This is a genomic window from Rhodanobacter sp. UC4443_H10 (genome assembly GCF_052978325.1).
On the sequence record NZ_CM129668.1, the window covers coordinates 285,892 to 738,117 of the forward strand.

Here is a 452,226-nt window from a genome sequence, read left to right on the forward strand (position 1 = left end):
CGACACGGCCACCGATCCGGCGCCGATGGAAATGTTCGAAACCACCATCACGTTCAAGCCCAAGGACCAATGGCGACCGGGCATGACGATGGCGAAGATCAAGGCGGAACTGGACCAGGCGGTGCAGGTGCCGGGCCTGACCAACCTGTTCGTGCCGCCGCTGCGCAATCGCATCGACATGCTGGCCACCGGCATCAAGAGCCCGATCGGCATCAAGGTGCTCGGCAGCGATGTCGGCAGCTTGCAGAGGGTGGCCGACCGGATCGAGACGGTGGCGCGCGGCGTGCCCGGGGTGAGTTCGGCGATTGCCGAGCGCGCCGCCAACGGGCGTTATGTCGACGTGCGCATCCGGCGCGCCGATGCCGCACGTTACGGCCTGACCCAGCAGCAGGTGCAGCAGCTGGTTGCAACGGTGGTCGGCGGCGAACCGATCGATCAGGTCGTCGAGGGGCGCGAACGCTACCCGATCGTGTTGCGCTATCCACGGGCGGCGCGCGATTCGCTGGCCGCGCTGGCGAAGTTGCCGATCGTCGCGGCGAACGGCGCGCAGTTGATGCTGGGGCAGGTGGCCGACATCGAGGTGGCGGCCGGACCGTCGATGTTGAAAAGCGAGAACGGCCAGCTGGCGACTTACGTCTACGTCGACACCGCCGGCCGCGACCTCGGCGCGGTGGTAGCTGACTTGCAGCGCGCGGTGGCCAGCGAAGTCAAACTGCCGGCGGGCGTCACCGTGGCGTGGTCGGGTCAGTTCGAATATCTGGCGCAGGCGATGCGCCGACTGACCCTGGTGGTGCCGATCGTGCTGCTCATTGTGTTCGTGCTGATCTACGCGGTGTTCCGCCGGATGAGCGAGGCCGCGTTGATCATGGCCAGCGTGCCGCTGGCCCTGGTGGGCGGACTCTGGCTGATCTGGCTGCTTGGGCATGCGGTGTCGGTGGCGACCATGATCGGCTTTATCGCGCTGGCCGGTGTCGCCGCCGAATTCGGCGTGGTGATGCTGCTGTACCTGCGCCATGCGTGGGATCGCCAGTTGGCGGCCGATCCGGCGTCGGGTGTCGCCGAACTGGACGAGGCGATCCGCGAAGGCGCGGTGCAGCGCGTGCGGCCGAAGGCGATGACCGTCGCGGTGATCCTTGCCGGCCTGTTCCCGATCCTGCTCGGCCACGGCGCCGGCTCCGAAGTCATGCAGCGCATCGCCGCGCCCATGATCGGCGGCATGCTCACCGCGCCGCTGCTGTCCATGCTGGTCATCCCCGCCGCATTCCGCCTGCTGGTCCTGCGCCGGTTGCGTCGGGCCGGCCAGATGATCGCGCCGACGCAAGCGGAGTAGGGTGGATGCCATGACGACCGAACCCATCCTGCGCAGCACGCTGACTTGTCCGCATTGCGGCCACCAGGTCACCGAAACCATGCCGACCGACGCCTGCCAGTTCTTCTACGACTGTCCCGGCTGCGGCGAATTGTTGCAGCCCAAGCCGGGCGATTGTTGCGTGTTCTGTTCCTGGGGCAGCGTGCCGTGCCCGCCGGTCCAGCAGCAGAAGGGCTGCTGCGGTTGATCGCCGCGGCGAGCGGGCAGCCGGTGGTGCGTCGAATCGCCGGTTGCCTTCACGGTTCTTCCTGCGCATAGTGAGCGGGTCATGAGCGTCCTTCGCACCCTTCGCCGCTTGCCCCGTCGTCGCCCCGTCATGGTGCGCACGGTGCTGCTGCTCGCGTTGGCGATGGTGCTGTCGGCCTTGATGCCGAGGTGGATCACGCACGGCCATGACGGCGCGCACACGGCAGTACATGCGATCGCCGCCGATGCCGCTGCCGATCACCACCATGCCGATGGCGACGGCGAGCCGATGGTGCCGTTGCCGGACGGCTCGCACGTCCATGCACATTACCTGGCCGGCGCCGCGGCAACCCTGCCGCAAGTCGTCGTTGCACTGTGCGCACCGGTGCAGGCAGACGCCTGCGCGCCTCGGCAGGATGCTTCCGCACCCGACGGTTCGCTGACCCGCCTGCATCGCCCTCCCATCGTCTGACGGCAACGTCCCGACGGCCGCATCGCGGCCTGAACTCGTTGACTGTGCATTCGATGGGAGAACATCGTGTTTTCTTTACGCTGTCTGTGCCTCCTGCTGCTGGCGGGCGGTTTCGGTGCGCCTGCGGTGGCGGGCGAGACCCTTTCGCTGCCGCAAGCGGTAGCTCGTGCGCTTGCACACAACCCGGCCCTTCGCGCCGGCGACCGGACGGTCGTCGCCGCCGAACGGCAGGCGGACCTTGCCGGCCTGGCGCCGCCGTGGGTGGTCGGGGCGGATGTGGAAAACGTGGGCGGTACCGGATCGGTCGTCGGCGTCCGGGCGGCAGAAACCACGCTGCGGCTGGGTCGTGTCATCGAACGGGGCGGCAAGCGCGACGCGCGCCGGGCGGTGGGCGCCATCGACATCGAGCGGTCGCGCAATGCGCTGGATCAGACCCGCCTGGAACTGGCTACCGAGACCACCCGGCGTTTTGTCGAAGTGCTCGCCGACCAGGCGCGCAGCACCGTGGCGGCGCAGGATCTCGCCCTCGCGCACGAGCTGACCGCCACCGTGCGTCGCTGGGTGCAGGCGGGCCGCAGTCCGGAGTCGGATCTCGCCCTGATGCAGATTGCCGAGACGCGGGCCGACATCGAGGTGGAGCACGCGGCGCATGAACTGGCCGGTGCCCGGGTTTCGCTGGCCGCGCTGTGGAATACCGTCGAGCCCGATTTCGACACGGTGGCCGGCAACCTGTTCGAGCTGCCCGCTGTGCCGTCATATGACGTCATCGTTTCGCGCCTGCCCGACAACCCCGGCCTGCGCGGCCTGGCGCTGGACACACATGCGGCGCAAGCGCGTGAACGCGTAGCCGCCGCCAGTGCCAGGCCGGACGTCACATGGCACGTCGGCGTGCGGCGGCTATCGACGTTCAACGACACCGCGCTGATCGCCGGCATCTCGCTGCCGCTGGGCAGCGCCAAACGCTCGGCGCTGAGCGTGGCCCAGTCCGTGGCCGAGACCGAGGCGGCGGACGCGCGCGCGCAGGCGCAGCAGATGGACGTGCGCCAGCGGTTGTTCTCGACCTACCAGGAACTGGTGCACGCGCGCACCGCCTTCGAAGCGCACCGCGACCGCATGATCCCGAAGGCCGAGGCCGCGCTGGCGCTGACCCGCAAGGGCTTCGAGGCCGGGCGCTTCAGTTTCGTCGCGCTGTCGCAGGCCCAGCGCACGCTGCTCGAGCTGCGCAACGCGCAAATCGACGCCGCCGTCCGCTACCACACCTTGTTGACCGACATCGAGCGGATGACGGTCACTGCCGGAGTTCCGTCCCCATGAAAATCCTCTCTATCAATCGCGCCGCGCTGGCGCTGCTGATCCTCGCCCCGCTTGCCCTCGGCGCCTGCAGCGATCGCGCGGCGCAGGAACCGGCCGAAGGCGAACACGCGGCCGCTGAAGCCTTCGAGCGCGGCCCGCACAACGGCCGCCTGCTGCGCGACGGTCCGTTCGCGCTCGAAGTCACCGTGTACGAGACCGGCGTGCCGCCCGAGTTCCGCCTGTATGGCTACCGCGACGGCAAGCCGTTGCCGCCGGGCGCGCTGCAGCCGGTGGTCGAGATCAGACGTCTGGACGGCGAAACCACCCGCTTCACGTTCCGCCCGGAAGGCGACGCACTGGTCGCCAACGGCACGGTGGTCGAGCCGCACTCGTTCGACGTCAAGGTCAGTGCCACCCACGAAGGCAAGACGCACGCGTGGACCTACGCCTCGTATGAAGGGCGCGTCACGATTCCTGCGGCGATTGCCGCAGCGTCAGGGGTGAAAACCTCGGTGGTGGGCCCGGCCACGATCCGCGACGCACTGCCGCTGATGGGGCGCGTGGCGATCGACCGCAGTCGCCAGGCCCTGGTACGCGCCCGCTTCCCGGGCATCGTGCGAGCGGTGCCGGTGAACCTGGGCGATCGCGTGCGCCGCGGGCAGACGCTGGCCACGGTGGAAGGCAACGACAGCATGCGCCGCTACGCCGTCACCGCTCCGCTGGACGGCGTGGTGCTGGCGCGCAACACCAACGTCGGCGATGTCGCCGGCGAGGCACCGCTATTCGAGATTGCGGATCTGTCCTCGGTCTGGATCGAACTCCATGCGGTCGGGCGCGATGCCGATCGCCTGCGGCCGGGGCAGGCGGTGAGCGTGCGCCCGGCCAGCGGCGGCGAAGCGCTGGGCACCCGCATCGATACGCTGGTGCCGGTGACCCGGGCGGGCATGAGTGTGGTGGCCCGTGCGCGCATTCCCAACCCGGACGATGCCTGGCGCCCGGGCATGGCGGTGGTCGGCGAGGTTGTCGTCGCCGAGCGCGAAGTGCCGTTGGCGGTGAAGGTCTCGGGCCTGCAGCGCTTTCGCGACTTCACCGTGGTGTTCGCCCAGGTCGGCGACACCTACGAGGTGCGCATGCTGGAACTGGGCGATCGCGACGACAGCTCGGCCGAGGTGCTCGGCGGTCTCAAGCCCGGCACGGCCTACGTGAGCGAGCAGAGTTTCCTCATCCGCGCGGACATCGAGAAGTCCGGCGCCAGCCACGACCACTGAGGACGCCCGCATGCTTGAACGACTCGTACGCGCCGCGATCGCGCATCGCCTGCTGGTGCTCGTGCTGGCCCTGGGGCTGGGCGCGCTGGGCGTCTGGAACTATTCGAAGTTGCCGATCGACGCGGTGCCCGATATCACCAATGTCCAGGTGCAGATCAACACCGAGGCGCCCGGCTATTCGCCGCTGGAAGCGGAGCAGCGCCTGAGCTGGCCGATCGAGACGGCGCTGGCCGGCCTGCCGCGCCTGCAGCAGACGCGCTCGATCGCCCGTTACGGGTTGTCCCAGATCACCGCGGTGTTCGAGGACGGCACCGACGTGTATTTCGCGCGGCAGCAGGTGGCCGAGCGGCTGAAGGAGGTCGGCGCGCAACTGCCGGCGGGCATGCAGCCGACGCTGGGGCCGGTGACCACCGGCCTGGGCGAGATCTTCATGTACGTGGTCGAGGCCGACCCCGAGGCGCGGCGTGCCGACGGCGAGCCGTGGACGCCGACGGACCTGCGCACGCTGCAGGACTGGGTGATCCGGCCGCAGCTGCGCAACCTGGCCGGGGTGACCGAGGTCAACACGATCGGCGGCTTCGTGCGCCAGTTCCACGTCACCCCCGACCCGGCCCGGCTGGCCGCCTACGGGGTGAGCCTGGTCGACGTGCAGCAGGCGCTGGAACGCAACAACGCGAACGTCGGCGCCGGCTACATCGAGCGCTTCGGCGAGCAGTACCTGATCCGCGTGCCCGGGCAGATCACCGAACTCGACGGCCTGCGCGAGGTCGTGGTCAAGCGGCAGGACGGCGTGGTGCTGCGCGTGCGCGACGTGGCCGAGGTCGTCGAGGGCCAGGAGCTGCGTACCGGCGCGGCGACCGAGGACGGCCGCGAGGCCGTGCTGGGCACCGTGTTCATGCTGATCGGCGAGAACAGCCGCGTGGTGGCCCGGCGGGTCGCGGCCGAGCTGCAGGACATCAACCGAAGCCTGCCGGCCGGGGTCAGCGCGCGCGCGGTCTACGACCGCACGCAGCTGGTCGACCGGGCCATCGCCACGGTGCAGAAGAACCTGGTCGAAGGCGCGCTGCTGGTGATCGTGGTGCTGTTCCTGCTGCTGGGCAACCTGCGCGCGGCGCTGATTACCGCGGCGGTCATTCCGTTGACCATGCTGATGACGATCAGCGGCATGGTCGGCAACGGCATCTCCGGCAACCTGATGAGCCTGGGTGCGCTCGACTTCGGCCTGATCGTCGATGGCGCGGTGATCATCGTGGAGAACTGCCTGCGCCGCTTCGGCGAGGCGCAGCACCGCCTGGGCCGCCTGTTGCGCCGGGACGAGCGTTTCGCGCTGGCGGCGAGCGCCACGGTGGAGGTGATCAAGCCGAGCCTGTTCGGCCTGTTCATCATCGCCGCCGTGTACCTGCCGATCTTCAGCCTCTCGGGAGTCGAGGGAAAGATGTTCCACCCGATGGCGTTCACCGTGGTGATCGCGATCACCGCGGCGATGCTCCTGTCGCTGACCTTCGTGCCCGCCGCGGTGGCGATGTTCGTGAGCGGCCGCGTGGCCGAGAAGGAGAACCGGGTGATGCTCGCCTTGCGCCGCGCCTATGCGCCGCTGCTGGCGCGGGTGATTGCCTGGCGGGTGGCGGTGGTCGCCGCGGCGGCCGTGCTGGTGGTCGCCGCCGGGCTGCTGGCCGGCCGGCTCGGCGCCGAGTTCATCCCCGACCTGGACGAAGGCGACATCGCCCTGCATGCGCTGCGCATCCCCGGCACCGGCCTGACCCAGGCGATCGGCATGCAGGCGCAACTGGAAGCGCGCATCAAGCAGTTCCCCGAGGTCAGCCACGTGTTCGCCAAGATCGGCACGGCCGAGGTGGCGACCGACCCGATGCCGCCGTCGGTCGCCGATACCTTCATCATGATGAAGGATCGCAAGGACTGGCCCGATCCGCGCAAGCCCAGGGCCGAGCTGGTCCGCGAGCTGGACGCGGCGGTGCGCGCGATACCCGGCAACAACTACGAGTTCACCCAGCCGGTGCAGATGCGCATGAACGAGCTGATCGCCGGCGTGCGCGCGGAGGTGGCGATCAAGGTCTTCGGCGATGATCTCGACACGCTGGTGAAGCTGGGCGAACGGGTGGAGAAAGTCGCCGCCGGCGTGGCCGGCGCGGCCGACGTCAAGCAGGAACAGTCCACCGGCCTGCCGCTGCTCACGATCCGGCCCGACCGCGTCGCGCTGGCGCGCTACGGCCTGTCGGTCGCCGACGTGCAGGACACGGTGTCCATCGCGATGGGCGGCGGCACCGCCGGCCAGGTGTTCGAGGGCGACCGGCGCATCGACATCGTGGTGCGCCTGCCGGAGGCGCAGCGCAACCGGCTGGAGGCGCTGGGTGCCTTGCCGATACCGCTGCCGGCGCACGACGACCCGTCCGTCCCCGCCACCGTGCCGCTGGGCGAGGTGGCGCGCATCGAGCTGTCCACCGGGCCCAACCAGATCAGCCGCGAAAGCGGCAAACGCCGGGTGGTCATCACCGCCAACGTGCGCGACCGCGACCTGGGCTCGTTCGTGGAGGAGTTGCGCGACGCCGTGGCCGCCGAGGTCGTGCTGCCGCAGGGCTACTGGATCGACTACGGCGGCACCTTCGAGCAATTGATCTCGGCCGGCCGGCGCCTGCAGATCGTGGTGCCGGTCGTGCTGCTGCTGATCTTCGGCCTGTTGTTCATGGCGTTCGGCTCGGCGAAGGACGCCGCGGTGATCTTCAGCGGCGTGCCGCTGGCGCTGACCGGCGGCGTGCTCGCGCTGTGGCTGCGCGGCATCCCGTTCTCCATTTCCGCCGGCGTGGGTTTCATCGCGCTGTCGGGCGTGGCGGTGCTCAACGGCGTGGTGCTGGTGTCGTTCATCCGTCGCCTGCTCGACGAAGGCCGTGATCTGGACAGCGCCATCGTCGAAGGTGCGCTGACCCGCCTGCGGCCGGTGCTGATGACCGCGCTGGTGGCGTCGCTGGGCTTCGTGCCGATGGCGCTGAACGTGGGCACCGGCGCCGAAGTGCAGCGCCCGCTGGCCACGGTGGTGATCGGCGGCATCCTGTCCTCGACCTTGCTGACCCTGCTGGTGCTGCCGGCGCTGTACCGGTGGGTGCACGGGGGCAATGCGGGGCGTCGGGTATCGCCCAGCTGAGCGGCTGTTGGCCATTTGAGGAGATCGCGAACAGCCGCGTTCCTGGTCGCCATTCCCGCGAAAGCTCCTGTCGCCTTCGCGGGAATGGCGTCATCGGGGCGAGGTTCCTTCAGGCATGCCGATGGCGGTGGTGGATGTCCGGATAGTGCGGGTGGCTGTGCACCAGCGGTTCGTGCACGTGCGGGTGGGTGTGGGGCTCCTTGCCGTCCCACGGGAAGTCGTGGGCGTGCTGGTGGTGCTCGTCGTGGTAGTGGCGATGGCTGTGCGCCAGCGCCTCATGGGCGTGTTCGTGCGCATGCCGCTCGCTGACGTGCAGCCATACGCCGAGCACCATCAGCGCGCCGGCCAGCCAGAATACGAGCGGCGGGTGTTCGGCGATCAGCAACAGCGACAAGCCGGCACCGACGAACGGAGCGGTGGCGAAGTACGCGCCGGTGCGCGCCGTGCCCAGGCTGCGCAGGGCGAGCACGAACAGCACCAGGCTCAGGCCGTAGCCGACGAAGCCGAGCACTCCGGTGGCGAGCAGGGGCAGCACGGCAGGGAAGCGGTAGCCCATCATCAGCGCCAGGGTGAGCGTGATGATTCCGGCCACGCCGCCCTTGATCGCGGCGATCTGCACCGGATCGACGCCGGCGACGGGGCGTGTCAGGTTGTTGTCGATCGCCCAGCACAGGCATGCGCCGGCGATCGCCAGCGCGCCCCACGGAACCTCGCTGCCGGCCTGGCGCTGCCAGGACAGCAGCACGCTGCCGGCAACGATCGCCAGCATGCCCAGGAACACGCGCCGATCCACATTCTCGCGAAACACCACCCAGGCGAGCACGGCGGTCAGCACGCTTTCCAGGTTGAGCAACAGCGAGGCCGTGGACGCGGGCGTCTGCGCCAGCCCCAGCATCAGCAGGATCGGACCGAGCACGCCGCCGAACAGCACCGCGCCGGCGAGCCATGGCGCATCCCGTCGCGTCAGTGGTGCCTCAGCGGCGCGCTGGCGGCGCAGCTTGCGCAGCAGCAGCCATAGCGAAAGGCCCAGCCCCGAGCCGGCGTACAGCAGCCCGGCCAGCAGCAGCGGCGGCGTCGTGTCCAGCAGCAGCTTGGCCAGCGGCGTGCCGAGGCCGAACAAGGCTGCCGCGGCCAATGCCTGCAAGATGCCGCGGTGGTGCTGGTGGTTGGCGGTCGTCATGTGTTCGCCCCGATGAATCAACGCTGGCGCGCCGTGGCAGCGTAGTGCGCGAGGTTCGCTCAGTCGACCATGCTGTGGCTTTCGGTGGTGCCAAGCAGCTCCGGCTGGGTGGTGACGCGCTGCTTGCGATGCAGCAGCGGATGCACGAACACTGCAGCGAGGATCACCGCCACGCCGAGATAGAACCAGTGATCGAGTTCGTGCTGCTCGCCGAGCAGCACGATCGCCAGCACGATCGCGTAGACCGGTTCCAGGTTGGTCACCATCTGGGTGCCGAACGCCGTCATGTGGCGCAATGCCACCAGCGCCAGCGTGAACGGCAGCAGGGTGCAGCCGAACGCCAGCGCCAGCAGCAGCAGCGCGTCGTGCAGGCTCGGCAGCACGAACAGCGCGCCCTGGTGCGGCAGCAGCGGCGCCAGCAGGGTGAGGAACGCGGTACCGGTGCCCAGCTCGATGAAGGTCACCGTCAGCGGATCGCCCGATTCGACCATGCGCTTGTTGAGCGAGCCGAACAGCGCCACGAACAGCGCCGACAGCACGCCCACCGCGATGCCGATGCGCATGTCCACCGGCACGCCGCCGACCACCATCACCACGCCCGGCACTACCGCCACGCCGATCAGCAATTCGCGCGGATCGAATTTGCGCTTGGCGAGCCACGGCTCGATGAAGGCCAGGAACACCGGCCCCAGCGCGATGCAGGTGGCGCCCACCGAGGCATTGGACAGCTTGATCGCGGCATAGAAGGTCAGCCAGTGCAGCGACACCAGCACGCCGATGCCGGCATATGCGCCGATCAGCCGCCATGACATCGCCCGCAACTGGCGCCGCACCCGCGGCACCAGCAGCAGCGCACCGGTTACCAGCAGCATGCGCCACCACACCAGCGGCAGCGCCTGCAAGGTGATCAGCTTGCCCAGGATCGCGGTAAAGCCCCACAGCAACACGCAGAAATGAATCTGCAGACGAGCCTGATTGACGGGGTGCATGGACGTACGCGCAAGGGAAGTCGCGGCATTCTAGCGCCATGCCTGGCACGACTCGCGTGCCCGTGCAGGAGCGCACCCTGTGCACGATGCCTTTGGGTGTCGGGACGAAGCGCGGGGCGCCGCGGTACGGTGCGCTCGCGCTTCGACGCCACGTGGTTTGAGTTTGTCTGCCGCTGTGGCAGATTGACCCGACCTGACTGCCTTGGGGAATCGCATGTCCAGCTTCCACTCTGTCTGCATGGCGCTGTTGCTGCTGGGTGTGCTGCAGGCGATCTGCGGGTGCTCGAAGAAGCAGGAGGTCTCGCCAGCACCGGTCAGCGGAGAGCAGTCGAAGTCCGGGGCGATGCTGGCTTATGAGCACACGCTGCGAATCAAACTGCCGGAAGCGAAAATTGCCGATCGCCTGGCGGCGGCCCGGCAGGCTTGCGAGTCGGATCGATTCGGTGCCTGCAACGTTCTGCGCATTCGGCAGGATGAGCACTCGGCATCGCTGGTCGTGCGAATCGTGCCAGATGGCGTTGAGCCGATGGCGAAGCTGGCATCTCAAGACGGCACGGTCGGATACCGGCAGACCCGGGCCGAGGATCTCGCCGATGTGGTCACCGACAACCGGCGTCAGCGCGACTTGCTGGAAAAGCAAGCCCGACATCTGGCGGACCTCGCCGCGCGCAAGGACATGGCCGTTGCCGATCTGATCGCGCTCAGCCACGAGCAGGCCTCGGTGGAAAGCCAACTGCAATCGCTGCAGGCCGCTGGGGCAAATCAGCAGCGCCGGCTGGATACCAATCGGCTCGAACTGGAGTTCGACAGTAGCGATGCCCGCAGCGGGCGTATCGGTATCGGCTTTTCCGGCTTGCCCGACGAGGTGGCGGACGGCGTGGTCGATGCATTGGGGCTGCTCGGCTACGGCTTGCCCTTTCTGATTCTGGCCTTCCCGCTGGCGATGCTGTGGCGCCGGCTATGGCGCCGGTTCACCCGCTCCGGACGGCAGCTGCACTGAACGTTGCCGGTTGGCGGACGGTACGGTCGTGCGGTGAAACCGCCGACAGATGGTCATTTCCCGCTTGATTGAGTCTTCTGGCCCGAGCCACGCAGTTGCATCAGCACCGCGCGGCAGGTGTTCTCGCCGCTGTCCTCGTTTTCGTGGCTGGGTGCGATCAACGCGATCAGCGCGGCCGCCGGTGCGGCGACGGCGCCCAGGGCCACGGCGCCGGCGCCGCGCAGCAGCAGCGGACCCTTCTGCACGCCGACGTCGGGATGCTTGAGCGTGCCGCGCACGTACAGCGGCGAGCGCAGGGAGAGGATGCGCAGGCCCTTGGTGTGCGGTTTCACGTCGAGGTCGAGTTTCTCGCTGGCGAGATTCACCGTGCCATCCACCTTGATCAGCGCGTCGTCGGTGTCGAACACGAACAGGCGCATGTCGAACAGGCCGTTTTTCGCGACCATGTCGGTGGCGGCGCAGTTGATCTCCACCGTCTTGTCGCCGAACAGCTTGCCGATGATGATGTTGCCCACGTTGAGGCCGGCGGTTTCCAGCAGCGTCTTGCTGATCGCGCCGTCGTTCATCAGCAGCTTCAGCTCGCCGTCGGCGCTGCCGAGCAGGGCGGCGATGGAATTGCCTTCGGCGGTGAGGTTGGCGTCGCCGTTGATCTCGCCGAAGCTGGTGCGCATCGGCGAGAACTGCGGGAACAACTGTTTCAGCTTCAGGTGGCGCGCATGCAGCTCCAGCACGCCGGGCATCGGCGCGCGGCTGCCGTCGAGGGTGATGTTGCTGCGCACGGTGCCGCCGGCCACGCCGAAGGTCAGCGGGTCGAGGTAGAGCGCGCCGTTGCTCAGCACGAGGTGCGTGTGCAGCGAGTCGATCGGCAGCGCCTTGCCGTGCTCGATGCGGGTGGCACTGAAGTCCACGTCGGCGTCCATGGTTTGCCAGCGCCCGGTGCGGAACGGCGCTACCGGCAGCAGCTTGTCGGCCGGCTGCGAGCTGTCGGGACGGTCGACCCTGGCGGTGTCGGAGTCCGCGCCGATCAGTGGCGCCAGGTCGGCGAAGCGCAGCAGGTTCGAGTGCAGCTTGCCGCTCAGTTTCGGTCGTTCGCCGCCAGTGACGAACAACAGGTCGCCGGCGAGGTCGCTGCCACCGACGTGGCCGCGGAAGTCCTGGTAGTGATAGCGGCCGGAGCCCTCGCCCAGCCTGGCGCTCAGGTGGCCCTCGGTGGCGTAGGGCGGCGTATCGGGCAGGGTGATGCCGGTCAGCGGGTACAGCTTGGCCATGCTGCTGCCGGAGAACCACAGGCGCAGATCAAGCGCGCCCAGTTGCAGCGGATCGGTCAGCGTGCCGACCAGGGCGATGTGGCTGTCGCCGATGTGCACGTCGGCCTGCACCGGAAAGGGCCGGCTGGCGTCCTGCAACGCCAGCACGGCACCGGTCTTGCCTTCGCCGGTGAGCGCACCGCCCTGGTACGTGCCGCTGGCTTGCCAGGCGAACTGGTAGCTGGTCGCGCTGGCCGATTTGTCCCTGGGCACTTCCGGCGCCTTGGCGGCGGCCTTGCCGGTGGTCTTCTGCGCCTGCTTGCGGGCGTCGGCGCTCTGTTGCGCCACGATGTCGTCGTAGGGAATCGCCGCCTGCAACGGTTTCACGGCGACCTTGAGCCTGGTCTGCGTGACCGCGTCATCCAGCCGGATCACGCCGTGGTCGAAACCGACCGAGCCCACGTCCAGATGCCATGCCGACGGCCCGGATTTCTTCGGTGAATTGAAGTGCCAAGTGGCGCGGCCGTCCTTGTCGCGCTCCAGGTCGATGCTGGGGTTCACCAGTTGCACGCTGGGTACCTCGATGCGATGCATCAGCAGCGCCCACGGCGAGAGCCGGAAGCGCAGCGCATCCAGCTGCGCGAATGGCGTTTGCGCGGCCCAGTCGGGGTTGGCGATGCGGATGTCTCGCGCGGTGAACTCGGGCCACGGCATCCAGGCGGCGGGGCCGCTGCGGCTGCGGTCCCGGCGCCAGTCCAGCGTGAGGTCACCGTTGATGGAAAAGGGCCGGCCGATCGCCTGGCTGACCTTGTCGCCGATGAACGGCCGCAGCCGGTTCCAGTCGAACGTGGCGATCACGATCAGTGCCACCACGAGCAACGCCAGCACGACGCTGCCGATCACCACCAGTGACTGGGTGCCACGCTTCATGGGTTCGCTCCGCGGTCCGCGACCTGCGCACCGGGTTGGCGCATGCGCAGGTCATTCCACGGAAGTCATAACCAGGTCGATGACAAGGTTATGTGCTCGACCGTCGTTGCCGTTCAGCTTTTACCCGCCGGGGTGATAGCTGCGTTCGGTGTGGCCCTTCAATTGTTCCGGCCAGAAGTACACAGTGCGCAGGTTGCCGGTGGTGTAGCGCTCCGCCTCGTCGTTGAAGTGCGGAGAATCGGGGTGCCCGCTTTCGCCGCCGGCGGTGATCGCCCGCGCATGCACCTTCGGCCCGAACTCGACGGCAGCCACGAAGCTGTTGCCGCCGGTGCCGTAGTAGCGCTTGGTACCCGGCCAGCGATGCGCGCCGAACGAGGCCAGCGAACCCCAGCGCGAGGAGGTGAACGGCACCGGGATGCTGGGCTTGGCGTCGTCGAATTTCTGCACGATGTCGCCGTTGATGCGCTGGAAGCGGTTGATCTCGCCCCACGGCACGCCCCAGCTGCCGAAGTCCTGGGTCAGCCGGTCGGAGGCTTCGACCAGCGCATGGAGGCGCGCCTTGGCGCCGGCCTTGGCGGCCATCCGGTCGTAGATCGACAGGCCTTCGGCGGTGTCGGCCTTGCTCACTTCGTCCCACAGCGTATCGCCCCAGAACACCGCCAGCGAGGTCGGCATCGAGGCGATGCCCCAGCGGTAGTCCCAGTCGCGCAGCAACTGGATCGGCCCGGCGAGTTTCGCGCGCAGGGGATCGTCGGCGGGCAGCGCGTCGTAGTCGGCGATCAGGATCGGCAACTGGCGCGCGAACGCGGGCAGGTAGGAGTCGAACGCGGCGGTGATCAGCGAGGGCAGGGTGACCTGCCTGATGTCGGTGAGCAGGCGGATCGCGTGCAGGCCGCGCGGGTTCTCGCCGAAGGTGTCCATGTAGCGCGGGTAGTCGGCCTGCTTCGGGCTGTACGCGCCGGCGGCGGAATACGGCCAGTTGTTGGTGTTGAAGGTCCAGCCATTGGGCGGGTTCACCACCTGCGGCAGTTGGTCCAGCGGCGTCAGGCCCTGCCAGTCGGTGGCCGGATCGCTGCCGTCCACGGGTTTGGTGTAGTCGAAGCGGTTGTCGCGCCTGGGCACGAATTGCGGCAGCAGGAAGGCGATCTCGCCCTTGTCGTCGGCAAACAAGGTGTTGTTGGACGAGTTCGCCTTCAGCTCGGCGACCTTCATGTAGCTGGCGAGATCATGCGTCCTGGTGCGCAGCCAGCTCTGCTCCAGCGCGGGGATCGGCTTGTTCATCAGTGCTTCGGCGATCCACTTGCCGTCCGCCTCGCGCACGATCGGGCCGTGATGGGTGAAGTGCGCGGTGAACGTGCGCTGCGCCAGCGCGCCGCTCTTGTCGCGATACGACAAAGTGATCTGGCGTGACGTCACCGGCCGCAGTTCCTTGCCGTAGCGGTAGAACAGCTTGCCGTCCCGGTGCACGATGGTCTCGGCGAACTCGTCGACCACGTCGACGCCGGTCGAGGTATGCATCCAGCCCACGTGCGGGTTGAAGCCCTGGTAGATGAAGAATTGGCCCCAAGTCACCGCGCCGTAGGCATTCAGCCCCTCGTCGCTGGACATCTGCAGTTCGGAGCGGAAGAAGAACGAGGTGTGCGGGTTGATCAGCAGCAGCGCGTGACCATCGACCGTGAGCTTCGGCGCGATCGCGATGCCGTTGGAGCCGGTCGGCTCGATCCAGCTGGGTTGCGTGTGCACCTGTGCCAGCGGCGCGTCGGCCGGGCTGCCATAGAACGCCTTCAGCGGTGCCAGCTCCACCCGCTCGATGTCGCCGCCGATGCTGCCTTCGGTGAAGGACAGCGCCATCCACGGCTCGAAACGGGTGAGCACGCGCGGGTGCACGTCGGGATGGGTGGCGAGGTAGTAGTTGAGCCCGTCGGCCCAGCTGTCCATCAGCTGGCGCAGCCAGCGCGGGCTTTGCGCGTACAGCTTCTTCAACTCGGCCGGATCGATGAACAGGCGCTGGCGCAGGTCCTGCCACAGCGCAGAGTCGTCGGCGTCCTTCGCCTCGGCCAGCCGGCCCAGCGCGATCAGGTAGTTGGTCTCGACCCGGTTGAAGTCGTCCTCGGCCTGGGCGTAGGCCATGCCGAACACCGCGTCCGCATCGGTCTTGCCGTGCACGTGGGCGATGCCCCAGTCGTCGCGGGTGATCGTCACCGCCTGCGCCTGGCGCTCCCAGCGCGACTGCTCCGGGGTGGCCGCGGTGGCGGTTTGCAGCAGGCTCCATGCCAGCAGTGCGGCGATGACCAGCACGGTCGACGCCCTGTGCGCCCGCGCGATGCCGCCGAGGATGCGTGTATTCATCTGTTGCCCCTTGATGACCGACCGGTCTGCCCAGCGTAGCCCATTCCGCCCGCACCGCGCTGTCGCCCGCTCAGCCGCCGAAACGCTCGCGCAAGGCAGCACGGTGGCGTCGGCTGCAGGGGATGGTGGCACCGTCACGCATGGTCAGGCGGGCGTCGCCGGTATCCAAGGGCTCGATCTGGGCGAGGTAGTCGAGATTGACGAAATAGCCGCGGTGCACGCGCACGAAACGCGCCGGGTCCAGCCGCTCCTCGATCGCCGCCATGGTGCTGCGCAGCGGGTAGTCGCGACCGTGCACATGCAGGTTCACGTAATTGCCCGAGGCCTGCAGCCATTCGACCTCGCTGGCATTGAGCAGGAATTCCCGCCCCAGCTTGCGCACCAGGAAGCGTTCGGGCCGCTCGACCGGTTCGGCCGGCTGTCCCTCGTCGGGGGCGGCCAGCAAGCGCGCCTCGCCCTGCCAGCGGATCAGCCACAGGCGCGACAGGCACAGCAGGGCGATGATGACGAAATAGGTGCGGATGTCCTTCAGATACTCGTAGCCGTAGTGCGCGCCGAACTGGTCGTGGGAACCGACCAGCGCGTAACAGAGCCGACGCAGCGCCACCATGCCGGTGACATGGATGAGGCTGAACGGGACCGTGGCCAGCAGGTGGCGCGGCAGGCTGTGCCGCCAGGTATCGACGCGGAACGGCCAACGGCGTTCCAGCGCGATCACGAACGGGATCAGCGCCAGGATCAGGAGGGCGCTGCTGAACTCCCACACCCAGGGTTTCCACGTGTCCACGTCGGGATGATCGGTCAGCGCAACCAGCGCATTGAATCCGGCGTTGAGGATGACCAGGGCCACCCAGAAGCCGACTTCGATGGGTCGCCGCCAGCGCTGGAAATCGTCGAAGCTGAGGCCGGGGCGTTCGTTCATCCGGCGATTCTACGCAAAGCCCCGCGACCCGTCCCCGCAGCCCTGCCGTCCGTCCCCGTGACGGGTCGATCCGTCACCTGGCGGGCGACAGCGCGGCCGGAGGCGCTGCAAGATGGAGCCCTCGACCCCACCATCGGAACGCCCATGAACCGCCGCGATCTGCTCAAGGCCGCTGTCGCCGCAACGCTCCTGCCCTTGGCGCTGTCGCCGGTCGCCCGGGCGCTGGCCGGTACCCGCAACCATCTTTCCCGACTGCTGCGCCGGGTGCGGCCGGGCGATCCGGCGTGGCCCGACGCCGACGCCTGGGAAACGCTGAGACAGCAGGTCGGCGGACGCCTGCTGAAACTGCAATCGCCATTCGCGCCGGGGGCGACTGCCGCTGCCCGGGCCGAGGCGCTGGCGCAGATCAAGAATCCGTTCTACGTCGGCGACAACCCCGCGCTGACCCAGACCAGCGGCTGGCTGGATGCCTGGGCCTCGCAGCCCAGCACGTACGCCGTGGCCGCCGAGAGCACGGCCGACGTGGTCGCCGCGGTGAACTTTGCCCGTCGGCATCATCTGCGGCTCGTCGTGAAAGGCGGCGGCCACAGCTACCAGGGCACCTCGAACGCGCCCGACTCCTTGCTGGTGTGGACGCGGCACATGCACGACGTGACCCTGCACGACGCCTTCGTCGGCCACGGCTGCGCGGGCAAGCAGGCCGCACAGCCGGCGGTGAGCATCGGCGCCGGCGCGATGTGGATCGACGCCTACGACGCTGTAACCACCAGGGGCGGCCGCTACGTGCAGGGTGGCGGCTGCACCACGGTGGGCGTGGCCGGGCTGGTGCAGAGCGGCGGCTTCGGCAGCTTCTCCAAGCATTACGGCACCGCGGCGGCGGGCCTGCTGGAAGCCGAAGTCGTCACCGCCGACGGCCAGGTGCGCATCGCCAACGCCTGCACGAATCCGGATCTGTACTGGGGCCTCAAGGGTGGCGGCGGCGGCAGCCTTGGCGTGGTCACGCGCCTGACCCTGCGCACGCGCGAGCTGCCGGCGTTCTTCGGTGGCGTGTTCGGCACGATCGAGGCCACCACCGATGCCGCCTATCGCACGCTGATCGCCCGGGCGATCGCGTTCTATCGCAGCGACCTGTTCAATCCGCACTGGGGCGAGCAGATGGGCTTCAGCGGCCGCAAGCTGGAACTGAGCATGCTGTGCCACGGGCTGGACCAGGCGCAGATGGAAAAGGTCTGGGCGCCGTTCCTCGACTGGGTGAAGGCGCGCGCGGAATATCGCTACGCCGATCCGATGAAGATCTTCGCGATGCCGGCGCAGCACATGTGGGACGTGGATTTCATGCGCCAGAATGCGCCCGGCGTAATGGTGGCGGACAACCGGCCCGGCGCGCCGAAGCACCATGCCTACTGGGCGACCAATGTGGGGGAGGCGGCCTGGTTCCTGCACGCCTACCAGTCGGCGTGGTTGCCGGCCACGCTGCTGCACGAGGATCGCCAGGGTGCACTGGTCGATGCGCTGTTCGACGCCGCGCGCGAATGGAGCGTGGGCCTGCATTTCAACAAGGGCTTGGCCGGCGCGCCCGCGGCGGAAATCGCCGCAGCGAGAGACACCGCAACCAACCCGCAAGTGCTCGATGCGTTTGCGCTGGCGATCATCGCCGGCGGCGGTGCACCGGCCTTTCCGGGCATGCCGAAACCGGATCTGGCGAAGGCGCAGCGCGCCGCCGCCAGCATCGGCACGGCGATGGCCGCCCTGCGCAAGGTCGCGCCGAACGCGGGTGCCTACGTCTCCGAGAGCGATTACTTCCAGCGCGACTGGCAGGCCGCGTTCTGGGGCACCCACTACCCGAAGCTGCTCGCCGTGAAGCGCCGCTACGATCCCGACGGCCTGTTCTTCGTCCACCACGGCGTGGGCAGCGAGGGTTGGAGCGGCGAGGGGTTCGTGCGCAAGGATTGACCGGATATCGAGTTCAGAAGGGAAGACGAGGATGTAGGCCGAGCAGCTGTCTTTGTGATCTGAGGACAGCTTGCTTCGGCGGGCAAGCACTTCACCCCCCTCCTGGGGAAGATGGCGCGAAGCGATGGATGAGGGTTCGGGGTCCCCAGCGCGCGCTTCGGCCGCCCCTCGCCCCTACCCCTCTCCCGAGGGGAGAGGGGTTCAACACCTTCACGCGGCGCGTATGCACGCCGCTTCCTGTCCTCCAGTGACGCAGATGGCGTTCTTATGGCTTTTACGCCTGACTCAGAGCCCGTTGTTGTTGGCGGCGTCGGCGAACTGTTTCAGGTAATCCTCGAATGCACGCTGGTAGGCCAGTTGCCAGTTGGCTTCGCGAGCGACCTGGATGGAGTTGTGGCCGTATCCCTTCACGGTCACCTGGCGATGCCCCTGAGGGCTGTCGATCTTGAGCAAGGTGTCAAGCTTCGCCTCGATGCTGGCGCTCCAGAACCCGGGCGTGAACCACGCCCAAAATTGGCGGATGTCGACGCTGACATGTGGCGCATTCGCCGGGGCGCTGGCTGCATCCACGACGCTGTAGCCGCGGCTGGCAAATGCATTGGTCAACAACTGCCGGGTCACCGACTCCACGTTCTGGCCGGGCTTGAGCAGGATGTCGCCGAATGCCTTTCCGAAGCCGCCACGCTTGCGCGCGATGGCCTGCTTGCGTTGCGTTGCATCCAGCGCGTAGCTGGCGCCCTTCTTCAAGGATGGCGTGCTGGGGTCGTCCGGATCGGTTTCGAACACGCGCACGTCATGGATGGCGTCGATGACCACCGGTTTGCCGCCGCTGACTACCGCTGAACCCGGCGATGGCACGTCGAGCGACATCTGGGTGCGCGTGGTTGCGCAGCCTGAGATGAGGGCAAGGACAAAGACGGCGACGAGGCCGTGAACGAGATGCTTCATGCGTTTTCCCCTGTAGCGATGATGTCGTGGATCTGAATGGAACGGGAGAGTTGTCGCAAATGTCGCGACGAAAGGGAAGCTGATGCTTGACTCTTGACCTTGATCCAAGGTCTAGACTATGCCCATGAACACGCAAGCCTCCTCCCTGACCATCGGTGCCGTCGCCAGGCGCGTCGGCGTGGCGATCGACACGATCCGTTATTACGAGCGCGAAGGGTTGTTGCCCGAGCCGCAGCGGCGTGCCTCCGGCTATCGCAGTTACGGCGAGGGCGCGGTGACGCAGCTGCGCTTCATCCGCCGTGCCAAGGATCTGGGCTTCACGCTGGAAGAGATCCGCGAACTGCTCGCGCTGTCGGCAGATCGCCAGCGCGGGGTGAAAGCGGTGAAACAGCGCGCGCAGAAGCGGCTGGCGGCGATCGAGCAGCGCATCGTCGAGCTGCAGCGTGTGCGCGACGGCCTGGCGGAGCTGGTGGCATCGTGTCCGGGGCACGGCAAGCCGGAGCAATGTCCGATCCTGCGCGCGCTCAGCGGTGACGAGGTGTCGCCATGAACGCGCATGCCTGCTGCCACGGTGGCGACAACACGCCTTCGGCGGTGATTGACCCGGTTTGCGGCATGACGGTCGATCCGGCCACGTCGAAACATCAGTCGGTGCACGACGGGCAGGCCTTCCATTTCTGCTGCGGCGGCTGCAAGGCCAAGTTCGAGGCGGAACCGGCGCGTTACCTGGCCCAGCCTGCGGCGCACCATCATGACCACGCCTCACACGCGGCTGCGCATGGCGCACACCTGGCGAAGGACCCGGTCTGCGGCATGAGCGTGGACCCGCACACCGCGAAGCACCGCGCCGACCACGACGGCCATCCGTATCACTTCTGCTCCGCGCGCTGCCGCGAGAAATTCGTGGCCGACCCGGCCGCATACCTCGGTGAACGCAAACCCGCGCCGGCCACACCGGCCAGCACGATCTACACCTGCCCGATGCATCCGGAAGTGCAGCAGGTCGGCCCCGGCCATTGCCCGAAGTGCGGCATGGCGCTGGAGCCGATGATGCCCTCGCTGGACGAGGACGACGGCGGCGAACTGGGTGCGATGACGCGGCGCTTCTGGTGGCTGCTGGCGCTGACCTTGCCGGTGTTCGCGCTGGCGATGGGACCGCATCTGTCCGGCTGGCATCTGTCCGCGCCATGGGATGGCGTGGCGGTGTGGGTCGAGGCGGTGCTGGCCAGCGTGGTGGTGCTGTGGGGCGGCGCGCCGTTCTTCGCGCGCGGATGGCGTTCGCTGAAGCCCTGGTCGCCGAACATGTACACGCTGATCGCGCTGGGCACCGGCGTGGCGTGGTTGTACAGCGCGGTGGCGTTCGTGCTGCCGGGGATCTTCCCCGACGGCTTCCGCGACATGCATGGCCGCGTCGCGGTGTACTTCGAATCGGCGGCGGTGATCGTCACCCTGGTCACGCTGGGCGATTTCCTGGAGCTGCGCGCGCGGCGGCGCACCGGCGCGGCACTCAAGGCGCTGCTGAGGCTGGCGCCGAAAACCGCGTGGCGGATTGCCGTCGATGGCAGCGAGGCCGATGTGCCGCTGGAGCAAGTGCAGGCCGGCGACGTGCTGCGCGTGCGCCCCGGCGAGAAGGTCCCGGTCGACGGCGTGGTGATCGAGGGCGAAAGCCATGTCGACGAATCGATGCTCACCGGCGAGCCGATGCCGCTGGCCAAGGCGAAGGATGATGTGCTCACCGGCGGCACCGTGAACCAGGATGGCGCGCTGACCATGCGCGCGCAGAAGGTCGGTGGCGAGACGATGCTGGCGCAGATCGTGGCCCTGGTGGCGGCCGCCCAGCGCAGCCGCGCGCCGCTGCAGCGCGTGGCCGACAAGGTGGCGGCGTGGTTCGTGCCGGCGGTGGTCGTGGTGGCCGTGCTGGCGTTCGCCGCGTGGGCGATGGTGGGGCCGGAACCGCGCCTCACGCATGCACTGATCGCGGCGGTGTCGGTGCTCATCATCGCCTGTCCGTGCGCGCTGGGCCTGGCCACGCCGATCTCGATCATGGTCGCCAGCGGGCGCGGTGCGCAGCACGGCGTGCTGTTCAGGGACGCCGGCGCGATCGAGTCCCTGCGCGACATCGACACCCTGGTGGTGGACAAGACCGGCACGCTGACCGAGGGCAAGCCGGCGCTGACCGAGCTGGTGATCCTCGGCAACCGGCCGCGCGAACGCCTGCTGGCGCTGGCCGCCGCGCTGGAGCGGCCGAGCGGGCATCCGCTGGCGCGGGCGATCGTGATGGCTGCGGACGCCGAAGGCGTGCCGAAGCTGGGGGCGACGGAGTTCCGCTCGCTGACCGGGCGCGGCGTCAGCGCGACGGTGGATGGCAGCACGGTGGCGCTGGGCAATGCCGGGCTGATGGCCGAGTCGCATGCCGCCATCGGCGACGATGCCAACGCTCGCGCGGAACAACTGCGCCAACACGGCGCCACGGCGATGTTCCTCGCCGTCGACGGCAGTCTCGCCGCGCTGCTGGCGGTAGCCGACCGCATCAAGCCGGACACGCCCGCCGCCATCCAGGCGCTGCATGCCGCCGGCCTGCGCATCGTGATGCTCACCGGCGACAACGCCACCACCGCGCAGTCGGTGGCGCGCACGCTGGGCATCGACGAGGTGCATGCCGACGTTTCGCCCGCCGACAAGGCCGCCGTGGTCAACGCGTTGCGCGCCGAAGGCCGTCGCGTGGCGATGGCCGGCGACGGCATCAACGACGCGCCGGCACTGGCCGCGTCCGATGTCGGCATCGCGATGGGCAGCGGCACCGACGTGGCGATGGAGAGCGCGCAGATAACGCTGGTGAAGGGCGAGCTCGGCGCCATCGTGCGCGCGCGCCGGTTGTCGCAGGCCACCGTGCGCAACATCCACCAGAACCTGTTCTTCGCCTTCGTCTACAACGCCGTCGGCGTGCCGCTGGCGGCCGGCGTGCTGTATCCGTGGTTCGGCATCACCTTGTCGCCGATGATCGCCGCGCTGGCGATGAGCCTGAGTTCGGTGTCGGTGGTGAGCAACGCGCTGCGGTTGCGTGGCGCGGGATTGTGAGGGCAGTGCCGGCTGTCTGATCGGTACGTTCCTGCGCCGGGTTCGGCGACAATGGGCGACCCCTTCGCCTGTTCATCGAGTAACCCGTTCATGCCCCGCACCCTCGCCGAGTGGTTGAGCTATCAGGATCGCGTCAACCTGCACACCATCGAACTGGGGCTCGATCGCGTGCGCGAGGTATGGCAGCGCATGGGCGCGCCACGGCCGGCGCCGCGGGTGATCACCGTGGCCGGCACCAATGGCAAGGGTTCGACCGTGGCGCTGCTGGAGGCGATGCTGAAGGCGGCCGGTTGGCACGTCGGCGCCTTCACCTCGCCGCATCTGCTGGCCTACAACGAGCGCATCGGCATCGACGGCGTGCCGGTCACCGATGCCGCGCTGATCGAGTCGTTCGAACGCATCGAGGCGGCGCGCGCGGAGATTCCGCTGACCTATTTCGAGTTCGGCGCGCTGGCGGCGGTGGACTTGTTCGCCCGCGCGGGTGTCGACGTGGCGGTGCTCGAAGTGGGGCTGGGCGGCCGACTCGACGCAGTCAACATCATTGATGCGGACGTGGCCGTGATCACCACCGTGGATCTGGACCACATGGAATGGCTGGGCCCCGACCGTGACAGCATCGGCCGCGAGAAGGCCGGCATCGCGCGCGGCGGGCGGCCGGCGATCCTGGGCCAGCTCGACCCGCCCGACGGCCTGCTTGCGGCGCTGGCCGAACGCGGCGCGCAGGTCGAGCGCGCCGGCATCGACTTCAGCGTGGAGCGTCACGAGGACGGCTGGCGCTGGCGCCACCGCGACGGCAGTGCGATGGAGTTGCCCGATCCCTATCTCGCCGCGCCGGTGCAGCACGCCAACGCCGCCGCCGCGATCGCTGCGTTGCATGCGTTGGGCGACGAGGCGTTCTCGCCCAGCACCCTGTTCGCCGCGGCCAGCGCCGGCCTGCACGACGTGCGGATCGCGGCGCGACTGCAGGCGCTGGGCGGCGAGCCGCCGGTGTTCGTGGACGTGGGCCACAATCCGCAGGCCGCGCGGGCGCTGGCCGAGTGGCTGGACGCATCGGCGCACGGCGCAGTGCATGCCGTCTATGGTGCGCTGGCCGACAAGGACGTGGCCGGGGTGATCGGCGCGCTGGGTGCGCGCATCGCGCACTGGCATCTGGCCGGGCTGGAGCAGGTTTCGCCGCGTGGCATGGACGTGGCGGCGCTGTCCGAGAAGCTGAAAGCCACCTTGCCGCAAGCATCGTTCGACGCCCATCCCGACGTGGCTGCCGCACTGGCTGCGGCACGCCAGGCCACGCAGCCGGGCGACTGCATCCTGGCGTTCGGCTCGTTTTTCGTCGCCAGCGCGGTGATGGCTGAACATGCGCCGTGAGCCGCCGCATGGCGCCGGGCGCCGGCAGGTATAATCGCCATATTGCGCATCGCGTTCGCCGCCTGGGAGCGAAAACTTGAAAACACGCCTGCTGGGAGCTGCCGTCCTGATAGCGTTGGCGGTCATCTTTGTGCCGATGTTCTTCACCGACAGCCCGCCCACCCCCGGCGGTGACCGCTCAGTGAGCCTGGCCATTCCGCCTGCACCCGACCGCGACCTGCAAACCAGGACGATGAGCCTCGACCCGTCCGCCGCCGCCAGCGTGCCGGCCGGCGCGGCGACCGCTGCGGCGTCGGGCGACCGCATCGCCACGGTCACCATCGACTCGAACCGCCCGCGCGACGTGGAACTCGACCCCCAGGCAGGCCGGACGCCCGCGCCGACCACGGTGACGACCGGCAGCGGCACCTCGCCGGCGCAACCGGTGATCCCGCAGCGCGACACGGGTGCCGCGCCGATGCCGAAAGCCACGGTCGCAGCGAAACCCGCGCCGGCCAGCGAGCCGACCCGGCCGGCGGCCAAACCGGCCGAGCCGACGCCCGCACCCGCGCTGGCACCGGTCACGGCGGCTGCGGCACACGGCAGCTACACGATCAACCTCAGCGCCTACGCCAGCGCCAGTGGCGCGGCAAAGTTGCAGAGCCGGGTGCGCGCATTGGGCTACCCGGTATCGGGCCGCGTGATCACGCGGGCCGGGCAGTCGCGCACGCTGGTTACCGCCGGTCCATTCGAAACGCGCACGGCCGCCGAGGCGGCGCGCCTGAAGATCACCCAGGCGATTCCCGGCGTGCCGGCCAAGGTGGAGCAGGGCGGCGATACCGCGGGGACGTCCACGAGCACCACGCCGACGGCCACCCATGCCGCCAGGGCCGGCGGCTGGGCGGTGCAACTGGCGGCGGTGAGCAGCCAGGCCGACGCGACCGCCTTGCGCGACAAGTTGCGCGCGGCCGGCTTCGACGGTTTCCTCGACTCGGTGCAGTCCGGTGGCCGTACCCTGTGGCGCGTGCGCGCCGGCCCGCAGACCCAGCGTGCCGATGCCCAGCGCGTGCACGACCAGATCAAGGCCAAGCTGGGCATCGACGGCAATGTCGTTTCGGTGCCCTGAACGACACCGCGGCCGCGGTGATGAAGGTACGCCGGCGACGCAGTCATATGCCGGGCGTGGCGTCCGCGCGAGCCGGTTGAACGGATGAACTGGCTCGACGGAATCATTCTGGCCATCCTTGCGCTGTCGGTGCTGATCGGCCTGATGCGCGGACTGGTGGCGGAGGTGTTGTCGCTGGCCACCTGGATCGCCGCCTTCTGGATGGCGGCGGTGTTCGGGCCGGATGTGGCGGCCTTGTTCGAGAATTCGATCTCGCTGCCCATGGCGCGGATCGGACTCGGCTACGCGATCTGCTTCTTCGGCATTCTGTTGCTGGGCATGCTCGTGCGCTTTGCCGCCCGACGGCTGATCTGGAGCACCGGCCTGAGCGGTATCGATCGACTGCTGGGCGTGTTGTTCGGTTTCGTGCGTGGTGCACTGGTGGTCACCATCCTGGTTTTCCTGGTGGGGCTTACTGCGGTGACGCGCGAATCGTGGTGGCAGCAATCGGTGCTGCTGCCGCAGTTCCAGGGCGCCGCAGCGTGGCTGGGGCAGAACATCCCGGCCAGCGTGGGCGATCACCTGCATCCCGATGCAGTGCTGGACAAGCTCAAGTCGGCGCCGGTGCTGCCGCACGGGCCGGCCGGCTCGTCGACAGCGCCGAGCCTGCTCGATCGCGTGGCTCCGGCCGAACTGCTCAAGCGGGTGGACGGCTTGAGCGAGCGGCTGCACGCCCCCATTTCCGGACGGCAAGGCGCTCCCGCGGCGCCGGCCAGCGCCGCCAGCACGCCGCCGCCCGCGCGGCAACCATAGAATCAGCATTCCCGAAACAGGCCATCCATCATGTGCGGAATCATCGGCATCGTCGGTACCACGGAAGTGGCGTCGGCGCTTTATGACGGCTTGACGGTGCTGCAGCATCGCGGCCAGGACGCGGCCGGCATCGCCACGGTCGAGGGCTCGCGCCTGCGCCTGCACAAGGGCAACGGCCTGGTGCGCGACGTGTTCGGCCAGCGCGCGATGGGCGAGTTGCGCGGGCGCATCGGCATCGGCCATTGCCGCTATCCCACGGCCGGTTCGGAAGGTTCGGCCGAGGCGCAGCCGCTGTACGTCAATTCGCCGTATGGCATCGCCTTCGCGCACAACGGCAACCTGGTCAATACCGACGCACTGCGGCGCGAGATGTTCGAAGGCGACCGTCGCCACATCAACACCGATTCCGATTCCGAGGTGCTGCTCAACGTGCTCGCGCACGAGCTGCAGATCCAGGACCGCATGGAGCTGACTCCCGACCACATCTTCAAGGCCGTGGCCGGCGTGCATGCCCGCGCCCGCGGCGGCTACGCCTGCATCGCGCTGCTGCTGGGTTACGGCCTGGTGGCGTTCCGCGATCCGCACGGCATCCGCCCGCTGGTGCTGGGCGAGCGCGTTACCGCCGAAGGGCACGAGTACGCCGTGGCCTCCGAATCGGTGGCGCTGGACGTGCTGGGTTTCAAGCGGTTGCGCGACGTGATGCCGGGCGAGGCGGTGATCATCACCGACCAGGGCCAGTTGCACAGCCGCCGGTGCGCCGAGGGCGCGGTGCACACGCCGTGCATTTTCGAGTACGTCTACCTGGCGCGGCCGGACTCGATGATCGAGGACGTCTCGGTATACAAGGCGCGTCTGCGCATGGGCGAGAAGCTGGCCGCGAAGATCCTGCGCGAGCGCCCCGACCACGGCATCGATGCGGTAATCCCCATCCCCGACACCGCGCGCACCGCCGCCAGCGCGCTGGCCGGCGTGCTCGGCGTGCCGTTCCGCGAGGGCTTCGTCAAGAACCGCTACATCGGCCGCACCTTCATCATGCCGGGGCAGGGCGAGCGGGTGAAGTCGGTGCGCCGCAAGCTCAACGCGATCGACCTGGAGTTCAACAAGAAGAATGTGCTGCTGGTGGATGATTCCATCGTGCGTGGCACCACTTCGAAGCAGATCATCCAGATGGCGCGCGATGCCGGGGCGAAGAACGTCTACTTCGCCTCCGCCGCTCCGCCGGTGCGCTACCCGAACGTGTACGGCATCGACATGCCCTCGACCAGCGAGCTGGTCGCTGCCGGTCGCACCGAGCAGGAAGTGGAGAAGCTGCTCGGCGCCGACTGGCTGATCTACCAGGACCTCAAGGATCTCGAGTGGTCGGTGCGCGACGGCAACGCGAACCTCGAGCACTTCGATACCTCGTGTTTCTCCGGCGAATACGTCACCGGCCTGGACGACCAGTACCTGGAACAGATCCAGATGCTGCGCTCCGACGACGCCAAGGCTGCGCGGCGCGCCGTGTAAACCGCAGGAGCGCACTTGTGCGCGATGCTTTTCTGCCGGGATTCGGGAAAAGCGTCGCGCACAGGGTGCGCTCCTGCAGGGAAACCCATGTCCGATCTGCATGCCGCCGCCAAAGCCTGCCTTGACGCCAGCGAGCCCGACGAGAAGTTGCGTCTGACGCGTGAGACGTGGCGCGCCTTCGAACGCGGCGAATTGCAGGCCGATGCGTCATCGCCCGCGCCCGAACCGATCGGTCCGCCGGGTCGCCCCGAGCGGCCGCGGCTGGTCAATGCGCGCCAGCTGCCGCAGCGCGGGCTGGGCAGTGCCGAAGGCCGCATTGCCCTGGTGCATGCGGTGGCGCACATCGAGTTCAACGCGATCAACCTGGCCTGGGACGCGGTCTACCGCTTCCGCGGCAAACCGCACGCCTACTACCGCGACTGGGCCAGCTGCGCCCACGACGAGGCACGCCACTTCGCCATGCTGTCCGCGCGGCTGGCCGAGCTTGGCCACGTCTACGGCGATTTCGACGCCCACGACGGCCTGTGGCAGATGGCCGAGAAAACCGCCGGCAACGACACCGCACGCATGGCCCTGGTGCCGCGCGTGCTCGAAGCCCGGGGGCTGGATGTGACGCCGGGCATGATCGAGCGCCTGCGCCAGCTGGGCGACGAAGGCACCGTCGCCATCCTGGAGGTGATCCTGCGCGAGGAAGTCGCCCACGTCGCCGCCGGCACGCGCTGGTATCACCACTGCTGCGAACGCGACGGCATCGAGCCGATGGAAACCTTCTTCGGCCTGATCCGCGAGTACATGGGTGTCGACCTGCGCGGGCCGTTCAATCGCCCGGCGCGGTTGGAAGCGGGGTTTTCCCCGGAAGAACTGGATCGGCTCACTCGCCTGGCCGAAAGCTCACGTTCGTCGGGTGACGCGACTCCGCCGTCGCGATCGCGCAGCCCGGCCGGGATGAACTAGCGCCAGACTATCCGCGGTTCGGCCAGTCGCAGCGCCACAGGTTGCGCCGTCGACCAGTAACCTGCTGCCTGTTCGCATGCTTGAGCCCATGCGGCGCCGTTGTCCGCGATCAGGGTCTGCACGGCACCGGCGATCTGCACCTGCTCCATTCAGGCAACGGCCCCGTATTCGAGTGCGAATGCACGCGTGCCATTTTCGCTGAGGGCGATCTGGCCGATGCGATCCAAATCCATTCTTGAGAGCCGCCACGACCAGTGCAGCGACGATGTTCTCGCTCCGCATGACGGGATGCCGCAGGTCGATATCCTCAAGAACTTCTCACGGGCGCGCGGCAGATGTGCTTCAGGGCACCGTTCCCCACTCGGCGATGATGGCGTTCAGGATGGCGGCGTTGGTGCCGGTGTTGGCGCCTGGGCAGGTCGTCAGGTATCGCCGACGCAGTTGGGAGGTTGCTGGCGCGTCGAAGTACGGGTCGAAGACCACCAGACTGAAGAAGAACGTGGTCGCAGGCGCGCAGGCGGCACCGCCGGTGGCACCGTCACCGGACACGCCGGCCATGCAGGTATAGACAGCGCACGGGTCGATGCTTTGTGCGCGTGCAGGTGCGATTGTGAGCAGGGTAGCGATGCCCATGGTCAGGGTCGCGAGCAGCAGGGTTGGCTTCATGGCATGTCTCCGATGCATGAGTTGATTGCTGGTGCGGATTTTCAGAGGGCGTGCGCCGGGCCAGGAACGATTCCGGCGTTGCTCCTCGGATGGCAGCCACAGGCGAATCCGTTGTTGGTCAGTGGCTGCAGGAAAACCGGCGTCGAGTTGACTTCGCAATACACGTCATGGCGTGGCGAATCCGTTGGGGCGACTGCAATCCTTGAACAGCACATGACATTCCTTGTGTCCGGTCTTGGTGCAGGCCCTGATGGCGTAGACCTCGGCTCCGATTTCCGTGGCATCGGCCTGCACGCCCCACGCCGCGTCGCTTATTGCGAATGCGCCACAGCCGTTTTCGTATGCGAGTACCAACTGACAGTCCACGCCGCCTTTGGACTGGCAGTCCTTCACTGCGCCTTCCTTCGCCTCATCCTCGGTCGGAGCTTCGACAACGGAGCCGATGGTTCGGCGTTCGTCATCCCACGCGATGGCTCCCCAATCGGGCTTCCATTCAAGTGGCGGAACGGGACGGGGCGGTGGGGGCGGAGGAGCGGGGCGAGCTTGCTGTTGCTCGTAGCTCGCCATGGGCCTGCAGGCGCCTGGATCTTGCGCGCTGGGCACGCTTCCGGTTGGCAGGAAGCCCGCAGGACAGCCATTTTCACCGTGAGCGACGGGGGCGGCCATGAGCAGCGAGCCGATCAGCAGCCAGCGTGATGCCATCGACGTCATGGTCAGTTCCTTGCGATGGTTGGGGGCTTGATGGAATCGGTTGCGACGACGGCTGCAACGGTGGTGCGGTGCAGGCTGCTACCCGTATTGAAGGTGGCGGCACCGGCAGCCGGATTACCGAGGCCAGGCAGTGGCGCATTCGCATAACTTCCCGGCGGCTGCCCCTGGGGGCCGGGGGCACTGGCTGGACCCGCGAAAGCCGAGTAGTGCATGAAGTTGCCCAGCGTGCCCTGGAAGAACATGGCAGCCATGGGCGGTACGGAGACGATCAGCACGGTCATCAGCAGGCCCAGGCCGCCTTGTTGCAGGGCTTGACTGGACAGACCCTCCGCGCCATTGCCCGTGATGTTGTTGATGAGATTGGAGGTCCACAGCGCTGCGGCCACGCGCAAGGTGAGCTGGAGCACCAGGGAGCTGACGAAAGCAAGGACGGCCATCGAGAACACGGTGCCGATGCCGTACAGCAGCCAGCGCTGAAACAGCGCCCTGGTCTGTTCGAAAATCAGGCAGAGGATGAACAATGGCCCGAGGCCGATGAAGAGGGCCAGGGCAAACTGGTACATCAGCAGCATGGCTGCGGCGGCCATCGGCGGGGCGGCGGTGCCGAAGCCGGCCATCAGCAGGGCATTCTGCTTGGTCTGGGCGAGGTCGGTGTCGCCCGGAGAAATCTGCACGGCATCGATGGCCTGCAACGCCAATTGTGTCCAGGCAAGGTTCTCGTCGATGGTTTGCGCGGCAGTGCTGTTGTCGCCGGTAAAGAGTTGGTTGACCTCGGTGCCGAGATCGACAGTCAGGAAGTGGTGCAGATTCGCTCCGAGCATGCTCATCGTGGTAGCGGCGGTGACGATGATGGCGACCCGGGTCATGCTCATCACCAACGCCATCATGGAATCGCGCGACTGGCCGGTGATCATGCGATAGCCCTGGATCATGATCCACAACGTCACCAGCACCAGAGCAATCCCGCTGGCCCAGGTCATCAGCTTGGCCATCAGATCCATGCCGAATGTATTGATCTGGTTGCTCAACCAGTTGTAGATCAATACGAAATAGACGAAACCCATCGTGCCCGATCCCTGTTCAGTGTGATGAGGCAGTCGATTTCGATTGCCCGTTGCGCGAGTTCGCGTCAGTGGAATGCAGCAGCGAACATCCCCGCCTGGATCACCCTGCCGAGGGCGGTATGGCTGCCGTTGAGTAGCTCCCGGGCCTGCACGCTCTTCTGGCCTTGCAGGTAGCTGATCATCTGGTCGTCGGCGCTGATCTGTCCTTTCCAGGTCTGCATCTCGTTGTCGAGCGCGAGACTGTTCATCTGCATGTTCGACATGGTTCCGGCAAGTGCACCTTCGCTGGACCCACCGTCATCCTGCTGCTTCTGCAGCGACTGCAGCTTCTGCGAGTAATCCTGGAGTCGCTTCATCATCTTGACGGTGAGGTTGTATTTGTTGATCTCGCGGAACCGGATCTGCTCGCAGATGACCTGCTGGTTCTTGAGGATCGACGCATTCACGTCAGGGGTGAATACCTGCAGCAGCCCGGAGATCGCCCCTGCCGCGCCGTCCCCATCGGGGCTGGGGCAAGCGCGCGCCACTTGATCCTGCGCATCCGACGGGGAGATTTCCTCGTAGCTGTTCTGCATGGTGGGCAGGTTGAAATCCATGTGGGTGTAGCGAATCAGTTGCTGCTGGTAGTGCTGCACGACGGCCTGGTAGTGCGCAATCTCCTTGGCGTACTGCGCCATTGTCTCGGCGAAGTCGGCCACGTCCTGGGCGATATGGGCCGGGTCGATGGTGACGACCTGGGCATGACCGCTGGTGCCGGCCATGCCGCAAAAGGCGCCGATGGCAAGAATCAGCGTTGCCTTGCACGCACCGCGCCGGCCGAAGTTGCTCCGAGTCCGATGGTTCATGGCGATTTCCTCCGGGGATTGTCGTGGGTAGGAACTAGATGCTGGCCGAACGCGGCGAGATGGAAGGCCGCGGGGACTTGCCGGACATCGGCTTGCCGCTGCCCTTGCGGTTTTCGTAGAACCGGGTAAGCCATTGCTCCGGTTGCAGCGCGTCGACGCTGACGCCTTCGGCGGCAGCACATTCACGCAGTACCTCGTGCATGATCTCGATGTTGTCGGTGGATGCGGAAATGACGGCGAGGGCATCGTCCATGCCGCGCAGGTTCAGCTGGCACACCGCGCTGGCGTGGCCCTGCTTGACCAGGAAGCAACGTGAACGCTCGTCCAGGCTCACGACGACCTGGTATTCGGCGTCGGTCAGTTTCAAGCCGTCGACGTAATCCTCGCGACTGGCGTTCGGGTTGGGCAGCAGGATCATCGTGGCGGTCTGCTCGATCAGCGCCGCGGCGATGTCGCTGGCCAGCGCGTCCTCGGGGCTTTGCGTGGCGAAGATGCCCAAGCCGTTCTGCTTGCGGATCGTCTTCTGCTTGTTTTTTGCGAACTCCTTGAGGCCGCCCTTGCCGTCGAGGATCTTCCAGAATTCGTCCATCACGTAGATCAGCGGGCGCCCGTCGATCAGCGCCTCCAGCCTGTGCAGCAGATAGTTGATGACCGGCACTCGCGCTTCGGGATTGTCGATCAGCTCGGTGTAGTCGAAGCCGATGATGTTGGCTTTCTCGAGGTCGATGGTGTCGACCGGGTTGTCGAATACCCAACCCAGCGAATTGCCTGCCGTCCACTTGCGCATGCGGATGAACAGGCCGTCGTCGCCCATGTTGGGCAGGCTCTTCTGGAAGTTGGTCAGCGTGCGAAGATGCATGGGCGTATCGAGCATGTTCTCCACGGCGCGGAAGATGTCCTCTTCCTCGCGCGAGCTGTAGACGCTCTTGCCGGCCATCACCTTGACCAGATCGGCCAGGAACTGCACGTTGGTTTCGTTGCGTTCGCAGTGGAAAGGGTTGAAGCCGGTGGGCTTGCCGTTTTCCAGTGCGAGGTAGTTGCCGCCGCAGGCGCGAACGAAGATCTCGGCACCGCGATCCTTGTCGAAGAAGAAAATCGTGGGCGAAGGCTGCAATTTCTGCACCTGGCTCAGCAGGAAGTTGATCAACGCGGTCTTGCCCGTGCCGGACTTGCCGATGACCATGGTGTTGGCGATGGCCTTCTCGCCGAGGGAGTTCTCCGCCGGATGGGTGGCGTGGAAATTGAAGTGATACGCCTGCCCGTTGGTGGTCTGCAGGGTGGTGACGCAGTCGCCCCAGGGGTTGTTCTCCTTCTTGCCGGTGGCGAAGTTGTGCAGCGGCGACAGGCCGAGGAAATTGAGCGAGCTGACGTTGGCCAGGCGCGTGCGGTATTTCCAGTTGCCCGGGAACTGGGCGTAGAACGCCGCGGTGACGGCCAGATCCTCCTTGACCGAGACGAATCCCGCGTTCGACAACTCGGCACGGGTGCTGGCGATCTGCTGCGACAGCGCTTCCTGGCTGGCGGCATAGATGGCCATGGAGAAGTGGTACTCGCCCAGCACGAAATTGCCGGAGGCAAGCTGATCCATGGCTTGGTCGAGCTCGGCGATCTGGCTGAAGGCCTTGTCGCCGGAGGAGATCATCATGCCCTTGGTGCGATCCAGCGCCTTGAGTGCATCCTGCCGGCCCATGGGGCTGAAGGAATGGGTGATGACGTATTCGAAATCGAGGTACTTCAGGCTGTTGAGGATGCCCGGGTAGGTCCCGTCGGTGTATTCCTTGATGTTGAGGATGGCGCCGAAGTGATTGATGCCGTCGGGCGTGGTGATCACGTAGTCGCCGGTTTTGGCCGAGAAGCGCTGCTTGCTGACCGGCAGGTAGTCGAACACGGGGGCGCTGAGCACGGGCACCGGTTCGTCGATGCGGTTGAGCAGGTAGCCGTACAACTCCAGCGCCTCGGAGAACACGATGCCGTTGGCCGCTTCGTACATGCCCAGTCGGCTGGGTGCGTAATCCTTCAGCACGGCTTCCAGGTTTCCGGCCAGTTCGAGCACGGTGTTCACCGCGTCGCGCTGTTCGGACTCCAGGCGGGCGAGATCGGCCGACTTCTCCACGAAGCGCCTGCCGCTGACGATGGGGCGGTACATCAGAGTCAGATACAGCTCGTTCTGCATCAGCTTTTGCGCGGACAAGCCCTTGTAATAGGTATCCGACAGATCCTGGTTGAAGGGCTGCACGAAGCGGCTACAGTCATCCAGGCGCCGGCGCCGGCGCACGTCGTGGACCCAGAACGCCACGTTGACGAAGTCGGGCGCGCGCAGGGTTTGCAGCAGCCGATTGAAGGTGTTGTGGCGGTGCTCGATCTCCCATTCCTCGCGCCCCACGAAGGGCAGCCCGCCCAGGCGCCACACCAGCAGGAAATCGCCGCCCGTGGTCTTGAGCACGGTCGGTGACACGTGCGTCGACAGGGGCAGGAACTCGGCGATGGGCGTGTCCGGCATGAATACGGGTTTTGGCTTGGGCATGAGTCCTGGTCCGGCGAACTCCGCGGCACGACGGCGGCGGCGTTCGCGTCACATCACTGTTTGTCGTTGTGTTGGCCGCGATGGTGGTTGGGAGTGAACACCCACATGCCATCGTTGCCGCCGATGTTCCTCATCCGGGCACGGAACTGCAGGCGCAGCCCCAGCAGACGAAAAATCATTTCGTCGCGCCGTGCCATCTGGCGCATCACGAAGATGATCAGCGGCAGCAGCAACAGGTAGAGGAAGTTGGTGTACACCGCCACGAGAAAGCACCCGCCCGCCGCCATGAAGAACGGCACGTAAGGCACGCCCATGAACATGGGCGGGCGGGTGCAACCGCGAAACAGCGCGTTTTTATGCATAGAAGTGGAGCGCGTGGACGAGCACGCTGGCGGTGCACTGCGTGGCGCCGGCGTCGGTCGTGCTGCCGGCGAGGAACATCTTTGCGATCTGGCCCGCCGCGCCGATCAGCACCGCACCGATAAGCACCGGGGCGACATCGCCGATGCGCTTGTGGGCAAAGGCGATCTGGTAACCGGAGAACACGATGGCGATCGTCACCACCACGACCGAGATCGCGTTGAGGATCATGTTGATGTTGGTGGCGAACTTGCAGGTGGTATCAATCGTGCCGGTGGCATCCTGCGCGAGCGCGAGGTTGGGCAGGACCAACGCCAGCAGCATGGCCACAGAGAGGAACGTGAACCAGCGCGTGCGCGAGGAGGTGAGGATGCTTTCGTTGCCGAGGGAGGTGTTGGCCATCACGGGGTTCCTTGTCGGGAGTTGCGGTGGAATGCGGTCATCGCGGGATGACTGCCGGGAGCTGGCCGCGGGATGCGGCCGGAAGAGTTGTGCGGTGGTGTTGGTGATGCGAAAGGCGGGGCGATGCGCCGTCGCCGTGGCGGTGGGGCTTGCTGTGTTGATGGCGCGCCATGCTGCGGTGCTGCGCCTGCGGATGGCATCAGAAGACAAAGGCGGCATCGCGCTGCTCCATGCGCAAGTCGGCGCGGTCGTGCCGTGGGGCGGGTGCGCCTGCAGCCGGCACGGCTGACGCCACAGCCGGGTCACCGGGGCCGCGCACCTGCGGTTCGAACACGCCGCCGGTGGTCGTGCCGGCGAGCCCGGGCGGGGCAGGCTGGCGGGCAGGGGCGGTCGAGGGTGAAGAGGGCGCAACGCTGTGCTGCGGCAGGACGGCAGGGTCTGCGTTGGCGCCGGACAAGCCCGCCGTGGAGACTGCCGCAGCGGACGCCGCTTCGCCGCCGATATCGCGTGGCGTGACCGGGTTCGGCCGTGATGCGGGTTCCTTCGTGACGACTGCCATCGGCACGCTGCGCAGTGCGATCCGATAGTTGGCGTTGTCACCGGAATAGACCACCAGCGGCGGTACGGCGCTTCTGCCGGCGACGATTTCTGCGGGGGATGGCGCGCGTGTCGGCGCAATGGCCGCGACTTCGGGAACGGGTGTCGTGGTCGCCAGTCGGGCTTCGGCCACTCGGTTCATCGAGGCGTATACCTTCTGCACGTAGCCGTCGCGGAAGCCGGTGGTGAAGTTGCCGGAGTAGTAACAGCTGAAGGCCTTGCCCCAGTCGCCATGGGCGCCGTCGTGGCAGCGGGCGAGGATCTGCGCGCCCGCGGCCAGGTTGGCGCACGCGCTGAAGGCCTTGCGGTAGGAATCCAGTCCGTAGCGGCCCAGGTTGGCGCGGTTGACCTGGGCAATGCCGACGGAGAAGTTGTAGCCACGGCTTTCCAGCATGCGTGCGGTCGCCAGGGCCTCTTCCATGCTGTGCGGCTGGCGCGCGAGCTTGCCGCCGACGACGCCGATCGCATAGGGATTGGCGCCGGACTCGACCTGCACGATGTGCTGCATCACCTGAGGCGACACGGCCAGGTTGGGGCAGGCCAGCATTTCCATCCCGGGCAGCATCAGGATTCCGCGGCTTCACGTTGCGGGTTGAAGTCGATGCCGGTGATGTGGCGGCTGCCGGCGTGCGCGCTGATGTGCACCACGATGTCGATGGTCATCTTCAGCAGGCGCTTGATGGTGTTGAACTCGAGACCCGCGCCTTCGGTGGATGCCTTGACCATCAGCGCGAGCTGATCCCAGGTTTGCCGGGTGCTGCCGGCGTGGCAGCTGGTGATCGAGCCGGGGTGGCCGGAGGCGCAGTTGCGGATGAAGTAGAACGACTCGTCGCCGCGCAGCTCGGCCAGGATGATGCGGTCGGGCTTCATGCGCAGGCATGCTTCCATGCAGCTCTTGGCGGTGACGTGGCTGGTGCTCTGGCCGCCCTTGGAGTACAGCAGGTGCACCACGTTGGGCTGGTCGATGAACAGCTCGCGCGCGTCCTCGATGGTGACCAGGCGCTCGTCGTCGGGGATGTGGTTGACCAGCGATTTCATGAACGTGGTCTTGCCGCTGCCGGTGGCGCCGGCGACGACGATGTTCTTCTTGTTCAGCACGGCCTTGCGGAAGAACTCCGCATAGTTGCGCGCGCTGCGCAGTTCCAGCAGTTCGCTGTCCAGCTCGCTGAGGCCGTGGTCCACTTCCACGACCTTGTCGAAGAAGCCGTCGCTTTCGTATTGCGCCAGGGTCCGGCGCTGCCGCGAGGGAAGGCGGATGGTGATCGAGACGCGGTCGGCCTCGCATGCGGGGGGTATCACGAGCTGTGCGCGCTGCCCGGTGGGAAAGGTCAGCGAGACGACCGGGTCGATGTCGGTGATGCGCTGGCCGGTGTTGCTTTCGTTGATCACCGCCGTGCAGAACTGCCGCGCGCGCTCGAACGTCAGCGAGGGCACCTCGATGCGCTGCCAGCCCTGGCGGTTTTCGACGTAGATCTCGCCGGGCCGGTTGATGCAGATCTCGGTGACCTCGGCGCTGGCCATGTGCTCACGCACACCCAGCACCTCGTACTGGTAGTCGAGGAAATCGCTGGAAACCTGTGCGTTCACGTCGTCCATGGCGTCGGTAGTCGTTGGATCAGGACATTCAGAAGCGGGCAACCACGCCGCTGAAATCCACGTCCTTGGCGACGTAGACGTAGATGACGGTGCCCTGGTTGATGGTGACCGTGGGGCGACGGTTGGCCGCTTCACGCACGGCCTGGTCGGCCAGTTGCTGCACGGTTTGCGCGGTATTGCTTTCGAATGGGGTCTGGGTGACGAAGCCGTTGCCGATGGTGCTGTTGCGCGGACCGTGTTCGGCGGCTTCGTACTTGAACGCGTCGCTGAGCAGGCTGATCAGCAGCGCCGAGCTGACACGCTGGCCCCAGTGGGCGTCGTAATGGCCGGGCAGGCCGGCGCCGCCCAGGTTGTCCATGCCGGGGCTCGCCATGTTCACGTCGATCCCGGTGGGCGTGACGATGCGATCCCACACCACTTCCATGCGGTTGCCGGTCGGCTTGTGGCTGTACGAACCGAGCAGCTTCGACCCCTTGGGCAGCAGCAGCGTGTGACCATTGAACGAGTACACCGGCTCGGTGACCAGGCAGGTGGAGAAGCCGGGCACGTCGGAAACGATGCGCGTTTCGAGCACGCAGCGAATATAGGTGCCGCGCTGCATCAGGGTGTCGGCGTGGGGCAGGGCCTGGGCGCTGGTCGGGCCCGTCCGCTCGCCGGTGGGCAGCCGCGCATCGGCGCCACCCGGCAGACCTTGCGTATTGGCAGGCGGGTCCTCGCTCACCGCACCGCTGGCGGCGATGCGTCGTTGCAGCAGGGTGGGGCCGCGTGTCAGCGGCGGCTGCACGGTCGTGGTGGGGAGCGGCGGGGCCGGGCTGGTGGGCAATACCGGAATGGGCGGCGTCGGCGGCTGGCTGCGCACCGCAGGGGAAGGCGGCAATTGCGGCACGCGAAGCGTGTTCGGGGCCTCGGCGACGGTGACTTTCTCTTCGCGCGGTTTCGGTTGCTCGCGGCGGCTGCCTGCGCTGGTGAACATCCAGTAGGCGACGAACATCAGCAGCAGGACCACCGCGCCCAGCAGCAGCAAGGCCCGCCGGTTCATCCGGCGCAGCTCGATCGCGCGCAGCTGCGGCACGTTGGCATCGAGGTCAGGCTCGTGGCCGCGCTGGATGTGGCTGGCGTAGGGATTGCCGACGAGCGGCTCGCGGCTTTCGTGCGTGCCGCCGGCGTGCTCGCCGTCGGCGCGCTCGTCGCCGGGATGCTGGTGGTTGTTCACTGGGGCGTGTTCCTGCGCAGGCCCACGACGTCGTTGCCGTGGCGAATGACCAGATAGTTGTAGGTGCCGTGGACGATGATGGTGTCGCCCTCGACAGTGGTGTTCACCAGCGAGTCCTCACCGTGCGCCTGCTCGCGCATGTACACGGCGGGGAAATCGCCGCTGGGGAACTGTTTGAGGTCGCTCATCTTGAGATAGGTGAAGCGGCCGTCGTCGTAGGCGTTGACCGGCACCAGCCACGGGGCGGCCTTGGTCCTGGTGGCGTAGTCGTAGTCGAAGTTGTAGCTGCGGCCGGGCAGCAGGCTGCTGTTTTGTGCGAGTGTCCGCAGCTGCTGCTTCTTCTCGTGGGAGAAACTGGTGTCGGCCGGGTAGGTGAAAGTGACCTTGTACTGCACGCCGTCGCGCCGCGCCTCGGCGAGGGTTTTCCAGTCCGTTGCCACCACCTTCAGTTCGAAGATGTACGAATGCGTGGCAGTGCGCACCATCATGTTGGTGTCCACGTCCACGTTCCGCGGTTTCAGGTAGAACACGTTCTCCCGACGCGTGAGGTCCCAGCCGCTGCTGAAGCCGGTGCTGTAGTCGAGGATCTTCTCGCTCGGGCTCAACTCGATCTGGGTGGTGATGCCCAGGCCGGTGCGCACCGGATAGATTGCGTCGGCGGCGTACTCGTAATGGGTCAGCACCTGCTCCGCGCCTTGCGAGTGGGCGGCAGCAGCAGTGGTGCACAGGGCGGCGCCGAGCCACCAGATGCTTGTTCGGTTCATCGGGAACCTGCTCCAGGGAGAGTGTCGGTGGCAGCGGCAGCCGGTGGTGTCGGTGCAGGCGCGGGCGTGGCGGCCATGGCCGGTGCCGGCTGCGTCATCATCGGCGGTACGGACACCTCCGGCGGCGGCGCGGTGGCGTAGTCGTCGTCCACCCGGTAGCTGGTGACCCAGAAGCCTAGCGGGTTCTCGATCCGGCTCTGATCGTCCATCTCCAGGTTTTGCTTGTAGGTGAAGGCGATGGTGGCGATCTTGTTGTCCAGCGGACGGGTCGCCCCGTTCTGCTTGTTGTAGAGGCTGCGCTGGAACCGCACGGTGGCGCCGCGCGGCGTCTTGCCGGGGCCGCCGCCGACCAGCTGGATGCTCAGCAGCTTGATGCGGATCGCCTGGTCCTTGCCGAACTGCTTGATGAGGCTGTCGGGATTGCTGTTGGCGAACAGCTGCACGTAGGGCGCCTTGACGCCGGCTGCTGCCATCGTCTGCACCGTCTTCCAGTCGCGCAGGTTGACCAGCTCCAGGTCGTACGACTCGCGCGCCAGCACGAAATGCGCCACGTTGCTGCGGTTGACCGCTTCGCGCGTGGTGATCCCGCGCATGGCGAAGTCGCCGTCCAGCCGCGCTACCGTGGCGGTGCCGGTGTAGGCATCGGCCATTACCAGATAGGGAACTTTCTGCTTGAGCGGCAGCATGAAGTAGTAGCCGCCGGAGAGGACCAGCACCAGCGCAACGGCTGTCCAGGCCACCCACCACGCTCGACGCTCGCTGCGTTGCGCCAGCTCGGAAATGGTCAGTTCGAACCGGGTCGATTGCGCCACACTGCGTTCGATCGCGGTGCCGGATGTCTTCTTCCCTGCCATCAGCAAGGAACCCCATGCGGGGCGAGGGCGGGATGCCTGGGACTCATGGCAGGGCGTTTCCGGTCTTGGAGTTGTCGTTCGATGCTGTCGGCACGGAAGGCGACGGGCGGTTGGTCGAGCGCACCACGATCTCGCCCGGCCCGATGCTGACCTGGACGCCCTGCGCGGCGTAGATGCCGCTGAGCCTGGAGACGGCGGCTTCCAGGTCGGCGGTGCGAATCGTCGCCACGGGCGTGTACAACGTGACGTCGTAGTTCAGCTCGTAGCGCAGCGTGCGGTTCGTGTCGGTCGCCCAGCGCGTGAGCATCGCCTTCAGCGTGCCGTCGATGGGCGCGGCGAAAAAGGTGTACTGCGGATGCAACGGTATCTCGGTGGGCACGGAGCGATACCGGTTGACCGGGCGCCACGAGCCGCTGAAGTCCTTCGCAGGCGGGGTGCCACAGGCAGCGAGGAGCGTGGTGGCGAGCAGCAGCCCGCCGAGCGCCGTTCGGTTGGAAATCTTTTCTTTCACTTCAACCCCGGAGATCAGTGCGGACGCTGGCCGGACATGGCCAGCGAGGTGTCGCCGATGTTTCGACGGGCAGGCCGGCGCCAGGCCCGGACCGTTGCCGGTCTGCGCGTTCAGTCGTCTTGAATCCGGAAAGGGATTGCTCCCGGTTCCCCTGCAAACCATGTCGAGTACACCAACAGTCCAATGTCGTGAGTCAGTTGCGTACCCGGTCCGATGCCGGGCGACGCAACACTTGTACTTCTCGGGCACCAGGCGTGGATCGCGGCTGCGTGAAGCAGCTGCGCGCCTGGCGAGATCTCGATTTCCCTGATCGAACGGTCGCCATGATCGAGAGCAAGCCGCGAGTCGTCAACCGAATCCGCCTAGGAAAATTTCCTGCCTCGTGTGATCTGACTCGCACTTGTTCCGAGGTAGTCACCCTCACTTTCACATCGATCGCGCCGTGGTGAACAAACAAATTTGGCGTTGTGGAAAAGTGCTTGAAACCCCATGATTCATGTTGTTTCCTGCGCCTCTCCGATCAACCTGATGCGGCACGCCGGCAATGCCCGTGCACTGGTTTGCGGCACCGGGAGCGGCGGCAGGACTCCTACGACGCGAGAGGTTCTTGCCGGTCTCGATTTCGGAATGCGCCTACACCCCGCTGTGGCGCGCAGACAGTCGAAGAGCTGCGGCGCCGCTTCGCGACGGGCGGCTTGAGAACGTTGTTGGCGGTACGCAGACGGACGGCCAAATGATGTGTGCCGTGACGATCTGCACCGACGCGGGTGAACATCAGCGGCCTTGACACCTTTGCCGCATGACGTCGAAGATCGTCGACCTCACGTATCCAGGGAAGGAGGGGGAGATGGGTGTCTTGCGAACCAGGGTTGCGGGAGTCGTCGCGCTGCTGCTGTTGGCGCTGACCGTTGGACTCTATCTCGGCGGCCTGCTCACGCTGTGGCTGCTCCGGCAGCCGGCGCCGCTGCACTTCACCACCTATGTCGAATACTGGCAGGCACTCGGCCAGCCGGACTGGCAACCGTTTGCCGGCAAGATCCGGTTGGCCGGTGGCCTCGGTTTCGGCTTGCCGTTGCTGTCATGGGCGATCGTTGCGGTGTTGATCCTCAAGCCCCGCGCCAGGGCCTTCCATGGCGATGCGCGCTTTGCCGGTCGCGGCGACCTGGCTCGCGCGGGCCTGCTCAAGCCGTCGCCCGAAGGCGTCATCATCGGCAAGGCGGGCGGTGATTACCTTTATCTCGGCGGCACGCGGCACATCGTCATGACGGCGCCGACGCGCACCGGCAAGACCACCTCCATCGCGATTCCGGTGCTGCTGACTTACCGGCATTCCATCGTCTGCATGGATCTCAAGGGCGAGTTGTTCCAGCACACCAGCGGATACCGCGCCGGCATCGGCCAAACCATCTATCGCTTCGCGCCGTATGCCGAGGACGGCCGTACACATCGATTCAATCCGCTGATGGCGATGTCCTCCGATCCGCGCGTGCGCGTGGGCGAACTGCAGACGCTCGGCGCGATCCTGTATCCGGATGAGCCTGGTCAGGACCCGTTCTGGACGTCGCAATCGCGCACTGCCTTCGTGGCATTTGGCTCGTACCTGTTCGAGGCATGGGACGACAAGGTTCGCCAGAATCTTCACGGTTCCGACGGCCGTCCCATCGACCCCAACACGCACGACGCCTTCCCCAGCTTCGAGCGTATCTATCGCTTTTCCGCCGGCGACGACGGCGAGCTAAAGGCGTTCCTGCAGGCGCGGCTCAAGGAACCGTTCGTCAGCACGGCCACCCGAGCCGCCCTCACCAGCCTGACCGGCATGGCCGAACAGACCTTCGCCTCGGTGATCGCCACCACCCAGGCGCCGCTGCAACAGTTCCTCAGCCCGATCCTGGCCGCAGCCACCAATGCCTGCGATTTCGACGTGGACGTCCTGCGTCGACGCCCCATTACCATCTATGTGGTGATTCCGCCGCAGAAGCTGGGCGAGGCGCGCCGGCTGCTCAACATCTTTTTCTCCACCGTGATCGGACAGAACCTGCGGCAAACCCCGCAGGATGATCCCGCGCTGAAATACCAGATGCTGCTGCTGATGGACGAGTTCACCGCGATGGGGCGGGTCAATGTGTTGTCCGAGCGGATTTCGCTCACCGCCGGTTACGGCATTCGTGACCTGTCGATCATCCAGAGCCTGTCGCAGCTGGACGCGACCTACGGTGCGGACGAGGCACGCACCTACATCACCAACCACGCCGCCAGCATCGTGTTCACTCCGCGCGAGCAGCGCGATGCCGAGGAGTACTCCAAGATGCTTGGTGACACCACGGTCAAGCGACGCACCCGCAGCACCGGCAAGCAAGGCACCAGCTACAGCCACACGGAAGAGCGACGCCCACTGATGCTGCCGCAGGAGTTGAAGGAGCTGCCAAACGACGAGGAGATCATCTTTCTCGAAGGTTGTCGCCCCATCAAGTGCCGCAAGAACTGGTACTTCAAGGATCGACGACTGAAGCAACGTATCGTTCCGCCCGTGGTCGTGCGGCCGATCTCCCCGGCTGGAGAACATCCCATGCCCGGCAAGACCCGGCAGGCCATTGCGGCTGCCGTCAGCTTGGCGTTGGCGGCGAGTGCTTCGCCATCCATTTTCAACGCCGCCGCTGCGGAAAGCAGCGCGGCGGTTCATGCCGCCCCCGCCATCGGCGTCAAGGCGCAGCACGTGCCAAGTACCCTTTCGAACGGCTGCCGACCTTGATCGGTCAGAGCCGGGGCATGGCCGACATGACGCCGGAACGTATCGGCAAGGTGTTCGGAGAGCGCCTGCGTCGTTGCGGGCCAGGCAACGTCGGGCGTGGCGAGGACATTTCCGGGGCCCGGCCGTGGAACATGGACCGTCGGGATGCGGTGGGCGGCAATCCGTTGCAGTGGGTTTCGGGCTCTTGCCCCGATCCAGGCGTTTCGTCGCCAGTGGTGATCCGGCGGAACGTATGACGATCAGGGAAAGACAGACGCGATTCGGCTGCCGCTGGCCAAGCTGGGGCTGGCGGATCGTCTGTTCGACCGCGACGACGTGATGTTCCTCTCCGCCCATGAACTCGGGCACGGCCCGAACTGCCAAGGAACGTCGGGATACTCGTGCGAACTTCGCTCGCGGCGTGCTCGACAGCCCGCAAGGTGTGCTTCCTGCGGCCAGGTGCGGCCGCGGGGCTGACCTGGCCGGCGGGGCTGCCCGGTGGCGCTGAGGCGAGCGGAGCCGTCGACCGAGAATGGCGCCTGGTCCGGCGCAATAATGACGCGGCCTTCGATGCGCCACGGCCACGAAAAAGACCGCCCTGAGGCGGCCTTGATCGTTGTTCTTGGTCGGGGAGACAGGATTTGAACCTGCGACTTCTACGTCCCGAACGTAGCGCTCTACCAGGCTGAGCTACACCCCGTGGGAAGCCGCGTATCTTAATCGCCGGCTGAGGGCTTGGCAACTGGTCGGCTTGTCGCGGGGCGGTCGGGCAGCAGGCTGGCGAGGCGCGGGTGCAGCAGGTCGTGGCGCCAGCCGTCGAGGGATTCGGGCCATTCGGCGGTGACCACGTATTCCTCCAGCACCTTGCGCGGGCACAGCAGGCCGGGCGGCAGGTCGAGTTCGGTGGCGAGCGTGTCGACCGACTGCTTCATCGCCGCCAGCGCCTGCTTGGCGGCGCCCTGCGGATGGCCGGGGATACGGGCGGTGGCGTCGATCTCCGCCGGGGTGACGGCGGGCGCGAGCACCTCGAACAGCTCGCTGCGCTGGGCCGAGCGCAGTGCGCGCTGGCCACGGGCGCGTTGCTCCAGTTCGGCCAGCGTGGCCGGCGGTTGCTGCGCCAGGCTGAGGGCGAGCGTGTCGTCCAGCAGCCACGGGCGCGGTACGTCGAGGCGGCGGGCGCAGCTGTCGCGCCACAGCAGCAGCCGGCGCAGGCGGGCCTGCGCTTCCGGGCGCCAGTCGGCCGCCGCGCGCAGGGCGCGCTGGGGCTGCGGATCGCTCTCGCGGTGCACGCGGCGTTTCAGCCGCTCGCAATCCTGCGCGTGCCAGTCGCTGCGCCCGCGCTGCTGCAGACGCTCGGCGAGTTGTTCGTGGATGGCCTTGAGATACACCACGTCCAGGGCGGCGTAGCTGCATTGCGAGGCGGTCAGCGGGCGACGCATCCAGTCCGAGCGGGTTTCGCCCTTGTCCAGGTCCACGCCGACCAGCTCGGCCACCAGCGCGCGATAGCTGACGCCCAGGCCCATGCCCACGAAGGCGGCCGCGATCTGCGTGTCGAACAGTTGCTGCGGGCCGGCCGGCAGCAGCGGCGCCAGCACTTCGAGGTCCTCGCTGGCGCTGTGCATCACGGTCACCGCTTTGCCCGCACCCAGCAGCGGTTGCAGTGCAGCGCCGATCGGAAAGGCCAGCGGGTCGACCAGCGCGTGATGGCCGTTCCAGCCCAATTGCAGCAGGGCCAGCTGCGGGTGAAACGTGTCGCGACGCATGAATTCGGTGTCGAGGCCGACGGCCGCGTCCGCGGGCAGGGCAGCAAGCCAGGATTGCAATGCGTCGGCCTGGTCAATCCAGTCGGCAGCGGCGGTTTGGGACAGCGACATCGGGACTCCTTCGGGGGTGCCGGCGCGGATTGCCCTGCCGGCGGTTTGTGCCTATGGTGAACGCAGAGCCCGGGCGGGACGGATCATCCGGCGGCGAGGCGCGGCGCGCGGCGCGCGCTTCCGCCGGCATATCGGCGAGAATGGAGTCACGCGTCGAACGTCGGCCCGCCGCGTACGATCTCCGCCGCGAAGGTTTCCATTGCCCGGACTCCTTGGCACGATAACAGGCCGCAACCGGGACGCCCATCCATGCCACGCAATGCCATCCTGCGCCGTCAGCGTTTCTTCGGTGGGGCGCTGGGCATGATCGTGCTGGGCGTCGCGCTGACGTATCACTTTTTTCCGCAGTGGTTCCACGTGGCGCCGGGGCAGATGCCGCAGCGGGCGGTGAGCCTGGGTGACGTGTCACCCACCGGCAACCTGCCGCCGCAACGCGTGGCGGCGATCAACGAACTGAACGCCGGTCCGCCGCTGACGCTGGCCCCGACCGCGGTGATCGTGGCGCGCAACCGCAACAACGCCAGCCTGCCCGAGCAGAAATCGGCCGAGTCGCCGCAGGTGAAGGAGCTGCTGGCGCGCGCCCTCAAGGCGTTCCATGCCGGCCAGCTGGCTGGCGATCCGGAGAGTGCCGCCGCGTTGTTCATGCAGGCGCTGAAGGAAAAGCCGGACAGTCGTCGCGCCGTGCAAGGCCTGTTCGACGTGCGCGCCCGGCTGGTGGCGGAGATCGACCAGGACATCGCCGTCGGCGACGTCGACGCGGCGAAGGAATTGCTCGATGCCCTGCGCACCCTGCCCAATGCGGAGCAGGAAGTCGCGCAACTGGAGGAGAACCTGAAGACGCTGGCCACGGTGCGCCCGATGCTGGCCGCGGCGGCGGCGCTGCTGCAGCAAGGCAAGGCCGACCAGCCCAAGGGCGACAACGCGCTGGAGTTGTACCACCAGGTGCAACAGCTCGATCCGCAGAATGCGGTAGCCGAGCAGGGGATTTTCCAGGTGCAGCGTGCGGTGCTCGATCGCGCCCTGGCGGCGGTCGCGCAAAACGACTTCGCCGGCGCCGAGAAGCAGCTGGCCCGCGCGCAGGCGATCCGTCCGGGCTCGCAGCAGATGCACGACGTGCAACTGCGCATCGACGACATGCGCCGCCAGCGCGCCGCGGGTGTGCTGGCGCAGGCGCGGCTGGCGCTGGATGGCGGCAACCTCGAGCTGGCGACCAAACTGGTCGCGCAGGCACGCGCGACCGATGCCGACCTGCCCGAGCTGGCGCAGGTGGACGAGCAACTGACCAACGCGCGCCTGTACGCGAACTACAAGCCCGGTCAGGTGTTCACCGATCGCTACGTCGACCTGCCCGGCAAGGGGCCGGCGATGGTGGTGGTGCCCACCGGCTCGTTCCTGATGGGGGCGGCGGCTGACAACGAGGATCGCACCGACGCCCAGTTGCCGCAGCACCGGGTCACCCTGGCCAGGGGCTTCGCCATCGCGCGCACGGAAATCAGCGTGGGCGAGTTCCGCGAGTTCGTCCGCGCCAGCGGCTACGTACCCGATTCGACCCGGCTCGGCGGCGCCAGCGTGTACGACGAGCGCAGCGGCGCCCTGCGCGACGATGCCAACGCCAGCTGGCAGGACGACTACGCCGGCCGCAAGGCCGGCGACAACCTGCCGGTGGTCAACATCTCGTGGAACGATGCGGTGGCCTACGCCAAGTGGCTGAGCGAGCGCACCGGCAAGCAGTATCGGCTGCCCAGCGAGGCGGAGTTCGAGTACGCGCTGCGCGGCGGCGCCACCAGCCGCTACTGGTGGGGCGACGCCGCACCCGACCAGAAGGTGGAGAACCTGACCGGCTCCGGCGACCGCTCGCGCAGCGGGCGTCGCTGGAGCAACGCCTTTCGCGGCTACCGCGACGGCTACTGGGGCCCGGCGCCGGTGATGAGCTTCGCCGCCAACCCGTTCGGCCTGTACGACATGGACGGCAACGTCTCCGAATGGGTCGCCGACTGCTGGCACGACAACTACATCCGCGCCCCCGACGACGGCAGCGCCTGGATCAACCCCGGCTGCCGTGTGCACGTGTTGCGCGGCGGCTCATGGGGCAGCTCCCCCGACCAGGTGACCTCCGCCTACCGCCAGGGCGCCGACGGCGACGTGCGCAGTGGCCGCGTGGGCTTCCGCGTGGTGCGCGAGTTGTAGCAGCCCATGCGCGCCCTGCAGACGTGAAAAACCCCGCGTGAAGCGGGGTTTTCGATACCTGGTACCGGTGAGAGGACTCGAACCTCCACTGTGTCACCACAAGCGGATTTTGAGTCCGCCGCGTCTACCATTCCGCCACACCGGCATGCGTGAGCGGGGAATTATGCCGGGTTCAGTGCACGCGGTCGAGACCCAGCTGGCGCACGTCGCGGCCGTACCAGCGGTCTTCGGGCAGTGGCTGGAATACCGAGCAGCGAACCATCGGGCCGGAGTAGACGTGCAGGCTTACGGTGACGGCGTCGTCGCTGGGGTTGCGGATGCTGTGGTATTCGTGCGGCGGGATCAGGCTGCCGGCGGAGCCGGTGCCGGCCTGGATCGAGCCGACTGCCTGGAAGCAGTAGCGTTGCGCATCGTGCTCCAGCAGTTCGTACTGCACGATCTCCAACGCGCCGTTCCAGACGCCCTCGACGCACCACATGCCATCGTGGTCGTGGATCGGCGTGCCCTGGCCCGGCCCCCAGGTCATCGCCACCACGCAGTAGCCGTGGTCTTCGCTGCGGTACAGCTCGCGGCGCGCGTAGTGCTCCGGGTTGGCCTCGAACACGCATTCGGGCAGGCGCACTGCCTGCTCGCGGATCAGCCGGCACAGGCTCTGGCGCAGGCTGTCGGTGAGTTCGTGGGTGGTGGGTTTGGCCACGGCGGCGTCGATCGCGTCGATCAGGGTGCGGCTGCCGGGGAAATCCAGGGTGAGCATGGCGGTCTCGGATGGGCGAGTGGCGGCTAGAGTCTACCAGTGCGGCGATGGCGCGGCCGCCAGGCGGTTCAGGAATCCGCCGATGGCGGGGCTGTAGTGCTCGATGTCGACCAGGAAGGCATCGTGGCCCTGGGGCGAATCCAGCGCCACGAATTCCACCCTGGCGCCGGCAGCCTGCAGACCTTCGGCGATCTGCTCCTGCTGCTGCAGCGGAAACAGGATGTCGGTGCTCACGCCGATCACCATGGCCTGTTCGATGCAGATGCGCTTGAGCCCGTCGTGCACGCTGCCGTGGCCGTACTCGGCGATGTCGAACCAGTCGCTGGCGCGCGACAGGTACAGGTAGCAGTTCGGATCGAAGGTACGCACGAAACGCCTGGCGTGGCCTTCGAGATAGGACTCCACCTGGAACTCGCGGCCGAACGGTTCGTCCTCGCGCTGCTCCGGATCGAGCCGGATGCGCGCGAAGCGGCCGTTCCATTCCATCGCGGAGCGGTAGGTGATCACGCCGAGCTTGCGTGCGATGCTCATGCCGATGTCGGGGTAGTTGGCGTCGTCGTAAACGCCTTCGTTCCAGTGCCGGTCGAGGCGGATGGCCTCGCGCTGCAGGGAGCGGATCGCGATGGCGAACGGCTGCGCCTGCGGCGCGGTATCCACGCTGATGTGCGCGCGCACGCTGCCCGGGTGCAACAGCATGTAGGCCAGCGCGCTCATGCCGCCCATCGAGCAGCCGATCAGGCAGGCCAGCTGCGTGATGCCGAGGCTGGCGACCACGGCGTGCGCGGCATTGGCCACGTCTTCCAGCGCCAGCTCGGGAAAGCTCAGCCGATAGGGCTCGCCGGTGGCAGGGTCGAGCGACGCCGGACAGGTGGAGCCCTTGTCGCTGCCCAGCGAGTTCACGCAGATCGCGAACCAGCGATCCGTGTCGATCGCCTTGCCGGGGCCGGCCATGTCCTGCCACCAGCCGGGCGACGGGTCTTCATCGCACGAGGTCATGTGTGCACTGGGCGACAACCCGGTGAGCACCAGCACTGCGTTGTCGCGCGCTGCATTCAGCGTGCCCCAGGTTTCGTAGGCGACGTGCGCGCCGTGCAGTTCGCCGCCGCGCTTCATCGGAAAAGGCGAGGGCAGGCTCAGATAGCGGCGCGCGTCGCCCATCGTCAGTGCACCTTGTCGATGGTGATGGCGACCGGCGTCTTGCGTGCGACGTCGACCACGCCCGCATCGCCTTCGAGGTCGCCGGGCGCGGCGGTGGGCTGGCCGTCATGGCTGATCCGTGCGCCCACGAAAACCTGGGCGACCGACGACAGCTTGAACGCGGGCGTCATCGCCATGGCGTCGTTGAGGGTGACCGTGGCGGGAAGCGTGACCGGCTCGATCCGGGCCACGGCCAGCGGCATCGGCGGGCCATCCAGGGCGCGAGCGTAGACGTAGAGCACGTCGCCCTTGGCCAGCTTGCCCTGCAGCGCCGGCGCCAGGGTGACGATGACCCGCAACGAAGCACCTGCCGGCACAGCCGCTGCGGCGCTGCTGGAGGTCCCGGCCGGTGCGCCGCCGGCACGGGCGTCGGCGATGGCGATCTGTTCGGCGACGGACTTCGCCACGCTGGAGCCGGGTTCGAGCTGCGGTTGCAGCAGGCGCCAGGTGGCGGCAGCGTTGCGGTAGTCGCCGCGCTGGAAGTCGCTGATGCCGAGCAGCCACAGCCCGCGCTGGTTGTCCGGGTGCTGCTTCACCGCACGCTGCAGCAGCTCGCGGGCGCGGCCTTCGATCTGGTGGTCGGCGCGCAGCATCGAATCGCTTTCGGCCCAGCCCACCATCGCCTCGGCGTTGTTGGCATCGAGCTTCAGCACGTGGTACCACGCATCGCGCGCGTCGCCTGGCTGGCGCATCATCGCGCTGGTCTGTGCCAGCAGCATCCAGCCTTGCTGATCGTCGGGCTGCTGCGCCAGGTGCTCGCGCAGCTGGGCGATCGCCTGCGGCAGGCTGATCGGCGTCTGCGCCTGCGCAGAGACCCCGTTGAGTGCCGCCGGCGTGCCGACCTTCAGGTAGAGCACGCCGGCACCCAGCGGCAGCAGCAGGGCGATGGACAGGCTGAGCACGAACACGCTGCGAGCGCGGCCGGAGCGGCGTCCCTCGCGCACCAGGGGCACGAGCAGGACAGCCAGCGCCAGCGCGACCATCAGCGCGGCCACCACGATAAAGGCGATTTTCACCAATCTTCCCCGTTGTCGGCGCTGTCGCCGACGGTCTTTGTGTCAACGCCTTCGCGCCTGCGTTTGCGGATCGCCACCAGCACCACGCCGGCGCCGGCCAGCAGAATCGCCAGCGGCCCGAACCAGAGCAGCACGGTGCCCGGCTTCAGCGGCGGGTCGTACAGGATGTAATTCGAATAGCGCGCGACCAGGTACTGCTTGATCTCGTCGTCGCTCTTGCCTTGTTGCATCAGCTTGAAGATCTGGTTGCGCAGGTCGCGGGCGATCGGCGCATTGGAATCGGCCAGCGTCTCGTTCTGGCACATCGGGCAACGCAGCTGGTGGGTGAGATGCTGGAAACGCAGTTCCTGCGCGTGATCCGTGAACGGCATCGGCTCGATCGCCTGCGCGTGGGCGATGCCCGCGCACGTCAGCAGCGCGATGAAGAACGCGAACAGCAACCCGCGGGCTGGCGATGCCCGATTCCCGATGCCCGGTTTCACGGCGTCTCCTTCAGCATCGCGGCGATCGCCGGCTTGACCTTGGTCGCCAGCACGTCCGGGGTGATCGGCCCGATGTGCTTGAAGCGGATCACGCCCTTCGCGTCGACCAGGAAGCTTTCCGGCGCGCCGTAGACGCCGAAGTCGATCGCGGTCTGGCCGGACTCGTCGGCGATCAGCAACGCGTATGGGCTGCCGTGCGCCGCCAGCCAGGCCTTGGCGTCGGCCGGCGCATCCTTGTAGTTGTAGCCGACCAGCTTCACCCCAAGGCTCGGCGCTGCGGCGGTCAGCACGGGGTGTTCCACGCCGCACTCGATGCACCAGCTGGCGAACACGTTGAGCAGGTAGGGCTGGCCGAGCAGGTCGGCCTTGCTCACCGTCTGCGTCGGCTCGTACAGCTTGGGCAGGTTGAACGCGGGCGCGGGCTTGTTCAGCAGCGGCGTGGGGATCGCGTTCGGATCGTGGCGCGTGTTCCACCAGATGCCGAACCCGAACAGGCCCACCAGCAGCATGAAACCGATGAACGGCAGCAGGCGATTCATGCGCGGGTTTCCTGTGGCTGCAGGTCCAGCGAAGCGGTGGCATCAGCCGTGCGCTTGAGACGGAAGCGCTTGTCTGCGGCGCAGACGAAGCCACCCAGCATCATCAGCAGGCCGCCACCCCAGATCCAGCGCACGAATGGCTTGTAGTAGAGGCGCAGCGCCCACGCGCCTTCGATGTTGCCGGCGTCCATCGGCTCGCCCAGCGCCACGTACAGGTCGCGGAACACGCCGGCGTCGACCGCCGACTCGGTCTGCACCTGACCGCGCGGGTAGGTGCGCTTCTGCGGGTGCATGACCGCAATCTGCTTGTCGTCGCGGGTCACCGTGATCACGCCCTGGTCGGCTTTCCAGTTCGGGCCGGTGGTGCGGTGCACGCCATCGAAGCGGAAATCGTAACCGCTGATGTGCTGCGTTTCGCCCGGCGCCATGCGCACGTCGCGGGTCACGCTGAGCGATTCGGTCAGCAGCACGCCGGCGACGAACACCCCCACGCCAAGATGCGCCAGCAGCATGCCGGCCATCTCGCCCGGATAACGGCGGCCGCGCGGCACGTCGCGCCAGCGCTTGTAGGCATACAGCAGCACGCCCACGCCCAGCCACACCAGCGCCGCGACGCCGACGACCGCCTTGAGCTTGCCGTCGACGAAGAACGCCGCCACGATCGCGCAGGCCGCCGCGGCGACGCCGACGCGCAGCAGGATCTGCTTCAGCAGCGGCGATTCGCCCTTGCCCCAGCGCAGGAACGGCCCGAACGGCATCAGCAGCACGACCGGCAACATCAGCAGGGGGAACAGGAAGCCGAAATACGGCGGGCCGACCGAGATCCGGCCCAGGTTCAGCGCGTCGCCGATCAGCGGGAACAGCGTGCCCAGCAACACCATCGCCGCAGCCACCGCGAACATCAGGTTGCCGATCAACAGCACGGTTTCGCGCGACAGCAGCTGGAACGCCTTGCCGCCGGCCACCTTGGGCGCCCGCAACGCGTACAGCAACAGCGAGCCGCCGACCACGATGGTGAGGAAGATCAGGATGAACACGCCGCGGCGCGGATCGGAGGCGAACGCGTGCACCGAGGTCAGCACGCCCGAGCGCACCAGGAAGGTGCCCAGCAGGGACAGCGAGAACGCGAAGATCGAGAGCAGGATCGTCCACGCGCGCAGCGAGCCGCGCTTCTCGGTCACCGCCTGCGCATGGATCAATGCCGCGCCGACCAGCCACGGCATGAAGCTGGCGTTTTCCACCGGGTCCCAGAACCACCAGCCGCCCCAGCCCAGCTCCGCATACGCCCACCAGCTGCCGGCGACGATGCCCAGGGTGAGGAAGGCCCAGGCCACGTTGGTCCACGGTCGCGCCCAGCGCACCCACGCCTGTTCCAGCTCGCCGCCGAGCAGGCCGGCGATGGCAAACGCGAAGGCCACGGAGAAGCCGACGTAGCCGATGTAGAGCACCGGCGGGTGGAAGGCCATGCCGGGGTCCTGCAGCACCGGGTTGAGATCCGCGCCGTCGCCGGGCATCGGCAGCAGCCGGCCGAACGGGTCGGAGGTAAACACGATGAAGGCGAGAAAGCCCACCGCGATCAATCCCATCACCGCGAGCACGCGCGAGGCGAACACTTCGGGCAGCTTGTAACTGAACGCGGCCAGCGCCACCGTCCACACGTTGAGGATGAAGATCCACAACAGCAGCGAACCCTCGTGCGCGCCCCACACCGCGGCGATGCGGTAGTACCACGGCAGCTCCAGGTTGGAGTTGTCGGCTACGTACTGCACCGAGAAATCGAAATGCAGGAACGCCCAAACCAGGATGCCGAAGGCGAACGCCACGAACACCGCCTGGCCCGCCGCCGCCGGCCGTGCCACCGCCATCAGCGCGCGATTGCCGCGCCACGCGCCGATCAGCGGCAGCACCCCCTGCGCCAGGGCGAGCAGCAGGGCGAGAATCAGTGCAAGTTGGCCGAGTTCGGGGGTCATGGGTTTGAGCCGGGAATAGGGAATAGGGAGTGGGGAATAGGTGAAAGCGAGGCACCACGCAGTTTCGGCGCGCTTCGGTGCAGCAATTGACAGCAGGGAATGGTGTGCACGGCTTTTCCGATTCCCTATTCTCGATTCCCTATTCCCGGCTTCTCGGCATGCGCCTTCGCCATCGCGTCCTTCAGTTCCTTGGGCATGTAGGTTTCGTCGTGCTTGGCCAGCACTTCGGTGGCGACGAAGCGGGCGCCGGCCATGTGGCCGGTGGCAATCACCGACTGGTTGTCGCGGAACAGGTCCGGGAGGATGCCGGTGTACTCCACCGGCATCGCGCCGCCGGCGTCGACCACGGTGAAGGTGACCTTGAGCGAATCGCTGGAGCGCTGGATCGAGCCGGCCTTGACCATGCCGCCGAGGCGAAAGGTCTTGTAGCCGCTGGCCTGGCCGGACTGCACCTGGCTCGGCGTGAGCAGGTAGTTCATGTTGTTCTGCAGCGCCACCACCACCAGCACGGTGGCTAGCGTGGCCGCGGCGAGGATCAGCAAGACGATGACGAGGCGGCGCTTGCGGGTGGGGTTCATGGGCATGGCAGGTCTGTGCCGGTCAGGCGGACGGCGTGGAAGGAGGCGAATGACGTTGCTGACGGGCACTCTGACGGGCCAGTCGCGCGCGAAGTTCCCGCAGCACGCGGTGGCGGCGCAGTCCCGGCGCGAGGCTGTCCGCAACGAGCACGATGAAGAACACCGCGTAGGCTGGCCACACATAGGCGGCGTAGCCGCCCATCCTGAAGAAGGCGGCGGCCTCGCCGCCCGCGGCGAAAAATTGCTGCAGCGCGCTCATCGGTCGGCCTCGTCTTCGGCAATCTTGCGTACCCAGTCCTTGCCGCCTTCCATGTCCAGCAGGTCGGTGCGCGCACGGCGGAACAGGCTGCCGGCGTAGTAGAACTTGGTCGCCAGGGTCATCGTCAGCAGCGGCCACAGCATGTCCCACGCCATCTTCGACTGGCCGAACACGTTGACCGTGCTGCCCTGGTGCAAGGTGTTCCACCAGTTCACCGAGAAGTGCACGATCGGCACGTTGATGACGCCGATGATGGCCAGGAAGCCGGCGGCGCGCGCGCCCTGGCGGCGATCCTCGAACGCGTGGTACAGGCCGATGACGCCGAGATACAGGAACAGCAGCACCAGCTCGGAGGTCAGCCGCGCGTCCCAGGTCCACCAGGTGCCCCACATCGGCTTGCCCCACAACGAGCCGGTGACCAGGGTGATGAAGGTGAACGCCGCGCCGATCGGCGCCGATTGCATCGCCACCACCTCGGCCAGCTTGATCCGCCAAACCAGCGCGACGAACGAGGCCACGCCCATCACCGCGTAGATGAACATGCTCATCCACGCACTGGGCACGTGGATGAAGATGATCCGGTAGGCGTCGCCCTGCTGGTAGTCGGCGGGTGCCAGCACCAGGCCGCCGTACAGCGCGACCGCGCCCAGCAGCAGCGCCAGCGCCAGCGCCCACGGCTGCAGCGCGCCGGCGAAGCGGTAGAACGTCGGCGGCGAGCCGAGCTTGTGCAACCAGAGCGGAATCCAGTCAGACATCATGCGTCCAGGGCAATGCGAAGGGCGGCCGCGCAGGCCAGCGGCGCCAGCACCACGGCGAGCACCAGGGCGGCAGCCAGCCAGGCGATCGGTGCCAGCCACGGCAGCCCCTGTTGGGCGGCAGCCACCGCGCCGGCGGCGAAGATCACGGCCGGCACGCACAAAGGCAGCAGCATCAAGGCGAGCAGCATACCAGAGCGCCGCGTGCCGGCCGTCAGCGCCACCAGCACGGCACCGAGCAGGCTGAGCAGCGGCGTGGCCAGCAGCAGCGCCAGCAGCAGTACCGGAATCACCGCGCCGGGCAGGTGCAGCATCGCCGCCAGCAGCGGCGCGATCACGATCAGCGGCAGCGCGGTGGCCAACCAGTGGGCGAGGATCTTCATGCCCAGCAGCAGCGCCAGCGGCTGCGGCGACAGCACCAGTTGTTCCAGCGAACCGTCCTCGATGTCGCTGGCGAACATCGCATCCAGCGCCAGCAGCATCGCCAGCAACACGGTGACCAGCACCACCCCGCCGGCAATCCGCTGCAGCAGGGTGTCTTCCGGGCCCAGCGCGAACGGAAACAGCGTGGCCACGATCACCGCGTACAGCACCGGCATGGCGATGTCGCCGCGGCGACGCCAGGCGAGCGCGAGATCGCGCCGCAGCATCGCGGCGCAGGCGGTGCCGAGGCCCGGCCGGTTCATCGTCGTGCTCCTCCCTCTGCTTGTCCCAAAGGGATTTCCTTCGGTCGCAGGGGAGCGAGTTCACGCATGGGGTTCCCGGCCTCAATCATGCATGCGAATCCGTCGCGGTTCGCCGCCGTGGAAACTCACGGTGCCGTGGCTGGTGACCATCGCCGCGCCACCGGCGTCGGTGTGGCCTTCCAGCAACTCGTTGACCAGCGCGATGCCGATGCGGTCGAGGTTGGCGTAGGGCTCGTCGAGCAGCCACAGCGTGGCCGGCAGCAGCAGCAGGCGCGCCAGCGCGGCGCGCTTCTTCTGGCCGGCGGACAAGCGCCGCACCGGCTCGTCCTCGTAGCCGCGCAGGCCGATCCGGGCCAGCACGGAGGCAGCGTTGGCGCCCTCGCGGCAGCCATGCAGGCTGGCCGCCACGCGCAGGTTCTCGCGCGGGCTGAAGTCCGCCTTCAATCCCAACTGGTGGCCGAGAAACAGGATGTCGCCGGCGGTGGCGTCGCGCTGCAGCGGCGCGCCGCGCCAGCGCAGTTCCCCTTCGCCGACATGCAGCAGGCCGGCCAGCATGCGCAGCAAGGTGGTCTTGCCGCTGCCGTTGTCGCCCTCGACCAGGGCCAGCTCGCCCGCGTGCAACCGGAAATCCAGCGGTGCGAACACCGGTTCGTCCTGGCGACGAAAACTCAAGCCCCGTGCTTCGAGCAGGGGCGCGGCGGCGGGCGTGGCGGTCATCTCCGTGATTGTCCGCAATGGCGATGGCGCTTGTCCATGCGGCGCACTGCCGCTGTCGCGCGATTGCCGCAGGCGCGCGTACACCGGGCCGTACCCCGGGCCATTCCGGCGCATGTGCTGCCCGGCCCGGCGGCCCGGAGCGTCGGGCACGCCGGTAGCCGGATCGTGCCGGGCAGGCAGCGGCCCGCGTTCGTGAGCGCCGATGCCGGCCGCCGGTCGATGCCGGAACCCGCAAGCCGCATCTGCATCCAAATAGCCATGCAAGGGTCCTCATCTTCGTCCGCGGATGTCACGCGGATCGACTACGCCGCGCTGAACGACGCCGCGCTGGTCCTGCTTGTGACGCATGGCGACCATGAAGCGTTCCGGTACATCATGCAGCGCTTCGGCCCGCACTTGTACCGGATCGCGCGCGGCGTGCTCAAGGAGGAGACCGAAGCCGAGGACATCGTGCAGGAAGCTTTCGCCAGGGCCTACGACAAATTCGACACGTTCCGCGGCGATGCGCCCCTGCGAACCTGGCTGATCAGCATCCTGCTCAACGAGGCGCGCAGCCGCTTGCGCAGGCGGCGCGCAACGGTCGGGCTTGAGCACGTCGACATGTCGTCGCCGGATCCTTTCTGGGTCAGCCGATCCGGGCTTGGGCGCCATGGTGGCGACCCGGTGTCGTTCGCTGCCCGCGCAGAGATCCGTCTCCTGCTGCGGGATGCGATCGACGAGTTGCCCGAGCCCTATCGCGCCGTCTTCAGGTTGCGCGAGATCGAAGCGTGCAGCGTTGAGGAAACCGCTGCTCGACTGGCCATCAAGCCGCAGACCGTGAAGACCCGGCTGCACCGCGCGCGCCGGCTGCTGCGCAAGTCGCTGGGCACCACGCTCGGCAACATGCTGGCCGACAGTTTTCCGTTTCTGGGCGTGCGCTGCGCGTGCATGACCGCCGTCGTGATGGCGTGGCTTTCGGCGGAACCAGCTTCCGGCGAGGGCGATTAGCTCCTCCGTGGCCCGGTTGCCGCTGCTTGGTCGCCAGATGCCGGTGCGATCCGCCATCGGCATCACGCCGGTGCAGGGCGCCGACGGGTCACCGCCGGCTTGCCTTGCTCCAGTGGCGATCGGGATTGCCTGAAGCGGGCATCCCCCGGCGGCGTCGGGGGATGTCCTCGGGTATCTGGCCAAACCGCGCCGTGGGGCCGGCTTGAACTGCCGGGTCGCGCCCTGCGGATCGTGTCGCATCCGTCCGGTCGGGCGCTCCCGCACGAGCTACAGCGACTTCACGTACTGCGCGACGTCGGCGACCTCCGCGCTGCTCAGGCCGAGCGCCTGCTTCGCGTTGTATTTCGCCACGACGTCGTCGAGCGTGGCCGCTGAGCCATTGTGGAAGTACGGCGGATGCTGCCAGACGCCCTTCAACGGTGCCGTGCGGTATTGCTTGGTCGCCGTGCGCGATGCGTAGCTGGGCACCCCGGGGGCCTCGGGTTCGCTTGCCACGTCGCTTGCCGGGTGCAGGCGTTCGTTGGCGTCGGTGAACTCGGAGCCGCTGTGGCAGGTGATGCATCCTGCCTTGCCCTCGAAAAGGACCTTGCCGCGTGCTGCGGCCGCGGCGTCGAAGCTGCCGGCCGGTGCGGGTGGCGCCGCGATCGACAGCTGATACGCCTGCAGCGCAGGCAGCTTGGCGGTGACCAGGTCGTCGGTACCGTTGGTGATGTTGATGCCCGTGCCGACGCGCGCATCGGTGAAGTTGCCGTGCCCGCCCATCTGGGTCACGGCGACATACCGGTTCCAGTAAGCCAGATCGTCGCCATCGCCGGTCGCGATGATCTTGTGGATGCCCTGCAGGCCGAAGGCCGGCGAGATCACCTGCGGACCATTGATGCCATCGATGTTGTAGCGGGGGTCGTACATGCCCGGCCCCCACGAACTGTAGACGGCCTTTTGCGCCTGGGTCAGCGCCGGCGACAGCGAGATGATCAGCCCGGGATTGAGGTCGCGATTGGGCCAGCCATCCAGGCGCTTGCCGATACCCGGCGCAAACGAGTTGTCGACCGTGGAATGGCACAACGCACAGGTGATTCCGACGCGGGTCAGCGTGCTCTTGCCGTTGACGGTTTCCACGGTGCCCTTGATGCCCACCACCGCATCGAGGCTGATCAGCGCAAGCGTGGTGTCGGGACTGGTCAGGCTGATGCTGCCGTCCTGGATGCCTGCCACGACGGACGAAGGAAGCGCCTCCGCGTCCACTTTCAGGCCGACGGCCAACGCCGTCTTCGGATCGACGGCTGCAGCGATGACGTCGTTCATGTGCAGTGTGTCGGTCCACGTCGTCTCGTCGCCGAACGTGTCGAAGCGGAAGATCTGCTTGCCCTGGTCCAGGAACGCCGTGTCGGTCACGGTCGAGAATGTCCACACGTAATTCGTCGCCAACGCGGCGCCGTTGGTGCCCTTGACGCCGGTCGTGATGGTCGCGGTGCAGGTGACGTTCGCCGCCATGGGTTCGGCCACCTCCGACTGCGGCGGGTTGGTCGGCGATTCGGTGATGCGCACGAACGTGGCTTTCCTCGTCGCCGCATCGTAGGTGACGGACCCGAAGGCAGCCGCGCCGGCCGGGCAGTTCACGTTGAAGGTGGCGTTCTTCAGCGTTGCCGGGTCGATCGCCTGGTCGAACGTGGCGCTGACTTCCGCCGTGTTCAGCACGCCCGTCGCTGCATTGGCCGGGGTGGTGGACACCACGGTCGGGGCCGGGACCGGAGGCGGCGTGGCCGCCTGGCCGTGGGGACTGGAGCCGCCGCATCCGGTGAGGCCGACGACAAGTGCGACAGGCAGCGCCGTCGGCAACCATTTCTTGTGCATGAATCTGCTCATCTGCGTTCCCTCTTCATTGGATGCACCCAGTCAGGACAAAAACACTTCGCGCAGCGGTTTCCAGCGGCCGCAGCAACCCATGCCGACCGCATCGGCCGGCACCATGGAACTGTCTCTGCGTATCGACGAATCCGCGCAGATCCATCGCTGCGCGGTACCCGCATTGCATCGCGTCGACGCCGGGGAACCAGTCCCCGCTCACCAACCGACGCAGCGGCACGAATAAGGTTCCCGTCGACGCACGGGACGGCGACAGAGGCATTGCGATCGGCGAACGGGTTTGCCTGCCGCACCGACGATGCGCATGCGCGTCATGCGGAACCTGCGGGCCGCTGCTTGCATCACAACGGAGACTTCAGCGCATCTTCGGGCCGATGTGCCCGCCGAACGCGTCGAGCCTGTGCTGGAGCCGTCTTGCCTTGCCGCCGTGCGCACGCGCAGTGCGGCCGGACATTCGAGCCGCAAGCTCTCTGCACATCCGAGGTGGCGCCACCATGCCGACACGTGTTTCGTCCCAACGCGGTTTCACCCTGCTTGAACTGATGGTGGTCGTGGTGATCCTCGGCATCCTCGCTGCGCTGGTCGTGCCGAAGGTGATGAGCCGGCCGGACGAGGCGCGCGTGACCGCTTCGCGGCAGGACATCGCCAGCCTGATGCAGGCCCTGCAGCTCTATCGTCTGGACAACCGGCGCTACCCGACCACCGAACAGGGACTGCAGGCGCTGGTGTCCCGGCCTGACTCCGGCCCGATCCCGCCGAACTGGAAGCCCGAGGGATACGTCGGGCGCCTGCCGAAAGACCCCTGGGGCCATCCCTACCAGTACCTGAACCCGGGCCTGCACGGGGAGGTGGATGTCTACGGTTTGGGGGCCGACGGTGCACCCGGCGGCGAGGGCAACGATGCCGACATCGGTTCGTGGACGCTGTGACGGAAGCCCGTGCCGTGCATGAAGCGATCGTTCGCCAGGGCAAACGCGGCTTCACGCTGCTGGAGATGCTGGTCGTGGTGCTGATCATGGGCATCCTGGCGGGAACCATCGGGGCACGGATGCAACCGGGCGATCGCGACCTGTTGCGGGTCGAGGCCGAGCGACTCGCGCAGCTGCTGGAGCTTGCCGCCCAGGAAGCGCGCATCTCCGGCGCCGCCATCGTGTGGACTTCCGACGGCAGCCACTACCGCTTCTGGCGCCAGGGTGGCGATGACGGGTGGTCCGAGATCCGTGACGACGATGTGTTGCGTGCGCGCAGCCTGCCGCACGGCATGCTGATATCGCAGCTGCGCAACGAAGCCGCCGCGGCGCAGTCGACCATGCGTCTGCAGTTTCCGTCCGACGGCTCGATGTCGGCGTTTTCGATGGACCTGGCGCTCGGTGCCGACCATTACGGCATCGCGGCCTCTCCGGTCGGCGACTTGCGCATCGCACCCGGGCAGGGGAAGACCTATGGCGACATGGCAGCGCAATGACGCGCCGGGATTCACGCTGGTCGAAGTGCTGGTCGCCATGACGATCGTCGCGGTGTCGCTGCTTGCCGCGCTGCGCGTGGCCACGCAGGGCGTCAGCCATGCCGACGAACTGCGTGGGCGACTGCTGGCCGGGTGGGTCGCGGCCGATCACCTCGCCGAGCATCGTGCACGCGGCGACTGGTTGCCGGTCGGCGTGCGAACCGGTGTGCGGCGCCAGGGCAATCTTGAACTCGGCTGGCGCGAGGAAGTATCCGCGACGCCGAATGCGGCATTCCATCGCGTCGACGTCTTCGTCTTCGTGCCGGCGCAGCCAGCGCACTTCCTTGCGCATTCCACGGGTTTTGTCGTGGATCCCGCGGAGAGCGGCCGATGAACGCCCACCGGTTTCGCGCTGCCCCCGGATTCACCTTGATCGAGCTGCTGTCGGCGCTGCTCGTTCTGTCGCTGCTCACGCTGATGGCCTATCGCGGACTTGGCGTGGTCATGGCGTCGCGCGACCGCATCCAGGCGGAATCCGCGCAATGGCGGCAGGCGGAGTCGTTCTTCGTCCGCTTTGCGCGCGATGTACGGCTGGCCGCACCGCGCCCGGTGCGCAGCGATGCCGGCACCTCGCCAGCGTGGCTTGGTCGGCCCGATGCAGCACAGGCGCCACTGCTGGAGTTCACTCGGTTCGCCGGGACGGACGGCGTCGACGTACCGCGGCGCATCGGCTACGGAGTGAACGGTGCGCACCAGATCGAATTGTGGATCTGGCCGGGGCTCGACCTTGCCGCAACCACGCCGCCGACCCGCTACGTGGTACTCGATGACGTGACCCGCCTGAGCCTGCAATACCTCGGCCCCGCGTTGACCTGGAACAATACGTGGCCGACGACGCCGGCCGACCCCCCGCTGCCGCTGGCCGTACGCATGCAAGTGGTGCTCGGTTCGGGCGAAACCGTGGTGCGCGTGTTCGCGCTGCGCTCATGAACGCCGGGCAGCGCGGTGCGGCCTTGCTGATGGCGATGGCGATCATGGCGGTGGCTGCAGTGGCGGCAACGGCCATGCTGGTCGCGCTGAGCACGTGGTCGCGCCAGGCCGGGTTGGCCGCCGACCATGTCCAGGCCGAGGAACTGGTCACGGCGGGAGGCGACTGGGCTCGCGCAATGCTGTTCGACGACCGTCGCGCCAGCGGCGACGTCGACCACGCCGGAGAACCGTGGGCGCTGCGCCTGCCGCCGATCCCGTTCGAGAATGGCGAACTGGCCGGCCACATCGAGGACCAGCAAGGCCGGTTCAATCTCGACAACCTGGTCCGGAACGGCAAGCTCGATGTCACGCAGTACGCGCGTTTCCAGCGTCTGCTGGCCATCCTCGGCTTGCCGGCGGAGCTGGCCGATGCGCTCGCCGACTGGGTCGACGCCGACAGCGTGGCGCAGCCCGCCGGCGGGGCGGAGGATGCGTACTACCGCGGGCTCGGCCATCCTCGTCTGGCCGCCAACCGGCCGCTCGTCGATCTGGACGAACTGGGTCTTGTACGTGGCTTCGACGCCAGTGTCCGCGCGCGCCTCGCGCCTTTCGTGACGGCGCTGCCGGCGACCACCGCGCTCAACGTGAACACGGCGTCCGCCGAGGTTCTCGCTGCCGTGGTCGATGGCCTGGACCTGGATTCGGCGCGGGTACTGGTCGCCCGCCGCAACGGAACTTTCTATCGCAACAACGCCGATTTCCTTGGCCAGCTCGGCAAGGACGCCACGGTACCCGGGCAGGACATCCGCGTCGGCAGCGATTACTTCCTGATCACGCTGCGGGTGACTTACGGCAAGACGCAGGCCCGCAGCCAGCTGCTGTTGGCGCGGACGGACGCGGCGCGCTGGCCCGGCGTCGTATGGCGGAAGCTCCGATGAGTCTGCTGCGCATATTCTGTCCGCTGTCGGCGGCGCCCACGTCATGCCGATGGGTGCTGCTGGACGAGCACGCCGGTGTGCATTCCGGAAGTGGGGCACTGGCACAGTTGCCGAACACGGCATCGCGGGTCGAACTGGTGCTTGCCGCCAGCCAGGTCTTGATCACCCGAACGCGATTGCCTCGAGTGGGCAGGCGCAGGTCCGCGGCGTTGCTGGCCTATGCAGCCGAGGAACAACTGGCATCCGACCCGGACGCCAACCAGGTGAGCATGCTGGGGCGGGTCGGGGACGACGACGTGCTCGCAGTGGTTGACCGGCAGCGGCTGCAAGGCTGGCGCGACGCGCTTGGCGCGGTCGGTATCCGCGTCGACGTCGTGTATTGCGAGACGCTGATGTTGCCGGTGCAGCAAGGGGAGTGGAGTCTTGCCTGGAGCGGGCAGGAAGGCTATGTGCGCATCGGCGAACTCGAGGGCGGCGCCACCGATTGCGGCGATCGGCAGACGCCGCCACTGGTGCTGCAGTTGCTGCTTGAGCAGGCGCGGGCGCGCGATGCCGTACCCGCGTCGATCGCGCTGCATGTGACGACGCCGGCGGCGCGGCCCGATCCGGAGGCATGGCAGCAAGGCCTGGGCGTCAGCGTCCGGTTCGCATCGGAACCGGATTGGCGCATGGCGCCGGCGTTGGCCGGCATCCGGATCGATCAGGAACGCGGGCACTGGCGCCCGTCCGTCGCCATGCTCGCACGCTGGCGACACATCGGCTGGATTCTGCTCGCGGCGCTGCTGCTGCATTCGGCAGCCTTGCTGGTCGATCGCGTGCGGCTGGCGAGCGAACAGCATGACCTTCGCCAGCAGATGGAGGCGCGCTTCCGCGCGCTGTTCCCCGACGCCGTCGCGGTGGCCGACCCGGCATTGCAGATGCGGCGGCAACTGGCCCAGGCACGGCGCGCCGCGAACCAGCCGGATGCCGGCGATTTCCCGGCCATGCTCGGCAAGGTGGCAGCAGCGTTGGCGGAGGTGCCGGCCGCGGAGCTGCGCGCGCTGTCGTATGAGGACGGACGCATGGTGCTGGAGTTCGCCGCTGCGGACGGCGCGCTCACGCGTCGCGTCGAGGCTCGCCTGGCGCAGGCCGGGTTGGATGTCGACGCGCCGCAGGAGGCGCGTCGTGCCGGGCGCGGCACCGTCACGCTGACCCTGAGGTCGCCATGAAGCATGCCTTGAACCGACTGTGGGCGGCGCGATCCCCGCGGGAACGTGGGCTGGTTGCCGTCGTGGCGATCTGCCTTGGGCTGGTGGCGTATGCGTGGCTGCTGTACGCGACGACACAGGCGCGCTTGCGGCTGCTGCCGGCGGTCGCCCAGCTGCGTGCAGACGCGATGCGTCAGAGCGGGCAGGCGGACGAGATCGTGCGCCTGCGCGCGATGCCACCGCTGCCTGCGTCGACGACGGACCTGCGCCAGCTGGTGCAACGCCAGGTCGACGCCAGCGGACTGACCCGTTCGCTGGCGAGCATCGAGCTGCCGGATGCGCGCCACGTGAAGCTGGTATTCGCCAATGTGGCCTTCGCCGACTGGCTGGGTTGGGCAGACACCATGCGCGCGCAGCAGCTGCGCCCTGTCGCAGTGCGGATCGAATCCGGTTCCGCGCCCGGCCAGGTGGGCGTGACCGTCACCCTGGAGCGCCCTGGCCGATGACGCGCCGACTGACATGGCGGGGACCGATTGCCAGCGTCTGCGTGGCGATGGCGGCCTATGCGGCGTTTCTGGTCCTGCTGGCGCCAGCTACGCTGCTCGATGCGGGCCTGCGGCGCGCCAGCGCCGGGAAGCTGCGTCTTGCGCAGGCGCACGGCAGCCTGTGGTCCGGCAGCGGGCGGCTGGAGATCCGCGATGGTGCCGGGTCGGGCGGCGTCGGCAAGGATCTTTCCTGGACGCTGCAACCGCGGGCCCTGTGGCGCGGGCGCCTCGACTTCGAGGTCGCCATCGATCACGCCGACCGGGGCTTCCCCGTGCGCATCTCGGCGCACAGTATCGAGGTATCAAGCGTCGACTTCTCCTTGCCGGCCAGTGCGCTTGGCCTCGCCGTGCCTCGCATGGCGCCGCTCGGCCCGCGCGGCGATCTCGCCCTCCATGTCACGCAGTTCTCGCGTTCCGGCGACACCGTTTCGGCCGATGCTGTCGTTACGTGGAAGGATGCCGGTTCCGCCCTGACCCGGGTCGCACCGCTCGGCACCTACGAACTTCGTGTCCACGGCAATGCGGGATTGTTGAAGGCGACATTGCGTACCGGCAGCGGGCCGCTCCATCTCGACGGCAGCGGGTCCTGGCGCGGCGACGGCCCCGCGACGTTTTCCGCCACCGCGCGGGTCGATGCGCAGCAGCGCCCGCAACTGGCGCCGCTGTTGCGGCTGATCGCCGTCGAGCGCGACAACGGCGATTTCGACCTGCAACTCGGCCCGCCGCTCGGCGGCGCACCCGCCGGCGCGCGGCCATGAGTTTCCGACGGGCCATCGACATGGGAACCCTGTTGTCCCCGCGACCATCCAACCCGTGCAGGCAGAGGGAACAAAGGCATGTTGTCCGGACGATCGAATCTTGCGCGAACGGCGCTCGGCGCTGCATCGAAAGCCGGCGCGCTGTCGTTGCTCGGTCTCGTGCTGGCGTACTGGACCTGGGCGTGGTGCGCGCCGGCACCGCTGCCGCGGGCCATGGAGATTTCCGGGCCGGCCGATCGCCTCGCTGCTGCCGGCAACCTGTTTGGCCGGCTGCCTGCCGATGCGCAGGCCGAGGTGCCGTCCGGGCTGGCGATCAGGCTGCTGGGCGTCATGGCTGCCGAGCCGCAGGGCGTCGGCTACGCGCTGCTGCAACTCGATGCGAAGACAACCCGACTGGCCCGTGCCGGCGAGTATCTCGCGCCGGGCATCCGGCTCGAGAAGGTACTTCCCCAGCAGGTGATCCTGCAGCGCAACGGATCGCGCGAAACGCTGGCCTGGCCACACCCCTCCCAAGCCCCTGCCACCACCACGAGCACTTCCCGATGAAACGCCATGGGTCACCTTTCCCCTGCGGGCAGCCATGAACCAGCACACGCTGCAAGCGGCCATCGTGGCCGTGGCCTTGTCCTGCGCGTACGTTCCGGCGGCGCGCGCGATGGCACAGGCGGCGGAAAGTCCGGCGCCGGTCAAGACCGTCACGCTCAATTTCGTCGATGCGGACATCGAGGGCGTGGTGAAGGCGATGGCGGAAGTCACCGGCAAGAACTTCGTGCTTGATCCGCGCGTCAAGGGCACCGTCAACATCATCTCGGCGCGGCCGGTGGCACGGGATACCGTGTACGAGGTGTTCCTGTCGGCCTTGCGCCTGCAAGGTTTCGCGGCGGTGGAGGACCACGGCCTGGTCAAGATCCTGCCGGAGGCGGACGCCAAGCAGCACAGCAACGTCCAGTCGAGCCGACACCCCGGCAGCGACGGACTGCAGACGCGGGTGTTTGCCCTGGCGCATCAGTCGGCGGTGCAACTGGTGCCTACGCTGCGTCCCCTGGTGGCGCCGAACAACACCATCACCGCGCTGCAGGACAGCAACTCGCTGGTCATCACCGACTACGCCAGCAACCTCGAACGGCTGGCGGGCATCATTGCCGCCGTCGACCAGCCGGACGAGGCCGGCGCGACGATGATTGTCCTGCAGCATGCTTCCGCGCTGGACGCAGCGCGGACCATCAACAATCTGTTTGCGGCAGCGCCGCAGGCGTTGCAGACGCTGCAGGGAACGGACCCGACCCAGCGCGTGGCAGTCATCGCCGATGCCCGCTCCAACAGCCTGCTGGTGCGCGCGGCCGATCCGGCGCGACTTGCCCAGGTCCGGAAATTCGCCGCACTGCTCGACTCCCCGACCAGTGCCGCCGGCAACGTTCACGTCGTCTACCTGAAGAACGCCGAGGCCGTGCAGCTCGCGGAGACCTTGCGCGGCATCTACTCCGGCAGCGCATCATCGCCGGGACAGGTATCCGGCGCGGCGGCGCCAGCCGAGGCGGTGTCGCCGAATGCGACTGCCGGTGTTGCCATCGGCGGCGGCGCGCAGGCGGCATCGGGCGGCGGCGGCATGCCGGCGACGGGAGACGCCATGCCGCAAGCTGCAACCGTGCCAGGCATCATCCAGGCGGACGCCGCCACCAACTCGATCATCATCACGGCGCCCGATGCGGTCTACAACAACCTGCGCGCGGTGGTGGAAAAACTCGATGCGCGGCGGCTGCAGGTCTATGTCGAGGCGCTCGTGGTCGAGCTTACGGCGAACAAGGCCGGCGAGTTCGGCATCCAGTGGCAAGACCTCGGCGGCATCGGCGAGTCGGGTACGCATGTGTTCGGCGGCACCAACTTCGGCGGGGCGGGGCGGAACATCATCGGCATCGCGCAGAACCCGGCCAGCGCCGGCCCCGGGCTGAACATCGGCACGGTGCACGGCAGCGTGACGGTGGGTGGCGTTCAGGTCCTCAACCTCGGCCTGCTCGCGCGTGCACTGGAAACGGACAGCAACGCCAACATCCTGTCGACGCCGACCCTGCTCACCCTCGACAACGAGGAGGCGAAGATCGTGGTTGGCCAGAACGTCCCGTTCATCACCGGCCAGTACGCAGTTTCGGGTGCGGCAACCACGCCGTCGCCGTTCCAGACCATCGAGCGCAAGGATGTCGGGCTGACCCTGAGGATTCGCCCGCAGATATCCGAAGGCGGAGTCGTGCGCCTGCAGATCTACCAGGAGGTTTCGAGCATTGCCGACACCGCCAATCCCGCCGGGGTCATCACCAACACGCGCTCGATCGAGTCGACTGTTCTGGTCGACGACGGACAGATCATCGTGCTCGGCGGGCTGATGCAGGATTCCGTCAACGGCGGCGTAGCCAAGGTTCCGCTGCTGGGCAGTCTGCCGTTGCTCGGCGGCCTGTTCCGCTACAACAACCACTCGCGTACCAAGACCAATCTGATGGTATTCCTGCGCCCGACCGTCCTGCGTGATGCGCAGGGGGCGGGTGCCTTGACCGGCGAACGCTACGACTACATCCGTGGTCAGCAGATCCACGCCGAGCCGACTCGCGGCGCAGTGCGCGGCAACGATCCTTCGCCACTGTTGCCACCCCTGCCGCCGGCATCGGCCGGCCAGGACAATCGGCGGTGATCGCGGGATGCTGACGAAGCCGCCCGTGCCGTATGCCTTCGCCAAGGCCAACGGCATCGCCGTCACCGGACTTGGCGACGGTGTCGCCGAAGTCGTCGTGCGCCATGGCGCGTCGGCTGGCGCGCTGGCCGAGCTGCGACGCGCACTCGGCGTGCCCATTCGTGCGCAGCGCGTCGGCACAGGCGAGTTCGACGAGCGCATCGCCACCTTGTACAACGGCGCCGACGAAGGCGCGGCTGCGCTGGCGGACGACCTCGCACAAGACATGGATCTGTCCCGGTTGCTGCAGGAAATACCGCGCGTCGAGGACCTGCTGGACAGCCAGAACGACGCGCCGCTGATCCGCCTGATCAACGCCTTGCTGACCCAGGCGTTGCGCGAGGGCGCTTCGGACATCCACATCGAACCGTTCGAGTCGCGCTCGGTGGTTCGGCTGCGCATCGACGGTACGTTGCGCGATCTGATCGAGCCCGCACGCGCGCTGCATACGGCCATCGTGTCGCGCGTGAAGATCATGGCGCAGCTCGATATCGCCGAGAAACGCCTGCCGCAGGACGGCCGCATCGCGCTGCGCGCCGCCGGCAAGCCGATCGACACGCGGGTGTCGACGATCCCGACCGGCCACGGCGAGCGTGTCGTGCTGCGCCTGCTGGACAAGCAGGCCGGCCGGCTCGAGCTGTCCCGGCTGGGCATGGACCCGCCCACCCTCGCGCAAGTGGACGCGCTGATCCGCGAGCCGCACGGCATCATCCTGGTGACCGGTCCCACGGGTTCCGGCAAGACCACCACGCTGTATGCCGCGCTGTCGCGGCTGGATCCCAAGGCGCTCAACATCATGACCGTCGAGGATCCGATCGAGTACGACCTCGACGGCATCAACCAGACGCAGACCAACAGCCGCGTCGACATGAGCTTCGCGCGTGCCCTGCGCACCATCCTCCGCCAGGACCCGGACGTGATCATGATCGGCGAAATCCGCGACCTGGAGAGCGCGCAGATCGCGATCCAGGCCAGCCTCACCGGGCATCTGGTGCTCACCACGCTGCATACGAACGACGCGGTGAGCGCCGTCACCAGGCTGGTCGACATGGGCGTCGAGCCCTTTCTGCTTGCGTCCAGCCTGATCGGCATCGGCGCCCAGCGCCTGGTGCGCAAGCTCTGCGTGGAATGTCGTGTGCCACTGGCAGCCGATGCCATGCAGTTGCGCAGCCTCGGTCTGGCGTCTGCACCGGGCAATTTCCATGCGGCGGTCGGTTGCCCTGCGTGCAACCGCTCCGGCTACAAGGGCCGTACCGGCATCTACGAATGGCTCACGATCGATGACGAGCTGCGCAGGCTCATCCACGACCGGGTGGACGAGCAGACGCTGCGCGAACACGCCGGCGCGCATGGCATGGGTTCGCTGCGCGACGACGGCATGCGACTGGCCGCCGAAGGCACGGTGAGCCTGGAGGAAGTGCTGCGCGTCACCCGCGAGCGGTAGCACCATGGAGGCGTTCCGTTACCGGGCACTCGACGCCGCCGGTCATCCCAGGTCCGGCCTGGTGCAGGCGGATTCACCGCGTCAGGCCCGCACCCAGTTGCGCACCCGGGGCTTGTATCCGGAGCGCGTCGAGCGTGTTCGCAACCGGGAGCGCGCGGCGCCGCCCTGGTCACGCGGCATCCCTGCGGCCGAACTGAGCCTGCTCACCCGCCAGCTGGCCACGCTGCTCGCTTCCGGCCTCACGATGGAGCATGCATTGGCTGCGCTGATCGAGGAGGTTGCGGCGCCAAAGACGCGGGAAGTACTTGGTGGCGTCAAGGCCGAGGTCACCGCTGGCCTGTCGCTCGCCGGCGCCATGGGCAGCTACGGGCGGGATTTCCCCGGTTATTACCGCGCGCTGGTGCGCGGTGGCGAGGAATCGGGCGCGTTGCCGGACGTGCTGCAACACCTTGCCGACTACCTGGAGGCGCGTCAGGCGCTGCGCCAGAAGACCAGTCTCGCCCTGCTGTATCCGGCGCTGGTCACCTTCGTGGCGATCTGCGTGGTTGCCGGATTGCTGGTCTACGTCGTGCCGCAGATCGTGCAGGTTTTCCAGCAGTCCCGACAGAGCCTGCCGCTGCTCACCCGGGGGCTGATTGCGGTCTCGGATTTCCTGCGCGGAGCGGGGCCTTGCCTCGTCGTCATCGGCCTCTGCGCCGCGGTCGGCGTGCGGGCCGTTCTCCAGCGCGAGCGTCACCGGCGCCGCTGGCATGCTCTGGCGTTGCGCTTGCCCTGGCTCGGATCGGTCATTCGGAGTCTGAATGCCTCGCGCTTCGCCAGTACGCTGGCCATCCTCGTCGGCGGTGGCGTGCCCTTGCTCGCGGCACTCGACTACGGTGCGCGGGCCATGTCCAACCTGGTCATGCAAGGCGGCATCAAGGCTGCCATTGAGCGCGTGCGCGAAGGCGATACGCTGACACGCGCGCTGGATGCCGCGCATGTCTTTCCGCCGCTGATGATCCACCTGGTCGGCAGCGGCGAAGCCAGCGGCAAACTGGAACACATGCTCGAACGCGCCGCACAGCTCGAAATGCAGGCTCTCGAACGACGTCTGGCGGTTCTGCTGACGTTGCTCGAACCGATGATGATCCTGGTCATGGGCGGCGTCGTGCTGATGATCGTGCTGGCTATCCTCCTGCCGATCATGGAAATCAACCAGCTGGTGCATTGAAATGCATGTGGTCTCTGATCCCGCCCACCTCTCCTGGTGTCGGGTCGACGGGTGCGTGCGGACGCGTCATTCCATTACGCGCAAGCGGGCCGTACCGTCGCCGCGGCCGTGAAGGTAGGCCAGTTGCTCGTGGCGACGGGCCAGCGCGTCCAGCGTCGCCCGGTCGGGTCCGGTCACGAACAGGCTGGGCTCATGCCAGCCGCTGGTGCCGATGCCGATCCCCGGACGGATCGCCGCCCCCGGCCATTCGCGCAATGCGGCGAACAGCTGCTCCTGCGCAGCGAGGTTGTCCGCCAGGTCGCGCGGTTCGCCGCGCGGGTTCCACGCCGTGATGAACCCCCAGGCCTGGGCACCGACCAGCGCGTGCAGCGCAACCGGCAACGGCTGGTCGATGCGGATATCGGCCCATTCCACAGGGTCGAGGCAGACCAGGTAACGAGTGGCGCGGAAGGCGGCAAGCAGCGATTCATCCATGGCGCAGTGGCGGCAGCGGCGGCAGGCGGGAGCGCAACAGACTCGCCGCGGCGTCCAGGTCGATGTCCGCAACCCGGGGCGTGTCGCGCAGCAATTGTTCCAGCAGTTCATCCTGTGCGCGGCCGCGTGCAAGCGCGTAGGCGTAGGGCACGTGGGTGAACGTCACCAGGCGATAGCGCGCCATGTAGTGGCCGGGAATGCGCTCGGCCAGCTTCGCGCCGAGTTCGCGCTTGGCCAGGTAGTGCGGATCGGCCACCGAGTCGCGCATCTCGATGTAGTTCTCCACCGCCATCGCGGCGATCGCGTCGGCGTTCGGCTGGCGCACGCGCTGGAATTCGGCGAACACGTCGGCGCTGTCGTCCGGCGCCCCGGCCAGCAGGTCCGCGAGCACCACGGTGTCCTCGAAGCCGCAGTTCATGCCCTGGCCGTGGAACGGCACGATCGCGTGCGCCGCGTCGCCGAGCAGCAGCGCGCGGCCGTCCAGGTGCCAGCGCTCGAGGTACAGCGTGGACAGCGTGCCGACCGGGTGGCTGTCGAAATCCTCTCCGAAGCGCGGGATCAGCGGCAGCAGGCCCGGGAACTGCTCGCGGAAGAATGCGCCCGCGGCCGTGGCGTCGGGCAGGGTGGCGAAGCTCGGCGCGGCGCCCTGCGCCGGCAGGAACAGGGTGACGGTGAAGCTGCCCTCGGTATTCGGCAGCGCGATGCACATGTAGCCGCCGCGCGGCCAGATGTGCAGCGCGTGCGGCTCCAGCGCGAACTGGTCGCGGCCGCCGCTGTGCTGCAGCACCGCGGCCGGCAACTCGCCGGCTGGCGGGATCTCCAGTTCCTTGTAGCCGTGGCCGAGCGACTCGATCCGCTCGCCCAGCGGCGCCTGCGCGTTCATCGCCGCGCGCACCGCGGAGCCGGCGCCGTCGGCGCCGACCAGCAGCCCGGCATCCAGTTCACGCTGCACGCCCGCCTCGTCGGCGAGCCGGATGCGCTGACGCCCGAAGTCGGCGCCGACCAGCGACTGGCCGAAATGGAAGCGCACGCCGGCGGCCTCGGCGGCATCCAGCAGCAGCATGTTCAGTGCGCCGCGCGAGACCGACCAGATCACCTCGCTGTCGTCCACGCCGTAGCGCTGCAGGCCGCTGTTGCCATCGCGGTCGTGCACCATGCGCCCGCGCATCATCACCGCGCGCTGCAGCACGTCGTCGGCCAGGCCGGCCGTGCGCAGCGCCTGCAGGCCGCGCTCGGCCAGCGCCAGGTTGATCGAGCGACCACCCAGGAAACCGCTCAGTCGCGGATCGGGGCGCTTTTCGAAGACGTCGACGGCGAAACCGCGCCGGGCCAACTGCTGCGCCAGCAAGGCGCCGACCAGGCCGCCGCCGATGAGGGTGATGGGTTGCTGCGCCATGCTGCGGTCCGGAGAAGGAATCCGCACACTGTTCCGCAAGCGCCGCGCGACTGCAATCCCGGATCGTCCGCTTCGTGCCGGCATGCCTCCGGCAGGCTGTCGCGACAACGAGAAGGGCCGGCCCTTGCGGACCGGCCCTCGTTCAACGGCAGGCTTGCCGGTTGCCTACTGGCAGGTCACGCCGACGGCATTGAATGCCGCCACCACGTCGCTGCGCGAGTAGCCGTAGTCGTCCGCCGCGTTCTCCACGCCGCAGGCGCCGGCGTTGAACGTGGAGGTGGCCGACCAGTACATCGCGTTGGCGTGCGCGAAGACTTCGAAGGCCTTCCTGGTGTTCCAGTTGGACGACTTGGCCAGCGTGCAGAACGCCTTGTTGTAGACACCGCTGGAATAGTGCACGTCCAGCGAGCTGGTGTAGTTCGCCGCGTTGTCGATCGAGGCGCCGTCCAGCTTCGGCGTGCACATCCAGCGCAGCGCGGTGCCGTTCTTGATGATCTCCGCGCCCACCAGCCAGTCGTTGTGGCCGCGGTCGAAGTACTCGGCCGCTTCGCCTGCCATGTCCGAGAACGCCTCGTTCATGCCGCCGGACTGGCCGGAATACTGCAGGCCGGAGTTCTGCTCGGTGAAGCCGTGGCTGATTTCGTGGCTGGTGACGTCCAGCGAGGTCAGCGGATAGAAGTAGCTGGCGCCGTCGCCGAAGTTCATCGACGAGCCGTTCCAGAACGCGTTCTCGTAGTTGCGGCCGTAGTGCACGTTCATCACCAGCGAGAAGCTCAGCGGCGGCGCGCCGAGCCAGTTGTTGTACATGTCGTGCACGACGCTGCCGAAATGGTGTGCGTCGTTGATCGGCGAATAGGCCCCGTTCACGGCATCGCCGCTGCTGTTCGGGCAGATGAAGCTCCACAGCGTGCCCGTGCGCGTGCTTTTCGCCATGTTGTTGGTCTTCACGTCCGGGTTCTGCATGTAGCAGGTGGAGCCGGACTGGGTGACGGCAAGCGCCGCATAGTCGGTGCCGTAGAAATACTGGCCGGTCTTCTGGTTGCCGCCGGCGCCGGTGGCCAGTGCCGGCGTGCCGGTGCTGCCGCCACCGCCGCCGCCCGGCTTGCCCTTGGTGGTGAGGCCGTCCCAGGACTCGATCACTTCCCCGGTGTTGGCGTCGATGATCGCCATCGGGCGCGTCGGCTGACCGCTGCGATCGACGAAGAACGAGGTGAGATAGGCGAGACGGGCGCGGTTGCCCTCGGCGTAGACGTACAGATCGCTCTTCGCGTTCTGGATGTCGCTGTCGCGAATGCCGTTGACGCCGATGCCGAGCGGCAACAGGCCGGCGTGCGCGCGCAGCAGGCCGATGGCGCGAGTGCCGTTGATGGCGGGGGCGACCGAGGCGATGTCGTGGCCGATGCCGCGGGAAATCTCGCCGCTGACGCCGAGCACGTTGCCGCTGCCGTCACGTTCCACCACGACCTGGCGACCGTATACCGGTATGCCGCGGAACGTCTGCTGTTCGCGGGTTTTCACGGTGCCGTGGGTGGTGCGTGCCTGCAGTCGCGGCGACAGCGCGGCGTCGGCATCCAGGCCGATGCGGTTGGCCAGGGCGGCGGGCGCGAGCTTGCCCATGGATGGCGCCTGCACGCGTGCGTGCGTTGCTGCGCCGGCATCGGACATGACGGCCAGGCCGATGGCGCCAAGCAGCGCCGCGGCAAGTGGTTTTTGCATCATCAGTGGTTCCCCTCCTCGTGATTTGAAAAGACGCCCGGCAGGTTTCCCTGCCGGTGCGTCTTGCAGTCCGGTGCGCGAGGAGTCCCCCCCAGGACAGACGGCGACCGGATCGCAGGAAACTACGACTTCTTGCCATTTCCGGTCAATGACCGGGTTCCAGGGCCGCACGGACGCGGCGTCGCGACGCAGGAAGTTTCGGCCGGGTCAGCGCGGCCGCCGAGGTGCAAGGGATACGGCATCTGCGTGAATCATTCTCATTTGCAGTTGATGCGCTCATTCGCGACAATGGCGCCTTCCGTTTTTCCGTCGCCCCTGGCCGGGCGCTGCCTGGAATCCGCTTCGCCATGCATACGCATTGTCGTCGTCCATCTTCGTTCTGCCTTGCCTGGTTGCTGGGCCTGGGCATGCTCGTCGTCGCGGCCACGGCGACGGCAGCCGCACCCGCGCCTGCCGCGGACAAGGCGCAGACGATCGTGCACATGCTCGATTACATCAGCGTGGACTACCCCCAGTTCGTGCGCGACGGCAAGGTGCTCGACCAGAGCGAGTACGCCGAGCAGCTCGAATTCGCCACGCAGTCGCTGGCGTTGCTGCAGCAGTTGCCGGCACAGACAGGGCAGGCGGAACTGGTGGGCAAGGCGCAGGCCCTGCGCGCGGCGATCGCGACGAAGACCGATGGCAAGGCGGTGGCCGCGGCGGCCAATGCGTTGCGTTGGGACATCATCCGCGTCTGGCAGCTGAGCGTGGCGCCGCGGCAGGCGCCGGACCTTGCCGCGGGTGCGCGCCTGTATGCCGCCGATTGCGCCGCCTGCCACGGCGTCAGCGGCCATGGCGACGGCGTGCTGGCAGCCGGGCTCGATCCGGTGCCCAGCAATTTCCACGATGCGGCAAGGATGGATGCGCGCAGCATCTACGGGCTGTACAACACCATCACGCTGGGCGTGGCCGGCACGCCGATGCGGCCGTTCCCGGAACTGTCCGAGACCGAGCGCTGGTCACTCGCGTTCTACGTCGCCGGCCTGCGCGCCACGCCCGCGCAGTTGCAGGCCGGGGCCACGGCTTGGCAGCAAGGCATCGGCAAGGCGCAGTTCAAGGACTTCGGCGACCTGGTGACGCGGGCGCCGAATGACGTGGCGCAGCGCGAAGGCGCGCAACTGGTGGCAGTGCAGGCTTACTTGGCCGCCCATCCGGCGTCGATCCAGGCCGCGGCACCCACGCCGATGGCAACCACCCGCGACAAGCTCGACGCCAGCCTCGACGCCTATCGCCGCGGCGATCGCGACATGGCGCGGCAACTGGCCATCGGTGCCTACCTGGAAGGTTTCGAACTGGTGGAGGCCAGCCTGGACAACGTCGACGCCCCGCTGCGACGCGAGGTGGAGACCCGGATGATGGCCTTGCGCACGACCATCGCCCAGGGGCCGCCGGTGGCTGAGGTCGCCGCGCAGGTCAAGCGCATCGACGGCCTGCTCGACCGTGCCGAACAGGAGCTTGCGGCGGGCGAGCTGTCGCCGCTGACGGCCTTCCTCAGCGCGCTGCTGATCCTGCTGCGCGAGGGTCTGGAGGCCATCCTGGTGCTGGCGGCGATCATCGCGTTCGTGCACAAGACCGGGCGCCGCGATGCGATGCCGTACATCCACTTCGGCTGGATGGCGGCGGTGCTGCTGGGCACGGCGACGTGGGTGGTATCGAGCTATCTGCTGGCGATCTCCGGCGCCAATCGCGAGGTCACCGAGGGCGTCACCGCGCTGATCGCCGCGGCGATGCTGCTGTACGTCGGCTACTGGCTGCACAGCAAATCGTACGCGCAGGCATGGAGCGCGTTCATCCGCACGCGGGTGAATGCCGCGCTGGGCAAGGGCACCTTGTGGGCGATGGCCGGCGTGGCGTTCCTGGCCGTGTACCGCGAGCTGTTCGAGATCGTGCTGTTCTACCAGACCCTGTGGGTGCAGGTGGGCAGCGAGGGGCAGCACTACGTGATCGCCGGCATGCTCACGGCGGCGCTGCTGCTGGCGCTGGTGGCCTGGGCGATCCTGAAGTACAGCGTGCGCCTGCCGATCGGGCCGTTCTTCACTGCGACCTCGGCCTTGCTGGCGCTGCTGGCGGTGGTGTTTGCCGGCAACGGCATTGCCGCCTTGCAGGAGGCCGGCGTGGTCGGCGCCGACGCCGTGTCGTTCGTCTCGATCCCGTTGCTGGGCATTCACCCGACGCTGCAGGGCCTGCTGGCCCAGGCGTTTGCGCTGGCGCTGACCGCCGGCGGCGTGTGGCTGGCGCGGCGGCAGGCACTTGCTGCCGCCCGCAACGCGGGTTGAGCCGGGATGCTCAGAAGCTCATGAAGTAACCGCCGTTCACCGGCAGGTTGGCGCCGGTGATGTAGCCGGCGTCGTCGGCGGCGAGGAAAGCCACGGCGCGGGCGATGTCCGCCGGCGAGCCGAGCCGGCCGACCGGAATGCCGGCGATGATCTGGGCGCGGATGTCGTCGGGCACGGCCGCCACCATCGGCGTGTCGCAGTAGCCGGGCGAGACGGTGTTGACGGTGATGCCCTTGCGCGCGGTCTCGCGCGCCAGCGCCATGCTGAAGCCATGCACGCCGGCCTTGGCTGCCGAGTAGTTGGTCTGGCCGAACTGGCCGGTCTGTCCGTTGACCGAGCTGATGTTGACGATGCGACCGAAGCCGCGCGCGCTCATGCCGTCGACCACGTGGCGGCAGATGTTGAACACGCCGTCCAGGTTCACCTGCATCAGCTCGTGCCATTGCTGCGGGCTCATCTTGCGCAGGCTGGCGTCGCGGGTGATGCCGGCGGCGTTGACCACGATGTCGACGCTGCCGTGGCGGTTTTCGACCTGCGCGAGCGCTTGCCGGCAACTTTCGAAATCGCTGACGTCGAGCGGTGCGAAGTCGACCGCGCCACCGAATTCGGAGAGTTCGTGGTGGAAGGCGGCGACCCGTTCGGTGCGCGCAGCCAGATCGAGCGCCACCACCTGGCGCCCGGCGCGGGCAAGGTGGCGGCAGATTTCGGTGCCCAATCCGCCGATGCCGCCGGTGACGATGGCAACGCGTCGTGGAGTGTCGGTCTGATTCATCGGGATCGCTTCGCTGGCCGGCTCACGCTGCGTGGCAGCACATGTTGTGCTGCAGCGTCCGGGAAAGGTTGGGGCGCCGGCGACGGAGCGGGGCCGTCGCGGCGCGCGGGATTCAGCCGGGCTTCTTGCCGCTGCGCGTGCCGGCCGGCGGCGGGGTCGGCATCACCTTGGCGGCGGTGTCCATCAGCCCGCGCTGCATTGCCTGGAACGCCGCCATGTTGCGCTCGGTCAGGTCGTTCAGCGTGTTCCAGGGGGTTTGCCCCATGAGGTTGTTGAGCTGGCTGCGGAACTGGGTCTGCTGGTCGAGGAACACCTGCAGGCTGCGCTCCAGATAGGGGCCCATGAAGCCCTGCAGCGAGTCGCCGTAGAAGCGGATGATCTGGCTGAGCAACTGCGGCGACAGCATCGGCTGCCCCTTGTCCTCGTGCTCGGAGATGATCTGCAGCAGCACCGAACGGGTCAGATCCTCGCCGCTCTTGGCGTCGCGGACCTCGAAATCCTCGTTGTCCAGCACCAGCTGGCGGACTTCCTCCAGCGTGATGTAGCTGGAGATCTCGGTGTCGTAGAGACGCCGGTTCGGGTACTTCTTGATGATGCGTTTGTTTTGTGCCATGCGCCACAAGCTAGCAGAAGATATTGCGGCGCACCAGTCGGCGCCGCCGTTTCATGCTGCGGCATCCGGGCGCAGCAAATCCGCCTGTTTCAGTGCCCCGGGGCACCGCCGGCATTGCCGAACGGCGGGCGCGCCAGCCACAGCAGCGGGATCATGGCGAGGAACAGCACGGCGCAAACGAGGTAGACGTCATTGACCGACAAGGTCAGCGCCTCGCGGGTGATCAACTGGTCGACCACATCCAGCCCCTGCCGCATGGAAAAGCCGCCGTGCTCCAGGTGCTGCAGGAAACTGGTCGCGGCGGGCGCCGCCGGCGTGATGTGTTCGGTCAGCACGGCATGGTGGTATTCGCCGCGATGCTGCCACAGCGTCACCGTGGCCGCGGTCGAGACGCTCGACGCCAGCGTGCGGCAGAAGTTGGCCAGGCCCGAGGCGCTGGCGACCTGGTCCGGGTTCAGGCCGGACAGGTACATCTGGTTGAGCGGGATGAAGAAGCAGGCGATGCCGATGCCCATCACGAAGCGCGGCAGCACCAGGGTGCCGAACGAGGCGGAGCTGTCGAAGCTGGCGAACCAGAACGAGGTCACCGCGAACACGATGAAGGCGAACGTCACCACCGCGCGCAGCTCCAGCCGCTGGATGTTGGCGCCGATCACCGGTGCCATCAGGAACGCCAGCACGCCCACCGGCGCGCTGGCCAGGCCGGCCCAGGTGGCGGTGTAGCCGAGGTCGATCTGCAGCCACAGCGGAAACACCACATTGATGCCGAAGAACGCCATCATGCCCAGCGACAGCGCCACCACGGCCACGGTGAAGTTGCGCCGCTTGAACAGCGCCAGTTCGACCACCGGATGTCTGGCGTGCAGCTCCCACACGATCAGGAAGGTGAGGCAGACCAGCGCGATGATGCCCAGGGTCAGGATCATCGGCGAGGCGAACCAGTCGTGGTCGTTGCCGTTGTCCAGCATGAACTGCAGCGCGCCCACGCCGACCACCAGCAGCACCAGCCCGATCACGTCGATCGGCATCTTGAAGGTTTTCGTCTCGCGTTTGTGCAGCAGCGCCCAGGTAATCAACGCGGCCAGCGCACCCACCGGCACGTTGATGTAGAAGATCCACGGCCACGAGAAATTGTCGGTCAGCCAGCCGCCGAGGATCGGGCCGAAGATCGGCGCCACCACTACCGTCATTGCCCACAGCGCCAGCGCCATGCCCTGTTTCGCCTTCGGGTAGCTCGACAGCAGCAGGGCCAGCGACAGCGCCACCATCGGGCCGGAGCCCGCGCCCTGCAGCAGGCGGCAGATCACCAGCATCGGCATGCTGGTAGCCATGCCGCAGAGCATCGAGAACAGCACGAACAGCGTCACCGAGCTGATGAAGGTGCGCACCTCGCCGAAGCGTCGCGCCAGCCAGCCGGTCAGCGGCTGCATGATCGCGCTGGCCAGCGCGTAGGAGCTGATCGTCCAGGTGCCCTCGCTGGGACTCACGCCGAGGCTGCCGGCGATGTGCGGCACCGAGACGTTGACGATGGTCATGTCCAGCACTTCCATGAAGGTGCTGAAGGCGACCGCGATGGTCAGCAGGACCAGGGCGCCGCCTTGCAGCGGCTTCAGGGGCGTGGTGTCGTCGGGCGTGGCGGCCATCGGCTCGACTCAGCGGGCGTCGCGCGGCAGGTTGGCGCGGATGACCTGCTCGGCCTCGGCGTCTGCCTTGGCGGCCATCTGGGTATAGACGTCGGTCTGCGCCACCGGCTGCTGCGCCGGGGTGGCGGCCAGCACGCTGCCCTTGTCGTCGGTGATGTCGATGGTGACCTCGCTGGACAGGCCCACCCGCAGCGGATGCTTGTCCAGCTCGGCGTTGTCCAGCGAGATGCGCACCGGCACGCGCTGCACCACCTTGATCCAGTTGCCGGTGGCGTTCTGCGCCGGCAACAGCGAGAACACGCTGCCGGTGCCGGCGCCCAGGCCGATCACCTTGCCGTGGAACACCGCGTCGTCGCCGTAGAGATCGGAGACGACCGTCGCCGGCTGGCCGATGCGGATGTGGCGCAACTGGCTTTCCTTGAAGTTGGCCTCCACCCACAGATCGTGCAGTGGCACCACCGTCATCAATTGCTGCCCGGGCTGCACGCTGTTGCCCAACTGCACGCTGCGCTGCGCCACGTAGCCGGAGACCGGTGCGTAGATCGCGTTGCGCTGGGCGGCGATCCACGCGGCGCTGAAATTCGCGCGGGCCTGCATGACGCCCGGGTTGCGCGCCACGTCGGTGCCTTCGATTGCCGCATGCGCCGCGGCTGCCTGGGCCTGCGCGCCGGCCAGCGCGGCGCGCGCCTGCGCCACGCCGTCGCGCAGGTGCTGCACGATTTCTGGCGATTCGGCGTGCGCTGCCAGCAGCGGCAGGTGGCGTTTGAGGTCGGCGTCGGCCTTCTGCAGCGCGAGCCTGGCTGCGTCGACCTGGGCGTCGGCGCTGCTGGCCGAACTGGTTTGCTGGCGCACGCCGCGCACGGCCTGGGCCAGTGCGCTGCGTGCCTGTTCCAGGCGCACCTTGGCGTCGGTGGGGTCCAGCCGTACCAGCACCTGGCCGGCTTCGACGCGCTGGGTGTCGTCGGCGAGGATCGCCACCACCGTGCCGGGCACCTGGGCCGAGATGGCCACCTGGTTGCCGCCGACGTAGGCGTTGTCGGTCTTGACCCGGGTGGAGAACACGAAGAACCACAGCGCGAACCAGGCGAGCCCGGCGAGGATGAACGCGGCGGCCACGATCAGCAGCGCGCGCCGACGCTTGGCCGGGTCCTTCGCGGCCATGCCGCTGTCGTTGGCGTCGACAGACGACCGGTCGGTTTCAGTGGTGCTCATGGGCGGGCTCCAGCGGTAACGGAAGAGGTGGCATCGGCGTTGCGGTCGGCGACGGAGGCGTCGCGATAGCCGCCACCCAGCGCCTTGACCAGCGCGAGGTCGGTCGCCACGGCTTGCGCCTGCAACTGCACGGCCGCGTCGCGCTGCTGCAGCCATTGCGCCTTGGCCACCAGGCTCTCGCGGGCGTCGCGCACGCCCTGGGCGGCGCGCGCCTGCGCGTTGGCCAGCAGTTGCCGCTGCGCATCCACGCGGGTGCGCTGGACCACGCGCCGCGCGGCGATCTGTTGTGCGCCGAGCGCCTGCGTGGCGACTTCACGGGCGGCACCCAGCACCGTGCTGTCGTACTGCGCGATTGCCGCGTCGAGCTGGGCCTGGCTCACACCGTAGTTCGCCTTCAGCGCGCCGCCATTGAAGATCGGCAAGTGCAGCGCCGGGGCCAGCGAGAACGTGCGGCTGCCGGCGGTGAACAGCTTGCCCAGGTCGATGCTCGACAACCCGGCCATCGCGCTGATGCTGAAATCCGGGAAGAACTCGGCGCGGGCGGCGTCGGTCTGGCGCAGCGCGGCTTCGACCTGCCAGCGGCTGGCGGCGATGTCCGGGCGGCGCGCGATCAGGTCCAGCGCGGCGTTGGCGGGAATGCCCTCGTCGACGCGCGGCAGCGGTCTCGGTTGCAGCTCGGGCAGCTGTTCCGGTGCCACGCCGAGCAGCGAGGCGAGCGACACGCGGCGGATCTTCGCCGAGCCTTCCAGCGTCACGCGCATTTCCTGCACGGCGGCCAGTTGCGCGCGCGCCTTCTGCGCTTCGTCCGGCAAGTCCACGCCCTGCTTGACGCGCAGATCGGCGATGCGGCTGAACTGCTGCTGCGTGGCGAGCGCTTGATCGGCCAACTGCAGGCGCGCCTGGTCGGCCTGCCAGCCGAAGTAGGTATCGGCCACGGCGTATTGCAGTGCGAGTGCCGCGGCGCTGCGCTGCGCTTCGGCCGCGTGTGCCTGGTCGAGCGCTGCTTCCAGCGTGGCGCGCTTCTTGCCCCACCAGTCGAAGTCGTATTTGAGCTGCGCACCGAGGTCGGCCTGGTTGTACCAGCTGAAGCCGAGGAACTGGCTCGGGATCAGCCCGTGGTCGCTCAGCCGTTGCCGCGCCACCTGCGCGCTGCCGTTCACCGAGAGCCCGAGCTGCGCCGCTGCCAGCCTCGCCGACTGCTCCGCCTGGGCCACCCGGCTCTGCGCCATCGCGAGGTCCGGCGACTGGCGGGTGGCGCTATCCATCAGGTTGTCCAGCTGCGGATCGTGGTATTGCCGCCACCACTGCGCCGCGGGCCAGCCGGCGCGCTCGGGCGCCTGCAGCCCGGCCAGCGGCACGTCGCCGCGCAGGTCCGGTGCCAGCAGCCTGGCCGGTGCAGCGCAGGCGGCCAGGGTCAGGACAATCAGGGCGGCGAGCATCGCGCGTCCGCCCGGCAAGGCGTGCTTCATGCGGGAATCCTTCATGGCAGGCGCTGTTCGCCCAACTGGTCGAGATTGGCGGCGAGCTTGCGCAGCAGCCGGTCGAACTGACGCATGTCGCCGGCGCTGAAGCCGCCGAACATGGCGCCCACCTGCGGGAACATCGGCGGCAGCATCTTCTGCACGAAGCGCCGGCCGGCAGGGGTGATGCGGATCAGTACGCGGCGGCGATCCTCCTTGCTGCTGCCGCGGGTGATCAGGGCGCGCTTGACCAGCGCATTGGCGATGCGCGTCATGTTGGTGGCGCCCTGGGTGGTGAACTCGCACAGCTCGCCCGGCGTGGAACTGCCGTCCGGCCGGCTGTACAGGATCATCAGGGTCAGGAACTCGCTGTGGTTGAGCTTGTTCGGCTTGAGCTTCGCCTCCAGCTCGCGGTCGATGGTGGCACCGAGCATCAGCATGAGCCGGCACATCCGCGCTTCCGCCACGGGCATCTGCGGGACGAGCTGGCCGACCCGGTCGATGCCTTCGTCCATCATCGCGATGCAGTTTGCGAGAGTCGCCATTTCACTGATTTATAATTCACCAGTGAAGTAAATTAGCAGGCGCCGATGGCCCGGGGCAAGTGACGATTGTCACGGGTTCCGGTCGAGGCCGAACAGGCGGCGGGCATTGGCGGAGGTGGCTTGCGCCACGTGCTGCTCGCTCTCGCCGCGCAGCTCGGCCACGCAGCGCAGGATCTCGACCAGTCGCGCCGGTTCGTTGCGTTGGCCGCGGTGGCCGGCGTCGGGCTGGTCCGGCGCGTCGCTTTCCAGCAGCAGGAACTGGATCGGCATGGCGGCAACGATGCGCCGCAGGCGCTGCGCGCGTTCGTAGGTCACCGGGCCACCGATGCCCAGGTGGAAGCCGATGTCCCACAGCTTTGCTGCCTGTTGTTCGCTGCCGGAGAAGCTGTGCACCACGCCGCGCGCGCCGGGGCAGCGGCGCAGGCTCAGGCTCACCTCTTCCAGTGCCTGGCGTGCGTGCACGATGACCGGCAGATCGAGTTCGCGCGCCAGCCGCAGCTGGATTTCGAAGAAGCGTTGCTGCAGGTCGCGATCGGACCCCGCGCCGTGGTAGTCCAGGCCGATCTCGCCCACGGCGACCGCGGGGTGATCGCCCAGCCAGTCGCCGAGGCGCTCCAGGTGCTCGGGCCGATGGCGGTCCATGAACAGCGGATGCAGGCCATAGGCGGGATGGATGCCGGGTCGGTCGTCGCACAGGGCATGGATGCGCGGCCAGCTTTCGGCGTCGGTGGCCGGGACCACCAGTTGGCCAACGCCGGCCGCTTCGGCGCGCGCGATGACCGCGGCGCGGTCGGCCTCGAACGCCTCCAGGTCGAGATGCACGTGGCTGTCGATGAGCAGTTGCATGGGGAATATCCGTGAATGTGGGCGCGACTGCACGGCAAGTGCGTGAAAACCATGTCATAACTTCGAGCTAGCTGCGATTCAGTCTGGCATCGGTTCAATTGACTGCGCAGGTTGTTACGTCCGCTGCACATCCCGGGCGGTAGGCTGCGCTCAAACAGAGGAGTAGGAAGTGATGAACACGTTGATGGTCAATGTACTCAAGGCGGCGATCGCCGCGGCGCTGGTGACGGGAGTATCTGCCTGCAACCGCAGTGCGGACGCCGGCTCGACCGGTGCGGACGGCATGGCCGCGAGCGCCGATGCCGGGGTGAAGTACGGCAAGGTCGTCTCCGTCGACCCGGTGCGCACGACGGTGAACAACCCCAAGCAGGTCTGCCATGACGAGACCGTCACGCACACCGCACCGCCGAAGGACCAGCATCGCATCGCTGGCACGGCGATCGGCGCGGTGGTCGGCGGCCTGGTCGGCAACCAGGTCGGCGGCGGCAAGGGCAAGACACTGGCCACCGTGGCCGGCGCGGTCGGCGGCGGCTACGCCGGCAACCGGATCGAGGCGGCGCACCAGAAGGGGCAGGTCACCACCAGCGTCGAACGCCGCTGCGACACGGTCAACAACACCAGCAGCAAGATCGTGGGCTACGACGTCCGCTACGTCTACGACGGCGTCACCCGTACGGTCCGCATGGATCACGACCCCGGTGATCGCGTTGAGGTGAAGGAAGGCGTGACCGTGGTATCCGACGCTCATTGAGCTCATTCACCCCACAGGAGCACCTGATGACTGCACGCATTGCAAAACTTGCACTGGCCGCATCGATGACGACGGGCCTCGCCCTCGCCGGTTGCGCGACCCAGCCTTACGGCAACAGCAACAACGGCTACTACGGAGGCCAGTCGTCGGCTTACGGCAACCAGCCGGTTCGCTGCAACACCTGCGGCGTGGTGCAGGAGGTTCAGCAGGTGTATCTGGAGAACAGCGGCAACGGTGGCACGCTGGGTGCGATCATCGGCGCGGTGGCCGGCGGCGTGCTCGGCAACCAGGTCGGCAAGGGCGATGGCCGCAAGGCCGCGACCGTGGCCGGCGCGGTGGCCGGCGGCGTGGTCGGCAACCAGGTCGGCAAGCGCAGCGGTGCCGACAAGGTGGCCTGGCGCATCGTTGTCCGTCTGGACGACGGACGCTACGCCACCGTGACCCAGCGCGAGAACCCCGGCCTGCGCCAGGGCGACTACGTCGAGGTGCGCGGCGATCACGTCTACCCGCGCTGATCGTCCTTGACATACGGACGTCTGGACGTCCAAAAGAAAAGGCCACCGGAAGGTGGCCTTTTCTGTGTCTGCGATACCTTCCGCTCAGTTCACTGCGTAGAAGGCGTGGTCGCCGATCGTCACGCTGGGGCGGTTGTGCGACCACGAGGGGGAGATCGTGGTGGTCGCGAAGTGATCGGCGTGCGGCACCAGCATGCGACGCTGCGCCAGCGGCAGCTGCCAGTTGTGGATCGAGTTTCCGGCGACGTCCCACGCCTTCACGAAGGCGGGGAGGTTGCTGATCTCGAATGATCCGGACGTGGTGGTGGTGGCGAACTGGTGCGGTGCCGTGACCACCTTGCACACGGTATCGCCGTAATGCCCGCGATCGCGCCGGCGCAGCGCCACCTCGGCCACCGCCAGCTGGCCGTCGGTAGGCTGGCTGCGTGCTTCGAGATAGACGGTCGTGGCCAGGCAGGCCTGGTCAGCTACCGGCTGGGGCATCAGTGTCGTCAGCCACAACAGCAGGGAAAGTTTCATGTTCTGCCTCCAACGTGCTGTACGCGCGAAGCCGTCTCGGCTTCTTGCGCCGTTGCGGTGGACGGGCGGGCAGGCCGTTCCACCTGGATCTGTCGCCCGGGCCGAAACTTGTGGCCAAGGCGCTGTGCCACGGGATTGTGGCGATTCGAGCGGCTCTGCGAAGCCGGCCGGAAGGGTTGTGCCGGGAACGGTGCCGTCATGCGGGCGTCGCGTTGCTTCCGGCGGCTTTGCCTCGAAGGATGGCAAGGCCTGTTCTCATCCGGCATTGCTGCTGCCGGGTCGCGCCGATACGGATTCATCCGGTTCGTCGCGTCAATCGACACCCCGTGTACCGGGTGCCGCGATATTCGATCGGCGGAGCCTAGTGGCGGGAAGCGCCGCTGGCAAGTGCCGCGATGGGCGGATTTAACTTGCACTCACGTGTCGTTGACAAGTGCCATCGCGAAAAAATCCCCGCGTGTCTGCACGTCATGTTCATGCGGACCATGACGTCTGCAGCGTCAATGCAAGTGCACGCTGGAATGACGGCGTAGCGCCTGCGCGAAGTTGTGCGGCAATGTCGTCGTCCAGCACCAGCAGCACGTCGGACGCGCCGTCGCCGTCGACGACATCCAGCACGCAACCGACCTCGCGATCGTCGATGCGCAACGCGTCGCCGGCCTGCACCGGCTGCGACGTCGTGCCGCGGTGCAGGTGGCGCTTGTGGCCACCGCGAAAATGCAGTCGCGCCACGATTTCCTGGCCGGGATAACAGCCCTTGTCGACAGCCACCGCGTCGAGCCGCTGCAGCGACAGCGCAGCGGGCAACGACGTTCCGAGCATCGGCGCCGGCAGCCACGGCCAACCGTCGCGCAACTGCAGCGCGCGCCATGCGTCGTCCGTGGAAGCGGTCGCGGAAACGAGCAGCGCATGCGAGCCGCAACCCAGCGAAACGGCGTCGCCTTCCATCGTCATCACATGCAACGGTTGCGCGGGGCCGGTACTCAAACCGCGCGCCGGCAGCGCGGTCAGCCGGACCCGGGAGCGGAACACGAATCGCTGCAGCGCCTCCACCATCGCCGCGGCGTCGCCGCCGCGCAACAGCAACAGGTAGCGTTGTTCTTCCAGCCGCGCCAGGTGGAACAGCGCACGCACGCGACCTTTCGCATCCAGCCAGGCGCTGAATTGCCAGCGGCCCACGGCAAGGCCATCCACCTTGCTGCTGAATTGCGCGTGCGCGAATGCGCCTGCATCGGGACCTTCGAGCAACAGTGTTTCGGCGATCGGGGATGCGTGCATGGTGTGAGAAGTTTGGGGCGGTCGCGCCGTTGCGCAAGTGAGTAGCATGGCCGCCATGCGGTGCGGCGCCTGCGGGCCGATGGTTGTGCTGTCCGGGGGCAAGTATTAATCTTCAGCGGCTGACAAACACCATGTCCAATACCTCAGTCCCCATCGAAACCACGCCTGCCCCCGTCAAGCCGGAGACGACCGCCAAGCCGGCCGATCCGCCGCCCGACAAGGCAGCCTTGGAGCGTCCGGCTCCGGACCCCACGCGCTACGGCGACTGGGAAAAGAACGGGCGCTGCATCGACTTCTGAGCGGGAGCGCCCGGCACGGGGCGCGGCATCAAGGGGCGAATGCAGCAGGGATATCAGCGATTCCACAGAGGATAGCCGCCATGGCAGAGAAGCAACGACCGCTTTCCCCGCATCTGCAGATCTACCGCAAGCAGGTGCAGATGATGACCTCCATCACGCATCGCGCCACCGGCATCGCCCTCGCGGTCGGCGGCTTGCTGGTGGTCTGCGGCCTGCTGCAGCTTGCCGCCGGCGAAGATAGCTTCAACCGCTTCAAGGGCATCATCGGCAGCCCGGTCGGGATGGTGCTGCTGTTCGGCTGGAGCTGGGCGCTGTTCTATCACCTCTGCAACGGCATCCGGCACCTGATCCAGGATGCCGGACTCGGTTACGAGATTCCCCAGTTCGTGCGTTCGAGCTGGCTGTCGGTGGCCGGCAGCATCGTGCTGACCGCTGCGACCTGGGCCTGGGTAATGATGGCCGGAGGTGCGGCATGAACCTGCGTGTGGGAACCGACGACGTGCGCAGCCAGCTGCGCAATCCGATGAAACTCGCCCGCGGACTCGGTTCGGCGAAATCCGGCGTGGAGCACTGGTGGGTGCAGCGGTTGACTGCGGCCGCGCTGGTGGTGCTGGGCATCTGGTTCGTGATCACCGTGCTCGGCCTGCTGCACGCGGATTACGCGGCGGCGCGCGCGACGGTGGCCAAGCCGTGGAATGCGCTGCTGCTGATGGTGTTCGTGCTGACCATGTTCTGGCATGCCGTGCTGGGCTTGCAGGTGGTGGTCGAGGATTACGTGCACACCCGCTGGAAGGAGGTCGTGCTGCTCGTGGCGATCAAGTTCCTCGCGGTGCTGGGCGCACTGGCTGGCGTGCTGGCCGTGTTGCGCGTGGCGCTGACCCCCTGAGACGAAAACGCGAGGCCGGGATTCCATGGAAAGCTACAAGGTTCAGCAGCATCTTTATGACGTGATCGTGGTCGGCGCCGGCGGCGCCGGCTTGCGCGCCACCTTCGGTCTCGCCGAGAAGGGTCTCAAGGCGGCGTGCATCACCAAGGTCTTCCCGACGCGTTCGCACACCGTGGCGGCGCAGGGCGGCATCGCCGCCGCGCTCGGCAACATGAGCGAGGACAACTGGCGCTTCCACTTCTACGACACCGTGAAGGGCGGCGACTGGCTCGGCGACCAGGACGCGATCGAGTACATGTGCAAGCACGCGCCCGAAGCGGTGATCGAGCTCGAGCATTACGGCGTGCCGTTCTCGCGCACCGAGGACGGCCGGATCTACCAGCGTCCGTTCGGCGGCATGACCACGCACTACGGCAAGGGCACGGCGCAGCGCACCTGCGCGGCCGCCGATCGCACCGGTCACGCGATCCTGCACACCCTGTACCAGCAGGCGCTTGCGCACGATGCGACCTTCTTCGTGGAGTACTTCGCGATCGACCTGGTGTTCGACGCCGAGGGCGTGTGCCGCGGCGTGCTGGCGCTGGACATGAACGAAGGCACCATGCATTTCTTCCGTGGCCACGCGGTGGTGCTGGCCACCGGCGGTTACGGTCGGGCCTACCTGAGCGCCACCTCGGCCCACACCTGCACCGGAGACGGCGGCGGCATGGTGCTGCGCGCGGGCCTGGCGCTGCAGGACATGGAGTTCGTGCAATTCCATCCCACCGGCATCTACGGTGCCGGCTGCCTGATCACCGAGGGCGTGCGCGGCGAGGGCGGCTACCTCACCAACTCCGAGGGCGAGCGCTTCATGGAGCGCTACGCGCCGCATGCGAAGGATCTCGCCTCGCGCGACGTGGTCAGTCGCGCGATGACGGTCGAGATCAACGAGGGCCGCGGCGTCGGCGAGCACAAGGACCACATCTTCCTCAACCTGATGCATCTCGGCCCCGAGGTGATCCACGAGCGGCTGCCCGGCATCGCCGAGTCGGCGCGCATCTTCGCCGGAGTCGATGTCAGCAAGCAGCCGATCCCGGTGTTGCCGACCGTCCACTACAACATGGGCGGCATCCCCACCAACTACCACGGCGAAGTCGTGCAGAAGCGCGGCGACGACGTGGATGCCGTGGTGCCCGGGCTGTTCGCGATCGGCGAAGCGGCGTGCGTGTCGGTGCACGGCGGCAACCGGCTGGGCTCCAACTCGCTGCTCGACCTGGTCGTGTTCGGTCGTGCCGTGGCGCATCGTTGCGCCGAGATCATCCAGCCCGGCACGCCGCACAAGGATCTGCCCGCCACCGCGCTGGACAAGGCGCTGGAGCGCTTCGACCGCCTGCGCAACGCCAACGGCAGCACGCCCACGGCGGCGATCAGGCTGAACATGCAGCGCACGATGCAGCGCTACGGTGCGGTGTTCCGCACGGGCGAGACGCTGGACGAAGGCAGCCAGAAGATCTCCGAGGTGTTCAAGACGTTCGAGGACGTCAAGGTCAGCGATCGTTCGCTGGTGTGGAACACCGATCTGATCGAGACGCTGGAACTCGCCAATCTGCTCGAGCAGGCGGTGGCGACCATGCACTCGGCCGCGCAGCGGCCGGAGAGCCGTGGCGCGCACGCCCGCGAGGATTTCCCGGAGCGCGATGACGAGCACTGGCTCAAGCACACGCTGGTGTGGGTCGACCGCGAAGGTGCCACCCGCTTCGACTATCGTCCGGTGCACCTGGACACCTTGACCGACGAGGTGGCTTCGGTCCCGTTGGCCAAGCGCGTCTACTGAGTCGTTGCGTTCGATGTCACGTCCCGTTTTCGAGAATATGGAAGGGCAATGCCATGGGTGAATTCACGCTGCCACGGAACTCCAAGATCCAGCCCGGCAAGCATTACCCGGCCAAGGATGCGAAGAAGCCGCGCACCTTCCGCATCTATCGCTGGTCACCGGACGACGACAAGAATCCGCGCATCGATACTTACGAGATCGATCTGGCCGCATGCGGTCCGATGGTTCTCGACGCCCTGCTGAAGATCAAGAACGAGATCGACCCGACGCTATCGTTGCGCCGTTCCTGTCGCGAGGGCATCTGCGGCTCGTGCGCGATGAACATCGACGGCACCAACACGCTGGCGTGCATCTGCGCGATCGACAGCGTCGCCAGCGGCGACGTGAAGATCTACCCGTTGCCGCACATGCCCGTGGTCAAGGACATCATCCCGGACCTCACCCATTTCTACGCGCAGTACGCCTCGATCAAGCCGTGGATTCGCACGCAAAGCCCGGCGCCGGGCAAGGAGCGCCTGCAGTCGCCGGAAGATCGCAAGAAGCTCGATGGCCTGTACGAGTGCATCCTGTGCGCCTGTTGCTCCACCAGCTGCCCCAGCTACTGGTGGAATGGCGACAAGTACCTCGGTCCGGCAATCCTGCTGCAGGCCTACCGCTGGATCGTCGACTCGCGCGATGAAACCACCGGCGAGCGCCTGGACGACCTGGAAGACCCGTTCAAGCTGTACCGCTGCCACACCATCATGAACTGCACCCGCACCTGCCCCAAGGGGCTGAACCCGGCCAAGGCGATCGCCGAGATCAAGAAGCTGATGGTGGAGCGGCGCAGCGCATGATGCGTCGTGGATAAGGGCCGCCTGCGCTGGCGTGCCCGCCGCGGCACGCGCGAACTGGATGCCATGCTGGGCGGCTGGCTCGACGAGCGTTTCGAGCAGGCCGACGAGGCACAGCGGCAGGCGTTCGACGAATTGCTCGACACGCAGGACCCGGAGCTGTGGGACTGGATGATGGGCCACGCCCGTCCCGACAGAGCCGACTGGCAGATCATCATCGATGACATCCGCGCCCGCCATCGGCTTTGATTATTCCCCGTCGCGGCTGCTGCCGCGCTACCTGCTGCTGGTGGCGACACTCGCCGCGATCGCCGTGCTGGTCAGCGCCTTGCCGCCCTGGCTGCGCGCGGTGACGGTGGTTGCGCTGGCACTGGCGGCCTGGCAGGCGTGTCGCCGATTGGCGATGACTGTCGTGGCTGCCGCCGGCTGGAGCGCAGAGTCGGGCTGGACCCTGCGCACCGCGGACGGCGAGGATCATCCCGCCAGCCTGGCTTCGTTCCGCGTGCTGGGCGATCTGGTGTGGCTGCGCATGCAATCGGCGCAGCACGGCATCTGCGTGCTGCTGCTGGCGCCGGACAACAGCGACGCCGACATCCGCCGTCGCCTGCGCATGCGCCTGGCGACGATGCAGCCGGGTGAGGCGCTGCCGCGCTGGTGAGGCAACTTCGTCGAATCGGCGCGGTCTTGTCGAATGACCGATAATGCCGGTCCGGGCGGCCCGCCCCGTGCCATCACCACAAGCGAATCGCCCATGTTCCGACCGCTCGAACTCTTCATCGGCCTGCGCTACACGCGCGCCAAACGTCGCAACCAGTTCATCTCCTTCATCTCCACCGTGTCGATCGTGTGCATTGCGATCAGCGTGATCGCGTTGATCACGGTGATGTCGGTGATGAACGGCTTCGACTACCAGATGCGCTCGCGCATCCTGGGTGCGGTGTCGCAGGCGACGATCACCAGCGTCGACGGCCCGATCAAGGACGTGCCGCGCGCGCTGCAGGTCGCCCAGGCCAATCCGCACGTACTGGGCGCGGCGCCGTTCGTCGAATCCGAGGCCATGCTGATCGGCCAGCGCTCGGCCGGCGTGCGGGTGCGCGGCATCGACCCGGCGCAGGAGCCGAAGGTTGTCGACATCGGCCAGCACATGATCGAAGGCTCGCTCGACGACCTGCGTTCCGGCGACTGGAACATCGTGCTGGGCCGCGATCTGGCGATGCAGCTCGGGGTGGGGGTGGGCGACCGCGTCACCATGGCGGTGCAGGAGTTGCGCGCCACGCCGATGGGCGGCATCCCGCGCATGCGCAGCTTCCACGTCACCGGCACGTTCCAGCTCGGCATGGAGCAGTTCGATTCCGGCCTGGCCCTGGTCAACATGCGCGATGCCGAGAAACTCAATGATCTCACTGGTCCGACCGGCATCCGGCTGCGCCTGGACGATCTGTTCAGCGCGCGCCCGGTGGCGCGCGAACTGGCCAGTCAGTTGGGGCAGTACTACGGCGTGCGCACCTGGATGGACGAGAACGCCAACCTGTTCCATGCGCTGTCGATGGAAAAGCTGGTGATGTTCATCATCCTGTCACTGATCGTGCTGGTGGCGGTGATCAACCTGATCTCGATGCTGATGATGCTGGTCACCGACAAGCAGGCGGACATCGCGATCCTGCGCACGCTCGGCGCCACGCCCCGCAGCATCATGGGCACCTTCATGGTGCAGGGCCTGCTGGTGGGCTTCGTCGGCATCGGCTTCGGCGTGGGCTTCGGCGCGCTGTTGTCGTGGAAACTGCCGGGCATCGTCAAGTGGATCGAGCACACCTTCCACGTCACCTTCCTGTCGCCGGACGTCTATTACATCAGCGAGGTGCCGAGCCGGCTGGACTGGCAGGACGTGGGCTGGACCGCGCTGCTGACCTTCGTGTTCGCGCTGCTCGCCACCCTCTATCCCGCCTGGCGCGCCTCGCGCACGCAGCCGGCGCAGGCCTTGCGTTATGAGTGAGAAATCCATGTCTCCCACCCGCGAAAACGTGCTGCGCGCCAGCCATGTGGCCAAGACCTACGCCGAAGGCGGCCTGCGCACCGACGTGCTGAGCGACGTCAGTTTCACCCTGAAACGCGGCGAGACGATGGCGATCGTCGGCGCCTCCGGCTCCGGCAAGAGCACCCTGCTGCACATCATCGGCGGATTGGACACGCTGACCGCCGGCGAAGTGGAGGTGGATGGCCGCGTACTGTCGAAGCTCTCCGACGCCGAGCGCGGCCGCGTGCGCAACCGGTCGCTCGGCTTCATCTACCAGTTCCACCACCTGCTGCCCGAGTTCACCGCGCTGGAGAACGTGTGCATGCCGTTGCTGATCCGCGGCACCGCGATCGCCGAGGCGCAGCGGCAGGCGGTCGGCTTGCTGGAGCGGGTCGGCCTGGGCGCGCGCACCCACCACAAGCCATCGGAACTCTCCGGTGGCGAGCGCCAGCGCTGTGCGGTGGCGCGTGCGCTGGTGACGCGGCCGGCCTGCGTGCTCGGCGACGAGCCCACCGGCAACCTCGACGAGGCGAACGCGGCCCAGGTCTACGAGCTGATGCTGGAACTCAACCGCGAAATCGGCACCAGCTTCATCCTGGTCACGCATGATCCGCACCTGGCCGCGAAGATGGATCGCACCCTGGTGTTGCACAACGGCGTGCTGCGGGAAGGTCCGGGCGCCTGACGTCAACGGCAGGAGCGCACCCCGGCGCACGCCTACAGCACTTTCAGCATCAGCGTCGCCGCTTGCACGCTAGGCTCGACGGTCTCCAGGACGGAACGGGCGACGCGGCATGGCGCGACACGGGGCGATCACGGCGGCGCTGGCCTTGCTGGCAGGCGTGTTGCTGGTGCAGGCGTGGCCGCGCCTGCCGTCGGTGTGGATCTGCCTGCCGCTCATCGTGCTGGCGTTGGCCTGGGCGTGGCGTTATCCGCGCTGGCGCTGGCTGTGCGCCCTGCCTCTGGGTGTCGCCTGGGCGCTGTGGTGCGGCACGCAGGCGATGCAGGCCCGGCTGCCGCGCGCGCTGGAAGGCCGCGACGTGCTCGTCGTCGGCAGTCTCGACGGATTGCCGCTGGCGCGTACCGATGCCAGCCGCTTCACCCTGCGGGTCGAAAGCGCCCAACTGGACGGCCGGCCGCTGGCCTTGCACGGCCTGCTCACCGTGTCGTGGTACGAGGGCGCGCCGCCGCTCGCGCCGTGCACGCGTTGGCGCCTGCTGCTGCGCCTGAAGCGCCCGCGCGCGCTGCTCGACCCCGGCAGCACCGACAGCGAGCGCTCGGCGCTGGAGCGCGGCATCGTCGCCACCGGCTACGTGCGCGAGGATGAAGGCAATCGCCGCCTCCCGGGTCCGCGCTGGTGCGTGGACGGCACGCGCGCGGCGATCGCCCGCGGCATCGCCGCGCGCGTGCATGACCCGCACGATGCCGCGCTGTTGCGCGCCTTCGCGGTCGGCGACACGCGTGGCCTCGACCAGCAGGACTGGGCGGTGGCACGGGCGAACGGCGTCTCGCACCTGATCGCGATCTCCGGTTTCCACGTCGGCGTGGCGGCGGTGTTCGGCGTGTGGCTGGCCTGGCTGGTCTACGCGTTGTGGCCGCCAGCGGCGCTGCGTCTGCCGCGGCCGCAGGCGCAGGCCGCCGCGGCGCTGCTGTTCGCCGTGGTCTACAGCGCGCTGGCCGGCTTCGGCCTGCCTACCGTGCGCACGCTGTTGATGATCGCGGTGGTGGCGCTGGCGCGTTGCAGCCGGCGCGGCAGCAGCGGGGTGCAATCGCTGGCGCTGGCGATGATCGCGATCCTGCTGGCCGATCCGTTGGCGGTGCTGGCGCCGGGATTCTGGTTGTCCTTCGTCGGCGTGGCGTTCCTGATTCTCTGCCTGCAGGCGCAAGGTCGCGGTTGGCGTGCCTTCCTGCACGAACTCTCCGCCGGCCAGTTGCTGATGACCGTGGCGCTGCTGCCGCTGACCCTGTGGTTCTTCGGCCAGGCGTCGCTGGTCGGTGCGCTGTCCAACCTGGTCGCGGTGCCGGTGGTGAGTTTCGTGATCGTGCCGTGCGCGCTGTTCGGGATGCTGCTGTTGCTGCTGTGCCCGCCGCTGGCCGCGCCGGTGCTGTGGCTGGCCGCGCGGATCGTCCACGCGCAATGGTGGCTGTTCGAGCGCATGGCCACCTGGCCGGGGGCGCACTGGTATCTGCCGGCGGTGCAGCTCCACGCGCTGCTGCTGGCGGTGGTCGGTGCGCTGTGGATGTTCATGCCGCGCGGGGTGCCGCTGCGCTGGCTCGGGGCGGCGCTGTTCCTGCCGCTGCTGTTGCCGCCGCGCAGTACGCCGGCCGACGGAGCGTTCCGGTTGTGGGTGCTCGACGTGGGGCAGGGGCTGGCGGTGCTGGTGCGCACGCACGATCACCTGCTGGTCTATGACACCGGTGCGCGCTATCCCTCCGGTTTCGACCTCGGCGAGGCCGTGGTGCTGCCGTCCATCCATGCGCTGGGCCTGTCGCGCGTGGATATGTTGATGATCAGCCATGGCGACAATGATCACGCCGGTGGCGCGCAGACGGTTGCCGAGGCGTTTCCGCAGGCACGCCGGCTGGCCGGCGAACCCGCCCGCATGCGCGTGCCCATGCAGCAATGCGCGGCCGGACAGGCGTGGCAGTGGGATGGCGTGCGCTTCCGCGTGCTGAGCCCGGCGCCCGGCGGCGGGGACCGCGACAACGACAGCTCCTGCGTGCTGCTGGTGGAGGGACGCGGCGGGCGGGTGCTGCTGCCAGGCGACATCAGTTCGAAGGTGGAACCGGCGGTGGCTGCGGCGGTGGGGGCGGGCCCGCCGCCGGTGCTGGTGGTGCCGCATCATGGCAGCAAGACTTCCTCCGGTGCGGCCTTCATCGCGGCGTTGAGGCCGTCGCTGGCGCTGGTTTCCGCCGGTTGGCGCAATCGCTTCGGGCACCCGCGTGCGGAGGTCCTGGCGCGCTATGCCGAGGCGGGCGTGCCGTTGTTCAACACCGCCGTGGAGGGGGCCGTGGAGGTGGAGTTTCCCGCCGACGGGACGCCGCGACGGCAGCCGGGCTGGCGCCGGCAGCAGCCCCGCTACTGGCGCGAGTAGCATGGTGCGACGCCGGGATTGCCACGCCTGCCGCAGTACGCGCGAACGACGCTGCTATCATGCGCGCTTCCCCGGAGCGTGGTGCGGCGAGGACTGAAGGTGCTTGATATCCTGATGGCGGGCGGCTGGGCGATGGTGCCCATCCTGATCTGTTCGGCGGTCGCCCTGGCGATCGTGCTGGAGCGTTGCTGGACGCTGCGCCGCAGCTCGGTGCTTCCGCCCGGGCTGGGCGACGAGGTACGCCAGTGGGCGCGCTCGGGCCAGCTCGATCCCGGTCATCTGGAAGCCCTTGCCAACGGCTCGCCGCTGGGCGAGCTGCTGGCAGCCGCGCTCGCGGTGCGGCGGCAGCCGCGCGAGATCATCAAGGAGCGCATCGAGGACACCGGTCGCCACGTGGTGCACCGGATGGAGCGCTATCTCAACACGCTGGGCACGATCGCCCTGATCGGCCCGCTGCTGGGCCTGTTCGGCACCGTGATCGGCCTGATCCGCATGTTCATGGAGGTGATGGGCGGCGGCATCGGCGATCCCGCGCGGATGGCCGGCGGCATCGGCGAGGCGCTGATCTGCACCGCGTCCGGCCTGACCGTGGCGATCCCCGCCTACGTGCTGCACCGCTACTTCCGCTCGCGCGTGGCCGGTTACTGCGTGCTGATGGAAAAGCAGGCCACAGCCTTGCTGGACGATCTCACCCTGACCGCGCCGGCACCCGTCGCGCGTGCGCGTCGCGCGCCGGCACCCGCCGCGCCGAGCGCGAGCTGAGGCACCGTCGATGCGCATCGGCAACGACCGCCGCGGAGACGATTTCGAGATCAACGTGATCCCGTTGATCGACGTGCTGCTGACCCTGCTGATGTTCTTCGTGCTCACCAGCACCTTCGTGCAGCATTCGCGGCTGAAGGTGACCCTGCCGCAGGCGAGCGTGCAGGAGCGCGACATGAACGCGCCGGCGCTGACCATCATGATCGACCGCGACGGCCGCTTCTTCGTCGGCAGCGACGAGGTGATGGGCGAGGGCATCGAGGCGCTCAAGCAGAGCCTCGCGCGCCATGCCGGCGACAGCCGCGACCAGGCGGTGACGATCCGGGCTGATGCGATGACGCCGAACCAGAACGTGGTGACCGCGATGGATGCACTGGGCCAGCTCGGCTTCACCCGCCTGTCGATCGCCACGACGCCGAGCAAACCGGGCGCCGCGCAATGAACGCGGACCAGGCGACCGCGGCAGACGCGGGCAGCTGGCCGACCTACAAACGCCTGCTCGGCTACACGCGACGCTACTGGGCGATCGGCCTGGTGGCCTTCGTCGGCATGCTGGCCGACGGCGGCGGGTTGGCGCTGTTCACCGGGCTGATCAAGCCGATGATCGACAACCTGTTCGCGCAGAAAGACCCGTACCTGATCTTCTGGATGCCGATCTGGATCATCGCGATCTTTCTGGTGCGCTCGCTGGGCACCTTCGTCAGCGATTACGGCATCTCCTACATCGGCCGGCACGTGGTGCAGGCGCTGCAGCTGGAGGTGTTCGCCGCGTACCTGAAGCTGCCGGCGCCGTATTTCGGCAGCGAGCCGTCGGGCCAGCAGATCTCGCGCATCACCTACACCAGCGAACAGGTTGCCGCGGCGTCCAGCAGTGCGGCGAAGATCGCCATCACCGACGGCTTCACCGTGATCGCGATGCTGTTCGTGATGCTCTATTACAGCCCCTACCTGACGCTTTCGCTGCTGGTGATGGTGCCGGCGATCGCGCTGGTGGCCACGGTGGTGGCGCGCCGCTACCGGCAGATCAGCCGGCGCATCCAGGGCAGCATGGGTTCGGTCACCGGCACGGTGGAGGAATCCGTGGGCGCGCATCGCGAGGTGCGCGTGTACGGCGGCCAGGCGCATGAGGCCGAGCGTTTCGACCAGATCACCCGGCATACGCGGCGGCTCAACCTGAAGATCGCCGCCACCAACGCGGCGTCGAGCTCCACCGTGCAACTGGTGGCGGCCAGCGCGCTGGCGGCACTGGTGTTTCTCGGCACGCGGCCGCAGGTATTGGTCAACATGACGCCCGGCGTGTTCTTCGCCGTGCTCACCGCGATGGGCACCATGCTGCCGTCACTGAAGCGCCTCACCAACGTGCAGGCGAACATCCAGCGCGGACTGTCGGCGGCCGAGGACATCTTCGACGTGATCGACCTGCCGCCGGAGCGCGATGCCGGCACGCTGGAGCTCGAGCGCAGCCGCGGCGAGCTGCATTTCGTCGACGTCGGCCTGACGTACCCGCGCAGCCATGTTCCCGCCCTGCAGGAAGTCAATCTCGATTGCGCGCCCGGCACGGTCACCGCCCTGGTCGGACGCTCGGGCAGCGGCAAGAGCAGCCTGGTCAGCCTGCTGCCGCGCTTCAACGTGCCCGGCGCCGGGCGCATCGTGCTCGATGGCGAGGATTGCCGCAGCTACACGCTGGCTTCGCTGCGCAGGCAGATTGCCTGGGTCGGCCAGAGCGTGGTGCTGTTCAACGACACCGTGGCCAACAACATCGCCTACGGCGAGCTGGCCGGCGCCAGCGAGGCGGAAATCGTCGCTGCGGCCGAGGCGGCCAATGCGATGGAGTTCATCTCGCGCATGCCGCTCGGCATCCACACGCCGATCGGGCAGAGCGGCAACCTGCTCTCCGGCGGCCAGCGCCAGCGCATCGCGATCGCCCGGGCGATCCTCAAGAACGCGCCGATCCTGGTGCTGGACGAGGCCACCAGCGCACTGGATACCGAGTCCGAACGGCTGATCCAGCAGGCGCTGACACGGCTGATGAAGGATCGCACCACGCTGGTGATCGCCCATCGCCTGTCCACCGTGGAAGGCGCCGACCAGATCGCGGTGATGGATCAGGGCCGCATCGTCGAGCGCGGCACCCACGCCGAACTGCTCGCGCTGAACGGGCAGTATGCCGCGCTGCACCGCATGCAGTTCCACGACGCCGCGGCCGTAACGGCCGGCGGCTGAGACGCCCGTCATGGCGCTGCCCGACACGCTCGCATCGGCCTGGTACGGCGGCGGTCGCGCGCCGTGGTGGACGTGGCCGCTGGCTGCACTCTACGGCGGCGTGATCCGGCTTCGTCGCGCGTTGTACCGCATCGGCTGGCTGCGCCGCGAGCGCCTGCCGGTGCCGGTGGTGGTCATCGGCAACCTCACCGCCGGCGGCACCGGCAAGACGCCGCTGACGATCGCGGTGGCCGCCAGCCTGCGCGAGCACGGGTTCCGGCCCGGCGTCGTGAGTCGCGGCCACGGCGGCACGCAACGCGAGCCGCTGCTGCTCGGCGGCTCGCCGGACCCGCGACAGGTCGGCGACGAACCCTGTCTGATCCGCGCCAGCGGCGTGCCGGTCGCGGTCGGGCGCGATCGTCCCGCGGCGGCAAGGCTGCTGCTCGACGCCGGCTGCGACGTGGTGGTGGCCGATGACGGCCTGCAGCATTACGCGCTGGCGCGCGACGTGGAGATCTGCGTGATCGACGGCGTCCGTCGCTTCGGCAACGGCAAACTGCTGCCGCTCGGCCCGCTGCGCGAACCGCTGGGCCGGCTGCGCAGCGTGGACCTGCGCGTATGCAACGGCGGCACCGCCGAGGCCGGCGAATATCCGATGCAGTTGCGCGGCGACGAGGCGGTGGCGCTGGAAGGCGGCGAGCGTCGCCCGCTGGCCAGCTTCGCCACCGGGCCGGCACACGCGGTGGCGGCCATCGGCAACCCGCAGCGATTCTTCGACAGCCTGCGCGCCGCCGGCATCGAGGTGATCGGGCACGCCTTTGCCGACCACCATGCGTTCAGCGCGGACGAGCTGGATTTCGCGGACAGCCTGCCGCTGTTGATGACCGACAAGGATGCGGTCAAGTGCCGGTCGTTCGCACGGCCGCACTGGTGGCGCGTGCCGGTGCGGGCGGAATTGCCGCCGGCCTTCCATGCCGCCTTGCGCGAACGCCTCGCGCGGTGGTGATCCGAAGAGTCCTGGCGCGGCGACTCCCTACGCCTGGGTGCCCGCCGCGCGCTGCGCAGGCTTGCGCCGCGATACTGCCTCGCCGGCCACGTAGACCCGCCGCGCCAGGTTGCCGCCGATCCAGTAGCACAGTTCCGCCGGCTGGCGCGCATTCCAGATCACCACGTCGGCGCGCTGGCCAGCCGCCAGCGTGCCGCGATCGGACAGACCCAGCGCGCGCGCGGCGTTGACGGTCACGCCGCGCAGCGCTTCTTCCGGGGTCAGCCGGAACAGCGTGCAGGCCATGCCCGCCGCCATGCGCAGCGACAGCAGCGGCGAGGTGCCGGGGTTGCAATCGGTGGCCACCGCCAGCGGCACGCGTTGTTCGCGCAGCAGGCCGATCGGCGGCAAGCGGGTTTCGCGCAACGCGTAGAACGCCCCCGGCAGCAGCACCGCGACGGTGCCCGCGGCGGCCATGGCGCGCACGCCTGCCTCGCCCAGATGCTCCAGGTGATCGGCCGACAGCCCGCCGAACTCGGCCACCAGGGCGGCGCCGTGCTGGTCGGACAACTGCTCGGCGTGCAGCTTCACCGGCAAGTCGAGTTCGCGTGCCCGCTCGAACAGACGACGAACTTCCGCGACGCTGAAGCCGATGCTCTCGCAGAAGCCGTCGACCGCATCGACCAGGCCTTCGCGCGCCAGCGCCGGCAGCATCTCGTCGCAGACCAGCGTCAGGTAGTCGGCCCGGCGATCCTTGAACTCCGCCGGCAGTGCGTGCAGGCCAAGGAAACTGGTGCGTACGCTGATGCCCAGCTCGCGGCCGAGCCGGCGCGCCACGCGCAGCATGCGGCGTTCGCTGTCCAGTTCCAGGCCGTAGCCGGATTTGATCTCCAGCGTGGTCACGCCGTCGGCCAGCAGCGCGCGGGCGCGCGGCAGCGCCTGCGCGTAGAGAAACTCTTCGCTGGCCGCACGGGTGGCCTTGACGGTGGAGGCGATGCCGCCGCCGGCGCGGGCGATCTCCTCGTAGCTGGCGCCATTCAGGCGCAGGTCGAACTCGTCGGCGCGGTCGCCCCCGAACACCAGATGGGTGTGGCAATCGATCAGCCCGGGGGTGACCAGGGCGCCGTCCAGCGATTCCACTTCGTCGGCCAGCGCCACCGGCGCGTCCGGCAGTTCGTTCATCCGCCCCAGCCAGGCAATGCGCCCGTGCTGCATGGCGATGGCCGCGTGCTCGACCAAGCCATACGGCGTTTCGCCGGCGAACGTCGCCAGGGTGGCGTTCAACAGCAGGCGGTCCCAGCGTGGTTGGGTCATCGGTATCGCTCCGTCATGGTTTGCCGGGATGCTGCGGTTGGCCGGACTCGGCGGAGTCGGGGTAGGCCGTGGTCTCGGCGGCTGCGGGCAACGGTCTGGCGGGCTGGTGGTGGGCCCGCTCGGCCTGCTGCTGTCGCTCGGCGTCGCGCACCATGCGTTCGGCGAAGTCCCGATATACCGGGGTCGGGCAGAACAGCGACGCGGCCGCGCGAGCAAGCAGACAGGCTGCCATGATCGGAATCACCATGTCCTGGTTGTCGGTCAGCTCCATCGCGATCACCGCCGAGGTCAGCGGCGAACCGGTGACACCGGCGAGGTAGGCGCTCATGCCCAGCAGCACCACCGCACCGGCGGGCGCGCCCGGCAGCAGATGCGCGATGTTCTGGCCCAGGCCGGCGCCTACCGCCAGCGCCGGCGAAAAGATGCCACCGGGGATGCCGGCCCAGTACGAGACCACATTGGCCAGCAGCTTGGCGATGCCGAAGTCCTGTCCCGGCATGGCGGCCGTGCCCTGCACGATCGCGCGGGCCTGGTCGTAGCCGGTGCCGTAGATGCTGTTGTGCGTACACACGCCGAGCACCGCCAGTGCCAGGCCGCAGCCGGCGGCGAACAACACCGGCCAGCGCGCGCGAAGGCGACCGACCTGCGCCAGCGGGCCGCGTCGACTGAGCAGGATCAGGCGCGCAAACAGGCCGCCGAGCAGGCCGCAACCGACCCCGGTCAACAGCACGGCCAACCAGGCGCTGCCCAGCGGCAGGCTGGCGTCCACTTCGCCGAAGTATGAGTAGTTGCCCATGACGCCCAGCGACACCACGCCGCCGATGATCACCGCGGTCAGCAGCAGGCCGCTGAAGCGGTGCTCGAACGTCCCGGCCAGCTCCTCGATTGCGAATACCACGCCGGCCAACGGCGTGTTGAACGCCGCCGCGATGCCGGCTGCGCCGCCGGCGAGGATGAAGCGCGATGCAGCCCTGGGATCGCTGAAGCCGAAACGCCTGCCGATGGAGTAGAACAGCGCTGCGCCGACATGCACGGTCGGGCCTTCGCGCCCGATCGAGGCGCCCACCGCCAGCGACGCCAGGGTCAGCACCATCTTGCCGGCGGCGACCGGCAGCGACAGCATGCGCGTGCGAAAGCCGCCGTCCTCGATGTGCAGCGAGGCGATCACCTGCGGAATGCCGCTGCCGCGGGTCGCGCGCAGGCGCCCCTCCGTTGCCTGAGCGAGCAGCCCGAACACCAGCGGAGTGAGGATGAGCGGTATCCAGATGCCGTGATCCAGGATGCGCAGGAACAACTGGTAGGACCAGACGCTGGCCTTGGCGAACAGGATCGCGGCCAGCGCCACCAGCACGGCGCCCGCCCACAGCACCAACCGGCGTTTCCAGTGGTGCGGCGCAAAGAACTCATGCCCGAGCAGCGCCTGCAGGCGGGGATTGGAGGATGCTGGAGCGGACTTGGGCGGTTCTGGCATGGCGCGATTATCGCAGACGGCCGCGGCAGGATTGATGCCGCCAGCCCTGGCCGTCCGATACCGGTGCGAACGCTGTCGCACCGCGAGTCGCCATCAGCGTGGCCGCCAGCGGGTTTCGTAGAGATCGAAACGGCGGTCCTTGAGGTTGGTCACCGCGCCGGCGTTGCGCGCGCGGGCCAGGGTTGCCAGGTGCAGGTCGGCGAACAGCACGGTCTCGATGTTCGGCGTGGAGTCGGCGGCGATGCCGTCGCGGGCGAAGCCGAAGTCGCTGGGCGTGAGGATGCAGCTTTGCCCGTACTGGATGTCGAAGTTGTTGACCCCGGGCAGGTTGCCCACGTTGCCGGACAGCACCACGTAGCACTGGTTCTCGATCGCCCGCGCCTGCGCGCAGTAGCGCACGCGCAGGTAGCCCTCGCGCACGTCGGTGCAGAACGGCACGAACAGGATCAGCGCACCCTGGTCGACGAGGTGGCGCGCCACCTCGGGAAACTCCGAGTCGTAGCAGATCATCACCCCGATCGGGCCGCAGTCGGTGAGCACGGTGGCCGCGCTGTCGCCGCCGGCGATGTTCCACACGTTGCGCTCGCTGGGCGTGGGGTGCAGCTTCTCGCGCTCGTGCAGCGAGCCGTCGCGCAGGCACACGTAGCAGACGTTGTGGATGTCGCCGTTGGCCTGCTCGGTGGGATGCGTGCCGGCAATGATGTTGATGTTGTAATGGACGGCCAGACGGCTGAACAGCTCCTTCACCTGCGGCGTGTAGTGGCTGAGCTTGCGGATCGAATCCACCGGCGACAGCTCGGTGTTCTCGATCGACAGCAACTGCAGCGTGATCAGTTCGGGGAAGGTGACGAAGTCGGCGTTGTAGTCGGCGGCGATGTCGGTGAAATACTCGACCTGGGTGGCGAACTCCTCGAACGAGGCGATGCGCCGCTGCTGGTACTGCACTGACGCCACCCGCACCGCGTCGGGCAGGCGCTGCGGCGAGGGGATCGAGGGCGTGTCGGGCTGGTCGAGCAGTTGCGGGTTGCGCCAGACCAGGTGCACGGCGTAGCCCAGCGACTCGTGGTCGGAGGGCACGTAGCCGCGCAGCAGGCCGATCACCTCGAAATCGTTGGACAGCTGGAAGCTCAGCGTGAGGTCGCGCCGCCGGCCTTCGGTCACCGCCTGCACGTAGGACTCGGCACTGCCGTAGCGCGCGATGTTCTTCGCCAGCCCCGGAATGCGCCCGCCGAACACGATGCCGCGCAGCTTGAGATTCATGCACAACCGCTTGCGCGCGCGATACAGCCGCTGGCCGATGCGCATGCCACGGTAGTCGGGGTGCACCACGACTTCCATGCCGTACAGCCAGTTGCCGTCCGGCTTGTGGCGCGAGGCCATGCCGCCGCCGGTGATCTCCATCCAGGTGTGCGGCGCCAGCGCGGTGGCTTCGTCGATGCGGAAGGTGGCGCAGTAGCCGACGATGCGATCGTCGTACTCGACCACGAACTGGCCTTCCGGGAAGTGCGTCTGCTGTGAGCGCAGCATCTCGGCCGAATGGCCCCATTCCGGGCCGTAGACCCGCCCGGTGAGTTCCACCAATTGCGGCACGTCGACCGGCCGCGCCTGGCGCAACAACAACCGCGGGGTGTTTTCACTGGATTTGCCTGCCATGCGGGCCATTATGCATGGGCGTGTCGAGGCTCGGGTGAAGGCGCGGCGGAGGCACGGTTACACTGGCGACCATCGCAACGGAGACCATCGATGAACGAAACCAGCCGCAGCACCAGCTACCGGGCCGGACGGTTGTGGCGAGACGGCGAATGGCAGCGCGATGCCAGCTTCGCGGTGGACGCCGGTGGTGCGCTGGTCGACGCGAGCGACGGCATCGAGACGATCGGCCAGTGGGTGCTGCCCGGCATGCCGAACCTCCATTCCCATGCGTTCCAGCGCGCGATGGCGGGCCTGGCCGAACGCCGGGGAAGGGCGGACGACAGCTTCTGGAGCTGGCGCGAGGCGATGTACGGCTTTGCCGCGGTGATCGACCCGGAGTCGCTGCAGGCGATCGCCGCGCAGCTCTACGTCGAGATGCTCAAGGCCGGCTACACCCGCGTGTGCGAATTCCACTACCTGCACCACCGGCCCGACGGCACGCCGTACGCGCAGGCCGAGGCCATGTCGCTGGCGCTGGTCGAGGCCGCGCGCGAGGCCGGCATCGGCCTGACCCTGCTGCCGGTGCTGTACATGAGCGGCGGTTTCGACGGCCGCGCGCTGGGCGAACGGCAGCGGCGCTTCGGCCACGACGTGGATGGCTACCTGCGCCTGCTCGACACGCTGCAGGCGCACGCCGATCGCGACCTGCGCGTCGGCACCGCGCTGCATTCGCTGCGCGCCGTGCCGGAGGCGGCGTTGCGCGAAGTGCTCGCCGACTCGCGGGTGCGTCGCGGGCCGATCCACATCCACATCGCCGAGCAGATCGGCGAGGTGCAGGATTGCCTGGCCATCCGCGGCGCCCGCCCGGTCGAGTGGCTGTTCGACCACGCCGAGGTCGATGCCCGCTGGTGCCTGGTACACGCCACGCACCTGACCGAGGCGGAGACCGCACGGATCGCCGCCAGCGGCGCGGTGGCCGGGTTGTGTCCGACCACCGAGGCGAATCTCGGCGACGGCCTGTTTCCGCTGGCGGCCTACCTCGATGCCGGGGGCACGTTCGGCATCGGCTCGGATTCGCACATTTCCATTTCGCCGGTGGAAGAACTGCGCTGGCTCGAATACGGCCAGCGACTGCTCACCCGTCGCCGCAACATCGCCGCCCGCCAGCCCGGGGCCAGCGTGGGCGAGACGCTGTGGCGCGGCGCTCTGGCCGGCGGCGCGCGCGCCAGCGGCTTGCCGGGCGGCGAGTTGCATGCCGGCGCGCCCGCCGACCTGATCGTGCTGGACGAAAACTCGCCGCTGCTCGCCGCGCGCGATGAGACCTCCGTGCTCGACAGCTGGCTGTTCGCCGGCAACACGCCGCTGGCGCGCGACGTGATGCGGGGCGGTCGCTGGGTGGTGCGCGATTTCCGCCACCATGACGAGGAACGCATTGCAGCGCGGTATCGCACCGCCGTGCAGCGGATCGCCGCCGGCTGAGTCGAGGGCGGCCGGCTGAACGGTTGCCATCGTGCGCCACACCCTTGTCATCGCCCGCGCGCGAATGCCGTTGATGGGGGCACTTCCCTCATCTGGAGCGTGCCATGCGTCGATTCCTGCATCGTGTTTCCGCCGCCGCGTTGCTGTTGCTGTTTGGCGCGACGCTGGCCGGCTGCGTGGTGGTGCCCGCGCGCGGGCGCGCGTGGGTGCCGGGCCACTGGGCGGCACCGCATGTCTGGGTGGGCGGGCACTGGCGTTATCGCTGAGCATGCCAGCCGGCGGCGTGACCATCGGCAGGGGTGACGGCGCCGGCGCGGGAGTATGTTGCCCGCTCGCATGCGGCATGCCGCCGCAGTCGGGAACGCGCATGAATCAGGCACGCCGCTCGGCGGGCGCCGCCATCCTGCGGGGTGGCCTGGTGGCCGGCACCATCGACATCGGCGCGGCGTCGCTGATCAACATGGTCGACCCGCTGATCATCCTGCGCGCGATCGCCAGCGGCCTGCTCGGCCGTGCGGCGTTCGCCGGCGGGTTGCCGGTGTCGCTGCTGGGCCTGGTGCTGCAATGGGCGATGTCGTTGCTGATCGCGGCGATCTTCGTGCTGGCCGCGCAGCGCCTGGCGTGGATGGGCCGCCGCTGGATCACTGCGGGACTTGCCTACGGCGTGGTGGTCTTCGTGGTGATGGAGTTCGTGGTGGTGCCGCTGTCGGCCGCGAAGAATCCGCACTTCACGGTGCTGTCGCTGCTGGAGAACGTGCTGGCAATGCTGCTGTACGGCCTGATCATCGCGTTCTTCGCGCGGCGGGTGCGCTAAGCTTTCCGGTCTTTCCGGTTCGCGCGCAGCGCAGGCATTGGACGTGACGACAGCTTCGATGCCCGCGGCGGTGCCCTCATTCCCGGACGCCGCCGCGCGCTACATCCATCACGGCACGCCAGACTTCCGCCGCACCAATCTCGCCCTGTTCGCCGCCGGCTTCGCCACGTTCGGCCTGCTGTACTGCGTGCAGCCGCTGATGCCGGAGTTCAGCCGCCACTACGGGGTGAGCGAGGCGGGCGCGGCGCTGTCCTTGTCGCTGACCACCGGGGTGCTGGCGTTCGCGATGCTGTTTGCCGGCGCGCTGTCGGACGCGTGGGGACGCAAGTCGCTGATGGTCGCTTCGCTGCTCAGCTCGGCGGTGCTGGTGCTGGTGACTGCGATGATGCCGGACTGGTACGCACTGCTGGTGGTGCGCACGCTGCTGGGGCTGACCCTGAGCGGGCTGCCCGCGGTGGCGATGACCTACCTCAGCGAGGAGATGCACGTCGAGTCGATCGGGCTGGGCATGGGCCTGTACATCAGCGGCAGTGCCGTGGGCGGCATGGGCGGGCGGCTGATCACCGGCGTGCTGGCGGACTTCTTCGGCTGGCGCATCGGCGTGGCCGTGGTCGCGCTGATCGGCATCGTGGCCGCGCTGGTCTTCTGGCGCATGCTGCCTGCCTCGCGGCATTTCACGGCGCAGCCGCTGCGCTGGCGCACGGTCGCGGGTCGCTTCAACGGCATCTTCCACGACCGCGGCCTGCCGTGGCTGTTCATCGAGGGCTTCCTGCTGCTGGGCGCGTTCGTCACGGTCTACAACTACCTCGGCTACCGCCTGCTGGCGCCGCCGTACAACCTCAGCCAGGCGGTGGTGGGCCTGATCTTCGGCATCTATCTGGTGGGCACCTTCAGCTCGGCGTGGATGGGCCACCTGGCCGGCAAGCTGGGCCGGCGCAAGGTGCTGTGGACGGCGCTCGCGCTGATGCTGGCCGGAGTGGCGCTGACCGTGGCGCAACCGCTGTGGCTGGTGATGGCCGGCCTCGTGGCGGTGACGTTCGGTTTCTTCGGCGGCCACTCGATCGTCAGCAGCTGGGTCGGCCGCCGCGCCGGCGCGGCGAAGGCGCAGGCCGCGTCGGTGTACCTGTTCTGCTATTACATGGGCTCCAGCATCGCCGGCGCCAGCGGCGGCCTGTTCTACGCCGCGCACGGCTGGGCCGGGGTGGCGCTGTTCGTCGGCGCGCTGGTGCTGCTCGGACTGCTGGTCGCGCTGTGGCTGTTCCGGCTGCCGCCGCTGGTCAATGTGGCGACCGCGCCGACGCCGATGAGCAAGGGCGCGATGGGGTAGGCGGGCGGTGCCCACCCCAGGGGTGCAGTGCGTCGCTGCCGGCGCTTTCGCTCTACCGAGTCCCCTTCACAAGCATCCCCTTCACCGCGTCGTAATCGCCGTCGTTCGCGGCGGCAGGCAGTCCGAGCAGGTGGGTCATCAGCGGATAGACGTCCACATTCGGGAAGGCGGGGATCTTCGCGCCGACGCGAAACGCCGGGCCGTGCGCGATGAAGATCGCCTGCATGGCAGGCTCGGCGTTGTCGTAGCCGTGGTTGCCCAGGCTGGGCGGGTCCTTCTTCGCGGCCAGCTTGGCGCGGCTGGCGATGCGCCAGTGCACGTTGGCCAGGCAGATCAGCTGCGGCACCCGCGGATTGCTTCCGTAGTCGAAGCGCGCCGGTATGCGGCGCTTGTCCCAGCAGCGCATGTGTCGTTGCGGCCGTTCCAGCTTGCGTTCGATCGCCGCGAACCGGGCGCGGTCTTCCGCGCTGTCGGAGCGCGGATTGAAGCCGGCGACGATGCCCTCGCTCACCAGTTGCACCTGGTCCAGCGGCAGCAGGTCGTCCAGCAGCACGGTATTGCCGGCCGGCACCGCGGCCATGCCGTGGTCAGACAGCACGATAAGGTTGATCCGCTGGAACAGCCCGCGCTGCTTCAGGCCCTGCAGCAGTCGGCCCAGCGCGGCATCCGTGGCGCGCAGCGCGGCGTCGACCTGCGGCGAGTCCGGGCCGTGCTCGTGGCCGGCGTGATCGACGGCATCGAAATACAAGGTGAGAAAGCGAGGCCGCAAGGCGGGCGGCAAGTCGAGCCAGGCCAGCACCTGGTCGACCCGCGCATCGGCGCCGACGCTGCCGTCGAACGGGTGCCAGTAGTCGGGATGGCGGCCGTGGATCGCCGCTTCCGAACCCGGCCAGAACATCGTCGCGGTGCGCATGCCGTGTTCGTCGGCGGTCACCCAGATCGGCGTGGCCTCGTCCCACCAGCGGCCGTCACTGACCGCCTTGCGGTTGCCCAGCGAGAACTTGCCCAGCTGCGGGTCGAACATGGTGTTGTCGACGACGCCGTGATGGTCCGGGCGCAGTCCGGTGACCAGGGTGTAGTGGTTCGGAAACGTCAGCGACGGAAACGAGGGCTGCATCGAGGCGGCCTGCACGCCGTGCCTGGCCAGCTTCTCCAGGTTGGGGCTGAGGCCGCGATCGATGTAGTCGTGGCGATAGCCGTCGATCGAGATCAGCAGCAACGGTGAGGGTTCGCTTGTCGCGGCGCGGACGAGCGCGCGATCGGTGCCGGAAAGATGCGCGCAACCGGCGCACGCGGCGATGGCTGCGCAAAGCAGCAGGCGGAACACTGTGTTCATGCGGGTCGTTGCACACTCTGGCCAAACCAACGCCCATGGTCGCGCAGAGTCATGACGATTGCAGCCCACGCATCTCCAACCCGCATGCTCGCCTGTACGGCGATGCTGCTGGCGCTCGGCTCTTCCGCCGTCGCGGGCGCCGGGCAGGTCACGCCGCCGACGCCGGTGCGCGCGTACGCGCCGGTGCAGGGCGACGCGTCCCGCCATGCCGTGCGCCAGCAGCAGCTGCGCGATCAGGTGCGCCAGAGCGAACTGCAGCAGCAACTGCAACAGAACGTGTCCGACAACGCGAAGCGTCCGGGCGCGAAGAACAAGCTGCTGCAACGCCAGCTCGAGCAGGCCGACCAGGCGCGGCACGAGCGCGACCGCGTTGCGCTCAGGGACCTGCTCGACCGGCAGCAGGCCCACTCCGTGCTGCCGCGGGTGATCCCGCCGGATGCGCCGGCGTCGTCGCGCAGCGGCGGTTGATCAGCGCGCCGCGCGGCGCCCGTCGTCAGCGCCGAACAGGTCGCCGTGCGCGATGCGGCGTTCCCACCCCAGCAGGAATCGCTTCGCCGGCAGGCCGCCGCCGAAGCCGGTGAGGCTGCCGTTGCTGCCGATCACGCGATGGCAGGGCACCACGATCGGCAGCGGGTTGCGCCCGTTCGCCGCGCCGACCGCGCGCATCGCCTGCGGCTGGCCGATACGGCGTGCCAGCTCGCCGTAGCTGATGGTCTCGGCGTAGGGGATGCGCGCCAGTTCCTCCCACACCGTCAACTGGAACGCCGTGCCTTGCGGATGCAGCGGCAGGTCGAACCCGGTTCGCGTGCCCGCGAAGTATTCCTCCAGTTGCTCGCGCGCGAATGCGAGCGCCGACGACGAGCGCACCCAGTGCGGTGAAACCGGTCGCGGGTGCCGCTCGGTCTCGAAGCGGATCTCGCGCAGCCCCTGCGCGTCGGCCAGCAACAGCAGGCGGCCGACCGGGCTCGGCATCCCGTCGACGTGGATCGTTTCGGCGTTCATGGTTTGCTCCGTTGGGCGGTCGCGGCGTCGCCGACGCTGCGCCACAAATGCATCACCGCGTAGGCGCGCCACGGTCGCCATGCCTCGGCCAGCGCGGCGAGCGCCTTCGTGCCCAGTTCGGCGCCGTCGCCGGCCGCCGCTCGGCGCAGGATCAGGTCGGCGGCGGGGAATGCATCGGGGTGGCTCAGCGCGCGCATCGCCATGTAATGCGCAGTCCATTCGCCGATGCCGGGCAGCGCCACCCAGCGGGCGACGAACTCCTGCAGCGGTTGCTCCACGCGAAAATCCACGCGGCCGTCGAGCAGCGCCTGCGCGATGCCGCGGATCGCGGCGGCGCGTGCGGTGGTGACGCCGAGCTCGCGCAGGTCCGCGTCGGCCAGTTGCGCCGGGGTCGGAAACAGCCGTTCCAGGCCGTCCGGCAGCGGCAGCGCGAGCACCGAGCCGTGGCGCTGCACGATGCGCGAGGCCAGCGTGCGTGCGGCCGCCACGCTGACCTGCTGGCCGAGCACCGCGCGCACCGCGATCTCGAAACCATCCCAGCCGCCCGGCAGGCGCTGGCCCGGGTGCCGGCGCAGCATCGGTTTCAGCACCGCGCTGGCGCCCAGCGTCGCCGCGATCACGCGCGGGTCCGCGTCGAGGTCGAACATCCGCCGCGCTCGCGTGACCAGCGGCAGCAGTTGCGCGGGCCGTGCGCCGTGCAGTTCGAGTTGCAGCGCGTGATCACCGCCCGGCGCCGCGGACAGACGCAGCCAGCCGGCATCATCCGCGTCGCCGAACACGCGCGCGTAGGCGTGCTCGTCCACCCGTTCCACGCCGGGCAGCGCGCGCGTGCGCAGGAATGCCAGCAAGGCCGGGAAGTCGTATGGCGGGCGATAACCCAGGCGCAGCACCAGCGTGGCGCCGGCCGCAGCGCGCGGTTGCCGGCGCAGCTCGCGCGGCGGCATCCGGTTCGCCGCCGCAAACGCGGCATTGAAACGGCGCAGGCTGCCGAAGCCCGACGCCAGCGCCACCTCGGTCACGGGCAGCGCAGTCTCGGTCAGCAGCTGCTTGGCGAACAGCAGGCGGCGGGTGGTGTGCACGTCGATCGGCGGTGCGCCCAGATGCGCCACGAACAGGCGGCGCAGTTGCCGCGCGCCGACGCCCACGCGCGTGGCCAGCTCCGCCAGCGGACGCTCGCTCAGCGCGCCGGCATCGATCAGTTTCAGCGCACGCGCCACCACGTGCTCGCCGCGATGCCAGCTCGCATTGCCCGGCGCCAGTTCCGGCCGGCAGCGCAGGCAGGGCCGGAACCCGGCCGCTTCCGCGGCCGCGGCGCTGGCGTAGTAGCGGATGTTTGCCGGTTTCGGCGGCGGCGCCGGGCAGACCGGGCGGCAATAGATCCGCGTGCTGGTGACGGCGGTGAAGAACAATCCGTCGAAGCGGGCGTCGCGGCTCAGCCGCGCCTGTTCGCAGACGGCCAGCGCGGGCAGGATGGCGGCGGGTGATTCGGACATGGGCGCAGGCTAGCACTGCGGCGGCCGCGGAACTGGCCGTTTTCGGACCTCAATGCCGGATCGTCGGCAGCACCACCGCGGTGGGTCGCTGGCAGGCGTGCTGGCGGCTGCGGCGGAAGTCCCCCGCCTCCTTGTCGCTGGCGGGGCGGCCGCTGTCGCCACCATCGAACGCGACCCGCCACGAACCGTCCGGCGCGCGCCGCCATGTCGTCGAGAAATGTCCGATCGCGTAACGCGATGCCGCGTTCGCGCCCAGGTTCTCGAACAGGTACGGGCCGCTGGACGTCGCCAGCGTGCCGTCCGCGCTCGCGACCACGTGCTGCGGATACCAGTCCAGCCGCACGGCCTTGCCGGCAAGGATCGCCGCCCAGTGCCGCACGATTGCCTGCGGTCCGCGCACGGGCGTGTCCGCATTTGCGTCGAACACGCTGTCGTCGGCGAGGAACGCGGCGAATGCCGCGGCATCGTGCCGCTGCACGCTGCGGGCAAACGCCAGTTCGCGTTGCCATACCTCGCAGGCGGCGCGATCGGCCGCAGCCATCGCGGCGGACGCCGGCGCGCCGGGCAGGGCGGCAAGCAGCAGGATCAACCCCATCGAGCGTGACATCGGCGACTCCGGCGGTCGGGTTGCCGCGCAGCTTCCATCCGCCCCAGGCGTGGCGCCAGTGCCGGAACGCACGGGGCCATTGACGCAGCGCCGCGGGCATGGCCAGGTCAGCCTGGAGACCTGCGCGAGCGTGGCGCTGCGCAAGCACACCGGCATCGACGCCGCCCGCAGCCCGCAGCCTGCCCTCAGCCATGCCGACGGCCGCTCAGCGCCTGCGTTCGACGGGCACCCCGCGAAACGCGCGCTCCACGCCCTTCGCCCACCGGACGTTCAGGCGGAGGTGATGCCGAGCAGCCCGCCCACTGCGCCGAGCAGGGCGCGGCGATCGTAGGGCTTGGCCAGGAAGGTCGTGTTTTCGGGAAAACAGGTGAAGCTGTTGCGTGGATCCGCCGAGATCAGCATGACCTGGATGGACCGATGCCGTCGGGCGCGCAGCGCCAGTTCGATACCGTCGATGCCGCCGGGCATGTGGATGTCGCTCACCAGCAGGTCGATGGTGGAATCCAGCATCAGCATGTTCAACGCGCTGGTGCCGTTGCCGGCGGTCACGACGTGGTAGCCCTCGGCCTCCAGCACCATCGCGGTGGCGTCGCGGGCGCTGCGGTCATCCTCTGCCAGCAGGATGGTGTAGTTCTGCGCATGGGTCATGGCGATCTTCCGCAGACGGGGACCGACCATGATCTGTCCGGTGTAAAAGCCCGGTGAGGGTGGAATCTGTGTAGGCTGTAGCTCCCCGGGGGCGGCGACGCATGAACCGACTTGAGCGCTATCGACAGCTGGTCGGGTTCTTCCCCGATGGCATACATGAGCTCGACGTGTCCGGTCACATCGTCGGCATGAACGACAGCGGCCGCGCCGCGCTGTGCATTGCCGACCCGGTCAGCGCGATCGGGCAGCCGCTGGCCGCGTTCTGGCCCGAGGGAGCGCGTGCCGCGATCGATGCAGCGCTGGCGAGCGCGCGCGAGGGGCGCTCGGTCGAGTTCACCCAGGTGCTGCCGTCGGCCGACGGCGAAGATGGCTGGTGGGAGATCAGCGTGCATCCGTATCTGGATGCGCGACAGCGGGTGGACGGCATCGTCGTGATCAGCCATGACGTCACCGAGCCGGTGCAGGCAACGCTGGCCCTGGACACGGTGATCCACGGCCTGCACCGGCGGCTCAGCCTCAGCGAACTGGCCGGCGAAAGCGATGCCGCCCGCTATGAGGCGCTGGCTCGGCAGCTGGCGCGCGCACGGGTGTTCCAGCGGGAGGGAGCCGGCCGGGAGGCGTCGCTGAAGCTGCAACTGGGCCTGGCAAGCGCCGCCCAGGCGGTGGCCGAGCACGCCTCGCAGCAGGCGCAGAAAAACGAGGCGATTGGCCAACTGGTGGCGGGCCTCTCGCACGACTTCGCCAACATGCTGCAGATCGCCATGGTGGCGCTCAGCAGCATCGAGGACGATCCGGCCAACCTCGACGAGCGGCAGCGCCGCATGCTTGGCTACAGCATGGAGGGCGTACAGCACGCCGCGCTGCTCGCCAAGCGGCTTCTTGCGTTTGCCCGTGTGCACCGCTATGCGGCAGCGCCGGTGGAACTGACCGCGATCGTTCGCGACATCGAGGGTTTCGCCAGGCAGAGCCTGGGCGCCGGCATGGATTTCCAGGTCGGGCCCGTCGATGACGAGCTGCCTACCCTGGGCGACTGCCATTCCATCGAACAGGCCTTCATCAACCTGTGCATCAATGCACGCGACGCATGTCGCGGGCAGGGCAGCATCCGGGTCGACCTGGGCGAGCTGATCGTGGGCGAGGCCGAGAGCAGCACGCTGCGCCAGGCGGGTGACTACGTCACATTGGCCGTCACCGACAATGGCAGCGGCATGGAGGAAGCCGTGCGCGAGCGCCTGTTCGAGCCGTACTTCACCACCAAGCCCGAAGGCAGCGGCACCGGCCTGGGTCTGGCCCAGGTGTACGGCGTGATGCGGCAGGCCGGCGGTTTTGTCGACGTGGAATCCGCACCGGGCCAGGGCACCACGATGACCCTGGCGTTCCCGCGCCTGCGCCTGCCCGCAGCGGGCTGACCCGGCAGACCACGGCATTCGGGGCGTGCGGCCGCTGACCTATACTCGGCGGTCTGACTCACCGGAGCGCATCGCCATGAACGCACCCACCCGCATCGACACCACCCGCACCATCCGCGCGCCCCGCGGCAGCGAGCTTTCCTGCAAGAGCTGGCTCAGCGAGGCGCCGTTCCGCATGATCCAGAACAACCTCGATCCCGAGGTGGCGGAGAACCCGGCGGAGCTGGTGGTATACGGCGGCATCGGCCGCGCCGCGCGCAACTGGGAGTGCTTCGACGCGATCTTGCGCAGCCTGCGCGAGTTGAACGACGACGAGACCCTGCTGGTGCAGTCCGGCAAGCCGGTCGGCGTGTTCCGCACGCACGTCGATGCGCCGCGCGTGCTGATCGCCAACTCCAACCTGGTGCCGCACTGGGCCACCTGGGAGCACTTCAACGAGCTCGATAAAAAAGGCCTGATGATGTACGGCCAGATGACCGCCGGCAGCTGGATCTACATCGGCTCGCAGGGCATCATCCAGGGCACCTACGAAACCTTCGTCGAGATGGGCCGCCAGCATCACGGCGGCAACCTCAAGGGCAAGTGGCTGCTCACCGCCGGCCTCGGCGGCATGGGCGCGGCGCAGCCGCTGGCCGCCTCGCTGGCCGGCATGTGCAGCCTCAACATCGAATGCCAGCAGAGCCGCATCGACTTCCGCCTGAAGACCCGCTACGTCGACGAGCAGGCCAGCAGCCTCGACGACGCGCTGGCGCGCATCGAGAAGTACACGAAAGCCGGCGAGGCGAAATCCGTCGCGCTGCTCGGCAATGCCGCCGACATCCTGCCGGAACTGGTCAAGCGGGGCGTGCGTCCCGACGCCGTCACCGACCAGACCAGCGCGCACGACCCGGTCAACGGCTACCTGCCGCAGGGCTGGACGCTGGAGCAGTGGTTCGAGCGCCGCAAGGCCGACCCGGTCGGCACCGCGCGCGCCGCCAAGCTGTCGATGAAAACCCACGTGGAGGCGATGCTCGCGTTCCACGCGCAGGGCGTCCCCACCTTCGACTACGGCAACAACATCCGCCAGATGGCCAAGGACGTCGGCTGCGAAAACGCGTTCGCGTTTCCGGGCTTCGTACCCGCCTACGTGCGCCCGCTGTTCTGCCGCGGCATCGGGCCGTTCCGCTGGGTGGCGCTTTCCGGCGATCCGGAAGACATCTACAAGACCGACCAGAAAGTGAAGGAGCTGATTCCCGACGACGCCCACCTGCACAACTGGCTCGACATGGCGAAAGAGCGCATCAGCTTCCAGGGCTTGCCGGCACGCATTTGCTGGGTGGGGCTGGGTTTGCGCGACAAGCTGGGGCTGGCGTTCAACGAGATGGTGCGCAATGGGGAGCTGAAGGCGCCGGTGGTGATTGGGCGCGATCACCTGGATTCGGGTTCTGTCGCCTCACCGAACCGCGAGACCGAAGCGATGAAGGACGGCAGCGATGCCGTGTCCGACTGGCCGTTGCTCAACGCGATGTTGAATGTGGCTGGTGGCGCGACGTGGGTGTCGCTGCATCATGGCGGCGGGGTGGGGATGGGGTATTCGCAGCATTCGGGGGTGGTGATTGTGTGCGATGGGACGGTTGAGGCGGACAAGCGGATTGCGCGGGTGTTGTGGAACGATCCGGGGACTGGGGTGATGCGGCATGCGGATGCGGGGTATGAGATTGCGGCGGAGTGCGCCAAAGAGCAGGGGTTGAAGCTGCCGATGGTGTGAGGGGATGAACCGGTGACGAAGTAGAGTCTGATCGACTTGTTTCAGTCACTCGCGTGCTTTTGGTCGAATTGGGGGAAGTAATATGCCAGTGGCTCGGGACGGAAATCGAATTAATTTCGGTGGCGAATTTGGAGGAGCTGATCTACACCGACCACTTGCGGCAATTCACCAGGCATTAAACGCTGGCTATCAGGACCTGATTTTCGATTTTTCAAAGTGTACAGCCGCATTTGCAGCGCCAATGCTGGCCTTATGTTCGGCGGTTTCAAGGTCCACGTGCAACATGATCAGTGAATCGTTCCTGCTTCTGCCTCAGCCAGTCTGAGGTGGTCGTTGTAAACCTCCAGCGGGGTGCGGAATTGATGGCGCTTTCGCGGCCGCGTGTTGAGGCTCAGGGCGATCTGGTCCAGCTCGGCCTGGCTGTAGACGGACAGGTCCGTGCCCTTGGGCAGGTACTGCCGCAACAGACCGTTGGTGTTTTCGTTGCTGCCGCGCTGCCACGGGCTGTGCGGGTCGGCGAAGTACACCTGCACGCCGGTGCGCAAGGTCAGTGCCGCGTGATAACTCATCTCCTTGCCCTGGTCGTACGTCAGCGTCTTGCGCAGCGCTTCGGGGATGCCCTTCAAGGCCTTGCCGAAGCTCTCCAGCGCGTCGGCCGCGCTGGCGCTGCTCATCTTGGCCAGCACCACGAAGCCGCTGGTGCGCTCGACCAGCGTGCCCACCGAGGAACGGTTGCCTGCGCCCTTGATGAGATCGCCCTCCCAGTGACCCGGGATCAGGCGATCGGCAACCTCTGGCGGGCGGACGTGGATGCTCTGCATGTCCGGGATCTGGCCGCGCCGGTCGGTGCCGCGCGTGCGTGGCTTGCGTGTGCTGCGGCCTTGCCGCAAGCATCCGATCAGTTCCTTGCGCAGTTCGCCGCGAGGCACCAGGTACACCGCGGTGTAGATCGTTTCGTGGGACACCCGGTAGCTCGCTGTATCAGGAAACCCTCGCGCCAGTATCCCGGCGATCTGCTCCGGCGACCAGCGCGCCCGCAGCAGCGCTTGTACCGTCTCCCACAGGGCGGGGTCACCCAGTTTCCGTGGTACCCGTGGCTTGGCCCGGCACTGCTCGCGGTGATGTTGTGCCGCCTGCGCCTGGTAGCTATCCGGGGAAGCGCTCGCTCGACGGCACTCGCGACTGATCGTGCTTGGTGCGCGCCCCAGCGATCTTCCCATGGCTCGCAAGCTGTCGCCCGACGCCAGGCGCTGCTGGATCTCCACTCGCTCGTTCAGGGTCAATTCGTTGTACGTTCTCATCGCAACAGCCTATGTCAGATGCGGCATGGTGTTGCACGTGGAGTTTGAGTCGGCCTTCCCAAGTTCTCAGGCTGCGAGAGTCGAGAATAGATTTTGAGCTAGTCATGCCTGAGGACCCACGTCTGGCAAGATTGTTCAAAAACGCAAATTGGGCACACTTCATTGAACCGCGCTCATATCCGGAGTCGTCGTTCAGGGGGCATACGCAGGTCGCGGCAACTCAGTTTAAAGACCCAGATGAGCAGAGCCGTGCTGTCAATAGGATAGTAAATGCGATCCTTGGTGCGATTCCGGATCTTGAGCGATCAGATTTCGCCGCTCTAGAGTGGTCGATAAACGAAGTCACTGACAATGTAATTGTCCATTCGGAGTCTCCAATTGGCGGCCTAGTGCAGGTATCGACATTTTCCCGTAACCAAAAGCGTGTCGAATACATAGTCGCGGATGCAGGTGTGGGAATACCTTCATCTCTTCGTGGCGGAAGATCGGATATATATTCAGATACCGAAGCGCTGGACTTCGCCATTCGAGAAGGGGTTACTAGGGATAAATCTATCGGTCAGGGAAATGGATTATTTGGTAGCTACCAAATATGTAGCCATAGCGGAGGAAGGTTTCAGATCGACTCGGGTCACGCCAAGCTGTTATATGCGCCGGCATCTGGTCTCGCCATTAGAAATGAAGCCGTCCCAATCGAAGGGACAATAGTTATTGCTCAGATTGACTTCTCTAGCCCGCATCTCTTGGCGGAGGCGCTTCGATTTGCGGGAAAGAGTCACAGTCCAGTCGATTTCGTCGAAAGTAAGTATGAGCAGCAAGTTACGGACGACCTATTATTTCCACTTCGCGAAGAGGCGAGAACATTCGGCAGTCGTGCATCTGGAACGCCTGTAAGAAATGGTCCTTCCGGGATTCCCGTGGGTAGCTGGGGATAGGAGGATGGGCGGGAGCGGTGAGCGGAGCCCGTCCAATGCGCGATGTAGAGCTATACCGGCAGATCCTTGGTCTATCAGCACCCTGGCGAGTAGCGGATGTTCATCTGGATCTACCAGGGAATCGGGTTGAGGTAGAGGTGGATCATCCGGAGGGATGTCGCTGGCGTTGCCCCAAGTGCGACCAGGAACTGCCGGTCCATGACCATGCGCCGGCGCGCGCTTGGCGCCACTTGGATACCTGCCAGCTGCAGACGATCCTCAAGGCACGGGTGCCTCGTGTTCGCTGCCCGGATCACGGCGTGGTGCAGGTCGCGGTGCCTTGGGCCGAGCCACGCTCTCGCTTCACGTTGCTGATGGAGCGCTGGATCATCGACGTGCTGCAGCAGTGCGCCACGGTCAGTGGCACCTGCCGGCTGCTGCATCTGTCCTGGGACGAGGTGTTCGGCGTCATGGAGCGAGCGGTGCGCCGTGGTCAGTCGCGCAAGGGGCCGCTGTCGCTGCGTCGGATCGGCGTGGATGAAAAGGCGTTCCGCAAAGGCCATTCGTACACGACCATTGTCAGTGACGTGGATCGTTCCACCATCGAGTACATGGCAGATGAGCGCACGCGTGGATCGCTGGCAGAGTTCTACGAGACCCTGACGCCGGAGCAGTGTGAGCACATCCAGGCGGTGGCCATGGACATGTGGGATCCCTATTTCCAGGCCACCGTGTCGCATGTCCCCGCGGCCACCGACAAGATCGTCTTCGATCGCTTCCACATCATGCAGCACATGGGGCAAGCCGTGGATGCGGTACGCAAGGCAGAGCATCGGGCCCTGCGCGCGACCGGGGACAACACCTTGGCGCGAACCAAATACCTGTGGCTCTACAGCCGGGAAAACCTGCCCCAGCAGCGACGGCATCAACTGCGTGACCTGATGGGGCAGAACCTCAAGGTGGCTCGTGCCTGGGCGATCAAGGAGGCCTTGCGCCACCTGTGGTCCTACCGGCGTGAGGCATGGGCACGCCGTTACTTCAAACACTGGTTCCACTGGGCCACGCACAGCCGCCTGGAGCCCATCCGGCAAGTTGCCCACATGCTCAAGCGGCGTCTGGACAACATAGTCACCTACTGTCGCCTACGCATCACCAACGCCGTCGCCGAAGGCATCAACAGCAAGCTCATGGCCATCAAGCGCCGGGCCTGCGGTTACCGCAACCCCGAACACTTCAAGACCGCCGCCTACTTCTTCTGCGGCGGCCTCGATGTTTACCCACGCTAAAGCCGGAAGGACCGAAAAAGAAGGGGCGTGGCTAATTGAATTCGGTCGTCGTCTGGCAGGGCCAGTCGCCTGCTTGGCTGAATTGGCCACGCGCCCTTTTTTCTGGACGTCCCTGCATGCTTGCCTGGACAGCCTCATTCGTGCGGGTCACGGCTTGGGCCGCGGGGTGGTTGCCACGCTGGGTGGCAGGATTGGCAGCGTGACCTTCGGCTGGTCGCCGGTCAGGGCCCCGAGGAAAACCTCGATCTTGCCGACCTCCTCGTCGCTCAGCTTTGCGCCGAGCTGGCTGCTGCCCATGATCGCGACGGCCTGGCGAAGATCCCACACCTTGCCCGTATGGAAATAGGGCGCGGTCAGCGCGATGTTGCGCAGCGAGGGCACCCGGAACACGTATTCGTCGCTGGCCGTCTTGGTCACCGCGAAGCGGCCCTTGTCCCCCGGCGGGAGAATGTCGGCGCCGGGCCGCTCGACCACGCCGAACGGGGCGTACATGCCCCCGCCCACGTTGATGCCGTTGTGGCATGCCGCACAGCCCTTGTTGATGAACAGCGCCAGGCCTTCCTTCTGATTCGCGTCGAGCGCCTTCTCGTTGCCCTTGAGGTAGCGATCGAACGGCGCGTTCGGCGTGATCAGGGTGGCCTCGAACAAGGCGATGGCCTTGCGCACGTTGTCGAACGTGATCGGATCGGGCACGGCCGGATAGGCCTTGGCGAACACGGCGGCGTAGCCGGGAATCCCCTTGAGCTGTTCGACGACGTGTGACTCGGTGGTGTCCATCTCGACCGGGTTGACCAGCGGACCGCCAGCCTGCTGTTCAAGGTCCTTGGCGCGCCCATCCCAGAATTGGGCAACGTCGAACACCGCGTTGTAGACGGTCGGCGCATTGCGACCGCCATGCTGCCAGCGATGACCCAGCGAAGTCTCCTGCAGGTCGACCCCGCCCATGCCGACCATGTGGCATGAGTTGCAGTTGATGGCATGGCTTTCGGACAGCCGGGGCTCGAAGTAAAGCATCTTGCCGAGCTCCACCCTGGCCGGGGTCGCCGCATTGCCCGGCAACGGCGGCGCGTTGGCGGGTATCGGTTTGAACAGACCCTGGGCCTGCTTCATCAATGCCGTTTGCGACCATGCCTGACCTGTCGCCAGGGAGGCGAGAACCATCAGTGAAACCAGCTTGATCGGCGACATGAGCTGACTCTCCGCAGTTGGGTGGCAATCGAAATCGTCAATGTCCGTGGCGAATCCAGGAAACCCTGGCGATGCGCGAACGCGGCGCGGAACAGACGACATGGTGGACGTCGCCGGGGTCGTCGCCATGCCTGTCGTCCTGGCCCAAGCGGAGTCGCCGGCTATGCCTGTCGATGCCGGATCGCGCTGGCAACACCCGCATGCTCGGTTCATCGGCACCGATGGCTGTTGACCGAGATCAACAAAAGCGATTTCGAAACGAAGGCAGGCGTCCGGCCCGCGACCATCGCTCCGTCCTGTCCGCAACAAGGGCATGCGGGAACAAAGGGGACGTGTCCAATTGAATTCGTGCGTCGGTCGAGATTGCGGATGGACCCGTCCGGGAACTGAACATGGCGGGCTCCTGGCCGCAGAGCGAAAAACGGCCAGTCGGGTTGTGCCGGCTGGCAAGCCTCGTGAGACCAGCGTATGGTCCGCACACGGCGCTGACTCAGGGGTGAGGCACGGCCTGCACACGGGAAGGCAGCGTCTTCGCGGCTGCGGTGCCGCAAGGCGTGGAATCGTCGATCGCCTGCAAACCAACTTCAATCCACCAGGGGTCCCCACTCATGTCACGTTTCCGTCTTTTCTGCCGCGCCCTGGGCGTGAGCTTCGGCCTGGCTGCTGCCTGTGTGTCGTTGCCGGCTTTCGCGGGCGATCCGGTAACGGTGACCTTCGCGGCCAACAGTGTCTGGGCGCAGGAAATCGGCAACCTCACGCATTCCGACAGCTCGCTCGATTACACGGTGGCGATCGCGGCGGGCAAGACGTTGCAGCTCAATCTCCTCACCCGCAATCCCAACGTGCGTTTCAGGGTGGAGGACCGGACCAACGACAAGCTGCTGCTGGATTCGCGCAAGACCGGTGAGTCCACCTGGACCTTGCCGAACGCGCCGGCTGCCACGTATGCGATCCATGTCTACATCGATCCCGCCGCGATACCATCCGGCGACACCGCCAAGTACGCGTTGCAGGTCGGGCAGTACGGGGCCGAAGACATGCAGGTGCCCACGAGCGCGGTGACATTCGAAGCCGGCAAGCCGTGGGCGCAACAGGCTGTGGTGTTGTCGCCCGGCGCCACCGCGCACAACTTCACCGTGGCCATCGCGGCGGGCATGACGGTGAAGATCAACCTCATTTCGGACAACCCTCGGCTGTATTTCAAGGTCACCGACCAGACCCACGACAAGGCGCTGGTCGACACGAGCACGACCGGAGCGAACACCTGGACCGAGTCGGTGGCGACGGCGACAAATTACGTGATCCAGGTGTATCTCGACCCGTCGGCGACGCCGTCCGGTCAAACCCGATTCGCCCTGCAGGTCGGGCAATACCCGTCAGCGAACACGCAGCCCGCCGGCGCGACTACGGCCGCGGCGGCCTCCACGCCATCGATGTGATTGCGTTTGAAGCGGCCGGCGGCCGCTCCGGGCGTGACAGAGCAAAATAAGGGGTCGGCGTGCGCTTTCGGCACGCCGACCCCTTATTTCATGGTGCGCCGCTGCGCTCAGTCCGTACCCGAGCGCAAACCGTCGAAATACGCGGCGATCTTTTCCGGAAACGCGTAGCGCTCCTCCGGTATGGGCGAGCCGGCGTCGATCAGCGCTTCCGCGCAGGCCAGCCAGTCGCCGCCGGGGGTGGTCTCGGCCAGGGACGCGAAGCTGAGCGTGCCGTAGACGTTGTCCTTGAAACCGTGGCGCTCGTCGTAGCACGCGCCATGGGCGAGCAGGAAGCGTGCGAGCGATGCGTTGCCGCGGAATACCGCCCAGTTGAGCGCGCTGCCGTCGATGTCGCCGCCGCGCGTCGTGATCGGCCAGCCTGCCTCAACCATCACGCGCACTGCTTCCTCCTCGTTGCCGGCGGCCATTTCCGGCAGCAGGCGCAAGGCGGCCGACGGCAGTTTGCCGATGAGGCCCGGGTCGTCGGCCAGCATCGCCTGCACGTTGGCGCGATCGCCTCGCGCGCACGCGCCGAGGAAGGCGTCATGCGGGCGGTCGTCGGGCACTGCGCCGGCTTGCACCAGTTGCCGGGCCACTTCGACGAGGGCAAGGCTGCACGCCAGGCGATAGGCGGAGATGCCGTGCCCGTTGCTTGCCGAAGGATCGGCGCCGGCGTCGAGCAGCAGGCCGATGGTCGCGGGCGAGCGACGGCGGCGGATCGCGTGCAGCAAGGGGCTGCCGTCCGGGCCGGGTTCGTTCGGGTCGCCGCCGTGGGCGAGCAGCAGGCGCACCGTGTCGGGATACTCGTGGTCGAGCGCGCGGAACAGCGCGTTGCAGCCGGTCACGCGGGCACCGGCCTCGAGCAGCAGGCGGACAATCGTGCTGTCGGCGATCTCGGTGGCGTGGTAGAGCGATTCGTTGTCGTTGGGGTTGGCGCCGGCTTGCAGCAGTCGCCGCGTGAGTGCGATGTCGTGGTTGCGACCGGCGGCGCCGTACAGGACGCTGAGCGAATCGTGCGGCAGCTCCGGATCGGTCCATCGCGCATCCGGGTCCGCGCCGGCATCGAGCAGCAGGTCCGCGCAGGCACGAATGCCCGGCGCGCAGGCGGGCAGGGCGATCAGCCCGGAAAAGGTGGCGCAGGCGAGCGGCGGCATGCCGTTGTCGGCGCGCGCCGTCGTGGCCCAGGCGGGATCGGCTGCGAGGGCGGCCTGCACCGTGGCGACGTCGCCGATGGCACAGGCAAGCGCGGGCGCGCCGACCAGCAGGTCCGCATGTTCGCGCAGCAGTCGCTCGGCCAGTGCGGGTTTGGCCGTCTGGTAGCCGTGGCCGAAGACCCAGTGCATCCACTGGCGTTTGCGCGCGTGCATGTCGACCGAGGCGGCCTGCAGCGCGACGTAATCCTTCAACTGCGACCACGAGCCGAAACCGTACTCGCGTGCGATGCAGGACTGCGCGTCGTGCAGGCGCAGTTCCATGGCGGCGATGGCGGCGTGATCGAGCCGGGCGGCGCCGGGCAGGGCAAGGCGAACGCGTTCGAGCGCGTCGGGATCGCCGTGGCGGACGTCCTCGAGCAGCCGCTTGGCCTGTTTCTTCAGATGGTCCAGATGCGGACGGGCGGGCAGGTTCTTCATGACAACCTCCATGCAATGAATGCCGAAGGTCCGCAATCCCGGCTGCATAAAGGTCGATGGTGGCCAGCGATGGACAAGTGGGTTGAACCCTTCCCGCGGACCCGGAGGCGGCTTGCGACGCCGGGGCGTGAGCATAGACCAGGAGGGAAGCGGGGCCAATCGCCAGGTAGCGTGGGTGTGGCACCCGGTTCGATGCGGGAATCAAACAGGGGTCGAGGCTGATCAAGTTCGATTGTCGTCCGCCACGGCAAGCCCCGCTGTTTCGTTGCACGTGCGTCAGGACCACTGCCCGTCCATGGGCTATCCGCCTGGACGTCACTCGGGCAGGGCTTGCCCCGATCCGCCAAGCTCGGCCGGGAAGTCTCTCAGCTTGGGCAAGCCGTCCTTCATCCGCAGCACGGTCTCGGCATAGTTCACGTGGACGGCGGGTACGAAGTCGAGATCCGGGATGGTGGCGGCGTAGACGTCGGTCAGTCCCAGCGTCGGATGGTCGGTCATCAGGTGCCCGCCGCATTGCTTGCAGAACTGGCGGTCGCTGGTTTCCGTCTTCTGGAAATGCCCGACGAATTCCGACCCCTTGGTTACCCTGACGCTGGCGGGTTTCCACAACGTGAATGCATTCACCGGTCCGGCCGACCAGGAGCGGCAGGAGCGGCAGTGGCAGTACCCCATTGCTTCGGGCGCGCCGGAGACCTCGATCTCCACGGCACCGCAGAAACAGCTACCCGTGTGCTTGTCTGTCATGTCGTTTCTCCAGCGTGTCGGTGGTGTTTCCCCTTGCCCTGATCGGGCGAATCATACGGCTGACGCGGCTCCGGGAGGGGCGAGGCAATCGGGTCGGCTCCCCCCGCTCGCCCGCTGCGGCTCTCTTCGGTGGCGAGGTGGCGTTGTCCTCACCGGAGCGTGCGCCGACTGATGCGACGGCGGAGGTTTTGGGAGGGCAGGACGATCATATCGTTTTTCATTGCTAATATATCGTTTTGCGATATATTGCGGTCACTAAACGATACGTGGAGAGCAGCGATGGGGGATTTTGCGGTGCTGGCGCTGCGCGCCGTGATTGCGATCGCGCTGGCGGGTTCCCTGGTGGTGCAGGGCGTGATCGCACCGTTGTTGTGGCATGACCTGGAATCGGCGCGCGCGGACGTGCGCATTCCGCTGGTGGTGATCGTCATCCTCGGCGTGTTGACGATGCAGGTGACTGCGGTCTGCATCTGGCGGTTGCTGACCATGGTCCGGCGCGGCACGGTGTTCTCGTCCGCGGCCTTCCGCTACGTCGACATCGTGATCGGAGCCATCGCGGCAGCCTCGGCGCTCACGTTCGGCATGGCGGTGGTGGCCGCGCACGCCAACCGCATCACGCCCGGCGACGAAATCGCCCCGGGCCTGATCGCCATGGTCTGCGGCGCATCGCTGGTGATCGCCGGCGTGGCGCTGATCGTGCTGGTGCTGCGGATGTTGCTGGCGCAGGCGGTCGCGCTGGATTCGCAGGCCAGGCAGCTCAAGTCCGAACTGGACGAGGTGATCTGATGGCCATCCTGGTGGACATCGATGTCATGCTGGCCCGCCGCAAGATGGCCGTCGGCACGCTGGCCGAGCACATCGGCATCACGCCCGCCAACCTGGCGGTGCTCAAGAACGGCCGTGCCAAGGCCGTGCGTTTCACCACCCTGGCTGCGTTGTGCGAGGTGCTGGAATGCCAGCCGGGCGATCTGCTGCGTTGGGAGCCCGACGACGCCGCCGGGACGTCGGTGCGCTGAAGAAGCGACACGGGCAATGTGCGTTCGTACTGCAGGAAAGGTCACGACGAATGGCCAGGTTGCCGGGACCAGGATTGAACGAAAGCGGTACGGCAGCTTCACGTTGTCGTGGAGGTGGTGTTCGTAGCATGGCCGGACTACTCCCGGGAGCATGTCATGGCCGATGAAAATGCCGGCAAGCAACTCGATCACGTGACTGACACGCTGGCGCAGCTCAAGGAGATGCGCCACTACGCCAGGAACAATGTGGAGCACCTGACGGCGATCTGGCTGTTGTTCGACGGTGAATTGTCGAAGCTGAAGCAGACCGACAAGATAGACGATCTGATGAACCGCCAGGGCCAACTCCATGATGCACTGGAGGCGGTGATTGCGGATCTGGAGGCATTGCAGCAGAAACTGCAGCCGCCACCGGAGGGCGCGGCAGGCTGAGGACCAGTTTCGCGCCCCGGTCCGGTGCTTGCGTACCGGAGGGGTATTACCACAGCAACAATTAGGAGCTGCGTGCCTCCGGAGTGCCGTCTGGAACCTTCACCACCGGTCGCGGCCTGAACGCCTTGCGGGAAGCCGGCTGGAAGCTGTGCACGTTGAGTTTCGACGGCAAGCTCACCCGGCGGGGACGGCAGTTGGATGGCTGCCTGGCACGGATGAGCTGAAGCGTCGGCCGCATGATCTGCAGCCTTCCCGGAGATCCTGTTCCGCCGAAGGCGCCGGGCGCCGAGGCGCCTCAACCGTCGGCGGCGTGCTTGCCGGTGAACACCGCCAGCTGCGCGGCGAACGCGCGCTTGTACGCGGGCCGCGCTTCACCGCGGGCGACATAGGCGGCGAGGTGCGGATATTCGGCGAGCATGCCGGATGGCTTCAGGCGCAGCAGCGTGTGGACCATCATGAGGTCGCCGGCGCTGAACGCGCCGTCGAGCCAGTCGGCATCGCCCAGCCGGACGGCGAGCTGGCCCAGCCGGTTGCGGATGCGGTTCTTGATGAGCGGCAGCCGTTCTGCGGCCCATGGCTTGTCGCCTTCCAGGAACCTGGCGGTCTGCAGATCGAGGATCGGCGGCTCCACCGTGTTGAGTGCGGCGAACATCCACATGATGGCGCGCGCCCGGGCATTCGCGTCGTCGGGCAACAGACCGGCGTGGTGTTGCGCGAGGTGGAGCACGATCGCGCCCGACTCGAACAATGTCAGCTCGCCTTCCTCGTAGGTGGGGATCTGCCCGAACGGATGCAGCGCCAGGTGGGCAGGCTGCTTCATCGTGCCGAACGAGACGAGGCGGACCTGGCAGGCTTGGCCCACTTCCTCGAGTGCCCAGCGCACGCGCATGTCGCGCGCGAGGCCCTGGCCGCGATCCGGCGAGCTTTCAAAAGCGGTGATGGTGGGGATCACGGCGAGACTCCGGGTGGATACGCGATGTCATGTCGGGTGGCGGCAGCGCTCGGTTCGCTGCGCAGGCGGTGGGGGCCAGCGCCGGCGGTTGAAACGCATCAGCCGCGCCGGGCCGCCTCGATCGCGGCGATGTCGATCTTGGTCATGTCCATCATCGCGTTGAACGCGCGCCGGGCGACGGCGGGGTCGGGGTCGCTGATCGCCGCCATCAGTGCGCGCGGGGTGATTTGCCACGACAGGCCCCACTTGTCCTTGCACCAGCCGCAGGCGCTGGGCTGGCCGCCGTTGTCGATGATCGCGTTCCACAGGCGGTCGGTTTCAGCCTGGTCGTCGGTCGCCACCTGGAACGAGAACGACTCGTTGTGCCGGAAGGTCGGGCCACCGTTCAGGCCCAGGCACGGGATGCCCATGACCGTGAACTCGACCGTCAGCACGTCGCCTTCCTTGCCGGAGGGATAGTCGCCTGGCGCCCGATGAATGGCGCCGACGGTGGTGTCGGGGAAGGTCTTGGCGTAGAACGTGGCGGCCTCCAGGGCAGCGCCGTCGTACCACAGGCAGATCGAGTTCTTGCTGGTCATGCGTGTTCTCCGGGTTGTTGGCGGCGTGGCTTGCATGATCTGCGACGAACGAGTGGCGGGCAGATCGACATCCCGCTATTCCGCCATGCGCGGCTGGCGACATCAGGCCATGTGCGTCGATGTGCCGTGGCAAACTGCGCGGACTGCGGCCGGTTGCGGCCCGACGAGTGCGAGGTCGATCGTTTTGCATCCGGACGTTGTGTCATGAACAGTCATCTGGAGACGGTGGCGTTTCCGCTCGGTCGCCGGGCACGGCAATGGTTTGCCGAGCAGCAGTTCGACGCGGCGCGGGAGGCGCTGGAATCGCTGCTTCGGCAGGTCCCCGCCAACCCGTTCGTGCAGATGGATCTTGCGGCGGTGCTGCTGCGCTGTGGTCGCCTGGGCGACGCCGCGATCTTGATGCTTGATGTCGCGCAATCCGACGATCCGCAGCCGTCGCTGGACATCCAGTTGGCGCGCGGGCTTTCCGCTGCCGGCGAGGTCGTCGCGGCGCGATCCTGCCTGGATCGGCTGGAGCGGGCCGCGGATCTGCCGGCCACGCTGCTGGCCGAACAGGCCCATTTGCGCTGGGGCATGCGGGACATCCCCGCTGCGCGACGGATGATCGATCGCGCGGTCGCCGCAGGTGCCGACGCGCCGCGCGAACTCCATCTCCAGGCCATGCTGCGGCAGTTCGCCGGCGAAACCGACGAAGCGGGCCGCCTCCTGGATGCCTGCCTGGATCGCTGGCCTGCCTTCGGCGATGCGGCGCTGGCGCGGGCCAACCTGCGTACGCAGACGGCGCAAACCCACCACCTCGATTTTCTGCGCCTGCAGCTGCAGCGGCTCCCGGCCGACGCCGGAGCTCCCGCGCAACTGGCCAATCGCGCCGCGTTCGAGGCGGCCGTGTTCAAGGAACTGGACGACCTGGGACGATACGATGAGGCATGGCCAGCGCTGCAGCGATGCAATGCGCTGATGCACCGGGTCAGGCCGTACGATGCGCAGGGCGAGACCGCGGTGGTGGACGCCTTGATCCGGGTTGCCGGTTCGCTGGGAAGGTCGGCGGCGCCGGGCGCGCAGCAGGAAGAAGGGCCGCAGCCGATCTTCATCGTCGGCATGCCGCGCTCCGGAACGACGCTGCTCGACCGCATGCTGTCCAGTCATTCGCAGGTGGCCTCGGCCGGCGAGATCATGGATTTCCCGCAACAGTTGCGCCGGGTCGCCGGGGTGGTCCCGCATGGCGCGGCAGGCACGCTGGCCGCGATCGAGCGCGGTGCGGAGCTGAACCTGGTCGATCTCGGTGCGCGCTATCTCGCGCAGACGCGCTGGCGGGCACCGGGGTCTCGCTACTTCATCGACAAACTGCCGACCAACATACGCATGGTCGCCCACATCCGCCGCGCGTTGCCGCATGCGCGCATCGTGCACGTGGTGCGCGATCCGCTGGAGGTGTGCTTCTCGAACCTGAGCATGATGTTCGGGAACCGGGCGGCGTACAGCTACGACCAGCGTGCCATGGTTCATTACTACGGCCAGTACCGCCGCCTGGCGCGGCATTGGCAAACCACGATGCCCGATTCCATGATCGAAGTGGCCTATGCGGATCTCGTCCGCGAGCCGGGCGTCGCCTTGCGCAAGGTTCTCGACCATTGTGGCCTCGCGATGGAGGAAGCCTGCCTCCACCCGGAGCGGAACGCGGCGCCGGTGGCCACGCCCAGCGCCGCCCAGGTTCGCGAGCCGATCCACGGCCGGGGCAGCGGCCGCTGGCGCCCTTACGCGTCGCACCTGGACGTGTTGCGCGGGGCGGTGCTCGACATGGCGTGAGCTGCTGTGGCGCGGCGCGTATCGCGTCGCGAAGACGGGGCGGTGTTTCGAGGGCCTCGTGCGGCGCTTCGCGGCCTGCGCTTTTGCGACGCAGCCCGGCTTTCCGCCACGTGCTACTGGCGGCGCTTGGAGATGTACATCGCGCGGTCGGCGTGCGCCAGCAGCGCCTCGGCGTCGGTGCCGTCGCGGGGGTAGCAGGCGATGCCGATGCTGGCGTCGGGGCGGAACGGGCCGTCGGGCAGGGTGCAGGGCAAGCCGAGGCGGGCGCGCAGGTCGTCGGCGATGGTGCGGGCGGCCCGGCTGTCGCGGCAACCCGGCAGCAGCGCCACGAACTCGTCGCCGCCGACGCGCGCCACCAGGTCGCCCTGGCGCAGGCCCTGTTGCAGCCGCTGACCCACTTCGCGCAGCACGCGATCGCCGGTTGCGTGGCCGGCGCGGTCGTTGACTGCCTTGAATCCGTCGAGGTCGAGGTAGAGCACGGCCAGGCCAGAGCCGGTTTCCGCCGCGTTGGCGATGGCGTACTGCAGTTCGACGTGCAGGCGGTGACGGTTGGGCAGGCCGGTCAGCAGGTCGTGGGTGGCGCGATGTTCCAGTTCGCGCTCGTTGCGGCGCAGCTCGGTGACTTCGTGGGCCACGCCGATGCGCACGCCGTACTCCGGCAGCCAGCGTGCCGACCACTGGATGTCCACGCTGTGGCCGTCGCGGTGGATGTAGCGGTTGCGGAAGTGGCGTTGCAGTTCGCCGGCCATGACCTGTCCGGCTTGCCGCAAGGTGGCCTCGCGGTCTTCCGGATGCACCAGTTCGAAAATGCGCCGGCCGAGCACCTCGGCTGGTGCGTAGCCGAGTATCCGTTCGAAGCTCGCGTTGACGTAAAGCAGGCGTCCCTCCGCATCGACCACGCAGACCGCATCGGGCATCAGGTCCAGCACTTCGGCGAGCGGGGGAAGCTTGGCAATCATGGAGTGGCGTGCGGTCTTCGGGCATTACCGGTTGGCTTGCAGTATGGCCAACCGGGCAGGCCGAGGCTACCCGTCGAACCGCCGGGAGCGGAAGGCGCGGGTTCGGCGGCACTCAGCCTGGCAGGCTGACCACCGGCACGAAGCCGCCGAAGATCATCCGCTTGCCGTCGAACGGGCAGTTGGCGGCTGCCTCCATGCGCGGGTCCTTCATGATCTTCTCCATGCCGGCGTCGCGGGTGGGCTTGTCGGGCCACTCGATCCAGGAGAACGCCACCGCTTCGTCCGGCTTCGCCTGCACCGCGCGACGGAAATCGGTGAGCTTGCCGTCAGGCACGTCGTCACCCCAGCACTCCACGACGCGGAGGGCGCCGACCTCAAGGAAGATCGCGTCATAGGTGCGGGCGTGGGCGATGAACTGCGCGCGATTGGCCTCGGGTACGGCGATCACGAAACCGTCGATGTAGGACATGAGCGGACTCCTGCGGAGGACACGGCCGGGATGGCCGGTCTGCCATCGTGCGACGAACGAGCGGGCGCGGAATCGACGCCTGCGGCGAAGCGGGCCGATACAATCGGCGGACCACTTGCGACCGGGCAGCACGAGCATGCGCAGTTTCGACGATCTCCACGACGGGCACTGGCAGGCCGCGCTGCTGGACGCCTCGTATGGCAACGTGCGGCTGGTGTTCTCGCGCGCCGGCGCCGGCGAGATCCGTCAACTCGCCCTGCCGGCGGAGAACCTGCGCGTGGCCGAGGACGAGCTGGCCACGATGGACGATGCCCGGTTGCGCCAGCTGCTGGGCGAGTCCGAGCCGTGGGCGTAGCGCACGAGACGGCTCGATGCCGGGATGTCGAACCCTGCACTTTTTTTGCGGGCGGTTTGCCGGTACGGTTGGCGTTCGAGGGGGACAGGGCATGCTGATGCGGGCGGTAGAACCTGGGAAGGGGATGCGGCGGCGATTCTTGTCGCGGCCCGGCACGCTGGCCGTGGCGGCACTGTTCTTGTTGGCTTTCATTCTGTCCGAGGGGTGCGCCATGGGGTTGTCCAGTCCGCTGGTGCTGTTTTCCGAGGTGCATGGCACGGTGCTGAGCGGCGGCAAGCCGGTGCAGGGCGCCGAGCTGGTGCAGGAAGTGGTGTGGTCGGACAACAAGAACGACGTGCCGCCCGCACACACGCTCAGCGATGCGCAAGGCCGCTTCCACTTTCCGGTGGTGGAGCATCGCCCCGGCGTGCTGCGCGCGGTGCCGCACCAGCCGGTGGTGCTGCAGAAGATCACCATTCGCCACGAAGGCCGCGACTACACCGCCTGGCGGCACACCCGGAATTCCTACGAGCCGAATGCGGAGCTCGACGGCAAGCCGCTCAACCTGGAATGCGAGCTGACCCGCGCGCCCGATTTCGAGGGCACGCACTACGGTATCTGCAAGGCGATCTGAGCCGGAAGCTCAGTTGACTGGAAGCAAGCGGGGAGGGATGGGGATGTCGAATGACCTTTCACCGGCGCAGGCCGCCGAGATTGCGGACAGTGCGTACGCGTTGCGCCTGTCCACCGACATGGTGGATGCGGCGACCGCCGCGCCGACGGCGCGCGAGTCGTTCGACCTGCTGGGCGGCACGCGGCTGACCGGTTCGACCGGCCTGGGCAGCTCGCCGATCAGCCAGCGCACCGGCTTCGGCTACGTGGCGCGCGGCAGGAACGCGCGCGAACGCGAGCGCCTGGTCTCGATCCGCGGCACCTTCAAGACCAGCGCCTACGACTGGCTCAGCAACCTGCGCATGGCCGGCGTCACCGGCCCCAGCGGATACATCGTGCACGCCGGTTTCTGGGCGGCGGCGCAGACCTTGCTGCCGCAGATCCGCCAGGCGATCGGTTCGCCGGCCGAGGTATCCACGATCCACGTGGTGGGCCACAGCCTCGGTGGCGCGATCGCCACGCTGGTGGCCGACAGCCTCGGCGACCTCGGCTGCAAGCTGCAGCTGTACACCTTCGGCGCGCCCCGCGCCGGGTTGGAGCCGCATGCGCAATACCTCACCCGGCGCCTGGGCGCCGATGCGATCCACCGCGTGTACCACGACACCGACCTGGTGCCGATGGTGCCGGTCTACCCGTACAGCCACGTGCCCTGGCGCGACACTGCCTACCGCATGAAGGGCCCGGGCAAGCTGGTGTCCATCGAGGCGCACTTGATGCCGCAATATCGCCGCTCGGTCGGCGACGCCGCCTGGCGGGCGCTGCCGGTGCTGCAGGAAGGGCCGGACAGCTTCGAGCAGGCCGAAGCCTGGCTGGGCATGGCCGCCGCGGTCGGCGGACCAGGCATGATGCTGTCGGCGACCGCGCTGCGCTGGATCCTCCGCGCGCTGGACTGGATACTCTCCGCGCTGGGCCACGGCGCGGGCCTGGCGGTGCTGGGTGGCGCCACCATCCTGGACACGCTGGCGCGGCTGCTCTACTCCGGCGCGCTGCAGTCGCTGCGACTGGCGGCGATGATCCGCAACCTCATCACCGCGATCATGCGTTTCATGGGCCGCGCCGTGGCAGCCACGGTCAACATCACCGTGGCCTTTGTGGAGTACGTGCTGGGCATGCTGTTTCGCGTGGTGTCCACGATGGCCCGGCAGGCAGTGGACGTGCTGCTGCGCTGAAGCGGTCAGCGGAGGTGGGCGAACAGCATCGCGATATAGGCGCCCACCAGCGTGGCACTGAAGACCACCAGCGCCTTGTGCAGCCACTCGCGCGAGGTCCACGCGCCCAGCAGGGAGCCGGCAATGAAAATCAGCTGGAAGCCTGCATCCAGCGTCCGGGGCAGGGCGCCGTGGAGCATTCAGCTCTTGCCGAGGCTGATCACCAGCAAAAGCACCAGCAAGGTATAGAACCAGCGGTGGTTGGCGTAGTAATGCCGGCGCAGGTCGACCGGTTCACCCGCAGTGATGTCCGGCAGGACCAGCCCGGCCAGCAGGTACAACGGCACGGTTTGCGCCAGCAGCACGGAGAAGCCGAGGAAACTCCAGTCCTGGCGCAGGCGCAGGTCGTACATGGCCCACCAGACTTGCACGTCGAGTACCAGCAGCAAGATGGCCCACGCCAGCGAAGGCCAGTACATCGTCGCGCTGGAGCGCGCCAGCATCAGGCCGCGCAGACCCTGCAACACCTGGGTGATCGCCAGGCCCACGATGATCGAGAGCAAAACGGACAGGTAGCTGAAAGCATCCATGTTCGATCCGGGCCGGTGTGGATTTGCGCAAACGCACTTTGCCCGAGCAGCTCGGCTCGCGCCAGCGATCAGCCGGCTTGCCCGGTTTCTCCGCCGCGATGCGGCAGCTTCCAGTCCGGCCGGATGAAGTGGCAGGTGTAGCCGCCGGGGTAATGCTGCAGGTAGTCCTGGTGCTCGGGTTCGGCCTCCCAGAAATCGCCGGCGGGGGCGAGTTCGGTCACTACCTTGCCCGGCCACAGGCCACTGGCCTCGACATCGGCGATGGTGTCGAGGGCCACCTGCCGCTGCGCCTCGCTGGTATGGAAGATCGCCGAGCGATAGCTGCTGCCGCGGTCGTTGCCCTGGCGATTCGGCGTGGTCGGGTCGTGGATCTGGAAGAAGAACTCCAGCAGCCGGCGATAGCTGATCCGCGCGGGATCGAAGATGATCTCGATCGCCTCGGCGTGGTTGCCGTGATGACGGTAGGTGGCGTTCGGCACGTCACCACCGGAATAGCCCACGCGGGTAGACAGCACGCCGGGCTGCCGGCGGATCAATTCCTGCATGCCCCAGAAGCAGCCACCGGCCAGGAGCGCGCGTTCGCTGGTCGGGTTCATGCGTCGTCCCTCGCGTGGTCGAACAGGTGGAGAAACTCGCCGTAGCCCTCTTTCTCCAGCTGTTCCAGCGGAATGAAGCGCAGCGAGGCAGAGTTGATGCAGTAGCGCAAGCCGCCGCTGGCGCGCGGGCCGTCGGGGAAGACGTGGCCCAGGTGGCTGTCGCCGTCGCGCGAGCGCACCTCGGTGCGGAGCATGCCGTGGCTGGTGTCGTGCTTCTCCACCACGCGCTCGCCCTGCACGGGGCGGGTAAAGCTGGGCCAGCCGCAGCTGCTGTCGAACTTGTCCAGCGAGCTGAACAGCGGTTCGCCGGAAACGATGTCGACGTACAGGCCGGGCGCGGCGTGCGCGTTGTAGAGATTGTCGAACGGGCGCTCGGTGGCGGCCTCCTGGGTGACCCGGTATTGCTCGGGCGTGAGCCGGGCTAGCGCTTCGGCGGTCTTGCGGTATTTCGACATGGGAGCCTCCGGGGATGGTCGACCTGCACGCTGGCGAGCAGCGGGCGTTGCTGACTACATGGGGTTCGTCGGAGGCGTGCCAAGGTTACTCCCCGGCGATCAGATGACGGCCAGCGGTTCGGCGTCCAGCACGAACGCCAGGGCATCGCTGCAACGCGCGTCGACCTTCAGGCTGAGCAGCGCATCGGCGCGCGTGCGGCCGAGCGTCACCGCCGCCACCGGCTTGCCGGCCCTCGCCGCGGCCTGCACGAAACGGTAGCCGGAATAGACCATCAGCGAGGAGCCGACCACCAGCACGCCACCCGATGCGTCGAGCGCCTGCGTGGCCGCTTCCACGCGCCCGCGCGGCACGCCCTCGCCGAAGAACACCACGTCCGGCTTCACGATGCTGCCGCAGCGAGGGCACGGCGGCACGGCGAAGCGGGTGAAGTCCTGGCCGTCCAGGTCCGCGTCGCCGTCGGGGGCGATGGTGGCGTCGAGGTGTTGCCAGGCCGGGTTGCGTTCGACCAGCTGCTGCTGGAATGCATCGCGCGGCAGGCGCCAGTCGCAGGCCATGCAGCGCACTTCGTCGAGCCTGCCGTGCAGGTCGACCACGCGCTCGCTGCCGGCGCGCTGGTGCAGGCGATCGACGTTCTGGGTGACCAGCAGCTCGATGTGCCCGCGCCGCTCCAGTTGCGCCAGGGCCAGGTGCGCAGGATTCGGGCGCGCTTGCCCGAAGTGCGGCCAGCCGATCAGGCTGCGCGCCCAGTAGCGTTGGCGCGTGGCGTGTTCGTGCATGAAGGCCTGCAGCGTCACCGGCGGGGGGCGCTTCCACTCGCCCTCGCGGTCGCGGTAGTCGGGAATGCCGGAGTCGGTGCTGACACCGGCGCCGGTCAGCACGAACAACCGCGGGTGGGTCTCGATGAATTGCTGCAGCGGAGTCATGTCTTGCGAGCCGGGTGACGCCGAAAGCGACCGCCCGAGCATAGCCGCCCCGCGGCGCTTGCCGCGGGTGCCCTCAGCGATGGTCAGGCTGCCACCGCCTCGGGTTCGACCGCCGCCGCCACGGGGCTGCGGATGATGTGGTCGAACGCGCTCAGCGCGGCGGTGGAACCGGCGCCCATCGCGATCACGATCTGCTTGTACGGCACCGTGGTGGCGTCGCCGGCGGCGAACACGCCGGGCACGGAGGTCTGGCCGCGTTCGTCGATGACGATCTCGCCGCGGGGCGAGAGTTCCAGCGTGCCCTTCAGCCACTCGGTGTTCGGCAGCAGGCCGATCTGCACGAAGATGCCTTCCAGTTCGAGCGTGTGCATCTCATCGCTGACGCGGTCCTTGTAGACCAGCGCGCTGACCTTCTGTCCGTCGCCCAGCACCTCGGTGGTGAGCGCGCTGACGATGATGTCCACATTGGGCAGGCTGCGCAGCTTGCGTTGCAGGACGTCATCCGCGCGCAGCTTGCTGTCGAACTCGATCAACGTGACGTGGCTGACGACGCCGGCCAGGTCGATCGCCGCCTCGACGCCGGAGTTGCCGCCGCCGATCACCGCCACGCGCTTGCCCTTGAACAGCGGGCCGTCGCAGTGCGGGCAGTAGGCCACGCCCTTGTTGCGATACTGGTCCTCGCCGGGCACGCCCATCTGCCGCCAGCGCGCGCCGGTGGCCAGGATCACCGTCTTCGACTTCAGCGTGGCGCCATTGGCCAGTTGCACCTCGACCAGACCGCCGGGTGCGGTCGCGGGCACCAGCTTCTCGGCGCGTTGCAGGTTCATGAGATCGACGTCGTAGTTCTTGACGTGTTGCTCCAGCGCCGCGCCCATTTTCGGGCCTTCGGTGTAGTCGACCGAGACGAAGTTCTCGATCGCCATGGTGTCCAGCACCTGGCCACCGAAGCGCTCGGCCGCCACGCCGGTGCGGATGCCCTTGCGCGCGGCGTAGATTGCCGCTGCGGCACCGGCCGGTCCGCCACCCACCACGAGCACGTCGAACGCTTCCTTGGTCTTGATCTTCTCCGCTTCGCGGGCGCTGGAGCCGGTGTCGATCCTGGCCAGGATCTGCTCCAGGCTCATGCGGCCCTGGTCGAACAGCTCGCCGTTGAGGAACACGGTGGGCACCGACATCACCTGGCGCGTTTCGACCTCGTCCTGGTACAGCGCGCCGTCAATGGCGACGTGCTGGATGTTCGGATTGAGCACGCTCATCAGGTTCAGCGCCTGCACCACGTCGGGGCAGTTCTGGCAGGAGAGCGAGAAATAGGTCTCGAACCTGTATTCGCCATCGAGGCTGCGCACCTGCTCGATCAGCTCGGCCGCCGCCTTGGACGGATGTCCGCCGACCTGCAGCAGGGCCAGCACGAGCGAGGTGAATTCGTGGCCCATCGGGATGCCGGCGAAGCGCACGCCGATGTCGGTGCCAACGCGGTTGATCGCGAACGAGGGTTTGCGTGCTTCGCTGTCGTCGCGGCGCAGGCTGATCTTGTCCGACAACGTCGCGATCTCCCGCAGCAACTCGTCCAGCTCGCGCGACTTGGCGCCGTCATCCAGCGCTGCGACCAGCTCGATCGGTTGCGTCAGCTTTTCCAGGTAGGACTTCAGTTGGGTCTTGAGGGCTTCGTCGAGCATGGCGAACACTCCGAAACGGATAAGGAGGATGCGGGAGGCTTGTGGCAGCGGCCGGCGCCATGGGGAGGGCCGACCTGACGGAGGGGGGGCAGGCCGGACGCAGGCCGCTGGCACAAGCATCCTGTGCGGAGCCCGGGCGCACCGCGGCGCCCGGGTCCGTGACATCGTTGCAGCGAAAACTCAGATCTTGCCGACCAGGTCCAGCGACGGCGCGAGGGTCTTCTCGCCTTCCTTCCACTTGGCCGGGCAGACCTCGTTCGGATGGGCGGCGACGTACTGCGCGGCCTTGACCTTGCGCAGCAGTTCGGACGCGTCGCGGCCGATGCCGCCAGCGGTGATCTCGACGATCTGGATCTTGCCCGCGGGATCGATCACGAAGGTGCCGCGATCGGCGATGCCGTCGGCCTCGATCAGCACGTCGAAGTTGCGCGAGATCTGGTGGGTGGGGTCGCCGACCATGGTGTAGTTGATCTTCTTCACCGCGTCGGAGGTGTCGTGCCACGCCTTGTGCGCGAAATGGGTGTCGGTGGAGACCGAGTAGATCTCGACGCCCAGCTTCTGGAATTCGGCGTAGTTGTCGGCCAGGTCCTCCAGCTCGGTCGGGCAGACGAAGGTGAAGTCGGCCGGATAGAAGAACACCACCGACCACTTGCCCTTCAGGTCGGCTTCGCTGACTTCGATGAACTTGCCGGCCTTGAGGGCCTGGGCCTTGAACGGTTTCACTTCGGTGTTGATCAGGGACATCTGCTTGGCTTCCCGTGGTGGTTGGACAACGAAAGGAATGCTACGAGCCCGTCGCCAATTTATCTAATTGATTGTTGGCATGGATTTGATTGGCTGTAGCTATCGGCTTGACGGTACTGTGCAGATGCGGGCGAAGCAGCCGGCTTCAAGCCCTTCGAGCCGCAGCGGACGGGCTTACGGGGCCGTCGTCGCGAAACGGTCGCGCAGCTGGTTGTCCACCACCGTGGCGGTAACGATGTCGCTGCCCACGTTCACCGTGGTGCGCATCATGTCGAGCACGCGATCGACGCCGATGATGATGCCAATGCCCTCGGGCGGGATGCCGAAGGTGGCCAGCAGGCCGGCGATCATCGGCAGCGACCCGCCGGGAATGCCGGCCACGGCCACCGCGCTCAGCACCGACAACAGCATCAGGATGGCCTGGTGGGTCAGGCTGAGTTCCACGCCGAACGCCTGCGCCACGAACAGCACCACGCAGCCCTCGAACAGGGCGGTGCCGCTCATGTTCATGGTCGCGCCCAGCGGCAGCACGAAGCCGGCGGTGCTGGGGTTTAGCTTCAGTTCCTCCTGCGCCACCGCCAGCGAGGCGGGCAGGCAGGCGTTGCTGGAGCTGGTGGAGAAGGCGGTGATCAGCAGGGCGCGAATCTGCCGGAAGTACACCAGCGGCGAGCGCTTCGCCAGGAAGCGCAGCCACAACGACATGGTGCCGAACAGGTGCAGCGCCAGTGCCACGGTGCAGCCGATCACGAATACCGACAGCGCCAGCAGTACATCCACGCCGACCTTGACGATCACGCTGTAGATCATCGCCGGCACCGCGTACGGCGCCAGCTCCAGCGCAAAGCCGACGATCCTGGTCATCAGGTCGGTGATGGTGTCCAGCGCCACCTGCACGCGCTTGCGCTCCTTCTCGCGCAACTGGGTGGCGGCGGCGCCTACCAGGATTGCGAACAGGATCAGCGGCAGCACGTCGCCGAGCGCATTGCGGCTGGGACCGGCCACCGCGCCGACCAGGTTGCGCGGCATGAACATCTCCACCAGCGTGCCGAAGCTCATGCTCGGCTGGGCCGCCCTGGTGTCGATCGTCTTCTGCGCACTGCTGCCGTACTCCTGCATCAGCTGGGCGCGCGCCTGCTCGTCCAGGTGATGGCCGGGCTGCACGGTGTTCATCATCACCAGGCCGATCGCCACGGCGATGCCCATGTTGAGGAAGAACAGCAGGAACGTACGTCCGGCGAGCGGGCCGAGCCGGTCCAGCCGGCCGAGCTGGGCCACGCCCGAGGCCAGCGAGCTGAACACCAGCGGGATCACCACGAAGAACAGCATGCGCAGGAAGATCTGCCCGAACGGGTCGAACACGGCCCCGGAAATCTTCTGCATCAACGCCAGGGTGGGCGGATGCCACTGGCCGATGCCGAGCGTGACCACGGCGGCAACCACGCCGATCACCAGGCCCCAGAGGATGCGTTTCGCGAGAGGAGTCGATGTGCTCATCGGACCGAATGTACGGGGCCGTGGCGGATTCGTCACGCGAGAAATTGCGATCGGCTGCCGGGCTGGTGCCCGCGGCCGGCGCGGGGGTGCCAGAAGGTCCAATCCCGGCCGTTGGCGCGGTGGGCTAAAATGGGCGTTTTCACGGGAGGCCACATGACAAAGTCAGCATCCCCGGGTGCCCGTTTTCGCGCAGCCGTCGCCGCCGAGCAGCCGCTGCAGGTCATGGGCGCGATCACCGCCTACGCCGGCCTGATGGCCAAACGCGTGGGCTACCAGGCGCTGTATCTGTCCGGCGGCGGCGTGGCCGCCAATTCGCTGGGCATGCCGGACCTGGGCATCTCGACGATGGAGGACGTGCTCACCGACGCGCGCCGCATCGTCGATGCCACCGGCCTGCCGCTGCTGGTCGACATCGATACGGGCTGGGGCGGGGCGTTCAACATTGCGCGCACGATCCGCTCGTTCGAGCGCGTCGGCGTGGCGGCGGTGCACATGGAGGACCAGGTCGGCCAGAAGCGTTGCGGTCACCGTCCGGGCAAGGAAGTGGTGTCGAAGGACGAGATGGTCGATCGGGTGAAGGCCGCGGTCGATGCACGTACCGATCCGGGCTTCGTGATCATGGCGCGCACCGACGCGGCTGCGGTAGAGGGCATCGATTCCGCGATCGAGCGCGCGGTGGCCTATGTCGAGGCCGGCGCCGACATGATCTTCCCCGAGGCGATGAAGACGCTGGCCGACTACCGCCAGTTCAAGGCGGCGGTGAAGGTGCCGATCCTGGCCAATCTCACCGAGTTCGGCTCCACCCCGTTCTTCACCACCGACGAACTGCGCGACGCCGGCGTCGACATCGCGCTCTACTGCTGCGGTGCGTACCGGGCGATGAACAAGGCGGCGCTGAACTTCTACGAGACCGTGCGCCGCGAAGGCACGCAGAAGAACATCATTGGCACCCTGCAGACGCGCGAGGAGCTGTACGACTTCCTCGGCTACCACGCCTACGAGGACAAACTCGACGCGCTGTTCTCGCACAAGAGCTGACCACCACTACGGTAGGCGCCCGCGAGCAGGCTCCTGCAGGAATCGAAAGCACCAACCCGCACCCTGGAGATTTCCGATGAGCGAACAAGTCCTGCCCAAGGCCAAGAAATCCGTCGCCCTGTCCGGCGTGGCCGCGGGCAACACCGCGCTGTGCACGGTCGGCCGCAGCGGCAATGACCTGCACTACCGCGGCTACGACATCCACGACCTGGCCGCCAAGGGCTGCTTCGAGGAAGTCGCCTACCTGCTGGTGCACGGCGTGCTGCCGAACTGGACCGAGCTGCAGAACTACAAGGCCAAGCTGAAGCGCCTGCGCGGCCTGCCGGCACCGGTCAAGGCCGCGATGGAACTGCTTCCCGCATCGACCCACCCGATGGACGTACTGCGCACCGGCTGCTCGGTGCTCGGCACCGTGCTGCCGGAGAAGGACGACCACAACGTCACCGGCGCGCGCGACATCGCCGATCGCCTGATGGCCAGCTTCGGCTCGATGCTGCTGTACTGGTACCACTTCAGCCACAACGGCAAGCGCATCGAGGCCGAAACCGACGACGAATCGATCGCCGCGCACTTCCTGCACCTGCTGCACGGCCGCAAGCCGAGCGAGCTGCACGCGCAGGCGCTGGACAAGTCGCTGGTGCTGTACGCCGAGCACGAGTTCAACGCCAGCACGTTCAGTGCCCGCGTCATCGCCGGCACCGGCTCGGACCTGTACTCGGCGATCACCGGCGCGATCGGCGCGCTGCGCGGTCCCAAACACGGCGGCGCGAACGAGGTGGCGATGGAGATCATCGCGCGCTACCGCAACGCCAATGATGCGGAAGCCGACATCCGTGCCCGCGTCGAGAAGAAGGAAATCATCATCGGCTTCGGCCACCCGGTCTACACCGTGTCCGACCCGCGCAACGAGATCATCAAGGAGATCTCGCGCAAGCTGTGCACCGATGGCGGCAACCCGACCCTGTTCGACGTCTCCGAACGCATCGAGAAGGTGATGGGCGAGCTGAAGAAGATGTTCCCCAACCTCGACTGGTTCTCGGCCAGCACCTACCACATGATGGGCGTGCCGACCGCCATGTTCACGCCGCTGTTCGTGATCGCGCGCACCGCCGGCTGGAGCGCGCACGTGATCGAGCAGCGTCAGGACGGCAAGATCATCCGCCCCAGCGCGAACTACACCGGGCCCGAAGACCTGGCCTACGTGCCGATCGACAAGCGCTAGGAAGCAGCAGGCAAGGTGGCGGGGAGCCAAACGGCTTCCCGCCTGCCTTGCGCCCGGGTCCGGTTTTCAGGGCTCGTCGTCGACGTGGCGCAGCAGGTCGCCGGGCTGGCACGCCAGTGCCGTGCAGATCGCGTCGAGCGTGCTGAAGCGTACGCCTTTCACCTTGCCCTGCTTGAGCAGGGACAGGTTTGCTTCGGTGATGCCGACCGCCGCGGCCAGGTCCCTGGATTTCATCTTGCGCCGCGCCAGCATGACATCCAGTTCGATGATGATCGGCATCAGACGAACGCCCGGTTCTCCTCGGCGGCGCGTGCCCCCTCGCGCACCATTTCGGCCACCGCATGGGCGAGGATGGCGGCGGTGAGCGTGCCCAGGAAGCCGATGCCGAGGCTGAGCTGGTATTCCGGGATCTGGGTGGCGGCGACCAGTCCGGCGGCAAACCCTCCGATGAGGTTGACCAGCAAGGCGTGACCCAGCCACGAGAAGCACCGTGCGACGACAAAGTTCAGCGGCGACGGTGCGCGCAACGCCTTGCCCAGCCGACGCAGGCAAACGATCGGCGCCATCCCGGCCACCAGGGCCAGCAGCAGGGCCGCCGAAAGTACGGCACCGTCGAAAGAAGCTCTCGGCAACAGGTGCCAGCGTTCAAGCAGTTGCTGCGCCGAGCCGGAGTCCATCCGGGTCATGCCGCTGACTTGCCAGAACAGGAGCGCCAGCAGCATGCAGCCGCCCACGGTACAGAAGGCGAGGATGCTGGCGAACGACATGATGTCGTTGGCACGCCGCTGGATGCGTGTCGTCCGCGCATGGGCGGGCTCGGCGGCGGGGCGAAGGGATTCGGTGCGGGCGGCAGACGACATGGGAGGTTCCTGGGCGGCAGATACTTATCGTATTACGATAATTAATATCTGCGCAAGAACATCGGCCGTGCGCGACAGCGCGCTGTCGCCTTGGTTGAATCGCGTAAGGTCCGGAGAAGGCCGGCCGGCGAGGCCGCGCCTATGCGCCGGCTTGCCGCAGTCGCCGCCGGCGACGCTGGACCAGCCAGCCGCCACCGCAAATGACCAGGATGGCCAGGACGTCGAGGCCATACGCGGCCCAGGCGTGGGCGTCGAACCACCCGCTGAGCAACTGGTCGTGGGCGATCATGCGGCCGGCGGTGATCGCAATCGCGGCGGCGCCGATGTACATGATGATCGGGAAGCGGTCGATCAGCTTGAGGATCAGGGTCGAGCCCCATACCACCAGCGGCACGCTGACCAGCAGGCCGATGATGACCAGGCCCAGGTGGCCCTTGGAGGCGCCGGCGATCGCCAGCACGTTGTCCAGCCCCATCAACGCGTCGGCGACGATGATCGTGCGCAGTGCGCCCCAGAACGTCTTGCCGGCCTTGATGTCCGGGCCGTCGTCGTTGCCGTGATTCAGCAGCTGCCAGGCTATCGGCAGCAGCAGCAGGCCGCCGGCGAGCATCAGGCCCGGCAGCTTGAGCAGGAACACCACGATGGCGGTGAGCGCGAAGCGCACGGCCACGGCGCCGAAGGTGCCCCAGAACACCGCCTTCTTCTGCAGATGCTTCGGCAGCCGGCTGGCGGCCATGGCGATGACGATGGCGTTGTCGCCGGCCAGCACGAGGTCGAGCAGGATGATGGTGAGCAGGCCGGAGAGAAAATCGGGAGCAGCGAGGGTCATCGGGGGTTCCATGCGCGTCGAACAATGCGGCAGCCATGGACGCGCGCGGCCCATGCCCGCCACAAAAGTCTTGTTCGCAGGATGACTGCCGGACGACCGGAGCGAAACCTCGCTCGTGCTGACGATCGTCGCATCGCGGAAGGTGGACTTGCCGCGAGAACTACTCCCTTCTGGGCTGGCGGCGATTGTCACGGCCCGGGCGCGGTGCGGTCAAGCAACGCGTTCGACGACAGTCGGCTAAAATGGCGGTTTTCCCTCGCCACGAGATCCCGCCATGAGTGCGCACGACATCCGTTCCGCCGTCCGTCCCGATCCCGACCAGCCGCTGGTCGATATCGCCGATTACGTGGTCGATCACCAGATCGATTCGCGGGAGGCCTACGACACTGCGCGCTACATGCTGCTGGACTCGCTGGCCACCGCCATGATGGCGATGAAGTTTCCGGAGTGCGTGAAGCACCTCGGCCCGCTGGTGCCGGGCGCCACGCTGCCGGGCGGTGCGCGCGTGCCGGGCACCAGCCATGAGCTGGACCCGGTGCAGGCGGCGTTCGCGATCGGCACGCAGATCCGCTGGCTGGATTTCAACGACACCTGGCTGGCGGCCGAATGGGGCCATCCGTCGGACAACCTCGGCAGCATCCTGGCCGTCGGCGACTACCTCAGCCGCAAGGCGGAGCGCGAAGGCGGCCAACCGCTGAGCGTGCGCGACGTGCTTGGCTACGCGATCAAGGCGCACGAGATCCAGGGCTGCTACGCGCTGCTGAACAGCTTCAACCGGGTCGGCCAGGACCACGTGATCCTCGTGCGACTGGCCTCCACCGCGGTGGCCACCGCGATGCTCGGTGGCAGCAAGGAACAGATCATCACCGCCGTGTCGCACAGCTGGATCGACAACGGCGCGTTGCGCACCTATCGCCATGCGCCGAACACCGGTCCGCGCAAGAGCTGGGCCGCCGGCGATGCCTGCCGTCGCGCGGTGACCCACGCGATCAATGCGGTGTATCGCGGCGTGGTCGGGTATCCGTCTGCGCTGTCGGCAAAGACCTGGGGCTTCTACGATGTGGCGTTCGGCGGCAAGCCGTTCGAGTTCGAGCGCCCGTTCGGCAGCTACGTGATGGAGAACGTGCTGTTCAAGATCAGCTATCCGGCCGAGTTCCATGCGCAGACTGCCGTGGAATGCGCCATGCAGTTGCATGGCGAGGTGGCCGGCAAGCTCGATCAGATCGAGAAGATCGTCATCGAGACGCAGGAAGCGGGTTGCCGCATCATCGACAAGACCGGCCCGCTGGCGAACTATGCCGATCGCGACCACTGCATCCAGTACATGGTCGCCGTGCCGTTGATCTTCGGCCGCCTGGTGGCCAGCGATTACAACGACGACGTCGCCGCCGACCCGCGCATCGACGCACTGCGCGACAAAATGACGGTGGTGGAAAATACGCAGTTCACCCGCGACTATTTCGATCCGGCCAAGCGTTATATCGGCAATTCGGTGCAGGTATTCTTCAAGGACGGCAGCCATACCGGCAAAGTGTCCGTCGATTATCCGATCGGTCACCGCAAGCGCCGGGCCGAGGGCATTCCCGTCTTGCTGCAAAAATTCGAGGCGGCCATGCGCAGTCATCTGCCGGCCCATCGGGTCAAGGCGATCATGGATGCCACGCGCGATCCGGCGCACTTGGACTCCATGACGCTGCATCAGTTCCTGGGTCTCTTCACATTGTAGGCACGTCCGTCATGGAACATTCGGTTCGGTCGGAGATGAACCACTGCGTGGCGGCGAGTCGTTTAGCCAGTTTCGCCGCTCTGTGAAGGGATTGGCCCGGCACGATCACTTACCTGAATGATGTTGCACCGAATGGTTGCGAAAGCGTACGCGACGCAACTGCTACTTAACGTTTTTGCTACAATGCGGGTCGCTTGTCCAGGACACGCCAAGCGCGGGCCGGTAGGGCCTTGAATCGAGTTAAGTTCTGACGTGCGACTTTCTGGTATGGGTCGAACGGACTCAAATTTTAATAATCGAGGAGACACCTGATGAAACGTAAGGGCTTGTATTTTCTGATCGCGCTCGCCCTGGGCGGCGTAGGTGCCGTTCATGCGCAGGACACGGCTGCGGCACCGGCCGATGCCTCGAGCAGTGAAACCGCCATCTCGTCCTATGACGGGCGCTGGTATATCGCGCCGACGGTGGGGGGCTACGTCAACGACACCGAGCGCGATACCAATAGCCGCCAGATCTACTACGGCCTGGGTTTCGGTCGCTTCTTCTCGCCCAACATGTCGCTCGATTTCTTCGTCGACCGCACGAAGCGCAAGATGGACAAGGGCCCGGCCCTTGGCGGCGGTCACAGCAGCGATTCCTGGGCCAGCACCAATGTCGGTGCGGCTGCCCGGTTCTATGCCGGTGACTGGAATGCATGGCGCCCCTACGGCATGGTCGGCGTGATGGGCAGCCATCACCAGAACAAGCTGGACAATGGCTGGGCGCCTGCTGCACAGATCGGCGGCGGCGTGTCCAAGATGGTCACCGACAGCACCAACATCCGGTTGGAAGCGGGCTATCGTTTCGACTGGGACAAGGACACCCATCCCGCCAACAGCAGCTATGGTGACTGGTTCCTCGGCTTGACCGTTGCCTCGCGCTTTGGTGCGCCTGCCGCCGCTCCGGCGCCGGTAGCGGCACCGGTTGCACCCGCGCCGGCCGACTGCTCCACCCAGGACAGCGACCAGGACGGCGTGAACGATTGCGAGGACAAGTGCCCTGCCACCGCCGCCGGCACCATCGTGGGCCCGGATGGTTGCGCGCAGAAGGTGGTGATCGACCTGCGTGGCGTGAACTTCAAGTTCGATCGTCCGAAGGCCGGTGAAACCGATATCTCCAAGTCGCTCGCCGAGCCGACGGCCGATTCGATCTCGGTGCTGAACCAGGCCGTCGACACCTTGCAGCGTTACCCGCAGGTGCACGTGACCGTGGCCGGCTACACCGACTCGAAGGGCACGGACGCGTACAACCAGAAGCTGTCCGAGCGTCGCGCCTCGATCGTCTACAACTACCTGACCAGCCATGGCATCGATGCCAGCCGTCTGGAAGGCCCGATCGGCCACGGCGAGAGCAACCCCATCGGCGACAACGAAACCGATGCGGGCCGTGCGCAGAACCGTCGCACGGAGCTGCAGGTTCAGCAGTAAACGAACCGCGGTAGCTAACAGGGAAAAGCCCGGCTTCGGCCGGGCTTTTTTTGTCTTCGCCGGCGATGATTCTTGTTGCCCCGCGGCCCCGACCTATACGCTTGCACGATGTCCCGTCCTTCTTCCTTCCACCCGGCGCGCGCGACCGGGCCGACTCCGCCGCCGCGCTACGGGCTTGCCCGCGTGCTGTCCAAACTGGGCGTGTGCTCGCGCAGTCAGGCCGAGCAGTGGATTCGTGCGGGCCGGGTCAGTGTGGGCGGGCGGGTCGTCCGCGACCCCCAGCATCCGACCCTGATCGACCGCCAGGGGATCGCCATCGACGGCGAAGCCGTGGGCCGGGCCACGCCTGTCCACGTGGCCTTCAACAAGCCGCGCGGCATCGTGGTCAGCGCGGCCGACGAGCATGGTCGCGCGACGGTCTACACCGCGCTGGCGGCCGCCGGGCTGCCCTGGCTGGGTCCGGTCGGCCGGTTGGACAAGGCCAGCGAAGGACTGTTGCTGCTGAGCAACGACACCCGTTGGGCGGCTGCCATCACCGACCCGCTGACGCATCTGGAGAAGACCTATCACGTCCAGGTCGCGGGGCTGCCGGATGCTGCGGTGCTGGCCGCGATGCTGGCGGGCGTCGAGGATGCCGGTGAACGCCTGAAGGCGCGCCGCGTCACGCTGCTGCGTGCGGGCGCAAAGAATGCATGGCTCGAAGTGGTGCTGGACGAAGGCCGCAACCGACATATTCGCCGGCTGCTGGCGGCGCTGGGTTTCGACGTGATGCGGCTGATCCGGGTGGCGATCGGCCCGCTTGCGCTTGGCGAACTGGCGAAGGGCCAGTGGCGCCGGCTGGAAGAGCACGAGGTGCGTTCGCTGGCGGCGAAGCGGCCGTGATGGCGGCGCGGCCAGGCTGTGGCCGCACCAGTCTCGGTGTCAGCGCGGAATCACGCCCAGGGTTTGCCCGACCTTGGTGAAGGCTGCAATCGCCTGGTCGAGGTGTTCGCGGGTGTGCGCCGCGCTCATCTGAGCGCGGATGCGTGCCTGCCCCTGCGGCACGACCGGATAGAAGAATCCGGTGACATAGATGCCTTCCGCCAGCAGCGCGGCAGCCATCGCCTGCGCTTTGGGCGCGTCGTGGATCATCACCGGCACGATCGGGTGCACGCCCGGCTTGATGTCGAAGCCGGCGGCCGTCATCCGTTCGCGGAAATAGCGGGTGTTCTCCTTCAGCCTGTCGCGCAGATCGCCGGCGCTGGCCAGCATGTCGAATACCCTGATCGCGGCGGCCACCACGTGCGGCGGCAGCGAGTTGGAGAACAGGTAGGGGCGCGAACGCTGGCGCAGCAGTTCGACCACTTCCCGCGGCCCGGTGGTGAAACCGCCGAGCGCACCGCCGAGGGCCTTGCCCAGCGTGCCGGTGAAAATGTCGATCTTGTCCATCACGCCGTGCAATTCGGCCGAGCCGCGGCCGGTATCGCCGAGAATGCCGGTGCAATGGCATTCATCGATGTGCACCATGGCATCGTACTTTGCGGCCAGCGCGGTGATCTCGTCGAGTTTGGCGATGAAACCGTCCATCGAGAACGCGCCATCGGTGGTGATGAGCTTGGTCCGCGCGCCGGCCGCGTCGGCCGCCTGCAACTGCTTCTCCAGGTCGGCCATGTCGCTGTTGGCGTAACGGTAGCGGGTGGCCTTGCACAGCCGCACGCCGTCGATGATCGACGCGTGGTTCAGGGCGTCGGAGATCACCGCGTCTTCCTCACCCAGCAGCGGCTCGAACAGGCCGCCGTTGGCGTCGAAGCAGGCGGCGTACAGGATGGTGTCCTCGGTGCCGAAGAATTCGGCGATCTTCGCCTCCAGTTCCTTGTGCAGATCCTGGGTGCCGCAGATGAAGCGCACGCTTGCCATGCCGAAACCGTGGCTGTCGAGCGCATCCTTGGCCGCCTGGATCACCGCCGGATGATCGGCCAGGCCGAGGTAGTTGTTGGCGCAGAAGTTCAGCACCTTGCGGCCGCCTTCCAGCTCGATCTCGGCAGACTGCGGCGAGATGATGATGCGCTCGGCCTTGAACAGGCCGTACTCGCGGATGGCCGCCAGTTCGGTGGCGTAACGTGCTTTCGCGGATGGAGTCATGGAATCTCCGGGTGCAGAAGTGTGTGGCGTGGAGGTTGCGGCGGTGCTCAGTTCCAGGAGCAGACGACCTTGCCGCACTGGCCGGCATCCATCAGGTCGAAGCCCTTCTGGAAGTCGTCGATGTGGATCTGGTGGGTGAGCACCTTCTGCAGCGGGAAGCCGGTCAGCACCATCTGGGTCATCTTGTACCAGGTCTCGTACATGCGCCGGCCGTAGATGCCCTGCAGGGTGAGGCCCTTGAAGATCACCTTGTCCCAGTCGATGCCCGCCCCCTTGGGCTGGATGCCGAGCAGGGCGATCTTGCCGCCGTGGTACATGCAGTCGAGCATGTCGTTGAAGGCACGCGGGTTGCCGCTCATCTCCATGCCCACGTCGAAGCCTTCCATGTGCAGGTCTTTCATCGCGTCCTTGAGCGAGGCGTTGGCCACGTTCACCACGCGGGTGGCGCCCATGTCGGCAGCGAGCTTCAGGCGGAAATCGTTCACGTCGGTGACGACGACGTTGCGCGCGCCCACGTGCTTGGCGATGCCGGCGGCGATGATGCCGATCGGGCCGGCGCCGGTAATCAGCACGTCCTCGCCGATCAGGTCGAACTCCAGCGCGCAATGCGCGGCATTGCCGTACGGGTCGAAGAAAGCGGCCAGTTCGGACGGAATCTGGTCAGGGATCGGCCACAGGTTGGATGCCGGCATGGCCATGTATTCGGCGAACGCGCCGTTGCGGTTCACGCCGATGCCCACCGTATTGGGGCACAAGTGCTGGCGGCCGGCGCGGCAATTGCGGCAGTGGCCGCAGACGATGTGGCCCTCGGCCGAGACGCGGTCGCCAACCTTGTAGCCGGTGACGCCCGGACCGATCTCGACGATGCGGCCGACGAACTCGTGGCCGATGGTAAGACCCGGCTTGATGACACGCTGGCTCCATTCGTCCCACTTGTAGATGTGCAGATCCGTACCGCAGATCGCGGTTTTCTCGATCTTGATCAGCACCTCGTTGGGGCCGACCTCGGGCATCGGCACCTCTTCCATCCAGATGCCCTGTTCGGGCTTGCGCTTGACCAGGGCTTTCATTGTCTGCGGCATGGGAAATCCATCGGCTGGCCCGCGATGCGGGCGGTTAAACGTCAATTATAGAGCGCGGCGGCGCGTGACCGCTGTCCGTGCGAATTTTCCTGGTCGTGTGCGGCGCCTGGCGGCGCAAGTCACTGCGATGGCGCGGAAGGCACTTCAATGTGCTGGAAGCACCTGCGATCGCCTGCCGGGACGAGTATGCGTGCGCGCTGAATGTCGCAGGCATGACTTGCGGCATATGCCGCACTCGCCCGGCTCGGGCATAAGTCGAAAGTTATTGCGCCACTTTCGCCTGCTTCCCGGGGCCGGCTTTCACCAGGAGATTCCCTTTGCGCCGTCTATTGCTCGCTGCCGCCGTATCCGTCGGCTTCATCTCGTCCGCCCATGCCGTCGAAGGCATGTGGCAGCCCGCCCAGTTGCCGGGTATCGCCGCCACGCTGCAGCAGCACGGCCTGAAACTCGATCCGAAAACGCTGACCGACCTCACCGCCTACCCGATGGGCGCGATCGTCAGCCTGGGCGGCTGCACCGCCTCGTTCGTCTCGCCCGAGGGTCTGGTGGTGAGCAACCACCACTGCGTCTACGGCGCGCTGCAGCTGAACTCCACGCCGGAGAACAACCTGATCGAGAAGGGCTTCCTGGCGAAGACCCAGGCGGACGAGCTCTCCGCCGGCCCGTCCGCGCGGATCTTCGTCACCGAGGAAATCCGCGACGTCACGAAAGAGATCACCGCCAAGCTCACCGATGCGATGAGCGGCGCCGAGCGCTACAAGGCGATCGAGCTGGCGATCAAGGAGCAGGTCAAGGCGTGCGAGAGCGAAGGCTACCGCTGCGACGTCTACACCTTCCACGGCGGCTACAGCTATCAGCTGATCAGGCAACTGGAAATCAAGGACGTACGCCTGGTCTACGCGCCGCCGGAATCCATCGGCAAGTTCGGCGGTGACGTCGACAACTGGATGTGGCCGCGCCACACCGGCGACTTCGGCTACCTGCGCGCCTATGTCTCGAAGGACGGCAAGTCGGCCGCCTTCTCGAAGGACAACGTGCCGTACCGGCCGAAGCATGTGCTCAAGGTGAATCCGCAAGGCGTGGAAGCGGGCGACTACGTGATGGTGGTCGGCTACCCAGGTCGCACCAACCGCTATCGTCTCGCCGACGAGGTGCAGAGCTCGATCGACTGGGTCTACCCGACCCAGATCAAGGTATACGAGGACACGCTGAACATCATCAACACCGCCGGCAAGGCTGACCCCAAGGTGGCGGTGAAGTACGCCAGCATGGTCGCCGGTCTCAACAACTACCTGAAGAACTTCGGCGGCCAGCTCGAAGGCCTGCATCGCGCCGACGCGGTCACGGTGAAGCGCGCGCAGGAAGCGCAGCTGGAGGCCTGGCTGAAGCAGCAGGGCGGCGCCGATAACACCGCGCTGGCGGCCGATATCGGCAAGCTGCGCCAGCAGATCGCTGCCGACCGGGCCAATCGCGAACGCGACCTGGCCATCGGTCTGGTCAGCCGCGCCCAGCTGTTCGGCACCGCGGTGCGCCTGACCCACCTGGCGAAGGAGCGTCCGAAGGCCGATCTCGACCGCGACGCCGGCTACCAGCAGCGCGACTGGGTGCGCATCGAGGGTGGCCTGAAGCAGATGGACCGCCGCTACGACCCGGGCGTCGACCAGCAGTTCATGGTCTACGGCCTCAAGCGCTACGTGGCCTTGCCGCAGGCGCAGCGCCTGCCGGCGCTGGACAAGTGGCTCGATGGTGCAAGCACCGAGGCGGCGATCAAGGCGAAGGTTGCCGCGCTGTACGCCGGCAGCAAGCTCGGCAACGTCGACGAGCGCATGAAGTGGTTCGGCGCCGACAGCAAGGCGATCGACGCCAGCTCCGACAGCATGCTCAGGCTCGCCCGCGCGGTGCAGCCGCAGCTGAAGGCGCTGGAGAACGAATCCGATGCCCGCGCCGGCGAGATGAGCAAGCTGCGCCCGCGCTACATGCAGGCGATGATCGCGTGGAAGGACTCGCAGAAGCTGCCGGTCTACCCGGACGCGAACAGCTCGCTGCGCGTCACCTTCGGCAACGTGCAGGGCGTGGCGCCGCGTGATGGCGTGAGCTACGCGCCGTTCACCACCGCGCAGGGCATCGTCGAGAAGGACACCGGCATCGAGCCGTTCAACTCGCCCAAGGCCGAGCTGGTCGCGATCAAGGCCAAGGCGTTCGACAGCTATGCCTCGCCGAAACTGGGCACGCTGCCGGTCAACTTCCTGGCCGACCTGGACATCACCGGCGGCAACTCCGGCTCGCCGGCGATGGACGCGAACGGCCAGCTGGTCGGCCTGGCGTTCGACGGCAACTGGGAGTCGGTCAGTGGCGACTGGCTGTTCAACCCGCAGCTCAACCGCTCGATCCAGGTCGACGTGCGCTACATGCTGTGGGTGATGCACCACCTCGACCACGCCGACAACCTGCTGAAGGAAATGGGCGTGCCGGCGAAGTAAGCCGCACATTCGTGCATGCATCAGGGCCCGCGTCATCGGCGCGGGCCCTTCCGTTTTCCGTGCGGCGAACCCGGTCATGCGCGGGGCCGCGCCAAACCCGGAGCGGCAGATGCCGGCATGGCGGGCGGCTTGATTCAGCCGGCCGGTCTTTCCTCGGGGCGCAGCGTCAGGACCCGCACGCCGTTTCGCGTCACCGCCACCGTATGCTCGAACTGTGCCGACCATTTTCCGTCCCGAGTGACGACCGTCCAGCCGTCATCCTCGGTCCGCACGGTCCGGCGGCCCTGGTTGAGCATCGGCTCGATGGTGAACACCATGCCCTCCCGCAATACCAGACCGGTTTGCGGCCTTCCCCAATGCAACACCTGCGGCGGTTCGTGCATTTCACGGCCGATTCCGTGCCCGCAATACTCCCTCACCACCGAGTAGCCATTCCGTCGGGCGTGATGCTCGATGGCATGGCCCACATCGCCGAGCCGGGCACCCGGGCGGACAGCCCTGATCCCCTTCCACATGGCTTCATGCGCCACCTGCACGAGTCGCTTGGCCGCTGGCGTCACCTCGCCGACGAGGTAGGTCTTGCTGGAGTCGGCGATGAATCCATTTTTTTCCAGCGTGATGTCGAAATTCACGATGTCTCCGTCTCGCAGGATTTCCAACGGAGACGGGACACCGTGACAGACGACGTCGTTGCGTGAGGAGTTCAGTGCATGGGCATAGCCGTACTGCCCCTTGCTCGCCGGACGCGCAGCGAGTTCGTCCATGATGTAGCTTTCGACCAGGTCGTTCACCTGCATGGTCGACATGCCGGCCAGACTCAACTGGTCCACGTAGCCGAATACGTCGGCCAATAGCCTGCCCGACTCGGCCATCAGCGCGACTTCTTCCGGTCGCTTGGTCATGCGGCACCGGGTGCGAGCGGCCGTGCCTCGACACCGGCGGCGTGGAGTTCCCGCATGAGAACCTCCTGGAAAGTCAGCGTGGGGCTCATTTCACACAACATGCCGACCTTGATCCAGAAGGCCGCCTGCGCGTTGATGGATCGGCACGTCACTGCGCTCGCCCTGCGAATCTGACTGTGCAGATCGTCGTCGATGTTCACGATACCCATAAAACGTTCCATATATGTTTCATATATGGATGATATATTTTGGGGGTGTGGCTGGGCAAGCGGCGGATGTCATGGCTCATGGTGGCGACGGCACACCCTTGGCATCATGTCTGCGCACTTTTCCACCTCGTGGGGTGAGTGCCGTCGGCCGCGAGGCCGCTGGCGGTGCGGGCAGGGCGGTGCTCTCGTCTAAACTGCCGCGATGCCCGTTGATTCCCGCCCCCTGGCCATCTTCCTGATGGGCCCCACCGCCTCCGGCAAGACCGCGCTGGCATGCGCGCTGAGCGAGCGGTTTCCGCTGGATCTGGTCAGTGTCGATTCGGCGCTGGTCTACCGCGGCATGGACATCGGCACGGCAAAACCCGACCCGGTGACGCTGGCGCGCCATCCGCATGCGCTGGTCGACATCCGCGATCCCGGCCAGCCGTATTCGGCGGCGGATTTCCGCGCCGATGCGCTGCCGGTGATGCAGCGGATCAGCGCGCAGGGCAGAGTGCCGCTGCTGGTCGGCGGTACCGGGCTGTACTTCCGTGCGTTGCAGCAGGGGCTGTCCGACCTGCCGGAAGCCGACCCGGCCACCCGTGCGCGGCTGGCCGCCGAGGCGCAACAGCTCGGCTGGCCGGCCTTGCATGCGCGGCTGGCGGCCCTCGATCCGGCCGCCGCCGGCCGGATCGGCTGCAACGACGTGCAGCGCCTGCAGCGTGCGCTGGAAGTGATCGAACTGACCGGCCGGCCGCTATCCGAATTGCAGCGCGGCGGGACGGCGGCGCGCTTTCCGTGGCGCGTGCTCAAGCTGGCGCTGCTGCCGACCGACCGGCGCGTGCTGCACGAGCGCATCGCCCGGCGTTTCGACACGATGCTGGCGGAGGGCTTTCTGGACGAGGTGCGCGCACTGCGGGCGCGCGGCGACCTGCACGCCGACCTGCCGGCGATCCGCGCGGTCGGCTACCGGCAGGCGTGGGAACACCTCGATGGCCAGACCGATGCGGCCACGTTCCGCGACCGCGCCATCTACGCCACCCGCCAGTTGGCCAAACGCCAGATCACCTGGCTGCGCAGCGACACCGGCATCCGGATCGTCGAGCCGGATCGGCCCGATCTCGGCGAGCGGGTGCGCGCGGCGGTGGGCCTGTTTGTCGACGGCCCGGCTGGGGTCATGCCACCAGCGTGACCCAGTCCACCGTGGTGGAGCAAAAATCTTCTTTCATCAAGCATTTGAAAGCAGTTAACATCCGATCTTGTTGGGCCGGGGCGCCAGCGGCGTCTTTTCTCCGGTCTGGTCGTAGCAAGGGGAGAACAAGAAATGTCCAAGGGGCAATCGTTGCAAGATCCGTTTCTCAATGCGTTGCGGCGCGAGCGTGTGCCGGTGGCCATCTACCTGGTCAACGGCATCAAGTTGCAGGGCACGGTCGAGTCGTTCGACCAGTTCGTGGTGCTCCTGCGCAACCAGGTCAGCCAGATGGTGTACAAGCACGCCATTTCCACCGTGGTGCCGAGTCGCAACGTGCGCATCGGCAATGGTCACGATGGCCACGAAGGCCACGATCACCAGGCCGATACTTCGGCAACCGTCGAAGCGGGCACTTGATTGCGCGTGGGGTGATCCACATGAAGGGAGACTGTCCCCGCAGGATGCTGCCCCACCGTGTTTGACCGGCAAAAGAGAGGCGACCGCGCCGTCCTGGTACTTCCGCATTCGCGCGGCGAAGGCGATGCCGTGCGCCGCGCGGAGGAATTCGCCGAACTGGCCAAGTCGGCCGGTGCCGAGGTGTTGGCAACCATCGGCGCGCGCGTCGACGACGTCAATCCGCGTTACTACATCGGCAGTGGCAAGGCCGAGGAAGTCGCCGAGGCATCCCGTGCGCTGGAAGCCGACCTGGTGCTGGTCGACCACGTGCTCACTCCGGTGCAGGAGCGCAATCTGGAGAAACACCTCGGCGTGCGCGTGGTCGACCGTGCCGGCCTGATCCTGGACATCTTCGCCCAGCGCGCACGGTCCCACGAAGGCAAGCTGGAAGTGGAGCTGGCCCAGTTGAAGCACCTGGCCACGCGACTGGTGCGCGGCTGGACCCATCTGGACGCCCAGCGCGGTGGTGCCATCGGCAACCGCGGTCCCGGCGAAACCCAGCTCGAAACCGACCGCCGTTTGCTGGCGGTGCGGGTGAAGATGCTCACCAAGCGGCTGGAAAAAGTGCAGACCCAGCGTGGTCAGCAACGCCGTTCCCGCTTGCGCAACACCGTGCCGCGGGTGGCGCTGGTCGGTTACACGAACGCCGGCAAATCCACCCTGTTCAACGCCTTGACCCGCGGCTCGGTCTACGCCGCCGATCAGTTGTTCGCCACGCTCGACCCCACGGTGCGCAAGATCGAGGACTTGGCCTGCGGCCCGGCGGTGATCGCCGACACCGTGGGCTTCATCCGCGAACTGCCGCATGACCTGGTCGCCGCGTTCCGCGCCACCCTGGCCGAGGCCCGCGACGCGGATCTGCTGCTCCACGTCGGTGACGCTGCCGACGAGGAGCGCGTGCGCCTGCATCGGGTGGTCGATGCCGTGCTGGAGGACATCGACGCCGGCGACGTCCCGCAGTTGCAGGTGATGAACAAGATCGACCTAGCCGGTACCGAACCGCGGATCGAGCGCGACGCAACCGGCAAGCCGGTGCGGGTATGGCTGTCGGCCGCCACCGGCGCCGGCGTCGACCTGCTGCGCCAGGCGCTGGGCGAATTGCTCGGCGGCGACCGCGTGCAGTCGCCGCTGCATCTGCCCTTGTCCGCCGGGCGGCTGCATGCGCGCCTGAAGGCGGCCGGGGCGATCAGTGCCGAGCACGTGGACGAACACGGCTGGCAGCTGCGCATCGACGCGCCGCGCAGCGTGATAGCGCCGCTCAGCGGTGGTGAGGGCGCCGAGGCAGTGCTGTTGCGGGAACTGTTGAGTGCGGCCGGTTGATCGGCCGCGCCCGGACGGTTTCGGCTGCCTCTGCTAGAATACGCAGCGTTTGCGTCGGCCATGGCGGCATCGATGGTCCAGTGGTCACCTCGCCGTGTGCGAGGTGGAAGAAAGGCATGTTCCGGCCGTCGTTGCCGGCCTCCCGACGGCTTCAAGGAGACTGACTCGTGGCGTGGAATGAACCCGGAAAGAACGGGCAGAGCGATCCGTGGAACCGCAAGCGTCCTTCCGGCAAGTCGCCGCTGGACGACCTGCTGGCAAAGCTGAAGAACCGTGGCGGGAAGTTCGGCCAGGGCTCCGGCGGCATCCTCACCGGCGTGCTGGTGCTGATCGTGGTGGGCCTGCTGTTCAGCAGCTACACGATCATCGGCGCGCGCCAGCAGGGCGTGGTGCTGCGCTTCGGCCAGTACTCGCGCACCTTGCCGCCCGGCTTCCACCTGAAGTTTCCGCAGCCGATCGAATCGGTCACCAAGGTCGAGGCCACGCGTATCCGCTCGGTCACCGACAAGGTGGCCATGCTGACCCGCGACGAGAACATCATCACGATCGACTTCACCGTGCAGTACCAGGTGGATGATTCGCGCAAGTACCTGTTCTCGCTGACCGATCCGGACGGCACCATCAGTGCCGCCGCCGAAGCCGCCGTGCGCGGCGTGATCGGCGGCAGCGACATGGACCAGGTCCTGTCGGCGGCCGGCGCCAACCTGGTCACCCAGGCGCAGCAGGCGTTGCAGCGGACGCTGGACGTCTACGATTCGGGCTTGCGCGTCACCGAGGTGAGCTTCCAGAACGTGGCGCCACCCGATGAGGTGAAGGACGCCTTCGACGACGTCAACAACGCGCGCGAAGACAAGCAGAGCATCGAGAACGCCGCGCTGGCCTATTCCAGCAAGGTCGTGCCGGTGGCGCGCGGCGAAGCGGCCCGCATCGCGGCGGAAGCGGCTGGCTACAAGGCCGAGCGCGTCGCCCGCGCCGAAGGCGACACCGATCGCTTCAACCTGTTGCTGGCGCAGTACAAGGCAGCGCCCGAAGTGACCCGCAAGCGGTTGTGGCTGGAGACCATGGAAGAGGTGATGGCACACAACACCAAGATCGTCGACGACGCCAGCGGTCGCAACATCATCAACCTGCCCTCGACGCCGGGCGCCGCATCCCAGGCGGGGACGACCCAGGTCGGCGCGATCGTGCCGCCCCCCGCAACGGCAAGCAGTGCGAGCGACAAGGGAGCACAGCCATGAACCGCATCGTTGCCGCATTCGTTGCCGTCGTGGTGATCCTGCTCGGCTTGAGCAGCATGTTCGTGGTGAGCGAAGGCCACAGCGCATTGGTCCTGCAATTCGGTCGCATCGTGCACACGGACTACCAGCCGGGCCTGCATTTCAAGCTGCCCGTGCTGCAGCAGGTGATCCATTTCGACAAGCGCATCCTGTCGCTCGACGCGCCGCCCGAGCGCTACTTCACCTCCGAGAAGAAGAGCGTCAACGTCGATTTCTACGTCAAGTGGCGCATCGCCGACAACGCGGCCTATTACCGCGCCACCGGCGGCGACCAGCTGCAGGCCGCGCAGCGGCTCACCCCCATCGTCAAGGACGCGCTGCGGTTCGAGTTCAATGCACGCACCTTGCCCGACCTGATCTCCGGCGGGCGCAAGGACATCACCGAGCGGGTGCGTGCTCAGACCGATCTTTCCGCGCGCAAGAACCTGGGCATTGCGGTGGTCGACGTGCGCATCAAGCGCATCGACCTGCCCAACGAGGTCAGCGAATCGGTGTACAAGCGGATGCGTGCCGAGCGCCTGCAACTGGCCAATGAACTGCGTTACACGGGCCAGGAAGCGGCGACCCGGATCAAGGCCGACGCGGATCGCCAGGCGCAGGTGCTGGAAGCCGATGCCAACCGGGATGCCGCCAAGGTGAAAGGCGAGGGCGATGCCGAAGCCGCCGCGATCTATGCGCGTGCCTACAGCAAGGACCCGGAGTTCTACGCGTTCTATCGCAGCCTGGCGGCCTATCGTGCGTCGATGGAAACCGGCAACGGCGTGCTCATCCTCAAGCCTGATTCGCCGTTCCTGCATTACTTCGACGACCCCGCACCGCGGAAGTAGGCCGCATCGACCCGCGCAGCGGGCGTTTACCCAGGCAGCCCCGTGGCGGGGCGGCAAACTAACGAAACGAGAGTTCACATGGGCAAGTCAGTCGTAATCCTGGGCGCGCAGTGGGGCGACGAGGGCAAGGGCAAGATCGTCGACCTGCTGACCGAGCGGGTCAGCGCGGTGGTGCGCTTCCAGGGCGGCCACAACGCCGGCCACACGCTGGTGATCAAGGGCAAGAAGACCGTGCTGCACCTGATTCCCTCGGGCATCCTGCGCGAAGACGCGCTGTGCCTGATCGGCAACGGGGTGGTGCTGTCGCCCGAGGCGCTGATCAACGAGATCAGCGAATTGGAAGCCAACGGCGTCGAAGTGCGCTCCCGCGTCAAGATCAGCCCGGCGACACCGCTGATCATGCCGTACCACATCGCCGTCGACAAAGCTCGTGAAATCGCCGCCGGCGGCAAGGCCATCGGCACCACCGGCCGTGGCATCGGTCCGGCCTACGAGGACAAGGTTGCCCGCCGTTCGATCCGCGTTGCCGACCTGATGTACCCGCACGAATTGCCCGCGTTGCTCAAGACCGCGGTGGACTACCACAACTTCATCCTTACCCAGTGGCTGAAAGCCGAGCCGGTCGATTACGACACCGTGCTGAAAGATGCGCTGGCCTGGGGCGAGTACATCCGCCCGCTGGTCGACGACGTCGCCACCATCCTGCACGACGTGCGCAAGGGCGGCGGCAACATCCTGTACGAGGGCGCGCAGGGCGCGCTGCTGGACATCGACCACGGCACCTACCCGTACGTCACGTCCAGCAACACCACCGTCGGCGGCGCGCTGGCCGGCACCGGCGTGGGTACGCAGGACATCGACTACGTGCTGGGCATCTGCAAGGCCTACGCCACCCGCGTCGGCAGCGGTCCGTTCCCGACCGAACTCAATGACGAGATGGGCGAGCTGCTGCGCAAGAAGGGCAACGAGTTCGGCGCCAGCACCGGCCGTCCGCGCCGCTGCGGCTGGATCGACCTGGTCGCGCTCAAGCGCGCCACCCAGATCAACGGCATCAACGGCCTGGCTATCACCAAGCTCGACGTGCTCGACGGCCTGTCCACCATCAAGGTCTGCATTGCCTACGAATACCGGGGCAAGCGCCGCGAGCTGGCGCCGCTGGATGCGGACGGCTGGGACGAGTGCAAGCCCGTCTACCTGGAATTTCCCGGCTGGGAAGAATCCACCGCCGGTATCCGCGACTGGAACAAGCTGCCGCCCGCCGCCCGCGCCTACCTGCGCGCCGTCGAGGAGCTGTCCGGTTGCCGCCTGGCGCTGGTCGCAACCGGTGCGGACCGGGAAGACACCATCGTGCTGGATGACCCGTTCGCCTGAGGTCCGTACGCCCCGCCGCGCACTGGCGCAAGGCGGGGTTCGCTGATCAGGCGCGGTTGTGCGAGCGCATGGTGCGCTGCTTCTCGATCTGCCAATCGCGTTGCTTCTCGGTCTCGCGCTTGTCGTGCTCCTGCTTGCCGCGGGCCAGGCCGATCTCGACCTTGACCTTGTTGCCTTTCCAGTACATCGCCGTGGGCACCAGGGTGTGGCCCTTGCGTTCGACCGCACCGACCAGCTGGTCGATCTCCTTGCGGTGGAGCAGCAGCTTGCGGGTGCGCCGATCCTCGGCGATGACGTGCGTCGACGCGCTGATCAGCGGCGGGATCGAGCAGCCGACCAGGAACACCTCGTTCCTGAGGACCACCGCATAACTGTCGCCGAAATTGATGCGGCCGGCACGCAGTGCCTTCAGCTCCCAGCCTTGCAGGGCAACGCCGGCCTCGAAGCGCTGGTCGATGTGATATTCGAAGCGCGCGCGCTTGTTCAGCGCGATGGTGCCGCCGCCCTTGGTGTCCTTGTCCTTGCTCTTGGCCATGTCCGCTAAACTTCGGGCCACTGGGCGGCCGCATTGCCCGCCGCCCCATCGGGGCGACGCATTTGTCGAGATGGCGCCTCGGGGCGGGCGCTCACTTGATCTTCGCATTCATGGATGAATGCACAAGCCCGAGAGGTTGTCGTGATCGAAATACGTCGCAGCGCGTTGGTGAAGTACTCGCCGGCGCAGATGTTCGAACTGGTCAATGAGGTGGAAGCATACCCAAAGCGCTTCGCCTGGTGTGCGGACGCCGAAGTGCTGGAGCGCGGCGACAACGTGGTGGTGGCCAGGCTGGATCTCAAGTTTGCCGGGTTCAGCCAGAGCTTCACCACGCGCAACGTGCTCGACGCGCCGCGGCGCCTGGAGATGAACCTGGTCGAAGGACCATTTCGCAGCCTGCATGGCGTGTGGGATTTCACCGCGCTGGGTGATGCCGGCAGCAAGGTCGCCTTTGCGCTTGATTTCGATTACGCGGGCAGGCTCGGCGGTGCCGCCTTGCGGCTCGGCTTCCAGGGGCTGGCCGGGCGCATGGTGGATGACTTCTGCCGCGAAGCGGAGCGCCTCCATGGTTGAGCCGTCGATCGGCATCGAGGTGGTGTTTGCCGATGGCGATTCGGTGGTGGTGCGTCGTCGCGTGCAGGTCGCCGACGGTTGCACGGTGGCCGAGGCGGTCACCGCCAGCGGCATCGCGTCGTCGCTGCCGGCAGGTGCCATCGATCCGGCCCGGCTGGGCATCTTCGGACACAAGGTCGTTGCCGGGCAGCGCGTGCGCGACGGTGACCGCATCGAGATCTGCCGACCGCTGACACTCGACCCGATGGAGGCGCGGCGCCGGCGTTCGCGCTGAAACCCTGCCGCCCGCGCGCCAGCCTCAATGGCCGCCGTCGGTCCCCTGGCCCAGGCCGCCGTCGTTCTTCTTGTCATCCGGTGACTGGCTCTTGTCGCCCTGGGTTTCGTTCGCCGGATAACCCGAGTTGTACTTGCGGCTTTCCCTGATCAGCTGCTGCGGATCGCGGGCGAAGAAGTCGCCTTCGGTGTGCACCAGGGTGTCGTTGTTGAAGGTCAGCTTGAACGTGCGCACCTTGGGCTTGCCGCCGCGGCGGGACTGGGTGGACACGTAGTCCCAGCGGCTGTTGTCGAACGGCGTGCGCACCGACGGCGTGCCGAGCAGCAGAAGGACCTGGTGCTTCGTCATCCCCGGCTTCAGCTGATCCACCATCTTTTCGTCCAGCAGATTGCCTTGCTGCACGTCCGGCGTGTACGCGATGTGGCAACCGGCGACGGCAAGTGCCAGCAGCGCAACAACCGGCAGGATGATCAGCTTTTGCATGCGTGTTGCGTCCAGGGTCGTGAAGGTGTCGGATGATACACTACCGGCTCGGGCTCGCCGTGCGTGGAGAGAGGCTATGGAACAGGAAACCAGAGAGCTGCGTCGGGTCGGTCTCAAGGTGACCCATCCGCGCATGCGCATCCTGCAGGTGTTCGACGACGAGAGCGAACGCCACTTGACGGCCGAGGACGTGTACAAGCACCTGCTGGCCCAGAAGGAGGACATCGGGTTGGCGACCGTGTATCGGGTGCTGACCCAGTTCGAGGCGGCGGGGATCATCGTCAAGCACAATTTCGAAGGCGGCCAGGCAGTCTACGAACTCGATCGCGGCAAACACCACGACCACATGATTGACGTGGACAGCGGCAAGGTGATCGAGTTCATCAGCGAGGAGATCGAGCGCCTGCAGCACGAGATCGCCGCCAAGCACGGCTACGTGATCGAGGATCACAGCCTGGTGCTCTACGTGCGCCCGAAACAGCGCGCCCGCAAGGATTGAAGCCGGGCGCCCGACGCCTCGTTCGTATTCGTCATGCCAAGAAAAAAACCGCAGGTGGACTCCTGTCCGCCTACGGTTGATGCCTTGCCGGTCGGATGGCGCGCGGTGCGCGCGCGTATCCATCCGGCAGCGGCGAAACGGCATCCTGCCGTTTTCTCAGAATCACCGTCCCCACGGTGACCCTGATCCGCCATCTCACGACGGCGGTTCCCCCACATCGATGACGACATCCTAACGATGTCTTCACGTTGCGCATATCGGAAAAATTCCTAGTCCAGGCGACTGCGTTCGGTGCTGCTTTTGTTGCCTCGCAGCAAAATACGCAGGTGCACGCCAGGGTGGTCGGTGCGCAGGCGGAACTGTCCGCCCAGCGAGGTCACCCGGTCGCGCATGCCCTGCAGGCCCCGCCCGCCGCGCGGGAGGCGATGGGGCAGGCCGGTACCGTCATCACGCAGATCGAGCAAGGCGACGGCGATGCCGTTGCGTTCGCCGATCCGCAGCCGCAGGCGGAATTCACTGGCGCAGGCGTGCTTGACGGTGTTGGTGGCGCTTTCCTGAGCCAGCCGGTAGATCGCCGTGCGGGTGTCATCGTCGAGCAATCGCGGGTCGCCGTGGAGTTCCACGTGGTAGCGCATGCCGGCACTGGTCAGCAGGTCGCGGATCGGGCCTTCATCCAGCGCGCGCAGCAGGCCGAACTCGTCCAGGATCGCCGGGCGCAGGTCGTCCAGCAGGCGATGCAGGGCGCGGCGCATGTGGGCCAGGATGGTGTTGATCGAGATGCTCACGTCGTCCATTCCGACCTCGTGCAAACGCGCCTGGGCCAGTTTCACGTGGGTCTGGATCGCGGTGATGTTCTGGCCCAGTTCGTCATGCAGTTCGGCCGCAAGATGCCGCCGCTGGTTCTCGTCGGCCTGCAGGTTGCCGCGTGCGGCGTCACGCAGCTGTTGGGCCAGATGATCCAGGCGGCGATTGACGGCCCCGAGGTAGACGTTCTGCTCCGCCACCCGTTCGCTGCTGCGCCGCAGGGCGTCGGTGGCCGAACCGAGCATCAGCGCGCCGGTGCCTGCCACGGCCAGGAACAGGTAGGCGGCGGCGGTCGAGGGCGTGTGGCCCAGGTGCACGTCCACCAGGGTCATGCCCAGACTGCTGATCAGCATGGCGAGGCTGGCGCCGCGCCAGCCATGGCGGAAGGCGAAAAACAGCACCGGCGCCAGCGACAGCACCCGCGCGAACTGCGGCTGCGGCGCGGCGCGCTCGGACAGCACCAGCAGGATGGCCATGGATGGTGCCAGCACCAGCAGCACGTCCGTCAGCAGGCGCATCACCGAGGCACGCTCCAGCCGCGTGTGCAGCAGCATGATCAACACCGGCGCCACCAGCAGGATGGCCAGATAGTGGCTGAGCAATTCCTCGGCGATGACGCGGATCATCAACTCTGGCGTTTCCGACCAGTTGGTGAATGCGAGCAGCGCGGCGTCCGCGGCGGTCGTGACCGTGACCACCAGCACCACCGAAAGCAGCAGCCGGGTCACGTCCTGCGGGCTGTGCAGGCTGGGATGCAGGTGCAGCCGGCGCAGCAGCCACATGCAGGCCATCATCACCAGGAATGCCGGCAGCACGTCTGCCAGCACGCCGCTGATGTGCAGCGGTGATCCATGCCACCAGGCGGTGCTGGCGCAGGCGAGCAGTTCCGCGGCGAGCAACCAGCCCCAGTGGCGCAACGGTACCAGCAGGAGTGCGGTGAAACGCAGGCCGTAGGGCAGCATCCAGTAGGGTTGTGCCGTGGCGCCGAGCAGCAGCCACAGCACCAGATAACCTGCGCCGATGAGCGGCCCGGAATCGGGCAGGAGAGATGGCTTGAATCGCATCCGGCGATGGTACATGCGCCGTGCGCGGGGTGGCGTGCCGGGGTACTTGGCCTGGCGTGCTGTCCCGGGCGCGCCTTCCTGTGTCAGAGTAGGAAGATGTACAGCATCGTTCTGGTTGACGACCACGCCATCGTTCGAGAGGGCTTCAAGCGCCTGATCGAGCTGGAATCGGACCTGGAAGTGGTTGCCGAATGCCGCAACGGCGACGACGCGGTGGAGGCGGTCGGCCACTGGCGCCCGGACCTGGTGGCGCTGGATCTTTCCTTGCCCGACGGCAGCGGTTTGCCGTTGATCGAGCATCTGCTCAGCGTGCATGCGGCCACTCGCGTGGTCGTGTTGAGCATGCATGATGGCGACGCTTACGTTTCCGAGGCGTTGCGTCGCGGGGCCAGCGGGTTCGTCACCAAGGGCGTCGCGCCGGAGGAACTGGTGGCGGGCCTGCGCGCCGTGATGCAGGGCGAGTGCTTCCTCAGCTCGGACCTGCGCCAGCGCCGCACCGAGCGCCCCAACGACGCGCTCGATCCGGTCAACCGGCTGACCGCCCGCGAGCGCGAAGTGTTCCTGTTGCTGGCCGGGGGGCGCACGCCCAAGCAGGTCGCTGCCGACCTCGGCATTGGCCAGAAAACCGTGTACATCCACCGTGCCAGCCTGATGGGCAAGCTCGGCGCCGGATCGGAACTGGACCTCTATCGCATGGCGACCGAGCGCGGCCTGCTGTCGACGACGGTCTGAGGACAGCCGCCTTCAGGTCGCCTGCGCGCGCTCCAGCATCTGCCTGGCGTGAGCCCGGGTCTCGCGGGTGATTTCCACGCCGCCGAGCATGCGAGCCAGCTCGTCGCGCCGGCCTGCGGCGTCCAGTTGTTCGATCCGCGTGCGGGTGGTGTCGCCGTCGCTCTGCTTGCTCACCCGCAAGTGGGCGTGACCTTGCGCGGCGACCTGCGGCAGGTGGGTCACGCAGAGCACCTGGCGACGGCTTCCCAGCGCACGCAGTTTCTGGCCGACCACCTCGGCGACCGCGCCGCCGATGCCGCTGTCGACCTCATCGAAGACCATGCTGCCGATCGAATCCTTGCCCAACGTAGCCACTTCGATGGCCAGACTGATGCGCGCAAGTTCGCCGCCGGAGGCGACCTTGCGCAGCGGCCGCGGTGGCTGGCCAGGATTGGCGCTGACCAGCAGCTCGCAGCGCTCCCGGCCCTGGGCGTCGGGTTCGTCGCCGGGCGTCGGCACCAGCTCGACGCGCAGTACGCCACCGGCCATGCCGAGTTCGCCCATCAGCGCACTGACTTCCTCGCCGAGCTTCGTCGCGGCAGCCATGCGCGATTGACCCAGCAGGTCCGCCGCGCGGGAGTATTCCTGTTGCAGGCGCTGAAGCTGACCGCTCAACTGTTCCAGTGCGTCGCCGGCGCCTTCGAGTTCGGCGTGCTCGGCGCGCAGCGCCAGCAGCCTCTCGTGCAGGGCTTCCGGCGGCAGCCGGTGGCGGCGCGAGAGCGCGTGCAGATGGCTCAGCTGCTGGTCGAGCGCGGCGTAGCCGGCCGGATCGAGGTCGACGTCTTGCGCATAGCGGCCCAAGCCGTCGGCGGCTTCGCCCAACTGGATACCGGCGTTGTCGAGCAGCTCCAGCCAGGGTGCCAGCCGGTCGTCCAGGGCGGCGAGTTTGCCCAGCTCGGCATGCGCACGACCCAGGGCCCGGCGCAGGGCGAACTCGCCCTCGCCATCGAGCAGTTCCACCACGCCGGCGCTGCCTTCCGCCAGGCGGTCGGCGTTGGCCAGGCGCTTGTGGTTGGCCTCCAGTTCGGCCAGTTCGGTGGGTGGCAGCGCCCATTGCTCCAGTTCCGCCAGTTCATGGCGCAGCAGCTCCAGCCGAAGTTCGCGATCCTCGCCGCCACTGAGCTTGTGCATGCGCTGGTTCAACTCGCGCCACTGCTCCGCCTGGCGGCGCACCTGGGCGATCAAGTCATCGTGGCCCGCATAAGCGTCGAGCAAGGCCAGCTGATGGGCCCGCGAGAGCAGCGCCTGGTGTTCATGCTGGCCGTGGATCTCGACCAGCAAGGCGGCCAGCTCGCCGAGCTGGCGCGTGTTGGCGGGGCGGCCGTTGATCCAGGCGCGGGAGCTGCCTTCGGCACGCAACACTCGCCGCAACTGGCAGTTGCCGTCTTCGTCGAGTTCCTCCCGGCGCAACCATGCCTGCGCGTCGGGCAGTCCGGTCAAATCGAACTCCGCGGCCAACTCGGCGCGGTCGCTGTCCGCGCGGATCATGCCGCTGTCGGCGCGTGCGCCGGTCAGCAGCATCAACGCGTCGACCAGCAGCGACTTGCCGGCGCCGGTCTCGCCGCTGACCACGGTCAGGCCGGGGCCGAAAGACACCTCGGCGGCCTCGACGACGGCAAAATGGCGGACATAGAGCGAAGTGAGCATGGGCAGTTCGGCATTGGAATGGGAGAATTGTAGCGGGAGCCCGGGTGGGCAAAACACCGCATTCGCTTGCAAGCCGCGCGTGCAGACCTTATTTCTGTCGGGTCTCAGGAACTGCTACGGACATGATCCTTCCACACGGCCATGACCTCGATGCCCGCACGCGGCGCCTGCTGCGCGCGCTGATCTCCCAGTATCTGGTCGACGGCGAGCCGGTGGGGTCGCGCACGCTGGCGCGCTCCTCGGGGCTGGACGTCAGTCCGGCGACGATCCGCAACATCATGGCCGACCTGGAAGACGCCGGCCTGGTCGCTTCGCCGCACACCTCGTCAGGCCGCGTACCCACGCCGCGCGGCCTGCGCCTGTTCGTGGACAGCCTGATCGAGTTGCAGCCCTTGCCGCGCGCCGAACTGGCGCGCTTGCAGAGCGAACTGCCACCGGGGCCGGCCACCACGCGCGACCTGCTCGGCAACGTGTCGACTTTGCTCTCGGCGATGACCCGCTTTGCCGGCGTGGTGACGGTGCCGCGCCAGGCCGACTTCCCGCTGCGCCACATCGACTTCGTGGCCCTGCCCGATGCGCGGGTGCTGGTGATCCTGGTGTTTACCGACAACCAGGTGCAGAACCGCATCGTGCAACTGCTCAAGCCGTTGCCCGCCGGTGAGCTGGAGCGGGCGGCCAATTATCTCAACACCCACTTCGCCGGGCTGCGCGTGGACGATATCCGCGCCCACTTGCTGGCCGAGGTACGCGAAACCGGCAGCGAGCTCAACCGGCTGCTGGCCAGTACGGTGGAGCTGGCCACGGCCTCGTTCGCGCCGCAGGCCAGCGATGCCGACATGCTGGTCAGCGGGCAGACCAACCTGATGGCCTGCGCCGAGCTGGCCGACCTGCAGCGGCTGCGCGACCTGTTCGACGCGTTCCAGCAGAAGAACGAGCTGCTCCAGCTGATGGAAGTCTGCGCGAAGGCGCCGGGGGTACGGCTGTTCATCGGCGAGGAGTCGGGCTTCGCGGCACTGGATGGTTGCAGCGTGGTCACGGCCAGCTATGGCGCGCAGGGGCGAATGCTCGGCGCTGTCGGCGTGATCGGACCCACGCGCATGGCCTACGAGCGGGTGATTCCGGTCGTGCAGGCCACGGCCGGATTGCTGAGCGACGCCTTGAATCGGGTCGCGGTGACCCTATAACCGGCAGCAGAGGCGGGATTTCTGGTTGATTTGGATGGCGGGCCACGGTGCCGGCCGCGAACTTTTTGTTGGGAGTGACGCATGCACGACAACGACACCCAGGCGCATGACGAGGCCATGGACCCCGGGTCGGCACCAGCCGTCGACGGCGACCAGTTCGCCAAGCTGCAGGCCCGCGTGGCCGAACTGGAGGCGATCAACGCCGAGCTGCAGGAAACGGTCTTGCGCGAGAAGGCGGAGATCGAGAACCAGCGTCGGCGCCTGCATCGGGACCTGGAGCAGGCCCGGCGGTTTGCCAACGAGAAACTGCTGAACGAATTGCTGCCGGTATACGACGGACTGGAGAGCGGCCTGGCAGCCGAGGGAGGCGACGTCGCCTCGATACGCGAGGGCCTCGGTCTCACCCTGAAAGCGCTGCTCAAGGTCGCCGGGAACCACGGCATGGCGCAGGTCGATCCGATCGGCCAGCCGCTCGATCCCGAGCGCCACCACGCGGTGAGCATGGTCGCGGCCCCCGGCCAAGCGCCGGGCACCGTGGTCAGCGTGCTGCAGAAAGGCTACGTGCTGAACGATCGCCTGCTGCGTCCGGCGCTGGTCGCCGTGGCGAAGGACTGAGCGCATCGCACGCCGCCGTCGGCATTGAATCGCTGCGGCAGAACCCCATCTGGAAACCATCGCGGCCGCCGGGCCGCCAATAGATTCGGAGCATGAACATGGGCAAGATCATCGGCATCGACCTGGGCACCACGAACTCCTGCGTGTCCGTGATGGACGGCAGCACGACCAAGGTCATCGAGAACTCGGAAGGCGATCGCACCACGCCGTCCATCGTCGCCTTCACCAAGGACGGCGAGGTGCTGGTCGGTGCCTCGGCCAAGCGCCAGAGCGTGACCAACCCGAAGAACACCTTCTACGCGGTGAAGCGCCTGATCGGTCGCAAGTTCAACGACGCCGAGGTGCAGAAGGACCTGAACATCGTGCCGTTCGGCATCGTGGCGCACGACAACGGCGACGCCTGGGTGCAGACCTCCGACGGCAAGAAGATGGCACCGCAGGAAATCTCCGCCAAGGTGCTGATGAAGATGAAGAAGACCGCCGAGGACTATCTCGGCGAAACGATCACCGAGGCGGTGATCACGGTGCCTGCGTACTTCAACGACAGCCAGCGCCAGGCGACCAAGGACGCCGGCAAGATCGCCGGCCTGGAAGTGAAGCGCATCATCAACGAGCCGACCGCGGCCGCCCTGGCCTACGGCCTGGACAAGAAGGGCGGCGACCGCAAGATCGTGGTCTATGACCTCGGCGGCGGCACCTTCGACGTGTCGATCATCGAGATCGCCGAAGTCGACGGCGAGAAGCAGTTCGAGGTGCTGGCCACCAACGGCGACACCTTCCTCGGTGGCGAAGACTTCGACATGCGCGTCATCGACTACCTGGTCGAGGAGTTCCAGAAGGAGCAGGGCATCGACCTGCGCAAGGACCCGCTGGCGCTGCAGCGCCTGAAGGATGCGGCCGAGCGCGCCAAGATCGAGCTGTCCTCCAACCACCAGACCGACGTGAACCTGCCGTACGTGACGGCCGACGCGTCCGGCCCGAAGCACCTCAACATCAAGCTGACCCGGGCCAAGCTCGAGGCGCTGGTGGAGGATCTGGTCAAGCGCACCATCGAGCCGTGCCGCACCGCGCTGAATGACGCCGGCCTGCGCGTGTCCGACATCAACGACGTGATCCTGGTCGGCGGCCAGACCCGCATGCCCAAGGTGCAGGAGGCAGTGAAGGACTTCTTCGGCAAGGAGCCGCGCAAGGACGTCAACCCGGACGAGGCCGTCGCCGTGGGCGCGGCGATCCAGGGCGGCGTGCTGGGTGGTTCGGTCAAGGACGTGCTGCTGCTCGACGTGACCCCGCTGTCGCTGGGCATCGAGACCATGGGCGGCGTGATGACCAAGCTGATCGAGAAGAACACCACCGTGCCGACCAAGGCGGCGCAGACCTTCTCCACCGCCGACGACAACCAGACCGCGGTGACCGTGCATGTGCTGCAGGGCGAGCGCGAGCGCGCCAGCGCGAACAAGTCGCTGGGCAAGTTCGACCTGCAGGGCATCGAGCCGGCGCCGCGCGGCATGCCGCAGATCGAGGTCACCTTCGACATCGACGCCAACGGCATCCTGCATGTGTCGGCCAAGGACAAGAAGACCGGCAAGGAACAGAAGATCGAGATCAAGGCCGGCTCGGGCCTGTCCGACGAGGAAATCCAGCGCATGGTCGCCGATGCCGAGGCGAACAAGGAAGAGGACAAGAAGTTCCACGAGCTGGTCGCCACCCGCAACAAGGCCGACCAGCTGGTGCATGCCACCCGCAGCGCGCTGAAGGAGCATGGTGGCAAGGTGCCGGCCGACCAGCTGTCCACGATCGAAGGCGCGTTGTCGGATCTGGAAAAGGCCAAGGATGGTGACGACAAGGCGGCGATCGAGGCCAAGGTCGAGAAGCTGGAACAGGTGGCCCAGGCGCTCTACGCCGCGGCGCAGGGCGGCCCGGCCGATGCCGGCGCGCAGTCCGCGCCGGGCGGCTCGGCGCAGCCGGACGACGTGGTCGATGCCGAGTTCACCGAAGTGAAAGACGACAAGAAGTAAGCGGCATCGTCATCGGCACGGCCCGATGGCCAGCCCGCGCCAGGAACGTTCCTGGCGCGGGCGGTTTTGCGGATGGTGCCATGGGGCGGACGAGCATGTGGATGCATGAATGAGCAAGCGTGATTACTACGAAGTGCTGGGTGTGGAACGCACCGTCACCGAAGTCGAACTGAAGAAATCCTTCCGTCGGCTGGCCATGAAGTACCACCCGGATCGTTGCCCCGACGACCCGACCGCGCAGGACAAGTTCAAGGAGGCCAAGGAGGCCTACGAAGTGCTGTCCGACGAGCGCAAGCGTGCCTTGTACGACCAGCACGGCCACGCGGCGTTCGAAGGCGGCATGGGCGGCCGCGGCGGCGCCGGGTTCGGCGACGTGGGCGACATCTTCGGCGACATCTTCGGCGACATCTTCGGCAGGAATGGCGGTGGCCGCGGCCGGCCGCGCCGCGGCTCGGACCTGCGCTACATCATGGATCTCGACCTCGAGGAGGCCGTGTTCGGCGTCAGCAAGCAGATCGAGATCCCCACCCAGGTCAATTGCCATCACTGCAACGGCAGCGGTTCGGCCGACGGCAAGGTAGCCAAGTGCGCGACCTGCCATGGCCACGGCCAGGTGCGCATGCAGAACGGCATCTTCTCGATCCAGCAGGCTTGCCCGCATTGTGGCGGCACCGGCCAGGCAATCGAGAATCCCTGCCGCAAGTGCCACGGCGAGGGACGCATCGAGGAGACCCGCACGCTGTCCGTGCAGATCCCCGAGGGCGTCGACAACGGTGACCGCATTCGCCTGAGCGGGCAGGGCGAGGCCGGCCCGTCCGGCACGCCGGCCGGCGACCTCTACGTGGAAGTGCGCGTGCGCGAGCATGCGATCTTCCAGCGCGACGGCAGCGACCTGTATTGCGAACTGCCGATCCGCTTTTCGCAGGCTGCGCTGGGCGCCCAGTTGCCGGTGCCGACGCTGGAGGGCGAAGTCCCGATAAGCATTCCGCCGGAGACGCAGACCGGCGCGCAGTTCCGCCTGCGCGGCCGCGGCGTCAAGTCGGTGCGCAGCAGCCGCCACGGCGACCTGATTTGTCGGGTGGTGGTGGAAACGCCGGTGCGCCTGACGCGCCAGCAACGCGAGCTGCTGGAGTCGCTGGAGGCCACGTTCAGCGGCAGCGACGCCGACAAGCACACGCCGCGCGCCAAGGGCTGGGTCGACGGCGTGAAGAAATTCTGGTCCCGCGTGACCGCCTGAGGCGAAGCGGGCCTGCGGCCGCCACCCCGCGGCCAGGCTGCGCGGTTAGCATGGACGCCTGACCCCGAGGAATGCTGCGCCGATGACACGCCCCTTTCGACTTGCCGTGAACGGCGCCTCCGGCCGCATGGGCCGCGCCTTGCTCGACTTGCTGGGTGCCGACGGCGATGCCGAACTGGTGCATGCCGTGGTGGCGCCGGGGTCGATCCACGCCGGCCAGCCCGTGCCCGGTGTGGCAAACGGAACCCTTCGTTACGCGCATGACTGGACGCAGGCGCCGCCGATCGACGTCATTGTCGATTTCAGCACGCCTGCGGCGCTGGGAGCTGCGCTCGACCATTGTCTGGAGCGCGGCATCGCACTGGTCAGCGGCACCACCGGCATCGACGGCGCGCTGACGTCGCGATTGGCCGATGCCGCGCGGCAGATCGCGGTCCTGCGCGCCGCCAACTTCAGCCTCGGCGTGGCGATGCTGGCGCGGCTGTTGCGCGAGGCGGCGTCGGCCCTGCCGGCCTGGGATCTGGAGATCGTCGAAGCGCACCACGGTCGCAAGCGCGATGCACCATCCGGCACCGCCCTGGCGCTTGGCGAGGTGGCGGCGGCCGCACGCCACACCACGCTGGAGGCTGCGGCGGCATTCGAGCGTGGCGGCGAGCGCGTCGACGGCAGCATCGGTTTCGCCGTGATCCGCGGTGGCGACATCGTGGGCGAGCACCAGGTCATGCTGATCGGTCAGGGCGAGCGGCTGGAGCTGGTCCACCGCGCCACCGATCGCTCGATCTTCGCGCGTGGCGCGCTGCATGCGGCGCACTGGCTCGCAGGCCGGCCAGCCGGTCAGTGGCGGCTGGAGGACGTCATCGCCACGCGGCCCTGAAGCATTTCCTGCGGCGGTGCCGGAGCCTGATCCCGGCTCAATCGCGATGTGCGGCGTTGCGGCTCCGGCTGGCGCCGAACTTCCGGTCGAGGCCGCCGAAAACCTTCTTGAACGCCCGCGAGAACTTGCCGCGGCGGGTCTTGCGCAGCTTCTCTTCCTCGCTGGTGAGCCAGGCGACCTGGATGACGCGGCGTTCGCCCTCGTACGGCAAATGGCCGTGGAAGGAGTTGTCGCAGCGCTTGAACACCGCAAACTCGCCGTACAGTGGAATCAGCTCGGGCATCACCATCGCGTCGATGTCGTCCATGCTGTGCAGGAATCGCAGGCAGCCGGCGCTGGTGTCAGGCCATTGGCCGTTGAGGTAGAGCAGGGCGGTGGCGATCTTCGACCGGCTGTCGGTGTGGATCGTGCCATGGCGCTTGTTGAGCATGCGGCACAGGGTAACCAGGGTGGGATAGCGATCCAGCTCCTCGATGCCCAGGCGCTTGCCGATGGCGCGGGCGAACTCCGGGGAGGTCAGGCCCTCGATCAGCGCATTGACGCTGGCGCCGCAATCGGCCGGTTCGTAGGGGAAGAATCCGGCGCTGGCATAGCGCGGGAAATCGCGATCGAGATCCGCACGCATCTCGTCGGGCAGTTGTCCGTGGGCGACCATGAACGGGAAAGGCTGGTGCCGGATCGTGGTATCCGGGCGATCGAGACGCGCGGGGTCCAGCAGTACGACGGCACCCATGGGACGTCCAGCTCCATTGAAATGAGGTCTAGTGTACCGTTCGCGCTCCATACGCGACGCACCGGGCATCGGCCGATTCATGCTGCCGCAAGGTGGACAGGAACGTGCCTGCAGCCTATCATTGCGACCCGCCCGGAAAGCTTCCCCTCCAAACTCCACAAGCCAGCAATACTGCGGCTTGCGGACTTTGCTGCATCAAAAAGGCGGTCCTTGTTATGTCGCATCCTGCCCTGCTGGCCCTCGAAGACGGCAGCATTTTTCATGGCCACGCCATCGGCGCCGTTGGCGAAACGGTCGGCGAAGTGGTCTTCAATACCGCCATGACCGGTTATCAGGAGATCCTCACCGATCCCTCCTACGCGCGCCAGATCGTCACCCTGACCTACCCGCACGTCGGCAACACCGGTGTCAACGAGGTGGATGTGGAGTCGAATCTCGTGCATGCCGCCGGCCTGATCGTGCGCGACGTGCCGCGGCGTGCCAGCAACTGGCGCTCCACTCGCAGCTTGCCCGACTACCTCGCCGACCACGGCACGGTGGCCATCGCCGGGATCGACACGCGCCGGCTGACCCGCATACTGCGCGAGAAGGGCGCGCTGGCCGGTTGCATCGTGGCGGGCGCGCAGGTCGACGCGGAAGATGCCCTGGCCAAGGCGCGCGGCTTCTCCGGCCTCGCCGGAATGGACCTGGCCAAGGTCGTGGGCACCGGCAAGCCCTACAGATGGAATCAGGGCTGCTATGACCTCGATCGCACGGCGTTCAACCAGCCGGCCATGCAGTTCAAGGTGGTGGCCTACGACTTCGGCACCAAGCTCAACATCCTGCGCCTGCTGGCCGAGCAGGGTTGCGACATTACCGTGGTGCCGCCGCAGACTCCCGCCGCGGAGGTGCTGGCGATGCAGCCCCATGGCGTGTTCCTTTCCAACGGCCCGGGCGATCCCGCTGCGTGCGATTACGCGATCGAGGCGACGCGCGTCTTCCTCGACGCGAAGATTCCGCTGTTCGGCATCTGCCTGGGCCATCAACTGATGGGGCTGGCGCTGGGCGGACGCACGCTGAAGATGAAATACGGCCACCACGGCGCCAACCATCCGGTGAAGGATCTGGACGACGGCCGCGTGCTGATCACCTCGCAGAACCACGGTTTCGCGGTCGATCCGGCCAGTCTGCCGGCCCATGTGCGGCTGACCCACCGCTCGCTGTTCGACGGTTCGCTGCAGGGTTTCGCGCTGACAGATCGCCCGGCCTTCTGTTTCCAGGGCCATCCCGAGGCCAGCCCGGGACCGCATGACATGGGCTATCTGTTCCAACGTTTCGCCAAGCTGATGCAGGAGGCTCGCTGAGATGCCCAAGCGCAATGACATCAAGAGCGTGCTTATCATCGGCGCCGGCCCGATCGTGATCGGCCAGGCCTGCGAGTTCGACTACTCCGGCGCGCAGGCCTGCAAGGCGCTGAAGGAAGAAGGCTTCCGCGTCATCCTGGTCAACTCCAACCCCGCCACGATCATGACCGATCCGGACACCGCCGACGCGGTGTACATCGAGCCGATCAACTGGCAGACGGTGGAACGCATCATCGCCAAGGAGCGCCCGGATGCGGTGCTGCCGACGATGGGTGGGCAGACCGCGCTCAATTGCGCGCTGGACCTTGCCGACCACGGCGTGCTGGAGAAGTACGACGTCGAGCTGATCGGCGCCCGGCGCGAAGCGATCCGCATGGCCGAGGACCGCGAGCTGTTCAAGCGGGCGATGACCGAGATCGGGCTGGACAGCCCCAAGTCGGACGTGGCCAAGAACTTCGAGCATGCAGTGGAGATCCAGGCCCGGCTCGGTTTCCCGGTGATCATCCGGCCCAGCTTCACGCTGGGCGGCACCGGCGGCGGCATCGCCTACAACAAGGAAGAGTTCGAGACCATCGTCAAGCGTGGCCTCGACATGTCGCCCACCCACGAGGTGCTGATCGACGAATCCGTGCTGGGATGGAAGGAGTTCGAGATGGAAGTGGTCCGCGACACCGCGGACAACTGCATCATCATCTGCGCCATCGAGAACCTCGATCCGATGGGCGTGCACACCGGCGACTCGATCACCGTGGCACCGGCGCAGACGCTCACCGACAAGGAATACCAGCGCCTGCGCGATGCCTCCATCGCGGTGCTGCGCAAGATCGGCGTGGATACCGGCGGCTCCAACGTGCAGTTCGGCATCAACCCCGACGACGGTCGCGTGGTGGTGATCGAGATGAATCCGCGCGTGTCGCGCTCCTCGGCGCTGGCGTCGAAGGCCACCGGCTTCCCGATCGCCAAGGTCGCCGCCAAGCTGGCGGTGGGCTACACGCTGGACGAATTGAAGAACGACATCACCGGCGGTCGGACCCCGGCCTCGTTCGAGCCGTCGATCGACTACGTGGTCACCAAGATCCCGCGTTTCGCCTTCGAGAAGTTTCCCGCGGCCGATGCGCGCCTGACCACGCAGATGAAATCCGTCGGCGAGGTGATGGCGATCGGCCGTACCTTCCAGGAGTCGCTGCAGAAAGCCTTGCGCGGGCTGGAAATCGGCAAGACCGGCCTCAATCCCACCGGCCTGGACATCGGCACCGACGACGGTCTGGCGGTGCTCAAGCGGGAGCTGCGCGAGCCGCGTCCCGATCGCGTGTTCCACCTGGCCGATGCGTTCCGCGCCGGCCTGTCGCTGGAGGAGGTGTTCGAGCTAAGCCGGGTCGATCCCTGGTTCCTCGCCGCGTTCGAGGACATCGTGCTGGCCGAGACGGAGATCACCCGGCAAGGCATTACTGCGCTCGACGCCCCGCGTCTGCGTGAACTCAAGCGACTCGGCTTCGCCGACGCACGCATCGCCGAGCTGCTCGGTACCGACGAGGCCTCGGTGCGCCACCTGCGCCACACTCTGAGCGTGCGTCCGGTGTACAAGCGGGTGGATTCCTGTGCCGCCGAGTTTGTCACCGGCACCGCCTACATGTACTCGACCTACGAGGAAGAGTGCGAGGCGCTGCCCACCGATCGCGACAAGATCATCGTCCTCGGCGGCGGCCCGAACCGCATCGGGCAGGGCATCGAGTTCGACTATTGCTGCGTGCATGCGTCGCTCGCGCTGCGCGAGGACGGCTATGAAACCATCATGGTCAACTGCAATCCGGAAACCGTGTCGACCGACTACGACACTTCCGACCGGCTGTATTTCGAGCCGGTGACCCTGGAAGACGTGCTGGAAATCGTCCACCTCGAAAAGCCCAAGGGCGTGATCGTGCAGTACGGCGGGCAGACCCCGCTGAAGCTGGCGCGTGCGCTGGAAGCGGCCGGCGTGCCGATCATCGGCACCAGCCCCGACTCGATCGACCTGGCCGAGGATCGCGAGCGCTTCCAGCAGATGATCGAGAAGATCGGGCTGAAGCAGCCGCCGAACCGCACCGCGCGCAACGCCGACGAGGCGCTGGCGCTGGCCCGCGAGATCGGCTACCCGCTGGTGGTGCGCCCGAGCTACGTGCTTGGCGGCCGCGCGATGGAAGTCGTGCACGACGACGCGGACCTGTCGCGCTACATCCGCGACGCGGTGAAAGTGTCGAACGATTCGCCGGTGTTGCTGGACCGCTTCCTCGACCACGCGGTCGAAGTCGACGTGGACGTGATCGCCGATGCCGCTGGCACTGTGCTGATCGGCGGCATCATGGAGCACATCGAGGAGGCGGGCGTGCATTCCGGCGATTCGTCCTGCTCGCTGCCGCCGTATTCGCTGAGCGCCGATATCCAGGACGAGCTGCGCCGCCAGGTCAGCGCGATGGCGAAGGAGCTGAAGGTCGTCGGCCTGATGAACACCCAGTTCGCGATCCAGGGCGAGACGGTCTACATCCTGGAAGTGAACCCGCGCGCCTCGCGCACGGTGCCGTTCGTGTCCAAGGCCACCGGCGTGCCGCTGGCCAAGATTGCCGCTCGCGTGATGGCCGGGCGTTCGCTGGAGAGCATGAACGCGACGCGCGAAGTGATCCCGTCGTACTTCTCGGTGAAGGAGGCGATCTTCCCGTTCCTGAAGTTCCAGAACGTCGATCCCATCCTGGGACCGGAGATGCGCTCCACCGGCGAGGTCATGGGCGTCGGGCGCAGCTTCGGCGCGGCGTTCGCGCGTGGCCACGAGGCCGCGGGCATCCGGCCGCCGTCGTTGGGCAAGGTGTTCCTGTCGGTGCGTGACGGCGACAAGGAGCTGCTGTTGCCGGTGGCCGCCGAAGTCATCGCGCGCGGGTTCAGCCTGGTGGCGACTGCCGGCACCGCCAGCTACCTGACCGCGCATGGCGTAAAGTGCGAGCGCATCAACAAGGTGATGGAAGGCCGGCCGCACATCGTCGACGCGATCAAGAACGGCGAAATCGTCTACATCGTCAACACCACCGAGGGGAAACAGGCGATCGCCGATTCCTTCTCGATCCGCCGCGAGGCGCTGCAGCACCGCGTCACCTACTCGACCACGGTGGCTGGTGCCCGCGCGCTGGTGCACTCGCTGGATTTCCGTGGCGGTGGTGAGGTCCACAGCCTGCAGGAACTGCATCAGGAGCTGAGCGCATGAGTCGTGCCCCGATCACCAAAACCGGTTCCGAACGCCTGCGCGCGGAACTGGAACGGCTGAAATCCATCGAGCGCCCGCGCATCATCGCGGCCATCGCGGAGGCGAGGGCGCACGGCGATCTCAAGGAGAACGCCGAGTACCACGCCGCGCGCGAACTGCAGAGCTTCACCGAGGGGCGCATCGCCCAGCTCGAAGGGCTGCTGTCGACCGCCGAAGTCATCGACGTGTCGCGGCTCAATGCGGGCAAGCGGGTGGTCTTCGGCGCGACCGTCGACCTGGAGGACGAGGACAGCGGCACCCCGGTGACCTACCAGATCGTCGGCGACCTGGAGGCGGACATCAAGCAGAACCTGATCGCCGTCTCCTCGCCGATCGCCCGCGCCCTGATCGGCAAGAGCGCCGGCGACAGCTTCGAGTTCACCGCCCCCAACGGCGTCAAACACTACGAAATCATCGACGTCCACTACGACTGAGGGGTTGGAAAGACGGGCAGGGATGGTCGCGTGCCGGCCTGCTCTCGTCATTCGCGCGAAGGCGGAATCCATCTTGCGGTCCGCCCGGGATCAGGACAGCTTTCGCATGAGCGCCCCTTCGGCCGTCGTGAAGCACCTCGCGGGCCCGATTCCACACGCGCACAAAAAAAGCCGCATGAGCGGCTTTTTTGCCGGCACGTGCGCGATGACTCAGCGCTGGCGAGCCTTGAAACGGGGGTTGCTCTTGCAGATCACGAACACCTTGCCGCGACGACGCACGATCTTGCAATCGCGGTGCCGCGCCTTGGCGGACTTCAGAGAATTAAGCACCTTCACGGCAGGCTCCTGACACCAAATGAAAAACTCAAGCTCGCAAGTATAACGAGGCTCGCGGCAGCTCACAAGCCTGGCGCGACAGCCACTTCCGTGACGGTGGCCAGGAACTGTTGCAGCGCCGGTGAGGGGTCGTTGGCCCGGCAGGCCACGGCCAGCAGCAGAAAGGCGTTCGGGTCCTCCAGCGGCACATAGGCAACACCGGGCAGCCGCACCGTCCGCAGGCTGGACGGCACCAGCGCCAGTCCCAATCCGGCGGCGACCAGCGCCAGCAAGCCGTTGATCTGCTGGGCGTGCTGGACGATGGCGGGCTGGAACCCGGCGTGTTGCGCCAGCGTCACCAGGCGGTCATACAGCGTCGCGGCGAGCGCACGTGGCTGCGACACGAAGGCATCACTGGCAACCTCGGCAAGGTCGACGCTGCTGCGTCCGGCCAGCCGGTGTCCCGCCGGCATGGCAAGCAACAGCGGCTCGCGGTCGATCACGCTGAGTCTCAGGTTGCGCGCGTCCTGCAGGTGCGCCGGCTCGCCACGGACGAAGCCGGCGTCGATCTCGCCGCCCAGCAGCGCGGCGAATTGCGGCTCGGTGTACATCTCGTCGAGTTTCAGTCCCACCTTGGGCGCCACTTGTCCGTAACGGAGCAGGATTCGCGGCAGTGCCGGGTGGAACGATGCCGACACGGTGTAGGCCAGGCGCAGGTGGCCGCTGTGGCCGGCGGCAGCGGCGACGACCTGGCTGCGCGCCTCGTCTGCCTTGGCAAGGAGGTGCCTGGCCTGTTCGAGAAATACCCGGCCCGGTTCCGTCAGCGAGACGTGGCGTTTGCTCCGCTCCAGCAGGCGCACGCCCAGATCCTGCTCCAGTGACTTGATCTGCTGCGACAGGGGCGGCTGCGAAAGATGCAGGCGCAAGGCGGCCCGCGTGAAGCTCAGCTCCTCGGCGACGGCCACGAAATAGCGCAACTGGCGGAAATCAAACATATAGCAAAGTCGAATAAAAACGAGCGTAAATATATATTGGATACTTTATTCGGTCGATCATAAAATCACCGCGTCGCCCCACTATCCCCTCCCCCAGTGGCGGTGGCCCTCGCCCCGCAGCGACGCTGAATACGACATCTGGTTCAACTCCCCCCCTGAACCCATGTCGATGCGTCGCACCATGCGGGGCGCTTTCTTTTGCGGTGCCGCGCTGGCGTCGTCGCGACCCGTTCAGAGTCGCGCCGCCAGCGCCGTGCCCTGCGCGATGGCGCGTTTGGCATCGAGCTCCGCGGCCACGTCGGCTCCGCCGATCACGTGCACGCTCATGCCCGCGGCGATGAGGGCATCGGCCAGTCGACGATCTGGCTCCTGGCCGGCGCAGACGACCACGTTGTCGACTGGCAGGACCTGCGGCTTGCCGTCGAGCGTGATGTGCAATCCGCGGTCGTCGAAGCGCTCGTAGCCGACCTTGCCCAGCATGGTCACCTGCTTGGCCTTCAAGGTGGCGCGATGCACCCAGCCGGTGGTCTTGTTGAGTCGGGCGCCGGGGCGTCCTTCGCTGCGCTGCAGCAGCCAGACCTGTCGCGCTGGCGCCTCCGGTCGCGCGTCCAGCAGGCCGCTGCGAGCGTGCAGCGCCATGTCCACGCCCCATTCGCGCGTCCAGCGGGCGACGTCGGTGGTGGGCGAGGGCGCGCGTTCGACGAGAAACTCGGCCACGTCGAACCCGATCCCGCCAGCGCCGATGATGGCCACTCTTGCGCCCACGGGTCGGTCCCGCGCCAGCACGTCGAGATAGCCCAGCACGCGCGGGTCGTCGCTGCCGGGGAAATCGACCTGGCGCGGGGTGACGCCGGTGGCAACGACCACCTCGTCGTAGCCGCCATCGCGCAGCATGGCAACGTCGGCGTTCTCGCCCAGACGCAGCTCGACGCCGGTATCGCGCAGCTGGTGGCCGAAGTAGCGCAGGGTTTCGTGGAACTCTTCCTTGCCCGGGATCCGCTTGGCGACGTTGAACTGCCCGCCGATCTCGTCGGCGCGGTCGATCAGGGTCACCTGGTGGCCGCGCTCGCCCAGCGTGCCGGCGCAAGCCATGCCGGCGGGGCCGGCGCCGATCACCGCGATGCGCCTGGGCACACGGGTCGGCTCGATCTTCAACTCTGTTTCGTGGCAGGCGCGCGGGTTGACCAGGCAGCTGGCGCGCTTGTTCTGGAACACGTGGTCCAGACAGGCCTGGTTGCAGGCGATGCAGGTATTGATGCGCTCGCTGCGGCCGGCCTTGGCCTTGTTCACCCACGCCGGATCGGCCAGCAGCGGGCGCGCCATCGAGACCATGTCGGCGTCGCCATCGGCAAGGATGCGTTCGGCCACCTCCGGCATGTTGATGCGATTGGTGGCCACCAGCGGGATCGAGACCTCGCCCATGAGCCGGCGCGTGACCCAGGCGAAGCCGGCGCGCGGCACGCTGGTGACGATGGTCGGCACGCGCGCCTCATGCCAGCCGATGCCGGTGTTGATGATGCTGGCGCCGGCGGTCTCGACGGCCCTGGCCAGGGCCACGATCTCGTCCCAGTTCTGGCCGTCGTCGACCAGGTCCAGCATCGACAGGCGATAGATGATGATGAAGTCGCGGCCGACGGCCTCGCGCGTGCGCCGCACGATCTCCACCGGAAAGCGCATGCGCCGCTGCGCATCGCCGCCCCATGCATCGTCGCGCCGGTTGGTGCGCGCGGCGATGAATTCGTTGATCAGGTAACCCTCCGATCCCATCACCTCGACGCCGTCGTAGCCCGCTTCCCGGGCCAGTTCCGCGCAGCGGACGAAGTCGCCGATGGTGCGCTCGACTGCGCGTGGCGACAGCGCGCGCGGGGTGAAGGGCGTGATCGGCGACTTGATCCGCGACGGCGCCACGGACAGCGGGTGATAGCCGTAGCGCCCGGCGTGCAGGATCTGCATGCAGATGCGGCCGCCTTCGGCATGGACGGCGGCGGTGAGCTTGCGGTGGCGCGGCCTGTGCCAGGGCATCGTGAGCCGACCGCCGAAGGGCTTCAGCCAGCCCTCGATGCTGGGCGAGATGCCGCCGGTGACCATCAATCCCACGCCGCCGCGGGCGCGTTCGGCGAAATAGGCGGCCAGTTTGTCGTAGTCGCGGGCGCGATCTTCCAGCCCGGTGTGCATCGAACCCATCAGGATGCGGTTGGGCAAAGTGACGTGGCCCAGATCCAGCGGGGCGAACAGCTTGGGATAGTTCATGCGATCCACGCGGCTTCAAACGATCGTATGAATGTGCCGGCAATGGGCCTGCAAAAGCAAGCGGGGCGGGAGACGGAGCTGTCAGGCCAGCAGTTGCTGCACCAGGGCGATGTAGCGGCGCATGGCTTCCTCGACAGGAACGCCGTTCAACTGCGCCCAGGCTTCGTGCTTGGCAGTGCCCACGAAATCGAAAAAGCCCGGCTGGGTCCGTTTGAGGTCGCCCTCGGTGCCCTGCTTGTACAGGGCGTAGAGCTTGAGCAGGGTGTCGTTGTCCGGCCGTTTGGCCAGGCCTTTGACATCTTCGGCAGCTTGCTCGAACTCTCGACGCAGATCGTTCATGGGGCAATGGACCTGCGGCGGGCGGGAAACGGGATGGATAGCACGCGTTCGGAAGTGGGTCAACGCGTTAGACTGCGCGTTCTCCACGCCGCCAGGATGCTTCGATGAGCCATGCCGCCGCCGTTCCCGTGCTTGCCATCGACGGGCCGTCCGGGTCGGGCAAGGGCACGATCAGTGCGCTGGTGGCAGAGCGGCTGGGCTGGCGCCTGCTGGATTCCGGGGCGTTGTATCGCGCGGTGGGCTACGCCGCCGGGATGGCCGGGCTGGACCTGTCCGATGCCGATGCGATGGCCCGTTGCGCCCAGACGACGAAGATCCAGTTTCGCGCCGCCGAGACGGGAGGCGGGGCGCGGGTGATCGTCAACGGGCACGATGCCACCGACGAGTTGCGCACGGAAACGGCCGGTGCCGCGGCGTCGGCGATCGCCTCCATGCCCAGCGTGCGCGAGGCCCTGGTGGCGCTGCAGTTGGGCTTTCGCAAGGCGCCCGGGTTGGTGGCGGACGGGCGCGACATGGGCACGGTGATCTTCCCGGATGCCGCGTTCAAGGTTTTCCTCACCGCGAGCGCCGCCGAGCGGGCGAAAAGACGCTATAAGCAGTTGAAGGAAAAGGGGCTCAGCGTTACACTTGCCGGCCTTCAGCGCGAAATTGAGGCGCGTGACAGCCGCGATGCATCGCGTGCGGTCGCGCCACTCAAGCCCGCCGATGATGCGGTGCTGGTGGACACCACCGGCATGGCCATCGACGAGGTCGTGGCGAAAGTACTTGCCGTCGTGCAGTCCTGAGCGGATTGCGCGGCGGCTTTTGTGCCCCTGCCGCGGCAGGGGGTTTTGAACCACGGTGACAACGTTCGGCCCCGCAGGGCCGTCGCGGCCACCCCCAACCGGTGGACCGGGAAGTTCGTGCGCAACAACCAACCCAGCGCAGCGGACCCAAGGTCTTTTCCCACTATGGAATCAACATGACTGAAAGTTTTGCCGAACTGTTTGAACAGAGCCAGCAGGCCATCTCCAAGCTGAAGCCCGGCGCCATCGTCACCGGCATCGTCGTGGAAATCCGCAACGACGTCGTCGTGATCAATGCAGGCCTGAAGAGCGAAGGCATCGTCCCGATCGAGCAGTTCAAGAACGAGGAAGGTGTGCTGGAGGTGCAGGTTGGCGACGAGGTGAAGGTAGCCCTCGAAGCCCTGGAAGACGGTTTCGGCGAGACCAAGCTGTCGCGCGAGAAGGCCAAGCGCTCGATGGTGTGGGACGACCTGGAGCAGGCGTTCGACAAGGAAGAGACCATCGTCGGCATGATTTCCGGCAAGGTCAAGGGCGGTTTCACCGTCGACATCAAGGATGTCCGCGCGTTCCTGCCCGGTTCGCTGGTCGACGTGCGCCCGGTGCGCGAGCCGACCTACCTCGAGGGCAAGGAACTCGAGTTCAAGATCATCAAGCTGGATCGCAAGCGCAACAACGTGGTGGTCAGCCGCCGCGCCGTCGTCGAGACCGAGTTCTCCGAGGAGCGCGAGAAGCTGCTGGAGCGCCTGGTGGAAGGCGCCGTCGTCAAGGGCGTGGTGAAGAACCTCACCGATTACGGTGCGTTCGTGGACCTGGGCGGCATCGATGGCCTGCTGCACATCACCGACATGGCGTGGAAGCGCGTGCGCCATCCGTCCGAGGTGGTCAACGTCGGCGACGAGCTCGACGTGCGCGTGCTGAAGTACGACAAGGAGCGCAACCGCGTGTCGCTGGGCCTGAAGCAGCTGGGCGACGACCCGTGGGTGAACATCTCGCGTCGCTATCCGGTCGGCAGCCGCATCTTCGGCAAGGTCTCCAACGTCACCGATTACGGTTGCTTCGTCGAGATCGAGCCGGGCGTGGAAGGCCTGGTGCACGTGTCCGAGATGGACTGGACCAACAAGAACGTCAACCCGGCCAAGGTGGTGCAGGTCGGCGACGAGACCGAAGTGACCGTGCTGGACGTGGATGAAGAGCGTCGCCGCATTTCGCTGGGTATCAAGCAGACCCGCTCGAACCCGTGGGAAGCCTTCGCCGCCATGCACAAGAAGGGCGACAAGGTGTCGGGCCAGATCAAGTCGATCACCGATTTCGGCGTGTTCATCGGCCTGGAAGGCGGCATCGACGGCCTGGTGCATCTGTCCGACATCTCCTGGCAGGTGTCCGGCGAAGACCTCGTGCGCGACTTCAAGAAGGGCGAGGAGATCGAGGCGGTGGTGCTGGCCGTCGACCCGGAGCGCGAGCGCATCAGCCTCGGGATCAAGCAGATGGAGCAGGATCCGTTCGGCCAGTTCATGGCGGCCAACCCGCGTGGCACGATCGTCAACGGCACGGTCAAGGAAGTCGACGCCAAGGGTGCCGTGATCGACCTGGGCGAGGGCGTGGAGGGTTACCTGCGCGCCAACGACATCGCCAAGGAGCGCATCGACGACGCTACCCAGCACCTGAAGGTGGGCGACAAGGTCGAAGCCAAGTTCACCGGCATGGATCGCAAGGGTCGCCAGCTGGCGCTCTCGATTCGCGCCAAGGACGAGGAAGACGCCCCCGAAGCCGCGGTCGACTACTCTTCGGCCGCCAGTGGCACGACCAAGCTCGGCGCGTTGTTGAAGGAACAGTTCAACAAGGCCGACTGATCTCTCGTTGCAGGCACGACGCGGGGCGGCACGTCGCCGCCCCGCTGTTTCACGTCACGGACATTGGGGCCCATGACCAAATCCGAATTGATCGAAGCGCTGGCCAGGCGCCAGACCCACCTCGCGTTCGCCGACGTCGAGATGGCCGTCAAGAGCGTCATCGAACAGATGAGCTTGGCGCTGGCCCAGGGCGAACGCATCGAGGTGCGCGGCTTCGGCAGCTTTGCGTTGCACTACCGGCCGCCGCGGATGGGGCGCAACCCCAAGACCGGCGAAGCCGTGGCCCTGCCAGGCAAGCACGTTCCCCATTTCAAGCCGGGCAAGGAATTGCGCGAGCGCGTCAATCTTGACCTGGAGAACAGTGCCGGTTGAGTCCATCGACCGGAGAATGCGAGGCAGGCGGCGCGAGCCGGTCCTGCCTTCTTTTTGCCTGCGGGACGGCTGGCGGCGGCAGCGCCTGTGCCCGACTGCGCCAATCGGGTAAAGTTCGAGCATGCGATTGCTTGCCCTCATCATTCTGGCCATTTTCGTCGCCGCCGGCATCGTGCTGGGCGCGCTGAATGCGGAAATGGTCGGCTACGACTTCGGCTTTGCCCAACTGCAGTTGCCCAAGGGAGCCGCGTTGCTGGGCGCCCTGGTGGTGGGCTGGTTGCTGGGCGGGGTGACCGCGTGGCTCGGTGTGCGGCCACGGCGTTCGCGACGCACTACGGGCGCGGACAGGAAGCCGCCGGCCAAGCCATGAATCCCCTGTATGTGCTGGCCGCACTGCTCCCCGTCGCCTTCGTGCTGGGTTGGTGGGCTTCGCGCCTGGTGGTTGCGCGGCGGGCTGGCGTCGACGTCAGCACCTTGTCGTCGGATTATTTCCGCGGCCTGAACTACCTGCTCAACGAGGAGCAGGACAAGGCCATCGAAGTCTTCCTGAAACTCGCCGAATACAACCGCGACACGGTGGAGACGCACCTCGCCCTGGGCAACCTGTTTCGGCGTCGCGGCGAGGTGGATCGGGCGATCCGGCTGCACCAGCACCTGGTCTCGCGACCGGGCCTGTCCGACGCAATGAAGACCGTGGCCCTGCTGGAGCTCGGCGAGGACTACATGCGCTCGGGCCTGCTCGATCGTGCCGAGGCCTTGTTCGCCGACCTGGTGGCGATGAACTCGCACGCGCCCTCGGCGCTGCGCCATCTGATCTCGATCTACCAGCACGAGCGCGACTGGCACAAGGCGATCGAGCACGCGCGGCGGCTGGAGGTGATGACCGGCGACGACGAGGCGCCGATGATCGCCCAGTTCTACTGCGAGCTCGCCGAGCGCGCGCGTCAGCATGGCGCCCGTGCCGAGGCGCGGGAATACCTGCGCCAGGCATTCGAATGCCAGCCCGATTGCGTGCGCGCCTTCATGCTCACCGGACGCCTGCATGCCGAGGACGGGCAGCATGCCGAGGCCATCGACGCGCTGGAGGCGGCGATCAGGGCCGACAGCGCCTTCACTCCCGACATCCTGCCACCGCTGCTCAACAGCTATGCCCGCGTGCGGCAGATGGACCGCGCCGAGACCTTCCTGCGCACCCTGATGGCGCGCTATCACGGCGTTTCGCCGATCCTGGCGCTGACCAACCTGTATCGCCAGCGCGACGGCGAGCGCGTGGCGATCGACTTTCTCACCGCGCAGTTGCGCCAGCGGCCGTCGGTGCGCGGGCTGATGACCCTGCTCGACGCCACGATGGACAAGATCGAAGGCGAGGCGCGCGAGAATTTCCTGATCCTGCGCGATCTCACCCGCAAGCTGCTCGAAGGGCAGGCGATGTACCGCTGCAACCGTTGCGGGTTCGGGGCCAAGGCGCACCACTGGCAGTGCCCCAGTTGCAAGAGCTGGAGCACGATCCGGCCGATCCACGGGGTGGCCGGCGAGTGACATGGCCATGCTGATGACCATCGGATGGTTGCTGGCAGCCTTCCTGGTTACCGCCCTGCTGGTACGCGCCGCGGTCGGTTACGCGCATCGGCGCGGCATGCTCGACCTGCCCGGACAACGCCGTTCGCATCAGGTGCCGACCCCGCGCGGCGGCGGCATCGGCATCGTCGTCGCCATGCTGGTGTGCCTGCCCGGCGTCGCCTGGAGTCTGCACGCGGCGGTTCCCGCGCCCGGGCTGCTCGGGTTGTCCTGCGTGGCCTTGCTGCTGGTGGCGCTGGCGGGCTGGTGGGACGACCATCATCCGCTTCCGGCCTGGCCGCGACTGGCCGTGCAATTGGTTGCCTGCGCCTTGCTGTGCGTCGGGCTGCAGGCATGGTCGCCGGCCTGGTGGTGGTTGCCGTTGTTGCTGGTCGGCGGCGCGTGGAGCATCAACCTGCACAACTTCATGGATGGCATCGACGGTTTGCTGGCGCAGCAGGCGGCTTTCGTGGGCGGCGGCCTGGCCGTGCTGGCGTGGGCAGCGAACCTGCCTGCGCTGGCGTTGGCCGCGGCCTGTCTGGCGGCGTCGGCGCTGGCGTTCGGGTGGTTCAACTGGCCGCCGGCGCGGATCTTCCTGGGGGACGTGGGCAGCGGCAGCGTGGGCCTGCTGGTGTTCGCATTCAGTGCGATGCTGTGGCGGGCGAATCCGGCGTGGCTGTGGCCGGCGTTGATCCTGTCGTCGGCGTTCGTGGTGGATGCCAGCCTTACCCTGTTGACGCGGGTGTGGCGGGGGCGTCGCTGGTACAGCGCCCACCGTGAACACCTGTATCAATGGCTGGCGCGCCGCGCCGGCAGCCATGCATCGGTGGATGCGGCCTACCTTGGCTGGAACCTGCTGGTAGCGGCCCCGATGACCTGGTTGGCCTGGAGTCATCTGCACGCCGCCTTGGCGATTACCATGGTCGTTTATGCAGGGGCAGCGATCATGTGGTTGTATCTGAAACGTCGCCTGGTGCGGCGCCACCCGAGCAAGGGCCTCCATGTCACTGCGTAAGCTTGTCGGCTTCATTCACCCGCGGGTAGCGGTCGTCGTCCACGATCTGCTGATGGCGGCGCTGGCCTGGTGGATCGCCAAGTGGCTGCGCTACACGCTGCGCCCGGACGAGGTGTTCGGTTTCCAGCTGCTCGAGTTCCCGATTGTGCTGCTGGTGCAGGGGCTGATCTTCCGCTGGACCGGGCTGTACAAGAGCGTCTGGCGCTTCGCCAGCCTGCCGGATCTGGTGAACATCGTGCGTGCCGCGGTCATCGGCACGCTGGCGATCGGACTGTGCCTGTTTCTGTATGACCGCCTGCTGGGCGTACCGCGCTCGGTGTTCGTGTTGTATCCGGGGCTGCTCGCCGTGTTGCTGGGCGGTCCCCGGCTGGCCTATCGCTACTGGAAGGACAGCCGCGCCGATCTGTTCAAGGGGAGCGACGCCAAACGGGTGCTGATCGTGGGCGCCGACCGCGCCGGCGAAGTGCTGTCGCGCGATCTTCGCCGCGACAACCGTTATGCGGTGGTCGGCTTTGTCGACGACGCGCCCAGCCTGCGTGGCGCCAGCATCAACGGTCGCCCGGTGCTGGGCCGGCTCGACGAGCTGCCCGAGCTGGTGCGCAGCGCGGCCGCCGACATGCTGCTGATCGCCATGCCCGGGGCCACGACGGCCGAGATGCGGCGCGTGGTGGCCCTGTGCGACAGCACCGATCTGCCCTACCGCACGGTGCCGCGCATCGAGGACATCGTGGCGGGCCGTGCCCAGCTGAACCAGATCAAGGAGGTGGCGATCGAGGATTTGCTCGGCCGCGACACGGTGGAACTGGACTGGACCGCGATCCGCGAGACCCTGAGCGGGCGGCGCGTGCTGATCACCGGTGGTGGTGGTTCGATCGGCTCGGAACTGTGCCGGCAGGTGGCGCGGCTCGGTGCACAGGCGCTGACCGTGGTGGAGGTGAGCGAGTACAACCTCTACCGGATCACCCAGGAGCTGCGCAACCATTTCCCGGAGCTGATCCTCGACGGCATCCTGGCCAATTGCTGCGACCAGGTGGCGATGCGCAAGGTGTTTGCGGAGGCGCAGCCGCAGGTGGTATTCCACGCCGCGGCGTACAAGCACGTGCCGATGCTGCAAGGCCAACTGCGCGCCGCGTTCTGCAACAACGCGCTGGGTACCCGCACGGTGGCCGACGCGGCCTGTTCGGTCGGGGTGGCGTGTTTCGTGCTGATCTCCACCGACAAGGCGGTCAACCCCACCAGCGTGATGGGCGCCTGCAAGCGCGTGGCGGAAATCTACTGCCAGAACCTCGACGCGCAGACCGATACCCGCTTCATGACCGTGCGTTTCGGCAACGTGCTGGATTCGGCCGGATCGGTGGTGCCGCTGTTCCGCCGGCAGATCCGCGACGGCGGCCCGGTCACCGTGACGCACCCGGAAATCTCGCGCTACTTCATGACCATTCCCGAGGCCTGCCAGCTGATCCTGCAGACCGCCAGCATCGGCAAGGGCGGCGAGATCTTCGCGCTCGACATGGGCGAGCCGGTGAAGATCCGCGACCTGGCCGAGCAGATGATCCGCCTCGCCGGCAAGAAGCCGGGCAGCGAGATCCCGATCGTCTACACCGGCCTGCGCGCGGGCGAGAAACTGTTCGAGGAGCTGTTCCATCCGCTGGAGAACTACAGCGCCACCACGCATGCCAAGATTTTCCTGGCGCAGCATCGCGAGGTGTCGTGGGAGTTGCTGCAGGCCCTGCTGCACAAGGCCGCCGAGGCGGCCGACATTTTCAATGAGGAAGAACTTCGCCGCTGCGTGTCCAGCCTGTTGCCCTCGTTCCGCTGGAGCGAAGCGGCGCAGCCTGACAACGTGGTGTCGATCCGCCGTGCCAACCCGGAGATCAATGAGTGAGCAAGCCCCTGCGCAAAGTGGTGTTTCCCGTAGCCGGACTCGGCACGCGCTTCCTGCCGGCGACCAAGGTGGTCGCCAAGGAAATGCTGCCGGTGCTCGACAAGCCGCTGATCCAGTACGCCGTCGACGAAGCGGTGGATGCAGGTGCCGACACCCTGGTGTTCGTCACCAACCGCTACAAGCACGCGATCGCCGACTACTTCGACAAGGCCTACGAGCTGGAATCGAAGCTGCACGAGAAGGGCAAGGCCGAGCTGCTGGCGCTGGTGCAAGGCACCTTGCCGCGGCACGTGCGGGCGATCTTCGTGACCCAGCCCGAGGCGCTCGGCCTGGGCCATGCCGTGCTGTGCGCCAAGCCGGTGGTCGGCGACGAGCCGTTCGGCGTGATCCTGCCTGACGACCTGATCTGGAACGGCGCCGGCAAGGGCGCGCTGCGGCAGATGGCGGAGCTCGCCGAGGCGCAGCAGGCCGGCGTGATCGCGGTGGAGGAAGTGCCGCACACCGACACTGACAAGTACGGCATCGTCGATGCCACACCGGTCGACGATCGCAGCGCCCTGATCCGCCACATGGTCGAGAAGCCCAAGCCGGCCAACGCACCGTCGAATCTGGCCGTGGTCGGCCGCTACGTGTTGCCTGGCCGCATCTTCCAGCTGCTGGAGCGGACCACGCCCGGTGCCGGCGGCGAGATCCAGCTTACTGACGCGATCGACGCGCTGCTGAAGGAGCAGGGCAAGGTGCTGGCCTACCGCTTCGAAGGCACCCGTTTCGATTGCGGCAACAAGGCCGGCCTGGTGCGCGCCACCATGCACATGGCGATGCAGGACCCGAAACTCGCACCCACCGTGCGAGAGTTCCTCGGCCAGCTTTGAACCACGGCTGCCACGACGTCCTGGCATGAAGGATATGCTTGCCCGGTCACGGACACCGGTGCCGCCTGTCGCTGCAGCATGAAATCCCCCTCGCCCACGTCCTACTACCGCGCCACCGCCACGCCGTACCCGGCCTGGGAGCCGCTTCAGGGCAGCACGCACGCACGTGTTGCCGTGATCGGCGGCGGCTTTGCCGGCTTGAACACCGCGCTGGGCCTGGCCGAGCGCGGCGTGCGCGACGTGGTGCTGCTGGAACGTGAGCAGGTCGGGTTCGGCGCCTCCGGTCGCAATGGCGGTTTCGTCTTCGCCGGCTATTCGCTGGGCGAGCAGGCGCTGCTCGACCAGTTGGGCGAAGCGCGTGCGCAGGCGCTGTTCCAGCTGACCACCGCGGCGGTCGGGCACATCCGTCGGCGCATCGCCGACTACGCCATCCCCTGCGATGCGGTCGACGAAGGCGTGATCTGGGCCAACTGGTTCCGTGACCCCGCCGTACTGCGCCGGCGCCAGCAACTGCTGGCCGAACACTACGACGTGAACTGGCAGTGGTTGCCCGAAGCGGAGTTGCGCGCACGCATCCGCAGCGAGCGTTATCACGACGGTCTGTACGAGCGTGATGCGCTGCACCTGCACCCGCTCAACTACGCGATCGGCTTGGCCGCGGCGGCGGCCGGGCAGGGGGTGCGCATCCACGAGCACAGCGGCGTGCGCCGCCTCGCGCGCGAAGGCCGGCAGTGGCGCCTGCGCACGGCGCAAGGTGAGCTGCTGGCCGATGAGGTCGTGCTGGCCTGCGGCGGCTACCTGGCCGGCCTGCAGAAGCCGATCGACCGGGCGATCTTGCCGATCGCCACCTACGTGATGGTGACCGAACCGCTCGGCGATCGGCTGGACGAGTGCCTGCACACCCGCGCGGCGATCTACGACAGCCGCTTCGCGTTCGACTACTATCGCGCGCTGCCGGATACGCGGTTGCTGTGGGGTGGGCGCATCTCGGTGCTCAACCGCTCGCCGCGCGGCGTGCAGCGCCTGCTGACGCGGGACCTGCTGCGGGTGTTCCCGCAACTGGCCGGCGTGCGGATCGAGCACGCCTGGTCGGGCCTGATGAGCTACGCACGGCACCAGATGCCGCAGATCGGCGGCAGCGACGACGGCCTCTGGTGGGCGCAGGCGTTCGGCGGCCACGGCCTGGCCCCGACCTGCGCAGCCGGCGAGCTGCTGGCGGCGGCGATCGCCGAGGGCGACGATGGCTGGAAACGTTTTGCCGACTATGGCCTGGGCAGCACGCACCGTCCGTTCGGTTATCTGGCGGCGCAAGCCAGCTACTGGTGGCAGCAGAGCCGCGATTGTCTGAAGACGAGGCTGGAAGGATGAGTGCAGCGAATTGCCCCGAAATCAGCTGGGCCGATTTCGAGAAAGTGCTGGTCGTCGCCGGCACGGTGATCCGGGTCGAACCGTTTCCCGAAGCGCGCAAGCCGGCGTGGAAAGTGTGGGTGGATTTCGGCCCCTACGGCGAGAAGAAGACCAGCGCGCAGATCGCCGCGTTGTACCAGGCCGACGACCTGCTCGGCCGACAGGTCGTGGGCGTGATCAACTTCCCCGAAAAGCAGATCGGCCCGTTCCGCTCGCAATTCCTGCTCACCGGCTTTCCCACCGACGAGGGCGTGGTGCTCACCGCGGTCGAACGCCCGGTGCCGAACGGTACGCGGCTGGCCTGAGCGAGCCGCGCCCGCAATTTGCCAGCGATGCGCCCGCGCCAGCGCCGCGTCGTCGGCGAGCATGACGGCCTCGTCCCCACGGAATCCCCGGCATGAATCCATCTCTCCGCGCGCTATGGTTTGTTGTCACCTTGACGGTGGCGGGTTTCGCGCAAGCGGGTGAGGCGCGCTGGAGTGCGCCGCAAAAGCCCTTCCACATTCATGGCAACAGCTGGTACGTGGGCACGCAGGGATTGAGCGCGATCCTGATCACCTCGCCGCAGGGCCATGTGCTGATTGACGGCACGCTGGAAGGCAACGCGCCGCAGATCGAGGCGAACATCCGCGCGCTCGGTTTCCGCTTGCGCGACGTGAAGCTGATCCTCAACTCGCACGCCCACTTCGACCACGCCGGTGGCATCGCGCGTTTGGCACGTGACAGCGGCGCCTCGGTGGCGGCCAGTGCGGCCGGGGCGAAGGAGCTGCGGTCCGGCGGCAACGACCCGGACGATCCGCAGTACGGCATGGCGACACGCTATCCGGCGGTGGCATCGGTGCAAGTGGTCGCCGATGGCGCGGCAGTGCGGGTGGGGCCGATCGCGGTCACGGCGCACTACACGCCCGGCCATACGCCTGGCAGCACGTCCTGGACCTGGCGCTCGTGCGAGCAGGGGCGCTGCCTTGCGCTGGCCTATGTCGACAGCCTCACCGCGCTCAGCCGCGACGGCTTCCGCTACAGCGACGACCCTGCGCGCGTGGCGGCTTTCCGCCGGTCCTTCGCGACCGTCGCCGCGCTACCGTGCGACATCCTGATCACCCCGCATCCCGAAGCCAGCGGCTTCATGCAGAAGATCGCCGCACGCGATCGCGAGCACGACTCCGCGGCCCTGATCGACGCCGGTGCCTGCCGCGCCTATGCCGCGGCGGCGCAGCCGCGTTTCGAGGCGCGGCTGGCACAAGAGCGGCGCGACGCACGCGCAAAGTGAGCTGCCAGCGGCGGGCGCTCAGCGCCCCAGCCACACCTCCAGCCCCTGCGCGTTCAGTTCGATGTCCATGCCCAGCAACTGGCGCAGCGCGTCGCGTCCCTGCTGCCAGCCATGGGCCTCCGCCCGGGCGGCATAGAACCCGATGAGCGATTCCACCAGCACGGCATGCCGCTCGGGCGAGCCGTGCGCGGCGCGGGCGAGGGCCACCATCGCGTCGATCTGCGCATGCAGGTCGGCGGCCAGGCGCTCGACGCTCTCCACCCGGCCGTAATGGGTGAGGTACATCGCCTCGGGTTTCAGCGCGAGCAGCCGCTCGATCGACGCATGCAGCGCCTCCGGATCGAACTGCACCGGCGAGGTGGTGGGCAGGATGAACGGACCGTTCGCGGTGTCGAAGTCGCGATAGGAGAGGCCGAACACGTCGCCAGTGAAAAAGACGTTGGCGCGTGCGTCGTGGATGGCGATGTGGTGGCGCGCGTGGCCCGGCGTATCGAGGCAGCGCAGGGTGCGGCCGGCAAGGTCGACGACGTGGCCGTCCGCCGCCTCGACCACGCGCTCGGCAGGCACCGGCCGCAAGCGTCCATACGTCTGTTCCATCACCGACTCGCCGTAGACCGCACTGGCGCCGGCCCACAGCACACTGGGGTCGATCATGTGGCGCGCTCCGCGCGGATGCACCACCAGCTTCGCGTTCGGCAGTTGCGCGATCAGCTCGCCGGCGCCGCCGGCGTGGTCCAGGTGCACATGGGTGAGGATCAGCCAGTCGACGTCCGCCGGTGCGATGCCGGCCTCATCCAGTGCCGCCAGCATGCGCGGCACGGCGAAGTTGGTGCCGCAGTCGATGAAGGCACCGCGGCCGTTCTCCACGATGAGGTAGGCCGCATCGAACCGCGGTCGCACGAAGCCGGTGTCGATGGTGTGGATGCCGTGGGTGGGTGTCATGTCTGCCTCGCGAACCGGACGATCCGACGAGGGTAGCAAGCCGCGGCGGTGCGGGCACCTGCACCATGGTCGAGCGCGGGAACCTTTGGGCAACCCGCCGCATCGGATCGAATGTTGCTCACTTCATCAACGTGCCAATCGGGGGAACGACATGCTGCTCTATGCGATTCTGGTTTTTGCGATCGCCGCCATCGGCGGCCTGGTGCTGGCTTCCAGCGTGCTGCGCGGCAAGCTGGCGCCGTGGGCAATTTCCTTGCTGCACGCGCTGCTGGGCGCCAGCGGCCTGGTGCTGCTGATCCTGGTGGTGCTGCAGGGTGCGGCGCCGGCGCGGCTCACCGCGGCGCTGGCCCTGCTGGTACTGGCCGCGCTGGGCGGTTTCTTCCTCGCCTCGTTCCATCTGCGCAAGCAGGTTGCGCCGAAGGCCGTGGTGTTGGTGCACGCCGGCGTCGCGGTGGCGGGTTTCCTGACCCTGCTCAGCCTGCTGCTGGCCTGAGTCGCTGCCATGCGCCATCCGCTGCATCCGGCCCTGGTGCATTTTCCGATCGCCTGCTGGTCGCTGGCCACCGCGACGGACCTGGCCAGCCTGGCCTGGGGCGAACCGGCGTGGCGCTTCGCCGGGGTGTTGCTGCTGGCGGGGATCGGCTTCTCGATCCCCGCCATGCTGGCCGGCCTGCTCGAACTGGCCAAGGTCGCCGAAGACAACCCGGCGCTCAAGGACGTCAACCGCCACATGCTGATGGTGATGGGCGCGCTCTGCTGCTACGTGGCCAGCCTGTTCCTGCGCCTGCACGGCACGCATTTCATCGCGCCGGGCCTGCTGGCGATCGCTCTGAGCGTGTCGGGTTTCCTGTGCTTGGCCGTGGCCGGCTGGCTGGGCGGCAAGCTGGTGTACGGACACCGGCTCGGCGTCAGCCCGCCCGACGAAACGTGAGATTGATGCGGGTCTCGCCCAGCAGCGGGTGATGATTCGGCTTCAGCGGCAGCACGCCGTGATAGCGCAGCCGCGCCGGACCGCCCCACACGACCACGTCGCCGTGCGCCAGCGGCACGCGTTGCGCGCGGTCCGCGCGCTGCAGGCCGCCGAACAGGAACACGGCCGGGATGCCCAGCGAGACCGACACGATCGGCTGGCCCAGGTCGCGCTCGTCGCGGTCCTGGTGCAGGCTCAACCGGGCGCCGGCCTCGTAGCGGTTGAGCAGGCAGGCATCCGGCACGAAGCCGGCGAAACCGGCGTGCGCCGCCGCGGCATCGGCCAGTTGCAGGAAGACCGCCGGCATCGGTGGCCAGGGCCGGCCGCTGTCCGGGTCGATCGGGTCGTAGCGGTAGCCACGACGATCGCTGACCCAGCCCAGCGGCCCCGCATTGGTCATCGCCACCGACATGCGCAAGCCACCGGGCGTGACCAGGTGGCGGAACGGTGCCTGCGCCGTGATCGCCTCGAGCGCCTGCAACAACGCTGCCTCGCTGGCCAGGGCAAAGCCGCGCAACACCATTGCGCCCTCGCACAGCGGCAGGTCCCGACGGAAAGGGGCGGGCGCAGCGGCGAACAGGTCGGTGCTGATCATGTGGCGTCGTGAAAGATGATGCCGAGCGTGTGGCGGCGCCCGCTGCGCACGCGGCTGACGCCGTGGCGCAGGTTCACCCGGTAGCTGCCGCGCCTGCCCTGCAGCGGCCGCTGATGCACCGCGAACAGCACCGCATCGCCCTGGCGCAGCGGCACCACCTCGACGCGCGACTGCATGCGCGGGCGCTGCTCGGTCAGCACGAACTCGCCGCCGCTGAAATCGCGCCCCGGCTCCGACAGCAGGATCGCCAGCTGCAGCGGAAACACGTGCTCGCCATACAGATCCTGGTGCAGGCAGTTGTAGTCGCCCGCGCCGTACTGCAGCAGCAACGGGGTGGGGCGCCGCTGGCCGGCGGCGTGGCAGCGCGCGATGAATTCGGCATGTGAGGCGGGGTAGCGCACGGGCAGTCCCATCGACGAGTTCCAGCGATTCGCGATCGGCGCCAGCTGCGGGTAGACCGCGTCGCGCAGCTCGGCTACCCGTTCGGGCAACGGGTAGTTGAAGTAGCGGTATTCGCCCTGGCCGAAGCCGTGGCGACCCATCACCACGCGGCTGCGGAAGCGTCCGTCGTCCGCGTACATGCTTGCCAGCGCCGCGCACTCCTGCGGCGACAGCAGGGCCTCCAGCATCGCGCAGCCGTGTGCGTCGAGTTCATCGCCGATGCCGGCCCAGTCGCATGCCTGCAGCCGCGCACCGGTGTCGGGGGCAGGGCGCAGTTGCGCGTTCATGCCTGCGCCTCGCGCTCCAGCAGCGCGCGTTTGCGCGGCACGCCCCAGCGGTAGCCGGACAGGTCGCCGTCGTTGCGCACCACGCGGTGGCAGGGGATCGCCACCGCCAGCATGTTGCCGGCACATGCCTGCGCCACCGCCCGCGCAGCCTTGGGCACGCCGATGCGCCGCGCGATCTCGCTGTAGCTGGCCGTGCTGCCGACCGGGATCTCGCGCAACGCCTGCCATACGCGCTGCTGGAACGCGGTGCCGCGCACGTCCAAGGGCAGATCCAGTCCCAGCGCAGGGGCTTCGACAAAGCCGACCACCTGCGCCACCAGGCGCTCGTAGTCGCGGTCGCCGCCGATCAGCCTGGCCCTGGGGAAGCGATCCTGCAGATTGCGCGCCAGCGCGTCGGGGTCGTCGCCGAGCAGGATCGCGCACACACCGTGTTCGCTCTGCGCCACCAGGATCGCGCCCAGCGAGCATTCGCCGATGGCGAAGCGGATCTCGCTGTCGGCACCGCCGGCGCGATAGCGCGAGGGCGTCATGCCCAGCACCTCGTTCGCCGTTTCGTAGAAGCGGCTGCTGGCGTTGTAGCCGGCGTCGAAGATCGCCGCGGTCACCGAAGCGCCGCGTTCCAGTTCGTTGCGCACGCGACGGCTGCGATGCGCCGTGGCGTACTGCTTCGGCGTCACGCCGGTGACGGCCTTGAACACGCGGTGGAAGTGGAAGGGGCTGAGCCCGGTCGGCTGCGCGAGCTGTTCGAGCGTGGGCGCCGTCTCTGCCTGCTCGATCGCGCGGCAGGCGGCGGTGACCATCGCCGCCTGCTGCTCTGCGAGCGATGGCTGGTCGGGCCGGCAGCGCCTGCACGGGCGAAAGCCGGCGCGCTCCGCGTCGGCGGCGGTGGCGTGGAACGCCACGTTTTCCGGCCGCGCGGCGCGCGCGGCGCAGGAGGGGCGGCAGTACACGCCGGTGCTGCGCACCGAATAGAAGAAACTGCCGTCGGCATGCGCGTCGCGCGCCTGCACGGCGGCCCAGCGCGGGTCGGCGAGGGTGGCGGCACGTGCGGCCTGTTTTTCCGGAGTTTTCATGGCTGTTCCTTCCGTCGGATTATCGCTCAAGGCGCAATCTACGGACCGGCGCCCGCCGCGGCACTCCGGGTCTTGCGGTCGAATTGGAGCTGGCCGTGCCGGCGCCCGCCGGGGCGTCGGCACCGGCGCTACGCGTGCCCGCATGCGTGAAGCTCAGGGCGCGGTATCGACCAGCACCAGCTCGGCGTCTTCCAGCGCGGTGACCTTCAGCGTCGACTCGTCGCGGATCGCGGCGCCGTCGCGAGCGTCCAGCTTCACGCCGTTGAGTTCGACCGTGCCGGTGGCCGGTACCAGGTAGGCGTAGCGGCCGGGGGCCAGCAGGTACTCGGTGCTTTCGCCGGCCTTCAGCGTGGCGCCCAGCACGCGCGCATCGGTGCGCAGCGGCAGCGCCTCGGTGTCGTCCTTGAAGCCGCTGGCCAGTGCCACGAAGCGCCCGGAACGATCGCCCCTGGGAAACGGCCGCGCGCCCCACGACGGCGGCTGGCCGTTCTCGTCGGGGATGATCCAGATCTGGAAGATGCGCGTGGTCACATCCTCCCGGTTGTACTCGCTGTGGGTGATGCCGCTGCCGGCGCTCATCACCTGCACGTCGCCGGCCTCGGTGCGGCCGGCGTTGCCCAGGCTGTCCTGGTGGCTGATCGCGCCTTCGCGCACGTAGGTGATGATCTCCATGTCCGCGTGCGGGTGCGGCGGGAAGCCGGTCTGCGGCGCGATGGTGTCGTCGTTCCACACGCGCAGCGCGCCCCAGCCCATGCGATTCGCGTCGTGGTAGCCGGCGAAGGAGAAATGGTGTTTGGCGTTGAGCCAGCCGTGGTCGGCTCCGCCCAGGCGGTCGAAGGGTCTGCGTTCAATCACGGCGTTGCTCCTCATGCTTGATCGCGCCGGATGGCGCCTGTCCGCAAGATAAGGCTACGCATCAGCGTCTGAAACCGGCGCGAAGGAAACGGATTGTCGTCGCCCCGGCACCAGTGGCTCACCAGTCGGTGGGGCGGTAGTCCTTCAGGAACTGGCCCCACACATGCTCGCCGGTGTTGATGCCGTGGATGATCGGGTCGACGATGCGCGCGGCGCCGTCGACGATGTCCAGCGGTGGGTGGAAGCGTTCCTCGCGCACTTTCTTCGCCGCCAGCTCGGCGGGGTCCTCGTCGGTCACCCAGCCGGTGTCGACGCTGTTCATGTGGATGCCGTCGTTGTGGTAATCGGTGGCCGCGGTGCGCGTCATCATGTTCAGCGCGGCCTTGGCCATGTTGGTATGCGGGTGGCGGGTGGTCTTGAAGCTGCGGTAGAACTGGCCCTCCATCGCCGACACGTTGACGATGTGCTTGTCGCGCTCGGGCGTGCGCAACATCAGCGGCTTCAGCCGTGCGTTGATGATGAACGGCGCGATCGCGTTGACCAGCTGCACCTCCAGCAATTCCACCGACGGCACCTCGGCCATCAGCAGCCGCCACGAGTTGCGCTGGCGCAGGTCGACCTGCTGCAGGTCCTGGTCCAGTCGGCCCTCGGGAAACAGGTGGCTCTGCGCCAGCAGTTCTTCCGGCAGCAGCGGCAGCTGCGACAGCTCGGCGGCGCGGCTCAGCCCGGGCAGGTCGGCGCCGCGGCTGGCCAGCGCGCCGCTGCCGCCTGGCAGGATCTCTGCGCCGCGCAGGCCCTCGTAATGGCCGACCAGCCGGCGCACGTGCACGGGCAGCTCGTGCAGCGCGGCGGTCTCGCCTTCCATCATGTGCGCGTAGAAATCCGGCGGGCGGCGCACGGTCTGGCAGGCGTTGTTGATGATGAAATCCAGCCGCGGCCGCGTCGCCACCAGTTCCTGGCAGAACGCCTCGACGCTGGGCGTGTGGCGCAGGTCGAGGCCGTAGACCTGCAGGCGGTGGCCCCAGTCGGCGAAGTCCGGCTCGGCCGCGTAGCGCGCCGCCGAGTCGCGCGGGAAGCGCGTGGTGACGATCAGCTCGGCGCCGGCACGCAGCAGCTTCAGGCCGGCCTGGTAGCCGATCTTCACGCGGCCGCCGGTGAGCAGCGCCACGCGACCGCACAGGTCGGCCAGTTCGCTGCGCTTGGCGTAGTTGAACGCGGCGCATTCCGGGCACAGCTGGTCGTAGAAGAAATGGATGGTCGAGTACTTGCGCTTGCACACATAGCAGTGCTTCGGCTCGACCGACTCGCGCGGCTGCGCGGCGTCGGCCGCGGGCGGCACATCGTGCGGCAGGAAACCTTCCGGCGCGAACGCGTTCGGCGTGGTGAACACCGGCCTGCGGCGCAGGGCGCGGATGCCGGTCTGGTTCAGCACGGTGTCTTCGGCCTGGATGCGCGCGGCATGGCGTTGTTTCTCCGCGGCCTTGAGGCGAATCCGGCGCGCACCCGGTTCGGGGTGGTACATCCGCGCCACGGCCTGGTGCAGCTGTTGGCGTTCCGCGACGGGCAGCCGCTCGAGCAGCCCGCGGTCGTCGGCAATGGTCTGCAGCAGCCGGATGGCGGCACGCGCCTGCGCCAGCAGTTCGGCGTCCGTTTCGTCGGCAGGGGGCGGGCAGGTCGTGGTCATGAGGGCGTCGGTCGTGGTCGAACAGGGCATCGCCGGCGCGCTGCGGGCCGGGTCGCACGCGGGTTGCGCGAGAAGCGAGCCGCCCATGATGCCTGTTTTTGCGCCAATCGCGGTAATCGGGTGTCGACGGGATCAACCCCGGAATGAGCTCTGTGCCACATTTCGTGCCTTCGACGTGTGCCATCGTGAGCGCGAGGCCGCCTGGTGAGGGCGGTCAGTCCATCAGATCCGGGGCATCGCGGCAGGACATTCGCATCAGCCCCGGCAAACAGGTCGGTTTGTGCGCAAGTCCAGTTCAGTTTTCCTCGCCCATTTCGGGCCATCGGTGATCGGCAACCCCGGGTCCCGCCTTCGTTTTCTTTTCCTGCCGGCGCGCGAGGCTTGCGACCGGCATGCGACTTACCACGGCCATCTGGTCAAGGCCGAAATCCTGCTCGACCGCATCGCCGCCGCCCAGACGGCCGGGTTGCCCGCGGTTGCGCCGGCACTGGACGATGCGGACGAAGCGCGCGCCACGGTCAAGCCGCCACGCGACCTGTTTTCCCCCACCACGCTCGAATATCGCCGCTGGTACACGCCGGATGGCAGCGCGCGGGCGCAACCGTTGACGCGTGAGGCACTGGCCGACCTGCTGGGCGCGGATGGCTTGTCGCCGCGCGAGGCACTGGACCGCGCCACCCACCGTTCGCATGCATTGCCTGCGGCGGATCAGGCATGGCTGATCCGCCGACGCAGCCTGCCGGTGCAGCAGCGTCCGCTGAATCGCCGCGAGTTCCACGAGCTGGTCGACGCGCTCGACGGTGCCTGGCAGGCCCCGGCCGGTGCGCCGGAGGTGACGCGCCACAACCGGCGGCTTGCGCTGCAGGTGGCAACGTCGCTGGCCGGCATGCTCGATGAACATGTCGCGCCGCCGTTCCGCGTCGAGGCATTGAACGAGGCGTTCAACGAACGTCTGCTGGTCCACCTGCGCCAGAGCATCGACGCATTTTGCCGGGCCAACGCAGTCTGCGCGGTGCTGCTGGTGGGGCCCAAGGCGTGGTTTGCCGCCAAGGCCGCCCGCATGCGTGCCGAACATCAGGTCGCGCTGGTGTTGTCGACGCGCGCGCACTCCAGCGGGGTCGGTCCGCGTGCCGGGAACGCGCAGCCCGCGGGCATGCCGCGGGCTGCAACCGGCTGAGCCTGCCCTTCGGGCTCAGGCCTCGGCAGCTTCCTTGTACGCATCCACCGGGATGCAGGCACACATGATGTGCTTGTCGCCGTAGACGTTGTCGACGCGGGCGACCGGCGGCCAGTACTTCTGCAGCTTCAGGCTGGCCAGCGGGAAGGCGGCCAGTTCGCGCGGGTAGGCGTGGGTCCACTCGCTGGCGCTGACCATGGTGGCGGTGTGCGGGGCGTTCTTCAGCGGGTTGTCCTCGCGGTCCAGCTTGCCTTCCTCGATCGCGCGGATCTCGTCGCGGATCTGGATCATCGCGTCGATGAAGCGGTCCAGCTCGACCTGCGATTCGCTCTCGGTCGGTTCCACCATCAAGGTGCCGGACACCGGGAAGCTCAGCGTCGGCGCGTGGAAGCCGAAGTCGATCAGCCGCTTCGCCACGTCCTCGGCGCCGATGCCGGTGGCGTCCTTGAGCGGGCGCAGGTCGAGGATGCACTCGTGCGCCACCAGCCCGTTGCGACCGGTGTACAGGGTGGGGTAGTGCGCTTCGAGCCGCTTGGCGATGTAGTTGGCGTTGAGCAGGGCCACTTGCGTTGCCTTGCGCAGGCCCTGCTGGCCCATCATGACGATGTACATCCAGCTGATCGGCAGGATCGAGGCGCTGCCGAAGCTTGCCGCAGAAACCATGCCGACCGGGCTTTCCTCGCCGAACTTCCTCGGCAGGAACGGGGCGAGGTGCGACTTCACCGCGCACGGGCCGACGCCCGGGCCGCCACCGCCGTGCGGGATGCAGAAGGTCTTGTGCAGGTTCAGGTGCGACACGTCCGAGCCCCACTTGCCGGGCTTGGCCACGCCGACCAGCGCGTTCATGTTGGCACCGTCGGTGTACACCTGGCCGCCGTGCGCGTGCACGATCTCGCAGATCGCCACGATGTCCTCCTCGAACACGCCATGCGTGGACGGGTAGGTGATCATCAGCGCGGCAAGGCGGTCCGAATACTTCTCCGCGGCGCGGCGGATGTCCTCGACGTCGACGTTGCCGTTGGCGTCGCACTTGGTCACCACCACGCTCATGCCGCACAGGTGCGCGGAGGCCGGGTTGGTGCCGTGGGCGGATTCGGGGATCAGGCAGATGTCGCGATGCGCGTCGCCGCGCGAGCGGTGGTAGGCGCGGATCGCCAGCAGGCCGGCGTACTCGCCCTGCGCGCCGGAGTTCGGCTGCAGGCTCACCGCGTCGTAGCCGGTGCATTCGACCAGCATCGCTTCCAGACCGTCGATCAGTTCCTTGTAGCCCTGCGCCTGGGCGGCCGGCGCCAGCGGATGGATGTTGGCGAATTCCGGCCAGGTGACCGGGATCATCTCGGCGGTGGCGTTGAGCTTCATGGTGCACGAGCCCAGCGGGATCATCGTGCGATCCATCGCCAGGTCCTTGTCGGCCAGCGCGCGCATGTAGCGCAGCAACTCGTGCTCGCTGTGGTGCGTGTTGAACACCGGGTGGGTGAGGAAGTCGCTCTTGCGCAGCAGCGTGCGTGGCAGCGCGTCGTGGACTTCGGCATCGAGCGCGTCGATGTCGATCTCGGCACCGAACAGGCCCGCCAGTGCGACGACGTCGGCGCGGGTGGTGGTCTCATCCAGGCTGATGCCGAGGCTGTCGGCGTCCAGTTCGCGCAGGTTGATGCCGGCGGCGCGAGCCTTGGCATGGACAGCGGCGGCGTCGATGCCGGTGATGTGCAGCGTATCGAAGAAATCGCCGCCCACCTTCACGCCGGCCCGACGCAGCGCGACGGTCAGGATCGCGGCCAGGCGATGCGTGCGGCGCGCGATGCGGGTGAGCCCGGCGGGGCCGTGGTAGACCGCGTACATGCTGGCCATCACCGCCAGCAGCACCTGCGCGGTGCAGATGTTGGAGGTGGCCTTCTCGCGGCGGATGTGCTGCTCGCGCGTCTGCAGGGTGAGGCGGTAGGCCGCCTTGCCCTCGGTGTCGATCGACACGCCGATCAGGCGGCCCGGCATTGAGCGCTTGTACGCGTCGCGGCAGGCCATGAACGCGGCGTGCGGGCCGCCGAAGCCGAACGGCACGCCGAAGCGCTGCGAGTTGCCCACCACGATGTCCGCGCCCCATTCGCCGGGCGCGGCGATCAGGGTCAGCGCGAGCAGGTCGGTGGCGACCGCGACCACGCCGCCGCGCGCGTGCACGGCGTCGGCGATCGCCTGGTAATCGTTGATGCTGCCGAAGGTGTCCGGGTACTGCAGCAGCACGCCGAACGCATCGGTGCCGGCCGCGTCGCCATCGGCGCCGACCACCAGTTCGATGCCCAGCGGTTCGGCGCGCGTGCGCACCACTTGCAGCGTCTGCGGGTGCACGCCGCTGGACACGAAGAACACGTTCGACTTCGACTTGCACGAGCGCTTGGCCAGGGTCATCGCCTCGGCCGCGGCGGTGGCTTCGTCCAGCAGCGAGGCGTTGGCGATCTCCATCCCGGTGAGGTCGGCGCACATCGTCTGGAAGTTGATCAGCGCCTCCATGCGACCCTGCGAGATCTCCGCCTGGTACGGCGTGTACGCGGTGTACCAGGCCGGATTCTCCAGGATGTTGCGCAGGATGACGTTCGGCGTCAGCGTGCCGTAATAGCCCTGGCCGATGAAGTTGCGGAACACCTGGTTCTTGCCGGCGATCGCGCGGATCTTGGCCAGCGCGGCCTCCTCGGTGATCGCTTCGGGCAAGGCCAGCGGGGCAGCGGACTTGATCGAGCCGGGAACGATGGCGTCGGTCATCGACTCCAGCGAATCGTGGCCGATCACGCGCAGCATCTGTGCGATTTCGGCGTCGTCCGGACCGATGTGGCGTTCGATGAACGCGCCGTGGTGTTCGAGGTCGCGCAGGGAGGTCGGGTTCTTCGAGGTCATGAAAGGGCATCCGCAGACAACGTGCCGTGCCGCACGTGGGGCGCCCCTCTGTCCTTTTGCCTGAGAGTTTGGAAGCGCGATGGCTGCGCTTCGTGCCCCTTCGGCGCCGGATTTAACCGGTCTCTCCAGAGTGTTTGACGCAGGATGGTATGGAGCCTGAGCGATTACGGGCGTTGCGCCTTCGGCAGCGGCGTCCCCTGCGGAACGGCCGCTTCTCCCACCCTGCGGTTGAAGCGGCCGATTATACAGGCCGGCGAAGGCCGCCACATCGCCATGGCGATGTGGCGGGAAGCATCAGTGCAGGGCCCAGACACTGTTGGGATCGCCCTCGCGGCCTCGGTGCAGGGTGGCCCGGGCCACCCGCCAGTAGGCGAAGGCCAACACCAAGGCCACTGCATCGACGAAGAAACGATGCCAGTGCCCGTGCCAAGCTGCCGCGAGCAGACTCTCGCCCGAACCGATCCAGCCGGCTAACGGGATCGCGGCCGTTGCCAGTGCGCACAGCCAGAGCAGCTCGTGTCCCGCGCGGGCGGGCTGGCGCAGGCAGGCCCACAGCAGGCAGGCGAAGAACACCGTGTAGTACGCCGGCCGGCCCAGGCCCGGTGCCAGCGCGCCGGCGACGAACACCGCCGAGACGCCCGCGACGCAACCCAGGCACACGCCCAAGGTGAGCGCCGCCATCACCCGCGTGCGCCGCGGCTGCTCGACCTGGCGGCGCTTGCGCCGCGCCTCGATCCACAGCAGGTTGCCGCTGTAGAACAGGAAGGCGCCGGCCAAGCCCAGCACGAAATAAAGCCACTTCACCGCATCGTGGCCGAAGTTGCCGAAATGCAGGGTCTGCAGGCCGCGCAGCATGATCATGCCCGGTGTCATCGTCTTCGGCGCCACCTGGTCGACGACCGCGCCGGTGGCCCCGTCCAGTGTCACCGAGCCGAGCTGGTTGAGCCGGCGTTGTTCCACCACGCCGTACAGCGTCGCGCGCGCGTTGGCATCGCCGATGTTGACCAGCGAGATGCCTTCGACCTCCATGCCGGGCAGGGCGGCCTGGCCGCGTTGCAGCAGAGTCTCCAGCGGCAGGGTGGGCTTGGCGACGTGAGCCGCCGCCACCTGCGGTGCACCGTAGAAGTCCCGTTCCAGCAGCTTCAGCAACTTGCCTTCGTAGACCATGGTCTGGAACGGCACGAGCAGCAACAATCCCAGCGCCAGCACTGCGCCGCTCCAGGCGAAGATGATGTGGAACGGCAGCGACAGCATGCCGACCGCGTTGTGTGCGTCCTGCCACATGCGCTTGACGTTCCTGCCCAGCCGCAGGGCGAACAGGTTCCTGACCAGCGTCGGCGTGTAGATCACCACGCCGCTGACCAGGGCCAGTCCGTACAGCACGCAGACTACGCCGAACAGGTAGGTGCCGAACGGCTTGGGCAGGCCGGCGGTGAAATGCAGGTCGTAGATGAACTCGATGAAGTCCTGGCCGAAGGCGTCTTCGTGCAACGTGTTGCTGTCTTCGAGCATGAAGCGGCGCGACTCGCCGGTGCTGGCCTCGAACCAGTAGGCGGAAGGCTGCGGGCCGTGCTCGCCGGGAAGCACCAGATAGACGCTTTCGGCCGCCTGCGGATGCTGCTTCAGCAGGTCGTCGAGCAGTTGCTGTGAGCGCCCCACCGGATCCGCCGGCGTGGCGGCGGCCGCGCCGCTGCGGTTCCAGTCGCCGATCTCATGGCTGAACACCGTGATCGCGCCGGCGTAGAACGCGATGAACAGCGCCATGCCGGCAATCAGGCCGACCCAGGTGTGCAGCGACAGGAAGCGGCGCATGGTCGAGCCCTTCATGCTTGCACCCCGATCCAGCCCAGCAGCTTGAGCCCGTACAGCAGGCCAAAGCAGACCACAGTCGCTCCGCCCAGCCACAGCCACGCGCGTAAGGCATTCCTGAACACGAAGGCCAGCACCATCACGGCGATCCACATCGGGAAGGCCATCATCACCGCCGGCAGCGCGGTGATTTCCTGGTTGCCCGGCCAGGCCAGTGCGAGCAAGCCGATCAGACCGACGCTGAGCGGCAGGCCGAGCATCGCAGCCGCCAGATATCTAGCCCACATCCCGGTTCTCCCGTTGCAGTTGGCGCCAGGCGTCCAGATACGGCAGCAGCACAAGTACCAGCATCACTGCTGTCAGCACCGCGAACACACCGGCCCATGGCCCCAGTGCGGCGATGGCTGCCACCGTGGCCGTTGCCGTGGCGACCCAGGCGGCGACGCGCAGCGCCCGCGCGCCAAGCCAGAGTCGCTGGTGCGCGTTGGACAGATAGAAGCCCAGCGCGGCCAGCACAGAAAGACACAGATAGATGGCTGTCATGTCGATGACCCGTCGCCCTTGGTCAGAACCGCCAGTCCACGCTCAGCATGTAGTTGCGCGGCGCACCGTAGAAACCGCTGTAGCGCAAGGTGTTGATGTACTTCTCGTCGCCGAGGTTGCGCACGTTGAGGCGCAGCGTGGCGTTGGGCAGGAAGTCCCAGGCCACGAAACCGTTGAGCACCGCATAGCTGCCCTGGCGCACCGTGAAGCCGCTGCTTTCCACGTTGGAGATGGCGCTCTGCCAGTGTCCGCCCAGGCCGAAGGACAGCGCGGTGTACGCCGGCAGATGGGCGCTGAGCAGCAGGTTGGCGGTGCGCCGCGGCACCCAGCGGTAGGTGTCGTCGCCATCGGCGCCGGTCAGCTTCAGCGAGGTGTAGCCCAGCACCAGGTCGACGTTGTCGCCGAGCTTGCCGGTGGCTTCGAACTCGACGCCCCTGGAGTGCACGTCCACCGGTGCGTAGATGGACTGGCCGTACTGGTTGTACCGGCCGGTGGGCGTAGCCAGCCCATTCTGGTCGGCCCTGAACACGGCCAGCGTGGTCAGCAGGCGCCTGTCCAGCCAGTCGGCCTTGATGCCGGCCTCGTAGTTCCTGCCTTTGCTGGCGTCGAGGTAACGGTCGTTCGCGTCGACCTGATCCTGCGGCTGGTAGATGTCGGAGTAGCTGACGTAGCCCAGCACGTGCTGGTTGAAGTCGAAGGTCAGGCCGCCGTAGGGGCTGGTGTGGCTGGTGGTCTGGTCGAAGCCCTCCGCATACGAGCTACCGTTGCGGCGGTACTGGGCGTAGTTGAGGCCGACGATGAGCTTGAGCCGATCGTTCAGCGCGATCCGGCTGGTGCCGAAGGCACGCTTCAGCCGTTGATCCAGTACCGAGTAGACGCTGGGGTCGCTCCAGGCGGGTTCGGGAATGGCGTAGGGGCTGTACGGGAACGCCGGCAGGGCGCCCCAGGCCGGGGAGGAGAAGTCGGCGCTTTGTTCCCGTCCGGTCGAGGTGCTTCTGGCCACGCTGGCGCCGAACATCGCTTCCTGGTCGCGGCCGAACAGTTCGAAGTGGCCGTTGAGCGTGGCCTCGCCCATATGCGCGGTGGCCGTGTCGATGCCGCCCCAGGGGTAGCCGACCAGGCCAAGGCCCGTGGCGGGATCGAGGGCTTCGGAGATGCCGTCGCCGTCCGGATCCGGCATGTAGGCGTAGAACATCTTCTCGTCGCCGCTGGAGTGACGGTAGTTGTACGACAGCTTCAGCTGCCAGTCCTCGCCGAGCTGGTGGACGTATTCGGCAAAGCCGGTCTGGTTGGTGGTGTTCCAGTACGTCCAGTCCTGGGTGGTGGAAGCATCGGTCGGCCAGACGGACTGGTTGCCGTCGCTGTTCATGAAGGTCAGCGCGCCCCACATGATGCCGTCGGACTTCGCCCGCTGGTAGGAGTAGCCCAGGGTCAGGGTGCCGTTGTCCCCGACCTGGCCATCGACCACGCCATAGAGGAAGTTGCGGCTGTTGTGGTTGTCGCGCAGGTGGGTGGCGCCGTCTTCATGCGCGGTCACCACGCGTCCGGCCCAACGGCCGTCGGCGGTGAGCGGGGTGGAGTAATCGGCTTCGGCGCGCGTGGTGCCCCACGAGCCATAGCTGACGCCGACCGTGCCTTGCCGCTGGTTGGTCGGGCGCTTGCGCACGTAGTTGATGGTGCCGGCGGCGTTGCCGACGCCGGTGAGCAGGCCGTTGGCGCCGCGGATCACTTCCACCTTCTCGTAACCGAAGCTGTCGGTGGCGCCGGTGGAGACGCCCCAGTCGTTGGGCAGGCCGGCGCCGTCGATCTGCGTGTTGAGGATGTCGAAGCCGCGTGCGCTGTAGGTGGTGCGGGTGGTTTCCCATTCGTCGACCTGCACGCCGGTGGCCAGGCGCAGGGCCTCGTTGACGCTGTCGGCGCCGAAGTCGCGCATCTGCTCGTCGGTGACCACGCTGATCGACTGAGGCGTGTCCTTGATGGCAAGGTCGAGATTGGTGGCGCCGTTGCTGACGCGCTCGGCGCGCTGGGCCACCACCATCACCTGGCTCAGATTCTTGACGTCGGCGGGTGAAGGCGCCGCGTCGTCGGCATGTGCTTGGACACTGGCCAGCAGCAGGCTGGCGGCCAGCAGGGAAAGGCGTGGCAAGGCGCTCGCACGATGGTGGCAAAAAGGCATGGAATCCCCTGGATCGTTCGATGGTCGAGTGGGGCGGCGTGACGGCTGCCCGCGGGCCGGGTGCATTGTATATGCAAATGATTCGCATTTGTATATTGGAGCGAGGTGGGAACCGCGTTCGCCATTGGCTGATCCGCGTTTCCTTGCTTGCCGCGGAAAGCGGGCGGCGCGTGTCACCACCTTCGGCAGTCGCAGGTGCAGACGCGAGTCCTTTTCCGCCGCGGCCCTCAACGCGCGCGACGCGTCGCCGGCCCAAGCTGCGCGGTGTCTTGCCGCCACCCCCGGTGGCAAATAGAGTGAGCCGGGCGGAAGCGGCTCCTCCACTCCCGCGACGGCGTCACGCGAACGGATCGATGTCCGCATGCCGCCGCCGTGCCCACGCCCCCATCAATGCCTTGGACATCGGCATGATCCGCATAGGTGAAATCGACCACGTCGTGCTGCGTGTCGTCGATCTGGAAGCGATGACGCGTTTCTATTGCGAGGTGCTCGGCTGTCACGAGGAGCGCCGGCAGGGTGGGATCGGCCTGGTGCAACTGCGTGCGGGGGCATCTTTGATCGACCTGGTGTCCGTTGACGGCAAGCTCGGGCGTCAGGGCGGCGCTGCTCCGGGCAGGGGCGGCCACAACATGGACCACTTGTGCCTGCGCGTGGAGGATTACGACGAGGCAGCGATCCTGGCCCATCTGCGGACGCACGGCGTGCGCATCGGCGAACTGGGCTCGCGCTACGGCGCGCAAGGCGAGGGCCCGTCGATCTACCTCTACGACCCGCAAGGCAACATGGTCGAACTGAAGGGGCCGGCAGCCGCTTGAAGTGCGAAAGACTGCACGCACACCGTTCGCCCTGAGCGTAGCGCAGCGAAGTCGAAGGGGCCGTCGGCTCCTGCGTCGTGACCCTTCGACTTCGACGCTTCGGGTCTACGCTCAGGGGAAACGGTGCACGCAGGACAGGCGGCCTTCCTGACTTCAATGCAGGCCCGGAAAAGACGAAGGCCGCCTTGAAAGGCGGCCTTCGTTTACAATTGGTGCCCAGAAGAGGACTCGAACCTCCACGGAGTTGCCCCCGCTAGCACCTGAAGCTAGTGCGTCTACCAATTCCGCCACCTGGGCAAGGTGCCACACCGCTCAGCGAGCTGCGTGAGCCGCGTAATGTAGGCATCGACCGCTGGCTTGTCAACTCTTTTTCACCCTCATCGCACGCGCCGTGTCATTCTCTGCGCCGCGTGACACCACAAGGATACTTAGTGACCAGAAAAACTCCCCCCACGTCCGGCCGTTCCCCGGATGCGCGCCCCCCGAAGAAAACCGGCAGTCGCTCGTCGCGCGGGCCATCCGCGCCGGACAAGCGCGGCAAGGCTGCCACCGGCGCCGTGCGCGACCCGCATGCCAATCGCGAGGCACAGCGCTATGCGCGCCCCATCCCCAGCCGCGAGGCGATCCTCGCCCTGCTGGAAGAGCGCGGCGAACTGCTGACCGAAGCGCGCATCGCCGACGCGCTGCAGATTCACGATGAAGTCGACCTCGAGGCACTGCGCAAGCGGCTCGCGGCGATGGTGCGCGATGCCCAGTTGCTGCTGGGCCGGCGCGGCGGCTACGCGCCGACGCGCAAGCTCGACCTGATCGCCGGCCGCGTGCTGGCCAACGCCGAGGGCTACGGGTTCCTGCGCCCCGACGAGGGCGGCGAAGACCTGTACCTGTCGCCGCAGCAGATGCGTACGGTGCTGCATGGTGATCGCGTGCTGGCCAGCGTGGTCGGCATCGACCGTCGCGGCCGCAAGCAGGGTGCGATCGCCGAAGTGCTGGAACGTCGCTCGCCGCGCCTGGTCGGCCGCGTGTTGATCGAGGACGGCGTCACCCTGGTCACGCCCGACGATCGCCGCCTGAACCAGGACGTGATCATCAAGCCGGGCCAGGAGCAGAGCGCCGAGTCCGGCCAGATCGTGGTGGTGGAGATCACCGACCCGCCGACGCCTTACCGCGGTCCGCTGGGCGAGATCCGCGCGGTGCTGGGCAATCGCCTGCAGCCCTCGCTGGTGGTGGAGATGGCGATCGCCAGCCACGACCTGCCGCACGAATGGCCGGCCGAAGTGTTGCGTGATGCGGCGCAGGTGGAAGCGGAGGTGACCGCTGCCGAGCGGGAAGGCCGTACCGACATCCGCAAGCTGCCGCTGGTCACCATCGACGGCGCCGATGCCCGCGACTTCGACGATGCGGTGTATGCCGAGCCGAGGCGTGGTGGTGGCTGGCGGCTGATCGTGGCGATCGCCGACGTGTCGCACTACGTGCAGGCAGGCAACGCGCTGGATCGCGAGGCATACGAGCGCAGCACGTCCACCTATTTCCCCGGCTTCGTCGTGCCGATGCTGCCGGAGACGCTTTCCAACGGCATCTGCTCATTGAACCCGAAGGTCGAGCGGCTGTGCATGGTCTGCGACATGACCGTCGACGCCGAGGGCAACGTCGCCCGTTCGAAGTTCTACGACGCGGTGATGCGCTCGCATGCGCGGCTGACCTACGACAAGGTGTGGCAAGCGGTCGGCCTGCGCGAGAAGGACGCACGCCACGAGGTCGCCGACGTGCTGCCGCAGCTTGAGAACCTGCACGCGCTGTACAAGGCGATGGCGGCGCAGCGCAAGCGCCGCGGCGCGATCGACTTCGAGACGCCGGAGGTGAAGTTCCGTCTCGACCAGACCGGCGGCGTGGAGTCGATGGGTGCCACCGAACGCAACGACGCGCACAAGCTGATCGAGGAGTGCATGATCGCGGCCAATGTTCAGGCCGCGCTGTTCCTGGAGAAGAGGAAAATCCCCGCGCTGTTCCGCGCACACGAGCCGCCGCCGGCGGAGAAATACGAGGACCTGCAGCAGTTCCTGCGCGAGTTCAAGCTGCGCATGCCGCCGGTGGAGGAGGTGACCCCGGCCGACTTCTCCGAGATCCTCGCACTGGTGCGCGATCGCCCCGAGCGCGAACTGATCCAGAGCGTGCTGCTGCGCTCGCAGAGCATGGCCGCCTACCAGCCCGACAACCGCGGCCACTTCGGCCTGTCGCTGCAGGCGTACGCGCACTTCACCTCGCCGATCCGTCGTTATCCCGACCTGCTGGTGCATCGCGCGATCCGATACGCGCTGACCGGCGGCAAGCCCAGCGACTACACCTACACGCCCGCCGAGGTGGCGGCGATGGCCGTGCATTGCTCGCAGCGCGAGCGTCGTGCCGAGGAGGCCGAGCGCGACGTGGACGAGCGCTTCAAGTGCGCGTGGATGGAGAAGCACATCGGTAGCGAGTTCGACGGCGTGGTCACCGGGGTCACCTCGTTCGGCCTGTTTGTGGAGCTGGACGAATCGAAGGTTTCCGGCCTGGTGCACATCAGCCAGCTGGTGAACGACTACTACCACTTCGACGCGGTGCGCAAGCTGCTCAAGGGTGAGCGCACCGGCGCGCAGTTCCGCCTCGGCGACCACGTGCGCATCCAGGTGCTGCGCGCCAGCCTGGAGGATCGCAAGATCGACTTCCGCCTGGTCTCGCCGCGCACGTCGGCCCCGGCCCCGGCCCCGACCGGCAGCGGCAAGGCGTATGACTATGCCGCCGCGGGCGAGCGCTATTCGCTGCCGAAGAAGGCGGCCGCCACGACCAAGGCACCGGGCATGTTCGGTCGTGCCGCCAAGGCGATCGGCCGCGCATTCGGCCGCAAGGAGGCCGAGGTTGCCACACCGGCGCCGGCCCCGCGCAAGGTGGCGGCGAGCGATAATCCGCCGCCGCGTGCACAGTCGCCGGCAGGGCGCCAGCATGCCGGCGGCCAGCATCAGGGCCGCAGGGTCGAACCGTCGTCGGATCGTCGCCCGCGCAAGGACGGTTCCGCCAGGCGCGCGCCGGCCCCGGCTCCCGTCCCGCCGGCGCCGAAGAAGCACGGCGGCCGCAAACCGAAACCGAAAGGCAAGCCATGAGTGAGAGCTGGATCGTCGGCATCAATCCCGTCGAGGGCGCATTGAGCAACGATGTCGAGCGCGTGCGTGAGCTGCTGGTGGAGAACGGCCAGCGCAACGCCCGCGTGCTGGAGCTGGCCGAGCGCGCAAAGAAGCTGGGCATCGCGGTACGCCATCGTCCGCGCGAGGAGCTGGACAAGCACGCGGGCGAAGCGCGCCACCAGGGCGTGGCGGCGCGTTACGAGGCGGCGCCGGCCGCGCACGAAAGCGACCTTGCCGGCCTGCTCGAACGCGACGGCAGCGATACCCTGGTGCTGGTGCTGGACGGTGTCACCGATCCGCACAACCTCGGCGCCTGCCTGCGCAGCGCCGCCGCGGCGAAAGTCACCGCGGTGATCGTGCCGAAGGATCGCGCGGTCGGCCTCACGCCGGTGGTGCGCCGCGCCTCGGCCGGCGGCGCCGACCGGGTACCGCTGATCGCGGTGACCAACCTGGCGCGTACGCTGCGCGAGCTGAAGGATGCCGGCGTGTGGATCACCGGCCTGGCGGGCGACACCGAGACCACGATCTACGGTATCGACTTCAAGGGACCGGTGGCGCTGGTGCTGGGCAGCGAAGGCGAGGGCATCCGCCGGCTCACCCGCGAACTGTGCGATTTCGTGGCGAAGATCCCCATGCCCGGTTCGATGGAAAGCCTCAACGTCTCCGTCGCCACTGGCGTGGCCTTGTTCGAGGCGTTGCGCCAGCGCGGAGCGAAGCGATGACTTTCTTCTGGTACGACTGGGCCGGCTATCTCGGCGTGGCGCTGGTGTTGCTGGCCTTTCTGCTGCTGCAGGGGCATCGCCTGCATGGCAACGGGCTGATCTACCAGACGATGAACATTTTCGGCGCGCTCGGTGTGCTGTTATCGCTGGTATTCGGCAGCTTCAACCTGTCCGCCTTCCTGCTGGAGGCCGCCTGGATCGCCATCGGCGTCTATGGCGTGGTGAACAACTGGCGTCGTCGTCGCACGATGCCGCCGCCGGCTGGCCACGCGCCATAGGTTGGCTGCCTGAATCCGCGTGCCGCCGGTTCCGCGGGTGGCCCGTCAGGCGATCGGGACGTCGCCACCTTGGGCAGCGGACGCGCCGAGGTCGAGGCTCGCCCGTTCCACCAGCTCCAGTTGCCGCCAGCGGTTGACGATGCTGCAGAACAGCTCGGCGGTGCGCTCGGCGTCGTAGACGGCCGAATGCGCCTCGCGGCTGTCGAAGGTCAAGCCCGCCGCCAGCACTGCCTTGCTCAGCACGGTCTGGCCATAGGCCAGGCCGGCCAGGCTGACCGTGTCGAAACAGCTGAACGGATGGAACGGATTGCGCTTGTACCCGCAGCGGCGCACCGCCTGGTTGAGAAAGCCCAGGTCGAAGGCGGCGTTGTGGCCGACCAGGATCGCCCGCTGGCAACCTGCCTCGCGCACCGCCTCGCGCACCACCTGGAAAACGTGGTCCAGCGCCTGGCGTTCGGGCAGGGCGCCGCGCAATGGATTGTCCGGATCGATCCCGGTGATCTCCAGCGAACGGGGATCGAGGTTGGCGCCGGGGAACGGCTCCACGTGGGTGGTGACCAGCTCCTTGGTGCTCAGGAAGCCGGCCTCGTCGATGCGCAGCGGTATCGCGGCGATTTCCAGCAGCGCATCGTGTTCGGCATCGAAGCCGCCCGTCTCCACGTCGACCACGACCGGCAGGAAACCACGGAAACGCTCGGCCATGCGGGCCACGGCAGGGTTGTTGACGATATCCATCGGCGCAGCATATCAGCCGCCGTGCGGTGCACCCGGCGCCTGGCCGATCGCCGCGAGCATCGCCTCGGCGGTGGACACGCGCAGTTCGCCCGGCGCTTCCAGCTGCAATTGCCGCACCACGCCATCCTCGGCATACAGCGCGAACCGGCGCGCGCGGATGCCCATGCCGAAGTCGCTGCCATCCAGTTCCAGGCCCAGCGCGCGGGTGAAGCTGGCGTTGCCGTCGGCCAGCATCAGCAACCCGCGCGGCACGTGCTGCGCGGTGGCCCACGCCTGCATCACGTAGGCGTCGTTGACCGCGAGGCACATCACCGCGATGCCGCGCGCCTGGAACTCGGCGAACGCCGCCACGTAGCCGGGCAGGTGATGGTTCGAGCAGGTCGGCGTGAACGCGCCAGGCACGCCGAACAGCACGGCCTTGCGTCCGCCGAACAGCGCGCCTGTTTGCACGGGCCGGATGTCGCCGTCGATCATCTTGATCGCGACGTCGGGCAGGGTGTCCCCGGGTTGGATGGTCATGGATCGCTCAATGGTGAACAACGCTTGCATGCTAGTGGTTTTGGCGGTCGGGTGCCTTGAATCGCCGCGGCGAGCACCTATTTCCGGAGCAGGCGGCGATCACGCCGCAAACCCGTCAGAGGAGGCACTGAAATGAACGTGAGCCGTCAATCCGTGTGGAACCGCGAGTTCGGTACGCCGGACGATTTCCGCCAGGTCATGAGCCGCTTTTTCGGCGCCGGCGACAATGACCAGTCCACCGTGGAAACCAGCCAGTGGGCACCGCGGGTGGACATCCGCGAGGAAGACAAGCGCTTCATGATCCTGGTCGACGTGCCCGGCGTGGACCCGTCCACGATCGAGGTGAGCATGGACAAGAGCATCCTCACCATCAAGGGCGAACGCACCGTCGACAACGAAAAGGACGGCGGCAGGCTGACCCGGCAGGAGCGCGTCTACGGCACCTTCCATCGCCGCTTCTCGCTGCCGGAGAGCGCCGACGCGGAGAACATCAGCGCGCATGGCCGTTTCGGCGTGCTGGAGATCGCGATTCCGAAGAAGCCCGAAACCACGCCGCGTCGCATCGCGATCGACACCGGCAACTGACCTGCGCTGCACACGCAACGCGGTATGAAGACCCGCCCCGTCGTGGATAATGCTCCACGGCGGGGCGCAGCCTTTCGGGCTGCGGTACCGACGAAAAGGAGCGGGTGTGGAATTCAAAGATTATTACGAGATCCTCGGCGTCAAGCCTGACGCCAGCGAGGCCGACATCAAGGCGGCGTATCGCAAGTTGGCGCGCAAGTACCACCCGGACAAGAACAAGGACGCGGGCGCCGAGGAGAAGTTCAAGGCGGTCAACGAAGCCAACGAGGTGTTGAAGGACGCCGAGAAGCGGCGCTCCTACGACCAGTTGCGCGCCGGCGGTTATCGCCAGGGCGAGCAGTTCCGCCCGCCGCCGGGCTGGCAGGAGCAACAGGGCTTCGGTGGCGACGCCGGTGATTTCAGCGATTTCTTCGAAAGCCTGTTCGGTCGCGGCGCTGCGCATGGCGGCCATCGCGGCCAGCCGCGGCCGCGGCGTGGGCAGGACGTGCAGGCCTCGGTGCAGATCGACCTGCAGACCGCCTTCGACGGCGGCCCTACGCGGTTGGCCATGCACGATTCGTCCGGCGGCGAGCGCGTGCTCGAGGTGAAGATCCCCGCCGGCATCCAGAGCGGCCAGGTGATCCGTCTCTCGGGCCAGGGTCAGTCGGGCATGGGCGGTGGACCCAAGGGCGACCTGCTGCTGGAAGTGATCATCCGCGACGACCCGCGCTTTCGCCTCGACGGTCGCAATGTCGTCCACGTGCTGCCGATCGCGCCGTGGGAAGCCGCGCTGGGCGCGACCGTACCGGTGCCGACGCTGGCGGGCACCGTGGACCTGCGCATCCCCGCCGGCTCGCAGTCAGGCCGCAAGCTGAGGCTGAAGGGGCGCGGCATGCCGGGCAGCAACCCCGGCGACCAATTGGTGGAATTGTCCATCCGCACGCCGGCGGCCGACAGCGACGCGCAGCGCAAGGCCTACGAGGCGTTGCGCAAGAGCTTCGCGAACTACGATCCGCGAGTTTGAAGGTCCCGGGTCGTAGGGGCGGGCACCGCCCCCGGCCATCTCTCGAACGCCGATGGCGGGCTTTGCCCGCCCTGCGCACGACGCCTTCCGTCACGTGACGAAGGGCATCGCGCACAACGTGCGCTCCTGCAGAGCAGCGCGGACCACGGGGCGGGCAAAGCCCGCCATCGCCGTATCGCGGCGCGATCGGATCAGCTGCGCGAGGCGCGCTTGCGGTCGATCTCGGTGAGGTGCTTCTTGCGCAGGCGGATTTCCTTCGGGGTGACCTCGACCAGCTCGTCGTCGTCGATGAAGTCCAGTGCCTGTTCCAGGGTGAACTTGATCGCGGGGGTGAGCTGGATCGCGTCGTCCTTGCCCGAGGCGCGCATGTTGGTCAGCGGCTTGGGCTTGATCACGTTGACGGTGAGGTCGTTGTCCTTGGCGTGGATGCCGACCAGCTGGCCTTCATACACGTTGTCGCCCTCGGCGGCGAACAGCTTGCCGCGATCCTGCAGCGGCCCGAGCGAATAGGCGGGGGTGGTGCCGCCGGCATTGGCGATCATCACGCCGTTCTGGCGCTTGGCGATCTGGCCTTCTTCCTTGGGGCCGTAGTGGTCGAACACGTGGAACAGCAGGCCCGAGCCCTGGGTCAGGGTCTTGAACTGGTTCTGGAAGCCGATCAGGCCGCGCGCCGGGATTTCGTAATCCAGCCGCACGCGGCCCTTGCCGTCGGATTCCATGTTCTTCAGCTGGCCCTTGCGCATGCCCAGCTTCTCCATCACGCCGCCCTGGTGGATTTCCTCCACGTCGACCACCAACTGCTCGATCGGCTCCATCTTCTGGCCGTCGATCTCCTTGATGATGACTTCCGGGCGCGACACGGCCAGTTCGTAGCCTTCGCGGCGCATGTTCTCGATCAGCACCGACAGGTGCAGCTCGCCGCGGCCGGAGACCAGGAACTTGTCGGCGTCCGAACCCTGCTCCACCTTCAGCGCCACGTTGTGCACCTGCTCGCGCTCCAGCCGGTCCTTGAGCTGGCGGCTGGTGAGGAACTTGCCGCCGGAGAGATCCTTGTTGCCGGCGAACGGCGAATTGTTGACCTGGAAGGTCATCGAGATCGTCGGTTCGTCCACGGTCAGCGCGGGCAGCGCTTCGGGCGTGTCCAGCGCGCAGATGGTGTCGGAGATGGTCAGGTCGGCGATGCCCGAGATGGCCACGATGTCGCCGGCCTCGGCGGTTTCCTGCTCGATCCGCTCCAGGCCCAGGAAGCCGAGCACCTGCAGTACCTTGCCCTGGCGCTTCTTGCCGTGGCGATCGATCACCGCCACCGGCATGTTCTTCTTCAGGGTGCCGCGCTGGATGCGGCCGATGCCGATCACGCCGACGAAGTTGTTGTAGTCGAGCTGGCTGATGCGCATCTGGAACGCGCCGTCCGGATCCACGTCCGGCTTGCTGACGTGCTGCATGATCGCCTCGTACAGCGGGGTCATGTCGCCCTCGCGCACGTTCTCGTCCAGGCCGGCATAGCCGTTCAGCGCCGAGGCGTAGACGATCGGGAACTCCATCTGCTCGGGCGTGGCGCCGAGGCGGTCAAACAGATCCCATACCTGCTCGACGACCCACTCCGGGCGCGCACCGGGGCGGTCGACCTTGTTGATCACCACGATCGGCTTGAACCCCATCGCGAACGCCTTCTGCGTCACGAAGCGGGTCTGCGGCATCGGGCCGTCCATCGCGTCGACCAGGATCAGCACCGAGTCGACCATCGACAGCACGCGCTCGACCTCGCCGCCGAAGTCGGCGTGTCCGGGCGTGTCGACAATATTGATGCGGTTGCCCCGCCACGTGATGGCGGTGTTCTTGGCCAGGATGGTGATGCCGCGTTCCTTTTCCTGGTCGTTCGAATCCATCACACGCTCGGCCAGCACGGTGCGCTCGTTCAGCGTGCCGGACTGCTTGAGCAGGCAGTCCACCAGCGTGGTCTTGCCGTGGTCGACGTGGGCGACGATGGCGATGTTGCGCAGATTTTCTATGGACATGGGATCGACTCGGGTGGCGCGTGCAGCCACCACGTGGGTAATTTGAGGGTTAACCGGTCGATTATACGGGTTTGTGCGCCCGCGTGTGGGCACCCGTGCGACAGCCGGTCAAGGCACGCGACACCACCCGCCTCGGCGAACGGCCGGTGGCATGGGTCGGTCATCGCCCGAGGCGGGCTTCGTCCCGGGGTTCAAGCGGCGGGCGGAGTGCGCTAGACCACGCCCAGCAGGTAGTACGCGGTGATGACCACGGCCACGGCCAGGGTCTTGATCACGGTGATCGCGAAGATGTCCTTGTAGGCCTGGCGGTGGGTCAACCCGGTCACGGCAAGCAGGGTGATCACGGCGCCGTTGTGGGGCAGCGTGTCCATGCCGCCGGAGGCCATCGCGGCCACGCGGTGCAGCACTTCCATCGGGATGCCGGCGGCGTTCGCGTTGTGGATGAAGGTCTCGGCCATCGCGCCCAGCGCGATGCTCATGCCGCCGGAGGCCGAGCCGGTAATCCCGGCCAGGGCGGTGACGGTGACCGCCTCGTTGATGAGCGGATTGGGGATCGTGTGCAGCGCATCGGCCACCAGCTTGAATCCGGGCAGGGCGGCGATCACCGCGCCGAAACCGTATTCCGAGGCAGTGTTCATCGAGGCCAGCAGTGCGCCGCCGACGGCTGCCTGACTGCCTGCAGCCAGCCGCCCCGTCACCGCGCGCCAGGCAAACACCAGCACACACGCAATGCCGACCAGCAGCGCACCCTCGACCGCCCAGATCGCGGCGACCTTGGAGACCTCCTGCACCACCGGCCTGGCGCTGCCGACTACGCTGGGCAGGAACGACTGCGTTTCGCCGTAGAGGCGTGGGATCCAGTCGGTGAACAGCTTGTTGCACACGCCGACCAGCACCAGTGGCAGCAGTGCGATCAGCGGATGCGGCAGGCGGGTGGCGTCGAACGGCTCCGGCTCGTTGACCAGGTTGTTGCCGTAGCCCTCGCCGGCCGCCGCGGCCTTGCGCCGGCGCCAGTCGAGGTAACTCAGGCCCACGATCAGGATGAAGATGCCGCCGATCGTGCCCAGCCACGGCGCGGCCCAGGTGTTGGTGCCGAAGAACGCGGTGGGGATGATGTTCTGGATCTGCGGCGTGCCCGGCAGCGAGTCCATGGTGAAGGTGAACGCGCCCAGCGCGATGGTGCCGGGGATCAGCCGCTTGGGGATGTCGCTGGCGCGGAACAGCTCCGCCGCGAACGGATACACCGCGAACACCACCACGAACAGCGACACACCGCCGTAGGTCAGCAGCGCGCAGACCAGCACGATGGAGAGAATCGCCCGGCTGCGTCCGACCAGGCCGATCGTCGCGGCGACGATCGACTTGGAGAACCCCGACAACTCGATCAGCTTGCCGAACACCGCGCCCAGCATGAACACCGGAAAATACAGCTTGAGGAAACCGACCATCTTGTCCATGAACAGGCCGGTGAACATCGGCGCGACCAGCGAGGGCTCGGTCAGCAGCACCGCGCCCAGCGCGGCGATCGGGGCGAACAGGATCACGCTGTAGCCGCGGTAGGCCGCGAACATCAGGAAGCACAGCGCAGCCAGCACGATCAGAAATGCCATCCGTAGTGGCTCCCCAGTTTGGCGATGGTCGGGATTCGACGAAGGCACGAGTATCGGCGGCCGCTCCGGCGCCGGGCACTGTACGAAGGTACAAGTGCCGTTGCGCCGGCAGCTGTCTAATCTTCCGGCATCAGCCTTCATCGTCGATGTGGGCTTCACTGCGAGGGGAAATCATGAAGCTCACGTCTTTGAGTGTGGCGATCGGACTGGCTACCGGCCTGTTTTGTGTCCTGCCGGTTCACGCGCAACAGGCCGGCAACGACGCGGCCGCCAGGGACACCGCCAAGCCGAAGAACGCCAAGCAGCTCGACACCGTGGTGGTCACCGCGCGCAAGCGCGAGGAGACCCTGCAGGACGTGCCGATCGCGGTCAGCGCCTTCACCGCGCAGTCGCTGGAACGCCAGAACGTGCAGAGCTTGTCCGACCTGCAGGGCAAGGTGCCCTCGCTGCAGATCTACGCCGCGCGCGGTTCCAATACCACGCTCACCGCCTATATCCGCGGCGTCGGTCAGGCCGACCCGACCTGGGGCTTCGACCCGGGCGTGGGCATCTATCTCGACGACGTTTACCTGGCCCGCCCCCAGGGTGCGGTGCTGGATGTGTTCGACGTCAGCCGCATCGAGGTGCTGCGCGGCCCGCAAGGCACGCTGTATGGCAAGAACACCATCGGTGGCGCGATCAAGTACGTTTCCAGCCCGCTGCCGGTGAAAACCGGGGGCTCGGTGGAAGTCACCGGCGGTACCCACGGCGAGAAGGACGTCAAGGCGAGCCTGGGCGGCGCCAGCGCCGACGAAATGTGGCGCGGCCGCATCGCCTACGCCAGCAGCCACAACGACGGCTTCGGCGAGAACATCCTCACCGGCAGTCGCAACGGCAACAAGAACACCAACGCCGCGCGCGCCACGATCGGCTTCTTCCCGTCCAACGCGTTCAACGTGCAGCTGTCGGTCGACGGCGTGCGCGACAACTCCAACCCGCGCGGCGCCAAGATGCTCGTGGCGAACAAGCTCGACCCGGCCTACCAGCCGCTGGACAGCGATTTCGATACCCGCAGCGGTTTCCCCCAGGTCAATCACACCAAGCTTTACGGCAGCGCGTTGACCATGAACTGGATTGCCAGCCAGGACTGGTCGCTGAAGTCAGTCACCGCCGTGCGCGGTTCCTACACCGACACCAACATCGACTTCGACACGTTGCCGGAGAAGATCGCCGACGTGAACGCGGTCTACGCCGACCACCAGTTCACCCAGGAATTCCAGGCCAACTACGATGCCGGCGGCACCGTGCACGGCGTGTTCGGTCTGTATTACTTCGACGGCCACGCCGACGGCCAGATCAAGAACATCTTCCTCGGCTCGCCGCCGTATTCCACCCTGGGCCTGACCCAGTACGGCGGCACCGGCGGGCGCATGGGTACCAAGAGCTGGGCCGGCTACGGCGACTTCACCTGGGACATCAGTCCCAGCTGGAGCCTGGACGTGGGCCTGCGCTACACGCATGAAACCAAGACCGCGCTGATCCAGAACTACGGCTACTCGGACGACACCTTCACCACGCCGGTCGCCACGCTGGCCGACTTCAGCGGCTCGCATGCCAGCAGCAACGTGTCGCCCAAGGTCTCGCTGGACTGGGGCGTGAGCGATCAGGTCAAGCTGTACGCCAGCTACTCGGAGGGCTTCCACTCCGGCGGCTACAACATCCGCGCCAACTGCGTGGCAGTACCGGCATCGTGCCGCCCGATCGACGACGAGAAGGTGCAATCGTTCGAGCTGGGCAGCAAGATGAGCTTCTTCGACGGCGCGCTGATGATGAACACGGCGATGTTCCGCAACGTCTACTCGAACATCCAGTTGTCGGTGTTCAGCTCCTACACGCAACCCAACGGCAGTCAGGGTTTCTTCGGCGACTTCACCAACGCCGGCAAGGGCCACATCGATGGCCTGGAGGAGGAATTCGCCTGGAAGCCGTCGGAGAACTGGACCGTCAGCGGCAACTTCGCCTATCTGCACACCAAGTACACCAAGTACATGACCGGCGGCGTCAACGTTGCCGATCAGCAGAAGTTCACCAACGCGCCGAAGTGGTCCGGCGGTCTCTCGCTGGAAAACAGCACGCCGCTGGCCAACGGCGGCAACATCTCGGCGCGGATCAACTACACCTACCAGACCATGGTGTATCCGGAGACCACGCTGTCGCCGCTGATCGCGCAGTCCGCCTACGGCCTGTGGAACGTCGGCGTCATCTGGCAGGTCAACCAGCCCTGGTCGCTCAGCCTGCAAGGCACCAACCTGGCCAACAAGTCCTACCGCACCACCGGCTACAACATCGGCGCGCTGGGCATCTACACGGGGTTCTACGGTGCCCCGCGGATGGTCACGCTGAGCGCGAAGTACAAATTCTGACGACAACGTTCCTCCCCATCCCGCGGGGGTGCCGGCGTGCTTCCGCGGGGTTTTTTTCATGCGCCGGCGCGTCCGGTCAGCATCGGAACCCCGCTCGCCGGCAGGCATCGGCAGGCCCAACAGAGAACACGCATGCGCAAGACCCTCGGCTTCGTGACCTTGCTGCTGGTCGCCACCGTCGCATGGGCGGGCGACCCCTCGCCGCTGCCACGGTTGCGGATCGACCCGGCGCGCACCGCCGTGGTCGGCCTCTCGTCCGGCGCATACATGGCCAGCCAGGCGCAGCTGGCGTATCCGGAACTGTTCCCGAACGCGGCCCTGGTCGCCGGTGGTCCGTACGGCTGCGCCGGCGGCCAGCTCGGTGCGGCGCTCGGCAGTTGCATGAAGGGCGTGCCTGCACCGGATGTAGGCGCGCTGGTGGCCAAGGCTCACCGGCGTTCGGCCGCCGGCGAGATCGGTTCCCTGATGAATCTGGCGTATGCCCGCGTCTACCTGCTGCACGGCAGGGACGATGCACTGGTGGCTCCGGCCGTGGCCGAGGCCGGAGCCCATTTCTACGAACAGTTGCGCGATGGCACGCCCGCCCTCGCGGGCATGCAGGTGCGCGACGATGGCAATCGCGCGTTCGCACACAACCTGCCGGTAGCCGGCCGCGGTGACGACTGCGACAAGTCGGTGTCGCCTTATCTGGGCCACTGCGGTTTCGATGCCGCCGGCGAGATCTTCGCTCGGATGTTCGGCAAGCCGGCCCACGCGCCAGGCGAAGCGCACGGCGAATTGCGCAGCTTCGACCAGGACGCCCTGCGCCCCGGCGACGCCGACGCCTTCCTGGCCGACACCGGCTACGTCTACCTGCCCGCCGCCTGCCTCGCCGGCAAACCCTGCGGCCTGATGGTGGCCTTCCACGGCTGCAAGCAGAACGCCGCCGTCGTGGGCAACGCATTCGTCGAGGACGCCGGCTTCAATCGCTGGGCGGACGTCTACGACGTGGCCGTGCTATATCCTCAGACACGCGCAAGTTTCGCGCCCTTGAATCCGCAGGCATGCTGGGACTGGTGGGGTTATTCGGGAGCCGACTACGACACACGCCAGGGCGTGCAGTTGCGCTGGCTGGTGAACGCGGTGCACGCGCTGGGTTTGCCTGCCGGTCATTGATGGCCCCGCATGTCGATGGCCTCGACGTTACTGTAGGAGCGCACCCTGTGCGCGATGCTCTTGCTTTGAAGCATCAAGGTGCAACGCTGGCATCACGACATAAGTCGCCCGCACGGGTGTGTTCCACATGTTGAGCGCCAGCGTCATCGCCATCGCGGCGCTGTGCTGGCTGGGCCTGCTGTTCGGCGTGGCGTTGCTGGGCGAGCGGCGGCCGCATATCTTCGAGAAGCGCTGGGCGATCGTGTATGCGCTGTCGCTGGCGATCCACTGCACCTCGTGGACGTTCTACGGCACCGTCACCCAGGCCAGCCGTTCCGGCTGGTGGCTGCCGCCGACGTTTGTCGGGGCGATCGTGATGTACCTGTTCGCGCTGAAATTCCTCGGTCGCATGGTGCAGCTGGTGCGCGAGTACAACGCCGGGTCGCTGGCCGATCTGATCGCGGTGCGGCTGGGCCGGCACTCGGGGCTGGCGGCGCTGGTCACGGCGGTGGTGGTGATCGGGATCGTGCCGTACATCGCGCTGCAGCTCAAAGCGGTGGCGATGAGTTACGGCATCCTCAGCCAGGGCCAGCTGGCCGAATCCGAGCCGTGGCAGGACAGCGCCTTGTACGTGGCCTTGCTGATGGCGCTGTTCGCGATGCTGTTCGGCACGCGGCGCGCGTCGACCATGGCGCACAACCGAGGGCTGGTGCTGGCAATGGCGTTCGAGTCGCTGTTCAAGCTGGGCGCGATGCTGGCGCTGGGAAGCCTGTTGTTCGCCGCGCTGCCGGCAAATTTGCCGGCACGCGTGCCGGGGCCGGCGGACAGCGGCGGGTTCCCGGCGCTGATCCTGCTCGGCGCGCTGGCGATGTTCACCATGCCGCACCAGTTCTACGCCGGCATCGTGGAGTGTCGTAGCGACAGCAACCTGCGCACGGCGCGCTGGCTGTTTCCGCTGTACCTGTTGCTTATCTCGCTGCCGATCCTGCCGCTGGCGCGGCTGGGTGATGCGCTGCTCGGGCCCAGCGGGGTGTCGTCGGACATGTACGTGCTGGCGCTGCCGCTGGCCCAAGGCGAGCGGGGACTGGCGCTGGTCGCGTTTCTCGGCGGGCTCAGCGCGGCGACCAGCATGGTGGTGATCGCCACGCTGACGCTGAGCCTGATGGTGGTCAACCATTTCATCGCGCCGCTGCGCGTGCGTTCGGGCTGGGGGCGCGGCGAGCGCGTCGACCTGCGCGGGGCGCTGCTCAATTACCGGCGCGTGGCGATCGTGGTGGTGATCCTGCTGGCCTGGGCCTACAGCCGCCTGTTGGCTCGCAACGAGGCATTGGCCGATATCGGCGCGATTTCGTTCTCGGCGCTGGCTGGCCTGACCCCGGCCGTGCTTGCAGCGATGTATCGGCCGCAAGTGGGCTCGCGCGCGGTAATGGCCGGGCTGGCCGCCGGCACCGTGGTGTGGATCTACGCGGTGTTGCCGGCGCTGCTGCCGGCGTCACTGCCGTGGCTGCGCGAGGGACCGTTCGGCGTGCACTGGCTGGCGCCGGACGACCTGCTCGGCCTGGGCGACTGGAACCGCCTCGGTCGCGCCGTGGTGGTCAGCCTGGCGGCGAACGCGGCGGTGATGCTGGCCGTTGCCGGCTCGCGCTACGGGCAGGGCGGACGGGCGGTCAGCGTCGGCCATGTCGACGTCGCCGAACTGCGTGCGCTGGCGGCGCGCTTCCTGCCGCCGGAGCGTGTCGAGCATCTGTTCGACGGTGCGCCAGCCAGCGGCTCGTCCGGCACCGCGCGGGTCAACCAGGTGGAGCACGAGCTGGCCGCGGTGATCGGCGCCGCCTCGGCGCGCCTGCTGCTGGAAGTGGCGCATCGGCAGGGCCGCGACGAGCTCGATACGGTGGTCGCGATCGTGGGCGAGGCGGCGCAGGATTTGCGCTTCAATCAGCGCGTGCTGGGCGCGGCGCTGGAGAACATGAGCCAGGGCATCTGCGTGGTCGACGCGGAGCTGTGTCTGGTGGCGTGGAACTCGCCGTATGCACGCCTGTTCAACTATCCACCGGGCATGTTGCGGGTGGGCCGCCCGGTCGCCGAGCTGACCCGCCACAACATCGAGGCCGGCATGCTCGGCCCCGGGGCGGTCGAGACACGCGTGCAGCGCCGGCTGGAGCACATGCGCGCGGGCACCCGGCATTTGTCCGAGCGTCGTTTTCCCGACGGCAGGATCGTGGAGGTCCGCGGCAATCCGATGCCCGGCGGCGGCTTCGTGGCCACCTTCACCGACGTCACCGCGTTCCGCCAGGCCGAGGCGGCGCTCAAGCGCGTCAACGAGACACTGGAACTGCGCGTGGATGAGCGCACCCGTGCACTGGCGCTGGCCTCGGCGGATGCGCAGGCGGCCAACGAGGCGAAGGGCCGCTTCCTCACCGCGGTCACCCATGACCTGATGCAGCCGCTGCATGCGGCGCAGTTGTTCGCGCATGCGCTGACCGAGCGCAGTGGCGACAGCCGCACGGCGCAGCACCTCAACGGCGCGCTCGCCGCCACCGAGGGCTTGCTGACCGGGCTGCTCGACGTGGCGCGGCTGGAGGGTGGCCGCCTGCATCCGCAGCTGCGCGCGTTTGCGCTGGCCGAAGTGTTCGATCCGCTCGGCGCCGAGTTTCGCGCGATGGCCGCCGATCGCGATGTCCGGTTGCGCGTGGTGAGTACGCGGGCATGGGTGCAGTCCGATCCGCAGCTGTTGCGGCGGGTGCTGCAGAACTTCCTGTCCAACGCGCTGCGCCATGCCGGCCACGGCCGCGTGCTGCTCGGCGCGCGCCGGCGCGGCGCCATGCTGCGGCTGGAGGTGTGGGATACCGGTGGCGGCATTGCGCCGGAGGAGCAGCAACTGATCTTCCAGGAGTTCCGTCGCGGCAGTACGGCCGGAGGGCAGGGCTTGGGACTGGGCCTGTCGATCGCGCAGCGCATGGCGGACCTGCTCGGCCATCCGCTCGGGCTGCGCTCGTCGCCGGGGCACGGCAGCGTGTTCCATCTCGAGGTGCCGCTGGCACCGCCCGCGCCGCACCGCGCGCCCTCTCCCGACACCATGCAGCCGCTGCCGGCGGGCCGCGCGCTGGTGCTGGACAACGAACCGGCGGCGCTGGCGGCGCTGACCACGCTGCTGGCCAGCTGGGGCTGGCAGGTGCACGCCGCGCGCAACGCGGCGCAGGCGTTGGCGGTGCCGTGGCGGCCGGACGTCAACATCCTGGACTTCCATCTGGATGGCGGCCAGAACGGCCTGGATGTCTGGCGACAACTCGCGGCAGGCCACCCTGACGTGCCCACGGTGATGCTCACCGCGGACCGCGACGGCGAACTGCGCCAGCAACTGCTCGATGCCGGCGCGGGCGTGCTGTACAAGCCGCTCAAGCCGCTGGCACTGCGGCAGACGCTGTTGCGCCTCGGTGCGCGCGGTGTACATGCGGCGCAACAAGTTGCGCGTACCCGCGTCGTCAGCGCGGGCACGGCGCCTTCGCCCACCGCGTCGCAGCCGGGCGATTCTTGCGGCGCCACTGCCGGCGAGACCTGATCTGGATCAATGCCGCACCGGAGATCGAGGCCTATGGTCATGGGGCTCGACGCCCGGGTGGGCGCCATACCGGATTCGACGGAATGGAACGATGCAGGCAAGCGCAGCGGCACCCCGCGCGATCGGACAGGCGGAAGACGACCGTGCGTTGACGGCGGTATTCACGGCGTACGTCACCACCGCCACGATCTGGCTGGTGATTGCCACGGCAGTCGGTCTGCTGCTGGCGTTCAAGTTCGGCGCACCGGACTTCTGGGCGGCCAAATACCTGACTTTCGGTCGCCTGCGGCCGATCCATACCAACGCGACGTTCTACGGCTGGGCCAGCATCGGCCTGGTCGGCGTGGCGTATTACATCGCCGCGCGCAGCTGCGGCACGCGCCTGTACAGCACCCGGCTGGCGTGGCTCGGACTGGCGTTGTTCAACCTCGCCGCGATCGCCGGCACGATTGCGCTGGACCTTGGCTGCAACGACGGCGATCTGGAATATCGCGAATGGCCGTGGCCGATCCGGCTGATCTTCCTGGCCGCCTTGCTGGTGACGGGATGGAACCTCATCGGCACCGTGCTCAGGCGCAGCAGCGAGGACATCTATCTTTCCAACTGGTACACCATCGCCGGCGTGTTGTGGACGTGCGTGATCGCCACCGTGGGCGTGCTGCCGTGGTACCAGCATGGCCTGGGCCAGGTGGCCATCTCCGGTTTCTACATGCACAACGCGGTCGGCATGTGGTTCACGCCTCTGGCACTGGGCACGTTCTACTACGCGATACCCAAGATCCTGAGCCGACCGATCTATTCCTACGCGCTTGGCGTGTTCGCGTTCTGGACCAACCTGCTGTTCTATCCGCTGCTCGGTGCGCACCATTTCCTGTTCAGTCCGCTGCCGTGGTGGCTGCAGACCACCGCGATCGTGTTCAGCGTGGCGATGCTGGTGCCGGTGTGGGGCGGCAGCGCGAACTACCTGCTGACCATGCGCGGGCGCTATCGCGACATGATCCATTCCTACCCGCTGATGTTCATCTTCGTGGGGGTGATCGGTTATCTGTTCGGCTCGACCCAGGGCACGGTCGAGGCGTTCCGCTCGATGCAGGCGATCTGGCACTTCACCAACTTCACGGTCGGACATTCGCACCTGACGATGTACGGCTTCGTCACGTTCGCGCTGTGGGGCGGCATCTACGCGCTGCTGCCGCTGGCCACCGGCAAGACCGCGGGACGCATCGGGCTGGCGGCGCATTTCTGGATGGCGCTGGTAGGCAGCTTCATCTACGTGATCTCGCTGTCGATCGGCGGCACGGTGCAGGGACTGGATTGGCTGCACGGCCTCCCGTTCATCCAGTCGGTGGTGGACATGCAGCCGTACTACGTGTGGCGTGGCGTGGGCGGGATGCTGATGTTCGGCTCGCACCTGGTGTTCGCGTGGAACGTGTGGCGCATGACCTCGGGCCAGCCCGGCAATGCCGCCTCGCCGGTGCTCGATGCCGACGCCACCGGGGAGGTCACGGCATGAAAAAGCTCCTGCTGATCGCCGGCGGGGCGCTGGGCATCTACATCGTCATCGTGCTGCTGGTGGCGGTGCTGCCAGCGATCGACTTGTCCGGCACACCGGCGGGCCCGGGCGTGGAACCGCTGACCGCGTTGCAGGCGGAAGGCCGCACGGTTTTTGTCGCCAACGGCTGCAGCTATTGCCATACGCAACAGGTACGCCCGCTGGACGAGGACAAGGTGTTCGGCCGGCCTTCCGCGCCGGGCGACTTCGCCTACCAGACGCCGGAGTTGCTGGGTTCCGAACGCACCGGCCCGGATCTCGCCAACGTGGGCGCCAGCAAGCCGAGCGACGTGTGGCAGTACATCCACCTGTTCGACCCGCGCGCCGTGGTGCCCGAGTCGATCATGCCGAACTTCAGGTTCCTGTTCCGCGTGGTGGACAAGGTGCCGCCCGGCGAGACCGCGGTGCCGATTCCGGAAGGTTTTGCACCGACGACGGGCAAGGTGATCCCCACGCCGCAGGCCAGGGCGCTGGTTGCCTATCTGCTGTCCCTGAAGCAGACGCCGATCCCGGGTTACACGATGAACGGCAGCATGGGCGGCGCGACGAACGCGGCGCCGATGGCGAAGGCCGGACCTGCGCCGGCGACTGCTCCGGCCGGTGCGTACCAGTACGTGGCGAGCAAGGGCGAGGCGTTGTTCACCGCCAATTGTTCCGCCTGCCACCAGGCCACCGGCACCGGCATCCCCGGCGCCTTTCCGCCGCTCAAGGGCAATGCCGCGGTGGACGATGAGGACCCGACCCTGCACATCCACACGGTGTTGCAGGGCGCGCACGGCGTCATCATCGGCGGCGTGAAATACGACAGCGCCATGCCGCCGTTCGCCGGCCAGCTGAGCGACGCGGACATTGCCGACATCGTCAACTACGAGCGCAGCTCGTGGGGCAACCACGCCAAGCCGGTCACGCCGGCCGAGGTCGCTGTCGTGCGCGCGAAGGGGCAATGACATGCATCACATGACCGGGCCGCTGTGGGGCAACATCGCGATCATCGGGATCGCCGGTGCCATCACGATCGGCTGTTTCGTCGCGATGTTCTGGATGATCTTCCGGCCCGGCGAGAAGGATCCGCGCCACTGCAAGAACGACATCCTGCGGCCGGATCGGTGAGGGAGGTATCCGCGATGGCCAAGCCGCACGTGCGCATCTACATCGACGACAACCCGAAGCCGGTGATCGATCGCGAGTTGCCCACCTCGCTGACGCTGGATACGCGCCAGCTGAGCGACGGTCCGCATCGTCTGATCGTCTGTGCCGAGGACCAGGGCGGTGCCGAAGGCATCGAGGAGATTCCGTTCGTCGTGCAGAACGGTCCCGGCATCCTGGTCTCCGGCCTGCGTCCGGGCTCGACCCGGCGCGGCGAGTTGCAGCTGCACGTGGATGCGTTCAGCACGGACGATCCGTTTGACCCGCGCCGCGCCGAGGCGCGTTCGTCGATCCCGGTGTGGGTGTGGGTGCTGAGCCTGTTCGTGGTGGCCTGGGCGGTGTTCTACGCCGCGCGCATGTGGGAGGTCCCCGCGCCCTATGCGAACACGCCGACCTACATGCAGCCGGCCGCACCGTCGCACGGTTGATCGCTGCCGCCGCGCGTGGCCGGCGCGACCACGGTGTTTTCACCGGTGCGCGCCCATCATGCCGGCGATCCAGCCATTCCCTGACGTGGATCAGCGCTGCGCCATGCGGCCGCGCCTAAGGTGAGGGTACGCGACGCCCGCTTGGCGCCATGCCGGGTGCATAACCATGAAACGATGCAGAAGGGCAGCGGAATCCGACGTGCGGCGGCAGACGCCGGGTGATGCGCGCCAGTCGCGCGAACGGCGCGAACGACGCATCGACGAGCAACTGGCGCAGAGCTTTCCCGCCAGCGATCCGCCCGGCTGGGTGCTCGGCACATCGCGGCCGCCACTCTGAGGCGATCGACCCGACCCCGCGCGTCCGGTCGCCGCAGGGCGAGCGGGCGTGCGCGTCCGAGAAACGAACAGGAGCAAACCCCATGGAGTCACCCATGTATCCCCCCTCCACCGTGGAACTGGCGCGCAAGCGCCGCGAGCTGGCGCCCGCGCCGCTGCAGGCCTTCAAGGCTTTCAGTGCCGCCGTGTTCGCCGACGGCGCCTTGCCCGACGTCACCAAGCAGTTGATCGCGGTGGCGGTGGCGCACACCACGCAATGCCCGTACTGCATCAAGGGCCATACCGCCGAGGCACTCAAGCAGGGCGCCACCGAACAGCAGATCATGGAGGCGATCTGGGTCGCCGCCGAAATGCGCGCCGGCGCCGCCTATGCGCATTCCGCGCTGGCGCTGGACGTGATGCAGCATGCGCACGAGGGCCACTGAGATGAGCGCCCGTTTTGCCACGGTCTCCGACACCATCCTCGACGCCATCGGCGACACGCCGCTGCTGAACATCGAGGGCGTCTACGCCAAGATCGAGTTCCTCAACCCGTCCGGCTCGATCAAGGCGCGCATCGCCAGGTACATGATCGAGCGCGCCGAGCGCGAAGGCCTGCTCAAGCCGGGCGACACCATCGTGGAGGCGACCAGCGGCAACACCGGCAACGCCCTGTCGATGGTGGCCGCGGTGAAGGGCTACCGCATGCAGGTGGTGATGCCCGAGGGGCTGTCCAGCGAGCGCGTGGCGATCTCCCGCGCATTCGGCGCCGAGGTGCTGTTCTGCGGCAATTTCCACGTCAACGAGGCGCTGGCGCGGGCGAAGGAACTGGGCCAGCAGCCCGGCTATTTCTGCCCCAGCCAGTTCGAGTCGGAATGGAACGTGGAGGAGAACCGCGAGATCCTCGGCCCGGAGATCCTTGCCCAGCTGCCCGCCGGCTGCGTGCCCGATGCTTTGGTGCTCGGCGTGGGCACCGGCGGTACGCTGATCGGTGTGGGGCAGGCGTTCCGCGCGGTCAATCCCGATGTGCGGCTGTTCGCGATGGAGCCATCCGAATCGTGCACGATCCTCTGCGGCGAGATTGCCGCGCACACCATCGAGGGCATTTCCGACGGCTTCGTGCCGGGCATCTTCGAACGCCACGCCAGCCTGGTGAACGAGGTGCTGTCGGTATCCAGCGTCGATGCGGTGGCCGAGATGAAACGGTTGGCACGCCGCCACGGCCTGTTCTGTGGCCCCAGCTCCGGCGCGCACATGCTGGCGGCGCAGCGCATCCGCAAGAACTTCCCCGAGTTGAAGACGGTGGTGACGGTGTTCTGCGACGAAGGCGAGAAATACCTGCACGAGTATTTCATCGCGCCGGCCAGCAGCGAGGTCGATGCCACGCATTTCGCCTGAGTGCGTGTTGGTACGTGACGGGGATTGCGGCGGGACGCCGTGCATTCACGGATGTGCCGCGACGAACCCCTTCGCTTCGGCCAGCGCCGGCAGATCCGCATCGGCGCTGTGCCAGATGGTCATCAGTTCCTTGTAGGTGGCGGTGGCTGCCGCGGGGTCGCCGCTGGCCGATTCCGCGCGGGCGCGGCCGAGCAGGGACCGGGTGCGGCGGGGTGCGCTTTTCAGTGCGGTCCCGAATGCCGCGCGCGCCTCGGTCGCCTTGCCTTGCCTGAGCAACTGTTCGCCCAGCAGTTCGTGTGGCGGCTTGATCGGCACCGGCGGACCGAAGTCGAACGCCAGTGTTTCGTAGCGGCGGGCTGCGCGGTGGATGGCATCCAGGCCACTCTGCGGCTTGCCCTCGCCGATCGCCAGCATGCCGCCGAGGTCCTCCCGGAGGATGGCCAGGTAGCTGGTCGTCTGGGCGTCGCCGGAGGTCTCGCTGCCGGCGTGCCGCGCCGACAGCGCGGCCAGCGATTTCTGCGCAGCCGGCAGGTCGTGGCGTTCGATCGCGGCATAGCCCTCGGTGAAATCGTTCCAGCCGGCGTCCGGGCCCATGCCGGTCGTATCCACCGTGGTGTGCGCGGCCGGGCCGTTGCCGTCGCCGGATTCGACCACGGCGATCGCGCGCATCTGCAGCAGCGACTTGTTGAGCATTTGCGCGAACTTCGTCGGCGTGCTTTGCATCGTGGCCAGCCGGTCGGCGTGGGCGTTGGCCCAGGCTATCGAGGGCTCGATCGACTGCCGGCATGCCTGCAGCGCCCTTTCAGCATCGCGGAAACGACCCTGCTGGTAGTAGGCGTACTCCAGCCATTCCATGTAGTGACCGCATTCGGCGGGCGGGCGGCCCGCGGCTTTGGCCTGGGCATTGACCACGCGCATCGCCACCTCGTTGGCTTTCGCCACGTCATCCCACAAGCCGAGCGCCATGAAGATGTGCGACGTCATGTGCTGGGCGTGGGCGGCGTCGGGCGAGATCTTCGACAGCGCGTGCGCAGGCTCGAGCGCGCCGGCGGCGTGCGCGGGATCGTCCATTGCGTGAATCCAGTAATGCGCCGCGCCGGGGTCCTGCGGGTTCAGGCGGAAGATGCGCTCGGCAATGGCACCGGCGCGCAGATAGGCCGGGATGTCGCGCACGCCTTCGCTACGTCCCATCAGCGCCAGCGCGTGGAAGAGCTGGGCGTTGTTGTCATGCGGCCAGGTCCTGGCCAATCGCTCCATCGCCTGGTCGTACTGCGCGTCGCGTTCCGGCTTGGTGCCGTGGCCGGAATACAGGATTTCCACGGCGGCGAGATAGGCCTTCTCGCGCGGCGTCGGCGCCTTGGCGGCGCGCGCGGCCGGGGTAGGGCCGAGCCGGTCGAGTGCCGCGCGACCGGCATCGGCATCGAGCTGGTTCCAGATGCCGTGGTTGTACGTCATCGCTTCACCCCAGCAGGCCATGGCGAAGCCCGGGTCCAGTTGCCGGGCCTCGCGGAATGCCTTGGCGGCATCCGGATACTCGAACAGGTGCAACAGCAGCGCGCCGCGCAGGAAGGCGGTTTGCGCAGCCGTCGAATGGGTCGACGTGGGGAACGAGATGCTGCCGAGGCCGGCGATGGTTTGCATCGGGGTGGCTTCGCGCGCCTGGGCGCCGGTCAGCAGGCCCGGCCACAGGATTCCGCAGACGAAGGCGACGAGAGCCAGGACGACGAGACGAAGACGACGCGACAGATTCATGATTGACATCCTTCTGCTGGATGAAGGCACGTGCGGCGGGCGAACCGCCGGCGCAGGGGACGAGATCATGAGGTAGCGCCCATCCTCCGGGAACGGGGCAGAGGCGTCTCGGTCTGGGCGCGCGCAGTGTGCGCCTGGCCGGCCACGGATGGAATCCCGCCAAGGGCGATGTCGTGGCGTGGTGTCGCCGCGTGCGGCTATCCCACCCGTCCTGGCTCCCCCAGGTCGAGCGATCGCAACAGCATGCCGGCCTGCGTGCGATTGCGCACCCGCAGCTTCTCGAAGATCGCCGTGACATGTGCCTTCACCGTGCGCTCCTGGATCGAGAGCCGGTCGGCGATCTGCTTGTTCAGCAGCCCCTCGGCGAGCAGGGCGAGCACCCGCGACTGCTGTTCGGTCAACCGGGCCAGCCGGCCAGCGAGATCGGTGTCGGTGGAATCGGCGGGCAGGGCGGCGACGGCGTCGGCGAGTGCGGCGGGCAGCCAGCTGCCGCAGTCGAGCACCTGCCGGATCGCTGCACCGATCTCGGTGGGGCTGGCGCTCTTGCAGATGAAACCAGCGGCGCCGTGGTCGAGCACGCGGCGCACCACGTGCGGTTCGTCGTGCGCCGATACCACCAGCACCGCAACCGCCGGATGCTGGCCGCGCACCGCGGCCAGGCCGGTCAGTCCGTGGCTGCCCGGCATGTGCAGGTCGAGCAGCACCAGGTCGATGTCCGGGTCCGCACGCAACGCGGCCAGTGCGGTGGCCAGGTCGGTGGCCTCGCGCACGGTGCAGTCGGGCAGGCTGTGCTCGGCGGCCTGGCGCAACGCGGCACGAAACAGCGGGTGGTCGTCGGCGATCAACAGGCTCGGCATGAGCGCCAAGGTAGCCGGACGAACTGCCGGCGTCGAGTTGCCGTGGCGGCGGCGCTGGACCTTCGTACGATGGCAACGCGTCGCGTGCCTGCTTATGGTGTGGCAATGAATGCATCCCTTCGCTGGTTGGCCGCGCCGTGCATCTGCGTGCTGGTTTCCGTCATGCTGTCCGCTTGTGTCGAAGGGGCGACCACGCGAGGGGCGAAGATGCATGAGCTGGAACTGGGCAAGGTGCTTGCCACCGAGCACCGCGGCCACGATGACCTGCTCAGCGCCGGCCTGGGCCTGAGCGGATTGGCCGGCTTGCCGGTGCCGTTCGCCAATCCGCTGGCGCCTACCGCGGCGGAGCTGCGCCGCCGGGCGATCCAGACCAGTTGGAAGGGCATTGCCGATCTCGGCCCGCTGGGCGGCTACGGCCGCGTGTACGGCGGCGTGCCGGACGTGCCGGGGCGCGAGTACCAGATGTTCGCTCGGCTGCCGGGGGCGCGTTCGCCGCATCGGGTGCTGCTGCAATTGCCCGACGGATTCGACCACGCGAAGCGCTGCCTGGTGGTGACCGCCTCGTCCGGTTCGCGCGGCATCTACGGTGCGATCGCCGTTGCCGGCGCGTGGGGTCTGCCGCGCGGTTGCGCGGTGGCGTACACCGACAAGGGCACCGGCTCGGGCTATTTCGATTATTCCGACGACAGCGGGGTAGCGCTGGACGGCCGGCGTGCGAAACGCGGCGAGCAGGAACTGGAGTTCGAGCCGCCGCCGGCAGGTGCCGGCACGGGCATCGCGGTCAAGCACGCGCACTCCGGCGACAACCCGGAGGCGGACTGGGGCCGCGACGTGATCCAGGCCGCGCAGTTCGGCCTGGCCATGCTCGACCGCGCCTACCCGGGCGAGGCGCCGTTCACGGCGCAGAACACGAAGATCATCGCCACCGGCATCTCCAATGGCGGCGGCGCGGTGTTGCAGGCGGCGGGGCTCGACCATGACGGGTTCTTCGCCGGCGTGGTGGCGCTGGAACCCAATGTCTACGCCGCGGATGGCGGCCGGCCGCTGTACGACTACGCGACCGAGGCGGCGATCTGGCTGCCATGCGCGCTTGCCGACGCCCGCTTCGACGACACCCCCATGGCGCGCGGGGCAACCCGTCAGCCGCCGCCGGCGTGGTCGTTGCGCTGCGCCAGCCTGCGCGCGCAGGGCAAGCTGCAAGGCAGCACGCTGGCCGAGCAGTCGGCGCAGGCACGCCACTATCTGCAGCAGCGTGGCTGGAACGACGCGGCGATGGCCACCGCGGCCAGCACCACCGCGTTCGACCTGTGGCGCGTGGTCACCGCCGGTTACGCCTCGGCCTATCTGCGCCGCGGCCCTGCCGACATGCCATGCGGGTTCCATTACGCGCCGATGGGTGCCGGTGCCCTCCCGGGCGTGACTGATCCGATGGCGCGCGCGGCGTGGTGGGCCGACGCCTCGGGCATTCCTCCCGGCAATGGCGTGGGGCTGTTCGGCGGCGTCAACGTGTCGCCCGATCCGACTCTGCTCGGCGAGGATTGCCTGCGCGCGCTGTGGACCGGCGACGAGCCGGCCGCGCAGATGCTGCAGGCCTCCATTGCTGCCACGGCGGCCAAGCTGCCACGCGCCGACTTGCCGCTGTGGGTGGTGCACGGTGCCGACGACGGCCTGCTGCCGACCGCCTTCACCTCCGAACCCTATGCCGCCTGGCTGCGCGAAGAGGGCCGCCAGCAGCTGTACTGGAAGGTGCCGCACGCCCAGCATTTCGATGCGTTCCTGCCGCTGCCAGGCTTCGGCGAGCGCCATCTGCCGCTGCTGCCCTACGGCTACGCCGCCCTCGACCGGTTGTGGGCGCATCTGTACGAGGGGGCTGTCTGGCCGACCAGCGTGCCCACCCCTGCAGGCCACCCGCGCGGCGCGTCCGTGCTCACGCGGGAGTCGCTGGGGCTGGACTGAGGCGCTGCCTCGTGGGGGCGGGTGTTGACCTGACCGGAAAAACGGCGCGACCATGTTCAGTGTTGCGGCAAATCGTCGCAGGCGAGGGACAACAAAAATCAGGGGCTCAATGACGGCGAAGCGGCCGGTCGCGAATGCGGCCGATACCGGCGAACCGCCTTACGTCGGGAGCAGAACTTGATGAACAGACACACGCGATTGGTCTTGTCCGCGGCGATTGCCGCCTGCCTCGTGCCCGGACTCGCGCTGGCACAGGATGACGACTCGGCGCAAACCACGGCACCGCCTGCTGCCAGCAAGGCGCCGGCCAAGCCCAGTACCGCCAATACCAAGAACCTCGAACAGGTGGTGGTGACGGGCAACGCGGCCACCGGCGGCCTGAAGAAGATCGACACCAGCTACACGATCACCACGGCAACCGCCGAGCAGATCAAGATGGCCAACCCCAAGAGCACGGCCGATCTGCTGAAGATCGCGCCGGGCCTGTGGCCGGAGTCCACCGGTGGCCAGACCGGCGCCAACATCGAGATCGCCGGCTTCCCCGGCGGCGGCGATGCGCCGTTCAACACGGTGCAACTGATGGGCTCGCCGCTGTACGGCATGCCGACGCTGTCGTTCTTCGAGCAGACCTCGATCTTCCGCCTCGACGACACCGTCGATCGCGTCGAGATCATCCAGGGCGGGCCCTCGGTGGTATTCGCCGACGGCCAGATCGGCGCCAGCGAGAACTTCATCCTCAAGCAGGGCACCGAGGTGCCTTCGGGCAGCGTCGGGGTGACCTGGGGCAACGAGAACCTCAAGCGCGTCGATGGCTTCTTCGGCTTTCCGATCGCGCAGGACTGGTATGGCAGCGTGGGCGGTTTCTACCGCGATTCGGACGGCGTGCGCGATCCGCAGTTTCCCGCCGACAAGGGCGGCCAGCTCACCGGCACGCTGACCCACGACAGCGACAACGGCACGATGACGCTGTACGCGCGCTACCTCGACGACAAGAACCAGTTCATCACGCCGATTCCGCTGATCCAGACCGGCACGGACAACTTCCATGCCTATCCGGGCTTCGATCCGCTGACCGACACGTACAACAGCAAGGCCATCCAGCACGTGTTCCTGCGCGGCTATCCCGGTGGGGGCCGCAACGCCGACCTGGCCAACGGCCGCGGCGCCAAGTTCGGCTTCTTCGGCGGCAACTTCGACTACGACCTGGGCAACGGCTGGCGGCTGTCGAACAAGTTCCTCATCGACGGCGGCGACGTCGACACCAATGCGCTGTTTTCCGGCACCAACCCGGGCAGCATGAACGACATGCTGTACACCGACCAGAGCCAGATCGGCGCGTTCAACCTGGCGCCTGGTTCGGCCACCGCCACCTACGTGGGTGGCGGCGCGGTCGATCCGAACCAGAGCGTGATTCACCAGGGCTGGTGGTTCATCCACAAGCACCTGAAGAACATCAACAACGACTTTCGCCTGAGCAAGGAGATCTTCGACGGCAACACGCTCACCGCCGGCCTGTACCTGGCGCACTACACCATGGATGACGAGTGGGCACTGGGCAACCAGATGCTGATGACCAACACGCCCAACGCACGCCCGATCACGGTCAGCTACGTCGATGCCAACGGCGTCAACCAGCTCACCGACAACCAGGGCTTCCTCGACTACGGCGGCTTCAACATCACCGAGCATGGCAACGCCAACAACAAGGCGTTCTACCTGTCCGACATCTGGCGCCTGGGCAAGTGGCTGATCGACCTGTCCGGCCGGGTGGAGAACCAGAACGCCACCAACGACGTGTGCAACCTCACCAACGTCAACCTGGACGGCGACCCCAACACCAAGTACGACAACGCCGTGCCGGTATGCAACGGCAGCTTCTCGCATACGCGCTACGACAAGACGCATCCCTCGTGGACGTTCGGCGTGAACTACGAGCTGGCCGACAACATGAGCGTGTATTTCCGGGCGAACAAGGGCGCGCACTTCCCCGATTTCGACAACGGCATCCGCGGCAATGCGTCGGACAACGTCGCGCCGGTGCAGAAGATCCAGAACGTCGAGGGCGGCTTCAAGTTCCAGTCCAAGCAGTTCTATGCGGACATCAGCGTGTACCACCGCCAGTTCATCGGTCTGCTGTACCAGCCCACCGACGCCGGCGGCGTGCCGAACGGCCCGCAGAGCACCTACGGTTCGGATTCCAAGGGCGTCAACGTCAACACCGCGTGGAGCCCGACCGAGAACCTCAAGTTCCAGCTGATCGGCGACTACCTCGATGGCCACTACTCGCACAACAGCTCATGCCTGCCGTACACCAACCCGGTGGCCGGCAACGGCTGCGCGCTGATCAACGGCGTGCAGCTGCAGCGCCAGCCGAAGGTGCGCTACATGTTCACGCCCAGCTACAAGATCCCGTTCGGCTGGGGCGACGTGCTGGCCTTCGTCACCTACACCCACGTCGGTCCGCACACGCAGGACATTTCCGGCCTGCAGCAGCTGGGCAGCTACCACACCTGGGATTTCGGCGTGGTCGCCAACCTGCAGCAGAACTGGCAGGTGCGCGTGCAGGGCACCAACATGACCAACGAGCTGGGGCTGACCGAGAGCAACTCGCGCATCTTCGGTTCGGCGGCCGGAACCACCGGCGTGATCCTGGCCCGTCCGCTGGAGGGGCGTGAAGTCAACATGGAGGTCAAGTACATGTTCTGACCTGCGCAGGTGGCGCTTCCACGGGTGCGGGAGTGCCACCCATTTTCCCGGGGTCATTCCCGCGAAAGCGGGAATGACCCCGGGGTACGCAGCCTTCCGGAAGCCGGGCAACAAAGAGGCATGCCCCATGAAGAGTTTTTCCGCCGGACTCGCGGCGTTCCTGCTCGCCATCACCTTGCTCGCTGCGCCGGCATCGGCCGCCACCGATCCGAGCTTCCTGTTCACCGCCACGGCGAAGGATTTCGCCAGCTACTTCCCTGGTTACCTCGCCAACGGCTACTTCTCCACCATGACCTCGCCGCGCGGCACCGAGCCGAACGCGTCGTACATGGTCGCCTTCATGGATTACAAGCCGGGCGACATCTCGCGTCCCGCGGCGATTCCCGGCTGGAGCGAAATCGACTACAACCCCGGCGGTGGCTGGCTCAACCGCACGCGACTGGATGCGCGCATCTTCCAGCGCTACGCACAGACGCTGGACATGCACGACGCCACGCTGACCACGCGCTACCGCTTCGCTTACGCCAACAAGGCCAGCGACATCGAGGTCACCAGCTTCGTCAGCCAGGCCTCGCCGCACCTCGCGGCTATCCGCATGGCGATCACGCCGCAGTTCGACGGCCAGGTGCAGCTGAGTTTTCCGATCCGGTTGTGGTCCGAGCACCAGCCGCGCTTCCCGATCGCCAGCATGGGCGGCGAGGAAATGATCGCCGCGGTGATCGCCAGCGGGCAGAGCCTGGACAACAAGCCGGTACCCACGCCCGACCGTGCGCCGGTGTGGTATCCGGGCTACACCCAGGTGCGTTCCGCCGAGGGTGATGCGAAGGCGCTGACGCTCGCGCTGAAGGGCAGGGCACAACACGGACTCGGCATGGCCGAGGCGGCCGCGATCGGGCTGCCCGAAGGGCTCTCGCCCGACACGGTGAAGCTGGAACGGACTTCCACCAGACTCTCGCTGGACATCACCGCCACGCTGCACAAGGGCCAGCGCTACGTCTTCACCAAGTACGTGGCGCTCTCGCGCGACGGCTGGGGCGACGACGGGGACGTGCTCGGCCTGGCCAGCGCCGCGCGCAAGGCCGGCTTCGACCGCCTGCTCGCCGATCACCGGGCGGCCTGGCACAAGCTGTGGCAATCGGACATCGTGATCGACGGCAAACCGGCCGTGCAGAAGGCGGTGCACGCGGACCTCTACTACCTGTTGTCCAACACCACCGTCGACACCGCCTGGCCGATGGGTGCCTGCGCGCTGACGCCCAATTACGCGGGCCATGCGTTCTGGGACAGCGACTCGTGGGTGTTCCCGGCGCTGCTGCTGTTGCACCCGGAGCGCGCCAGACCCATCGTGATGTTCCGCGACCGCACCACCGAACCCGCGCGGGCGCGTGCCCGCCAGTACGGCGTGCAAGGCACCATGTACCCGTGGGAAGCCGATCCGCAGACCGGCGTGGACGTCACCCCGCACTTCGCCTGGGAGGTCTACCGCGAGGTCCACGTCAACGCCGACATCGCCATCGCGCAATGGCAGTACTACCTGGCGACGGGTGACAAGGCATGGTTGAAAACGCATGCGTGGCCCGTGCTGGAGGGCATTGCCACGTTCTGGACCAGCCGCGTCACCTACGACAAGTCGCACGACCGCTACGAGATCCACCACGTCACGTCGCCCGACGAGGCCTACAACGACGTGCCGAACGACTCCTTCACCAATGCCGTCGCCCGCAAGGCGCTCGAGATCGCGGTGAAGGCAGCGCGCGTGGTGGGCGCCAAGGCGGACCCGCGCTGGAGCGAGATCGCCGCGAAGATGTACATCCCGTTCGACGAGGATGAACAGCGCCATCTGGATTTCGACAAGTCGGTGCCGCACGACAAGATCACCTGGATGGGCTCCTCGCTGGCCTGGCTGATGTATCCGAACCTGGACTTGCCGATGTCGCCGCAGGTGCGCCGCAACGACTTCGACTTCCAGCTGCAGGCGCTGAAGAGCCACGGCGACGACCCCAACGAGATGATGATGGTGATGCTCGCCGTCGGTGCCGCAGAGCTGGGCGACGGCAAGGCGGCCGGCGAATGGATCGATCGCAACCTGGTCGGTTTCCTCAAACCCCCGTTCAACGTGCGCACCGAGACCGCGGCCAACAACGCCGGCTACATCCTGGCCACCTCGGCCGGCTTCGTGCAAAGCATGCTGTATGGTCTGACTGGGCTGCGCATCGACGACGACGGGCTGAGCGCGAAGTACGCCCCGGTGTTGCCGCCAGGCTGGAACGCCTTGACGCTCAAGGACGTGAAGTTCCGCGGGCGCCGCTACGACATCCGCATCAGCCGCGACGCCGACGGCAAGGTGGTGCTCAGCCGCCAGCCGTTGCGTGCAACTGGCATGCGCCACCCTGATCCATTGCAGGAGGAAGCCCGCCCATGAAAGTCGTCTCCCTGTTCGCCGCCATGGCGCTGGCCTTCGCTACCGCGGCCGGTGCCGCCACGCCCGACCCGGCGCAGACGCAGGCATACATCCACAAGGCCTGGGACACGCTGACGCGCTCGCTGGACGATTGCTCGGCCCTGCACGATCCGAAAATGGATGCGCGCCCGGTGCTCTACCTGCCGGCCGGCTTCCCTGCGCCCGCAGCGATGGCCGACATCAGACAGCGTTGCAAGATCGACGTGCACACGCTGCCTCGGCGCATCGAAAAGCTCGGCGACCTGATGCCGTCCGCGCTGCCGGCGGAAGGCCTGCTCTACCTGCCCAGGCCCTACGTGGTGCCGGGCGGGCAGTTCAACGAGATGTACGGCTGGGACAGCTACTTCATCCAGCTCGGCCTGCTGGCGGACGGGCGCGTCGAGCTGGCCCGCGACATGACCGACAACATGCTGTTCGAGGTCGAGCACTACGGCGGCGTGCTCAACGCCAACCGCACCTATTACCTGACCCGTTCGCAGCCGCCGTTCCTGTCGCGGATGATCGGCGACGTGCTGGCCGCGCCCGGCGCCTTCAAGGGCGAGGCCGAGCGGCATGCATGGCTGGTCCACGCCTATCCGCTGGCGGTGGCCAACTACCACATCTGGACCCGACCCGAGCATCGTGCCGGCGACACCGGCCTGGCACGCTACTTCGACCTCGGCGCCGGCCCGGTGCCGGAGATGCACGGCAGCGCCTACTACCGCGGCGTGATCGACTGGGTGCTGGCGCATCCGAAGGACGACCCCGGCTACCTGGTCAAGGCCGCCGAGCATCCCGACGCCGCCGAGACAGCGCGCCTGAAATCCACCAGTTGCGACATCGAGGCGTCCCATGTCTGCGCCGGCGCCTGGTCGCAGGGCCATCGCCTGAGCGCCGACTACTACCTGGGTGATCGCGCCATGCGCGAGTCCGGCTTCGACACCAATTTCCACTTCGGTCCGTACGGCGGCACCACCCATCACTACGCCGGCGTGGGCCTCAACAGCCTGCTGTATCGCTACGAGCGCGACCTGCACGACTTCGCCCTGCAACTGGGCAAGGTGGCCGAGGCCAGGCAATGGGCGGACGCCGCCGCGAGGCGCAAGGTGGCGATGGACAAGTACCTGTGGCAGCCGGAACGCGGCATGTTCATGGACTACGACTTCACCACCAGCAAGGCATCGACGCAGCCCTATGTCACCACCTACTGGCCGCTGTGGGCCGGGCTGGCCAGCAAGGCGCAGGCGGCCGCGCTGGAGAAGCACCTGGCCGTGTTCGAGCGCAAGGGCGGCCTGTCGATGGACGACCTGGGCAGCGGCGCGCAATGGGACGAGCCGTTCGGCTGGGCGCCCACCAACTGGCTGGCGATCTCGGGCCTGGACGCCTACGGTTTCCATGACGACGCCCGCCGCCTGGCGCGCAAGTTCACGGCCACGGTGGATACCGGTTTCGCCCATGACGGCACCATCCGCGAGAAATACAACATGGCGCTGGGCAACGCGGACGTGAAGATCACCGCCGGCTACACCACAAACGTGATCGGCTTCGGCTGGACCAACGCGGTCTACCTCAAACTGCACCGGTTGCTGCAGGCGGCGCCAAAGCCGGCGGCGGCGCACTGAGGATCATCCGTTCACGGCTGCAGCCGGCGGCTGGGTTATCCTTTCGGTCTTTCGCCCCAGCCTCAAGGATCGCCATGACCATCAACGTCACCTTCACCACCAACCGCGGCCCGATCCACCTGCGCCTGCACGAGGACAAGGCACCGGTGACGGTCGCCAGCTTCGTCAACCTGGCGCGCCGCGGCTACTACGACGGCCTGTCGTTCCATCGCGTGATCGCCGATTTCATGATCCAGGGCGGGTGCCCCGAGGGCAGTGGCCGCGGTGGTCCGGGCTACAAGTTCGAGGACGAGTTCAATCCGTCGCTGCGCCACGACAAGCCGGGTGTGCTGTCGATGGCCAATGCCGGTCCGCGCACCAACGGCAGCCAGTTCTTCATCACCCACGGCCCGACGCCGTGGCTGGACGGCAAGCACAGCGTGTTCGGCGAAGTGCTGGACGCGTCCGACATGGACGTGGTCAATGCGATCCAGCAGGGTGACACGATCGAGAAGGTCACCGTGGAGGGCGACGTCGACGCCTTGCTGGCGGCGCAGGTCGACCGCGTCAAGGAATGGAACGAGGTGCTGGATCAGCGCGGCTGAGCTTGCCGCCGGATACGCAGGAAATCGCCGGCCGGAGCCGGCGATTTTTTTGCGCGAATGAGTCATGGCTCCACTACTTTCACCGGCCTATGATCGGCGGGCTACACGCGTGTTCATTCATCAAGGAGAGCGACCATGTCATTCCTCAATGATTTGCTTGGCGGTCAGGGACAGCAGGCCGGCGGTGCCGGCTCGATGATTTCGGTGGCCAGCGACCTGTTGCAGCGGGCTGGCGGCGTGCAGGGCCTGATCAGCATGCTGCAGCAGCACGGGCTGGGTGGCGCAGTGCAGTCGTGGGTGAGCAACGGGGCGAACCAGCCGGTATCGGGCGATCAACTCGGCCAGGCGCTGCAGCATGGCGGCATGGGCTCGCTGGTGCAGGAGGCGGCCAGCAAGCTCGGCGTCGATCCCGGCGTGGTGCTCAACGGACTTTCGCAGGTCTTGCCGCAGGCGGTCGACCACCTGACACCGGATGGCCAGGTGCCGGCAGACGGGCAGGGCGGCGGCTTCAACCTCGGCATGCTTGAAGGGCTGGCGGGCAAGCTGCTGGGCTGAGGCTGCGGAGCGTCCCGGCGGGGTGATCGCCCCGCCGGGAGGCCGGTCAGGTCGACTTGCGCTTGAGCAGGTGGTAGAGCAGCAACAACACGATGGCGCCGACCACCGAGGCGATGAAGCCGGCCGATTGCCCCTCCTGGTACCAGCCGAACAGCTGCTGGCCGACCCAGGTCGCCAGCAGCGAGCCGACGATGCCGATGATGGCGGTGATGATGAAGCCGCCCGGGTCCTTGCCCGGCGTCAACAGCTTGGCCACCACGCCCACGACCAGTCCGATCACGAAAACCCAGAGCCAATGCATGCGGTTCTCCTTGTAGCGGGTTGACTGCGAAGCCCGGTGCGCGGGCGCATCCATGATGCCCCGATTGGACGGCGGTGGCGCAAGCGCATGGCAGACGAGCGCCCGGGGCGGGCGGCGTGGTAAAATTGCGGCCTTTGTTTCCTCACTGCGTGAGACAGCAATGCCCCAGCTCGCCAAGCGTGTCGGCCGCGCCAAACCCAGCGCGATCATGCTCATCGCCGAGAAGGCCAGACAGCTCAGGGCTGCCGGCCGCGACATCATCAGCTTCTCCATCGGCGTGCCGAACTTCCTGCCCGGCGAGCATGTCTACGCCGCCGCGCGCGAGTCGCTCTCGCACGACTCCGGCCAGTACGGCAGCAACCGGGGCGCCGACGCGCTGCTGGACGCATTCCTCAGGCACATCGAGGCGCTCGGCTTCAGCGGCTACACGCGCACGAACCTGTCGATCGGCATCGGCGCCAAGCAGGTGCTGTACAACCTGGCCGAGGCGTTGCTGGACGAAGGCGAGGAGATCTGCTTCGCCGCGCCGTACTGGACCACCTACCGCGACATCGCCGACATCGTGGGCGCGAAGATCCACGTGATGCCGTGCGGGGCGGAGCAGAACTACAAGCTCACCCCGGCCCAGCTCGACGCCGCGCTGGCGCGCAAGCCGAAGGTGTTTCTGTTCAACAACCCGTCCAACCCCACCGGCATGGTCTACACCGGCGCGGAAATCGCCGCACTGGCCGAGGTGATCGCCCGGCACCCGGATACCTGGGTCATCACCGACGACATCTACAACGCGATGGTGTTCGACGGGCTGGGATACCACAACTTCGTGTTCGCCAGGCCGGAACTGCGCGAGCGGGTGATCTTCGTCGATTCGGTCTCCAAGACCTATGGCATGCCGGGCTGGCGCGTGGGCCTGCTGGCTGGCCCCGAAGTGGTGGCCAAGGCGGTCACCACGCTCAATTCCAACCACATCACCAGCCTGCCGGAAGTGATCACCGCCGCGGCCGTCGCAGCCTTGTCCGGCCCGCAGGACGTGCCGCAGGCCAGGTGCAGGGAGTTCGCCGGCCGGCGCGACACGGTGTTTGCCGCGCTCACGGCGATTCCCGGCGTGGCCTGCCCGCGGCCGCAGGGCGCGTTCTACGCGTTCCCGGACATCTCGGTGGCATTCGGCAAGCGCCACGGCAGCATGAAGATCGACAACGACGTGGAGTTCTGCGCCGCGCTGCTGGAAGCCAAGGGCGTGGCCTGCGTGCCCGGCTCGGCCTTCGGCGAACCGCGTGCGATGCGCATTTCCTACACCTGCCCGCAGGCCCAGTTGCAACCCGGCCTGGACCGTATCGCCCAATTTTTCGCCGAACTGACGTGAATCAGTGCCTGCAGGAGCGCACCCTGTGCGCGATGCTCCTGTCGCGAAAGGCATCGCGCACAGGGCGCTCCCGCACAAGAATGAATACCCCCAGAAGGAGTCATCGTCCATGAAAGCCCCCGTTCGAGTTGCCGTTACCGGTGCTGCCGGCCAGATCGGCTATGCCTTGCTGTTCCGCATCGCCGCCGGCGACATGCTCGGCCCCGACCAGCCGGTGATCCTGCATCTGCTGGAGATCACCCCGGCGCTGCCGGCGCTGCAGGGCGTGGTAATGGAACTCAACGATTGCGCGTTCCCGACGCTGGCCGGCGTGGTCGCCACCGATGACGCCAATGTCGCGTTCAAGGATGTGGATTACGCCTTGCTGGTCGGCGCGCGCCCGCGCGGCCCGGGCATGGAGCGCAAGGATCTGCTGGAAGCCAACGGCGCGATCTTCGCACCGCAGGGCAAGGCCCTGAACGCGCATGCCAAGCGCGACGTGAGGGTGCTGGTGGTCGGCAACCCGGCCAACACCAATGCGCTGATCGCCCAGCAGAACGCGCCGGACCTCGATCCGAAGTGCTTCACCGCGATGGTTCGCCTCGACCACAACCGCGCCAAGAGCCAGCTGGCCGAGAAGACCGGCAAGCACAACACCGACGTGAAGAAGATGACGATCTGGGGCAACCACAGCTCCACCCAGTATCCCGACCTGCACCACGCCACCGTCGACGGCAAGCCGGCGCTCAGCCTGGTCGACCAGGCCTGGTACGAGAACGAGTTCATTCCCACCGTGCAGCAGCGCGGCGCGGCCATCATCAAGGCACGCGGCGCCTCGTCGGCCGCCTCGGCTGCCTCGGCGGCGATCGACCACATGCGCACCTGGGCGCAGGGCACGGCCGAGGGCGACTGGACCTCGATGGGCATTCCTGCCGATGGCTCCTACGGCATCGCGCCGGGCGTGATCTACGGCTACCCGGTGACCGTGAAGAACGGCAAGTACGAGATCGTGCAGGGCCTGGAGATCGGCGCCTTCTCGCGTTCACGCATCGACGCCACCGACAAGGAACTGCGCGAGGAGCGCGCCGGCGTGGAGCACCTGTTCGCCAAGTAATCCCGCCGCGATGCCCGGCCCGCCCTCTGCGCAGGGGCAGCGGGCCACGGCGGCACTCCAACGGGCCGGCTTGCGTCGGCCCGTTGTCGTTTCGTCGCTGCCGCAAGCGGCAGCGGTCAGTTCGGTGCCTCGGGCAACTCCGTGGTGCCGGCGGCCTGATCGCCGCGCTTGAGCAGCCAGGCCAGGATCGGCGGCGTAACCATGGCGGTGAGCAGCGACATCGCCACGATGATCGCGTAGATGCGGTTGTCGAACACGCCGGCGGCCAGCCCCAGCGTGGCGACCACGATGCCCACCTCGCCGCGCGGCACCATGCCGAAGCCGATGATGGTGGCGCTGCGCGTGCCCAGCGTGAGCGAACCGAGCCAGCCGCCGGCCAGCTTGGATACCACCGCGATCGCGGTGACCACCGCCAGCATCCACAGCGCCTCGGCGCTGGCCAGTTCGTGCAGGTCGACCTTGCTGCCGGTGACCACGAAGAAGAACGGGGTAAGCAGGGCGAGCAGCGGGGCCGTCTGCTTTTCCAGGGTGTGCTGCTGGCGGGTTTCCGAGGCGATCATGCCGGCCAGGAACGCGCCGATGATCGCGGCCAGGCCGAAGCGGGTGGACAGCCAGGCCAGCCCCAGGCACAGCGCCAGCACGATCATCAGCGGCGAATGCGGGCCCAGCGGCTTGTCCAGCCAGGCGGAGTTCCAGCGCATCACCCGCGCGCCGCCCCAGCCAATCACCGCGATGAAGCCCGCCGCACCGGCGAGTACCACCAGCAGGTGCGAGGCGTCGACGCTGCCGCCACCCTGCAGTGAAATCACGACGCCGAGCAGCAGCATGGCCAGGATGTCATCGATCACCGCCGCACCCAGGATCACCTTGCTCTCGATCCGCTGCAGTGCGCCCAGCTCCTGCAGCACGCGCGCGGTGATGCCGGCCGAGGTGGCCACGAAGGCCGCCGCGACGAACAGTGAACGGTCCCAGTCGAAGCCGTTGCCGTGGGCCCACACGCTGCCCATGCCGAATGGCACCAGCACGCCGACCACGCCGACCGCGAACGCCACCGCACCGACCTTCTTCATGTCTTCCAGCCGGGTTTCCAGGCCCACCGCGAACAGCAGCAGGATCACGCCGATCTCCGCCAGCACGTCGAGCGGGGTGCCGGTGGCGATCTGCCCCGGGCTGATCCAGCCGAGCAGGGAAGGGCCGATCGCGCAACCGGCGGCGATCTCGCCGACCACGCCGGGCAGCTTCAGTCGTTGCGCGATCTCGCTGCCGATCTGGGCGGCGACGAACACGACAAACAGGGTGAACAGGATTTCGCTGGCGTGGTGCATGCAATACGTGCCCGAGCTTGCGGCAAAGACTGCATGCTACACGCAGCCTCTCGCCGGGCGGCGCCTTGCCGCGGTTCAACCTGCCGCCGCGCCGGCTCGCGACAGCGGGCGATCGTGCCGCAGCCGGCCGAACACGCGGCTGGCCGCCGCCGTGACCAGCGCCAGCAGCAGCACCGTCCAGCGGAACGCCTCGACATAATCCGCGCGCTCATGCCCCTGCAGCAGCGCCTGCATCAGCAGCGTGGACAGCGCGATGCCGAAGCTCATCGCGAGGTATTGCACGGTCGAGGCCATCGACGAAGCCATCGAGGCGTGCGCGATGTCCAGGTCGTGGTAGATCAGCGTGTTCATCGCGGTGTACTGCAGCCCGGCGAAGCCGCCGTAGCAGAACGTCAACGTCGCGATGGCCCACACCGGCGTGGCCGGTCCGAGCAGGGCAAACGCCGCCAGCAGCACGGCCACGATCAAGGTATTGCCCAGCAGCAGGCGGCGGTAACCCAGGTGCACCAGCACGCGATTGATCGCCCATTTGGCGCAGATCGAACCCAACGCCTGCGGCACCATCATCAGGCCGGCCATCAGCGGCGACCAGCCGCAACCGACCTGCAGGAACAGCACCAGCAACAGGAACATGCCGGAGATGCCGAGCCGGGTGAACAGGCCGCCGGCCAGCGCCACCCACACGCTGCGCACCTTGAGCAGGGTCAGGTCGGCGACCGGAAAGGCGGTGCGTCGGCTGTGCCACACATAGGCCAGGCCCAGCAGCACCGCCGCCAGACTGCATTGGCCGATGCGCATCCACGGCACCGGCGTGGCGCCGGCCAGCTCCGAGGCGATCAGCAGCAGGGCCGAGGCGGCGGCGAAAAGCCCGAAGCCGAACAGGTCGAAACGGTGTGCGCGCTCCAGCCGGTAGTCCGGCATGTCGCGCCGGTTCATCCACACCCCGGCGATCGCCACCGGCACGTTGATCAGGAAGATCAGCCGCCACGAGGTGAACTCCACCAGCGCGCCGCCGAGCAGGGGGCCGAGTACTGAACCCAGCAGGCCGAAGGTGGCCACCGTGCTCATCGCGCGCACGAACTCGCGCCTGTCGATGCTGCGCACCAGCACGTAGCGCCCGACCGGCATCAGCGAGGCGCCACCGATGCCCTGCAGCACGCGCGCGGCGACCAGTTGCGGCAGCGTCTGCGCCAGCCCGCACAGCAGCGAACCCAGCCCGAACACCACGATCGCGGCGCCGAACACCCGCCGCGTGCCCAGCCGGTCGCACAGCCACGGACTGGCCGGGATCAGGATCGCCAGGGTCAGCACGTAGCTGGTCAGCGCCGTGCGCATGCCCAGCGGGGTCACCTCCAGCGCCACGGCCATCATCGGCACCGCGGTGTTGACCACGGTGGAATCCAGCGCCTGCATGAAGAAGGCTGCCGCGACCAGCCACAGCAGGCCGCGGAAGCGCTCGCGCGTGGAGGGCTCGGGCAAGGCGGCCGAAACCGTTGCTGAAGGGGCGTCCGCGGCGGCTGGGCTGGCCATGTCGGGCATGATAACTGTTGTGACAGCTTGCATTTGGCGCCGGGATTTTGCACAGTCACGTCTGATGCACCTGCCGCCGGTGATGTGCCAGGCGCGGCAGCGGATAACCGACCTCACGCGCCGGGACACCATGTTCTGGCGCGTGTTTTTGTGCGGCTGGAGCCGCGGGAACCAGGAATCACCATGAGTCATTCAGCAATCACCGTGTCGCGCATCGACCTGGATCGCATCGAAGCCCTGCTGGAGCGGCTGCCGGCAGCCGAGGCCGACAAGCTGCAGGCGCTGCGCGCCGAGCTGGATCGCGCCGACGTGGTCGAGCCGGCGGACATGCCGCCGCACATCGTGACGATGAACTCCACCGTGGTCTTCGAAGACGAGTCCGACGGCGAAAAGCTGACCCTCACCCTGGTTTACCCGGCCGGCGCCGGTGCGCCCGGTACGGTCTCGATCCTCGCCCCCGTGGGCAGTGCGCTGCTGGGCCTGGCGCGCGGCCAGCAGATCGACTGGCCGATGCCCGACGGGCGCAAGCGCCGCCTGAAAGTGCTGGAGATCACCTACCAGCCCGAGGCCGCCGGCCACCTGCACCGCTGAGCGCCGCGCGCGCGGCGGGCGCACCGGCGGGTCGCTAAACTGCGCGGAGAAGGAGACCCGCATGGCCGCACCCGCCGTTCCCGCCGACATCCTGGCCCGCGCCGCCGCACTGCGCGCGCAGATCGAGCAGGCCAATTACCGCTACCACGTGCTCGACGACGCGGACATCACCGATGCCGCGTACGACCGCCTGATGCGCGAACTGGAAGCGCTGGAAGCCGAACACCCGGCGCTGGCCTCACCCGATTCACCGACGCGCAAGGTCGGCGCACGCGCGCACGGCGGCTTTGCCGAGGTGCGCCACGCGATCCCGATGCTGTCGCTCGGCAATGCCTTCGAGCAGGACGGCGAGACCGATCGCGAACGCTTCCACGAGGTGGCCGAGTTCGAGCGGCGCATCGAGCAGACGACAAAACGGACTGAACCAGTTTTCTCGGTCGAACCCAAGCTCGATGGCTTGGCGATCAGCCTGCGCTACGAGCATGGCGTGTTCGTGCAGGGCGCCACCCGCGGCGACGGCGAAACGGGCGAGGACGTCACCGCCAACCTGCGCACGGTGCGGGCGATCCCGTTGAAGCTGCGCGGCAAGGACTGGCCCGAGGTGCTCGAAGTACGCGGCGAGGTGATCATGCTGCGCAAGGATTTCGAGGCGTTCAACGCATACGCCCGCGCCCACGACGAGAAGCCGCTGGCCAATCCGCGCAACGGCGCTGCCGGCTCGCTGCGCCAGCTCGACCCGGCGATCACCGCGAAGCGGCGCCTGAGCTTCTTCGCCTACGCGATCGGCGTGGTCGAGGGCGGCGAGCTGCCGCCTACCCATTCGGCCACGCTGCGGCAGCTGCGCGCGTGGGGGTTCCCGGTGTCGCCGGAAGTGGACATCGCACGTGGCTTCGATGGCCTGATCGCCTATTTCCGGCGCATCGGCGCCAGGCGCGACAGCCTGCCTTACGACATCGACGGCGTGGTCTACAAGCTGGACGATTACGAAGGCCAGCGCGAGATGGGTTTCGTCTCGCGCGCGCCGCGCTGGGCGATCGCGCACAAGTTTCCCGCGCAGGAGCAAACCACCCGCCTGCTCGACATCGAGGTGCAGATCGGCCGCACCGGCGCCGCCACGCCGCGCGCGCGGATGGAGCCGGTACAAGTGGCCGGCGTCACCGTCACCTACGCCACGCTGCACAACGCCGACCAGGTCGCGCGGCTGGATGCGCGCATCGGCGACACGGTGATCGTGCGCCGTGCCGGCGACGTGATTCCGGAAGTGGTGCGCGTGGTCGAGGACCAGCGCCCGCCCGGCACGGTGCCGTGGACGATGCCCGCGCAATGCCCGGTGTGCGGTTCGGCGCTGATCCGCGAAGAGGGCGCCGCCGCCTGGCGCTGCTCCGGCGGACTGATCTGCGCGGCACAGCGCAAGGAGGCACTGATCCACTTCGCGTCGCGTCGTGCCATGGACATCGAAGGCCTGGGTGAGCGCTTCGCCGAGGCGCTGGTGGAGTTCGACATCGTGCACTCGCCAGCCGATCTGTACGCGCTCACCGTCGACAGCTTCGTGGCGATGAAGCAGGCGATCGACGAACGGGATGGCACCACGCCCGAAACGGTCAAGGCCGGCAAGGTGGCGACCAAGTGGGCCGAGAACCTGGTCGCCGGCATCGAGGCCAGCAAGCACACCACGCTGGCGCGCTTCCTTTTCGCGCTGGGCATCATGCATATCGGCGAGAGCACGGCCAAGACGCTGGCCGCGTGGCTGGGCCGGCTCGATGTCGTGCGCGCCATGCCGGCGCCGGTACTGCGCGTGCTGCCTGACGTGGGCGCCGAAGTGGCCACCTCGATCGCCGGCTTCTTCGCGCAGGCGGGCAACCAGCAGGTGGTCGATGCGCTGCTCGAGGCCGGCATCGTGTTCAGTGACGAGAGCGCGCCTTCGCCGCAGCTGCGCGAGCGGCTGAATCTGGGCGTGCTGCTGGACATGGCCGGGATCAACAAGCTCGGCCCCAAGAGCAGCAAGCTGCTGGCGCAGCATTTCCCCACGCTCGATCGCCTGCTCGCCGCGGGCGCGGCGCACTGGATCACCGCTGGCGTGCCGCAGGCCGCGGTGGCGGCGTTGGAAGCCTTCCTGGCCGATCCCGCTGCAGAGGCTGCGTTGCGCGATGCCGAGGCAGCGATGCACCGCCTGCTCGATGCCATTCCCGCCGGCGCGGCCGTGGCCGCGGCGCCGCTGGACGGGCAGACCTTCGTGCTCACCGGCACGCTGGCCTCGCTCAGCCGCGACGAGGCAAAGGATCGGCTGGAGGCGCTGGGCGCCAAGGTGTCCGGATCGGTCTCGAAAAAGACCAGCGTGGTGGTGGCAGGCGTTGAAGCCGGCTCGAAACTGGACAAGGCGCAGGAGCTTGGCGTGCCGGTCTGGGACGAGGCGCAGTTGCTGGCCTTGCTCGACGAGCACGGGGCGGGTTGATGAGTCTCGCCCTGCCTGACGCCCTGCGCTTGCGTGCACGGCTGTACGCCCTGATCCGCGCGTACTTCGCCACGCGCGATGTGCTGGAGGTGGAAACCCCGGTGCTGTCGGCAGCCGGCAATACCGATCCGAACATGCAGGGTTTCAGCACGACCTTCAGCGGCCATGTCGATGCTGGTGCACGCGAGCGCTGGTTGCGCACCTCGCCGGAGTACCCGCTGAAGCGGCTGCTCGCGGCGGGTGTCGGCGACTGCTACGAGCTGGGCCGGGTGTTTCGCAACGGCGAGGCGGGCGGGCGTCACAACCCCGAGTTCACCATGCTGGAGTGGTACCGGGTCGGTTGGGACCATCGCCGGCTGATGCAGGAAACCATCGTGCTGGTGGAGGCTGCGCTGGGGCTGGTGGGGCGGCGCGCCGAGGTGCGGGTGACCACGTACCGGCAGCTGTTCCTGGACGGGCTGGGCATTGACCCGTTGCATGCGCCGGTGGACGAACTGCGTGCGCCGCTGACCGCGTTCGGCATCGGCCCGGACGGGCTTGGCCGTGACGACTGGCTCGACCTGTTGATCACCCACAAGCTGCAGCCGGCGTTTCCGCGCGACCGCATCACGGTGATCCACGACTATCCGGCCAGCCAGTGTGCACTGGCGAAGATTCGCCCCGGCGAACCGCCGCTGGCCGAGCGCTTCGAGCTGTATCTGGGCCGTTACGAGCTGGCCAACGGCTACCACGAGTTGAACGATGCGGCCGAGCAGCGCGGGCGCTTCGAGCGCGACAACGCGGTACGCCGCGAGCGCGGCCTGCGCGAGATCCCGCTGGACGAGAACCTGCTGGACGTGCTCGATGCCATGCCCGCTTGCGCCGGCGTGGCGCTGGGCGTGGAGCGTCTGTTGATGTGCCTTGCCGACACCGACGCTATCGCCGACGTGTTGGCGTTTCCGTTTGCCCGGGCGTGAGACGCGGCGCGCGACCGGGCCGGCCGCACGCCTTGTCGCTCAGGCGGAGTCGCCCCTGATCGCCGGTTGCTGCGGCCGGTCGCTCCACAGGTAGCGGTAGACCAGGCCGCCGATGATGCCGCCAAGGATCGGCATCACCCAGAAGAACCACAGCTGGTGCAAGGCCCAGTCGCCCTGGAACACCGCCACGCCGGTCGAGCGCGCCGGATTCACCGAGGTATTGGTGACCGGGATGCTGATCAGGTGGATCAGGGTCAGCGCCAGGCCAATCGCGATGCCGGCGAAACCCGCCGGCGCACTCCGATGCGTCGCGCCCATGATGATGAAGATGAAGAAGCCGGTCATCACGATCTCGCACAACGCCGCCGCCCCCATCGAATAGCCGCCCGGCGAGTGCGCGCCGTAGCCGTTGGAGGCGAAGCCGCTGGCGGCGGCGTCGAAGCCGGGCTTGCCCGAGGCAATCGTGTACAGCACCAGGCCGGCCACGAGGCCGCCGAGGACCTGCGCGACGATGTAGGGCAGGACATCCTTCGCCGGGAACCGGCCGCCGGCGGCCAGGCCACAGGTCACCGCCGGGTTGATGTGGCACCCGGAAATGTGGCCGATGGCGTAGCACATGGTCAGCAGGGTCAGGCCGAAAGCCAGTGCGACGCCGGCGAAACCGATGCCGAGTTCCGGAAATCCGGCTGCCAGCACGGCGCTGCCGCATCCACCCAGAACCAGCCAGAACGTGCCGAAGAATTCGGCGGCGCAACGTTTGCTCATGTTCATCGAAACTCTCCTTGCAGCATGTGAAAGAGACGAGTCACTCCATGAAGCAGGCAATTACCGCGACTGGGCCCGGGCCCCCTCGGCCAGTCCCGCCGAATACTAATCGGAAAGCGGCAGAAGCTCCGGGCGCCAGGCCGATCGGGCGGGCCGGTTTTTGGGGTATGTTGCCGCGGCGGCCATGGCGGTCTTCAGGAAACCGACGATGTTCGAGCAGGGTCTCGTGTTGCATGGCGACATCGGGGATGACCGGGTGCTCGGTCGCCGCGACATCCGCACACTGGTCCTGGCGGCCCTGGGCGGCGCGCTGGAGTTCTACGACTTCGTGGTGTTCGTGTTTTTCGCGATCCCGCTGAGCCAGCTGTTCTTCCCGCACGACACCGCGCCGTGGCTGGCGCAGCTGCAGGTGTTCGGCATCTTCGCGGCGGGCTACCTCGCGCGGCCGCTGGGCGGCATCGTGATGGCCCACTATGGCGACAAGCTGGGTCGCAAGCGGATGTTCACGCTCAGCGTGTTCCTGATGGCGGTGCCCACGCTGGGTATCGGCCTGCTGCCGGTATATGCGCAGGTCGGCATGCTGGCGCCGCTGGCCTTGCTGTCGCTGCGGGTGGTGCAGGGCATCGCGGTGGGAGGCGAAGTACCCGGCGCGTGGGTTTTCGTGGCCGAGCACGTGCCGGCGCGACGGGTGGGATTTGCCTGCGCCAGCCTCACTTCGGGGCTGACCGTGGGCATCGTGATCGGCTCGCTGGCGGCGGCGGCGATCAACAGCCGGATGAGCCCGGCGACTGTGCTCGATTGGGGCTGGCGCGTGCCGTTCCTGGCCGGCGGCGTGTTCGGTTTCTTTGCGGTGTGGCTGCGGCGCTGGCTCAGCGAGACGCCGGTATTCGAGGCGATGCACGCCCGGCGAGAGCTGGCCAGCGGCCTGCCGCTGCGGCAAGTATTCGAGCAGCATTTTCCCAGTGTGCTGCTGTCGATGCTGGTGACCTGGATGCTCACCGCGGCGATCCTGGTGATCGTCCTGATGACGCCGTCGCTGGTGCAGTCGGTGTTCCATGTGGCGCCGGCGCGGGCGTTCCTCGGCAACACCGTGGCCTCCGTCGCGCTGGCGTTGGGCTGTCTGGGTTATGGCGCCCTGGCGGATCGAATCGGGTTTGCGCGCGCGCTGCTGTTCGGCGCGGCCGGCCTGGTGGTGTGCAGCTACGCGCTGTATCTGGATCTGCGCTCCGGGGCGGCGCATTTCCTCGTGCTGTACGCGCTCGCCGGGCTGGCCGTCGGCGTGGTCGGCGTGGTCCCGGCGCTGATGGTGGTGGCGTTCCCGCCCGCGGTGCGCTTCTCCGGATTGTCGTTCTCGTACAACATCGCCTACGCAGTGTTCGGCGGCATCACGCCGCCGCTGATCGGCCTGCTGGTGAAGCAATTCGGCGTGCTGGCGCCGGCGCATTACGTGGCGTTCGCCGCGGTGATCGGGATGGGCGTGGCGTACACGCAACTTCGTCGCCGGCATGCGTAGGAGCCCGCTTGCGGGCGATGCTTTTCCCTGCGCGCACGAAGACAAGAGCATCGCCCGCGAGCGGGCTCCTGCCGTGGGCGATCAGAACTCCAGCTCCTGCGCGGCGCACAGATAGTCGACCAGCGGCGCGACGCGCTTGAAGGTGGCGACCGTCCACGGCAGCAGTTCGTCAGAGCAGGCCAGCGCTTCGCTGAAGCCGGTGCTGGCGATGAAATCCTTGCGCTTGAGATCCTCGATCAGCTCATGCGCCGGGTCGTAGCCGCGCGGCGGGCGGATCAGCGATTCACCGGCGAGCTGCAGGTGCTCCCGGAAGGTCTTGCTTCGCGTGGCGCGCTTCCATGCTTCCGGATTGTCGACCAGGAATTCGCGGATGTGCTTCAGTGCGTCCGGTTCCGGATGCCACATGCCGCCACCGGCGAAACAGTCGCCGGGTTCGATGTGGAGGTAGAAACCGGGCGCCTGGATCTCGTGGCGTCGCTCATGGGTGAAACGCGAGCCCTGCCAGGATTTGTACGGCAGCTTGTTGTTGGAGTAGCGCGTGTCGCGGTAGATGCGGTACAGCGAACCGCCGTTCTTGCGCGGGTCGGCGCGGTAGTGCGGGCTGATCTCCGCCAGCGGCGCCTGCAGGTCGGCGATCAGGACGAGGAACGGCTCGCGCACGTGGCGCTCGTAGTCGTTCTTGTGCGCGTGGAACCAGTCGCGATGGTTGTTGCGTTCCAGAGCGCGCAGGAAGCGGAAGGTGGCGGGGGTGAAATAGCTCTTGGGCATGGTGGTTCGTCGAGGGTGGGGCGGGCATTGCGCCGGGCTTTGGGCGTGTCGCGGTGGCGGGCAGCGCCCGCCCTACGTTCCGTCGATGCTGTGGGCGAGTTGCTCGCCCCAGGCCTGCAACTGGTCGAGCAGGGGCAGCTTGTCCTGCGCGGCCGGATCGTGGCGCAGCTCGCCGAGGCGGGCGAAGTAGTCATCGAGCGTGAGTCCGGTCAGCGGCGTGTGGCGAGTCAGCCGTGCCTGGCGGAATGCACCCCAGCGCACGTGTTCCTCCGCGTCCAGCGTCTCGGGCCAGTTGCGCGCGCGGTAGCGGAACAGCAGCTCCGGATAGCGCGGGTCGCGGAATGGAAACGCGCGCGTGCCCAGTTCTGCCGGTGGCGTGGCACGTACCTGGGCCAGCAGGCGCTTGTCGGCATCGGGCAGGAAGCCGTTGTAGAGCGCCAGCTCCGGATCTTCCGGCGGAGGAAACTCCGCGGCGCGCTGGAACACGCGACGCAGCTTTTCGGCCAGCCCGTCGACCGCGCGCAAGGTGTCGCGATGCGCGAGGCAACGCTCCAGGTCGAGTTGCAGGCGCTGCTGGTCCACGCCTTGCAGCACCGACAGCGGCGCCAGCGCCGGTGCGTGGTTTGCCCGCACCGTGCGCAGCGGGATGCGTTCGATGCCTTCGGGGAGATCGGCACGCGGCGTGAAGATGCGGTCGGCGATCTCGTCTTCGTCCAGCGCCAGCCATTCGGCCGGATCGGTGGCCAGGTCGTACACGATCACTTCGCCGGCGCGGCCCGGATGCGCGGCCAGCGGCGCGATCAGTGCAAGGCAGTGGCGACTGGCCGGGTAGCGCGAGGAGACGTGCACCAGCGGCGTCATGTTCACCACGTCGAGCAGGTCGAACACCTTCTGCTTGCGGCGCAACGCGTAGTACCAGTCCCACAGTCGCGGTTGGCGCACACGGATCAGCCGGGCCAGGTCGATCAGCGCGCGGACGTCGGACAAGGCATCATGCGCCCGCTCCTGGCTGAGGCGGTTCGCGCTGGCCAGGTGCTCCAGCTTGAAACTCGGCGAGCCATCCTCGCGGGTCGGCCAGACAATGCCCTCGGGGCGCAGCGCCTGGCACATGCGCACCAGGTCGATCAGGTCCCAGCGCGAATTGCCGTTCTCCCATTCGCGGCCGTACGGGTCGTGGAAGTTGCGGTAGAGCATCTGCCGGGTGAATTCGTCGTCGAAACGCAGCGAGTTGTAGCCGACTCCGCAGGTGCCCGGTGCGGCCAGCTGTTCATGCACGCGGGCGGCGAAGTCGGCCTCGCCGACGCCCTCGCGCTCGGCCTGCTGCGGCGTGATGCCGGTGATCAGGCAGGCGTCCGGATGGGGCGGCATCTCCAGCGGGGGCTTGCCGTAGAACATCACGGGTTCGCCGACGATTTCCAGCTCCAACGTGGTGCGGATGCCGGCGAACTGCAGTGGGCGGTCGCGGCGTGGATCGGCGCCCGAGGTCTCGTAGTCGTGCCAGAAGAAGGTCTGCATCCGGTGATGATCGCATGCAGGCATCCGTCACGGGCAAGGCTGATAAACTGGGTCGCACAAGGAGATTCCATGAGCCAAGCCAACGAAGAAAACCTGATCTGGATCGATCTGGAGATGACCGGCCTCGACACCGACAACGATTCGATTCTCGAGATCGCCACGGTGGTTACCGACAAGAACCTCAACGTGCTGGCCGACGGCCCGGTGTTCGCGATACGCCATGAAATCGACCGGCTGGAATCCATGGACAGCTGGAACATCAACCAGCATCACAAATCCGGCCTGTGGCGCCAGGTGCTGAACTCGCAGACCGACCACGCGATGGCCGAGCAGGCCACCGTGGAGTTCCTGCGCGCCTGGGTGCCGCCAGGCAAGTCGCCGATGTGCGGCAACTCGATCTGCCAGGACCGGCGCTTCATGCACCGGCAGATGCCGCGGCTGGAGCGCTATTTCCACTATCGCAACCTCGACGTGTCCACGTTGAAGGAACTGGCGCGTCGCTGGGCGCCGGAAATCGCCAAGAGCGTGGGCAAGGAATCGGCGCACACGGCGTTGTCCGACATCCGCGATTCCATCGCCGAGCTGCGCCATTACCGGCGCTACATGGGCGAGCTGGGCGGCACGGGCGGATGAGCCCGCGGGCAGCAGGGCACGGCGCGGAGACATCAGCATGACGAACGAATGGTTTGCACCGGTACTGGACTGCGCCGGTCGCGCCCTGTCGCTGGATCGCCCGCGCGTGGTCGGCATCCTCAACCTCACGCCTGATTCGTTTTCCGACGGCGGCATCCACGCCAGCGTGGACGACGCGGTGGCGCACGGCGTGCGCATGGTCGAGGAGGGCGCGGACATGCTCGACGTGGGTGGCGAATCCACCCGTCCCGGCGCCGACGAGGTCTCCGTCGAGGAGGAGTTGCGCCGCGTGCTGCCGGTGATCGAGCAGCTGGCGGCGCGCACGACGGTGCCGATCTCCATCGACACCTCGCGCCCGCAGGTGATGCGCGCGGCGGTGGCCGCGGGCGCGGGCATGATCAACGACGTGTACGCGCTGCGCCGCGACGGGGCGCTGGAGGCGGCAGCCGAGCTGGGCGTGCCGGTGTGCCTGATGCACATGCTGGGCGAGCCGCGCAGCATGCAGGACGACCCGCATTACGACGACGTCGTCGCCGAGGTGCATCGTTTCCTCACCGATCGCCTGTTTGCCTGCGAGCTGGCGGGCATCGACCGGCGCAAGGTGCTGGTCGATCCCGGCTTCGGCTTCGGCAAGACGCTGGAACACAATATTGCGTTGCTGTGCGCACTGGATCGTTTCACCAGCCTGGGCAGCGGGGTGTACGCCGGTCTCTCGCGCAAGCGCATGATCGGCACCCTGACCGGCCGCGCCACGCCGGCCGATCGCGCGGCCGGTTCGGTGGCCGCGGCGCTGATCGCAGTGCAGCGTGGTGCCCGCATCGTGCGTGTGCATGATGTGTTGCCCACGGTCGATGCGCTGGCGGTATGGAGTGCGGTGCAGGCAGCCGACACGGTTCCGCGCCGGGACGATCGTCCGGCGGCGCCGCGCTGGCCCGACGACGATTGAAACGCCCGACTCGACGCGATCCCTTTCTTTCTCGGAATACCACGATGACAGAACGCAAGTATTTCGGCACCGACGGCATTCGCGGCCTGGTCGGGCAGTGGCCGATCAGCGCCGATTTCATGCTGCAGCTTGGTCGCGCCGTCGGCGCCGTGCTCGGGCGCGAGGGCGGCGAGCGGCCCACGGTGCTGATCGGCAAGGACACGCGCGTATCAGGCTACATGTTCGAGGCCGCGCTGGAGGCCGGGCTGGTGGCGGCCGGTGCCGACGTCGGCCTGCTCGGTCCGATGCCTACGCCGGCCGTGGCGTTCCTGACGCGCTCCATGCGTGCCCAGGCCGGCATCGTGATCAGTGCCTCGCACAATCCGCACCACGACAACGGCATCAAGTTCTTCTCCGCGGCCGGCGAGAAGCTCTCCGATGCGGTGGAACTGGCGATCGAGGCTGAACTGGAGGCGGCGTTCACCACGGTCGCCTCCGAACGCCTGGGCAAGGCCGTGCGCGTCGCCGATGCGGTGGCCCGCTACGCGGAGTTCTGCAAGGCCACGGTGGCCGAGGATTTCAGCCTGCGCGGGATCAAGCTGGTGCTCGACTGCGCGCACGGCGCCACCTACCAGGTCGCGCCGAAAGTGTTTGCCGAACTGGGCGCCGAGGTGGTGGCGATCGGCGACAAGCCCGATGGCTTCAATATCAACGATGGAGTGGGTTCGACCCATCCGGAGGCGTTGCAGCAGGCCGTGCTGGCGCATGCGGCCGACCTGGGCGTGGCGTTCGATGGCGACGGCGATCGGGTGATCCTGGTCGATCGGCATGGCGAACTCGCCGATGGCGACGACATCCTGTTCATCCTCGCCCGGCACCTGCGCGCGCAGGGCCTGCTGGCCGGTCCGGTGGTCGGCACCCTGATGAGCAATTTCGGGTTGCAGCAGGCGCTGGATGACCTCGGCGTGCCATTCATCCGCGCCAACGTCGGCGACCGCTACGTCATGCAGCAACTGCAGCAGCACCAGGGTGTGCTGGGTGGTGAAACTTCCGGCCACATCCTTTGCCTGGACCGGGCCAGCACCGGCGACGGCATCATCGCAGCGCTGGCCGTGCTGGAAGCACTGACGCACGCCGGCCATGACCTGGCCAGCGCGCGCCAGGGGCTGCAGAAGTTTCCGCAGGTCATGCTCAACGTGCGCGCCGAGGGTGCGCGCGAGTCGCTGCGGAGCGACGCGGTGCGCGCTGCATTGGGCGAGGTCGAGCGCGTCCTGCAGGGGCGCGGCCGGGTGGTGCTGCGCGCTTCGGGCACCGAGCCGGTGGTACGGGTCACGGTCGAGGGCGCCGACGCGGACGAAGTGCGGCAACTGGCGGATCGCCTCGCCGGAACGGTAAAATCCGCCGCCGAACGCTCGTGAACCTGAGGTAGTACCGGGTCGCCATGGATTGGCCCGACGTGCCCCGCCCCCTGCGGTGGCGGATCAATCGACCGCACGACCCTCCAATGGACGTTCACCCATGAAGCACGTTCCCACCCTCGACATCCGCCGTTACGACAGCGACCGCGACGCCTTCGTCGCGGAAATCGGTGCTGCCTACCGCGAATTCGGTTTCTGCTGCATCAGCGGCCACGGCATTGCACGCGAGCTGATCGACGGCTCCTACGACGTGTTCCGGCGTTTCTTCGCGCTGCCCACCGACACCAAGATGAAGTACCACGTGCCGGGCAGCGGCGGTGCGCGCGGCTACACGCCCTTCAAGGTCGAGACGGCCAAGGACAGCCAGTACGCCGACCTCAAGGAGTTCTGGCATATCGGCCGCGAGATCCCGCGCGATTCGAAGTTTGCCGAGCTGATGCCGCCGAACCTCTGGCCGGCCGAGGTGCCCGACTTCAAGCGCTACGGTTACGGCCTGTACGAGGCGCTCGACCAGCTCGGCACACGCGTGCTTCGCGCGCTGGCGCTGCACATCAGGCAGCCGGAGAACTTTTTCGAGGACAAGACCGACGTCGGCAACTCGATCCTGCGGCCGATCCATTACCCGCCGATCACCGACGAGAATGTGCCGAACGTGCGCGCCGGTGCGCACGAGGACATCAACTTCATCACCCTGCTGGTCGGCGCCAGCGCCGAAGGGCTCGAAGTGCTCACCCGCGAGGGCGAGTGGCTGCCGATCACCACCGAGGGCGACGCGATCGTGGTGAACATCGGCGACATGCTGCAGCGCCTCTCCAACCACGTGTATCCGTCGACCACTCATCGCGTGGTCAACCCGCCGAACGAGAACGCGCGCAAGCCGCGCTACTCGGTGCCGTTCTTCCTGCACCCGAACCCGGACGTGATGCTCGATCCGCTCGATTCCTGCATCACGCCGGACAACCCGCGTCGCTACGACACCTCGATCAGCTCGCACGAATACCTGCTGCAGCGGTTGCGCGAGATCAAGCTGATCTAGGGCCGGGATGCGGGGCGCCCCGTCGGGCGCCCCGCGATGCCGTTGCTACTGGTTTTCCAGCGCGTGGGTGTTCTGCAGGTTGCGGCGGATGTCCTGTTCCAGGTAGTCGATCCAGCCGTTGTAGTTGCGATGGATGCTGCGCTGAGCGCCCTTCTCGCGATAGTTCAGGTTGGTGCTGCGCAGGTAGGTGAGGTTCACCGCCGCGGCGTCGTAGGTGATGCGGATGGTGGCGGTATGTTCGCGAATGTGCAGCGTGCTGAGGATGTCGCCGTCGGCAAGATTGTCCAGGGTCCAGCCGCGGCCTTCGAGCGCATTGATGATGCTGGTCTTGACCTGCGCCTGGCTGACCCCGGCCGGCACGGCGATCGGTGCGGCGGGCTTCAGCGGCGCCGAGGTACAGGCAACGAGCGCCAGCGTGGCCAGAAACACGAGTACCGTCCTTTTCAGCAGTCGATCCATGAGAATTCCCCCGGTGTAATGTGAGTGCGCGGACATGCGCCGCCGGATCATAACCGACGAACGGAAGCCGTCGGCGGCAGCCTGATCCGGCGGGTGATTACGCCATCCAGAAAAAAACGGCGGTCATGCGCTTGGTCGCCGTTTCCAATCCCCAGTACGCGCTGGCGCTGTGGATCAGGTTGGCCTTGTAGACCAGCAGCCGGTTCCAGCGGTGCGCCACGCGCACGTCTTCGACGAACGCATCCGGGCGCACGAAACGGTTGCCCAGGGCCTCGGCCAGGTTGCGATGCGGCGCCAGCACGATGTTGCCCCCGAGCTGGCCGCCGGGCATGCGTTGGCGGAAGAAACTGGTGCCGCAGTGGTCCGGCACGTCCGGGTTGAGGTAGAGCACGGCGGCGTAGCGACACAGGTGCGAGGAATCGGTGTGCGGCTTCACCGAGCCTTCGACCGAGCCGACGACCTGCACGCAATTGTGGTTGAGCCGGGTGCCGGCTTCGCTCTGCTCGACCCAGACCCTGGCCGCACCGGTCAGTGCGCAGACTCGCGCATCCAGTGCCGCCAGTTCCCCATCGAGCAAGGCGGGCATGGCCCGCATGCCGGGCCAGACTTCACCCGTGTGCGGGTAGCCGAGTTCCCAGTCGGCGCGGGCCAGGCAGCGTTCGCGCACGTCACCGGCATTCGGCAGGACGTCGTCCACCACCCAGTAATCGCGGCCTTGTTGTGGTTTGCGGTAGGGGAGCGGGCGCATCTGCGTCGGCATCAGCGACATGTCAGTGGGTTTCCGTGTCGCGATAACGCGTGCCTTGTCGTGCCGACAGCCGCAGAGCCAATCGGTCCGGCATCAGCTGCAGCGCCGTCTTGATGAAACGGTTGATCCGGCCCGGGATGTAGACCGCGTCGCCACGCTCCACCGCGGCAATGCCCTGGCGCACGACCGCGTCGGCGGTCAGCCACATGTAGCCGGGCAGCTTGTCCATTTTTGCGCGCGTGCCGGTGACGTCGTGGAACTCCGACCAGGTGAAGCCCGGGCACAGCGCGCTGACATGGACGCCGCACGCGCTGTTTTCCAGTGCCAGCGCCTGCGAGAACTTGATCAGGTAAGCCTTGCTCGCCGCATACAAGGTGTGGCCGGCCGGCGCCGGAACATGCCCGGCCAGCGAGGCCACGTTGATGATGCGACCGTAGCCGCGCTGGCGCATGCCGGGGAGCAATCGCCAGGCCAGCTCGGTGGGCGCGGTGAGCAGCACGCGCAGGAAATCGGCATGCACCGGCCAGTCATTGGCGTCGAACCTGCCGGGCACGCCGTAGCCGGCGTTGTTGACCAGCCAGTCCACCCGCAGGGCGCGTTGCTCGATGGCATGGCAAAGGTCCACCACCGCCGTCGGCTCGGCCAGGTCGCAAGACAGCACCGTGACCGTGGTCGAGTGCGTCGCGTGCAGTTCCGTCGCCAGCTCCTGCAGGCGCTCGGTACGGCGCGCGGTGACCACCAGGTCATGGCCCCGTGCGGCAAGCTGGCGGGCGAACGCCGCACCGATGCCGGAAGAGGCGCCAGTAACCAGGCTGAGCGGGCGAGCAGGTGTCATCGGTGTTCCCTGTGAGTGCCGCCGCGCGTGACCGGCGGGTTTGCCGATGTCGCGGGCGCTGGCTAAGCTTGCCGTTTTGACGGCTACGGAAGCACACCATGCGCAAGAAACTGGTCGCTGGCAACTGGAAGATGCACGGCAGTCGCACGATGGCCGCCGCGCTCGTCGGCGAGCTTGCTGCCGCCAAGCCGGCGTCGATCGACGTGAACGTGTTCCCGCCTTTTCCCTACCTGGCCGAACTGGCCGCGCAGCACCGTGACAGCGGCATCGGCTTTGGCGCGCAGGATCTGAGCGAGCACGAAGGGCAGGGCGCGTTCACCGGCGAAGTGTCCGGCGCGATGCTGGCGGATGTCGGCGCGCGCTGGGTGCTGGTGGGCCATTCGGAGCGCCGGCAGTACCACCATGAGGACAACGAGCTGGTGGCGCGCAAGTTCGCCGCTGCACGCGCGGCGGGCCTCACGCCGATCCTGTGCGTGGGCGAAACCCTGCAGCAGCGCGAAGCCGATGCCACCGAAAGCGTGATCGCCGCCCAGCTGCAGGCCGTGCTGCGCAGCTCGGGCATCGCCAGTTTCGACACCGCGGTGATCGCCTACGAGCCGGTCTGGGCGATCGGCACCGGCCGTACCGCCACGCCGGAACAGGCGCAGCAGGTGCATGCGTTCATTCGTAGCCAACTGGAAACCGAAGATGCTACACTTTCCCGTCTGACCCGACTGCTTTACGGCGGTAGCGTCAAGGCGGCGAATGCCGCCGAGTTGTTCGCGCAGGCGGACGTGGACGGTGGCCTGATCGGCGGTGCCTCATTGACTGCTGCGGACTTCCTGGCCATCTGCACCGCCGCACACCAGGCGCCCCAGGGCAGCTAGTACACAGGCTCGAATACAAACCTATGTTCGTCATTTTCAGCGTGTTTTACATCCTGATCGCTGCGGCCATGATCGTGCTGATCCTGCTGCAGAACGGTGCAGGCGCGGATGCCGGTTCCGGTTTCGGCGGCGGCGCGTCGGCTACGGTGTTCGGCGCGCGGGGTTCGTCGACCTTCCTGACCCGCGCCACCGGCGTGCTGGCCGGGCTGTTCTTCCTGCTCAGCCTCGGCATGGGCATTTACCTGCATGCCAACGGCGCGCCACAGCCCGCCGGCGGCGGCCTGGGCGTGATGGCCGGTTCGACGGAACAGCCTGCACCCGCAGCGGCGACACCGCCGGCCGCAACCAACGGTTCGGAAGTACCCGCGGCCACGCCGGCCGCCGGCAAGGCCGTTCCGGCAGCGACGCCCGCCGCCACGAACGCAGCGCCGGCCCAGAGCCAGGGCGACGTGCCGCCGGCAAAGCCGTCGGAGCCAACAAAGCACTGAAGCAACACACCTGCCCAGGTGGCGGAACTGGTAGACGCACTACCTTGAGGTGGTAGCGCCGAAAGGCGTGGGGGTTCGAGTCCCCCCTTGGGCACCATTACACTGTTTCAGGACGTCCGATAGAGTCCGAAAAACACAACGAAACCCGCTACTTGGCGGGTTTTTTTGTGCCTGAGCGTCCGATATTGTCCGGTACGGGCCTATTGCATCCGGCCAGAACTGTGAGTAACTTTGGGAGTAACGGGGCCGGGTGGCCGGTTACTCACGGCGGAGTTACTCACATGCTGACCGAGATCAAGCTGCGCTCCCTGCGCCCCCGCGGCGCGTTGTACCGGGTGGCCGACGGCAACGGGCTGGCGGTCGAGGTGCCGGCATCCGGGGCGCTGCGCTGGCGCTACCGCTACCGGTTCGGCGGCAAGGCCAAGATGCTGAGCCTGGGCACCTACCCGAGCGTGACGCTGGCGCAGGCCCGGCTGAGGCGCGACGCGGCCCGCGCCCAGGTGGCGCAGGGGATCGACCCGAGCGCCGAACGGCAGGCCAGCAAGGAGGCGAGGGTAGAAGCCGCGGCCCCGGTCCAGACCTTCCGCCTGGTGAGCGAGCAGTGGATGGCCCGGCAGGACGTGGCCGAGATCACCGCGGCGAAATCCCGCTGGATCTTGGAATCTTTCCTGTACCCGGACCTGGGCAGCCGGCCGATCGGCGAGATCACCGCGCGCGACCTGCTGGACACGCTGCGCAAGGTCGAGGCCACGGGCAAGCTGGAGACCACCAAGCGGGCCAAGGTCAAGGCGGGGCAAGTGTTCCGGTACGCCATCCTTGAGGGGATCACCGACAATGACCCGACCAGCAGCCTGCGCGGTGCGCTGAGGTCGCCCAAGGTGAAACATCACGCCGCCCTCGTCGACCCGGCCAAGGTGGGCGAGCTGCTGCGCGCGATCGACGGCTTCACCGGCCAGTACGTGACCCTGTGCGCCTTGAAGCTGGCCCCGCTGCTGTTTGTGCGTCCGGGCGAACTGCGGCAAGCCGAATGGGCGGAGTTCGACCTGGACGAAGCAATGTGGCGCATCCCCGGCGAGCGCATGAAGATGAAGGCGGCGCACCTGGTGCCGTTGTCGACCCAAGCGGTGACGATCCTGCGCGAGCTCCAGACCTTCACCGGCGGCGGCCGTTACGTGTTCCCGGGCCTTCGCACCGCCAGCCGCCCCATGAGCGAAAACACCATCAACGCCGCGCTACGCAGGCTGGGTTACTCCGGCGAGGAAATGACCGGCCACGGCTTCCGCGGCATGGCGGCGACGCGGCTCAACGAGATGGGCTGGAAGCCGGACGCGATCGAGCGCCAGCTGGCCCATGCCGAATCGAACAAGGTGCGCGAGGCGTACACGCACGCGGCGCAGTACCTGGATGAACGCACCCGCATGATGCAGGCGTGGGCGGACTATCTAGACGGATTGAAGGCCGGCGGCAAAGTCGTCGCCATCAAGCGCAAGGCTGGCTGAGTCGAAGGCGAAGCGACACCAGCATGAAGAATCGGGCAAGGCCCGAAGCGGTGCGACCGGGTGTTAGAGGCACCCGGCCGCACCTTCCACAACCGTTCAATGGAGAACGATCATGGCAAAAGCGAGCATAGCAACCAGCAACGAGTTGAGCCCTTCAGAAGATAGGCGCATCGGTTTCACGCTTGGAAATACCGAGGTCGAACTTATCGGCACTGATCCGAGCGGCCTGTTGGCCGATGCCTACGTTTGGCGCGCGCAGGTGCGAGGTCTTCTGGCTTTGGCAGAATCTGCATCCGAACGTGCGGTTAATGACCCGTCCGTTGCGTATGCGATCGAAAACACCTTGGGTGCCGCGCGCACCCTCTCTGAACTGGCGGAGGCGGCATTGGAATTCGCTTGCCGCTTGCGTGGCGTCGACTACGACGGCATGCACCAGGCAGGCGACGCATGATGAAGAGCGTGAACTGCCCGATAGCGTTGAACAACATGGAGCGCTATTTGCTCCACGTGTTTCGCGTACTGGACGAGCCGGACCGCACGGAGCTTGACCATTTGATGTTGCGAGCTGCCAACGGCGCCCCGGGACGCAATTTCGAATCAAAGTTGGGTCGCGTCTTCCGTGTCGCCCGGGACCGCGGGATCAGGTACGAAGACTATCGGCCAGCGGCCGATCATCGCGCGCGATAAGGGTCGGAAACGGTGGCCGGTTTCGGTCACCGGTTCGGCCACCACCGAACACGCCACGGCTAGGCCGGCCAGCCGAACGCGGGACACCTTCACCCGCTGCCGTGGCGTCCTTTTGAAGGGCGCAGCGAAGGTGCGCAGTCGTGAAGCCAAGTGACTATGAGGCGGTGCTAGCGAAGCGGGCACGCGATTGCTCGGAGCTGATCCGAAACGACGCAGCCGTATGCGAGATGTGGTGCGAAATCGCGAGCCGGTGTGAGTTCGTGCCCGATGCTGCGCATGCCTTCGACAACCTTGCTGGCACCATCGCCGGTCTGCACTTCGCGTTGCCGAAAAAGGCTGCATCGGAACGCTTTGAACGACGCAGGAAGCTGGAGCGGGCAATAAATAAGTTTCGTTCGGAAATTGAGACCTATGAGCGGCAGTCCGGTGATGGCCTACCATCCCCGAGTGATGTGATCTATCGGGCCGATGTTGGAGCGACTACGGATGCATTTCTGCGACAGTTGCCGACACTCGATGTTGCCACCTACCTCGACGCTTTGGCGGATCATTTGCACAGCGCTGAGGGTGGGACCTGGATGCACCCCATGTTGTCCACTCCGTCAGGTCGCTGGCCGAGTACGCCGAATTCATCGGCAGTTATCTGGATCATCAGGGTACAAGATATGGTTGGCGTGCCTAGAGTTTCCGACCGCGACAGAGGTACATTCCTGCGCCTTGCGGTGAGAATGGCTGAACTGATTCAGGCATCCGCGCCGGATTGCGACATTACGCCGAGTCGAAAAGATTTCGAGAATCATCCCGAGTTCACTGGTAACGGTTCGGAGCAATGGCGCTAAACCGCTTCGGCGCCGCCAGGTTTACTGACCTGCCGCCTGCTATTCCTCCACTTCGGAGAACATCGGCGCGGTGCGCAGAAAACACGGAAGAACCCTCGCGGTTTTCTGCAACGAATGAAGCGCCTGATTTGTAGCTTCCTGTATCGCAACGGACCGCGTTGCGTCCAAACAGGCAAGCTGCAATGCAACCTCTCCCCGTCCATTCCGCTCTCCCTGAAACCGGCTACCTGCGATTGCCGCAGGTGCTGGCCGTCTTTCCCGTCTCACGTTCGACCTGGTGGGCCGGCGTCCGCGCCGGACGGTATCCGAAGCCCGTGCAGCTCGGCGCGCGTTGCACTGCCTGGCATGTGGACGAGATTCGCGCCCTGATCGAAGCCACCCGCCAAGGGGAAGCGCATGACCGCTGAGGCAGAGGCGCTGCTGGCGCGGTTTCGTGCGCGCTTGATGCCTCACGGCAAGCTAAATCCAAGCCTGTACGGTGTTGTCGGCGATTCCGCCTATTACGTGCCGGCGCAGTTGTTCCGCGATGCGTGTGGCGGCATACGCCCCCGGGAGGCGGCGCGCATGCTCGCGAGTCTCGGCGTGCTGCAGAAGAATCAAACAGGCGGGTTCAAGCATCGCAAAGCCTTGCCCGATAGCCGAAAAACTGCGCGCGTCTATGTGCTGCATGCCGAGCCGCTCGGCCTGCCTCCGTCGCCCGCCGCTTCGGGCGACTGGCATCGCCCATGACGCCCCCGCCGCTTGAGCTATTGCTGTCCCGTCTGGAAGGCGTGCGCACGTCCAGCCGTGGCTGGGTGGCGCGCTGTCCAGCCCATCAAGACCGCAGCGCCAGTCTGTCCCTGGCTGAGGGGCAGGATGGCCGCGCCTTGGTGAAGTGCTTCGCGGGCTGTGAGGTGCTGGCCGTCGTGTGTGCGGTTGGGTTAGAGCTCGCTGACCTGTTCCCGGAGAGAGTTGCCGACAAGTCGCCGATGGGGCGAGCCGAAGCGCGCGAGGCATGGCGGCAAAGCGGCTGGGCGGCGGCGCTCGGCGTGTTGGCCCGCGAGGCGTCCGTGGTGTTGATTGCCGGCCGCCAGCTGGCCGATGGTCACCCCTTGGGTGACGACGATCAAGCGCGTCTGCGGGTGGCCTTGGAGCGCATCGAAGGCGCTCGCGAGGTGCTGGCATGACGTCGCTTGACGAACAGGCGGAACGCGACCTGGCACGCATGCAGGCGGCGCGCGATGCGAACGGCAAGGCACGTGGCAAGGGGAAGGGGAAGGGCGACAAGGCCAGCGGGACGGAGGCGGCACGCGCGCGTTTCGTGAATACCCTGAGCGAGGCGCTGGGCCGGCCAGGCGTCTACTGGATCGGCACCGCGCAAGATCGCAGCACGGGCGACACCATCGAGGCCGAGCCGCAGTGGATTTGCTCGCCGCTGACCGTGGCTGCGCTGACTCGCGACGCCGGCGGCAACGAATGGGGCAGGTTGCTGATATTTCCCGACCGCGATGGGCAGGAACATCGGTGGGCCATGCCCATGGCGATGCTGGCCGGGAGTGGCGAGGAACTGCGGGCCGAACTGCTGCGCCAAGGCCTGGAGGTCACCACGATCGCCACGCGGCGCGGCAAGCTGACGGAATATATCGGGTTGGCCCGGCCGGGAGCCAAGGCGCGATGCGTACTGCGCACCGGCTGGCACGACGGCGCATTCGTGCTGCCGTCGGCCACCTACGGCGAGTCACCAGGCGAACCCGTGATCTTCCAGGGTGCGACGACCGATGGCGTGGCACTCGCCATAGCCGGAACCATGAACGAATGGCGCGCGCAGGTATCCGTTCCGTGCATTGGTAACAGTCGACTGGTGTTGGCCTTGTCCGCTGCCTTTGCCGGCCCATGCTTGGGGTTGTTGGATGCAGAGGGTGGTGGTTTCCACCTGCGCGGCTCCAGCAGCTCGGGAAAGTCCACTGCGTTGGCTGTGGCCGCGAGCGTGTTCGGGCCACCCGCCTACATGCGGACCTGGCGTGCGACTGACAACGCCTTGGAGGCCGTGGCGTCCCTGTATTCGGATCTGCTGTTGCCACTGGACGAGATCGGTCAGCTTGATCCACGCCATGCCGGTGCGGCGGCCTACCTGCTGGCCAACGGACAAGGCAAGAGCCGTAGCCATCGCGACGGAAGCGCGCGCGCGGCCGCGCGGTTCCGGCTGCTGTTCATGAGTGCGGGCGAGGTGGGTTTGGGTGACCTGGTGACTGCATCCGGGAGCAAGTCGCGAGCAGGGCATGAAGTGCGCGTGATCGATGTTCCCGCTGACGTGGAAGGCGGCCACGGTCTGTTCGAACGGCTCCCCGACAATGTCGCCCCGGGTGACTTCGCCGACCGTCTGAAACGTGCCGCGGCCGAACACCATGGCCACGCCCTACGTGAGTGGCTCGCCGCACTGACGGCGGCCAGTGCCGGCGCGCGCGACGCCTTGCGCGCGCACCGTGACGCGATGGCGGAGGCCTTGTGCGGCCCGGGTGCGGCCGGGCAGGTGCGTCGTGTGGCGCAGCGGTTTGCGCTGACGGCTGCGGCTGGCGAGCTGGCGACGCGCAAGGGGCTGACTGGTTGGCCGCAAGGCGAAGCCGACGGCGCTGCCCGCACCTGCTTTGCGGCATGGCTGCGCGCGCGTGGCACCGATGGCGCGGCCGAGCCGGCGGCGATGCTGGCGCAAGTGCGGCTGTTCCTCGCGCAGCATGGCGAGTCGCGATTCAGCCCCTGGCGTGATGCGGACGAATCGCACAAGCCACGCACGATCAACCGCGCCGGCTTCCGCAAGGGCAAGGATGATGGTGGGGGCCTGGCCTATTACGTCGAGGCCGAGGTATTCCGGGCCGAAGTGTGCAGCGGCTTCGATCCCCGACAGGTGGCACGTACGCTGGCGCTTGCCGGCGCGCTGCGGCTGGACAGCAAGGGCGGATTCACCCGGCGCGAGCGGCTGCCTGATGGCCGTATGGCGCGCGTCTACGTGATCCTGCCGGAGCTATGGGGCGACGACAACGACGAGGACAGCGAGGGCGACGCGTGAGCAGCCTGGCCGCCCTGGAAGAAGAACAGCGTCTTCGCCTGATTCGTTTGGTGCAGGCTGTCGAACTGCCGGTACGTGACGTACTTCGGTTGGCGCGTGGTGACTGTCATCTCCTCGCCGGCCTCCCCGATGCTGCCTGCCTCGCGTATGCACGAGCGCTGCTGGATGCGGCCGACCGAAGAGACGGCTATCAGCCGCACGGCTGGGGGCAGGCATCCACTTGTCTCGGCTGCGGCCCTGTGTGGTTGTGGCACGGCGCACCCGCCCACGTCCTCGCCTGCCCGTGGTGCTGGAACCGGGTTGCCGGCTTTTCCATTCCCCGGCCACCAAGTGAACCCGTGTACAGCGCGCGGGACTCGCAGGGAAATTGGAGCGCCCCTGGAAGGCCAACTGGAGCGGTGAGCAAGTGACCGCTCTCGCCAAACCGCGATATGTGGGTTCAGCTGCTGACCATGAATCCGCCGCCCGGGATCGAGCCTCTGTCACGCTCACGCCGAATGGCGTCACGGTGGAGCAGCGCGAGTGCCTGAAGCAAAAGGGTTCCGCCGATGATCGCCCTTATGCCGGCGCCCCCGGTCCTTTGACCGAAGTAGTTGAAGGTCGGACTCCGCGGATACGTGAACGCTGCGCGCATGGATATGGTTTGGCGGCCTCGCCTGTGTCGTTTGGGCTTGCTGCCACGCTCGAGGCGCTACGAGCGTGCAGTGCTACAGGAACCCCGGTTTCCCCAGTGCTTCTGAATGCGACCATTGAATGCCTTGTGCGAGTCGCAAGCGAAGACCTGCTGCGGAAGGAGCGCAATCGTCTGATTCGTGCTGCAGCTCAATTGCTTCCGGAAAACACGGATTGGGCGCGCGCACGGAGACTGCGCCAGGAAACAAAAACCATGTGGCGGACGTGGAACATCCTGAGAACCCGGGTGCCACGCACTACGAACCCGGGCGTAAGAGACCTGCTGCATGCCGCCGCGTTGGCGTCGAACCTGCCCGACTCAGACCGGCAGTTCTATCGCGTGCTTAGAGAGGACACGGGCTGACATCCAAGGCATTGCCGTGTCAGCGGAATGGCGTGCAAATTCTTCATTGCATCAACTTAGGAGCACGGTGAGATGAACTTCGCGAACCCCAACATTTCAAGCTTCTCCAGGCGATTCGAACAACAGATCGTGTTTCTTTCCCAAGCGGCCGGCAGTGGATATGAAAGGCTCAGGGAAAGCCAGCGGTCCATCAATCAGATTCGCGCCACGGCGTTTACGGATGTGCGCGAAATCGACAACCTGAAAAAGCAGTTCACTCGGTGGACAGGGAAGCCATATTCCCAGGAGCGCACGGAAAACGACTCCGCGAGAGTGAGGCAGTTTGATCGTGAGGTCATGCCTCGCTTGGTGCAGCTCGAACGTGATCAGGCCACGAACCAGGACCGCGTCGCCGCGATGGAAGCTGGCATAGAAAAGGTCCATGGGTGGCTGACTCCAACGGGCAGGTTGCTCGACTCGATCTATGCCTTTCTCGGTGTGCGCGGGGTGGGCAGCGTATTCCCTGAGCAAGCGCGCATTCCCGGCCTGGCTTACCCGGATGTTTCTGCAGGCGACAAGCGCCGCAAGAAGCTGGACGACATCCAGGAACGCATCGGCTTGCTCTTCGTCGAGCAGGAGAATATGCAGAAGGCAAGCGTGCCGGCGGACGAATTCAAGCGAAGGATGATCTCTGACTTCGACTCCTCCTTGATGATGCACAAGCTCACGGGAGTTTATGCCCATGAGCAAAGCTGCTGGCCCGCAAACGATCCTCTTACCCTGAAAGATCTCGCATCCATTTTCGGCGCCGAAACAATCGCGGACCGTCTCTTCGAGATCAGCAAGGGGTATCAGGACGCCTATTCCCCTGTCGATCGCGAACAGCGGCGGAGACGATTGCGCGAACTCGACGCGGAGATCCTGTCGCTCAGTCGCGACGAAGAGCGCGAGGTTCTGGCGCTGTTCGACTCGGGCATTTATGTCACTCGACGGGAAACGGCGAACCCTGCCGTGCTGATCGACATCTGGAACACCGAAGGAGAATGAACATGGTCGCAACTTCGAACGGAAAGGTTGTTGTATGGAATTCTCAAGACTTGCAGAACGCGCTCGCCGCAGGGCACGCTCCCGAGAACATCCTGCTTCCTTCAGAAGATGTTGCGGAGCGGGTCGACGCAGCACGCCGTCAGGGCTATAGCGAAGGCCTCTCCGTGGGCAAGTCCGAGAACATTTCTGCCGCGGCTGGCCATATCGATCCGCGAATCAGGGCGATGATATGCGGAGAAGAGCGCGTGCGCATTTCAGATATCCAGGCAATAACCGACGCTGGATTCCAGGAGCTTTGCCGGCTGGCGATTGCGGAAGGCTGGAGTGTTGAGACGTTCGCTTTGGCGCAGGTTCGCGAAACAAAAGACCGTGGAATTACCTTGGCGCAGATGCGTGCGGACGCACCGCCTGTAGCTATGCACATGAGCCCGGCGAGCGTCGATGGATACGCCACGAAAAAGCCGCTTGGATCGGTTGATTCAATCTTCGAACGGCGGAAGCGTGAAGCCACGGCGTCCGCAGGGGCTCCGAAGTTGCCGTGATATGCGCGTTGTGGACGCGCGCTATCCGACCAGCCGCAGGTGTCGGTAATAACAGCGGCAGTATCGGTCTCGGCTTCTTCCTCCTGCTAGCGGGGATTCCTTCCGGGATGACGATATTCCCCGCGGTAGTTCCGACTACCGCGGGGAGATTCCTATTTGCAGTGGTGCAGGTCTTCTCGCGAATTCCCGTCTCTACTTCCAGCATGCCGCGAGTGGCGCCGGGATCGCCACCATCAATGGGCCGTTACCGATTCCAGCGAGTGCAACTGCAGACCGGGCTTTCCTGCTGCAGCTCCGAGCCGAGCAGACTGTGCGGCGCGCCGTTTGTCGACCGCCACCGCTTCTGTCTGCGGCGACAGGCTGCCGATGATGCATAGACGTGGCAGTGAATTTCATTCACCCGACGCGCGCATCTTCCTATGGCCGCAAGGTGCGCGGCGACCTGGTCTTCCGGGAGCTGTGGGGCGACGCAGATACCTGGTACAGGGAGCGCTATGCACGAGCAGCCCGGCCGCCTTGAAGGAGGGGCAACACGTGCTATCGGCTCACTTGGTGCAGGGTGCCGGACTGCTGGCACGGACGTGCCGCACCTGGCGTGCGGTGACTGCGACTGATCGGCGGCCCATGTCGGCGCCGACCGACTGGCCTATGCATAGGCTTTGCCGGATAGGGCAACCGTCGGGCCCGCGCGCACCGGGAGGTTGGAGGTCGACACCCACTCGCGTCTGCGGTGAGCCTGTAACGCCGTGCAGGTCGGCCACCGTCGGATGCTCGGCTGCCCGAGTGTCGATGTCGACCTGCCATCTGCGGCGCGCGCGTGGGCAGGCGGGGCGAGAGACCGGCAGCGCGAGCCTTGACCTCTTGGGTCCTCCCCGGGCTGGCTGCTGTGCGGGTAGCACAGCCGCAATTCCTGGGTAGTCAGTGCCTTGTGATTTGTATTGACCGACGGAGTAGCACAGATGACGAACGCACAAGAAAGCACCGGCGAAGTGGCACACGAAGTGCTGCCGTCAACTTCGGGTGACCTTGGGCTTGATCTGCTAGGCCTGCGCCTGAATGGCGCGCAGCTGGGTGCGATGCTCGACGTCTCGAGGCAGGCCGTATCGGCCGCCGTGAAGCGGGGCACCATTTCACCTGCTGGGCCCGATGGTCTGTTCGACGCGAAGCGCGCCGTGCGCGAATGGATGACGAACAGCCACCCGGCACGAGTGCGCGCACGCGCGCTGAGACCTGGTGCCGAGGCAGTGGCCGATTTGCGTGAGAGATTGCAGGTCCTGGTGAATGAGGTTGCCAAGCTGCGTGCCACTCTGGCCGATGAGCGATCGCACGGCGAACAGCGAGAGCAAGCAGCAGCGTTTCGCGCACACGACGAGGCCGAACAGCAGTTGTGCCGGTTCACGGATGCCCTGCAGTCGCGTTGGGCCGAAGGATCTGCGGCGCTTGATGCTGGCCACCTGGCGCGCTGGATAGAGGAACTCGCAGCAGTGGAGTACTCCGGGCTCGACTTGGAAGAATTCCGGCGCGACTTCCCGGAAGGCGAGGAAGAAACGCCGGCCGAGCCGAGTGCCTGACCGTATCGGACGAGGCTGGCCGCTATTTGTCCCGGGTAGCGGCCTTACCCGGGACAAACCCGGGACAGCGCAGGCCGCGCCACGCTTGAATGTCCCGGGTGTCCCGGGTGTCCCGGGTAGATACATAAAGATTCCGATGCGGTTCCATGTTCCCGTGCCGGCCTTTTCTCCAGAATTCCTGCACCACCCTTCACCTTGACGAAATTTGCCCGGGACACTCGGGACACCCGGGACATGGCGCCCCACTTGGGTTTCAGCGTCCCGGCCTTGTCCCGGGCAAGGCTGCTACCCGGGACAAATAGCGGCCAGCTACGTCCGACATCGGCCGACCGTCGCGCGTGTGGCTCCCCCGTCCGCATCCCCCATGTTGCGCGCGAGTGCGTAGGGCTGTAAGGTGACGCGTCACGAAATAAGCGAGGGTAATGACATGGCGCGTCCATTGATTGGCACCGCCCCAATGACGGCAGCTGAGCGCGCGAGCAGGTATCGCCAACGCCGGCATGAGCGCCAGCGCATTGCCATGCGCAAGCCCGCCGAAGCAACATTGCCGGCCCTGCTGGCCGAACTGCGAGAGGCGGTGAAGGCGGGTGCCGTAAACACTGCGGAGCCGATCGTGAAGGAGCTGCTGCGCCGGGCGAAGGTAACCCGTGACGCGTCACTAAACTAGCCCGCACGACCAGCATCGGCACTTGGTACGGCGCCATACTGTGCCTGGTCGAACAGTACCGCGAGGACGGCATGGCCATAGTGTCGACGGTGCCGGTCGGCACGGTGGCAGGGCGGCACGGCGGCACGGGCCAGCTTAGGTTGACGAGGCATCCGCGACATCGAGCTCGAGAATCATGCACTCTCGTAATGCAAGGCCGCGGCGCTCCGCCAGACTGTTGAGGTGGCGGCATGCTTGCTTGCGACCTTGCGCGCGGTAGGCAAAGGACCGCATCCAACCGGATCTGATCATTGCGCCAACGCTTTCACGATGGCGGTGGCCAGCCCTATCAACGCGGCCGCCAATGCCAGTCTCTGGTCGAGTCGGGTGCTTGAAGGGTGGACGGAACGCCCCTTTGGTGTTGGTGTACGCTTCTTCACGGAATCGGCTCCTATGCTTGATTTCAATCTGAGCCCCACGGCGCAACCACCGTCGGGGCTTCTTTTTGTCTCCGTTTCACCGTGTGCGGACCAATTTGGCGTGTCAACGGGAAACTATGCGTAGGCTGCCTCGCGGCGTGCCACTGTCGCCAGGCCGGGGCGGTGTACCAGTGGGTCGGTACATCGCGCACGTTGAGGACGTTGCACACCGTGGGACTTCTTCTTCCGTGCTCAGCACCCTTGGCGCTATCAATTTGTCGCCACCGGGTGGTGCGTTTCCATGCGGCGATGTGCCATCACGAGCAACAGGACCCATCCGTGAATCGGGCATCTGCCAGCCGATTGCGATGTACCTGCCCCTGGTACATGCTGCCGCTGGCGGCCAATCCTCAGCAATCCTCAGTTCCGGCATGTAGGCGGGCTCGCATGAGGGCGAAGTGCTCGCCGGCAAGCTTCGTTTGTGAGTAACTTTGGGAGTAACTTTCTAGACGGGTGGCTGCAATGCTTGGTATTGCTGGATTTTCGCTGCCCCCCTTGGCACCAACCCTGACCTTGGCCATCTGCGGCCAGGATCGCGAAAAGCCGCCGCAAGGCGGCTTTTTCGTTCGATGGCTGCGTGGGCCATGGCGCTTGCATCTCGATCGTTCGAGGCATGTGCACGGCGAGTTTCCGCACAGCTTCCGTAGGATTGCACCGACATATCGGCAGCGGACTGGCGTGCCATCCTGCCTGCGTTTGCGGGGATGAGGGTTGGGGGCTGATGTCCGGCGTCATGCAAGGGGATGGCTGCATGCTGACGATTTCGCTGCGCTGCTCGGGATACGGCTGGAGCGTGTGTCGGCACGACGCCGCACTGTTCAGCCAGTTGCCGCTGCGGCAGGCGATCGAACTGGCGCGAACCGTTGCGCGTGACGAACACCGGCGTTCGCGCCAGCCGGTCCGCGTCGAGATGGCGGGTGCGCGCGGGCATGTCGTGCTGGCCCGTTTCGCGAAGGCGGTCGACGGTCGGGGGATGCATCCGGCCCTCGACACCCGCTGCACAGGGGCTTGATTGGCGGGCGCGCGCGGTCGGTGCAGTTCAGTGCAAGAATCTGTGCCGGCCGCTTGCAATGGGGTGGCGGCCGGCCTACTTTCAAACAACCCAACCAAGGAGGGCGTCACGTGATCAGTGTGGTCCTGGTGGACGATCATGAGCTGGTGCGCACCGGCTTTCGGATGATCCTGAAACAGCAGCCGGACATCGAGGTCAGCGGCGAGGCGGGCAGTGCGGAAGAAGGCTTGCGCCTGATTCGCAACCTGTCGCCGGACATCGCCCTGGTGGACGTGCACATGCCCGGGATGAGCGGGATCGAGCTTACCGAAAGGGTGAACCGATCCAAGCTGTCGACCCACATCGTCATCGTGACCGTGGTCGATGACGCGCGTTTCCCCAAGCGCCTGCTCGATGCCGGCGCGCTGGGTTACCTGACCAAGGGGTGCAACGCGGACGAGCTGGTGGCGGCCGTGCGACAGGTGGCTGGCGGGCGTCGCTACCTGGCCCCGGCGGTGGCCCAGCAGCTTGCGTTGGCCACGCTCGACGGCAGCGCCTCGCCGTTCGATGCGCTCTCCAGCCGGGAGCTGGAAGTGGCCATGATGCTGGTGCGCGGCAAGCCGCTCACGATCATCGGCGAGCAGCTCAACCTGAGCCCGAAAACCGTCTCGACCTACAAGCAGCGCCTGATGGAGAAGTTGCAGGTGGACCATGTGCTCAGCCTCGCGCATCTGATGACCGTGCACGGACTGATCGACACGCCCAGCCATCACGTCGGCAATTGAACGCGGTTCGGTACGCTGATCGCCGGTACCGGATTCCAGGCACGAAAAAAAAACCGGACTCGCGTCCGGTTTTTTCGTTTCGACACTCGGGTGGATCAGCCGTGCGATTCACCACTCGAACGACCGTCCTCCGGCCGCGGCTCCGCTCGCGGCTTGTCGGCTTCGCTTGCCTGGACGTGAGGCGTCGCGTTGCCGGATGAGGCGAGCAGGTCGCCCTGCTTGGGCAACGATGCGGCGACCGGTGCCTGCGCGTGGGTCGTCGGGCCCGTGGATGGCTCAAGCGGTGTCGTGGCAGGCGTGACGACAGGCGACGCCGGCGCGGTGGTCGGCCGAACGGTGTCGGCCGCTGGGGTGGCCGGCGTCGGAGTCGCCAATGGCGCGGCCACCGGTGCCGCAGCGATTGCCACGCGAACCGGCGATTCGGTCGGCCGCGGGCCGGCGGGCAGGCTGGATGCCCCCGTCTGGGCCACCGCCGGTTCCGGGCGGAGGGACGTCGCATCAACAGCGACGCGATCAGCATGGCGCGGCAGCGGCGACTCGACCCGAACCTGGGTATCGGCACTGCGCGGTGGCGTCGCGGCAGCGGACAGGGTGGCCTGGGCCGGCGCCGGTTCGGCATCGGTCGATGGCGCAGCGGAATCGGGGATCGGCGGCAGCGTCGGCAGGATGAAGCTGGCGGCGGGCAAGGCAACAGCCGGCTTGTCCATGGACTTGTCGGAAGGCACGGTGCCGGTCGCCGAGAGGATCTTGTCGGTTGCCGGTTCCCGCGCGCTCGTCGGTGCAGACGACGAAGGTGCGGTCACGGCGGAGATGCCGGCAGGGGCCGGAGCGGGGTGCGACTCCGTCTCCTTCGATGCTGCGGCCAGCGCATCCGGTGTCGCGGCGGGACGTGGCGTGCGGCGCGCCGCGGCGGTCACGGTGTCGGCGGTAGCCGGCGCCTTGCCGGGCTCGTCGCGGTCCTCGTCGTCCAGGGCTTCGGCTTGCGTCGAATCCAGCGAACCGTCGACGGCGGTCGTGTCGTCATGACGGCGACGGCGACGGCCGCCACGGCGGCCGCGGCGGCGACGCGACGTGCCGGCATCACCCTCGGCTGCCGAGTCGGTCGGATTCTCGTTCTCGCCCGGCGCCGTCGGAACCACTTCGGCGGCACCGGCGGCGAGCAGGGCTGCGGCCTTGGCAGCCTCATCCGTTGCCTCGATGGGCGCGCGCTCGGCACGCTCGGGGCGCGGCGCCCGCTCCGGACGCGGCTGTTGCGGTGCGCGTTCGGGGCGTGACGCGGCGGCGGACTCGACGGCCGGCGCGGGCCTGGCCGGCCGCTCGGCACGCGCGCTCTGGCTCTGCGGCTGAGCGGGCGAACGCGACGCCGCTTCGTTGGTGCGTTGGCGATTGTTGCGCGCTTGCTGCTGGGCGCCGGACTTCTGGCTTTGCGGCGATGGCGAGTCGCGGCGCGGCTGGCGGGCGGATGATGCCTGCGTGCCATTCGTGCCGCGCGTGGCGTTGCGCGGACCGTTCTCCTCGCGGCGATTGCGTGCGCTGCTGGTCGGTGCCGGGGCGGGCGTGGGCGCGGCGGCTTCGGCATTGCGGAACCAGCCGAACAGGCGCGAGAGCAGGCCGCCGGTCGGAGCGGCGACGGCAGCACGCGGGGCAGGCATCGGGCGTCGCGGCGCCGGCTGCGTTGCCGCCACCGGGGCCGGCACTTCCTCGCGCACCGGGGCAGGGCTGCCCGGCACGATGCCGCTCACGGCGGGCTGCTCGCCGCTGCCCAGGGTCTGGCCCATCTTCGGCAAGTCCGTGGCGGTCACGGCGGTGAGCATTTCGTAGCTGGGCTTGCTGTGCTCGCCCATGTCCGCTTCGCGGATGCGCTGGATCTCGATGTGCGGGGTCTGGAGCTTTTCGTCGGCGACGATCATCACGTGCACCTTGTGGCGCAGTTCGATCTCCACCACGCTGGCGCGCTTTTCGTTGAGCAGGAAATTGACCACGCTCGAAGGAGCCTGCACCAGCACCTGGCCGGTGTTGTCCTTCATTGCGTGTTCCTCGATCAGGCGCAGGGTCGACAGCGACAGCGATTCCACGCCGCGGATATGGCCGTGGCCTTCGCAACGCGGGCAGGTGATCTGGGTAGCTTCGCCGAGGCTGGGGCGCAGCCGCTGGCGCGACATCTCGAGCAGGCCGAAACGCGAGATCCGGCCGACCTGCACGCGGGCGCGATCGAGCTTCAGCGCTTCCTTCAGGCGATCCTCCACCTCGCGCTGGTGGCGCGGACTGTCCATGTCGATGAAGTCGATCACGATCAGGCCGCCGGCATCGCGGATGCGTGCCTGGCGCGCCACTTCCACTGCGGCCTCGCAGTTGGTGTTGAACGCGGTCTCCTCGATGTCGCTGCCCTTGGTCGCCTTCGACGAGTTGACGTCGATGGCGGTCAGCGCCTCGGTCTGGTCGATCACGATCGAGCCGCCCGACGGCAGCCGCACCTGGCGGTCGAACGCGCTTTCGATCTGCGTCTCGATCTGGTAGCGGGTGAACAGCGGGGTGTCGTCCTGGTACAGCTTGAGCTTGCGCAATGCGTTCGGCATTACCTGCTGCATGAACTCGCGCGCGTCGTTGAACAGCGGCTCGTCGTCGATCAGGATCTCGCCGATGTCGCTGCGCAGGTAGTCGCGCAGGGCACGGATGAACAGCTTGGATTCCTGGTAGATCAGGAATGGCGCCTTCTGCTTGCCGGCCGCCTCGGAGATCGACTTCCACAGGGTCAGCAGGTAGTCCAGGTCCCACTGCAGTTCTTCGGCGTCGCGGCCCAGGCCGGCGGTACGCACGATCAGGCCGACGTCATCCGGCACGGTGACGTGGTCCAGCGCCTCCTTCAGCGCCTGCCGGTCCTCGCCCTCGATCCGGCGCGACACGCCGCCGGCTTTCGGGTTGTTCGGCATCAGCACCATGTAGCGGCCGGCCAGGCTGATGAAGGTGGTCAGCGCAGCGCCCTTGTTGCCGCGCTCTTCCTTCTCCACCTGCACGACCACTTCCTGGCCTTCCTTGACCAGCTCGCGGATGCTCGACTTGTGGTGGTCGAGGCCCGGCGTGAAGTACTCGCGGGAGATTTCCTTCAGCGGCAGGAAGCCGTGGCGCTCGGCGCCGTACTCGACGAAGCAGGCCTCGAGCGAAGCCTCGACCCGGGTGATTCGGCCCTTGTAGATATTGGACTTTTTCTGCTCCCGCGAAGGGATTTCGATGTCCAGGTCGTACAGGTTCTGGCCATCGACAATGGCCACGCGCAACTCTTCACGCTGAGTCGCGTTGATCAACATGCGTTTCATGGTGGTTATCCTCGGCTTGGCCGCGCGTCGCGAGCCACGGTGGCGCCTGGAATGGCGGCCTGCCGGGAATCGCGCCGCAGCGGTTAAGCGGCAAAAAAACGGCACCGTTGCCGGTGTCGGGGATGATTCGGTCAGCTGCGCCTGCTGTCGCAATGCCGTATGGCAACGGACAAACACCAGCCCAAACCGTTACGATGAAAGGGAGCCGCGACCGGCTACCCCAAGGGCAACCGGCGCAATCCTCGCCGACGTCACGGGCGGGCACTCCACCCGATCCAGGCAACAGACGGATGGAAACCAGCGCCCGGCGAGTATCCTATCTAAGCAGGTTTTTTTCAATGCAGACGGCAACTTCCCGGGACGCACCTCACGGTGTACGTCAAGTCGAGATCGGCCCGGAGCGCGACGGGCAGCGCATCGACAACGCCCTGGTGACCCTGCTCAAGGGCGTACCCAAGAGCATGATTTACCGACTGTTGCGCACCGGACAGGTGCGCGTGAACGGGAAACGGGCCAAACCCGATACGCGTCTCGCTGACGGTGATACGCTGCGTATCCCGCCGGTGCGGATGGCCGACAAGGTCGAGGGTCGGGGGCCGGCCGAGGGGCAGGTGGCCGAGGTCGCCGAGGCCGTCATCTTCGAGGACAAGCATTTCCTGGTCATCGACAAGCCGGCCGGCGTGGCCAGCCACGGCGGCAGCGGGATCAGCCATGGGGCGATCGAGCTGCTGCGCGCGGCGCGTCCGCAGGAACACCTGGAGCTGGTGCACCGGCTCGACCGCGATACCAGCGGCGTGCTGGTGTTAGCTCGTACCCGGGCGGGATTGACCGGGCTGCAGGCGGCGATCCGGGCCGGCGAGGTTACCAAGCAGTACCTGTGTTTGATGCTGGGGCACCCGGCCAAGGCCAGGTTCGACGTCAATGCGCCGCTGCTGAAGTCGATCATGCAGGGCGGCGAGCGCATGGTGCGGGTGGCCGAGAGCGGCAAGCCGTCGTTGACTTTCTTCCGCGAAATGGAGCAGTACCCCAGCGCGCGCCTGATGCAGGCCACCCTGGGAACCGGCCGCACCCACCAGATTCGCGTGCATGCGGCGCACATCGGCCATCCGCTGGCTGGCGACCCCAAGTACGGCGATCGCGAGATGAACAAGCGCTACCGCGAGATGGGTCTGCACCGGATGTTCCTGCATGCGGCCCACCTGAGCTTCGACCTCGACGGGCGTTCCTACAGTTTCTCGGCGCCGCTGCCGGCGGACCTGAAGGATTTCCTCGACACGCTGGCCGTCAAGGGCAAGCGGCTGGTCTACACCCGCGAGAAGTCGCGTACCGACTTCTGATCAGCACTTGTGAAGACAACCACTTCCTGTGGTTTTCTTCTATCGCGAGCCCGGTACATGCCCGGACTCGCTCACGCGAATCAGACACTGGCGGGCCTGCTCCGCGTCCGGCGATCGGCCGACCGCTCCATGCGTTGCCTCAACTCGGGCATCCATGCCCTCGCCCTGGCTGGGCTTAGAGGTTGAAAAGTCACAACCTTTCAGCGCGCCAGCAGGGCATCGACCCGCGCGGCGCAGATGAAGTCGTTCATCGACAGCCCGCCCACGTCGTGGGTCGACCACAACAGCTGGCAATGGCCGTAGCCTGCTTCGATGTCCGGGTGGTGATCCTCGTGGTTGGCCATGAAGCCCACGGCATTGATGAAGCCCAGGGTGCGGTGGAAATCCTCGAACTTGAAATCCTTGACGATGGCCTTGCCGTCCTCGCGCAGTTGCCAGCCCGGCAATGCGCGCAGGAGCTTGGCGGCTTCCTCGGCAGCGAGCGCGTGCTGCTTGCCCTTGCGCGGTTGGCAGTGCTGGTTCGACAGTTCGGTGGCGTTCATCGCAAGGCTCCATGCAGGTTTGAAGTGAGAAGGGAAGGGTCGAAGCTGGCACGCGAAAAGTCAAAGCGCATGGCGACGCCAGCCATTGGACTCGAAACTGGACTAAAATGGTGCTGATTCACCGGTGAGGGCTCGCCGCCCCCGGTCCATGAACAGCGGAGCCAGGCATGATCGACATTTCCCCGCGGGCGCAGCAGCACTTCCTGCGCCTGCTTGACCAGCAAGGCATCGAGGGGCTGGGCATTCGCCTGCGGGTCACGGCGCCGGGCACGCCGGCGGCCAACTGCGAGCTGGAGTTCTGCGAGCCTGCCGACCTGGCAGGTGGCGAATGGACGATCGAGTGCGCCGGTTTCGAGTTCCATGTCGATGGCGACAGCGCCAGCTGGCTGGACCAGGCCAGCATCGACTTCGAGCCCAACGCCACCGGCGGCCAGCTCAACATCCGCGCGCCGAAGATCAAGGGGCACGTGCCCGGCGTGGATGCCGGCGTGATCGAGCGCGTGCGCTACGTGATCGAGGCGGAGATCAATCCGCGGCTGGCGTCGCATGGCGGGCGGGTGACCTTGCTGGAAGTCGATGCCGATGGCGCGGTGGTGCTGCAGTTCGGCGGCGGCTGCCATGGCTGCGGCATGGTCGATGTCACCTTGAAGCAAGGTGTGGAAAAGACCTTGCGCGAGCAGGTCCCCGAAGTCACCGCGGTGCGCGACGCCACCGATCACTCCGGCGGCGAGAAACCGTACTACAGCCGGCACGAGGGCAAGTCGGCGATGGCCTGAATCCGGGCCCGCCTATCCCGCAGTCAACAAAAAGGCCCGCATGGCGGGCCTCTTGTTGCCACGTCGGCGAGCTTCAGTTGTCGCCGCCGATATGACCTTTCAGCGTGTCCAGCTTGCCGGGCAGGCTGGAGAAATAGGCCGAGATGTCTTCGATGTCCTGGTCGGACAGCGTGGCCACCATGCCCTTCATGATCGGATTGTCGCGCTGGCCGCTCTTGTACTCGTGCAGGACCTGCTGCAGATAAAGGTTGTACTGGCCGGCCAGCCGCGGGTATTGCGGATCGACCGAGTTGCCGTCCGTGCCGTGGCAGGCGAAACAGGTGGCGGCCTTCGTCTTGCCGTTGGCGGCATTGCCGTTGGCGAGCGCTGCGGTGGAAGCGAATGCCAGCACGGCGCCGAAGGAGATCAGGGTAAGCACACGGTTCATGCGGAAGATCCTTGGCGATTACTTGGCGAGGCTGGAAAGATAGGCGGCGATGTCCTGGATGTCCGTGTCGGACAGGCTCTGCGCCTGCGCATCCATGGTCGGATGCTTGCGGTCGCCACTCTGGTAGCCATGCAGCGCGTTGACGATGTATTGCTCGTTCTGGCCGGCGATCTTCGGCACCGGGTATTGCGGATAGGCATTGGTGTAGCCGGGCACGCCATGGCAGCCGGCGCAGGTATACACCAGCTTGCGACCGGCGGCCTTGTCGCCTTCGGCATGGGCGCTGGTTGCAGCGAAAAGAGCCGTGGCCGCAACGAGGCCAAGCATGTGCAATCGAGTCATCGAGTTCATTCCCACTGGTACGGCGACTTGGGTGATGCAACCGCGCAAGTATAGACGTTGCCCTCGCGCCTGAACAACACTCCGCCGAATCGGACCTGCCATGGGAGCGAGGTTCGCGCTTCGAAATGGCCCACGGCAAGGCGCTTGCCGATGCGTCCCCGTCAAGACCGCGCGGCCGGACATGAACGGATCGCGCGAACGGCGCCAGCCTCGATTGCGGTTGCCGGCGACGGACCCATATACTTCGCGCGAGTCACCATTTTCCCCGGGGGTGTTCTGGCTTCGACGGGGGCAGTGAGATGGCTTGGTGCATGCCGAGGGGGCAGCTTTCCTCGTTAATCCAGCAGCAAACTCATAGTTGCCAACGACGACAACTACGCTCTCGCCGCTTAAGGCGTAAGCCCCGAACCCACTTGTGCTCATGCTCGTCGGTGTAGGGTCATTATCATGAGATCGCTGAAGACTGTCGCCTGGCGGTCGTAGGCAAGATCAATCAGGCTGGTTTCGCGGTGCGCTTTGCCCGCCGTGCTTGTCGCGAAACGAGATCGAACGGTGAGCTAAGCATGTAGATCCGGGCATTGAACGCCTTCGGACGCGGGTTCGACTCCCGCCACCTCCACCAATGCAAACCCATCAGGCGAGTGATTCGCCTGATGGGTTTTTTGTGTGCAGGCACTGGTCCTTGGCCCGCCCCGCATCGGATACCGATTGCAGCGACGGCCCCGTCTGCCCGGGAACGGGACTGAAGGGCCGTGCCGCGTGCGGCGAGTCAACCCGGGTGCTCGCGATCCGTTGAAGGCGGGCGACGTGCGCCGGCGTGGCGCGCGAGAGTTTTGGCTTCGTGGCTTCCGGGAGGGGATGATGGGTCGCAACTTTCGTTTGGCGTTCCAATCGTTTGCATGGATGAGCCTGGCGCTGTTGCCGTTGGTGGCGACGGCACAATCCGGTGCGTTGCGCGAGCGGCTGTTGCAGCGGCATGGTGCAACGGCGCAGCACGAATCGCGCGGGCCGGTGAACTTGCCGCCGGGCGCACGGTTGGTGCAGGACGTGGCCTACGGCAGCGATCCGCGCCAGCGTTTCGATGTGTATCTGCCGGCGCATGCCAGCGCAGCACCGGTGATCTTCATGGTGCACGGTGGCGGTTGGCGGCGTGGCGACAAGGCGGCGCGTGGCGTGGTCCAGAACAAGGTCGATCGCTGGTTGCCGCGCGGCTTCGTGGTCATTTCGGCGAACTACCGGTTGCTGCCGGATGCAACGCCGCTGCAGCAGGCGCAGGATGTGGCCCGCGCGCTGGCACTGGCGCAACGCAAGGCACAGCGCTGGGGAGCCGATCCTCGCGCGTTCATCCTGATGGGGCATTCGGCCGGCGCGCATCTGGTGGCCCTGCTGAGTGCCGAACCGGCGCTGGCGCGCGAGCAGGGCGCGCAGCCCTGGCTGGGCACGGTCTCGCTGGACAGCGCCGCGCTGGATGTCGTGCAGATCATGCAGGGCCGGCACCCGCGCCTGTACGACGATGCCTTCGGTTCGCAGCCCGCCGATTGGCTGGCGGCATCGCCGTACCAGCAGATGCGTGGCCGCATGGCGCCGTTTCTGGCGGTGTGCTCCAGCGAGCGGCGGGAGTCCTGCCCGCGTGCGCACGATTTCGTGCGCAAGGCGAAGTCTTTCGATGGAGAGGCTCGCGCGCTGGAGGAAGGCCTCTCGCATGGGCAGATCAATGCCGAACTCGGCTTGCCTACGGATTACACCGATGCCGTCGAACGCTTCATGCGCGGCCTCAGTCCCGCCGTCGAACAACGACTTGGCTCGGCGCAGCCCGCGACGTCGAGCCGCTGAGTTGCCGGCCGGCTCTCACAACGCCGAAAGGAATGCCACCAGATCGCTTTTCTGCCCGGCGCTCATGCCGATGTTGAAGCGGCTGTCGTAGAAATCGACCACGTCCATCAACGTCGCCGCCGAACCGTTGTGGAAGTACGGCGCGCGGGCGGCCAGGCCGCGCAGGATCGGTCCCTTGAACTTGCCGATGTCGGCCCACTTGCCGGTCAGCATGGCCAGGCCCGGGTCGGTGGTGCGCACCACCTCGCCGGTGCTGTAGCGGGTCAGCGTGTACAGCGGCAGATCCGGCGTGCGCCGGCTGGCGTCGGCAATGCCGATATTTACCGGCAATGCCACCGAGTGGTTGCCGATGTTCGGCGCGTTGTGGCAACTGCTGCAGCTGCCGTGGATGACCGGCACGCCGGTGACGTCGTTGAGGCCGGCCACGCCGCTGATGTCGATCGGCATGTGGTTGAACAACTGCTCGCCGCGGGCGATCGCGGCGCGTGCGCGATCGCGCGGGTCGCGGCTCAGTGACGCGCGCGGATCGTTCCAGCTGTCGAACAGGCGCATGGCGCGCGGGTCGAACGGTTCGCCGGTGGGATCGTTGTCGAAAGTGTCGTTGATGCCGACCCAGAAGCGCTGTTGGCCCAGGATGCTGGCCCCGCCCATGCCGCCGTCGTCGTTGAGGCGCCCGGCCTGCCGGTCGATCGACTGCGCGGTGAACAGGTGCGATTCGAACTCGACGATCCGGTCGATGACGGCGGCATCCGGCACGCTGCCCGCCTGCTCGTGGCCGAGGATGGCATCGCGCGCCTGCGAGGCCAGGCTGGCGTCGATGTCGCCGATGTCGATGCCGGCATCCATCGGCGGCTTGAACGGGGCAAAGGTCTCGCGTCCGTCCCACATCACTGCGGTGTCCCAGATCAGATTGGTGGCTGGCAGCGGGCGGCGGAACAGCGACAACTCGCGCGCGCTGGCGTAGCCGTAGGGATCGTCCACGGCAGTGAGTCTGAACTCGGCGTGCGCCGGCATCGGCATGCCGATGCGCAGCACGCCGCGCTTGAGCAGCATGGCGTAGGCGATGCGCCGCGCGTAGACGCTGGAAACGTCCGCAAGCGGCGAAACTGCGCCGTCGACCAGGGCGAAGATCGGGTCGGTGCCGTTGCTCTGCCGGAAGCGTTCACGCACCTCGGCGGCGGAGATCGTCCAGCCCTCCGCCTGGCGATGGCAGGAGTCGCACGAGCGCCCGTTGCTGCCGAGGCTGGCGAAGAACGGGTTGTCGATGTCGATGCGGCCGCTGGGCGTGCTGGTCTGCAGCCAGCCGGACGGGTCGGCGGTGACGGCGTTGTCTGCTGATGCCGGCGCCGGTCGGCCGTCCTGGGCCGACGCCATGCCGGCAAACGCGAGCAGCAAGAGTGCAGCCACGGCAGCCAGCTGCCGCGCGGCCGCATGGATCGCGTGATGATGAAACATGGTGGTCGACCTCCCTGGTAGCTCGTGCGCACGCGCGCCCCTTGCGCGGGTGGACACTGCGCAGAACACCGACGCGGCGGCAATTGCGACATGCGCCAGACCAGGCGCGTGAACCATGTGGACAGCGGGTTGCCGATGAGGTGACGGGTTTCCCGTCAGTTCGGCAAGGCGACGCAGGTGGCGATGGGTTGACGCAGCATCGCCTGCGGGCCGGCGAGCCCGGGATGGGCGGCAAGCCGGTTCGCTTCGATGATCGTGCTGGCCGCCCGTGCCCTGGCCGATGCCGCGGCGCAATCGCCTGTGCGCGCCGTTGCAATGGCCAGCCACAGCTGCGCGGCAAGCTGGCGTGGATGTGCCGGTGGCAATTCGCGGGCGGCGTTGGCGATCGCGGTGGCCAGCTCGGTCCTGGCCAGCTCCGGTTCGCCGCGCAGCAGTTCGACCCGGGCGCGCAGCGTATGCACCCACAGCAGCTGCGGGTCGTGGCGCGAAGCGGCGGCAGCCACGTCGCGATCGACGCTGGCCTGGAGATCGTCGGGACACCCCGCGCCGGGAGCCTCGGTGCAGGCGAGCAGCAAGCGCGCCTCGGCGATCAGCGGAGGCATCGGCCAGGAACGCGTGCGCAGGCCGGCGATCGCCGCCGGCAGCAGTGTGCGTGCCTGTTCGGGATGGCCCTCCAGCAGGTCGATGCCGGCCAGTTCGCTGTCGATGCGGCCGACCCGCATGCGATTGGCCGGGCTGTCGCCGTAGCGTTGGCGCGCGGCGGCAAACAATTCGCGCGCACCGGCCAGATCGCCGGCTTCCTCCAGGCCGAACGCGGTGGCTTCGAGCGAATCGCCATGCAGCGCACTGGTTTCTCCGAAACCGTCCGCCGACCATGCTTGCGCCTGGCGGCAACGCGCCTGCGCAGCGGCACGATCGGCGCGCAACCCTTCCAGCACGCACGCCTTCTGCGCCGCGTACACCTGGGTGAGTTGCGGCTGGCCGCCATGGCGCGTGTACAGCGCCAGCGCTTGCGTGAAATGCCGGTGCGCCTGCGCCCAGTCGCCGGCGCGATATTCGGACGAGGCCAGGCCGGCCAGCGCCAGCGTGGACTCGTTGCTGGACGGGCCGAAATGCGCGAGTTCGAACTGCAGGGTCTTGCGCCACATCGGGATCGCCTCGTCGTAGCGCGCCAGGCCTTCCAGCGCGGAGGCGACGTCGTTGTAGCCGATGCCGACGCGGGCGTCGTCCGGTCCCCAGGTGGCGATCCGCTCCGACAGCGCTTCGCGGGAGAGTTGCAGCGCGGCGTCGGCATGCCCTTCGCTGTTCTCGACCGCGGCCAGCGGGCCGAGCAGGCGGATCAGGTCCTCGCCATGGATGCCTTGCGCGCGCATGCGCCGGCGGGCCAGGCGCAGGTCGGCGCCGCCGGCCGCGAAATCCTCCGTGCGCACCTCGGCGTAACCGCGTGCGGTGAGCGCGCGGATCGCCTCGATGTCGGTGGGCGCCAGCGCTCGCGCGGACAGGGCAACGGCCCGGTCTGCGAGCCTGCGCGACTGCGCGGGTTCGCCGAGGTTCTCGTACAGGCGCGAGAACATCGCCAGCAGGTCCACGCGACCGGCGTCGTCCAGTTGCGGCGAGTGGTCGAGCTTTGCCACGCCGCGCGCCAGCAGCTCGCCGAGGCTGGGCTGTTTCGCGGGGGCAACGCCGTACTGGATCGGTGCGAACAGGTCCTCGACGAAGTCGCGCATCATGGTCGCGCGGATGGCTTGCTGGCGCGCAACGTGCGCCTGCCACAGCGCGGTGGAGAGCGAGACGAGCACGGCGAGCACGAGCACCGTCATGATCGCCACGCCGCCGCGATGGCGGTCGATGAACTTGCCGGCCCGATACCAGGGCGAGGGCGGATGCGCCAGCACCGGCAGGTGATCGAGGTGGCGTTCGATGTCGTCCGCGAGCGTGCCGGCCGAGGCATAGCGGCGCTCTGCGTCGGTGGCGGTGGCCATCCGCACGATGTTGTCGAGGTCGCCACGCAACTGGCGCCGCCATGCTCGCGCGGTGCGCGAGTTGCTCCTGCGCGAGACGGCGTCCGAACGCGTGGACGGCGGGCCGGTCTCGCCGGCAGTCCGTCGCCGGCCCGACAGCAGTTCGTCGAGCAGGACGCCGAGCGCATAGACATCCGTGGCCGTGGTCACTGGCTCGCGGGAGAACTGCTCCGGCGCGGCATAGGCCGGCGTGAGCGCGCGGTGCTGGGTGCGGGTGGCGTCATCGGTGCGGTCGTCGAGCAGCTTGGCGATGCCGAAGTCGAGCAGCTTCACCTCGCCGTCGGTGGTGACCAGCACGTTGGAAGGCTTCAGGTCGCGATGCACGATCAGCGCGCGATGTGCTGCTGCCACCGCGCGGCACACCTTCAGGAACAGCAGCAGGCGCGGGCGCAGCGGCAGGCGGCGATCGCGCGCGTAGTCGGTGATCGGCACGCCATCGACCAGTTCCAGCACGATATAGGCCAGCCCCTGTTCGGTGATGCCGCCCTCGATCAGCCGCGCGATGCCCGGATGGCGCAGCCGCGCCAGCGCCTCGCGCTCGCGCCGGAACTGGTCGCGCGCAGCCGGCGTGTAAAGGCCACGCGCCAGCAGCTTGAGGGCGACCTCCTGGCGCACGCCGGCTTCCTGGCGCGCGGCGCGGAATACGGTGGAGGAGCCGCCTTCACCCAGCACCTCGATCAGTTCGAACGCGTTGATCCGGCTGCCCGGCGGCATCGCCGCGGCGACACCGGCCTCGCCGATCACGCGCGCCGCGTCGACGGCGTCGCCGGGCAGCCAGTCGTCGTCGGCGGTGTCGGCGCTGAGCATGCGTTCGATCTCTTCACGCTGCTGCGGGTCGAGGCAGTGCGCGGCCAGCCAGTCCATGCGCGCGGCGCCGCTCAACTGCAGCGCTGTTTCGAACAACTCGCGCAATGTCGGTGTGGAGTCCACGTGGAGCGCCCTTGCCGAATGACCTGCCTGCGTTTAACCCCGCTGCGCGCCCGATTGCGACGTGACCGGCTCAGTCCATGTGCGCCTTGAGGAAGGCGCGGGCGAAGCGCCAGTCGCGGTCGATCGTGCGCCGCGCCAGGCCGAGGGTGTCGGCGATCTGCTGCAGGCCCAGCCCGGCGAAATAGTGCAGCTCCACCACTCGGGCGGCGCGCGCATCGGTCTGTTCCAGCGCGTTCAGCGCGGCATCCAGCGTCAGCGCCTGGGCGGCCGTATCCAGCGCGAGCCGGACATCGTCCTCGTCCAAGGTGACCTTCATCCATTGACCGCCGGCGCGCAGGCGCAGCCGGTCGCGGGCGCGGTTGGTCAGCAGGTGGCGCATGGCGCGCGCGGCGTAACTGAAGAACTGCGCCGGGTGTTCGAAGTGCAGTGCCTCGTTCTGGCCGATGCGCAGGTACAGCTCGTGCACCAGCTCGGTGGTGTCCAGCGTGGCGCCCTGGCGTCGATTCAGTTGCCGGGCGGCCATCGCCTTGAGGCGCGCGTAGACTTCGGCGAACAGGGCGTCCGTCGAACCTTCGGCAAAGGATGATCCGGTCCCCGTCATGCTCTTGCGTGCACCGCCCCGACGCGGAGCTGGTCGGGGCCGATGGTACGCCTGTGCGGGCCGGACAGGAAAAAGGCCGGCGCCCTCGGTTGCGGACGATCCGGCCTCTTGCATGACGTGGTGGAGCGGATGGGGATCGAACCCACGACCTTCGCATTGCGAACGCGACGCTCTCCCAGCTGAGCTACCGCCCCACGTGAGCGGCGCATCTTAGCAGCGTGCGAGGCGGTTCGCCAAGTGTTGGTTGCGGCGGGAAGGTGGCCCCGGCTGCGTCGTTACCGCCGCGTGCCCGCGGGGGAAATCGCCTCGTTCTGCTAATCTTGACGGCTGCCGTCGCTGTCGCTCGCACGGCGACCCGTCCCATCGTCAGCAGAGGATTCCATGGCGCTTACCCCGGCCCGCACCATGCCCGGCGTGCTCGAGCTGTTGCCGCTCGACCAGATCGCGTTCCAGCGCATGCTCGACGTGATCCGTCGCAATTACGAGCGTTTCGGCTTTCTCGCCATCGAGACGCCGGTGATCGAATACTCCGACGTGCTGCTGACCAAGAGCGGCGGGGAGACCGAGCGGCAGGTGTACTTCGTGCAGTCCACCGGCGCGCTGGGCAAGGCCGATGAGGGCATGCCCGAACTGGCGCTGCGCTTCGACCTCACCGTGCCGCTGGCGCGTTACGTGGCCGAGCACGAGCGCGACCTCAGCTTCCCGTTCCGCCGCTACCAGATGCAGAAGGTGTACCGCGGCGAACGCGCGCAGCGCGGGCGCTTCCGCGAGTTCTACCAGTGCGACATCGACGTGATCGGCAAGGACTCATTGTCGGTGCGCTACGACGCCGAGATCCCGGCGGTGATCTACAGCGTGTTCCGCGAACTGGCGATCGGCCCGTTCACCATCCAGCTCAACAACCGCAAGCTGATGCGCGGCTACTTCGAGAGCCTGGGCATCGTCGACGGCGAGCAGCAGATGCTGGTGCTGCGCGAGGTGGACAAGCTGGACAAGCGCGGCGCCGACTACGTGCGCGACACGCTGACTGGCGAAGCGTTCGGCTTGAGCAGCGAGGTGGCCGCCAAGATCCTGGCCTTCGTGCAGGTGCGCTCGACCTCGCTGCAGGACGCGTTAGACAAGCTCGATGCGCTGGGCGCCGGCCCGGAAGCGATGGAGCAGGGCCGCAACGAGCTGAAGGAAGTGCTCGGTCTGATCCACGCGTTCGGCGTGCCGGAAACACATTACGCGCTGAACCTGTCGATCGCCCGCGGCCTCGACTACTACACCGGCACCGTCTACGAGACCACGCTGAACGACCACCCGCAGATCGGCTCGATCTGCTCCGGCGGCCGCTACGAGAACCTGGCCGGCCAGTACACCAAGTCGCACCTGCCCGGCGTCGGCATCTCGATCGGTCTGACCCGGCTCTACTGGCAGCTGCGCGACGCCGGCCTGATCGACACGGCGAAGAGCACCGTCGAGGTGCTGGTGACCCAGATGGACGAGGCGCAGCTGCCGGCCTATCTCGCGCTGGCCGGCGAGCTGCGCGGCGCCGGCATCGCCACCGAGGTGGTGCTGGAAGGCGGCAAGCTGGGCAAGCAGTTCAAGTACGCCGACCGCGCCGGCATCCGCTTCGTGGTGGTGCTGGGCGAGGACGAGCTCGCCCGCGGCGTGGTGACGGTGAAGGACCTGCGCCGCGAGGACCAGTTCGAGGTGGCGCGCGGCGAACTGGTCAAGACGCTGCGGGTGGAGCTGGAGCAGGCTGCGGCAATGGGGTGAGGGCGCTATTGCCTTTGACGCCGTCATTCCCGTGTTGGCGGGAATGACGGCAACAACGTGGAGCATTACTGCAGTGGGTGAAACGATTCTTCTCGATGGCAGCAGCCTGACGCGCACGCAACTGGTGGCGGTGGCGCGGCAGGGCGCATCGGTGGCGCTGGATCAGGCGCAGCTCAAGCGCGTGCAGCGCGCCGCCGATTTCCTGGCCGACAAGGTCAATTGCGGCGAGCCGACCTACGGCGTGACCACCGGCTTCGGCAGCAACGCCGACAAGCTGCTGGGCGCGCATCGCGTGCGCGACGAGCTGCCGGGGCATCAGTCCGCCGACGGCACGCTGATGGAGGAGTTGCAGCACAACCTGATCATCACGCACGCCGTCTGCGTCGGCAAACCGTTTGCGGCGGAGGTGGTGCGCGCGATGCTGGTGATCCGCATCAACACCTTGATGCGCGGCCACTCGGGCATTCGCGTGAGCACGCTGGAAGCGCTCGCCGCGATGCTCAATGCCGGCGTGGTGCCGGTGGTGCCGGAGAAGGGCTCGGTCGGCGCCAGCGGCGACCTGGCACCGCTGTCGCATCTGGCGATCGTGCTGCTCGGCGGCGGCGAGGCATTCTACGAAGGCGAGCGCATGCCGGGCGCGCAGGCGCTGGAGCGTGCCGGCCTCAAGCCGATCCGGTTGTCGTTCAAGGAAGGGCTGGCGCTCAACAACGGCACCGCGCAGATGCTCGCCACCGGCGCGCTGGCGCTGGACGTGCTGGGCGATCTGCTGGACGTCGCCGATCTCGCCGCGGCGATGACACTGGACGCCTTCGCCGGCCGCAGTGGCGCCTTGCGACCGGAGGTGCATGCGCTGCGTCCTCATCCCGGGCAAGTCGAGACTGCGGCGCACGTGCGCGAATTGCTGGACGGTTCCACCTTGCTGGACATTCCGTATCACCTGGTGCCGCGCTTCAAGCCGTGGAGCGCCGATGCCTGGAGCGAGCCGGACGACCAGGCGCTGAGTTTCGACATCGGCTGGGACTGGGTGCCTGCCAACCAGCGCCACGGCCGCGAGGCGTTCTACCAGCGCTTCCTGCCGTTCAAGGGCGGCAAGAAGCACCAGCCGCAGGATGCCTACAGCCTGCGCTGCATGCCGCAAGTGCACGGTGCGGTACGCGATGCCTGGGCACAGGCTTGCCGCGTGTTCGACATCGAGCTCAACTCGGTCACCGACAACCCGCTGATCTTCCCGGACAACGCGGACGCGCAGTTCATCGAGGAGCAGGTGATCTCTGCCGGCCACTTCCACGGCATGCCGCTGGCGCTGGCGATGAGTTACGTGAAGGCGGCGATCCCGGTGCTGGCGTCGATTTCCGAGCGCCGCCTCAACAAGCTGGTCGACCCGGCCAACAACGACGGCCTGCCGGCCTTCCTCACCGGAAACGAGGACGGCACCGACTCCGGCTTCATGATCGTGCAGTACACCGCCGCGGCCCTGGTCAACGACCTCGCCACGCGCGCGCATCCGGCCAGTGTGTATTCGGTGCCGACCAGCGCGAACGCCGAGGATCACGTTTCGATGGGGGCGAACGAAGCCCGCCACGTGCTGGACATGGTGGAGGATCTGAGCCACGCGCTGGCGCTGGAGCTGTACACCGCGGCGCAGGCGCTCGACTACCGCCAGGAAATGCTCAACGCCGCGCGCCGGCTGGCCCGCCGCGGCGGCTGGCAGGCATTGGCGGCCAAGGTGGCCAATGCGCCGCGCGAGGGCCAGCCGCACTACGAGCAGTTCGTCGCCGAGGTGCAGCAGCTCGCCGATGCCCTGACCGGCGCCGGCGATTTCCACGCGGGCGCACGGGTGCGTCAGGCACACGCGATCCTGCGTCAGCGCATTGCCTTCATGCATCGCGATCGCGCGCTGGACGGCGACGTGGCCGCGGCCTGCGCGCTGGTGCAGCAGGGCGCCTTCCGCGCCACGGTTTGAAACACACTTCCACGGAGCCGAGCATGAGCCTGATCCAGACCCCCGTTTCCCACGGCGAACTGATCGACAAGATCACCATCCTCGAAATCAAGTCGCGACGGATGACCGACGACGCCAAGCTGGCCAACGTGCGCAACGAGCTGGACCTGCTCAACGCGATCTGGGCCAACGACGCGGCGTCGCGGATCGACATCGGCGAGGAGCGCGCCAGTCTGCTCGCGGTGAACGAGCTGCTGTGGGATATCGAGGACAAGATCCGGTTGAAGGAACGCGCGCAGGAGTTCGACCGGGACTTCATCGAGCTGGCCCGCTCGGTGTATTTCCGCAACGACGAGCGCGCCGCGTTCAAACGCGCGATCAACCTCAAGCTCGGTTCGCAGCTGGTCGAGGAAAAGTCGTACCAGGATTACCGCGCCGGCTGACCGACCGCCGGCCGGCCGCTTCACGAAAAACGGCGCCCGCGGGCGCCGTTTTTCGTGCAAATGGGAGACGGGTCAGTGGGGCAGGAATTCGTCCAGCGCCTTGACCAGTTCCTCTTCCTTGATGGGCTTGGTCACGTAGGCCTTGGCGCCCTGGCGCATGCCCCACACCTTGTCGGTTTCCTGGTCCTTGGTGGTGACCAGGATGATCGGGATGTGCGCGGTGTCGGCGTTCTTGCTGATCGTGCGGGTGGCCTGGAAGCCGTTGAGGTTGGGCATGACCACGTCCATCAGGATCAGGTCGGGCAGTTCCGCCTTGGCCACCTCGACGCCAGCGGCGCCGTCTTCGGCCGACAGCGTCTCATGCCCGAGTTTCTCGACGATCCGCTTGATGCCCAGCAACTGGGAGGGGGAGTCGTCGACGATCAGGATGCGTGCCATGGGTTGGGGGTTCCCTGCGGGTTTCGATGATTCTAAGGCGTGACGATGGTACTTCCAAGCACGTCGCTGTCAAACCGGATGGTCGATGTGCACGAGCGTGCGGCCGAAGGAATCACCGGCAAGCATGCGCTCGAACGCCTGCGGCAACTCTTCCAGTGCGATGTCGCGCGTGCCGATGCGCTCCAGGTGCCGCGGCTTCCACTCACTGGCCAGGCGCCGCCAGATGTCGTCGCGAATGTCCCGCGCGGTGCCGGCCGAAGCCACGCCCAACAGGCTCACGCCGCGGATGATGAAGGGCATCACCGTGCTGTCGAACGCGATGCCGCCGGCGTTGCCGCAGATTGCCACGTTGCCGTAGGGTGCGATGAGCGGCAGCAGGCCGGCGAGCATGCGGCCGCCGACGTTGTCCAGCGCTCCGCCGAAGCGGGCCGAGTCCATCGGCTTGCCGCTGAAGGCGAGCTGGTGGCGGTCGATGCAGTCCGTGGCGCCGAGGCTGCGCAGGAAGTCGAAGTGGTCCGGCTTGCCGCTGATCGCGTGCACTTCGTAACCGGCGCGGCTGAAGATGTCGATTGCCAGCATGCCGACGCCACCGCTGGCGCCGGTTACCGCGATCGGGCCGAGCGCCGGTGTTTGCCGGTTGTCCTGCATGCGCAGCAGGGCCAGTGCGGCGGTGAAGCCGGCGGTGCCGAGGATCATGCTCTCGCGCAGGCTCAAGGACGCCGGCAGCGGGATCGTCCAGCGCGCGTCGAGGCGTGCGTATTCGCCATAGCCGCCGTCGCGCGTCTCGGACAGGCCGCTGCCGGTGCACAGCACCGCGTCGCCTTCCCTGAACGCCGGATCGGTCGAGGCGACCACGTGGCCGGCCACGTCGATGCCGCCGTTGAGCGGATAGGTGCGCAGGATGCGGCCCTTGCCGGTGCCGGCCAGCGCGTCCTTGTAGTTGACCGAGGAATACGCGACCTTGACCAGCACCTCGCCGGGCGACAGCGCACCGGTGTCCATGGTCTCGATGCCGGCGCGGTAGCCGGCGTCGTCGTTGTGGATGCGGAACGCGCGGAAACGGGTCATTTCGACCTCCTGTGGAATCAGGCGTCGACGCTGCGGGAGGAAATCCACTTGGGCGTGTAGCTGCCTTCGTAGTCCCGCATCCAGTCGAGCAATGCGGCGATGTCGTCGCCGAACCAGATGCTGTCGCGCTGCGCCGCCTTCACGAAGGATTCGTCGACCATGTGCTCCATCAGCGTGCGCAGGTCGCGGTAGTAGCCGCGCACGTCGAGGAAGGCGCAGGGGTAGCGGTGCAGGCCGAGCTGGGCCCAGGTCAGCATCTCGAACATCTCGTCCATCGTGCCGAAGCCGCCGGGCAGGGCGACGAAGGCGTCGGACAGCTCGTACATACGCGTCTTGCGCTGGTGCATGGTCTCGACCACCACCAGTTCGCTCAGACCCGGATGGGCCACTTCGAGCTCCACCAGTTGCCGAGGAATCACCCCGATGACCTTGCCGCCGCCGGCGAGCACCGCGTCGGCCACCACACCCATCAGGCCGACCTTGCCGCCGCCGTAGACCAGCGCGATGCCACGTCGAGCCATCTCGCTGCCGAAGGCGCGTGCCTGCTCGGCGTACTCGGGATGCCGGCCGCTGCTGGAGCCGCAGTAGACGCAGATGGCGGTGGGTTGGGCCATGGGCTTACCTGGGTGGAGAGTGGAGAGGAGTGAGAAAAGAGTGTGCGCTTGCATGCTCTCTCTCGTTTCTCACTTCTCTCCACTCATTTCTGAAAAAGAGCGACCCGCCCATGTCGCCACGAGCGGGCCGCGTTGGCTCTGCGCGGGCTTCAGTTGCCCTTGTGGATGGCGCGTTTGTCGACCGACAAGGCGGCTTCGTGCACGGCCTCGGACAGGGTCGGATGGGCGTGGACGATGCGGGCGAGGTCCTCGGAGGACCCCTTGAACTCCATCGCCACCACGCATTCGGCGATCAGCTCGGAGACGCCCGGACCCACCATGTGCACGCCCAGGATGCGGTCGGTTTCGGCGTGCGCGATCATCTTCACCTGACCGACCGCCTCGTTCATCGCGACGGCGCGGCCGATCGCGGCGAACGGGAAAGTGCCGACCTTGTACGGCACGCCCTCGTCCTTGAGCTGCTTCTCGGTCTTGCCGGCCCAGGCGATCTCCGGCTCGGTGTAGATCACCCACGGGATCGTGTCGTAGCTGACGTGGCCGGCCTTGCCGGCGATCCACTCGGCGACCGCCATGCCTTCCTCGAAACCCTTGTGCGCAAGCATCGGGCCGCGCACTGCATCGCCGACCGCCCACACGCCGTCCACGCCGGTGTGGCAATGCTCGTCGACCACGATGCGGCCGCGCTCGTCCAGCTTCACGCCGGTGTCGTCGGCCAGCAGGCCGGCGGTATAGGCGCGGCGGCCCACGGCGACCAGCAGCTTGTCGACGACGAGCTTCTGCTCGCCGTCCTTGTCGGTGTAGACCAGGTGCACGCCGTCCTTCTTCACCTCGGCCTTGTTGAGCTTGGCGTTGAGCTTGATGTCCAGGCCCTGCTTGGCGAATTCCCTGGCGGCGACCTTGGCGACGTCCGCGTCGGCGACGGCGAGGAATTCCGGCAGCGCCTCGATCACGGTGACTTCCGCGCCCAGGCGGCGCCACACGCTGCCCAGCTCCAGTCCGATCACGCCGGCGCCGATCACGCCCAGGCGCTTCGGCACGGCATCGAGTTCCAGCGCTCCGGCGTTGTCGATGATGTTCTTGCCGTCGAACTTCGCGAACGGCAACTCGATCGGCACCGAACCGGAGGCGAGGATCACGTTGGTGGCAGCGATGGTCTGCCTGGCGCCGTCGTTGCCGGTGACCTCGACCTGGTTGCCCTTCAGCAGCTTGCCGGTGCCGAAGAAGCTGGTGATCTTGTTGGCCTTGAACAGTTGCGCCACGCCGCCGGTGAACTGCTTGACGATCTTTTCCTTGCGGCCGATGAAGGTCTTGAGGTCGACCTTGGCGTTCTCGACGCTGATTCCGTGCACGGGAAGATTGTGCGCGAGGTTGTAGAACTGCTTGGAGGAGTCGAGCAGCGCCTTCGACGGGATACAGCCCACGTTGAGGCAGGTGCCGCCGAGTGCCTGCTTGCCATCCTTGCCGACAAAGGCATCGACCACGGCGGTCTTCAGGCCCAGCTGCGCGGCGCGGATCGCGGCGTGGTAACCGGCCGGGCCCGCACCGATGACGATGACATCGAATTTGTCGCTCATGATTTTCCTCTTTGCTCTTTCCTTCTCCCGCCGGGAGAAGGTGGCGCGAAGCGCCGGATGAGGGTGCGGGCGGAGCGAGGCGTTGCGGTATCACCGAACCCTCGCCCCAACCCCTCTCCCGGCGGGAGAGGGGCTCAAGCGATCACAGACCCAACAGCATCCGCTGCGGATTCTCCAGCTGGTTCTTGATGTCGACCAGGAACAGCACCGCGTCCTTGCCGTCGATGATGCGGTGGTCGTAGCTGAGCGCGATGTACATCATCGGCGCGGCGATGATCTGGCCGTTCTCGACGATCGGGCGCTCCTTGATCGTGTGCATGCCGAGGATCGCGCTCTGCGGCGGGTTCACGATCGGCGTCGACAGCAGCGAGCCGAAGGTGCCGCCGTTGGTGATGGTGAAGGTGCCGCCCTGCAGGTCGTCCAGCGACAGCTTGTTCGCGCGCGCCTTGGTGGCGTAGTCGGCGATGCCCTTCTCGACGTCGGCGAAGCTCATGTCCTGCACGTCGCGCAGCACCGGCGTGACCAGGCCCTTGTCGGTGGACACGGCGATCGAGATGTCCTGGTAGCCGTGGTAGATCACGTCGTTGCCGTCGACCGACGCGTTGACGAACGGATAGCGCTTCAGCGCCTCGGCCGCCGCCTTGACGAAGAAGCTCATGAAGCCGAGCTTGATGCCGTGTTCCTTCTGGAACGCGTCGCCGAGGGCTTTGCGCATCTTCACCACTTCGGCCAGGTTCACCTCGTTGAACGAGGTCAGCATGGCGATCGAGTTCTTCGACTGCATCAGGCGCTCGGCGATGCGCGCGCGCATGCGGGTCATCGGCACGCGCTCTTCCGGGCGGACGCCCGGGGTCGGTTTCGCGGCCGGCGCGGCGGCGGGAGCTGCGGCAGGGCGCGAACCGGCGTTGACCACGTCTTCCTTGATGATGCGACCGTCGCGGCCGGTGCCGGCGATGGCGGAGGTGTCGACCTTGCTCTCGGTGGCCACGCGCTGCGCGGCGGGCGAAAGCTCGGCGGCGGCCTTCGACGCGGCGGGGGCGGGCGCCGCGGCCGCGGGCGCCGGAGCGGCGGCGGCCGGAGCCGGCGCAGCCGCCGTGGCGCCTTCCTCGATGATCGCGATGACCTGCTCGCTGTTCACCGTGTCGCCGACCTCGTGCCTGATCTCCTTCAACACGCCGTCAACCGGCGCGGGCACTTCCAGCACCACCTTGTCGGTTTCCAGATCCACCAGGTTCTCGTCGCGCTTCACCGCGTCACCGGCCTTCTTGTGCCAGCTGGCGATGGTGGCGTCGGAGACGGACTCGGGCAGCACGGGGACTTTCAGTTCGATGGACATAAGAGGCTCTTGGGTTTGTGCGACTGTCGATGGACACAAGAAGCAGGGGCGGCCAATCGCGACCGCCCCGTTCGAAACGGATTACTCGGCGGCGTGGTCGGTACCGACCGGCTCGACCAGGGCCTGTTCGACCAGCGCCGCCTGTTCGGCGACGTGCGTGTTGTGGTGGCCGGCGGCCGGCGCCGGCGAGCGCGCGCGACCGGCGTACGACAGGCTGTGCTTGCTGCCCGTGCAGGCTTGCAGGTGATGGCGGATCTGGAACCAGGCGCCCTGGTTCATCGGCTCCTCCTGGCACCAGATCACTTCCTTCGCCGACGGATACTTGTCCAGCTCGGCGCTGACCTCCACGCGGGGGAACGGATACAACTGCTCGACGCGCACGATCGCCACGTCGGCCAGGGCGCGCTTCTCGGCTTCCTTCAGCAGGTCGTAGTAGACCTTGCCCGAGCACAGCACCACGCGCTTGACCTTCTTCGCGGCCAGCTTGCGATGCTCGCCGATCACCAGCTGGAAGCTGCCGTTGGCCAGCTCGTCCAGGCTCGACACCGCCAGCTTGTGGCGCAGCAGCGATTTGGGCGTCATCACGATCAGCGGCTTGCGCGCGGCGCGCAGCATCTGCCGGCGGATCATGTGGAAATCCTGCGCCGGCGTGGTCGGCACGCAGACCTGCATGTTGTCCATCGCGCACAGCTGCAGGAAACGCTCCAGCCGGGCGGAGGAGTGCTCCGGCCCCTGGCCTTCGTAGCCGTGCGGTAGCAGCAGCACCAGGCCGCACAACCGGTTCCACTTCGATTCGCCCGAGCTGATGAACTGGTCGATCACCACCTGCGCGCCGTTGGCGAAGTCGCCGAACTGGGCCTCCCAGATGTTGAGGGTGTCCGGGTCGGTGGTGGAGTGGCCGTACTCGAACGCCATCACCGCCTCCTCGCTGAGCAGCGAGTCGATCACCTCGACATCGGCGGTGGCGCGCACTGCGGCCAGCGGCATGTAGGTGTGGCCGTCCTTCTGGTCGTGCAGCACCGCATGGCGGTGGAAGAACGTGCCGCGGCCGGAATCCTGGCCGACCAGGCGCATGTCGAAACCGCCGTCGACCAGGGTCGCGTAGGCCAGGTTCTCGGCGAAGCCCCAGTCGGCGGGCTGTTCGCCGGCGGCCATCTTGCGGCGGTCTTCGTAGATCTTGGCCACGCGGCCCTGCAGGGTGAGGTCGGCGGGCAGGGTGAGGATATTGCTGGCCAGTTCCTGCAGCTTGCGCATGGGCACCGTGGTGTCGGTGGGCAGCGACAGCTTGCCGCCGATGAAGCGCGCCCAGTCGACGTGGCCGTCGCGGACGGGGCTGGGGTCCAGGTCGGTCATCGGTGCGCCGGCTTCCAGGCGCTCGCGGTAGGCGTCGAACTGCTTCGCCGCCTCGCCCTCGGCCAGTACGCCGGCCTTCACCAGTTGCTGCTGGTAAAGGTCGCGCGCGGTCGGACGCTTGCGGATGATCTGGTACATCACCGGCTGCGTGGCGGCCGGCTCGTCGGCCTCGTTGTGGCCGTGGCGGCGGTAGCAGACCAGGTCGATCACCGCGTCGCGGCGGAACCGCTTGCGGAAGTCGTAGGCCAGCCGGGTCACCAGGATCACCGCTTCCGGATCGTCGCCGTTCACGTGCAGCACCGGCGCGTTGACCATCTTGGCCAGGTCGGTGCAGTACATGGTGGAACGCGCGTCCTCCGGATTGGAGGTGGTGAAGCCGACCTGGTTGTTGACCACGATGTGCAGGCTGCCGCCGATCTTGAAGCCGCGTGCCTGCGACATGTTGAACAGTTCCATGTTCACGCCCTGGCCGGCGAACGCGGCGTCGCCGTGGATCAGCACGGCCATCGACTGCGTGTGCGCGGTATCGCGGCGGCGGGTCTGGCGCGCGTGCACCGAGCCGGTCACCACCGGGTTGACGATTTCCAGATGCGAGGGGTTGAACGCCAGCGCCACGTGCACGCCGCCCTTGGGCGTCTTGACGTCGGCGGAGAAGCCCATGTGGTACTTCACGTCGCCGGAGTGGGCCGGGTCGTCGGGATGGTCGAAACGGCCCTCGAACTCGTCGAACAGGGTCTTCGGCGGCTTGCCCAGGATGTTGACCAGCACGTTGAGGCGGCCGCGGTGGGCCATGCCGATCACCAGCTCCTTGATGCCGTTGTCGCCGGCCGCGCGCACCACGTCGTCGAGCATCGGGATCAGGCTGTCGCCGCCTTCCAGCGAGAAGCGCTTCTGGCCGACGTACTTGGTGTGCAGGTAGCGCTCCAAGCCCTCGGCGGCGGTGAGGCCGTCCAGCACGCGCTGCTTGCCGGCCTTGTCCAGGCCGCTCTGGCCGGCGGATTGTTCGAGCCGGCTGTAGATCCAGTTGCGCTGCTCGTGGTTGCTGATGTGCATGAACTCCGCGCCGATCGAGCTGGCGTAGGTCTTCTTCAGCCGGTCGAGCAGATCGCGCAGTTTCAGCCGCTGGCCGCCGCCAGCGTAGTTGCCGGTGTCGAATTCGGTATCCAGGTCGGCGTCGGACAAGCCGTGGAAGGCCAGGCCGAGATCGGGGGCCGGCATCTTGTCGGCCAGGCCCAGCGGGTCGAGGTCGGCGGCAAGGTGGCCGCGCGAGCGGTAGGCGGTGAGCAGGCGCAGCACGCCGGCCTGCTTGCGTGCGTACTCGTCGCTCATCGGTACGGCGGCGGCGCCGTTGCGGCCCTGCTTCTGCGCCGCCTCGATCCGCGCAATGGCGGCGCCATGCGGGACATCGCCCGATTCGCGACCCTTGAACGTCTCGAAATAACCTGCCCATTCGGCGGGAACGGCCGTGGGGTCGGCCAGCCATGCGTCGTACAGCGATTCCACGTAATCGGCGTTGCCGCCAGCGAGTTGGGAGGATTCGTAGAACTCGCGGATCAGGTTTGTACTCACGTCACCACCGGCAGAAAAAGAGGCTTGCAGCCATCCATGTGAGCTGAACGTCGCGGCTTGCGACCGGTTTTCAAGTCCGACCGGTGGCTCGTGCGGATGACTGGTATCAATCTGCATGATTATACCCTTCGCCCGCCACGGCACGGCAACCCGTGAAATGGTCGTAGACGGCCTGCGGCGCGGCTCCGCGGCCACGATGCACGGTCGCAAACGCGCAAGGGGTGTGGCCTGGTCGCGTTGTGCATCGTCGCGGACGCGGATGGCCACGAGCCAGCTGCGGTTCAGTCCGCGCGGCCGTCTCGCTCAGATATCCAGCCGCTGCAGCGCCGTGGCGCGCTCGGAGCGCTCCCACACCTCGTCGAATTGCTGTTGCAGCGGCGCGGCGCCGGCGCGGTCGTCGCGCGCCGCGCGTCCAGGTGGACGCTCCGCCGCGGGCAGGAACAGGTAACCGCCGACGTCGTTGAGCAGGCAGGCCGAAGGCCAGGCCAGGTCGACGTCGTCCACCGGCACGCGGATCTGGAACGCGCTGGACAGGCGCTGGGCCAGGCCGATCAGTGGATGGTCGGCCTGCAGCGCGGCCTGCGGCTCGTGCAGCAGCACCCGGATCAGCGCACTGCGGCCGGAGGTGGCGATGCGTCGCAACTCGGCCAGTTGTTCCGCATCGGCGAAGGTATCGGCAGTGAGCGCGGGCAGGCGCACGGCCAGCTGATGACGCGCATCACGCAGCAGTTGCAGCCGCGCCTGCACGCATTCCGCCGCCGTGCCGGTCGTCAGCCGTCCGGGATCGCGACCAGGCGGATGCTCGACCGTCGCGTCCCGCTCGAACACCAGCCGCATGGCGCGGTGTGCCAGCCCCGCGTCCTCGAATTCGTCCCCATATGCCACGAAACCGGCGCGGGTGTAGAAGCCGATCGCGCTGACCTGGGCGTCCAGTGCCACCTCGGGCCAGCCCTGCGCGCGCGCCAGGCCCAGCAGCTCGCGCAGCAGCGCCGCGCCCACGCCCTGGCCGCGCCAGTCCGGCAATACCGCCATGCGACCGATCTTGTGTTGCGGCGTGAGCCGGCCGCAGCCGATCGGGTGGCCGGTATCGTTGCGGGCCAGCACGTGCCAGCAGTCGACGTCCAGCCCGTCGCGCTCGCGCTGCTCGCTCACGCCCTGTTCGTGGATGAACACCGTGGCGCGCAGGTCGAGCAGGGCGGCGCGCTGGTCCTCGCGTGACCAGTCGGCGATCTCGACGTGGAAGTGCTGCAGCTTCATCGGCGGCGGCGCGCCGGGCGCAGCAGCAGGTGGCCGTCGTTGACCAGGGCGAGCAGGAGTTCGCGGTCGGCGGCGACAGGCGTGCGGTCGAAGGCCAGTTCGCGTTCGGCACACAGCCGTTGCGCCAGTTCCACCGAGGCGCCATAGGCCTGGCCACACACGTACAGCACGCCACCGGTCTTGCCGCCCGCCCAGGCCATGCGCGCCCAGGGGTGGCGCAGCAGTCGGGCACCGGCGGCGAGGCGCGCGGCGAACCGCTCCTCGCTCAGTGGATGCTCCGGCGCCACCGGCACCTGCGCGTTGCGGTAGCGGGTGATGAAGCGGCCGAACCAGTCACGCAGCAGGTCCTCGCGCAGGGCGGCGGCAAATGGCAGGGCCGCCTTGAGCCGCTCCAGCGCGGCGCGGTCGATCTCGCCGGCATGCCGGGCCGGGGCCAGGTCGGGATCGGCGTAACGCAACTCGTCAGGCAGCTGCTCGGCGATGTAATCGGCCAGGTCGCCGGTCAGTTCGGCCTGCGAGGGTGCGCGCATGCCGACGGAGAACGTCATGCACGGGCCGTCGAAGGCGACGCCGTCGTGCGGCACGCCTGGCGGCAGGTAGAGCATGTCGCCCGGGTCGAGCAGCCATTCGTGGGTCGGCTCGAACTGCACCAGTTGCTTGAGCTCGATGTCGGGCCGGAACGCCTTCGGTGCCAGCGGATCGTCGCTGATCGCCCAGTGGCGCTGGCCCAGGCCCTGCAGCAGGAACACGTCGTACTGATCGATATGCGCGCCGACGCCGCCGCCGGGTTCGGCGTAGGACACCATCACGTCGTCCATGCGCCAGCTCGGCAGGAACCGGAAGTGTTGCAGCAGGCCGGCCACGTCGGCGTCCCACTTGTCCACGTCCTGCACCAGCAAGGTCCAGTTGCGTGGTGGCGTGGCGGCGAAATCGGCCTCCTCCAGCGGGCTCGACTTGACCCGCCAGCGGTCGCGCGCCTCGTCGTGCACGATCAGCCGCGCCAGCGCGGTGGGCTCGCAGGCCAGGCCGGCGAGATCGTCCGGTTGCAGCGGCGGGCGAAAGCCGGGGAAGGCGTTGCGGATCAGCAGCGGGCGCTTCTGCCAGTAGTCGCGCAGGAAACGGGCCGGGCTCATGCCCAGCGGGCGCGTGGCGCTGCCGCGCACTTCAATCGGAAAAGTCGGGGTGGCGTTCATCCGGCCATTGTAGTGGCCGGCTCAGGTGAACAGGCGCACGGTGTTGTTGAGGCCCAGCGCCAGCACTGCCAACCCGGCCAGCGCGGTGGCGACGCGCGCCGGCACGCGTCGCACGAACACGGCGCCGAACGGCGCGGCCAGGGCGCCGCCGATGATCAGCCCGACCACCGCGGCCGCATGGCTGACGCCGATGGTGAGCAGGAAACTGAAGCTGGCGGCCACGCTGACCACGCACTTGGCCAGGTGCACGCTGCCGATCACCGCTCGCGGCTGCAGGCCGCGCGCCAGCAGCGTGGTGACGGTGATCGCGCTCCAGCCGCCGCCGCCGATGGCGTCGACCAGGCCGGCAATGCCGCCGGTGATGCCGGTGCCGCGCGGGACGTCCATGCGTGCGCCGGCCGCTCGTCGGCAGCGCAGCAGCAGGAAGCCGCCCATGCCCAGCAGGTAGGGCGCCAGCAAGGCGCGCAGCCAGGAAGGCGGTACGTGCACGGCGATCCACACGCCGATCAGCGCCCCCAACACGCCGGGGATCACCAGTGCCAGGAACAGCGCGCGGCGCACGTTGCCGGCCAGCAGGTGGCTGAGGCCGGAAGCACCGCAGGTGAAGGCCTCCGCGTAATGCACGCTGGCGCTGGCGGCCACCGGCGGCACGCCCAGCGCCAGCAGCAGGCCGGACGCGGTGACCCCGAAGGCCATGCCCAGCGCGCCGTCGACCAGCTGGGCGAGGGCGCCCACGACCATGAATGCAAGCAGTTCGCTCAAGCGCGTCGGCAACCACATCGGGTGGATGCGCAGTATACGGCGCGCCCGGCCGCGCGCAGGAAATGAGCAGCGGACATAACGACATGCCGACAGATGCTTTCCCCGAGTTCGAACCGAAACCTACCATTGTCATATGGACGTAAAGACGTCCAGAAGGAATGACCGTGAACGCTGCGCTGAAATCGCTGCCGCCTGCACCTACGCTCGATCCGGAGCGGCTGGCGCTGCTGGCCCGCTTGACCCACGGCCTGGCACCGGCCGACCTGTACTGGATCGCGGCGTACAGCGCCGCGGCCGCCGCTGGCGGCGCGGTTGCGGCCAGCTTGCCGGGCATGGGCGAGCAACCGGCGGACGCGGGCCGGCGGTTGACCATCGTCTATGGCAGCCAGACCGGCAACTCCCGCCGTGTGGCCGAGCAACTGGCGACTCGCGCCGAGGCCGCCGGCCTGCCGGTGCGCTTGCTGCGCGCCGGCGCCTACCCGCTGCGCGAGCTGGCCCAGGAGCGCTTCCTGAGCGTGGTGATCAGCAGCCAGGGTGACGGCGATCCGCCGGACGATGCGATCGGCTTCATCGAGTTCATCGCCGGCAAGCGCGCACCGAAGTTGCCGCAACTGAAGTTCGCCGTGCTGGGCCTGGGCGATTCGAGTTACCCGAAGTACTGCGCGGTCAGCCAGGCGCTGGATGCGCGGCTGGCCGAGCTGGGTGGACAGCGCTTTGCCGAGCTGGGCGAGGCCGACGTGGATTTCGAGGCGGCGGCGGCAGGCTGGTCCGAACGCGCCCTCGCCGCAGCCCGCGAGACGCTCGACGTGCCCGCGACGGCTTCGCGTCAAGGCGCGGCACTGCACGCGGTGCGCACGGTGGCGACATACTCGCGCGGGCAGCCGTTCGCCGCCGCCGTGCTGGAGAACCAGCGCATCGTCTCGCGCGACAGCGGGCGCGACGTGCGGCATGTCGAACTGTCGCTGGAAGGTTCGGGCCTGCGTTACGAAGCCGGTGATGCGGTCGGCGTGTGGCCGCGCAATCCGCCGGCGCTGGTCGAGCAGTGGCTGACGACGTTGCGGCTGGATGGCGCTGCGGAAGTCGAACATGGCGGCAAGCACCTGCCGCTGGCGCGCTGGCTGGCGGAGGAGCGCGAAATCACCCGACTGACCCGTCCGTTGGTCGCGGCGCAGGCCGCAGCCACGAGGCATGCAGGTCTGCAGCGCCTGCTGGCTCCGGAGCAGCGCGCCGAGTTCGCCGCCTTGCTGGAAAGCCACCAGCCGATCGATCTCTTGCGCGAGTTTCCCGCCGCGTGGGACGCCGCCGAACTGGTCGCCGCACTGCGCCCGCTGACGCCACGGCTGTATTCGATTGCGTCCAGCCCGAAAGCGGTGGGGCCGGACGAGGTGCACCTGACCGTGGCGGTGGTGGAATACGCTGCGCATGGCAGCACGCATTACGGCGCGGCATCGAGCTTCCTTGCCGGCGCGGGCGATGACGCGACAGTGCCGGTATTCATCGAACCGAACGAACGCTTCCGCCTGCCGGCCGACGGCAGTCGCGACGTGATCATGATCGGCCCCGGTACCGGCGTCGCCCCGTTCCGTGCCTTCGTGCAGGAGCGCGAGGCGATTGCCGCCAGCGGCCGCAACTGGCTGTTCTTCGGCAACCGCCACTTCGCCCGCGACTTCCTCTACCAGCTCGAGTGGCAGGACGCCTTGCGCCGCGGCAGCCTGAGCCGCCTCGACCTGGCCTTCTCGCGCGACGGCGTGGCTCGTTCAGAGAGTCCGCCCAGGGATGTGCGGGGTGTTGCGAGGGACTCGCACAAGGTCTACGTGCAGCAGCGCCTGCGCGAGAACGGTCGTGAACTGTACGCATGGCTGCGCGAAGGCGCGCATCTGTATGTCTGCGGCGATTCCGCGCACATGGCCCGGGACGTGCACGAAGCCCTGCTGGAGATCGTCGCCACCCACGGCGCGTTGTCCGCCGAGGGCGCGCGGGCCTGGTTGGCCGATCTTCTGCAGCAGGGGCGTTACGCCCGCGATGTCTATTGATTGAACCGCGTCGTCATTCCCGCCTTCACGGGAATGACGAACAAATAAGCATGCAACCCGAACGCGAACTGGCTTGAATCCCGATGCCTTCCCACCTGGAAAAGATCAAGATCGAAAGCCGCCTCTTGCGCGGCACCATCGCCGAGGGGCTGGCCGATGCCGTCACCGGCGCGATCGCCGAGAGCGACACCAAGCTGCTGAAGTTCCACGGCAGCTACATGCAGGACGATCGCGACATCCGCGACGAGCGCCGCCGCCAGAAGCTGGAGCCGGCGTATGCCTTCATGGTGCGCGCGCGCCTGCCTGGCGGCGTGATGACCCCGGCGCAGTGGCTCGCCTTCGACCGGATCGCCGGCGACTACGCCTCCAGCGGACTGCGCATCACCACGCGGCAGACTTTCCAGTGGCACGGCATCATCAAGCGCGACCTGAAGCCCGCCATCGCCGCGATCAACGCGGCCATGGCCAGCACCATCGCCGCCTGCGGCGACGTCAACCGCAACGTGGTGTGCAACACCAACCCGGTCGAATCGCCGGCGCACGAGGCGGCGTACGCGTGGGCGGTGCGCCTGTCCGAGCACCTCAAGCCGAAGACGCGCGCCTACCACGAGTTCTGGCTCGATGGCGAAAAGCTGGTGGGCGAGGAAGCCGCCAACGAAAGCGAACCGCTGTACGGCGCCACCTATCTGCCGCGCAAGTTCAAGATCGGGCTGGCGATCCCACCGCAGAACGACATCGACGTGTTCGCCCAGGACCTGGCCCTGATCGCCATCGTCGAACACGGCGAGTTGCTTGGATTCAACGTGGGCATCGGCGGCGGCATGGGCGCCACCCATGGCGACCCGGCCACCTATCCGCGGCTGGCCGACGTGATCGGCTTCGTGCGGCCGTCGCAACTCATCGCGCTGGCCGAAACCGTCATCGCCGTGCAGCGCGACTGGGGCGATCGCGAGGAGCGCAAGCATGCACGGCTGAAGTACACCATCGACACGCTTGGGCTCGGTGCGGTCAAGGCCGAGATCGAGCGACGGTTGGGCTTCGCGCTGGAGCCGGCGCGCGCGTTCCGTTTCGACAATAACGGCGATCGCTACGGTTGGGTCGAAGGCCATGCCGGGCGCTGGCACCTGACCTTGCGGGTGGAGTCCGGCCGCCTGCTCGACCGCGGAGCGCACACCTGGCTCAGCGGCATGCGCGAACTGGCCGGCGTGCACACCGGCGACATCCGGCTCACCTGCAACCAGAACCTGATCATCGCCAACGTGGCGGCCGCCGATCGCGCCGCGATCGACGCCCTGGTGGCCCGCCACGGCATGGACGGCTACAAAAGGCACAGCGCGATCCGCCAGCACGCGATCGCCTGCGTGGCGCTGCCCACCTGCGGCCTGGCGATGGCCGAGAGCGAGCGCTACCTGCCGACGCTGCTGCCGAAACTGGAAGCCTTGCTGGACCGGCACGGCCTGCTCGACACGCCGATCCTGCTGCGCCTGTCCGGTTGCCCCAACGGCTGCTCGCGTCCGTACCTGGGCGAGATCGCCCTGGTCGGTCGCGGCCCGGGGCGTTACGACCTGCGCCTGGGCGCGGATTTCCGCGGCCAACGCCTGAACCAGGTCTGGCGCGAGAACGTCGACGAAGCGGCCATCCTCGCTGCACTCGACCCGCTGTTCGCGCGCTATGCCGCCGAGCGCGAGGCGGGCGAGGGCTTCGGTGATTTCCTGCTGCGCGCGGCTGTTCTGCAGCCACCACCTGCGCGGCGCATCGCCGCCACGGTGCTCGCGTGAAACCGCTACCGGTGGACACTGCCCCCGACGCGCAGGCGCTTGCGGGGATCAACGCCATGCTGGCCAAGCGCAGCGCTGCGCAGCGGGTGGCGTGGGCGCTGGAGCACCTGCCCGGAGAACACGTGCTGTCGTCCAGTTTCGGGGCGCAGGCCGCCGTGTCGCTGCATCTGGTCAGCCGCCAGCGTCCGGACATCCCGGTGATCCTGATCGATACCGGTTACCTGTTCCCCGAGACCTACCATTTCGTCGACCAACTGACGGCGCGGCTCGGGCTCAATCTCAAGGTCTACCAGTCGCCGCTCAGCCCCGCGCGGATGGAGGCGCGGCACGGCCAGTTGTGGCGCCAGGGAGTGAGTGGCATCGACCAGTACAACCGCGTTCGCAAGATCGAGCCGATGCAGCGCGCGCTCGATGAACTGCATGCCGGCAGCTGGATCGCCGGACTGCGCCGGCAGCAATCGCGCAGCCGCGCCGCGATCGATTTTCTCGAACTCCGCCACGGCCGCTGGAAACTGCACCCGCTGGCCGACTGGAGCGACCGCGACGTCGGCCACTATCTCAGCCGCCATCGCCTGCCGTACCACCCGCTGTGGGAGCAGGGCTACGTCTCGATCGGCGACCACCACACCAGCCGTCGCTGGGAGCCCGGCATGGACCCGGAGGAAACACGCTTCTTCGGCCTCAAGCGCGAGTGCGGACTGCACGGCATCGCGTGACGGTGGGTCCCCGCAGGGCGGGCAGTGCCCGCCGCTCCTGGTCTGGGTGCGTTGAAGAGCAGGCGGGCAGGGCCGCCCTGCGTCAATGCGCTGCTTTCGGCTCACGCACGGGGATGTCGACGCTGCACAGGCCGACCTTGCCGGACGACACCTTGTAGAAATCGTCATGCCGGTGGCGCTGGGCGTCGAGCAGGGCGGCGAAGGTGGCGCTGTCCGTGCGCAGCACCTGCACGGCCGGGCGCTGCGCCGGCGGCAGTTCGGAGGCCAGTCGCACGGATTCGATCGGCGTGCGTTGCGCGGGCTTGTCGTAGAAGCCCATCGGGCCGGTACCACGCGGCAGGGCGGACAGCAGCGGCATGCCTTCCAGCACGCGGCCGGCGATCGCCAGGTTGCGGTCGAGCCGGCGCGGGGACTGGCCGATCACCACGTACAGCTCGCTGCCGCTGCCGGTTTCCGGGCCGATGTCGCGTCCCACGCCGACCATGCCGTAGCAATGGGTCAGCCACTGCTCGCCGCTGGCCGGGTCACGCGCGGCGGGGAAGCCTTCACTGAAACCGACCTCGGGCGCATAGACGTCGCCGTCGGGCAGTGGGGTCCATTCCAGCCTCGGGTCGATCGGCCGCGTGTATTCCGGCGGCAGCGTGGCGTGCGCCTTGCCCAGCGAGCGCGGCTTGCTGGCGGGATCGTTGTTGTCGCCCGCCGGGTCGCCCCATTGCGTGACGAAGTTGTCCTGCACCCGCACGATCGCCAGGCCGTCGTAATAGTGCTGGCGCGCCATGGTGCGGATGTTCGCCGCATGCAGCGGGGTGAAGTCCGGCGCCAGCTCGATCAGCACGCGCCCGGTCGGCAGCTGCATCACCAGCAGGTTGTGCGGGTCGGGCGTGCGCCATTCGGCCGCGGTGGACTTGGCCAACAGCTCGGCGCGGCTCGGCGTGGGCGCCTGGGTATCCGTGGCGGCAAGCGCCGGCACGGCGACCAGGCTGGCCAGCAGCGTCAGGGCCGCGAATTGACGACGTGCATGCATGGCTATCCCCTCAAGGTTTGCAACGGCGAGACCCGCAACTTAGCAGAGCGTCCGCGTCGCCGGCAGGCGCATGACTTCAGGCATATTCACTAGTCATAACTGCACACTAGAATGAATACCGTAACAGGTGACAGTGCGGGTGAGCGCGATGGATGACGGCAGTCAACTGAAGAAGTTCCAGAAGGAGCTGTCCACCGGCACGGTGGCGCTGGTCCTGCTGGCCGTGCTGGCGCAGTCGCGCCAGCCGATGTACGGCTACCAGATCGCCAAGCGGCTGGAGGCGGTGGGCGAGGGCGTGCTCGCCGGCAAGCAGAGCGCGCTGTATCCGGTGCTGCGCAATCTCGAGGCGTCGGGATTGCTGGCCAGCGAGGTCGAGCCTTCGATCAGCGGACCGCCGCGACGCTATTACCGCATCACCCGGCCCGGGCGCGACGCGCTGCGCGACTGGACCGCCGCGTGGATCGCCACCCGCGATTCGGTCGACAACGTCTTGCAAGGAGGGGTTTCATGAACGCGCCACGCACGATTGCCCAATATCTCGATCAGCTGCGCGACGCGCTGCGCGGGGCCGACCCTGCGCTGATCCAGGATGCGCTCTACGACGCCGAGGAACACCTGCGCGCCGAGCTTTACGAACGCCCCGGACGCGACGAGGCGGCGATGCTCGAACAAGTGGTGCAGAGCTACGGCGCACCGGACGAGGTGGCCGAGATCTACCGCGACCAGGAGATCAAGGTGCAGCGGGCGATCCGCCCGCCGCCAGCACCGCCGCGTCGCTCGCTGGCCGGGCGCTTCTTCGGCGTGGCGGCGGATTCGAGCACCTACAGCGCCTTGTTCTACATGCTGCTGTCGCTGGCTACCGGCATCTTCTACTTCAGCTGGGTGACCATTGGCCTGTCGTTGTCGGTGGGGCTTTCGGTGCTGATCATCGGGTTGCCGATCATCGTGCTGTTCTTCGGCAGCGTGCGCGTGTTGTCGCTGGTGGAAGGGCGCCTGGTCGAGACGATGCTGGGCATGCGCATGCCGCGCCGCCCCTTGTACCCGAGCCATGACCTGACCCTGCTGCAACGCATCGGGCGCATGTTCACCGATTGGCACACCTGGACCACGCTGTGCTACCTGTGGCTGATGCTGCCGCTGGGCGTCGCCTATTTCACCGTGGCGGTGGCCCTGCTAAGCGTGTCGCTGGCCCTGATCGGTGCGCCGCTGGCGATACTGTTCCGCAACGACTGGTTTGCCGGCCTGTACGTGGATCACCAGGTGATGGTGGACTGGGGTTTCGGCCCGCACGCAGCAGGCTGGGGCGAGGCGATCGGCATGCTGGTGATCGGCGTGCTGCTGCTGTTCGCCACCCTGCACCTGGCGCGCGCCCTGGGCCGTCTGCACGGCCATATCGCCAAGCACATGCTGGTGCCGCGGGCGTCGGATTGAACTGGCGCGTCCGACATCCCCAGGCCGGCGCAGCGCCTGGGCTTCCGCGGCGTCGGTTGCCGAGTCTGCCGCTTGAGTTCGGCGACCGTCGTTGAACGACTACGCACAAGTCCGGGATGTGCTTGTCGATATCCTTTCGTCGTGCGATGTGCGCCGGCTGTGGGCTGAACGGTCGGATCGCAAAGGTCCGAGGAAGTCGCCGATTGAATGCCGCGGACCGGTTCGGCGCAGCGGCTGGCGGGCGGATGACCGCTGCGGAGCGATGTTCAGAAATCATCCACGAACTCGATGCCGGCGCTGCATTCGCTGGCCAGTACTTCGGCGTTCATGCGCACGTCGTCGGCCAGGCTGTCGCTGGCCGCGCCCACTTCGATGAGATAGGCATGTGCGTCGCTGTCGCCGGCCGAACCCAGCGAGCTGGAGTCGTCGCGGATGCCCAGCGCGGGGTCGTCGATTTCCTCGATGTGCTCGACGCCGTCGATGCCGTGCAGGCCGATGATGAGGGTGTCGGCGTCGGCGCGACTGCCGATCAGGCGAAAACGGATCATGGGCATGGTGTTGGCTCCGGGTGGTCGGGGGCGGGGCGAGCATCGCAAGCGAAACGCATGCGAAAAGTGATGCCGTGCCGCGCGCTACCATGGGCGTTCATCCGCCAGCCACTCCGGCCCGCGCCGGGAAGCCATGCCCAAGACCTACGACCGCAGCTATTTCGACAAGTGGTATCGCGACCCGCGCCACGCGGTCGGCTCCCCGGCCGAGTTGCGGCGCAAGGTGGCGATGGCGGTGGCGCAAACCGAGTACTACCTGGGCCGCACGATCCGCAACGTGCTGGACGTGGGTTGCGGCGAAGCCACGTGGCGGGCGCCGCTGCGCGCGCTGCGACCAGGCGTGGAGTATCGCGGGCTGGATGCCAGCGAGTACGTGGTGGCGCGTTACGGCCGCAGCCGCCGGATCGGCCTGGCGCGCTTCGGCCAGCTCGAACAGCTGCGCTTCGACACCCGCTTCGACCTGATCGTGTGCAGCGACGTGCTGCACTACCTCAAGCCAGCCGAGATCCGTGCCGGGCTGCATGGTATCGGCGAGATGCTCGATGGCGTGGCCTTTCTGGAAGTGTTCACCAGCCGCGACGACGTGGCGGGCGACCGCCAGGGTTTCATCGCGCGCGCTCCCGCCTGGTACTTGCGCGAGTTCGGCCGCGTGGGCCTGTTGCCGTGCGGATCGCATTGCTATCTCGGGCCGCGACTGGAGCAGCATGTGGCCGCGCTGGAGCGCGCGCGGCTGCCTGGCTGACGAAGGCCGGCGTATCGCCGGGCGACGGTTCCGCGCTATCGTGCGCGGCAGTTTTCATCGGGGGAGAGCACGAAGTGACCCAGCCAGTCTTGTCCAGCCCATCGCGCCGCGAGCTCACCCTTCGTGGCGTCATCATCGGCATCGTGATCACCGTGGTGTTCACCGCTGCGAACGTCTTCTTCGGCCTCAAGGCCGGACTGACCTTCGCCACCTCGATCCCCGCCGCGGTGATTTCCATGGCGATCCTGCGCGCGTTGAAGAACTCCACCGTGCAGGAGAACAACATCGTGCAGACGGTGGCCTCGGCTGCGGGCACGCTGTCGGCGATCATCTTCGTCCTGCCGGGCCTGGTGATCCTGGGCTACTGGAACGGCTTCCCGTTCTGGATGAGCTTCGGCATCTGCGCCACCGGCGGCATCCTCGGCGTGATGTACACGATCCCGCTGCGCCGCGCGCTGGTCACCGATTCCGACTTGCCGTATCCGGAAGGCGTGGCCTGCGCCGAGGTGCTCAAGGTGGGCTCGGGCGATTCGCCGGAGGCCGCCGAGTCGGTGGAGTCCGGCGGTGCCGGGCTGAAGGCGGTGGTGGTGGGCTCGATCGTCTCGGCGGCGTTCTACGTGGTCGTGCAGACCAAGATCTTCGCCGCCGCGGTGTCCAGCTATTTCCGCATCGGTGATCGGGGTGCGGCTAGCGGTTTCGACTTCGGTCTCTCGTTCGCCTTGTTCGCGGTCGGGCACCTGGTGGGCCTGTGGGTGGGCGTGGCGATGCTGCTGGGCGCGATCATCGGCTGGGGCTGGGCGGTGCCGCACTTCCTGCTGCTGCACCCGGAGGGCGGCGCGGCGGCGGAAGCGGCCCAGGCCACCTGGAGCCACTACGTGCGTTTCGTGGGCGCCGGCACCATCGGCGTGGCGGCGATCTGGACGCTGGCCAAGCTGGTCAAGCCGGTGATCGGCGGCCTGGCCGGCGCGATGCGCGCCTCCAGCGCGCGCAAGGCGGGCACGCTGCATTCGCTGCCGCGCACCGAACACGACATGCCGATCGGCCAGGTCGGCATTATCACCCTGCTGTGCCTGATCCCCGTGGCGTGGCTGCTGGGCCACTTCGCCAACATCAGCGGGCTGGGCGAGCACATGGCGCTGCTGGTGATCGGCGGCGTGGTGTTCGTGATCATCATGAGCTTCCTGGTTTCCGCGGTATGCGGCTACATGGCTGGCCTGATCGGCTCGTCCAACAGCCCGCTGTCGGGCGTGGGCATCCTGGTGGTGATCATCGCCGCGCTGCTGCTGGTGCTGGGGGTGAAGTCGCTGGTGCCGGAGGAGGCCGGCAAGGCGCTGGTGGCCTTCGCGCTGTTCATCACCTCGATCGTGTTCGCGGTGGCCTCCATCGCCAACAACAACCTGCAGGATCTCAAGACCGGGCAGCTGGTGGACGCCACGCCCTCGCTGCAGCAATGGGCGCTGGTGATCGGCGTGATCGCCGGCGCGCTGGTGATTCCGCCGGTGCTGGACCTGCTGAACCAGGCCTACGGTTTCCTCGGCGCGCCGGGCGTGGACCCCGCGCGCGCGTTGCCGGCGCCGCAGGCCGGGCTGATCTCGGCGCTGGCGCAGGGCGTGATCACCGGCAACATCGACTGGAGCCTGATCGCTATCGGTGGCGGCATCGGCGCGGTGCTGATCGTGGTCGACGAGGTGCTGGGCAAGACCAGCAAGTCGATGCGCCTGCCGCCGCTGGCGGTGGGCCTGGGCATCTACCTGCCCACCTCGACCACGCTGATGGTGGTGGTCGGCGCGATGGTCGGCGCCTGGTTCGACAAGCGTGCCGAGCGCGGCCCCAAGGCGGAGCCGACCAAGCAGTTGGGCGTCCTGCTGGCGTCGGGCCTGATCGTGGGCGAGAGCCTGCTCGGCGTGATCGTGGCGGCAGCGGTGGCGCTGTCCGGCAACCAGTCGCCGCTGGCCGTGGTGGGCGAAAGTTTCGCGACCCCTGCGATCTGGATCGGCGGCCTCGCCTTCACCGCGACGATCGTGGTGATGTACCGCTGGATCGCGCGGATGGGGCAGGGCGGCTGAGGTCGCCTTGCCGCGTGGCTGCCGTTCAGCGGCTGCCACGCGACTGGCCCTAAACTGGCGGCCTTTCCGGGGGGATGCGAGCCGCGTGGTGCAGGAACAAGTCGAACGGGCGCCGCGTGCGGACGGGATTCCCGATGGCCCCAGCCAGAGGGTCGCGTGGTTGCGCCACATCGCCGGCCCGCTGTTCTCGGTGGGCATGCTGTGCCTGGCGCTGTTCGCCCTGCATCTGCTGGCGCGCGAGGTGAATTACCACCAGGTGCGCCAGTACGTGCAGGGCCTGTCGCACGAACGCCTGGGCCTGGCGGTGCTGTTTACCCTGGCCGGCTACGCGGTGATGACGATGTACGACCGCCTGGCGCTGGCCGCGATCGGACGCCGGCTGCCGTGGCGGCGGGTCGGCCTGATTTCCTTCATCAGCTACGCCTTCAGCAACGCCCTGGGCATGTCGCTGCTGGTGTCCGGTTCGATCCGCTATCGCTTCTACGTGCAGAACGGGCTGGGCAACGGCGAGATCGCCCGCGTGGTGCTGTTCTGCACCAGCAGCTTCTGGCTCGGCCTGCTGGCGCTCACCGGCACCACCTTGTTGTGGGTGCCGCTGCCGCCGGAGCTGCCGCTGGCCGGTCTGAGCCAGCCGTTGGGCGCGGTGCTGGTCGCACTGCCGCTGGCGTGGCTGGCTGGCGGATTGATCCATCGCCCGCTGCGCATCTGGCGCTGGCGCGTGACGCTGCCTTCGGTGGGCACCGCGTTGAAACAGATCCTGGTCGGCGCCTGCGACTGGGGCCTCGCTGCCGCGGTGCTTTACGTGCTGATGCCGGATGCGTTGAACAACGGCTTCGGGCACTTCCTGGCGATTTTCGTGATCGCCCAGATAGTCGGCCTGGTGAGCCACGTGCCCGGCGGGCTGGGCGTGTTCGAGGCGGTGATGCTGGCCGGCTTCGGCGCCACCGGCAACGCGCAGCTGACGGCACCGATCCTCGGTGCGCTGGCCGCGTACCGGGTGATCTATTACCTGCTGCCGCTGTGCGCCGCCGCCGTGCTGGTGCTGCAGCGCGAGGCGCAGGGCTGGCGCCGCAAGGCCGTGCTGGCGCCATGGTTCACCGGCTTGCTGCCTTCGTTCTTCGCCGGCCTGACCCTGGTCTGCGGGGCGGTGCTGCTGTTCTCCGGCGCGACCCGCGCGCTGCCGGTGCGCATGGCGATCCTCGGCGAGCTGTTGCCGCTGTCGGTGCTGGAGGTTTCGCACCTGCTGGCCAGCGTGATCGGCATGCTGCTGCTGATCCTGGCGCGCGGCCTGCAACGACGGCTGGATGCCGCCTACTGGCTGACCCTGGTGTTGCTGCTGGCCGGCGCGGTGTTCTCGCTGCTCAAGGGCATCGACTACGAGGAGGCCGCGCTGATGACCTTGCTGGCGCTGGCGCTGGCGCCGGCCCACCGGTTGTTCCATCGGCGCGCGTCGCTGTTCAGCACCAGCTTCGGCGTGGGCTGGATCGTGGCGATCGTGGCGACGCTGGGCTGCGCGGCGTGGCTGGTGGTGTTCAGCTACAAGCACGTCGACTACAGCGCCGACCTGTGGTGGCAGTTCAGCCTGCAACACGGCGGCGCGCCGCGCGCGCTGCGCGCGCTGGTGGCCGCGGCCGTCACCGGCATGCTGTTCGCGGCGGCCAGCCTGATCCGTCCGCAGAAACTGCAGCGCGAACGACCCGGCGAGGCCGAGTTGGCGCAGGCGCTGCCGCTGATCAAGCAGTTTCCCTCGGCGCAGGCACACCTGGCCCTGATGGGCGACAAGACCTTGCTGTTCGACGACGAGCACAAGGCCTTCGTGATGTTCGACACGATCGGACGCAGTTGGGTCGCGATGGGCGATCCGGTGGGCACCGACGAGGCCGCACGGCGCGAGCTGGTGTGGACCTTCCTCGAACAGTGCGAGCGAGCGGGTGGCTGGCCGGTGTTCTACCAGGTCAGCCCGGCCAACCTGGACCTGTACCTGGAGGTGGGCCTGAACCTGCTGAAGATCGGCGAAGAGGCGCGGGTGCGACTGGATGCCTTCAACCTCGACGGCAAGTCGAAGAAGGTGCTGCGCAACACGGTCAACAGGCTGCAGCGCGACGGCCTGCGCCTGGAGATCGTGCCGGCCGACGCGGTGGCCGGCCTGCTGCCGAAGCTGCGGCCGGTGTCGGACGCCTGGCTGCGCGACAAGCACGTGCGCGAAAAGCGCTTCTCGCTCGGTGCCTTCGACCCGCACTACCTGGCGCGCACGCCGATGGCGCTGGTGTGGCAGGGCGATGAGCTGGTGGCATTCGCCAACCTGCTGCTCAGCGACACCCGTGAAGAGGCATCGGTCGATCTGATGCGCCATCGCCCGGACGCCCCGGCCGGCATCATGGACTACCTGTTCGTGGAGCTGATGCTGTGGGCGCGCGCCGAGGGCTACCGCTGGTTCAACCTCGGCATGGCGCCGCTGGCCGGGCTGCACAGCCGGCGGCACGCGCCATGGTGGAACCGGTTCGGCGCGATGGTGTTCGGCCGCGGCGAGCGCTTCTACAACTTCCGCGGCCTGCAACGCTACAAGCAGAAGTTCGACCCGCAGTGGGAGCCGCGCTACATGGCGGTGCCCCGCGGCATCGCCTTGCCGATGATCCTGGCCAACGTGGCCAGCCTGATCGCCGGCGGATTGGGAGGAGTCGTGCGCCGATGAGACGATGGAAGACCTGGCTGGCCGGTGTGCTGGTGCTTGGTGTGTTTGGCGCCTTGCTGGCGTGGCGGCCTTGGTCGTCGGTCAGCCTGGCCGATGCGGCCGTGGTCTGGCCGGTGGCCGCGCATGCCGTCGCACCGCCGGCGGGGAAGGACGACGTGATGGCGGTGATCGTCTCCGGCGACGGCGGCTGGGCCAACTTGGACCGGCGCCTGGGCATCGCCTTGATCGACCGCGGCGTGCCGGTGCTCGGCATCAACTCCTTCAAGTACTACTGGCGCGGGCACGACCCGCGGCAGACTGCGCGCGAACTGGATGCGTTGATGACGAAGCAGCTCGATGCGTGGGGCAAGCGGCGGATCTGGCTGATCGGCTTTTCGTTCGGCGCCGACGTGCTGCCCACCATCACCGACCAGCTCGGCGCCGAGAACCGTGCGCGGATCACCCAGATGGTGCTGCTCTCGCCCAGCCGCGACGTGACCTTCGAGATCGAGCTGCAGGGTTACATGATCGAACAGGGCTGGTTCAAGGAGCGCCTCAAGGACGCGTTGCAGTGGATCAACCCGATCGATCATCACGACCCGCTGCCGCCGCTGCGGGCGTTGCATGACCAGCCGCCAGTGGTGTGCTACTACGGCCTGGACGACGCGGCCGACAGTCTGTGCGACCAGCCCGGTCTGCCGACGTGGGTCACCGTGCACGCCAAGCAGGGTGGCCATCATTTCGACGAAGGCTACGGCCCGTTGGCGCAACAGATGCTGGGCGAATTGCCGGCGTCACCGGGTACCGCCGCACGGCCTTGAGCACCGTGCAGGCGACAGGCGCGCAAAGGTGCCGCGATACACTGCGCGCCTGTTTCCCGGGTCAGGACATCGAGTGAGCATGGCGGGAGTATTCGCGACCCCCAGCGCAGCGCTGGCGGCGTTGTTCGTGCCGTTCGAGACGGCGCGGTTGAGTTTGCCCGCGGATGGCCGGGTGCTGTTCTTGCGTGCGCGCGCCAATGTGCGCCTGCGCGAGCTGGCGCAGCCGGGCTGGTTGTGCGAGCAGGGTTTCCTGCCGTTCGCGGAGGAGCTGGCGCGACAGGGCCTGCACGTCGGCGAACCGGCGGCCGACGAACGTTTCGCGCTGGTGCTGGTGCTGCCGCCGCGCCAGCGCGACGAGGCGCGCGCGCTGTTCGCCCGGGCGCTGCGGCACACCGCACCGGGCGGCACCGTGCTGGCGGCAATGGCCAATGCCGAGGGTGCGAAAGCCGGTGAGGCGGATCTGCAGAGGCTCGCCGGCCCCGTGCAGCAATTGTCCAAGCACAAATGCCGCGTGTTCTGGGCCACGCGGGACGAAGCTGCCATCGACCAGGCGTTGCTGGAGCCATGGCTGGCACTGGATGCACCACGCGAGATCGCAGGCGGCTACGTCAGCCGGCCGGGGCTGTTCGCCTGGGACCGCGTCGACCGCGCCTCGGCGCTGCTGGCCGAACACCTGCCGGTGGACCTGCACGGTCGGGTGGCGGACCTCGGCGCCGGTTACGGTTACCTCGCCTGCCAGCTGATCGCGCGTTGCCCGCGGGTCTCGGCGATCGACCTGTACGAGGCCGAGGCGCGCGCGCTGGAGCCGGCGCGCGTCAACCTGGCGCGGGCACAACGCGATGCTGGTCGCGAGCTGGCGGTGAACGTGCACTGGCACGACGTGACCCGCGGCTTGCCCGAACGCTACGATGCCATCGTCAGCAATCCGCCGTTCCACCAGGGCCGCGCGGACCTGCCGGAGCTGGGCCGCGCCTTCATCACCAGTGCAGCGGATGCGCTGCGACCGGACGGCTGCCTGCTGCTGGTGGCGAATCGGCACCTGCCGTACGAGGCGCACCTGGGCCAGCGCTTCGAGACCGTGCGCACGCTGGCGACGCAGGAAGGATTCAAGGTGATCGAGGCCACCGGAGTACGCGCATGAAACTGGTCAAGCTGATCGCCAACCTCGGCTACGGCAGTCGCAAGGACGTGACCCGGCTGTTCCGCAGCGGTCGCATCACCGACGCCGATGGCGAGGTGCTCTACGCCGACGACGTGGTGCCGCTGGAAACCGTCCGCGTCGACGACGAGCCGCTGGACCCGCCGCCTGGCCTGGTGCTGATGTTGAACAAGCCGCTCGGTGTCACCTGCTCGCGCAAGGACCCGGGCCGCATCGTCTACGACCTGCTGCCGCCGCGCTACAGCGTGCGTACGCCCGCGCTGTCCACCGTGGGGCGACTGGACCGCGACACCTCCGGTTTGCTGCTGTTCACCGACGACGGCCCGTTGCTGCACCGGATCATTTCGCCGAAGGCGCAGGTGGCCAAGGTGTACGAGGCCACCCTCGCACAGGATCTGCGCGGCGACGAGGGCGCGCTGTTCGCCAGCGGCACGCTGCTGCTGGAATCGGAGAAGGAACCGCTGGCACCGGCGACACTCGATGTGCTGGGGCCGCGGCATGCCCGCCTGACCGTCACTGAGGGCCGCTATCACCAGGTTCGCCGGATGTTCGCTGCGGCGGGCAACCACGTGGAAACGCTGCAGCGGATTTCAGTCGGTGGACTCGCCTTGGGGGATCTGCCGTCCGGCGAATGGCGCGCCCTCGATGCCGCCGAGGTCGCGCTGATTTTCGCGTAGGCCCGCCGGCTGTTTTGCAATCCGATGGCGGGCGGCGCCCGCCCTACAGCACGTGCACCGCCGTGGGGATGACGTTGCCGAACCATTTGTGGCGCTCGTCGCGGCAGCTCGGGCTGCCCATGGCGTACTTGCGGCAAATCGCGGGGCGGTCTTCGTAGATGGTGCAGCGTGAGGTGTTCGGGTCCACCGCGGCACACCAGCCGTCTTCGCCCTTGGCCAGGATTTCCATGCCGTGTGCGTCGTGATCGACCAGCCAGGCGGGCACATGGTCTTCTGGCATCAATACCACGGTGAGACGGCAGCACACGGCTTCGCAGGTCGTGCATTGCACGCCGGGGTCGATGCTTTCGCTGTAAGGGTCGCTATGAGGGTCGGGAATGTTTTTCACGCGCCAGCATGGCACGGCGGGCATGAACGCCGTGTGGTGGCGCAAGTTCAGCCGGTTTCGCCGCGCCACAGCTCCTGCCAACCCTCGACACCCAGCCGCCGCAGTGTGTCGATGTTGCGCCGGTAGATCGCGTCGGTGTCGCTCATCTGTTCCATCGCACGTTCCACGCTCGCTTCGCGCAGCAGGTGCAGGGTGGGAAAGGGCGAGCGGTTGCTGAAGTTCTCGATCGCGTCGTCGGCGCTGTCGGCGAACCGGTATTGCGGGTGGAAGCCGGCCACCTGCCATTCGCCTTCGAGCCCCAGCGTCTGCACCGCGGCATCGGCCACGTCGAGAAAATCGTTGTAGTCGAGGAAGTCATTGAGCACGAACGGATGGATCAGCAGGCCCGTCTCGCATTCGTCCGGCGTCAGGGCGTTCAACGATTGCAGTTCGCCGCACAGGTCGTCGAGCAGCGCATCGGTATCGCGTGCGTGGCTCACCCGCAGCCGCAGCTTGCCCTGCGCGTGGGGCGCGCGGGCAAACGGGCACAGGTTCAGCCCGACCACTGCACGCTCGATCCAGCGCGTGGTGGCGGCGAGGCAGGGCGCGTCTTCGGGCAGGGCGTCGGCGTTGAGGTCGGCGGGTGTGTCGTTCATGCGCTTCTCGCAGGCTGGGCGCGCCGACTATAGCTGTCCGCGATGCCGACGCCGTAGCGCCATGCTTGCAGGGGCACACCCTGTGCACGATGCTCTTCATCACGTGACGCAAAAGTATCGCGCGCGACCAAAGGAAGTCCCTTGTGGACAGGCTGCTCACCTACAATCGGTCGGGTATGCCGATGTTCAAGCTTCGTTTCGACAACGCGTTCGTGCACGAGCTGCCCGGGGACCAGGAGGCGGGTGCGCGGCTGCGCCAGGTCGAGGGGGCGCTGTACTCGCGGGTCGATCCGACGCCGGTGGCCGCGCCGCGACTGCTGGCGCATTCGGCGGAGATGGCGGCGTCACTGGGTTTCAGCGAGGCGGATGTCGCCAGCGACGAATTCGCCCGGGTGTTCGGCGGCAATGCCTTGCTCGGAGGCATGCAGCCGTGGGCGGCCAATTACGGTGGCCACCAGTTCGGCAACTGGGCCGGCCAGCTCGGCGATGGCCGTGCAATTTCGCTGGGCGAGGTGATCGGCGCCGTTGGCGAACGTTGGGAGTTGCAGTTGAAGGGAGCGGGCCAGACGCCGTACTCGCGCGGCGCCGACGGTCGCGCGGTGCTGCGTTCGTCGGTGCGCGAGTTCCTGTGCAGCGAGGCGATGCACCACCTCGGCGTGCCGACCACGCGCGCCCTGTGCCTGCTCGAAACCGGCGAGCCGGTGCTGCGCGACATGTTCTACGACGGCCACGCCGCGCCCGAGCCCGGCGCCATCGTCTGCCGTGCGGCGCCTTCGTTCATCCGCTTCGGCAATTTCGAGCTGCCGACCTCGCGCGGCGATGCCGCGCTGTTGCGGCAGTTGGTCGATTTCACCATCAGGCGCGACTTTCCGGAGCTGTCGGGGCAGGGCGAGGCGCTGCATGCCGAGTGGTTCGCCCAGGTCTGCGAACGCACGGCCACGATGATCGCGCACTGGATGCGGGTGGGCTTCGTGCATGGCGTGATGAACACCGACAACATGTCGATCCTCGGCCTCACCATCGACTACGGCCCCTACGGCTGGGTCGACAACTTCGACCCGGACTGGACGCCGAACACCACCGACGCGCAGCGCCGCCGCTACCGCTACGGCCAGCAGCCGAACGTGGCGTGGTGGAACCTGAGCCGGTTGGCCGCGGCATTGGCGCCGTTGTTCGACGACGTGGCGCCGTTGCAGGCCGGGCTCGACCGCTACGCCGAGGTCTACGCCGCCGCGGATCGCGTCAACATCGCGCGCAAGCTCGGGCTGGCCGAGTGCCGTGACGCGGATGTGGCGCTGATGCAGGATCTTCATGCGCTGATGGCGTCGGCCGAAATCGACATGACGCTGTGGTTCCGCGCACTCGCCGACATCGATCCGGCGAGGCCAACCCTGCAGCCGATGGACGATGCCTTCTACGATGAGGCGAAACGGCGCGAAATCGAGCCGGCGCTTGCCGACTGGCTGGTGCGCTATGCCGCCCGGCTCATCGACGATCCGCTTTCGGCCGACGTGCGCCGCGCGCGCATGCGGGCGGCCAATCCACGCTACGTGCTGCGCAATTACCTCGCGCAACAGGTGATCGACCAGGCAAGCGCGGGCGATCCTTCCGGCATCCGCGAGCTGCTCGACGTGATGCGCCATCCGTACGATGACCAGCCCGGCCACGAGGCATTTGCTTCGAGGCGGCCGGACTGGGCGCGGCACAAGGCGGGTTGCTCGATGCTGTCGTGCAGTTCCTGAAACGCACAAGGGCCGACATGGCCGACCCTTGCGTTCGCTGCGATTGGTGCCCCCGAGACGATTCGAACGTCCGACCTGTCCCTTAGGAGGGGACCGCTCTATCCGACTGAGCTACGAGGGCGGGGTGGCGATTTTCGCATGGATCGCGCGGTTCTGCTCCTCCCTTCCGCTTGCAGAGGCAGATTGCGGGGGTGCGCGCAGGGTCGCTGCAAACCGGGGCCGAGAGCGACCCGCCCGACCCTCGCCAGCGCGCAGGGAAGAAGCCATTCCTGCCACCCTGCTAGAATGGCCAATTGCCTACTTCATCCACGGCGCCAGCGGGCGCCGCACGACCAGGAGCCACGTATGTCGCATGCCATCCTCAAGTCGCTCGGTATCGGTACCGAACATTCGGGTACCTATCTCGGCCAGGGCGAGTGGTCGAAGACCACCGACGCCGGCGCCCTGCAGCCGGTGAATCCGGCCACCGGCGAGGTGATTGCGACGGTGCATGCGTCCAGCGCTGCCGACTACGAGGTCATCGTCAAGCGCGCGCAGGAAGCGTTCAAGGTGTGGCGCACCACGCCGGCGCCGCAGCGCGGCGAAGCCGTGCGGCTGTGCGGCGAGGCGCTGCGCAAGCACAAGGACGCGCTGGGTTCGCTGGTCGCGCTGGAGATGGGCAAGATCAAGCCCGAGGGCGACGGCGAAGTGCAGGAGATGATCGACATCGCCGACTTCGCGGTCGGCCAGAGCCGCATGCTGTACGGCTACACCATGCACTCGGAGCGCGCCGGCCACCGCATGTACGAGCAGTACCACCCGCTGGGCATCGTCGGCATCATCAGCGCGTTCAACTTCCCGGTCGCGGTGTGGGCCTGGAACGCGATGCTGGCTGCCGCCTGCGGCGACATCTGCATCTGGAAGCCCTCGCCGAAAACGCCGTTGTCGGCGATCGCCGCGATCAGGATCTGCAACGAGGCGCTGAAAAACGGCGGCTACCCCGACCTGTTCTTCCTGTTCAACGACGCCGGCAGCGACCTGGCGCAGGCCTTCGTCGACGACAAGCGCATCCCGCTGATCAGCTTCACCGGCTCGACCAAGGTCGGCCGCATGGTCGGCGAGCGCGTGGCGCAGCGCATGGGCCGCTCGCTGCTGGAGCTGGGCGGCAACAACGCGATCATCCTGGACGAGTCGGCCGACCTGAAGCTGGCGATTCCGGGCATCGTGTTCGGCGCGGTCGGCACCGCCGGCCAGCGCTGCACCAGCACGCGCCGCCTGTTCGTGCATGAATCCATCCACGACAGCGTGCTCGACACGCTGGTCAAGGCCTACAAGCAGGTCGAGGGCAAGATCGGCGATCCGACGCTGGCCACCACGCTGATGGGCCCGTTGAACAGCCAGGACGCGGTGCAGGGTTATCTCGCCGCGATCGAGAAGGCGAAGGCGGCTGGCGGCACGGTGGCCACCGGCGGCGCGGCGCTGACCGACCGCAAGGGCAACTTCGTGCTGCCGACCATCATCACCGGCCTGAAGAACGCCGATGAAGTCGTGCAGACCGAAACCTTCGCGCCGATCCTCTACGTGATGAAGTTCAAGCATCTCGACGAGGCGATCGAAGCGCAGAACGACGTGCCGCAGGGCCTGTCCTCGGCGATCTTCACGCAGAACCTGAAGTCGGCCGAGAAGTATTTGTCGGCGGCCGGTTCGGACTGCGGCATCGCCAACGTCAACATCGGCACCTCCGGCGCCGAAATCGGCGGCGCGTTCGGCGGCGAGAAGGAAACCGGCGGTGGCCGCGAGTCCGGCTCGGACGCGTGGAAGGTCTACATGCGCCGCCAGACCAACACCATCAACTACTCCGATTCGCTGCCGCTGGCGCAGGGCATCAAGTTCGACCTGTAGGTACCGGCAACAGGCTCGCGGCCGTTCGCCGGCCGCGGGCGATCACGCTACGATGCTCTCGACGCCGACCCGGCGCATTCCGCGAGCAAGCCGATGAACGATCCCGTGTCCTATCGCGCCGCCGCCCCGACCAGCACGCTGGCAGTGGTGAGCCTGGTGTTCGGCATCCTGGCCTGGTGCGTGCTGCCGTTCTTCGGCGCGGTGGTGGCCATCGTCTGCGGTCACCTCGCGCGCAGCGAGATCCGCAACAGCCATCCGGAGCACCGCCCCGAAGGTGACGGCATGGCGGTCGCCGGGCTGGTGCTTGGCTACGTGCAACTGCTGCTGTCGGTGCTGTTCGTGTCCTTGGTGATCGCGGTGCTGTTCTTCGGTTTCGCGCTCGGCGGCTGGCACGGATGGTGAGTGCGCCGCCGCCGTTCGATTTTCATGGCTGGCGCGTGCTGGTGGCCGGCGGCAGCCGCGGCATCGGCCGCAGCATCGCGCTGGGTTTCGCCCAGGCCGGCGCCGCGGTGTCGATCTGCGCACGCGGCGCGGCGGCACTGGAGGAAACGCGCCTGCAGATCGCCGCCCACGACGTGACCGTGCACGCGCAATCCGTCGACCTGGCGCAAGCGACGGCCATCCAGGTCTGGGTCGACGACGCGGCGAGCGCGCTGGGCGGCATCGACGTGCTGGTCAACAACGCCAGCGGCTACGGCTTCCGCGACGAGGACGAGGACTGGCTGGCCAACTTCAACGTGGACCTGATGGCGGCCGTGCGCGCCTCGCGGGCCGCGCTGCCGCACCTGGCCGGGTCGGCGCATCCGTGCATCCTGCACACCAGTTCGATCTCCGCGCTGCGGCCGCGTCCGGGCGGCCCGTCGTACGCGGCGATGAAGGCTGCGCTGAGTCATTACACGACCTCCCAGGCGCAGGCCCTGGCGCCCCGGCGCATCCGCGTCAACGCGATTGCGCCCGGGTCGATCGAGTTTCCCGGTGGCCTGTGGGACCAATGCCGCAAGGATGATCCGACGCGCTACGCCGAGGTGCTGGCGAAGATCCCGTTCGGCCGCTACGGCACGCCGGCAGAGGTCGCGCACGCGGCCTTGTTCCTCGCCTCGCCATGGGCCGGCTGGATCACCGGCCAGACCCTGGTGGTGGACGGCGGCCAGCTGCTGGCCGGCTGAGCGTGACCCGGCCGCCTTCGGCGCGCTGTCCGGCACGCTAAACTGCGCGACATTCCACCACTGCCGGCGTTATCGACTTGGCCCTCTACGACATCCTGCGTCCGCTGCTGTTCTCGCTCGAGGCGGAGTCGGCCCACCGGCTGACCCTGTACGGGCTGGGCGTGGCCCAGCGCAGCGGTTTCGCCCATCGCCTCGCCACCGTGCCGGCCGACCTGCCGGTGCGTGCGTTCGGCCTCGAGTTTCCCAATCCGGTCGGCCTTGCCGCGGGGCTGGACAAGAACGCCGAGCATCTCGATGCGCTGAACACACTGGGTTTCGGCTTCATCGAGGTGGGAACGGTCACGCCGCTGCCGCAGCCTGGCAATGCGAAACCGCGCCTGTTCCGGCTGCCCGCACACGAGGCGATCATCAACCGCATGGGCTTCAACAACGGCGGTGTCGACGCGCTGGTGCGCAACGTGCAGCAGTCGAGCTACCACGGCGTGCTCGGCATCAACATCGGCAAGAACAAGGACACGCCGAACGACAAGGCGGTCAACGACTACCTGGCCTGCCTGACCAAGGTGCATGAGCTGGCCAGCTACGTCACGGTGAACATTTCCTCGCCCAACACCCAGGGCCTGCGCGACCTGCAGGAACAGGCCACGCTGTACAAGTTCATCTCGCTCCTGCGCGCCGCGCAGGAACGGCTGGGCTCGCAGCACGGTCGGCGCAAGCCGATGCTGCTGAAGATCGCGCCGGACCTCTCCGGGGTCGAGCTCGATGCGATGGCCGAGGTGCTGCTGCGTACCGGCATCGACGGCGTGATCTGCACCAACACCACGACCGACCGCGCCACGGTGGCGGACGACCCGCGCGGCGGCGAGGCAGGAGGGCTCTCCGGCAAGCCGCTGTTCGAGCGTTCCACCGCCGTGCTGGCCGGCATGCGCCAGCGCCTGGGTGAGCGCATCCCGCTGATCGGCGTTGGCGGCATCCTCGACGGCAGCGACGCGGTGGAAAAGCTCGACGCCGGCGCCTCGCTGGTGCAGCTCTATTCGGGCCTGATCTATCGCGGCCCGCACCTGGTGGCCGAATGCGTCAACGAGATCCGCCGCCAGCGCGAGGCGTCAGTCGATGGCGTCTGAGCGCGTGGACATGGGCGGCTACACGCTCACCGAGAACGCGTCGCTGGCGCGGCTCAACACCTTGCGCGTCGATGCCCGGGCGAACCTGCTCGCCGACATCCGCGATGCGGGAAAGTTGCCCGAACTGCTGGACTTCCCGGCGATCCGCCAGGGGCGGCTGCTGGTGCTCGGCGAGGGCAGCAACGTGCTGTTCACCGACGATTTCCACGGCACCGTGCTGCGGATGTCGACGCGCGGCGTGCAAGTTGAAAGTGACGGCGACAGCGCGCGCATCGCGGTGGCCGCGGGCGAGCGCTGGGACGATTTCGTGCGCTGGACGCTGGGACAGGGCTACGCGGGGCTGGAGAACCTGATCCTGATCCCCGGCACCGTCGGCGCCGCACCGATCCAGAACATCGGCGCCTACGGCTGCGAGGTAGCCGAGTTCATCGAAAGCGTCGAAGCCTGGGACCTGCGCGAGCATCGCGTGGTGACGCTGGACCACGCCACCTGCGCGTTCGCCTATCGCGACTCGCTGTTCAAGCACGAGCCCGGCCGCTACATCGTCACCGCGGTGCGCTTCGTGCTGCCGCGCAGCCGGCCGTTGCGCACCGACTACGCCGGCATCGACGAGGAACTGGCGCGGATGGGCGTGGACAAGCCTGCGCCGTTCCACGTCGCCGAGGCGGTGGTACGCCTGCGCACGCGCAAGCTGCCTGACCCCGCGGTGATCGGCAACGCCGGCAGCTTCTTCAAGAATCCGATCGTCGATGCTTCCGTGGCGGAAGCATTGCAGCGCGAGCACTCCGACCTGCCGGCCTGGCCGCAGCGTGACGGTCGCCGCAAGATTTCCGCCGCGTGGATGATCGAGGCCGCTGGCTTCAAGGGGCTACGCGAAGGCGACGCCGGCATCTCCAACCGCCACGCGCTGGTGCTGGTCAACCACGGCCACGCCAATGGCCCGCAGTTGTGGGCGCTGGCGCAACAGGTGATGGACGGCGTGCACGGGAAATTCGGCGTGCGGCTGGAGCCGGAACCGGTGGTGATCGGCGCGGGCTGAGTCCGTGCCATCCGGGCTTCACCCGGCGCCTTGTGTCGTTTTGCCTGAGCGCAAGTGCGCAGCCCCGTGGGCCAAGGGTGGTGCATTGCGCGTGCACTTCGACGCCGCTTGCTGTCCCAAGTCGCGCTCAGTGCGAACGGGGGGTGTGGTGGCCCATGCCGTTCTCCCTGAGTGCAGGCCCGCGGGGCCGAAGTCGAAGGGTGGGGCGCCGGTATCTTCGATCCCGTGTTGCGCATGGGCAGGTGCCCTGTCATGTTGACGCGCGGGCGACGGGTCGCCCCAACCGCATTCTGATTCGATCATGGAGGTTGGACATGCAGGTGTCGTCGAGCTGGCCGGTGCTCGTGTTGTGGACCTTCGTTGCCACCGTGGTTTGCGGCTGCAGTACGCAAGAGGAACGCAAGCCGGTTGGGGAGCCCCGGACCAGTTACGCGGAGATGGCGGCGCCTGCGAGCGCACCGCATTACACCTTGCAACCCGGGGATACGGCGGTGAAGCCCGTGCTGGACAAGCAGGTCTCGCCGGTGTACCCGCCCACCCTGGTTCGCCCGGGCGCTGTGCCGGTCACTGTCGTGGTGCAGCTGGTGATGGACGAGAACGGCCGCGTCCAGGCCGTGCACCCGCAGCCCGGCACCGCGGATGGTCCGGCGCATGCCTTGTTCGAGGCTGCAGTCGAGCAAGCGGTCATGCAATGGACGTTCACGCCGATGTGGGTGCGGCATCCGCGGGGCGATGGCACGTATGAGGTGACGCAGAAACCTTTCAGCCTCTGGTACGTATTCGATTTCAAGATGGCAGGCGGCAAACCTGTCGTCGAATCGGGCAGGCGCTGACGACTGCTCGCCGCGCGATGCGGGATACCCCCGTGCCGCCCGCCGGTCATGGTGCCCGCAGGTTCGCCATGTGCAGCAGCACCCCGGCCAGGCTTTTCAGATCCTGCGCGTTGTGCGCGGCGACGCGGCGCAGGTTGCGGGCGGAGCCGCCGCGCAGGTAGGTGAGCCAGGCGGCGGGGGCCTCCGCGCCGGGCAGGTCGTCCTCGCGCACGACGCCGAGCAGCTGGCGCTCGGCGGTGGTGAGGCGACAGTTCGGCCACCGGTGTTTCCAGTGGCGGCGCACCGGATGCAGCAGGTCCAGGTGGCCGCGGCCGGCCAGCGGGTTCGGCAGGCGGGCGAGACGGTAGCGCGTTGCCAGCAGCGGCGCGTCGTAGCACTTGCCGTTATAGCTGACGAGCACGGTGTCCTCGTCCAGCCAGCCGGCGAAGGTGCGCAGCATGGCGGTCTCCGCCGCCATGGTGGTGATGGTGAGCTGGCGGATGCGCAGGCGGCCACCCTGCCAGTCGGCCGCGCCGATCATGAAGGCGCGGGTCCCGGTGCCGCCGGCCAGGCCGGTGGTCTCGGTGTCGAAGTGCAGCAGGCGATCGTGGTGCACGGGTTCCATGCGGGCGAAGCCGGCGTCGATGACCGGCGGCGGAACGAGCCAGTCGGCAAACGCCTCGGTGTAGCGCAGGCCGGGGGAAAGTTCGAAGCCGGGCACCTCGCGGTCGCGGGATGACGGAACCGCGGCGGTGCCGCGCTTGAGCCGGGCGTGGCGCTGGAGCAGCCGGCGCAGCTCGGGCGCCATCGCGGAAGAGGGCGGCGCGACGCGAGGGGTTCCCGGCGTCGCTGCATCCAGCGCATGGCGGGCAGGCACGGCGGCATGGGCATGTCCCGCCTCGCTGCGCAGCTGGCGCAGCTTCGCGATGAGCGGGTTCACGCTCACAACGCCACCAGCAGCGCGAGCACGCGCAGGGCGAGGGCCTTGGGCGTGGCGACGGCCGGATCGTCGGCGGTCTGCTCGTCCGTCGCCAGTACCGGGCCGACACAGGCGGGGCAGCCGGCGCGGCAGTCGCAGCGTTCGATCAGGCTGACCGATTGCGCCAGCAAGTCCTCGCGACGCCGGAACAGCGGTTCGCTGTGGCCGATGCCGCCGGGGAACGCGTCGTACAGGTAGACGGTGGGCGTGAACGGCGCATCCGGCCCCAGCGCGGCGGGCTGGCCATCGCTGCCGCGCAGCTGGCCGCGACCGTGGAGGTCGGTGCTGGCGAACCAGGCGCCGTCGCCCGAGCCCACGGCTTTCTGCAGGTCGCGCGCCTCGGCCATCACCGCCACGGTGGCGACGATGTGCAGCGCGTACGCCGCGCCGAGGAAACCGTCGAGCGCCTGCTGGCGTTGCTCGAACGCGGCTTCCAGCACCATCTGCGGCAGCTGCCACCACACCGCCGTGGTGTGCAGTTCCTGGTCGGGCAGGTTGACCGGGCCGTAGCCGATGTTCTCGTGCGAATAGAAGCGGATCTTCTTGTAGCCGGGCACCCGGCGCACCACGTGCACCTCGCCGTGATGGGCCTGACCGCAGCCGGCGTGCGCGCTGTCGAAACAGTCCAGCACCTTGAGCCGGGTGTAGTCGATGGCGTCGGTGTAGTAGTCGACGCTGGTGCGCGTGACGTAGGCCTTGCGGCCTTCCCAGTCCAGCTTCTCCACCTGGTAGGGCAGCGACTGGACCATGTGGATCGCGCCTTCGTACAAGGTGACCGCGGCGGCGGAGTAGTCGACTTCGGCGATGATGGTCTGGCGGCCGTCGGTGCGGTCGACCACCACGAAGTTGCCGTCGGCCACCGAGCGCAGCGACACCGCGATGGCCGGGTAGCTGTCGGCGATCCATTCCCAGCGATCGCCCTCGCGGTGCAGCACGCCTTCCTCGCGCAGCAGGTCGAGCCACGGCGTGGCGACCTCGGTGCCGAACATCTCGTCGCCGGTGAACGGCAGCTCGAACGCGGCGCAACGGATGTGGTCGAGCAGGATCAGTGGTTGATCGGGCTGGATGCGCGCGTGCTCCGGCGAAGCGCCCTGGAAGAACTCCGGGTGGCGCACCAGGTACTGGTCCAGCGGGTCGGAGCTGGCCACCAGCACGCCCAGCGCCGATTGCTGGCGGCGCCCGGCACGACCGAAACGCTGCCACGTCGCGGCGACGGAGCCCGGGTAGCCGTTCAGCACCACCGCGTCGAGGCTGCCGATGTCTACGCCCAGTTCCAGCGCCGAGGTGCTGACGATGCCGTCGATGCTGCCCTCGCGCATCGCGCGCTCGGCGGCGCGGCGCTCCTTCGGCAGGTAGCCGCCGCGATAGGCGCGGATGCGCGGGCGCTTGCGCGGATCGTGGTCGAACACGTCCTTGAGGTACTTGGTGAGCACCTCGACCATGCTGCGCGACTGGGCGAACACGAGCGTCTTCATGCCGCTCTTGATCGCCAGCCGCGCGATGCGGTTGGTCTGCGAGCGCGCCGAGGCGCGCAGACCAAGGTCGGGGTTCACCACCGGCGGGTTCCACAGCAGCACGTGCTGGTCGCCGCTGGGTGCACCGCTTTCGGTGATCGCGGTGACCGCATCCTCGATCAGCGCCTCGGCGTGTTCCCGCGGATTGCCGATGGTGGCCGAGCACAGGATGAACTGCGGGGTGACGCCGTAGAACGCGCAGACACGCTTGAGCCGGCGGATCACGTTGGCCACGTGCGAGCCGAACACGCCCCGATACGTGTGCACCTCATCGATCACCACGTAGCGCAGGTTCTCGAAGAACTGCGCCCACTTGGTGTGATGCGGCAGGATGCCCTGGTGCAGCATGTCCGGATTGCTGACCACGATGTCGCCATGCAGGCGGATCGCCTGTCGCGCATCGCCGGGCGTGTCGCCATCGAAGGTGAATGCCTTGACCCCCAGCGCGCCGGCCCGGTTCAGCTCCAGCAGCTCGGCCACCTGGTCCTGCGCCAGCGCCTTGGTGGGGAACAGGTACAGCGCCTTGGCGTGATCGGTCATGGCAGCGCTGATGACCGGCAGCGTGTAGCACAGCGACTTGCCCGAGGCGGTGGGCGTGACGATGGCCACGTGCGCGCCCGCCCGCGTGGCTTGCCATGCCTCGGCCTGATGGCTGTAGAGCTGCTCGATGCCGCGCGTGCGCAGCGCCCCGGCCAGCGCATCGGGGAGATCGTCGGGCAGCGGCGCGAACGTGCCCTCCCGACCGGGCACCACGAAGGCGCCGGTGATCCGCGCGGCATAGCGCTTCGACAGCCGCCGGGCCAGGCTGCGGCCGTCGCCCGGCCCGTCCAGCACGAGGTCGTCGCTGGCGTAGCGGTCGGGTAATGTGTTCATCGGCAGGCTCCGCGCGAAGGTCCGCGGATTAGGCCGCGTGCGCGTCTCACCGGGTGAGATGGCGCGTGGCCGTCAGGGCATCGTCAGCCGTCCTTGCGGGAGCGGGCCCGACCAGGAGCGTCAGGCGACTTGCGCGGCAGGCGACCGCTGACGTTCGCGCCAGTGCGGCACCTCGGCCCAGCCGTCGCGCGGTGGTTCGCCGGCCAGCGCGCGGCGCAGTTCGTGGCGACCGAGATGGGGTGCAAACTGGTGGATGAAGGCCAGCGTGTACTCACGCGGCACGCTGTCCCGGCGCAGTACCACCCAGGTCGTGCACGGCGCGAACAACGCATCGGCGGGCAGCGCGAGCAGGTCGGCGTCGCCGGGCTGCATGGCCATTTCGGCGAGGATGCCCACACCCATGCCGGCGCGCACGTAGGTCTTGATCAGGTCGGCGTCACCGGCAGTCATCGCGATCTGCGGTGACAGCCCGGCCTCCTCGAACGCGCGGCGCAAGGACGACTCCGGCCGCAGCGAGGAGTCGTAGCTGACCAGCGGCAAGCCCGCCAGCTCGGTCAGCGTGGGCGCGGCGGCGCGCCGCGCCAGCGGATGGTCGCGCGGGGTGACGATCACCCGTTGCCAGCGATAGGCGGCAAACGCCATGCCGACGGCCGGCGCGCTGCCGGCGCTGCTGATAATGGCCAGATCGACCTGACCGGCTTCCAGCCGGGCCAGCACGTCGGCGTCGCGGGTCGGCTCCAGATGCACGCTGACCTGGGGGAAGCTGGCATTGAGCGCGGCGATTGCCGCGGGCAGGGCGAAGCGAGCCTGGGTATGCGTGGTGGCGATGCGCAGCTCGCCGTGGGCCTCGTTGCGCAGGTTCGCGGCGATCGCGCGGATGTTGGTTGCCTCGGCCAGGATGATCCGCGCCCGTTCGATCACCTGCTCGCCCGCGTGGGTCACCGCATCCAGGCTCTTGCCCTTGCGCACGAAGAGCTGAAAACCCAGCTCGTCCTCAAGCTGGCGCAGCTGCTTGCTGAGACCGGGCTGGGTGGCATGCACGCGCTCGGCCGCCAGGGTGATGTTGAGGCCGGAGTCGGCGATGGCGATGAGATGGCGCAGCTGGGTAAGCGTCATGGGCAGGAGTCCGTGGGCGATGGTCGGGGGACGGATGGGCGATGCAGCTGCGCATACATCGTGCAATCCCCCGGCCGCCGGCGTGACGAGCCCCTGGCCGGTCGCCACGGATACCCTTGTCGATGGAATGACATACTTTCATATTGGACGTCTATACGTCCATTCGTGTTGCATGTCAATCGGGCCTGCCGGTCATGCCGCGACGGCATAAGCACCAAGGCACAAATCATTTGTGGTGCCGGTGGCGGCTTCGTAGCGTAGGCGAACCCCTTGCTCCGGCCATTCCTGCGCATGAAGCTCTACCCGATCTTTGCCTCGTTGTCGCAGCGCGCCGTGCTGGTGGTCGGCGGCGGCGCGGTGGCCGAGCGCAAGGTGGCAGCACTGCTGCAGGCTCGGGCGCAGGTGACGGTGAACGCGCCCAGCCTCACGCCGCGCCTGCAGCGCTGGGTGCGGCAGGGCCGTATCGCCCATCGCACCGATCCGTTCCGCGAGAGCTGGCTGGAGCGCGTGTGGCTGGTGGTGGCGGCCACGCCCGATCGCGAGATCAACGCGCTGGTGGCCAGTCTGGGCGAGTTGCGCCGGATCTTCGTCAACGTGGTCGACGATGCGGCGCTGTCCAGCTTCCACGTGCCGGCGGTGATCGACCGCGCACCGCTGACCATCGCGATCTCCAGCGGCGGCGAGGCGCCGATGCTCTCGCGCCTGCTGCGCGAGCGGCTGGAAGCGCTGCTGGATGATTCGCTGGGCACGCTGGCCCGGCTGATGGCCCGGCTGCGCCCGCGCATTCGTGCCCGTTTTCCCGCACTGGCGGCGCGACGCGCCTTCTACGACAGCCTGCTGGCCGGGCCGGTGGCGCAATTGTTGCGCCAGCAGCGAGATGGCGAGGCGCAGGCGGCGGCGGAACATGCTCTCGCCGATACGCCGTCGCCGCTCACCGGTTCGGTGGTGCTGGTGGGCGCCGGCCCCGGCGATCCGGGCCTGTTGACCTTGCGTGCGTTGCGCGCGCTCAACGAGGCCGACGTGATTCTGCACGACCGGCTGGTCGGTGCCGGCGTGCTGGCGCTGGCCCGGCGCGATGCCGAGCGGATCGAGGTCGGCAAGCAGGCCGGCCGGCACCACACCACGCAGGAGGCGATCCACGCCTTGCTGCTGGAGCATGCGCGTGCCGGCAAGCGGGTGGTGCGGCTGAAGGGCGGCGACCCGTTCGTGTTCGGTCGCGGCGGCGAGGAGCTGGAGTTTCTGCACGCCCACGCGATTCCTTTCGAAGTGGTGCCCGGCATCACCGCCGCCGTGGCCTGCGCGGCTTACTCGGGGGTGCCGCTGACTCATCGCGAGCGCGCCCAGTCAGTGCGCTTCGTCACCGCGCATTGCCGCGATTCGCACGACACCGTGGACTGGCCTGCGCTGGCGCAGGAGCGGCAGACGCTGGCGATCTACATGGGCGTGAACGAGCTGGCGACCCTGCAGGCGCGCCTGGTCGAACACGGCCGCGCTGCGTCCACGCCGTTCGCCCTGATCGAAAACGGCTCGCTGCCGAACCAGCGCGTGGTCTGCGGCGTGCTGGGCAACCTTGCCGAGCGAGCCGCAGCCCACGCCGTGAGCTCGCCGGCGCTGCTGATCCTGGGCGAGGTGGCCGCCTTGGCGCCGTCGCTGGCCTGGTTCGGCGCCGCCCCGCTGGGCGCGACCGTGCACGCCTTGCCCGCCGCCGCGGCGGCGCGCGATGGCGTGCTCGAGGCGATCCATCGCGCCGCCTGTTGACCGATCCCGAATCGGCGCATCATCTGCCTTCGTCCATGCGCCCGTTCCTCACGTCCGATTCCCCGAGGAGACACCCATGATCTACGACAACATCCTGGACACCATCGGCCGCACGCCGATCGTGAAGCTGCACCGCCTGGCGCCCGCACACGTGAGCATCTACGTGAAGATCGAGGCGTTCAACCCGGCCGGTTCGGTGAAGGACCGACTCGCCTTGGCGATCATCCTGGACGCCGAGCAGCGCGGCACGCTCAAACCCGGGCAGACCGTGGTGGAGGCCACGTCCGGCAATACCGGCGTGGCGCTGGCCGCGGTGTGCGCGGCGCGCGGCTATCCGTTCGTGGCGGTGATGTCCGACACGTTCTCGCTGGAGCGGCGCAAGCTGATCCGCGCCTATGGCGGCAAGGTGGTGCTCACCCCCGGTGCGGCACGCGGTACCGGCATGGTGGAGAAGGCCGCCGAACTGGCGAAACAGCATGGCTGGTTCCTCGCCGACCAGTTCGAGAACCCGGCCAACCCGGCCTACCACCGCCAGACCACGGCGGCCGAAGTGCTCGGCGACTTCGCCGGCCGGCGGCTGGACTACTTCGTCAGCGGCTGGGGCACCGGCGGCACGCTCACCGGCGTGGGGGAGGTGCTGAAAGTGGCTCGGCCGCAGGTCAAGGTGATTGGCGCGGAGCCGGCCGGCGCCTCGCTGCTTGGCGGCAAGGAATGGCAGCCGCACAAGATCCAGGGCTGGACGCCGGACTTCGTGCCCGCCGTGCTCAATGCCAAGGTGGTCGACCGGATCGTCACCGTCGACGACGTGGTGGCGCGCGACACCGCGAGGGAACTGGCCCGGCGCGAGGGTATCTTCACCGGGCTGTCCTCCGGCGGCACGCTGGCCGCGGCGCTTGAAGTGGCGAAGGACGCGCCGGCCGGATCGGTCCTGCTCGCGATGCTGCCCGACACCGGCGAACGCTACCTGTCGACCTTCCTGTTCGAGGGCGTCAACGAGGGTTCCGACGAGGTTTGAGCGCGGCTGCATGGCAACCGGGGCTCGCGCCCCGGGGCGCCTCGTCGGATACTCGACTTCGATCGATCCCGGGGGCGACGATGCACAAGAACCGACTCGAGGCGTTCAGCGACGGCGTGCTCGCCATCATCATCACCATCATGGTGCTGGAGATGAAGGTGCCGCACGGCGAGACGCTGGCGGCACTGCTGCCGATGGCACCGGTGTTTCTCAGCTACGTGCTGAGCTTCGTCTACGTGGGCATCTACTGGAACAACCACCACCACATGCTGCAACTGGCCGGCCCGGTCAGCGGCGCGGTTTTGTGGGCCAACCTGCATCTGCTGTTCTGGCTGTCGCTGCTGCCGTTCGCCACCGGCTGGATGGGCGAAAACCACTTCGCGCAGGGGCCGACGGCGCTGTACGGCGTGGTGCTGCTGATGGCGGCGCTGGCGTACTGGATGCTGCAACGCGCGCTGATCCGCGCCGAGGGCAGGGCATCCGCGCTGGCCCGCGCCGTCGGCGGCGACTGGAAGGGAAAACTCTCGCCGGTGATCTACGCCAGTGCCATCCTCGTCTCGTTCCGCGCCGCGTGGATCGCGCAACTGCTGTATGGCGTGGCCGCCCTGCTGTGGCTGGTGCCGGACCGGCGCATCGAACGGGTGGCGGGACGGGCGCCGCACTGAGGCGGGTTCTGCCGGCGAGGTTGGCCGGCGAGGGTTGGCCGGAAAGGGTTGGCCGGAAAGGGTTGGCCGGAAAGGGTTGGCCGGAAAGGGTTGGCCGGATCGGTCCGCTCCGGGTCCGGTGCAGGGCTCGTCGAGGACGCAGCGGCTGCCTAGAGTGACGGCTCCCCCATGATGGAGTCGCCCCATGTCCGACACCCCCGCCTTGCTGGTCATCGACGTGCAGCAATCGTTCCTGCAGGCACCGTACTGGCGCGAAGACGACCTGCCGGCGTTCCGCGAGAAGTTGTTGCAGCTGATCGACGGCGCGAGCGCCCGCGGCTGGCCGATCGTGCGCATCCTGCACGAGGAGGTCACCGGTCACTTCAGTGTGGCGTCGGGGCTGGTGCAGCCGATGGCGTGGGTGCCGCAGGTGCGCGACACGGTGTTCCGCAAGCAGGTGCACAACGCGTTCACCGGCACCGGCCTGCAGGCATGGCTGCGAGAGCGCGGCATCGGCCGCGTCATCATCAGCGGCATCCGCAGCGAGCAGTGCTGCGAGACGACTGCCCGGGTCGCTTCCGATCTCGGCTTCGACGTCGACTACGTCACCGAGGCCACGCTGACCTTTCCGATGGTCCACGCCGGCAGCGGCACTCGCTACGATGCGCAGGACATCAAGCAACGCACGGAACTGGTTCTGGATGGACGCTTTGCCCGCATCCGCACCGTCGATGACGTCCTCGCCGATCACTGAGGTGTGCTTCGTGCTGCCGCCGGACCTGATCCTGCTGGATCTGGCCGGTGCCGCCGACGCCTTTCGCATTGCCGCGGCGATGGGCTTGCCGGCGCGCCTGCGGCTGATGGCGCCGGTGGTGGCGGGCGAGGCGGCACCAACCGCGCTGGGCGTCAGTCTTGCCGGCGTCGAACCGCTGCCGGCGAAGTTGCCCGAGCACGTGCTGATCGTGGTGTGCGGTGCCACCGGCAGCGCCGCGCGCCTGTTGTCGTCGGCGGCCGGCAAGGCGCTGGTGGCCTGGTTGCGGCGCCATGTCGTCGCTGGCCGACCGCTGGCCTGCGTCTGTTCCGGCGCGCTGCTGGCGGCGGCCGCCGGCCTGCTCGACGGGCGGCGCTGCACCACGCACCACAGCCTGCTCGACGAGCTGCGCCAACTGGCGCCGGCGGCCGAGGTGCTGGACAGCCGCGTGTTCGTCGAAGACGGCGAGGTCTGCACCAGCGCCGGCATCACCGCCGGCATCGACCTCGCGCTGCACCTGATCGCCAGGCTCGGCTCGCCGCGCCTGGCCGTCGCCGTGGCGCGGGAAATGGCCGTCTACATGCGCCGCGCCGCCGGCGACCCGGCGCTGTCGCCGTGGCTGGAAGGGCGCAACCACATGAACATGGCCATCCACCGCGTGCAGGATGCACTGCTCAAGGCGCCCGCGCAGGACTGGCCGCTGGCGCGGCTGGCCGACATCGGCCACCTGAGCGTGCGCAGCCTCACGCGCCACTTCCGCGAAGCCAGCGGCATGTCGGTCAACCGCTACCACGCGCGCCTGCGGCTGGCGCTCGCGCGGCAGGCGCTGGCCAACGGCGACAACGTGGAGCGGGCGGCCGAGTGCGCGGGCCTGGGTTCGGCGCGGCAGCTGCGCCGGTTGTGGGCAGCACATGCCGACGACCGTCCGGCGTCGGTGCGGTCACGCGCTTGAGCGGGCCTAGAGCAGGCTTTCCAGCGGCAGCAGCTTGAGCATCTGCACCTCGACCCGGCGGCCGGTGGTGGCGCCGGGGTCGTGGTCGTAGGTCACCGGCTTGCCGTGTTCCGTGGCCTGCCATTGCATGGCGCCGCCATGCGCCGAGCCGTCCTGCTTCAGGATCACGCGGTAGGCCTGCTCGGGCAGCGTGGCGCTGTCGAAGAACGCGGTGACCGCCGCGGCCAGCAGCGGACAGTCGACGATGATGCCCATCTCGGTGTTGAGCAGCTTCGAGCGCGCGTCCATGTTCATCGAGCCGATGAACACCTTGCGCCGATCCACCACGATGGCCTTGGCATGCAGGCTGACGCCGGAGGAGGTGCCCCCGGTGGTGACCCGTTGCGGCGCACCCGCGGCAGGTCGCAATTCGTACAGCTGCACGCCGCTCTCCAGCAGCGGTCGGCGATAGCGCGAGTAGCCCGAGTACACGATCGGCTCGTCGTTCGAGGCCAGCGAATTGGTCAGCACCTTGACCGTCACCCCGCGCCTGGCCAGCAAATCGAGATAGGCCGTGCCGCGCTCGCCGGGGATGAAGTAGGGCGAGATCAGCAGCAACTCGTGCTGCGTGCCATCCGCCATCGCCTTGATGTCCGGGCCGATGCGCAGCTCGGGCTGGTCCTCTGTCGCCTCGATCTTGGCCGGCTGGTCGGCCACCAGCGTGGCAGGTCCCCAGAACCACTGGCCCTTGCGGTCGGCGGAGGCGCCGTAGGGCAGGGCGTCCAGCGTGGCCTGGGCGTAGTCCGATTGCGCGAATGCGCGCGCATCGTGCGCCAGTTCGGTCCGCAGTTTCGCCAGGTCGACATGATCGGCATGCTTGCCATGGAATGCCTTCACCGGATAAGCCGCGTCGCAGTTCCAGTACTCGTCGAAGGCATGCGAGGCCTGTGACACCACCGGGCCGATCGCGATCAGGTCGAGGTCGCGGAAATGGGTGTCCTCGCCCGCGTCGAAGTATGCATCGCCGATGTTGCGTCCGCCGACGATCGCCACGTTGCCGTCGGCGATGAACGACTTGTTGTGCATGCGCCGGTTCAGCCGGTGCGTGTCGAGCAGGAACTGGGCAGCCTTGGAGAATACCGACGGCTTCTTCGTGGCGAACGGGTTGAACAGGCGCACCTCGATGTTCGGGTGGGTATCCAGCGCGTCGAACAGGTCGATCGCCTGGCTGGCGTTGATGTCGTCCACCAGCAGGCGCACGCGCACGCCACGGTCGGCCGCGGCCAGCAGGCGCTGCGCCATCAGTCGCCCGGTCGCGTCGTTGTCGAAGATGTAGTACTGCAGATCCAGCGAATGCTGCGCGTGGTCGGCCAACGCCACGCGGCTCATCAACGCATCGGTGCTGCGGATCAGCAGGCGAAAGCCCGACTGATCCTGGTGTTTGTCGGTCTCGGCATGCACGTAGCGCGCCGCCGGCGTGCCCACGGTCGGCGGCAACGCCTTCGACACCGGCTTGACCCCGGGCGCGGGCGGCGAGCAGCCCGCCAGGGCCACGCCGAGCAACACCGCGCCAAGCACACTGATGAGTCGCCGCATGTTCACCCGCCTTTTGCTGCGTGCCGATCACGGCTTCGCGGCAATCGTCCATCGCCAGCGGCGTACTTTGCGAAGGCGGCCGTGAAATCCATGCGACTGCGGAGCCTCGCCTGACTCGGGTACTCGGGTTTCCGCCTTTCGTTTATCCCCAGCTCGACAACGGCATGGCACCGGGCGCGAACATCCCCTGCGGTCCGAAGTGGAACATGCGGGAGCGGTCGCGTACGTAGTCGTGGCCTTTCTCGGCGAGCACGGACCGGTTCAGTTCTTCGTACCAGCGTTGCACCGTGGTGGCGTCGGTCAGCAGCAGGAAGGTCCAGTCGGGGAACACCACGGTGACGGGTTCGTCGCCGTGCCAGGCGAACTGCGCCTCCGCGCCGTGCTGCACCATGTCGGCGCCGATCAGCTGGTTCAGCGAGCTGCGGATGCGCTCGAACTCCATGTCCGGGAGCAACGGGGTGAAGTTCTTGACGCCGTGGAGTTGGCCTTCATGGCGTCGGTTGTCGGTTTCCTTGCCGCGAACGATCACATCCTTCAGATCGTAGTCGCCGTGGATGTAGACCCAGCCCTTGCCGGCGTGGTCGAGCTGCAGGCAGCCGTAGTGGCGGGATGCGGGGTCGACGTCGACGCGCCAGCGCCACTCGGCCGAGCAGGCGGCGGCGCGGCCCACGCCCCAGGCCGCCCAGCTTTCCGGGCGCTGCGGATCGCCCATGGGCGGCGTCTTGTTCTCGGCCGCCAGGTATTGCATGCCGTCGTGCCAGGCCTTCATCGCCTTGTCCCGCTTGGCTGACTTGAAAGCCCCGGGGTGCATGCCCGGGTGCACCACCAGCCCGGCGATGACGTAGTCCTGTTTCACCATGCGCCCCGCCACCGAGCGCATGGGGCCCGGCGGGTTGACGTCGGCGGTCTTGGCTTTCACCAGGGCCGGTTTGGGGTAATAGCCGGGCATGCCGACGTAGCGCAGCGAATCCTCGTTGGTATGTCGCACGAGCAGGATGACCTTGCGCTCCCGCGCCACCATGAGGAACTTCTGCAGGTCGATGCCGCGCATGCCGATGCCGATACCCATGATCGTCGTCCCTGTGTCGTATGGATGGGGGGAGTGTACGAGTTTTGAAACTCGAGATCGGAGCAAAAAGCCCCGGCGACGAGGTTCCGGACTCGGCGCGCAAGGCAATCTTTGCGTCGGTGGAACGATGGAACCCCGGCGTTGGCACTTCTTCGCGCGATGCCGAAACAAAAAAATCCCGCCATCGGCGCTGTCTGCTCAGACGACGATGTCGGGAAGGCCGGCGTCAAGGCTCTTCTGCTTGGTGGCGGGGCCACGACCTCCAACCGCGACGCCGGGCATCCCGACCACGAAAGCGCGAAGCCTTCCGCCTTGCCATGAAACGTGAGCGTCTTCGCACTCCTGCGTTATGCTCGGCCGGTATTCCGGGGGGAATGGATGACCATGAAACGCTGGCCGATGGCTGCCGCCGTCATCTGCATGGCCGCTGCAGGCTGCAGCAGGACCGATGCAGACGCACCGTCAAACACCCGCCGACCGCAGCAGGCCGGCGCGACCAACCCGCTCGCCACCGCCGGCCACCTCGCCGGCATCGAAGCCGCCGGCCTGACCGGCGACCAGCGCGCCATGCAAGGCCACGTCGACGCCATGCACAAGGACATGATGCGCTCCATGCATCTGCCCGACCCGTCACGCCCGATCAACCACGAAGCCGCCCGCACCGCCGTGCGCCCGCTGCAAGGCGTGCAATCCGTAGTCTGGATCGACCGCAGCAACCTGCTGGTGATGGTCGGCGGCAACCAGTACCGCAGCATGGCCACCATCGACCGCATCTGCCTCGCCCTGGAACCACTGGGCGACACACTGGGCGTGGTGGTCAACCTGCAGGACGTGACGGCGACGACGTCGAAAGGTGCGGATACGTTGTCGCGGAATTGCCAGTTGAGGGCAGGGGAGCGGGCGATGTTGCAGCAGAAGCGGCAGGTGGATGTGCTGGATCCGGAGGTTAGGCGGGTGTTTCGGGCGCAGCAAGGCAGGCGATAAGTGGCTCTGATCCGGTTTGCTAGCCGGAGATGAGTTAGAAAAAACAGCAATGCGTAGGGGACTGCCGTATGAAACTGATACACATCTCGATACACAACTTCCGGGGCATCATCGACGCTTCGATGTACTTCCATCCCTATACGCTGGTTGTGGGTGCGAACAATTCCGGGAAGAGCACGATCATTGATTGCATCCGGGCCTTCTACGAGAAAGATGGGTTTAAATTCAAGAAGGAAGCGGATTTCCCGCTCAAGGGTGCGGCGGATCAGGAGTCATGGGTAGAACTGACGTTTGCACTCGCTGACCAAGAACACGATTCCCTGAAGGATGAATACAAGACTGGAGAGTTCCTACGCAAAAGTGGACACCGGTTGGTTAGCCGTACTGTGCCTCGAACTCGATGGGAGAACGATAGCCCAAGGCAGAGTGTAAGCGCTTGCTGTTGTAGAAATCGATGTAGCTGCGCACGGCGCTTCGCAGCGAGCCTTCGGTGCAGAAGCTGTCGCGGTGATACATGTCCGATTTCATCGACTTGTTCCACGACTCCATATGCGCGTTGTCGGTCATTCGATGCGGGCGGTTCACGCTCTGCACCAAGCCCGCCCTGGCCAGCATGCGTTTGAAGTCGCTGGCCAGAAACTCCACCCCGCGATCACTGTGCAGCAACGTGCCGGGCGGCGGTTTGCGTTGGCGCAACGCCGCTGCCAACGCCCGGCGCGTCAGGTTGGCCGTCCGGTCCGTTCCCAGCGACCAGCCCAGCAGGCGCCGCGAATAGCGATCCATGACGGTGGCGAGGTAGCGCCATGAACCCGATACTTTCAGATAGGTGACATCGGTGACCCAGACCTGATCGGGCCGATCCACCGTCAGCTCGTGCACCTGGTTGTCGACGCTGGCGAAGAAGCGATCGACACCCGGACAACGTCGATACAGATCGGCAGAGCAGCCACGGATGGCATGGTCCCGCATCAAGCGCTCGACCCGGCGGCGTCCGACGGATTCACCGTTGCGTTGCAGGCCGGCGTGGACCCGCGGGCTACCGTAAGTCTGCCGGCCTTCGGCGTGCACGTGGCGAATGCTCTCAAGCAGTCGTGCATCCTCCTGCGCACGCGCGCTCGACGGTCGATCCCGCCAGGCGTAATACCCGCTTGGACTGACCCCGTACAGCCGGCACAACAGCCTCACCGGGTGGTGCTCTTGCTGACGGATGAAGGCGAAGATGTCGGCCTTGGACTGGAAGTGAACGCGATCGCTTTTTTTAAAAGGTCATGCTCGATCTTCAGCTGCTCGTAGGCCTTCTTCACCCGACGCAGCTCCTTCAGCTCCGCTGCCACGGCTTTGTCGACCGCCACACCCTTCGTCATGATCAATCCCTCGCGCGCCTGTTTGCGCCAACGAGACAGCATGAACGGGTGGATGTAAAGCGACTGGGCAACGTCACCCACCGCGACGCCCGGTAACAGGCTCAAACGGACAGCGGTTGCCTTGAATTCCTGGGTATAGCGGTAGGTGGTTCGTGGACCTGGTTTGGGCATCTTGTGGACTCCTGAAGTGGTAGTTCAGGGTGTCCACTAAAGCGTAGGAACTATCCTGCCGAGAAAACGCTGAAGGTTAGGAAGCTCTTTCAGACCGGCGAGAAACTGCATGACGGCAAGAATGCCGCTGGCTCGATCCTTGGCTACAAGTCTGATGGCACGCTGTCTAATGAACCCTTCTATGGCGCGAAGAATGTTCAGAGCGGCAAGTTTGGCGACCTGATCTACATCCCGGCAATCAGCAAGGTCGATGAACACACCAAACTCAGTGGACCATCGGCCCTGCGCGACTTGATCACCAACATCATGTCGGATGTCGTGGAAGGGAGCGACGCTTACAAGACCTTGACGGATAGCGTTACCACCTTTGCCGCAAGCGTTCGCACAATCGAAACTGAAGATAAGCGCTCGCTGTCAAACTTCGAAAATGACTTGAATGCTCTGCTTGCACCGTGGCAGACGAATTTCAACCTCAAATTCACCGCGCCTTCCACAGCGGAAATCATTAAATCGCTGCTCGGATGGGACATCCGCGACAACCATCATGAACAGCCGCAAGGCGTTGAGTACTTTGGCTCTGGCTTCCAGCGCCACTTCGTCTATTCACTGATTCAGCTTGGCGCAAAGTACGTGCCACAGAAGGTTGCGAAGAAGGCAAAGGACTTTGTCCCTTCCTTGAATCTAGTGCTCTTTGAAGAGCCTGAGGCATTCCTGCATCCGCCTCAACAGGAAGATCTGGCCCGTAACCTGATCAAGGTAAGTGAGGCAGCTGATTGGCAAATCGTCTGCCCTACCCATTCAGCGCACTTCGTAAGTAGAAATGCCATGCGGATTCCGACCATCATTCGGACACGACGAGCGGAGGGCATCGTCTCCACCTTCCAAATTGACGAGGCGCTATGGAACAACATCGTTGACGCTAATCACGCAATCCAGCATGTTGCAGCGAAATATCCCAACGTACTGAAGACCATGCAGGCTGATGACCTAAAACCTGAGATGGAGTCCGTGAAATTCTTCTTGTGGCTCAATCCTGACCGGGCGGGAATGCTGTTTGCACAACATGTTTTGCTGGTCGAGGGACCAAGCGAGACTGCCTTGATTAACCGGTTGCTGGATGACGGCAAGCTGGCTTTGCCCCAAGGCACGTATGTCCTGGACTGTCTCGGCAAATACAACATTCACCGTTTCATGAATCTACTGAGCGGTCTCGGTGTTGTGCATGCGGTGCTGCACGATGACGACAACAATGCAAACGAGCATCAGGAACTCAATCAGCTGATTGCGGATTCGAAGGACGCCAACTTTACGCACGCGGTCATCACGATACCGAAAGATCTTGAAAACGTGCTCGGCGTTAACTCACCTGGTGCCAGCCACAGAAAGCCTCAGCACTTGTTGTATTGTTATGCCACCAATCAAATTGACAATGCGAAGCTGACCGGGTTCTGCGAGATAGTTCAGTCCTGCTTTGTGCCGCGTACATGAGCGGCAGAGCCACAAACAAGAACGGAGCCGTATTCCTGCGGCGCCGTTCTTGTTTCCAGCCTCTGGATGATCAGCTCTGTTGTTGAAAAGCGATTCCGGCCTTTGCCGGAATGACAAGCTTTTTAGAGCGCCTCGAAAATCCCCGCCGCGCCCATTCCGGTGCCGATGCACATGGTCACCATGCCGTACTTCTGCTTGCGACGGCGCATGCCGTGCACCAGCGTGGCGATGCGCACCGCGCCGGTGGCGCCGAGCGGGTGGCCGAGCGCGATCGCGCCGCCGAGCGGGTTGACCTTGGCCGGGTCGAGCTTGAGGTCGCCCATCACGGCGAGTGCCTGGGCGGCGAAGGCTTCGTTGAGTTCGATCCAGTCGAGCTGATCCTGGGTGATGCCGGTTTGCGCGAGCGCCTTGGGAATCGCTTCCTTCGGGCCGATGCCCATGACTTCGGGCGGCACGCCGGCGACGGAGAAGCCGACGAAGCGGGCAAGCGGCTGCAGGTTGTATTGCTTGATGGCCTTTTCGCTGGCCAACAGCACGGCGCCGGCGCCGTCGGACATCTGGCTGGAGTTGCCGGCGGTGACGGTACCGCCGAACTGGCCGTTGCCGAATTAAAGGGGACGGGGGTAATTAAGCCGGTTTGATCCACGTCACTGCAGCTCTCACGGGACGGAACAACCAGCCCGTGGCGCTCCAGTCACGCGGCCCGTGGCTCCACCCGACGCAGGATTTCGTCGCGCGTGGCGAGTGTCTTGAGATCGTAAGTTGCCTGCAGGTTCAGCCAGGACACCGCGTCGCCGCCGAAGTAGCGTGCCAGGCGCTCGGCAGTGTCGGCGCTGATGCCGCGGCGTTTGTTGACGATTTCGTGGATGCGGGTGGCCGGTACGCTCAGTGCCACGGCCAAGGCGTTGGCGCTCATCCCCAGCGGGGTAAGGTAGTCCTCGCGCAGGATTTCGCCGGGATGTACAGGGCGCATGCGATTGACGGGAAGTTTCATGTGGCTCTCTCAGTGGTAATCCACGATTTCGACGTGGTCGGGTCCGCTGGCTGTCCACACAAAGCAAACGCGCCACTGCCGGTTGATGCGGATGCTGTGCTGGCCAGCGCGATCGTGCTTGAGGGCTTCGAACTGGTTGCCAGGCGGTGAACGCAGAAACTCAAGCGTTTGCGCGGCATCGAGTTGCGACAACTTGCGGATGGCGGCGTCCTTGATGGCACGGAACCGACGAGGATCGCCACCCTCGAACAGCGCCTGCGTATCCTTGCAATGAAAGCTCCTGATCACGCGCTGACGGTATTACGTTTGACGTAATACGTCAAACGAGCACCGTATCCGCTGGACAACGCATCCCTTGGCCGAGAAGGGTTTGCAAGCGGATCAGATCCACTCAAACGCGAACGGCGCCGTATCGCTACGGCGCCGTCCCAGTTTCAGATTCCGGCCTTCGCCGGAATGACGAACTTCAGAGTGCCTCGAAGATTCCCGCTGCACCCATGCCGGTGCCGATGCACATCGTCACCATGCCGTACTTCTGCTTGCGCCGGCGCATGCCGTGCACCAGCGTGGCGATGCGCACCGCGCCGGTCGCACCGAGCGGGTGGCCGAGCGCGATCGCGCCGCCGAGCGGGTTGACCTTGGCCGGGTCGAGCTTGAGGTCGCCCATCACGGCGAGTGCCTGGGCGGCGAAGGCTTCGTTGAGTTCGATCCAGTCGAGCTGATCCTGGGTGATGCCGGTTTGCGCGAGCGCCTTGGGAATCGCTTCCTTCGGGCCGATGCCCATCACTTCGGGCGGGACGCCGGCGACGGAGAAGCCGACGAAGCGGGCCAGCGGCTGCAGGTTGTATTGCTTGATGGCCTTTTCGCTGGCGAGCATGACGGCGCCGGCGCCGTCGGACATCTGGCTGGAGTTGCCGGCGGTGACGGTGCCGCCGAACTGGCCGTTGCGGAACACGGTTTTCAACTTGGCCAGCACTTCGGGCGTGGTGCCGGCGCGCGGGCCTTCGTCCTGGTCGATGACGCGGTTGTCGGTGGTGATGCCGCGGCTGGCGAGATCCGGGTAATGGTCATCGAGCTGGAACGGGGTGATCTCGTCCTTGAACTCGCCGGCGGCCTGGGCGGCCAGGGCGCGGCGGTGGCTTTCGACCGAGAACGCGTCCTGCTGCTCGCGGCTGACTTTCCACTGCTTGGCGACGTTTTCGGCGGTGATGCCCATGCCGTAGGCGATGCCGATGTTCTCGTCCTGGAAGATCGCGGGGTTCATGGCGATCTTGTGGCCCATCATCGGCACCATGCTCATGCTCTCGGTGCCGCCGGCGAGCATCAGGTCGTCCAGGCCCAGGCGGATGCGGTCGGCGGCCATCGCCACCGACTGCAGGCCGGAGGAGCAGAAGCGGTTGACGGTGACGCCGGGCACGGTGTGCGGCAGGCCGGCCAGCAGCAGGCCGATGCGCGCCACGTTCATGCCTTGCTCGGCCTCGGGCATGGCGCAGCCGATGATGACGTCGCCGATCTGGTGCGGGTCGATGCCGGGCGCCTGCGCCGTCACGGCGCGGATCACGTGGGCGAGCATGTCGTCCGGGCGGGTGTTGCGGAACACGCCGCGCGGCGCCTTGCCGACCGGAGTGCGGGTGGCGGCGACGATGTAGGCGTCTTGCACTTGCTTGGTCATGGTTCTTGCTCCGTGGCGTCGCGCATGAAGCAGCGACGGCTTTGGTTTTTGATCGTCATGCCAGCGAAAGCTGGCATCCAGTGTCTTGACGTTGTGTCTCGAGGCGCTGGATCCCAGCTTTTGCTGGGATGACGGCGTGGAGGGGTCTGGTCAATTCCTGAGCGGCTTGCCGGTGGTCATCGTGTGCGCAATACGGGCTTGGGTCTTTTCGGTTTTTGCCAGCTCCACGAAGTGCTTGCGCTCCAGTGCCAGCAGCCATTCCTCGTCGACGGTCGAGCCGCGCTCGATTACGCCGCCGCACAGGGTGTCGGCGATGCGCGAGGCGATGTCGACGTCGTGTTCGGAGGCAAAGTAGCCGGCCTGCAGGTTGGCCAGTTGCGCCTTGAAGGTGGCGGTGCCGACGTCGCCGGCGACGATGACCTGGGCAGGCAGGGGCGGGCGGTAGCCGGCTTCGGCCAGCGACAATGCCACCTTCTTGGCGACGTACAGCAGTTCGTAGGCGTTGAACACGACCACGTCGCTGTCGCGCAGCAGGCCCATGTTCTTCGCCTCGATGGCGCTGGGGGAAACCTTGGCCATCGCCACGGTCTCGAACACCTTCTTCAGTTCCTCGAACGGATCGGCCGGATTGGCCCTGGACGCACGCACGGCCAGTTCATGCAGGCCGCCACCGGCGGGCAGCAGGCCGACGCCGGCCTCGACCAGGCCGATGTAGCTTTCCAGTGCCGCAACCGTCCGGGCGGAATGCATCTGGAATTCGCAGCCGCCACCGAAGGCCATGCCGCGTACGGCGGACACCACCGGCACCAGGGCGTGCTTGATCGCCATGCTGGTGCGCTGGAAGTTGGCGACCATCTTGCCGAAGTCGTCGAACTTGCCGTCCTTCAGCAGGCCCAGCGCGCCCTTGAGATCCGCGCCGGCGGAGAACGGCTCGCCGGTCTGCCAGATCACCACCGCCTTGAGCTTTTCCTCGGCCAGCCTGATCGCGTGCTGGATGCCGTCGAGCACGTGGTCGTTGACCGTGTTCATCTTGGTCTTGAACGAGATGATGCCGACGCCGTCGTCGCCCAGCGTCCACAGGCGGATGCCGTCGTTCTCCCACACCGTGCTGCCGGTGTCGAACTTCTCGCCCAGGATCGGATCGGGGAACAACTGGCGCTGGTACACCGGGTGCTGCGAACGCGGCTTGTCGGCGTTGGCGCTGGCCGAATACGAACCGTTCTTGCCGTGCACGCCCGTGCGGCCGTCGGTGACCCAGGCGGGCAGGGGCGCATCGCTCATCGCCTTGCCGGCCTTGATGTCTTCATTGATCCATTCGGCGACCTGCTGCCAGCCCGCGGCCTGCCAGGTCTCGAACGGGCCGAGCTTCCAGCCGTAGCCCCAGCGGATGGCGAAATCCACGTCGCGCGCGGTGTCGGCGATGTCGGCCAGGTGATAGGCGGTGTAGTGGAACAGATCGCGGAAAGTGGCCCACAGGAACTGCGCCTGCGGGTCGCTGGAGGCGCGCAGCTTGCCGAACTTCTCGGCGGGGTCCTTGATCGCCAAAATCGCGGCGACTTCATCGGAGGGCCTTTGTTCGGACGGGCGGAAGTCCTGCTTGGCCACATCCAATACTTGGATGTCCTTGCCGACCTTCTTGTAGAAGCCGCCGCCGGTCTTCTGGCCCAACGCACCCTTCTCGATCAGGCCGGCCAGCCACGCCGGCGCCTTGAAGTACCGGTGCCAGGGATCGTCGGGCAGGGTATCGGCCATGGTCTTGATGACGTGGGCCATCGTGTCCAGGCCGACCACGTCGGCGGTGCGGTAGGTGGCGCTCTTGGGGCGGCCCACGGCCGGGCCGGTCAGCGCGTCGACGGTGTCGAAGCCGAGCTTGAACTGCTCGGTGTGATGCATGGTGGCGAGCATCGAGAACACGCCGATGCGGTTGCCGATGAAGTTGGGCGTGTCCTTGGCGATCACCACGCCCTTGCCGACGGTGGTGACCAGGAAGGCTTCGAGGCCGTCCAGCACGTTCTGGTCGGTGAGCCGGGTCGGGATCAACTCGACCAGGTGCATGTAGCGCGGCGGATTGAAGAAGTGCACGCCGCAGAAGCGGTGGCGCATTTCCTCCGGCAGCGCCTCGGCCAGCGTGTTGATCGACAGGCCCGAGGTATTGGAGGCGATGATCGCGGTCTTCGACAGGTGGCCGGCGATCTTTTTGTACAGGTCGAGTTTCCAGTCCATGCGCTCGGCAATGGCCTCGATGACCAGGTCGACATCCTTCAGGTGATCGAGATCATCGTCGTAGTTGGCCGGGATGATCGAGGCGGCCAGGGCCTTGTCGGCCAGCGGGGCCGGCGACAGCTTGGCCAGGTTGGCGATCGCCTTCAGCGCGATGCCGCTCTTCGGACCCTCTTTCGCGGGCAGGTCGAACAGCACGGTTTCCACGCCGGCGTTGGTCAGGTGCGCGGCAATCTGCGCGCCCATGACACCGGCGCCCAGCACGGCGGCCTTGCGGATGCGCAAGCCGAGGGTGGGGGAAGATGCAGCGGTCATTGGCTTCTCCGATGGTGCGATGGTGGTGACGCGATCAATGGGGCAGGCAGCGCTGGCGGGGTGAGTTCACGGGTGGCTCAGCCCGGCGGCGGCGAAGCGGATCAGGTGCTGGACGGTCTGCTCAAGATGCTCTTGTTCGCTGACGTCGCCCTTGCGCTGGATCATGCCGAAGCCCGACATGGCGTGGGTCAGCGCACCGGTCACGAGGTCGATGCGCCAGTAAAGCTCGGCCTTGCCCAGGTGCGGCAGCAGCCGGGCGAATTCGGCGGTGAACTGGCGCATGACGTGGCCGTAGTTCTCCGACAGGAAGCGGCGCAAGTTGTCGTCGTGCTCGGCGAAGGCGCGCGCCAGCACGCGCATGAACAGGGCGCCCTTGCCGTCGTGCGACAGCTCCAGCGCCGGGCGGATGTAGGCGGCGAGCACCTGTTCGAGCGTGGCCTCGCCGCCGGCCAGCTTGTGCAGGGCGGCCAGGCGATTGGCATTCAAGGCGTCCAGGCGCCGGCGGAATACCTCCTCGACCAGTTTCTCCTTGGAGCCGAAGTGGTAGTTGACGGCGGCCAGGTTGACCCCGGCGGCGGCGGTAAGCTGGCGCAGCGAGGCGCCATCGAAGCCGCGCTGGGCGAACATTTTTTCCGCGGTGCCGAGGATGCGATCCCGGGTGGAGCTGGTCGAGTTCACGGAAGCGGACGTCCTTTGGCAGCTGACGCGATTCAAACGATCGTTTGAGCATACGGGAAGCGCTTCCCGGGCGTCAAACGAGCGTATGGATCAGGCCTGCGCAATCCTTGCCAATGAGCTAGAATCTGTCAGACTTTAGTGGGCTAAATCCTCATTCCTTGTCGGAATTGGCTACCTTTGCCGGTAGTTGCCCGCTCAATCACTTTTCCCGAAATCCGTCAGCCGGAGCAGATCCCATGGCGCTGGAGCGCACCCTTTCCATCATCAAGCCCGATGCCGTCGCCAAGAACGTCATCGGCGAAATCTACGCCCGTTTCGAAAAGGCCGGCCTGAAAATCGTCGCCGCCCGCATGAAGCAGCTGTCGCGCGCCGAGGCCGAAGGCTTCTATGCCGTACATCGCGAGCGCCCGTTCTTCAAGGCCCTGGTCGAGTTCATGATCTCCGGCCCGGTGATGATCAGCGTGCTGGAGGGCGAAAACGCCGTGCTGGCCCATCGTGACCTGATGGGCGCCACCAACCCGAAGGAAGCTGCGCCGGGCACGATCCGCGCCGACTTCGCCGAGTCGATCGACGCCAACGCCGTGCATGGCTCCGACGCCGTGGAAACCGCCAAGGTGGAGATCGCCTATTTCTTTGCGGCGACGGATGTGGTTTCGCGTTAATTTCGTGCGTTCATCCTTGAACGCGAAGATCAGACAGCGGCCACTCGTGGCCGCACAGTAGAAACAAGTGCGTTCGTCCCTGAACGCGAAGATCAAACAGCGGCCATCCGTGGCCGCACTCTTCACAAGAGCCACTCTTTGAACTCAGTTGTCGCCAGCTCGAACAAGGTCAACCTGCTCGATTTCGATCGCCAGGGTCTGCGTGATTTCTTCACGCAGATCGGCGAGAAGCCGTATCGCGCCGAGCAGGTGATGAAGTGGATCTACCACGACCTGGAAGACAACTTCGAAAACATGACCGACGTGGGCAAGGCGCTGCGCGCCAAGCTCACCGAGGCTTGCTACATCGGCGCACCCAAGACGCTGCTGGACAAGGTCGCCACCGACGGCACGCACAAGTGGCTGCTGGGCATGGATTCGGGCAATGCGATCGAGACGGTCTACATCCCCGAGCCGACCCGCGGCACCTTGTGCGTGTCCTCGCAGATTGGCTGCGCGCTGAACTGCCAGTTCTGCTCCACCGGCGCGCAGGGCTTCAACCGCAACCTGTCCACCGCCGAGATCATCGGCCAGGTATGGGTGGCGGCGAAGTACCTGGGCAACGTCACCCACCAGAACCGGCGCATCACCAACGTGGTGATGATGGGCATGGGCGAGCCGCTGGCCAATTTCGACAACGTGCTGAAGGCGATGAAGCTGATGCGCGACGACCTGGGCTTCGGCCTGGCATCGAAGCGCGTCACCTTGTCCACTGCCGGCCTGGTGCCGCTGATCGACCAGTTGTCCGATGCCATCGACGTGTCGCTGGCGGTGTCGCTGCACGCGGCCAACGACGAGCTGCGCACCGAACTGATGCCGATCAACAAGCGCTACCCGATCGCCGAGCTGCTGGCGGCCTGCCAGCGCTGGGTCGCGCGCAAGCCGCGCACCTCGATCACCTTCGAATACACCTTGATGAAAGACGTCAACGACCAGCCCGAGCACGCCCGCCAGCTCATCAAGCTGATGCGCAAGCTGCCCACGTGCAAGGTCAACCTGATTCCGTTCAACCCTTTCCCGGGTACGCAGTTCGCGCGCTCGGACGCGGCTGCGATCCACGATTTCCAGAGTCAGCTGCTCAATGCCGGCGTGCTGACCATGCTGCGCCGAACCCGCGGCGACGACATCGACGCGGCCTGCGGCCAGTTGGCGGGGCAGGTCGCCGACCGTACCCGGCGCAGCGCCGAACTTCGCAAACGGCAGAACCAGGGGGCTTTGCATGCGCTTTGACCGGGTGGTGATTCCCTGCTTGTTGTTCGCCCTGGCCGGCTGCGTCACCACGCATACCAACACCGGTGCGCTGGGCAAGCCGCTGCCGCAGGAGAGCAAGGCCGAGCAGGCCACGGACGCGGCGCGCATCCACACCGAACTGGGCCAGCATTACCTTGCCACCGGCGACCTGCAGACGGCGCTGAGCAAGGTGCAGATGGCGCTCCAGTTCGACCCGAACTACGCTCCCGCCCATACCGTCCTCGCCTACATCGACGCGCGGATCGGCAAGCTGGCCGAAGCGGAGCAGCACTACCGCAAGGCGGTGGCGCTGGAGCCGACCAAGGGTGCCTGGAACAACAACCTCGGCCAGTTCCTGTGTTCGCGGGGCAACTATGCCGAGGGCGAAACCTATTTTCGCAAGGCAGTGGCCGATCCGTTCTACGCCACCCCTTCGGAGGCCCTGGCCAACGCCGGCGTCTGCCAGCTGATGGCAGGCGACAAAACCAAGGCAGAAGCGGATTTTCGTGACGCCATCGCGCGAAATCCGCAGAATGGCGAGGCACTCTTCCAGCTCGCAAACCTTCTTTACCAGGGGAAAGATGCGTTTCGCGCAAGGGCATTCCTGCAGCGTTTCGACGCGCTGGGCAAACCGACTGCCGCCGCGCTGAAACTGGGGTACGACATCGAATCAAGCATGGGCAACCCGGAGGGGGCCCGCAATTATCTCAAGCGACTGCGCAGCCAGTTCCCGGACTCGGAACAGGCGCACGCCCTTGACTCCATCGACAACCCATGACGTCCATGCAGCAGTCTCCCATGTTCGACCACGCGCCTGACGGCACCCATTCTTCCCTCGCCCATGGAGCGGGGCAGGGAGCGATGGCCGGTGAATCGGCCCAGCCGAGTTTCGGCAGCCGGCTGCGCGCGGCGCGCGAGGCACGCGGACTCGATCTTGAGGCCTGCGCCAACGCGCTGCGGTTGCCGGTGCGGGTGTTGCGCAAGCTGGAACTGGATCAGTACGACGGCACCGACTCCAAGGTCTACCTGGGCAGCTACATCGCCAAGTACGGGCGCCACCTGGGCATCAACGACGCCTCCATCCAGCTCGAAGTGGACCGCATCCGCCAGGTCGACGCGCCGCTGGTGACCAGTGGCGGCATCTCCCATTCGCGCTTCCTGTTCGACCGCTACGCCACTGCGGCCACCTACGTGGTGCTGACGCTGGTGATCGCCGTGCCGACGCTCTGGTTCGGCGTGAAAAGCACGCTGGATCGGGACATCACCCATTTGGCCCCGCTGGACGCCGCCCCGGTGGCACAGCAGGAGCAAGCCGGCACCAGCACCCCGGCGATGGTTGCCGCCGACCGCGCCCGCCAGCCGGCGGCGCCGGTGCAGGCCGCGGCCGCCGACACGGCATCAGAGCAGCCGTTGCTGGCCTCGATGGCGCCGTTCCCGAGCCTCGCCAGCGACACTCGTCCGGCCGTGCCTGCGCCGCCGGCAGCGGTGGTCGCCGCCGGCAGCGGTGGCCATCAGCTGGAGCTGACGCTCAGCGCGCCGAGCTGGGTCGAGGTGACCCGTGCCGACGGCACGCGTCTCGAATACGGTTTGCTGCCGGCGGGCAGTCACGCCGTCTATCACAGCGACCAGCCGCTGAACGTGAGCATCGGCAACGTCGGCGGCGCCCAGGTCGCGATCGACGGGCAGGCGGTGGGAATGGATGATTTCCGCCGCGCCAACGTCGCGCATTTCCGCGTGCAAGTGCAGGACGGCAAGGCCTCCGCCACTGCCCTCTGATCGGCATCGCCGCCGCTGCCGGCGACCCAATTCGGTTATGCTTGCGCACTGCCCGCCTGCGACCAGGCGGGTCTGATCCACCCATTACCTGTGTTTACGCGCTGGACTGCGCCAAGCGGTGCGCGGCCTATTGAACGGTGATTGCATGGCATTTGAAGAGTACGACAAGTACGAACAGAGCGAGTTGGTACAGAAGTGGCTGCGCGAGAACGGCGTTTCGATCGTTGTCGGTGTTCTTATCGGACTGGTCGGCATCTTCGGATGGCAGCAATGGCGCAACCACCAGGCCCGCAACGAGAGCGCGGCCTCGCAGCTCTACCAGCAGGCCAAGGTGGCGCAGCTGTCGGGCAAGCCCGACGTGGCCGCCCAGTTGACCGACCAGTTGATGAAGGATTACGCCAAATCGCCGTATGCGCTGTTCGCGGTCAGCGACCGCGCCCGCCAGCAAGTGCAGGACAAGCAACTGGACAAGGCCCAGGTCTCGCTGGAGTGGGCCGAAAGCCACACCACCGAAGAGCCGCTGAAGTCGCTGACCCTGGTGCGCATCGCGCGGGTCGAATTGGCGCGCGACCAGGCCCAGGCCTCGCTGGCCACGCTCGACCGCGTGCCGCCCGGCAGCTTCCAGGGCATGGTGCAGGAACTCCGCGGCGATGCGATGGTCAAGCTTGGACGCATGGACGATGCACGCAAGGCCTACCAGGCGGCCATGTCGGCACTGAGCGAGGACGCCCCGCAACGCGGCGCCTTGCAGATGAAACTCGATGACCTGGCCGTGGCCGGGAAGCAGGGTGCATGAAAGTTCACATGATCAAACGCGCCATGCTGGTTTCGCTGGTTTCGCTGCTGACGCTCGCCGGCTGCCACTCCTTCAAGAAGGAGAACGTGCAGCCGCCGACGCCGCTGGCCAAGGATTTCAAGCCGACGGTGCAGGTGACGCGACTGTGGCGCGAACGAGTGGGCGACGGCGCGGGCGACAGTGGCGTGCGGCTGCGCCCGACCGTGGTCGATGGCGTGCTCTACGCCGACAGCACCGACGGCAAGCTGGCCGCCTTCGATGCGGCGACCGGCAAGACGCTGTGGTCGAAGAGTTCGCGCACGCACGGCTGGTTCGGCTGGGGCGACAAGAAGCGCAAGGACGCCCAATATGCGGGCGGTCCGGCGGTAGGCGGCGACCTGCTCGCGGTGGGCACGCTGGACGGCCACGTCTACGGCGTCAACGCAAAGGACGGCAGCCCGCGCTGGGAAGCCGAACTCAATACCCAGGTGCTGGCCTCGCCGGTGATCATCGGCAACCAGGTCATCGTGCGCGGCAGCAACGGCCGGGTTTATTCCCTTGACGCGGCCACCGGCGAGCGCCAGTGGGTGAACGACCAGGGCAACGTGCCGCTGCTGAGCGTGCGCGGCAACGGCGGCTTGCTGGTCGCCAACGGCGTGGTGTTCTTCGGCAGCGACGACGGCCTGCTGGTCGCGCTGCGCCTGGACAACGGCAGCAAGCTGTGGGAGCAGCGCCTGGCCAGCGGCGAGGGCCGCACCGAGATCGACCGTCTGAACGATGCCGACGGCGCGATCCTGCTCGACGGCAGCACCCTCTACGGCACCGCCTACCACGGCAACGTGGTGGCCATCGACGGCCCCAGTGGCCGCCCGCTGTGGTCGCATCCGTTCTCCAGCTATACCTCGCTGGCGGTGAAATACAATGCCATCTTCGGCGTCGACGATCAGTCGCGCGTGTGGGCCTTCGACAAGTCCGGCGGCGCCGACATGTGGAAGAACGACGCGCTCCGCTACCGCTGGCTGACCGGGCCGGCCGTGCAGGGCAACTACGTGGTGGTCGGCGATGCCGAAGGCTATGTGCACTGGCTGCAGACCGGCGACGGCGCGTTGGCCGCGCGCGAGCGGCTTTCCAAGAAGGCGATCCGCGCGCAGCCGCTGGTGGTGGGCGATGTCGTGTACGTCCAGGACGTGAAGGGCCACATCGGCGCCTACCGCCTGTCCTCGCCCTGATCGCGGGACGAAGTTTCCATGCTGCCCGTCGTCGCCCTGGTCGGTCGCCCCAATGTCGGCAAATCGACCCTGTTCAACGTGCTCACGCGCAGCCGCGACGCGCTGGTGGCCGACATGCCCGGGGTCACCCGCGATCGCCACTACGGTGCGTGCCATCTGGGTGAGCGCCCGTTTCTCGCGGTCGATACCGGTGGTCTGTCGGGTGTCGAGGAGGCGATCGACGTCCTTACCGCGCGGCAAGTGCGACTGGCGATCGAGGAGGCCCAGGTGCTGGTCTTCGTGGTCGATGCGCGCGACGGCCTGCTGCCGCAGGATCACGTGATCCTTGGCGAGTTGCGCCGCAGCGGCAAGCCGATCATCGCCGCCGTGAACAAGATCGACGGCCTGGATGAACAGGCCGCCCTGGCGGAATTCGCTGCCTTCGGCATGGCCACCACCTTGCCGATTTCCGCTGCGCATGGTCGCGGCACCGACGAGCTGATCCGCGCCGTGCTGCCGCTGTTGCCGCCGGACGAGGATGCCGCGAACGAGCCGGCCACGGAGGACGGCAGTATCCGCGTGGCGATCGTTGGCCGCCCGAACGCCGGCAAGTCCACGCTGATCAACCGCCTGCTGGGCGAAGAACGGCTGATCGTCTCCGACGTCGCGGGCACCACGCGCGACCCGATCCGCGTGCCGCTGGAGCGCGACGGCAAGCGTTACACCCTGATCGACACCGCCGGCATCCGACGCAAGGCGCGGGTCGAGGAGGCGGTGGAGAAGTTCAGCGTGATCAAGACGCTGCAGTCGATCGCCGCCGCCCAGGTGGTGGTGATGATGGTCGACGCGCGCGAGAACCTGGCCGACCAGGACCTTACCCTGATCGGCTACGCCATCGACGAGGGCAGGGCGCTGGTGATCGCGCTCAACAAGTGGGATGGCCTGGACGCCTATCAGCGCGAGGAATGCCTGCGCGCGCTGGATCGTCGGCTGGTGTTCGTCGACTGGGCCAAGCGCGTGCACATATCGGCGCTGCACGGTTCCGGGCTGCGCGAGCTGATGCGCGCGGTGGTGCGCGCGCACGCGTCGGCGACCAGGGAGCTGAGCTCCTCCGACCTGACCCGCACGCTGGAAAAGGCGTACGAAAGCTACCAGCCGCCGCTGGTCAACGGCCATGCGCCGAAGCTGCGCTTTGCGCATCCAGGCGGCACCAATCCGCCGACCATCGTCATCCACGGCACGCGCACCAAGCACATCGCGCCGGCCTACCAGCGCTACCTGGAAAACTTCTTCCGCAAACGCTACAAGCTCGAAGGCACGCCGGTCCGCATTGCCTTCCGCGAGGGCGAAAACCCCTACGCTGGACGCAAGAAGGTGCTGACCAAGGAGCAACAGCACAAGGCCCGCCGCCGGCTCAGCGAACTGATCAAGCGCACGCGCTGATCGTCGACGCTCAGGGAAGATCCGACCGCAGCAACCCGTACACCGCCGCGTCCCGCGGTTGCCCCTCCACCAGCAAGCGCTGGCGCGCGATCGACTCGAATCGTGCGCCGATGCGCAGCGCCGTGGCGCGGCTGGCTGCGTTGTCCGGCAGCGCCACGATCTCGATGCGGATCAGCCCCAGCTGCTCGAACCCGAAGCGCGCGACGTGCTGCGCCGCCGCCGTCGCCAGCCCGCGCCGCTGGCAGCCCTGGCGCATCCAGTAACCGAGATTGGCGCGGCGGTGGATCGGCTCGAACTGGTTGAGCCCCACGCCGCCCAGCAGCGAGCCGTCGGCCGCACTGCGCACCGCGAAGGCGAAATGGTTGCCGGCCAGCCAGCTGTCCTGGCAATGCGCGATCCATGCATGGGCGGCATCGTGGCCGTAGTCGGCGCGACACCACGGCAGCCAGCGCCCGACGCTGTCCACGGAGTCGCGCACGGCATCCACCAGGGCGTCGGCGTCAGCGTGGTTCCAAGGGAGCAACCGCACGCGCGCGTCGCCCAGCTCGATCGTGTATTGCGGGTCGTGTCCCATCAGCCTGCCTGGTTGCCGGCGCGCTGCCGTTTGTGCGCATGTCGTCCAGCCCGGATAATGCATCCTTTACGGCCAGGGATCAGCATGAGCGCACGCATACTCGACGGCAAACGCATCGCCCGGGAACTGCTGGAACAGCTGCACCTGCGCGTGGCCGAACGGGTCGGTCGGGGCCTGCCCGCACCGGGGCTGGCCGTGGTGCTGGTCGGCAGCGACGCGGCCTCGACGGTGTACGTGCGCAACAAGCGCAAGGCCTGCCACCAGGTGGGCTTCCGTTCCTTCGATCACGACCTTCCGGCCGAGACCACGCAGGCCGAGTTGTTCGCGCTGATCGACCGCCTCAACGCCGACCCGCAGGTGCACGGCATCCTGGTGCAGTCGCCGCTGCCGGCACACATCGACGAAGACGCGCTGGTCGACCGCATCGACCCGGACAAGGACGTGGACGGGTTCCAGGCAGTCAACGTGGGGCGGCTGGCGCTGCGCCGGTTCGGCCTGCGGCCGTGCACCCCGCGCGGCGTGATGACCCTGCTCGGCCACACCGATCGGCCGGTGCGCGGGCAGCATGCGGTGGTGGTGGGCGTGTCCAACCACGTCGGCCGGCCGCTGGTGCTGGAGCTGATGATCGCCGGTTGCACCACCACCTCGTGCCATCGCTTCACGCGGGAGCTGGAAAGTTTCGTGCGCCAGGCCGACATCGTGATCGTCGCGGTCGGCAAGCCCGGCCTGGTGCGGGGCGACTGGATCAAGCCCGGCGCGGTGGTGATCGACGTCGGCATCAATCGGCTGGAGGACGGCCGGCTGGTCGGCGACGTAGAGTTCGCCCCGGCCGCCGAGCGCGCCAGCTGGATCACGCCGGTGCCGGGCGGGGTGGGGCCGATGACCGTCGCCACCTTGATGGAGAACACGCTGGAAGCGGCCGAGGCACAGGCTGCCCGCGGCAGCGCCGGCTAGGTCGTTCGCTCAGCTGCGGTGGCCGGTGTCGTGCGCCTCGAGCGAACAGGGCGTCGCGACCACCTGGCCGCTGGCCGCATGGTCGGTCTGGATGGTCGTATGCGTGATCGCGAATCGATCGCGCAACATGGCTTCCAGTTCGCGGCGCACGTCGTGGCAGTCGACGTCGAGCTCGACGAAGACGTGTGCCGACAGCGCCGGCATGCCCGAGGTCACTTCCCACACGTGCAGGTCGTCCACCCGCGTGACCGCGGGCAGGGCGTGCATGGCCTGGCCGATCGCGTCCGGTTCCAGTCCGCGCGGCGCCGCCTCCAGGAAAACCCGGCCGGCGTCGCGCACCAGCCCGATGCCGGCCTTGAGCATCAGCGCCGCCACCACCAGCGCCGCCAGGGAATCGAACTGGTTCCACCCCGTCCACCAGACCAGCACGCCGGCCACCGCCGTGGCGATGAATGCATACAGGTCGGTGAGCACGTGCTGGTAACTGCCCTGGATGTTGAGGCTTTCCCGGTTGGCCTTGTGCATCGCCCACACCGCCAGCAGGTTCACGCCGATGCCCGCCACCGCCACGACGGTGACCAGCAGGCCGTGCACGGCGGGCGGGTGGATCAGGCGGCGCACGGCCTCGACCACGAACCACGCCGAGAGCAACAGCAAGGTCACGCCATTGGCCTGCGCGCTGAGAATTTCCACCCGCTTGAGCCCGAACGTGTAGCTGCCGCGCGCCGGTCGGCTGGCCAGCCGCATCGCCACCAGCGCCAGGGCGATCGCGCCGACGTCGGTCAGCATGTGGCCGGCATCGGAGATCAGCGCCAGCGATTGGGCCAGCATGCCGACCACCACCTCGACGATCATGAAACCCAGCAGCAACAGCAGGGCGATCGTCAGATAACGCCGATCGGCATCACGGGCCACGCCGTGGGCATGCGGATGACCGGCCGCATGGGCATGGGCATGGTCGTGTCCCTGCGCGTGATCGCGAGGGTGATCGTGGGGGTGATCGTGAGAGGAATGGGCGTGCACGGCGGCTCCTGCGAAGGTCGCCAAGATACATGCCGGGTGCGGTGCTATGTCATCACATTGGCCGCGCCGCGCGGGTCCGGCGCTGGCGAGGGCAGTGAAGGGAACGTATAATTCCCTCTTTGCAGCGGGACATTTCGCATGCGCATCCTCGCCGAGGCCCTGACCTACGACGACGTCTACCTGGTTCCGGGCCATTCCATCGTCCTGCCGCGCGACGTGAACACCTCGACGCGCTTCACCCGCGGCCTGCGGCTGAACATCCCGATCGTTTCCGCCGCGATGGATACCGTCACCGAGGCGCGCCTGGCCATCACCATGGCGCAGAACGGCGGCATCGGCATCATCCACAAGAACATGACCGCCGAGCAGCAGGCCGCCGAAGTGCGGCTGGTGAAGAAGTTCGAGGCCGGCGTGATCCGCAGCCCGATCACGGTCGGCCCGGAGACCTCGATCCGCGAGGTGCTGCGGCTCACCCACGCGCACAACATCTCCGGCGTGCCGGTGGTCGAGGGCAATCGCCTGGTCGGCATCGTCACCAGCCGTGACATGCGTTTCGAACGCAAGCCGGACGATCCGGTGCGCAACATCATGACCCGCCAGGACAAGCTGGTCACCGTAAAGGAAGGCGCCAGCCAGGACGAGGTGATGCTGTTGCTGCACAAGCATCGCATCGAGAAAGTGCTGGTGGTCAACGACGACTTCCAGTTGCGCGGCCTGATCACCGTGAAGGACATCCAGAAGGCGCGCGACAACCCGCATGCCGCCAAGGACAGTCACGAGGCACTGCTGGTGGGTGCTGCCGTCGGCGTGAGCGGCGACACCGAGCAACGCGTGGCGGCGCTGGTCGATGCCGGCGTCGACGTGCTGGTCGTGGATACCGCACACGGCCATTCGCAGGGCGTGATCGACCGGGTGGCCTGGGTCAAGAAGCACTATCCGCAGGTGCAGGTGGTGGCCGGCAACATCGTCACCGGCGAGGCGGCGCGGGCACTGCTCGACGTGGGCGTGGACGCGGTCAAGGTGGGCGTGGGCCCCGGCTCGATCTGCACCACTCGCGTGGTTGCCGGTGTCGGCGTGCCACAGATCACCGCGATCGACCTGGTCGCCACCGCGCTGAAGGACGAGATTCCGCTGATTGCCGATGGTGGCATCCGCTACTCCGGCGACATCCCCAAGGCCCTGGCGGCCGGTGCATCCAGCGTGATGCTGGGCTCGATGTTCGCCGGCACCGAGGAATCCCCGGGCGAGGTCGAGCTGTTCCAGGGCCGCTCGTACAAGAGCTACCGCGGCATGGGCTCGATCGGCGCGATGCAGCTCGGCTCCAAGGATCGCTACTTCCAGGACGAGGCCGACGCCGACAAGCTGGTACCCGAGGGCATCGAGGGCCGCGTGCCGTACCGCGGGCCGCTGCGCAACATCATCCACCAGTTGATCGGCGGCCTGCGCGCGTCGATGGGCTACCTGGGCGCGGCCACCGTCGAGGATGTGCGCAGCAAGGCGCAGTTCGTCAAGGTCACCTCCGCCGGCGTCACCGAAGCGCACCCGCACGATATCCAGATCACCAAGGAAGCGCCGAATTACCGCTTGAACTCGTGATCCGGCCGGGAAAGGTGGTCATTACCATGCCCGCCCCTCCCGCCACACGCCGTACCACACCGCCGTCATCCCGGCGAAAGCCGGGGTCCAGCGCTTTCCCAAGCGTCGCGGCACAAGTCACCGGGTCCCGGCTTTCGCCGGGATGACGGGCATGGGGAATCGTCGCCTCGCGTAGCTTCCTGCTTTCGCCGCGGCGACCGGCATGCAGCTTCCGTCACCCGTCGCACTCGTTGGCCCATCCTTTCCTGATATCCGTCCGCCGCCCATGACCAACATCCACTCCCACAAAATACTCATCCTCGACTTCGGTGCGCAGTACACGCAGTTGATCGCCCGGCGCGTGCGCGAGCTGGGCGTGTATTGCGAGATCTGGGCCTGGGACCACGATCCGGGCGAGATCGCCGCGTTCGGCGCCAAGGGCATCATCCTGTCCGGCGGGCCGGAATCGACCACGCTCCCGGGCGCGCCCAAGGCGCCGCAACAAGTGTTCGATGCGGGCGTGCCGATCCTCGGCATCTGCTACGGCATGCAGACCCTGGCCGCGCAGCTGGGCGGCGCCACCGAGGCGGCCGACCAGCGCGAGTTCGGCCATGCCCAAGTGGACATTGCGGGCACCAGCCGACTGTTCGAGGGCCTCACCGACCACGCGGACGCGCACCGGCTGGACGTGTGGATGAGCCACGGCGACCACGTGTCGCGTGTGCCGCCGGGCTTCGTGGTCACCGGCACCACCGCGCGCATTCCGGCGGCGGTGATGGAGAACCACGACAAGCGCTGGTACGGCGTGCAGTTCCACCCGGAAGTGACCCACACGAAGCAGGGCGGGGCGCTGCTCAAGCGCTTCATCACCGAGATATGCGGTTGCGCCACGCTGTGGACGCCGGCCAACATCATCGACGACCAGATCGCCCGCGTGCGCGAGCAGGTCGGCGACGACCACGTGCTGCTCGGCCTCTCCGGCGGCGTCGATTCCTCGGTGGTGGCCGCGCTGCTGCACAAGGCGATCGGCGCGAGGCTTACCTGCGTGTTCGTCGACACCGGCCTGCTGCGCTGGAAAGAGGGCGACCAGGTAATGGCCACCATGGCCGAGCACATGGGCGTCAAGGTGATCCGCGTCAACGCGGCCGACCGCTACTTCGAGGCACTCGAAGGCGTCTCCGATCCGGAAGCCAAGCGCAAGATCATCGGCGGCCTGTTCGTGGAGATCTTCGACGAGGAGTCGGGCAAGATCACCGCCGACGGCAGCAAGGTGAAGTGGCTGGCGCAGGGCACGATCTACCCCGACGTGATCGAGTCGGCCGGCAGCAAGACCGGCAAGGCCCACGTCATCAAGAGCCACCACAACGTCGGCGGCCTGCCGGCGCACATGAAGCTGAAACTGGTCGAACCGCTGCGCGAGCTGTTCAAGGACGAAGTGCGCCGCATCGGCGTGGAGCTCGGCCTGCCGCGTGAAATGGTCTATCGCCACCCGTTCCCGGGGCCGGGCCTGGGCGTGCGCATCCTCGGCGAGGTGAAGCGCGAATATGCCGAGTTGCTGGCGCGCGCCGACGCGATCTTCATCGAGGAGTTGCGCAAGGCGGACCTGTACGACCGGACCAGCCAGGCGTTCGCGGTGTTCCTGCCGGTGAAGTCGGTGGGCGTGGTCGGCGACGCGCGCGCCTACGAATGGGTGATCGCCTTGCGCGCGGTGGAAACCATCGACTTCATGACCGCTCACTGGGCGCACCTCCCGTACGAGTTTCTTGGCAGGGTTTCAAATAGAATAATCAATGAGTTGCGTGGTGTTTCTCGCGTTGTTTACGACATCAGCGGCAAGCCACCCGCCACGATCGAGTGGGAATAGGCAAATCAATGGCTTGCGTATGTCGGGAAAGGCCAGCTTGGCTCCAATCTTTCCCAGATAAAGTCGGCAACTTATTGAGATGAAAGACGAAAAATCGGAAACCTCAAGTGGTTTCTCACCCGCCGATGTGCGCCACATGCAGCGTGCGCTGCAACTGGCCGCGCACGCCCGCGACAGCGAGAACGAGGTGCCGGTGGGGGCGGTGCTGGTGTTGAACGGCGAAGTCGTGGGGCTGGGCTGGAATCGCAACATCACCCTGCACGATCCGACCGCTCACGCCGAGGTGATGGCCATGCGCGCCGCCGGCGAGCAGCTCGCCAACCACCGGCTGTCCGGCGCCACGCTGTACGTGACGCTGGAACCGTGCTCGATGTGCGCGATGGCGCTGATCCACGCACGCATCAGCCGCGTGGTCTACGCCGCCGCCGATCCCAAGACCGGCGCGGCAGGCAGCGTGTTCGATACCTTGATCGACGCGCGGCACAACCATCGCATCGAGGTGGCCGGCGGGCTGTTGGCCGAGGAATCGGCCCGCATGCTGCGCGACTTCTTCCGCGCCAGGCGCTAGTGGCCGCGCGGCGCCGCCGCCACGGTGTCGATATCACCGTAGGCGGTATCCGGCGGCTTGCTGCCGAGCAGCCGCATCCGCATGCCCCAGGGCGCCACGAAGTCCAGCGCCATGCGGCCAGCCCACGGACCGGAAGTCAGTCGGCGTGGTGCGCCACTGACGATGACGCCACGCTGCCGAAGCCAGGCATCGGTGCGCAGGGTGCCATCTGCGAGGAACTGCAAGGTCTCGCCGGTGGCGGCCGAGCCGCGGGCAGGGGAGTCGCCACGCTCGACGAACAATTCCAGCATCGAACCGCTGCCGCAGGAAAGCAGGCGGGAGCCTGATGCCCCCGCCGCGATTGGCGCGGGGTCGCCAACCGGGCGGCAATTCAGTACGTCGTGGAAAAACGCCGAGGCCTGCCGCAGATCCGGCACGCCGATCCTGGCGTAGTCGCCATCGCCCAGAGTCGCTGCGCGCGCGCCTGCCGGCAGGGTCGCCAGCAGGCCGGCCGCGACGAGCCACAGGAAGAACACGATCTTGTTGTTCATGGCGGGGATTTCCGAAGAACTCGGCAGCCAGATGGTGCCGATCCCCCTCGGCAAAACCCGTGACTGATGACCGGTGTGTTTCCCCGGGCGAACAGTCCGCCAGCCCACCGCTGTTTCTTGCCGGGAACGGTGCGATCACCGCAGCGCCATTGATCCCGGGCCATTCCGGCCTGATTCCCTGGTCACGCCCGGACCGGTGCGCTCGTTGACCGGTCATTGCCTCGTCCACAGGACTCAACACCATGACACGCGACAACAGACAGAAACCGCGGCAGCCATACCAGCACCATCAGCGCGGCGTCTCCGGGCGTGCCGGTCGCGACGCCTCCCGTCAGGACACCGCGAGCATGGGCGGACTGAGTTCCGACGACGGTTACGACTGGTTGCAGCGAGTCGGCCGCACGAGAGCGACCCGGACAATGGGCAGCGCCTGAGGGCTGCCTCTCGCCAACGCCGCAAGGTCGGCGAGGGTGAAGGTCCGCCAGCCACATTGGGCGCCCGGCGCTAGATGCCGTTCTTTCGCGAGCGTGTGCCCGGCACAGAGTCGACCGAGATCGACAGGAGCACGTGCCGATAGCGTGTGGAGGTCGATGCCTCGATGATGTATTCTATATTTTACATAATATACATTATGCGAAATTAAAGATAGCAGGCGACAGCCTCCACGGCAACCGTCCGCAAACGACGCATCGACCCTCTCCGCCACTGCCTCGCCAGGTGCCAATCAGCTTCTTCAGGACGTTGGAAGAGCCACCGCCTTCAAAGGACATCGTTCTTGCCTGGTCGAGGTGTTCGACTTGGGCCATGCGCAGTTGTGCGCGTACTCCGTTGTCGGCGATGTTCTCGCTCAATCCGGTTCCGGCGGTTTGGACGGGATGAACGGCGAGACCGGATCGCTGGCCGGAAAGGTTTCCTCCAGTGCCTCGTCCTGGTTCTCGCTTTCCTTCTTCTTGCGTTGCCGCCGCGTTTCGGGAGTCTCCGGTGGCTGCCTGTCGTTCTTGCGCCCGGGATGTTGCCGGTCTTTGCGGTCGTGGGTTGCCATGCCTGCTGCTCGTGTGTGGAGGGAACGATGGCAGCCTGCGTTTTGCCGGGTGAAGCCTCGGTGTGGCCGGCGTGCACGTGCGGTCGCTGGCCCCGCTGCCGATGGCCGGACCAGGCCCGATTCGCTGCGATGGCGTGATGATGGCCGGGCCTTCGCGGGACACCGGATTCACGCCTGGGATGGAATGCTCGCCACTCCCTCCCCCGCCAGAACCGGAGCGCCCCGTGGATGCCATCCAACTGCTGAAAGCCGATCACAAGAAGGTCAAGGAACTGCTCGCCGAGCTTGCGAAAACGACCACCCGCGCCGCGAAGACACGCAGCGAGCTGCTCGCACAAATCCGCGTCGACCTGGAGGTCCACACCACGATCGAGGAAGAGATCTTCTATCCCGCCTTCAGGAAGGCCGGTACGAAGGACGATGCAAAGATGTACTTCGAGGCGCTGGAGGAGCATCGCGCCGCCGGCGATCTGGTGCTCCCGGACCTGCTCGACACCGACGTCGGCAGCGAGCAGTTCTCCGGCCGCGCCAAGGTGTTGCGCGAACTGGTCGAACACCACGTCAAGGAGGAAGAGGAGGAGATGTTCAAGGAGGCGAAGAAGCTGCTTTCGGCCGCCGAGCTCAAGGCACTGGGCGCACGCATGGAACAGCGCAAGGTCGAACTGGCCAAGCAAGTCGGTGGCTCGCGCGGCAAGGCTTGAACCGCGGATGCAACGGGGAAAGTCGGACACCCCGGACGGCGATCCCAAACCGCCGTCGGCGGCCTACAATGCGACTTTGACGGGCGCCAGGGTCACGGAAATGGAAGCGGAAATGGAAGACTGCAAGCGCGTGCTGGTGGTCGAAGACGACCCCGTGGTGGCCATGGTGATGGAAGACACGCTGCGGGCGATGGGCCTGGAGGTGCTGGTCGACCTCAATCTGGTCGACGCGCTCAACGACGTCGAGGCCAGCCGGCTCGATGCGGCGATGATCGACGTGGGCTTGCGCGGCGAGAATGCGTGGCCGGTGATGGCCGCCTTGCAGAAGCGCAACGTCCCGTTTGCGGTGATGTCCGGTGGCGACCTCAGCGGGTTGGCGCAGGAGTTTCCGCGGGTTCGCATGGTGAACAAGCCGGTGTCGGTGGATACGCTGCAGCAGATCGTGCGCGAGCTGCTGGCTTCGCCGCCCGCTTCGGCAGGCGGTTGAACAACCCGACCGGCTCAGTTCGCGTCGTCGCCGTCCGCGACATCGCCCAGCATCCGCTGCAACCGCTCGGTCAGCGCGCTCACCGTGAACGGCTTGGTGATCAGCTCCATGCCGGCGGCGAAACCCTTGCTTGAGGCCGCGTCGGCGGCATAGCCCGTCATCAGCAGCACTTTCAGTTCGGGCTGGCGCGCGCGCAGCGTGTCGGCCAGCGAGCGGCCGCTCATGCCCGGCAGGCTGATGTCGGAGATCAGCATGTGCAAGTGGCCGTGCGATTCCAACGCGGCGAGGGCGGCATCGGCGTCCGGCGCCTCCAGCACCGCGTAGCCCAGCTGGTGCAGTACCTCTACCACCACCTGGCGCACCACCTGTTCGTCTTCCACCACCAGCACCACTTCGCCGTTCGACGGGCGCGGGGTGGCCTCGGCCTGATCGTGCCCTGGGCGCGCCAGCTCGACATGGCGCGGCAGATAGAGCTTGATCGAGGTGCCCTCTCCCGCCGCGCTGCGGATGTCGCAATAGCCGTTCGACTGCCGTGCGAAACCATAGACCATCGACAGGCCCAGGCCGGTGCCCCGCCCCGTCGGCTTGGTGGTGAAGAACGGCTCGAAGGCGTGCTCCAGCACCTCCGGGGCCATGCCGGTGCCGTTGTCGACGACCTCGATGCAGATGTATTGCCCGCTGTCCGCCTCCAGCCAGTTGCTGCTCTCGATCGAGCCCGCGTCCAGGTTGCTCGAACGGATCAGCAGGTCGCCGCCGTCGGGCATCGCGTCGCGCGCGTTGATGGTCAGGTTCAGCAAGGCGCTTTCCAGCTGGTTCGGATCGCACAGGGTCAACCACAAGTCGTCCGCCAGCTCGAAGCGCAGCGTCACCGCCTCGCCGAGCGTGCGCTGCAGCAGTTCTTCCATCGACGCGATCAACGGGTTGGCCGCCACCGGACGCGGGTCCAGCGGCTGGCGGCGAGAGAAGGCCAGCAGGCGATGCGTCGTCGCCGCGGCGCGATTGGCCGAGTTGAGCGCGCCCTGGACGAAACGCTGCAACGTGGCGGCGTCGCCCGAGCTGGCGTGCAGCTGGATCAGATCCAGTGAACCGATGATGCCTTGCAGCAGGTTGTTGAAATCGTGGGCCAGGCCGCCGGTGAGCTGGCCGACGGCTTCCATCTTCTGCGCCTGGCGCAGTTGCGCTTCGATCCGGATCTTTTCGCTGAGGTCGCGGATGAATACGTTGGTACGCGATTCGCCGTGCAAGGACAGGCTGCTGACGCTCAGTTCCACCGGGATCGTTTCGCCCACGCGGTTGACCATCTCGCTCTGCCGTGTCGCCCCGCGCCTCGCGCCCCGCGCCGGGCTGGGTTCGAGGTCGGCCAACAGTCGCTCGGGATGACCGGGCGGACCGACCAGGGTCGCCAGCGGCTTGCCGCGGGCCTCCGCGCGCGACCAGCCGAACATTGCCTCGGCCTGCGGGTTCCAGCGCACGATGCGGCCGGCGCCATCGAGCTGGGCAAAACCGTCCAGCGCGGAGTCGATGATGCCGCGCGCCAGTTGGTCGCTCTCGGCCAGCGCCGTCTCGGCCTGCCGGCGCCGCGAGATGTCGCGGGTGATCTTGGCGTAGCCGACCAGCACGCCATCGTCGTATATCGGGTCGATCACCACGCTGGCCCAGAAGCGGCTGCCGTCCTTGCGCACCCGCCATCCCTCGGCCACGTAATGGCCTTCCCGCCTGGCCGTTTCCAGCGCCGTCTGTGGCGTGCCGCGACTGCGTTCTTCCGGCGGATAGAAGCACGAGAAATGCTGGCCGATGATCTCCTCGGCGCGGTAGCCCTTGATGCGCTCCGCGCCGGTGTTCCAGTTGGTGATGATGCCGCGCGGGTCCAGCATGAAGATCGCGTAGTCGGTCACGTTGGACACCAGCAGCTGGAAATACCGTTCGCTGCGGCTCACGCCCGCCATGCCGGCTTCCGCGACGCGGGTGCGCTCGGCCATCCGTCGCTTCAGGTGGCTGTTCAGATCCTTGCTGGCCTGCCCGGCCTCACGCGGATCGGGGATGTCCACCAGCATGTTCACCGCGCCGGTCAGCACGCCCCCGTCGAACAACGGCGTGGAATAGGCGGCGAACGCGATCCGCCGGCCATCGGCCCGTTGTGCCAAGGCGATGTCGCCATGAATCGCCCGCGCTTCGCGCACCGCCCGCGCCATCGCGCACTGCTCGTGCGGCAGCGGCGCGCCATCGGCCTGGAACAGTCGCGCAAACAGACACCATTTCTCGCCCGGCATCGGGCGCCGCCCGGCCAGCTCCACGGCCGCTTCATTGAAGAAGGTGATGGCGCCTCCGGCATCGGTGCCATGCACGGCGATCGGCAAGGCCTGCAGCAACTGCTGCGAGAGGCGACCGCGCTCCGCCGTGGCGCGCTGGCGCGAGTTCTGTTCCTTGACGTCGATGGTGATGCAGCGCGAGTGCACGAACTGGCCGCGCTCGAAGCGTCCACTGGAGCTGATCTGCACCTGGCGCACCCGGCCGTCACCGCCGATCAGCCGCGCCGGCCGCTTGTCCACCGATTCGCCGGCGCGCACCCGCGCGAGCAGCGCGCACAGATTGTCGTCGTCGGCATCGAAATCGGCCAGGTTGTGGCCCACATACTCGTCGCGGCGATAGCCCAGCAGGTCCAGCTCGGCCTGGTTGGCACGCAGGATCGTGCCGTCAGCCGCGACCAGCCGCATGCCCACCGCGGCATGTTCGAAAAAATCCTCCGCGTCGCTCATCCCCTTCCTGTCGCCGCCGTGCCCGGCCGCATGGGGTGGTGAGGTGGAATCTGCCATGCAACGCATCCCGTCCCGATTCGAAAGCAGCCTGTCCCGTCAGGAAGAAACCCCGCGTGCGGCGGCATGGTTCACGACCGTCTCACGGCGCCATCCCCAGTCTGTGGCGCGATCACTATGCACCGCCCCCGCGGGCGTTGCCAGCCACGCCAGTCAAGCCGACCGCCCGCACAGCCCACGCCAATGTCAGAACAACGCACCATCGTCACCACGCACCGGCACGCATCCGTGCTCGCCACGCGCCTGGCTGGCAACCGCAACCGCGTATCGGGCATGGCGGGCTGAGTCATGGCCTCCGCTTCGCACAAGGTGGTCTACGTCGCGCTGGGCGGCAACCTGATGATCGCGATCGCCAAGTTCGTGGCGGCCGGGCTGTCCGGCAGCTCGGCAATGCTGAGCGAGGGCGTGCACTCGCTGGTGGACACGGTGAACGAGGTGCTGCTGTTGTACGGCTTGCATCGCGCCGGCAAGCCGCCGGATCGCAGCCATCCGTTCGGCTATGGCCGCGAGCTGTATTTCTGGAGTTTCATCGTGGCGCTGCTGGTGCTGGCGGCAGGCGCAGGCGTGTCGTTCTACGAAGGCGTGATGCACATCCGCGAACCGGAGGCGATCAAGCGGCCGTGGATCAACTACGCGGTGCTTGGCGTGTCGTTCCTGTTCGAAGGCACTTCGTGGCTGGTGGCGCTGCGCGAGTTCCGCGCGCGCAAGGGCAAGCTGGGCTACTTCGAGGCGTTCCGGCTGAGCAAGGACCCCAGCACCTTCACCGTCCTGCTGGAAGACAGCGCGGCCCTGCTTGGCCTGCTGATCGCGCTGGCAGGCGTGGTGGGTGCGCAGGCCTTCGACGAGCCTGCACTCGATGGCGTCGCCTCGCTCGGTATCGCCGGTGTGCTGGCCTCGTTTGCCCTGCTGCTGGCGCGCGAGACCAAGGGCCTGCTGATCGGCGAACCGGCGCACCCGAGGGTGAGCGGTTCGATCCTCGCGATCGCTGCCGCGGACCCCGGCGTGCATGCCGCCAACGGCGTGCTGACCGTGCAGATGGGACCGAACCAGGTGGTGGCCACGCTGAGCGCCGAGTTCGAGGATGCACTGACCACGCCGCAGATCGAAGCGTGCATCAACCGCATCGAGGCGCAGGCCAAGACGATCCATCCCGAACTGCTGTCGCTGTTCATCAAACCGCAGACAGCCGAAACCTGGCGTGAGCGGCGGCGGTACGTCGACGCGGCGGGTGACCAGCTGACCTCGTGAGCTGCCGCACGCGACTGCCCGAAGCGGCGGGCGAACGGGCGCTGCACGCGGCCGGCCTGGAGGATGAATCCACCGTGGTCACCGCGCGGCTCGAACCCAGCTGATCCGCGGCGGGAGGCCGTGAGCGCCGTGCGGCGCCCAGTTCGACCACGTTGACCAGATTGCCCGCCTCGTCCCACAGCGCCTGGTCGTCCTGCCAGACCAGCCAGCCCAGCTCGCACGCGGCGCAGCCGCAATCGCCGTGGCACTCGCCGCAACGTTCGGTGCAGGTGCAAGCGGCCCGCCGGCGCACGTCGACCGCGCCATTCAATTGCAGGTAGCCATCCGGCGGCCAGCGACGGATGCCCTCGCGCGTCGGCAGCTCCGGTGGCGGGGATGGGGCGGCGTTCACCTGCACGGCCTTGCCGCCGACGGCCGGTCGCGCCCGGGGGGCGGCTGCGACGGCGGCAGCTCGGGTTCGTTCGGCGTGGGCTGCGGTTCCGTGGGATCGGGGAACGGCGGCGGCGCGGGATCGGGCGGCTGGTATTCGGGATCGCCGACGGATGATGGCGGGACGCTGGACAGCATGGTCGGCAGGGAGTGCGATGGCATGAGCGGTCTCCTCGGGACGTGGCTCGATCCTCGCCGTTTCCGCGCCGATTTCCCGTGAGATTCGCGCGACGCGATCGTGAGCAAGTTTCGCCGAAGAAGTGGCGCTTGCTGTTGACTCGCCAGGAGCGATCCCACCCCAGCCCTCCCCTACGCGCAAGGGCAAGGGTACGAGCGCTGCATCAAGGGCCTTCGCGGGGGCGCCATCGCTGGAAGCTCGAGGGCATGGCCCGGCCGCATGCCCACGCGATGTCGACACCGCGCCGTGCAGGCTGGGTGCATGGCCGATATCTTCACCGTGTGGTGGCAGTTGTGGCAGCAGCATGTCGCGGTGCGGCTGGGCGTGACCGTGGTGGCCGGTTTGTTGCTGGCGTTGGTGCTGCGTGTCGCGATCCACGCCGTGCTGCGGCGGCTCGCGGGCGATCGCCCGGTGATCGCCGACCTGATGCAGCGCGCCCACGCGCCGCTGCAGTGGCTGCTGCCCTTGCTCTCGCTTTTGCTGGTGCTGCGCTATGGCCCCGCACTGGACTCGGCACCGATGGCACTGGTCGAGCATCTGTTGCTGATCGGTTTGCTGGCCGCCGGCACCTGGCTGGTGGTGCGTTGCGTCGGCGCGTTCGAGGGCGCCGCGGTGCGGCGCTATCCGATGGATGCCGCGGACAACCTGCAGGCTCGTCGCGTGGTCACCCAGGTGCGCGTGCTGGCGCGCACTGCCGACGTGGTGGTGATCGTGCTGGGCACGGCGATCATCCTGCTCACCATTCCCGGCGTGCGCCAGCTCGGCGCCAGCCTGCTCGCCTCCGCCGGCGTGGCCGGGCTGGCGATAGGACTGGCGGCGCGCCCGGTGCTGAGCAACCTTATCGCCGGCCTGCAGATTGCGCTGACCCAGCCCATCCGTCTCGACGACGTGGTGATCATCGAAGGCGAATGGGGCCGCATCGAGGAGATCGCCGGAAGTTACGTGGTGGTGCGCATCTGGGACGAGCGCCGGCTGGTGGTGCCGCTCAACTGGTTCATCGAGCATCCATTCCAGAACTGGACGCGCCGCAGTTCGCAGCTGATCGGCACGGTGTTCCTGATGCTGGATTTCCGCACGCCACTGGCGCCGCTGCGCGAGGAGTTCAAGCGCCTGTGCGAGGCCTCGGAGCAGTGGGATCGTCGCGTATGCGTGCTGCAGGTCACCGACGCCACCGAGCAGACGATGCAACTGCGCATGCTGGTGAGCTCCACCGATTCGGGCCGCAACTTCGACCTGCGTTGCCAGGTGCGCGAGGGACTGATCGCCTTCGTTCAGGCGCACTACCCGCACGCGCTGCCACGCTGGCGCGGCGAGCTGGATCGTGGCCACGAATCCGCCGCGCCGATGCCGCCGGCGCCGGCACCGCAGCGCGCGCCGTCGGCCGAAGACGGCGGCCTCGAGCGTCGCGCCAGCTGAACGGCAGCCGACGTTCTGCGACGTCTTTCACGGCGTGCGGACCAGGCCGATGCCAAGGTCACGACGACGCCGACGACGGGAGTCACGCGCATGTTTCCCAAACGGGTGCTGCTGGTGGAGGACGACCCCGATACCCGCGAGATCACCGCACTGCTGCTGCAGCACGCAGGCTACACGGTGATCGTGGCGCACGACATCGCCAGCGGCGTGGCGGAGTCGGAAGCACGGCAGGATTTCGGCGTGATCGTGACGGACATGTATCTGGGCCGCGGCCAGACCGGCATCTCGCTGATTCGCAGCCTGCGGGACAGCGGCTCGCGCACCCCGATCGTGCTCACCTCCGCGCACGAGGAAGCATCCATCGCCGCCCGCGACATGAAGGTGCTGTTCCTGCCCAAGCCGTACGGCCGGCAGGCCCTGCTGTCGGTGGTGGCCATGGCGCGCGTGTGCGGCGTCTGAACGACACCGCTGCCTCATCGCTGCGGCACGACAGTGTCACGCCCGCTTGCCGCACCGCGCGGTCTGCCGGGAGCTCGCCCGTGGCCCGGGAGATTGCGTCTGTCCCATCGGAATCGACCCGCGCACGGCGGCAGCGCCCGGTATCAGCACGCACGCCGAGCGGAGCAAGTGATTGGTCGCCGCCGACAGCCCCGGTTGCTCCCACCTGGCGTGCTCGTGGCAGTGCCAGCACCTGCACGCTGGCTTCGGCATGGTTCTGAACCGGGGTAGTTCAGCTTGCCTTGTGGCGGGAGGCGCGCTTCTTCGCTGACGCTTTTCTCGTCGCGGACTTCTTCCTGGCCGTGGTCGTGGTGGTTCGCTTGTCCCCTTTCCCGCCCGCCGCCGACTTCTTCGCCGGCGTGCGCTTGTTGCTGGCCAGGCTCTGCTGCAGCAGCGACATGAAGTCGACCACGTTGGTGGTGGCGTTCTCCGGCATCGTCTCCTCGTCTTCCGGCTCGGTGGTCACCACGCCTTTCGACTTCATCCGCTTCTCGATCACCTTGCGCAGGCGATCACGGAACTCGTCGCGGTACTCGGCCGGATTCCACTCGTCGCTCATCGACTCGATCAGCTGCTCGGCCATCTGCAGCTCCTTGGCCGAGATGCGGTAATCCGACGCTGTCCCTGCGGGAATCTTGTAATCCTCCGCGTCGACCAGCTCCTGTGGGTAGCGCATCAGCATCAGCATCAGCGCATCCCCCCGCGGCACCACTGCGGAGAGGTATTCGCGCGTGCGGATCACCACCCGCGCGATGCCGATGCGGCCGGTGCGCTTGAGCACCTCGCGCAGCAGCACGTAACCCTTCTCCGCCTTCTTGCCCGGCACCAGGTAGTAAGGCTTCTCGAAGTATTCCGGGCCGATCGAGTCGGCCTCGACGAAGGCTTTCACGTCGACCGCCTCGCGCCCCTCGGCGGCGGCCGACTTGATGTCCTCCGGCTCCAGCACGACATAGTTGCCCTTGGCGTATTCGAACGCCTTGACGATCTCCTTCCAAGGCACCTCCTCCCCGGTCTCGGCGTTCACGCGCTCGTACCGGACCGGCGTGTTGCTGCGGCTGTCCAGCATGCGGAAATGCAGGTCCACGCTGCGCTCGCCGGTCATCAGCGACACCGGCACGTTGAGCAGGCCGAACGACAGGGTTCCGCTCCAGATGGGTCGTGCCATGGCTTCAGACTCCGGCGGCGAGCAGGTCGACAGACTATTCCGGTTTGCGCGTGCAGGGGCTGTCAAACGTGCCGTGCGAATCACGCACACGCTTCACCTGCGGCGCACGCCGGGCGCACTACGGTGCGTCGCGTCGCCACCGCGGAGCCATCCGATGCCTGTCGCCGAACGCAGCAAGGCTGCCCGAACCGCCGTCAAACGCCGGCGTCCGATCCGGGCTGCCACCGGACAGGCCGAACGACGCAAGCCTGCCAGCGGTCCGGTGTGGACCTCGCTGAATTCGGTGGACCAGTCGGCGCAGAAGGTCGGCGAGTTCGGCACATCCAGCGTGATGGGCCGCCCGGTGCAGCCGGAGCAATTGGCGCCGTCCCATGTCTTCCTCGCGGCGCCGTCGTGCGCCAGCTGCCTTTCCGGCGCGGTGCTGCCGGTGGCGGGCGGCCCGACCGGCTGAGCGATCATGGGCAACCTGCGCGACTATCAACGCAAGCGCGATTTCTCGAAAACGCGCGAACCGGCCGACAACGCGGCGGGACGCCGGGGCAGTCGCGCGATCTTCGTGGTGCAACTGCATCATGCCAGCCGCCGGCACTTCGATTTCCGCCTGCAACTGGGCGACGTACTGAAGAGCTGGGCGGTGCCGAAAGGACCCAGCTACGACCCGCAGGTGAAACGCCTGGCGGTCGAGGTGGAGGATCATCCGTTGTCCTATGCCGGCTTCGAGGGCGACATCGAACACGGCTACGGCAAAGGCCACGTCGACCAGTTCGACATCGGCGTGTGGACCACCGAAGGCGACGCCGAAGCGCAGTTGCAAAAGGGTCACCTGCGCTTCGAGCTGTTCGGCAAGCGGCTCAAGGGCGGCTGGCACCTGGTGCGCAGCGGCCGCAAGGAACGCCAGCCGGCGTGGTTCCTGATCAAGGCCAAGGACGCGTTCGCCGGCGACGTGGAAGCGGACGACCTGCTCGACGCGAAGATGATCCGCAGCACCCGCGCGGCCGCGACAACACCGGCGACCAGGGCGGCGGCAAAGAAGTCCACCGCACGCAAGAAAGCCGTGCCGAAGGGGAAAAAAGTGCCGCGCTTGCGCCTGGCCAAGGCAGCCGCCGCGCTGGACGGGGCGCGCCCGGCGCCACCCGGCACCGAGTTTTTCAAACCGGAACTGGCACGCCTGCGCGAGTCGCCGCCGCCAGGCGAGCAGTGGCTGCATGAGGTGAAGTGGGACGGCTACCGCATCCTCGCCGCGATCGCCGACGGCGAGGTGAAGCTGTGGTCGCGCAACGCGCTGGCCTGGAACGGGCGGCTGCCAGAGATCGTGCAGGCGCTCGAATCGCTGGGATTGCATTCGGCCCGGCTCGATGGGGAGCTGATCGCGCTCGATGCCCGCGGACACAGCGATTTCAACGGCCTGCAGGCCACCCTGTCCGGCGAAGCACAATTGCCTTTGGTCTACATGCTGTTCGACCTGCCCTACCTCGAAGGCAGCGACCTGACCCGGGTACCACTGCTGCAACGCAAGGCGCTGCTGCAACGGCTGCTGGCCCACGCGCCGAAACACCTCGCCTTCAGCAGCCATGCGGTCGGCGACGGTGAAGGCGCGTTCCGCACGGCGACCGAGCAGCAGCTGGAAGGCATCATCTCCAAGCGCGTCGATTCGATCTACCGAGCAGGACGCTGCGACGACTGGCTGAAGATCAAGCGGCAGGAAAGCGACGAGTTCGCGGTGGTCGGCTACACGCCGCCCAAGGGCAGTCGCAGCGGTTTCGGTTCGCTGCTGCTGGCCCGACCCGATCCGGAGGTGTCGAACGGCTGGATCTATGTCGGACGCGTCGGCACCGGTTTCTCCGACGAACAGTTGCGGCAATTGAGCAGGACCATTGCCGACAAGAGCAGCAAGAAACCGACGGTGAAACTTGCCGCGATCGATCCGCTGCTACGCGGTGCACACTGGGTCGAACCGAAGGCCGTGGCCGAGGTGTACTACCGCGGCATCGGCAACAAGAACCTGCTGCGCCAACCGAGCCTGAAGACCATGCGTACCGACAAGTCCGCCACAGACCTGCGCGACAGCGATCGCGCCCCATCCACGCGCTCCGCCAGCAACCGGCGACGGCGCGGCGGCGGGATGTCCGCCGCCGACATCACCATCACCCATCCCGACCGCGTGGTGTATCCCGAGGACGGCATCACCAAGCAGGAAGTGGCCGACTACTACACCCGCGTGATGGACTGGTTCCTGCCTGGCGTGGTTGACCGTCCCACCTCGGTCATCCGTTGCCCGGAAGGTACCGGGAAGGCCTGCTTCTTCCAGAAGCACATGATCGCCGGCCTCAAGCACGTCGGCAGCGCGAGGCTCAAGGAGGAATCCGGCAGGCAGGCCAGCTACATCTATCCGCGCGATGCCAACTCGGTGATCGAGCTGGTTCAGTTCGGCGTGCTGGAGTTCCACCCCTGGGGCGCGACCGTCAAGCAGCCGGACCTGGCCGACCGCGTGGTGTTCGACCTCGACCCCGGCGAGGACGTGGCCTGGGACCGCGTGGTGGCGGCAGCGCGGCTGGTGCGCAAGCTGCTGTCGCAAATGGGGCTGGAATCATTTTTGCGCACCACCGGCGGCAAGGGCCTGCACGTGGTGCTGCCGTTGAATCCGGGCTGCCCGTGGCCGCAGGTGAAGGGTTTCGCCCAGGCGTTCGCCAGCTCCTTGGCGCAGGCCCATCCGCTGGAGTTCATCGCCACCGCCAGCAAGGCACGCCGCGGCGGCCTGATCTACGTCGACTACCTGCGCAACAGCCGCGGCGCCACCAGCGTCGCCTCCTATTCGCTGCGCGCACGCCCCGGCGCGCCGGTGGCGATGCCGTTGCGCTGGACCGAACTGGGCAAGCTGAAAAGCGGCCACGATTTCGACGTCCATTCCGCGCCCCAGCGCCTCGCGCGGCTGCGCAGCGACCCGTGGGCCGGCATCGGCGAGCTGCGCCAGGACCTCGACGACGTGATGGAAAAACTCGGCTGAGGATCGCCCGCGCCTTTCGCGCGATGCTCTTCGTCGCATGATGCAAAAGGCATCGCGCACGGAGTGCGCTCCCACGGATTCGCGACGAAACCATGCAGGGCGGGCCGTGCCCGCCCTGCGTCGGCGTTGGACCAGGTCGACGTCGACGGCGTTACGCGGTAGCGCCAAGCGCGTCGATGATCGCGTCGGCAAAGGCAGGGATGTCGCCCGGGCGGCGGCTGGTGATCAGCTGGCCGTCACGCACCACCTCGCTGTCCTGCCAGTGCGCGCCGGCGTTCTCCAGATCGGTGCGCAGCGACGGCCACGAGGTGACCTGGCGATTCTTGACCAGGCCGGCTTCGATCAGCGTCCATGGAGCGTGGCAGATCGCCGCCACCGGCTTGCCCGCGTCGTCGAACGCCTTGACCAGCGTGATCACCGCGGGCACCCGCCGCAGCTTGTCCGGGTTCATCACGCCGCCAGGCAGGACCAGCGCGTCGTAATGCTCGACCCTGGCCTCGTCCAGGGGCACGTCCACCGGCACGGCCCTGCCCCAGTTGCCATCGCTCCAGCCCTTGATCTCCCCGGCGTGGCCGGGGGCGATCACGTCGGTCTGCGCGCCGGCCTGTTCCAGCAGGCGTTTGGGTTCGGTCAGTTCGGACTGTTCGAAGCCGTCGGTGGCGAGGATGGCGATGCGGCGGCCGGTGAGGTTGAAGGACATGGGGCACTCCAGGATCGGAAAGCCGCAGCATCGCCGCTGCCACATGCAGGCAGCGTGCGGTTGTCGTGAGCGCGGCGTGACTCAAGCGCGAGCTACGCCCGCCACCCCGCCGCGAGAGAGCCCGCGGCATGACGAAGCAAACCGTCGTTCACCCCATCGTCATCCACGCGAAAACGGGGTCATGTTCAACCCTTCCGCCGCGACGCATCGTTGACGGGCCCTGCACCGGGACGCTGCGAAGGTGCAGGCGTCGCGCGATGCCGTCCGCGATCTCCGCAACTCCACGTGCACAAAGGAATACGAACATGTCGATTTCACTGCTGGTGCTCATCGTTCTCGTCATCCTGCTGATCGGTGCGTTGCCGACGTGGGGTTACAGCCGCTCCTGGGGTTATCGTCCGACCGGCGGCATCGGCATCATCCTGCTGATCGTGCTGGTGCTGTGGTTGCTTGGCGTTTTCCACTGAGCGCCCCCGCCGACACCGTGATCGTCCTGGCCAAATCGGTGTAACCCGTGCGCGCGGCGGCAAAGTGCCAGGACTGCCTGCCAGGGCGCCGTGCCACGCAGACCGCACCGGGACTCGGGATTTGCCAGGGAACGACGCTGCCGGCGACTCGAGTATCCGCAATCCCGGGCAACGAGCGGTGAGCCGGCGTCAGCGCAGCGGTTCGGCGGCCCTGTCGCCCTGGCAACGGATCGGCCCGCCGTCGCGGCCGCGAGCCTGGGTGAAGCTGGAGCCGCGGCGGTTGATCACGATGCCGTTGGCACATTGCTGGTTGGCGTCCAGCAGGTAACTGGCGGTGACGCGCTGCGCCTCCTGCTGCTGGCGCTGCAGCTGCACGGCGCGGCGGGCCTGGTATTCGCGCGCCTGGTCGGCGACCTGGCGGTAATTGCTGGCCAGCTCCTCGCGGCGCTGGCGCAGGTCGCGCTCCAGTTCGTCGTGGCGCTGGCGCGCACTGGCACGGGCTTGTTCGGCCTGCAGCGCGGCGGCGCGCTCGGTTTCCTGGATCAGCTCGTCGGCATGGCGGGCGGCAAGCCAGCGCGACACCCCGTTCCACCCCAGGATCGCCACGACGAGGGCGGCGACAGCGGCGGCGATTTTCCAGCGCAAGGCAATCGTCATGGCTCCCGCTCCCGCGCGGCGATTCAGCGACCGAAGATGATTTCTTCACCCTCGTGGTCACGGTCCCAGCCGCGCAGCTGGTCGCGGATGTGCGCGATGCCTTGCCGGCCGAGCGCATTGCGCTCCTCATCCAGTACCTGGCCGTCGAGCAGCTCGGCCAGTCGCTGCGCGGTGGGCAGCATGGCGTCCCAGGCGTCGAGCGCGGGGACCGGCCCGGGCAAGGTCATGAAGAAACTGACGCCGGAGGTCTGCAGCGCATCCAGCCGGGCCAGGTCGAAATTGCCCGGCTTGAGCATGTTGGCGACGCTGAAGATGGGGCCCAGCTCGCGCTTGCCGTCCACCAGGCGGTGATAGATGCCCATGTCGCCGAATTCCAGCCCGGCCTTTTCGGTGGCGACGACCAGGTCCGGTCCGTTGAAACGCGCGCCATCGCGCGCCACCACGAACAAGGTGACGATGCGTTCCACCGGCGTGTCGGCCGGGCGCCGACCCAGCTCCGAGCGCGGCACCGGCTTGGTGACAGGCGGCGCCGGTGCCGGTGCCGGTGCGGCGGCGGGCGCTTCGGCGACGGGTTCGGCGGGCGCGCGCAAGGTATCCACGATCGAGGCGGCGTGGCCGGCCAGGCGTTCGGTCAGGCGCTCGGCCGGCTTGGCCGCATGGCGTTCGCCGGAAAGCGTGGCACCCAGGCGCTCCAGTTCCTCGCGCAGGCCGACGTCGAGCTCGCCTTGCTGCGGCGTCGCCGAGGTGTCGCCCAGGCTGAAGGCCGGGTCGTCGGCCAGGCTGGAGCCGCCCATGGTGGGCTCGCGCCGCGCGTGTCCGTGCGTGTGCGTATCGCCCGCTGCCCTGCGCTTGCCCTGCTCTTTCCGCGGCTGGCCGAACAGCCAGATCAGTGCCAGCACGACCAGCCCCACGATCAGCATCGGAATGCCGACGGCGGCGTTCCACGCAAAGGCAAGCAAAGGTTGCACGGTCATCATCGGTTCCTCAGGCAGCTCCCGCCAGTTTAGCCGCTTCGGCCAGGTCGACCTGCACCAGCCGCGACACGCCGGGCTCGCGCATGGTCACGCCGCACAGTTGGGTGGCGGCTTCCATGGTGGCCTTGTTGTGGCTGATGAAGATGAACTGCACGTGTTCGCTCATCTCGCTTACCAGGCTGGAGAAGCGGCCGACGTTGGCCTCGTCCAGCGGCGCGTCGACTTCGTCGAGCAGGCAGAACGGCGCGGGGTTGAGGCCGAAGATGGCGAACACCAGCGACACCGCGGTCAGCGCCTTCTCGCCGCCGGACAACAGCGAGATGTTGGACGGGCGCTTGCCCGGCGGGCGCGCCATGATCGTCACGCCGGTGTTGAGCAGGTCGTCGCCGGTGAGTTCCAGATAGGCATGGCCGCCACCGAACAGGCGCGGGAACAGTTCCTGCACGCCGGCGTTGACCTTGTCGAAGGTTTCCTTGAAGCGGTGGCGGGTTTCGCGGTCGATCTTCTTGATCGCGCCTTCCAGCGTTTCCATCGCGCTGACCAGGTCGGCCAGCTGGTTGTCCAGGTAGGTCTTGCGCTCGCTCTGTTCGGCGTGTTCCTGGATCGCAGCCAGGTTGACCGGCTCGATCCGCGCGATTTTCTGGCCGATGTCGGCGAGCTGTGACCGCCACTGGTTGGCGTCGATGTCGTCGGCCAGTTCGGCCAGCAGGGTTTCCAGTTCGAGGCCGGAAGCGGTGATCGCTTCGGCGAGTTGTTCGGCGCGCAGCTGCAGCGCCTGGGCGGCGAGGCGCTTCTCGGACAGGCCCTCGCGCAATGCCGACAGGCCCTGCTCGGCCAGGTGGCGCTGCTGTTCGAGCTTGCGGAATTCGAGGTCGCAGTCTTCCAGTGCGCGGCGCGCTTCCACCAATTGCTTGTCGACCAGCAGGCGCTGGTCCAGATACGCCTGACGCTCGGCTTCGAGTTCGGCGATCGGGTCGGAGCCGGCAGCGAGCTGTTCGGCGATCTCGTTGCGGCGCGCCTCGATCTGGCGCAGCTGGGCATCCATGCGACCGAGCGCCTGTTCCAGCGAGCTCAGCGACGAGCGCTTGGACTCCAGCGAGAGCGCCAGCGAGTGCGATTGATCGGCCGCCTCGCGCGCATTCATGCGGGCTTCCTCGCGCGCCTCGAGCAGGCTGCGGCGTTCGTTTTCCAGTTCGCGGCGCTGGTCTTCCAGGTCGCCCATCAGGCCGACCGATTCGTCCAGCCGCGCGCGCGCCTCACGGGTCTGGTTCTGCAATTCGTCGATCTGCGTGGAAAGGTCGGCCAGCTCGCCGTTGACCTTTTCGGCACGGGCGCGGGCGGTTTCCAGCTTGCCGCGGTGGCTTTGCAACTGGCCGGCCAGTTCGGACTGGCGACGGTGCGCGTTGTACAGCTCGCGCTGGGCGTCGTCGCGCGCGCGTTCGGTTTCGAATTTGCTGGTGCGCAGGTTGTCGAGCCGTTCGCTGGCTTCTTCCAGTTGCGCTTCCAGCATGGCGATCTGTTCGGCCAGCGTGCGCAGCTCGCGCTCGCGCGCCAGCACGCCGACCTGGCTGCCTTGCGCCCGGCGCACCCGCGCCCAGCCCGGACCGAGCCATTCGCCACTGCGCGTCATCACCGACTGATACGGCGCCAGCGCGGACAGCGAGGCCACCTGCCGGTGGGCGTCGGCCAGCGATTCGGCGGTAAGTACGTGACCGAGGATGGCCATCGCCGCCGCCGGGCCGCGTACGTGGGCGGCCAGCGTGCCAGCGGCGCCGACGCCGCCCTCGGCGTTGTCGAGCAAGGCGATGTCGGCGTTGTCGAGCGCATCGAACTCCGCCGCCAACGCATGCGAGCCATCCACCAGCACCGCGTCCAGAAAACCGCTCAGCGCCGTTTCCACGGCGGTCTCCCAGCCGTTTTCGACCTGCAGCGACTCACCGAGGCGGCGTGACGTGTTCAACCCGAGACGAGCCAGCCAGCTGCTTGCAGCGTTTTCTTCCTGGCCGAGCGCGGCATGCTGCAGCGCTTCGAGCGAGGCGTGCCGGCCACGGGCGGCCTGCAGTTGCTGGCGGGCCTCGTTCAGCGCCGACTGCACCTGGCGCTCTTCTTCCTGCACTTTTTCATGGTTGGACTTGTACTGGTCGAGCAGGCTGCCCAGGGTTTCCACGCGCTCGCGCTGGGCGTCGTGTTCGCTGTGCAGTTGCTCGCCGGCGGCGGCCAGTGCGGCCACGTCGGTAGCTTTCTGCTCGGTTTCCAGTGCTTCGCGGCGGCGCGCCAGGTCGATGCCCTGGCGGTCGAGGTAATTGAGCTTGGTGCGTTCCACTTCGGCGGCGCGGTTGGATTCGCCGGCGTTGCGGGTGTGGCTGTCCCAGCGCTGTTGCCAGTCGGCCAGCCTGGCCTCGGTGCTGCGCTGGGCTTCGGCGGTGTCGTCCTGCAGCTGCTGCAGGGCTTCGAGTTTCGGTTCGCCTTCGGCCAGCGCCTGGCGCAGGATTTCGACCTGCGCGTGATCGGTGGCGATGTGCGCGGCCAGTTCCGCGTGTTCGCGCTCGCTGTCGGCGTGGGCGCGCTGCAGGCGTTCGGCGCTCTCCTTGTTGTGGCGCACTTGCTGCTCGACACGGGCGATCTCGGCGCCGACCTTGTAGACCTCGGCCTGTACCGCGTTCAGGTGCTCGCTGGCGTCGGTGTGGCGTTCGCGCATGACCTCGATCTGCGCCTCGATCTCGCGCTGGCCGGCCAGCTGCTTCTCGATCTCGATCTCGGCGGCGGACAAGCCGGCGCCTTCGCTGTCGTGCTGGCTCTTGAGGCCGCGGTATTCGAGCGCGCGCAGCTCGGCTTCCTTGCGTGTCTGCTCTTCCTTCAAGGCTTTCCAGCGCTCGGCGGCGCGGGCCTGGCGGTTCAGGTGTTCGAGCTGCTTGTCGACTTCGTCGCGCACGTCGCGCACGCGGTCGAGGTTTTCGCGGGTGGCCTTGATGCGGCTTTCGGTCTCCTTGCGGCGCTCCTTGTACTTGGAGATACCGGCGGCTTCCTCCAGGTGCGTGCGCAGTTCGTCCGGGTGCGCCTCGATGATCTGGCTGATCATGCCCTGCTCGATGATCGAGTAGCTGCGCGGGCCCAAGCCGGTGCCGAGGAACAGGTCGGTGATGTCGCGCCGGCGGCAGCGCGCGCCGTTGAGGTAGTACGAGGATTGCCCGTCGCGGGTGACCTGGCGCTTCACCGAGATCTCGGCGTACTGGCCGTACTCGCCCTGCACCGAGCCGTCGGCGTTGTCGAAGATCAGTTCGACCGTGGCCTGCCCCACCGGCTTGCGCGTGTTGGAGCCGGAGAAGATCACGTCGGTCAGCGAGTCGCCGCGCAGGCGGCTGGCCGCGCTTTCGCCCATCACCCAGCGGATCGCGTCGATGATGTTGGATTTGCCGCAGCCGTTGGGGCCGACCACGCCGATCATGTTGCTCGGCAGGTGCAGGGTGGTCGGGTCCACGAAGGACTTGAAACCGGCGAGTTTGATCGTGCTCAGGCGCATGCAGTGTTCAACGGTAGGGTGCTACGGCCGGTGCAGCCGGATGACAGGGCACTGTGCCAAACGCGGGGGCCTGCTGCAATGCGTGTCCGCGTGAGATTTAGTGTAAAGAATACGATACAACTCATTGATAGATATTATTTCTCGACGGCATCTATGGAAACGGCATGGATCCCGTTGTCCATCAACCCCTGCAGCGCCGCGTAGACCATTCGGTGCCGGCGGATCGGCAACAGCCCGGTGAAGGCGGGGCTGGCGATGCGCACGCGGAAATGGCCCTTGCCCTCACCCGCATGCCCGGCGTGCAGGTGGCCTTCGTCGACGATTTCCAGCTCGGTCGGCGCCAGGGCCTGGGTCAGGCGCTGGCGGATCTGCTCGATCATCGCCTCGCTCACGCCGGCAGGGCCTTGCGGAATGGCTTGATCTGCACCTCGGCGTAGACGCCGGCCGCCACGTAGGGGTCGGCATCGGCCCAGGCGCGGGCGTCGGCCAGCGACGGAAACTCGGCCAGGATCAGGCTGCCGCTGAAGCCGGCCGGGCCCGGATCTTCGGACTCGATCGCCGGGAACGCGCCGGCCACGAACAGGCGGCCCTCATCCAGCAGCGCCTGCAGCCGCGCGATGTGCGCGGGCCGCGCTCCCTTGCGCTTCTCCAGCGAGTCGGCAACGTCCGTTCCGATGATGGCAAACCACATGATCAAGCCTCCTGGTGGGATGGGTCGCGAGTCTGGCTCATGCGTGGCGCGCGGCTGCGGCCAGCTGCGCGGTGTCGACACGCACGAAAATCGAATCGCCCAGCGCGGTGAGCACTTCGCCCGCGTGGACCTCGCACAGCACGCGGGTCTTGCGCCCGACTTCGCCCTCGACGCGCGCCTTCAGCGTCAGCGGCACGTCCATCGGGGTGGGCTTGAGGAACTTGATGCCGAGGCTGCCGGTGACGCAGTCGATGCGCGGCTTGCTGTCCGGCGCGCGCTGCTCGGCACGGTAGTGGTATGCCATCGCGGTCCAGTTGGAATGGCAGTCCACCAGCATCGCGATCAGCCCGCCGTAGACCAGCCCCGGCCAGCCGTGGAAATCCGCTCCCGGCAGGTGCGTGCTGACCACGTGCACGCCGTCCTCGTGCCAGTGGCTCTTGATGTGCAAGCCGTGAGGATGGGCGCTGCCGCAGCCGTAGCAGACGCCGTCGGGCGCGGCCAGGTCCTGCAGCGCGGGCACGTCGGCGCTCATGCTTCCGGTCGCATGTAGGGGAACAGCAGCACGTCGCGGATCGAGGACGCGCCGGTCAGCAGCATCACCAGGCGGTCGATGCCGATGCCGAGGCCGCCGGTGGGCGGCAGGCCCACTTCCAGCGCGCGGATGTAGTCGGCGTCGAAGTGCATGGCCTCGTCGTCGCCGGCGTCCTTGGCGTCGACCTGGGCCTGGAAGCGTGCGGCCTGGTCTTCCGGGTCGTTCAACTCGGAGAAGCCATTGGCGATCTCCTTGCCGCCCACGAACAGCTCGAAGCGGTCGGTGATGCCCTTGTCGGTATCGCTTTCGCGAGCCAGCGGCGACACCTCGACCGGATGGTCGGTGATGAAGGTGGGCTGGATCAGCGTGTGCTCGACGGTCTTCTCGAAGATCTCCAGCAACAGCTTGCCCCAGCCGTAGCCGGGCTTGACCTGCACGCCGAGGCGCTTCGCATGCGCCGCCATCGCCTCGCGGTCGCGCAGTTCTTCGCGCTTGATCTCCGGGTTGTGTTCCAGCACCGCGTCTTCCATGCGCCAGCGGCGGAATGCCGGGCCGACGTCGATCGCCGCACCGTCCCATTCCAGCTGCGTGGTGCCGAGCACGGCTTGCGCGGTATCGCGGATCACGCTCTCGGTGAGGTCCATGATCTCGTGGTAGGTCGCGTAGGCCTGGTACAGCTCCAGCATGGTGAACTCGGGGTTGTGCCGGGTCGACACGCCCTCGTTGCGGAAGTTGCGGTTGATCTCGTAGACGCGGTCGAAGCCGCCGACCACCAGGCGCTTCAGGTACAGCTCCGGTGCCACGCGCAGGTACAGATCCAGATCCAGCGCGTTGTGGTGGGTGACGAACGGTTTGGCCGTGGCGCCGCCGGGGATCACGTGCATCATCGGCGTCTCCACTTCCATGAAGCGGCGCGACGGCGCTTCCAGCCATTGACGCATGGTGCCGATGATCCTTGAGCGCAGCATGAAGGTACGGCGCGCTTCCTCGGTGACGATCAGGTCCACGTAGCGCTGGCGATAGCGCTGCTCCACGTCGGCCATGCCGTGATGCTTGTCGGGCAGCGGGCGCAGGCTCTTGGTCAGCAGGCGCAGGTGATCCACGCGCACCGAAAGCTCGCCGGTCTTCGTGCGCATCAGCGTGCCTTCGGCACCCACGATGTCGCCCATGTCCCAGCCCTTGAACGCCTCGTAGACCTCGCCAACCGTGCCGGCATGGATGAACAGCTGGATGCGTCCGCTGAAATCCTGCAACTGCACGAAGCTGACCTTGCCCTGCACGCGCTTGAGTACGATGCGTCCGGCCATCTTCACCCGGCGCGCCGCCGCTTCGACGGCTTCGGCCGTGTGCACGTCCTTGTCGGCGAACTCGGTTTGCAGATCGCCGGCGAAGCTGTCGACCTTGAAGTCGTTCGGAAACGCGATGCCCTGCCCGCGCAGCGCCGTGAGTTTTTCGCGGCGCTCGGCGATCAACTTGTTCTCGTCGGGAAGGGTGTCGGTGACTTCGCTCATGGATGGTTCCGTGGCTGCCAGCGCGCGCTGGACAGTGGATGTCTCGTGGATGGGGCGGCGCTCAATTGCCCTTGTCGAAAATCTGCTTGACGCCGCGTTTGGTGGCATCCCAGCCCTCGCGCGCGCCGTGGCCGATGGCGACGCCTGCCTTCTTCGCGCCATGGCCGATGCCGGTGCCGGCCTCTTTCGCGCCGTGCCCGATCTTCCTGGCCACATGCCTGGTCGCGTGACCGACATCGCGGGCGCCGTCGGCGACGCCGTGGCCGACCGCCTTGGCATCCTGCTTGATGCCCTGTCCGGCGCTGCCCTGCGACGACTGCGCTGCCGCGCCGAACGCCATCAGCGCGACCAAGGCGATCAGGAAGATGCCGATCTTCTTGCTGTTCATGCGCGTCACCTCGTCAATGGGCCGGTCGAAGGGAATCGGGCGTCAGGCATCGATGCGCTTGGCGCCGGCTTCGAGGCCGGATTTCAGGCTTGCCTCGATGAACTCGTCGAGGTCGCCGTCGAGCACCTTCTGGGTGTCCGAACGCTCGATGCCGGTGCGCAGATCCTTGATGCGGCTCTGGTCGAGCACGTAGTTGCGGATCTGGCTGCCCCAGCCGATGTCGGACTTGGTCGCTTCCAGCGCGTCCCTCTCGGCATTGCGCTTCTGCACTTCCAGTTCGTACAGCTTGGCGGCCAGCATCTTCATCGCGCGGTCGCGGTTGGCGTGCTGGCTGCGCTCGGTCTGGCAGGCCACGACCGTGTTGGTGGGCACGTGGGTGATGCGCACCGCCGACTCGGTCTTGTTGACGTGCTGGCCGCCGGCACCCGACGAACGGTATACGTCGGTCTTCAGGTCGGCCGGGTTGATGTCGATCTCGATGCTGTCGTCCACTTCCGGCGAAACGAATACCGAGGTGAAACTGGTGTGCCGGCGGTTGTCCGAATCGAACGGGCTCTTGCGCACCAGCCGGTGCACGCCGATCTCGGTCTTCAGCCAGCCGTAGGCATAGTCGCCCTCGACGCGGAACGTGGCGGACTTGATGCCGGCCACGTCGCCGCCGCTGACTTCCATCAGCTCGGCTTTCCAGCCACGGTGCTCGCACCAGCGCAAATACATGCGCAGCAGCATTTCGGCCCAGTCCTGCGCCTCGGTGCCGCCGGCGCCGGCCTGGATGTCGACGAACGCGTTCATCGCATCCATCTTGCCGGAGAACATGCGCTGGAACTCCAGCTTGCCGACCTGCGATTCCAGTTTGGCCAGATCGTCGATCACCGACTGCGCGGTGTCGTCATCGCCGTCGGCGACGGCCATCTCCAGCAGGTCGCCGGCGTCGTCCAGGCCGGCAGTCAGCGTGTCGATGCCGTGGACGATGGTGTGCAATCGGGCGCGTTCGCGGCCCAGTTCCTGCGCGTTGGCCGGGTCGTCCCACACGGTGGGGCTCTCCAGTTCGCGGGTTACTTCTTCCAGGCGCTCGCGCTTGGTGGCGTAGTCAAAGATACCCCCTAAGCGCTTCGACGCGACCGCGAAGGTCGTCGATCTGCGCATGGATGGGATTGGTCTCGATCATCGTGAAATCTTGGTGGGAGGCAAGCACGCAAGAATAACAGACCCGTTTGCAGCCGGCGCCCCTTGCAGGGCGGGCACTGCCCGCCGACCTTTGATCCATGGCGACGGAAACCGGCGGGCGGGGCCGCCCTAAGCAGCCGGCCGCATTCAGGCGAGCGCCTGGGCATGTACGCCTCTGACGGCACGCCCCGACGGATCGGCCGCGTTCGCGAACGCCGGATCCCACGCCAGCGCTGCGGGCGAGGAGCAGGCAATCGACTTGCCGCCGGGCACGGTCGCGGCGCAGGCCTCGCCGGGAAAGTGCTGCTCGAAGATGCGTCGGTAGAAATACGCCTCCTTGGTCGCCGGCGTGTTGAACGGGTATCGCGCCGCGGCCGCGGCGAACTCGCGGTCGCTGACCGCCTGCTCCGCATGCGCCTTCAAGCCGTCGATCCAGCCATAGCCGACGCCATCGCTGAACTGCTCCTTCTGTCGCCACAGGATCGAATCCGGCAGCGCGCCGTCGAATGCTTCGCGCAGAACCGCCTTCTCGATGCGTCCCTGCCCCGCCATCTTGTGCTTCGCATCGAGGCCCATCGCCACGTCGATGAACTCCAGGTCGAGGAACGGCACGCGCGCCTCCACGCCCCACGCCATCATCGCCTTGTTCGCGCGCAGGCAGTCGTAGCTGTGCAGCGCGTCGAGCTTGCGCACGGTTTCCTCGTGGAATGCCTCGGCCGAGGGCGCCTTGTGGAAGTACAGGTAGCCGCCGAAGATCTCGTCCGAACCCTCGCCGGACAGCACCATCTTCACGCCCATCGCCTTGATCCGCCGCGCCAGCAGGTACATCGGCGTGGCGGCGCGGATGGTGGTGACGTCGTAGGTCTCGATGTGGCGGATCACTTCGGGCAGCGCATCCAGCCCTTCCCAGAACGTGTAGACGAAGCCGTGGTGCACGGTGCCCAGCGCGTCGGCGGCGACCTGCGCCGCAGCCAGGTCGGGCGAGCCGTCCAGCCCGATCGCGAACGAATGCAGGCGCGGCCACCACGCTTCGCTGCGGTCGTCGTCCTCGACCCGCTCGCGCGCGAACTGCGCGGCGCAGGCGGCGACCAGCGACGAATCCAGCCCACCGGAAAGCAGCACCCCATACGGCACGTCGGTCATCAGCTGGCGATGCACGGCCTGCTCAAACGCCTTGCGCAAGGCCGGAGCAGCCACGTCATGGCCGCGCGTGGCGGCGTAGTCGCGCCATGGCCTGGCGTAGTAGCGCTGCAACTCGCCGCTGGCGCTGTCGTACACATGGCCGGGCGGAAACGGCGCCACGTCGGCACACACGCCGACCAGCGCCTTCATCTCCGAGGCCACGCACAGGCGGCCTTGCGCATCGTGGCCCCAATACAGCGGGCAGACGCCGATCGGGTCGCGGGCGATCAGGTAGCGCTGCGCCTCGCCGTCCCACAACGCGAACGCGAAGATGCCGTTGAGCCTGCCCACGAAGTCGCTGCCCTGCTCGCGATACAGCGCGTTGATCACCTCGCAGTCCGAAGCGGTGGTGAATTCGTAGCTGCTGGCCGCACGCAGTTCGCGGTGGTTGTAGATCTCGCCGTTCACCGCCAGCGCCAGCGCGCCGTCGCGCGAACGCAGCGGCTGCGCGCCGCTGGCCGGGTCGACGATGGCCAGCCGCTCGTGCACCAGGATCACCCCGGCGTCGACGAACACCCCGCTCCAGTCCGGCCCGCGATGGCGCTGGCGCTGCGACAACTCCAGCGCCTGCCGGCGCAACGCGGCCAGGTCGTCGCCCGGCTGCAGGTCGAATATTCCGAATATCGAGCACATGGTGGAAGTTTCCTCGTCGCTGTCCGTGGGTCCCGCTCTTCTGAAAAGTCGGCCATGGATGGCCGGGTTTGCTCTGCGCGGATGGACCCGCGCAAAAGTAAATGCACAGCCATGGATGGCCGGGTTTGCCCTTGCGCGAATGGACTCGCGCATGAATCAAGCGCACAAAAAAAGGCCCGCTCGTGGCGGGCCTTCATCGCGTATTTTTGGTGGAGACTTGAAGCTACGCGCGGGCCCGCCAACGGTTGGCGTTGTTGTTCGCGCGATTATTGTTGTGGCCGGCCAGCACGAGGCCTCGCGCGGAGAGCGCGGCAAGGGTCAGGCTGCGGGCGACCATGGAGTTCATGGCCCCAACTTGAGCAGATTCCCCGGCGCTTGGCAAGTACGGATAGCACCCAGTTACCGCAGGAGCCCGCTCGCGGGCGATGCTTTGGGGCTTTGACCAAGCAAAAGCATCGCCCGCGAGCGGGCTCCTGCGAGAGAGAGGCGGGATCAGGGGCTGGTGATCCAGCGCCTGGCGTCGTCGATTTCCACGCCGTGAAACAGGCGGAACTGGGCGGGGATGGCGAAGCTGAAGGCCGTGGCGGTACCGCGCAGCCAGGGTACGTCAGTGACCAGCGCCACACGGTCCCAACTGCTGAAATGCCGCGCGCCGAGTTTTGCGTCGTTCCACATGGCGCCGGGGTCGAAGCCGGTGAAGTCGTCGGCAGTGACGTAGAGCAGGCGCAGCTTTCGATTGAGCGCGAACGCCGCCTCGACATCCGGCACCACGATGTTCTCGTAGTCTTGCGCGGTGACCTGGCCGTGCGCGCGAAAACCCAGCGTGCCGGCAGGCAATCCTTCGATCTGTGCGATCACGGGCGTGCTCCTGGGATGGGGTGCCCCAGTTTGGGTCCAGGCACGTGAAAAGCGTGCAAGTCGAAGGCATGGGAGCAGGCTTTCGAGACTCCTGCATTTCCGATCAGGCGGGCTCGATGTGCCGCAGCAGCAGGCGCGGCGTCTCGCGACCCTGCCAGTCGTTGATGGTCAGCTCGTAGGCCGCGCGCAGCCGAGGCGGCGGTGGCTGGCCGTCATGGGCATTGAACATCACCGCGTCGTGCACGGCGCCATCGCGCGGGTCGCGCAGTTGCAGGCGCAGATGGGTCTCGCCCATCACCTTCCAGCCGGCGCAGTCGAACAGGTTGTCGAACAGCGGTTCGGGGAACGCCTGGCCCCATGGGCCGGCGGCGCGCAACTGGCGGGCCAGCGCCAGCGTGGCGGCGCCGGGCGGCAACTCGCCGTCGGTGTACAGCACCGCCTGCAGCCGCTCGGGCTCGATCAACTCGCGCGCGACCGCATCGAAGGCGGCGGCGAAGCGCGGGTAGTCGGCGGCTTTCAGGCTCAGACCGGCAGCCATTGCGTGGCCGCCGAAGCGTTCGATCAGGCCGGGCTGGCGGGCGTCGATCACGGCCAGCGCGTCGCGGATGTGGAAGCCCGGAATGGAACGGCAGGACCCCCGAAGGTTTTCGGTGTCGTCTTCGCTGGCCGGGGCGAAGGCGATCACCGGGCGGTGCAGCCGCTCCTTGAGTTTCGAGGCGACCAGGCCGACCACGCCGGCATGCCACGACGGCTCGAACAATGCCACGCCGATCGCATCGAGCGGCCCCAGGCCAGCCACCATCACCTCGGCCTCGGCCACCATCGAGGCCTGCAGGTCGCGCCGCTCGCGGTTGATCGCGTCGAGCTGCTCGGCGTAACGGCGCGCCTGTGCCACGTCGTCGGTGAGCAGGCAGGCCACGCCCAGGCGCATGTCCTCCAGGCGCCCGGCCGCGTTCAACCGCGGCCCGACTGCGAAGCCGAGATCGCTGGCGCACAGCGTGGTCAGGCTGCGCCTGCCCGCTTCCACCAGCGCGGCGATGCCGGCGCAGGCGCGGCCGCTGCGCATGCGCTGCAAGCCGGCCTCGACCAGCACGCGGTTGTTGAAATCCAGCGGCACCAGATCGGCCACCGTACCCAGGGCGACCAGGTCGAGCAGCACCGACAGGTCGGGTTTCGCCGCGCCGAAAGCGCCCTGCTCGTGCAACTTCGCACGCAGGGCGAGCAGCAGGTAGAACATCACCCCGACACCTGCCAGCGCCTTGCTGGGGAACGCGTCGCCGGCGAGATTTGGATTGACCATCGCATCACACGCCGGCAACCGCTCGCCGGGCAGGTGATGGTCGGTGACGATGACCTTGATGCCGCGCGCCTGCGCCGCCGCCACGCCGGCCACGCTGGCCACGCCGTTGTCGACCGTGACGATCAGCTGCGGGGTGGGCTGCATCGAGGCGACGAAGGCCGCGCTCAGCCCGTAACCGTGCACGAAGCGGTTCGGGATCGCGTAATCCAGCCGCCGCGCACCGAGCAGACGCAGGCCGCGCACGGCCACGGCGGTGCCGGTGGCGCCGTCGCAGTCGTAGTCGCCGGCGATCAGGATGGTCCAGTCATCGCGGATCGCCTCGGCCAGCAGGTCGACCGCCTGCGCCATGCCGCCCAGCAATTGCGGCGACAGCATCCGCGCCAGCCGGTGCTCGACCTGGCCGGGTTCCAGCACGCCGCGCGCGGCGTAGACCTGCTGCAGCACCGGGTGCACCGCATCCGGCCAGCCATGCGGCGTGCCCCGGCTTTCGCGCCGACGCAGCTGCAGCACGCTCAACGCCCTGCCCCGCGCCAGAAGCGCCAGCGATGAGCGGGTTTGTGCAGCCAGCGTTCGCCGCTGGCGAAATGCAGCGTAACGGGCTGGCGTTCGAGCAGCGGCTGCAGCAGCGGCCACCAGCGCGAGGCCAGCTCGTGCGCCGGCAGATCCTGCAGGTCGATCAGCCAGCCGGCACCCGCGGCTGCGACCGCATCGGCCGTGCGCAACGGATGCGCGATGCCGGCACGCGCGGCCAGTGCGCGCAGCAGCAGGTCGTCGCTGACCACGCCGGCCAGGGTACTGGTCGGCGGCGCAGGCAGGCGTCCGCCGCCCCACAGCCACAGACTGTTGACCAGCGATTGCCCGCGCATCCGTCGTTGCGCATTGAGCGGATGCTGGTGCAGCAGCACCTGGATGTCGTTTTGCAACACGCGCCAGCGGCGCCCATGCGCGCCCTGCGGCAGGTGCTGCGCGAGGTCCTCGCCCAGCGCCTGCGATGGCGCGGCCAGGCCGGGCAGCGGCGTATCGGCCGGCAGGCGCAGATGCCAATGATCAGGGGTGGAAATCTCCAGTTGCATGCCGGCCTCGTCGAACACCGGCCGCAGCGTTTCGGCCAGCGCCTGCGCCTCGTCCAGGCCCAGGCCCATGCGACCGCAGGCCAGCAGGCGTACCCCGTTCATGTCCGGCTGCACCCAGGCCGGGTCGGCCGACAGCCACAGCGCATCGCCCGCGTCGCCGGCTAGAAACTGGCGGGTGATCGCCGCCGCGGGCACGTGCGCCTCGACGCCGGTGAAATGCCCGCCGAGGCCATCGAGATAACCGACGCCGCCATCCGCCAGGCGGTCGGCGCGCGGGAGCCACGCGTGCAGCGGATGGGTCGGCTCGACGTGCGCCAGCGAGGGCAGCCACAGTTGCAGCGACGGCTCCGGTTTGGACATCTCTTCAGGCCTCCAGTTGCTCGACCAGCGCCAGCCACTCGTTTTCCAGCGATTCCTTCTCGCCGCGCAGCTGCGCCTGGCGCTGGCCGATGCGCATCATTTCGCTGGTCGGGCCGTTGTAGGTGGCCGGGTCGGCCAGTTGCGCCTCCAGCGCGGCCAGCTCGGTATCGATGCTGGCGGTGCGCGTCTCGATCTTCTTCACCCGCTGGCGCGCGGCTTTTTCCTCGTCACGCTGGGCGGCAGCCTGGCGCCTGTGCTCCTCCGGCGAAACCTCCACCACCTTGGCCACCACCGGCTTGGCCGCCTTCTTGTTCGCGGCAGTGCGGGTCTTCAACCAGCGCGCGTAGTCTTCCAGGTCGCCGTCGAACGGCGCCACCTCGCCGTCGGCCACGCGCCAGAAGCTGTCGCAGACCATGCCGAGCAGATGGCGGTCGTGAGAAACCAGCACCAGCGCGCCGTCGAAATCGGCCAGCGCGTCGGCCAGCGCCTCGCGCATGTCCAGATCGAGGTGGTTGGTCGGTTCGTCCAGCAGCAGCAGGTTCGGCTTGTCCCACGCGATCAGCGCCAGCGCCAGGCGTGCGCGCTCGCCGCCGGAGAAACCGTCGACCGACTCGAACGCGCGGTCGCCGGCGAAATTCCAGGTGCCGAGAAAATCGCGCATCACCTGGGTGGCCACGCCCGGCGCCTTGTCCAGCAGATGGTCGAGCGGGCTCGACCCTTCGCGCAGGCTTTCCACCGTGTGCTGGGCGAAGTAGCCGATCTTCAAGTCCTTGTGCACCTTGCGCTCGCCGCCGAACGGTTCCAGCTCGCCGACCAGGGTCTTCACCAGGGTGGATTTGCCGGCGCCGTTCGGGCCGAGCAGGCCGATCCGTTCGCCCGCCTCGATGCTGAAGCGCACGTCGGCGAGCACGATGTTCGCCACTTCGTCCGCGTGCGTGGAAGGATCGGCCAGGTAGCCGGCGGTGATGCCTTCCAGCTGCAGCATCGAATCGGGCAGTCGCCCCGGCGCGGGAAACTGGAAGCTGAAGGGGCGCTCGGCGCGTACTGCCTCGGTGCCGGCCAGCTTCTCCAGCCGCTTCATCCGCGACTGCGCCTGCTTGGCCTTGGTCGCCTTGGCCTTGAAGCGGTCGATGAAGGACTGCAGGTGCGCGCGCTCGGCCTGCTCGCGCTCGTGCGAGATCTGCTGCTGGCGCAACTGCTCGGCGCGCAGGCGCTCGAACGCGCTGTAATTGCCGGTATAGAGCTTGGCCTTGCCGTCGTTGAGGTGCAGTGTATGGGTGATCACGCCATCGAGGAACTCGCGGTCGTGCGAGATGATCAGCAAGGTGCCCTGGTAGCGGCGCAGCCATTCTTCCAGCCACAGCACGGCGTCGAGGTCGAGGTGGTTGGTCGGCTCGTCCAGCAGCAGCAGGTCGGACGGGCACATCAGCGCACGCGCCAGGTTCAGCCGTCCGCGCCAGCCGCCGGAAAATTCCTGCACCGCGCGCTCGTGCGTTTCCGGGGGAAAGCCCAGGCCATGCAGCAGGCGGCCGGCGCGGGCGCGGCCGTCGTAGCCGTTCAGTTCCTCGATGCGGTGATGCGCCTTCGCCATCGCCTCCATGTCACCACGCTCGCCGGCTTCCGCTTCGTCGTTGATGGCGGCGGCCAGTTCCTCGTCACCGCCCAACACGTAGTCGATCGCCGCATCCGGCAGCGCCGGCGTCTCCTGCGCCACCGAGGCCAGCCGCAGCTTGCCCGACATCTCCAGCTCGCCCGCATCGCTCTCCAGCCTGCCCTGCAGTGCGGCGAACAGGCTGGATTTGCCGCAGCCGTTGCGGCCGATCACGCCAAGGCGCCAGCCGCTCTGGATCACCAGGTCGATGTCGGAAAGCAGCAAACGACTGCCGCGGCGCAAGGCGAAATGTCGAAACGAAATCATGGAATGAGCGAGTCCTGCCCGCGCAAGCGGGCACTGCAGCCGCCCATGATAACGGCGATGGCTCGCCCATGGCCGCAGCGAATGCCCAATCCATCGCAATCGCCGCGACCCGGCATGGCGTAACATTGCCGGGTCTGATACAACGACGCCGCATGCAGCCTTGTATGGAGAGGGGAGCCATGGTCAAGTTCACGAGCAGTTTGCCGATCGCCATCCTGCTGGCCGCTGCCGCCGGTCTGGCCGTGTCGCCGCAAGCCAATGCGGCGCAATCGCGCGCGCATGGCGACAGCCTGCTGATCCACCGCGTGCAGCAGGAAAGAGGCATGAACCTGCCGCGCCGCGGGTTGAGCATGGCCCAGGTCGAGAAGACCTGGGGCGCGCCGCAGCGCAAGTTGTCGCCGCGCGGCGGCGATACCAGCAAGCATCCGCAGATCAACCGCTGGGAATACTCGAACTTCATCGTGTATTTCGAACACAGCCACGTCATCCACTCGGTGCTCAACACGCCGGCGGGCAACAACACCGATCCATCCGCGGTCCACTGATCCCCTTCATCCGGACGCGGCCCGTGTCGCCACGGGCCGCGTCTGCGTTTGCCTGCGCTTTACAATAGGCGGCCCATCCGCACGAGAACCCCGCCATGACCGACTCCACCCTGCGCCTGCCGGCAGAATGGGAACCGCAGGCCGCGGTACTGATCGCGTGGCCGCATGCCGGCACGGACTGGGCCGAACGGCTGGACACGGTGGAATCCACCTACGTGGCGCTGGCCGCCGCGATCACGCGGTTCCAGTCGCTGATTGCCGTGGTCGCGGACGCCGCGCTGCGCGGGCACGTGCAGTCGCAACTGCATGGCGCCGGCGTGGACCCCGCGAAGGTCCGCTTCGTCGAGCTGCCCTACGACGACACCTGGCTGCGCGACTCCGGCCCGATCACGCTGAAGCGTGGCGACACCGGCTTCCAGCTCACTGATTTCCGCTTCACCGGCTGGGGCGGCAAGTTCGGCGCCGAACAGGACGACGCACTGGTCGCCGGCCTCGTCGACGCCGGCGTATTCGGCCATGCCGCGCACAAGCGCATCGACTGGGCGCTGGAAGGCGGCGGCATCGAGAGCGACGGCGCCGGCAGCATCCTCACCACCTGGCGCTGCCTGGTGCAACGGCATCCCGAACAGTCGCGCGAGGAGATGAGCGCGATCCTGCGTGACAGCCTGCACGCCGACCGCGTGCTGTGGCTCGACTACGGCTACCTCGAAGGCGACGACACCGACGCGCACATCGACACGCTGGCCCGTTTCGCGCCCGGGGATCGCATCGTGTTCCAGGCCTGCAACGATCCCGCCGACCCGCACCATGACGAGCTGCAACGCATGGCCGATGAACTGGCCGCCCTGCGCACCACGGACGGCCGCCCGTACCAGCTGCATCCGCTGCCGTGGGCCAAGCCCATCCTCGACGAGGGTCGCCGGCTCGCCGCGTCCTACGCGAACTACCTGATCGTCAACGGTGCCGTGCTGGTGCCCGCCTACGACGACCCTGCCGACGACCAGGCCGCGCGCATCATCGGCACCGCGCATCCGGGCCGCGAGGTAGTGCAGGTGCCCTGCCGCCCGCTGATATGGCAGAACGGCAGCCTGCACTGCATCACCATGCAACTGCCGGCCGGGATGATCTGAGCGGCTGCCTCGACCCAGGCGGGCAAAGCGCGGCGCAGGCCGGCCGTTGCCGCCCCACGCACAACCGCCACGACGCGCTTCGCTACACTAGCGTGTCACGCCACAGGCGGCAGGAACCATCATGACCCGCAAGACCCTCAAGGTCGCGCTGCTGCAGGAAACCGACCGCGGCAGCCGCGACGCCAACCTGGATGCGATCGAGACCGGCCTGCGCGAAGCCGCCGCTGCCGGCGCCGAACTGGTGCTGCTGCAGGAGCTGCACAACGGCCCCTACTTCTGCCAGCGCGAATCGGTCGAGGTGTTCGACCAGGCCGAGAGCATCCCCGGCCCCGGCACCGAGCGCATCGGCAAGATGGCTGCGGAACTGAAGCTGGTGGTGGTCGCCTCGCTGTTCGAGCGCCGCGCCGCCGGGCTGTATCACAACACCGCCGTCGTCTTCGACCGCTCGGCGGCGATCGCCGGCGTCTACCGCAAGATGCACATTCCGGACGATCCGGGCTTCTACGAGAAATTCTACTTCACGCCCGGCGACCTGGGTTTCGAGCCGATCGATACCTCGGTCGGCCGCCTGGGCGTGCTGGTGTGCTGGGACCAGTGGTATCCGGAGGCGGCGCGCCTGATGGCGCTGGCCGGCGCCGAGCTGCTGCTCTATCCCACCGCGATCGGCTGGGACCCGTCCGACGAACAAGTCGAGAAGGACCGCCAGCGCGACGCCTGGATCACCGTGCAGCGCGGCCACGCGGTGGCCAACGGCCTGCCCCTGCTCGCCTGCAACCGCACCGGTTTCGAGAGCGATCCTGCCGATGCCGCCTCGGGCATCCAGTTCTGGGGTTCGAGCTTCGTCGCCGGCCCGCAAGGCGAGTTCCTCGCCCGCGCCGGCACCGATGCCCGCGAGCTGCTGCTGGCCGACATCGACCTGGGCCGCAGCGAGAACGTGCGCCGGATCTGGCCGTTCCTGCGTGACCGCCGCATCGACGCCTACGCCGACCTGCTGAAGCGCTTCCGTGACTGAGCCTTTGCGATCATCCTTGATCGCGAAGATCAAAAAGCGGCCAGCCATGGCCGCAGTTTCAAGTTTTGGCTTGTGCCACAGGGGCGTCACCCCCATTCATGGCTTCTCTCCCCGTTGACTGGCGTGCCGTCCGCATGAGTGTTCCCGAAACCGCAGTCGCCCCGCCGGCAGCCCTCGAAGGACAGCCGCTGGAGCGCGTGCAGCGCGATGGCGTCGAGTACGTGGTGCTGGGCACCGCCCACGTCTCGCGCAGCAGCAAGGAAGCAGTCGAGGCGCTGCTGGCCAGCGAGCATTTCGACGCGGTGGCGGTGGAACTGTGCGAAAGCCGCGCGCAGGGCATGCGCGATCCGGAAGCGTTCAAGCAGATGGACCTGTTCCAGGTGATCCGCCAAGGCAAGGCCGGCATGGTCGTCGCCAGCCTGGTGCTGTCTACCTTCCAGAAGCGCCTTGCCGAGCAGTCGGGCATCCAGCCCGGCGCCGAGATGAAGGCAGCGATGGACGGCGCCGAGGCGCACGACGTGCCGCTGTGGCTGATCGACCGCGAAGTCGGCACCACGCTGAAGCGCGCCTGGCGCAGCGTGGGTTTCTGGCAACGATTCGGCCTGCTCGGCGGGCTCGCCGCCAGCATCTTCGAGCGCAACGACATCGCCGAAGACGAAGTGGAAAAGCTCAAGCAGAGCGACCTGCTGGAAAGCGCCTTCAGCGAGTTCGCCAGCGGCTCGAAGCCGCTGTATGAAAGCCTGATCGGCGAACGCGATGCCTACATGGCGGCGCGACTGCGCGAGGAAGCCGCGCACACGCCGTCGGACGAGCCCCGGCGCGTGCTGGTGGTGATCGGCGCCGGCCATCTCAAGGGCCTGTGCACGCTGCTGCGCGAGCAGCACGAAGACCCGGCGCGTACCGTTGCCGAACTGGCGCAGACCCCGCCCAAGGCACGCTGGCCGAAATGGGTCGCCGCCGGCCTGGTGCTGCTGGTGTTCGCCGCCATCGCCTGGGCATTCCACCGCAATGCGGCGCTGGGCACGCAGGCGCTGATGGCGTGGATACTGTTCACCGGCGGCTTCGCTGCCCTGGGCGCGGTGGCGGCCGGCAGTCATCCATTGAGCGTCGCCGCCGCTTTCGTCGCCGCCCCGATCAAGCCGTTCCGCCCCGGCATCCCCGCCGGCGGCATCAGCGCGATGGCCGAAGCCTGGGTGCGTCGTCCACGCGTGGCGGATTTCGACAGCCTGCGCGAAGACATCGTGCACTGGACCGGCTGGTGGAAAAACCGCGTGGCGCGCACCCTGCTCAACTTCATCCTGGTCAGCGTGGGCACGCTTATCGGCGAGTACAGTGCCGGCTTCCACATCGTCAAGAGCCTGTTCTGACCCGCGTGCTAGCATTCGCGCCGCTGCGCGCGGCGCCCTTCGCGGCGAGCACACTCCGGCCCGGGTGGCGAAACTGGTATACGCAAGGGACTTAAAATCCCTCGGCCGCAAGGCCATGCGGGTTCGACCCCCGCCCCGGGCACCAGCCACCGCCAGACAGCAAAAAGCCCGCCGATGGCGGGCTTTTTGTCGGGCTGCCGTGACAGCCGCGATGCAATGGAGGCCTAGGTCGGAATCGAACCGGCGTACGCGGATTTGCAGTCCGCTGCATGACCACTCTGCCACCAGGCCGTTGCTTGATGCACGCGATCATCGTGACACGGAGATGATCGCATATTCCCCGGAAAACAAAACCCCGGCGATCCGGGGTTCCGTGCAAATCCTGGAGCGGGAAACGAGACTCGAACTCGCGACCCCGACCTTGGCAAGGTCGTGCTCTACCAACTGAGCTATTCCCGCATCGGAGCCGCAAATGATAGCAGAACCAGATCGCTTGTGAATAGCGCCCGGCCCTCCCGCGTGCGTCCCTGCGCCGTGGCTGATGGCCGGAAACGACAAGGCCCTGAACGAGTCAGGGCCTTGCGTCGCCATGGGCGAAATCTGGAGCGGGAAACGAGACTCGAACTCGCGACCCCGACCTTGGCAAGGTCGTGCTCTACCAACTGAGCTATTCCCGCATCGGAGCCGCGCATTCTAATACGTGAAACGGTGTCGTCAAGTCGGTTTGCCCGAGGCGTCGTCGCGCAGCATCGGCCAGGCTGCGCGCAGGTAGTACAGCCCGGACCAGATGGTCAGGATGCCGGCGATCACCAGCAGTCCTTCGCCGATGTGATACAGCCGCAGCGCCGTGGCTTCCTTCTCGTGCTGCACGATGAGCACCACCAGCGCCACCATCTGCATCACGGTCTTCAGCTTGCCGATCATGGCGACTTTCACGGTGGCGCTCATGCCGATCTTGGCCATCCATTCGCGCAGCGCCGACACGCTGATCTCGCGCCCGACGATGACCGCCGCGGTCACCGCCATCAGGATGCCGGACCAGCCGCTGCTCGGATGCGACTGCACCAGCAGGAACAACGTCACCGCCACCATCAACTTGTCCGCCACCGGGTCGAGAAAGGCGCCGAATGCCGAGGTGAGCTTCATCCGCCGGGCGAGATAGCCGTCCAGCCAGTCGGTGATGGCGGCCAGGATGAACACGATGGCGGCCGTGATGTTGTGGCCACGGAACGGCAAGTAGAACACCACGACCATCACCGGCAGCAATGCCACGCGGAAAAGGGTCAGCCAGGTCGGCAAATTGATGCGCATGGTTCGTCCTGAGGATTTGTTGCAGTTTCGCACGCCGGCATGCCGCTGCCACGTGATGGTACCTGCCGGCATTCAGCCATGCAGGCTGGCATAGATTTTCTCGGCCAGGTTTCGGTCGATGCCCTTCACCTGCATCAACTCCTCGACGCCGGCTGCCTCCACGCCCTGCATGCCGCCGAAGGCCTTCAGCAGCAACGACCTCCGCCGCGCCCCGATGCCCGGGATGTCCTCCAGCACGCTGCGCTCGCGCGCTTTCTCGCGCCGCTTGCGATGGCCGCTGATGGCAAAGCGATGCGCCTCGTCGCGCACCGCCGCGACCAGGTGCAGCGCCGGCGAGGACGAGCCGGGATGCAGCTCGCGGCCCACGCTGCCCGCCTCATGTCGCGCCAGCACCAGGGTTTCCTCGCCGGCGCGGCGGCCCGGCCCCTTGGCCACGCCGACCACCTCGATGCCGTCGACACCCAGGTCGCACAACACCTCCAGCGCCTGTGCCACCTGGCCGCTGCCGCCATCGATCAGCAGCACGTCGGGACGCACGCCCTCGCCTTCGGCCACCTTGCGGAAGCGTCGGGTCAACGCCTGGTGCATGGCCGCGTAATCGTCACCGGGCGTGATGCCGGCGATGTTGAAGCGGCGGTAGTGCGATTTCTCGGGGCCTTCCGGGCCGAATACCACGCACGACGCTACCGTGAGCTCGCCCATGGTGTGGCTGATGTCGAAACATTCGATCCGGCGCGGCATGCTGTCCAGCCCCAGCACCTTCTGCAGATCGTCGAAACGCGTGCCCAGCGTCTGCCGGCTGGCCAGCCGCGCGGTAAGCGAAGCCTGGGCATTGCGCTCGGCCATCTGCAGGAACTGCGCACGATCCCCGCGCACGCTGGACTTCAGTTCCACCACATGACCGGCGTGCTGGCCCAGCACCTCGGCGAGGAGGGCCTGGTCGGGCAGCGCCATGCCCGGGATCAGCTCGCGCGGCACCGGCCGGTCCAGGTAGTACTGCGCGATGAATTGCGCCAGCACGTCCGCCGGCGTGGCGTCCAGCGGCAGCCGCGGGAAGAAATCCCGCGTCCCCAGGCTGATGCCGTTGCGGAAGAACAGCACGCTGACGCAGGCCATGCCGGCCTCGATGCGACAGGCGAGCACGTCCATGTCGGCGCTTGCCCCGCGCACGTGGTGCTGCGCCTGCAGCTGGCGCAGCGCGGCGACCTGGTCGCGCAGTTTCGCGGCACGCTCGAACTGAAGCGACTGGCTGGCCTGCTCCATCGCCGTGGCCAGTTCGTCGATCACCGCGTTGCTGCGCCCCTCCAGGAACATCTCGGCATGGCGTACGTCCTCGCGATAATCCTCGACGCTGATCAGTCCCACGCACGGCGCACTGCAGCGGCCGATCTGGTACAGCAGGCACGGGCGCGTGCGGTTGCGGAAGTAGCTGTCCTCGCACTGGCGCACCTTGAACAGCTTCTGCATCAGGTTGAGGCTTTCGCGCACCGCATGGGCGCTGGGGTACGGCCCGAAATAGCGACCCGGCAGGTTCTTTGCGCCGCGGTGGAAGGCCAGCCGCGGATAGTCCTCGCCGCTGGAGAGGTAGATGTAGGGATAGCTCTTGTCGTCGCGCAGCAGGATGTTGTAGCGCGGCTTGAGCGACTTGATCAGCTGCGATTCCAGCAGCAGCGCCTCGCCCTCGGTACGCGTCACCGTGATCTCGACGCGGGCGATCTGCGCCACCATCGCGGCGATGCGCGCCTCTGTCGGCGGCTTCAGGAAATAGCTGCCGACGCGCTTCTTCAGGTTGCCGGCCTTGCCCACGTAGAGCAACTCGCCGGCCGCGTCGAAGTGGCGGTAGACGCCCGGCGAAGTGGCGAGCGTACGGACGAAGGCCTTGCCGTCGAAGGGGGGCGGTTGCGGGGACTGCATGGAGGGATTCTAGCGGCAGCGGATGGCGACGTTCCCGATATGGAGCCTCACCGGTGCGAGCGCAACCACAGCTCGGCGCGTTCCAGATCCGCCTCGGTGTCGATGCCCGGGGGAAACGGCTCGGGCGTCAGCCGCACGGCGATCGCGTGGCCGTGTTCGAGCACGCGCAACTGCTCCAGCGATTCGGTCTGTTCCAGCGGGGTGCGCGGCAACTGCGTGTAGCGACGCAGGAACCCGGCCCGATAGGCATAGATGCCGATGTGGCGCAGGAACGGCGTGCCGGACGGCAGCGTGTGCCGATCCGTCGCGAACGCATCGCGCGCCCACGGCATCGGCGCACGGCTGAAATACAGCGCGCGCCCGTTGCCGGTGCGCACCAGTTTCACGACGTTCGGGTCGAACAGCTCCTTGGCGTCGATGATCGGCGTGGCCAGTGTGGCCATCGGCGCATCGTCACCGGCCAGCGCCTGGGCGACGGCGCGGATGCCGGCGGCCGGCGCGAACGGTTCGTCGCCTTGCAGGTTGACCACGATGCTGTCGTCGGCCCAGCCAAGCTGCTCCGCGCACTCGGCCAGCCGGTCGCTGCCGGAGGCGTGGTCGCGGCGGGTCATGCAGATCTGCACCTCGCGCTGGCCGGCCAGCGCCTCGGCGATGCGCTCGTCGTCCACCGCCACCACCACGCAGCTGGCGCCGGCTTGCAGTGCGCGCTGCGCCACGCGCACGACCATCGGCACCCCGCCGATGTCACGCAGGGGCTTGCCCGGCAGCCGGGTCGAGCCATGCCGGGCCGGGATGGCCACGATGAACGGAGATGAGGCGAGCGGCATGGGTCAGTTCCGGGGTGCGCGCCAATGCGCGCGCCCACGATACAACGAGTGTCGCGACGGGTTCAGCACATCTCGCGCAGGGCGAACCCGCAGCCATTGGCCAGCGCGCGAAAGCCCGGGAACGAGGTGGCCACGTGGCGGCAGTCGTTGATCCGCACCGGCCCGGTCGCGCGCAAGCCGGCCACCGCAAAGCTCATCGCGATGCGATGGTCGGTGAGGCTTTCCACCGTGCCGGCGCCGATCGGGCCGCCGTCGATGACCGCGCCATCCGGGGTCTCCTCGATCGCCACATCCAGCGCGCGCATGCCCGTCGCCATGGTGGCGATGCGGTCGGATTCCTTCACCCGCAACTCGGCCGCGCCGCGGACCACCGTGCGTCCCGACGCCGCGGCAGCAGCGATGAACAGGATGGGGAGTTCGTCGATCATGTCCGGCACCAGCGCGACGGGCAACTCGATGCCATGCAACGGCGCATGGCGGACCACCAGATCGCCCACCGGCTCTCCGCCGGCCTCGCGTTCCTGCTCCACCACGATGTCTGCGCCCATCAGGCGCAGTGCCTGCAGCAAGCCGGTGCGGCGTGGATTGAGGCCTATCCCCGGCAGGCGCAGCTGCGAACCCGGCACGATGCTGGCGGCAACCAGGAAGAATGCCGCCGACGAGAAGTCCGCCGGCACCTCGACGTCGACCGCACGCAAGGCGTGGCCACCGTCGAGCCGGACACGACCCGGCGTGAACTCGATCGGCCACCCGAACGCGGCCAGCATGCGTTCGGTGTAGTCGCGGGTCGGGTGCGGTTCGAGAATCTCGCTCGTGCCTTGCGCATACAGGCCGGCCAGCAGCAGGGCGGACTTCACCTGGGCGCTGGCCACCGGCAACTCGTAGCGGATGCCGCGCAGGGTGTTGCCGCCGTGAAGCCGCAGGGGCGGCAGGCCGTCCTGGCTGTCGATGCGCGCACCCATCCGTGTCAGCGGGTCGGTCACCCGGCGCATCGGTCGCTTCGACAGCGAAGCATCGCCCACCAGCACGCTGTCGAACGCCTGCCCCGCGAGCAAGCCAGCGAGCAGACGCATGCCGGTACCGGCATTGCCGCAGTCCAGCGGCTGCGTGGCGGCATGCAGGCCGTGCAGGCCGACGCCGTGAATGACGCGTTCACCCTCCGTCGGGATTTCGATGCGCACGCCGAGCTGGGCCAGTACCGCGGCCGTGGCGCGCGTGTCCTCACCCTCGAGAAAGCCGCGAATATGCGAACGCCCCTCGGCGATGGCCGCCAGCATCAGCGCCCGATGCGAGATCGACTTGTCGCCCGGCACGGCGACGCTGCCGTGCAAGGGGCCACCTGCGCCGCTGAGCCAGTCCAGCCGTGCGCTCAAGGCAAGGCCACCGGGTAGGAGCCGAGCACGCGGATCGACGCGGCCGACTCGCCGATGTCGCGCACGGCGGCCTGCAGCGCATCGTCGTCAATGTGGCCGGACACATCGATGAAGAATGCGTACTGCCACTTGCCAGTGTGCGCCGGGCGCGACTCGATCCGGTTCAGGCTGATGCCATGCTTCGCGAACGGGCTGAGCACGTCGTACAGTGCGCCCGGCTTGTCGTTGACCGTGACCAGCAGCGAGGTGCGGTCGTTGCCCGAAGGCGGGAACAGCGTGCGGCCGATCACCAGGAAGCGCGTGGTGTTGTCGGCGCGGTCCTCAATGCCCTGCGCCACCGTCTTCAGCCGATAGACCTTGCCTGCGCTTTCGCCGGCGATCGCCGCGACGTCATCGGCATGCAACGCCAGCCGAGCCGCCTCGGCATTGCTCGACACCGCGATGCACTCGACGTCGGGCAGGTTGATCCGCAACCAGGTTTTGCACTGCTGCAGCGACTGAGCATGTGCGTAGATGCGATGCACGTCTTCCAGCCTGCCGCTGCGCGAGTGCAGGCACTGGTGCACGCGCAGCTCGATCTCGCCGCAGATGGTGGCCTCGGAAGTGAGGAACATGTCCAGCGTCACCTGGATCATGCCCTGCCCCGAGTTCTCCACCGGCACTACGCCGAAATCGGCGTGCCCGGCGGCGACCTCCTGGAACACTTCCTCGATGCTGCCCAGCGGCAGGCCGTAGGCGGCATGGCCGAAATGCTTGCGCACGGCCTGTTCGCTGAAGGTGCCCTCCGGGCCGAGGAAGCCGATCTTCAACGGGTCTTCCTGCGCCAGGCAGGAGGACATGATCTCGCGGAACAGGCGCACCATCTCGGCATCGGACAGCGGCCCCTGGTTGCGGTCCACCACCATGCGCAGCACGTGCGCCTCGCGCTCGGGGCGGTAGTAGTCGATCGCCGAAAGCCCCTCGCCCTTCACCTTCGCCACCGTGCGGGCATGGTTGGCGCGCTCGGAGATGAGCTGCTGGATCTGCCGGTCGATGCTGTCGATGCGCTCGCGCATCTCGCTAAGCGGAGTCTTGGGGTCGTTCATGCCTTGGCCGTCTGGATGGAAAGAAGTCCATTTGCACGCGAGCATCCCATGCTCCGCGAATGATGTTCAACCATGGCGCGTGGCGAAGTCGCGCATGAAAGCGACCAGCGCCTCGACCGCCTCCAGCGGCACGGCGTTGTACAGCGATGCGCGCATCCCGCCCACTGCCTTGTGCCCCTTCAGCGCAAGCAGCCCGGCGGCCTCGGACTCCTGCAGGAATGGCGCATCCAGCGCACTGTCATGCAGGGTGAATGGCACGTTCATGCGCGAACGCGCGGCCGGCTCCACCGGGTTGCGGTAGTAGCCGCCGGAGCCGTCGATGCTCGTGTACAGCAAGTCGGCCTTGGCGCGGTTGGCTGCACCCATCGCGGCCAGCCCACCCTGCGCCAGCAGCCACTGGAAAGTGAGCCCGGCAAGATACCAGCCCCAGGTGTTCGGGGTGTTCAACATCGAGTCGGCCGCGGCATGGTCGGCATAGCGGAAGATCCGCGCCATCGGCCGGCCCGCTCGTTGGAGCAGGTCGCGACGGATGATCATCAGCACCAGTCCGGACGGGCCGATGTTCTTCTGCGCGCCGGCATAGACCAGGCCGAATCGGCGCACGTCCAGTGGCGCGGACAGGATGTTGGAGGACATGTCCGCGACCAATGGCACCTCGCCTGTCTCGGGCACGTCGGGGAACTCCACGCCGTGGATGGTTTCGTTCGGCGTGTAGTGCACATAGGCGGCGCGCGGATCGAGCTGCCAGCTTTCGCGCGGCGGCAGCTGCCGATAGCCGGCGGCCTTCGCGCTGGCGGCCACGTTGACCCGCACGTACGGCGCTGCCTCGCTGATCGCCTTGGTACTCCAGTGGCCGCTGTCGATGTAGTCGGCGCTTTCGCCCTCGCCCGCCAGGTTCATGGGGATCTGGGCGAACTGCTGCGTCGCGCCGCCCTGCAGAAACAGCACGGCATGGTCAGCAGGGATACCCACCAGCGCGCGCAAGTCCGCTTCGGCCTGCGCGGCCATGGCGATGAAGCGCTTGCCGCGATGGGACTGCTCCATCACCGAAGCGCCGCTGCCCTGCCAGTCGGTCAGCTCGTCGCGGGCGCGTTCGAGCACGGCCAGCGGCAGCGCGGCGGGACCGGCACTGAAATTCCAGACTCTGCTCACGGGGTTTCCTGCGGCGTCGAGGTTGTTCCGCATTATGCCGCGGCGCAACATGCTTTCGTCAACCAGTGCTCAGAAGCGCACCAGCAGCACCAAGGCGATGGCCAGCGCCAGCGCGGCAGCCGTGGCGATCAGCCACCACACCTCGCCGGAAGGCCCGGCCGCTGCCTCGGGCAAGGGCGCCGCCCGCGGCGCGGATTCGACCGGTTCCGGTTCGGGTTCCATGCCGGGAGCCTCGAGTACGAAGCGGTGCATCGCCACGCCAATCTGGTCGCCGTCCTGCAGCGCCACGCATTGCGTCGCGACGCCGTTCACCCGCAACGGATGCCGCGCCGAGGGCAGGGTCGACTCCAGCATCAGCCGGCCCTCCTGCCAGCCGATGCGCAAGCCCACCGCCTCGCCCGCCGACAGGCCCGGCAGGCAACGGCCGGCGGGACCGAACTCGAGCCCATCCTGCACTGGCAGCAGCCGCCCGGACAGCGGTCCGGCGACCGCGCGCAGCGCCACGATGCAGCGTTCGTGCGCCGGGACCTGACGCGGCTCACGCAGCGCGGGATCGTCGTCGTCGCGCAGCAACATGCGGCAATCGCCGATGCTGACGACGTCGCCCGGACGCACCAGCGCACGCTCGCGCACGGGCCTGGCGTTGACGTAGATGCGGTCGGCCGAGGGCAGCACCTGGAGCACCCAGCCGCGACGATCCTGCTCGATGCGAACGTGCCGCGCGGCCGCCTGGCCGGCGGCCAGCACCAGGTCATTGGCGGCGTCGCTGCCGATGCATAGTCGCGCCTGCGTCCAGCGGAAATCCTCGCGAGCGGCATTGGGAAATTCGATGCGCATGGCGTGCCAGGTCGATCAATCGCGAGACTCTACCATGCGCCTGCATCGCAGTAAGATGGCCGCTTTGCCGGAAGCATGCCATGCCGAGCATCCATATTCGCCGCGCCCACCAGTTGTCGATCGCCGAGGCCCGCGCCCGCGTCGAACAGGTGGCCGCGCGCATGCACGAGAAGTTCGGCCTGGCCGGCGACTGGCAAGGCGACACCCTGGGTTTCTCGCGCCCCGGTGTCACCGGTTCCATTGCCGTGGAGCGCGAGGCAATCGACGTGCAGGCGAGGCTGGGCATGATGCTGACGCCGCTGACCGGCATGATCGAACAGGAGATCCGGCGCAAGCTGGAGGAGCTGTTTGCCTGAACTTGCGACGGCCTTGATGATTCTTTAACCACGCCGCCATTCGTGGCATAATCGACGGCTTACGCAGCCATCTCGGCTGCGCGTGAAGCCCGGGACATATGGCCAAAGACGACGTCATCGAAATGGAAGGCACGGTCCAGGAGACCCTGCCCAACACCATGTTCCGCGTGCAGCTGGAGAACGGTCACGTGGTGATCGCGCACATCTCCGGGCGCATGCGCAAGCACTACATCCGTATCCTCACGGGCGACAAGGTCAAGATCGAGATGACCCCGTACGACCTGAGCAAAGGACGCATCACCTACCGCATGAAGTAGGCGGCCCCGACGGGATCGACGTACCGATATGACAAAAGCGGCGCATGGCGCCGCTTTTGCGTTGTGGAGCCAGCCCTCAGCGGGCCGTTACTCAACGATGGCCGGGAGCTTGGTGACGGCCTTGCACTCCACCTTCAGTTCGCCGTCGGCCACGCTCAGCTTGACCACGCCGCCGTCGACCAGCTTGCCGAACAGCAGCTCGTCGGCCAGCGCGCGCTTCACCTTCTCCTGGATCACCCGCGCCATCGGCCGTGCGCCCATCTGCGGGTCGAAGCCGTGCTCGGCCAGCCAGCGGCGGGCGTCGGCATCCACGTCCAGGCTCACCCGCTTCTCGGTCAGCTGGCTTTCCAGCTCGATCAGGAACTTGTCGACCACGCGCAGGATGTGCTCGAAGTCGAGCGCGGCGAACTGGATGATCGCGTCCAGCCGGTTGCGGAACTCCGGCGTGAAGATGCGGCGGATCACTTCCATCGCGTCCGATTCGTGCTTCTGCTCGACGAAGCCCATGCTGCGCCGCGCCGCGATCGCCGCGCCCGCGTTGGTGGTCATCACCACCACCACGTTCTTGAAGTTCGCCTCGCGGCCGTTGGTGTCGGTCAGCACGCCGCGGTCCATCACCTGCAGCAGGATGTTGAACACGTCCGGATGCGCCTTCTCGATCTCGTCCAGCAGCAGCACCGCGTGCGGGTGCTTGGTCACCGCCTCGGTCAGCAGGCCGCCCTGGTCGAAACCGACGTAGCCCGGAGGCGCACCGACCAGCCGCGACACCGAATGCCCTTCCATGTACTCGGACATGTCGAAACGGATCATCTCGATGCCGAGCTGCATCGCCAGCTGCTTGGTCACCTCGGTCTTGCCCACGCCGGTGGGGCCGGCCAGCAGGAAGCAGCCGATCGGCTTGGACGGGTCGGCCAGGCCCGAGCGGGCCATCTTGATCGACGCGGCCAGCGCCTCGATCGCCGGGTCCTGGCCGAACACCACCATCTTGAGGTTGCGCTCGAGGTTGCGCAGCACGTCGCGATCGGAGGCGGAGACCTGCTTCTCCGGAATCCGCGCCATCTTGGCCACGATGTACTCCACTTCGCTGACGTCCACGGTACCGGTGCGCTTGTCTTCCGGCAGCAGTCGCTGGCGTGCGCCGGCCTCGTCGATCACGTCGATCGCCTTGTCCGGCAGCAGCCGGTCGGGGATGTGCTTCACCGACAGGTCGACGGCCGCCTTCAGCGCGTCGTTGGTGTAGGCGACATGGTGGTGTTCCTCGAAGCGCGAACGCAGGCCCTTGAGGATCTCCACGCTGTCGGCCACGGTCGGTTCGACCACGTCGATCTTCTGGAAGCGGCGGGCCAGCGCACGGTCCTTCTCGAACACGCCGCGGTATTCCTGGAACGTGGTCGAACCGATGCAGCGCAGTTCGCCCGAGGCCAGCATCGGCTTGATCAGGTTCGAGGCATCCATGGTGCCGCCCGAGGCGGAGCCGGCGCCGATGATCGTGTGGATCTCGTCGATGAACAGAATCGCACCGGGCTGCTTCTTGAGCTGCGCGATCACGCTCTTCAGGCGCTTCTCGAAATCGCCACGGTACTTGGTACCGGCCACCAGGGCACCGAGATCCAGCGCCCAGATCGTGGCGCTCTCCAGCACCTCGGGCACTTCGCCGTCGACGATGCGCTTGGCCAGGCCCTCGGCCAGCGCGGTCTTGCCCACGCCGGCCTCGCCGACATACAGCGGATTGTTCTTGCGCCGGCGGCAGAGCACCTGGATGGTGCGCTCGATCTCGTCGGCGCGCCCGATCAGCGGGTCGATCTTGCCTTCCAGCGCCAGTTCGTTGAGGTTGCTGGCGAACTCGTGCAGCGGGTTGCCCTTGGGCTCGCCGCCCTCCTCGCCTTCGCGCTCGCCGCCGGACACGCCGGCCGCCGGCTCGTCGCCGATCTTGGCGATGCCGTGGGAGATGTAGTTGACCACGTCGAGCCGGGTGATCTCCTGCTGGTGCATGAAGAACACCGCGTGCGAGTCTTTCTCGCCGAAGATGGCCACCAGCACGTTGGCGCCGGTGACCTCCTTTCGACCGGACGACTGCACGTGGTAGACGGCGCGCTGCAGCACCCGCTGGAAGCCCAGCGTGGGCTGCGTGTCGCGCTCGTCGCCCGGCGGCAGCACCGGCACCGTCTCGCCGATGATGCGGGTCAGCTCGCCGGCCATGCGCGGCAGGTCGACGCCGCAGGCGCGCAGTGCGCCGAGCGCCGACTGGTTCTCCGTCAGCGCCAGCAGCAGGTGTTCCACCGTCATGAACTCATGACGCTGTTCGCGGGCCTGCTTGTAGCAGTGGCCGATGGTGACTTCCAGATCCTTGCTGAACATTCGGATCGTCTCCGCTAGCTTGTTGGGCGGCCTTCAGCGCCGCGATGGGCACGAAATGGGGGCGTTCAGAGCTTTTCCATAGTGCACAACAACGGATGCTGGTGCGAGCGGGAATACTCGTTGACGTGGGTGACCTTGGTTTCTGCCACTTCCCGCGTGAACACGCCGCACACGCCGCGTCCGCGGGTATGCACGTGCAACATGATTTGCACCGCCTGCTCCTGGTCCAGGGTAAAGAAATTGCGCAGCACCTCCACCACGAAATCCATCGGTGTGAAATCGTCGTTCAGCAGCAGCACCTGGAACAGCGGCGGTCGTGCCACTTCCGGCTTGGCGGTTTCCAGCGCCAGGCCGCGGCCGCTGTCTTGCTCGTGTTCGTTTTCGTTGGCCATGGTGTCGTGGGAGGCATTCGCTTTCGGTTGAAGTATACGCCGCCGCCAATCGTGCCCGGCGCGTCGGCGTTTACTGCAGGTAGTGGCACAATGGACACTTTTCCACCCCTGAATTTTCATGGCCGACCCCACGCCCCGCCCCGAGATCTGGCGCCCGCACGTCACCGTTGCGTGCGTGGTGGCTGAGGCCGGGCGCTACCTGATGGTGGAGGAGGAGGTTGCCGGCCGACTGGTCTGCAACCAGCCGGCCGGGCACTTGGAGGACGGCGAAACGCTGGCCGCCGCGGCCGTGCGCGAGACCCTGGAAGAAACCGGCTGGACGGTCGAGCCGCAGCACCTGATCGGCGTGCAGCAATGGCGCAGCAGCGAGCACGGCGAGGCAGTGATCCGCTTCAGTTTCGCCGCCCGGGCACTCGGGCACGACGCCGATCGGCCGCTGGACACCGGTATCCGCCGCGCCTTGTGGATGACTCGCGACGAAATCGCCGGCCTCGGCGAGCGCCTGCGCAGCCCGCTGGTGCTGGCCAGCATCGACGCCTGGCTGGCCGGCCAGCGACTGCCGTTGGCCAGCCTGAGCTGGGTGCCGGGAGGGTCGCGCGGATGAAGGTGATGCTGGGCGTCTCCGGCGGTGTCGATTCGTCGGTGGCTGCCTTGTTGCTGCAACGGCAGGGCCACGAGGTCGAAGGCCTGTTCATGCAGAACTGGGAAGAGGACGACCGCGACGGTCCGTGCACCAGCGACGCGGATCGCAAGGACGCGGTGGCGGTCTGTGGCCGCCTGGGCATCCCGTTCCACGCGCGCAATTTCGCGGCGGAGTACTGGGATGGCGTGTTCGAGCACTTTCTTGCCGAATACCGCGCCGGCCGCACCCCCAACCCGGACGTGCTGTGCAATCGCGAGATCAAGTTCAAGACCTTCCTCGACGAGGCTCGCATGCTCGGCGCGGAAAAGATCGCCACCGGCCATTACGCCCGCGTCGATTGCGTGGACGGACGCCACCGGCTGCTGCGGGCGACGGACGCGGCCAAGGACCAGAGTTATTTCCTGCATGCGCTGGGCCAGCAGCAACTGGCCGCCACGCTGTTTCCGCTGGGCGGGATCGAGAAGCCGCGCGTGCGCGAACTGGCCCGCGAGGCGGCGCTGCCGACCCATGCGAAGAAGGATTCCACCGGCATCTGCTTCATCGGCGAGCGCGACTTCCGCAGCTTCCTGGCGCAGTACATTCCCGCACGCCCGGGCGAGATGCGCACGCCCGACGGCCGGCGGGTCGGCGAACACCAGGGCGTGATGTATTACACCCTGGGCCAGCGCAACGGACTCGGTATCGGCGGCCGGCATGGCGCCAGCGGCGAGCCCTGGTTCGTGGTGGGCAAGGACGTGGCGGCCAACGTGCTGGTCGTCGCCCAGGGCGGCGAGAACCACTGGCTGCTGTCGCGGCGATTGCATACCGAGGCACCACACTGGATCGCCGGCGAGCCACCGGGCACCGAGTTTCGCTGCACGGCGCGCACGCGCTACCGTCAGACCGACCAGGCGTGCTCGGTCAGCGTCGGCGAGACCGGTCTTGCCGTCACGTTCGATGTGCCGCAGCGTGCCGTCACGCCGGGTCAATCGGTCGTTTTCTACGCTGGCGAGGTCTGTCTCGGCGGCGCGGTGATCATGGCAACCGATGCCGCCTACGGCGGCTTGCTGCCAGCCTTCACACTCACCACCACAGCGCAACTCAAGGAATCGCAAATCCGTGTTTGAAACCCTAGGCATGAACGAGGAACGCGTACTCGCCCTGGCCGGATTGTTTCAGGCCTGCTCGCTGGCCCAGCAACTGGCCAACGACGGACGCTGCGACGAGATCGCCATGCAGGCGGGCGTGGCCAGCATCTTCCGCATCGACGCGCCCTCGGTGGTGGCCGTGTACGGTGGCGTCTCGGGCGTGCGACTCGGCCTGCGCAACCTGGTCGCCCAGCTCGACGAGAGCGATCGCGACATGTCGGTTACCCGCATGGTGGTCACCGTGATGCGGCTGGAACGCAGCCTTGCCGGCCGCCCGGAGCTGCTGGAGAAGCTGCAGCAGGGCATCCAGGCGGCGCAGCGCCAGGTCGAGCATTTCGGACAGGATTCGAGCCAGGTCAGCGGCCGTCTCGCCGAGCTGTATGCCTCCACGCTGTCCACCTTGCGGCCGCGGGTGATGGTCAGCGGCAATCCGCAGCAGCTGCAGCAACCGGCCGTGGTCGAGAAAGTGCGCGCCAACCTGCTCGCCGCGGTGCGTTCGGCGGTGCTGTGGCGCCAGGTCGGCGGACGCCAGTGGCAGCTTCTGGTGTACCGGCGTCAATGCAGCATGCTGGCCCGCGGCCTGCTGACCGGTGTCACGCTGGACCACCGCTGACCGACGCGCGGCATGCCATGAACGCTAACAGGCCCCGGCCATGCCGGGGCCTGTTCGTTTCACCACAGCGGGATCACTCGCCCGCGGAAGCGTCTCCCGTGGCGCCCTCACCCGCTTCGCCGACCGGCGCATCCCCGGACTCGACGACGGCCTCGTCGCCGTTGTCCTCTTCCGCGTCCAGCCGCATCACGCTGACCAGCGTTTCGTCGGCGGGCAGCTTGATCAGGGTGACGCCCTGGGTATTGCGGCCCAGTTGCGAGACTTCCGCCACGCGCGTGCGCACCAGGGTGCCCTGGTCGGAGATCAGCATCAGCTCGTGCGCCTCGGTGACCTGCACCGCGCCGACCAGCGCGCCATTGCGCTCGGAGCACTGGATGCCGATGACGCCCTGCGTGCCACGGCCCTTCTTGGTGAACTCGGCCAGTTCGGTGCGCTTGCCGTAGCCCCGCGCGGTGGCGGTGAGGATGTCGCCTTCCGCCGCCACGATCAGCGATACCACCTCGGCGCCGCCGACCAGTTTCATGCCGCGTACGCCCGCGGCGGTGCGGCCCATCGAGCGCACGGTGTTCTCGTCGAAACGATTGACCTTGCCGTTGGAGGCGAACAGCAGGATGTCGCTGTCGCCGTCGGTCAGCTCGACGTTGACCAGTGCGTCGTCGTCGTGCAGCTTGATCGCCAGCTTGCCCTTCTGCAGCTGGAACGCGAATTCGGTCAGCGGGGTTTTCTTCACCGTGCCGTGCTTGGTGGCAAAGAACACGAAGCGATCTTCCGCATACTCGCGGATCGGCAGCACCGCCTGCACCTTTTCGCCCTCGCCCAGCGGCAGCAGGTTGATGATCGGCTTGCCGCGCGCGCCGGGACCGGCCTCGGGAATCTGGTAGACCTTGAGCCAGTAGACGCGGCCGGTGCTGGTGAAGGTGAGCAGGGTGTCGTGCGTGTTGACCACCCACAGCTGCTCGACCACGTCCTCGTCCTTCAGCGCCGAGGCCGAGCGACCCTTGCCGCCGCGCCGCTGCGAGCGGTAGGTGCTGGCCGGCTGGCGCTTGACATAGCCGGTGTGCGACAGCGTGACCACCATGTCTTCCGGGGCGATCAGGTCGAGGACGTTGAGGTCCTCCTGCGAATGCTGGATCTCGGTGCGACGCGCGTCGCCGAACTCGGCCTTGATCGCTTCCAGCTCCTCGCGGATCACCTGCAGCAGGCGCTCCGGGTTCTCCAGGATCTCGATCAGGCCGCGGATGGTTTCCAGGATCTGGCGGTACTCGTCGGAAAGCTTTTCCTGTTCCAGGCCGGTAAGGCGGTGCAGCCGCATCGCCAGGATTTCCTGCGCCTGCACGTCGGACAACTGGTAGCCATCGGCCTTCAGGCCATCGCGCGGGTCCATGTCCTCCGGTCGCGAGGCACCGGCGCCGGCCGCCGACAACAGCGCGCCGACCACGCCCGGCTGCCATTTCCTGGCCAGCATGCGCTCGCGCGCCTCGGCCGGCGACGCCGAAGTCTTGATCAGCTCGATCATCTCGTCGATGTTGGCCAGTGCGACAGTGAGGCCTTCGAGGATGTGCGCGCGGGCGCGGGCCTTGCGCAGCTCGAAGATGGTGCGGCGGGTGACCACCTCGCGCCGGTGGCGGATGAACGCTTCGAGGATGTCCTTGAGGTTCAGCAGCTTCGGCTGGCCGTCCAGCAGCGCCACCATGTTGATGCCGAAGGTGACCTGCAACTGGGTCTGCTGGAACAGGTTGTTCAGCACCACGTCGCCCATCGCGTCCTTGCGGATCTCGATGACGACGCGCATGCCGTCCTTGTCGGACTCGTCACGCAGCTCGCTGATGCCTTCGAGCTTCTTTTCCTTGACCAGCTCGGCGATCTTTTCGATCAGCCGCGCCTTGTTCACCTGGTACGGCAGCTCGTGGACGATGATCGTCTCGCGGCCGTTCGACTCGGTTTCGATCTCCGCCTTCGCGCGCACCAGGATGCGGCCGCGACCGGTGCGGTAGGCCTCGATGATGCCGGAGGAGCCATTGATGATGCCGTGGGTCGGGAAGTCCGGGCCCGGGATGTAATGCATCAATTCGTCGATCGACAGCGCGGGCTCGTCGATCAGCGCGATGGTCGCCGCGATTACCTCGTTGAGGTTGTGCGGCGGGATGTTGGTGGCCATGCCGACCGCGATGCCGGCCGAACCGTTCACCAGCAGGTTCGGCACGCGCGTGGGCAGCACCAGCGGCTCGTGCTCGCTCTCGTCGTAGTTCGGGCCGAAGTCGACGGTTTCCTTGTCGATGTCGGCCAGCAGCTCGTGGCTGAGCCGCGACATGCGCACCTCGGTGTAACGCATGGCGGCGGCGCTGTCGCCGTCGACCGAGCCGAAGTTGCCCTGGCCGTCGACCAGCATGTAGCGCAGCGAGAACGGCTGCGCCAGGCGCACGATCGCGTCATACACCGACTGGTCGCCGTGCGGATGGTATTTGCCGATGACGTCGCCGACCACGCGGGCCGACTTCTTGTACGGCTTGTTCCACACATTGCCGAGTTCGTTCATCGCGAACAATACGCGACGATGCACCGGCTTGAGTCCATCGCGCACATCGGGAAGCGCGCGGCCAATGATCACGCTCATCGCGTAATCGAGGTAGCTCTGCCGCATCTCGTCTTCGATGTTGACGCGAATGATTTCTTTGGCGGTTTCTGCCATGGATTGGCTTCCCTGGAGACAAAAAAAGGACGCTGGCGCCGCGTCTCAAGCGCGTGCGCGAGCGACCCGAAATGAACCGCTGGATTGTAGCATGGATGGCTGCAAAATGACAGGTTTTAAGCTTTTGAAATCAATGACTTGTATTGCCATCGCGAGACCGGTACGAGGCCATCGGAAATGTGCTCAAGAATTGAGCAACGCGCCGGACGCGCAGGCCCCCAGCGAGGTCGTCTCGGCAACCAGCGGACGAACACGGCGAGCGCCGCAAGGACGGCCGAATGCCGCATCGGAACCCGGGGAATCAATGGCCGAACAAGGCCTGCATCGACAGGGTGTCAGGTCGTTCGATCACGCCTCGCTCGGTGACGATCGCATCGATCAGTTCGGCAGGCGCGACGTCAAACACCGGATTCCACGCCTGGGCCCCCTCCACCACGACGCGCTTGCCTCCGCTGGAAAGAAGTTCGGCCGGATCGCGCAGCTCGATCTCGATCTCCTCGCCGTTGGCAGTCGCCATGTCCACCGTGGACGAGGGTGCTACTACCATGAACTTGACGCCGTGGTACTTCGCGCTGATCGCCAGTTGGTAGGTGCCGATCTTGTTCGCGGTATCGCCGTTGGCCGCGATGCGGTCGGCGCCGACGATCACCCACTGCACGGCACCGGACTTCATCAGGTGCGCAGCGGCGGAGTCGGCGATCAGCCGGGCGGGGATGCCCTCGCGTACGAGTTCCCACATGGTCAGCCGCGCGCCTTGCTGCCACGGACGCGTCTCGCCGGCATAGACGCGCGCGATCCGGTTTGCGGCGACGCCGGCGCGGATCACCCCGAGCGCGGTACCGTAACCGGCGGTGGCCAGCGAACCGGTGTTGCAATGGGTCAGCACGCCCGAGCCCGGCGCGATCAGTGCTGCACCGAGCTCGCCCATGCGGCGATTGGCAGCCAGATCCTCGTCCTGGATCAGCTGCGCCTCGTGCAACAGCGCATCGGCATCGGCACCGGCAGCGATGCGTTTTTTCATCCGGTCCAATGCCCACATCAGGTTCACTGCCGTGGGCCGGGCCGCGCGCAACTGCGCCAGTACCGGTTCCAGCGGACCGCCCTGCTGTGCCGCCATCGCCACGCCCCAGGCGGCGGCAATGCCGATGGCCGGCGCGCCACGCACGGCCAGGTCGCGGATGGCCTGGGTGACCTGGGCCGCATCGCGGCAGTCGATCCAGCGTTCCTCGCCCGGCAGCAGGCGCTGGTCGAGCAGGCGCAGGTGATCGCCTTGCCACTGCACGGCGCGGATGGAATCGTGGGTATCGGCGGATGTGGTCATCCGGTGATTATCGCCTGTCGTGCGTGGATTCCGCACGACAGGCGATCACGTGCGGGCGCGCGATTCAGTCGCGCTGGCGCAACCACTGGTGGATCGCCGGCGGCACCTCGCGCTGGGCGCGGCCGGACACGTAGATGCCGATGTGGCCGCCCTTGAACGCGAGCTGGGTATAGTCGGTGGTGCCCACGTGCTTGCCCAGCGCGCGCGAGGCATCCGGCGGCACCAGGTGATCCTGCTCGGCGAAGATGTTCAGCACCGGCTGGGTGATCATGCCCAGATCCACGCTCTGACCGCCGATGTCCAGCGTGCCCTTGACCAGCTTGTTGCCCTGGTAGAAATCCTTGATGAACTGGCGGAACGCCTCGCCGGCCTGGTCGGGCGAGTCGAAGATCCAGCGCTCCATGCGCAGGAAATTTTCCAGCTCCGTCGGGTTGTCGAGGATGTCGACCATGCCGATGTACTTCTGCTGGTTCAGCCGCAGTGGCTTCAGCGTGAGGTAGACGTAGTTCATCAGCCCGGCCGGGATGTTGCCCATGGTGTCGACGAACAGGTCCACGTCCATGCTGCGGCACCAGTGCGACAGCATGTTGTCCGGCGTGTGGAAATCCACCGGGGTGACCATGGTGATCAGGTTCTTCACCTTGTCCGCGTGCAGCGCGGTGTAGCACAGCGAGAACGCGCCACCCTGGCAGATGCCGAGCAGGTTGATCGCATCGAGACCATGGCGTTCGCGTACCACGTCGACGCAGCGGTCGAGGTAGCCGTTGATGTAGTCGTCCAGGGTCAGCCAGCGGTCGGCGCCGTCGGGATAGCCCCAGTCGATCAGGTAGACATCCTCGCCCTGCTCCAGCAGGTTGCGCACCATCGAGCGGTCGGCCTGCAGGTCGGTCATCCACACCGTGTTGACCAGGGCGTAGACGATCAGCAGCGGGGTCTTCGAGGTCGCCTTGCCGTGGCCGGTGAAGTGCCAGACCTTCAGCTTGTCCTCGCTGTAGACCAGCTCGCGCGGGGTATTGGCGTATTCCGGCTCGCGCATGTTGCGCAGGTTGGCCATGCCGGCGGCCAGTTTGCGCTGGAAGGTGGCGATGTCGGCCAGGGCCTGGGTCGGGTCGATGCGCAATGGTGTCTGCATGGCTGCTCTCCTTATTTGCGCTTGCGCTGGCCGGAGCCCGATTTGGACGGGCTGGTGGGCTTGCGCGCCGCTTTCGCCGGCGCCTTCTTCACGGCGACCGCAGGCTTGGCAGCGGCGCGCTTCTTCACTGCGGGTACCGCCGGGCGATCGGCGAGCCGGCGCTTCAACGCCGCGAGTTCCCGGCGCAAGGCCATGATCTCCCCGGCATGGTCGGCGGACCCATCGGCCAGATTGGCACGGAATTCGCGGCGCAGCGCCTGCAGGCGTTCACCGAGGCTGGACACTTCGCTGCGCGTGGGCACGCCGAGCTGCTGGCACATCTGCTCGGTCTGCTGTTGCTGGAGCTGGCGCACACGCATCTGCGTGTTGACCATCTCGCCATAGGCATCGCGGAACTCGTCGGACAGCGCGATTCCCGCATAAGCCTCTTCGGAGGCGTCCACCCACAAGTCGTACAGCCCCTTGAGCGAATCGACCTGGCGCCCCGGTTCGGCCAACCGCGCCTGCAGGCGTTGCATGCCTTGCGCGTTGGCGCGCTGGATCAGTTCCTGATAGCGGGCGGATGCCCGCATCGACTCCAGCAAGGCCGTGGCCAGGGCTTGCTGCTGCATCTGCTGCTCGCGGTTCAGGCCGAATGCCGGGGTCGGCCCCTGCAAGCCCGACAGCTCACCGAAACCACCGCGCTGGGCCGCCTGCAGCCAGGACTGCCATTGCCGCGCGAAGCCCTCCGCGCCGGCAGTGTCGATGCCGCCGAAAGCCTGCGCGAACGGCTGACTGGCTCCACCGAACATCTGCTGCAATTGCTGACGCCAGTCGGTGGCCGGCTGGGCCGCGCCGCCGCTGGCCGCTGCCTGCATCCAGTCGAAGTACCCCTTCAGCCCGGCCAGGGTGCGTTCGAGCATGTCATTGCCCGCGGCAGGCGCCGGGGGCGGCGCGAACGGATTGGCCGCGGGAGGCTGCTGGAACTGGCGCGTCCAGGCGTCCCACGACTGCTGTGCCAGCGCCTGGTAATCCCTGATGAAATCATTCGCCGGATCGGCCATCGGTGCATCCTCGCGCAAGGTCCATCCATCCTAGCAAAAGCAGGTTGCACAAAATCACCGGCCCTGAAACGCGCAAGGCCCGGCATGGGCCGGGCCTTGCGGAATTGCCTCGTGGCGGAGTTCAGACGCTGGCGCGCTCTTCCTCGGTCACGGCCTTCATCGACAGGCGGATGCGGCCCTGCTTGTCGACTTCCAGCACCTTGACCTTGACGATGTCGCCTTCCTTGAGCTTGTCGGAGACCTTTTCGACGCGCTCGTCGGAAATCTGCGATACGTGCACCAGACCGTCCTTGCCCGGCATGATCGTCACGAACGCGCCGAAGTCCATCAGCTTGGCGACCTTGCCCTCGTAGATGCGGCCCGGCTCGACGTCGGAAGTGATCTGCTCGATGCGCTTCTTGGCCGCTTCGCCCGCCTCGCGATTGACCGAGCCGATGATGATGGTGCCGTCATCGCTGATGTCGATCGTGGTGCCGGTCTCTTCGGTGATCGAGCGGATGGTGGCGCCGCCCTTGCCGATCACTTCGCGGATCTTGTCCGGGTGGATCTTGATGGTGATCAGGCGCGGGGCGAACTCGCTCATCTCGGTGCGGGCGGTGCTGAGCGCCTTGCCCATTTCGCCGAGGATGTGCAGGCGGCCGCGCTTGGCCTGCTCCAGCGCCACCTTCATGATCTCCTCGGTGATGCCGTCGATCTTGATGTCCATCTGCAGCGCGGAGATGCCTTCGGCACTGCCGGCCACCTTGAAGTCCATGTCGCCTAGGTGATCCTCGTCGCCCAGGATGTCGGACAGCACGACGAAGTCGTTGCCCTCCTTGACCAGGCCCATGGCGATACCCGCCACCGGCGCCTTCAGCGGCACGCCGGCATCCATCATCGCCAGCGAGGAACCGCACACCGAGGCCATCGACGAGGAACCGTTGGACTCGGTGATTTCCGAGACCACGCGCACCACGTACGGGAACTCCTCGATGCTCGGCTTGACCGCCTGCACGCCACGCTTGGCAAGACGGCCGTGACCGATCTCGCGACGCTTCGGCGCGCCGAAGCGACCGGCTTCGCCCACCGAGAACGGCGGGAAGTTGTAGTGGAACAGGAACGGGTCCTTCGACTCGCCGCCGGGAGCGTCGATGATCTGCGCGTCACGCGTGGTGCCCAGGGTGATGACGACCAGCGCCTGGGTCTCGCCGCGGGTGAACAGCGCCGAACCATGCGTCCGCGGCAGCACGCCGACACGGGCGGTGATCGCACGCACGTCGTCGAGCTGGCGGCCGTCGATGCGCACCTTGGTCTTCAGCACGCTGTCGCGCATGGTGTGGTATTCGAGTTCCTCGAATTCCTTGGCCATCGCGGCGGTGGACCAGCCGTTTTCTTCGGCCTGTGCCTTGAGCCCGGCCAGCACATCGGCCTTGATCGCGGAGATCGCGTCGCGACGCTCGAGCTTGTCGCGCACCTGGAACGCTGCGGCCAGCTGGTCGCCGACCGCGCCCTTGACGGCAGCGGCCAGCGACTCGTTGCGCGCCGGTGCCTGCCAGTCCCATGACGGCTTGCCGGCCTCGGTGGCCAGTTCGGCGATCGCGCGGATGGCGGTCTGCATCTGCTGGTGGCCGAACATCACCGCGCCGAGCATCACGTCCTCGGACAACAGCTGCGCTTCGGATTCCACCATCAGCACGGCGCCGGCGGTACCGGCGACGACCAGGTCCAGCTGGGAGGTCTTCAGCTCGGTGGTCGACGGGTTCAGCAGGTACTTGCCGTTGGCGTAACCGACGCGGGCGGCGCCGATCGGGCCCTTGAACGGGATGCCGGCCAGGCTGAGCGCGGCGGAGGCGCCGAGCAGGGCCACGATGTCGCCGTCCACTTCCGGGTTCAGCGAGACGACCTGGGCGATGACCTGCACTTCGTTCTTGAAGTCATCCGGGAACAGCGGGCGCACCGGGCGATCGATCAGGCGCGAGGTCAGCGTCTCCTTCTCGGTCGGACGGCCTTCGCGCTTGAAGAAGCCGCCGGGAATGCGGCCGGCGGAATAGAACTTCTCGACGTAGTCGACGGTGAGCGGGAAGAAATCCTGGCCTTCCTTCTGCTTCGTCGCGGCCACGGCGGTGACCAGCACCACGGTGCCGCCCATGCTGGCCATGACCGCACCGGATGCCTGGCGGGCAATTTCGCCCGTCTCCAGCGTGACTTCGTGATTACCGTACTGGAATGACTTGGTTACTTTTGCCACGTGACTGTTTCCTGATCTGAATTGGGAAAGGCGCCCGCGCACGGGCGCTGCATGATCCTCGCGTCCGCGAACGGCGCCCAGCGTTACCGGCGCAGGCCGAGGCGTTCGATCAGGGTCTGGTAGCGCGCAAGATCGCGATCCTTCAGGTAGCTGAGCAGGCGCTTGCGCTGGTTGACGAGCTTGAGCAGGCCACGACGCGAGTGGTGGTCCTGGATGTGATCCTTGAAGTGACCGGTGAGATGGTCGATGCGGGCGGACAGCAGGGCCACCTGGACTTCAGTCGAGCCCGTATCGTTCGGCACGCGGCCGAAATCAGCAATGATCTTGCTGGTCTGTTCTGCGGTAAGGGACATGGTTGTACGTTTCCTTGAAAGGCGATGCGAAGCTTGCGCTTGCATCATCGCGAGATGACGCAAGCGCAAGCTTCGCCCTGGTTGGAGTGAAAGCGTTGAAATAACTTGTCTATTCTACTGATGCCAGTGGTGTTACAACAAGTGCGCAGCCCGCTTTTCAGGCAAATCCGCCCGCTGGCGGCAGGTTGAAGCCGCGCAGGATGCGGCTGCGGCGCATGTCGTCCAGTTCGAGCACGGCGAGCAAGGCACCATCGGGCGCGAATGCCGCGCAGCGACCGGCGGGTACCGAGGGGTCAAGCTGGATCGGCTGGCCACGCGAAACGGCCATCGCCTGCGCCTCGTCCAGGTGAACCGACGGCAGGTCGCGCAGACCCTCAGCCACCGGCAGCAGATGGCACAGCAAGGCCTCGTCGCCCTGCTCCGCTGCCTGCTCGAGTTCGGCCATGGTGACCATGCGCGGATCGCGGAAGGGATCCACCCAGGTGCGCCGCAGCGAAGTCAGGTGCGCGCCGCAACCCAGGGTGGCACCCAGATCCGTCGCCAGCGAGCGCACATAGGTTCCCGAGCCGCATTCCACCAGCAACTGCAAGGTGTCGCTGTCGCGGGAGAGCAGCTCCAGTCGATGCACGACCACCTCGCGCGCCGGCCGTTCCACCGACTCGCCGCGGCGCGCCTTCACGTACAGTCTTTCGCCATCCTGCTTGAGCGCCGAATACATCGGCGGCACCTGACGGATCGCTCCACGCAGCGGTGCCAGCGCGGCTTCGATCAGCTCGGGGTCGAGTCGGGGCACCGGCTGGCGTGCGATCACCTCGCCCTCGCGGTCACCGGTGTCGGTGCTGATGCCGAGCCGGCATTCAGCCAGATAACCCTTGCTGGCGCCGAGCAAGGTGCCGGCCAGCTTGGTGGCCTCGCCGAAACACAAGGGCAGCAGACCGCTGGCCAGCGGGTCGAGCGCACCGGCGTGGCCGCCCTTGGCCGCGCGCAACAGCCGGCGGACGCCTTGCAGGGCCTGGTTCGAGCTCAAGCCGATCGGCTTGTCGAGCAGCACGATCCCGTGCAGGTCGCGGTACTGGATGCGGGGTGGTTTGCGCATTCGTGCCGCCAGACTCAGACCGCGTTGGCGTCATCGTCCGGCTTGGGTGCATCCGCCTGTTCGCGCAGCAGGCGTTCGATGCGCTCGCCCTTGTCGACCGAATCGTCGTACTTGAACTTCAGTTCGGGCACGCGCCGCATGCGCATGCCGCTGTGCGCCAGCGCGTGGCGAATCTCGTGCCCCATCTGGTTGAGCGCCTTCACCGCCGGCAAACCCTGCTCCGGTACCAGCGCGGTGACCCACACCGTCGCCCAGTCCAGGTCCCGGGTGATCTCGACATCGGAAACACTCACCGACGGCAGGCCGTGGTCGCGCACCGCGGCATGCACCAGCAGCCCAAGCTCGCGGCGCAGCTCGGCTCCGATCCGGTCAGTACGTTTGAAGTCGCGGGAAGGCATAAGAAAGCTCCGATGGGCAAATTCCCCTCTCCCTCCGGGAGAAGGTGCCCCGAAGGGGCAGATGGGGGTCCGGGTCCGCCTGAGACTTCAACGGAGACATGAACCCTCACGCCGACCCCTCTCCCGCCGGGAGAGGGGCTCAAAGTCAAAGCGTGCGAGCCACTTCCGTGCGCTCGAAGCATTCGATCTGGTCGCCGACCTTGACGTCGTTGTACTGCTTGACGGCGATGCCGCACTCCATGCCGCTGCGGACTTCTTCCACGAGGTCCTTGAAGCGGCGCAGCGATTCCAGCTCGCCCTCGAACACCACCACGTTATCGCGCAGCACGCGGATCGGCTTGCTGCGCTTGACGTGGCCCTCGGTGACCATGCAACCGGCCACGGCACCGAACTTGGAACTGCGGAACACGTCGCGCACCTCGGCGATGCCGATGATGTCCTCGCGCACTTCCATGCCGAGCAGGCCGGTGGCCGCCTGGGTGACCTGATCGATCACGTCGTAGATGATCGAGAAGTAACGCACGTCCAGGCCGTTGGTTTCGATCACCTTGCGCGCCGATGCGTCGGCACGGACGTTGAAGCCGATCACCAGCGCCTTGGACGCAGCGGCGAGCGTGGCGTCGGATTCGTTGATGCCGCCCACGCCGGAGGACACCACGTTGACCCGCACGCGCTCGTTGCCGATCTGGGTCAGCGACTCGCGCAAGGCCTCCACCGACCCCTGCACGTCGCCCTTGACCAGGATGTTGAGCGTCTGCTGCTCGTCGCCCTGGCCCATCTTGGCGATGATGTCTTCCAGACGGTTGCTCTTGCTGACCATCCGCGTCTCGCGCCGCTTGAGCTCACGCTCCTGCGCCACTTCGCGGGCCAGACGCTCGTCCTCGACACAGACGAAATCGTCGCCGGTCTCGGGCACGCCGGACAGACCGAGCACCTGCACCGGAATCGACGGACCGGCTTCGTCCACCTGCTTGCCGGACTGGTTGATCAACGCGCGCATGCGCCCGTACTCGATGCCGCAGACTACGAAGTCGCCCTTGCGCAACGTGCCCTGCTGAACCAGCACGGTGGCCACCGGACCGCGGCCGCGATCCAGGCTGGATTCGATCACCACGCCGGAGGCGCGGCCGTCGGCCACCGCCTTGAGCTCCATCACCTCGGCCTGGATCGAGATCGCTTCGAGCAGTTCCTCGATGCCCATGCCGGTCTTGGCCGACACCGGCACGAACTGCACGTCGCCGCCCCAGTCTTCCGGCACCACTTCCTGTGCAACCAGGCCCTGCTTGACGTTGTCGGGGTTGGCGCCGTCCTTGTCCATCTTGTTGACCGCCACGATGATCGGCACGTTGGCCGCGCGGGCATGCTTGACCGCCTCGATCGTCTGCGGCTTGACGCCGTCGTCGGCAGCCACCACCAGGATCACGATGTCGGTCGACTGCGCACCGCGGGCGCGCATCGAGGTGAACGCCGCGTGGCCCGGGGTGTCGAGGAAGGTGATCACGCCGCGCGAGGTCTTCACGTGGTACGCGCCGATGTGCTGGGTGATGCCGCCGGCTTCGCCGGATGCCACCTTGGTGCGCCGGATGTAGTCGAGCAGCGAGGTCTTGCCGTGGTCGACGTGGCCCATGATCGTCACTACCGGCGGCCGCGGAACCTTCTCGCCTTCCAGCTCGATGTTCTGGGTATGCGCCGCGAGCGTCTCCTCGGCGTTGTTCTGGTTGTCCGCCACCGGCGTATGGCCGAGTTCCTCGACCACCAGCACGGCGGTGTCGTGGTCGACGGTCTGGTTGATCGTCGCCATCACGCCCATCTTGAACAGGGCTTTCACCACCTCGGAGCCCTTCACCGCCATCTTCTGGGCGAGATCGGCCACCACGTTGGTGTCGCTCACCACCACCTCGCGCACCACCGGTGCGGTGGGGCGGGAGAACCCGTGCGTTCCGCCGGACACGCCGCTGCCGCGCGCCAGCAGGTCGCGACCGCCACTGCGCCCGCCCTTGCCGCGTTTGGTGCTGGAGGATGAGCGGCGTGCGCGATCGGCCTCGCTGAGGTGCATCTGGCCGCCGGCGAAGCGCTTGCTGCCGTCGCGCTCGTGCTTGCTGCCGACGTCCTCGCTGCGCTCGCGGCCATGCCGTGCCTTGCCGCCGCGAGCCGCATCGCTCGCTGCCGGCGCGGGCGCCGGTGCGGGAGCCGGTGCCGGGGCGGGCGGCTTGACCAGTTTTTCGCGCTTGCGCGGCTCGTGGATGCGCGGAAGGATCATGCCCAGCTCGCGCTGGTCCATGCGCTGCACGCCCGGCTCCTCGTCGACGGGTTCGCTGGCGACCACCGGCTCCTCGGCAGGCGCTTCCGGCGCGGGTTCGGCGAGATCCGCCGCGCTCTGCGCTTCGGCGGCCGTTTCGGCACGCCGGGCTTCTTCCTGGCGCTGTTGTTCGTCGAGCTCGCGCTGGCGCGCGTCCTTCTCGCGGCGCTGCTCGGAATCCAGCCGTTCGCGCTCCTCGCGCTCGCGCTGCTGCTGCGATTCCTGCAGCTTGCGCACGGCCTCCTCGCGCTCGGGTTCGGCGCTGGCCTCCTCGGCAATCACGCTGCGCTTGACGTAGGTGCGCCTGGCGCGCACTTCCACGTTGACCGTCTTGGCGGGGCCGGCGGCGCCACGACCACCGGAGCCGGCCACCTTCAATTCGCCCACCGTGCGTCGTCGCAGGGTGATCTGGCGCGGTGCCGCATCCGCAACCTCGGCGGCGGCTTCGGCCTTGCCGTGGGTTCGGCGCAGGAATCCGAGCAGTTTCACCTTCTCGGTGCTGCTGATGACCTGCTCCTGGTCGGAGAATTTCATGCCCGCTTCGCCAAGCTGCGTCAGCAACTTGTCGACCGGCATGCCCAGTACCTGGGCGAGTTGTTTGATCGTGACGTCCGACATTCTGTTCTCTGCTCCGCCGTTCCCGCGCTTGTCATTTCGTGCGGCATCATGATCGCCGCCCTTTCCATCCCTGGTGAAGAACCCCGGGGTTCTTCCCGGCGCACCCGTCCGGGGTGCCGCCGTACCCGCGCTCAGCCACCCTGCTCCAGCCGCGCGATCATCGGCGCGCGGGCCGCCATGATCAGCGCCGCAGCGCGCTCCTCATCCATGCCCTCGATATCGATGAGATCGTCCACTGCCAGGTCGGCCAGGTCGTCGACCGTGCAGACCTCACGCGCGGCCAGCGCATAGGCGGTTTCCTCGTCCATGCCTTCCAGGGCAAGCAGCTCGGCGCTGGGCTGGTGATCGTCGACGCCCTCCTCCACCGCCAGCGCCTCGGTCAGCAGCGCATCGCGGGCGCGGGCACGCAGCTCCTCGACGATGTCCTCGTCGAAGCCCTCCACGGCCAGCAGCTCGGCGCTGGGCACGTAGGCGATTTCCTCGATGCTGGAGAAACCCTCCTGCACCAGGATGACCGCGATCTCCTGGTCGACCTCGAGCTTGTCCATGAACAGGACGCGTGCCGCTTCCTGCTCGGCCTCGCTCTTGGCGGTGACCTGGTCCTGCGTCATCACGTTGAGCTGCCAGCCGGTCAGCTTGCTGGCCAGGCGCACGTTCTGGCCACCGCGGCCGATCGCCTGGGACAGCTTGTCCTCGGCCACCGCGATGTCCATCGAGTGCTTTTCTTCGTCCATGATGATCGACTGCACCTCGGCCGGCGCCATCGCGTTGATGACGAACTGGGCCGGATTCTCGTGCCACAGGATGATGTCGACGCGCTCGCCGTTGAGGTCGTTGGAGACCGCCTGCACGCGCGAACCGCGCATGCCGATGCACGCGCCGATCGGGTCGGTGCGGCTGTCGTGCGCCAGCACGGCGATCTTGGCGCGGTCGCCCGGGTCGCGCGCGCAGCCCTTGATCTCGACCAGGCCCTGGCCGACTTCCGGCACTTCCAGCTTGAACAGCTCGATCATGAACTCCGGCGCGGCGCGCGACACGAACAGCTGCGGGCCACGAACCTCGGATTTGACCTCGTAGAGATAGCCGCGCACGCGGTCGCCCACGCGCGCCGACTCGCGCGGAATGGTCTTGTCGCGCGGGATGAACGCCTCGGCGTTGCTGCCGAGGTCGAGATAGATGTTGCCGCGCTCGACGCGCTTGACGATGCCGGTGACCAGTTCGCCGACGCGATCGGCGAAGGCGTCCACCACCTGCTGGCGCTCGGCCTCGCGCACGCGCTGCACGATCACCTGCTTGGCGGCCTGCGCGGCGATGCGACCGAATTCGGCGTTCTCGACCTGCTCCTCGATGTACTCGCCGACCTGGGCGTCGGCACGCTCGTCCAGCGCATCCATCAGGCGCAGCTGGTACGCCGGGGATTCCATCTCGCCGTCGTCGGCGATGATCTCCCAGCGGCGGAACGTCTCGTACTCGCCGGTAGCGTGATCGATCGACACGCGGATATCCGGCTCTTCGTCCGGGTACCGCTTCTTGGCGGCCGAAGCCAGTGCGGCCTCCATCGCGTCGAAGATCACGTCTTCCGATACGCCCTTTTCGTTGGCGACCGCATCGACGACCAGCAAAAGTTCTTTGCTCATTGCTGCAACTCCACAGGCGCCAGGCGGCGTCCAATTGTTGATTTTTCTGCGCTCGTCCATGAACACGTGGATCAAAGGTCCGCCATCCGTGGCAGGCTTTTCAATGGGTTCTGCTAACTCTTCGCAGGGCGCTTGCCGCCGGGCTTGGGCTGGGGCGCATAACCGAGCGCGACCCAGTCCGGCACCACGCGCGCACTCTCGACCTGGTTGTGATCGAAATCGAAGGTGCGGCCTTCCGCTTCGAGCGAAATGCGGTCGCCCTCCACCACGGCCAGCTTGCCGCGCAGGCGACGGCGGCCATCCAGCGGCGCCTTCAGCAGCACCTTCACTTCCTGTCCCGCGGCCTTGCGGAACTGCGCCGCGGTGAACAACGGCCTGTCGATGCCCGGCGAGGAGACTTCCAGCACGTAATGGCCGGGAATCGGGTCGTCCACGTCGAGCAGCGCCGACAGCTCGCGACTCGCCTTCTCGCAATCCTCGATGCCGACTTCACGACGCTCCGCGCCATCCGCCTCGGGCAAATCAAGGTAAACGCGCAGGGTACTCTGCCCCTGCGATGGAGTGAACTCCACGCCAAGGCATTCCAGGCCCAGATCGGCCAGTACTTCGCTGAATCGTCGTGCCAGAGCCTGGGTATCCATCACTCACCTGAACTCGGTCGCGGAAACAAAAAATGGGCTCCAACGGCCCATTTCCCTAACTCGCCGATGATCGTCCTCGTGTCGCGTTCCATGTCCGGCGCTCGCGTTTCGCGCCGTGCGGTACATCCTTGCAGCCAACAAAAAAGCCTCACGAGGAGGCTTTCTTGCATCAAGAAAGATCTGGTAGCGGGGGCAGGATTCGAACCTGCGACCTTCGGGTTATGAGCCCGACGAGCTGCCAGACTGCTCCACCCCGCATCAGAGTCCGCAAAGTCTACCGGGATGGCGGGTTTCTTGCAAGCACGAAGATCGTCGCGCTGGCCGGAAAACCATCCGCCGACATGGGCGTCAGACGCCGAACGCGCGCTGGCACCATGCCAGCAGCGGCCCCCAGTACAGGCCGAGCGCAAGCAGCGCCAAGGCATTCACCGACAGCACCACGCGCAGCGAGGTGTCGGTCTTGACCTCCACCACCGCGCCTTCCTCCGGCGCATCGAAGTACATGACCTTGATGACGTAAAGGTAGTAGTAAAGCCCGATGAACGCGGTGACGACGCCCACGATGGCCAGCCACAACATGTCGGCGTGGATCGCCGCCTCCAGCACCAGCACTTTGGCCCAGAAGCCGAACAGCGGCGGCACGCCGGCCAGCGAGAACATCGCCAACAGCATCAGGAACGCCATCCACGGCGCCTTCTGGTTCAGACCCTTGAAATCGCTGATCTCCTCGCACTCGAACCCGGCCCGGGCGAGCACCAGCATCACGCCGAACGCCGCCGCGCTCATCAGCGCATAGCAGATCACGTAGAACAGCGCAGCCGAGTAGCCTTCAGGGCTTGCCGCCGAGAGGCCCAGCAACACGTAGCCCATGTGCGAAATGGTCGAGTACGCCATCATGCGCTTGAAGTTGGTCTGCACGATGGCGACCAGGTTGCCGATCACCAGCGATGCGGTGGCCAGCGCGGCCAGCATCGGCTGCCAGTAATGGCTGAGATCGCCCATCCCGACCTCGAGCAGGCGCCAGGCCAGGCCGAATGCCGCCAGTTTCGACACCGCGCCGATGAACGTCGTCACCGGCGTCGGCGCTCCGTGATAGACGTCCGGCAGCCACATGTGGAACGGCGCGACGCCCAGCTCGAAACCGATGCCCACCAGCATGAATATCAGGCCCAGCAGCAACAGCTTGGGTGCCGTGGTGTAGGCCATCACGCCATGCAGCTGCGCCAGATCCAGTGTCGGCGTGCCGCCCATGCCCGACGCGCCGTAGACCATCGACATGCCGTAGAGCAGCATGCCGGAAGCAAGGGCACTCAGCACGAAGTACTTGATCGCCGCCTCCGGCGGCAGGCGGGCATCGCGGTTGAGCGCGACCAGCGCATAGGACGACAGCGACAGCAGCGCCAGGCCGAGGTAGATCGTTACCAGGTTGCCGGCCGACACCATCACCATCACGCCGAGCGCGGCGAAAATCATCAACGCGTAGAACTCGCCGCCGAACAGCTTGCGGTCGATCATGTAGGGCCGCGCGTACACGAACACCACCGCGGTGATGCCCAGCGCGAAGACCTTGAGGATCTCCGCCACGTGGTCGCGCACGAACATGCCGTTGAACGCGGTTGCGGTCTGTTCGGGCTGGCCGGCGACCACCAGGTAGATCGCCACCAGCAGCACGGCGATGGAGATCCAGTGCAGCTGCGGGCGCTGCGCCGGTTTCATGAACGCGTCCAGCAGCAGGATCAGGCACACCGCCGCCACCAGGTAAAGCTCCGGCAGCAGGGTCAGGATGTCATAGAGAGTGGGCATGTTCGCTTCTGCTCAGATCTTGTGGACGGCAAGTTGCTGCACCAGGTGCGCCACCGAGCTGTCCATCAGGTGGATCAGCGGCTGCGGCCACACGCCGATGGCAAGGACCGCAACGGCGAAGCCGATCAGCACCCAGGTTTCACGCGGGGTCATCGGCGTCATGTGCTTGACGTGTTCGGTGGTCACCGGGCCCCACAGCACGCGCTTGACCAACCACAAGGTGTAGCCGGCACCAATGATCAGGGTGAACGTGGCAAACAACGCGATCCACGGGCTGGCGCTGAAGCTGGCCAGGATCACCATGAACTCGCCGACGAAACCGCTGGTGCCCGGCAGGCCGCAGTTCGCCATCGCGAACAAGACGTAGAAGAGGCCGAACCACGGCATCATGTTGATGACGCCGCCGTAGTCCTTGATCTGGCGCGTGTGGGTGCGGTCGTACATCACGCCGATGCAGGTGAACATGGCGCCGGAGACGAAACCGTGCGAAATCATCTGCACCATCGCGCCCTGCATGCCCAGGCTGGCCATGTCGGTATTGCCGCCTTCGCGCACCAGCATGAAGGCCATGAAGATGCCCAGGGTGACAAAGCCCATGTGCGCCACGGACGAATAGGCCACCAGCTTCTTCATGTCCTCCTGCACCAGCGCGACATAGCCGATGTAGACGATCGCGACCAGGCTGAGCACGATCACGATCCACGCGAAGTGCGCACCGGCGTCCGGGGTGATCGGCAGGATGAAGCGCACCATGCCGTAGGTGCCGATCTTCAGCATCACCGCCGCCAGCCACACCGAACCGCCGGTGGGCGCCTCGACGTGCGCGTCGGGCAACCAGGTGTGCACCGGCACCATCGGCACCTTGATCGCGAAGGCGATCAGGAAGCCGAAGAACAGCCAGGCCTGCTCCTTCATCGTCAGCGGCAGCGCCGCCAGCGTCGCCAGATCGAACGTGTGCGCCTTCTGGTACAGGTACAGCAGCGCGATCAGCATGAACACCGAACCGGTGAACGTGTAGATGAACAGCTTCAACGTCGCGTACACGCGCCGCGGACCGCCCCACATGCCGATCAGGATGTACATCGGGATCAGCACCGCCTCGAAGAAGGCGTAGAACACCAGCGCGTCGGTGGCGCAGAACACGCCGATCAGCAGGCCCTCCAGCAACAGCATGCAGGCCATGTACTGGTGCGGACGGTTCTGGATGACCTTCCACGCGCCGGCGATGACCAGGATGCCGACGAAGGTCGTCATCAGGATCAGCGCGACGGAGATGCCGTCCACCGCCAGGGTGAAATGCACGCCCCAGGTCGCGATCCACACATGGGTTTCCTGCAGCTGCATCACCGACCCTTCCGGGTCGTAGCGCAGCAGCCACAGGCTGATCACGAAGGTCGCGATGGTAATAAGCAGCGCCAGCCAGCGCGCCAGCATCGGCCGGGCGGAACCGGCCAGCAGCACCGGCACCGCGCCGACGATGGGCAGCCAGATCAGCAGACTGAGAAGATGATTGAACATGGAGCCTGCTTCCCCTAGTTGCCGAACAGTCGATAGCCGCCAAACAGCACGATCACGCCGATGATCATGGCGAACGCGTAGTGGTAGAGGTAACCGGTCTGGAGTCTCCGCAGCAATGCCGCGCCGCGATGGACCAGCCGCACCGACCCGTTCACCGCCACGCCGTCGATCACGCCGGCGTCGCTGAACTTCCAGAACAGGCGCCCCATCTTCTGCCCGCCGCTGGCAAACAGCGCGTACTCCACTTCATCCGCCCAGTACTTGCGGTCGAGCACCGTCCACAATGGCTTGAGCGCCTGCTTGATCCGACCGGCCAGCGCGGGATTGAACACGTAGATGTAGGTACAGATCACGAAGGCCGCCACCACCAGCAGGAACGGCAGCTGGGTGAAGCCGTGCAACGCCATCACCGCCGCGCCATGGAACTCCTGGCCCAGCTCGGCCAGCACGTTGTTGGCCTCGCCCACGTGGATCGCGCTGCCGAACCAGTTGCCGAACAGCATCGGCGCCACGGTGACGTAGCCGATCAGCAATGACGGGATCGCCAGCAGCACCAGCGGCACGGTCACCACCCACGGCGACTCCTTCGGCGCATGCGCCAGCACGCCCGGTTCATGGTGATCGTGATCGTCATGACCGTGACCATGCGAGGCGACGACAGTGAAGCGTTCCTTGCCGTGGAAGGTCAGGTACATCTGGCGGAACGTGTACAGGCCCGTGACCAGCGCACCGGCCATCACGCAGAAGTACGCATAGTTGGCGCCCCAGCGATGCGACAGGCCGACCGCCTCGATGATCGCATCCTTGGAGTAGAAACCCGAGGTGAACGGCACCGCCACCAGCGCCAGCGAGCCGATCCACATGGTGATCCAGGTGATCGGCATGTACTTGCGCAGGCCGCCCATGTAGCGCATGTCCTGCTCGTGGTGCATGGCGATGATCACCGAGCCGGCACCGAGGAACAGCAGCGCCTTGAAGAAGGCGTGGGTCATCAGGTGGAATACCGCGCCGGAGTACATCGACACGCCCAGCGCCACCGTCATGTAGCCCAGCTGCGACAGCGTCGAGTACGCCACCACGCGCTTGATGTCATTTTGGACTATGCCAATCAACCCGGTGAACAGCGCAGTCGTGGCGCCGATCACCAGCACGAAGCTCAGCGCAGTCGAGGACATCTCGAACAGCGGCGACATGCGCGCCACCATGAAGATGCCGGCGGTGACCATGGTCGCGGCATGGATCAGCGCCGAGATCGGGGTCGGGCCTTCCATCGAATCGGGCAGCCACACGTGCAGCGGCACCTGTGCCGACTTGCCCATGGCGCCGACGAACAGCAAGATGCAGATCACGGTCGCCGCATCCCACTGCGTGTTCGCGGTGATCTGCAGCGTCTGGCCAGCCAGCCCCGGCGCCGCGCTGAACGCACTGGCGTAGTCCAGCGTGTGCAGGAAGGTCAACACCGCGGCAATGCCCAGCAGGAAGCCGAAGTCACCCACACGGTTGACCAGGAACGCCTTCAGGTTGGCGAAGATCGCGGTCGGCCGCTTGTACCAGAAGCCGATCAGCAGGTAGGACACCAGGCCCACCGCTTCCCAGCCAAAGAACAGCTGCATGAAGTTGTTGCTCATGACCAGCATGAACATCGAGAAGGTGAACAGCGAAATGTAGCTGAAGAAGCGCGTATAGCCCGGGTCGTCGCGCATGTAGCCGATGGTGTACAGGTGCACCACCAGCGAGACGAAGCCCACCACCACCAGCATCATCGCGGTGAGCCTGTCCACCATGAAACCGACGCTGGCGTTGACTTGCCCGATCTGGAACCAGGTGTAGAGGTTCTGGTTGTAGTTGTCCGCGCCGCCCACGGTGAGCTGGTACAGCACATGGAACGACAGCGCGACCGACACGATCATGCACGCGATGGTGACGGTGTGGGCGACCGCGCGACCCGCGCGGCCGAGGAACGGGCTGACGAAACCGGCCACCAGCGAACCGAGCAGCGGCGCCAGTGCGATGGTCAACAGGACGCTCGTGGAAAGACCCATGGGTTCAGCCCTTCATGCTGTCGATGTCGGCGATATTGATCGTGCTGCGCGTACGGAACAGCAGGACCAGGATCGCCAGGCCGACGGCAGCTTCCGCCGCAGCCACGGTGAGGATGAAAAACACGAACACCTGCCCCGACACGTCGCCCAGGAAGCGCGAGAACGCGACAAAATTCATGTTGACCGCAAGCAGCATCAGCTCGATCGACATCAGCAGCACGATCACGTTCTTGCGGTTGATGAACAGCCCGGCCACGGCGATGCAGAACAGCACGGCGCCGAGCACGATGTAGTGTGCGAGCGAAATCATGGCTTGGATTCTCCTGCGGTGCCCTCGTCGGCGGCGGCCGGCGTCGGGCGTACGGCGTCCATCTTGACGATGCGCACGCGATCGCGCGGATCGACCCTGACCTGCCGGCTGGCGGATTCGTAACGCGCACCGCGACGTTCGCGCAGGGTCAGCGCTACCGCAGCCACCAGGCCCACGGTGAGCACCAGCGCAGCCACTTCGAACGGCAACAGGAATTTGGTGTACAGCGCCTGGCCCAGCCACGCGGTGTTGGACATGCCGGCCACCGCAGCCGGGTCAGCGCCCAGGTCGCGCGCATGCATCGCCCGCACGCCGATCAGGCCGAGCATCTCGACCAGCATCACGATGGCCACGATCACCCCGACCGGCAGGAACTTCACGAAACCCTCGTGCATTTTCTCCAGGTCGATGTCGAGCATCATCACCACGAACAGGAACAGCACCATCACCGCGCCGACGTAGACCACCACCAGTGCCAGCGCGAGGAACTCGGCGTCCAGCAGCATCCACAGGCAGGCAGCGCTGAAGAAGGTGAGCACCAGCGCGAGCACGGCGTGCACGGTGTTCTTCAGCGTGATCACCGAGAGCGCCGCCGCCACCGTGACGAGGCTGAAGGCGTAGAAGCAGATGATTTGCAGCGTTTGGGGATTCATCGAAGGGCCTCAGCGGTACGGCGCATCTTGGGCACGATCCGCAGCGATCTGCTGTTCGAAGCGATCGCCGATGGCAAGCAGCTTCTGCTTGTCCACCACGTTCTCGCCGCGATTCTCGAAGTGGTATTCGTGGATCGAGGTCTCGACGATCGAGTCGACCGGGCAGCTCTCCTCGCAGAAACCGCAGTAGATGCACTTGAACAGGTCGATCTCGTAGCGCGTGGTGCGGCGCTGGCCGTCGCTCTCTCGCGGAGCCGAATCGATGGTGATCGCCAGCGCCGGGCAGACCGCCTCGCACAGCTTGCAGGCGATGCAGCGCTCCTCGCCGTTCGCATAGCGGCGCAACGCATGCAGACCGCGGAAACGATTCGACTTCGGGATGTGCTCCATCGGGTAGCGCATGGTGTACTTGGGCTTGAACATGTAGCGCATCGTCACGCCCATGCCGGCAACCAGCTCCGCCAGCATCAAACTCTTCAAATAACGGGTTACCGCGTTCATGGCTTACGCTCCCACCCCGATGCTGACCAGGTCGTAGTACTTCAGCAGACCGGCGACGAACACCCAGGCAATGGCAATGGGGATGAATACCTTCCAGCCCAGGCGCATGATCTGGTCGTAGCGGTAGCGCGGGAACGTGGCGCGGAACCACAGGAAGAAGAACGACATCACGAACGCCTTGATGAACAGCCAGATGAAGCCGCCTGCCCCCAGCCAGCTGATCCAGCCGGGCGCGTCGGCGGAGATCCAGCCCTGCAGCGGGCTGAGCCAGCCGCCGAGGAAGAAGATCGCCGACAGGAAGCTGACCAGGATCATGTTGGCGTATTCGGCCAGGAAGAACAGCGCGAAGGCCGACCCGGAATACTCCACGTGGAAGCCGGCGACGATTTCCGACTCGCCTTCGGCCATGTCGAACGGCAGGCGGTTGGTCTCGGCCACGCCGGAGACGAAATAGATCACGAAGACCGGCAGCAACGGCAGCCAGAACCAGTCGAACAAGCCCTTGCCGCCGGCCTGCGCGTTGACGATTTCGCTGAGGTTGAGGCTGCCGGCCAGCACCATCACGCAGACCAGGCACAGGCCCATGGCCAGCTCGTACGAGATCACCTGGGCCGCCGAACGCATGGCGCCCAACAGCGCGTAGCGCGAGTTGGACGCCCAGCCTGCGATGATGATGCCGTAGACGCCCATCGAGGTCATCGCCAGCAGGTAGAGGATGCCTGCGTTGGCGTTGGAGAGCACCATCTTGCCGCTGAACGGGATCACCGCCCAGGCCGCCAGCGCGGGGACCAGCCCGATCAGCGGCGCCAGGAAGTACAGGAAGCGGTTGGCCTTGGTCGGCAGGATCACTTCCTTGATCAAGAGCTTCACCACGTCGGCGAACGCCTGCAGCACGCCGCCGGGGCCGACCTTGTTCGGTCCCATGCGCACGTGCATCCAGCCGATGACCTTGCGCTCCCAGTACACGAACATCGCCACCGCGATCACCAGCGGCAGCACGATGCACAGGATGTAGATCAGCGGCCACATGACCTGGTTGATGAGTTGATCAGCCATGATGCCTATGCCTTGCTCAAGGTGATGGCTGCGCCGTGCGGCGGCAGCGTGGCGGTAAGGTCTTGGGCTGCCTCGATCCACACGGCGCCGTCGGGCACGGCCGCATCGACCAGCACCGGCAACTGCACCTCGCCGATGCGCGCCTGCGCGCCGGCGGTCAGGCCTTGCCGCCCCGCCTCGGCTTCATTGAGGCGGATCGCCGGCGCACGATTGAGCGGGTGCGCATTGAGCGCGGTGGCCCGGCGCAACACCGCATCGACGCGGTAGATCGGCCAGGTGGCCAACCGGGTCAGCGCGGCAGGCGCCGCACGCGTCGACAGGCCCTGGCGCGCTGCCTGCGCGCGCGCGCCGATGCCGTCGCGCAGACCGGCGATGTCGTCGAACTCGAAACCGGCCAGCTGCATCGCCCCGCCGAGCGCACGCAGGACCTTCCAGCCCGGCCGCGCCTCGCCCGGCGCCTTGGCACCCGCGATCACGCCCTGCGCCAATCCGTCGACGTTGACCAGGGTCGCGTCGATTTCGGCCAGCAGTGCAATCGGCAGGATGACGTCCGCCACCTCGCGCAGCGCGGCACCGCCGAAGGCGCTGAACGCCACGACCTTGTCAGCGCCGCGCAGCGCCTTCAGCGCCGCGGCGCCATCGGCGAAGTCGTGCGGCGGCTCGACGCCGTACAGCAGGTACGCCTTGCGCGGCTGCGCCAGCATGGCCTGGGCATCGAGCCCGCCATTGCCCGGCACCACGCCGATGCGACCCAGGCCGATGGCGTTGGCGCCCACCGGCACCTCATTGACGCCGGCACCGGTGGCTTCGCCGATGAAGTGCGCGATCGCGCGCAGCCACGAGGCCTGCGGGTGTGTCGCGGCGGCTTCGCCGAGGATCACCGCCGAGGTACCCGCCTTCAGCGCGGCAATCACCCCACCATCGCCCTGCCCGCTGCGGGCGCTGTCCAGCGCACCGGCCAGCGATGCCGGCGCCGTGGCACCGGCTTCCACTGCAGCCTTGGCCAGCCCCAGCATGGCGTCGACCAGCGCTTGCGGAGCGACGATCGTCTCGCCCGCCAGCTTGTAGTTGAAATCGAAACGAGCCGGATTCACCACGAAGACGCGCGCGCCCTTCTTGGTCGCCTGGTGCAGCCGGTGATTGACCAGCGGCAGTTCCTGGCGCAGGTCCGAGCCGACCAGCAAGGCGGCCTGTACCCTTTCCAGTTCGGCGACCGGCATGCCGAACGGTACCGCCACGGCGTGATCGGCAAAATCGAGCTGGCGCAAACGGTGGTCGAGGTGGGCACTGCCCAGGCCACGCGCCAGGCGCACCAGCAGGTCGCCTTCCTCGTTCGAGATCGACGGGTGCGCCAGGATGCCCAGCTCGCTGCCCGGCGCCTTCTTCAGTGCCTCGCCGGCGAACGCCAGCGCGTCCTCCCAGGTGGTGTCGTGCCACTGGCCGTCGCGCTTCACCTGCGGAGCATGCAGGCGATCGGGGGCGTACATGCCCTGGTGGCTGTAGCGGTCGCGGTCTGACAGCCAGCACTCGTTGATCGCCTCGTTGTCGCGCGGCACCACCCGCAGCACCTCGCCGCGGCGCGTGTGCAGCCACAGGTTGGAACCCAGCGCGTCATGCGCGCCGATCGACGGCTTGGCGATCAATTCCCAAGCGCGCGCCTTGAACTGGAACACCTTGTCGGTCAATGCGCCGACCGGACAGACGTCGATGATGTTGCCGGACAGCTCGGTTTCCACCGTCTTGCCGATGTAGGTGCCGATGACCTGGTCCTCACCGCGGCTCATGCCACCCAGCTCGTAGGTGCCGGCGATCTCGCTGGTGAAGCGCACGCAGCGCGTGCAGTGGATGCAGCGCGTCATCTCGGTGGCCACCAGCGGCCCGATGTTCTCGTCGGCCACCGTGCGCTTGCGCTCGGTGAAGCGCGACACGCTGCGACCGAAGCCCAGCGCCACGTCCTGCAGTTCGCACTCGCCGCCCTGATCGCAGATCGGGCAATCCAGCGGGTGGTTGATCAGCAGGAACTCCATCACGTCGCGCTGGTATTGCAGCGCGAGCTTGGAGCGGGTCTGCACCTTCATGCCCTCGGTGACCGGGGTGGCGCACGCGGGCAGCCCCTTGGGCACCGGGCGCCCGCCCATCTCCACCTCGACCATGCACATGCGGCAGTTCGCGGCGATCGGCAGCTTGCGGTGATAGCAGAAACGCGGGATCACGACGCCGACGGCATCGGCTGCCTCGATGATCATCGCATTCTTGCGGATCTGCACCGGCTTGCCGTCGATCTCGATGCTGACCAGGTCGGGAGCGGTGCTGGTTGGCTGCGTACTCATGCAGCAACTCCTTGGGGAGCAGGGAATGGAGAATGGAGAATGGGAGATGGAAAGGGCCGCCGGATGTCGCGGCGCGATTCCCTGTTCCCGATTCCCGATTCCCGATTCGCGCGGATGGAGAGCATGGTCATGCCTTGACCTCATCGCGCGAATCGACGATCGAGTGTCCGTGCTCCACGTAGTACTCGAATTCGTTCCAGAACCGGTTCAGGAATCCCTGCACCGGCCATGCCGCCGCCTCGCCGAAAGCGCAGATGGTGTGGCCCTCGATCTGCCCGGCGATGGCCTTCAGGCGGTGCAGGTCCTCCTGTGTGCCGTTGCCTTCGACGATGCGGGTCAGCACGCGATACATCCAGCCGGTGCCTTCGCGGCACGGCGTGCACTGGCCGCAGGACTCGGCCTTGTAGAAGCGCGAGATGCGCTGGCAGACCCTGACCATGCAGGTGGTCTCGTCCATCACGATCACCGCGCCCGAGCCCAGGCCGGAGCCGGCCTTCTGCAGGCAGTCGTAGTCCATGGTGCTTTCGAGCATGATCTCGGCCGGCAGCACCTTCATCGAGGAGCCGCCCGGGATCACTGCCTTGAGCTTGTGGCCGTTGCGCACGCCGCCGGCCAGCGCCAGCAGATCCTTGAACGAGGTACCGAGGCGGACTTCGTAATTGCCGGGGCGATTGACGTGGCCGGACACCGAAAAGATCTTCGGGCCACCGTTGTTCGGCTTGCCGAGGTTGAGGAACCAGTCCGCGCCGCGGCGCAGGATCGCCGGCACCGAAGCGTAGGTCTCGGTGTTGTTGATCGTCGTCGGCTTGCCGTACAGGCCGAAATTGGCCGGGAACGGGGGCTTGAAGCGCGGCATGCCCTTCTTGCCTTCCAGCGACTCCATCATCGCGGTCTCTTCGCCGCAGATGTAGGCGCCGGCGCCCAGGGCGGCATGGATGTCCACGTCGATGCCGCTGCCCTGCACGTTCTTGCCGAGCAGGCCGGCGGCATAGGCTTCCTTCAGCGCCGCCTCGAAGTGTTCGAACGGCTCGTGGTGGAATTCGCCGCGCAGGTAGTTGTAGGCCACCGTCGAGCCCGTGCAGTAGCAGGCAATGGCCAGCCCCTCGATCACCGCGTGCGGGTTGTAGCGGAGGATGTCGCGGTCCTTGCAGGTACCCGGCTCGGACTCGTCCGAATTGCACAGGATGTATTTCTGCATCGTGCCCTTGGGCATGAAGGACCACTTCAGTCCGGTCGGGAAACCGGCGCCGCCGCGGCCGCGCAGGCTGCTCTTCTTGATCTCCTCGACCAGCGACGCCGGATCGGGCTTCTCGGCGAGGATCTTGCGCCAGGCCTTGTAGCCGTCGACCTGCTCGTAGCTTTCCATCGCCCACGGCGTGTCGAAGTGCAACGTCGTGTAGACGACCTGGTGTTCCTGGGGTGCGGGTCCGACGGCCATCAGTGACTCCCCTCCGCGCCGTGGGCGGCCGGACCGTCGAGGGTCAGGCCATCCAGGATCGCGTCGAGCTTTTCGGTGGTGAGACGTTCGTGGTAATGCCCGTTGACCGTGGCGGCCGGGGCGTACACGCAGGCGGCGATGCACTCTTCCTCGGCCTTCAGGTAGACGCGCCCGTCGGGCGTGCTCTGGCCCAGCTTGATGCCGAGCTTCTGCTCGCAGTGGCGGACCAGCTCCTCGGCACCGTTGAGCCAGCACGAGATGTTGGTGCAGATAGCCACGTTGTTGCGGCCTACCGGCCGGGTTTCGAGCATCGAGTAGAAGCTCGCCACCTCATAGGCCCAGATGGGCGGCAGGTCCAGATATTTCGCCACCGCGGTGATCAGCTCGTCGGTGAGAAAGCCGCGGTTCTGCTCCTGCGCGCCGAACAGCGCCTGGATCAGCGCCGAGCGCTTGCGATCCGGCGGAAACTTGGCCACCCACGCGTCGATGTGCTTGCGCGTGTGCTCGGAAAGCACGAGGAGTGGATCGACGTGCTTCACCTGGTTGTAGTTGCCGGTGGCTTTCATGGATGGAACTCCGGGAATCGGGAATCGGGGCTCGGGAATCGGCAAAAGCCATCCCGCATCGCGACGATCCCGACTCCGTGACAGCAGTCGTGGCTGGTAGAAACATGAAGGCACGCGCGACCGAGATGCGCTCTGCCCATTCCCGATTCCCGATTCCCGATTTCCCGGATCATCGATCCACCTCGCCGAACACCAGGTCATAGGTGCCGATCATGGCCACCACGTCGGCGAGCATGTGGCCGCGCACGACGGTGTCCATGGAGGAGAGGTGGGCGAAACCGGGAGCACGCAGGTGCACGCGGAACGGCTTGTTGGCACCGTCGGAAACCAGGTAGCAGCCGAACTCGCCCTTGGGCGCCTCGACCGCGCAATAGGTTTCGCCGGCCGGCACGCAATAGCCTTCGGTGAACAGCTTGAAGTGATGGATGAGCGCTTCCATGCTCTCCTTCATCACCTCGCGATGGGGCGGCACGACCTTGTAGTCGTTGAGGATCACCGGGCCGGGATTGGCGCGCAGCCATTCCACGCACTGGCGGATGATGCGGTTGGACTGGCGCATCTCCTCCACGCGGCACAGGTAGCGGTCGTAGCAGTCGCCGTTGACGCCGACGGGGATGTCGAAGTCCACCTCGGCATATTTCGCGTACGGCTGCTTCTTGCGCAGGTCCCATTCCACGCCGGAGCCGCGCAGCATCACGCCGGTCATGCCCCACTGCTGGGCCAGTTCCGGGCTGACCACACCGATGCCGACGGTGCGCTGCTTCCAGATGCGGTTGGTGGTGAGCAGTGCCTCGTATTCGTCCACCTTCGAGGGGAAGTCGGCGGTGAACGCGTCGAGGAAGTCGAGCATCGAACCTTCGCGCCAGCTGTTGATGCGCTTGAGGTCGGCACCCTTGTGCCACGGCGACTCGCGGTACTGCGACATCTGCGCCGGCAGGTCGCGGTAGACGCCTCCCGGGCGGTAGTACGTGGCGTGCATGCGCGCACCCGACACCGCCTCGTAGACGTCCATCAGCTCCTCGCGCTCGCGGAACGCATAGAGCATCACCGCCATCGCACCCAGGTCGAGTGCGTTCGAGCCGATCCACATCAGGTGATTCAGGATGCGGGTGATCTCGTCGAACATGGTGCGGATGTACTGCGCGCGCTCCGGCGCCTCGATCCCCAGCAGAGTCTCGATCGCGCGCACGTAGGCGTGCTCGTTGCACATCATCGACACGTAGTCGAGCCGGTCCATGTAGCCGATCGACTGGTTGAACGGCTTGGACTCGGCCAGCTTTTCGGTGCCGCGATGGAGCAGGCCCACGTGCGGATCGACGCGCACGATGGTCTCGCCGTCCATCTCCATGATCAGGCGCAGCACGCCGTGCGCAGCCGGGTGCTGCGGGCCGAAGTTCATCGTGTAGTTGCGGATTTCCTGGGCCATCTTCAGTTCTCCCGCCACTTGTCGGCGGCTTCAGCCCGGGCCTGCAGCAGGTCGGCGTCGTCACGGATCGTGCGCGGCACCAGCACGCGCGGCTCGATCGACACGGGTTCGTAGATCACCCGCTTCTGCTCGGGGTCGTAGCGCACCTCGACATTGCCGATCAGCGGGAAATCCTTGCGGAACGGATGGCCGACGAAACCATAGTCGGTGAGGATGCGGCGCAGGTCCGGGTGCCCTTCGAAGATGATGCCGAACAGGTCGAACGCCTCGCGCTCGAACCAGTTCACGCCAGGCCACACCGGAGTCAGCGACGGCACCACCGGCAGGCTGTCGTCCGTGCAGAACACGCGCAGGCGCAAGCGACGGTTGTGCTCGATCGAAAGCAGCTGGACCACCGCGGCGAAGCGGCGCGGCTGGCTGTCGCCGCTGGGGCGCTCGGCCCAGCTGAAGCGGCCCAGCGCCTGCCCTTCGACACCGCGCGAGAAACCCGAGCCGCTGACCGTGGTGGTGTCCCACTCGACCTGACCGTAGCCGAGGTAATCGATGCCGCACAGGTCGATCAGCTCGCCGAAGCGGAACGCCGGCTCGTCGCGCAGCGCGATGGCCACCGCAACCAGGTCGGCGGCGGCCAGGTCGGCAATGATCTCGTTGCGCTCGGTGCTGACTTCCAGCGTGTCGCCGAAGCGCGCGACAAGCTGGTCGGCAAGCGACTTCGCGGAGGTATCGGACATGTCGGGCCTCACGAACGCGCGATGGTGCTGGTGCGACGGATCTTCTTCTGCAACTGCAGGATGCCGTGGATCAATGCTTCGGCCGTCGGCGGGCAGCCCGGCACGTAGATGTCCACCGGCACGATGCGGTCGCAGCCGCGCACCACGGAGTAGGAATAGTGGTAGTAGCCGCCGCCGTTGGCGCAGCTGCCCATCGAGATGACCCACTTCGGCTCGGGCATCTGGTCGTAGACCTTGCGCAGTGCCGGCGCCATCTTGTTGACCAGGGTGCCGGCCACGATCATCACGTCGGACTGGCGCGGGCTGGGGCGGAAGATCACGCCGTAGCGGTCGAGGTCGAGCCGCGCCACGCCGGCGTGCATCATCTCCACCGCGCAGCAGGCCAGGCCGAAGGTCACCGGCCACATGGAGCCGGTGCGCGCCCAGTTCATCAGCGCGTCGACGCTGGTGGTGGCGAAGCCGCGTTGCACGACGGGGTTGTCGCCGGCCGGGCGCAGGATGTCGTCGACCAGGTTCAGCGGCTCGGGGTTGTGCATCACCCGGCTGATGGAATCGATCACTCCCATTCGAGCGCTCCCTTCTTCCACACGTAAGCAAAGCCGATCACCAGCAGCAGCAGGAACAGCCCCATCTCGATCAGCGCGATCAGGCCGATCTGCTTGAACACCACCGCCCACGGAAACAGGAAGGCGATTTCCAGGTCGAAGATGATGAACAGGATGGCGAGCAGGTAATAGCGCACGTCGAAGCGCATGCGTGCGTCCTCGAATGCCTCGAAGCCGCATTCGTAGGGGGCGAGCTTCTCCGCCTCGGGGCGACGCGGGCCGGCGAGCAGGCCGACCACCAGCAACACCACGCCAAGGCCGGCGGCAACGGCGATGAACAACAGGACAGGCCAGTATTCGGCGAGCACGATGCAACCTACCTCCGCGCCGCTTGGGCGCATCAGTGACCGGTGGGAACTTGGATCAAGTGCTCACGGTCCGACGACTTCAGTTCGGTGCATCGGCGTGGCCTGGGCCTCCGACTACGCCGGCGGATCGAAGCCACCGGCGCCCGATGTCTCGCAAAACGCGTTTGCGAATCCGCGCATTGTATCAGTGCGATGGGGTACAACAAGCCTTGACGGCTGCTGCGTTGCGAACTAACGCACGGCTTGCGCCGGGCGCGTCACATGGTCTGCGTGGGTCGCTCGGAATTGAGCGTGCCGGCGAGGATGTTCTCGATGCGGCTGCGCGCGGCCTCCGCGTCGCTGGATTCGTTGAAATGGATGCCGATGCCGGCGGTACGATTGCCCTGCGCGCCGACCGGGCTGATCCACACCACCTTGCCCACCACCGACAGCCGCTCGGTCTCGTCGGCCAGGGTCACCAGCAGCACCACCTCGTCGCCCAAGGCATAGGACTGCGCCGTCGGCGCAAACAGGCCGCCATGCTTGAGGAACGGCATGTACGCGTTGTACAGCGACGCCGCGTCCTTGATCTTCAGCGAGATGATGCCTTGCCGGCCAGCCATCGGTTTCATGCCACGCTCCCCGCCGGGCCTGCGTCCCGGTCAACGGCGTCGATCTTAGCAGGTCGGCGCAGCGCGTCAGGCACTGCCGCGCGTCACTGCCCGGTCGTTTCGCCGGCCAGCAGCGACTGCCGTTCGTTGACCAGGTTGCCCCAGGTGGCCGGCGGCGCCCAGCCGGCAACCCATGCCGGCACGGAAGCGGCGGCCATCGGCCGCGATATCGAGAAGCCCTGCAACTGGTGGCAGCCCAGCGACGCCAGCAGATCCCCCTGCACCGGCGTCTCCACCCCTTCGGCGATCACCGCCTTGGCCAGCATGCGCGCGGTGGTGATCACGCCCGCGGCGATCGCCATGTTGCGGTCGTCATGCAGGATGTCGCGCACGAAACTCTGGTCGAGCTTGATGTGCTCGATGTCGAGCTGCTGGATGTGGCTCAGCGACGCCGAGCCCGTGCCGAAATCGTCCAGCCCCACGCGGATGCCGCGCCGCCGGCATTCCTCGATGACCACCTTGGCCCGCGCATGGTCCATGCTTGGCCCGGTCTCGGTGATCTCGATACCGAAGCCGACGTCCATCACGTCAGGATAGGTGTCCAGCGCGGCGTCGATGTCCGCGAAGAACGCCGGGTGCAACAGGTGGCGGGTGCTGATGTTGACCGACACCGGAACGGGCACGCCGGCATGCAACCAGCCCTGGCAGCAGCGCAGCGCCTCGTCCAGCACGTAGCGTCCGATCGGCCGGGCAAGTTGCGGGTCGTCCAGCACGTGCATGAAGTTGGCCGGGCCGATCAGCTCCTGCTCGCGATCGTTGAGGCGCAGGAGTGCCTCCATCCCGGCCACGCCGTTGATCCCGGGCAGGCCGTCGATGTAGACGATCGGCTGGAACAGGAGCTGCAAGCGCGACTGCTGCAGGGCCTGGGCGATCCGCTCGCGCATCGCCTGCAGACGCACCTGCTCCAGCTCCATGGCCGGCTCGTACAGCGAGCCGCGATCCTTGCCTGCCTCCTTCGCCTCGTACATCGCCATGTCGGCGTGGCGGACCAGCCCCTCGGCGCTGGAGCCGTCGAGCGGAAACAGGGTCCAGCCGATGCTTGCCGACAGGAACAACTGCTCCTCGTCCAGGTTGAACGGCACCCGCAGCGCCTGCAGGATGCAGCGGCTGATCACGTCCAGCTGCTCGCGGCTGTCCAGGCCAGGGATCAGCAACGCGAATTCGTCGCCGCCGAGGCGGGCCAGCACGTCGGCGTCACGCAGCATGCCGCGGATGCGCGAAGACGCCTCCGCCAGCACGCGGTCGCCGCCGCTGTGGCCGGCGGTATCGTTGACGCTCTTGAACCGGTCCAGGTCCAGGATGCCCACTGCCAGCAGGGAATCGTCGGCGGTGGCTCGGGTCCGCGCCTGTTCCAGCAGCTCGAACAGCAGCCGCCGGTTGGGCAAACCGGTGACCACGTCGTAGAACGCCAGCCGCTCGACGCGCGCCTCGTGCAGTTTCCGCTCGGTGATGTCGCGCTGCTGCCAGATGCAGCCCTGCGCCACGCCGTCAATGCAGATCGGCATGAAGTCGCGCAGCAGTACGCGCCCGTCGGCCAGCAGCACTTCCTCGTCGCGCGACTCCTCGTTGCGCGCCACGATGCCGGCCATGCGTTCGAGCTCGCGTTCGGGCTCGCAATAGAGATGACTGATGCGCGCGTGCAGCGCGGCCGACGGCAGGCCCTCCAGTTCGCCCGGCGATTCGGCCAGCCCGAACAAGGCACAGAATGCCTCGTTGGCGAACTTCACCAGCCCGTTCGCCGTCGTCACCAGCACCCCGGAATGCTGGTTGGACAGCACCGTGCGCACGTGCTGCAGGTTGAAACGCAGATCGCGCTCGGCCAGCAGCCGCGCCGCGTGCGCCCGCTGCATCTGCATGCCCAGGCCAAGCTCGACCGCCATCTCCGCGAACACCTGGACCTCGACCGGAGTGAATGCGTCGGCCTGGTCGGCACCGACCACGAACACGCCCACCACCGCCTCGCCCACGCGCAGCGGCAACGCCAGCACCGCGCCGTCCCCCAGCGTCGTGCCCGGCAGCGGCCATTCGCGCGGCGCGCCCGCGGCGTACTGGCGAACGCACGGCTCGCCGCGGCGCAAGGCGACGACCGCGGCATCGCCGGCATGCTTCTGCTCGTCCAGGGCGAGGCCCTCCCCCGGCGTCACCACGCCATCCATGCCGGCGTGGGCATGCAGGCGCAAGCTTGTGGCCGCGTCGTCGGCAAACAGGCCGATCCACGCGAAGCGGTAGCCGCCCACGCGACAGGCCACGTCGCTGCTCTCGGCCAGCAGCAGGGTTTCGTCAGCGCTGTGCGTGACCACCTTGATCATCTCGCTGAGCAGACGCAAGGCGCGGCGCTGGCGAGCCTCCTGCTGCACCGAGCGCTGCAACTGATGGCGTTGCGACTGCGCCTCCAGCCCCAGCCCGATGCTCGCGGCGGCCTGCTGCAGCAGCTCGGTCAACCGTGTCGAGAAGTACGCGGGGTCGGATGCGCGGATCACCAGTCCGGCGCGCACCTCGCCGAACACCATCACCGGTATCGCCATCGCGGCGACCACGTCATGGCGCTCGTAGGCGGTGCGCAATCGCTGCAGGCCCGGCACGCGGCGCAGATCCGGCTCGATCTGCGGCACGCCGCGCCAGAACGAGGGCCGCACCAGCGACAGCGGGGTCTGTTCGGGGTAGATGTCCTGCATGTCCGCGGCCACCGCCACCGGCGCCACCCGCTGGAACCATCCGGCCGCGTGGTCGGCCTCGCCGATCATCACCAGCATCGCGCCCAGGCGCCGCTGCAGCACCTCGATGATGGCGTCGTAGAGTTCCGGAGGTTCCACCGCGCGAACCAGCAACTGGCCGATCTCGGACAGCGCCGCGTAATAGCTCTCGCTGGTCGCAGCCGTGGCGCCCGTATTGACCCGCATCGCGTCCGGCTCTTCGAGGTGCATGCCGTCTTCCCCTGCTTGCGCAGCAACCTAGCTGGGTCGGTCCAAGGGCGCAACACCGGCGGCGGGGGTCGGCTCGTCGGCTTGGATCTGGCACCAGCCCCAATGGTCGAATATCCACGGCGAGCACAAGTCCAGCGACAGCCGCACGAAACACGGCGCCGCACGCGCAGCCGCGGGCAGCTGCAGGCGCAATGTGCCGTCCGCGTCATGTCGCAGCGGCGCGCTCTGCCAGGCCCAGCGCTGCGATGTTGCCGGGTTCACCAGGTCCAGCCGCAGCCAGCGCCACCACACGCGGGGCGGGTGCCACGGCAGGGCTGCCGGCATCGGAGCGTCCGGCTCGAAATAGGTTTCGTCGCGCTCCGCCATTCGGCGCAGGCGCTTGCCGCTCAACGCGAGTTGGCTGCGATGCGCCTGCAGGGCGGCGCGCTTGCCGGCGAGCTGGGCGGCCGTGGCAGGCATCTTCAAGGCGCGCCGATCCCCCTTGTCGCCATGCACGAGGTAGGCGAGCAGCGCCGGCGGCGTGGCGTGGCCGGCCAATGCCAGCCGCACCAGCACGTGCGCCGCGCTGTGGTCGGGATGCCGATCCTGCAATGACGGCACGGCGATCAGGTCGGGGGCGAAGCGGTCGATCGCATCGCGGATGGCGGCCACGGCCAGGTCGGTCGATCGCAGCAAGAGGCCGGTGACGCCGAGGTCGGGCCAGTCCAGGGATTGCAACGCAGTCGCCGGTACCCCC

General features: G+C 67.3%; 413 protein-coding genes, 11 tRNA genes, 1 other RNA gene, 3 pseudogenes and 1 riboswitch (2 of these 429 cut by a window edge). Of the genes and pseudogenes, 215 read left to right on the forward strand and 213 right to left on the reverse strand.

All coding sequences use genetic code 11. The features are described 5' to 3' along the window. The 6 genes from ACVCMB_RS01245 to ACVCMB_RS01270 all read left to right on the forward strand — a co-directional run. On the forward strand, positions 1-1,330 hold the 3' portion of the coding sequence (locus ACVCMB_RS01245) for an efflux RND transporter permease subunit (RefSeq protein ID WP_447105937.1). Its footprint begins 1,835 nt before the window's first position; only the last 1,330 of its 3,165 coding nucleotides appear in the window; the start codon falls outside the window, past its left edge; the stop codon is at positions 1,328-1,330. A gap of 10 nt (positions 1,331-1,340) precedes the next feature. Beyond that, a complete protein-coding gene (locus ACVCMB_RS01250) occupies positions 1,341-1,556 on the forward strand; it encodes a GDCCVxC domain-containing (seleno)protein (RefSeq protein ID WP_447105938.1) in 216 nt (71 codons plus the stop codon). Positions 1,557-1,637: 81 nt separating this feature from the next. Continuing rightward, positions 1,638-2,027: a hypothetical protein gene (locus ACVCMB_RS01255; protein ID WP_447105939.1), complete on the forward strand. Its 390-nt coding sequence runs from the start codon at positions 1,638-1,640 to the stop codon at positions 2,025-2,027. A 66-nt stretch (positions 2,028-2,093) separates the two neighbouring features. Further along, on the forward strand, positions 2,094-3,341 hold the full coding sequence (locus tag ACVCMB_RS01260) for a TolC family protein (protein WP_447105940.1): 1,248 nt from the start codon (positions 2,094-2,096) through the stop codon (positions 3,339-3,341). Then, the gene (locus ACVCMB_RS01265; protein ID WP_447105941.1) at positions 3,338-4,588 is read left to right on the forward strand and encodes an efflux RND transporter periplasmic adaptor subunit; all 1,251 of its coding nucleotides are present in this window, start codon (positions 3,338-3,340) and stop codon (positions 4,586-4,588) included. The genes ACVCMB_RS01260 and ACVCMB_RS01265 overlap by 4 nt, the downstream gene beginning before the upstream one ends. A gap of 10 nt (positions 4,589-4,598) precedes the next feature. After that, positions 4,599-7,745, forward strand: coding sequence for an efflux RND transporter permease subunit (locus ACVCMB_RS01270; protein WP_447105942.1), 3,147 nt, complete (start codon positions 4,599-4,601; stop codon positions 7,743-7,745). A gap of 109 nt (positions 7,746-7,854) precedes the next feature. Here the strand turns inward: ACVCMB_RS01270 and ACVCMB_RS01275 are convergent, their stop codons facing one another. Beyond that, complete coding sequence (locus ACVCMB_RS01275) at positions 7,855-8,925, reverse strand: EamA family transporter (RefSeq protein ID WP_447105943.1); 1,071 nt, start codon at positions 8,923-8,925, stop codon at positions 7,855-7,857. Between the two features lie 59 nt (positions 8,926-8,984). Further along, positions 8,985-9,914, reverse strand: coding sequence for a DMT family transporter (locus ACVCMB_RS01280; protein WP_395117639.1), 930 nt, complete (start codon positions 9,912-9,914; stop codon positions 8,985-8,987). A gap of 214 nt (positions 9,915-10,128) precedes the next feature. On the opposite strand from ACVCMB_RS01280, the gene ACVCMB_RS01285 reads away from it, so the two are divergent. Further along, complete coding sequence (locus tag ACVCMB_RS01285; protein WP_447105944.1) at positions 10,129-10,914, forward strand: DUF4349 domain-containing protein; 786 nt, start codon at positions 10,129-10,131, stop codon at positions 10,912-10,914. Between the two features lie 53 nt (positions 10,915-10,967). On the opposite strand, the gene ACVCMB_RS01290 is transcribed toward ACVCMB_RS01285, so the two are convergent. From ACVCMB_RS01290 to ACVCMB_RS01300, 3 genes are all read right to left on the reverse strand, one after another. Beyond that, positions 10,968-13,091 carry an AsmA family protein gene (locus tag ACVCMB_RS01290; protein WP_447105945.1) on the reverse strand — a complete coding sequence of 708 codons (2,124 nt, stop codon included), beginning with the start codon at positions 13,089-13,091 and terminating at the stop codon, positions 10,968-10,970. Positions 13,092-13,211: 120 nt separating this feature from the next. Further along, complete coding sequence (locus tag ACVCMB_RS01295; protein ID WP_395117647.1) at positions 13,212-15,440, reverse strand: penicillin acylase family protein; 2,229 nt, start codon at positions 15,438-15,440, stop codon at positions 13,212-13,214. A gap of 70 nt (positions 15,441-15,510) precedes the next feature. Next, entirely contained in the window at positions 15,511-16,362 is an 852-nt protein-coding gene (locus ACVCMB_RS01300; protein ID WP_395117649.1) for a LytTR family DNA-binding domain-containing protein, read from the reverse strand. 144 nt (positions 16,363-16,506) lie between these two features. Between ACVCMB_RS01300 and ACVCMB_RS01305 the strand changes: the two genes are divergently transcribed. Then, positions 16,507-18,315: an FAD-binding protein gene (locus ACVCMB_RS01305; protein ID WP_447105946.1), complete on the forward strand. Its 1,809-nt coding sequence runs from the start codon at positions 16,507-16,509 to the stop codon at positions 18,313-18,315. A gap of 285 nt (positions 18,316-18,600) precedes the next feature. Here ACVCMB_RS01305 and ACVCMB_RS01310 read toward each other — a convergent pair whose 3' ends face one another. After that, on the reverse strand, positions 18,601-19,371 hold the full coding sequence (locus ACVCMB_RS01310; RefSeq protein WP_447110580.1) for a YajG family lipoprotein: 771 nt from the start codon (positions 19,369-19,371) through the stop codon (positions 18,601-18,603). 16 nt (positions 19,372-19,387) lie between these two features. Here ACVCMB_RS01310 and ACVCMB_RS01315 point away from each other — a divergent pair, with 16 nt between their 5' ends. The 7 genes from ACVCMB_RS01315 to ACVCMB_RS01345 all read left to right on the forward strand — a co-directional run bounded on the left by ACVCMB_RS01315 (position 19,388) and on the right by ACVCMB_RS01345 (position 28,063). After that, positions 19,388-19,813, forward strand: a complete 426-nt coding sequence (locus ACVCMB_RS01315) for a heavy metal-responsive transcriptional regulator (RefSeq protein ID WP_395117655.1) — start codon at positions 19,388-19,390, stop codon at positions 19,811-19,813. Continuing rightward, the gene (locus ACVCMB_RS01320; protein WP_447105947.1) at positions 19,810-22,341 is read left to right on the forward strand and encodes a heavy metal translocating P-type ATPase; all 2,532 of its coding nucleotides are present in this window, start codon (positions 19,810-19,812) and stop codon (positions 22,339-22,341) included. The genes ACVCMB_RS01315 and ACVCMB_RS01320 overlap by 4 nt, the downstream gene beginning before the upstream one ends. A gap of 90 nt (positions 22,342-22,431) precedes the next feature. Then, positions 22,432-23,706: a bifunctional tetrahydrofolate synthase/dihydrofolate synthase gene (gene folC / locus ACVCMB_RS01325; RefSeq protein ID WP_395117659.1), complete on the forward strand. Its 1,275-nt coding sequence runs from the start codon at positions 22,432-22,434 to the stop codon at positions 23,704-23,706. Positions 23,707-23,782: 76 nt separating this feature from the next. Then, positions 23,783-24,811, forward strand: a complete 1,029-nt coding sequence (locus ACVCMB_RS01330; RefSeq protein WP_447105948.1) for an SPOR domain-containing protein — start codon at positions 23,783-23,785, stop codon at positions 24,809-24,811. An 84-nt stretch (positions 24,812-24,895) separates the two neighbouring features. After that, positions 24,896-25,603: a CvpA family protein gene (locus ACVCMB_RS01335; RefSeq protein ID WP_447105949.1), complete on the forward strand. Its 708-nt coding sequence runs from the start codon at positions 24,896-24,898 to the stop codon at positions 25,601-25,603. A gap of 30 nt (positions 25,604-25,633) precedes the next feature. After that, complete coding sequence (gene purF, locus ACVCMB_RS01340) at positions 25,634-27,109, forward strand: amidophosphoribosyltransferase (protein ID WP_395117665.1); 1,476 nt, start codon at positions 25,634-25,636, stop codon at positions 27,107-27,109. Positions 27,110-27,196: 87 nt separating this feature from the next. Beyond that, positions 27,197-28,063: a ferritin-like domain-containing protein gene (locus tag ACVCMB_RS01345; RefSeq protein WP_447105950.1), complete on the forward strand. Its 867-nt coding sequence runs from the start codon at positions 27,197-27,199 to the stop codon at positions 28,061-28,063. Positions 28,064-28,405: 342 nt separating this feature from the next. Here ACVCMB_RS01345 and ACVCMB_RS01350 read toward each other — a convergent pair whose 3' ends face one another. The 13 genes from ACVCMB_RS01350 to ACVCMB_RS01410 all read right to left on the reverse strand — a co-directional run bounded on the left by ACVCMB_RS01350 (position 28,406) and on the right by ACVCMB_RS01410 (position 40,419). Further along, complete coding sequence (locus ACVCMB_RS01350) at positions 28,406-28,729, reverse strand: hypothetical protein (RefSeq protein WP_447105951.1); 324 nt, start codon at positions 28,727-28,729, stop codon at positions 28,406-28,408. A gap of 165 nt (positions 28,730-28,894) precedes the next feature. Next, positions 28,895-29,440 carry a DUF4189 domain-containing protein gene (locus ACVCMB_RS01355; RefSeq protein WP_447105952.1) on the reverse strand — a complete coding sequence of 182 codons (546 nt, stop codon included), beginning with the start codon at positions 29,438-29,440 and terminating at the stop codon, positions 28,895-28,897. Positions 29,441-29,442: 2 nt separating this feature from the next. Next, complete coding sequence (locus ACVCMB_RS01360; protein WP_447105953.1) at positions 29,443-30,504, reverse strand: type IV secretion system protein; 1,062 nt, start codon at positions 30,502-30,504, stop codon at positions 29,443-29,445. A gap of 65 nt (positions 30,505-30,569) precedes the next feature. Then, entirely contained in the window at positions 30,570-31,349 is a 780-nt protein-coding gene (locus ACVCMB_RS01365) for a hypothetical protein (protein WP_447105954.1), read from the reverse strand. Between the two features lie 34 nt (positions 31,350-31,383). Then, the gene (locus tag ACVCMB_RS01370) at positions 31,384-33,873 is read right to left on the reverse strand and encodes a VirB4 family type IV secretion/conjugal transfer ATPase (protein ID WP_447105955.1); all 2,490 of its coding nucleotides are present in this window, start codon (positions 33,871-33,873) and stop codon (positions 31,384-31,386) included. A gap of 53 nt (positions 33,874-33,926) precedes the next feature. Beyond that, the gene (locus ACVCMB_RS01375) at positions 33,927-34,235 is read right to left on the reverse strand and encodes a type IV secretion system protein VirB3 (RefSeq protein ID WP_395117701.1); all 309 of its coding nucleotides are present in this window, start codon (positions 34,233-34,235) and stop codon (positions 33,927-33,929) included. Further along, the gene (locus tag ACVCMB_RS01380) at positions 34,228-34,635 is read right to left on the reverse strand and encodes a TrbC/VirB2 family protein (RefSeq protein ID WP_395121368.1); all 408 of its coding nucleotides are present in this window, start codon (positions 34,633-34,635) and stop codon (positions 34,228-34,230) included. Before ACVCMB_RS01380 ends, ACVCMB_RS01375 begins: the two co-directional genes overlap by 8 nt. Positions 34,636-34,834: 199 nt before the next feature. Beyond that, complete coding sequence (locus ACVCMB_RS01385; protein ID WP_447105956.1) at positions 34,835-35,797, reverse strand: transglycosylase SLT domain-containing protein; 963 nt, start codon at positions 35,795-35,797, stop codon at positions 34,835-34,837. Beyond that, positions 35,797-36,828: a P-type DNA transfer ATPase VirB11 gene (gene virB11, locus ACVCMB_RS01390; protein ID WP_447099162.1), complete on the reverse strand. Its 1,032-nt coding sequence runs from the start codon at positions 36,826-36,828 to the stop codon at positions 35,797-35,799. The genes ACVCMB_RS01385 and virB11 overlap by 1 nt, the downstream gene beginning before the upstream one ends. A 28-nt stretch (positions 36,829-36,856) precedes the next feature. Beyond that, positions 36,857-38,041: a TrbI/VirB10 family protein gene (locus tag ACVCMB_RS01395; RefSeq protein ID WP_447105957.1), complete on the reverse strand. Its 1,185-nt coding sequence runs from the start codon at positions 38,039-38,041 to the stop codon at positions 36,857-36,859. Then, positions 38,038-38,805 carry a TrbG/VirB9 family P-type conjugative transfer protein gene (locus tag ACVCMB_RS01400; protein ID WP_447105958.1) on the reverse strand — a complete coding sequence of 256 codons (768 nt, stop codon included), beginning with the start codon at positions 38,803-38,805 and terminating at the stop codon, positions 38,038-38,040. The genes ACVCMB_RS01395 and ACVCMB_RS01400 overlap by 4 nt, the downstream gene beginning before the upstream one ends. After that, the gene (locus tag ACVCMB_RS01405; RefSeq protein ID WP_395117709.1) at positions 38,802-39,659 is read right to left on the reverse strand and encodes a virB8 family protein; all 858 of its coding nucleotides are present in this window, start codon (positions 39,657-39,659) and stop codon (positions 38,802-38,804) included. Before ACVCMB_RS01405 ends, ACVCMB_RS01400 begins: the two co-directional genes overlap by 4 nt. 43 nt (positions 39,660-39,702) lie before the next feature. Beyond that, complete coding sequence (locus ACVCMB_RS01410) at positions 39,703-40,419, reverse strand: hypothetical protein (protein ID WP_447105959.1); 717 nt, start codon at positions 40,417-40,419, stop codon at positions 39,703-39,705. Positions 40,420-40,969: 550 nt separating this feature from the next. Between ACVCMB_RS01410 and ACVCMB_RS01415 the strand changes: the two genes are divergently transcribed. Beyond that, the gene (locus ACVCMB_RS01415; protein ID WP_447105960.1) at positions 40,970-42,919 is read left to right on the forward strand and encodes a type IV secretory system conjugative DNA transfer family protein; all 1,950 of its coding nucleotides are present in this window, start codon (positions 40,970-40,972) and stop codon (positions 42,917-42,919) included. A 17-nt stretch (positions 42,920-42,936) separates the two neighbouring features. After that, a complete protein-coding gene (locus ACVCMB_RS01420; RefSeq protein ID WP_447105961.1) occupies positions 42,937-43,155 on the forward strand; it encodes a hypothetical protein in 219 nt (72 codons plus the stop codon). A 366-nt stretch (positions 43,156-43,521) separates the two neighbouring features. On the opposite strand, the gene ACVCMB_RS01425 is transcribed toward ACVCMB_RS01420, so the two are convergent. Together ACVCMB_RS01425 and rnd are read right to left on the reverse strand one after the other, a co-directional pair. Next, positions 43,522-43,598, reverse strand: a tRNA-Pro gene (locus ACVCMB_RS01425). A 16-nt stretch (positions 43,599-43,614) separates the two neighbouring features. Continuing rightward, complete coding sequence (rnd, locus tag ACVCMB_RS01430) at positions 43,615-44,772, reverse strand: ribonuclease D (protein ID WP_447105962.1); 1,158 nt, start codon at positions 44,770-44,772, stop codon at positions 43,615-43,617. 249 nt (positions 44,773-45,021) lie between these two features. On the opposite strand from rnd, the gene ACVCMB_RS01435 reads away from it, so the two are divergent. Then, on the forward strand, positions 45,022-46,959 hold the full coding sequence (locus ACVCMB_RS01435) for an SUMF1/EgtB/PvdO family nonheme iron enzyme (RefSeq protein WP_447105963.1): 1,938 nt from the start codon (positions 45,022-45,024) through the stop codon (positions 46,957-46,959). 59 nt (positions 46,960-47,018) lie between these two features. Here ACVCMB_RS01435 and ACVCMB_RS01440 read toward each other — a convergent pair. The 12 genes from ACVCMB_RS01440 to ccmA form a co-directional block, all read right to left on the reverse strand. Continuing rightward, positions 47,019-47,104: transfer RNA gene (locus ACVCMB_RS01440), tRNA-Leu, on the reverse strand. Between the two features lie 27 nt (positions 47,105-47,131). Continuing rightward, positions 47,132-47,713, reverse strand: a complete 582-nt coding sequence (locus tag ACVCMB_RS01445) for a cysteine dioxygenase family protein (RefSeq protein ID WP_395117880.1) — start codon at positions 47,711-47,713, stop codon at positions 47,132-47,134. Between the two features lie 33 nt (positions 47,714-47,746). Next, entirely contained in the window at positions 47,747-48,871 is a 1,125-nt protein-coding gene (gene metX / locus ACVCMB_RS01450; RefSeq protein ID WP_447105964.1) for a homoserine O-acetyltransferase MetX, read from the reverse strand. Positions 48,872-48,873: 2 nt separating this feature from the next. Next, complete coding sequence (locus tag ACVCMB_RS01455) at positions 48,874-49,926, reverse strand: tetratricopeptide repeat protein (RefSeq protein ID WP_447105965.1); 1,053 nt, start codon at positions 49,924-49,926, stop codon at positions 48,874-48,876. Further along, complete coding sequence (locus tag ACVCMB_RS01460; protein WP_395121372.1) at positions 49,923-50,348, reverse strand: cytochrome c-type biogenesis protein; 426 nt, start codon at positions 50,346-50,348, stop codon at positions 49,923-49,925. The genes ACVCMB_RS01455 and ACVCMB_RS01460 overlap by 4 nt, the downstream gene beginning before the upstream one ends. A 56-nt stretch (positions 50,349-50,404) precedes the next feature. Continuing rightward, positions 50,405-50,947, reverse strand: coding sequence for a DsbE family thiol:disulfide interchange protein (locus tag ACVCMB_RS01465; RefSeq protein ID WP_447099145.1), 543 nt, complete (start codon positions 50,945-50,947; stop codon positions 50,405-50,407). Next, positions 50,944-52,917, reverse strand: coding sequence for a heme lyase CcmF/NrfE family subunit (locus tag ACVCMB_RS01470; protein ID WP_447105966.1), 1,974 nt, complete (start codon positions 52,915-52,917; stop codon positions 50,944-50,946). The genes ACVCMB_RS01465 and ACVCMB_RS01470 overlap by 4 nt, the downstream gene beginning before the upstream one ends. Positions 52,918-53,042: 125 nt before the next feature. Further along, on the reverse strand, positions 53,043-53,495 hold the full coding sequence (gene ccmE / locus ACVCMB_RS01475; protein WP_447105967.1) for a cytochrome c maturation protein CcmE: 453 nt from the start codon (positions 53,493-53,495) through the stop codon (positions 53,043-53,045). Positions 53,496-53,517: 22 nt separating this feature from the next. After that, positions 53,518-53,754, reverse strand: coding sequence for a heme exporter protein CcmD (gene ccmD, locus ACVCMB_RS01480; RefSeq protein ID WP_395117890.1), 237 nt, complete (start codon positions 53,752-53,754; stop codon positions 53,518-53,520). Then, a complete protein-coding gene (locus ACVCMB_RS01485; RefSeq protein WP_447105968.1) occupies positions 53,751-54,509 on the reverse strand; it encodes a heme ABC transporter permease in 759 nt (252 codons plus the stop codon). Before ACVCMB_RS01485 ends, ccmD begins: the two co-directional genes overlap by 4 nt. Beyond that, entirely contained in the window at positions 54,509-55,195 is a 687-nt protein-coding gene (gene ccmB, locus ACVCMB_RS01490; protein WP_447099142.1) for a heme exporter protein CcmB, read from the reverse strand. The genes ACVCMB_RS01485 and ccmB overlap by 1 nt, the downstream gene beginning before the upstream one ends. 81 nt (positions 55,196-55,276) lie before the next feature. Further along, positions 55,277-55,912 carry a cytochrome c biogenesis heme-transporting ATPase CcmA gene (gene ccmA, locus ACVCMB_RS01495; RefSeq protein ID WP_395117896.1) on the reverse strand — a complete coding sequence of 212 codons (636 nt, stop codon included), beginning with the start codon at positions 55,910-55,912 and terminating at the stop codon, positions 55,277-55,279. 36 nt (positions 55,913-55,948) lie between these two features. Between ccmA and ACVCMB_RS01500 the strand changes: the two genes are divergently transcribed. Further along, positions 55,949-56,899 (forward strand): RNA polymerase sigma factor, encoded by a 951-nt coding sequence (locus ACVCMB_RS01500; protein ID WP_447105969.1) that lies wholly within the window; start codon positions 55,949-55,951, stop codon positions 56,897-56,899. A gap of 267 nt (positions 56,900-57,166) precedes the next feature. Here the strand turns inward: ACVCMB_RS01500 and ACVCMB_RS01505 are convergent, their stop codons facing one another. Continuing rightward, positions 57,167-58,765, reverse strand: a complete 1,599-nt coding sequence (locus ACVCMB_RS01505; RefSeq protein ID WP_447110581.1) for an Ig-like domain-containing protein — start codon at positions 58,763-58,765, stop codon at positions 57,167-57,169. Between ACVCMB_RS01505 and ACVCMB_RS01510 the strand changes: the two genes are divergently transcribed. From ACVCMB_RS01510 to gspF, 13 genes are all read left to right on the forward strand, one after another. Next, entirely contained in the window at positions 58,752-58,991 is a 240-nt protein-coding gene (locus ACVCMB_RS01510; RefSeq protein WP_447105971.1) for a hypothetical protein, read from the forward strand. The genes ACVCMB_RS01505 and ACVCMB_RS01510 overlap by 14 nt on opposite strands. A gap of 268 nt (positions 58,992-59,259) precedes the next feature. Beyond that, on the forward strand, positions 59,260-59,694 hold the full coding sequence (gene gspG / locus ACVCMB_RS01515) for a type II secretion system major pseudopilin GspG (protein ID WP_447105972.1): 435 nt from the start codon (positions 59,260-59,262) through the stop codon (positions 59,692-59,694). 14 nt (positions 59,695-59,708) lie between these two features. Further along, positions 59,709-60,230, forward strand: coding sequence for a GspH/FimT family pseudopilin (locus ACVCMB_RS01520; RefSeq protein ID WP_447105973.1), 522 nt, complete (start codon positions 59,709-59,711; stop codon positions 60,228-60,230). After that, positions 60,208-60,603: a type II secretion system minor pseudopilin GspI gene (gspI, locus tag ACVCMB_RS01525; protein WP_447105974.1), complete on the forward strand. Its 396-nt coding sequence runs from the start codon at positions 60,208-60,210 to the stop codon at positions 60,601-60,603. Before ACVCMB_RS01520 ends, gspI begins: the two co-directional genes overlap by 23 nt. Beyond that, on the forward strand, positions 60,600-61,199 hold the full coding sequence (locus ACVCMB_RS01530) for a type II secretion system protein GspJ (protein WP_395117910.1): 600 nt from the start codon (positions 60,600-60,602) through the stop codon (positions 61,197-61,199). The genes gspI and ACVCMB_RS01530 overlap by 4 nt, the downstream gene beginning before the upstream one ends. Next, positions 61,196-62,116: a type II secretion system minor pseudopilin GspK gene (gene gspK / locus ACVCMB_RS01535; protein ID WP_447110599.1), complete on the forward strand. Its 921-nt coding sequence runs from the start codon at positions 61,196-61,198 to the stop codon at positions 62,114-62,116. The genes ACVCMB_RS01530 and gspK overlap by 4 nt, the downstream gene beginning before the upstream one ends. Then, positions 62,113-63,324 (forward strand): type II secretion system protein GspL, encoded by a 1,212-nt coding sequence (gspL, locus tag ACVCMB_RS01540; protein ID WP_447105976.1) that lies wholly within the window; start codon positions 62,113-62,115, stop codon positions 63,322-63,324. Before gspK ends, gspL begins: the two co-directional genes overlap by 4 nt. After that, on the forward strand, positions 63,321-63,809 hold the full coding sequence (gspM, locus tag ACVCMB_RS01545) for a type II secretion system protein GspM (protein ID WP_447099133.1): 489 nt from the start codon (positions 63,321-63,323) through the stop codon (positions 63,807-63,809). The genes gspL and gspM overlap by 4 nt, the downstream gene beginning before the upstream one ends. Continuing rightward, complete coding sequence (locus ACVCMB_RS01550) at positions 63,806-64,606, forward strand: type II secretion system protein N (protein ID WP_447105977.1); 801 nt, start codon at positions 63,806-63,808, stop codon at positions 64,604-64,606. The genes gspM and ACVCMB_RS01550 overlap by 4 nt, the downstream gene beginning before the upstream one ends. A 78-nt stretch (positions 64,607-64,684) precedes the next feature. Continuing rightward, on the forward strand, positions 64,685-65,152 hold the full coding sequence (locus ACVCMB_RS01555; RefSeq protein ID WP_447105978.1) for a type II secretion system protein N: 468 nt from the start codon (positions 64,685-64,687) through the stop codon (positions 65,150-65,152). A 34-nt stretch (positions 65,153-65,186) separates the two neighbouring features. Continuing rightward, entirely contained in the window at positions 65,187-67,286 is a 2,100-nt protein-coding gene (gene gspD / locus ACVCMB_RS01560) for a type II secretion system secretin GspD (protein ID WP_447105979.1), read from the forward strand. A 7-nt stretch (positions 67,287-67,293) separates the two neighbouring features. Beyond that, on the forward strand, positions 67,294-68,769 hold the full coding sequence (gspE, locus tag ACVCMB_RS01565) for a type II secretion system ATPase GspE (protein ID WP_447105980.1): 1,476 nt from the start codon (positions 67,294-67,296) through the stop codon (positions 68,767-68,769). A gap of 4 nt (positions 68,770-68,773) precedes the next feature. Then, a complete protein-coding gene (gene gspF / locus ACVCMB_RS01570; RefSeq protein ID WP_395117925.1) occupies positions 68,774-69,979 on the forward strand; it encodes a type II secretion system inner membrane protein GspF in 1,206 nt (401 codons plus the stop codon). Positions 69,980-70,045: 66 nt separating this feature from the next. On the opposite strand, the gene ACVCMB_RS01575 is transcribed toward gspF, so the two are convergent. The 3 genes from ACVCMB_RS01575 to ACVCMB_RS01585 form a co-directional block, all read right to left on the reverse strand. Further along, entirely contained in the window at positions 70,046-70,453 is a 408-nt protein-coding gene (locus tag ACVCMB_RS01575) for a DUF3293 domain-containing protein (RefSeq protein WP_447105981.1), read from the reverse strand. After that, positions 70,446-71,849 (reverse strand): FAD-dependent oxidoreductase, encoded by a 1,404-nt coding sequence (locus ACVCMB_RS01580; RefSeq protein WP_447105982.1) that lies wholly within the window; start codon positions 71,847-71,849, stop codon positions 70,446-70,448. The genes ACVCMB_RS01575 and ACVCMB_RS01580 overlap by 8 nt, the downstream gene beginning before the upstream one ends. A gap of 165 nt (positions 71,850-72,014) precedes the next feature. After that, positions 72,015-73,568, reverse strand: coding sequence for a M4 family metallopeptidase (locus tag ACVCMB_RS01585; protein WP_395117931.1), 1,554 nt, complete (start codon positions 73,566-73,568; stop codon positions 72,015-72,017). 344 nt (positions 73,569-73,912) lie between these two features. On the opposite strand from ACVCMB_RS01585, the gene ACVCMB_RS01590 reads away from it, so the two are divergent. Beyond that, on the forward strand, positions 73,913-75,880 hold the full coding sequence (locus ACVCMB_RS01590) for a cytochrome c/FTR1 family iron permease (RefSeq protein WP_447105983.1): 1,968 nt from the start codon (positions 73,913-73,915) through the stop codon (positions 75,878-75,880). 10 nt (positions 75,881-75,890) lie between these two features. On the opposite strand, the gene phbB is transcribed toward ACVCMB_RS01590, so the two are convergent. The 7 genes from phbB to ACVCMB_RS01625 all read right to left on the reverse strand — a co-directional run bounded on the left by phbB (position 75,891) and on the right by ACVCMB_RS01625 (position 82,971). Further along, a complete protein-coding gene (phbB, locus tag ACVCMB_RS01595) occupies positions 75,891-76,652 on the reverse strand; it encodes an acetoacetyl-CoA reductase (protein WP_447099123.1) in 762 nt (253 codons plus the stop codon). Between the two features lie 112 nt (positions 76,653-76,764). Next, positions 76,765-77,265 (reverse strand): polyhydroxyalkanoate synthesis repressor PhaR, encoded by a 501-nt coding sequence (gene phaR / locus ACVCMB_RS01600; protein WP_395117937.1) that lies wholly within the window; start codon positions 77,263-77,265, stop codon positions 76,765-76,767. Positions 77,266-77,354: 89 nt separating this feature from the next. Then, positions 77,355-78,908, reverse strand: coding sequence for a DHA2 family efflux MFS transporter permease subunit (locus ACVCMB_RS01605; RefSeq protein ID WP_395117939.1), 1,554 nt, complete (start codon positions 78,906-78,908; stop codon positions 77,355-77,357). 9 nt (positions 78,909-78,917) lie between these two features. Beyond that, positions 78,918-80,120 (reverse strand): HlyD family secretion protein, encoded by a 1,203-nt coding sequence (locus tag ACVCMB_RS01610; RefSeq protein ID WP_395117941.1) that lies wholly within the window; start codon positions 80,118-80,120, stop codon positions 78,918-78,920. Continuing rightward, entirely contained in the window at positions 80,117-81,589 is a 1,473-nt protein-coding gene (locus ACVCMB_RS01615; RefSeq protein WP_447105984.1) for an efflux transporter outer membrane subunit, read from the reverse strand. Before ACVCMB_RS01615 ends, ACVCMB_RS01610 begins: the two co-directional genes overlap by 4 nt. 11 nt (positions 81,590-81,600) lie before the next feature. After that, complete coding sequence (locus ACVCMB_RS01620; protein ID WP_447099119.1) at positions 81,601-82,125, reverse strand: MarR family winged helix-turn-helix transcriptional regulator; 525 nt, start codon at positions 82,123-82,125, stop codon at positions 81,601-81,603. A gap of 69 nt (positions 82,126-82,194) precedes the next feature. After that, positions 82,195-82,971 (reverse strand): TatD family hydrolase, encoded by a 777-nt coding sequence (locus tag ACVCMB_RS01625; protein ID WP_395117947.1) that lies wholly within the window; start codon positions 82,969-82,971, stop codon positions 82,195-82,197. A gap of 172 nt (positions 82,972-83,143) precedes the next feature. Here ACVCMB_RS01625 and ACVCMB_RS01630 point away from each other — a divergent pair, with 172 nt between their 5' ends. Next, complete coding sequence (locus tag ACVCMB_RS01630; RefSeq protein ID WP_395117948.1) at positions 83,144-83,722, forward strand: glycine zipper 2TM domain-containing protein; 579 nt, start codon at positions 83,144-83,146, stop codon at positions 83,720-83,722. Positions 83,723-83,748: 26 nt separating this feature from the next. After that, on the forward strand, positions 83,749-84,237 hold the full coding sequence (locus ACVCMB_RS01635; protein WP_447100524.1) for a glycine zipper 2TM domain-containing protein: 489 nt from the start codon (positions 83,749-83,751) through the stop codon (positions 84,235-84,237). An 84-nt stretch (positions 84,238-84,321) separates the two neighbouring features. Here the strand turns inward: ACVCMB_RS01635 and ACVCMB_RS01640 are convergent, their stop codons facing one another. Both ACVCMB_RS01640 and ygfZ read right to left on the reverse strand, forming a co-directional pair. Further along, entirely contained in the window at positions 84,322-84,756 is a 435-nt protein-coding gene (locus ACVCMB_RS01640) for a cell wall hydrolase (RefSeq protein ID WP_395117952.1), read from the reverse strand. 474 nt (positions 84,757-85,230) lie between these two features. Then, a complete protein-coding gene (gene ygfZ, locus ACVCMB_RS01645; RefSeq protein ID WP_395117954.1) occupies positions 85,231-86,034 on the reverse strand; it encodes a CAF17-like 4Fe-4S cluster assembly/insertion protein YgfZ in 804 nt (267 codons plus the stop codon). Between the two features lie 131 nt (positions 86,035-86,165). Between ygfZ and ACVCMB_RS01650 the strand changes: the two genes are divergently transcribed. From ACVCMB_RS01650 to lpxK, 14 genes are all read left to right on the forward strand, one after another. Further along, positions 86,166-86,333, forward strand: coding sequence for a DUF1674 domain-containing protein (locus ACVCMB_RS01650; protein WP_395117956.1), 168 nt, complete (start codon positions 86,166-86,168; stop codon positions 86,331-86,333). Between the two features lie 80 nt (positions 86,334-86,413). Then, positions 86,414-86,809: a succinate dehydrogenase, cytochrome b556 subunit gene (gene sdhC, locus ACVCMB_RS01655; protein ID WP_395117958.1), complete on the forward strand. Its 396-nt coding sequence runs from the start codon at positions 86,414-86,416 to the stop codon at positions 86,807-86,809. Then, positions 86,806-87,219: a succinate dehydrogenase, hydrophobic membrane anchor protein gene (gene sdhD / locus ACVCMB_RS01660; RefSeq protein ID WP_447105985.1), complete on the forward strand. Its 414-nt coding sequence runs from the start codon at positions 86,806-86,808 to the stop codon at positions 87,217-87,219. Before sdhC ends, sdhD begins: the two co-directional genes overlap by 4 nt. 25 nt (positions 87,220-87,244) lie before the next feature. Beyond that, complete coding sequence (gene sdhA / locus ACVCMB_RS01665) at positions 87,245-89,032, forward strand: succinate dehydrogenase flavoprotein subunit (RefSeq protein ID WP_395117962.1); 1,788 nt, start codon at positions 87,245-87,247, stop codon at positions 89,030-89,032. Between the two features lie 53 nt (positions 89,033-89,085). Beyond that, positions 89,086-89,868 carry a succinate dehydrogenase iron-sulfur subunit gene (locus ACVCMB_RS01670; RefSeq protein WP_395117964.1) on the forward strand — a complete coding sequence of 261 codons (783 nt, stop codon included), beginning with the start codon at positions 89,086-89,088 and terminating at the stop codon, positions 89,866-89,868. Between the two features lie 63 nt (positions 89,869-89,931). Further along, a complete protein-coding gene (locus ACVCMB_RS01675; RefSeq protein WP_395121375.1) occupies positions 89,932-90,114 on the forward strand; it encodes an FAD assembly factor SdhE in 183 nt (60 codons plus the stop codon). Continuing rightward, positions 90,086-90,523 carry a protein YgfX gene (locus tag ACVCMB_RS01680; protein ID WP_447105986.1) on the forward strand — a complete coding sequence of 146 codons (438 nt, stop codon included), beginning with the start codon at positions 90,086-90,088 and terminating at the stop codon, positions 90,521-90,523. Before ACVCMB_RS01675 ends, ACVCMB_RS01680 begins: the two co-directional genes overlap by 29 nt. Before the next feature lie 93 nt (positions 90,524-90,616). After that, positions 90,617-91,858 carry a lipoprotein-releasing ABC transporter permease subunit gene (locus ACVCMB_RS01685; protein ID WP_395117968.1) on the forward strand — a complete coding sequence of 414 codons (1,242 nt, stop codon included), beginning with the start codon at positions 90,617-90,619 and terminating at the stop codon, positions 91,856-91,858. Positions 91,859-91,865: 7 nt separating this feature from the next. Next, positions 91,866-92,564, forward strand: a complete 699-nt coding sequence (gene lolD, locus ACVCMB_RS01690) for a lipoprotein-releasing ABC transporter ATP-binding protein LolD (RefSeq protein WP_395117970.1) — start codon at positions 91,866-91,868, stop codon at positions 92,562-92,564. Between the two features lie 109 nt (positions 92,565-92,673). Continuing rightward, complete coding sequence (locus ACVCMB_RS01695; protein WP_447105987.1) at positions 92,674-94,974, forward strand: DNA internalization-related competence protein ComEC/Rec2; 2,301 nt, start codon at positions 92,674-92,676, stop codon at positions 94,972-94,974. Between the two features lie 114 nt (positions 94,975-95,088). Continuing rightward, on the forward strand, positions 95,089-95,736 hold the full coding sequence (locus ACVCMB_RS01700) for a MotA/TolQ/ExbB proton channel family protein (RefSeq protein ID WP_395121376.1): 648 nt from the start codon (positions 95,089-95,091) through the stop codon (positions 95,734-95,736). A gap of 10 nt (positions 95,737-95,746) precedes the next feature. Further along, positions 95,747-96,178 carry an ExbD/TolR family protein gene (locus ACVCMB_RS01705; RefSeq protein ID WP_395117974.1) on the forward strand — a complete coding sequence of 144 codons (432 nt, stop codon included), beginning with the start codon at positions 95,747-95,749 and terminating at the stop codon, positions 96,176-96,178. Further along, complete coding sequence (gene msbA, locus ACVCMB_RS01710; RefSeq protein WP_395117976.1) at positions 96,175-97,959, forward strand: lipid A export permease/ATP-binding protein MsbA; 1,785 nt, start codon at positions 96,175-96,177, stop codon at positions 97,957-97,959. The genes ACVCMB_RS01705 and msbA overlap by 4 nt, the downstream gene beginning before the upstream one ends. 10 nt (positions 97,960-97,969) lie before the next feature. Further along, positions 97,970-98,944 carry a tetraacyldisaccharide 4'-kinase gene (gene lpxK, locus ACVCMB_RS01715; protein WP_447105988.1) on the forward strand — a complete coding sequence of 325 codons (975 nt, stop codon included), beginning with the start codon at positions 97,970-97,972 and terminating at the stop codon, positions 98,942-98,944. Positions 98,945-98,971: 27 nt separating this feature from the next. On the opposite strand, the gene hutI is transcribed toward lpxK, so the two are convergent. From hutI to ACVCMB_RS01730, 3 genes are all read right to left on the reverse strand, one after another. Next, complete coding sequence (gene hutI / locus ACVCMB_RS01720; RefSeq protein WP_447105989.1) at positions 98,972-100,237, reverse strand: imidazolonepropionase; 1,266 nt, start codon at positions 100,235-100,237, stop codon at positions 98,972-98,974. 13 nt (positions 100,238-100,250) lie between these two features. Next, complete coding sequence (locus tag ACVCMB_RS01725) at positions 100,251-101,708, reverse strand: chloride channel protein (protein WP_447105990.1); 1,458 nt, start codon at positions 101,706-101,708, stop codon at positions 100,251-100,253. Positions 101,709-101,801: 93 nt separating this feature from the next. Beyond that, positions 101,802-103,361 (reverse strand): carbon-nitrogen hydrolase family protein, encoded by a 1,560-nt coding sequence (locus tag ACVCMB_RS01730; protein WP_395117984.1) that lies wholly within the window; start codon positions 103,359-103,361, stop codon positions 101,802-101,804. A gap of 90 nt (positions 103,362-103,451) precedes the next feature. Here ACVCMB_RS01730 and ACVCMB_RS01735 point away from each other — a divergent pair, with 90 nt between their 5' ends. From ACVCMB_RS01735 to ACVCMB_RS01750, 4 genes are all read left to right on the forward strand, one after another. Further along, complete coding sequence (locus tag ACVCMB_RS01735) at positions 103,452-104,819, forward strand: formimidoylglutamate deiminase (RefSeq protein WP_447099110.1); 1,368 nt, start codon at positions 103,452-103,454, stop codon at positions 104,817-104,819. 104 nt (positions 104,820-104,923) lie between these two features. Next, a complete protein-coding gene (locus ACVCMB_RS01740; RefSeq protein ID WP_447099109.1) occupies positions 104,924-105,085 on the forward strand; it encodes a hypothetical protein in 162 nt (53 codons plus the stop codon). 101 nt (positions 105,086-105,186) lie between these two features. After that, a complete protein-coding gene (locus tag ACVCMB_RS01745; protein WP_447099108.1) occupies positions 105,187-105,633 on the forward strand; it encodes a hypothetical protein in 447 nt (148 codons plus the stop codon). 58 nt (positions 105,634-105,691) lie between these two features. Continuing rightward, on the forward strand, positions 105,692-106,960 hold the full coding sequence (locus ACVCMB_RS01750; RefSeq protein ID WP_447099464.1) for an MFS transporter: 1,269 nt from the start codon (positions 105,692-105,694) through the stop codon (positions 106,958-106,960). A gap of 52 nt (positions 106,961-107,012) precedes the next feature. Here ACVCMB_RS01750 and ACVCMB_RS01755 read toward each other — a convergent pair whose 3' ends face one another. Beyond that, complete coding sequence (locus ACVCMB_RS01755) at positions 107,013-108,296, reverse strand: alkaline phosphatase family protein (RefSeq protein ID WP_447105991.1); 1,284 nt, start codon at positions 108,294-108,296, stop codon at positions 107,013-107,015. Between the two features lie 84 nt (positions 108,297-108,380). Between ACVCMB_RS01755 and ACVCMB_RS01760 the strand changes: the two genes are divergently transcribed. Continuing rightward, a complete protein-coding gene (locus ACVCMB_RS01760) occupies positions 108,381-108,764 on the forward strand; it encodes a hypothetical protein (RefSeq protein ID WP_447105992.1) in 384 nt (127 codons plus the stop codon). Here the strand turns inward: ACVCMB_RS01760 and ACVCMB_RS01765 are convergent, their stop codons facing one another. The 4 genes from ACVCMB_RS01765 to ACVCMB_RS01780 all read right to left on the reverse strand — a co-directional run bounded on the left by ACVCMB_RS01765 (position 108,765) and on the right by ACVCMB_RS01780 (position 112,046). Then, positions 108,765-109,298 (reverse strand): methylated-DNA--[protein]-cysteine S-methyltransferase, encoded by a 534-nt coding sequence (locus tag ACVCMB_RS01765; protein WP_395117998.1) that lies wholly within the window; start codon positions 109,296-109,298, stop codon positions 108,765-108,767. It abuts the gene before it with no gap. Beyond that, a complete protein-coding gene (locus ACVCMB_RS01770) occupies positions 109,295-110,791 on the reverse strand; it encodes an AlkA N-terminal domain-containing protein (RefSeq protein WP_447105993.1) in 1,497 nt (498 codons plus the stop codon). Before ACVCMB_RS01770 ends, ACVCMB_RS01765 begins: the two co-directional genes overlap by 4 nt. Positions 110,792-110,840: 49 nt before the next feature. Then, entirely contained in the window at positions 110,841-111,398 is a 558-nt protein-coding gene (locus tag ACVCMB_RS01775) for a YybH family protein (RefSeq protein WP_447105994.1), read from the reverse strand. A gap of 270 nt (positions 111,399-111,668) precedes the next feature. Further along, a complete protein-coding gene (locus tag ACVCMB_RS01780) occupies positions 111,669-112,046 on the reverse strand; it encodes a response regulator (protein WP_447105995.1) in 378 nt (125 codons plus the stop codon). Between the two features lie 101 nt (positions 112,047-112,147). Here ACVCMB_RS01780 and ACVCMB_RS01785 point away from each other — a divergent pair, with 101 nt between their 5' ends. Beyond that, positions 112,148-113,455, forward strand: coding sequence for a two-component system sensor histidine kinase NtrB (locus ACVCMB_RS01785; RefSeq protein ID WP_395118006.1), 1,308 nt, complete (start codon positions 112,148-112,150; stop codon positions 113,453-113,455). 76 nt (positions 113,456-113,531) lie between these two features. Further along, a complete protein-coding gene (gene hutU, locus ACVCMB_RS01790; protein WP_447105996.1) occupies positions 113,532-115,202 on the forward strand; it encodes a urocanate hydratase in 1,671 nt (556 codons plus the stop codon). A 287-nt stretch (positions 115,203-115,489) separates the two neighbouring features. Here hutU and ACVCMB_RS01795 read toward each other — a convergent pair whose 3' ends face one another. After that, positions 115,490-116,503 (reverse strand): IS30 family transposase, encoded by a 1,014-nt coding sequence (locus ACVCMB_RS01795; protein ID WP_447105661.1) that lies wholly within the window; start codon positions 116,501-116,503, stop codon positions 115,490-115,492. Positions 116,504-116,607: 104 nt separating this feature from the next. On the opposite strand from ACVCMB_RS01795, the gene ACVCMB_RS01800 reads away from it, so the two are divergent. Next, positions 116,608-117,438 (forward strand): hypothetical protein, encoded by an 831-nt coding sequence (locus ACVCMB_RS01800; protein WP_447105997.1) that lies wholly within the window; start codon positions 116,608-116,610, stop codon positions 117,436-117,438. 35 nt (positions 117,439-117,473) lie between these two features. Further along, positions 117,474-118,703, forward strand: a complete 1,230-nt coding sequence (locus tag ACVCMB_RS01805) for an ISL3 family transposase (RefSeq protein ID WP_395118704.1) — start codon at positions 117,474-117,476, stop codon at positions 118,701-118,703. Positions 118,704-118,850: 147 nt separating this feature from the next. Here ACVCMB_RS01805 and ACVCMB_RS01810 read toward each other — a convergent pair whose 3' ends face one another. Further along, entirely contained in the window at positions 118,851-120,020 is a 1,170-nt protein-coding gene (locus tag ACVCMB_RS01810) for a cytochrome-c peroxidase (protein WP_447105998.1), read from the reverse strand. 515 nt (positions 120,021-120,535) lie between these two features. Between ACVCMB_RS01810 and ACVCMB_RS01815 the strand changes: the two genes are divergently transcribed. Further along, the gene (locus ACVCMB_RS01815; RefSeq protein ID WP_447105999.1) at positions 120,536-121,330 is read left to right on the forward strand and encodes a hypothetical protein; all 795 of its coding nucleotides are present in this window, start codon (positions 120,536-120,538) and stop codon (positions 121,328-121,330) included. Positions 121,331-121,437: 107 nt separating this feature from the next. On the opposite strand, the gene ACVCMB_RS01820 is transcribed toward ACVCMB_RS01815, so the two are convergent. Next, positions 121,438-123,000, reverse strand: coding sequence for an ankyrin repeat domain-containing protein (locus tag ACVCMB_RS01820; RefSeq protein WP_447106000.1), 1,563 nt, complete (start codon positions 122,998-123,000; stop codon positions 121,438-121,440). 315 nt (positions 123,001-123,315) lie between these two features. Further along, positions 123,316-123,744, reverse strand: a complete 429-nt coding sequence (locus ACVCMB_RS01825; protein ID WP_447099083.1) for a GFA family protein — start codon at positions 123,742-123,744, stop codon at positions 123,316-123,318. A gap of 279 nt (positions 123,745-124,023) precedes the next feature. Between ACVCMB_RS01825 and ACVCMB_RS01830 the strand changes: the two genes are divergently transcribed. From ACVCMB_RS01830 to ACVCMB_RS01845, 4 genes are all read left to right on the forward strand, one after another. Next, positions 124,024-124,530 carry a DUF2975 domain-containing protein gene (locus tag ACVCMB_RS01830; protein WP_395118043.1) on the forward strand — a complete coding sequence of 169 codons (507 nt, stop codon included), beginning with the start codon at positions 124,024-124,026 and terminating at the stop codon, positions 124,528-124,530. Further along, positions 124,530-124,760 carry a helix-turn-helix domain-containing protein gene (locus tag ACVCMB_RS01835; protein ID WP_395118045.1) on the forward strand — a complete coding sequence of 77 codons (231 nt, stop codon included), beginning with the start codon at positions 124,530-124,532 and terminating at the stop codon, positions 124,758-124,760. The genes ACVCMB_RS01830 and ACVCMB_RS01835 overlap by 1 nt, the downstream gene beginning before the upstream one ends. A gap of 156 nt (positions 124,761-124,916) precedes the next feature. Continuing rightward, entirely contained in the window at positions 124,917-125,192 is a 276-nt protein-coding gene (locus ACVCMB_RS01840; protein ID WP_447100495.1) for a hypothetical protein, read from the forward strand. Positions 125,193-125,275: 83 nt separating this feature from the next. After that, positions 125,276-125,416 carry a hypothetical protein gene (locus ACVCMB_RS01845; protein WP_447106001.1) on the forward strand — a complete coding sequence of 47 codons (141 nt, stop codon included), beginning with the start codon at positions 125,276-125,278 and terminating at the stop codon, positions 125,414-125,416. Between the two features lie 71 nt (positions 125,417-125,487). On the opposite strand, the gene ACVCMB_RS01850 is transcribed toward ACVCMB_RS01845, so the two are convergent. Both ACVCMB_RS01850 and ACVCMB_RS01855 read right to left on the reverse strand, forming a co-directional pair. Next, on the reverse strand, positions 125,488-126,144 hold the full coding sequence (locus ACVCMB_RS01850) for a glutathione S-transferase family protein (protein WP_447100494.1): 657 nt from the start codon (positions 126,142-126,144) through the stop codon (positions 125,488-125,490). Between the two features lie 98 nt (positions 126,145-126,242). After that, entirely contained in the window at positions 126,243-126,722 is a 480-nt protein-coding gene (locus ACVCMB_RS01855; protein ID WP_395118051.1) for a VOC family protein, read from the reverse strand. Between the two features lie 204 nt (positions 126,723-126,926). Between ACVCMB_RS01855 and ACVCMB_RS01860 the strand changes: the two genes are divergently transcribed. Continuing rightward, positions 126,927-128,528: a tetratricopeptide repeat-containing sulfotransferase family protein gene (locus ACVCMB_RS01860; protein ID WP_447106002.1), complete on the forward strand. Its 1,602-nt coding sequence runs from the start codon at positions 126,927-126,929 to the stop codon at positions 128,526-128,528. A gap of 113 nt (positions 128,529-128,641) precedes the next feature. On the opposite strand, the gene ACVCMB_RS01865 is transcribed toward ACVCMB_RS01860, so the two are convergent. Next, entirely contained in the window at positions 128,642-129,487 is an 846-nt protein-coding gene (locus tag ACVCMB_RS01865; RefSeq protein WP_395118054.1) for a diguanylate cyclase domain-containing protein, read from the reverse strand. 112 nt (positions 129,488-129,599) lie between these two features. Next, positions 129,600-129,956 carry a DUF1428 domain-containing protein gene (locus ACVCMB_RS01870; RefSeq protein WP_395118056.1) on the reverse strand — a complete coding sequence of 119 codons (357 nt, stop codon included), beginning with the start codon at positions 129,954-129,956 and terminating at the stop codon, positions 129,600-129,602. A 136-nt stretch (positions 129,957-130,092) separates the two neighbouring features. On the opposite strand from ACVCMB_RS01870, the gene ACVCMB_RS01875 reads away from it, so the two are divergent. The 3 genes from ACVCMB_RS01875 to ACVCMB_RS01885 all read left to right on the forward strand — a co-directional run bounded on the left by ACVCMB_RS01875 (position 130,093) and on the right by ACVCMB_RS01885 (position 132,131). Then, positions 130,093-130,311 (forward strand): hypothetical protein, encoded by a 219-nt coding sequence (locus ACVCMB_RS01875; protein WP_395118058.1) that lies wholly within the window; start codon positions 130,093-130,095, stop codon positions 130,309-130,311. A 211-nt stretch (positions 130,312-130,522) separates the two neighbouring features. Beyond that, a complete protein-coding gene (locus tag ACVCMB_RS01880; RefSeq protein ID WP_395118060.1) occupies positions 130,523-130,924 on the forward strand; it encodes a DUF6795 domain-containing protein in 402 nt (133 codons plus the stop codon). A 43-nt stretch (positions 130,925-130,967) separates the two neighbouring features. Beyond that, positions 130,968-132,131: a lipase family protein gene (locus ACVCMB_RS01885; protein WP_447106003.1), complete on the forward strand. Its 1,164-nt coding sequence runs from the start codon at positions 130,968-130,970 to the stop codon at positions 132,129-132,131. A 5-nt stretch (positions 132,132-132,136) separates the two neighbouring features. On the opposite strand, the gene ACVCMB_RS01890 is transcribed toward ACVCMB_RS01885, so the two are convergent. The 8 genes from ACVCMB_RS01890 to ACVCMB_RS01925 all read right to left on the reverse strand — a co-directional run bounded on the left by ACVCMB_RS01890 (position 132,137) and on the right by ACVCMB_RS01925 (position 138,589). Continuing rightward, positions 132,137-132,310 carry a hypothetical protein gene (locus ACVCMB_RS01890; protein WP_447106004.1) on the reverse strand — a complete coding sequence of 58 codons (174 nt, stop codon included), beginning with the start codon at positions 132,308-132,310 and terminating at the stop codon, positions 132,137-132,139. Further along, positions 132,311-132,700, reverse strand: a complete 390-nt coding sequence (locus tag ACVCMB_RS01895; RefSeq protein ID WP_447106005.1) for a hypothetical protein — start codon at positions 132,698-132,700, stop codon at positions 132,311-132,313. A gap of 68 nt (positions 132,701-132,768) precedes the next feature. Next, positions 132,769-133,296, reverse strand: coding sequence for a peptide-methionine (S)-S-oxide reductase MsrA (gene msrA, locus ACVCMB_RS01900; protein WP_395118066.1), 528 nt, complete (start codon positions 133,294-133,296; stop codon positions 132,769-132,771). After that, positions 133,293-133,751: a peptide-methionine (R)-S-oxide reductase MsrB gene (gene msrB / locus ACVCMB_RS01905; RefSeq protein ID WP_395118068.1), complete on the reverse strand. Its 459-nt coding sequence runs from the start codon at positions 133,749-133,751 to the stop codon at positions 133,293-133,295. The genes msrA and msrB overlap by 4 nt, the downstream gene beginning before the upstream one ends. A gap of 99 nt (positions 133,752-133,850) precedes the next feature. Further along, complete coding sequence (locus tag ACVCMB_RS01910) at positions 133,851-134,675, reverse strand: NAD-dependent protein deacetylase (protein ID WP_395118070.1); 825 nt, start codon at positions 134,673-134,675, stop codon at positions 133,851-133,853. 83 nt (positions 134,676-134,758) lie between these two features. After that, complete coding sequence (ahpF, locus tag ACVCMB_RS01915; RefSeq protein ID WP_447106006.1) at positions 134,759-136,351, reverse strand: alkyl hydroperoxide reductase subunit F; 1,593 nt, start codon at positions 136,349-136,351, stop codon at positions 134,759-134,761. Positions 136,352-136,531: 180 nt separating this feature from the next. After that, positions 136,532-137,095, reverse strand: a complete 564-nt coding sequence (ahpC, locus tag ACVCMB_RS01920; RefSeq protein WP_395118074.1) for an alkyl hydroperoxide reductase subunit C — start codon at positions 137,093-137,095, stop codon at positions 136,532-136,534. A gap of 174 nt (positions 137,096-137,269) precedes the next feature. Then, positions 137,270-138,589 carry a dicarboxylate/amino acid:cation symporter gene (locus ACVCMB_RS01925; protein ID WP_395118076.1) on the reverse strand — a complete coding sequence of 440 codons (1,320 nt, stop codon included), beginning with the start codon at positions 138,587-138,589 and terminating at the stop codon, positions 137,270-137,272. A gap of 153 nt (positions 138,590-138,742) precedes the next feature. On the opposite strand from ACVCMB_RS01925, the gene prpB reads away from it, so the two are divergent. After that, on the forward strand, positions 138,743-139,627 hold the full coding sequence (gene prpB, locus ACVCMB_RS01930) for a methylisocitrate lyase (RefSeq protein ID WP_447106007.1): 885 nt from the start codon (positions 138,743-138,745) through the stop codon (positions 139,625-139,627). A gap of 76 nt (positions 139,628-139,703) precedes the next feature. Beyond that, complete coding sequence (gene prpC / locus ACVCMB_RS01935) at positions 139,704-140,849, forward strand: bifunctional 2-methylcitrate synthase/citrate synthase (protein WP_395118080.1); 1,146 nt, start codon at positions 139,704-139,706, stop codon at positions 140,847-140,849. A gap of 66 nt (positions 140,850-140,915) precedes the next feature. Here the strand turns inward: prpC and ACVCMB_RS01940 are convergent, their stop codons facing one another. From ACVCMB_RS01940 to ACVCMB_RS01950, 3 genes are all read right to left on the reverse strand, one after another. Next, the gene (locus tag ACVCMB_RS01940) at positions 140,916-141,128 is read right to left on the reverse strand and encodes a helix-turn-helix domain-containing protein (RefSeq protein ID WP_395118082.1); all 213 of its coding nucleotides are present in this window, start codon (positions 141,126-141,128) and stop codon (positions 140,916-140,918) included. Beyond that, positions 141,128-141,709: a hypothetical protein gene (locus ACVCMB_RS01945; protein ID WP_447106008.1), complete on the reverse strand. Its 582-nt coding sequence runs from the start codon at positions 141,707-141,709 to the stop codon at positions 141,128-141,130. Before ACVCMB_RS01945 ends, ACVCMB_RS01940 begins: the two co-directional genes overlap by 1 nt. A 139-nt stretch (positions 141,710-141,848) precedes the next feature. Beyond that, entirely contained in the window at positions 141,849-142,538 is a 690-nt protein-coding gene (locus ACVCMB_RS01950; protein WP_395118085.1) for a TerC family protein, read from the reverse strand. Between the two features lie 274 nt (positions 142,539-142,812). Between ACVCMB_RS01950 and ACVCMB_RS01955 the strand changes: the two genes are divergently transcribed. From ACVCMB_RS01955 to ACVCMB_RS01965, 3 genes are all read left to right on the forward strand, one after another. Further along, on the forward strand, positions 142,813-144,264 hold the full coding sequence (locus ACVCMB_RS01955) for a bifunctional 2-methylcitrate dehydratase/aconitate hydratase (protein WP_447106009.1): 1,452 nt from the start codon (positions 142,813-142,815) through the stop codon (positions 144,262-144,264). Positions 144,265-144,575: 311 nt separating this feature from the next. After that, positions 144,576-145,730, forward strand: coding sequence for an OmpA family protein (locus tag ACVCMB_RS01960; protein ID WP_395118089.1), 1,155 nt, complete (start codon positions 144,576-144,578; stop codon positions 145,728-145,730). A gap of 108 nt (positions 145,731-145,838) precedes the next feature. Beyond that, on the forward strand, positions 145,839-146,612 hold the full coding sequence (locus tag ACVCMB_RS01965; protein ID WP_447106010.1) for a pseudouridine synthase: 774 nt from the start codon (positions 145,839-145,841) through the stop codon (positions 146,610-146,612). 39 nt (positions 146,613-146,651) lie between these two features. Here the strand turns inward: ACVCMB_RS01965 and kbl are convergent, their stop codons facing one another. Further along, positions 146,652-147,851: a glycine C-acetyltransferase gene (gene kbl, locus ACVCMB_RS01970; RefSeq protein ID WP_395118093.1), complete on the reverse strand. Its 1,200-nt coding sequence runs from the start codon at positions 147,849-147,851 to the stop codon at positions 146,652-146,654. A 47-nt stretch (positions 147,852-147,898) separates the two neighbouring features. After that, positions 147,899-148,933, reverse strand: a complete 1,035-nt coding sequence (tdh, locus tag ACVCMB_RS01975; protein WP_395118094.1) for an L-threonine 3-dehydrogenase — start codon at positions 148,931-148,933, stop codon at positions 147,899-147,901. A gap of 317 nt (positions 148,934-149,250) precedes the next feature. On the opposite strand from tdh, the gene ACVCMB_RS01980 reads away from it, so the two are divergent. After that, a complete protein-coding gene (locus ACVCMB_RS01980; protein ID WP_447106011.1) occupies positions 149,251-151,413 on the forward strand; it encodes a S46 family peptidase in 2,163 nt (720 codons plus the stop codon). Between the two features lie 134 nt (positions 151,414-151,547). On the opposite strand, the gene map is transcribed toward ACVCMB_RS01980, so the two are convergent. Further along, positions 151,548-152,315, reverse strand: a complete 768-nt coding sequence (map, locus tag ACVCMB_RS01985; RefSeq protein ID WP_447106012.1) for a type I methionyl aminopeptidase — start codon at positions 152,313-152,315, stop codon at positions 151,548-151,550. Beyond that, positions 152,312-152,524: a ParD-like family protein gene (locus ACVCMB_RS01990; protein WP_395121377.1), complete on the reverse strand. Its 213-nt coding sequence runs from the start codon at positions 152,522-152,524 to the stop codon at positions 152,312-152,314. Before ACVCMB_RS01990 ends, map begins: the two co-directional genes overlap by 4 nt. 202 nt (positions 152,525-152,726) lie before the next feature. Between ACVCMB_RS01990 and miaA the strand changes: the two genes are divergently transcribed. From miaA to ACVCMB_RS02020, 6 genes are all read left to right on the forward strand, one after another. Further along, positions 152,727-153,695, forward strand: coding sequence for a tRNA (adenosine(37)-N6)-dimethylallyltransferase MiaA (gene miaA, locus ACVCMB_RS01995; RefSeq protein WP_447106013.1), 969 nt, complete (start codon positions 152,727-152,729; stop codon positions 153,693-153,695). Between the two features lie 132 nt (positions 153,696-153,827). Further along, on the forward strand, positions 153,828-154,112 hold the full coding sequence (gene hfq, locus ACVCMB_RS02000) for an RNA chaperone Hfq (RefSeq protein WP_395118103.1): 285 nt from the start codon (positions 153,828-153,830) through the stop codon (positions 154,110-154,112). Positions 154,113-154,169: 57 nt separating this feature from the next. After that, entirely contained in the window at positions 154,170-155,471 is a 1,302-nt protein-coding gene (hflX, locus tag ACVCMB_RS02005; RefSeq protein ID WP_447100485.1) for a ribosome rescue GTPase HflX, read from the forward strand. A 167-nt stretch (positions 155,472-155,638) separates the two neighbouring features. Further along, positions 155,639-156,709: an FtsH protease activity modulator HflK gene (hflK, locus tag ACVCMB_RS02010; protein WP_395118107.1), complete on the forward strand. Its 1,071-nt coding sequence runs from the start codon at positions 155,639-155,641 to the stop codon at positions 156,707-156,709. Then, the gene (gene hflC, locus ACVCMB_RS02015) at positions 156,706-157,575 is read left to right on the forward strand and encodes a protease modulator HflC (RefSeq protein WP_395118109.1); all 870 of its coding nucleotides are present in this window, start codon (positions 156,706-156,708) and stop codon (positions 157,573-157,575) included. The genes hflK and hflC overlap by 4 nt, the downstream gene beginning before the upstream one ends. 78 nt (positions 157,576-157,653) lie before the next feature. Then, a complete protein-coding gene (locus ACVCMB_RS02020) occupies positions 157,654-158,946 on the forward strand; it encodes an adenylosuccinate synthase (protein ID WP_447099060.1) in 1,293 nt (430 codons plus the stop codon). A 46-nt stretch (positions 158,947-158,992) separates the two neighbouring features. Here ACVCMB_RS02020 and smpB read toward each other — a convergent pair whose 3' ends face one another. Continuing rightward, on the reverse strand, positions 158,993-159,481 hold the full coding sequence (gene smpB / locus ACVCMB_RS02025) for an SsrA-binding protein SmpB (protein ID WP_395118114.1): 489 nt from the start codon (positions 159,479-159,481) through the stop codon (positions 158,993-158,995). Positions 159,482-159,622: 141 nt separating this feature from the next. Between smpB and ACVCMB_RS02030 the strand changes: the two genes are divergently transcribed. Beyond that, entirely contained in the window at positions 159,623-160,054 is a 432-nt protein-coding gene (locus ACVCMB_RS02030) for a type II toxin-antitoxin system RatA family toxin (protein WP_447099059.1), read from the forward strand. Continuing rightward, entirely contained in the window at positions 160,047-160,328 is a 282-nt protein-coding gene (locus ACVCMB_RS02035) for an RnfH family protein (protein ID WP_395118118.1), read from the forward strand. The genes ACVCMB_RS02030 and ACVCMB_RS02035 overlap by 8 nt, the downstream gene beginning before the upstream one ends. 24 nt (positions 160,329-160,352) lie before the next feature. On the opposite strand, the gene ACVCMB_RS02040 is transcribed toward ACVCMB_RS02035, so the two are convergent. Then, a complete protein-coding gene (locus ACVCMB_RS02040) occupies positions 160,353-160,811 on the reverse strand; it encodes an outer membrane protein assembly factor BamE (protein WP_395118120.1) in 459 nt (152 codons plus the stop codon). Between the two features lie 76 nt (positions 160,812-160,887). Here ACVCMB_RS02040 and fur point away from each other — a divergent pair, with 76 nt between their 5' ends. Beyond that, positions 160,888-161,310 carry a ferric iron uptake transcriptional regulator gene (fur, locus tag ACVCMB_RS02045; protein ID WP_395118122.1) on the forward strand — a complete coding sequence of 141 codons (423 nt, stop codon included), beginning with the start codon at positions 160,888-160,890 and terminating at the stop codon, positions 161,308-161,310. Positions 161,311-161,579: 269 nt separating this feature from the next. Here the strand turns inward: fur and ACVCMB_RS02050 are convergent, their stop codons facing one another. Beyond that, complete coding sequence (locus ACVCMB_RS02050) at positions 161,580-163,178, reverse strand: MASE1 domain-containing sensor histidine kinase (RefSeq protein WP_447106014.1); 1,599 nt, start codon at positions 163,176-163,178, stop codon at positions 161,580-161,582. 96 nt (positions 163,179-163,274) lie between these two features. Between ACVCMB_RS02050 and ACVCMB_RS02055 the strand changes: the two genes are divergently transcribed. Further along, complete coding sequence (locus tag ACVCMB_RS02055; RefSeq protein WP_395118124.1) at positions 163,275-163,910, forward strand: response regulator transcription factor; 636 nt, start codon at positions 163,275-163,277, stop codon at positions 163,908-163,910. Between the two features lie 12 nt (positions 163,911-163,922). Here the strand turns inward: ACVCMB_RS02055 and recN are convergent, their stop codons facing one another. Continuing rightward, positions 163,923-165,596: a DNA repair protein RecN gene (gene recN, locus ACVCMB_RS02060; protein ID WP_447106015.1), complete on the reverse strand. Its 1,674-nt coding sequence runs from the start codon at positions 165,594-165,596 to the stop codon at positions 163,923-163,925. Positions 165,597-165,718: 122 nt separating this feature from the next. On the opposite strand from recN, the gene hrcA reads away from it, so the two are divergent. From hrcA to dapB, 5 genes are all read left to right on the forward strand, one after another. Further along, the gene (gene hrcA / locus ACVCMB_RS02065; RefSeq protein WP_395118128.1) at positions 165,719-166,780 is read left to right on the forward strand and encodes a heat-inducible transcriptional repressor HrcA; all 1,062 of its coding nucleotides are present in this window, start codon (positions 165,719-165,721) and stop codon (positions 166,778-166,780) included. An 81-nt stretch (positions 166,781-166,861) separates the two neighbouring features. Further along, on the forward strand, positions 166,862-167,395 hold the full coding sequence (gene grpE / locus ACVCMB_RS02070) for a nucleotide exchange factor GrpE (RefSeq protein WP_395118130.1): 534 nt from the start codon (positions 166,862-166,864) through the stop codon (positions 167,393-167,395). Positions 167,396-167,493: 98 nt separating this feature from the next. Then, the gene (gene dnaK / locus ACVCMB_RS02075) at positions 167,494-169,410 is read left to right on the forward strand and encodes a molecular chaperone DnaK (RefSeq protein WP_395118132.1); all 1,917 of its coding nucleotides are present in this window, start codon (positions 167,494-167,496) and stop codon (positions 169,408-169,410) included. A gap of 109 nt (positions 169,411-169,519) precedes the next feature. Further along, positions 169,520-170,647 (forward strand): molecular chaperone DnaJ, encoded by a 1,128-nt coding sequence (dnaJ, locus tag ACVCMB_RS02080; protein WP_395118134.1) that lies wholly within the window; start codon positions 169,520-169,522, stop codon positions 170,645-170,647. 82 nt (positions 170,648-170,729) lie between these two features. Next, positions 170,730-171,521 carry a 4-hydroxy-tetrahydrodipicolinate reductase gene (gene dapB, locus ACVCMB_RS02085; RefSeq protein WP_447100483.1) on the forward strand — a complete coding sequence of 264 codons (792 nt, stop codon included), beginning with the start codon at positions 170,730-170,732 and terminating at the stop codon, positions 171,519-171,521. Between the two features lie 37 nt (positions 171,522-171,558). On the opposite strand, the gene ACVCMB_RS02090 is transcribed toward dapB, so the two are convergent. Next, entirely contained in the window at positions 171,559-172,254 is a 696-nt protein-coding gene (locus ACVCMB_RS02090; RefSeq protein ID WP_447106016.1) for a 2OG-Fe(II) oxygenase, read from the reverse strand. 215 nt (positions 172,255-172,469) lie between these two features. Here ACVCMB_RS02090 and carA point away from each other — a divergent pair, with 215 nt between their 5' ends. The 3 genes from carA to greA are packed head-to-tail and all read left to right on the forward strand — an operon-like array spanning position 172,470 to position 177,299. Next, positions 172,470-173,597 carry a glutamine-hydrolyzing carbamoyl-phosphate synthase small subunit gene (carA, locus tag ACVCMB_RS02095; RefSeq protein WP_395118141.1) on the forward strand — a complete coding sequence of 376 codons (1,128 nt, stop codon included), beginning with the start codon at positions 172,470-172,472 and terminating at the stop codon, positions 173,595-173,597. A 1-nt stretch (position 173,598) separates the two neighbouring features. Continuing rightward, positions 173,599-176,826: a carbamoyl-phosphate synthase large subunit gene (gene carB, locus ACVCMB_RS02100; protein WP_447106017.1), complete on the forward strand. Its 3,228-nt coding sequence runs from the start codon at positions 173,599-173,601 to the stop codon at positions 176,824-176,826. Next, the gene (greA, locus tag ACVCMB_RS02105; protein ID WP_395118146.1) at positions 176,823-177,299 is read left to right on the forward strand and encodes a transcription elongation factor GreA; all 477 of its coding nucleotides are present in this window, start codon (positions 176,823-176,825) and stop codon (positions 177,297-177,299) included. Before carB ends, greA begins: the two co-directional genes overlap by 4 nt. A gap of 210 nt (positions 177,300-177,509) precedes the next feature. Here the strand turns inward: greA and ykgO are convergent, their stop codons facing one another. The 4 genes from ykgO to ACVCMB_RS02125 form a co-directional block, all read right to left on the reverse strand. Then, complete coding sequence (gene ykgO, locus ACVCMB_RS02110) at positions 177,510-177,635, reverse strand: type B 50S ribosomal protein L36 (RefSeq protein ID WP_007080705.1); 126 nt, start codon at positions 177,633-177,635, stop codon at positions 177,510-177,512. 62 nt (positions 177,636-177,697) lie between these two features. Next, positions 177,698-178,609: a LysR substrate-binding domain-containing protein gene (locus tag ACVCMB_RS02115; RefSeq protein ID WP_447099054.1), complete on the reverse strand. Its 912-nt coding sequence runs from the start codon at positions 178,607-178,609 to the stop codon at positions 177,698-177,700. A gap of 231 nt (positions 178,610-178,840) precedes the next feature. After that, on the reverse strand, positions 178,841-180,859 hold the full coding sequence (locus ACVCMB_RS02120; protein WP_447106018.1) for an oxidoreductase: 2,019 nt from the start codon (positions 180,857-180,859) through the stop codon (positions 178,841-178,843). Between the two features lie 81 nt (positions 180,860-180,940). After that, complete coding sequence (locus ACVCMB_RS02125; RefSeq protein ID WP_395118152.1) at positions 180,941-181,198, reverse strand: acyl-CoA-binding protein; 258 nt, start codon at positions 181,196-181,198, stop codon at positions 180,941-180,943. A 104-nt stretch (positions 181,199-181,302) separates the two neighbouring features. On the opposite strand from ACVCMB_RS02125, the gene cmk reads away from it, so the two are divergent. The 11 genes from cmk to bla all read left to right on the forward strand — a co-directional run bounded on the left by cmk (position 181,303) and on the right by bla (position 192,211). Next, positions 181,303-181,983 carry a (d)CMP kinase gene (cmk, locus tag ACVCMB_RS02130; protein ID WP_395118154.1) on the forward strand — a complete coding sequence of 227 codons (681 nt, stop codon included), beginning with the start codon at positions 181,303-181,305 and terminating at the stop codon, positions 181,981-181,983. 176 nt (positions 181,984-182,159) lie between these two features. Next, positions 182,160-183,833: a 30S ribosomal protein S1 gene (gene rpsA / locus ACVCMB_RS02135; RefSeq protein WP_395118156.1), complete on the forward strand. Its 1,674-nt coding sequence runs from the start codon at positions 182,160-182,162 to the stop codon at positions 183,831-183,833. Positions 183,834-183,905: 72 nt separating this feature from the next. After that, on the forward strand, positions 183,906-184,205 hold the full coding sequence (locus ACVCMB_RS02140) for an integration host factor subunit beta (protein ID WP_395118158.1): 300 nt from the start codon (positions 183,906-183,908) through the stop codon (positions 184,203-184,205). 121 nt (positions 184,206-184,326) lie between these two features. Beyond that, positions 184,327-184,575, forward strand: a complete 249-nt coding sequence (locus ACVCMB_RS02145) for a DUF1049 domain-containing protein (protein WP_395118160.1) — start codon at positions 184,327-184,329, stop codon at positions 184,573-184,575. Then, on the forward strand, positions 184,572-185,744 hold the full coding sequence (gene lapB, locus ACVCMB_RS02150; protein ID WP_447106019.1) for a lipopolysaccharide assembly protein LapB: 1,173 nt from the start codon (positions 184,572-184,574) through the stop codon (positions 185,742-185,744). The genes ACVCMB_RS02145 and lapB overlap by 4 nt, the downstream gene beginning before the upstream one ends. Before the next feature lie 7 nt (positions 185,745-185,751). Further along, positions 185,752-186,777: an MraY family glycosyltransferase gene (locus ACVCMB_RS02155; protein ID WP_447101562.1), complete on the forward strand. Its 1,026-nt coding sequence runs from the start codon at positions 185,752-185,754 to the stop codon at positions 186,775-186,777. Further along, entirely contained in the window at positions 186,764-188,662 is a 1,899-nt protein-coding gene (locus ACVCMB_RS02160) for a polysaccharide biosynthesis protein (protein WP_447099050.1), read from the forward strand. The genes ACVCMB_RS02155 and ACVCMB_RS02160 overlap by 14 nt, the downstream gene beginning before the upstream one ends. After that, entirely contained in the window at positions 188,659-189,534 is an 876-nt protein-coding gene (gene galU / locus ACVCMB_RS02165) for a UTP--glucose-1-phosphate uridylyltransferase GalU (RefSeq protein WP_447106020.1), read from the forward strand. Before ACVCMB_RS02160 ends, galU begins: the two co-directional genes overlap by 4 nt. 78 nt (positions 189,535-189,612) lie before the next feature. Beyond that, positions 189,613-190,902 (forward strand): NAD(P)/FAD-dependent oxidoreductase, encoded by a 1,290-nt coding sequence (locus tag ACVCMB_RS02170; RefSeq protein WP_447106021.1) that lies wholly within the window; start codon positions 189,613-189,615, stop codon positions 190,900-190,902. Then, positions 190,899-191,246 carry a tRNA-binding protein gene (locus ACVCMB_RS02175; protein ID WP_395118170.1) on the forward strand — a complete coding sequence of 116 codons (348 nt, stop codon included), beginning with the start codon at positions 190,899-190,901 and terminating at the stop codon, positions 191,244-191,246. Before ACVCMB_RS02170 ends, ACVCMB_RS02175 begins: the two co-directional genes overlap by 4 nt. Positions 191,247-191,338: 92 nt before the next feature. Continuing rightward, positions 191,339-192,211 carry a subclass B3 metallo-beta-lactamase gene (gene bla / locus ACVCMB_RS02180; RefSeq protein ID WP_447106022.1) on the forward strand — a complete coding sequence of 291 codons (873 nt, stop codon included), beginning with the start codon at positions 191,339-191,341 and terminating at the stop codon, positions 192,209-192,211. An 18-nt stretch (positions 192,212-192,229) separates the two neighbouring features. On the opposite strand, the gene ACVCMB_RS02185 is transcribed toward bla, so the two are convergent. Continuing rightward, complete coding sequence (locus tag ACVCMB_RS02185; protein ID WP_447106023.1) at positions 192,230-193,153, reverse strand: MBL fold metallo-hydrolase; 924 nt, start codon at positions 193,151-193,153, stop codon at positions 192,230-192,232. Positions 193,154-193,304: 151 nt separating this feature from the next. Between ACVCMB_RS02185 and ACVCMB_RS02190 the strand changes: the two genes are divergently transcribed. Both ACVCMB_RS02190 and ACVCMB_RS02195 read left to right on the forward strand, forming a co-directional pair. After that, on the forward strand, positions 193,305-193,646 hold the full coding sequence (locus tag ACVCMB_RS02190) for a hypothetical protein (protein ID WP_395118175.1): 342 nt from the start codon (positions 193,305-193,307) through the stop codon (positions 193,644-193,646). A 9-nt stretch (positions 193,647-193,655) separates the two neighbouring features. Then, positions 193,656-194,084, forward strand: coding sequence for a DUF2231 domain-containing protein (locus ACVCMB_RS02195; protein WP_447106024.1), 429 nt, complete (start codon positions 193,656-193,658; stop codon positions 194,082-194,084). Here the strand turns inward: ACVCMB_RS02195 and alkB are convergent. The 5 genes from alkB to ACVCMB_RS02220 all read right to left on the reverse strand — a co-directional run bounded on the left by alkB (position 194,062) and on the right by ACVCMB_RS02220 (position 199,058). Continuing rightward, entirely contained in the window at positions 194,062-194,718 is a 657-nt protein-coding gene (gene alkB, locus ACVCMB_RS02200; RefSeq protein ID WP_447106025.1) for a DNA oxidative demethylase AlkB, read from the reverse strand. The two genes, ACVCMB_RS02195 and alkB, sit on opposite strands and share 23 nt — an antisense overlap. After that, complete coding sequence (locus tag ACVCMB_RS02205) at positions 194,715-195,446, reverse strand: 2OG-Fe(II) oxygenase (RefSeq protein WP_447106026.1); 732 nt, start codon at positions 195,444-195,446, stop codon at positions 194,715-194,717. Before ACVCMB_RS02205 ends, alkB begins: the two co-directional genes overlap by 4 nt. Then, the gene (gene ada, locus ACVCMB_RS02210) at positions 195,443-196,519 is read right to left on the reverse strand and encodes a bifunctional DNA-binding transcriptional regulator/O6-methylguanine-DNA methyltransferase Ada (RefSeq protein ID WP_447106027.1); all 1,077 of its coding nucleotides are present in this window, start codon (positions 196,517-196,519) and stop codon (positions 195,443-195,445) included. Before ada ends, ACVCMB_RS02205 begins: the two co-directional genes overlap by 4 nt. Positions 196,520-196,672: 153 nt before the next feature. After that, positions 196,673-197,374, reverse strand: coding sequence for a pirin family protein (locus ACVCMB_RS02215; RefSeq protein WP_447106028.1), 702 nt, complete (start codon positions 197,372-197,374; stop codon positions 196,673-196,675). A 118-nt stretch (positions 197,375-197,492) separates the two neighbouring features. After that, positions 197,493-199,058, reverse strand: coding sequence for an SDR family NAD(P)-dependent oxidoreductase (locus ACVCMB_RS02220; protein ID WP_447106029.1), 1,566 nt, complete (start codon positions 199,056-199,058; stop codon positions 197,493-197,495). A 280-nt stretch (positions 199,059-199,338) separates the two neighbouring features. Here ACVCMB_RS02220 and ACVCMB_RS02225 point away from each other — a divergent pair, with 280 nt between their 5' ends. Continuing rightward, entirely contained in the window at positions 199,339-200,235 is an 897-nt protein-coding gene (locus tag ACVCMB_RS02225; protein ID WP_447106030.1) for a hypothetical protein, read from the forward strand. A gap of 15 nt (positions 200,236-200,250) precedes the next feature. Here ACVCMB_RS02225 and gcvP read toward each other — a convergent pair whose 3' ends face one another. From gcvP to ACVCMB_RS02250, 5 genes are all read right to left on the reverse strand, one after another. Beyond that, positions 200,251-203,118, reverse strand: a complete 2,868-nt coding sequence (gene gcvP / locus ACVCMB_RS02230; RefSeq protein WP_447106031.1) for an aminomethyl-transferring glycine dehydrogenase — start codon at positions 203,116-203,118, stop codon at positions 200,251-200,253. Positions 203,119-203,156: 38 nt separating this feature from the next. Next, positions 203,157-203,257, reverse strand: a riboswitch (glycine riboswitch). Between the two features lie 155 nt (positions 203,258-203,412). Further along, a complete protein-coding gene (locus tag ACVCMB_RS02235) occupies positions 203,413-204,945 on the reverse strand; it encodes a PepSY-associated TM helix domain-containing protein (RefSeq protein WP_447106032.1) in 1,533 nt (510 codons plus the stop codon). Next, on the reverse strand, positions 204,942-205,214 hold the full coding sequence (locus ACVCMB_RS02240; RefSeq protein ID WP_395118195.1) for a hypothetical protein: 273 nt from the start codon (positions 205,212-205,214) through the stop codon (positions 204,942-204,944). The genes ACVCMB_RS02235 and ACVCMB_RS02240 overlap by 4 nt, the downstream gene beginning before the upstream one ends. Beyond that, positions 205,204-205,470, reverse strand: a complete 267-nt coding sequence (locus ACVCMB_RS02245) for a hypothetical protein (protein WP_447106033.1) — start codon at positions 205,468-205,470, stop codon at positions 205,204-205,206. The genes ACVCMB_RS02240 and ACVCMB_RS02245 overlap by 11 nt, the downstream gene beginning before the upstream one ends. Before the next feature lie 22 nt (positions 205,471-205,492). Next, positions 205,493-207,616 carry a TonB-dependent siderophore receptor gene (locus ACVCMB_RS02250; RefSeq protein WP_447106034.1) on the reverse strand — a complete coding sequence of 708 codons (2,124 nt, stop codon included), beginning with the start codon at positions 207,614-207,616 and terminating at the stop codon, positions 205,493-205,495. Positions 207,617-208,053: 437 nt separating this feature from the next. Here ACVCMB_RS02250 and ACVCMB_RS02255 point away from each other — a divergent pair, with 437 nt between their 5' ends. Then, positions 208,054-208,461 carry a VOC family protein gene (locus ACVCMB_RS02255; RefSeq protein ID WP_447107201.1) on the forward strand — a complete coding sequence of 136 codons (408 nt, stop codon included), beginning with the start codon at positions 208,054-208,056 and terminating at the stop codon, positions 208,459-208,461. Positions 208,462-208,671: 210 nt separating this feature from the next. Here the strand turns inward: ACVCMB_RS02255 and ACVCMB_RS02260 are convergent. Beyond that, positions 208,672-208,758, reverse strand: a tRNA-Leu gene (locus ACVCMB_RS02260). Positions 208,759-208,892: 134 nt separating this feature from the next. On the opposite strand from ACVCMB_RS02260, the gene rnr reads away from it, so the two are divergent. Genes rnr through ACVCMB_RS02275 form a run of 3 tightly spaced genes read left to right on the forward strand, consistent with a single transcriptional unit; the run spans position 208,893 to position 212,613 of the window. Further along, positions 208,893-211,592: a ribonuclease R gene (gene rnr, locus ACVCMB_RS02265; RefSeq protein ID WP_447106035.1), complete on the forward strand. Its 2,700-nt coding sequence runs from the start codon at positions 208,893-208,895 to the stop codon at positions 211,590-211,592. After that, positions 211,589-212,335, forward strand: a complete 747-nt coding sequence (rlmB, locus tag ACVCMB_RS02270) for a 23S rRNA (guanosine(2251)-2'-O)-methyltransferase RlmB (RefSeq protein WP_395118202.1) — start codon at positions 211,589-211,591, stop codon at positions 212,333-212,335. The genes rnr and rlmB overlap by 4 nt, the downstream gene beginning before the upstream one ends. After that, complete coding sequence (locus tag ACVCMB_RS02275; protein WP_395118204.1) at positions 212,332-212,613, forward strand: CBU_0592 family membrane protein; 282 nt, start codon at positions 212,332-212,334, stop codon at positions 212,611-212,613. Before rlmB ends, ACVCMB_RS02275 begins: the two co-directional genes overlap by 4 nt. A gap of 45 nt (positions 212,614-212,658) precedes the next feature. Here the strand turns inward: ACVCMB_RS02275 and rnt are convergent, their stop codons facing one another. Both rnt and ACVCMB_RS02285 read right to left on the reverse strand, forming a co-directional pair. Continuing rightward, entirely contained in the window at positions 212,659-213,348 is a 690-nt protein-coding gene (gene rnt / locus ACVCMB_RS02280) for a ribonuclease T (RefSeq protein WP_395118206.1), read from the reverse strand. A gap of 12 nt (positions 213,349-213,360) precedes the next feature. After that, positions 213,361-213,867 (reverse strand): redoxin family protein, encoded by a 507-nt coding sequence (locus tag ACVCMB_RS02285; protein ID WP_447106036.1) that lies wholly within the window; start codon positions 213,865-213,867, stop codon positions 213,361-213,363. Positions 213,868-213,999: 132 nt separating this feature from the next. On the opposite strand from ACVCMB_RS02285, the gene ACVCMB_RS02290 reads away from it, so the two are divergent. Further along, positions 214,000-214,452, forward strand: coding sequence for an Hsp20/alpha crystallin family protein (locus ACVCMB_RS02290; protein ID WP_395118210.1), 453 nt, complete (start codon positions 214,000-214,002; stop codon positions 214,450-214,452). Positions 214,453-214,558: 106 nt separating this feature from the next. Continuing rightward, complete coding sequence (locus tag ACVCMB_RS02295; protein ID WP_395118212.1) at positions 214,559-215,455, forward strand: DnaJ C-terminal domain-containing protein; 897 nt, start codon at positions 214,559-214,561, stop codon at positions 215,453-215,455. A gap of 191 nt (positions 215,456-215,646) precedes the next feature. On the opposite strand, the gene typA is transcribed toward ACVCMB_RS02295, so the two are convergent. Together typA and ACVCMB_RS02305 are read right to left on the reverse strand one after the other, a co-directional pair. Further along, positions 215,647-217,473, reverse strand: coding sequence for a translational GTPase TypA (gene typA, locus ACVCMB_RS02300; protein WP_395118214.1), 1,827 nt, complete (start codon positions 217,471-217,473; stop codon positions 215,647-215,649). A 212-nt stretch (positions 217,474-217,685) separates the two neighbouring features. Then, positions 217,686-219,083: a GntP family permease gene (locus ACVCMB_RS02305; protein ID WP_447106037.1), complete on the reverse strand. Its 1,398-nt coding sequence runs from the start codon at positions 219,081-219,083 to the stop codon at positions 217,686-217,688. Positions 219,084-219,256: 173 nt separating this feature from the next. Between ACVCMB_RS02305 and ACVCMB_RS02310 the strand changes: the two genes are divergently transcribed. The 10 genes from ACVCMB_RS02310 (at position 219,257) to ACVCMB_RS02355 (ending at position 231,017) form a co-directional block, all read left to right on the forward strand. Further along, positions 219,257-221,485, forward strand: a complete 2,229-nt coding sequence (locus ACVCMB_RS02310; protein ID WP_447106038.1) for a TonB-dependent receptor — start codon at positions 219,257-219,259, stop codon at positions 221,483-221,485. Positions 221,486-221,617: 132 nt separating this feature from the next. Further along, positions 221,618-222,640 (forward strand): extracellular catalytic domain type 2 short-chain-length polyhydroxyalkanoate depolymerase, encoded by a 1,023-nt coding sequence (locus ACVCMB_RS02315; protein ID WP_447106039.1) that lies wholly within the window; start codon positions 221,618-221,620, stop codon positions 222,638-222,640. A gap of 127 nt (positions 222,641-222,767) precedes the next feature. Continuing rightward, on the forward strand, positions 222,768-226,178 hold the full coding sequence (locus tag ACVCMB_RS02320) for a PAS-domain containing protein (protein WP_447106040.1): 3,411 nt from the start codon (positions 222,768-222,770) through the stop codon (positions 226,176-226,178). 91 nt (positions 226,179-226,269) lie between these two features. Beyond that, positions 226,270-227,691 carry a cbb3-type cytochrome c oxidase subunit I gene (locus ACVCMB_RS02325; protein WP_395118224.1) on the forward strand — a complete coding sequence of 474 codons (1,422 nt, stop codon included), beginning with the start codon at positions 226,270-226,272 and terminating at the stop codon, positions 227,689-227,691. Continuing rightward, positions 227,688-228,677, forward strand: coding sequence for a cbb3-type cytochrome c oxidase subunit II (locus ACVCMB_RS02330; RefSeq protein WP_447100459.1), 990 nt, complete (start codon positions 227,688-227,690; stop codon positions 228,675-228,677). The genes ACVCMB_RS02325 and ACVCMB_RS02330 overlap by 4 nt, the downstream gene beginning before the upstream one ends. 10 nt (positions 228,678-228,687) lie before the next feature. Beyond that, on the forward strand, positions 228,688-228,840 hold the full coding sequence (locus tag ACVCMB_RS02335) for a hypothetical protein (RefSeq protein ID WP_395118228.1): 153 nt from the start codon (positions 228,688-228,690) through the stop codon (positions 228,838-228,840). Positions 228,841-228,854: 14 nt separating this feature from the next. After that, positions 228,855-229,304 (forward strand): cytochrome C, encoded by a 450-nt coding sequence (locus ACVCMB_RS02340; RefSeq protein WP_395118230.1) that lies wholly within the window; start codon positions 228,855-228,857, stop codon positions 229,302-229,304. Between the two features lie 166 nt (positions 229,305-229,470). Then, the gene (locus tag ACVCMB_RS02345; RefSeq protein ID WP_395118232.1) at positions 229,471-229,641 is read left to right on the forward strand and encodes a hypothetical protein; all 171 of its coding nucleotides are present in this window, start codon (positions 229,471-229,473) and stop codon (positions 229,639-229,641) included. An 82-nt stretch (positions 229,642-229,723) separates the two neighbouring features. Next, on the forward strand, positions 229,724-230,065 hold the full coding sequence (locus tag ACVCMB_RS02350; protein ID WP_447099028.1) for a carboxymuconolactone decarboxylase family protein: 342 nt from the start codon (positions 229,724-229,726) through the stop codon (positions 230,063-230,065). Position 230,066: 1 nt separating this feature from the next. Next, positions 230,067-231,017 carry a PLP-dependent cysteine synthase family protein gene (locus ACVCMB_RS02355; protein WP_447106041.1) on the forward strand — a complete coding sequence of 317 codons (951 nt, stop codon included), beginning with the start codon at positions 230,067-230,069 and terminating at the stop codon, positions 231,015-231,017. Positions 231,018-231,062: 45 nt separating this feature from the next. Here the strand turns inward: ACVCMB_RS02355 and ACVCMB_RS02360 are convergent, their stop codons facing one another. Both ACVCMB_RS02360 and ACVCMB_RS02365 read right to left on the reverse strand, forming a co-directional pair. Continuing rightward, positions 231,063-232,769: a hypothetical protein gene (locus tag ACVCMB_RS02360; RefSeq protein WP_447106042.1), complete on the reverse strand. Its 1,707-nt coding sequence runs from the start codon at positions 232,767-232,769 to the stop codon at positions 231,063-231,065. Between the two features lie 197 nt (positions 232,770-232,966). Beyond that, the gene (locus ACVCMB_RS02365; protein ID WP_395118240.1) at positions 232,967-233,626 is read right to left on the reverse strand and encodes a response regulator transcription factor; all 660 of its coding nucleotides are present in this window, start codon (positions 233,624-233,626) and stop codon (positions 232,967-232,969) included. Positions 233,627-233,731: 105 nt separating this feature from the next. Between ACVCMB_RS02365 and ACVCMB_RS02370 the strand changes: the two genes are divergently transcribed. The 6 genes from ACVCMB_RS02370 to ACVCMB_RS02395 all read left to right on the forward strand — a co-directional run bounded on the left by ACVCMB_RS02370 (position 233,732) and on the right by ACVCMB_RS02395 (position 243,489). After that, positions 233,732-235,582, forward strand: a complete 1,851-nt coding sequence (locus ACVCMB_RS02370) for a 3-hydroxybutyrate oligomer hydrolase family protein (RefSeq protein ID WP_447106043.1) — start codon at positions 233,732-233,734, stop codon at positions 235,580-235,582. Between the two features lie 180 nt (positions 235,583-235,762). Further along, a complete protein-coding gene (locus ACVCMB_RS02375; RefSeq protein WP_447106044.1) occupies positions 235,763-238,288 on the forward strand; it encodes a TonB-dependent receptor in 2,526 nt (841 codons plus the stop codon). Positions 238,289-238,415: 127 nt separating this feature from the next. Continuing rightward, on the forward strand, positions 238,416-240,710 hold the full coding sequence (locus ACVCMB_RS02380) for a glycosyl hydrolase family 95 catalytic domain-containing protein (protein ID WP_447106045.1): 2,295 nt from the start codon (positions 238,416-238,418) through the stop codon (positions 240,708-240,710). Continuing rightward, entirely contained in the window at positions 240,707-242,350 is a 1,644-nt protein-coding gene (locus ACVCMB_RS02385; RefSeq protein ID WP_447106046.1) for a trehalase family glycosidase, read from the forward strand. The genes ACVCMB_RS02380 and ACVCMB_RS02385 overlap by 4 nt, the downstream gene beginning before the upstream one ends. A gap of 74 nt (positions 242,351-242,424) precedes the next feature. Then, the gene (locus ACVCMB_RS02390; protein WP_395118250.1) at positions 242,425-242,934 is read left to right on the forward strand and encodes a peptidylprolyl isomerase; all 510 of its coding nucleotides are present in this window, start codon (positions 242,425-242,427) and stop codon (positions 242,932-242,934) included. 135 nt (positions 242,935-243,069) lie between these two features. Further along, a complete protein-coding gene (locus tag ACVCMB_RS02395; RefSeq protein WP_447106047.1) occupies positions 243,070-243,489 on the forward strand; it encodes a YidB family protein in 420 nt (139 codons plus the stop codon). Positions 243,490-243,535: 46 nt separating this feature from the next. On the opposite strand, the gene ACVCMB_RS02400 is transcribed toward ACVCMB_RS02395, so the two are convergent. Next, positions 243,536-243,790, reverse strand: a complete 255-nt coding sequence (locus ACVCMB_RS02400) for a GlsB/YeaQ/YmgE family stress response membrane protein (protein ID WP_447106048.1) — start codon at positions 243,788-243,790, stop codon at positions 243,536-243,538. 160 nt (positions 243,791-243,950) lie between these two features. On the opposite strand from ACVCMB_RS02400, the gene ACVCMB_RS02405 reads away from it, so the two are divergent. Together ACVCMB_RS02405 and ACVCMB_RS02410 are read left to right on the forward strand one after the other, a co-directional pair. Then, complete coding sequence (locus ACVCMB_RS02405; protein WP_447106049.1) at positions 243,951-245,150, forward strand: aminotransferase class I/II-fold pyridoxal phosphate-dependent enzyme; 1,200 nt, start codon at positions 243,951-243,953, stop codon at positions 245,148-245,150. Between the two features lie 109 nt (positions 245,151-245,259). Next, positions 245,260-246,243, forward strand: coding sequence for a malate dehydrogenase (locus ACVCMB_RS02410; protein WP_447106050.1), 984 nt, complete (start codon positions 245,260-245,262; stop codon positions 246,241-246,243). A gap of 116 nt (positions 246,244-246,359) precedes the next feature. Here the strand turns inward: ACVCMB_RS02410 and ACVCMB_RS02415 are convergent, their stop codons facing one another. Both ACVCMB_RS02415 and ACVCMB_RS02420 read right to left on the reverse strand, forming a co-directional pair. Continuing rightward, the gene (locus tag ACVCMB_RS02415) at positions 246,360-247,568 is read right to left on the reverse strand and encodes a cation:proton antiporter (RefSeq protein WP_395118260.1); all 1,209 of its coding nucleotides are present in this window, start codon (positions 247,566-247,568) and stop codon (positions 246,360-246,362) included. Between the two features lie 75 nt (positions 247,569-247,643). Next, positions 247,644-249,098 carry an MFS transporter gene (locus ACVCMB_RS02420; protein ID WP_447099016.1) on the reverse strand — a complete coding sequence of 485 codons (1,455 nt, stop codon included), beginning with the start codon at positions 249,096-249,098 and terminating at the stop codon, positions 247,644-247,646. Between the two features lie 183 nt (positions 249,099-249,281). On the opposite strand from ACVCMB_RS02420, the gene rnk reads away from it, so the two are divergent. The 3 genes from rnk to epmA all read left to right on the forward strand — a co-directional run bounded on the left by rnk (position 249,282) and on the right by epmA (position 253,097). Then, positions 249,282-249,689, forward strand: a complete 408-nt coding sequence (gene rnk, locus ACVCMB_RS02425; protein WP_395118264.1) for a nucleoside diphosphate kinase regulator — start codon at positions 249,282-249,284, stop codon at positions 249,687-249,689. Positions 249,690-249,750: 61 nt separating this feature from the next. Continuing rightward, on the forward strand, positions 249,751-252,141 hold the full coding sequence (ligA, locus tag ACVCMB_RS02430) for an NAD-dependent DNA ligase LigA (protein WP_447106051.1): 2,391 nt from the start codon (positions 249,751-249,753) through the stop codon (positions 252,139-252,141). Beyond that, entirely contained in the window at positions 252,141-253,097 is a 957-nt protein-coding gene (epmA, locus tag ACVCMB_RS02435) for an EF-P lysine aminoacylase EpmA (protein WP_447099014.1), read from the forward strand. The genes ligA and epmA overlap by 1 nt, the downstream gene beginning before the upstream one ends. A gap of 39 nt (positions 253,098-253,136) precedes the next feature. On the opposite strand, the gene aqpZ is transcribed toward epmA, so the two are convergent. Then, a complete protein-coding gene (gene aqpZ / locus ACVCMB_RS02440) occupies positions 253,137-253,868 on the reverse strand; it encodes an aquaporin Z (protein ID WP_395118270.1) in 732 nt (243 codons plus the stop codon). A gap of 202 nt (positions 253,869-254,070) precedes the next feature. On the opposite strand from aqpZ, the gene ACVCMB_RS02445 reads away from it, so the two are divergent. Further along, the gene (locus tag ACVCMB_RS02445) at positions 254,071-255,375 is read left to right on the forward strand and encodes an MFS transporter (protein WP_447106052.1); all 1,305 of its coding nucleotides are present in this window, start codon (positions 254,071-254,073) and stop codon (positions 255,373-255,375) included. 81 nt (positions 255,376-255,456) lie between these two features. Here ACVCMB_RS02445 and ACVCMB_RS02450 read toward each other — a convergent pair whose 3' ends face one another. Then, entirely contained in the window at positions 255,457-256,143 is a 687-nt protein-coding gene (locus tag ACVCMB_RS02450; protein WP_447106053.1) for a DUF2461 domain-containing protein, read from the reverse strand. 72 nt (positions 256,144-256,215) lie between these two features. Next, positions 256,216-257,658, reverse strand: coding sequence for an exodeoxyribonuclease I (sbcB, locus tag ACVCMB_RS02455; RefSeq protein WP_447106054.1), 1,443 nt, complete (start codon positions 257,656-257,658; stop codon positions 256,216-256,218). A gap of 69 nt (positions 257,659-257,727) precedes the next feature. Between sbcB and orn the strand changes: the two genes are divergently transcribed. The 4 genes from orn (at position 257,728) to ACVCMB_RS02475 (ending at position 261,670) form a co-directional block, all read left to right on the forward strand. Further along, the gene (gene orn / locus ACVCMB_RS02460) at positions 257,728-258,291 is read left to right on the forward strand and encodes an oligoribonuclease (RefSeq protein ID WP_395118278.1); all 564 of its coding nucleotides are present in this window, start codon (positions 257,728-257,730) and stop codon (positions 258,289-258,291) included. A 37-nt stretch (positions 258,292-258,328) separates the two neighbouring features. Beyond that, positions 258,329-259,237 (forward strand): dihydropteroate synthase, encoded by a 909-nt coding sequence (gene folP, locus ACVCMB_RS02465; RefSeq protein WP_447106055.1) that lies wholly within the window; start codon positions 258,329-258,331, stop codon positions 259,235-259,237. Between the two features lie 44 nt (positions 259,238-259,281). Continuing rightward, on the forward strand, positions 259,282-260,634 hold the full coding sequence (glmM, locus tag ACVCMB_RS02470; protein ID WP_395118282.1) for a phosphoglucosamine mutase: 1,353 nt from the start codon (positions 259,282-259,284) through the stop codon (positions 260,632-260,634). Positions 260,635-260,734: 100 nt separating this feature from the next. After that, positions 260,735-261,670 carry an isopenicillin N synthase family dioxygenase gene (locus ACVCMB_RS02475; protein WP_395118284.1) on the forward strand — a complete coding sequence of 312 codons (936 nt, stop codon included), beginning with the start codon at positions 260,735-260,737 and terminating at the stop codon, positions 261,668-261,670. 45 nt (positions 261,671-261,715) lie between these two features. On the opposite strand, the gene ACVCMB_RS02480 is transcribed toward ACVCMB_RS02475, so the two are convergent. From ACVCMB_RS02480 to ACVCMB_RS02490, 3 genes are all read right to left on the reverse strand, one after another. After that, positions 261,716-262,129: a hypothetical protein gene (locus tag ACVCMB_RS02480; RefSeq protein ID WP_447106056.1), complete on the reverse strand. Its 414-nt coding sequence runs from the start codon at positions 262,127-262,129 to the stop codon at positions 261,716-261,718. A 97-nt stretch (positions 262,130-262,226) separates the two neighbouring features. After that, entirely contained in the window at positions 262,227-262,898 is a 672-nt protein-coding gene (locus ACVCMB_RS02485) for a DUF6445 family protein (RefSeq protein WP_447106057.1), read from the reverse strand. A 1-nt stretch (position 262,899) separates the two neighbouring features. Then, positions 262,900-263,712 carry an SDR family NAD(P)-dependent oxidoreductase gene (locus tag ACVCMB_RS02490; protein WP_447106058.1) on the reverse strand — a complete coding sequence of 271 codons (813 nt, stop codon included), beginning with the start codon at positions 263,710-263,712 and terminating at the stop codon, positions 262,900-262,902. 98 nt (positions 263,713-263,810) lie between these two features. Here ACVCMB_RS02490 and tpiA point away from each other — a divergent pair, with 98 nt between their 5' ends. From tpiA to ACVCMB_RS02570, 16 genes are all read left to right on the forward strand, one after another. Then, the gene (gene tpiA / locus ACVCMB_RS02495) at positions 263,811-264,578 is read left to right on the forward strand and encodes a triose-phosphate isomerase (RefSeq protein WP_395118291.1); all 768 of its coding nucleotides are present in this window, start codon (positions 263,811-263,813) and stop codon (positions 264,576-264,578) included. A gap of 23 nt (positions 264,579-264,601) precedes the next feature. Continuing rightward, positions 264,602-265,066, forward strand: coding sequence for a preprotein translocase subunit SecG (gene secG, locus ACVCMB_RS02500; RefSeq protein WP_395118293.1), 465 nt, complete (start codon positions 264,602-264,604; stop codon positions 265,064-265,066). Positions 265,067-265,078: 12 nt separating this feature from the next. Next, positions 265,079-265,163 (forward strand) — tRNA-Leu (locus ACVCMB_RS02505). Positions 265,164-265,347: 184 nt separating this feature from the next. Beyond that, positions 265,348-266,565 (forward strand): tyrosine-type recombinase/integrase, encoded by a 1,218-nt coding sequence (locus tag ACVCMB_RS02510; RefSeq protein ID WP_447106059.1) that lies wholly within the window; start codon positions 265,348-265,350, stop codon positions 266,563-266,565. A gap of 112 nt (positions 266,566-266,677) precedes the next feature. Continuing rightward, the gene (locus ACVCMB_RS02515) at positions 266,678-267,016 is read left to right on the forward strand and encodes a hypothetical protein (protein WP_447106060.1); all 339 of its coding nucleotides are present in this window, start codon (positions 266,678-266,680) and stop codon (positions 267,014-267,016) included. A 496-nt stretch (positions 267,017-267,512) separates the two neighbouring features. Further along, positions 267,513-268,091, forward strand: coding sequence for a hypothetical protein (locus ACVCMB_RS02520; RefSeq protein WP_447106061.1), 579 nt, complete (start codon positions 267,513-267,515; stop codon positions 268,089-268,091). A gap of 182 nt (positions 268,092-268,273) precedes the next feature. Then, on the forward strand, positions 268,274-268,498 hold the full coding sequence (locus tag ACVCMB_RS02525) for a helix-turn-helix transcriptional regulator (protein ID WP_447106062.1): 225 nt from the start codon (positions 268,274-268,276) through the stop codon (positions 268,496-268,498). After that, positions 268,488-268,820 (forward strand): hypothetical protein, encoded by a 333-nt coding sequence (locus tag ACVCMB_RS02530; RefSeq protein WP_447106063.1) that lies wholly within the window; start codon positions 268,488-268,490, stop codon positions 268,818-268,820. The genes ACVCMB_RS02525 and ACVCMB_RS02530 overlap by 11 nt, the downstream gene beginning before the upstream one ends. Further along, positions 268,817-269,257 (forward strand): hypothetical protein, encoded by a 441-nt coding sequence (locus ACVCMB_RS02535; protein WP_447106064.1) that lies wholly within the window; start codon positions 268,817-268,819, stop codon positions 269,255-269,257. The genes ACVCMB_RS02530 and ACVCMB_RS02535 overlap by 4 nt, the downstream gene beginning before the upstream one ends. Continuing rightward, the gene (locus ACVCMB_RS02540; protein ID WP_447106065.1) at positions 269,254-271,134 is read left to right on the forward strand and encodes a DUF927 domain-containing protein; all 1,881 of its coding nucleotides are present in this window, start codon (positions 269,254-269,256) and stop codon (positions 271,132-271,134) included. Before ACVCMB_RS02535 ends, ACVCMB_RS02540 begins: the two co-directional genes overlap by 4 nt. Before the next feature lie 1,108 nt (positions 271,135-272,242). Continuing rightward, positions 272,243-273,196 carry a hypothetical protein gene (locus tag ACVCMB_RS02545; protein ID WP_447106066.1) on the forward strand — a complete coding sequence of 318 codons (954 nt, stop codon included), beginning with the start codon at positions 272,243-272,245 and terminating at the stop codon, positions 273,194-273,196. Continuing rightward, a complete protein-coding gene (locus ACVCMB_RS02550) occupies positions 273,193-273,738 on the forward strand; it encodes a hypothetical protein (RefSeq protein ID WP_447106067.1) in 546 nt (181 codons plus the stop codon). Before ACVCMB_RS02545 ends, ACVCMB_RS02550 begins: the two co-directional genes overlap by 4 nt. A 959-nt stretch (positions 273,739-274,697) precedes the next feature. After that, the gene (locus ACVCMB_RS02555) at positions 274,698-275,309 is read left to right on the forward strand and encodes a hypothetical protein (RefSeq protein ID WP_447106068.1); all 612 of its coding nucleotides are present in this window, start codon (positions 274,698-274,700) and stop codon (positions 275,307-275,309) included. Positions 275,310-275,736: 427 nt separating this feature from the next. Then, the gene (locus tag ACVCMB_RS02560) at positions 275,737-275,976 is read left to right on the forward strand and encodes a hypothetical protein (protein WP_447106069.1); all 240 of its coding nucleotides are present in this window, start codon (positions 275,737-275,739) and stop codon (positions 275,974-275,976) included. A 1,209-nt stretch (positions 275,977-277,185) separates the two neighbouring features. Further along, positions 277,186-277,446 carry a hypothetical protein gene (locus ACVCMB_RS02565; RefSeq protein ID WP_395118301.1) on the forward strand — a complete coding sequence of 87 codons (261 nt, stop codon included), beginning with the start codon at positions 277,186-277,188 and terminating at the stop codon, positions 277,444-277,446. 110 nt (positions 277,447-277,556) lie between these two features. Beyond that, on the forward strand, positions 277,557-278,210 hold the full coding sequence (locus tag ACVCMB_RS02570; RefSeq protein ID WP_395118303.1) for a response regulator: 654 nt from the start codon (positions 277,557-277,559) through the stop codon (positions 278,208-278,210). Between the two features lie 95 nt (positions 278,211-278,305). Here ACVCMB_RS02570 and ACVCMB_RS02575 read toward each other — a convergent pair whose 3' ends face one another. Next, entirely contained in the window at positions 278,306-281,524 is a 3,219-nt protein-coding gene (locus ACVCMB_RS02575; RefSeq protein WP_447107202.1) for an Rne/Rng family ribonuclease, read from the reverse strand. A 338-nt stretch (positions 281,525-281,862) separates the two neighbouring features. Here ACVCMB_RS02575 and ACVCMB_RS02580 point away from each other — a divergent pair, with 338 nt between their 5' ends. Next, positions 281,863-282,861 carry an RluA family pseudouridine synthase gene (locus tag ACVCMB_RS02580; protein WP_395121382.1) on the forward strand — a complete coding sequence of 333 codons (999 nt, stop codon included), beginning with the start codon at positions 281,863-281,865 and terminating at the stop codon, positions 282,859-282,861. A gap of 200 nt (positions 282,862-283,061) precedes the next feature. Here the strand turns inward: ACVCMB_RS02580 and ACVCMB_RS02585 are convergent, their stop codons facing one another. Further along, on the reverse strand, positions 283,062-283,403 hold the full coding sequence (locus ACVCMB_RS02585; RefSeq protein ID WP_395118305.1) for a 4a-hydroxytetrahydrobiopterin dehydratase: 342 nt from the start codon (positions 283,401-283,403) through the stop codon (positions 283,062-283,064). A gap of 167 nt (positions 283,404-283,570) precedes the next feature. On the opposite strand from ACVCMB_RS02585, the gene ACVCMB_RS02590 reads away from it, so the two are divergent. Then, positions 283,571-284,179 (forward strand): NfuA family Fe-S biogenesis protein, encoded by a 609-nt coding sequence (locus ACVCMB_RS02590; RefSeq protein WP_395118307.1) that lies wholly within the window; start codon positions 283,571-283,573, stop codon positions 284,177-284,179. Between the two features lie 73 nt (positions 284,180-284,252). On the opposite strand, the gene ACVCMB_RS02595 is transcribed toward ACVCMB_RS02590, so the two are convergent. Then, positions 284,253-284,606, reverse strand: coding sequence for a c-type cytochrome (locus ACVCMB_RS02595; RefSeq protein WP_395118309.1), 354 nt, complete (start codon positions 284,604-284,606; stop codon positions 284,253-284,255). Positions 284,607-284,624: 18 nt separating this feature from the next. Then, on the reverse strand, positions 284,625-284,948 hold the full coding sequence (locus ACVCMB_RS02600) for a c-type cytochrome (protein ID WP_395118311.1): 324 nt from the start codon (positions 284,946-284,948) through the stop codon (positions 284,625-284,627). Positions 284,949-285,215: 267 nt separating this feature from the next. On the opposite strand from ACVCMB_RS02600, the gene ssrA reads away from it, so the two are divergent. Together ssrA and ACVCMB_RS02610 are read left to right on the forward strand one after the other, a co-directional pair. Further along, positions 285,216-285,570, forward strand: a transfer-messenger RNA (tmRNA) gene (gene ssrA / locus ACVCMB_RS02605). Positions 285,571-285,614: 44 nt separating this feature from the next. Beyond that, entirely contained in the window at positions 285,615-286,781 is a 1,167-nt protein-coding gene (locus ACVCMB_RS02610; protein WP_447106070.1) for an alpha/beta hydrolase, read from the forward strand. 15 nt (positions 286,782-286,796) lie between these two features. On the opposite strand, the gene ACVCMB_RS02615 is transcribed toward ACVCMB_RS02610, so the two are convergent. The 4 genes from ACVCMB_RS02615 to ACVCMB_RS02630 form a co-directional block, all read right to left on the reverse strand. After that, on the reverse strand, positions 286,797-288,236 hold the full coding sequence (locus ACVCMB_RS02615; RefSeq protein WP_447106071.1) for a c-type cytochrome: 1,440 nt from the start codon (positions 288,234-288,236) through the stop codon (positions 286,797-286,799). Between the two features lie 155 nt (positions 288,237-288,391). Further along, the gene (locus ACVCMB_RS02620; RefSeq protein WP_447106072.1) at positions 288,392-291,187 is read right to left on the reverse strand and encodes a protein kinase domain-containing protein; all 2,796 of its coding nucleotides are present in this window, start codon (positions 291,185-291,187) and stop codon (positions 288,392-288,394) included. 70 nt (positions 291,188-291,257) lie between these two features. Then, positions 291,258-291,788, reverse strand: a complete 531-nt coding sequence (locus ACVCMB_RS02625) for an ECF-type sigma factor (RefSeq protein WP_395118319.1) — start codon at positions 291,786-291,788, stop codon at positions 291,258-291,260. Between the two features lie 118 nt (positions 291,789-291,906). Further along, positions 291,907-291,982: transfer RNA gene (locus ACVCMB_RS02630), tRNA-Ala, on the reverse strand. Positions 291,983-292,169: 187 nt separating this feature from the next. Between ACVCMB_RS02630 and hisS the strand changes: the two genes are divergently transcribed. Genes hisS through ACVCMB_RS02645 form a run of 3 tightly spaced genes read left to right on the forward strand, consistent with a single transcriptional unit; the run spans position 292,170 to position 295,934 of the window. Further along, positions 292,170-293,549: a histidine--tRNA ligase gene (gene hisS / locus ACVCMB_RS02635; RefSeq protein WP_447106073.1), complete on the forward strand. Its 1,380-nt coding sequence runs from the start codon at positions 292,170-292,172 to the stop codon at positions 293,547-293,549. Positions 293,550-293,592: 43 nt separating this feature from the next. Continuing rightward, complete coding sequence (locus tag ACVCMB_RS02640) at positions 293,593-295,512, forward strand: HAL/PAL/TAL family ammonia-lyase (RefSeq protein ID WP_447106074.1); 1,920 nt, start codon at positions 293,593-293,595, stop codon at positions 295,510-295,512. 23 nt (positions 295,513-295,535) lie between these two features. Continuing rightward, the gene (locus tag ACVCMB_RS02645; protein WP_395118325.1) at positions 295,536-295,934 is read left to right on the forward strand and encodes a DUF6165 family protein; all 399 of its coding nucleotides are present in this window, start codon (positions 295,536-295,538) and stop codon (positions 295,932-295,934) included. Between the two features lie 72 nt (positions 295,935-296,006). Here the strand turns inward: ACVCMB_RS02645 and pilH are convergent, their stop codons facing one another. From pilH to ACVCMB_RS02690, 9 genes are all read right to left on the reverse strand, one after another. Continuing rightward, positions 296,007-296,372: a twitching motility response regulator PilH gene (pilH, locus tag ACVCMB_RS02650; RefSeq protein ID WP_136258582.1), complete on the reverse strand. Its 366-nt coding sequence runs from the start codon at positions 296,370-296,372 to the stop codon at positions 296,007-296,009. Between the two features lie 69 nt (positions 296,373-296,441). Next, positions 296,442-297,440, reverse strand: coding sequence for a YhdH/YhfP family quinone oxidoreductase (locus ACVCMB_RS02655; RefSeq protein WP_395118326.1), 999 nt, complete (start codon positions 297,438-297,440; stop codon positions 296,442-296,444). Positions 297,441-297,457: 17 nt separating this feature from the next. Then, a complete protein-coding gene (locus ACVCMB_RS02660) occupies positions 297,458-298,054 on the reverse strand; it encodes an LOG family protein (RefSeq protein WP_447106075.1) in 597 nt (198 codons plus the stop codon). Positions 298,055-298,203: 149 nt separating this feature from the next. Further along, positions 298,204-299,628 (reverse strand): dihydrolipoyl dehydrogenase, encoded by a 1,425-nt coding sequence (gene lpdA, locus ACVCMB_RS02665; RefSeq protein ID WP_447106076.1) that lies wholly within the window; start codon positions 299,626-299,628, stop codon positions 298,204-298,206. A gap of 142 nt (positions 299,629-299,770) precedes the next feature. Then, a complete protein-coding gene (gene odhB / locus ACVCMB_RS02670) occupies positions 299,771-300,964 on the reverse strand; it encodes a 2-oxoglutarate dehydrogenase complex dihydrolipoyllysine-residue succinyltransferase (RefSeq protein WP_447106077.1) in 1,194 nt (397 codons plus the stop codon). 81 nt (positions 300,965-301,045) lie between these two features. Continuing rightward, positions 301,046-303,886, reverse strand: a complete 2,841-nt coding sequence (locus ACVCMB_RS02675) for a 2-oxoglutarate dehydrogenase E1 component (RefSeq protein ID WP_447106078.1) — start codon at positions 303,884-303,886, stop codon at positions 301,046-301,048. Positions 303,887-304,189: 303 nt separating this feature from the next. After that, positions 304,190-305,143 (reverse strand): GNAT family N-acetyltransferase, encoded by a 954-nt coding sequence (locus ACVCMB_RS02680; RefSeq protein ID WP_447106079.1) that lies wholly within the window; start codon positions 305,141-305,143, stop codon positions 304,190-304,192. Beyond that, positions 305,140-306,336, reverse strand: a complete 1,197-nt coding sequence (locus ACVCMB_RS02685; RefSeq protein WP_447106080.1) for a JmjC domain-containing protein — start codon at positions 306,334-306,336, stop codon at positions 305,140-305,142. The genes ACVCMB_RS02680 and ACVCMB_RS02685 overlap by 4 nt, the downstream gene beginning before the upstream one ends. 21 nt (positions 306,337-306,357) lie before the next feature. After that, positions 306,358-307,098, reverse strand: coding sequence for a sulfite exporter TauE/SafE family protein (locus ACVCMB_RS02690; RefSeq protein WP_395118340.1), 741 nt, complete (start codon positions 307,096-307,098; stop codon positions 306,358-306,360). A gap of 158 nt (positions 307,099-307,256) precedes the next feature. On the opposite strand from ACVCMB_RS02690, the gene ACVCMB_RS02695 reads away from it, so the two are divergent. The 3 genes from ACVCMB_RS02695 to ACVCMB_RS02705 all read left to right on the forward strand — a co-directional run bounded on the left by ACVCMB_RS02695 (position 307,257) and on the right by ACVCMB_RS02705 (position 311,625). After that, entirely contained in the window at positions 307,257-309,131 is a 1,875-nt protein-coding gene (locus ACVCMB_RS02695) for an assimilatory sulfite reductase (NADPH) flavoprotein subunit (RefSeq protein ID WP_447106081.1), read from the forward strand. A gap of 83 nt (positions 309,132-309,214) precedes the next feature. Then, on the forward strand, positions 309,215-310,909 hold the full coding sequence (cysI, locus tag ACVCMB_RS02700) for an assimilatory sulfite reductase (NADPH) hemoprotein subunit (protein WP_447106082.1): 1,695 nt from the start codon (positions 309,215-309,217) through the stop codon (positions 310,907-310,909). Then, the gene (locus ACVCMB_RS02705) at positions 310,906-311,625 is read left to right on the forward strand and encodes a phosphoadenylyl-sulfate reductase (RefSeq protein ID WP_447110582.1); all 720 of its coding nucleotides are present in this window, start codon (positions 310,906-310,908) and stop codon (positions 311,623-311,625) included. The genes cysI and ACVCMB_RS02705 overlap by 4 nt, the downstream gene beginning before the upstream one ends. An 82-nt stretch (positions 311,626-311,707) precedes the next feature. Here the strand turns inward: ACVCMB_RS02705 and ACVCMB_RS02710 are convergent, their stop codons facing one another. Then, a complete protein-coding gene (locus ACVCMB_RS02710) occupies positions 311,708-312,649 on the reverse strand; it encodes a peptidylprolyl isomerase (RefSeq protein WP_447106083.1) in 942 nt (313 codons plus the stop codon). A 148-nt stretch (positions 312,650-312,797) separates the two neighbouring features. On the opposite strand from ACVCMB_RS02710, the gene ACVCMB_RS02715 reads away from it, so the two are divergent. Together ACVCMB_RS02715 and ACVCMB_RS02720 are read left to right on the forward strand one after the other, a co-directional pair. Beyond that, positions 312,798-313,160, forward strand: a complete 363-nt coding sequence (locus ACVCMB_RS02715; protein ID WP_395118348.1) for a PadR family transcriptional regulator — start codon at positions 312,798-312,800, stop codon at positions 313,158-313,160. Next, on the forward strand, positions 313,157-314,080 hold the full coding sequence (locus ACVCMB_RS02720; protein WP_447106084.1) for a sensor domain-containing protein: 924 nt from the start codon (positions 313,157-313,159) through the stop codon (positions 314,078-314,080). The genes ACVCMB_RS02715 and ACVCMB_RS02720 overlap by 4 nt, the downstream gene beginning before the upstream one ends. A gap of 266 nt (positions 314,081-314,346) precedes the next feature. On the opposite strand, the gene ACVCMB_RS02725 is transcribed toward ACVCMB_RS02720, so the two are convergent. After that, on the reverse strand, positions 314,347-314,634 hold the full coding sequence (locus ACVCMB_RS02725) for a hypothetical protein (RefSeq protein WP_447106085.1): 288 nt from the start codon (positions 314,632-314,634) through the stop codon (positions 314,347-314,349). A 127-nt stretch (positions 314,635-314,761) separates the two neighbouring features. Between ACVCMB_RS02725 and ACVCMB_RS02730 the strand changes: the two genes are divergently transcribed. The 6 genes from ACVCMB_RS02730 (at position 314,762) to ACVCMB_RS02755 (ending at position 322,764) form a co-directional block, all read left to right on the forward strand. Beyond that, positions 314,762-315,370 (forward strand): class I SAM-dependent DNA methyltransferase, encoded by a 609-nt coding sequence (locus ACVCMB_RS02730; RefSeq protein ID WP_395118356.1) that lies wholly within the window; start codon positions 314,762-314,764, stop codon positions 315,368-315,370. A gap of 74 nt (positions 315,371-315,444) precedes the next feature. Further along, on the forward strand, positions 315,445-317,436 hold the full coding sequence (locus ACVCMB_RS02735) for an OPT family oligopeptide transporter (protein WP_447106086.1): 1,992 nt from the start codon (positions 315,445-315,447) through the stop codon (positions 317,434-317,436). A gap of 85 nt (positions 317,437-317,521) precedes the next feature. Then, entirely contained in the window at positions 317,522-320,128 is a 2,607-nt protein-coding gene (gene mprF / locus ACVCMB_RS02740) for a bifunctional lysylphosphatidylglycerol flippase/synthetase MprF (RefSeq protein ID WP_447106087.1), read from the forward strand. Continuing rightward, positions 320,125-320,928: an AcvB/VirJ family lysyl-phosphatidylglycerol hydrolase gene (locus ACVCMB_RS02745; RefSeq protein WP_447106088.1), complete on the forward strand. Its 804-nt coding sequence runs from the start codon at positions 320,125-320,127 to the stop codon at positions 320,926-320,928. The genes mprF and ACVCMB_RS02745 overlap by 4 nt, the downstream gene beginning before the upstream one ends. Before the next feature lie 79 nt (positions 320,929-321,007). Beyond that, on the forward strand, positions 321,008-322,069 hold the full coding sequence (locus ACVCMB_RS02750) for a class I SAM-dependent methyltransferase (RefSeq protein WP_447106089.1): 1,062 nt from the start codon (positions 321,008-321,010) through the stop codon (positions 322,067-322,069). Beyond that, a complete protein-coding gene (locus tag ACVCMB_RS02755) occupies positions 322,066-322,764 on the forward strand; it encodes a pseudouridine synthase (protein ID WP_447106090.1) in 699 nt (232 codons plus the stop codon). Before ACVCMB_RS02750 ends, ACVCMB_RS02755 begins: the two co-directional genes overlap by 4 nt. Before the next feature lie 43 nt (positions 322,765-322,807). Here ACVCMB_RS02755 and ACVCMB_RS02760 read toward each other — a convergent pair whose 3' ends face one another. Together ACVCMB_RS02760 and ACVCMB_RS02765 are read right to left on the reverse strand one after the other, a co-directional pair. Continuing rightward, positions 322,808-323,152, reverse strand: a complete 345-nt coding sequence (locus tag ACVCMB_RS02760) for a YkgJ family cysteine cluster protein (RefSeq protein ID WP_447110583.1) — start codon at positions 323,150-323,152, stop codon at positions 322,808-322,810. A 47-nt stretch (positions 323,153-323,199) separates the two neighbouring features. Further along, a complete protein-coding gene (locus ACVCMB_RS02765; RefSeq protein ID WP_447106091.1) occupies positions 323,200-323,787 on the reverse strand; it encodes a DUF1415 domain-containing protein in 588 nt (195 codons plus the stop codon). Positions 323,788-323,969: 182 nt separating this feature from the next. On the opposite strand from ACVCMB_RS02765, the gene ACVCMB_RS02770 reads away from it, so the two are divergent. Next, a complete protein-coding gene (locus ACVCMB_RS02770; protein WP_447106092.1) occupies positions 323,970-325,529 on the forward strand; it encodes a protein adenylyltransferase SelO in 1,560 nt (519 codons plus the stop codon). A 44-nt stretch (positions 325,530-325,573) separates the two neighbouring features. Here ACVCMB_RS02770 and ACVCMB_RS02775 read toward each other — a convergent pair. After that, positions 325,574-325,650: transfer RNA gene (locus tag ACVCMB_RS02775), tRNA-Arg, on the reverse strand. 224 nt (positions 325,651-325,874) lie between these two features. Between ACVCMB_RS02775 and amaB the strand changes: the two genes are divergently transcribed. The 6 genes from amaB to ACVCMB_RS02805 all read left to right on the forward strand — a co-directional run bounded on the left by amaB (position 325,875) and on the right by ACVCMB_RS02805 (position 331,572). Further along, positions 325,875-327,410 (forward strand): L-piperidine-6-carboxylate dehydrogenase, encoded by a 1,536-nt coding sequence (amaB, locus tag ACVCMB_RS02780; protein WP_447098964.1) that lies wholly within the window; start codon positions 325,875-325,877, stop codon positions 327,408-327,410. 93 nt (positions 327,411-327,503) lie between these two features. Beyond that, the gene (locus tag ACVCMB_RS02785) at positions 327,504-327,812 is read left to right on the forward strand and encodes a DUF4190 domain-containing protein (protein ID WP_395118375.1); all 309 of its coding nucleotides are present in this window, start codon (positions 327,504-327,506) and stop codon (positions 327,810-327,812) included. Beyond that, complete coding sequence (locus tag ACVCMB_RS02790; protein ID WP_447106093.1) at positions 327,806-328,576, forward strand: SDR family NAD(P)-dependent oxidoreductase; 771 nt, start codon at positions 327,806-327,808, stop codon at positions 328,574-328,576. The genes ACVCMB_RS02785 and ACVCMB_RS02790 overlap by 7 nt, the downstream gene beginning before the upstream one ends. Before the next feature lie 77 nt (positions 328,577-328,653). Further along, the gene (locus ACVCMB_RS02795) at positions 328,654-329,700 is read left to right on the forward strand and encodes a quinone-dependent dihydroorotate dehydrogenase (protein WP_447098962.1); all 1,047 of its coding nucleotides are present in this window, start codon (positions 328,654-328,656) and stop codon (positions 329,698-329,700) included. A 10-nt stretch (positions 329,701-329,710) separates the two neighbouring features. After that, positions 329,711-330,739 (forward strand): UDP-N-acetylmuramate dehydrogenase, encoded by a 1,029-nt coding sequence (gene murB / locus ACVCMB_RS02800; RefSeq protein ID WP_447107206.1) that lies wholly within the window; start codon positions 329,711-329,713, stop codon positions 330,737-330,739. 314 nt (positions 330,740-331,053) lie between these two features. Then, positions 331,054-331,572, forward strand: coding sequence for a hypothetical protein (locus ACVCMB_RS02805; RefSeq protein ID WP_447106094.1), 519 nt, complete (start codon positions 331,054-331,056; stop codon positions 331,570-331,572). A 46-nt stretch (positions 331,573-331,618) separates the two neighbouring features. Here the strand turns inward: ACVCMB_RS02805 and ACVCMB_RS02810 are convergent, their stop codons facing one another. The 3 genes from ACVCMB_RS02810 to ACVCMB_RS02820 form a co-directional block, all read right to left on the reverse strand. Beyond that, entirely contained in the window at positions 331,619-332,491 is an 873-nt protein-coding gene (locus tag ACVCMB_RS02810; RefSeq protein ID WP_447106095.1) for a ribonuclease H-like domain-containing protein, read from the reverse strand. 2 nt (positions 332,492-332,493) lie between these two features. Continuing rightward, on the reverse strand, positions 332,494-334,917 hold the full coding sequence (locus ACVCMB_RS02815; RefSeq protein WP_447106096.1) for a DEAD/DEAH box helicase: 2,424 nt from the start codon (positions 334,915-334,917) through the stop codon (positions 332,494-332,496). A gap of 120 nt (positions 334,918-335,037) precedes the next feature. Continuing rightward, positions 335,038-336,033, reverse strand: a complete 996-nt coding sequence (locus ACVCMB_RS02820) for a LysR substrate-binding domain-containing protein (RefSeq protein WP_395118387.1) — start codon at positions 336,031-336,033, stop codon at positions 335,038-335,040. 291 nt (positions 336,034-336,324) lie between these two features. Here ACVCMB_RS02820 and cysG point away from each other — a divergent pair, with 291 nt between their 5' ends. The 5 genes from cysG (at position 336,325) to ACVCMB_RS02845 (ending at position 341,153) form a co-directional block, all read left to right on the forward strand. Beyond that, positions 336,325-337,791, forward strand: a complete 1,467-nt coding sequence (gene cysG / locus ACVCMB_RS02825; protein ID WP_447107207.1) for a siroheme synthase CysG — start codon at positions 336,325-336,327, stop codon at positions 337,789-337,791. Between the two features lie 76 nt (positions 337,792-337,867). Then, positions 337,868-338,806, forward strand: a complete 939-nt coding sequence (gene cysK, locus ACVCMB_RS02830) for a cysteine synthase A (protein ID WP_395118389.1) — start codon at positions 337,868-337,870, stop codon at positions 338,804-338,806. A gap of 80 nt (positions 338,807-338,886) precedes the next feature. Continuing rightward, complete coding sequence (locus ACVCMB_RS02835) at positions 338,887-339,471, forward strand: TMEM175 family protein (RefSeq protein WP_395118391.1); 585 nt, start codon at positions 338,887-338,889, stop codon at positions 339,469-339,471. Between the two features lie 184 nt (positions 339,472-339,655). Further along, positions 339,656-340,204, forward strand: a complete 549-nt coding sequence (locus ACVCMB_RS02840) for an isochorismatase family protein (RefSeq protein WP_447106097.1) — start codon at positions 339,656-339,658, stop codon at positions 340,202-340,204. After that, the gene (locus tag ACVCMB_RS02845; protein ID WP_447110584.1) at positions 340,152-341,153 is read left to right on the forward strand and encodes a GlxA family transcriptional regulator; all 1,002 of its coding nucleotides are present in this window, start codon (positions 340,152-340,154) and stop codon (positions 341,151-341,153) included. Before ACVCMB_RS02840 ends, ACVCMB_RS02845 begins: the two co-directional genes overlap by 53 nt. 6 nt (positions 341,154-341,159) lie before the next feature. On the opposite strand, the gene ACVCMB_RS02850 is transcribed toward ACVCMB_RS02845, so the two are convergent. Together ACVCMB_RS02850 and ACVCMB_RS02855 are read right to left on the reverse strand one after the other, a co-directional pair. Next, entirely contained in the window at positions 341,160-342,728 is a 1,569-nt protein-coding gene (locus ACVCMB_RS02850) for a phospholipase D family protein (RefSeq protein ID WP_447106099.1), read from the reverse strand. Positions 342,729-342,870: 142 nt separating this feature from the next. Then, entirely contained in the window at positions 342,871-343,797 is a 927-nt protein-coding gene (locus ACVCMB_RS02855; protein WP_447106100.1) for a hypothetical protein, read from the reverse strand. Positions 343,798-344,181: 384 nt separating this feature from the next. On the opposite strand from ACVCMB_RS02855, the gene ACVCMB_RS02860 reads away from it, so the two are divergent. Next, entirely contained in the window at positions 344,182-344,781 is a 600-nt protein-coding gene (locus ACVCMB_RS02860; protein ID WP_395118401.1) for a hypothetical protein, read from the forward strand. Positions 344,782-344,849: 68 nt separating this feature from the next. Beyond that, a pseudogene (locus ACVCMB_RS02865) lies at positions 344,850-345,098 on the forward strand (AAA family ATPase); the annotation flags it as partial. A 58-nt stretch (positions 345,099-345,156) separates the two neighbouring features. On the opposite strand, the gene ACVCMB_RS02870 reads toward ACVCMB_RS02865, so the two are convergent. Genes ACVCMB_RS02870 through ACVCMB_RS02880 form a run of 3 tightly spaced genes read right to left on the reverse strand, consistent with a single transcriptional unit; the run spans position 345,157 to position 346,574 of the window. Beyond that, positions 345,157-346,002, reverse strand: a complete 846-nt coding sequence (locus ACVCMB_RS02870) for an IS3 family transposase (RefSeq protein WP_447107208.1) — start codon at positions 346,000-346,002, stop codon at positions 345,157-345,159. Continuing rightward, positions 345,963-346,316 (reverse strand): transposase, encoded by a 354-nt coding sequence (locus ACVCMB_RS02875; protein ID WP_369491286.1) that lies wholly within the window; start codon positions 346,314-346,316, stop codon positions 345,963-345,965. Before ACVCMB_RS02875 ends, ACVCMB_RS02870 begins: the two co-directional genes overlap by 40 nt. A gap of 36 nt (positions 346,317-346,352) precedes the next feature. Next, the gene (locus tag ACVCMB_RS02880) at positions 346,353-346,574 is read right to left on the reverse strand and encodes a hypothetical protein (protein WP_447106101.1); all 222 of its coding nucleotides are present in this window, start codon (positions 346,572-346,574) and stop codon (positions 346,353-346,355) included. Here ACVCMB_RS02880 and ACVCMB_RS02885 point away from each other — a divergent pair. Next, the gene (locus ACVCMB_RS02885; RefSeq protein ID WP_447107209.1) at positions 346,554-347,804 is read left to right on the forward strand and encodes an ATP-dependent nuclease; all 1,251 of its coding nucleotides are present in this window, start codon (positions 346,554-346,556) and stop codon (positions 347,802-347,804) included. The two genes, ACVCMB_RS02880 and ACVCMB_RS02885, sit on opposite strands and share 21 nt — an antisense overlap. A 122-nt stretch (positions 347,805-347,926) precedes the next feature. Here the strand turns inward: ACVCMB_RS02885 and ACVCMB_RS02890 are convergent. From ACVCMB_RS02890 to ACVCMB_RS02915, 6 genes and pseudogenes are all read right to left on the reverse strand, one after another. Further along, a pseudogene (locus ACVCMB_RS02890) lies at positions 347,927-348,412 on the reverse strand (thiolase family protein); the annotation flags it as partial. An 86-nt stretch (positions 348,413-348,498) separates the two neighbouring features. Beyond that, positions 348,499-348,798, reverse strand: a complete 300-nt coding sequence (locus ACVCMB_RS02895; RefSeq protein WP_447106102.1) for a HigA family addiction module antitoxin — start codon at positions 348,796-348,798, stop codon at positions 348,499-348,501. A 9-nt stretch (positions 348,799-348,807) separates the two neighbouring features. After that, the gene (locus ACVCMB_RS02900; protein ID WP_447106103.1) at positions 348,808-349,086 is read right to left on the reverse strand and encodes a type II toxin-antitoxin system RelE/ParE family toxin; all 279 of its coding nucleotides are present in this window, start codon (positions 349,084-349,086) and stop codon (positions 348,808-348,810) included. A 178-nt stretch (positions 349,087-349,264) separates the two neighbouring features. Next, the gene (locus ACVCMB_RS02905; RefSeq protein ID WP_447106104.1) at positions 349,265-350,470 is read right to left on the reverse strand and encodes an acetyl-CoA C-acyltransferase; all 1,206 of its coding nucleotides are present in this window, start codon (positions 350,468-350,470) and stop codon (positions 349,265-349,267) included. A gap of 150 nt (positions 350,471-350,620) precedes the next feature. Further along, complete coding sequence (locus ACVCMB_RS02910) at positions 350,621-353,005, reverse strand: 3-hydroxyacyl-CoA dehydrogenase/enoyl-CoA hydratase family protein (RefSeq protein ID WP_447106105.1); 2,385 nt, start codon at positions 353,003-353,005, stop codon at positions 350,621-350,623. Between the two features lie 66 nt (positions 353,006-353,071). Next, positions 353,072-353,683, reverse strand: coding sequence for a TetR/AcrR family transcriptional regulator (locus tag ACVCMB_RS02915; protein WP_395118409.1), 612 nt, complete (start codon positions 353,681-353,683; stop codon positions 353,072-353,074). A gap of 236 nt (positions 353,684-353,919) precedes the next feature. On the opposite strand from ACVCMB_RS02915, the gene ndk reads away from it, so the two are divergent. The 7 genes from ndk (at position 353,920) to der (ending at position 360,816) form a co-directional block, all read left to right on the forward strand. After that, positions 353,920-354,345, forward strand: a complete 426-nt coding sequence (ndk, locus tag ACVCMB_RS02920) for a nucleoside-diphosphate kinase (RefSeq protein ID WP_395118411.1) — start codon at positions 353,920-353,922, stop codon at positions 354,343-354,345. A 138-nt stretch (positions 354,346-354,483) separates the two neighbouring features. Continuing rightward, entirely contained in the window at positions 354,484-355,614 is a 1,131-nt protein-coding gene (rlmN, locus tag ACVCMB_RS02925; protein ID WP_447106106.1) for a 23S rRNA (adenine(2503)-C(2))-methyltransferase RlmN, read from the forward strand. Beyond that, the gene (pilW, locus tag ACVCMB_RS02930) at positions 355,604-356,392 is read left to right on the forward strand and encodes a type IV pilus biogenesis/stability protein PilW (protein WP_447098945.1); all 789 of its coding nucleotides are present in this window, start codon (positions 355,604-355,606) and stop codon (positions 356,390-356,392) included. Before rlmN ends, pilW begins: the two co-directional genes overlap by 11 nt. An 83-nt stretch (positions 356,393-356,475) precedes the next feature. Further along, positions 356,476-357,390, forward strand: coding sequence for a helix-turn-helix domain-containing protein (locus tag ACVCMB_RS02935; RefSeq protein WP_447106107.1), 915 nt, complete (start codon positions 356,476-356,478; stop codon positions 357,388-357,390). A gap of 145 nt (positions 357,391-357,535) precedes the next feature. Next, positions 357,536-358,186 carry a YfgM family protein gene (locus ACVCMB_RS02940; RefSeq protein WP_395118419.1) on the forward strand — a complete coding sequence of 217 codons (651 nt, stop codon included), beginning with the start codon at positions 357,536-357,538 and terminating at the stop codon, positions 358,184-358,186. Between the two features lie 8 nt (positions 358,187-358,194). Further along, positions 358,195-359,394 carry an outer membrane protein assembly factor BamB gene (gene bamB, locus ACVCMB_RS02945; RefSeq protein WP_447098943.1) on the forward strand — a complete coding sequence of 400 codons (1,200 nt, stop codon included), beginning with the start codon at positions 358,195-358,197 and terminating at the stop codon, positions 359,392-359,394. A gap of 18 nt (positions 359,395-359,412) precedes the next feature. After that, entirely contained in the window at positions 359,413-360,816 is a 1,404-nt protein-coding gene (der, locus tag ACVCMB_RS02950) for a ribosome biogenesis GTPase Der (RefSeq protein WP_395118423.1), read from the forward strand. Positions 360,817-360,826: 10 nt separating this feature from the next. Here der and ACVCMB_RS02955 read toward each other — a convergent pair whose 3' ends face one another. Continuing rightward, a complete protein-coding gene (locus tag ACVCMB_RS02955; RefSeq protein WP_447106108.1) occupies positions 360,827-361,390 on the reverse strand; it encodes a GNAT family N-acetyltransferase in 564 nt (187 codons plus the stop codon). Positions 361,391-361,474: 84 nt separating this feature from the next. On the opposite strand from ACVCMB_RS02955, the gene folD reads away from it, so the two are divergent. Continuing rightward, the gene (folD, locus tag ACVCMB_RS02960) at positions 361,475-362,344 is read left to right on the forward strand and encodes a bifunctional methylenetetrahydrofolate dehydrogenase/methenyltetrahydrofolate cyclohydrolase FolD (protein WP_395118426.1); all 870 of its coding nucleotides are present in this window, start codon (positions 361,475-361,477) and stop codon (positions 362,342-362,344) included. Between the two features lie 9 nt (positions 362,345-362,353). On the opposite strand, the gene ACVCMB_RS02965 is transcribed toward folD, so the two are convergent. Beyond that, on the reverse strand, positions 362,354-363,367 hold the full coding sequence (locus tag ACVCMB_RS02965; protein ID WP_447106109.1) for a cation diffusion facilitator family transporter: 1,014 nt from the start codon (positions 363,365-363,367) through the stop codon (positions 362,354-362,356). 138 nt (positions 363,368-363,505) lie between these two features. On the opposite strand from ACVCMB_RS02965, the gene guaB reads away from it, so the two are divergent. From guaB to tadA, 3 genes are all read left to right on the forward strand, one after another. Continuing rightward, positions 363,506-364,963, forward strand: a complete 1,458-nt coding sequence (guaB, locus tag ACVCMB_RS02970) for an IMP dehydrogenase (protein WP_395118430.1) — start codon at positions 363,506-363,508, stop codon at positions 364,961-364,963. 265 nt (positions 364,964-365,228) lie between these two features. Next, a complete protein-coding gene (gene guaA, locus ACVCMB_RS02975; RefSeq protein WP_447106110.1) occupies positions 365,229-366,806 on the forward strand; it encodes a glutamine-hydrolyzing GMP synthase in 1,578 nt (525 codons plus the stop codon). A 136-nt stretch (positions 366,807-366,942) separates the two neighbouring features. Next, positions 366,943-367,374 carry a tRNA adenosine(34) deaminase TadA gene (gene tadA, locus ACVCMB_RS02980; RefSeq protein ID WP_395118434.1) on the forward strand — a complete coding sequence of 144 codons (432 nt, stop codon included), beginning with the start codon at positions 366,943-366,945 and terminating at the stop codon, positions 367,372-367,374. On the opposite strand, the gene ACVCMB_RS02985 is transcribed toward tadA, so the two are convergent. Beyond that, a complete protein-coding gene (locus ACVCMB_RS02985) occupies positions 367,371-367,904 on the reverse strand; it encodes a VOC family protein (RefSeq protein ID WP_447106111.1) in 534 nt (177 codons plus the stop codon). The two genes, tadA and ACVCMB_RS02985, sit on opposite strands and share 4 nt — an antisense overlap. Before the next feature lie 847 nt (positions 367,905-368,751). Beyond that, on the reverse strand, positions 368,752-368,946 hold the full coding sequence (locus tag ACVCMB_RS02990; RefSeq protein WP_447106112.1) for a hypothetical protein: 195 nt from the start codon (positions 368,944-368,946) through the stop codon (positions 368,752-368,754). A 224-nt stretch (positions 368,947-369,170) separates the two neighbouring features. On the opposite strand from ACVCMB_RS02990, the gene ACVCMB_RS02995 reads away from it, so the two are divergent. Continuing rightward, complete coding sequence (locus tag ACVCMB_RS02995; protein WP_395118440.1) at positions 369,171-369,647, forward strand: hemerythrin domain-containing protein; 477 nt, start codon at positions 369,171-369,173, stop codon at positions 369,645-369,647. 112 nt (positions 369,648-369,759) lie between these two features. After that, positions 369,760-370,134 (forward strand): response regulator, encoded by a 375-nt coding sequence (locus tag ACVCMB_RS03000; RefSeq protein ID WP_395118442.1) that lies wholly within the window; start codon positions 369,760-369,762, stop codon positions 370,132-370,134. Between the two features lie 14 nt (positions 370,135-370,148). On the opposite strand, the gene ACVCMB_RS03005 is transcribed toward ACVCMB_RS03000, so the two are convergent. Continuing rightward, a complete protein-coding gene (locus ACVCMB_RS03005) occupies positions 370,149-372,947 on the reverse strand; it encodes a PAS domain S-box protein (protein ID WP_447106113.1) in 2,799 nt (932 codons plus the stop codon). Positions 372,948-373,235: 288 nt separating this feature from the next. Between ACVCMB_RS03005 and ACVCMB_RS03010 the strand changes: the two genes are divergently transcribed. After that, positions 373,236-374,195, forward strand: a complete 960-nt coding sequence (locus ACVCMB_RS03010) for a cation diffusion facilitator family transporter (protein ID WP_447106114.1) — start codon at positions 373,236-373,238, stop codon at positions 374,193-374,195. Between the two features lie 387 nt (positions 374,196-374,582). On the opposite strand, the gene ACVCMB_RS03015 is transcribed toward ACVCMB_RS03010, so the two are convergent. Continuing rightward, complete coding sequence (locus ACVCMB_RS03015) at positions 374,583-374,786, reverse strand: hypothetical protein (protein WP_447106115.1); 204 nt, start codon at positions 374,784-374,786, stop codon at positions 374,583-374,585. 277 nt (positions 374,787-375,063) lie between these two features. On the opposite strand from ACVCMB_RS03015, the gene ACVCMB_RS03020 reads away from it, so the two are divergent. Both ACVCMB_RS03020 and ACVCMB_RS03025 read left to right on the forward strand, forming a co-directional pair. After that, positions 375,064-376,218: a mechanosensitive ion channel family protein gene (locus ACVCMB_RS03020; RefSeq protein ID WP_447106116.1), complete on the forward strand. Its 1,155-nt coding sequence runs from the start codon at positions 375,064-375,066 to the stop codon at positions 376,216-376,218. A 90-nt stretch (positions 376,219-376,308) separates the two neighbouring features. Then, entirely contained in the window at positions 376,309-376,677 is a 369-nt protein-coding gene (locus ACVCMB_RS03025; RefSeq protein WP_395118500.1) for a response regulator, read from the forward strand. Between the two features lie 271 nt (positions 376,678-376,948). Here the strand turns inward: ACVCMB_RS03025 and ku are convergent, their stop codons facing one another. Further along, positions 376,949-377,881: a non-homologous end joining protein Ku gene (gene ku / locus ACVCMB_RS03030; RefSeq protein WP_447100341.1), complete on the reverse strand. Its 933-nt coding sequence runs from the start codon at positions 377,879-377,881 to the stop codon at positions 376,949-376,951. A 250-nt stretch (positions 377,882-378,131) separates the two neighbouring features. Between ku and ACVCMB_RS03035 the strand changes: the two are divergent. Both ACVCMB_RS03035 and ligD read left to right on the forward strand, forming a co-directional pair. Continuing rightward, positions 378,132-378,332, forward strand: a pseudogene (locus tag ACVCMB_RS03035) (short-chain dehydrogenase); the annotation flags it as partial. A 6-nt stretch (positions 378,333-378,338) separates the two neighbouring features. After that, on the forward strand, positions 378,339-380,885 hold the full coding sequence (gene ligD / locus ACVCMB_RS03040) for a DNA ligase D (protein ID WP_447106117.1): 2,547 nt from the start codon (positions 378,339-378,341) through the stop codon (positions 380,883-380,885). A gap of 151 nt (positions 380,886-381,036) precedes the next feature. Here the strand turns inward: ligD and ACVCMB_RS03045 are convergent, their stop codons facing one another. Continuing rightward, the gene (locus tag ACVCMB_RS03045) at positions 381,037-381,585 is read right to left on the reverse strand and encodes a type 1 glutamine amidotransferase domain-containing protein (protein WP_395118506.1); all 549 of its coding nucleotides are present in this window, start codon (positions 381,583-381,585) and stop codon (positions 381,037-381,039) included. Positions 381,586-381,890: 305 nt separating this feature from the next. Between ACVCMB_RS03045 and ACVCMB_RS03050 the strand changes: the two genes are divergently transcribed. Continuing rightward, on the forward strand, positions 381,891-382,052 hold the full coding sequence (locus ACVCMB_RS03050) for a DUF3309 family protein (protein ID WP_395118508.1): 162 nt from the start codon (positions 381,891-381,893) through the stop codon (positions 382,050-382,052). A 189-nt stretch (positions 382,053-382,241) separates the two neighbouring features. Here the strand turns inward: ACVCMB_RS03050 and ACVCMB_RS03055 are convergent, their stop codons facing one another. From ACVCMB_RS03055 to ACVCMB_RS03125, 15 genes are all read right to left on the reverse strand, one after another. Continuing rightward, positions 382,242-382,709 (reverse strand): hypothetical protein, encoded by a 468-nt coding sequence (locus tag ACVCMB_RS03055; protein ID WP_395118510.1) that lies wholly within the window; start codon positions 382,707-382,709, stop codon positions 382,242-382,244. Between the two features lie 23 nt (positions 382,710-382,732). After that, positions 382,733-383,683 carry a cell division protein ZipA gene (gene zipA, locus ACVCMB_RS03060; RefSeq protein WP_447098880.1) on the reverse strand — a complete coding sequence of 317 codons (951 nt, stop codon included), beginning with the start codon at positions 383,681-383,683 and terminating at the stop codon, positions 382,733-382,735. A gap of 10 nt (positions 383,684-383,693) precedes the next feature. Further along, positions 383,694-387,203 (reverse strand): chromosome segregation protein SMC, encoded by a 3,510-nt coding sequence (gene smc, locus ACVCMB_RS03065; protein WP_447106118.1) that lies wholly within the window; start codon positions 387,201-387,203, stop codon positions 383,694-383,696. Between the two features lie 134 nt (positions 387,204-387,337). Then, complete coding sequence (locus ACVCMB_RS03070) at positions 387,338-387,583, reverse strand: BolA family protein (protein WP_447098878.1); 246 nt, start codon at positions 387,581-387,583, stop codon at positions 387,338-387,340. A gap of 8 nt (positions 387,584-387,591) precedes the next feature. Then, on the reverse strand, positions 387,592-387,894 hold the full coding sequence (locus ACVCMB_RS03075) for a YciI family protein (protein ID WP_395118518.1): 303 nt from the start codon (positions 387,892-387,894) through the stop codon (positions 387,592-387,594). 37 nt (positions 387,895-387,931) lie between these two features. Next, positions 387,932-388,426 carry a PaaI family thioesterase gene (locus ACVCMB_RS03080; RefSeq protein ID WP_395118520.1) on the reverse strand — a complete coding sequence of 165 codons (495 nt, stop codon included), beginning with the start codon at positions 388,424-388,426 and terminating at the stop codon, positions 387,932-387,934. Continuing rightward, the gene (gene lysS, locus ACVCMB_RS03085) at positions 388,423-389,937 is read right to left on the reverse strand and encodes a lysine--tRNA ligase (RefSeq protein WP_447106119.1); all 1,515 of its coding nucleotides are present in this window, start codon (positions 389,935-389,937) and stop codon (positions 388,423-388,425) included. Before lysS ends, ACVCMB_RS03080 begins: the two co-directional genes overlap by 4 nt. A gap of 61 nt (positions 389,938-389,998) precedes the next feature. Then, positions 389,999-390,325 carry a hypothetical protein gene (locus ACVCMB_RS03090; RefSeq protein WP_395118524.1) on the reverse strand — a complete coding sequence of 109 codons (327 nt, stop codon included), beginning with the start codon at positions 390,323-390,325 and terminating at the stop codon, positions 389,999-390,001. Positions 390,326-390,367: 42 nt separating this feature from the next. Then, positions 390,368-391,493, reverse strand: a protein-coding gene (gene prfB / locus ACVCMB_RS03095) for a peptide chain release factor 2 (protein WP_395118526.1) whose coding sequence is annotated in 2 segments (ribosomal slippage) — positions 390,368-391,417 and positions 391,419-391,493 — 1,125 coding nt in all. Because the reading frame shifts where the segments join, the coding sequence is not laid out codon by codon here. A 146-nt stretch (positions 391,494-391,639) separates the two neighbouring features. Next, entirely contained in the window at positions 391,640-393,307 is a 1,668-nt protein-coding gene (asnB, locus tag ACVCMB_RS03100; protein WP_447106120.1) for an asparagine synthase B, read from the reverse strand. A 223-nt stretch (positions 393,308-393,530) separates the two neighbouring features. After that, positions 393,531-393,653 carry a hypothetical protein gene (locus tag ACVCMB_RS03105; RefSeq protein ID WP_447106121.1) on the reverse strand — a complete coding sequence of 41 codons (123 nt, stop codon included), beginning with the start codon at positions 393,651-393,653 and terminating at the stop codon, positions 393,531-393,533. Positions 393,654-393,799: 146 nt separating this feature from the next. Further along, positions 393,800-394,165: a SpoIIAA family protein gene (locus tag ACVCMB_RS03110; RefSeq protein ID WP_395118532.1), complete on the reverse strand. Its 366-nt coding sequence runs from the start codon at positions 394,163-394,165 to the stop codon at positions 393,800-393,802. A gap of 103 nt (positions 394,166-394,268) precedes the next feature. Beyond that, positions 394,269-395,981 carry a single-stranded-DNA-specific exonuclease RecJ gene (gene recJ / locus ACVCMB_RS03115; RefSeq protein WP_447106122.1) on the reverse strand — a complete coding sequence of 571 codons (1,713 nt, stop codon included), beginning with the start codon at positions 395,979-395,981 and terminating at the stop codon, positions 394,269-394,271. Beyond that, positions 395,978-396,898: a phosphoglycerate mutase gene (locus ACVCMB_RS03120; protein WP_447106123.1), complete on the reverse strand. Its 921-nt coding sequence runs from the start codon at positions 396,896-396,898 to the stop codon at positions 395,978-395,980. The genes recJ and ACVCMB_RS03120 overlap by 4 nt, the downstream gene beginning before the upstream one ends. Before the next feature lie 4 nt (positions 396,899-396,902). Beyond that, complete coding sequence (locus ACVCMB_RS03125; protein WP_447106124.1) at positions 396,903-398,816, reverse strand: ABC-F family ATP-binding cassette domain-containing protein; 1,914 nt, start codon at positions 398,814-398,816, stop codon at positions 396,903-396,905. A 179-nt stretch (positions 398,817-398,995) separates the two neighbouring features. Between ACVCMB_RS03125 and ACVCMB_RS03130 the strand changes: the two genes are divergently transcribed. The 5 genes from ACVCMB_RS03130 (at position 398,996) to ACVCMB_RS03150 (ending at position 403,015) form a co-directional block, all read left to right on the forward strand. After that, positions 398,996-399,361 (forward strand): hypothetical protein, encoded by a 366-nt coding sequence (locus ACVCMB_RS03130; RefSeq protein ID WP_395118540.1) that lies wholly within the window; start codon positions 398,996-398,998, stop codon positions 399,359-399,361. A gap of 95 nt (positions 399,362-399,456) precedes the next feature. Further along, positions 399,457-400,491 (forward strand): agmatine deiminase family protein, encoded by a 1,035-nt coding sequence (locus tag ACVCMB_RS03135; protein ID WP_447106125.1) that lies wholly within the window; start codon positions 399,457-399,459, stop codon positions 400,489-400,491. Between the two features lie 121 nt (positions 400,492-400,612). Next, positions 400,613-401,503 (forward strand): carbon-nitrogen hydrolase, encoded by an 891-nt coding sequence (locus ACVCMB_RS03140; RefSeq protein ID WP_447106126.1) that lies wholly within the window; start codon positions 400,613-400,615, stop codon positions 401,501-401,503. A gap of 134 nt (positions 401,504-401,637) precedes the next feature. Beyond that, the gene (locus tag ACVCMB_RS03145; protein ID WP_395118546.1) at positions 401,638-402,870 is read left to right on the forward strand and encodes a TraB/GumN family protein; all 1,233 of its coding nucleotides are present in this window, start codon (positions 401,638-401,640) and stop codon (positions 402,868-402,870) included. 58 nt (positions 402,871-402,928) lie between these two features. Next, positions 402,929-403,015, forward strand: a tRNA-Leu gene (locus tag ACVCMB_RS03150). Positions 403,016-403,087: 72 nt separating this feature from the next. Here the strand turns inward: ACVCMB_RS03150 and ACVCMB_RS03155 are convergent. The 10 genes from ACVCMB_RS03155 to ACVCMB_RS03200 all read right to left on the reverse strand — a co-directional run bounded on the left by ACVCMB_RS03155 (position 403,088) and on the right by ACVCMB_RS03200 (position 411,369). Further along, positions 403,088-403,161, reverse strand: a tRNA-Cys gene (locus tag ACVCMB_RS03155). Positions 403,162-403,253: 92 nt separating this feature from the next. Next, positions 403,254-403,329: transfer RNA gene (locus ACVCMB_RS03160), tRNA-Gly, on the reverse strand. A gap of 142 nt (positions 403,330-403,471) precedes the next feature. Continuing rightward, positions 403,472-403,547, reverse strand: a tRNA-Gly gene (locus ACVCMB_RS03165). 37 nt (positions 403,548-403,584) lie between these two features. Beyond that, a complete protein-coding gene (gene pgsA, locus ACVCMB_RS03170) occupies positions 403,585-404,181 on the reverse strand; it encodes a CDP-diacylglycerol--glycerol-3-phosphate 3-phosphatidyltransferase (protein ID WP_395118548.1) in 597 nt (198 codons plus the stop codon). Between the two features lie 72 nt (positions 404,182-404,253). After that, a complete protein-coding gene (uvrC, locus tag ACVCMB_RS03175) occupies positions 404,254-406,095 on the reverse strand; it encodes an excinuclease ABC subunit UvrC (RefSeq protein WP_447106127.1) in 1,842 nt (613 codons plus the stop codon). 47 nt (positions 406,096-406,142) lie between these two features. Continuing rightward, the gene (kdsB, locus tag ACVCMB_RS03180) at positions 406,143-406,922 is read right to left on the reverse strand and encodes a 3-deoxy-manno-octulosonate cytidylyltransferase (protein ID WP_447106128.1); all 780 of its coding nucleotides are present in this window, start codon (positions 406,920-406,922) and stop codon (positions 406,143-406,145) included. Between the two features lie 62 nt (positions 406,923-406,984). Next, positions 406,985-408,295: a 3-phosphoshikimate 1-carboxyvinyltransferase gene (gene aroA / locus ACVCMB_RS03185; protein WP_447106129.1), complete on the reverse strand. Its 1,311-nt coding sequence runs from the start codon at positions 408,293-408,295 to the stop codon at positions 406,985-406,987. After that, complete coding sequence (gene pheA / locus ACVCMB_RS03190) at positions 408,292-409,380, reverse strand: prephenate dehydratase (RefSeq protein WP_395118556.1); 1,089 nt, start codon at positions 409,378-409,380, stop codon at positions 408,292-408,294. The genes aroA and pheA overlap by 4 nt, the downstream gene beginning before the upstream one ends. Before the next feature lie 66 nt (positions 409,381-409,446). Then, positions 409,447-410,532 (reverse strand): 3-phosphoserine/phosphohydroxythreonine transaminase, encoded by a 1,086-nt coding sequence (gene serC / locus ACVCMB_RS03195; RefSeq protein WP_447106130.1) that lies wholly within the window; start codon positions 410,530-410,532, stop codon positions 409,447-409,449. 69 nt (positions 410,533-410,601) lie between these two features. Next, positions 410,602-411,369, reverse strand: coding sequence for an FHA domain-containing protein (locus tag ACVCMB_RS03200; protein ID WP_447106131.1), 768 nt, complete (start codon positions 411,367-411,369; stop codon positions 410,602-410,604). Positions 411,370-411,449: 80 nt separating this feature from the next. On the opposite strand from ACVCMB_RS03200, the gene ACVCMB_RS03205 reads away from it, so the two are divergent. Then, a complete protein-coding gene (locus ACVCMB_RS03205) occupies positions 411,450-411,725 on the forward strand; it encodes a polyhydroxyalkanoic acid system family protein (protein WP_395118562.1) in 276 nt (91 codons plus the stop codon). A 98-nt stretch (positions 411,726-411,823) separates the two neighbouring features. Next, positions 411,824-412,042 carry a translation initiation factor IF-1 gene (gene infA / locus ACVCMB_RS03210; RefSeq protein WP_007081871.1) on the forward strand — a complete coding sequence of 73 codons (219 nt, stop codon included), beginning with the start codon at positions 411,824-411,826 and terminating at the stop codon, positions 412,040-412,042. A gap of 87 nt (positions 412,043-412,129) precedes the next feature. On the opposite strand, the gene clpA is transcribed toward infA, so the two are convergent. Together clpA and clpS are read right to left on the reverse strand one after the other, a co-directional pair. After that, entirely contained in the window at positions 412,130-414,400 is a 2,271-nt protein-coding gene (gene clpA / locus ACVCMB_RS03215; RefSeq protein ID WP_447098858.1) for an ATP-dependent Clp protease ATP-binding subunit ClpA, read from the reverse strand. 65 nt (positions 414,401-414,465) lie between these two features. Then, entirely contained in the window at positions 414,466-414,792 is a 327-nt protein-coding gene (gene clpS, locus ACVCMB_RS03220) for an ATP-dependent Clp protease adapter ClpS (protein WP_395118566.1), read from the reverse strand. Positions 414,793-414,910: 118 nt separating this feature from the next. Between clpS and ACVCMB_RS03225 the strand changes: the two genes are divergently transcribed. The 3 genes from ACVCMB_RS03225 to hflD are packed head-to-tail and all read left to right on the forward strand — an operon-like array spanning position 414,911 to position 417,175. Beyond that, positions 414,911-415,396, forward strand: a complete 486-nt coding sequence (locus tag ACVCMB_RS03225; protein ID WP_447098857.1) for an NUDIX hydrolase — start codon at positions 414,911-414,913, stop codon at positions 415,394-415,396. After that, entirely contained in the window at positions 415,393-416,541 is a 1,149-nt protein-coding gene (mnmA, locus tag ACVCMB_RS03230; RefSeq protein WP_447106132.1) for a tRNA 2-thiouridine(34) synthase MnmA, read from the forward strand. Before ACVCMB_RS03225 ends, mnmA begins: the two co-directional genes overlap by 4 nt. Positions 416,542-416,551: 10 nt before the next feature. Further along, the gene (gene hflD / locus ACVCMB_RS03235) at positions 416,552-417,175 is read left to right on the forward strand and encodes a high frequency lysogenization protein HflD (protein WP_395121391.1); all 624 of its coding nucleotides are present in this window, start codon (positions 416,552-416,554) and stop codon (positions 417,173-417,175) included. Positions 417,176-417,248: 73 nt separating this feature from the next. Here the strand turns inward: hflD and gyrA are convergent, their stop codons facing one another. The 29 genes from gyrA to ACVCMB_RS03380 form a co-directional block, all read right to left on the reverse strand. Then, complete coding sequence (gene gyrA, locus ACVCMB_RS03240; protein WP_447106133.1) at positions 417,249-419,864, reverse strand: DNA gyrase subunit A; 2,616 nt, start codon at positions 419,862-419,864, stop codon at positions 417,249-417,251. A 301-nt stretch (positions 419,865-420,165) separates the two neighbouring features. After that, a complete protein-coding gene (gene mtnA / locus ACVCMB_RS03245) occupies positions 420,166-421,185 on the reverse strand; it encodes an S-methyl-5-thioribose-1-phosphate isomerase (protein ID WP_447106134.1) in 1,020 nt (339 codons plus the stop codon). 64 nt (positions 421,186-421,249) lie between these two features. Then, positions 421,250-422,317, reverse strand: coding sequence for a class III poly(R)-hydroxyalkanoic acid synthase subunit PhaC (locus tag ACVCMB_RS03250; RefSeq protein WP_447106135.1), 1,068 nt, complete (start codon positions 422,315-422,317; stop codon positions 421,250-421,252). Positions 422,318-422,328: 11 nt separating this feature from the next. Then, the gene (locus tag ACVCMB_RS03255; protein ID WP_395118578.1) at positions 422,329-423,360 is read right to left on the reverse strand and encodes a poly(R)-hydroxyalkanoic acid synthase subunit PhaE; all 1,032 of its coding nucleotides are present in this window, start codon (positions 423,358-423,360) and stop codon (positions 422,329-422,331) included. 121 nt (positions 423,361-423,481) lie between these two features. Then, on the reverse strand, positions 423,482-425,587 hold the full coding sequence (pnp, locus tag ACVCMB_RS03260; RefSeq protein WP_395118580.1) for a polyribonucleotide nucleotidyltransferase: 2,106 nt from the start codon (positions 425,585-425,587) through the stop codon (positions 423,482-423,484). An 83-nt stretch (positions 425,588-425,670) separates the two neighbouring features. Beyond that, complete coding sequence (rpsO, locus tag ACVCMB_RS03265; protein ID WP_136257158.1) at positions 425,671-425,940, reverse strand: 30S ribosomal protein S15; 270 nt, start codon at positions 425,938-425,940, stop codon at positions 425,671-425,673. Between the two features lie 157 nt (positions 425,941-426,097). Continuing rightward, positions 426,098-427,036, reverse strand: coding sequence for a tRNA pseudouridine(55) synthase TruB (gene truB / locus ACVCMB_RS03270; RefSeq protein ID WP_395118582.1), 939 nt, complete (start codon positions 427,034-427,036; stop codon positions 426,098-426,100). A gap of 14 nt (positions 427,037-427,050) precedes the next feature. Further along, the gene (gene rbfA, locus ACVCMB_RS03275; RefSeq protein WP_395118584.1) at positions 427,051-427,434 is read right to left on the reverse strand and encodes a 30S ribosome-binding factor RbfA; all 384 of its coding nucleotides are present in this window, start codon (positions 427,432-427,434) and stop codon (positions 427,051-427,053) included. Positions 427,435-427,579: 145 nt separating this feature from the next. Further along, complete coding sequence (infB, locus tag ACVCMB_RS03280; protein ID WP_395118586.1) at positions 427,580-430,351, reverse strand: translation initiation factor IF-2; 2,772 nt, start codon at positions 430,349-430,351, stop codon at positions 427,580-427,582. Between the two features lie 131 nt (positions 430,352-430,482). Then, on the reverse strand, positions 430,483-431,988 hold the full coding sequence (nusA, locus tag ACVCMB_RS03285) for a transcription termination factor NusA (RefSeq protein ID WP_395118588.1): 1,506 nt from the start codon (positions 431,986-431,988) through the stop codon (positions 430,483-430,485). Positions 431,989-432,101: 113 nt separating this feature from the next. Beyond that, complete coding sequence (locus ACVCMB_RS03290; protein ID WP_447098850.1) at positions 432,102-432,629, reverse strand: ribosome maturation factor RimP; 528 nt, start codon at positions 432,627-432,629, stop codon at positions 432,102-432,104. A 181-nt stretch (positions 432,630-432,810) separates the two neighbouring features. Next, positions 432,811-432,887: transfer RNA gene (locus ACVCMB_RS03295), tRNA-Met, on the reverse strand. 90 nt (positions 432,888-432,977) lie between these two features. Beyond that, complete coding sequence (gene nuoN, locus ACVCMB_RS03300) at positions 432,978-434,432, reverse strand: NADH-quinone oxidoreductase subunit NuoN (RefSeq protein ID WP_447106136.1); 1,455 nt, start codon at positions 434,430-434,432, stop codon at positions 432,978-432,980. Between the two features lie 12 nt (positions 434,433-434,444). After that, positions 434,445-435,950 carry a complex I subunit 4 family protein gene (locus tag ACVCMB_RS03305; RefSeq protein ID WP_395118594.1) on the reverse strand — a complete coding sequence of 502 codons (1,506 nt, stop codon included), beginning with the start codon at positions 435,948-435,950 and terminating at the stop codon, positions 434,445-434,447. Between the two features lie 14 nt (positions 435,951-435,964). After that, a complete protein-coding gene (nuoL, locus tag ACVCMB_RS03310) occupies positions 435,965-437,992 on the reverse strand; it encodes an NADH-quinone oxidoreductase subunit L (RefSeq protein ID WP_447106137.1) in 2,028 nt (675 codons plus the stop codon). Positions 437,993-437,996: 4 nt separating this feature from the next. Beyond that, positions 437,997-438,302, reverse strand: a complete 306-nt coding sequence (gene nuoK / locus ACVCMB_RS03315) for an NADH-quinone oxidoreductase subunit NuoK (RefSeq protein WP_136257167.1) — start codon at positions 438,300-438,302, stop codon at positions 437,997-437,999. After that, positions 438,299-438,955 carry an NADH-quinone oxidoreductase subunit J gene (locus tag ACVCMB_RS03320; protein WP_395118598.1) on the reverse strand — a complete coding sequence of 219 codons (657 nt, stop codon included), beginning with the start codon at positions 438,953-438,955 and terminating at the stop codon, positions 438,299-438,301. The genes nuoK and ACVCMB_RS03320 overlap by 4 nt, the downstream gene beginning before the upstream one ends. 9 nt (positions 438,956-438,964) lie before the next feature. Then, positions 438,965-439,456 carry an NADH-quinone oxidoreductase subunit NuoI gene (nuoI, locus tag ACVCMB_RS03325; RefSeq protein ID WP_395118600.1) on the reverse strand — a complete coding sequence of 164 codons (492 nt, stop codon included), beginning with the start codon at positions 439,454-439,456 and terminating at the stop codon, positions 438,965-438,967. Between the two features lie 3 nt (positions 439,457-439,459). Beyond that, positions 439,460-440,512 (reverse strand): NADH-quinone oxidoreductase subunit NuoH, encoded by a 1,053-nt coding sequence (gene nuoH / locus ACVCMB_RS03330; protein ID WP_395118602.1) that lies wholly within the window; start codon positions 440,510-440,512, stop codon positions 439,460-439,462. 5 nt (positions 440,513-440,517) lie between these two features. Then, entirely contained in the window at positions 440,518-442,842 is a 2,325-nt protein-coding gene (gene nuoG, locus ACVCMB_RS03335) for an NADH-quinone oxidoreductase subunit NuoG (protein ID WP_447106138.1), read from the reverse strand. A gap of 127 nt (positions 442,843-442,969) precedes the next feature. After that, positions 442,970-444,280, reverse strand: coding sequence for an NADH-quinone oxidoreductase subunit NuoF (gene nuoF, locus ACVCMB_RS03340; protein ID WP_395118606.1), 1,311 nt, complete (start codon positions 444,278-444,280; stop codon positions 442,970-442,972). Next, positions 444,280-444,846, reverse strand: a complete 567-nt coding sequence (gene nuoE / locus ACVCMB_RS03345; protein ID WP_395118608.1) for an NADH-quinone oxidoreductase subunit NuoE — start codon at positions 444,844-444,846, stop codon at positions 444,280-444,282. Before nuoE ends, nuoF begins: the two co-directional genes overlap by 1 nt. Before the next feature lie 169 nt (positions 444,847-445,015). Further along, the gene (locus ACVCMB_RS03350) at positions 445,016-446,272 is read right to left on the reverse strand and encodes an NADH-quinone oxidoreductase subunit D (protein WP_395118610.1); all 1,257 of its coding nucleotides are present in this window, start codon (positions 446,270-446,272) and stop codon (positions 445,016-445,018) included. Positions 446,273-446,274: 2 nt separating this feature from the next. Then, positions 446,275-447,003 (reverse strand): NADH-quinone oxidoreductase subunit C, encoded by a 729-nt coding sequence (locus ACVCMB_RS03355; protein WP_395118612.1) that lies wholly within the window; start codon positions 447,001-447,003, stop codon positions 446,275-446,277. Positions 447,004-447,011: 8 nt separating this feature from the next. Beyond that, a complete protein-coding gene (locus ACVCMB_RS03360; RefSeq protein ID WP_008435613.1) occupies positions 447,012-447,569 on the reverse strand; it encodes a NuoB/complex I 20 kDa subunit family protein in 558 nt (185 codons plus the stop codon). Then, complete coding sequence (gene ndhC, locus ACVCMB_RS03365) at positions 447,560-447,916, reverse strand: NADH-quinone oxidoreductase subunit A (protein ID WP_395118614.1); 357 nt, start codon at positions 447,914-447,916, stop codon at positions 447,560-447,562. Before ndhC ends, ACVCMB_RS03360 begins: the two co-directional genes overlap by 10 nt. A gap of 257 nt (positions 447,917-448,173) precedes the next feature. Then, positions 448,174-448,527, reverse strand: a complete 354-nt coding sequence (locus tag ACVCMB_RS03370) for a PilZ domain-containing protein (protein ID WP_136257074.1) — start codon at positions 448,525-448,527, stop codon at positions 448,174-448,176. An 83-nt stretch (positions 448,528-448,610) separates the two neighbouring features. Continuing rightward, positions 448,611-451,490, reverse strand: a complete 2,880-nt coding sequence (locus ACVCMB_RS03375) for a sensor domain-containing phosphodiesterase (protein ID WP_395118616.1) — start codon at positions 451,488-451,490, stop codon at positions 448,611-448,613. A gap of 27 nt (positions 451,491-451,517) precedes the next feature. Further along, on the reverse strand, positions 451,518-452,226 hold the 3' portion of the coding sequence (locus ACVCMB_RS03380) for a PIG-L deacetylase family protein (RefSeq protein WP_395118618.1). 278 nt of this gene lie beyond the right edge of the window; the window shows 709 of its 987 coding nt (coding positions 279-987); its start codon lies beyond the right edge, outside the window; the stop codon is at positions 451,518-451,520.

Coding starts and splice junctions, on each gene's coding strand:
- ACVCMB_RS01250 (WP_447105938.1), top strand. CDS start 1,341: ATGACGACCGAACCCATCCTGCGCAGCACGCTGACTTGTCCGCATTGC.
- ACVCMB_RS01255 (WP_447105939.1), top strand. CDS start 1,638: ATGAGCGTCCTTCGCACCCTTCGCCGCTTGCCCCGTCGTCGCCCCGTC.
- ACVCMB_RS01265 (WP_447105941.1), top strand. CDS start 3,338: ATGAAAATCCTCTCTATCAATCGCGCCGCGCTGGCGCTGCTGATCCTC.
- ACVCMB_RS01270 (WP_447105942.1), top strand. CDS start 4,599: ATGCTTGAACGACTCGTACGCGCCGCGATCGCGCATCGCCTGCTGGTG.
- ACVCMB_RS01275 (WP_447105943.1), bottom strand. CDS start 8,925: ATGACGACCGCCAACCACCAGCACCACCGCGGCATCTTGCAGGCATTG.
- ACVCMB_RS01280 (WP_395117639.1), bottom strand. CDS start 9,914: ATGCACCCCGTCAATCAGGCTCGTCTGCAGATTCATTTCTGCGTGTTG.
- ACVCMB_RS01285 (WP_447105944.1), top strand. CDS start 10,129: ATGTCCAGCTTCCACTCTGTCTGCATGGCGCTGTTGCTGCTGGGTGTG.
- ACVCMB_RS01290 (WP_447105945.1), bottom strand. CDS start 13,091: ATGAAGCGTGGCACCCAGTCACTGGTGGTGATCGGCAGCGTCGTGCTG.
- ACVCMB_RS01295 (WP_395117647.1), bottom strand. CDS start 15,440: ATGAATACACGCATCCTCGGCGGCATCGCGCGGGCGCACAGGGCGTCG.
- ACVCMB_RS01300 (WP_395117649.1), bottom strand. CDS start 16,362: ATGAACGAACGCCCCGGCCTCAGCTTCGACGATTTCCAGCGCTGGCGG.
- ACVCMB_RS01305 (WP_447105946.1), top strand. CDS start 16,507: ATGAACCGCCGCGATCTGCTCAAGGCCGCTGTCGCCGCAACGCTCCTG.
- ACVCMB_RS01315 (WP_395117655.1), top strand. CDS start 19,388: ATGAACACGCAAGCCTCCTCCCTGACCATCGGTGCCGTCGCCAGGCGC.
- ACVCMB_RS01320 (WP_447105947.1), top strand. CDS start 19,810: ATGAACGCGCATGCCTGCTGCCACGGTGGCGACAACACGCCTTCGGCG.
- folC (WP_395117659.1), top strand. CDS start 22,432: ATGCCCCGCACCCTCGCCGAGTGGTTGAGCTATCAGGATCGCGTCAAC.
- ACVCMB_RS01335 (WP_447105949.1), top strand. CDS start 24,896: ATGAACTGGCTCGACGGAATCATTCTGGCCATCCTTGCGCTGTCGGTG.
- purF (WP_395117665.1), top strand. CDS start 25,634: ATGTGCGGAATCATCGGCATCGTCGGTACCACGGAAGTGGCGTCGGCG.
- ACVCMB_RS01345 (WP_447105950.1), top strand. CDS start 27,197: ATGTCCGATCTGCATGCCGCCGCCAAAGCCTGCCTTGACGCCAGCGAG.
- ACVCMB_RS01350 (WP_447105951.1), bottom strand. CDS start 28,729: ATGAAGCCAACCCTGCTGCTCGCGACCCTGACCATGGGCATCGCTACC.
- ACVCMB_RS01355 (WP_447105952.1), bottom strand. CDS start 29,440: ATGACGTCGATGGCATCACGCTGGCTGCTGATCGGCTCGCTGCTCATG.
- ACVCMB_RS01360 (WP_447105953.1), bottom strand. CDS start 30,504: ATGGGTTTCGTCTATTTCGTATTGATCTACAACTGGTTGAGCAACCAG.
- ACVCMB_RS01365 (WP_447105954.1), bottom strand. CDS start 31,349: ATGAACCATCGGACTCGGAGCAACTTCGGCCGGCGCGGTGCGTGCAAG.
- ACVCMB_RS01370 (WP_447105955.1), bottom strand. CDS start 33,873: ATGCCCAAGCCAAAACCCGTATTCATGCCGGACACGCCCATCGCCGAG.
- ACVCMB_RS01375 (WP_395117701.1), bottom strand. CDS start 34,235: ATGCATAAAAACGCGCTGTTTCGCGGTTGCACCCGCCCGCCCATGTTC.
- ACVCMB_RS01380 (WP_395121368.1), bottom strand. CDS start 34,635: ATGGCCAACACCTCCCTCGGCAACGAAAGCATCCTCACCTCCTCGCGC.
- ACVCMB_RS01385 (WP_447105956.1), bottom strand. CDS start 35,797: ATGCTGCCCGGGATGGAAATGCTGGCCTGCCCCAACCTGGCCGTGTCG.
- virB11 (WP_447099162.1), bottom strand. CDS start 36,828: ATGGACGACGTGAACGCACAGGTTTCCAGCGATTTCCTCGACTACCAG.
- ACVCMB_RS01400 (WP_447105958.1), bottom strand. CDS start 38,805: ATGAACCGAACAAGCATCTGGTGGCTCGGCGCCGCCCTGTGCACCACT.
- ACVCMB_RS01405 (WP_395117709.1), bottom strand. CDS start 39,659: ATGGCAGGGAAGAAGACATCCGGCACCGCGATCGAACGCAGTGTGGCG.
- ACVCMB_RS01415 (WP_447105960.1), top strand. CDS start 40,970: ATGACGTCGAAGATCGTCGACCTCACGTATCCAGGGAAGGAGGGGGAG.
- ACVCMB_RS01420 (WP_447105961.1), top strand. CDS start 42,937: ATGGCCGACATGACGCCGGAACGTATCGGCAAGGTGTTCGGAGAGCGC.
- rnd (WP_447105962.1), bottom strand. CDS start 44,772: ATGTCGCTGTCCCAAACCGCCGCTGCCGACTGGATTGACCAGGCCGAC.
- ACVCMB_RS01435 (WP_447105963.1), top strand. CDS start 45,022: ATGCCACGCAATGCCATCCTGCGCCGTCAGCGTTTCTTCGGTGGGGCG.
- ACVCMB_RS01445 (WP_395117880.1), bottom strand. CDS start 47,713: ATGCTCACCCTGGATTTCCCCGGCAGCCGCACCCTGATCGACGCGATC.
- metX (WP_447105964.1), bottom strand. CDS start 48,871: ATGGGCGACGCGCGCCGCTATCTGAGCCTGCCCTCGCCTTTTCCGATG.
- ACVCMB_RS01465 (WP_447099145.1), bottom strand. CDS start 50,947: ATGAATCGCCTGCTGCCGTTCATCGGTTTCATGCTGCTGGTGGGCCTG.
- ACVCMB_RS01470 (WP_447105966.1), bottom strand. CDS start 52,917: ATGACCCCCGAACTCGGCCAACTTGCACTGATTCTCGCCCTGCTGCTC.
- ccmE (WP_447105967.1), bottom strand. CDS start 53,495: ATGAACCCCACCCGCAAGCGCCGCCTCGTCATCGTCTTGCTGATCCTC.
- ccmD (WP_395117890.1), bottom strand. CDS start 53,754: ATGAGCGCGCTGCAGCAATTTTTCGCCGCGGGCGGCGAGGCCGCCGCC.
- ACVCMB_RS01485 (WP_447105968.1), bottom strand. CDS start 54,509: ATGTCTGACTGGATTCCGCTCTGGTTGCACAAGCTCGGCTCGCCGCCG.
- ccmB (WP_447099142.1), bottom strand. CDS start 55,195: ATGAACCGGCCGGGCCTCGGCACCGCCTGCGCCGCGATGCTGCGGCGC.
- ccmA (WP_395117896.1), bottom strand. CDS start 55,912: ATGACCGCCACGCCCGCCGCCGCGCCCCTGCTCGAAGCACGGGGCTTG.
- ACVCMB_RS01500 (WP_447105969.1), top strand. CDS start 55,949: ATGCGGCGCACTGCCGCTGTCGCGCGATTGCCGCAGGCGCGCGTACAC.
- ACVCMB_RS01510 (WP_447105971.1), top strand. CDS start 58,752: ATGAATCTGCTCATCTGCGTTCCCTCTTCATTGGATGCACCCAGTCAG.
- ACVCMB_RS01505 (WP_447110581.1), bottom strand. CDS start 58,765: ATGAGCAGATTCATGCACAAGAAATGGTTGCCGACGGCGCTGCCTGTC.
- gspG (WP_447105972.1), top strand. CDS start 59,260: ATGCCGACACGTGTTTCGTCCCAACGCGGTTTCACCCTGCTTGAACTG.
- gspI (WP_447105974.1), top strand. CDS start 60,208: ATGGCGACATGGCAGCGCAATGACGCGCCGGGATTCACGCTGGTCGAA.
- ACVCMB_RS01530 (WP_395117910.1), top strand. CDS start 60,600: ATGAACGCCCACCGGTTTCGCGCTGCCCCCGGATTCACCTTGATCGAG.
- gspK (WP_447110599.1), top strand. CDS start 61,196: ATGAACGCCGGGCAGCGCGGTGCGGCCTTGCTGATGGCGATGGCGATC.
- gspL (WP_447105976.1), top strand. CDS start 62,113: ATGAGTCTGCTGCGCATATTCTGTCCGCTGTCGGCGGCGCCCACGTCA.
- gspM (WP_447099133.1), top strand. CDS start 63,321: ATGAAGCATGCCTTGAACCGACTGTGGGCGGCGCGATCCCCGCGGGAA.
- ACVCMB_RS01550 (WP_447105977.1), top strand. CDS start 63,806: ATGACGCGCCGACTGACATGGCGGGGACCGATTGCCAGCGTCTGCGTG.
- ACVCMB_RS01555 (WP_447105978.1), top strand. CDS start 64,685: ATGTTGTCCGGACGATCGAATCTTGCGCGAACGGCGCTCGGCGCTGCA.
- gspD (WP_447105979.1), top strand. CDS start 65,187: ATGAACCAGCACACGCTGCAAGCGGCCATCGTGGCCGTGGCCTTGTCC.
- gspE (WP_447105980.1), top strand. CDS start 67,294: ATGCTGACGAAGCCGCCCGTGCCGTATGCCTTCGCCAAGGCCAACGGC.
- gspF (WP_395117925.1), top strand. CDS start 68,774: ATGGAGGCGTTCCGTTACCGGGCACTCGACGCCGCCGGTCATCCCAGG.
- ACVCMB_RS01575 (WP_447105981.1), bottom strand. CDS start 70,453: ATGGATGAATCGCTGCTTGCCGCCTTCCGCGCCACTCGTTACCTGGTC.
- ACVCMB_RS01580 (WP_447105982.1), bottom strand. CDS start 71,849: ATGGCGCAGCAACCCATCACCCTCATCGGCGGCGGCCTGGTCGGCGCC.
- ACVCMB_RS01585 (WP_395117931.1), bottom strand. CDS start 73,568: ATGATGCAAAAACCACTTGCCGCGGCGCTGCTTGGCGCCATCGGCCTG.
- ACVCMB_RS01590 (WP_447105983.1), top strand. CDS start 73,913: ATGCATACGCATTGTCGTCGTCCATCTTCGTTCTGCCTTGCCTGGTTG.
- phbB (WP_447099123.1), bottom strand. CDS start 76,652: ATGAATCAGACCGACACTCCACGACGCGTTGCCATCGTCACCGGCGGC.
- phaR (WP_395117937.1), bottom strand. CDS start 77,265: ATGGCACAAAACAAACGCATCATCAAGAAGTACCCGAACCGGCGTCTC.
- ACVCMB_RS01605 (WP_395117939.1), bottom strand. CDS start 78,908: ATGGCCGCCACGCCCGACGACACCACGCCCCTGAAGCCGCTGCAAGGC.
- ACVCMB_RS01610 (WP_395117941.1), bottom strand. CDS start 80,120: ATGAGCACCACTGAAACCGACCGGTCGTCTGTCGACGCCAACGACAGC.
- ACVCMB_RS01615 (WP_447105984.1), bottom strand. CDS start 81,589: ATGAAGCACGCCTTGCCGGGCGGACGCGCGATGCTCGCCGCCCTGATT.
- ACVCMB_RS01620 (WP_447099119.1), bottom strand. CDS start 82,125: ATGGCGACTCTCGCAAACTGCATCGCGATGATGGACGAAGGCATCGAC.
- ACVCMB_RS01625 (WP_395117947.1), bottom strand. CDS start 82,971: ATGCAACTGCTCATCGACAGCCACGTGCATCTCGACCTGGAGGCGTTC.
- ACVCMB_RS01630 (WP_395117948.1), top strand. CDS start 83,144: ATGAACACGTTGATGGTCAATGTACTCAAGGCGGCGATCGCCGCGGCG.
- ACVCMB_RS01635 (WP_447100524.1), top strand. CDS start 83,749: ATGACTGCACGCATTGCAAAACTTGCACTGGCCGCATCGATGACGACG.
- ACVCMB_RS01640 (WP_395117952.1), bottom strand. CDS start 84,756: ATGAAACTTTCCCTGCTGTTGTGGCTGACGACACTGATGCCCCAGCCG.
- ygfZ (WP_395117954.1), bottom strand. CDS start 86,034: ATGCACGCATCCCCGATCGCCGAAACACTGTTGCTCGAAGGTCCCGAT.
- ACVCMB_RS01650 (WP_395117956.1), top strand. CDS start 86,166: ATGTCCAATACCTCAGTCCCCATCGAAACCACGCCTGCCCCCGTCAAG.
- sdhC (WP_395117958.1), top strand. CDS start 86,414: ATGGCAGAGAAGCAACGACCGCTTTCCCCGCATCTGCAGATCTACCGC.
- sdhD (WP_447105985.1), top strand. CDS start 86,806: ATGAACCTGCGTGTGGGAACCGACGACGTGCGCAGCCAGCTGCGCAAT.
- sdhA (WP_395117962.1), top strand. CDS start 87,245: ATGGAAAGCTACAAGGTTCAGCAGCATCTTTATGACGTGATCGTGGTC.
- ACVCMB_RS01670 (WP_395117964.1), top strand. CDS start 89,086: ATGGGTGAATTCACGCTGCCACGGAACTCCAAGATCCAGCCCGGCAAG.
- ACVCMB_RS01675 (WP_395121375.1), top strand. CDS start 89,932: ATGCTGGGCGGCTGGCTCGACGAGCGTTTCGAGCAGGCCGACGAGGCA.
- ACVCMB_RS01680 (WP_447105986.1), top strand. CDS start 90,086: ATGACATCCGCGCCCGCCATCGGCTTTGATTATTCCCCGTCGCGGCTG.
- ACVCMB_RS01685 (WP_395117968.1), top strand. CDS start 90,617: ATGTTCCGACCGCTCGAACTCTTCATCGGCCTGCGCTACACGCGCGCC.
- lolD (WP_395117970.1), top strand. CDS start 91,866: ATGTCTCCCACCCGCGAAAACGTGCTGCGCGCCAGCCATGTGGCCAAG.
- ACVCMB_RS01695 (WP_447105987.1), top strand. CDS start 92,674: ATGGCGCGACACGGGGCGATCACGGCGGCGCTGGCCTTGCTGGCAGGC.
- ACVCMB_RS01700 (WP_395121376.1), top strand. CDS start 95,089: ATGGCGGGCGGCTGGGCGATGGTGCCCATCCTGATCTGTTCGGCGGTC.
- ACVCMB_RS01705 (WP_395117974.1), top strand. CDS start 95,747: ATGCGCATCGGCAACGACCGCCGCGGAGACGATTTCGAGATCAACGTG.
- msbA (WP_395117976.1), top strand. CDS start 96,175: ATGAACGCGGACCAGGCGACCGCGGCAGACGCGGGCAGCTGGCCGACC.
- lpxK (WP_447105988.1), top strand. CDS start 97,970: ATGGCGCTGCCCGACACGCTCGCATCGGCCTGGTACGGCGGCGGTCGC.
- hutI (WP_447105989.1), bottom strand. CDS start 100,237: ATGACCCAACCACGCTGGGACCGCCTGCTGTTGAACGCCACCCTGGCG.
- ACVCMB_RS01725 (WP_447105990.1), bottom strand. CDS start 101,708: ATGCCAGAACCGCCCAAGTCCGCTCCAGCATCCTCCAATCCCCGCCTG.
- ACVCMB_RS01730 (WP_395117984.1), bottom strand. CDS start 103,361: ATGGCAGGCAAATCCAGTGAAAACACCCCGCGGTTGTTGTTGCGCCAG.
- ACVCMB_RS01735 (WP_447099110.1), top strand. CDS start 103,452: ATGAACGAAACCAGCCGCAGCACCAGCTACCGGGCCGGACGGTTGTGG.
- ACVCMB_RS01740 (WP_447099109.1), top strand. CDS start 104,924: ATGCGTCGATTCCTGCATCGTGTTTCCGCCGCCGCGTTGCTGTTGCTG.
- ACVCMB_RS01745 (WP_447099108.1), top strand. CDS start 105,187: ATGAATCAGGCACGCCGCTCGGCGGGCGCCGCCATCCTGCGGGGTGGC.
- ACVCMB_RS01750 (WP_447099464.1), top strand. CDS start 105,692: ATGCCCGCGGCGGTGCCCTCATTCCCGGACGCCGCCGCGCGCTACATC.
- ACVCMB_RS01755 (WP_447105991.1), bottom strand. CDS start 108,296: ATGAACACAGTGTTCCGCCTGCTGCTTTGCGCAGCCATCGCCGCGTGC.
- ACVCMB_RS01760 (WP_447105992.1), top strand. CDS start 108,381: ATGCTCGCCTGTACGGCGATGCTGCTGGCGCTCGGCTCTTCCGCCGTC.
- ACVCMB_RS01765 (WP_395117998.1), bottom strand. CDS start 109,298: ATGAACGCCGAAACGATCCACGTCGACGGGATGCCGAGCCCGGTCGGC.
- ACVCMB_RS01770 (WP_447105993.1), bottom strand. CDS start 110,791: ATGTCCGAATCACCCGCCGCCATCCTGCCCGCGCTGGCCGTCTGCGAA.
- ACVCMB_RS01775 (WP_447105994.1), bottom strand. CDS start 111,398: ATGTCACGCTCGATGGGGTTGATCCTGCTGCTTGCCGCCCTGCCCGGC.
- ACVCMB_RS01780 (WP_447105995.1), bottom strand. CDS start 112,046: ATGACCCATGCGCAGAACTACACCATCCTGCTGGCAGAGGATGACCGC.
- ACVCMB_RS01785 (WP_395118006.1), top strand. CDS start 112,148: ATGAACCGACTTGAGCGCTATCGACAGCTGGTCGGGTTCTTCCCCGAT.
- hutU (WP_447105996.1), top strand. CDS start 113,532: ATGAACGCACCCACCCGCATCGACACCACCCGCACCATCCGCGCGCCC.
- ACVCMB_RS01795 (WP_447105661.1), bottom strand. CDS start 116,503: ATGAGAACGTACAACGAATTGACCCTGAACGAGCGAGTGGAGATCCAG.
- ACVCMB_RS01800 (WP_447105997.1), top strand. CDS start 116,608: ATGCCTGAGGACCCACGTCTGGCAAGATTGTTCAAAAACGCAAATTGG.
- ACVCMB_RS01805 (WP_395118704.1), top strand. CDS start 117,474: ATGCGCGATGTAGAGCTATACCGGCAGATCCTTGGTCTATCAGCACCC.
- ACVCMB_RS01810 (WP_447105998.1), bottom strand. CDS start 120,020: ATGGCGACGACCCCGGCGACGTCCACCATGTCGTCTGTTCCGCGCCGC.
- ACVCMB_RS01820 (WP_447106000.1), bottom strand. CDS start 123,000: ATGAAGAACCTGCCCGCCCGTCCGCATCTGGACCATCTGAAGAAACAG.
- ACVCMB_RS01825 (WP_447099083.1), bottom strand. CDS start 123,744: ATGACAGACAAGCACACGGGTAGCTGTTTCTGCGGTGCCGTGGAGATC.
- ACVCMB_RS01830 (WP_395118043.1), top strand. CDS start 124,024: ATGGGGGATTTTGCGGTGCTGGCGCTGCGCGCCGTGATTGCGATCGCG.
- ACVCMB_RS01835 (WP_395118045.1), top strand. CDS start 124,530: ATGGCCATCCTGGTGGACATCGATGTCATGCTGGCCCGCCGCAAGATG.
- ACVCMB_RS01840 (WP_447100495.1), top strand. CDS start 124,917: ATGGCCGATGAAAATGCCGGCAAGCAACTCGATCACGTGACTGACACG.
- ACVCMB_RS01855 (WP_395118051.1), bottom strand. CDS start 126,722: ATGACCAGCAAGAACTCGATCTGCCTGTGGTACGACGGCGCTGCCCTG.
- ACVCMB_RS01860 (WP_447106002.1), top strand. CDS start 126,927: ATGAACAGTCATCTGGAGACGGTGGCGTTTCCGCTCGGTCGCCGGGCA.
- ACVCMB_RS01865 (WP_395118054.1), bottom strand. CDS start 129,487: ATGATTGCCAAGCTTCCCCCGCTCGCCGAAGTGCTGGACCTGATGCCC.
- ACVCMB_RS01870 (WP_395118056.1), bottom strand. CDS start 129,956: ATGTCCTACATCGACGGTTTCGTGATCGCCGTACCCGAGGCCAATCGC.
- ACVCMB_RS01875 (WP_395118058.1), top strand. CDS start 130,093: ATGCGCAGTTTCGACGATCTCCACGACGGGCACTGGCAGGCCGCGCTG.
- ACVCMB_RS01880 (WP_395118060.1), top strand. CDS start 130,523: ATGGGGTTGTCCAGTCCGCTGGTGCTGTTTTCCGAGGTGCATGGCACG.
- ACVCMB_RS01885 (WP_447106003.1), top strand. CDS start 130,968: ATGTCGAATGACCTTTCACCGGCGCAGGCCGCCGAGATTGCGGACAGT.
- ACVCMB_RS01890 (WP_447106004.1), bottom strand. CDS start 132,310: ATGCTCCACGGCGCCCTGCCCCGGACGCTGGATGCAGGCTTCCAGCTG.
- ACVCMB_RS01895 (WP_447106005.1), bottom strand. CDS start 132,700: ATGGATGCTTTCAGCTACCTGTCCGTTTTGCTCTCGATCATCGTGGGC.
- msrA (WP_395118066.1), bottom strand. CDS start 133,296: ATGAACCCGACCAGCGAACGCGCGCTCCTGGCCGGTGGCTGCTTCTGG.
- msrB (WP_395118068.1), bottom strand. CDS start 133,751: ATGTCGAAATACCGCAAGACCGCCGAAGCGCTAGCCCGGCTCACGCCC.
- ACVCMB_RS01910 (WP_395118070.1), bottom strand. CDS start 134,675: ATGACTCCGCTGCAGCAATTCATCGAGACCCACCCGCGGTTGTTCGTG.
- ahpF (WP_447106006.1), bottom strand. CDS start 136,351: ATGCTCGACGAAGCCCTCAAGACCCAACTGAAGTCCTACCTGGAAAAG.
- ahpC (WP_395118074.1), bottom strand. CDS start 137,095: ATGTCCCTGATCAACACCGAAGTGAAACCGTTCAAGGCCCAGGCCCTC.
- ACVCMB_RS01925 (WP_395118076.1), bottom strand. CDS start 138,589: ATGAGCACATCGACTCCTCTCGCGAAACGCATCCTCTGGGGCCTGGTG.
- prpB (WP_447106007.1), top strand. CDS start 138,743: ATGACAAAGTCAGCATCCCCGGGTGCCCGTTTTCGCGCAGCCGTCGCC.
- prpC (WP_395118080.1), top strand. CDS start 139,704: ATGAGCGAACAAGTCCTGCCCAAGGCCAAGAAATCCGTCGCCCTGTCC.
- ACVCMB_RS01940 (WP_395118082.1), bottom strand. CDS start 141,128: ATGCCGATCATCATCGAACTGGATGTCATGCTGGCGCGGCGCAAGATG.
- ACVCMB_RS01945 (WP_447106008.1), bottom strand. CDS start 141,709: ATGTCGTCTGCCGCCCGCACCGAATCCCTTCGCCCCGCCGCCGAGCCC.
- ACVCMB_RS01950 (WP_395118085.1), bottom strand. CDS start 142,538: ATGACCCTCGCTGCTCCCGATTTTCTCTCCGGCCTGCTCACCATCATC.
- ACVCMB_RS01955 (WP_447106009.1), top strand. CDS start 142,813: ATGAGTGCGCACGACATCCGTTCCGCCGTCCGTCCCGATCCCGACCAG.
- ACVCMB_RS01960 (WP_395118089.1), top strand. CDS start 144,576: ATGAAACGTAAGGGCTTGTATTTTCTGATCGCGCTCGCCCTGGGCGGC.
- ACVCMB_RS01965 (WP_447106010.1), top strand. CDS start 145,839: ATGTCCCGTCCTTCTTCCTTCCACCCGGCGCGCGCGACCGGGCCGACT.
- kbl (WP_395118093.1), bottom strand. CDS start 147,851: ATGACTCCATCCGCGAAAGCACGTTACGCCACCGAACTGGCGGCCATC.
- tdh (WP_395118094.1), bottom strand. CDS start 148,933: ATGCCGCAGACAATGAAAGCCCTGGTCAAGCGCAAGCCCGAACAGGGC.
- map (WP_447106012.1), bottom strand. CDS start 152,315: ATGACCAAGCGACCGGAAGAAGTCGCGCTGATGGCCGAGTCGGGCAGG.
- ACVCMB_RS01990 (WP_395121377.1), bottom strand. CDS start 152,524: ATGGGTATCGTGAACATCGACGACGATCTGCACAGTCAGATTCGCAGG.
- miaA (WP_447106013.1), top strand. CDS start 152,727: ATGCCCGTTGATTCCCGCCCCCTGGCCATCTTCCTGATGGGCCCCACC.
- hfq (WP_395118103.1), top strand. CDS start 153,828: ATGTCCAAGGGGCAATCGTTGCAAGATCCGTTTCTCAATGCGTTGCGG.
- hflC (WP_395118109.1), top strand. CDS start 156,706: ATGAACCGCATCGTTGCCGCATTCGTTGCCGTCGTGGTGATCCTGCTC.
- ACVCMB_RS02020 (WP_447099060.1), top strand. CDS start 157,654: ATGGGCAAGTCAGTCGTAATCCTGGGCGCGCAGTGGGGCGACGAGGGC.
- smpB (WP_395118114.1), bottom strand. CDS start 159,481: ATGGCCAAGAGCAAGGACAAGGACACCAAGGGCGGCGGCACCATCGCG.
- ACVCMB_RS02035 (WP_395118118.1), top strand. CDS start 160,047: ATGGTTGAGCCGTCGATCGGCATCGAGGTGGTGTTTGCCGATGGCGAT.
- ACVCMB_RS02040 (WP_395118120.1), bottom strand. CDS start 160,811: ATGCAAAAGCTGATCATCCTGCCGGTTGTTGCGCTGCTGGCACTTGCC.
- fur (WP_395118122.1), top strand. CDS start 160,888: ATGGAACAGGAAACCAGAGAGCTGCGTCGGGTCGGTCTCAAGGTGACC.
- ACVCMB_RS02050 (WP_447106014.1), bottom strand. CDS start 163,178: ATGCGATTCAAGCCATCTCTCCTGCCCGATTCCGGGCCGCTCATCGGC.
- ACVCMB_RS02055 (WP_395118124.1), top strand. CDS start 163,275: ATGTACAGCATCGTTCTGGTTGACGACCACGCCATCGTTCGAGAGGGC.
- recN (WP_447106015.1), bottom strand. CDS start 165,596: ATGCTCACTTCGCTCTATGTCCGCCATTTTGCCGTCGTCGAGGCCGCC.
- hrcA (WP_395118128.1), top strand. CDS start 165,719: ATGATCCTTCCACACGGCCATGACCTCGATGCCCGCACGCGGCGCCTG.
- grpE (WP_395118130.1), top strand. CDS start 166,862: ATGCACGACAACGACACCCAGGCGCATGACGAGGCCATGGACCCCGGG.
- dnaK (WP_395118132.1), top strand. CDS start 167,494: ATGGGCAAGATCATCGGCATCGACCTGGGCACCACGAACTCCTGCGTG.
- dnaJ (WP_395118134.1), top strand. CDS start 169,520: ATGAGCAAGCGTGATTACTACGAAGTGCTGGGTGTGGAACGCACCGTC.
- dapB (WP_447100483.1), top strand. CDS start 170,730: ATGACACGCCCCTTTCGACTTGCCGTGAACGGCGCCTCCGGCCGCATG.
- ACVCMB_RS02090 (WP_447106016.1), bottom strand. CDS start 172,254: ATGGGTGCCGTCGTACTGCTGGACCCCGCGCGTCTCGATCGCCCGGAT.
- carA (WP_395118141.1), top strand. CDS start 172,470: ATGTCGCATCCTGCCCTGCTGGCCCTCGAAGACGGCAGCATTTTTCAT.
- carB (WP_447106017.1), top strand. CDS start 173,599: ATGCCCAAGCGCAATGACATCAAGAGCGTGCTTATCATCGGCGCCGGC.
- greA (WP_395118146.1), top strand. CDS start 176,823: ATGAGTCGTGCCCCGATCACCAAAACCGGTTCCGAACGCCTGCGCGCG.
- ACVCMB_RS02115 (WP_447099054.1), bottom strand. CDS start 178,609: ATGTTTGATTTCCGCCAGTTGCGCTATTTCGTGGCCGTCGCCGAGGAG.
- ACVCMB_RS02120 (WP_447106018.1), bottom strand. CDS start 180,859: ATGAACTATCCCAAGCTGTTCGCCCCGCTGGATCTGGGCCACGTCACT.
- ACVCMB_RS02125 (WP_395118152.1), bottom strand. CDS start 181,198: ATGAACGATCTGCGTCGAGAGTTCGAGCAAGCTGCCGAAGATGTCAAA.
- cmk (WP_395118154.1), top strand. CDS start 181,303: ATGAGCCATGCCGCCGCCGTTCCCGTGCTTGCCATCGACGGGCCGTCC.
- rpsA (WP_395118156.1), top strand. CDS start 182,160: ATGACTGAAAGTTTTGCCGAACTGTTTGAACAGAGCCAGCAGGCCATC.
- ACVCMB_RS02140 (WP_395118158.1), top strand. CDS start 183,906: ATGACCAAATCCGAATTGATCGAAGCGCTGGCCAGGCGCCAGACCCAC.
- ACVCMB_RS02145 (WP_395118160.1), top strand. CDS start 184,327: ATGCGATTGCTTGCCCTCATCATTCTGGCCATTTTCGTCGCCGCCGGC.
- lapB (WP_447106019.1), top strand. CDS start 184,572: ATGAATCCCCTGTATGTGCTGGCCGCACTGCTCCCCGTCGCCTTCGTG.
- ACVCMB_RS02155 (WP_447101562.1), top strand. CDS start 185,752: ATGCTGATGACCATCGGATGGTTGCTGGCAGCCTTCCTGGTTACCGCC.
- ACVCMB_RS02160 (WP_447099050.1), top strand. CDS start 186,764: ATGTCACTGCGTAAGCTTGTCGGCTTCATTCACCCGCGGGTAGCGGTC.
- ACVCMB_RS02170 (WP_447106021.1), top strand. CDS start 189,613: ATGAAATCCCCCTCGCCCACGTCCTACTACCGCGCCACCGCCACGCCG.
- ACVCMB_RS02175 (WP_395118170.1), top strand. CDS start 190,899: ATGAGTGCAGCGAATTGCCCCGAAATCAGCTGGGCCGATTTCGAGAAA.
- bla (WP_447106022.1), top strand. CDS start 191,339: ATGAATCCATCTCTCCGCGCGCTATGGTTTGTTGTCACCTTGACGGTG.
- ACVCMB_RS02185 (WP_447106023.1), bottom strand. CDS start 193,153: ATGACACCCACCCACGGCATCCACACCATCGACACCGGCTTCGTGCGA.
- ACVCMB_RS02190 (WP_395118175.1), top strand. CDS start 193,305: ATGCTGCTCTATGCGATTCTGGTTTTTGCGATCGCCGCCATCGGCGGC.
- ACVCMB_RS02195 (WP_447106024.1), top strand. CDS start 193,656: ATGCGCCATCCGCTGCATCCGGCCCTGGTGCATTTTCCGATCGCCTGC.
- alkB (WP_447106025.1), bottom strand. CDS start 194,718: ATGATCAGCACCGACCTGTTCGCCGCTGCGCCCGCCCCTTTCCGTCGG.
- ACVCMB_RS02205 (WP_447106026.1), bottom strand. CDS start 195,446: ATGAACGCGCAACTGCGCCCTGCCCCCGACACCGGTGCGCGGCTGCAG.
- ada (WP_447106027.1), bottom strand. CDS start 196,519: ATGAAAACTCCGGAAAAACAGGCCGCACGTGCCGCCACCCTCGCCGAC.
- ACVCMB_RS02220 (WP_447106029.1), bottom strand. CDS start 199,058: ATGACCACGACCTGCCCGCCCCCTGCCGACGAAACGGACGCCGAACTG.
- gcvP (WP_447106031.1), bottom strand. CDS start 203,118: ATGACCTCGAAGAACCCGACCTCCCTGCGCGACCTCGAACACCACGGC.
- ACVCMB_RS02235 (WP_447106032.1), bottom strand. CDS start 204,945: ATGAAGGGCTCGACCATGCGCCGCTTCCTGTCGCTGCACACCTGGGTC.
- ACVCMB_RS02240 (WP_395118195.1), bottom strand. CDS start 205,214: ATGTGGGCTAGATATCTGGCGGCTGCGATGCTCGGCCTGCCGCTCAGC.
- ACVCMB_RS02245 (WP_447106033.1), bottom strand. CDS start 205,470: ATGACAGCCATCTATCTGTGTCTTTCTGTGCTGGCCGCGCTGGGCTTC.
- ACVCMB_RS02255 (WP_447107201.1), top strand. CDS start 208,054: ATGATCCGCATAGGTGAAATCGACCACGTCGTGCTGCGTGTCGTCGAT.
- rlmB (WP_395118202.1), top strand. CDS start 211,589: ATGAGTGAGAGCTGGATCGTCGGCATCAATCCCGTCGAGGGCGCATTG.
- ACVCMB_RS02275 (WP_395118204.1), top strand. CDS start 212,332: ATGACTTTCTTCTGGTACGACTGGGCCGGCTATCTCGGCGTGGCGCTG.
- rnt (WP_395118206.1), bottom strand. CDS start 213,348: ATGGATATCGTCAACAACCCTGCCGTGGCCCGCATGGCCGAGCGTTTC.
- ACVCMB_RS02285 (WP_447106036.1), bottom strand. CDS start 213,867: ATGACCATCCAACCCGGGGACACCCTGCCCGACGTCGCGATCAAGATG.
- ACVCMB_RS02290 (WP_395118210.1), top strand. CDS start 214,000: ATGAACGTGAGCCGTCAATCCGTGTGGAACCGCGAGTTCGGTACGCCG.
- typA (WP_395118214.1), bottom strand. CDS start 217,473: ATGTCCATAGAAAATCTGCGCAACATCGCCATCGTCGCCCACGTCGAC.
- ACVCMB_RS02305 (WP_447106037.1), bottom strand. CDS start 219,083: ATGGCATTTCTGATCGTGCTGGCTGCGCTGTGCTTCCTGATGTTCGCG.
- ACVCMB_RS02310 (WP_447106038.1), top strand. CDS start 219,257: ATGAAGCTCACGTCTTTGAGTGTGGCGATCGGACTGGCTACCGGCCTG.
- ACVCMB_RS02315 (WP_447106039.1), top strand. CDS start 221,618: ATGCGCAAGACCCTCGGCTTCGTGACCTTGCTGCTGGTCGCCACCGTC.
- ACVCMB_RS02320 (WP_447106040.1), top strand. CDS start 222,768: ATGTTGAGCGCCAGCGTCATCGCCATCGCGGCGCTGTGCTGGCTGGGC.
- ACVCMB_RS02325 (WP_395118224.1), top strand. CDS start 226,270: ATGCAGGCAAGCGCAGCGGCACCCCGCGCGATCGGACAGGCGGAAGAC.
- ACVCMB_RS02330 (WP_447100459.1), top strand. CDS start 227,688: ATGAAAAAGCTCCTGCTGATCGCCGGCGGGGCGCTGGGCATCTACATC.
- ACVCMB_RS02335 (WP_395118228.1), top strand. CDS start 228,688: ATGACCGGGCCGCTGTGGGGCAACATCGCGATCATCGGGATCGCCGGT.
- ACVCMB_RS02340 (WP_395118230.1), top strand. CDS start 228,855: ATGGCCAAGCCGCACGTGCGCATCTACATCGACGACAACCCGAAGCCG.
- ACVCMB_RS02345 (WP_395118232.1), top strand. CDS start 229,471: ATGAAACGATGCAGAAGGGCAGCGGAATCCGACGTGCGGCGGCAGACG.
- ACVCMB_RS02350 (WP_447099028.1), top strand. CDS start 229,724: ATGGAGTCACCCATGTATCCCCCCTCCACCGTGGAACTGGCGCGCAAG.
- ACVCMB_RS02355 (WP_447106041.1), top strand. CDS start 230,067: ATGAGCGCCCGTTTTGCCACGGTCTCCGACACCATCCTCGACGCCATC.
- ACVCMB_RS02360 (WP_447106042.1), bottom strand. CDS start 232,769: ATGAATCTGTCGCGTCGTCTTCGTCTCGTCGTCCTGGCTCTCGTCGCC.
- ACVCMB_RS02365 (WP_395118240.1), bottom strand. CDS start 233,626: ATGCCGAGCCTGTTGATCGCCGACGACCACCCGCTGTTTCGTGCCGCG.
- ACVCMB_RS02370 (WP_447106043.1), top strand. CDS start 233,732: ATGAATGCATCCCTTCGCTGGTTGGCCGCGCCGTGCATCTGCGTGCTG.
- ACVCMB_RS02375 (WP_447106044.1), top strand. CDS start 235,763: ATGAACAGACACACGCGATTGGTCTTGTCCGCGGCGATTGCCGCCTGC.
- ACVCMB_RS02380 (WP_447106045.1), top strand. CDS start 238,416: ATGAAGAGTTTTTCCGCCGGACTCGCGGCGTTCCTGCTCGCCATCACC.
- ACVCMB_RS02385 (WP_447106046.1), top strand. CDS start 240,707: ATGAAAGTCGTCTCCCTGTTCGCCGCCATGGCGCTGGCCTTCGCTACC.
- ACVCMB_RS02390 (WP_395118250.1), top strand. CDS start 242,425: ATGACCATCAACGTCACCTTCACCACCAACCGCGGCCCGATCCACCTG.
- ACVCMB_RS02395 (WP_447106047.1), top strand. CDS start 243,070: ATGTCATTCCTCAATGATTTGCTTGGCGGTCAGGGACAGCAGGCCGGC.
- ACVCMB_RS02400 (WP_447106048.1), bottom strand. CDS start 243,790: ATGCATTGGCTCTGGGTTTTCGTGATCGGACTGGTCGTGGGCGTGGTG.
- ACVCMB_RS02405 (WP_447106049.1), top strand. CDS start 243,951: ATGCCCCAGCTCGCCAAGCGTGTCGGCCGCGCCAAACCCAGCGCGATC.
- ACVCMB_RS02410 (WP_447106050.1), top strand. CDS start 245,260: ATGAAAGCCCCCGTTCGAGTTGCCGTTACCGGTGCTGCCGGCCAGATC.
- ACVCMB_RS02415 (WP_395118260.1), bottom strand. CDS start 247,568: ATGCACCACGCCAGCGAAATCCTGTTCACCCTGTTTGTCGTGTTCGTC.
- ACVCMB_RS02420 (WP_447099016.1), bottom strand. CDS start 249,098: ATGGCCAGCCCAGCCGCCGCGGACGCCCCTTCAGCAACGGTTTCGGCC.
- rnk (WP_395118264.1), top strand. CDS start 249,282: ATGAGTCATTCAGCAATCACCGTGTCGCGCATCGACCTGGATCGCATC.
- ligA (WP_447106051.1), top strand. CDS start 249,751: ATGGCCGCACCCGCCGTTCCCGCCGACATCCTGGCCCGCGCCGCCGCA.
- epmA (WP_447099014.1), top strand. CDS start 252,141: ATGAGTCTCGCCCTGCCTGACGCCCTGCGCTTGCGTGCACGGCTGTAC.
- aqpZ (WP_395118270.1), bottom strand. CDS start 253,868: ATGAACATGAGCAAACGTTGCGCCGCCGAATTCTTCGGCACGTTCTGG.
- ACVCMB_RS02445 (WP_447106052.1), top strand. CDS start 254,071: ATGTTCGAGCAGGGTCTCGTGTTGCATGGCGACATCGGGGATGACCGG.
- ACVCMB_RS02450 (WP_447106053.1), bottom strand. CDS start 256,143: ATGCCCAAGAGCTATTTCACCCCCGCCACCTTCCGCTTCCTGCGCGCT.
- sbcB (WP_447106054.1), bottom strand. CDS start 257,658: ATGCAGACCTTCTTCTGGCACGACTACGAGACCTCGGGCGCCGATCCA.
- orn (WP_395118278.1), top strand. CDS start 257,728: ATGAGCCAAGCCAACGAAGAAAACCTGATCTGGATCGATCTGGAGATG.
- folP (WP_447106055.1), top strand. CDS start 258,329: ATGACGAACGAATGGTTTGCACCGGTACTGGACTGCGCCGGTCGCGCC.
- glmM (WP_395118282.1), top strand. CDS start 259,282: ATGACAGAACGCAAGTATTTCGGCACCGACGGCATTCGCGGCCTGGTC.
- ACVCMB_RS02475 (WP_395118284.1), top strand. CDS start 260,735: ATGAAGCACGTTCCCACCCTCGACATCCGCCGTTACGACAGCGACCGC.
- ACVCMB_RS02480 (WP_447106056.1), bottom strand. CDS start 262,129: ATGGATCGACTGCTGAAAAGGACGGTACTCGTGTTTCTGGCCACGCTG.
- ACVCMB_RS02485 (WP_447106057.1), bottom strand. CDS start 262,898: ATGTCGCTGATGCCGACGCAGATGCGCCCGCTCCCCTACCGCAAACCA.
- ACVCMB_RS02490 (WP_447106058.1), bottom strand. CDS start 263,712: ATGACACCTGCTCGCCCGCTCAGCCTGGTTACTGGCGCCTCTTCCGGC.
- tpiA (WP_395118291.1), top strand. CDS start 263,811: ATGCGCAAGAAACTGGTCGCTGGCAACTGGAAGATGCACGGCAGTCGC.
- secG (WP_395118293.1), top strand. CDS start 264,602: ATGTTCGTCATTTTCAGCGTGTTTTACATCCTGATCGCTGCGGCCATG.
- ACVCMB_RS02510 (WP_447106059.1), top strand. CDS start 265,348: ATGCTGACCGAGATCAAGCTGCGCTCCCTGCGCCCCCGCGGCGCGTTG.
- ACVCMB_RS02515 (WP_447106060.1), top strand. CDS start 266,678: ATGGCAAAAGCGAGCATAGCAACCAGCAACGAGTTGAGCCCTTCAGAA.
- ACVCMB_RS02525 (WP_447106062.1), top strand. CDS start 268,274: ATGCAACCTCTCCCCGTCCATTCCGCTCTCCCTGAAACCGGCTACCTG.
- ACVCMB_RS02530 (WP_447106063.1), top strand. CDS start 268,488: ATGACCGCTGAGGCAGAGGCGCTGCTGGCGCGGTTTCGTGCGCGCTTG.
- ACVCMB_RS02535 (WP_447106064.1), top strand. CDS start 268,817: ATGACGCCCCCGCCGCTTGAGCTATTGCTGTCCCGTCTGGAAGGCGTG.
- ACVCMB_RS02540 (WP_447106065.1), top strand. CDS start 269,254: ATGACGTCGCTTGACGAACAGGCGGAACGCGACCTGGCACGCATGCAG.
- ACVCMB_RS02545 (WP_447106066.1), top strand. CDS start 272,243: ATGAACTTCGCGAACCCCAACATTTCAAGCTTCTCCAGGCGATTCGAA.
- ACVCMB_RS02550 (WP_447106067.1), top strand. CDS start 273,193: ATGAACATGGTCGCAACTTCGAACGGAAAGGTTGTTGTATGGAATTCT.
- ACVCMB_RS02555 (WP_447106068.1), top strand. CDS start 274,698: ATGACGAACGCACAAGAAAGCACCGGCGAAGTGGCACACGAAGTGCTG.
- ACVCMB_RS02560 (WP_447106069.1), top strand. CDS start 275,737: ATGGCGCGTCCATTGATTGGCACCGCCCCAATGACGGCAGCTGAGCGC.
- ACVCMB_RS02565 (WP_395118301.1), top strand. CDS start 277,186: ATGCTGACGATTTCGCTGCGCTGCTCGGGATACGGCTGGAGCGTGTGT.
- ACVCMB_RS02575 (WP_447107202.1), bottom strand. CDS start 281,524: ATGAAACGCATGTTGATCAACGCGACTCAGCGTGAAGAGTTGCGCGTG.
- ACVCMB_RS02580 (WP_395121382.1), top strand. CDS start 281,863: ATGCAGACGGCAACTTCCCGGGACGCACCTCACGGTGTACGTCAAGTC.
- ACVCMB_RS02585 (WP_395118305.1), bottom strand. CDS start 283,403: ATGAACGCCACCGAACTGTCGAACCAGCACTGCCAACCGCGCAAGGGC.
- ACVCMB_RS02590 (WP_395118307.1), top strand. CDS start 283,571: ATGATCGACATTTCCCCGCGGGCGCAGCAGCACTTCCTGCGCCTGCTT.
- ACVCMB_RS02595 (WP_395118309.1), bottom strand. CDS start 284,606: ATGAACCGTGTGCTTACCCTGATCTCCTTCGGCGCCGTGCTGGCATTC.
- ACVCMB_RS02600 (WP_395118311.1), bottom strand. CDS start 284,948: ATGACTCGATTGCACATGCTTGGCCTCGTTGCGGCCACGGCTCTTTTC.
- ACVCMB_RS02615 (WP_447106071.1), bottom strand. CDS start 288,236: ATGTTTCATCATCACGCGATCCATGCGGCCGCGCGGCAGCTGGCTGCC.
- ACVCMB_RS02625 (WP_395118319.1), bottom strand. CDS start 291,788: ATGACGGGGACCGGATCATCCTTTGCCGAAGGTTCGACGGACGCCCTG.
- hisS (WP_447106073.1), top strand. CDS start 292,170: ATGGCGCTTACCCCGGCCCGCACCATGCCCGGCGTGCTCGAGCTGTTG.
- ACVCMB_RS02640 (WP_447106074.1), top strand. CDS start 293,593: ATGACGGCAACAACGTGGAGCATTACTGCAGTGGGTGAAACGATTCTT.
- ACVCMB_RS02645 (WP_395118325.1), top strand. CDS start 295,536: ATGAGCCTGATCCAGACCCCCGTTTCCCACGGCGAACTGATCGACAAG.
- pilH (WP_136258582.1), bottom strand. CDS start 296,372: ATGGCACGCATCCTGATCGTCGACGACTCCCCCTCCCAGTTGCTGGGC.
- ACVCMB_RS02655 (WP_395118326.1), bottom strand. CDS start 297,440: ATGACCCGTTTCCGCGCGTTCCGCATCCACAACGACGACGCCGGCTAC.
- ACVCMB_RS02660 (WP_447106075.1), bottom strand. CDS start 298,054: ATGGCCCAACCCACCGCCATCTGCGTCTACTGCGGCTCCAGCAGCGGC.
- lpdA (WP_447106076.1), bottom strand. CDS start 299,628: ATGAGCGACAAATTCGATGTCATCGTCATCGGTGCGGGCCCGGCCGGT.
- odhB (WP_447106077.1), bottom strand. CDS start 300,964: ATGTCCATCGAACTGAAAGTCCCCGTGCTGCCCGAGTCCGTCTCCGAC.
- ACVCMB_RS02680 (WP_447106079.1), bottom strand. CDS start 305,143: ATGAAGCTGCAGCACTTCCACGTCGAGATCGCCGACTGGTCACGCGAG.
- ACVCMB_RS02685 (WP_447106080.1), bottom strand. CDS start 306,336: ATGAACGCCACCCCGACTTTTCCGATTGAAGTGCGCGGCAGCGCCACG.
- ACVCMB_RS02695 (WP_447106081.1), top strand. CDS start 307,257: ATGACCGTGAACGCTGCGCTGAAATCGCTGCCGCCTGCACCTACGCTC.
- cysI (WP_447106082.1), top strand. CDS start 309,215: ATGCCTTCCCACCTGGAAAAGATCAAGATCGAAAGCCGCCTCTTGCGC.
- ACVCMB_RS02710 (WP_447106083.1), bottom strand. CDS start 312,649: ATGCATGCACGTCGTCAATTCGCGGCCCTGACGCTGCTGGCCAGCCTG.
- ACVCMB_RS02715 (WP_395118348.1), top strand. CDS start 312,798: ATGGATGACGGCAGTCAACTGAAGAAGTTCCAGAAGGAGCTGTCCACC.
- ACVCMB_RS02720 (WP_447106084.1), top strand. CDS start 313,157: ATGAACGCGCCACGCACGATTGCCCAATATCTCGATCAGCTGCGCGAC.
- ACVCMB_RS02725 (WP_447106085.1), bottom strand. CDS start 314,634: ATGCCCATGATCCGTTTTCGCCTGATCGGCAGTCGCGCCGACGCCGAC.
- ACVCMB_RS02730 (WP_395118356.1), top strand. CDS start 314,762: ATGCCCAAGACCTACGACCGCAGCTATTTCGACAAGTGGTATCGCGAC.
- ACVCMB_RS02745 (WP_447106088.1), top strand. CDS start 320,125: ATGAGACGATGGAAGACCTGGCTGGCCGGTGTGCTGGTGCTTGGTGTG.
- ACVCMB_RS02750 (WP_447106089.1), top strand. CDS start 321,008: ATGGCGGGAGTATTCGCGACCCCCAGCGCAGCGCTGGCGGCGTTGTTC.
- ACVCMB_RS02755 (WP_447106090.1), top strand. CDS start 322,066: ATGAAACTGGTCAAGCTGATCGCCAACCTCGGCTACGGCAGTCGCAAG.
- ACVCMB_RS02765 (WP_447106091.1), bottom strand. CDS start 323,787: ATGAACGACACACCCGCCGACCTCAACGCCGACGCCCTGCCCGAAGAC.
- ACVCMB_RS02770 (WP_447106092.1), top strand. CDS start 323,970: ATGTTCAAGCTTCGTTTCGACAACGCGTTCGTGCACGAGCTGCCCGGG.
- amaB (WP_447098964.1), top strand. CDS start 325,875: ATGTCGCATGCCATCCTCAAGTCGCTCGGTATCGGTACCGAACATTCG.
- ACVCMB_RS02785 (WP_395118375.1), top strand. CDS start 327,504: ATGAACGATCCCGTGTCCTATCGCGCCGCCGCCCCGACCAGCACGCTG.
- ACVCMB_RS02790 (WP_447106093.1), top strand. CDS start 327,806: ATGGTGAGTGCGCCGCCGCCGTTCGATTTTCATGGCTGGCGCGTGCTG.
- murB (WP_447107206.1), top strand. CDS start 329,711: ATGGGCGGCTACACGCTCACCGAGAACGCGTCGCTGGCGCGGCTCAAC.
- ACVCMB_RS02805 (WP_447106094.1), top strand. CDS start 331,054: ATGCAGGTGTCGTCGAGCTGGCCGGTGCTCGTGTTGTGGACCTTCGTT.
- ACVCMB_RS02815 (WP_447106096.1), bottom strand. CDS start 334,917: ATGAACACATTACCCGACCGCTACGCCAGCGACGACCTCGTGCTGGAC.
- ACVCMB_RS02820 (WP_395118387.1), bottom strand. CDS start 336,033: ATGACGCTTACCCAGCTGCGCCATCTCATCGCCATCGCCGACTCCGGC.
- cysG (WP_447107207.1), top strand. CDS start 336,325: ATGAAGCTCTACCCGATCTTTGCCTCGTTGTCGCAGCGCGCCGTGCTG.
- cysK (WP_395118389.1), top strand. CDS start 337,868: ATGATCTACGACAACATCCTGGACACCATCGGCCGCACGCCGATCGTG.
- ACVCMB_RS02835 (WP_395118391.1), top strand. CDS start 338,887: ATGCACAAGAACCGACTCGAGGCGTTCAGCGACGGCGTGCTCGCCATC.
- ACVCMB_RS02840 (WP_447106097.1), top strand. CDS start 339,656: ATGTCCGACACCCCCGCCTTGCTGGTCATCGACGTGCAGCAATCGTTC.
- ACVCMB_RS02845 (WP_447110584.1), top strand. CDS start 340,152: ATGGACGCTTTGCCCGCATCCGCACCGTCGATGACGTCCTCGCCGATC.
- ACVCMB_RS02850 (WP_447106099.1), bottom strand. CDS start 342,728: ATGCGGCGACTCATCAGTGTGCTTGGCGCGGTGTTGCTCGGCGTGGCC.
- ACVCMB_RS02855 (WP_447106100.1), bottom strand. CDS start 343,797: ATGGGTATCGGCATCGGCATGCGCGGCATCGACCTGCAGAAGTTCCTC.
- ACVCMB_RS02860 (WP_395118401.1), top strand. CDS start 344,182: ATGAAACGCTGGCCGATGGCTGCCGCCGTCATCTGCATGGCCGCTGCA.
- ACVCMB_RS02875 (WP_369491286.1), bottom strand. CDS start 346,316: ATGCCCAAACCAGGTCCACGAACCACCTACCGCTATACCCAGGAATTC.
- ACVCMB_RS02895 (WP_447106102.1), bottom strand. CDS start 348,798: ATGAAACTTCCCGTCAATCGCATGCGCCCTGTACATCCCGGCGAAATC.
- ACVCMB_RS02905 (WP_447106104.1), bottom strand. CDS start 350,470: ATGACCAAGCAAGTGCAAGACGCCTACATCGTCGCCGCCACCCGCACT.
- ACVCMB_RS02910 (WP_447106105.1), bottom strand. CDS start 353,005: ATGACCGCTGCATCTTCCCCCACCCTCGGCTTGCGCATCCGCAAGGCC.
- ndk (WP_395118411.1), top strand. CDS start 353,920: ATGGCGCTGGAGCGCACCCTTTCCATCATCAAGCCCGATGCCGTCGCC.
- pilW (WP_447098945.1), top strand. CDS start 355,604: ATGCGCTTTGACCGGGTGGTGATTCCCTGCTTGTTGTTCGCCCTGGCC.
- ACVCMB_RS02935 (WP_447106107.1), top strand. CDS start 356,476: ATGGCCGGTGAATCGGCCCAGCCGAGTTTCGGCAGCCGGCTGCGCGCG.
- ACVCMB_RS02940 (WP_395118419.1), top strand. CDS start 357,536: ATGGCATTTGAAGAGTACGACAAGTACGAACAGAGCGAGTTGGTACAG.
- bamB (WP_447098943.1), top strand. CDS start 358,195: ATGATCAAACGCGCCATGCTGGTTTCGCTGGTTTCGCTGCTGACGCTC.
- der (WP_395118423.1), top strand. CDS start 359,413: ATGCTGCCCGTCGTCGCCCTGGTCGGTCGCCCCAATGTCGGCAAATCG.
- ACVCMB_RS02955 (WP_447106108.1), bottom strand. CDS start 361,390: ATGGGACACGACCCGCAATACACGATCGAGCTGGGCGACGCGCGCGTG.
- folD (WP_395118426.1), top strand. CDS start 361,475: ATGAGCGCACGCATACTCGACGGCAAACGCATCGCCCGGGAACTGCTG.
- guaB (WP_395118430.1), top strand. CDS start 363,506: ATGCGCATCCTCGCCGAGGCCCTGACCTACGACGACGTCTACCTGGTT.
- guaA (WP_447106110.1), top strand. CDS start 365,229: ATGACCAACATCCACTCCCACAAAATACTCATCCTCGACTTCGGTGCG.
- tadA (WP_395118434.1), top strand. CDS start 366,943: ATGCAGCGTGCGCTGCAACTGGCCGCGCACGCCCGCGACAGCGAGAAC.
- ACVCMB_RS02985 (WP_447106111.1), bottom strand. CDS start 367,904: ATGAACAACAAGATCGTGTTCTTCCTGTGGCTCGTCGCGGCCGGCCTG.
- ACVCMB_RS02990 (WP_447106112.1), bottom strand. CDS start 368,946: ATGGCAACCCACGACCGCAAAGACCGGCAACATCCCGGGCGCAAGAAC.
- ACVCMB_RS03000 (WP_395118442.1), top strand. CDS start 369,760: ATGGAAGACTGCAAGCGCGTGCTGGTGGTCGAAGACGACCCCGTGGTG.
- ACVCMB_RS03005 (WP_447106113.1), bottom strand. CDS start 372,947: ATGGCAGATTCCACCTCACCACCCCATGCGGCCGGGCACGGCGGCGAC.
- ACVCMB_RS03010 (WP_447106114.1), top strand. CDS start 373,236: ATGGCCTCCGCTTCGCACAAGGTGGTCTACGTCGCGCTGGGCGGCAAC.
- ACVCMB_RS03015 (WP_447106115.1), bottom strand. CDS start 374,786: ATGCCATCGCACTCCCTGCCGACCATGCTGTCCAGCGTCCCGCCATCA.
- ACVCMB_RS03020 (WP_447106116.1), top strand. CDS start 375,064: ATGGCCGATATCTTCACCGTGTGGTGGCAGTTGTGGCAGCAGCATGTC.
- ACVCMB_RS03025 (WP_395118500.1), top strand. CDS start 376,309: ATGTTTCCCAAACGGGTGCTGCTGGTGGAGGACGACCCCGATACCCGC.
- ku (WP_447100341.1), bottom strand. CDS start 377,881: ATGGCACGACCCATCTGGAGCGGAACCCTGTCGTTCGGCCTGCTCAAC.
- ligD (WP_447106117.1), top strand. CDS start 378,339: ATGGGCAACCTGCGCGACTATCAACGCAAGCGCGATTTCTCGAAAACG.
- ACVCMB_RS03045 (WP_395118506.1), bottom strand. CDS start 381,585: ATGTCCTTCAACCTCACCGGCCGCCGCATCGCCATCCTCGCCACCGAC.
- ACVCMB_RS03050 (WP_395118508.1), top strand. CDS start 381,891: ATGTCGATTTCACTGCTGGTGCTCATCGTTCTCGTCATCCTGCTGATC.
- ACVCMB_RS03055 (WP_395118510.1), bottom strand. CDS start 382,709: ATGACGATTGCCTTGCGCTGGAAAATCGCCGCCGCTGTCGCCGCCCTC.
- zipA (WP_447098880.1), bottom strand. CDS start 383,683: ATGACCGTGCAACCTTTGCTTGCCTTTGCGTGGAACGCCGCCGTCGGC.
- smc (WP_447106118.1), bottom strand. CDS start 387,203: ATGCGCCTGAGCACGATCAAACTCGCCGGTTTCAAGTCCTTCGTGGAC.
- ACVCMB_RS03070 (WP_447098878.1), bottom strand. CDS start 387,583: ATGATCGAGCAGATCCGCCAGCGCCTGACCCAGGCCCTGGCGCCGACC.
- ACVCMB_RS03075 (WP_395118518.1), bottom strand. CDS start 387,894: ATGTGGTTTGCCATCATCGGAACGGACGTTGCCGACTCGCTGGAGAAG.
- ACVCMB_RS03080 (WP_395118520.1), bottom strand. CDS start 388,426: ATGAGCGCCGACGTGCCCGCGCTGCAGGACCTGGCCGCGCCCGACGGC.
- lysS (WP_447106119.1), bottom strand. CDS start 389,937: ATGAGCGAAGTCACCGACACCCTTCCCGACGAGAACAAGTTGATCGCC.
- ACVCMB_RS03090 (WP_395118524.1), bottom strand. CDS start 390,325: ATGAACAGCAAGAAGATCGGCATCTTCCTGATCGCCTTGGTCGCGCTG.
- asnB (WP_447106120.1), bottom strand. CDS start 393,307: ATGTGCTCGATATTCGGAATATTCGACCTGCAGCCGGGCGACGACCTG.
- ACVCMB_RS03105 (WP_447106121.1), bottom strand. CDS start 393,653: ATGAACTCCATGGTCGCCCGCAGCCTGACCCTTGCCGCGCTCTCCGCG.
- ACVCMB_RS03120 (WP_447106123.1), bottom strand. CDS start 396,898: ATGTCCAAACCGGAGCCGTCGCTGCAACTGTGGCTGCCCTCGCTGGCG.
- ACVCMB_RS03125 (WP_447106124.1), bottom strand. CDS start 398,816: ATGATTTCGTTTCGACATTTCGCCTTGCGCCGCGGCAGTCGTTTGCTG.
- ACVCMB_RS03130 (WP_395118540.1), top strand. CDS start 398,996: ATGGTCAAGTTCACGAGCAGTTTGCCGATCGCCATCCTGCTGGCCGCT.
- ACVCMB_RS03135 (WP_447106125.1), top strand. CDS start 399,457: ATGACCGACTCCACCCTGCGCCTGCCGGCAGAATGGGAACCGCAGGCC.
- ACVCMB_RS03140 (WP_447106126.1), top strand. CDS start 400,613: ATGACCCGCAAGACCCTCAAGGTCGCGCTGCTGCAGGAAACCGACCGC.
- ACVCMB_RS03145 (WP_395118546.1), top strand. CDS start 401,638: ATGAGTGTTCCCGAAACCGCAGTCGCCCCGCCGGCAGCCCTCGAAGGA.
- pgsA (WP_395118548.1), bottom strand. CDS start 404,181: ATGCGCATCAATTTGCCGACCTGGCTGACCCTTTTCCGCGTGGCATTG.
- uvrC (WP_447106127.1), bottom strand. CDS start 406,095: ATGCAGTCCCCGCAACCGCCCCCCTTCGACGGCAAGGCCTTCGTCCGT.
- kdsB (WP_447106128.1), bottom strand. CDS start 406,922: ATGCCGCTCGCCTCATCTCCGTTCATCGTGGCCATCCCGGCCCGGCAT.
- pheA (WP_395118556.1), bottom strand. CDS start 409,380: ATGAACGACCCCAAGACTCCGCTTAGCGAGATGCGCGAGCGCATCGAC.
- ACVCMB_RS03200 (WP_447106131.1), bottom strand. CDS start 411,369: ATGCGCATCGAATTTCCCAATGCCGCTCGCGAGGATTTCCGCTGGACG.
- ACVCMB_RS03205 (WP_395118562.1), top strand. CDS start 411,450: ATGCCGAGCATCCATATTCGCCGCGCCCACCAGTTGTCGATCGCCGAG.
- infA (WP_007081871.1), top strand. CDS start 411,824: ATGGCCAAAGACGACGTCATCGAAATGGAAGGCACGGTCCAGGAGACC.
- clpA (WP_447098858.1), bottom strand. CDS start 414,400: ATGTTCAGCAAGGATCTGGAAGTCACCATCGGCCACTGCTACAAGCAG.
- clpS (WP_395118566.1), bottom strand. CDS start 414,792: ATGGCCAACGAAAACGAACACGAGCAAGACAGCGGCCGCGGCCTGGCG.
- ACVCMB_RS03225 (WP_447098857.1), top strand. CDS start 414,911: ATGGCCGACCCCACGCCCCGCCCCGAGATCTGGCGCCCGCACGTCACC.
- mnmA (WP_447106132.1), top strand. CDS start 415,393: ATGAAGGTGATGCTGGGCGTCTCCGGCGGTGTCGATTCGTCGGTGGCT.
- hflD (WP_395121391.1), top strand. CDS start 416,552: ATGAACGAGGAACGCGTACTCGCCCTGGCCGGATTGTTTCAGGCCTGC.
- gyrA (WP_447106133.1), bottom strand. CDS start 419,864: ATGGCAGAAACCGCCAAAGAAATCATTCGCGTCAACATCGAAGACGAG.
- mtnA (WP_447106134.1), bottom strand. CDS start 421,185: ATGACCACATCCGCCGATACCCACGATTCCATCCGCGCCGTGCAGTGG.
- ACVCMB_RS03250 (WP_447106135.1), bottom strand. CDS start 422,317: ATGCAGACACCATTGCGCATCGACCCGACCCAGGCCCTGGCCGACATC.
- ACVCMB_RS03255 (WP_395118578.1), bottom strand. CDS start 423,360: ATGGCCGATCCGGCGAATGATTTCATCAGGGATTACCAGGCGCTGGCA.
- rpsO (WP_136257158.1), bottom strand. CDS start 425,940: ATGTCCCTTACCGCAGAACAGACCAGCAAGATCATTGCTGATTTCGGC.
- truB (WP_395118582.1), bottom strand. CDS start 427,036: ATGCGCAAACCACCCCGCATCCAGTACCGCGACCTGCACGGGATCGTG.
- rbfA (WP_395118584.1), bottom strand. CDS start 427,434: ATGCCTTCCCGCGACTTCAAACGTACTGACCGGATCGGAGCCGAGCTG.
- infB (WP_395118586.1), bottom strand. CDS start 430,351: ATGTCGGACGTCACGATCAAACAACTCGCCCAGGTACTGGGCATGCCG.
- nusA (WP_395118588.1), bottom strand. CDS start 431,988: ATGAGCAAAGAACTTTTGCTGGTCGTCGATGCGGTCGCCAACGAAAAG.
- ACVCMB_RS03290 (WP_447098850.1), bottom strand. CDS start 432,629: ATGGATACCCAGGCTCTGGCACGACGATTCAGCGAAGTACTGGCCGAT.
- nuoN (WP_447106136.1), bottom strand. CDS start 434,432: ATGCCCACTCTCTATGACATCCTGACCCTGCTGCCGGAGCTTTACCTG.
- ACVCMB_RS03305 (WP_395118594.1), bottom strand. CDS start 435,950: ATGTTCAATCATCTTCTCAGTCTGCTGATCTGGCTGCCCATCGTCGGC.
- nuoL (WP_447106137.1), bottom strand. CDS start 437,992: ATGGGTCTTTCCACGAGCGTCCTGTTGACCATCGCACTGGCGCCGCTG.
- nuoK (WP_136257167.1), bottom strand. CDS start 438,302: ATGATTTCGCTCGCACACTACATCGTGCTCGGCGCCGTGCTGTTCTGC.
- ACVCMB_RS03320 (WP_395118598.1), bottom strand. CDS start 438,955: ATGAATCCCCAAACGCTGCAAATCATCTGCTTCTACGCCTTCAGCCTC.
- nuoI (WP_395118600.1), bottom strand. CDS start 439,456: ATGAACGCGGTAACCCGTTATTTGAAGAGTTTGATGCTGGCGGAGCTG.
- nuoH (WP_395118602.1), bottom strand. CDS start 440,512: ATGGCTGATCAACTCATCAACCAGGTCATGTGGCCGCTGATCTACATC.
- nuoG (WP_447106138.1), bottom strand. CDS start 442,842: ATGAGTACGCAGCCAACCAGCACCGCTCCCGACCTGGTCAGCATCGAG.
- nuoF (WP_395118606.1), bottom strand. CDS start 444,280: ATGGCCGTCGGACCCGCACCCCAGGAACACCAGGTCGTCTACACGACG.
- nuoE (WP_395118608.1), bottom strand. CDS start 444,846: ATGAAAGCCACCGGCAACTACAACCAGGTGAAGCACGTCGATCCACTC.
- ACVCMB_RS03350 (WP_395118610.1), bottom strand. CDS start 446,272: ATGGCCCAGGAAATCCGCAACTACACGATGAACTTCGGCCCGCAGCAC.
- ACVCMB_RS03355 (WP_395118612.1), bottom strand. CDS start 447,003: ATGTCCGATACCTCCGCGAAGTCGCTTGCCGACCAGCTTGTCGCGCGC.
- ACVCMB_RS03360 (WP_008435613.1), bottom strand. CDS start 447,569: ATGGGAGTGATCGATTCCATCAGCCGGGTGATGCACAACCCCGAGCCG.
- ACVCMB_RS03370 (WP_136257074.1), bottom strand. CDS start 448,527: ATGAAACCGATGGCTGGCCGGCAAGGCATCATCTCGCTGAAGATCAAG.
- ACVCMB_RS03375 (WP_395118616.1), bottom strand. CDS start 451,490: ATGCACCTCGAAGAGCCGGACGCGATGCGGGTCAATACGGGCGCCACG.